Consider the following 461373-nt stretch of genomic DNA (forward strand, 5'->3'; position numbering starts at 1 on the left):
CGCCGCCCCAGTACGCTGGGCTCCCCCTCTACCCCGCGGGAGGGCCGGCCGGCCCCCCCGCCCGCCCCTTCCGCGTTCCTAGGATCATCTGGTGGCCACTCCCGATTTCGTCCTGTCCCTGCGCGAGAAGATCGGCACGGATCCGCTCTGGCTGAGCGGGGTGACGGCGGTTGTGCTGCGCGACGGCGTCGACGGCCCCGAGACGCTGCTCGTGCGCCGAGCCGACAACGGCCGCCTGACGCCCGTGACGGGCATCATCGACCCGGGCGAGGAGCCCGCCATCGCCGCCGAGCGCGAGGTGCTCGAGGAGGCGGACGTCGTCGCGGTCGCCGCGGCGCTCGTGTGGGTGCACGCGCTGCGTCCGACGACGTACGCCAACGGCGACCAGGCGCAGTACCTCGACCTGGTCTTCCGCTGCCGGTACGTCTCGGGAGAGCCGCGCCCGGCCGACGGCGAGAACAGCGAGGCGTTCTGGCGTCCGGTGTCGCGGCTCGACGACGTGGATGAGGAGATGCGCGCGCGGATCGTCACCGCCGCCGGCGGATCCGACGTGGCGCGATTCGAACGATGATCGGCCGCCGCGACGCGCCCCGGCCGCTCGCGCGCCGGTAATCTCGACCGGTGACCTCCTCCCGCCCGCCCCTCGCAGAGGCGGACCGCAGCGCCTGGAAGCAGTCCTTCGCCGTAGCGATCCCGACGAGCGCGTACGGCATCTCGTTCGGAGCGCTGTCGGTGCTCGCCGGGCTCGACCTCTGGCAGACGAGCGTGATGAGCCTGCTGATGTTCAGCGGAGGGTCGCAGTTCGCGTTCATCGGCGTCATCGCCTCGGGCGGTCTCGCCGCTGCTCCCTCTGCCATCGCCTCCGCCGCCCTGCTCGGCGTGCGCAATGCGGCCTACTCGGTGCGCATGAACCCGGTGGTCGGCCTGTCGTGGTGGCACCGGATCGCGGCGGCGCAGTTCACGATCGACGAGTCGACCGCGGTCGCGCTGGCGCACACCGAGACACGGGCGCGGCGCATCGGCTTCTGGGCGACGGGTCTGGCGATCTTCGTGGGATGGAACATCGCGACGGTCTTCGGGGGCATCCTCGGCGACGTGCTCGGTGATGTGCGGGCGTACGGCCTCGACGCCGCCGCGGCAGCCGCCTTCCTCGCGCTGCTGTGGCCGCGGCTGAAGTCGCGCCAGGCGATCGCGGTGGGCGCGGCGGCGGCCGTGGTGGCCGCCGCCCTCACTCCGCTGCTGATGCCCGGGCTGCCGGTGATGATCGCGGCCGTGGTCGCCGTGCTCGTGGGCTGGTTCAACTGGCTCGGCCGGTCCGAACCGGCGACCTCCTCGCCGGGGGCGGCAGGGGAGGAGCTCCGATGACGCTGTGGGGAGCGATCCTGCTCGCGGGGTGCATCGTGCTCGTGCTGAAGCTCGCCGGGTACCTCGTGCCGTCGGAATGGGTCGAGCGCCCGCGCCCGGCGCGCATCACCGACCTGCTGACGGTCGCGCTGCTCGCCTCGCTGGTGGCGGTGCAGGCTCTCGGATCCGGTCAGGCGCTGGTGGTCGACGCGCGGCTTCCCGCGGTGCTCGTGGCGGCCGTGCTGCTGTGGCTGCGGCAGTCCTTCCTGGTCGTGGTGGTCGCGGCGGCCGTCGTCGCGGCGCTCCTGCGACTGCTCGGCTGGGCCACGTAGCCTGGATCCATGAGCTGGCCGTCGCGCATCCTGATCCTCCTCCTCGCGCTCGTGACGGGAGCGATCTTCGGAGTCGCCGGCACGGTCGCCCACTCCTTCCTGTGGGGTGTGCTGCCGGTGGGCCTCATCCTGTCGCTGGTCGGATGCGCCGCGCTCCTCCTCGGTCTGCGGCTGCTGATTGCCGGACGTCTGCCGACGTGGGCGGCGGGCCTGGGCATGCTCGCGGCGGTGCTGATCTTCTCGGGCAAGGGGCCGGGCGGATCGGTCGTGGTGCCGCAGGCAGCGGAGGGAGCCGTGCCCTGGGGCCTGATCTGGACGTACGCGGTGACGGGTGTCGTGCTCCTGGTCGGAGCCTGGCCCGACCTCTCGCGCCTGCGGCCGCCGACGGCCGCCACGACGGCGGACGACGGCTCCGAGGCGCGTAGACTCGACACGTGACTTATGTGATCGCCCTGCCGTGTGTGGACGTCAAGGATCGCGCGTGCATCGACGAGTGCCCCGTGGACTGCATCTACGAGGGTGAGCGCAGCCTCTACATCCACCCGGACGAGTGCGTCGACTGCGGTGCGTGCGAGCCGGTGTGCCCCGTCGAGGCCATCTACTACGAGGACGACCTGCCCGACGAGTGGCAGGACTATTACAAGGCCAACGTCGAGTTCTTCGACGAGATCGGCTCCCCGGGTGGCGCCGCCAAGACCGGCGTGATCCCCAAGGACCACCCGATCATCGCCGCCCTGCCCCCTCAGGGCGAGGGCCACTGATCCGGTGAGCGTCCGCGACCTCGCCGACTATCCCTGGGACGCCGTCGCACCTTTCGCCGAACGCGCGCGGGCTCACGCCGACGGTCTCGTCGATCTCTCGATCGGCTCTCCCGTCGATCCGACGCCCGAGGTCGTGCGCCGTGCGCTGGCGGAGGCCACCGATGCCCACGCCTACCCGGCCACCATCGGCACACCGCAGCTGCGGGAGGCGATCGGCGCGTGGTTCGATCGCCGCCGCGGAGTTCCGGGCCTGGAGCCCCGCAACGTGCTGCCGACGATCGGCTCCAAGGAGCTGGTGGCGCTGCTGCCGACGCTTCTCGGGCTGGGCGAGGGCGACATCGTTGTGCACCCGCGTGCCGCGTACCCGACCTACGCGGTCGGCGCCGTCGTGGCGGGCGCGACCGCGTTCGCATCCGACGACCCCGCCGAATGGCCGGAGGGCACAAAGCTCATCTGGGTGAACTCGCCCGGCAACCCCGACGGCCGCGTCTGGACCGTCGACGAACTGCGCGCTGCGGTCGAACGCGCGCGCGAGCTAGGCGCCGTGATCGCCGGTGACGAGTGCTATGCGGAACTCGGCTGGGACGCTCCGTGGGACGTCGAGCCCGTGCCGAGCATCCTCGACCCGCGCGTGATCGGCGACAGCCGGGCGAACGTGCTGGCGGTCTACTCGCTCAGCAAGCAGTCCAACCTCGCCGGCTACCGCGCCGCGTTCCTGGCCGGCTGCGCGAAGATCGTCGGCGAGCTGACCACGGCGCGCAAGCACCTGGGGCTGATGCCGCCCGCGCCCGTGCAGCACGCGATGGCGGTGGCCCTCGGCGACGACGCGCACGTGCAGCACCAGAAGCAGCTCTACCGCGCGCGGCGCGACATCCTGAAGCCCGCGGTCGAGGCAGCCGGCTTCACGGTCGACCGCAGCGAAGCGGGTCTGTACCTCTGGATCACCGAGGGGCGCGACGCGTGGCAGACGATGGAGCGCCTGGCCGGGCTGGGCATCCTCGCGGGGCCCGGCGTCTTCTATGGCGACTTCTTCCCGCAGCACGTGCGTCTCTCGCTCACTGCGAGCGACGAGCGCGTCGCGGCGGCCGCCGCGCGGCTGCGCGCGTCGGTCTGATCCGGATCCGTCCTGATTCCGGGTCGGACTGGACGATCCGTCAACGGATCGCCCCCGAGTTGGTCGCTTGTCACAGGTGACCTGCGGGACAAGTAGGCTGTACGAGGTGGGCACGGCATACCGGTGCGCCATCGACTCCCCCTGAATGCGACGAGAAATCGCAACAGACATCGCAAGGAGGCGCCGTGAGCGACGCGGGAAACCTGCCCGAGAAGGCCACTCTCACGATCGGCGACAAGACCGCCGAGTTCCCTGTACTGCCGGCCACGAGCGGCCTGCCGAGCATCGACGTGTCGACGCTGACGCGACAGACGGGCTTCACCGCCCTCGACTACGGCTTCGTGAACACCGCGGCCACGCGCTCGGACATCACGTACATCGATGGTGACCAGGGCATCCTGCGCTACCGCGGGTATCCGATCGAGCACCTCGCCACGCACTCGAGCTACCTCGAGGTCGCCTGGCTGCTCATCTACGGCGAGCTGCCGACCGCGGATCAGCTGGCGGAGTTCGACGACAAGATCCGTCACCACACGCTGCTGCACGAGGACCTGAAGGATCGCTTCTTCACGGCCCTCCCGCACACCGCTCACCCGATGGCGGTGCTCTCATCCGGCGTCTCGGCGCTGTCGACCTACTACGAGAACCAGTCCGACCCGGCCAACCCTGAGCACGTCGAGCTCAACATGATCCGCCTGCTCGCGAAGCTGCCGGTCATCGCGGCCTACGCGCACAAGAAGAGCATCGGCCAGTCGTTCCTGTACCCGGACAACTCGCTCAGCTTCGTCGACAACTTCCTCAAGCTGAACTTCGGCGTGCGCAGCGAGGAATACGAGGTCAACCCCGTGATGTCTCGTGCGCTGGAGCGCCTGCTCATCCTGCACGAGGACCACGAGCAGAACGCGTCGACGTCGACCGTGCGCCTTGTCGGCTCGACCGGCGCCGACCAGTTCGCGTCGGTCTCCGCGGGAATCCACGCGCTGTCGGGCCCGCTGCACGGCGGCGCCAACGAGGCCGTGCTCACGATGCTCGCCCAGATCCAGGAGTCGGGCCAGGGCGTGAAGCGCTTCGTCGAGAAGGTCAAGAACAAGGAAGACGGCGTGAAGCTCATGGGCTTCGGGCACCGCGTCTACAAGAACTACGACCCGCGCGCGAAGCTCGTCAAGCAGTCGGCTGACGAGGTGCTCGAGCAGCTCGGTGTGCACGACCCGCTGCTCGACCTCGCCAAGGAGCTCGAGGCGATCGCGCTCGAGGACGACTACTTCAAGGAGCGTCGCCTCTACCCGAACGTCGATTTCTACACCGGCGTCATCTACAAGGCGATGGGCTTCCCCACGCGCATGTTCACGGTGCTGTTCGCGATGGGTCGTCTTCCCGGATGGCTCGCCCACTGGCGCGAGCTGCAGCTCGACCCCAAGACGAAGATCGGCCGCCCGCAGCAGCTGTTCACCGGCTCGCCCGAGCGCCCCTACCCGGGCGTCTGAACCGGCGCGCACGGCTCCGCACGAAGAAGGCCGCGACCCCCGAGGGGTCGCGGCCTTCTTCGTCGTGTGCGGGCCTATGCGTGAAGCGCGGCGTTCAGCGTGACGCCGACGCCCTTGCGCCGACGCGCCTCGATGGCGCCGGTGAGCGAATTCCGCAGGTACAGCAGGCCGCTCGAACCGGACAGCTGGGCACCCTTGGCGATGCGCGGCGATCCGTCCTCGCCCGGCTCCTCGTCTACGAGGATCACCTTGGTGCCGGCCGTGAGATAAAGGCCCGCCTCGACGACGCAGTCGTCGCCGATCGAGATGCCCACACCCGCGTTCGCGCCGAGCAGCGAGCGAGCACCGAACGAGACACGGTGCTTGCCGCCGCCGGACAGCGTGCCCATGATCGATGCGCCGCCGCCGATGTCCGAGCCGTCGCCGATGACCACACCCTGCGAGACGCGGCCCTCGATCATCGAGCTGCCGAGCGTTCCGGCGTTGAAGTTGACGAACCCCTCGTGCATCACGGTCGTGCCGGGGGAGAGGTACGCACCCAGGCGCACGCGAGAGGCATCGGCGATGCGCACGCCTTCGGGCGCGACGTAGTCGGTGAGGCGCGGGAACTTGTCGAGCGAGACGATCTGGATGCCGTCCCGCTGCAGGAAGGGACGCAGACGGATCGCATCGGCGGGGTGCATGGGGCCGGCATTCGTCCACGCGACGTTCGGCAGGTGGGCGAAGACGCCGTCCAGGTTGAGCTCGTTCGGCTTCACGAGGCGGTGCGACAGCGCGTGCAGACGCAGATAGACATCGGAGGTCGACGCGGGCGCGACATCGAGGTCGATCTCGAGCGTGATGACCTCGATCGACACATTGCGGCGATCGTCGGGGGCGGCGAAGCGGTCGAGGCTCTCGACCTCGTCCGCGAGATTCTCGGACCGCCCGGTGCGCGGGGCGGGGAACCAGGTGTCCAGCACGGTTCCGTCCGCCGCGATCGTCGCAAGTCCGACACCGGCAATCCAACGCTCATCCGTCATGGATCCAGCCTACCGAGTGGGATCGCGCACGCCCCTCCCGTCTTAGGCTGGGGGCTATGCCTCTGGACCTGACGGCGTCTTCGCCGGACATCACGCGCGCGATCTGCGACGTCCCCAGCGAGTCGGATCAGGAGACCGCTCTGGCGGACCTGGTCGAGCAGGCGATCGGAGCGCTCCCGCACCTCGAGGTGCACCGGGATGGCGACACGATCGTCGCCCGCACCCACCTCGGGCGCGCGCAGCGCGTGGTGATCGCCGGACACATCGACACGGTGCCGATCAACGCGAACGTCCCCACCCGCGACATCGAGATCGACGGGCAGTCCTACATCTGGGGCCGGGGAACCGTCGACATGAAGGCGGGCGTGGCGGTGCAGCTCAAACTCGCGGCCGAACTCGTCGAACCCGCGGTCGACATCACCTGGCTCTGGTACGACCACGAGGAGGTCGCCGCCGAGCTGAGTGGTCTCACCCGCCTCGCGGCGAACCGCCCCGACCTGTTCGAGGGCGACTTCGCGATCCTCGGCGAGCCCACCGCAGGCATCGTCGAAGGCGGCTGCAACGGGACGCTGCGCGCCATCGTCCGCACGAAGGGGGTGCGGGCCCACAGCGCTCGCTCGTGGATCGGGGAGAACGCCATCCATGCCGCCGCCCCGATTCTCGCTCGCCTGGCCGAGTACCGCCCCCGCACGATCTCCGTCGACGGCCTCGACTACCGCGAGGGCCTCAACGCCGTGCGCGTCACCGGAGGCGTCGCGGGCAACGTCATCCCCGACCTGTGCGAGGTCGAGGTGAACTTCCGTTTCGCCCCGAGTCGCTCCGAGGAGGAGGCCGTCGCTCACGTGCGCAGTGTGCTGCAGGGTTTCGACGTCGAGATCACGGATCTCTCGGGCGGCGCGCGTCCGGGACTCGACGCCCCGCTCGCGCAGGACTTCGTGCGTGCCGTGGGCGGCACCCCGAAGCCGAAGTACGGCTGGACCGACGTCGCCCGGTTCTCGAAGCTCGGGGTGCCCGCGGTCAACTACGGCCCCGGCGATGCCCTGCTCGCGCACCACGACGAGGAGCGCGTGCTCGTGTCGCAGATCGAGGAGGTCGAGCGGGGGCTCCGGGCGTGGCTCATGACGTCGGCCTGACGACGCTCTCCCGGTTCCGCGCCGTGTGGCGCGGGTGGCCCGCCGTCGCGCGCATCGCGGTGATCTACGTGATGTCGCGCCTGGTGACGACGGCGCTGATGCTCCAGGTCGCGGCCGCGGCGCCGTCCACCTCGCGCTTCGGGCCGAATCCCTCGCTCGGCGACTTCGTGCTCGGATGGGACGCGCAGTGGTACTGGACCGTCGCCGTCTTCGGCTATCCCTCCGCGCTGCCGCGCGACGACGCCGGCACTGTGGCGGAGAACGCGTGGGCGTTTATGCCCGTCTACGCGCACCTGTCCAACGCCGTCGGGCTCGGCGTGTGGGGTACGGGGGCGCTGGTGGTCTCGCTCGTCGCAGGGTTCGTCGCATGTCTCGGCCTGCATGGGCTGCTGCGTCGGCGTCTCGACGACGACGCGGCGATGTGGTCCGTCGCGCTGTTCGCTTCCGCACCGCTGGCCGCTCTGTTCCAGGTCGGCTACGCGGAGGCCCTCTTCCTCGCGTTCCTGATGCTCGCGCTGTGGGCGCTGGCCGCGCGGCGCTGGTGGTGGCTGTACGCGCTGGTGCCGCTGATGGGATACACGCGCCCCGGGATCCTGGCTTTCGCCCTGATGCTCGGACTCTACGGCCTGGTGCGGTGGTTCCGACGGCGGTCGGATGTGCTGTCCTCGTCGGAGATCGTGCACATCCTCGCCCTCGGCGCGCTGGCCGTTGCGGTCGGGTTCTCCTGGCAGATCATCGCCGGCATCGTCACCGGCGTGCCGGATGCCTACCTCCAGACGGAGCTCGCGTGGCGTCGCGGGTGGCTCCCGGGCACGGAGGGCTTCGTCCCCTTTGAAGGATGGCTGGGCGCCGCCCCGCTCTGGTTCTCGCTGTGGGGCCTGCCGGCATGGACCGGGTACGTCGGTCTGGCGCTCATCGTGGGTCTTGCGGCCTGGGGTCTGCTCGCGCGGCGCGTGCGGGCCCTCGGTCCGGAAGTGCAGCTGTGGTCGATCAGCTACGTGGTGTATCTCCTGGCCGTCTTCTTCCCGCAGTCGAGCACCTTCCGCCTGCTCGTGCCGCTCTCGCCGCTGTGGGGCGCCGCGCCGCGATCGCGCTGGGGGCGCATCGTCGCCCTGCTCCTGTGCGTGCTGGGGCAGTGGGTGTGGATCGCCGCCATGTACGGACACGGGAATACGTTCTGGCAGATTCCGTGATCTCCTGGCATATCACGTCATTCGGCGCACCCGGAGTGAGCCATTTGCGCCGTGACCGGTAAACTTGCGTCGGGAGACCACGACGAAAGGAAGCCGAACATGGCAGCCATGAAGCCCAGAACCGGTGACGGACCGATGGAGGCCGTGAAGGAGGGGCGCCTGATCATCGTGCGCGTGCCGCTCGAGGGCGGCGGCCGTCTGGTCGTCTCCGTGAACGACGAGGAAGCGAAGGAGCTTCACGGCGTCCTCGCCCAGGTCGTCGGCGCCTGAGCCGCATCCGTATCTCCGGATAGACGCAGAAGAGGCCGGATCCGCAGGGATCCGGCCTCTTCCGCGTCTGCGGGGATCAGCGCGCGACGGTGGTCAGCTGCAGCAGGCCCTCGCCGATCGGAGAGATGGCTGCGATCACGGCGGGCGAGTTCTGGGTCTCCTGCAGCAGCGTGCGGTAAGCCGAGGTGACGGCGTCGCGGGCGACGGGATCGGCGACGCGGCCGTTGAGCACGCGGGGGACGAGCACCGTGCCGCCAGCACGCACAAGCCGCAGGCCGTGCTCGACATAGTCGAGCACGTTCTCGGGGTCGGCATCCACGAGCACGATGTCGTAGGACGCTTCGTTCATGCGCGGAAGGACGTCGGCCGCGCGGCCGGTGATGAAGCGCGTGCGCGTCGCCGGCACGCGTGCCTGTGCGAAGGACTGTCGCGCCGCGGCGAGGTGCTCGGGCTCGTGGTCGATCGTCGTGAGCACGGCCTTCGGGGCGCCGTGGAGCAGCCAGAGCCCCGAGACGCCCGCGCCGGTTCCGATCTCGATGATCGAGCGGGCGTCGGTCGCCGCCGCGACCACCGCGCACTGCGCGCCGACGCCGGCGCTGACGGGCGCGGCCCCCAGCTCGAGGGCGTGCTGTCGGGCTCGGGCGATGTGCTCGGGCTCGACCACCGTCTCCCGCGTGAATCGGGCGATCGCGTCATGCTCGCTCATGTGTGAAACCTCCTGCTCTCGCTCCAGCCTAGGCTCGCCAGGCTGACGGTCCCGGCAGGCGCGGCGGGTAGTCTTGTGGCCATGAACCTCGGGATCAGCTTCGACAAGATCGTGCTGATCCTCGTCATCGCCGGCCTGCTCATCGGCCCTGAGAAGCTGCCGCAGTACGCCGAGGCGCTGGGGCGGATGGTCAAGCGCGCACGCGAGTTCGCGCAGGGTGCCCAGACCCGCGTGCGCGAGGAGATGGGTCCCGAGTTCGACGATGTCGATTGGCGCAAGCTCGATCCGCGCCAGTACGACCCGCGTCGCATCATCCGCGAGGCACTGCTCGACGATGAGGCGCCGGCGCCTGCTCCGGTCGCGGAGCGCATCATCCAGCCGCCGCGACCGAACGGCCCGCTCGTGCGCGAGCACTTCACCGTCGCCGATCCGCCGCCCTTCGACCTCGAGGCGACCTGACGTCTCAGCGCGCCGGCGCGATGGGGAGCTTGCGCCCCGCGAGGCGGCGCGGCTGAGCGGCGATGCGCTCGGCGAGCCGTGCGATCTCCTGGGACGCGGCATCGTCCGGGTGCGACAGCACGACCGGATCGCCGGCATCGCTCGAGGCGCGCAGCGCCGGGCTGAGCGGAATGGACGCCAGCACCGGCACCTCCGCGTCGTCCACGGAGAGAGCCGCCGCCACCGAGGCGCCCCCGCCGGAGCCGAACAGGTCCATGACGGATCCGTCGGGGAGAGTCATCGGGGCCATGTTCTCGACCACGCCGATGACACGCTGCCCCGTCTGACGTGCGACCAGACCGCTGCGCACCGCGACATCCGAGGCCGCGGCCTGGGGCGTTGTGACGACGAGCACGTCGGCGTGCGGAAGCAGCTGGCCGACCGAGATCGCGACATCGCCGGTACCCGGCGGCATGTCGAGCAGGAGCACATCGAGGTCACCGAAGTACACGTCGGTGAGGAACTGCTGCACCGTGCGGTGCAGCATCGGTCCCCGCCATGCGACGGCGCCCGTTGCGGGGTTGCCGGCGCTGTCGGCGCCCTGAAGGAACATGCCGATGGAGATCGCCTTCACCCCGTGTCCGACCGGGGGCAGCATCAGCTGATCCACGCGTGTGGGCTGAACGACGACGCCGTCCTTGGCGAGCCCCAGGAGCGGCGGAATCGAGAAACCGTGGACGTCTGCGTCGAGCAGGCCCACGGCGAGGCCGCGCTGGGCGAGTGCCACGGCGAGGTTCGCCGTCACCGTCGACTTGCCCACCCCGCCCTTGCCGCTGGTGACGGCGATCACGCGAGTGAGCGAGTCGGGGCCGAACGGCATGCCGCGAACCGGACGCAGCCTCGCGGTGAGGGCCTGGCGCTCCGCGGGGGTCATCACCCCCACATCGATGGAGACGGCGCCGACCCCGGGCACCGATTCGGCGGCCGCGCGCACGTCGGCCTCGATGCGGGCCGCCGCAGGACATCCGACGATCGTCAGCGCGATCTCGACGTTCACGTCGGATCCCTCCGCCGTGACGCCGCGCACCATGTCGAGCTCGGAGAGAGGGCGGCGCAGCTCCGGATCGGAGACGCGGCCGACCGCGTCGCGGACGCGGTCCGCGAGGGGAGTGTCGCTCATGATTCCTTCGGCCTGCTGAGATCGTCTTCCTGATCGTCCGCACGCTCGGCGTCGCGTTCGTCGAGGGCCGCCAGCAGGGCCTTGAGCTCGTCGCGCAGCACGTCGCGCGTCACCGTGCGCTCCTGCACCTCGGCCAGGGCCAGGCGCAGAGCCACGATCTCGCGCGCGAGATACTCGGTGTCCGCGAGATTGCGCTCCGCCCGCTGGCGGTCCTGCTCGATCTGCACGCGGTCGCGGTCGTCCTGGCGGTTCTGAGCGAGCAGGATGAGCGGCGCGGCATACGAGGCCTGCAGCGAGAGCGCCAGCGTGAGGGCGGTGAAGCCGAGGTCGGCCGAGTCGAAGCGCCAGCCCTCGGGGGTGACGGAGTTCCAGACCATCCACACGATGACGAACAGCGACAGCGCGATGAGGAACGTCGGAGTTCCCATCGCGCGGGCGACCCACTCGGTGGCGCGGCCGAACCGGTCGTTGCCCTTGGCGCCGGCGCCGGTGGCCGGTGCGAGCAGAGGCGTGCGTCCGCGCACGGCATCGGGGCGCGACATGTCGCGCGGCGCCATCATCCGCGCCTCACGATCGGGATGGGCGCCGTCGTCGGGGCGGCAGGCAGCGGCTCATCCGCGTCCTGAGAGCGCCAGTCGTCGGGCAGCAGGTAGTCGAGCATGTCGTCGACGCTGATCGCGCCCACGAGGCGACGCGCCTGATCCACGACCGGCACCGAGACGAGGTCGTAGCTCGCCAGACGCCGCGCGACCTCTGCCGCGCTCGCGGTGACGAGCAGCGGTTCGAGGGTGTCGTCGAGGATCGCGCCGATGCGCTCGTGCGGGGGATAGCGCAGCATGCGCTGGAAGTGCACCGCACCGAGGAAGCGGCCCGTGGGCGTCTCGTAAGGCGGCAGCGTCACGAACACGCTCGCGGCGAGGGCCGGGTGCAGCTCATGGCGGCGGATCGTCGCGAGCGCTTCGGCGATGGTCGCGTCCGCGGACATGATGATCGGCTCCGAGGTCATGAGGCCGCCGGCAGTGTCGGCGCCGTAGCGCAGCAGCATGCGGACGTCCTCGGCCTCCTCGGGCTCCATGAGCTGGAGCAGCTCCTCGGAGCGCTCGGGCTCGAGCTCGGCCAGAAGGTCGGCGGCGTCGTCGGGCTCCATGGCATCGAGCACGTCGGCCGCGCGCTCGTCGCCCAGGCGCTCGAGGATATGCACCTGCTCCTCCTCGGGCATCTCCTCGAGGGCATCGGCGAGTCGCTCGTCGGAGAGCTCCTCCGCGACCTCGATCATGCGCTCCTCGGGGAGATCGAGCAGGGTGTTCGCGAGGTCGGCAGGGCGCAGCTCTGCGTAGCTCGCGGCGAGAGCCTCGGCGGACTGGGCCTCGCCGGGGGTGTGCTGCTCGCGCACCTCGGCCCAGGTCGCGAACGCCGTGGGGCCCTTGCTGAAGGGCGAGGCGCTCGTCTTCGGCTTGCGCAGGAACAGCTGGCTGATCGCCCACTCGCCGACGCGGTTCGGCTCGATCGCGACATCCTCGATCACCGCGGATCCGGATCCGTCCACGAAGTGCACACGGCGGCCCACGACCTCGGCCAGCACACGCACCTCGTCGGCGCGCGGCTGGAAGCGGCGCACATTGATGAGGCCGGTGGTGATCACCTGGCCGGACGAGATGGAGGTGACGCGTCCGATCGACACGAACACCTGCCGCCGGCCCGGGATCTCGCAGACCAGGCCGATGACGCGGGGAGCAGCGCTACTTCGATACACGACGACGACATCTCGGACCTTGCCGAGCCGGTCGCCCGCGGGGTCGAAGACAGCGCACCCGGCCAGGCGCGCCGCGAATACCCTCTGCGTGCTCATGCTTCCAGCGTAGTCCGCGGATCCGCCGATCCCGGGCGGCAGGCGGGGCATCTGCCCGGCCGGCAGGGCGCGTGGGAGAATGGCGCGCATGAGCATGATGAGCGGGATGAGCAAGCCGTTCGAGACGGGCGAGACGGTCGCGAGCTTCAAGGACTACGAGAGCGCACAGAAGGCGGTGTCGGCGCTCATCGCGGGCGAGGTCCCGGCCGCGCACATCGCGATCGTCGGCAGCGCCCTGCGCACCGTCGAGAAGGTCACCGGCCGTCTCGGCTACGCCCAGGCCGCGTGGTCGGGAGCGCTCAACGGCGCCCTCCTCGGTCTGCTCTTCGTCGCCCTGATCGCGATCTGGACCCCCGGAGCCTCGTTCGGCTCGCTCGCGGGTTATCTGCTCATCGCGGTCGCCCTCGGAATGCTCCTGCGCATCGCGACGTACGCGATGGTGCGTCGTCGTCGCGACTTCGCGAGTGTCACGCAGGTCTCCGCCGACCACTACGACGTGACGGTGCTCCCGCCCAGCTACCCGAAGGCCCGCCAGGTGCTCGGCGGTGCAACCGGAGTCCGCCCTGCCACGCCGGCACCCGCCGAGCCCGTCGCTCCCGCATCGCAGGAGCCGCCCCGCTTCGGAGTGCGCATCGATCCGGCGGCCCCGACGGCGACGCCGCCGGTCACGCCGCCCGTGCCCGAGACGCCTGCCGCACCGACGGCCGCTCCGGGAGCGGCTGCACCGACCGACCCCGACGCCGACCGGGCGTGAGCCTCGACCTGACGACCGCGACCGATCCCGCCGACGACCCGCGCGCGGTCGTTGTGCTGGCGCACGGGGCGGGCGCCGGCATGTCGCACCCGTTCTACGGGGGCCTCGCATCGGCCCTCGCGGCCGACGGGCTCAGCGTGATCCGCTTCAACTTCCCCTACATCGACCAGGGACGGCGCATGCCCGGTCGCCCGGCCGATGCCATCGCCGCGTGGCGCACGGCTGTCGCGCACGCCGCCGACCTCGGGCTGCCGGTCTGGGCCGTGGGTCGGTCGTACGGGGGCCGGATGGCGTCGATGGCCGCGGCCGAAGGCGACTTCCCGGTCGAGGGTCTGGTCTATCTCGGATATCCCCTGCACGCTCCGGGCAGACCGGAGAAGCCCCGGGCCGAGCACCTGCCTCGGATCACGCAGCCGCAGCTGTTCGTGGAGGGCACGAGGGATCCGTTCATCCAGCCGCTGGACCAGTTCGAGGCCGCCGTCGCGACGTGCCAGGATGCCCGCATCACCTGGATCGAGGGCGGCGATCACTCGTTCGCGGTGAAGGGGCGCAGGCGAGACGCCGAGATGATCGGCGCCGAGCTGGCACCGATCGTCTCGGCGTTCGTGATCTGACGGTCGCTCGCGGTCAGCCGCGCAGGCGGGCCATCCACGCCTCGACCTCGTCGGCCGTGCGCGGGATGTCGGCCGACAGGTTCACGGGGCCCTCTTCGGTCATGAGGATGTCGTCCTCGATGCGCACGCCGATCCCGCGGTACTCCTCGGGGACGGTGACGTCGTCGATCTGGAAGTACAGCCCCGGCTCGATGGTGAAGACCATGCCGGGCTCGAGGGTGCCGTCGTAGTACATCTCGCGGCGGGCCTGAGCGCAGTCGTGCACGTCGAGGCCGAGGTGGTGACTGGTGCCGTGCACCATGTAGCGGCGGTGCTGGCCGCCCCGGTCGGCGTCGAGCGCCTCCTGCGCCGTGACCGGCAGCAGGCCCCACTCGGCGGTGCGTCGCGCGATGACCTCCATCGCGGCCTCGTGCACGGCGCGGAACCGCACCCCGGGCTTCGCGACGGCGAAGGCGGCGTCGGCGGCCTCGCGCACCGTCTCGTAGATGCGGCGCTGGATCGGCGTGAAGGTGCCGCTCACGGGGAGCGTGCGCGTGATGTCGGCGGTGTAGAGGCTGTCGACCTCTGCGCCCGCGTCGATCAGGATGAGGTCGCCGGGAAGCACCGCGCCGTCGTTCCGGGTCCAGTGCAGGAAGCAGGCGTGCGGTCCCGAGGCCGCGATCGTGTCGTAGCCCTCCCAGTTGCCGTCGCTGCGGGCGCGCTGGTGGAAGACGCCCTCGACGAGGCGCTCGCCGCGCGGGTGCTCGATGATGCGCGGCAGCTCGCGGATGATGTCGTCGAAGCCGTCGGACGTCACCTTCACCGCGAGTCGCATCTGGGCGACCTCGTACTCGTCCTTGGTGAGGCGCAGCTCCGAGACGAAGCGCGTGAGCTCGTCGTCCTCGTCGACGACCAGATCATCGTCGGTCGACACGAAGGAGTCGATGTGCGCGGTGGCGATGCCGAGCTCGCCCGCGACGCCGGGGAGCGCGGGGCGGGGACCGATCCAGAACTCGCCGACCGTGGCGTCCGAATAGAACTCGCTCGTTGTGCGGTCGGCGCGCTCGCGGAAATGGAGCGTGACGTCGTGGGCGTCGCCGCGGGGTTCGAAGACGAGCACCGAGTCGGGCTCGGACTCGGTGGCCCAGCCGGTGAGGTGGGCGAACGCCGAGTGCACGCGGAACGGGTAGTCGGTGTCGTTGCTGCGCTGCTTGAGCGGGCCCGCGGGGATGACCAGGCGCTTGCCCGGGAAGGCGGCGGAGACGGCGGCGCGGCGCGCGGCGGCGAACGGAGCCTGCTCGCGGAGCGGCGGCAGCTGCTCCGGTCTCTCGGCCCAGCCCTGCGAGATCGTCGCGAGGAAGCCCTCGGGGTAGGGCTGGCGACGGTTCACGATGCTCTGCGGGGCCTGCTCGGTCGAGGCCGTGGTCTGCTCGCTTGTGGCTTGCTCGCTCATGCATCCATTGTCACACCGGCCGTCGACATCCCGCTCGGCGGTTCCCGCATAGCCTGGAGCGATGAGCACCGCCCCGCGTCGCCTGCACCCTGCCCTCGCGTTCGGCCACGACCTCGTCGCCGTGCTGGTCTTCTGCGCGGTGGGACGCGCGTCCCACCAGGAGGAGGCGACGTTCGCCGGCTACCTCATGACGGTGTGGCCGTTCGCCCTCGCACTGGCGGTCGCTACCGCCATCGTGCTGGCCACTCGTCGCCTGCGCCCGGAGACCTTCGCCGCCGGCGGCATCGTCTGGATCGTCACGGTCGCGCTCGGCATGATCCTGCGCGCCGTGTCGGGGCAGGGCACGGCACTCCCGTTCGTCATCGTCGCGACGATCACGCTGGCCGTGTTCTTCTCCGTGTGGCGACTGGTGATCCTCATCGCGCGCCGCGCGCAGGCGCGTCGCGCCGACCAGGTCTAGCCGGCGGGCTCCAGCTGCACGATGAGCGGGCGGTGGTCGCTGCCTGATCCGTCGAGCGTGTCGAGGACGACGGATCCGGTCGCCTTCCAGTGGTCGGAGTGCATCACGTGGTCGATGGGGGCCGACAGCAGCGTGGGCACATCGGTCGGCCACGTGCCCACCGCGCCGTTGCCGGTGCCGGATGCCGCGTCGTGGCAGTAGCCGAGATCGCCGGATCCTGCCGCCAGCGGGGCCATGTGGTCGAGGGTGGCGTTGAAGTCTCCCGCGATGATCACATTCAGGTCCTTCGGACACTGATCGGCGATCCAGCGCAGGTCGGACTGCCAGTGGTCCATGTAGGCCGGGCGCGGAGCCACCGCGTGCACCGCGACGACCGTGGGCCCGGTGCCGTCCACCGGCATCACGACCGCGCTCGGCAGCATGCCGGTGTTGCTCGAGCCGTCATCCGACGAGTCGATCACGGCGTAATCCCCGAGCTCGGGGGAGATCAGGATGGTCGTGACCCACGATTGCGGGCCGCGCTCGATCTCCTTGTTGTACTGCACGTGGTGCACCCACATCGGGCGGCCGAGTTCGCGCATCTCGATCGCGACATCCTCGCCGACGCTCTGTGCGGTCTCGGGGAGCGCGACGATGTCGGCGTTCATCGCGACCGCCGACTGCGCGATCTGGTTCGCGCCGGTCGCGTCGCCGGCCGTGTTCCAGGTCATCACCCGCACGCTCGACTCCGTCTCGGGCGGCAGGGCCTCGCCGTAGCCGCGCATTGCCAGCGTCAGGCCTCCGGCGATCGCGCCGACGCCGGCCACGAGCGCCATCGACATGGCGAACGCGCGCATCGGGCGCGACAGAGCGAACAGAAGGAACAGCAGCGTGAGGGCGGCGAACGCGACCACCAGCACACCCCGCATCGACACGATCTGTGCGATCGGCATCGTCTGCTCGAGTCGGAAGAACTGGGGCCAGCTGACGATCGCGGTGGCGATGGCGAAGACCACCGTCACGAGGATCCCGAGCAGTCGCAGCACGTCTTCGACCCTAAAACGGCCCCCTGGGAAACCGGCGCACATCGCGCCTCATTCCGCCATGAGTCGCCTGGTCAGGCGCTGATCCTCGCCCCTGTCGCGGCACGCCGCCCCGCGGCGCGGGCGATACGATCGGCGGGTGGGTGAGGCAGACATCAGGTTCAGCGGACCGAGCGACCTGCACCTGCACTCGGTCTGCTCCGACGGCACGGAGCCGCCCGCCGAGGTGATGGCGGCGGCGCACCGCCACGGACTCCGCACGGTCGCCTTGACCGACCACGACACGACGGCGGGATGGGCCGAGGCCGCGCAGGCCGCGACCTCGCTGGGCATGACGCTGCTGCCCGGCATGGAGTTCTCGTCCCAGTACGAGTGGCGCAGCGTGCACATGCTGTCCTATCTGTTCGACCCGGACGATCCGGCGCTCCGAGCGGAGACCGATCGGATCCGCGACGATCGCATCGGACGGGCTGAGCGGATCGTCAACAACATCGCGCGCGACTACGACCTGACCTGGGACGACGTGGTCGCCCAGACCACCGGGGACGCCACGGTGGGCCGGCCGCACATCGCCGACGCGCTCGTCGCGCGGGGCCTCGCCACCGATCGCAGCGCGGCCTTCGACGGACTGCTCCACCCCCGCGAGGGCTACTACGAGCCGCACTACGCGCCCGATCCGTTCCGGGTGGTCGAGCTCGTCACCTCCGCGGGAGGCGTCGTCGTGATGGCGCACCCCGCCTCGGGGCGCGGGATCCTGCCGCTGCCGATGTTGCAGGACCTCGTCGACGCCGGCCTTGCGGGCTTCGAGATCGACCACCGTGAGAACACCGAGAGCGGCAAGCGGCTTCTGCGTCGACTGGTTGCCGAGCGCGATCTCATCGTCACCGGGTCGAGCGACTATCACGGCCGGGGCAAGCCGAATCTGCCGGGGGAGAACACAACGAGCGACGAGATGGTCGCGCGCCTCATCGAACAGGCGAGCGGAATCGATCCCGTGTATCCCGCCTGATCACACGCATACGACGAGACCCCCGCCGAAGCGGGGGTCTCGTCTTCTGGTCTCAGGCGCCGGTCGGGGCGCCACCCGCCGGACGGCGATGGCGGCGGCGACGGCGCGCGGGAGCCGGCTTGCCGTCGTGGTGCTCGGCGCCCTGACCGTCGTGCGTGCCCTGGCCTTCCGGCGCCTCGGCGGGAGCGCCGTGCTCGGCGGCGACCACGTCGCCTTCGCCGCGGCGGTGGCGCGTGCGCTGGCGCGGCTCGCCCGAGCCCTCGCCGGCGCGGCGATCGTTGCGCACGGGGCCGTCCGAGCGGCGCTCACCACGGGCCGGTCGGTCACCGCGCGGCGGGCGGTCGGCCTTGGGCGCGGTGGTGAGACGGCCCTTCGTGCCGGCCGGGATGTTCAGGTCGCTGTAGAGGTGCGGGCTCGACGAGTAGGTCTCGGTCGGCTCGGGCTGACCGAAATCGAGTGCGCGGTTGATGAGGGCCCACTTGTGCAGGTCCTCCCAGTCCACGAAGGTGACCGCGATGCCCGTGCGACCGGCGCGACCGGTGCGACCCGCGCGGTGCAGGTAGGTCTTGTCGTCGTCCGGGATGGTGTGGTTGATCACGTGCGTGACGTCGTCGACGTCGATGCCGCGCGCCGCGACATCCGTGGCCACGAGGACGTCGACCTTGCCCGCCTTGAACGCGGCCATGGAGCGCTCGCGCTGCTCCTGGCCCATGTCGCCGTGCACACCGCCGACGTTGAATCCGCGGTCGCCGAGCTCGTCGACCAGGCGCTGTGCCGCGCGCTTCGTGCGCGTGAAGATGACGGTCTTCCCGCGGCCCTCGGCCTGCAGGATGCGCGCGACGACCTCGTCCTTGTCGAGCGAGTGCGCGCGGTAGATCACGTGCTTGATGTTGGCCTGCGTGAGGCCCTCATCCGGATCCGTGGCGCGGATGTGGATGGGGTTGGTCATGAAGCGACGCGCGAGCGCGACGATCGGGCCGGGCATCGTCGCCGAGAACAGCTGCGTGTGGCGGGTCTGCGAGACCTTCTGGAAGATCTTCTCGATGTCGGCGAGGAAGCCGAGGTCGAGCATCTTGTCGGCCTCGTCGAGGACGACCTCGGTGGCGTGCGACAGGTCGAGCAGACGCTGGTTCGAGAGGTCGATGAGGCGACCGGGGGTGCCCACGACGATCTGCGCACCCGCCTTGAGCGCCTCGATCTGGCCCTCGTACGCCTTGCCGCCGTAGATGGCGACGACCGTGGTGGAGCGGTTCGACGTGAGCAGCTGCAGGTCCTCATAGACCTGAACGGCGAGCTCGCGGGTGGGAACCACGATGAGGGCCTTGACGCCCGGCTCCGGGGTGAGGCCGAGGCGCTGGACCACGGGGATGCCGAAGCCGAAGGTCTTGCCGGTGCCGGTCTTGGCCTGTCCGATGACGTCCTGGCCGGGGAGGGCGAGGGGGATCGTCTGCTCCTGGATGGGGAACGCGGACTCGATGCCCTTGGAGGCGAGTGCCTCGATGATGTCCTGATCGACGCCGAGGTCGGAGAATGCGGTCACGATTGTGAAGTTGCCTGTCCGGCGGCCGTCGCCGCCTGAGGAGATGGATCCACGCCCTTGTCTGCTCCAGGCGCGAAGGCCCCGATCCGTCGCCGGGGACCCGCTCAGCCTACCCGAGCGACCTGTCGTCTCCCCGGGATCGGCGCGCTCACGCTCTAGGCTGAAGCCGTGGTCAACTGGAAGTTCTGGCGCCGTCGCCCGCCCGCCCGGATCCTGCGCCTGCGGTCGCGAGGCGATCTGGGAGACGCGACGCGCGTCGCCTTCGAGGAGCTCGCGCCCGACGCCACGACCTTCCTCGGTCAGGCCGCCTACCTGCAGCTCGGCTACTTCGAGACGCTCTCGCGTCTGATCCGCGCCACCCCCGATCTCGACGAGAAGGAGGCGCTGTCGCTCGCGGCGGGCGCGGCGCTCGTGAAGCACCGCGCCATCGTGGATGTGATCCGCGAGCGGGGCGAGGTGCCGTCCGAGATCATGCGGCCCTTCCAGGCGCAGCTCGACGAGTTCCGATGGGCGACCATCGGCGCGCGGCCGCGGGAGACGATGCTGTCGGTGCACATCACCGCCGGCATGCTCGACGACTTCTACCGCACGCTCGCCGCCGAGTACGGCGACACCGGTCGCAAGGTGGCGCGCATCCTGAACGTGGACAGCGATCGCGAGCTGATCGTCGACCTCATCCGCGCGACGATCGAGGCCGACGACGAGATGCGCTCGCTGCTGTCGATGTGGGCCCGCCGCCTCGTCGGCGACACGCTGCTCGTCGCGCGCGCGGCCCTGCGCCCGCAGCGCCTCGGCGTCGACGACGAGAAGAAGGTCGAGCCCGTCTTCACGGCGCTGATGGCCGCGCACGCGCGACGGATGGATGCGCTCGGGCTGTCCTCCTGAGCCGAGGGTCCGTGGGCGCGCCGCGCTGAGGGGCGTCAGGCGGCGCCGGGCACGACGAAGCCCCCGTCGAGGACGGGGGCTTCGCGGTGCTGCGCTCAGGCGATGCCGGCGGCCTTCGCCTCGGCGGCGTCGTGATGCGCGCGGTGACGGCTGATCGCTTCGGTGCCGGCCCACGAGAGCAGCGCCGAGACGACGATCGTCGACAGCCACGTCCAGGGGCTGGCCTCGCCGAGACCCGACCACGTGCAGATCGCGTAGACCACCGCCGCGGCGGCACCCGAGATGGCGGGGGCGAGCACGACACCGCGCGTCGCACGCCGCGGCACCAGGTAGTGGATGCCGATGCCGATCGAGATCGCGGCGATCAGCGCCAGCAGGATGTACATGTCAGGCGACGAAGCCGACGCGGCGGGTCTCCTCGCTGCCGACCTCGACGAACGCGAGGTTCGCGGTCGGGACGATGTAGGAGTTGCCCTTGACGTCGGTGAGGCTGAGCGGCGTGCCGGCCGAGATCGCCTCGGCCACCGTGGCCTTGATGCTCTCGGCGCTCTCCGACGACTCGAAGCTGAGCTCGCGGCCGGTGTTGATGATGCCGATGCGGATGTCCACGGGTGACTGCCTTTCGTCGTGCGGGAAGCCCCTCGTGCAGGTGCGCGGGCGGCCGTGGCACAACTCTATGGCAGGGCGACGACACGGCAGGCGGATGAACGCCGACAGCGAACGCGAGGGTCCTGTGGCGGGGGCACACGCGGTGTCGGGCCGAAATGTCCGAGGCGCCGCCTAGCGTGGAAGCATGATCTCCGACCCCCGTGAGCGAGGCTGGGACCGCGCACAGGCCCGGGTGCTGTCGCTTCCTGCCGACGCGTCCGGGGTCGTGGTGGGTGCGCCCGGCACGGGCAAGACGGCCGTGCTCGTCGAACGCGTCGCGCGGCTGCTCGCCGACGGAGTGGCGGCCGACGAGCTCGTCGTGCTGACGCCGACTCGCGTGTCGGCCACGCGCCTGCGCGACGAGCTGGGCCTCCGCGTGCAGGTGGCCACCCCCGGGCCGCTCGCGCGCTCGGTGGGGTCGTTCGCGTTCCAGGTGGTGCGCGCCGATGCGGTGCGCCGGGGCGACGAGGCGCCGAAGCTGCTGACGGGCGCCGATCAGGATCGCATCGTGGCAGACATCCTCGCGGGAGACGAGCAGGACGAGGCCGACGGCCTGCGCCTGTGGCCCGAGCACCTGGGTGCACCCGTGAGAGCGTCGAAGGGCTTCCGCTCCGAGCTGCGCGCCTTCCTCGCCGAGCTCGCCGAACTGGGGGTGGGACCCGCAGAGCTCGCCGCGCTCGACGTGCCGGCCTGGACCTCTGTCTCGCGCTTCATGCGCGACTACCGCAACGTGCTCGACGGCATGCGCTCGCCGCATCGTGAGGTCGCGGAGCTGTACGCGGAGGCGGCGGCCGCGTTGCGGGCCGGTGCGGCGATCGCGGGCCTCGAGCGCCTGAGAGTGGTGCTGATCGACGACGCGCAGGAGCTCACGCGCGGCGGCATCGCCGTCGTGGAGGCCCTGCGGGCGCGGGATGTCGCCGTGCTCGCGTTCGGCGATCCGGATATCGGATCGGGTGCCTTCCGCGGCGTCACCCCCGAGCTGTTCGCTCAGCTCTCACGGGCGCTGGGGACGTCGCACGTGCTCGACGGGGAGCATCGCTCGACGGCACGGCTCACCCGACTGGTGCGCACGGTGACGCAGTCGATCGGAGCGGCCGGCGTGGTCGCGCATCGCCGTTCTCCCGGGGAGGAGCTCGAGGAAGACGGCACGATCGAGACGCTGCTCGCGGCGTCACCCTACGAGGAGATCGACCGCATCGCCTGGACCCTGCGCGACTGGCACCTGCTGGGCGGAGTGCCGTGGTCGCGGATCGCCGTCATCGCGCACGACACCCGGCAGCTGACGACGCTGGAGGCCGAGCTCGCGGCGCGCGAGGTGCCCACTCGGGCCGCGGGCGTGCAGCGGCCGCTCGGCAGCGAGCCGGCCGTGCACGACATCGTCGAGATCGTGCGCCTAGGCCTCGCGGACCACGCCGATCGTGATGCCGAGAGCCTGCTCGAGGCGCTGCGATCGCCCTTCGGCGGGCTCGACGGCGTGGGGCTCCGCCGCCTGCGCGCGCACCTTCGCCACGCCGAGCTGGCAGAAGGAGGAAACCGCCCCGCGCGCGAACTGCTGCACGAGGCCCTCGGACAGCCGGCGTCGTTCGACCTGCTCGACACCCCCGAGTCGCGCACCGCCAAGCGCCTCGCCGAGACCCTGCGGCTTCTGCATGAGGAGGGTGCCCGCGGCGCGACCATCCACGAGCTGCTCTGGCTCGTGTGGGATCGCGCCAAGGCGAGCGACGGGCAGCGGCTCGAGCGCGCATGGCATCAGCAGGCGCAGGGCGACGGCCCCGTGGCCGCCGAGGTCGCGCGCGCGCTCGACGGGCTGGTCGCGCTGTTCGCGGCGGCGAAGCGATCGGTGGAGCGCAGCCCGGAGGAGGGGCCCCACCCGTTCATCCGCGAGATCCTCGACAGCGATGTTCCCGAGGACACCCTGTCCGCGCCGGATCGCGACGGCGCGGTGACGCTGATGACGCCCGCCAACGCGCTGGGCGTCGAGTTCGACGCGGTCGTCATCGCCGGCGTGCAGGAGGGCGTCTGGCCGAATGTGCGCCTGCGCGGCGGGCTGCTCGAGTCGTGGCGCCTCGCCGACGTCGTCGCGGCTCGCCGCGAGCGGCGCGGCGAGCCCGAGCCGCAGGGCGTGCTCGACCGGCGTCGCGCGGCGATGCACGACGAGCTGCGGCTGTTCGTGCGCGCCGTGTCCCGCGCCCGCACGCGACTGCTCGTCACCGCGGTCGACGATGACGCGACCGGGCCGAGCGCGCTGTTCTCCTTCCTGCCGCCACCTCGCCGCGACGACGATCAGCGCACGGAGCATCCGCTGACGCTGCGCGGCCTCGTGGCGCGACACCGGCGCGTGCTCACCTCATCCGATGACACGCATGAGCGTGCGGAGGCGGCGGGGCAGCTCGCGATGCTGGCCCAGGCTGATGTGGCCGGCGCGGCCCCGGAAGACTGGTACGGCGTGCGGGAACCGTCGACGGATGCTCCGCTTCGCGATCTCGACGCGGGGCCGGCGCGGGTGTCGCCGTCTCGCATGGAGGCGTTCGAGGAGTGCGGCCTCGGCTGGGTCATCGACAGCCTCGGTGGCGACACGGTCACGGCGCCGAGCGCGGGGATCGGCACCATCCTCCATGCGGCGCTCGAGCGCTACCCCGACGGCGATCTCGACGGGCTGCGATCGGTGGTCGAGGAGCGCTGGTCCGAGCTCGACTTCGAGACCCCGTGGATCGCCGTGAAGGAGCGCAAGCGCGCCGAGACGTACGTCGACCGCCTGCATTCCTACCTGCGCGAGGTGCGCCGAGATGGGGGAGCGCACGTCGTGTCGGAAGCGTCGTTCCGGTTCGCCGTCGAGACCGCTGCCGAGCATGACGCGCCGCCGCGGGTATACGTGGGCGAGGAGATCGACGGTCCGCGACGCGCGATCGTGAGCGGCGTGATCGACCGCGTCGAGACCTACCCGCCGGGCGGGGGCGAGCATGCGCTGGCGCGCTCACGCGGTTGGAGCGCGATGGCTCCCGCGGCCCCAGCGGATGAGCACGTTGTGGTGGTCGATCTCAAGAGCGGCCGCTACGAGAAGCCCGGCGACAACGACGTTCTCGCGCACGGGCAGCTCGCGGCCTATCAGATCGCCGTGCAGGAGGGGCTCGTCGACGGCGCCGCCTCGAGCGCTCTGGCCGGCGCCCGCCTGGTGATCGTGTCGCAGACCCTCGCAAAGAGCGACTACCGCGTCGCACATCAGCACCGGCTCGCAGAGGAGCCCCGCGCCGAGTTCCTGCGGCGTGTCGCGGAGGCGGCGCGCGGCATGTCCGCCTCGAGCTTCACGGCGCAGGTCGACGCCCACTGCACCGAGGGCATGTTCGTCAAGCCGTGCCGCATCCACACCATTCCGTCCGTGAGCGCGTAGGCAGCGATGACACTTCAGATCGACGACATCTCCACCGCGCCCGCCTGGCCGGGAGGACACGGGATCAGCGCCACCGATATCGCGGCAGCGCTCGGTCTGCCGACCCCCACTCCGGAGCAGCAGCGGGTGATCGAGGCACCGCCGAGCCCGGCGCTGGTCGTCGCCGGAGCGGGCAGCGGGAAGACCGAGACCATGGCGGGACGGGTGGTCTGGCTCGTCGCGAACGAGCACGTGCGGCGCGACGAGATCCTGGGCCTCACCTTCACCCGCAAGGCCGCGGGCGAGCTCGCCGAGCGGATCGGCGCGCGCCTCGCCCTCATCGACGAGTACGGCCGCCGAGGCCTGCTGCCGCACCTTCATGCCCTGGTGGCCGAGGGGGCGCTGGCGCGGATCGATGCGGCGGCGACGCCCGCCCAGCGCGAGACCGTGCGCCGCGAGGTGCTCGACGCGCTTGCGGCCGCGCGCGCGACGGGATGGGATCCCGCATCGCCTCGCACCGTGGACGACCTGATGATCCGGCCCCGCGTCGCCACCTACAACGCCTTCGCCGATGCGATCGTGCGCGAGCACGCCGCGCGTATCGGGCGCGACCCCGATGCCGCGATGCTCAGCCAGTCGGCGTCGTGGCTGATCGCGCGGCATGTCGTCCTGCGAGCGCAGATTCCCGGGCTGGAAGAGGTCGAGCGCGCCCTGAACGGTGTCGTCGACGCAGTGCAGAGCCTCGCCGCGGAGGTGCTGGACCATCGCATCGACCTCACCGAGCTCGAGCGCGTGGCCGTCGAGCAGGCGGCGCAGTTCGCGCCCTACCGCGAGAAGGAGGCCGTGGACAAGGCCGCGGCCAACCTTCTCGCCATGCCGATCCTCGTGCAGCTCGTGCGTGAGTACATCGCCGAGAAGCAGCGCCGCGGCGTGCTCGACTTCGCCGACCAGGTGAACGGGGCGTTCGACATCGTGGAGCACGCGCCGCAGGTGCGGGCCGACCTCCGCGAGCAGTACCGGGTCGTCCTGCTCGACGAGTATCAGGACACGTCGGTCATTCAGACGCAGTTCCTCGCCGAGCTGTTCGGCGACAGCGCGGCGATGGCCGTCGGCGACCCCCATCAGTCGATCTACGGCTGGCGCGGTGCCAGCGCCGACAACCTCTACGCGTTCGACCGCGCGTTCGCACGAGAGACCCCCGCATCACACTTCAGCCTCATGACGAGCTGGCGCAACGACGCTCGCATCCTCGCGACCGCCAACCGGGTGCTGCGGCCCCTCCAAGGGCGCGGATCGTTCCGGGTGCCCGAGCTCGAACCGCGTCCGGGGGCCGACGAGGGGAGGGTGTCGTCGCGCTTCGAGCTGACGGTCGATGACGAGGCCGCATCGGTGGCGGAGTGGTTCGAGACCGTGCGCTCCGCGCATCAGGGCAGCCGGCCGCACACCGGCGCGATCCTCTTTCGTTCGAAGAAGCACATGCAGACCTTCGCGACGGCACTCGGAGCGCGCGGCATCCCGCATCGCATCCTGGGTCTGGGCGGCTTGCTGTCCACCCCTGAGGTCACCGATGTGGTGTCGATGCTGCGCGTGCTGCACGATCCGACGGCCGGGTCGGCGCTCATCCGTCTGCTCGTGGGGCCCCGCTTCGGCGTGGGCGTGGCCGACATGGCGGCGCTCTACGACCTGGCGACCGAGCTCGCCCGCCGCGACGGCGGTCTGACGCCGCTCGCGGACGAGCTCAAGGCGCGACTGCGCAGTTCGGCCGGGGTGGACGAGGCGGTGTCGATCGTCGACGCGGTCGACTTCATCCGCACAACGCGCGATGACTACCGTCTTCTCGCAGGCATCAGCCCGGAGGGACGCCATCGCCTGCGCCGGGCCGGCGAACTGCTCGAACGCCTGCGCCGCGCGGTCGCGCAGCCGATCCCCGAGCTCATCCGCCTGATCGAGCTGGAGCTGCGCCTCGACATCGAGCTCGCCGCCAACGAGACACGGGGTCCCGCCCGGGTCGCCTCGACGCAGCTGCGCGCGTTCGTCGACGAGGTGAGGGGGTTCCTCTCGGCCGACGAGCGCGGAACGATCGGCAGCCTGCTGGCCTGGCTCGACAAAGCGGAGTCGACCGACGAGCTGATGCCCCGCACCGAGCCGCCTGAGCCGGGGGTCGTGCAGCTTCTGACGATCCACGGGTCGAAGGGCCTCGAATGGGACGCAGTCGCCGTCGTGCGCCTGGTCGACGACGAGCTGCCCAGCCGCGTGAGCGACACGTCGGGCTGGTTCGGCTTCGGCGTCGCGCCCTTCTCCCTGCGTGGCGACGCGTCAGCGCTCCCGCGGTTCGTGTGGGATCCGGCAGGGGCGATGGCCGATGCCGGACCGGATCCCGCCAAGCAGCACAAGGCGGCTCTCGATTCCCTCGCGGCAGGGAAGACGAAGGCATACCCGGATGGCGGCGCGCTCGTCCGTTTCAAAGACGCCTACCGCGACTACCAGCAGGAGGAGGAGCGACGACTCGCCTACGTCGCCATCACCCGGGCGCGCTCCGACCTTCTGCTGACCGGCGCGCACTGGGCGGGCCAGAAGTCGCCGCGAAAGCCGAGCCCGTATCTTCTCGACGCGATCGCCGAGCTCGGCCTCGACGAGATCGGGGAAGTCGACAAGGACGTGAACCCCTACGAGGGAACGGCACTCACGCGCGAATGGCCGCTCGACCCCCTCGGGCATCGCCGCGGCCGCGTGGCCGACGCAGCCGCCCTGGTGTCGCGCACGCCGCCTGCCGCGCCGACCCTGCAGGCGGCGCGCCTTCTCGCCGAGCGCGAGGAGCGCGGACGCGGGCAGGCGCTCGCGGCGCCCACGCGCATCCCTGCATCGCGGTTCAAGGACTACGTCGCCGACTTCGCCGGCACCGTCTCCCAGATCGACCGTCCGCTGCCCGAGCGCCCGTACACGCAGACCCGCATCGGCACGCTCTTCCACCAGTGGGTTGAGCAGCGATCAGGGATCTCCGGTCCCGGGAGCTCGACGGATGACGCGCTCTGGGAAAGCGACGAGGAGCTGTGGGGTGAGGCCGATCTCGCTCCGGAGACCGAGGTCTCAGCCGAAGACGAGGCGACCCTGGAGGGGCTGCGCGAGATCTTCCTGCGCAGCGAATGGGCGACGCTCCAGCCGATCGAGGTCGAGACCGAGATCGACTTCACGATGCCCGCAGCCGACGGTGCTCCCGCGCACATCGTCATCTGCAAGCTCGACGCCGTGTACGAGCGAGACGGTCGGATCGAGATCGTCGACTGGAAGACGGGCAAGGCTCCGCGCACCGCGGCTGAGAGAGAGCAGCGGCTGCTGCAGCTCGCGCTCTACCGGATCGCGTACCACCGTCGGCACGGTGTGCCCGTCGAGGACATCGATGTGGCGCTGTACTACGTGGCGGATGACCTGGTCATCCGGGACGACCGGATCTACTCCGAAGAGGAGCTGGTCCAGCGCTGGAACGCGGCGCGCGCCGCTTCGTCGGCCTGAGTCTTCTCGTCATCCGTTTCGCCGGCCGCGATCACGGGAATCGCGTCGGTGGCGGTGTGATCCGGTGCGCCGCCCTTGCCGCCCGGGGAGGCGAGTCCCACGAACTCCGACGGGTCGAGAGGCTGGGTCTCCTCTGCGGCGGCGGCCGCACGAGCCCGCTTCTCAGCGCTCCACGAGGCATCCGGAGCGAGCGACAGATCGTCGGCGTCGAACGCATCCGTGTGCATCGACGTGTCGACCGACTGCGCGGGGGCCTGCGGCACTCCGGCCAGAGCCGTCATCGCCTCGTCGATATCGGTGCGGCCGTCATCGAGGTCGCCGAGCAGATCGTCGTCTCGCACGCCCTCCGCAAGCGACTCCAGCAGTCCGGACGCGTCATCGACGACCGCCGCGTTGTGCGTCTCGAGGCCGTGGACCAGCCAGCGCGCGAACTCGAGCTCGGCGTGCAGACGAGCGCGCACGCGTACGGCGGCGTCCGGCGCGCGATGGGCGGCGTCGCCGTACGCGCGGAAGATGTCCTTCGCCGCATCCGGCGCCGACGCGACCCAGCGCAGGTCGACCGCGGGGTCGTCGATCGACAGCCCGTGCCAGTCGAGCACTCCGGAGACCTCGGGCGCCCCACGCTGTCCGTCGACGTACAGGAACGACGCAGCCTGCGTGCCGCCGAGGCATACCGACGGCTCGAAGGCCCAGAGGCGGTCGTCCTCGAGAGCCTCCCGCCAGCGCACCGTCAGCCGCACAGGCAGGCGTCCGCTGTGCGAGGCGGCCTCGACGACGCGCCGTACATCGGCACGGGTCTGCTCGGCGGTGCGCTCCCGCAGCCCCGCGGAGCGCACCACAGACGGCGGTAGTGCGTGGAGAGCCGCGAGCGCGCGCCCTACCGAGGTGGCGGCGCCCTCGCCCGGCGGAAGCTGCTCGGCATCGATCAGGTATCCGGAGACGAAGGTCGTCACCACGGCGCGTCCCCGGGGGAGGGCCGTCGCTCCGACGTACTCGGGCGCGGCGAAGGGCAGCATGGCTCGCACACCCGGAGTCAGCGCACGCAGGGCGATGACCTCTGCCGCGATCTCCTGATCGACGCTCTCCTCACCGGCCACGCGGACCACCAGCTCGCGTCCATCGCGCAGTGTCGCCACGGCGGCGTCGAAACGTCCGCCGCCGCCTGCGCTGAGCGGGCGTGCTCCTGTCACCTCGACGTCCGGGACGGCCGCCGAGACGGCCGCGGCTAGAGTGAGAGGAGAGCGTGCCATGCCCCCCAGGGTAGGTCGCAGGGCCGGGCGAAGCGCCCGCGCCACGCCCGCGAGAGCCCATGCCGCGCCTCGCAGAGAGCCACGCGAGGAGCCACGATGCGCCGCACTGAGCGAGTCGAACGAGACGAGGCCGGCCGTTCCGATGCCGCCCTGCCGGCAGCCCGCCCCGATGCGGTGGCTCCGGCGGCGGTCGACCGCTCGGCCGCCGAGCGCGACGAGCCGGGGCTGCTCGATGCCGTGCTCTCCGACCCCGGCACGCGCGTGATGGTGGTGCACGGCGCCCTCGCCGCGCACGCGGCGGGCGACGAGCCCCGCTTGCAGTCGTTCGCACCGGCCGACGTCCCCGCCGGCGCCGAATGGGGCTTTCTCGGTCGAGCGGCCGATGGTGCCGCCGTGGTGGTGGCCGCGTTCGACCCGGCCACTCCGGCACCGCTGGATGCGCACGGCTGGGCGGGCCCACGGGAGATCGGGGCGGCGCTCGATGAGCATGCGGCCGACACCCTGATGGTCGCGATCAGCCTGGGCCGCTGGCTCACCGACTTCGGCCACTGCCCGCTGTGCGGAGGACGCGCCGTGCTGCGTCAGGCCGGCTGGTCGCGCCGGTGCGAGGACTGCGGTCGCGAGCACTTTCCCCGCAACGACCCCGCCGTCATCGTGGCGATCACGGATCCGGCGCGCGAGCGCATCCTTCTCGGTGCGAACGTGAACTGGCGCGGCCGCATGCATTCGTGCTTCGCGGGGTTCGTGGAAGCGGGGGAGTCGCTCGAGACGGCGATCCATCGGGAGCTCTTCGAGGAGGCGGGGGTGCGTGTCACGGACGTGCGCTACGTGCGCTCCCAGCCGTGGCCGTTCCCGCACTCGCTCATGCTGGGCTTCGAGGCGACGGCGGTCGATCCGGACGAGGCTCGTCCCGACGGCACCGAGATCATCTCGCTCAAGTGGTTCACCCGCGACGAGATCGCGGAGGCACTGGCGGGCCGCGGCGAGTTCGGGCTGCCCGGGCGCGCGAGCATCGCGTACCGGCTGATCCGGGAATGGCACGACGAGTGAGCGCGCTCGACGGGCTCGACGAGCACCAGCGCGAGGCTGCTTCGCGCCTGCGCGGCCCGGTCGTTGTGCTCGCCGGCGCGGGTGCCGGAAAGACCCGCGTCATCACGCACCGCATCGCCCACGGGGTGGACACCGGCGCCTATTCGCCGCAGCGGGTGCTCGCCGTCACCTTCACCGCGAAGGCGGCAGGCGAACTGCGTGGCCGACTGCGCGAGCTGGGCGTCGAGGGCGTCTCGGCCAAGACCTTCCACGCGGCGGCGCTGGCGCAGCTGAACTACTTCTGGCCTCAGGTGGCGGGCGATGAAGCGCCGCGCATCGTCGACAACAAGGTGAAGCTCCTCGCCCATGCCGCGGATGGGCTGAAGCTGCGCGCCGACCGCGCGACCCTGCGCGACGTCGCCTCGCAGATCGAATGGCGCAAGGTCACGATGCGCAGCATCGAGAAGTACGGAGCGCTCGGTCGCTCGGTCGGCGCGCTGCGCACCGACAAGCTCGTCGACCTGATGACGCACTACGAGAAGCTCAAGGACGAGCGCCGCCAGCTCGACTTCGAGGACGTCCTGCTCGCCTGCGCGGGCATGCTCGAGGCCGAGCCCCGCGTCGCCGTCGCCGTGCGCGAGCAGTATCGCCACTTCACGGTCGACGAGTTCCAGGACGTCTCGCCGCTGCAGAACCGGCTGCTCGAACTGTGGCTCGGAGACCGCCGCGACCTGTGCGTGGTGGGTGACGCGAGTCAGACGATCTACTCGTTCACGGGAGCGGACTCGCGGTACCTGCTGGAGTTCGGCACGAAGTATCCGGATGCCACCGTGGTGCGCCTCGAGCGGAACTACCGCTCCGAGGCCTCCGTCCTGGAGGTCGCGAACGCGCTGATGCGCGGACGTCCGGGCGCGCTCACCCTCCAGGCCGTTCGGCCCGCATCTGAGCACGCGCGGACGCCGATCGTCACGGCGTATGCCGACGAGGCCTCGGAGGCGGCCGGGGCAGCCGCCGCGATCGCGGCCCAGCTGGAGGCCGGCGCACGCCCCGACGAGATCGCCGTGCTCTACCGATCGCACGCGCAGTCGGCCCAGATCCAGCAGGCTCTCGCCGAACGGGGGATCCCCACGACCGTGTTGGGTGGCGCGCGCTTCTTCGACATGCCCGAGGTGCGCCAGGCGGTGCTCGCGATCCGCGCGGCGGCGGTCGCGCCCAAGGGCGACGACTTCGTCGAGGACGTGCGCACCGCCCTTCGCGGCATCGGCCACCATGACGAGCCACCCGCGGCAGGCGGGGCGCTGCGCGACGCCTGGGAGGCTCGCGCCTCGATCCTGCGTCTTGCCCAGGAGGCACCCGCGGGAGCGACGCTGCGCTCGTTCGCGGATGACCTCATGGCTCGCGCGAAGGATCAGCACGAGCTGGCCATGCGCACGGTGACGCTCTCGACGCTGCACGCGGCGAAGGGCCTCGAGTGGCCTCACGTGCACCTGCTCGGCTTCTCGGAGGGTCTGCTGCCGATCTCGTATGCGCAGACCGATGAGGGCATCGACGAGGAGCGCCGCCTCGCCTACGTCGGCGTCACGCGCGCCGCGCGAACGCTGGCGATCTCGTGGGCGCGACAGTCGGCAGCGGTACGGGGGGAGCGAGAGCCGTCGCGGTTCCTCGCGGAGATCGGCCCGCATCTCGAGTCGGCGCCGCCGCCGCCCCGCACAGGCAATCGGCGTGCGGACGGTGCGAGCGCCACGAGCGGCGGGCGTCCGCTGCGGAACGCACCGACAGCGTCGCGCTGACGCCGCGTGCGGGGCGGGTTGCGCGAGGATCCCGCCCGGCGAGCCGCTGCTGCAGCAGCCGTGCCACGAGCGTGCCGGCCTCCATGGCGCGCACCCGCGGCACGGGGGCCGGAGTCCGGGAGACCAGTTGCGCAGCGATCACCGGCCACGCGTCATCTCGGTCGCGCTCGCGCTGCGCGAGGCAGGAAAGACACGCGGTGCTCCCCGGCTCGACCAGTGGCCCGACGGTCACGGACGCGGTATCGAACACCACCGGGACGTGCGGCAGGTCGTCGGACATCGCCCGTGCGGGCAGATGCGGCGGCACGTGGTGGTGGGCGATGAGGATGACTGCGTCACCTCGCCAGGGTTCGTCGGGCGCGGGCGACCGCGCGCTCACCCCGAGCGCCCCGAGTGCCTCGGAGAGGTCGGCGCACGTTGCCGCGTCCACGCCGTCGGCCGCGCGCAGCTGAACGGTCCAGGTGGGAGCCTCTGACGCGAAGGCGGGTGCGAGGCGCCCGATGAAGGCGTCGTAGTCGGCGGGTTCCACCCGGAGCGCCGTCACCATACGGCGCAGAGCGTCGGCGTCGATGCCACCGGCGAGCGCCGACAGCGCACGCTGCTGCCACAGCGGGGGATCGTGCAGGGTCGCGACGGCGTGCGCGCCGAACTGCAGCGTGCGGTCATCGCGCCACAGCGGCGGATGTGCGGGGTCGAGACGGAGACGGGCCATGGAACCCATCGTGCGAGATCCGTGGCGGCCGCGGCAGGCTCTCCACAGGACCGGCGCGCGCGGCCCCGTGCTCCGGCCCTGTGGACGAGCCTCAGACGGGCTTCGGACCCTCGGGGCCGTCGTCCTCCGGCGCTTCGCCCTGGGCGTCCGGGTCGTCGTTCAGCCCCTCGTCGTTCAGCCCCTCGGCGAGCAGACGCTCGAGCGCATCGTCCATCTCGTCGCGCTGCGGCGCCTCGCCGCGGGCGGTGGCTTCGAGCCGCGCGATCAGGCGCGAGGGATCGTCGATGTCCTCGGCCTCGGGCACGAAGTCGGGGGAGTCCCACAGGGCGTCGCGCGCCTCGACGCCGACCGCATCCGTCAACGCACGCCACATCGCCGCGGCCTCGCGCAGACGGCGCGGGCGCAGCTTCAGGCCGACGAGCGCGCTGAGCGCGTCCTCGGCCGGGCCGCCCACCGCGCGTCGGCGGCGGATCGCCTCCGCGATGCGGTCGAGCTGGGGGATGCGCGCGGTCGCGTCCGATGTGACCACGTCGACCCAGCCCTCGATGAGAGCGAGCATGTTCTCGAGACGGGCGAGGGCGAGCTCCTGCGCCTCGGTCTGCTGCGGAAGCAGCGCGCCCGACTCGAGCGCCTGGCGCAGTTCGTCGAGGTCGGACGGATCGACCCGCGACGCCATCTCCTCGAGACGCTCGGTGTCGATGTGCACACCGCGGGCATACTCGGTCACCTGCGAGAGCACGTGCAGTCGCAGCCACTTCGCGTGACGGAACAGGCGGGCGTGCGCCAGCTCGCGCGCGGCGACGTAGAGCGCCAGCTGGTCGTCGGGGATCTCCAGCCCGCGGCCGAGGTCGGCGAAGTTCTGCGGAAGGATCGCGGCCTCGCCTGCGGGCAGGAGCGGGATGCCCACGTCGCCGCCGGAGACCACCTCGAGCGCCAGCCGGCCCACGACCTGGCCGAGCTGGGTGGCGAAGAGCGAGCCGCCCAGGCCTCGCATCATCTGCCCGGCGTTCGCGACGAGGCCCTGCATCTCCTCCGGCACCTGCTGGCTGAGGGCGGACGTGAGCGCGTCGGCCACGCTGGTGGCGACGGGCTCCGCGAGCTCCTGCCAGACCGGCAGCGTCTTCTCCACCCACTCGCCGCGGGTGATCGCGCGGGGAGCCTCTGCGAGGTCGGCGATCGCGGTGGCCTCCGACAGCCAGAGGTCGGCCAGGTGGAACGCCTGATCGAGGTCGGCACGCTGACCGGCCGTCACGCTGAGCCCGTCCTGGTTCGCGATGTGCAGCGCCTGGCGCCGCGTGACATCCCAGTCGATGCCGTTCGCCGGGGCGTTCCGGAAAGCGCTCTGGAGGTTCTGCATCACCTGCGACAGGGTCGCCGGATCCATCGGAACCCCGGTGAGCCGGGCGAGCTGCTCCGGATCCATCCGCGCGAACTGCGCGGGGTCGAACTGGCTTCCCGTGGCGCCGAAGAGCTGGCGCATCAGCTCCTGGAACTCGTCCTCGGGGGAGCGATCGTCATCTGCCACGTCAGCCGCCTTTCAGCCGGTCACACGGTTGGGATCTACGCTAGTCTCACCCGTCTCGGCCCGTCCCGGCCGCACCTCGAGCGGTCTTACGCCGCCCGCGAACGACGAGTCCGCCCGGTCCAGAGGGAGATCACGTGACGCTGTTCCAGGACGCGCCGAGCGCTTCGGCGCGTCGACGCCGGTCGCGCCCCGAGGAGCGCCGGCTGCTCATCGGCATGTGGTCGATCGTCGCGGCGCTTCTGGTGCTCGTCGCACTGACGTTCCTTCCCACGGCGTACGTCATCCAGCGCCCCGGACCCGTCTACGACACCATCGGCACGGCCGAGAACGCCGACGGCGAGGAGCTGCCGCTCATCGCGATCAAGGGCGCCGAGACGTTCGACGACACCGACGGAACCCTGGATCTCACCACCGTGCAGATTGTCGGAAACCGCGAGCGGACGCCGTCCTGGTTCGAGATCGCCGCCGCATGGCTCGACCCGTCGCGCGCCGTGGTGCCGATCGACGTGGTGTTCCCTCAGGGGCAGACCACCGAGCAGCGCGAGGAGCAGAACTCCACGCTGATGGTCGATTCGCAGTCCGAGGCGACCGCTGCGGCGCTGACCGAGCTGGGGCACGACGTCGGGGCGCAGGTGGTCGTCGCAGGCGTCGCGAGCGACGACGCGCCGGCCGCCGGGATCATCGAGGAGGGCGACCGGATCCTCTCCGCCGACGGCGAGGGGATCGATGATGCGTCTCAGCTGAGAGAGATCATCCAGCAGGGTGACGGCGCACCGGTGTCGATCGACCTCGAGCGCGACGGCACGAAGCAGACCGTCGAGGTCACGCCCGTCGAGGCGCAGGCCGACGGTGAGACCGCCTGGCTCATCGGCATCACGTTGACCACCACGTTCGACTTCCCCTTCGATGTGACCATCCAGCTCGACAACGTCGGCGGCCCCAGCGCGGGCATGATGTTCGCACTCGGGATCATCGACGTGCTCACCCCGGGAGCTCTCAACGGCGGCGAGAACGTCGCGGGAACCGGCACGATCACCGCGGACGGCACCGTCGGACCGATCGGCGGCATCCGTCAGAAGCTCTACGGGGCGCGCGACGCCGGCGCCGAGTGGTTCCTCGCTCCGGCCTCCAACTGCAATGAGGTAGCCGGGCACGAGCCCTCGGGTCTGCACGTGTTCGCGGTCGAGACGCTGGATGACGCGCTGGCGGCCCTCGAAGCGATCACCAGTGGAGACACGGCGGACCTGCCGACCTGTGCCTCGTCCTGAGCACCGGATCCGGATCCGGCGGAGTGACGCCCGCCGCGAACAAGGCAGGTCTCGCGGCTGAGGCATAGGCCTCACTGGGTAGGCTCACAAGGGTGACCTCGACCTCCGCGCCCAGGGCCGCCGCGCCGTCCCCGTTCCGACGCATCGTCACGATCTCGCTCGCCGTGATCGCGGCGCTCGTCATCGCCTTCTTCGCGTTCTCGAACCTGTACGCCGAATTCCTCTGGTTCAACCAGCTCGGCTTCGAGAACGTCCTGACGACGCAGTGGCTCGCCCGCAGCGTGATGTTCCTGATCGGCTTCGTCGGCATGGCGGCGCCCGTCTGGCTGGCCATCTTCCTCGCCTACCGCCTGCGCCCCGTGTACGCGCGTCTGAGCTCCCAGCTCGACCGCTACCAGGAGGTCGTCGAGCCGCTTCGCCGCCTGGCGATGTGGGGCATCCCGGTGTTCTTCGGCTTCTTCGCCGGTTTCGCCGCGTCCGCCCAGTGGGAGACCACCGCGCTCTGGCTCAACGGCGGCGCGGCCGGCGAGGTCGACCCCGAGTTCGGTCTCGACGTCGGCTTCTACATGTTCGCGATGCCGTTCTACCAGGCGCTCGCGGGCTTCGCCTCGGCCGTTGTGCTCATCTCGCTGCTGATGACGGCTCTCGTCACCTACCTGTACGGATCCGTCCGGATCGGCGGCGGCGAGCTGCGCATCTCAAAGCCCGCGCGCATCCAGCTCGCGGTCCTGGCCGGCGTGTACCTGCTGATCCAGGCCGGCAGCCTCTGGCTCGACCGCTTCGACACCCTCGTCTCCGAGGGCGAGCGCATCACCGGACCGGCCTTCACCGAGGTCAACGCGGTGATCCCCGGTCAGACGATCCTCGCCGTGGTGGCGGTTCTGGTGGCCGTGCTCTTCTTCATCACGGCGTTCATCGGCCGCTGGCGCTACCCGCTGATCGCGACGGCGCTGCTGATGGTGACGTGGCTCGTGGTGGGCGTCGGGTACCCCTGGGCCATCCAGAACTTCCAGGTGCGCCCCAACGAGCGCACGGTCGAGATGGAGTACTTCCAGCGCAACGTCGACGGCACCCGCGCCGCCTATGGCCTCGACGGCATCGAGAAGACCGACTTCAGCGCCGAGACGGAGGCGGAGGCCGGCCAGCTGCGCAGCGACGCCGACACCACCGCCTCGCTGCGCCTGATGGACCCCGCCATCATCAGCCCGACCGTCCAGCAGCTGCAGCAGTACCGTCCGTACTACAGCTTCGGCGACCGGCTCGATGTCGACCGCTATGAGATCGACGGTCAGACCCAGGACACCGTCACGGCGATCCGCGAGCTCGATCTGAACGAGCTCGACGAGGACGCGCAGACCTGGCAGAACACCACGATGGTCTACACGCACGGCTACGGCCTCGTCGCCGCCAAGGGCAACGAGCGCACCGCCGAGGGTGAGCCGGTGTTCATCGAGGGCTCGATCCCGTCGTCGGGCTTCCTGTCCGCGCTCGAGTACGAACCGCGGGTGTACTTCGGCGAGAAGTCGCCGCCGTACTCGATCGTCGGCGGCCCGGAGGGCACCGATCCGGTCGAGCTCGACTACCCGCGCGGCACCGACGGCAGCGGCGAGACCCGCACCACGTTCGAGGGCGACGGCGGTCCGAACATCGGCTCGTTCTTCAACAAGCTGCTCTACGCGATGAAGTTCCAGTCGGAGCAGATCCTCTTCTCCGACAACGTGAACGAGGAGTCGCAGATCCTCTACGACCGCGACCCGAAGACGCGCGTTCAGAAGGTCGCGCCGTACCTGACGATCGACAGCGACCCGTACCCGAGCGTCGTGAACGGACGCATCGTGTGGATCGTCGACGCCTACACGACCAGCTCCAGCTACCCGTACTCGTCGGGCGTGAGCCTGTCGGAGGCGATCAGCGACGCCACCACGAACCTGCCGAGCCTGCGCATCGACAACATCAACTACATCCGCAACTCGGTCAAGGCCACCGTCGACGCGTACGACGGCAAGGTCACGCTGTACGCGTGGGATGAAGAGGATCCGGTGCTGGAGACCTGGCAGAAGGTCTACCCGTCGACGGTCGAGCCGATCAGCAAGATGTCGGGCGAGCTGATGAGCCACGTGCGCTACCCGACCGATCTGTTCAAGGTGCAGCGCGCCATGCTCGGCGTGTACCACGTCGACACCGCGGGCCAGTTCTACCAGCGCGACAACGCCTGGACCACGCCGAACGACCCGTCCGACGACGCCGTGCTGCAGCCGCCGTACTACCTGTCGATGCGTATGCCGGGCCAGGAGGATCCCACCTTCTCGATGTTCACGACGTTCATCCCGGAGGGTGGAAAGCGCGACGTCCTCACGGGCTACCTCTCGGTCGACTCCGACGCGGGCAACGAGGAGGGCAAGAAGCGGGCCGACTATGGCAAGCTGCGGATGCTCGAGATCTCGGCGGACACGACCGTGCCCGGCCCCGGTCAGGTGCAGAACGCGTTCGACTCGGATGCCGAGATCGCCTCGCAGATGACCCTGCTCAAGGGTGGCAACTCGGACGTGCTGCTCGGCAACCTGCTGACGCTGCCCGTCGGCGGTGGCCTCCTGTATGTGCAGCCGGTGTTCGTGAAGTCGACCGGAGGCACTCAGTACCCGCTGCTGCGCAAGGTGCTTGTGGCCTTCGGCGACCAGCTCGCCTTCGAGGACACGCTCGCCGACGCCCTCGACACCCTGTTCGGCGGCGACTCCGGCGCTCCCACGGGAGACGAGGATGTCACGCCGACGGATCCGGAGGAGCCCACGGATCCCGAGCAGCCGGCTGACCCGGACGAGGGCACCGTGACACCGCCCGCCGAGAGCGATGACATCGCGTCGGCCAAGGCGGCCGTGCAGGACGCCCTGGAGGCGAAGGCCGCGGCCCTGGCGGCCGACGACCAGGTCGCCTACGCCCAGGCCGATAAGGATCTCACAGCGGCGGTCGAGCGACTGCTCGAGCTCACCGAGTGATCCGCTGACGCGGTGAACGCCGAAGGCCCGGTCCGATCCACTCGGACCGGGCCTTTGGCATGTGCGGGGGATCAGGTGAACGGGAGGTGACACGCCCGGGAATCGCCGAAACGGGCCTCGATTGGCCAGGACCGGATCCGTCGGGTAATGTTTTCTCTTGTGCCGCGGGGTGGAGCAGCTCGGTAGCTCGCTGGGCTCATAACCCAGAGGTCGCAGGTTCAAATCCTGTCCCCGCAACAAGAAGAAGGCCCGGATCCGTGAGAAATCAAGGATCCGGGCCTTCTGCCTTTGCGTTGCGAAGGGCCTCCGCTCTAGCCAACCCTCATGCGTGGGGTTCGAGGCACTCAGACGCCCGGCAACGGAGCGCCCTCGAGCACCTCGGGTCGAAACGCGGCCGTCGCACCGAGCACCTCAATGCCCAGCAGCCGGCCTTCCGCATCCACGTCGAGGATGATCTCCCCGCCGGTCGGCGTCGCAATGCCCGAGACCTGGCGCACGGCCTCGCCCTTGCCAGGGCCGGTGCCGATCACGATGTAGGCCGCGTCTGCTTCGGGATCGAACGTGATGCTCATCTTCGCGATGCTATCGCTGGCGGCCGACATCGGCGGCTGGGGCAGGATTGGGGAGTGGGACGGATCGTGAGGCTGCGAGCTTTGGCCGCCGTTATCGCGGCGGCGAGCCTGGCCGCGATGTCCGGGTGTTCCGCACCGCGTTCGCCGTATGGAGTACGGCGCTCTCGCCATTGCCGAACTGGACAAGGGCATACACGCGCAGGGGCCCCAGTGGGAGTCTCAGCGCGCTGCGGCCCTCGACCGGTTTGAGGCCGCGGAGTCTTATGAAGAGCTATACGGGCTGATGTCACAGCTTGCGTCCGGGGCCGGGGGAGAGCATTCGTCGTTCGTGCCGGCTCCCATCGCTGACACCAGCCGCGCCCAGTACGCGCCGGGCGCACGTTTCGCGAAGCCCACGGTCACGTCCAGTCAAGGCGTGACGACGATCGCTCTTCCCGCATTCCTGGGGACGGAGCAAGCGTCCATCGAGGAATATGCCGAGCCGACGATCGAAAGCATCCGAGCGGCGGTTCCGAACACCTCCTGTGGATGGATCCTGGATCTGCGCGCCAACAGAGGGGGCAACGCCTATGCGATGCTCGCCGCGGTGGGGCCCCTTCTCGACGATGGGGACATCGTGGGGATCAGGACCAAGGCCGGTGCGGAGACGTGGTTGCGCAGTGATGATGGAGCTGTCGACAATCCGCTGTACGAGACGATCGAGGCCGGGTTCACGGTCGATGGTCCGGTTGCCGTCCTCACCAGCTCCAGCACGCTGAGCGCAGGTGAGTTCGTCGCGACAGCGTTCCAGGGACAGGCGGACACCACTCGCGTAGGAAAGCCGACAGGTGGCTTCACGACGTCGAACGAGACACTCACGCTCCCGGATGGATCGCTCCTCATCGTGACCACCGGGTGGTACCTCGATCGGACGGGGCGGTTGTACGACGAAGCGCTGATCCCGGACATCGTCGCTCCGTACACGAGCGCGCCCGAGGAAGCGGATGCGTGGCTGCGCGCCACGTGTCGGGATCAGTGACAGGGCCTTCCGCGATGCCGTTCGTGCCGGCCTCGACGTTCCGGGTGCGGTGAGCTGACCCACCGCACCCGGGAACGCCGGCATCAGCTCACGGGAGCTGCACGGTCAGGACGTGCGCGCCCGCTTCCACGCGTTCGATCCGCTCCGTGTCGCCCCGGCGGAGACGGAGTTCGGACTCGCCATCGGTCGTGACGCGCACGGTGACCGCGCCCGTGAGCCCGGCCTCGTCGAGGTCCACGGTGGCGGTGCCGACGTTGACGAGCGCGAGATCGAGCTCCTGGGCCGGCTCCCTCGTGCCGACCGGCTGCCGGACGAGCTGACGCACCTCGGTCTCGTAGTCGCCGTACGTCCGGGTCTCCGAGGTGACGACCGGCTCGTCGAGCACGGTGTCCAGTGCGCCGGAACGCGCCTCGATCCGGCTCCACCGGTCGTCCGCGTCACGCGGCGTGAGTTCGCTCACCCAGTAGGCGTTGTCCATCGTCAGTCCGAGAGAATCGCGCTGCTCGGCCGGATCCCACCGGTATGCGATGCGCGACGGGGTGCGCTCGATCTCTGCGCCGTCGATGTGCTCGGCGAACTCGCGCCATCCCAGCCACTGGAAGTGGCCGTGCGTCGCGCCCTCGTAGTAATGCACGCGGTGGGGCACCGCCGCCGCCTCGAATGCCGCGCCCCAGGACCGCGTGTTTCCCTCCGCGATGTCCTCGGTGCCCGCATCCATGTACACCGCCATGTTGGCGAGGTTCTCGACCCGGAGCGGATCCTGGGCGTCGTCCCGCGCACCGCCGGCTGTCCGGTAGCCCGCCCCGGAGACGATCCCCACACCGGCGAACGCCGCCGGGTAGTTGGTGGCGAATCGCGTCGCTCCGACGCCGCCCATCGAGTGGCCCGCGACGACGGTTTGCGTCCCGTCGAGCGCGTAGGTCTGTGCCGCGCGGTTCCACACCTCCCAGACATCGAGTTCGGCTTCGTTGATGTACCACGTGCCATCGCCTCGCCCGAGCGGTGAGACGCAGACCGAGCCGCGGTCCTCGCACACCGGTCCGAACAGCTCGTCCTCCTGCGCGCCACGGAAGCCGTTATGGTTGCCGCCGCCCCCATGAAGCAGGATCGACACGGGAGCGGGATGCGACGGATCGTAGGTCGACGGAACATAGACGAGGTAGGGCTGCACCCGCCCGTATACGCGCGGATCCGCCGTGGGAGGCTGGCCGAGCGGCTGCCGGACCTCGGGATGAACCCCCGGCCCCAGATCCACCGATGACACAAACCATCTCGTAGAGAACCCCGTTCTGAGCGGCTCGTCCTCGACCTCGCCCCGGGCGATGCGGCGCCAGTCGAGCGGGAGCGCGAAGGGCGTCAGGTCGCCGTCTGCGAGCGCCCGGCTCTGAGCGCCGTTGTTCCAGCTCGTCGCCATGGCGGTTCCCGGAAGCCGCTCGCCCTCCTGCATGTCTGTGCGGAAAGCCGCGTTGTACACACGCATGTCGGATCGCTGCGGTGCGGCGGCGAATCCGAAGCCGCTCTCGTCCGCGACTCCGGTGGCCAGGCGAACGTTCCAGACGCCGTTGATGCGAAGGAGCGATCGCGGGATCTCGGCGACGAAGGACTTCGCCTCCTCGTCGACGGTCAGAGTGGCCCCGAGTCTCGTGAGATCACGCTGCTGGCCCGCGGCCGTCTCCAGCCGTACGCCTCGGGACGACACGATCAGGAAGGCCTCGGAGCCGGGCGAGGTCACACCGGCGTCGCCCGGCCACCTCGACGTGCCCGTCTCCGGATCGGCATCGGTGTCGAGCGCCCACACCGCGATCGGAAGATCGGCGTCGGCGAGCGTGGTGAAGTCCACGCGCCAGGAGGACGACCGGCCCTTCGCTCCCACGCCGGCGCGGAACACATCCGAGCCGTTCGCATGGGCCGCCTCGTCGGCGTAGGTGAGCGACCCGTCGCCCGTGTCGTCGAAGAGCCAGTCGGTCCACAGCAGCGCGCCGTCGTCGTATCGGGCTGTGCCGGATGTGCGGGAGAACGCCTCGGAGAACGTCCAGCCGTCGGCACCAGGCAGCGCCGGCTCGTCGAGGAATGCCGCCGGTGGGGCCGCGGCGGGGATCTCGACGGGCGCTTCGGTCGATGCCGAGGCGGGTCCGGCGGTGATCGCCGTGGCGGCTGCCGTGCATGCGACGGCAGTGATCGCGAGAAGCCGGCGCGTGGTGCTGGTCGTGGCCGTTCGGTGACCCATGGTCGCCTCAGCCCCGGTTGAAGCGGTCGGGGGTGAAGCGGATGAAGCGCGCCTCGCCGAGGTCGAGCGCGGCCGCAGCCCGGTTCAGCTGATGAGCCGACGTGCCTCCGCCCCAGTGGCCCGTGTCGAGGCGCTCGAGAAGGAGCTCGGCGGCGGCGACGGTCTCCGCGGCCGTGAAGTTGCAATGTCCGGCGGAGGCGACGTAGGTCTGGCGCAGCAGCGAGGCATTGCCCGCCTTCTTCACGCGCTGCTCGTACGCGCTCTGCTGGGCGACCGTCGAGATCTGGTCGCCGACGTTGTTGAGCGTGAGCGTCGGCACCGAGATCTCGCCCGTGAACTCGTATGTCGCCGCGAAGCGCTCGACGGCGTCGGGATCGGCCTGGTAGCGCTCCGCGGCGTTGACCGTCGCCAGGTCGGCCTCGAGGCTGAGCCCGGCGCGCTCATACAGGTCGGCGACGACGCGGCGCGCCTCGGGGGAGGCCTTGCGCAGCTGCTCGGCGTAGTCGATCCCGGTGTTCCACGAGGGGAGACCGCCGAACAGCAGCGTGCTGGTGCGTCGGCTGCTCATTGCCTGCCCGATGTAGGGGAGCGGATCGCCGGCGAGGGCGCCGAACCAGGCCTGCTCATACGTGTCGGCGTCCCGCGGGGAGGGATCGGCGATCGTCTGCGACCACGCGGGCAGCTGGCCGATCGCGGCGGCGAGAGCGATGCGCGCCCGTCCTTCGGGGGTGGCCTGCGCGGCGGTGAGGTGACCGATCCACGCCTGCTGCGCCCCGGAAACGTCCGCGGGGATGTCCACAACGGGCAGCGAGCCCTCCGGATCCAGCAGCTCGGACAGTACGAACACCGTGTCGAGCTTCTGATTCCACTGCGAGACGGTGCCGGAGAGACCACCGCATGCGGCGAGCACCCCGTCGATGCGATCGGGGTGCAGTTCACCCGTCGCCGCGGCGACGAAGCCACCCATCGAGCTGCCCATCGTGATCGCCTGCTCGGGCTCGCCCATCTCGGCAGTGAACACGTCGAGGGCCTCGAGCTGGTTCGCGATCGCCCCGCCGATGTTCCATCCCGTGACGTTCCGGGTGGTGCCGCCATACGCGGCGCCCCGGTCGATGAGCGCCTGTTCGGCGTCGCCGATCGGCCCGGCCGCGAAGTCCATGTCGACGAACACGGTGCCGTTCCAGTCGTCCGGGATGACGAAGCGATACGGCGTGCTGTCTGTGAGTGCACCTTCGAGCACCCGCTCGCCCTCGGCTGCCACGGCGGGCGACGCCGAGAAGGCGAGCCCGGTGGCGACCGCAGAGGCGATCGCGGCGTTCCTGATCCGATGCGTAGTCGGCATTGTCTCTCCCTGTGTCAACGACGTTGTTGTGGGACCCGGCCATCCGTGACCGGCCGATCCGACCTTGGCATCATGTCCCAGGAATATCAACCACGTTGATAACATGCCGGCGCGTTGGGGTGCTGCTCCGTCACTGCGCGAGGAGTCGGTAGCGTGGGGAGAACGGCCGACGAGCGAAGGGATCGACTGTGGCGCGCAAGGTGAGTGGGTCGGCGACGATCCGCGATGTCGCTCAGCTTGCTGGCGTGTCGATCAAGACGGTCTCGAACGTGCTCAACGGCTACCGGTATCTGCGCCCGGAGACCAAGGAGCGTGTCGAAGACGCGATCCGCGCGCTGGACTATCACGTCAACGTCTCGGCGCGGAACCTCGGGCGGGGGAGGACCGGGGCTATCGCCCTTGTCGTGCCGGCTCTGCGCAGCGTGTACTTCGCGGAACTGGCGGACGCCGTGATGCAGGAGGCCTCGGCGCGAGGCCTGACGGTCTTCATCGAGCAGACGAACAACGAGCGGGAGCGCGAACTGCGCGTGCTCGACGGCAGCTACCGGTCCCGGTTTGACGGTGTCATCTTCTCGCCGTTGGCTCTGGGACAGGACGACGTCGGTCTGTTCGATGTGAACTTCCCGCTCGTTGTGCTGGGCGAGCGAGTGTTCGACGTCGGAGCGGATCATGTGACGATGAGCAACGTCGCCGGCGCGCGGGCCGCCACGGATCACGTGCTGGATGCGGGCGCGAAGACGGTGGTGCCGTTGGGTCTGAAGGACGACGCATCATCGAGCAGCGGCACTCTCCGCTTCGAAGGACTCCGTCAGGCTCTGGCGGCGCGGGGTCTCGAGGTCGACCCTCGCTCGGTCATCGGGGTGCCCGACTACTTCCACGCCACCGGGGCCGCCACGATGGCGCAGATACTCGACCGCGGGGTGCGTCTGGATGCCGTGGTCGCCTTCACCGACACGTTGGCGCTGGGGGCGATGTCGGTGCTGCAGGATCGAGGGCTCCGGGTCCCGGAGGACGTGCTCGTCATCGGGTTCGACAACATCGAGGAGTCCGGGTACTCCCGCCCCACACTGAGCACCATCGACCCCGGCACCCGTCTGATCGCCCGTCACGCCGTCGCGGCGCTGGAGGAGCGCATCGGCGCCAACGTGGATGGCATCGCGCGCGAGGAGCAGCGCGCTCCCCGTCAGGTCGTCATCGACTTCGAACTGATCCAGCGACAGTCCACCACCCGCTGATCAGGGCCTGCCAGGTGTCGCGCGCCACCGTGGTTGACGGTAGTACACCGGTGTAGTAAACCGGTGTACTGGGAAGCGCAAGGTCAGCTTTCGCTCCTGCTGGGACGGAGTGGTTCCTCCCGGGGCGGACGCGGCAGCGGTCCGATCGATGCGGATCGGGCTGGTCTTCGTCGCGTTCGAAGACGTCATCACTGCAACGAATGGAAGGCTGTTCAATGGCGAACTATCCATCGGCGACCCGGCACCGCGTCACGCGCGGCGTCGGCGCCGCCCTGGCGCTCACGCTGAGCGCCGCGGGCTTGGCTGCAGTGGCGGTTCCCGCCGCTGCGGCAACGGGTTCTGCGGACTCGGATCCGTGGGAGTCGCAGCGCGGGATCTACCACTACTTCACCGTCCCCAAGACGTCGGTGCCTTCGGGCGCCTGCGGCAACTCGACGGGTGCGGGCGCCGAGCTGGCGGGCAACATCGGGCCGTCGGGCACCTGGGCGGCCGTCGGGCTGGACGCGAACGGCTCCAACTGCGTCGCGAACATCGGTCCCATGGAGCCCGGCCTGTACTACTACGAGTACGTGGCGACCAAGGCCGACCGCTCCAAGGTGACCTTCCGGCACCCCGACGCGACCACGCAGATCGCCTCTCACCCCGACTGGAACACGCTCTTCGTGCCCGGACCCGAGGTCGAGTGGATGGATGACGTGGAGACCGGCGGTGGCACGGTGTCAGCGCTGGAGTACGGCGGTGACGAGCCGGCCATGGTGTGGACGCCCCCGGGCTACACCACCAAGACCGCCAAGGCGCATCCGGTGCTCTACCTCCTCGGCGACGAGGGGCAGTCGGTGAGCGAGTGGCTGGAGCTCGGCCGTGCCGCGCAGATCCTCGACAACCTCTCCCTCGAGGGCGACCTTGCGTCGATGGTCGTGGTCATGGCGGATCTGGAGGGCGACGGTTCTCGCGCGGAGCTGATGGACGACCTCATTCCGGCCGTCAAGCAGGGCTACAACGTCTCTCGCAAGGTGAAGGAGACGGGTATCGCCGGAATCGGCGAGGGCGCGGCGCAGGCGATCTCCCTCGCTCTGGACGAGCCGGGCGTCTTCGGCTCGGTCGGCTCCCTCTCGGGTGCGCTTCCCGCGGGCACCGAGGTGACCGCCGCCGAGGCCCGCAAGGTCAACGCCAAGACCGACCTGATGCGCTTCTACGTGGGCAACACCCTCGACCCGGCGTACAACACGACCTACGAGGCGATGCAGACACTCGCCCAGGCCGGTGTCCGGATCGAGTTCGATGGCGTTCACCCCGAGACGGGCGGCGTCTGGGACACGTGGCGGGAGAACCTCCGTGACTTCGCCAGCCGCGCCTTCCAGCCCCACGTCGAGGATCGCGGGATGAGCGAGGGGCACCGAGAGCTCACGCAGCCCTACACGGCGCCGTCCGTCGGCAGCATCACCACCCCGCACATCGATGACAACGGGATGGTCACCTTCGAGACCGGCACCCAGTGGGCCAACGCGAAGGACGTCGTTCTGTGGGGCAACTGGGCCCCGAACGGCCAGTGGTTCCGTATCCCGCTCGCCAAGCAGGGTGACCGCTGGCGCGCCACCATCGGTCCGATCGACGGGTACTACTACTGGCGCTACGAGGTCGACGGAGTCGCCTTCCACGATCCGGCCGACACCAAGAACACGGAGAACATCGAGAGCCAGCTGTTCGTCCCCGGCGGCGTGCGCACGCCGCTGCTCGCCGACCTCCCTGCGGAGAAGACCGGCGACCTCGCCACGCTCAGCTACTCCGGCGCATTCGGGGCCTCGAAGCTGAAGGTGTGGACGCCGGCCGACTACGACGAGAACCGGGCGGAGCCGTATCCGGTGCTGTACCTCTATCACGGCTTCGGACAGAACTACGCGTCGTGGACCGAGGTCGGTCGCGCAGCCCAGGTGCTCGACAACCTCTACGAGCGCGGCGAGCTCGAGCCGATGGTCGTTGTGATGCCCGGTTATCCAGGCGCACCGTCCGACATGTGGAACGACCTCTCCGGCAGCGTTATGCCGCTCGTGGACGGGCAGTACAACGTCTCCGACGAGCCGGCCGAACGTGCGCTCGCGGGTCTGTCGTGGGGTGGCTACCTCACGCACAACACGATGGTGAACCATCCCGGAGAGTTCGCCTACTTCGGTATGTTCTCCCCGCCCTTCGCCCGCGCGGCGGTGAATCCGTCGACGCCGGCCGGTCAGACGGCGATCGCCTCGACCGAGCTCGTCGATCTGTTCGCCGGCGACGTCGACACCGGTGCGGTGAACGCCATCAACAGCATGGAGTCGAACCTCACCACCGCCGGGATCCCCGTCGTCAAGACGGTCATCCCGGGACCGCACGGCTTCGACGTGTGGTGGCAGGGGCTGAGCGACTTCCTCCCTCGCATCTTCAAGTGAGGCAGGCGATCGCTGTCGCGTGACGCGACGAGGCGGCAGGTCGGAGGCTCCGGCTCTGCCGCCTCGCTGTTGCTCCGGTGTGGGCGATGTCACCACGTCCCGAGCTCACCCGTGCGCGGCGAGCTGAAGAACGATGACGATGAGGCCCAGCGCGGCCTCCGCGCCGAGCACAAGCAGCCGCTGCCACCACACCAGCGGCACGCGTCGCGCAGCGAGGTAGCCGATGCCGACCAGCGCAACGAGGAGGGCGACGGCCCCCGCGGTCAAGGCGGTCTCGGTGCGCCAGAGTCCGAGCGCAGCCGCACCCAGGAACGCCAGCGGGAGCACAACGGCGCCGACGGCGCTGAACGTGGTCGCCGTCGCGTGACGCAGCTCGTCTCGTCGGAGCAGCCTCTGATGCACAACAAGATGCGACACCACGTCCGAGGTGAAGACGGCGAACAAGGTGCCGAGCACGGTGACGGAGAGGGTGATGATCGCCTCGAGAGCGGACACGTGCCCGTGCGCGAGGAGAGTCACGGTGACGGCGAGCGCGGCGAACGTCACATAGATGCGCTCCTTGAGTCGATCTGCGCGCAGTTGGCGGTCGTCATCGTTCACGGAGCACCTCTTTCCGGATCGCGCGCCGGACGGGCGCGGCGTGGCGCGGCGTCGACGAAGCCCGCGAGCCACTGAGCAGAAGGGACTCCGTCGATGAAGACGGCTTTGACGAGCAGGCTGAAGGGGATCGCGAGCACGGCGCCGAGCGGCCCGAGCACCCAGGCCCAGAAGATGACCGAGGCCATCGTCACGGTCATCGACATGCCGACCGCGCTGCCGACGAACCTCGCCGGAAGCAGCGAGGTGATGATCGAGTTCAGCACCACGTACACGGCGATCACCAGCAGCATCCCCGGCCAGCCGTGGTCGAGCAGCGCGAGAAGGGCCGGGGGCACCAGGCCGATGATGAACCCGACGTAGGGGATGAAATTGCAGGCCGTGGCGAGCAGTCCCCACAGCAGCGGGTGGGGGATGTCGAGCGCCCACAGGAAGAGGGCGTCGAGGGCGCCGACGATGATCGCGAACACGCCCGTGACCGCGACGTACCGGCGCACGTTCCGCGCGAAGGCGACCAGCGAGGTCGCCAGGCGCGGGTGATCGCGGTCGAGCGCGGCGGCACGTTGCGTCAGCTGAGCCGACTCGATGCCCATGAAGATCAGGAGGCTGTAGAACAGGATCAGGCCCGTACCCACCGAGATGAGCGACGGGATCTGCGCCGTCAGCCACCGCGCCAGCGCGGCGATGTCCACGCTCTCCAGCAGCTCGCGGATCTGGGGGGTGCCGATGCCGAGGTGCGCGAGGGCATCCGTGACCTCGGTCAGGGACGCGAGCGCCGCGGCGCCGTAGGCGGGCAGGATCGTCGCCAGGCGGGCGAGTCCGTAGAGGACGAGCGCCACCAGGGCCGCCAGGATGCCGAAGGCGGCGAGGATCATCGCGGTCAGGGCGAGCGCGCGAGGCGCCCCGCGTTGTGCGAGTCCCGCGTACACGGGATGCACGAGGATGACCATCACCAGAGCGAGGAATGCCGGGGCGATGAGCCAGGCCAGTTCACGCATTCCCAGGATGACGACGAACACCGCGATCAGCCAGAGGGCGACGGCGGGAAGCCCTGCGGCTCGTTGCGGAGCCGGATCCACAGGCGCCGTCATCGGCTGAGAGGGCCGGCGCAGCCCGGCCCGCGCGCGAAGGCGCTTCACCGTCGGCCGCGCGGACGCTGACGCCGGCTTCCTGGGCGCATCCAGCCGATCGTGATGCCCACCGCGAGCAGCACGGCGAACCAGATCCACATCGGCAGCGTCAGCGTGATCCCGAAGAAGATGATCGGCACGCTGTGCACGTTCGAGAAGACGAAGATCAGCGCCGCGGCGGTCAGGACCAGCGACAGGATCAGCCGCGCGCTCCAGAATCCGTTCTCCTGTGTGTCGCTCTGCCGTGTCATGGTGCCTCCTCGCTGGTGGACGACCCGATGGGTGTCAGATGGTGTCGAGCTTCGCGTCGATCTCGGGGAAACGGATCACGCTCAGATCATCGACCACGGTGCCCCGCGCGATGACCGCGAACGGTGCGGCCAGCGTCCGGAGATCGTCGAGGGGGTTTGCCTCCGTCAGGACGATGTCGGCGGCAAGCCCGGCCGCGATCGTCCCCGTCTCCGTGTCGAGGCCCAGAATCTGCGCGTTCGACTGGGTCGCGGCGTGCAGCGCGCGGGCCGGGCTGAGCCCGCCGACGCGGACGAGCAGGTCGAGTTCCCGCCAGGTGTTGTAGTGGGTCACGAAGGTCAGCGCCGAGTCGGTGCCCATTCCGAGCGCGATGTCGTGCTCGATGGCGGTGCGGATACCCTCGAGCATCTCGTCGAGGACCATGACGGCGTTCGCCTTGTTCACCTCATTGATGCCGGTGACCTCGTTGCCGAGACGCACCAAGGGAAGGCATGCCTGCAGGGTGGGGATGAGCGCGGATCGACCGTGGAGAGCGCGCGGGTTGTCGTTGAAGAGCGCGATGATCTCGTCGTTCATCGCCGCGCCGTGCTCGATGGTGTCGACCCCCGCGCGGAGCGCCGCCGCGATGCCCGCCGCGCTCTGCGCATGCGCGGCGACGAGGATGCCGGCCCCGTGGGCCTCCTCGCAGATCGCCGTCATCTCCTCCTCGGTCATCTCGGGGCGGCCGGCCTGACCGATGGTCTTCGCATCGGTGACGCCACCCGTCGCGGCGATCTTGATGGCCTTCACGCCGCGCTTGATGTTCTCGCGCACGTTGCGGCGGGCATCCCAGGGGTTGTCGCTGATCAGCGCGATCTGCGGCGCGCCGTGCCCACCGGTCACCGCCAGGAGGGGGCCGGATGCGAGCAGCCGAGGTCCGACGAGATCGCCGCGATCGATCGCCGCGGCGATCTCCACGCCCTCGTAGCCCGGGTCGCCGACGCTGCGGATCGTCGTCACTCCGGTCTTCAGCTGCGTGACCACCGCGTCCCTGGTGCGCTTGCGCAGATAGGCGCGCCCCACCGGGCTCTTCATGAAGATCGACACGAGCTTCTCGGCGCGCTCGCTGAGGAGGATCGGCGGCAGCGGCTTGCCTTCCGAGAACAGGTGCGCGTGCGCGTTGATCATGCCCGGCATGGCGAAGCGCCCGGTTCCGTCGATGATCCGCGCCCCCGCCGGGATCGCGGCCGCTGAGGCCGCGCCGACGGCGGAGATCCGTCCGCTCGCATCCGTGACGATCGTCGAGTCGGGCAGCACTGTGCCCTCGCGATCTCCGGTGACGAGGGTGACGTTGCGGATGACGAGCGGAGCAGCCACGTGGATCTCATCTCTCGTGCGGAGTAGGTGCCCCTCACGCTTACCAGGGCGCAGGTACTCGCGGCAAGACTCTGCGCCGGCGCCGGAGCCGGGCTCAGCGGCGGGACCGGGAGGCTCCTCGCCGGGCACCGAGTCGCGGGCGGTCGCGCCAGGCCGCCGTCGACCACAGGGCGAGGAGCACCAGCAGCGGCTGGAAGAAGAGACGGACGAACCGCTTCGCGTCGGTGTCGAGCCCGAAGCCGTCCTTGCCGCCGAGCCACTGCGCGATGTTGCCGGGAAAGATCGCGATGAAGAAGAGCGCGACCGCGAGACCGACGGGAACCCGGCGGCGGGGAACCGCGATCAGCGCCGCGCCCAGCGCGATCTCGGCGACGCCCGACCCGACCACCACGACGTCGGGGTCCACCGGCAGCAGCTCCGGCACCTGGTCGCGGAACTCGACTCGCGCGAAGGTGAGGTGTCCGATGCCGGCGAACGCGAGCATCGCGCCGAGCAGGGTCCGCCCGACGGTTCGGGCCACGTGCGTCTTCGGCCTCGGTGCGAGGAGCTGCCGCCAGACATTCATCGTGATCCTTCTTTCTGTCGAGCGGATACTTGCGCGCCGTCGCGCACGTCGTCCATTCCCGCGGTGAGTCGGTGGAGGGCATCGACGAGCCGGAGCGCGGATTCGATGTCGGGCAGTCCCATCCCGCGCGCGATCGCCGCGGGGATGTGGGCGAGCTCCGCGCGCAGCTCCTGCGCGCGGACGGTCGGGGAGATCATGACCACGCGCTGATCACGCGCGCTGCGGTGGCGCTCGATGAGCCCCTTCTCCTCGAGCCGCTTCAGCAGCGGGGAGAGGGTGCCCGAGTCGAGCTCGAGCGCTTCGCCCATCGCGTTCACTGACTGCTCTCCTTCGAGCCAGAGCGCGACCAGCGCGAGGTACTGCGGGTAGCTCAGCGACCAGGGTTCGAGCAGACTCGTATAGGCCCGGGTCGTGGCTCGGCTCGCCGAGTACAACGAGAAGCACACCATCTGATCGATCCCTGACATCCGGGTAGTGTTGCACGCAATTAGATTGTGCACAACTAAGTTTGTTGGCAGAGGAAGGGCAGGTCCACATGAAGGCACTCATCCACGACGCATTCGGCGATCCCGCGGAGGTGCTCGCGGTCGAGGACATGCCCACACCGCAGCCCGCGCCGGGGGAGGTGCGGGTGCGCCTCAGCCTCTCGCCCATCCACAATCACGACCTCTGGACCGTGCGCGGCACCTACGGTTACAAGCCCGACCTGCCCGCTCGCGCCGGCACGGAGGCGGTCGGCGTGATCAACGCGCTCGGTGAGGGGGTGGACCACCTGGAGGTCGGTCAGCGCGTCGCAACGGGCGGCACCTTCGGCGTGTGGGCTGAGCAGTTCGTCGCGAAGGCCGCATCCCTCATCCCGGTCCCGGACACGATGAGCGACGAGGTCGCCGCGCAGCTCGTCGCGATGCCCTTCTCGGCCATCAGCCTCCTCGACTCGCTGGGGCTGGAGGAGGGCGCCTGGATGATCCAGAACGCCGCGAACGGCGCCGTGGGGCGTCTTGTCGCCCAGCTCGCGGAGGGTCGCGGCATCAACGTCGTGGGGCTCGTGCGGCGCGCCGATGGCGTCGCCGAGCTCGAGGCCCAGGGCATCGGGCGCATCGTCGCGACGGACTCTGAGGGCTGGCGGGATCAGGTGACCGAGATCACCGGGGGCGCGCCGATCCGGGTCGGCGTCGATTCGGTGGGCGGATCTTCCAGCGGCGACGTGATGTCGCTGCTCGCCGAGAACGGCACTCTCGTCGTCTTCGGGGCGATGGCCTCGCCGACGATGGAGATCGGCTCGGGCGACGTCATCTTCCGGCAGGCCACGGTGCGCGGGTTCTGGGGCAGCAAGGTGAGCGCCGCGATGTCGGCGGAGGACCGGGGGCGCCTGATGCAGGAGCTCCTGACGCGCCTCGCCGACGGGACGATCACCCTGCCCGTGGAGGCCGTCTATCCGTTCGCGGAGATCGCGACGGCGGCGCGGGCGAACTTCGCGCCGGGCCGCGCGGGCAAGATCCTCCTGCGCCCCTGACGCGCGGGATGTCGCCCGGAGCGACACCGCCCCGCCCCGCCGAAGCGGGACGGGGCGGTGATCCGCTCAATCGCGCGTGATCGCGATGACGGTCACGTCGTCCTCGGCCCGGTGGGACCGTGCTCGTCGGATGGCCTCGCCGACGGCGTCGGCGGGACCGTGCCGTCGCAGGGTGGTCGCCACGTCGCCGAACGGATCCTCGGGGTCCAGAACGTCGAGAAGACCATCACTGCAGCAGACGAGCGAATCGCCGGGCATCAGCCGGGCGGTGGCGGCGGTGCGCGCCTCTCCGAACCCCATGCCCAGCGGCAGGGCCGGCATGCGCAGCCGCTCCCAGGAGCCGTCGGCGCGGAAGACGAACGCCAGGCTGTGCCCGGCATCGACGAAGGTCACCTCTCCGCTGTCAGGGTCCAGTTCCGCGTGGAATGCGGTCACGAACATGTCGAGATCGCGCAGGTCGGACTCGAGGAGACGGTCGAGCTGCTCGATGGCGGTCGCGAGCGGTCGTTCCGGCGCTGTGCGAAGGGCCGCTCTGGCCGCTGCCGCGACGATCGCCGGACCGGTGCCCTTGCCCATCACATCGGCGAGCGTGAGCCGCAGTCGGTCGTTGTGCAGGAACAGGTCGTAGAAGTCGCCGGCGAGCTCACCCGCCGGCTTCGTCTGCGCCGCGATGGTGTACCCCGGGAGCGAGGGGATCGTGTGAGGGGCGAGCGCCCGCTGCACGATCGCGGCCAGTGCCACTTCGCCCTCGCGCGTGATCTCCTTCTGTACCCAGGCCGCGAGCTCCTCCAGCAGCTCCCGCTGGCGCTGCGACAGCACCCGCGGCTTGGTGTCGAGGATGCACAGCGTGCCGATCTTCTCGCCGCCGGGAGCCTGCAGCGGGTGTCCCGCGTAGAACCGGAGGTGAGGATCGCCGACGACGAAGGGATTCGACGCGAATTGCGGGTCGGCCTCCGCGTTCTCCACGACCAGGGTGCCCGGCTGGCGGATCGTCGCATCGCAGAACGCGTCCTCGCGAGGCGCCTCGCGTCCGCCGAGCCCGATCTCGGACATGCGCCACTGACGATCGCGGTCGAGCAGAGTCACGCTCACCATGGGCACGTCGAACAGCTCCTGTGCCAGCTTCGTGATGCGATCGACCCGCTCGTCGCGCGGCTGATCGAGCAGATCGAGGGCATCGAGCGCGCGCTGCCGACCGACCTCGTCCGAGGTCGCGAGCATCAGCGCACCTGAAGGGTGCCGTCGAGCGCGCCGCCGACGAGGGTGAGCGTGAACGGCACGTCGTCGTCGATGCGGTCCTCGCCGAACTCGATGATCGTGCCGCGCGGAGCCATGTCCATGGTGCAGGGCCCGGTGGCCTTCTCCGCGAACGTGACGGTGCCCTCGCTGCCGGATCCCTCGACCGACTCGACCACGGGCGGGCAGGTCGACGAGCCCCAGGTCAGCAGCACAAGCCCGTCATCGTCGAACCAGCCTGCGGACGGCACAAAATCAGTGGTCGTGCCGGGGGTTCCCGTCGCCTCCGGCTGCGGGTCGAGGTCGATGTCCTCGCTCACCTGGCCGTAGCTCACCTGGAGCACGATCTCCTTGGTCGGGTCGACGCCTTCGGGCAGCGCGCCGATGCTCGCGCGGGGCGCGAGATCGGCGGTGCAGGCGGTGTCCTCCGCCTGGGTGTCGGCGAGGGTGACCGAGACGGTCTGACCGTCTGCGCTCACGTTGGTCACCTGCGGGATGCACGTCGAGGATCCCCAGCTCACGATGCCGAACATACGACCCTCGTCGAGTAGGGCGGCCTCCAGATCGTCGCGGTCGTCGTCGGGCGTCGCGGTGCCCGCCGGGGGAGCGGAGGTGGCGCCGGGCGTCTCGCTGCCGACACCGGAGGCGCATCCCGCGACGAGGAGCGCGAGGGCGAGCGTGGAAGAGGCCGTGAGGAGGAGTCTGCGAAGCGCCATGTGCCTCACAGTAGCGACCGTGCGGACGTTTTCAACCGCGGCGGATCACTCGGTCGGGATCGCCACGATGGGGTCGGTGCTCGGGCGGCCATCGGGGGAGCCGCCGTGCGGTTCGACGGTGACCGCGATCACGTCGCCGGGGCGCATCCCCTCTTCCAGGAGCGCCGTCGTGGTCTCGGCGGACGCGTCGAACACGCCGGCCGGGATCGCCTCGTCGCCGCGCACGTACCAGAGCTCGAACTGGCGATCCTCGGCGATCTCCGGCAGGTCGCGGGAGACGAGCACAGCGGCACCGAGCTCGACCGACCAGTGAAGCGTGGCGTCGCCGCCGCCGGCGACCTCTGCGCCCGCACTGCGCGCGTCGGGAGCGCTCTCGATGCGGTCGAGCGCCACGACGGCAGCCGGCCGGGTGAGGGACTGCGTGGCGATGATCGCCGCCGCGCCGCCTCCGCCCAGGAGGACAAGGGATGCCGCGAGCGCGAACCATGCCCGCGGACCCCATGCTCGGCGCGTCGGCTCGCCGGGCGCGGTGCCCTCGCCGGCGGCTTCGGGCGAGCGGCTCTCCGCGGTCGACGCGGTGTGCTGCGGCGTGGCGGCGATACGCGCCAGCAGCTCTGCCCGGATCCGGTCCGGAGGAGTCACGGGTGAGGTCGCGTCCGCGAGCAGGGCGGCGGTCTCGGTGTCGGCTTCGGCGAGGTCGGCGCGAGTGGCGTCCGCGGAGACGGCGTCGCGATACGCGCGCTCGTCTTCGGGGCTGAGCGCGTTCAGCGCGTGGCCCGCGGCCAGCTCTTCGAAGTCCCGTTCCCTCATGTCCTCACCCCCAGCTCTGCTCTCAGGCGCGACAGGCCGTCGCGCATCCTCGTCTTGATGGTCCCGAGCGGCGTGCTGACGAGGGCCGCGATCTCGCTCTGAGAGTAACCGCCGTAGTACGCCAGCACGATCGCCTCACGCTGCGCATGAGGCAGCGCCCGCAGCCCTTCGACCACGCGCTGCGCGTCCATCCGCAGCTCGATGTCCTCCGCGACGCCGTCGAACGCCACTTCGAGATCTCGCATTCCGATCCGAGCATCGCGATCGGTGCTCGCCTGGGAGGCTCTGACCCGGTCGACGGCTCGCCGGTGGGCGATGGTCAGGATCCACGATCTTCCCTGCCCCTTGTTCGGAGCGAACCGCCCGGCGGATTGCCAGATCTCCAGGAAGACCTCCTGGAGCACCTCCTCGCTCTGCGACCGATCCACGAGGACGCGCAGGATGAGTCCGAAGACACGGGAGGAGAGCATGTCGTACAGCCGCGCGAAGGCGCCCTGGTCGCCTTCCGCGATCTGCGTGAGCAGGAGCGCGACGTGATCGACCGAGGGACCGTCCTCGCTCACCTCGACGCCGTCGATCCCCATGTCCATCAGCATGCCCTACTCACCGCCCTCCGGCCGTCCTCGCCCCTCCCGGTCATCCGAACGTGAACGAGTACACCTCGACGCCGGGCGACACCTGCACCTCCAGTGCGCCCTGCTCCCGTGCCTCGCCGTCGCGCAGCGCGTACGAGCGCGGCGTGCCGGAGACGGTGATCTCACGGGTCTCCACCCCGTCACCGGACACGGTCACCGTGCCCTCGCCGGCGAGCACCATCCGCACCTCCCGGGCCCGGTATTCCAGACGCACGCGAGCCGAGGGCTCCGTCGGGGTCGCGTACTGCGTCTCCACCGACCACCCACCCGAGAGCGCGAAGGTGTCCTTCGCCTGCCGGGCGGGGAATCCGTAATCCGCCTCGCCCCGCCGATAGGGCTCGGGGCCCGCGAAGTTGACGTCCTTGGCCGATCCCAGGAAGGTCTCACGTGTGGTGCTGCCCACGTCCGGCGTGGCGTCCGCGACCTCGGTCTGCGGCGGGAGCGCGACATCCGGATCCGCGTCGACCAGGAGCTCGCGGATCATCTTCTCGGTCGCGGCGTAGTTTCCCTCGCCGAAGGAGATGTGGCGCACGGTGCCTTCGGCGTCCACGAGGTAGTGAGCGGGCCAGTACCGGTTGCGGTAGTTGGTCCACGTCGCCAGACGGTTGTCGAGCGCGACGGGGTACTCGATGCCGAACCCTTCGGCGCCGGCGGCGACATTGGCCTCGCTCTTCTCGAAGGCGTACTCCGGCGAGTGCACGCCGATCACCTGCAGGCCGGCCTCGCGATAGGTCTCATCCCAGGCGACGACGTGCGGGATGCTCCGCTGGCAGTTGATGCAGGAATAGGCCCAGAAGTCGATGAGCACCACGGATCCGCGCAGCTCGTCGAGTGTGAGAGGGGCGCCGCCCGGTGTGTTCAGCCAGGAGTCGATTCCCTTCAGCGCCGGGGCGGTGCCGCAGGACTCGAGCTGCTCGGCACCGTTCGTGCACTGATCGAGATCCTTGTTCTCCTCGGTCACCAGGCCGCCGAGGTCGAGGGCCTCCTGTACCGCCTCGTCTTCGGCGAGCGGACGCTGCAGCGCCTGGGTGTAGTCGGGCACCAGGCGCTGCAGCGCGGCCGGCACGTCGAACGCCAGGCCGACGGCGAGAGCGAGCATGGCGATTCCCGCGGCGATGCGCAGGCCGCGCTCGCGGGTGCGGAAGGCCCGGATGCGCTCGATCACGCTGCGCCCGGCGAGGGCGAAGCCCAGCAGCGGCACCGCGACCCCGAGAGCGAACGCCGTCGTGAGCACCACGGTCTCGGCTCCGATGCGGCCGGTCGATCCGGCCACGATGATGGCCGCGAGCACCGGGCCGGCGCAGGGCACGAACACCGCGCCGAGGGCGAGACCGACTCCGAAACCGCCGCCGCGATTGGCGACCTCGCGTTGGGGGATCCACTGGAAGGGGCGCTCGAGCAGGCGCTCGACCGCCGGGATGATCAGGCCGATGCCGATCAGCAGCAGCACGGCGATGCCGAGCCACCGCACCACATCCTGAGGCAGCCCCAGAGCGCCCAGGAGGAGCGATCCGAACAGCGTCACGATCGTGAAGCTCGTGATGAGTCCGAGGATCACGAGGAAGGGCCGGGCACGCGAGGCCGGCCGCGGGTCGCCCGATCCGCCCTCGAACCGCGCCGACTGGGCGCCGGCCGTGAGGAACACAACCGGGAGAACCGGGAGGATGCACGGCGAGATGCCGGTGATCAGCCCTCCCAGAAAGCCGATGATCGCAAGTGTCATGGGAACTCCTTCTTCGTTCTCGTCGTCTCTGGTTCGGCGCCGACTCCCAACCGGTTTGCTCGGACCTCCAATCCGACGGAGCGAGGGCGCCGAACGACCAGTGAGCGCCGGAAGGCGTCGCACCGCTCGCCTCGGGCGCGTGCCTCACACGAAGGAGAAGGTCATGATGCACAGCAAGCTGAAGGTCACGGGCGCGGTGGCGCTCGCTTTCGCCGCGACGATCGCGCTGAGCGCGTGCACGGGCGGCGGGATGTCCGGCGATGAGGAGGACACCACCACGGCTCCGATGACGAGCGAGGAGCCGACCGAGACGAGCACCGACTCGGCGATGGACCCCGCGGCGAACCTCGTCGGACCCGCCTGCGCCGACTACGCCGAGATGGTGCCGGACGGCGCGGGCTCGATCCAGGGCATGTCGCAGGATCCGGTGGCGGTCGCCGCGTCGAACAACCCGATGCTCAAGACGCTGGTGTCGGCGGTCTCGGGTGAGCTCAACCCCGACGTGAACCTCGTCGACACGCTCAACGGCGACGAGTTCACGGTGTTCGCCCCCGTAGACGACGCGTTCGCCAAGATCGACCCGGCCACGATCGAGACGCTCAAGACCGACTCCGACCTGCTGAGCTCGATCCTGACCTACCACGTGGTGCCCGGCCAGATCGAGCCGGCCGACATCGCCGGAACGCACACGACCGTGCAGGGCTCGGACCTCGAGGTCACCGGCAGCGGCGACGAGTGGATGGTGAACGACGCCATGGTGCTGTGCGGCGGCGTTCAGACCGCCAACGCGACCGTGTACCTGATCGACTCGGTGCTGATGCCCGCCGAGTGATCACTCGAGACCGGGGTCGCGCGGCGTCGCGCGACCCCGGTCTCGCGTCGGCGCGGGCCGCTGCGCAGAATCGACGCGCGGTTATCCTGTGCGCATGTCGTCCGCACGCAGATCCGTGGTGTCCCGGCTGCGTGATCGGGTGATCGCCCGGCGGGGCCCGTCGCTGCATGTCGCGGTCGACGAGGGGGAGGGGCCCGCCGTTGTGCTCGTGCACGGAATCGCCTCGTCCCACGCCACGTTCGAGAACGTCGTTCCTCTTCTGCGAGGCCGTCATCGGGTCATCGCCGTGGATCTCATGGGCTTCGGCGAGTCCCCCTCGCCCCCGGATGCACGATTCACCCTGGAGGAGCACGTCGAGCACCTCGAGCGCACGCTGGCGCGGCTCGACCTCGCAGAGCCCTTTGTGCTCGTGGGGCACTCGATGGGCGCGCTCATCGCCACGCGATTCGCCGCGCGGAGGTCATCGGATCTGATGGGCCTGGTGCTCGTGAGCCCGCCGGTCTACCTCCCGCCGGACCTCGTGGGAGATCCGGTCGATCGCGCGGCGATGGGACTGTACCGGCGCGTCTACGACTTCCTCCGGCGCAAGCGCACCTTCACACTCCGCAACGCGGCGCTGCTTGCACGGATGTCTCCCATCAAGGATGCGTTCGAGGTGAGCGAGCGGAATTGGGAGGCCTTTGTGCTGTCCCTCCAGAATGCGATCGAGACGCAGACGATCGTGACCGACGCCGCGGCGACCGACGTGCGCATCGAGGTCGTCTACGGCACGCTCGACCCCTTCCTGGTGCCCGCAGGGCTGCGCGTCATCGAGCGGATGCGCCACGTCACCGTCCATCGCATCCGCGGAGGCGACCACCTGATCCGACGCCCCATGGCGCGGGTGATCGCGATGGCGGTCGAGTCGTTCCGAACGCGGGAGGAGCGGCCAGGGACGGACATGCTCCCGGGCAGCGCATAAGGTCGGCCGGTAGCTTCGGAGCCCACAGAGGGAGTACTTCCACGCGGCGTGCCCGTCAGTACGGATTCGCGATCGAGTCCCGGGCCGCGGGCCCCGGTCATCCGGGGTGAAGGAGACTTTGGTCGCCGTCGGCTGCGCGCCGACCGTTCTGGAGGACCCACATGAGCAGACTCGACTCCTTCATCCGGCTCGCGAAGAAGGCGATGGACTCCGCGTCGTCGTCGTCCCCGGCCCGCGGAAACGGGCAGGTCCCGTCGGACTGGGGGAGCCAGGCCCGTCCGGCCGCTTCGGGGCCGGGGGCGGCCGCTGATCCGCTCACGCCGCCGCCCGCCCCCGGAAGCGCCGCCGGTGCGCCGTCCGGGTCGGCCGACGACCGCGCCGCCATCGCCCGGTATGACTACCTGCTGCGCACCGCTCGGCCCGACCAGATCGAGCAGGTGCATCACGAGGCGTTCTCCCGTCTCACGCCCGACCAGCGTGAGCAGATCGCCGCGCACATGCGCGCCGAGCTCCCCGCGCACGAGCGCCCCCGCACGGCCCAGCCCACCGACCTCGCCCGGACGGCGGCCCGAGCCGAGGCGGCACATCCGGGCCGGCTGCGCGGTCTGCTCGCGCGGACCGGCGGGGCGGGGCGGGGCGTCGCGGGAGCCGCATTCGTCGGGGGCGGCGCGCTGGGCGCGGTCGCGGGCGCGGCCGTGATGGGCGGCGTCGGCGCCGCGATGCTCGGGCAGGCGGCGGCCGCGGGGATCGATTTCGATGCGCTCGCCCAGGGGGTCGATCTGGACGCGATCGCCCAGGGGGCGGGCGACTTCCTGCCCGGGGCCGGAGAGTATGTGCAGGGCATCGGCGACCACGTCGCCGAGGCAGGGAGCGGGATCGGCGATCTCGCGAGCGGCCTCGGTCTGCCGGGGCTGGACGATCTCTTCGGCCGCTGAGGCCGCCGGCGCCGCGTCAGGGCGCGAACGCGGTCGAGAACGGCCTCGGTGCGCGGCTTGCGGGCTGCGCCGGGCGGGGGCCCGGCGCAGCCGCGGGCGGGTTGGCCGCGGTGGTCTCCGCCCCCGGCCGCAGCACGAGTTCTCGCCCGAAGTGCTCGATTCCGAGCTCCGGCCCGGACGTCAGGCGGTACAGGGTCGTCTCCGGCGTGATGTCCAGGTGCAGCGTGCGGCCTCCGATCCGGATGCCGAAGCTCACCCGCGAGAGCTGCGCGGGCAGGCGCGGGGCGAAACGGAGCCCGCTCACGCCGTGGCGCATGCCGCCGATGCCCGCGGTGATCGCCGTCCACAGACTGGCCAGCGACGCGATGTGGAGGCCGTCGGCGGTATCGCCCTGCAGATCGTCGAGGTCGAGGGTCGCCGCCTCCGCGAGGTAGTCGGCGGCCAGCTCGAGTTGACCGACCTCCGCGGCGATCACCGACTGGACTCCCGCCGACAGTGACGAGTCCCGCACGGTGAGCGCCTCGCAGTAGGTGAACGCCCGCGCCTTCTCCTCCTGCGTGAAGGCCTCATGGGCCGTGTAGAGCGCCAAGACGAGATCGGCCTGCTTGATGACCTGCTTGCGATACAGGTCGAAGTAGGGGAAGTGCTCCTGGAGGGGGTAGCGATCCGGGGCCGAGGACGCGAAGTCCCACAGCTCTCGGCTGGTGAAGCCGGCGGACGGCTCGTGCACTCCGAGTCGTTCGTTGAACGGGATCGTCATGCCCTCGGCCGTGCGCCGCCAGTCGTCGATCTCGTCGGCGGACACCCCCAGCGCTTCGGAGACGTCCGGATGGCGGAGCGCCGCGTCGACGGCGCCCTCGAGGTTCGCCTTCGCCGAGAGGTTCGTGTAGGTGTTGTCGTCCGTCATCGCCGAGTACTCGTCGGGTCCGGTGACGCCGTCGATGTGGAAGAGCCCCGCGTCATCCCATCGCCCGAGGGACACCCACATGCGCGCGGTCTCGACCAGGATCTCCAGCCCGGCCTCGCGCTCGAACTCCTCATCGCCGGTGGCGCGCACGTATCCCCTCACAGCTGCGGCGATGTCGGCGCCGAGGTGGAAGGCGATCATGCTCGCAGGCCAGTACCCGGAGCTCTCCTGCCCGTCGATCGTGCGCCAGGCGAAGACCGCGCCCTTCAGCCCGAGCTGCGTCGCCCTCTCCCGCGCGTGGCCGAGAGTGGCGTGACGCCACCGGAGGGCCTGCGCCGCGCTCGCCGGCGCCGTCGATGTGAGGACGGGCAGCACGAAGGTCTCGGAATCCCAGAACGTGTGCCCCTGGTAGCCGGCGCCGGTGAGGCCCTTGCCGGGGATGGATCGCGACTCGAGGCGTGCGGCCGCCTGGCACACGTGGAACAGCGCGAAGCGCACGGCCTGCTGCAGGCGGGGCTCCCCCTCGATGAGCACGTCGGCGCACGCCCAGTACTCATCCAGATACGCCCGTTGGGCGGCGACGAGCTCGTCCCACCCGATCCCCAGCGCCTCGATGACGGCGGCATCCGCCCGATCACGCAGCTCGGTGGCCGACGGGGAATCCGACCACTCGTGGCCCACCACCTTGACGATGTCGAGCCGGTCGCCCTCGTTCAGATCCGCTCGGATGGTGGTGCGCGCCAGATCGGCGGATGTCTCCGTCGCGATGACGGGCGGGCCACCGGTGCAGCGCACCACGTGATCCATCGCGACCGCCACGCCCAGGCGGCTGCGCCGGGTGACGTGCACGAGCGTCGCCCGCGTGCCCAGCAGGTGGTCTCCGAGGCTCTCCAACGGCGCCGCCAGCGCCTCCTTGACGCGCGGATCCGGATGCACCTCGGTCAGGGGCTCGTTTGCGACGATCTCGGACTGGACGGTGATCGCGCACGGCCCGTCACCCGCACGCACCTCGTAGCGCACCGCCGCGACCGACCGGTGCGTCAGCGACACCAGACGGGTGGACACGATCTCGACCGTGCGTCCCGCAGGAGACGTCCACTCGATCTCCCGGGTCAGCGTGCCCGCACGGAAATCGAGGCGCTGCTCGTGGCGGATCACCCGGCCGTGCCGGATGTCGAAGGGCTCGTCGTCGACGAACAGTCGAAGGATCTTCCCGTCGGGGACGTTGATCACGCTCTGTCCCGCGTCCGGGTAGCCGTATCCGTCCTCGGCGTAGGGCATGGGATGCCGCTCGAAGAATCCGTTGAGGTAGCTGCCGGGCGTGCGGTGAGGGTCGCCCTCGTCGGGGTTGCCTCGCCACCCCAGATGACCGTTGGACAGCGAGAACACCGACTCGCGATGCGCGAGGCCGTGCTCGTCGAATCCGCTGAGCCCGAGGCTCCAGGGAGCGACGTCGAAGGGAAGGGGCCGGGTCATGCGTCGTCTCCTCGTCGCGGCGTCACACTCGGAACCTAACAAGCCCGACCGATCACGCCACAGCCGCTGACATGACCCCCGCCGTCGTGGTATCGACCCGCGCGTCCGGCTGCGTGGACACGGGACTCGCGGCGTGGGCGCGCCAGGCGGGCCTAGGGTCGATCGCATGGGTCAGCGCAGGGTCGGTTTCATCGGGCTGGGGATCATGGGCGCGCCGATGGCCGCGAACCTCGCGAAGCGCGGTTTCGATGTGGTCGTGTGGGGGCGAAGCCGCACCGCCGTCGAGGACGCCGTGACCGCCGGCGCTCGTGCGGCCGAGAGCGTCGCCGACCTGTTCGCGCAGGTCGACACGGTCATCCTGATGCTGCGCGACGAGCAGGCGGTCGACGCGGTGCTGGCGCGCGGCACGGATCAGTTCCCGCACCTTGTCGCCGGACACACGATCGTGCAGATGGGCACGTTCACGACCGCGTTCTCCCGGGCGCTCGCTGATGAGGTCGAGGCCGTCGGCGGTCAGTACGTCGAGGCACCCGTGTCAGGGTCTCGGGGGCCGGCCGTCGCCGGCACACTCGTGGCGATGATCGCCGGATCCGATGACGCGATCGCGCGGGTCGAGCCCCTGATCGACGCGATGTGCGGGCAGCGCTTCCGCTGCGGCGCCGTTCCCGAGGCACTCGCCACCAAGCTGGCGGTGAACACGTTCCTCGTCACGATGGTCACGGGCCTTGCCGAGGCGTTCCATATCGGGGAGCGCACGGGCGTCGACCTCGCGGTCCTGCGCGACGTGCTGGCGGCCGGTCCCATGGCGTCGGTGGTGTCGCAGGGCAAGGCCCTCAAGCTCACCGAGAGCGACCTCTCGCCGCAGGCGGCGCTGGCCGACGTGCTCAAGAATGCGCGCCTCATCGAGCGGGCGGCCGAGGCGGCGGGCGCGGCGCATCCGCTCACGAGCGCCAGCCGCTCGCTGTACGAGGACGCCGTCGAGGCCGGATGGGGCGGCCTCGACATGATCGGCGTGATCGACGCGCTGCGCGCCCGCGCGGACCGCGGCTGAGCAGGTGCCCCCGCGGCATGGGTAGTTCTCACCCTGTGAGTTCATAGGTCGGCGTGACACGCTGAATCTGCACGTCGTCGACCGGGGGGTTGGCGTCGCGCCGGCCGTCAGGCCGTTGGGATCGCGCCTCCAGGGGGAGCCCGCGATCCGCAAGCCCGGATCCGAGCGAAGCCACCCGTGCGACGCTCGGACCCGGGCTTTATCTCTGCCTGCCACCGCACGCGCCCGTCCGCAACCTCTCCGGCGTGGTTTGCCCGCGCGTGCTCCGCGGCGGGAGGATAGGCCCATGACCGGGGATGAACCCTCCACTGAGATGCGAGACGAGACGCCCGCCGAGCGCTTCGATCGCAACTGGAACGACGTGCTGCAGGAGCTGCGCGTCGTGCAGACCGGCACGCAGATCCTCACGGGCTTCCTGCTCGCGCTCGCGTTCCAGCCCACCTTCGTCGATCTCACCCGGGGGCAGAAGGTCTTCTACCTGGTCCTCGTAGTGCTCGCCGGTCTCAGCGCGATCATCGCGTTCGCGCCGGTGGCGCTGCATCGGATCCTGTTCGGGGAGGGCGCCAAGGGCACGATCGTCGCCTACGGCCACGTCGCGCTGGTCACGGCGCTCGCCGTGGTGTCGGTGCTGCTCGTGGGGGTGGTGGGTTTTGTGTTCGACTTCATGGTGAGCACGGCCGTCGCCGCCGCGGTCGCCGCCTGCCTCGCCGTGATCGTGCTCGCGCTCTGGCTCGTCATCCCGCTGGTGCTCAAGAGACGGCAGGTGCGACTGACATGGTGACGACCGGATCCGGATCCCGCGCCCTCGGCATCGCCGTCGCCCAGTTCGCGCCGACGGCCGACGCGTCAGCGAACCTCGCCGAGATCGACCGCCTCGCCCGGCGCGCCGTCGCGCGCGGGGCGTCGGTCGTCGTGTTCCCCGAGTACTCCAGCTATTTCGTCGACCCCTTCGACACGACACTGGCTTCGAACGCGCAGCCGCTCGACGGTTCCTTCGTGCAGACCCTCGCGGCGCTCGCCGGCGAACTGGGCGTGCATCTCGTGGCCGGTCTGCTCGAGAAGGCCGAGAGCGGATCGCGCGTGCGCAACACGGTCGTCGCCGTGGACGGATCCGGAGTCGTCGCGTCGTACCGCAAGCAGCATCTGTACGACGCCTTCGGCCAGCGGGAGTCCGACTGGGTCGAGCCGGGTGAGCTCACGCCGCCGCAGACCTTCCAGATCGCCGGCCTCACGTTCGGGCTGATGACCTGCTACGACCTCCGCTTCCCCGAGGTCGCTCGCGCGCTCGCAGACGCCGGGGCCGACGTGGCGCTGGTGCCAGCCGAGTGGGTGCGCGGCCCGCTGAAGGAGCACGCCTGGGCCACGCTGCTCGCCGCACGCGCCATCGAGAACACGATGTACGTCGCGGCCGCGGATCACCCGCCCACTCTGGGGGTGGGCCACTCGGCCGTCATCGATCCCCTCGGCGTCACGGTCGCACAGATCGGCACCGGCACCGACGTCGCCGTGGCGTGGGCGGACCACGACACGATCGCCAACGTGCGCCGGGTGAACCCCGCGCTGGAGCTGCGCCGCTATCGCGTGCTGCCTCGCGACTGACGTTGTGCGCGGCGACCGCCCAGCGGGCCGCGCGACCGATGTCAGCGCAGAGTGCGGAGCCGCTTCACCGCCTCGTCGAGCACCTCGACCCGCTTGCAGGCCGCGAAGCGGACGAGCGTCGCGTATTCGGCGCGACGGGCGGGGGAGACGAACGCCGTGATCGGGATCCCGACCACGCCGGCCTCGGCGAGCGGACCGCGGCAGAACTCGTCGGCATCGGTCGCGCCCAGCGAGGCGGCGTCCGCCACCGTGAAGTACGAGCCGCGCGGCTCGGAGACGGCCAGTCCGGCGGCACGCAGTCCGGTGCCCAGCAGATCCTTCTTGTGCGCCATGTCGGCGCGCACGCCGGCGAAGAACGTGTCCGGGAGTCGCAGCCCCACGGCGATCGCGGGCTGGAACGGCGACCCGTTCACATAGGTGAGGTACTGCTTGACCGTCAGCGCGGCCGTGACCAGCTCCGCGGGACCGGTGAACCAGCCGATCTTCCACCCGGTCGTGCGGAACGTCTTTCCGGCCGACGAGATCGTCAGCGTGCGCTCCCATCCGCCCGGCAGGGTGGCCACGGGGGTGTGCGCGACGCCGAACGTGAGGTGCTCGTAGACCTCGTCGGTGACGATGATCGCGTTGTGCATGTGCGCGAGACGGATGACCTCCTCGAGCACGGCGCGCTCCAGCACCGCACCGGTGGGGTTGTGCGGGTTGTTGACCAGGATGATCCGGGTGCGCTCGTTCACGACGGAGGCGAGCTCGTCGAGATCCGGCTGGAAGTCGGGAAAGCGCAGCGGCACGGTGCGCAGCGTGGCGCCCGACAGCGCGACGCAGGCGGCGTACGAGTCGTAGTAGGGCTCGAAGACGACCACCTCGTCGTCCGCACCCTCCACGAACGCGAGGAGCGCCGCGGCGAGCGCCTCGGTCGCCCCGGCGGTGACCACCACCTGGGTCGCGGGGTCGATGTCGAGGCCGTAGAAGCGGTGCTGATGCTCGCAGATCGCCTCCCGCAGATCGAGGATCCCGAGGCCGGGCGGGTACTGGTTCGCCCCGGTGGCGATGGCCTCGCGGGCGGCTTCGAGAACCTCCGCGGGCCCGTCCTCATCGGGGAATCCCTGGCCCAGATTGAGGGCTCCGGTGCGCATGGCCAGGGCGCTCATCTCTGCGAAGATGGTGCTCGCGACCGATCCGTCGGCGCGGAGGAGGCCCGCGCCCGCTGCGGTGCGGCGCCAGCCGCCGGGGATGTTCTGCATTCCGTCAGGCTAGCCGCGTCACGAAGTCACAATTCAGGCTTACCGTCGTCATAGGAAGCACAAAGGATGCGGCGCGACGCTGTAAGGGCTTTGGAAGAAGGAGCAGCGATGAACACCGAGCGTTCCGACGAGAACAGCGTCCAGCCTGAGGGCGCCTCCGCCGACAGCACGACCCCGCAGACCGCGGCGGAGCACAATGCTCCGTCCGACCTGCCCATTCCGCCGCGCCCGCCGCTGCCGCCGTCGGCGGCGCAGGCGCCGCAGCACCCGGGCGCCCAGCAGTTCGCTGCTCCCGGCCCGCACGCCTCCTACGGGCAGGCGCCGCAGCAGCCGCACCACGTCTACACGGGCGAGGGATTCGGACGGGGCGCGCACCACGGCGCGCCGGCGGATCACCAGCCCACAACGCCGATGTACGGAGCCACGCAGCCCCTGCCGCACACGTGGAACGGGCAGGATGCCGCGCAGAAGGCGCCGCGCAAGAAGGGCGCGGGCAAGGTCGCCGCGCTTCTCGTGGCAGCCGCGCTGGTCGGCGGCACCGCGGGTGTGGGCAGCTCGGCGCTGTGGGATCAGCTGTCGGGACCGGCCGGGTCGCCCAGCGCCGCTTCCGGGCCCTCGAGCATCACCGTGAACAACCCGGGCTCGGTCAACGAGGCCACCGCGATCGCCACCCAGGTGCTCCCCAGCGTCGTGACGATCGACGTGAGCGGCGACAACCAGGCGGGATCCGGATCCGGAGCCATCCTCACCGAGGACGGCTACGTCGTCACGAACACGCACGTGGTCACGCTCGGCGGCTCCACCGCCGACCCGCAGATCCGCGTCACGACGTCGGACGGGCGCATCTTCAGCGCGGAGGTCGTCGGCACCGACCCCACGTACGACCTCGCGGTCATCAAGCTGCAGGACGCATCCGGCCTCACCCCGATCGAGTTCGCCGACTCGTCGAAGCTCAACGTGGGCGACACGACCGCCGCCGTCGGCGCTCCGCTGGGGCTCTCCAACACGGTGACCACCGGAATCGTGAGCGCGCTCAACCGCAGCATCGAGATCGCGTCGTCGGCCGCGCCCGACTCGGGCGACCAGGCCCAGCCGGATCCGGATGACCAGAACGGCCCCTTCCGCTTCGACAACGGCCAGCCGCAGCAGCAGGGCACGCCGAGCCAGTCGATCTCGATCGCCGTCATCCAGACCGACGCGGCCATCAACCACGGCAACTCGGGTGGAGCCCTGGTCGACGCCAAGGGACGTCTGATCGGCATCAACGTCGCCATCGCGTCGTCGGGCGGAAGCGAGGAGTCCGGATCCATCGGGGTCGGCTTCGCGATCCCGTCGAACATCGTGCAGCGCATCACCGACGAGCTCAAGGAGAACGGCGAGGCCACGCACGGCCTGCTGGGCGCGAGCGTGCAGCCGTCGATCGCCGATGAGGACGCCACCGTCGCGGGCGCGCTGATCGCCGAGGTCACCGACGGCGGCGCCGCCGAGGCCGCCGGCCTCGAGAAGGGCGACATCATCACGAAGTTCAACGGCGTGCCGATCTCCAACGCGGTCGACCTCACCGCGCAGGTGCGTGCGGTCGCGGGTGGGAGCGACGCCACGGTCACCTACGTGCGCGACGGCCGGAGCCGCGATGTCGAGGTGACGCTGGGCCAGCTCACCCAGTAACCGCGTCCCGCAGGGCGCAGGAGGCCACCCCGTCTAGGCTGACGGGGTGGCCTCCTTCTCGTTCCGCGCGGGCAATGCGCGGAAGATCGCGCGGCTGCCGCTGTACGCGCTCGGTCGTCTCGTCACCGCTGTCGTGCCGCGCGGCGAGCGCTGGGTCTTCGGCTGCGGCGCGGGCATCGGCGACGGGCCGCTCGAGGTCTGGCGTGTCGCGCACGCGCACGGGCATGACGCGATGTGGCTGACCGACGACCCCGCCGAGCAGGCTGAGGCCCGCCGGCTCGGAATCCCCACGAAGGCGAAGTCGTCGCTCGCGGGATTCTGGGCGACGGCCCGGGCGGGCGTGATCGTGGTCGCGTACGGCCTCGGCGACGTGAACCCCTACGCCCTCAGCGGTCGTGTGGTCATCGCGCAGCTGTGGCACGGCATCCCGCTCAAGCGCATCGGGCTGGATGCGCCCGAGACGCTGCGCAGCCCCGTTCCGTTCGCGACCGATCTGGTCAGCCGTGCGCTCGGCATCCTGTACCGGATGTCCAACCGCCGCATCGACGTGCTGCCCGCCGCATCGCACCTCGTGCGTGCACGGCTCGAGACCGCGTTCGGTGTGCCCGACGACCGCATCGTCGTGACCGGAGAGCCGCGCGTCGACGTGCTCTCCCGCGGCACCGCGGAGGAGCGACGGCGCGACGCTCGTGGCCTTCTGCAGCGGCTCATCCCCGATCTGTCCGACAGCTCCGCGCTGATCCTCTACGCCCCGACCTGGCGCGACGGCGATGCGGATCCGGCCGTGCCGTCCGATGACGACTGGCGGGCCATCGACGAGGTGCTTCGGCGTCGAGACGCCGTGCTGCTCGTGCGTTCGCACCGCCTCGGGGCCGGCGAGTACGCGCCGCCGGCTGACGTGACGCGGGTGCGCGAGCTCGGAGCCGACGTGCTCGGCGACATCACGCCCGCCCTGTCGGGGCTCGACGCGCTCGTCACCGACTACTCGTCGCTCGCCTACGACACCGCTCTCGTGCCGCTTCCCGTGCTGTACCTGGCACCCGACGTCGCCGAGTACTCGCGGCGACGCGGCTTCTACGGCGCCTACCGCGACATCGCGGGTGACGACGCGGCCTCGACCTGGGGTGAGCTCGTGCCGCAGCTCGATGCGCTGCTCGGCGACCCCGAGGTCGTGGCGCACAGAACAGAGCGCGCTCGCCGTGTGAGCGATCACGTGCACGCATTCCGTGACGGCCGCGCCGCTCAGCGCGTCTACGCGGTCATCTCTGCGCGCGCGAGCGCGTCCCCTCGACGGAAGGCGAGTCGATGACGACCCCCGAGACCTCCCCGGCGTTCGCCGGCGCCCGCCTCGAGGATGAGGCCCTGGTGATCCGGGGCACCGGACCGAAGCCCCTCTCCGCCACGCTCACGGGGCGCCGCGCACAGACGCGGGCCCGGATCACCGGCGGCGGCAAGACCTGGACGGTGCGGCTGCCGCTCGTGGCCTCGCGCTGGGGCGGTCCGGAGCTTCCCCTGCCGTCGGGGGAGTACCGCGTGCAGATCGAAGGGGTCGACGTCGACGCCCAGGTGGCTCTGAAGGTGCTTCCCGGGCTGCGGGCGGCCCTGCGCGGAGACCGCCTCGAGGTGGGCGCGCCGGTCGACCCCGCCTATGACACCGCCGACGCCCAGGCCGCGCTCGAGCACCGCTATGCGTCGCACGTCGCGCCGCTCGAGAACGCCGTGTTCCTCGAGAGCTTCTACGGGCGCGTCGCCGGCTGCAACCCGCTCGCGATCGACCGCGAGCTCGCGCGCGTCGCGCCGGGGGTCATCCGGTACTGGAGCGTGGTCGATCTCTCGGTGAAGGTGCCCGAGGGCGCGATCCCCGTCATCGAGGGCAGCCCGGAGTGGTGGCGCGCCCGCAGCGCGGCGCGCCTGCTGGTCGTCAACGACTGGCTCCGCCGTCGCTACGTCGCGCGTCCGGGCCAGCGGGTGCTGCAGACCTGGCACGGCACACCCCTCAAGCGCCTGGCGCTGCACCGTCCCGGCTTCGATCCGCGCCGCATCGGCGCGGTGATCAAGGAGTCTCGCCGCTGGAACGTGCTGCTGGCTCAGAATCCGTACGCCGCGCGCATCCTCCGCAAGGCCTATGCCTTCCTCGGCAGGCCCGTGTGGATCGAGGGGTACCCGCGCAACGACGTGCTCACCACGGGTGACGCCACGACGGTGCGTGCCGAGCTGGGGATCCGGCCCGGCGAGAAGGTGCTGCTGTACGCCCCGACGTGGAGAGATGACCGACAGGAGATCGTCGACTTCCTCGATCCCGAGCAGCTCGCGCAGGAGACCGGATCGGTTGTGCTGGTGCGCGGGCACTCGCGCACCCTGATTCCGGGCCAGGACGCCGAGGGCGCACGCGTCATCGACGTGACGGGCTATCCGGACACCGCGCCGCTGCTGCTCGCGGCCGATGCCCTCATCACCGACTACTCGTCCGTGATGTTCGACTTCGGCGTCACCGGCAAGCCGATGTACTTCCTCGTGCCCGACATGGATCACTACCGTGGCGAGCTGCGCGGCTTCTACTTCGACCTCGCCGAGCGCGCCCCTGGTCCGCTCGTGACGTCGCAGGACGAGCTGATCGCGGCGCTCGCCGAGGATCCGGCCCACTACGCCACGCGGTACGCGGAGTGGACCGCACGGTTCAACGCACGCGAGGACGGCCGCGCCTCCGAGCGGGTCGTGGCCCGCATCTTCGACCAGGGTCTGCTCGCGCGCTGAGCGTCAGGGCAGGGGAGTGTTGCGCCCGCCGAGGCGCGAGGTGTCGACCGTGTCGCCCGCCCCGCGCAGGAAGCCGACGAGGAACCCCGAGCCCCACGCGAGGTGCATCGTGGGCAGCACCGCAAGGGTCCACAGCTTGTCGCGCAGTCCCGTGCCCCCACCCCGGCCCAGCGCGACCAGGATGATCAGCACGGCGTAGAGCGCGAGGGGCACGTAGACGAGGGAGGCGAGCAGCGCCCATCCGCCGGTGAGGGCGCCCGTGAGCTGCATGACGCCCACCACGATCGCGAGCAGCGCGCCCAGCACGAGGGCGGGCGGCGCGAAGAAGCGGATCGAGTTGCGCGCGCCGTAGCGGCGCACCAGCTCGGCGCGCCACGTTCCGGTGGCGAAGAACTGCCGTGCCAGGGCGGGCCAGCTCTCGCGGGGCCAGTAGGTCACCGACAGCGTCGGGTCGAACCACACGCGGTAGCCCGCTGAGCGGATGCGCAGGTTCAGCTCCCAGTCCTCGCCGCGGCGGATCGACTCATCGAACAGGCCGACCTCCTCGAGCACCGAGCGGCGCATCACCCCGAGGTAGGCCGACTCGGCTTCGCCCTCGGGCGCGCCGCCGTGGTAGGCGCCGCCTCCCAGGCCGATGGGGGAGTTGTAGGCGCGGGCCACGGCGCGCTGGAAGGGCGTGCGTCCGGCCGCGGACATCACGCCGCCGACGTTGCCGGCACGTGTGCGGGCGAGGGTGGCCAGGGCCCTCTTGGTGTACCCCGGAGCCAGCTCGGAGTGCGCGTCGACGCGCACGATCGTCGGGTGGGAGCTGGCTCGGATCGCCGCATTCAGACCGACGGGGATGTCGGCGGCGGGATTGTCGACGAGCACGATCCGGCTGTCCTCGGTGGCGAGCTGGCGGGCGAGCTCGGTTGTGCCGTCGCTCGAGGGGCCGAGGGCGAGCACGACCTCGACGGGACCGTCGACATCCTGCTCCAGCACCGTCTCCACGGCACGCCGCAGATAGGCCTGCTCGTTGAGGACGGGCATCACGAAGGAGACCCCGGATCCGGCTTCCTCGACCGGGGCGTCCCGCCTCGCCGCGGCCCGCGGAACGGGGCCGGACGCCTGGGGGGCGGGATCGTTACGCATTCGTCGATCATGTCACGGGGAGCCCGCAGGACCCCTGGTTACCCTGGGACGGTGGGTATCGCCAGGGACATGAAGAAGGCAGCCGGAGACCTCGGGAAAGCCGTCGCACTGATCCAGAAGGCCGTTTCCTCACGCCAGGCGAAGGTCGCGCTGAAGCACGAGATGCGCGCTCGCGGACCGCTGCCGCGGGGAGAGTTCCGGATCGCCGTGTACTTCGCCGACGGCGACGTGAACATGTACCAGATCCGTCAGTGGTACCGCCCTCTCGCCGAGCTGTCGGCGACGCATCCGGTGGTCGTGCTGTCGCGCGCGGCGACCGGGGCCGCATCGCTTCTGCGCGATGGCGCACTGCCCGTGGCGTTCCTGCCGACCGTCGGCGACATCGAGAAGTTCCTGCGTCAGCAGGACATCCGGATCGTCCTCTACGTGAATCAGAACACGCGCAACTTCCAGATGTTCCGCTACGGCGAGCGCTGGCACGTGTTCATCAATCACGGCGAGTCCGACAAGATGTACATGACCACCAACCAGTACAAGGCGTACGACTACGCCTTCATCGCGGGCCAGGCGGCGCGTGACCGCCTCAGCCGCACGCTGTGGGACTTCGACCTCGACCGCAGGACGATCGAGATCGGCAGGCCGCAGGCCGACCACTACTCGGGCGAACTGCCGTTCGCGCCCGATGAGCGCACCGTCGTGCTGTACGCGCCGACCTGGGAGGGCGATCGGCCGGCGGCGTTCTACGGCTCGGTGGCATCGCACGGTGAGAAGATCGTCGAGGGGCTGCTGGCCACCGGCCGCCATCGGGTCATCTACCGTCCGCACCCGCGCTCCGGTGTGGTGGACCCGGAGTTCGGCGCCGCGAATCAGCGCATCATCGCGGCGATCGCAGCGGCGAACGCCGCGGATCCGTCCGCTCATCATGTGTATGACAACGGTCCGGAGCTCGGCTGGCAGCTCTCGATCGCGGACGTGGCGATCGTCGACATCTCGGCCATGGTCTACGACCGCCTCGCGGCGGGCAAGCCGATCCTGATCACCCGCCCCGTCGACGAGCGCGCTCAGATCGACGAGGGCGGCTACCTCGGCGCCTGCGAGTGGCTCACCGTGGACGCGGCCTCCGACATCGTGACCGAGGTGGAGCGCGTGCGCGCCGATCCCGAGGCCACGGCCCGTCTCCAGCACTGGGTGCGCCACTACTTCGGCGACACCACCCCGGGCGCGGCGACGGCGCGGTTCCACGCCGCCATCGACCAGCTCATGGCGAAGTGGGACGACTGGGCCGCGAGGTCTGCGGAGGAGGAGCCGGGGGCGCATCGCGTCCTCGACGCCTGAGTCGCCTCAGGCGCGGCGGTCGGTGAAGGCGTCCCGCGGCACGAGGAGCAGCGCGGCCGCCGCGACCAGCGCGGTGAGCCCGCAGACGAGCCACACCGTGACGTAGCCGGCGAACGAGCCGGCCGTCGACTCGGCGACGCCCCCGGTGCCGTGCAGCAGGGCGATGCCGAACACACACGATGCGATCGCCCCGCCGATCGTCTTGACGCCGTTGGTGAGACCCGTGGCCTGACCGGTGGCCCGCGACGGCGCCGCCGACGCGGCTGCCGCGGGCAGGGCCGCAACCAGCGCACCCGACCCGATTCCCGCCACGACCATGTTGGCGACGACCTGCCCGTATGCGCTGTGGAAGGGCAGGAACAGCAGGTACCCGATGCCCACGAGCACGGACGCGCCGATGAGCGCCATCCGGGGCGTGAGACGCCTCGCGACCACGGGGTAAAGGAGCGCGCCGCCGATCATGGCGATCAGATACAGCCCGATGATGAGCGAGGTCGCGAAACCGGCGGTGCCCAGGCCGTAGCCGTAGACCGCAGGATCGGTGCGCGCGAACGTCGACAGCGGAGCCTGCGCGCCGAGAACGCTGACACCGAACAGCCCGGCCGTGAGGAACACGGGCCACAGCGCGGGGTCGGAGAACATCCGCACGTCGATGAGCGGATCCGTCGAACGCAGCTCCCAGACGGCGAACGGCCAGATCAGCAGCGCCCCGCCGAGTACCAGCGCCCAGGCGAGGAGCCCGCCATCGAGACGCAGCAGGCTGAGGCCTCCCGTGAACGCGGCGAGGGCGAGTGTCAGCAGCACCACACCGGTGGTGTCGAAGCGTCCACCGCTGAGCATCGGAGACTCCTTCACTCCGATCAGGATGACGACTAAGCATCCGGTGACGAAGAGAGCGGGGATGAGCAGCACGATCCACAGCGGCAGGGCGTCCACGAGCGCACCGCCGACGAGGGCCCCCGCGATGGCGCCGCCCTCCAGGGCGGCGACGAGCAGGCCGGCGGCGCGGGCGGTGAGGAGCGATCCGGATCCGCTCTGGCGGGCGCGCGACCAGATCAGGGCGATCTCGAGGGGCAGCCACACGACGTAGAACCCCTGCAGCGCCCACGCGACCAGGAACACGGCGAACGAATCGGTGAAGGGAAGCGCGAACGACGCCGCCGCGGTCAGCGCGGTGGAGACGAGCAGCATGCGCTTGTGTCCGATCATGTCGCCGAGCTTCGCGAAGATCGGCACCACGAGCGCCGAGAGCATCAGCTGCGAGCCCTCGAGCCAGTTCACATCGGCATCATGGATGCCCAGGTGCCGGGCGATGTCCGTGAGCATCGGGGTGTACCACCCCTGCAGCACGCCGCTGGTGAACTCGACGAAGGCGAGGAACCCGACGATGCCGGCGAGCGCGCCGAGCCGCGGCTTCGCGGATGCGACCGAGGTCATGGGCGGGCTCCTGCTTCTGCGGGGAGGCTCGTGAGCAGCGCGATGTGGAAGTCGCGGCCGCGCTCGAGCGAGGCGATCTCGACCCGCTCGTCGACGCCGTGCACCGACGCACGCTGTGCGGTCGACATCTCGAGAGGGGCGAAGCGGAGCACATCCGGGCAGTGTCGATGGAAGTGGCGCGAGTCGCTCGCCTGCATCATCAGGTAGGGAGCGGGAAGGGCATCGGGGAACGCGTGCCGCACCGCGGACGCGACGGCGGCGAAGGCGGGGCCGTCCGGATCGGACTCGGGTGAGGGGTCGCTGCCCTCCAGCACCTCGATCTCGATCTTCGGATCCCGGATGCGCCGGCGGATGCGCTCGAGGCTGCCGGCGACGGTCTCGCCAGGCAGGATCCGCACGTTCAGGGTGGCCGAGGCGCGTGCGGGGAGCACATTGGCGGCGGATCCGCCCTCGGCCATCGTGGCGGCGATGGTGGTGCGCACGAGCGCGGCGGGCTCGGAGCCGAGGCGGGCGAACACGGCGGCCGCCACGGGTGGCGCCGCGGCGAGCAGACGCAGGATCAGCCTGCCTGCCCCCGACGCGCGGGTGGCGAAGAGCGCGAGCATACGCGAGATCGTGGGCGTGGTGCGGGCGCGGAATGTGCCGGCGTCCAGGCGGTGCACGGCGCGGGCGATGCGCCCGACCGCGGTCAGACCGCTCGGTGCCGACGCGTGCCCGCCCTCGCCGAGCGCCTCGATCCGGAACGTCGCGACACCCTTCTCTCCGACCCCGATCATCGCCGCGCGTCCCGCGACGAACGGCAGGGGAGCATCGACCACCGCCCCGCCTTCGTCGAGCACCAGCCAGGGCGTGATGCCCCGCTCCTTGAGGGTGCGGGCGATGGCTGCGGCGGCGTGACCATACGTCTCCTCGTTGCCGCCGAAGGAGAGGTAGACGTCACGCGAGGGTGAGAACCCGGACGAGATCAGGTCCTCGACCGCCTCGAGGATCACGAGCAGAGGACCCTTGTCATCGAGCGCGCCGCGCCCGTGCACGAACCCGCCGTCGATCACGCCGTCGAACGGGCGGTGGGTCCAGCCGTCGGCCTCCGACGCCGGCACCACGTCGTAGTGCGCCATCAGCACCACGGGGTCGCGATCGGAGGCGCCGGGCCAGCGGTAGAGCAGACCCAGATCGGTGATGCGCTCGAGTTCGAGCACGCGATGCGTGCCCGGATACAGCTCCCGCAGCAGTGCGACGAACTGGTCGAAGGGCTCCTGCCCCCGGATGGCGTGCTCGGCGCTGACGGTCGGGATCCGGATCATCCGCGACAGGCGCTCGGGAGCGCCCGCGCGGCGGGGGACATCGTGTTGCGGGCGCGTCATCGCGCCCTGGCTCGGGAGTGCCATGCAGACACAGTAGTGCCCGCGAGGCGTGAGGCCTCGCGGGCCTCCGCTGGACGCAGAAGAGGGACGACGGCGCAGGGCCGTCGGACCTCTCGGGTTGCTCGGGGGATCAGCCGTTGCCGAGCGTGTCCCGTGCCTGCTCGGCACGGTCGCGCACGGTGCCCGCGGCATCCTGTGCGTCGTCGCGCACGTGGGACGCGGCCTCCTGCGCGCTGTCCTTCACCGCGGTCGCGGCCTGCTGGACGGGCTCCTTCAGGTCCTCCCCGACCTGCTGCGCCACGTGCTTGGCCTCGTCGATGAGCGGCTGCGCCTGCTCCTTGACGCCCTCGGCGAGGTGCTTCTCCTTCTCCGAGGCGGGGACCAGGGAGGAGATGAGCATTCCGGCCGCGAAGGCCATCATGCCCACCGCGAGCGGATTGCCCTCGGCCTTCGCGGCCACGCGGTGGGTGGCGTGCGAGGCACCGTCCACGACGGAGTGACCCGCGTCGTGGAGCGAGGATCCCGCATCGTCGGCGGCGCCCATGATGCGGTCGCGCACCGAAGACAGCGCCCCCTTGAGCTTGTCGGTCTGGCGGTGGGCGATCTTCGACGGCGTCACCTTGTCGACGAGGGCGTCGGCGTCATAGCTGAGTTCACGGCGGGTGCGCTCGATGTCGGCGCGGATCGCCTCGGGCGAATCGGTCATCGGTTCTCCTCATTCCTCTTGAGGGCGTCCGGGATCTTCCCCAGCGTCTCCACCGTGCGGGGAGCGCCCTTCACTTCCTTGATCTGATTGCGGCCCGTGAAGAACAGCACCGCGGCGACCGCCGCCCAGATGAGTGCGACGATCACGGCCGACCAGCCCAGGCCGACCAGCTGTCCGAGCGCCCACCAGAGCGCGACGGACAGGAAGAACACCGCCATGAGTGCGGCATATCCGGCGCCGCCGATCATGCCGGCACCGGTGCCCGCCTTGGTGGCGGACTCCTTGAGCTCGGCCTTGGCCAGCGCGATCTCCTGCCGGATCAGCACCGACAGGTCCTGCGTCACCTCACCCAGCAGATCGCCGAGCGAGGTCGAGGCCGCCTTCTGCTCGGAGGGCGTCGGGTCAGAGTCCATCGCGCGCCTCCCCGGTGGAGCCCTGGCCGGTCGCCACACCCGGCTCGCCGAGGGGATCGACGACCCGCGTGCGGTCGTACATCGGCGTCTCCGTGCCCACTCCGGCCGGAGCCGGTGTCGGGGGCGCGTACGCCGGTACTCCGCTTGCCGATGCACCGCCCGTGGGGACGCCGGTGACCGTGCTCCCCGCCGAGGCCTGGCCGGCCGCGCCGCCCGTGCCCGAGGCAGCGTGCTCTTCCTTCGCTCCCTCGGCCAGCGCGCGGGTGAGACGTCCGGCCGCGATGCCGGCGACGAGCGCGCCTGCGATGAAGAGCCCGGGCTTGCGCCGTGCGAAGGTCTTCACCTCATGCACGAGCGAGCCGGGGTCGCGCTGCGAGAGCCAGGATGAGGCATCCGACAACCGCGTCGACGCCATCTCGACGAACTCGGTCGCCATGCCCGGGTTCTCGGAGCCGCGCGCCATCTGCTGCAGTTCGTCGCCGATCGACCGCAGTCCGTCGGCCACTCGCTGCTGCTGCGTGGCCGCCTGCTCCGACAGCTCGCGGCGGGTCTCGGCGTAGACCTGCCGGGCCTGCGCCTTCGTCTCGTGTGCGACGGACGACACCTCCTGCTTGGCGGTCTCGACGACGTGCCCCGCCTCGGCCTGCGCCGTGTCCTTGACCCCGACGGCCTCCTGCTTCGCGGTCTCGGCGGTCCCGTTCCCGCCCTCGACGCTGCCCGACGTTCCGTACCCGGCGTCATTCGATCCGTAGCCCGTCGTGTTCGACGGCGGAACCGCACCATAGTTCTGCGACATGGTCATCCTCTCCGTTACCGCTTGGTCTGGACTCACCATGTAACGCGCGCTGAAGAGAACGCGCCTCCCTCTTGACCTGAGGGCGGGTGCATGGCTACTCGCGCGAGGGTCGACGCCGTCTCGGAGCTGCCCGCCGGTGTCACCGGGGACGCTCGCAGGCCTGTGCAGTCCGCGCTCACCGTGTCGACGCGCCAGCCGGAATGGACCGGCCCGCCGATCCGTTGTAGACTGTGATGCTCGGTGTTCTCCACCGAGAGCGGCCCCTCCGGAGACGGAAGGGCCTGGAAAATCAACAGTGTGGATGTGTCCCCTTCATTCGAGGGATTCACGGGGCTGATCGGTTTCGACAGTGCTTGCGAATCTGCGAGAAGCGGGCCGAGGATGCGGGGTTATCTCGTTAACGCTCCCTGCAAACCAATAAGTGCCAACTCCAAGCGCACTGACTTCACCCTCGCTGCCTAAGCGAGCCTGATAGTCCGTCAGACCGTGGCTGATCCCGACACGGACCCTGGCGTCATCTAGGGATCTCGCTGCGAGACGGTGTCGAGACGTCTCGCGGGACTCTTTCTCGACTGGGCTCGTCGACTTAGGTGTCTGTGACAAAGGTCGGAGCCGAGCAGAACGCTTTCACAGACTGCGCCCGGAGAAGCCCCAGAGACTCAGTGCTGGACGGGGGTTCGATTCCCCCCAGCTCCACGGACACACCCACTCTGTCGAAGGCCCCGTCTTCCCTGCTCACGCAGGGAAGACGGGGCCTTTCGGCGTCCGGCCGGCGTCCGGATCGGGTTTACGCTCGATTCCGTGATCGATGACGTCCAGCCCAAGATCGAACCCATCGTCGTCCAGAAGCCGGCGCTCTCGGACCTTGTGCTGGAGCGACTCATCTCGGCAATCGGCGACGGCGCCCTGGAGCAGGGCGCGAAGCTTCGCGATGCCGAGCTGGCGGCGTCTCTGCACGTCTCTCGGATGCCGGTGCGGCAGGCGCTGCAGCGTCTCGAGCAGATCGGCTTGATCGAATCCTCGCCGAGCCGGTTCACCCGAGTGGTGACCGTGACGAAAGAACTCGCCGAGGAGACGATCGCTTTCGCCGGGTACGCGGGCGGCGTCCTGCTTCGCACCAAGCTCCCGGAGTTCAGCGATCGGGAGCGCGCCGTGCTCATCCGCGAAGTGGCGGATCTCGGTCTCGTCGAGGATCCGGCGACGCTGTCCGATGTCGTGCGCGACGTGCTTCGGAGATTGATCGATACGGGGGCGACGCACTTCCTCGGGCGCATGCTGGACCGGAGCCTCCCGGCCATCTGGTGCAACGTGCGTCGCTATGACGTTCCCGTCGATCAGACGATCCACAAGGAGGCTGTGGACGAGCTCTCCGCGAGCATCCGATCCTCCGACGCGGCCGCGGCGGAGACGGCGATGCGCCGGCTCTTCCGGCTGCCTGTGTGACCCTCACTCCGCGCGTCACGGGCGGTGCCGGATGCGCCGAGCGTCGGCCTGATCCTTCGCCTCCTGGGCGGCGCGCTTCTCGATGACCGTGGTGTCGCGCGGGGGGAGCTGGATGCCGTGCTCGGCGGGGATGCCCGCCTGCAGCTCGCGGGCTCGCTCGAGCTCTGCGTCGAACTGCGCGCCGAAGAGGAGCGCGCCGTTGGCGATCCACATCCACAGCAGCAGGATGACGATGCCCGCGAGCGAGCCGTACGCGCGCTCGTATTGAGAGAAGCTGCTCACGTACAGCGCGAAGCCCGCGCTGGCCAGGGCCAGCGCCACGATCGCGATCAGCGCGCCCACGCTCACCCAACGGAACCGCGGCTGCTTCGAGTTCGGGGTGAAGTAGTAGAGCAGCGCCACGAACAGCGTCACCACGATCACCAGCGCAGGCCACCGCACGATCCGCCACACCAGCAATCCGGTCTCGCCGATGCCGAGGGCCGATCCGGTCGCCACCGCGAAGTCTCCGCCGATCAGCAGCAGCACGGCGCCCACCGACACCAGCGCGATCGCCAGCACCGTGACGAGAAGCTGCGATCCCTTCAGCTTCCAGAACGGCCGCCCCTCGGGCGTCTCCCAGATGCGGTTCAGGGCCCGGGCGAACGCGCTCACGTACAGCGACGCGGTCCAGATCAGGATCACGATGCCACCGCCGAGCGCGAAGCGCACGCCGGACGACCGCGACAGCTCCTCGAGCGGGCCACGGAGCCACTGCGCCGCGTCGGGGTTCGCCTCCTGCAGCACCTGCAGCACCGCCGTCACCGCCTCCTTGTCCTGGCCGATCACGCCCAGCAGCGAGAGCACCGCGACGATCGCCGGCAGCAGCGACAGCACGGAATAGAAAGTGAGGCCCGCGGCGAGATCACGGCATTGGTCGGCGATGAACTCGCGCACCGTCTTCTTCGCCACGAACCACCAGGACAAGCGGTGGATCTCGCTCAGCGACGGCTTGGCGTCGGGTGCCTCGCGGCCCGCAGTGCTGCTCATGACTCCATCAAACCCGCGGGGCGATCCCGATGCCTCCTGCTTGACGGGATCGGTGGGGGCGTGCCAGCCCCGCCGCCCCTCGTCGCCCGGCGTGGGCCTACGCTGGCCGCATGGAGTCGAAGACGCCCGGGACATTCGCCATCGTCGGGGACGGCTATCGCGCGGGGCTCATCGCCCGCGTCGTCTCGCGTCTCACCCCCGGTGCGCTGCGTCTCACGGGCCTCGCGACCCGGCGGCCCGAGCGCGTGCCCGGCCTCGAAGCCGAGTACGGGGTGCGCGTGTGGAGCGATGTCGACGCGCTCGCCGCGGAGTGCGACGCCGACTTCGTCTTCGTCGCGGTGCAGGGAGACAAGGCGCCCGACGTCGTCGCCCAGCTGGTGGCCGCGGGAAAGCCCGTGCTGGTCGAGACGCCGCCGGCGCCGGACGTGCCGGGGCTTGTGGGGCTGCACGAGCTCGTCGGCCGAGGGGCGGTCATCCAGGTGGCGGAGCAGTATCACCTGGAGCCCCTGGTATCCGCGCAGCTTGCTGTGGGGGCATCGGGTCTGCTCGGGGACGTGAAGCAGGCGGACATCGCCATCGCACACGAGTATCACGGGATCAGCGTGCTGCGCCGGGCGCTGGGCGTCGGCTTCGAGCCGGTGACGATACGCGCGCTGCGCCACCTCGCACCGGTGGTGTGGGGGCCCGATCGCGCCGGTGATCCGCAGCGGGAACGCGTCGCGACCTCCTCGCGTACGCTCGCCTGGCTCGAGTGGGGTGAGCGCCTGGGCGTGTATGACTTCGACGACCAGCAGTACCGCTCGTGGGTCCGCACGCCGCGTGTGCAGCTTCGCGGATCGCACGGGGAGCTGCGCGACACGACCGTGCGGCGCCAGGCCGACGGCGCCCCGGTGCGGTCGGAGATCACGCGTCTCGACGCGGGCGGTCCGCACAACCACGAGGGGATGCACTTCCGCGGCTACCAGCTGGACGGCCGCTGGCTCGAGCGCAACGAGCTCGCGCCCGCGCGCCTCGCGGAAGACGAGATCGGCATCGCCCGCGCGCTGCTCGGCATGCGCGACCACGTGCACGGCGGCGCGCCGATCTACTCACTGGCCGACGCGGCCCAGGATCACTACCTCGGACTGCTCATCCGCGAGGCGGTGGCCACGGGCGAGCCGGTGCGTTCCGAGCGGATGCCCTGGGCGCACTGAGACGGTGCCGCGCCCCGTGGGGCCTCAGGCCCGGCGCACCGACATCAGCGCCCAGCCGTCGGGCACGGCGGCGTGCAGTGCGTCGAGGTCGGGCGCCTGCACCTCCTGCAGCTCTCCCCAGCGCGCCATACGCCCCGTTGCCGTCAGCGCGGAGGAGCCCTTGGGCATGGTGACGCTCTGATGGGTCAGCTGCCAGCCCTCGGGCACCTGGGCCTGGAAGGCGCTCGCGATCGCCTCGAGCGAGGCCCCGGCGGCTTCGAGGTCGCGGGTTTCGGTGGGACGGATGACGCCGATGAGCACGTCTTCGATCCTACGTGGCGGTGCCGTTCAGTCCTGCTCGGCGAGCCATTCGTCGAAGGTCTGCCTGCCGATCGTCGCGCCCGCTCCGGGCAGGATCGTATCGCTGCGGATCCCGCGACCGAATCGTCCCGGCAGGGGCACGGTGAGCACCGGGCCCTTCGATCCCATGTGGCGCAGCCAGCGGCGCACGAGCTCGGGCATGCTCTCCACGCGCGGTCCCGCCAGGTCGGGCGCGATTCCCTGGGGCTCGCCTTCGGCGAGGGTGACGAGGGCGGCAGCCACCTCTCGCGCCGCGACCGGCTGCGAGGTCATCGCCGGCACGACGTGCAGGCCCAGCATGCGGCCCTGGGCCGCGGTCTGCGCGGCGAACTCGTGGAACTGTGTCGCACGCAGGATCGTCCAACCGGTGCCGGATGCTTGCACGAGCCGCTCCTGTGCGGCCTTCCCGGCGTAGTAGCCATCGGCGATCTGCGCGGCGCCGACGATCGACAGCGCGACGTGCCGTGTGACGCCGGCCGCGCGCTCGGCCTCGAGCAGCTGCCGGGTCACGGTCTCGAAGAACGCGACGCTCTTACGCCCCGACAGCGTGGACGTGGAGGCCACGTCGATCACGGCGTCGACGCCGGAGAGGGCATCGGCGAGGCCTCGACCCGTGGTGAGGTCGATGCCGGCGGACCGGCTGAGCACCACGGTGTGATGCCCCGATGCGCGCGCGGCGGCGACCACGTGTGCTCCGACGGTGCCTGTTCCTCCGGCGACGGCGATCTTCATGCTGTTGCTCCCTCGTCTGTGCGGATGCTCCCTGCAGTGCTGACAGGACGGATCCGGGGAATGTGACGCGTCTGTCACATCATCGGCGAACCCGCGGTCAATCCTCGTGAGGCCGCGCATCCGGCGCGGCGAGAGGAAGACCATGTCGCACGTCAACATCGCCAAGCTGCACCCCGAGGCCTACCAGGCCACGATGGCACTCAGCGGCGTCATCGAGAGCGCCGCCGAGGCGGCCGGCCTCGACAAGAAGCTCATCGAGCTCGTGAAGATCCGCGCGTCGCAGCTGAACGGCTGTGCGTTCTGCCTGCGTATGCACGCGCGCGACGCCGTCAAGGCGGGGGAGACCGCAGACCGACTCGCGGTCGTCGCAGCCTGGTGGGAGTCCCAGTACTTCACCGATGCCGAGCGGGCCGCGCTGCAGCTGGCCGAGGACGTCACCCTGATGAGTGATCACGGCCGCATTCCCCACCGCGGTGTGCAGCCCGGCGAGCACCTCACCGATGCGCAGGTCTCGGCCATCACCTGGCTCGCGATCGAGATCAACGCCTGGAACCGGGTCGCGATCTCGTCGCACTTCCCTGTCGCTCCCTGACACGGGTCGCAGAGGATCCGGGTCGTCAAGATCCGGATCCTCTCCTCAGGAAGCGGGGAACGACACGAGGGGCAGGGCGTCCTCGGTATCGGCGACGATCACGAAGCCGTCGCCGAACGCGTAGGTCATGCCCCCTTCGGCGAACGGGTCGCCGAAGTACTCGAGCCCGTCGCCCTCCGAGTGCGTCCAGCCCTGTTCCGTGAGGAACGCCGTCCACTTCTCGCGCCCGGACTCGTCCATCGGCGCCCAGCCGTAGATCTGCACGCCGTGGTCGGTCGGCACCTCGGGGTTTCCCCACTTGCAGGTGATGCCGCCCTCAACTTTCGTGGTCGCAGGGTCGCCGAAGGCGAACGGCTCCTCGATCGCGCTGAGGCCGTACTCCTTGAAGTCGGCGACGAGCGTCTCCGGGATGATCGTTGTGCACGTAGGGTGCGCGTCGGGCGCTGCGGCGCCCTCGTTCGCCGGCGTCGTGGTGTCGGGATCGGGCGTCTCACCCTTCGGCGTGCAGGCCGCAAGCGACAGCATCGCCGCGCCGGCGAGCAGGAGCGCCGCCGGGCGACGGAACTCCGTCATGGGGTCACCGAGGACGACGCACCGCGCAGAACCGCGAGGATCGCGTCGTGCAGCACGCCGTTCGTGGCGATGGCAGAGCCGGACGCGATCGTCGGCTCGCCGTCGAACGACGAGAAACGGCCCCCCGCGGCGGCGACGATCGCGGCGGCGGCCGCGAGGTCGTACTCCTTCACGTCGAACTCGCCCACCATCTCGAGGCGTCCCTCGGCGAGCAGCATGTACGACCAGATGTCTCCGTATGCGCGGTCGCGCCAGACGGTGCGCGTGAGAGCGATGAGCGCGTCGAGGTGACCGGCGCCGTCCCACTGCGCGATGCTCTGGAAGCTCACGCTCGCGTCGTCGAGTGTCGCCACCTCCGAGACCCGGATCGGGCGCGTCTCGCCCTCCGCCGTGCGCGTGAACGCGCCGAGCCCCTCCGCGCCCCACCAGCGGCGGCCCCAGACGGGCATGCTGACCACGCCGAGACGGACGACCCCGTCGATCTGCAGGCCGATCATCGTGCCCCAGGCGGGGACCCCGCGCAGGAAGTTCGCCGTGCCGTCGATGGGGTCGATGATCCAGCGGCGCGAGGACCGCTCGCCCTCGCCATACTCTTCGCCGAACACGCCGTCGCCCGGACGGTGCTCGGAGAGCAGCGCGCGAACCGCGCGCTCGGCGGCGAGATCGGCGTCGGTGACGTGCGACCGGTCGGCCTTGCGCGACACGTCGAGGTCACCCGCGTCGAAGCGCGGGAGTGTCTGAGCGTCGGCGGCGTCGGCGAGTCGCAGCGCGAGCTGCAGGTCGTCGTCGAGGGCACCGGGCGTAACGGGGGAGGCGTCCGGGAAGGTCACCCCTCGAGGATACCGGCGGCCCCTGACACGCCCGACAGCGCGCGACCTTCTCCGACATCGCACAGGTTGGGGGCAGCGCCCGTGGTCACTCGGGCAGCGACCAGACGTAGCCGTCGAGTGGCATCGTGTCGGACAGCATATGCCGGGCGAAAGACGCCGTGGGGACGGGGATCGGAGGAGACACGCCCGGAGTCTCGACCGGATTAGCCGGGCCCGTGAACTCCTGGTAATGTATTTCCTCGTTGCCGGAGAGCGCAAAGCGCCTCCAGACAGCATGCACCTCTAGCTCAATCGGCAGAGCAACTGACTCTTAATCAGTGGGTTCAGGGTTCAAGTCCCTGGGGGTGCACCAGAGAAGGCCCCGGTCGCGAGATCGGGGCCTTCGTCGTTCCCGCGCGGCGGCGCAGGAGAACCGAGGAAGGGGCGGCCGGCGCGTGTGCGCCGACCGCCCCTTCCTGGCTCAGACGACGATCACTCGTCGTCGATGCCGTACTGGGCGCGGGCGATCCGCTCGGCGCGATCGGCGTCGCCGTCGAGGAAGGCATCCCGCAGCTCGCGGAAGCTGGCCGCGAGCTCGGGAGCCGTGTCGAGCGGCAGGCGAGTGCCGATGAGGTTGCGCTGGATCGCGATGCCGATGTCCGAGGACATCGCCGAGATGAACGAATTGCTGGCCAGGGCGATCAGCAGGATGAGGATGTCGCGACGGGCGGCGACGAGGTCGCCCGTCTCCTCGAGCCGGTACGCGAGGTCGTCGATCGAGCGCGCCGCCTTCGTGCGCTCGTTCGGCTCGATGCGCGCGATCGCCATGCGCACCAGCGACACCATGTAGTGGCCAGAGAAACGACGGGTGGAATCCGCGAGCTCCGGAGTGACCTCCGTGACGCGGGTGTACCTGCTCGCGGCGGTCTCGATGAGACCGACGCGCTGCAGGCGCTGCAGGGCCTCGCGCACGGGCATGCGCGAGACTCCGAGCTGTTGGGCGAGCTCGTGGTCGCGCACGCGCGACCCGGCGGGGATGGTGCCATCCATGATGGCGTCCGCGATGCGCTCAGCGACGACGTCGCTGAGACGCGTGGCGGAGATCTCGAGGGTCTCGATCATCGTCTTGCTCCTCCCCGGGTACGGCGAACACCGTCCCGGATCCAGATACCAACGGGGGACCTCGACGGCCGAGGGTGAGCGTTCATCCTGCGGGGGTAGGAACCACGGCTGAGTCGAGCACGCGCGTCGGCGACATGAAAGCGGGGCGGGGGGTCCCCTGTCCGAGTCCGATCTGCGTGAGGAAACGATATGCCGGAACATCCGGTAGGTGGGGGAGGAACCGCGGATCTGTGGACATTCGGAGGCGCTTTTCACCCGCGGCCTCACCCCGGGAGGGTGAGGCGTCGAGGGCGCGCCGGGATCAGCGGCGGGCGGCGAGGCGCTGCGCGCGCTTCTCGGCCTCGATCGCGGAGAAGTACTTCTTCTCCTTGCCCTTGATGGGCGAGTCCTGCGGCACCTCACGGCCGACACTGGCCTTGTGGATGTCCAGGATCGTGCCGATCGTCAGAGCGAAGGTGATTCCCCAGCTGAGCCAGGCCAGGCCGGATCGCCACGTGAAGCGCTGGTCATTCGCGCTCCGCAGCATGGAGTATCCGGTCGACAGCGTGCCGATGAGTCCCGTGCCGGTGAGGTACTTGCGCAGAGCCATGTGACCCACGGTAGCGGGCCAAGTCAAGCCCTCGGTGGCGATCTCCTGCCCGGCGGGCCCCGCTGTTAGCGTGAGGGAGAGCCCCCAGGGAGGAGCCCCATGACCACCGAAGATGACCGCGCCGACCTCGTCGTCGTCGCCAACCGCCTTCCCGTCGACCGCGTCATCGGCCCGGACGGATCCGAGAGCTGGCGTCGTTCGCCCGGCGGCCTCGTGACCGCCCTCGAGCCCGTGATGCGCAAGCCCGACCGGGCCTGGGTCGGCTGGGGAGGACAGCCCGATCTCGACCTCGAGCCGTTCGAGTTCGAGGGCTCGAAGCTCGTGCCCGTGCCGCTCAGCGCCGGCGAGATCGAGAGCTACTACGAGGGCTTCTCGAACGGCACCATCTGGCCGCTCTACCACGATGTCATCGCGACGCCCGTCTACCGCCGCTCGTGGTGGGAGTCCTACGTCAAGGTCAACCAGCGCTTCGCCGAAGCTGCCGCGGGAGCAGTTGAGCAGGGCGGCGTCGTGTGGGTGCAGGACTACCAGCTGCAGCTCGTGCCGAAGATGCTGCGCGAGCTGCGCCCCGACGTCACGATCGGCTACTTCCACCACATCCCGTTCCCGGCATACGGCCTCTACTCGCAGCTGCCCTGGCGCCGCCAGGTGCTCGAGGGCCTGCTGGGCGCCGACGTGATCGGCTTCCAGCGGCAGGCGGACGCCGGCAACTTCCAGCGCTCGGTGCGGCGCGTGCTGCACCACACGACCCGCTCGAACGAGATCGTGGTCGCCTCGCCCCAGGACGGCGAGAGCGTCTCGCGCGTCGCGATCGCGAAGTCGTACCCGATCTCGATCGACGCGCAGTCGTATATCGACCTCGCGAACGATCCGGCCGTCATCGCCCGGGCCAAGGAGATCCGCGAGCAGCTGGGCGATCCGAAGACCATCCTGCTCGGCGTCGACCGGCTCGACTACACCAAGGGCATCCGTCACCGCCTGAAGGCCTTCGGAGAGCTCCTCCAGGACGGCCGGCTCCAGGTCGGCGACGCGACGCTCGTGCAGGTCGCCAGCCCGTCGCGTCAGCGCGTCGACGCGTACGCCGAGCTGCGTGACGAGATCGAGCTGACCGTGGGCCGCATCAACGGCGACTACGACACGATGCACCACACCGCCATCCGGTACCTGCACCAGGGCTTCCCGCGCGAGGAGATGGTCGCCCTCTTCCTCGCCGCCGACGTGATGCTGGTCACCGCGCTCCGCGACGGCATGAACCTGGTCGCGAAGGAGTACGTGGCTTCGCGCACCGACAACACCGGCGTGCTGGTGCTGAGCGAGTTCGCCGGTGCCGCCGACGAACTCACGAGCGCTCTGCTGGTGAACCCGCACGACATCGGCGGGCTGAAGGATCTGATCATGCGGGCCGTCGAGATGTCGCCGGGGGAGCAGTCGCGACGGATGCGCGCGCTGCGCCGGCGTGTGCTCGACCACGACGTCGAGGACTGGTCGCACGACTTCCTCAGCGACATCGACAAGATCCGTCGCGCCCGAAGGGACACCGCGAAGTGACCGGATGGGCGGACGCCGTCCGCGACATCGCGGCGACGGACACCCTCCTCGTCGCCCTGGACTTCGACGGCACGCTCTCGCACCTCAGCGATCGCCCGCTCGAGGTGCGCGCTCTGCCGGAGTCGGCCGCGGCCGTGCAGCGTCTGTCGGAGCTGCCGCGGACGACGGTCGCGTTCGTGTCCGGCAGGCAATTGGCGGATCTGCGCGTCATCGGCGAGCACACGGACGACTCGCGCATCTGGCTGTCGGGATCCCACGGCGCGGAGCACTGGCGCCCCGAGGGCGTTCCGCCGGTCGCGGAGGACGAGCCGGATCCCGCGGACGGCACGCTCGCGGCCGAGCTCGTCGCCGCGGCGGAGGCCGCCGTCGACGGCATCGAGGGCGCATGGATCGAGCACAAGGCCTATGGCTTCGCCGTGCACACGCGCCTCGCCGATGACGCGGGCACCTCGCTCGCGAACGAGCGCGTCGACGCGCTGGTGGCCGAGCGGGCACCGGGATGGCGCCGGCGCCTCGCGAAGGACCTGATCGAGTACGCGTGGCGGCATGAGGGCAAGGACAGCGCGATCGCGCGCCTGCGGGACGAGACGGGCGCCACGGCCGTGCTCTTCGCGGGCGACGACGTGACCGACGAGGACGCTCTGCGGAGCCTGCGTCCAGGTGACCTCGGCGTGCGTGTGGGCGACGGGGAGACGGCGGCCGCCGTGCGCGTCGCCGATCCGTTGGAGCTCGCCGACCTGCTCATTGCGCTGGCCGACGCGCGAGCATCCTGACCGAGGTGTGAGCCGGGTGTTGTGCGGAGTGCACTCACGGCCGGGGAGGGTTCCGCGCCGGGCATAGACTTCCGCGTATGGTCGACCTCGCAAATCCGTCCGAAACCCCCGACATCAAGCCCCGCAGTCGCGTCGTCACGGATGGCATCGAGGCCACCACGTCGCGCGGCATGCTGCGCGCGGTCGGAATGGGCGACGAAGACTGGGACAAGCCCCAGATCGGCATCGCGTCCAGCTGGAACGAGATCACGCCCTGCAACCTGAGCCTGGACCGCCTCGCCCAGGGTGCCAAGGAGGGTGTGCACGCCGGCGGCGGCTACCCGCTGCAGTTCGGCACCATCTCCGTCTCCGACGGCATCTCGATGGGCCACGAGGGCATGCACTTCTCGCTCGTCTCGCGCGAGGTCGTCGCCGACTCCGTCGAGACCGTGATGATGGCCGAGCGCCTGGACGGATCCGTCCTGCTCGCCGGCTGCGACAAGTCGATCCCGGGCATGCTCATGGCCAGCGCCCGCCTCGATCTCTCGAGCGTGTTCCTCTACGCCGGATCGATCGCGCCCGGTTGGGTGAAGCTGTCGGACGGCACCGAGAAGGACGTCACGATCATCGACTCGTTCGAGGCCGTGGGCGCCTGCCGCGCGGGCCTGATGAGCGAAGAGGACCTGAAGCGCATCGAGTGCGCCATCGCCCCGGGTGAGGGTGCCTGCGGCGGCATGTACACGGCGAACACGATGGCCTCGGTCGCCGAGGCCCTGGGCCTGAGCCTCCCCGGCTCCGCCGCCCCGCCCTCCGCCGACCGTCGTCGCGACTACTTCGCCCACCGCTCGGGCGAGGCTGTCGTGAACCTGCTCCGCCAGGGCATCACGACCCGCGACATCCTGACGAAGGAGGCCTTCGAGAACGCGATCGCCCTCGCGATGGCGCTCGGCGGCTCGACCAACGTCGTGCTCCACCTGCTCGCGATCGCGCGCGAGGCCGAGGTCGACCTGACCCTGCACGACTTCAACCGCATCGGCGACAAGACGCCGCACGTGGCCGACATGAAGCCGTTCGGCAAGTACGTCATGAACGACGTCGACCGTCACGGCGGCATCCCCGTGATCATGAAGGCGATGCTCGACGAGGGGCTGCTGCACGGCGACGCCCTCACCGTCACGGGCAAGACGCTCGCCGAGAACCTGGCCGACCTCAACCCCGACCCGATCGACGGCGAGGTCATCCACACCTTCGACAACCCGATCCACGCATCCGGTGGCATCACGATCCTGCACGGATCGCTCGCGCCGGAGGGCGCCGTCGTGAAGACCGCCGGCTTCGACGCCGAGGTCTTCGAGGGGCCCGCGCGCGTGTTCGAGCGCGAGCGCGCCGCGATGGACGCCCTCGCGAACGGCGAGGTCAAGGCCGGCGACGTGGTGGTCATCCGCTACGAGGGCCCCAAGGGCGGCCCCGGCATGCGCGAGATGCTCGCCATCACGGCGGCCATCAAGGGCGCTGGGCTCGGCAAGGATGTACTACTCTTGACGGACGGTCGATTCTCAGGCGGCACAACCGGACTGTGCATCGGCCATGTTGCACCGGAGGCGGTGGACGGTGGTCCTATCGCCTTCCTGCGCGATGGTGATCTGATCAGGGTCGATATCGCGGCTCGCTCGATCGACCTACTCGTCGACGACGCAGAGCTCGAATCCCGCCGCTCCGGCTGGGAGCCCCTGCCCCCGCGCTATACCCGAGGCGTTCTGGCGAAGTACTCGCGACTCGTGCGCTCCGCTGCGGAGGGCGCGACGACCGGCTGACCCGTGTCCATTCACGTGGTCCCCCCGACTCGACTCAAGGAACATCACCATGCCCGATTCCGCGGCCTCTGACGCGGCGAAGGTGCTGCCGCGCCCTCCCGCATCCCGCTCCTCCTCGTCCTCCGCTCCCGTGCTCACGGGTGCCGAGGCCGTCGTCCGCTCCCTCGAGCTCCTGGGCGTCGAAGACGTCTTCGGCCTGCCGGGCGGCGCGATCCTCCCCGTGTACGACCCGCTGATGTCCGCCGAGAAGCTGCGGCACATCCTGGTCCGTCACGAGCAGGGCGCCGGTCACGCGGCCGAGGGCTACGCCGCCGCCAGCGGCAAGGTCGGCGTGTGCATCGCCACCTCCGGTCCCGGTGCGACGAACCTCGTCACGGCGATCGCCGACGCCTACATGGATTCGGTGCCGCTGCTCGCGATCACCGGCCAGGTGTTCTCGACGCTCATGGGAACCGACGCCTTCCAGGAGGCGGACATCGTGGGCATCACGATGCCGATCACAAAGCACTCGTTCCTCGTGAAGGACGCCTCGGAGATCCCGGGCGCCATCGCGGCGGCGTACGAGATCGCCTCGACCGGCCGCCCCGGACCCGTGCTCGTGGACATCACGAAGGATGCTCAGCAGGCAGAGGTGCCCTTCATCTGGCCGCCGAAGATCGACCTGCCGGGCTATCGCCCCGTGACCAAGGCGCACGGCAAGCAGATCCAGGCCGCGGCCGCGATGCTCGCCCAGGCCGAGAAGCCGGTGCTCTACGTGGGCGGCGGCGTGATCCGCGCCCGCGCCTCGCAGGAGCTGAAGACGCTGGCCGAGGCGTCCGGTGCCCCCGTGGTGACGACGCTGATGGCACGAGGCGCGTTCCCCGACTCGCACGCACAGCACCTCGGCATGCCGGGCATGCACGGCACCGTGCCCGCGGTTCTCGCCCTGCAGGACGCCGACCTCATCGTCGCCCTGGGCGCGCGCTTCGACGACCGCGTGACGGGCAAGGCCGCGCTGTTCGCGCCGAACGCCAAGGTCGTGCACGTCGACATCGACCCCGCTGAGATCGGAAAGATCCGTACCGCGGATGTGCCGATCGTGGGCGATCTGAAGGACGTGCTCGTCGACCTCGACGCCGCGCTGCACGCGCAGAGCGACCGAACCGATATCAGCGAGTGGTGGGCGTTCCTGCGCGGGCTGCAGAACCAGTACCCCCTGGGCTACACCCCGCCGACGGACGGACTGCTCTCGCCCCAGCACGTGATCAGCCGCATCGGCGAGCTCACGGGTCCGGAGGGCATCTACGCCGCCGGCGTGGGACAGCACCAGATGTGGTCGGCGCAGTTCATCAAGTACGAGCGGCCCAACGCGTGGCTGAACTCGGGCGGCGCCGGCACCATGGGCTACTCCGTGCCCGCCGCGATGGGCGCCAAGGTCGCCCAGCCCGACCGCGTGGTCTGGTCGATCGACGGCGACGGCTGCTTCCAGATGACCAATCAGGAGCTCGCCACCTGCGCGCTGAACAACATCCCGATCAAGGTCGCGATCATCAACAACTCGTCGCTCGGCATGGTGCGGCAGTGGCAGACCCTGTTCTATGACGGTCGCTACTCGAACACCGACCTGAACACGGGCCACGACACGATCCGCATCCCCGACTTCGTCAAGCTGGCCGAGGCGTATGGCTGCCTCGCGATCCGCGTGGAGAAGCCGGAGGAGGTCGATCCGGCGATCAAGCTCGCGCTCGAGACCAACGACCGCCCGGTCGTGATCGACTTCGTCGTGAGCGCCGACGCGATGGTGTGGCCGATGGTGCCGCAGGGTGTCAGCAACAGCTACGTCCAGTACGCCCGCGACCACGCCCCGGCCTTCAGCGAGGAGGACTGACATGACCACGCACGTGCTGAGCCTCCTCGTCGAGGACAAGCCGGGTCTGCTGACCCGTGTGGCCGGGCTGTTCGCCCGTCGCGGCTTCAACATCGAGTCGCTCGCCGTGGGCGTCACGGAGGTGCCGGGTCTATCCCGCATCACCGTCGTCGTCGACGTCGAGGCCCTTCCCCTGGAGCAGGTCACCAAGCAGCTGAACAAGCTCGTGAACGTGATCAAGATCGTCGAGCTCGAGCAGTCGGCGAGCGTGCAGCGCGAGCACATGCTCGTGAAGGTGCGCGCCGACAACACCACGCGATCCAACGTGCTCGAGGTCGTCAACCTCTTCCGTGCGAATGTCGTGGACTACGCCCCCGATGCGCTGGTGATCGAGGTCACCGGCGACAAGGGCAAGGTCGACGCGTTCCTCAAGGCCATCGAGCCCTTCGGCATCCGCGAGCTCGCGCAGTCGGGCCTGCTCGCCCTCGGCCGCGGCTCCAAGTCGATCACCGAGCGCGTGTTGCGCGGCTGATCCGGCCGATCCACCCGCTTCACCATTTTCTGAACCCAACCCACCAAGGAGTAACACCACCGTGAGCACCGAGATCTTCTACGACGCGGACGCCGACCTGTCGATCATCCAGGGCAAGAAGGTCGCGATCGTCGGCTACGGCTCGCAGGGCCACGCCCACGCGCAGAACCTGCGCGACTCGGGCGTCGAGGTCGCCATCGCGCTGAAGGACGGATCGAAGTCGACCGCCAAGGCGCAGGACGAGGGCTTCCAGGTCCTGAACGTCGCCGACGCGACCAAGTGGGCCGACCTCATCATGATCCTCGCGCCGGACCAGCACCAGCGCGGCATCTACTCCGAGTCGATCGCGCCGAACCTGACGGCGGGCAAGACCCTCGCGTTCGCGCACGGCTTCAACATCCGCTTCGGCTACATCGACGCCCCCCAGGACGTCGACGTGATCCTGGTCGCGCCCAAGGCCCCGGGCCACACGGTGCGTCGTGAGTACGTCGCAGGCCGCGGCATCCCGGACATCATCGCCGTCGAGAAGGACGCCTCGGGCACCGCGTGGGCCACCGCCCTCTCGTACGCGAAGGCCATCGGCGGCACGCGTGCAGGCGTCATCAAGACGACCTTCACCGAGGAGACCGAGACCGACCTGTTCGGCGAGCAGGCCGTCCTCTGCGGCGGCATGAGCCACCTCGTCCAGGCGGGCTTCGAGGTCCTCACCGAGGCCGGCTACCAGCCGCAGATCGCCTACTTCGAGGTGCTGCACGAGCTCAAGCTCATCGTCGACCTCATGTGGGAGGGCGGCATCGCCAAGCAGCGCTGGTCGATCTCCGACACCGCCGAGTTCGGCGACTACGTCTCGGGTCCCCGCGTCATCGACGCCGGCACCAAGGAGCGTATGAAGGAGGTCCTCGCGGACATCCAGTCCGGTGCGTTCGCCAAGCGCTTCATCGACGACCAGGACAACGGCGCCCAGGAGTTCCTGTCGCTCCGCGAGAAGGAGCAGGGTCACCCGATCGAGGTCACGGGCAAGGAGCTGCGCGCCCTGTTCGCCTGGAAGTCGACCGACGAGGACTACGTCGAGGGCTCGGCTGCGCGCTGACCCTCTGACGTTCTGACGCCGGGCGCTGAGCCCGCCACAGACCGCTCTACCTGAGCTGGACCAGACCCCCGCACCCACAAGGTGCGGGGGTCGTTCCCGTTTCGGGCGGGTGCCGGATAGGGTGCCGACATGTCCGCGACCCATGCCGAGCTGCGCTCGCTGCTGCAGGAGCGCCGACGTCAGGCAGAGCGGCGGATCGCCGCGCGGGCGGGCGATATCACCGCCGTGGCCGCCGCACGGGGCGATGCCACGGCCGACGACGAGCATGACCCGGAGGGCGCCACGCTGTCGGGGGAGTGGTCTCGTCTGGCGGGCCTGAGCGACGCCGCGCGCGACGAGCTGCGAGAGATCGATGCGGCTCTCGGCCGTATCGAGGCGGGGACGTACGGGATCTGCGAGGTGTGCGGGGAACCGATCCCGCAGGATCGGCTCCGCGCCCGCCCGACGGCGTCTCGCTGCGTGCGCTGCGCGGTGTGAGTCGTCCACAGGAGCTGTTTCGCGGGATCGTCTCCCCGGATCGCCTTGGACCCGTCGGCGCGGACGATGAGGCGCCAACCTCGAGACATGACATACACGGAGGCGGCCGCGCGCCGCATGGCGCAACTGCGCGAGGAGTCCCTGACCGACGCCACGCTGGAGGAACTGGTCGGGCTGATGCTCACCGGCGCGATCCGACGTCAGCTGTGGCTGATGTTCCTCGATGACGACGATCGGATGAGCGAGGCGATCATGCCCACCACCGACTTTCCGGAGGATCCGCACGAGCCTGCCGTGGTCGAAGACCTCGGTCCGGTCACGGCCGCGCGCCTGATCGCCGACCGAATCGGCCGGATCGGCGCGGCGATCGACGTCACGCAGCTCGTGGTGGTCTGGGAGCGCGAGGGAGAGGAGAGCTTCAGAGACGAGGAGCTCGCGTGGGCGGCGGCCATGGCCGATGCCATGGCGGAGACCGGCATGCGCCTGCGAGCGCAGTACCTGCTGCACAACACGGGGCTGCGTGTTCTCGCGCCGGATGACTACGCCCTCGACGCGGCGCGACACTGAGCCCGGTGGATACGACGAAGGCCCGGCTGCGCGGCCGGGCCTTCGTGGTGGCGGTGCCTGCGACAGGCCCCGGTTCAGTAGAGCTGAGCGGACGCCTCGAGCGTTGCGCCCTCGGGCACCTCGCCGGTCATGTAGCCCTCGAACTTCGCGCTGCCGTCGGCCGGGATCCGGTCGGTGGTCGCACGGCCCACGGCGACGGGCTTTCCCGCCGCGTCACGGGCGACGAGGCTGATGTACACGGCCTCCTGGTCCACGGGGAACGTGCTGCTGATCGTGCCCGTGACGGTGGTGAGACCGAAGTCGGTTGTGCCGGTGACCTCACTGAATGTGAACTCGCCCGCGAAGTCGTCCGGGAGCGACACGGCCTCGTTCATCTCGTCGTCCAGGCCGACGAGGTTCAGCTCGGCGATCGGGTCGGCGCCGAGGTCGTAGAATTCGCCGATCAGCACCGTCTTGCCCGGCAGCAGGGTGGCCGACTGCGTGTCGGTGTCCAGCACCCGGCCCGCGGCATCCAGCGCCTCGACATCGAAGAAGAAGTACTCGTACATGGCCGCGCTGTCGGCCTGGTCGAGGGTGACCACGTACCACCACGAGCCCTCCTCGCCCGCGATCTGGCCGAAGGCGAGCTCGCCGACCTCGACCGATCCGCCGGCCGTCTGCTCGGCCGGATCGTCCTGCGGCGCCGACTCAGGATCGGTGACGCCCGAATCCGCCGTCAGCTCGTCGCATTCCTCCTGCGTCAGACCCGCGGCCTCGCAGCTCTCGCGGATGAAGCGGTCGGGGTCGTTCGCCACGCTCGTGACGAACGCCGTCATCGCGATGGCGATCGTCGTGCAGGCGACCAGCGCGACCGCGCCCAGCACGGTGCCGGTGATGGCGAGGCCCTTGCCCGGCTTCTTCTTCGCCAGGGCGATGACGCCCAGGACGATGGCGACGATCGGTACGAGGATGGCGGCGAAGCCCGCGAACGGGATGAAGGCGACCGCGATGCCGAGGATGCCCACGATGCCGAGGACGAGCGCGGCGATCGCGAGCCCCTTCCCCGATCCCTGCGGCGCGGCAGGCCCGCCGCCGTACGGAGTGCCCGTGTACCCGCCCGTCGCGTAGGGGGGAACGGATCCGGGGTGCCCCTGCGATGCGGGAGCACCGGGGAACGAAGCCTCGCCCGTGGGCGCGCCGTAGACGGGGGCCGCCGGTGCGCTGTATCCGGGGGTGGGCGCAGCGTACCCGGGGGCGTCCGGCGAGGCCGGGGGTTCCTGTGCGTCAGCGGCCGGCGGTGTGTAGCTCGGCGGCTCGTATGCGGGAGGTGCGAACTCGAAGCTCGGCGGCTGGGGAACCTGAGGCACCTCCGGCTCCTGCGGAGCATCAGGCTGCGCGGGACCACTCGGCGGCTGCGGCGGCTCGGGCGGAACCGGCGGAACGCCGGTGTCGTCGTTCGGAGGGAGGGACATAAGACTCCTCGGGGGCGCTGTGGACGGTGCGGGACGCCCCGGGGAGACGGTGGAGATCGCCTTCCCCCAGGTGATCCTCCGAGAAACACTAGCGCGGCGAGGGTTCCTGCCCGAGGGGCAGAGCACCCCTGATGCGCGTCCGACGGCGTCTTGCGCGCCACCCGGGTCCGAGAGCTTATGGGCACGGTGTTACGCAACGGTTCCATCTCTCTGGGAGATGGGGTAATAGCAGCCCGCGGGCCCTCGATTAAGATCGCGATATGTCGAAGACTCGCGTGCCGCTCACGGCACTTCTCGCCGCGGCCGCCGCGATCACCCTGTCCGCCTGCGGCTCCAGCGCCCCTTCCGCAGAGAAGCCCGCGGGGGAGGCTGAGCTCTCCACCATCACCGCCGGCTCGCTCACCGTGTGCTCCGACGTGCCCTACGCCCCGTTCGAGGACTTCGACGAGGGCAGCGAGCTGGGCTACACCGGCTTCGACATCGAGATCATGAACGCCGTGGCCGAGAACCTCGGCCTGAAGCTCGTGGTCAAGGACCAGGGCTTCGACGGAATCCAGTCGGGCATCGTCCTGAACTCGAAGCAGTGCGACGTCGCCGCGTCCGCCATCACCATCAACGATGAGCGCAAGGCCAACCTCGACTTCACCGACCCCTACTACGACTCCGAGCAGTCCCTCCTCGTCGCCAACGACAGCGACATCGCCTCGATCGGCGACCTCGACGGCGTCAAGGTCGGTGTGCAGAAGGCCACCACGGGTGAGTCCTACGCCACCGAGAACGCCAAGGGCGCCGAGATCGTCGCCTTCCCGAGCGACGCCGAGATGTGGCCCGCGCTCCAGGCCGGCCAGGTCGACGCGCTGCTCCAGGACCTCCCGGTCAACCTCGAGCACACCAAGGACGGCGCGTTCCAGATCGTCGAGCAGTACGACACCGGCGAGCAGTACGGCTTCGCCGTGAGCAAGGGCAACACCGCCGTGCTCGACGCGATCAACGGCGCTCTCGAGGAGATCCGCGCCGACGGCAGCTACGACAAGATCTACGACTCGTACTTCGCCGTCAACTGACCGCGGTCGACTCCTCCCGGACGGGTATCTCTTGAGCAGACGAACTCGGCGGCTCGCCGCGATCATCACGCTGAACGTCGTCGTCGCGGTCGTGGTCGTCGGGCTCTTCGCCTGGCTGCTGTTCGGTCCCAACAGCGAGCGGTTCCGCGCGCAGTTCCTCTCGCCGGCGGCCGCCGGCAACTGGTGGACCCTGATCTCGGTCGGCGTCGTCAACACGCTGCTGTACACGGCGATCGCATTCGCGGGCGGCATCGTGCTCGCCCTCGCCCTCGCCCTGATGCGGCTGTCTCCGATCGCCACGCTGCGCTGGCTGGCCACGGCATGGATCGAGTTCTTCCGTGGCCTCCCGGCGCTGATCGTGATCATCTTCATGGGCTTCGGTGTGCCGATCGCCTTCGGCTGGTCGCCGCCCGGCGGCCTGGTCGGAGCCGGCCTGCTCGCGCTTGTGCTGGTTGCATCGGCCTACATGGCCGAGACGATCCGAGCCGGCATCCAGGCGGTTCCGAAGGGGCAGACCGAGGCGGCGCGCTCGCTCGGCATGAGCTCGGGGGCGACGATGTTCCGCGTGGTGCTGCCGCAGGCGTTCCGCGTGGTGATCCCGCCGCTCACCAACGAGTTCGTGCTGCTGATCAAGGACACCTCGCTGCTGGCGATCATCGGCGCGGAGCCCCTGCAGCGTGAGCTCACCACGCTCGCGCGTGACTTCCAGGCATCCGGTCTGTCGGCCGGCACCTCGACGTCGCTCGTTCAGGCCGCGCTCCTGTACCTCGTGATCACGCTGCCTCTCACGCAGCTGGTGGCGTGGATGGAGCGTCGACAGAGGAAGGCCACGCGATGACCGCGTCCGCAGACGTGCCCGCGATCGAGATCCAGGGGCTGCGCAAGTCGTACGGATCGAACGAGGTTCTCAAGGGCGTCGACTTCCGTGTCGGATCCGGCGAGGTCGTCTGCGTCGTCGGCCCGTCCGGATCCGGCAAGTCCACGCTGCTGCGCTGCGTGAACCGGCTCGAGGACGCCGATGACGGGCAGATCCTCGTCGAGGGCATCGACATCCGCGATCCCGAGACCGACCTCGACAGGGTGCGGGCCCGGATCGGCATGGTCTTCCAGCAGTTCAACCTCTTCCCGCACCTCACCGTGCTGGAGAACCTGATGCTCGCCCAGCGCACGGTGCTGCGTCGCGGCGCCGCCGAGGCCAAGAAGGTCGCGCTGGAGAACCTCGAGCGCGTGGGTCTGTCGGTGAAGGCCGATCAGCATCCTGCGAAGCTCTCGGGCGGCCAGCAGCAGCGGGTGGCGATCGCCCGCGCGCTCTCGATGAACCCCGACATGATGCTCTTCGACGAGCCCACCAGCGCGCTCGATCCGGAGCTGGTCGGCGACGTGCTGGCGGTCATGAAGTCGCTGGCGGCCGAGGGTATGACGATGATGGTCGTCACCCACGAGATGGGTTTCGCCCGCGAGGTCGCCGACAAGCTGGTCTTTATGGACGGGGGAGTCGTCGTCGAGGAGGGCATCCCCTCTGAGGTGCTCGCTCGCCCGCAGAGCGAGCGCGCCCGCGCCTTCTTCGCCCGCGTTCACTGAGCCCGCCGCGACCGCGCGGAGGGCCTCGGATCCGGGGTCAGGACTCTGATACCCTGGAGTGTCACGCGTGTGCGCGTCGCTTCGGCTTGCTCGGAGATGGACCACGGCGTGATGCACCAACACAATCCAACTGCCGCGGTTCGACCGTGGTCTCGCGCGTCCGGGTCATCCGGGGGTGCAGACCGAGCCGTGGCCCGAGTAAACATCCAACAAGGACAACCCACTAAATGACTAACGCAACGACCGCCCCGGCCACCAAGCAGGTCGCGATCAACGACATCGGCTCTGCTGAGGACTTCCTGGCCGCGGTCGAGAAGACCCTCAAGTCCTTCAACGACGGCGACATCATCGAGGGCACGATCGTCAAGATCGACCGCGACGAGGTCCTGCTCGACGTGAGCTTCAAGACCGAGGGCGTCATCCCCTCGCGCGAGCTCTCCATCAAGCACGACGTCGACCCCAACGAGGTCGTCAGCGTCGGCGACGTCGTCGAGGCCCTCGTTCTCCAGAAGGAGGACAAGGAAGGCCGTCTGATCCTGTCGAAGAAGCGCGCGCAGTACGAGCGCGCCTGGGGCGACGTGGAGAAGATCAAGGAGCTGGACGGCGTCGTCACCGGCACCGTCATCGAGGTCGTCAAGGGTGGCCTCATCGTCGACATCGGCCTGCGCGGCTTCCTGCCGGCCTCGCTCATCGAGCTGCGCCGCGTCCGCGACCTCACGCCGTACCTCGGCCAGGAGATCGAGGCGAAGATCCTCGAGCTCGACAAGAACCGCAACAACGTCGTGCTGTCGCGCCGCGCCCTCCTCGAGGAGACGCAGTCGGCCACGCGCACGCAGTTCCTGAACAACCTGCACAAGGGTCAGGTCCGCAAGGGTGTTGTGTCGTCGATCGTCAACTTCGGTGCGTTCGTCGACCTGGGTGGCGTCGACGGTCTCGTCCACGTCTCCGAGCTCTCGTGGAAGCACATCGAGCACGCCTCCGAGGTCGTCGAGGTGGGCCAGGAGGTCACCGTCGAGATCCTCGAGGTCGACCTCGACCGCGAGCGCGTCTCGCTGTCGCTGAAGGCGACGCAGGAGGACCCGTGGCAGGTCTTCGCCCGTACGCACGCGATCGGTCAGATCACGCCGGGCAAGGTCACCAAGCTCGTTCCGTTCGGTGCGTTCGTCCGCGTCGCCGACGGCATCGAGGGCCTCGTGCACATCTCGGAGCTCTCGGCGAAGCACGTCGAGCTGGCTGAGCAGGTCGTCTCGGTGGGCGAGGAGGTCTTCGTCCGCGTCATCGACATCGACCTCGACCGTCGCCGCATCTCGCTCTCGCTCAAGCAGGCCAACGAGATGGTCGACCCCAACGGCACCGAGTTCGACCCGGCGCTGTACGGCATGGTCACCGAGTACGACGAGAACGGCGAGTACAAGTACCCCGAGGGCTTCGACCCGGAGACCAACCAGTGGCTCGAGGGCTTCGACGAGGCTCGCGAGAAGTGGGAGCAGGAGTACGCCGCTGCTCAGGCCCGCTGGGAGCAGCACAAGTCGCAGGTCGCCAAGGCCCTCGAGGCCGAGGCCGAGGCCGGCGAGGAGTTCTCCGCCGCCGGTTCGTCGTTCAGCTCGGAGTCGGCCGGCGCCGGCACGCTCGCTGACGACGAGGCCCTCGCCGCTCTGCGCGAGAAGCTCGCCGGTCGCTGAGCAGACCGCTCATCGGCTGCGGCCGATGACGATCGGCGAATGACCGCCTGACTCTCTGAGTCGAAAGGGGTCGGATCCTTCGGGATCCGGCCCCTTTCCCGTCTCCGGACGTGCTCCACGACGCCGTGGCGTGCTCCATGTCGCCGTGTTTCGGAACGATTCGTCATATTCACAGGCCTTGGCGACGATGGGGGTATGTCCCCGCTTGCAGGATCCCTCGCGTCCGTCGACGTCGCATCCGGCGGCCTTCGCGCGCGCGGGGGCGCCGTGAGCCTCGGGTCCGTCAGTCGCACGTTCGCGACGCCGACCGGCACCCGTGAGGTGCTCCGGGGCGTCGACATCGGCCTCGCGGCCGGGGAGATCCTGTCTGTCATCGGCCCGTCGGGCTGCGGCAAGTCGACGCTGCTGCGCCTCATCGGCGGCCTCGATTCGCCCACCGCGGGGGAGATCACCGTCGACGGCACCACGCTGTCCGACACCGACGAGCGCACGGCCGTCGCCTTCCAGGAGCCGCGTCTGCTGCCGTGGCGCACGCTCGCTCAGAACGTGCACCTCGGCCTGCCCCGCGGTGCCTACACGGGCGCCGCCGGTCGCCGCGCGGCGCGCGAGCGCGTCGCGGAGCTGCTGCATCTCGTCGGCCTCGATCACGCCGCGGATCAGCGACCCAGCGAGGTGTCCGGCGGCATGGCGCAGCGCGCCTCCCTCGCGCGTGCGCTCGCGCGCAACCCCGAGGTGCTGCTGCTGGACGAGCCCTTCGGGGCCCTCGACGCGCTGACGCGCCTTCGTATGCAGGACCTGCTGATCGACATCCACGCCGCCCAGCCGACGACGATCCTGCTCGTGACACACGACGTCGAGGAGGCCCTGTACCTCGGCGACCGCGTGCTGCTCCTGCGCTCCCTGCACGGCGCCGACGACACCGCCTCCGGCTCGATCGCCGACATCGTCGACGTGCCCGGATCTCGCCCGCGCGACCGCGCCGACCGAGCGCTCGCCGACCTGCGCGCCGGCCTCCTCGAGGGGCTCGGCGTTCCCACCCACCACAGCGACCCCACCGCAGCCGACCCGTACGGCACCCCTGAGGAGACCCGATGAGCATCATCCGCCGCACCGCCCCCGCCTTCCTGCTGACCGGCGCCATCGCGATGCTGGCCACCGGCTGCGTCGCCGGCGAGAACGCCCCGAAGCCCGCCGCCGCCGACGACGCCTCCGGGAGCAGCGCGGCCGAATGGTCGACCGACTCCGTCACGGTCGACTGGGCCACGTACAACCCCCTCAGCCTGATCGTGAAGGATCAGGGCCTCATCGAGAAGGCCCTCGGCGACGACGTCGACGTCGAGTGGGTGCAGTCGGCCGGGTCGAACAAGGCCAACGAGCTGCTGCGCTCGGGATCGGCCGACGTCGCATCGACCGCGGGCTCGGCCGCGCTGTTCGCTCGCTCGAACGGCTCTCCCATCAAGGTCATCGACATCTACTCGCAGCCGGAGTGGTCGGCCATCGTGGTCGGCGCGGACAGCAACATCACCGACGTCGAGCAGCTGAAGGGCAAGTCGGTCGCCGCGACCAAGGGCACCGACCCGTACTTCTTCCTGCTCCAGGCGCTCGAGGCCGCGGGCCTGACGCTCGCCGACGTCGAGGTGCAGAATCTCCAGCACGCCGACGGCCGCGCCGCCCTCGACGGCGGCTCGGTGCAGGCCTGGGCGGGCCTCGACCCGATCATGGCCGCGGCCGAGGTCGAGTCCGGCGACAAGCTGATCTACCGCAACGTCGACTTCAACACGTACGGCTTCCTCAACGCCACCGAGGACTTCATCACGAACCACGCGGATGTCGCGCAGGTCGTCGTCGACGCGTACGAGGAGGCCCGCGCCTGGGCGCTGGAGCACCCGGAGGAGACGGCGGAGCTGCTCGCCGAGGTGGCGGCGATCGACCCCGCCGTCGCGAAGACCGTGATCGAGGAGCGTTCGAACCTCGATGTGTCGGGCGTCCCGGGAGACGACCAGATCGCCGTGCTGGAGAAGATCGCGCCGGTCATCGTCGATTCCGGTGACGTCGCCGGCGGCGAGGCGGCCGTCACCGCCGCGCTCGAGTCGATCATCGAGGACTCCTTCGCGAAGGCGGCCACGAGCAAGTGACCGAGAGCTCGCAGGCGGATGCCGCCGTGGATGCGTCCACGGCGGCATCCGTCGTACCCGGCCTGAGCCTTCCGGATCAGCGCGCTGTCGCGGGGACCGTGACCGCAGCCACCGTGCGTGCATCGCACCCGCTCGGCGCGACCCCGTGGTGGTCGCGCACCTCGGTCCGGGTCGTGGGCGGCCTCCTCGTGCCCGTGGCGATCGTCGTGGTCTGGCTGGCGGTCACGCTCACCGGATTGGTTCCGCCCTTCCGCCTGCCGTCGCCGATCGCGGTCGTGCAGGCAGCCGGACAGCTCATCGCCGACGGCAGCCTCTTCACGCACATCGCGATCTCGACCCAGCGCGTGATCATCGGCTTCCTCGTCGGATCCGTCGTAGGCCTGTTCTTCGCCGCGATCGTCGGTCTCACTCGCTCGGGAGACATCCTGCTCAGCCCGCTGCTGGTGGCGCTGCGCGCGGTGCCGTCGCTGGCCTGGGTGCCCCTGCTGATCCTGTGGCTGCAGATCGGCGAGGAGTCGAAGATCACCCTGATCGCGATCGGGGCGTTCTTCCCGGTGTTCACCACCGTCGCGGGAGCCCTGCGCCGGGTCGATCCTCAGCTGGTCGAGGCGGGCCGCTCCTTCGGCCTGCGCGGTTGGTCCCTGCTGCGCACCGTTCAGCTGCCGGCGGTGGTCCCGTCGCTCGTGTCGGGCCTGCGCCTGGCGCTCGCGCAGGCCTGGCTGTTCCTCGTCGCCGCCGAGCTCATCGCCTCATCGATGGGCCTCGGCTGGCTGCTCTCCGACTCGGGCAACACCGGTCGCGTCGACCGGATCCTGCTGGCCATCGTGCTGCTCGCCCTGCTCGGAACCCTGACCAACGCGCTGCTTGTGCTGTTCGAGCGCGCCGTGCTGAAGAGGTGGTTGTGATGACCCTCATCGATCACGCTGAGGAGGCGCGGCTGGTCGAGACGCGCGCCTACCCGGCGCCCGCAGACTTCGCGGCGCAGGCGAATGTCGGGGAAGAGGCCTACGCGCGTGCCGCGGCGGACCCGACCGCCTTCTGGGAGGAGGCGGCCCGCCGTCTCGACTGGGCGGCCCCCTGGCACACCGCACACGAGTGGGAGCCGCCGGTGCGCGACGGGGATGGCGAGCTCAGCGTGCCCGCCGCCCGCTGGTTCGTGGGCGGACAGCTCAATGTCGCCTACAACTGCGTCGACCGCCACGTCGAGCAAGGCCGTGGCGACAAGGTCGCGCTGCACTTCGAGGGCGAGCCCGGCGACCGCACCACGGTCACCTATGCGGATCTGCAGCGGCGCGTCTCGCAGGCAGCGAACGGTCTGCTCGCTCTGGGCATCGAGGCGGGTGACCGGGTGGTCGTGTATCTGCCGGTGCTGATCGAGACGGTGGTGATCGCGCTCGCGTGCGCGCGCATCGGCGCGGTGCACTCGCTCGTGTTCGGCGGCTTCTCGGCCGAGGCCGTGCGGTTCCGCATCGAGGACACCGGCGCCAAGCTGCTCGTCACGACCGACGGGCAGTGGCGTCGCGGAAAGGCCGTCGAGGTCAAGTCGGCCGCCGACCAGGCCGCGGACGGGATCGCCTCGATCGAACACGTGCTCGTTGTGCGCCGCACCGGCCAGGACGTGCCGTGGACCGAGGGACGCGATGTGTGGTGGCACGACGTGGTCGAGACGGCGTCACCGTCGCACGTGCCGCAGCCGTTCGACTCCGAGCACCCGCTGTTCATCATCTACACGTCCGGCACCACGGGGAAGCCCAAAGGGCTCGTCCACACATCGGGCGGGTACCTGACGCAGGCGAGCTGGGCGCACTGGGCGCACTTCGACGCCAAGGACTCCGACGTGCACTGGTGCACCGCCGACCTCGCCTGGGTCACGGCGCACACGTACGAGCTCTACGGCCCGCTCTCGAACGGGCTCACGCAGGTCATCTACGAGGGCACGCCTGACACTCCGAGCCGGAATCGTCATCTCGAGATCATCGAGCGCTACGGCGTGACCGTCTACTACACGGCGCCCACCCTGATCCGCACCTTCATGACCTGGTGGGGCGACACGATCCCGCAGGAGCACGACCTGTCGACGCTGCGCCTTCTCGGCACGGTGGGCGAGGCGATCAATCCCGAGGCGTGGGTCTGGTTCCGTCGCAACCACGGGCGCGACGAGCTGCCGATCGTCGATACGTGGTGGCAGTCCGAGACCGGCGCCGCCATGATCGCGCCGCTGCCGGGCGCCACGACCCTCAAGCCCGGATCAGCGACCATCCCGCTTCCCGGCATCGATGCCGCCGTGGTGGATGACGACGGCGAACCAGTGGCGCCCGGTCGCTCGGGCACGCTCGTTGTGCGCCGCCCGTGGCCCGGGATGGCACGCACGGTCTGGGGCAACCCGCAGCGCTACCGCGACTCGTACTGGGCCCCCTTTGCGGGCAAGGGCGAGCACGGCGCGTACTACGTGGCGGGCGACGGGGCGACGGTCGACGATGACGGATACATCCGGATCCTCGGTCGCCTCGACGACGTCGTCAATGTCTCGGGTCACCGGCTCTCGACGATCGAGATCGAGTCCTCGCTCGTCGCGCACCCCGCCGTGGGCGAGGCGGGCGTCGCGGGCGTCGACGACCCGCTGACCGGTCACGCCGTGGTCGCCTTCGTCACCGTGCGCGACGAGGTGTCGGCCGACGAACTGCGCGCGCAGGTGGCCCGGGACATCGGCCCGATCGCCAAGCCGCGACACCTCGTGTTCGTGCCGGAGATCCCCAAGACGCGCTCCGGGAAGATCCTGCGCCGCCTGCTGGTTCAGCTGTGGCAGGGCGACACCCTGGGCGACACCACCTCGCTGCAGAACCCCTGGGCCGTCGACGGCATCCGCGACGCCGTCGATGCCCTGCAGAAGCCCGACAACACTCCGAAGGAGAACGCATGACCGAGGAGCACCGTTTCGGGTTCCGCACCCGCGCGCTGCACGCCGGCGGCACCCCCGATGCCGCGACCGGTGCCCGCGCGGTGCCGATCTACCAGACATCGTCGTTCGTGTTCGACGGTGCCCAGGACGCCGCGAACCTCTTCGCGCTCCAGAAGTACGGCAACATCTACTCGCGCATCGGCAACCCGACGGTCGCCGCGCTCGAGGAGCGCCTCGCCTCCCTCGAGGGCGGCATCGGCGCCGTGGCGACGGCGAGCGGCATGAGCGCCGAGTTCATCACCTTCGCCGCACTGGTCGGAGCCGGCGACCATGTCGTCGCCTCGGCCAACCTCTACGGCGGCACCGTGACGCAGCTCGATGTGACGCTGCGCCGCTTCGGGGTCGACACCACGTTCGTGGCCTCCAGCGACCCGGCGGAGTACGCCGCGGCGATCCGCGAGAACACGAAGGTTCTCTACGTCGAGGGCATCGGCAACCCGTCGGGAGAGATCGCCGACATCGAGGGTCTCGCCGAGGTCGCCCACGCCGCGGGCATCCCGCTCGTGGTCGACTCGACGCTCTCGACCCCGTACCTCTCGCGCCCGCTCGAGCACGGCGCCGACATCGTGATCCACTCGGTCACGAAGTTCCTCGGCGGCCACGGCACCACCCTCGGCGGCATCGTGATCGAATCAGGACGGTTCGACTGGGGCAACGGCAAGTTCCCGACCATGACCGAGCCCGTGCCCTCCTATGGCGGCATCAAGTGGTGGGACAACTTCGGTGAGTACGGGTTCCTCACCAAGCTGCGCAGCGAGCAGCTGCGCGACATCGGCCCCTCGCTCGGTCCGACCGCCGCGTTCAATCTGCTGCAGGGCGTCGAGACCCTCCCGCAGCGCATCGACGCGCACCTCGCCAACGCGCGCACCGTGGCGGAGTGGCTGTCGACGGATCCGCGCGTGTCGTTCGTGACGTGGGCGGGCCTCGAGAGCCACCCGCACCACGAGCGCGCGAAGAAGTACTTCCCCCTCGGCCCGGGCTCCGTCTTCGCGTTCGGTGTGAAGCCGCAGGGCGACTTCGCCGACGACGCCGCGGTCGCCGATGCGGCGCGCGCGGCGGGCGAGACGTTCATCGACTCCGTGCGCCTCGCCTCGCACCTCGCCAACATCGGCGATGCGCGCACGCTCGTCATCCATCCCGCCTCCACCACGCATCAGCAGCTCACGCCGGAGCAGCTGGTCTCGGCGGGCGTGCCGGCCGACCTGATCCGCATCTCGGTCGGCCTCGAGGACGTCGAGGACATCATCTGGGACCTGGATCAGGCCCTCACCGAGGCGACGGGAGTCACACGATGAGCGAAGCACCCGGCGGGCTGGTCGCCTGCGAGCTGCCCTGGGCGAAGGAACCCGTCCCCGGACGCACCTGGGTCGGGCCCGGCGCGCAGGCGCGATACGAGATCCTGCGCCGCGCGAAGACGATCGCGATCGTCGGCGCCTCGAACAACCCCGCGCGTGCCAGCTACTTCGTCGGCACCTACCTGCTGTCGAGCTCGCCGTACGAGGTGTACTTCGTCAACCCGCGCGAGACGACGATCCTGGGCCGCCCGGCCTATGCGAGCCTGGCCGACCTGCCGGTGAAGCCCGACATCGTCGACGTGTTCCGCCGCGACGAGGATCTGCCGGGCGTCGCCCGCGAGGCCGTCGAGGCGGGCGCCCAGACCCTGTGGCTGCAGCTCGGCTCGTGGAACGAGGAGGCCGCCGCGATCGCCGAGGAGGGCGGTCTGGACGTGGTGATGGACCGCTGCGTGAAGATCGAGCACGCTCGGTTCCACGGTGGCCTGCACCTCGCCGGCTTCGACACGGGCGTCATCAGCTCCAAGCGCCAGCTGCTCGCCCGCTGACGCGGCAAGACACGAGGAGGCCGGATCCGCCGATCCGGGCCTCGTCGCATTCTGGGCGCTGCTGCAGGTTGCTCCGCGGACGCCCGGCTCGTGTCATCCGCGGCGCTCGGGATAGTACGCCCCGTCACCGCTCGCTTCGAGCGCCCGCGCGACGATCTCGATGTGCTCGTGCGCCATCTCCTCGGGCATGGCGGGGAGCACCTGCTCCCAGAACGGCAGGATGGCGCCTCGCCCCTGCATCATGCCTTCCGGACGCGCGTACGCCCAGAGGTGCAGATGAGCGGATCCGTCGTTCCAGCGCATGAGATGACACCGCGCGACCCCGGGGATCCGCTTCACGGCGTTGGAGACTCGCTGGAGCACCGGTCCCATCGCGCTCAGCACATCCAGCGGCGCGCTCTCGAGCAGCACATGAGCACGAGGAGAGATCGTCGCGATGAAGGGCAGGCCCGGTACCGCGAACCCCGACCGCACCGCCCACGTGTCGTTCGCCCAGATCGTGTGCGGGGAAGGACGGCAGTGACCGCACTCTGACGGGTCCGTCTCGCCGTGACGAGGATTCTCCGGCGTGAGCATCTCGGCGAGCGGCAGGAATCGGAGTGAGGTGATACTCGGCACGCCGGCGCCGCTCACCCCGCTCGCATCGAGCGTCTCGCCGATGGGCGACCAGCGGTGCCAGGGGGAGTCAGCCGGGCTCTGGGGAGAGTCATCCCTCGTCATGACCGTATCGAAGCACACCTCGCGGGGCGTATCCCGGCGCGGGTATCCGTGCCGCTACAGTCGGGGCATGATTCCCGAGATCAACTACTGGGCCGTCCTCCTCGCGACGGTGTCGAGCATGCTCGTCGGCACCATCTGGTACGCGCCGAAGGTCTTCGGCACCCGCTGGTCGACGTTGTCCGGCGCGTCCATGGAGGGCACCGGCAAGGACGCCGTTGTGCCGATCGCCGTCACGGTCGTGGTGAGCTTCGTCACCGCGTGGGTGCTCGCGGGCGCCACCACCATCGCGTGGCACTTCTACGAGGGAAGCTACTTCGTGTCGGCTGTCGTGACGGGGCTGCTGCTGTGGGCGGGATTCACGGCGGCGCGGTTCATCACGCACGACGCCTTCGAAGGCCGCCCGTCTGGACTCACGACGCTCAACATCGCCCACGAGCTCGTCACGATCGTGGTGATGGCGGTGATCGTCGGCGTCTGGCCGCCGGCCGGCACCGTCTGACTGCTCGCGCGAAGGGTCAGCCGGCGAAGGCGATCCGGATCACCCCGTCCCCTTCCTGCGTGACCGTCACGCCGCGCAGGTCGGGCACCGCGTGCGTCGGATCGTGCGCGACGGCGTCCGCCCCCACGCCCACCACGCGCATCCCGGCCGCGCGGCCGGCGGTGATCCCGGCGTAGGAATCCTCGAACACCACGCAGTCGGCGGGATCGACGCCGAGCGCCTCGGCCGCCATCAGGAAGCCGGACGGATCGGGCTTGCTCGCGGGGACATCCTCCGCGGTGATCGCGACGGCGGGCACGGCGAGCCCGGCGGCGCTCATCCGGGCCTGGGCGAGCGGCAGACTGGCGGAGGTGACGAGCGCGTGCGGCACCTTCGCGAGGGAGGCGAGAAAGGCCCCGGCGCCAGGGATCTCGACGACCCCGTCGGTGTCCTCGGTCTCGCGTACGAGCATCGCGGCGCCCTCGGCGTGGTTCAGCTCGGCGGGTCGCTCGGGCAGCAGCACGGCCATGCTGCTGTACGCCTGACGGCCGTGGATCAAGGCGAGCACGGTCTCCGGGTCGAGGCCGTGCTCGGCCGACCACTCGAGCCAGATCCGCTCGACGACGGCCGTCGAATCGACGAGGGTTCCATCCATATCGAGCAGCAGAGCGCGCGCTTCGAGGGTTTTCGTCACAGATCGACCGTATCGGTCTTGTCGCCGCCTGCCGTGGGTCGTACGGTGAGCGCGTCGGAACCCAGATGAGGAGGCAGCGATGGCGCACGGAGATGTGACTCACCTCGAGATCCCGGTCGGTGACCTGGAGCGCGGACAGCAGTTCTACGCCGATTTGTTCGGATGGAGCTTCGCCTCACCTCCGGGTTTCGAGGAGTACCCGATGTGGCAGGCGCCCAACGGCGTCTCCGGCGGCGCCCTGACGCCGCGCGAGGAAGGCTTCACGCAACCGCGCTCGGTCGTCGAGGTGGACTCGATCGAGGAGACGCTGCGGAAGGTCACTGCCGCGGGAGGCACCGTGCTCAAGGAGCGCTCGCCGATCAGCGAGACCAGCTGGTGGGCGCTCTTCCGCGACCCCGACGGAAACGAGATCGGGCTGTTCGAAGGCAGCTACGAGGGCTGACCTCGATCCGGTCCACCTCAGCCGATCGGGTCCGCTGAGCGGGGCGGAGGCGCCGTGGTGCCGCGTTCGTGCAGCGTCGGCGTGCCGCCGAGGCGGGCGTGCGGCGGCTCGCCGGCGAGCACGGCGCCGAGCAGGCGCGCGGCCTCGGTACCGTACTGCACCACGTCGTACGACATGACGGAGATGGGCGGGTCGGTGACCTGCGTCAGCATCGAGTCGTCCCAGCCGACGACGCTGAGCGCCGAGGGCACGTCGACGCCGAGGCTGCGCGCGACGCGCAGGCCGTTGACGGCCGTGAGCCCCGAGTCGAAGACGAACGCGGAGTAACCTCCGGCGGCGAGCAGATCGCGCGTGTGCTGCTCGGCCAGCGCCACACCGAAATCGCCGTGCCGGATTGCGTAGCGCACGCCCAGCCGGTCGCACTCGGCTGAGAACGCCTCGTCGCGGATCCTCACGTGCGCGAAGTGCGCGCCGCCGGCGATGCGGGCGATCGCGCGATGCCCCAGGGCATGGAGGTGGCGGACCGCGTCGCGCACGCCGGCGGCGTCATCGGTCCAGGCGGTGGCGAGATCGCCCGTGAGCGACGGGTCTCCGATCGCGACGGCGGGGAGGCCGATGGAGCGCACGACGTCGACGCGCGGGTCGTCGCTCTCGAAGTCGACCAGCACGACGCCGTCGACGCGCTGCTCGGATGTCCATCTGCGATAGGTCGCGATCTCGGACTCGCGGTCCTTCGCGAGCTGCAGGAGCAGGCCGCGGCCCTGTTCCGCGAGCCCGATCTCGAGCCCCGCGATGAGCTGCATGAAGAACGACTCATTCGCCAGGAACCGCGGGTCGCGGCGCAGCACCAGACCGACCGTGTCGCTGCGGCCCTGCGAGAGCATCCGTGCGGCGGCGGTCGGGGCGAAGTCGAGCGAGGCGGCGATCTCGAGGATGTGCGCGCGGGTGCTCTCCGAGACGCCGGGCTTTCCGTTCAGGGCGTAGGAGACCGCGGATGTCGACACCCCGGCCCGGCGCGCGATGTCGCTGATCGTCAACCGCTGCGACGACTTCTTCTTTCCGGGCATGCGATCGACCCTAGGGGATCGGAGAGTGCTTGACAGGTCTGCGCCGTCGTGTCTACGCTCATGCCAACTTAAGCGCTTAAGTGCTTGAGTGCAATCACCCCTTGAACCCATGTCGACGATGACAGGAGACCGATGATGGTCACGAAGAAGTTCCTCACGGCGGGCGCCCTGATCGGGGCGGGCACGCTCGCGCTCGCCGGGTGCAGCGGCGGCGGTCAGGCTGCGGATGGCGGCGACGATGCGGTCGCGGGCACCATCACCGTGCTGACGCAGCGCACCGACATCGTCGACACGGTCTTCCAGGACTACAAGGCCGCCTTCGAGGAGGAGTACCCCGACGTCACGGTCGAGTTCGAGGCGATCACCGACTACGAGGGCGAGATCGCGGTGCGCATGAACACCGAGGACTACGGCGACGTGCTGCTGATCCCCAACAGCGTCAACCCCGACCAGCTCGGCGACTTCTTCGAGCCCATCGGCGACACCGACGAGGTCGCGAAGACCTACCGCTTCGCGTCGGAGGAGGCCTACGACGGCAAGACCTACGGGATCGCCATCACCGGCAACACCAACGGCCTCGTCTACAACAAGAATGTCTGGGAGGAAGCGGGCATCACCGATCTGCCCACGACCCCGGAGGAGTTCCTCGACGACCTGAAGGCGATCGGCGAGAAGACCGACGCGATCCCGTACTACACGAACTACGCCGACGGGTGGCCCCTCAGCCAGTCCGACAGCAACCGCGGCGCACTGGGTGATCCCGACTACTCCAACACTCACGTCGCCTACAGCGACACCCCCTGGGCAGAGGACGAGTGGCACGGCATCGTCGACGGTCTCCTCTACGACATCGTCGAGAACGGTCTGAATGAGGAGGACCCGCTCACCACGAACTGGGAGGAGTCGAAGAACCTGCTCGGCACGGGCAAGGTCGCCACGATGCTGCTCGGCTCGTGGGCGATCACCCAGATGCAGGATGCTGCCGAAGCGGCGGGCGAATCGCGCGACGTCATCGGCTACATGCCGTTCCCGTACCAGGTGGACGGCACGTTCCACGCCCAGGTCGGCGGTGACTACAAGAACGCCATCAACGTGCACAGCGAGCACAAGGCGGCCGCGCGCGCCTGGATCGAGTGGTTCGCGAAGGAGTCGAACTACGCCTTCGACAACGGCGGCCTCTCGCCGCTCGTCGACGGGCCGACCCCGACCACGCTCGGCGACTTCGAGGAGGCCGGCGTGGAGTATGTCGAGATGACGCCCGCGAAGACCGGTGAGGAGAGCTACGAGGCCGACGTCATCAGCAAGGCCGAGATCGACCTCTACGGCCCCGTGTACCGCCAGAAGCTCGTGGACATCGCCCGAGGTGCCGCCGACGGTGACAAGGCGTCGTACTTCGCCGAGCTCAACGAGCGCTGGGCCGCCGCCCGCGCCGAGGTGGGCTGACTCCAGCGCCCGCGCGGGGACGGCGCCGGTGCGGCGCCGTCCCCGTCCGCGCCCGCAGGTGCCCACGAGCGCTGACGAGAGGAACGAGGATGACAGATCTGACAGATGCACCCAAGCTGCAGCCATTGCCGATGCAACCCGGCACCGGCGCGACGCGCACGATCACGGTGCCCGCCAAGATGCGCCGGCGTCGGGGCGCGGGCAACCCGAACGGCACGCGCTGGTTCACCCCGTGGCTGTACCTGCTGGTTCCGGTGGGCCTGCTGGTGGTGTTCACCTACGTTCCCGTGGCGAACATGATCTGGTACTCCTTCACCGACTGGGACGGCCTCGACAAGACCAAGGACGTGGTGGGCTTCGACAATTACGTCGAGATCTTCACGCGTCCCGAGATGTTCCAGGTCTTCTTCGTGAGCCTGTACTACCTGGCCGGATCCGTGATCCAGATGGCGCTGGCGCTCTATTTCGCGACGCTGCTGAGCTTCAGGACGCGCCTGCGCAACTTCTTCAAGGGCGTCCTCTTCTTTCCGTACCTCATCAACGGCGTGGCCATCGGCTTCGTCTTCCTCTACCTGTTCCAGCCGGATGGCACCCTCGATGCCCTGCTGACCGCCGTCGGCCTCGGAACGGATGAGCCGCGCCACTGGCTCGGCGACCCGGATCTGGCGAACTGGTCGCTGGCCGCCACCAGCGTGTGGCGCTACATGGGCCTGAACTTCGTGCTGTTCCTCGGCGCCATCCAGTCGATCCCGAGTGAGCTGTACGAGGCCGCCGAGCTCGACGGCGCGAACCGCTGGCACCAGTTCCGCTACATCATCGCGCCGGGCATCAAGCGCGTGATCAGCCTGTCGTTCATCCTGTCGATCTCGGGCGCCCTGAGCGTCTTCGAGGTCCCATTCATCATGACGGGCGGCGCCAACGGAACCGCCACGTTCGTCATCCAGACCGTCCAGATGGCGTTCGAGTTCCGGCGTGTGGGCTTCGCCTCGGCAATGGCCGTGGTGCTGCTCGCGATCGTGCTCATCGTCACCTGGGTGCAGCGCCGGCTCGTGCCGGACGAGGAGGTCAGCCTCTCATGAGCGCCACCGTCACCCGCCCCCGCGAGATCGTCAAGGCCCGGCCGCGCATCGGCTCCGGCATCGCCGGCACGGTCAAGTACGTCTCCCTCGTGCTCGCGACCTTCGTCGCCCTCGTGCCGCTCGTGGTCGTGCTCTTCGCGTCGTTCAAGACGAAGGAGGAGTACGCCACGACCGGTTCGCTCGCGCCTCCCTCCAACTGGCTCGAGTTCGGCAACTTCATCACGGCGTTCACGCGCGGGAACATGCTGCTGGGCTTCTGGAACACCACGATCATCCTGGTGTTCTCGCTGGCGGGCACGATCCTGATCGGCACGATGGCCGCCTACGCGATCGACCGGTTCCAGTTCCGCTTCAAGGCGCTGGTGGTGGGGCTGTTCCTCGTCGCCTCGCTCGTGCCGGGCGTGACCACGCAGGTGGCCACGTTCCAGATCGTCAACGCGCTCGAGCTGTTCAACACGCACGGCGCGGCGATCATCCTGTTCATGGGCACCGACATCATCGCGATCTACATCTTCCTGCAGTTCATGCAGTCGATCCCGCGCTCGATCGACGAGGCCGCGATGATCGACGGCGCCAACCGCTGGACGATCTACTGGCGCCTCATCCTGCCCCTGCTGAGCCCCGCGATCGTGACCGTCTGCATCATCAAGGGCATCGCGATCTACAACGAGTTCTACCTGCCGTACCTCTACATGCCCTCGCCCAAGCTGGGCGTCATCTCCACCTCGCTGTTCCGCTTCACGGGTCCGTTCGGTGCACAGTGGGAGGTGATCGCGGCGGGAACGATGATCGTGATCCTGCCCACGCTCGTCATCTTCCTGCTCCTCCAGCGTTACATCTACAGCGGCATCACCTCGGGAGCCACCAAATGACCGTCGATCTCCGACACCTGACCGACCGCTGGACCGTGCGCGCACACGGCCCCCGCGTGCCCCCGAACGTGCGCGCCGCGGGGGAGATCCCGGCCCAGGTACCCGGCAGTGCGACAACCGATCTGCTCGCCGCCGGCCTGATCGCGGATCCGTACCTCGACGACAACGAGCGCCTGCAGGCGTGGATCGGCGTCACCGACTTCGAGTACGCGCTGCCGCTGGAGTGGACCGACGACGGATCGGACCGTGTCGACCTCGCCTTCGACGGGCTCGACACGGTCGCAGAGGTGTCGCTGAACGGCGTGAGCGTGCTCGAGACGCGCAACCAGCACCGCTCCCACCGGGTGGCCGCGAAGCAGCTGCTGCGCGAGGGGGTCAACGACCTGCGGGTGCGCTTCACGGCGCCGGTGCGCGCCGCAGCCCTCGCCGAGCGCGAGCTGGGGGCCCGCCCGCACGTCAACCACCACCCCTACAACGCGATCCGCAAGATGGCCTCCGGCTTCGGCTGGGACTGGGGCATCGACACCTCCGCGACCGGCATCTGGCGCTCCGTGCGCCTGGAGAGCTGGTCGGGTGCGCGCATCGCCCAGGTGCGCCCCGTGCCGCGCATCGAGGGACCCGACGGGGTGGTCGATGTGCACGTGTCCTTGGAGCGCGTGTCGGATGCGCCCCTGCACCTCGCGGTGCGCGTGGGCGAACAGGCGGGGCAGCTCGCGCTCGCCGCGGGTCAGGACTCGGCCGTGGTCACCGTGCGCGTGCCCGACGTGCAGCGCTGGTGGCCCCGCGGCTTCGGCGATCCCACCCGCTACCCGCTCGACGTCGCCCTTCGCGACGATCGAGCGGAACTCGACGCCCGATCGCTGAGGATCGGCTTCCGCGAGGTGCGCGTCGACACCACGCCGGATGACGCGGGCACGCCCCTGCGCATCCTCGTGAACGAGCGGCCCGTCTACATCCGCGGTGCGAACTGGATCCCGGACGACGCGTTCCCGCACCGGGTGAACCGCGCCCGCTACGAGGCCCGCATCGCCCAGGCCGAGTTCGCGAACGTGAACCTGCTGCGCGTCTGGGGCGGCGGCATCTACGAGAGCGACGACTTCTACGACCTCTGCGATGAGCGCGGCATGCTCACCTGGCAGGACTTCCTGCTCGCCTGCGCCGCGTATGCCGAGGAGGAACCGCTGCGCTCCGAGATCGAGGCCGAGGCGCGCGAGAACGTCGCCCGCCTCGCGGCGCATCCGTCGCTCATCGTGCTCAACGGCAACAACGAGAACCTCGAGGGCTATCACGAGTGGGGCTGGCCCGCCCGGCTCGACGGCGCCACCTGGGGCGAGCACTATTACCACGACCTGTTCCCACGGATCGTGGAGGAGCTGGCCCCGCACATCGCCTACACCCCGGGAAGCCCGTTCACCCCGGGCGGCACGCACCGTCCGAACGACCCGGATCACGGAAGCGTGCACATCTGGGATCTCTGGAACCGGCGCGACTGGAACGACTATCGCAGCTACACGCCGCGCTTCGTCGCGGAGTTCGGCTGGCAGGGGCCGCCGACCTGGGCGACGCTCACGCGGGCCATCCACGACGATCCGATCTCGCCCGTGTCGCCCGGCGTCCAGGTGCACCAGAAGGCGATCGAGGGCGACGCGAAGCTGACGAGCGGACTCGTCGCCCACACGCCCGTGCCCCGCGACATGCGCGACTGGGTGTGGGCCATGCAGCTCAACCAGGCGCGGGCCATCGGCACCGCCCTCGAGCACTTCCGCTCGCTCTCCCCGCACAATGCGGGGGCGATCGTCTGGCAGCTCAACGACGACTGGCCGGTGATCTCATGGTCCGCGGTCGACGGCGACGGCCGCGAGAAGCCGCTCCTGTACGCCATGAAGCACGCCTTCGCCCCGCGCCTGGTCACGGTGCAGCCGCGCGAGGAGGGCCTCGCGGTCGTGCTGAGCAACGAGACGGACGAGGAGTGGTCCGGATCCCTCACGGTCGCCCGTCACACCGTCGACGGGAGCGAGGTGGCACGCGTCGCGCTCGCCGCAGAGGTCGCGCCGCGTGCCACCGTGACCGTGCCGCTCGGAGAGCTGGGCGTCACGGAGAACGCCGAGGGCGAGCTCCTGCGCGCCCGGCTCGGCGACGCCGTCGGCTGGTGGTTCTTCGCCGACCTGCGCGATGCGGCTCTGTCGTCCGCCGCGCTCGACGTCGTGGTGGGGCCGGCCGCCGGGGGAGTGCGCGTCGACGTCACCGCGCGCACCGTCGTGCGCGACCTCGCGCTGCTCGTCGACACGATCGCGCCCGACGCGGTGGCCGATGACGCGCTCGTCCATCTTCTGCCGGGGGAGAGCGCATCCTTCATCGTCTCGACAGCCGCCGCGGTCGGTCCGTCGGCGTTCGGCGCCCCGGGGGTCATCCGCACGGGCAACGACCTCGTGGCCGGTGCGCCGCAGATCCGGATCGCCGAGGTCTCCGCCGCGACCGAGAGCGCGCTCGAGGAGGAGGTCACCGGTGTCCGCTGAGTGGCATCCTGCCCGGGTGCGTGAACGCCTCGGGTTCGTCACCGGCATGACCTGGGGCTGGACGGGCATTCGCGGCACCTGGGGCACCCCGGAGGCGGAGGCGTCGCTCGACGCGCTCGCCGAGGTGGCGGTCGGATGGAACTGCGTCACCTACGCGGCGCTGCAGGACAAGCCGTCGAGCACCCAGATCCACTGGCGCGACGAGCCCACGGTCACCGACGACGAGATCCGCTGGGCGATCCGTGGCGCGCGCGCCCGCGGGCAGAAGGTCATCCTGAAGCCGGTGGTGAACTGCGCGGACGGCACCTGGCGCGCCTTCATCGGCTTCTTCGAGATCGACGTGCCAGGAGAGCACGGCTGGGCCGACTGGTGGGCGAGCTACACCGAGTTCGTGGTGCACCACGCGCGCATCGCACAGGACGAGGCCGTGGAGCTCTTTGTGATCGGCTGCGAGATGGTGCGCGCCGATCGCCGCGAGGCGGAGTGGCGGGAGCTGATCCGGCAGGTGCGAGCCGTCTACGACGGTCCGATCACCTACAACTGCGACAAGTACCAGGAGGACCACATCACGTGGTGGGATGCCGTGGACGTGATCTCGGCCAGTGGCTACTACCCGTCGGGCGGATGGCCCGCGCAGCTGGATCGCATCGAGAGGGTCGTGCGCGCGCACAACAAGCCGTTCCTGTTCATCGAGGCGGGCTGCCCGAGCCGCGCCGGCTCGGCCGCGCGGCCGAATGACTGGACGTTCGGCGGCGAGGCCGACATGCAGGAGCAGGCCGACTACCTGGCGGAGATGTTCCGCGAGGCCGGGGCACGCGACTGGGTCGACGGCTTTGTGCTGTGGGATTGGCCGGCGCAGCTCTACGCCCGCGAAGAGGCGGCCTCGAACCGCGACTACTGCCCCTATGCCAAGCCCGGCGCGGAGGTCGTGCGGGAGTTCTACGCCTCGCGCAGCTGAGAGAGACTGGGGCCATGCCTCTCCTTGCACTCACCGGCGGCATCGCCTCCGGCAAGTCGACCATCGCCGCCCGCCTCGCCGAACACGGCGCCGTCGTGATCGACGCCGACGCGCTCGTGCGCGAGCTGCAGCAGCCGGGGCAGCCTGTGCTCGCGGCGATCGCCGAGGCGTTCGGCCCCTCGGTGCTGACGCCCGCGGGCGAGCTCGATCGCGCGGCGCTCGGAGCGATCGTGTTCGCCGATCGCTCGAAGCTCGGGGTGCTCAACGGCATCGTGCACCCGGCAGTCAAGGTGGAATCGCAGCGCCGGTTCCGCGCCGCGCTCGACGCCGATCCGCGGGCAGTGGTGGTCTACGACGTTCCGCTGCTCGCGGAGGCGCGCGGCACCGGCGAGTGGGACCTGGTCGTTGTGGCCCACGCGCCCGCGGAGGTGCGCGTGGCGCGGATGGTCGCGAACCGCGGCATGTCCGAGGAGGAGGCCCGGGCCCGCGTCGCCAACCAGGTCTCCGACGAGGAGCGGCTGAAGCTCGCCGACCGGGTGATCGACACCGCGGGCTCGATCGAGGAGACTCTCGCCCAGGCGGATGCGCTCTGGGCGGAGCTGCACGGCTGAGCGATGCGCACGATCGACCTGAACGCGGATCTCGGCGAGAACACCCCCGAGCGGATCGTCGCCGACGACGAGGCGATGCTCGGCATCGTGAGCTCGGCGAATGTGTCCTGTGGCTTCCACGCGGGCGACCCGGATGGCATCCGTGCGACGCTCGCCGCCGCGGTCGCGCGCGGTGTGAGGATCGGCGCGCATCCGGGGTACCGCGATCTCGAGGGCTTCGGGAGGCACGATCGCGAGGTGCCGGCCGCGATCCTGCAGTCGGAGGTCGAATATCAGCTCGGGGCCCTGCTCGGCCTGTCCTCCGCCGTCGGCGGTGCGGTGCGGTACGTGAAGCCGCACGGCGCGCTGTACAACCGCATCGCGTGGGACGAGACGCAGGCGCGGGCCGTCGTCGCGGCGGTGCGCGCGATCGATCCGTCGCTCGTGGTGCTGGGTCTGCCGGGCTCGGCCGTGCTGGCGCTTGCCGAGGGGGCGGGCCTGCCGACGGCGGCGGAGGCGTTCGCCGATCGCGCGTATGCCCCCGATGGTGCGCTCGTGTCGCGCCGCGAGGCCGGGGCGGTGCTGCACGACCCCGTGACCGTGGCCGCCCGGATGCTGCGACTCGCGCACGAGGGGGTGATCGAGGCGATCGACGGTTCCCTCGTTCCCGTGCACGCCGAGTCGATCTGCGTGCACGGCGACAGTGCCGGGGCGGTCGTCCTGGCCCGCGCGGTGCGCAATCAGCTGGAGGCGGAGGGGATCCGGATCTCGCCCTTCGCCGGCGCCCTGTGAGGCGGATCCTGAGCGCGGGCGATCGCGCGCTGCTCGTCGAGACCTCCGACCTCGAGGCGGCGATGCGGCTGCATGCCGCGCTCGTCGCCGAGCCGCTGGACGGCGTTGTGGAGCTTGTGCCGGCGGCACGGACGGTGCTGGTGAGTTTCGATCCTCAGGCGGTGGCGGCGGGGGATCTCAGGGAGCGTCTCGCACGTGCGCCCGTCGCCGAGTCGCTCGCACAGGCGGGCGGTGTCGTCGAGATCCCGGTGATCTACGACGGCGAGGATCTCGATGATGTCGCGGCGCTGCTCGGGGTGTCGCGCGACGAGCTGATCGCCCGGCATCAGGCGGCGAGCTGGCGCGTGGGCTTCGCCGGCTTCGCGCCGGGTTTCGGCTACCTCGTGGGCGACGACGCGCTCTTCGACGTGCCGCGCCGGGCGAGCCCGCGCACGCGCATCCCGGCCGGATCCGTCGCGCTCGCCGGCCCCTACACGGGTGTCTATCCGCGCGAGAGTCCGGGAGGCTGGCAGCTGATCGGACGCACCGACGCCGAGATGTGGGACGTGCGGCGCGATCCTCCGGCGCTGCTGGCGCCGGGCGCCTGCGTGCGGTTCGTCGCCGCATCGCCGAGCGGGTGCTCCAACGCCGATCGGGTGCGCGAACGACTGCCCGCTCGGCGTGAGAGCACCCGCTCGGCGCACGCGGTGGAGGTCGTGGCGACCGGCGTGCAGCTCACGATCCAGGACCTGGGGCGCCCGGGGCGCGCGGCGCTGGGCGTCTCGCCCTCCGGAGCAGCGGATCGTGGCGCGCTGCGGCGTGCGAACCGCGCGGTCGGCAACGCGCCCGGCGAGGCCGCGTTCGAGGTCGCGGTCGGCGGGTCGGTGCTGCGGTTCCGCGGCCCAGGGGTGGTCGCGGTCGCGGGAGCCTCGCTTCCGGCGGTCATCGCGCGCCCGGATGGCTCGGCGTGGGCCGTCGCGCCCGAGCGGCCCACGGCGGTCGCCGACGGCGACGAGCTGCACCTCGGCTTCGCAACGGCGGGCCTGCGCGCGGTGGTCGCGATCCGCGGAGGGTTCGCGGTCGAGCCCGTGCTCGGCAGCCTCGCCACCGACACCCTGGGCGGCATCGGCCCTGAGCGCCCGCTCGCCGCGGGCGCGGTCGTGCCGCTGCGCGGACCGGCGGCCGCTCCGCACGCGGTCGAGCCCGGCGGCATCCCGGCGCCCGCGCCGACCGCTCTCGACGACGTCTCGGAGCTGCGCGTCGAGCTCGGCCCCCGGCACGAGTGGTTCACGGCGGCCGGCATCCGCACCCTCCTGGAGCAGGAGTGGCGGGTGACCCCGCGGTCGGATCGGATCGGCATCCGCCTCGCAGGCGACGTCCCACTCGAGCGGGCGGTGGCAGGAGAGCTGCCGAGCGAAGGCGTGGTGACGGGCGCGATCCAGGTGCCGCCGGACGGGCAGCCCGTGCTGTTCCTGCCCGATCACCCGGTGACCGGCGGCTATCCCGTGATCGCGACGGTGATCGAGGCGGATCTGGATCGCGCCGGACAGCTTCCTCCCGGTGCGCGAGTGCGATTCCGCCTCTCCGGCCCGAATGTCGGAGGCCCCTCCTAGGCTGGAATCATGCAGACGACCCGAAGCGTGCGCCCGTTCGAGGTGGTCAGCGAGTACATGCCGTCCGGCGACCAGCCGAAGGCGATCGCCGAGCTCGCGGCCCGCATCAACGCGGGAGAGACCGACGTCGTGCTGCTCGGCGCCACCGGCACCGGCAAGTCCGCGACCACGGCCTGGCTCATCGAGCAGGTGCAGCGCCCCACGCTCGTGATGGCCCACAACAAGACTCTCGCGGCCCAGCTGGCGAATGAGTTCCGTGACCTGCTGCCGAACAACGCGGTCGAGTACTTCGTGTCGTACTACGACTACTACCAGCCCGAGGCATACGTCCCGCAGACCGACACCTTCATCGAGAAGGACTCCTCGATCAACGCCGAGGTCGAGCGCCTCCGGCACTCCACCACGAACTCTCTGCTCTCGCGCCGCGACGTGGTCGTGGTGTCCACCGTCTCCTGCATCTATGGCCTCGGTTCCCCCGAGGAGTATCTGCGCGCCCTCGTCGCGCTGCAGGTGGGCGAGCGCTACGACCGTGACGCCCTCATCCGGCAGTTCATCGGCATGCAGTACAACCGCAACGATGTCGACTTCTCCCGCGGCAACTTCCGCGTGCGCGGCGACACGATCGAGATCATCCCGGTCTATGAAGAGCATGCGATCCGCATCGAGCTGTTCGGCGACGAGATCGAGGCGCTCTACAAGCTGCATCCGCTGACGGGCGAGGTGCTCGAGAAGCTCGACGCCATCGCGATCTTCCCCGCCACGCACTACGCGGCCGGCACCGAGACCGTGCAGCGCGCCATCAAGACCATCGAGCTCGAGCTCGAGGAGCGCCTCGCCGAGTTCGAGCGCCAGGGCAAGCTGCTCGAGGCCCAGCGCCTGCGCATGCGCACCACCTTCGATCTCGAGATGCTGCAGCAGCTCGGCTTCTGCTCCGGCATCGAGAACTATTCGCGCCACCTCGACGGACGCGCCCCCGGCGCTCCGCCGCACACCCTGCTCGACTTCTTCCCGGACGACTTCCTCCTCGTGATCGACGAGTCGCATGTCACGGTGCCGCAGATCGGCGCCATGTACGAGGGTGACGCCTCGCGCAAGCGCACGCTCGTCGAGCACGGCTTCCGCCTTCCGAGTGCGATGGACAACCGCCCGCTGCGCTGGGACGAGTTCAAGAACCGCATCGGGCAGACGGTCTACCTGTCGGCGACGCCCGGCAAGTACGAGATGGGCATCGCCGACGGCGTGGTCGAGCAGATCATCCGCCCGACCGGCCTCATCGACCCGGAAATCGTCGTCAAGCCGTCCAAGGGCCAGATCGACGACCTGCTCGAGGAGATCCGCGTGCGCGTCGAGCGCGACGAGCGCGTGCTGGTCACAACACTCACCAAGAAGATGGCGGAGGAGCTCACCGACTTCCTCGGCGAGCACGGCGTGCATGTGCGCTACCTGCACTCGGATGTCGACACCCTGCGTCGAGTCGAGCTGCTCACCGAGCTGCGCCAGGGCGTCTATGACGTGCTCGTCGGTATCAACCTCCTGCGCGAGGGCCTCGACCTGCCCGAGGTCTCACTCGTGGCGATCCTCGACGCCGACAAGGAGGGCTTCCTCCGGTCGGGCACGTCGCTCATCCAGACCATCGGACGCGCGGCCCGCAACGTGTCGGGTCAGGTGCACATGTACGCCGACACCATGACCGACTCGATGACGAAGGCGATCGAGGAGACCGAGCGACGCCGCGAGATCCAGATCGCCTACAACAAGGCGAACGGGATCGACCCCACCCCGCTGCGCAAGAAGATCGCCGACATCACCGATCAGCTCGCGCGCGAGGGCGCCGACACCGACGAACTGCTCTCCAAGCGCGATGCCGCTCGCACCAAGAGCGGCAAGGGCCGCACGCCCACGCCGATCCGCAAGCGCGAAGGGCTGGCCGCCGAGGGCGCGCAGCAGCTCGAGCAGACGATCGCCGATCTCACGGGGCAGATGCTCGCGGCGGCCGATGAGCTGAAGTTCGAGCTCGCCGCCCGGCTGCGCGACGAGGTGCAGGATCTCAAGCGCGAGCTTCGCCAGATGGAGAAGGCCGGGCACGCATAGCGCGCCCGGCCCTCTCGGTCGCTCGGCTCAGACGGGCAGCAGCTCCATCCGCTGCCAGACGCGGTGAGCCCCCAGCAGATCGAGCAGCTGAGTCACGGCCTCGGCCGCGTCCCCGGTGGCGATTCCCGGAGCGGCGAGGTCGATGTCGGCGTCCTCGAGCATCGGCGAGGCGGCGGGCGCGGCGGCGATCACCTTGCCGTGACGGAACAGCTCATCGAGCATCCGCAGAGTGCGGGGATCCTTCGACGGACCGAGCGCGAGCAGCGCGTCCAGCTCGATGCTCGCCGCGGTCTGAGCGGAGCGCTGCACCGGCTGCCCGTGCAGCATGCCGCCGTGCGGTGCGATGAGCAGCGGCACGGTGCCGGCCGCGTGCAGAGCCTTGCGCACCGCGATCAGCTCAGCCGAATCGGCGCTCTCGTCCGCCAGGATGCCCACGACGCGACCCGAGACCGGCCACGTCTCGCCGACCTGGCGGAGAGCCGGGCTCGGCTCCACGTCGGCGATGTCCACGGTCGGGGCGGGCGCAGGCAGGCCCAGCGCCTCGGCCACCTGCGCGCAGAGGTCCTCGTCGATGTTGGCCAGCGCCGCCAGCTGGCGCTCTTTGATCGCCTGCTCGTAGCACTTGCCGAGCTCGAACGAGTAGGCCTCGATCACGTGGCGCTGCTCGATCGGCGTGAGCGAGCGGTAGAACAGCGTCGCTTGCGAGAAGTGGTCGTCGAAGCTGGCGGGCTTCGTGCGCTCCTTCACCGACTCGGCCACCGCCGCCGGCACCTCCACGAAACCGCCGAGATCCGCGCCCGCGAGGAACGGGCATCCGCCGTCCAGGGAGTTCGGGTGGTAGGGCGCGACACCGCGGTGCACGGCCGTCTGGTGCATGCCGTCGCGCAGCATGTCGTTCACGTCCGCGTGCGGGCGGTTGATCGGGATCTGCGCGAAGTTCGGCCCACCCAGGCGCGAGATCTGCGTGTCGAGGTACGAGAACAGCCGCCCCTGCAGCAGCGGGTCGTTCGTCACGTCGATGCCCGGCACGAGGTGACCGGGGTGGAAGGCGACCTGCTCGGTCTCGGCGAAGAAGTTCGACGGGTTGGACGTGAGCGTCATGGTGCCGACCACCTGCAGTGGGGCGAGCTCCTCCGGGACGAACTTCGTCGGATCCAGCAGATCGATGCCCTCGAAGGTCTCCTCCGGCGTGTCCGGGAACACCTGGAGCGCGAGGTCCCACTCGGGCAGCGCCCCGGATTCGATGGCGTCGGCGAGATCGCGTCGGTGGAAGTCCGGATCCTTGCCGCCCGCGAGCTGCGCCTCCTCCCACGTGAGCGAGTGCGTGCCGAGGCGCGGACGCCAGTGGATCTTCGCCAGGACGGTCTCGCCCGCCTCGTTCTCGAGACGGAACGTGTGCACGCCGAAGCCCTGCATCATGCGGTACGAGCGGGGGAGCGCCCGGTCCGACATGTTCCACATCGCGTGAGCCTGCGCCTCGGTGTGCAGCGACACGAAGTCCCAGAAGGTGTCGTGCGCCGACTGCGCCTGCGGGATCTCGCGATCCGGGTGCGGCTTGCCCGCGTGGATGATGTCGGGGAACTTGATCGCGTCCTGGATGAAGAACACCGGGATGTTGTTGCCGACGAGGTCGTACACGCCCTCGTGCGTGTAGAACTTCGTCGCGAAGCCGCGGGTGTCGCGCGCGGTGTCAAGCGAACCACGCGAGCCGAGCACGGTCGAGAACCGCACGAACGTGCGTGTGCGGGCGCCCGCCTGGAGGAACGCCGCCTTGGTCACCGAGGCGGCGGCGCCGTTCGCGACGAACTCGCCGTGTGCCGCGGCGCCGCGCGCGTGCACAACGCGCTCGGGGATGCGCTCGTGGTCGAAGTGCGTGATCTTCTCGCGCAGGTGGTGGTCCTGGAGGAGCACCGGACCGCGGGGACCGGCCTTCAGCGAGTGATCGGTGTCGGGGAGACGTGCGCCCTGCGCGGTCGTGAGATACGCGCCCTGCTGTGCCACCGTGCCGCCCGGCAGATCGGTCGCGGCGCCCGTGGGCGTGCGGACCTCGGGGCCGTCCTGATCCGGCTTCGGGGGCAGCGGCCGGCGCGGCGCCGTCGGCTCCTCCAGCGTCGGAGGAACCGGGCTGGGGGAGCCGGGGATCGGGATGTCGTTCTCGCGTGCAGATGCCATGAGGCCTCTCCCTCGTCGTCGTCAGCGGATGCGGCGACGATAAGTCGGGCACGGTGCGCGAGCCGAGAGGGTTGACGTGAGAGGGGAGCGGGCCTAAGCGCTCGGGCAGTGCAGCGTGCCGTCGGCGTCCTCGCGATGGGCGTCACGGCGGAGGCCGCAGTGCGCGCAGGCATCGCCGTCGCGGTTGCGGGGCAGGTTCGGGCTCACCTGCGGCGGGCCGGCGAGGCGGATGAGGGTTTTGTTGAGCCACAGGTACAGCCCGCCCGCCTCTCGGATGCGGGTACCCAGCGGGGTCTTCTCCGTCATAACCCTTAGTGTACTAAATAGCCCGATGTGTGAGACTGGACGAGTGCTCGATCCTGATGACGATCTGCTGAGGCTGGAGAACCAGCTCTGCTTCGCGATCGTGACGGCGGCGCGCAATGTCGTCTCGATCTATCGGCCCGTGCTCGACCCGCTCGGGCTCACCCATCCCCAGTACCTGGTGATGCTGGCCCTCTGGGAGCAGTCGCCCCGCACTCTCGGCGAGATCGCGGAAGAACTGGCCTTCGACCCGGCGACCGCGTCGCCGCTCGTCAAGCGCCTCGAGGCTCAGGGCTTGGTGACCCGCAGCCGCCGACCCGATGACGAGCGCCGTCTCGACATCGAGCTCACCGAGTCGGGCCGCGCACTGCGTGAGCGCGCACTGAGCGTTCCGCTGCAGATCATGGAGCGCGTGGGCATGACCCCCGACGAGGTGGCGTCCCTGCGTGACGCGCTCAAGCCGTTCTCGGGTCGCATCGACAAGTCCCTCTGAGCGGGTCTCCCGCCTGGGATTCCCCTCCGGATCGGCGCCGGATCTTCGAACAAAGATCCAACTGTCGGTGGCCCCGCCTAGACTGGACGGGTGCCGATCGTCCCCGTCTCCAGCCCCGGAAAGATCAGTGTGCGCGGTGCCCGCGTGCACAATCTGAAGAACGTCGACCTCGAGATCCCACGTGACTCCATGGTGGTGTTCACCGGTCTCTCCGGGTCGGGAAAGTCGAGCCTCGCGTTCGACACGATCTTCGCCGAGGGCCAGCGCCGCTATGTCGAGTCGCTCAGTGCCTACGCCCGTCAGTTCCTCGGCCAGGTCGACCGCCCCGACGTCGACTTCATCGAGGGCCTGAGCCCCGCGGTCTCGATCGACCAGAAGTCGACCAACCGCAACCCGCGCTCGACCGTCGGCACGATCACCGAGATCTACGACTACATGCGCCTTCTCTGGGCGCGCATCGGCGTGCCGCACTGTCCCCAGTGCGGGGAGCGCATCCAGCGGCAGACGGTGCAGCAGATCGCGGATCAGCTCAACGATCTGCCCGAGGGCACTCGGTACCAGGTCGTCGCCCCCGTCGTCAGCCAGAAGAAGGGCGAGTTCGTCGACCTCTTCAAGGAGCTCGGCGCCAAGGGCTACTCGCGAGCCATCGTCGACGGCGATCTCATCCAGCTCGCCGAGCCGCCCGTGCTGAAGAAGAGCTACAAGCACGACATCTCGGTCGTCATCGACCGCCTCGTCTCGCGCGAGAACATGCTCGGACGCATCACCGACTCGGTCGAGACGGCGCTCGGACTGGCGGGCGGGGTCCTCCAGGTGAACTTCGTCGACGAAGAGGGCGACGACGCCTGGCAGTCGTTCTCGGAGAAGCTCTCGTGCCCGAACGGGCACGCGCTGCAGCTGACGGAGATCGAACCGCGCACCTTCTCGTTCAACGCCCCCTTCGGGGCCTGTCCGGCGTGCTCCGGTCTCGGGACGCGCATGTCGGTCGATGTCGAGCTCATGCTCGGCGACGAGGAGCTCTCGATCCGCGAGGGCGTCATCGTGCCCTGGACCACCCAGGGCAAGGGCCTGTTCCAGTACTACGAGCGCCTGCTGGTCGGGTTGGCGCACGACCTCAACTTCTCGCTCGACACCCCCTGGCGCGCGCTTCCTCAGGATGTCAAGGACGCGGTGCTGCACGGCGAGGGCTACAACGTCAACGTCCGCTACAAGAACCGCTGGGGCCGCGAGGTGCGGTACGCCAGCGGCTTCGAGGGCGTCGTCCCGTACATCGAGCGGCAGTGGTCGCAGGCCGAGAGCGATGCCCAGCGCCAGCGGTGGTCCGAGTATCTCCGTGAGGTCCCGTGCCCCGTCTGCGATGGCGATCGCCTCAAGCCCGAGGTTCTGGCCGTGAAGGTGCACGATCGCTCGATCGCGGATGTCTCGCACCTCAGCCTCGAAGACGCCCGCGGGTTCATGGATCTCCTGACGCTCACTGATCGCGAGGCGCACATCGCCGCGCAGGTGCTGCGCGAGATCCGCGTGCGCCTCGACTTCCTCATCCGGGTGGGACTGAACTACCTCACGCTCAGCCGGGCTGCGGGTTCGCTCTCGGGCGGCGAAGCCCAGCGCATCCGCCTCGCCACGCAGATCGGCACCGGCCTGACGGGCGTGCTGTATGTGCTCGACGAGCCGTCGATCGGCCTGCACCAGCGTGACAACCGTCGCCTGATCGAGACGCTCGTCACGCTGCGCGACCTCGGCAACACCCTCGTTGTCGTGGAGCATGACGAGGAGACCATCGAGGCCGCCGACTGGATCGTCGACATCGGTCCGGGCGCCGGTGAGGGCGGCGGTGCCGTTGTGCACTCCGGGCCCTACGCCGAGCTGCTCGCCGACACCGCGTCGATCACCGGCGACTACCTCGCCAAGCGCCGTGAGATCCCGACGCCGCAGAAGCGTCGCAAGATCGATCGCAAGCGCATGGTCTCGGTCGTGGGCGCGCGCGAGAACAACCTGCGCGATGTCACGGCCGACTTCCCGCTGGGTGTGCTCACCGCCGTCACCGGCGTGAGCGGATCCGGCAAGTCCACGCTGGTCAACGACATCCTGTACGAGGTGCTGGCCACGCGTCTCAACGGCGCGCGCCGCGTTGCCGGCAAGCACACGCGCGTGACGGGCCTCGAGCACCTCGACAAGGTCGTCCACGTCGACCAGGCGCCCATCGGGCGCACCCCTCGTTCGAACCCCGCCACCTACACCGGAGTGTTCGACCGCATCCGCAACCTCTTCGCCGAGACCCCCGAGGCGAAGGTGCGCGGATACCAGGCCGGCCGTTTCAGCTTCAACGTCAAGGGTGGACGCTGCGAGGCGTGCTCGGGCGACGGAACCCTGAAGATCGAGATGAACTTCCTGCCCGACGTCTACGTCGACTGCGAGGTCTGTCACGGCAAGCGGTACAACCGCGACACCCTGCAGGTGCACTACAAGGGCAAGAACATCGCCGAGGTGCTGGAGATGTCCATCGCCGAGGCCGCCGAGTTCTTCGAGCCGATCCAGGCGATCCATCGCTACATGAAGACGCTCGTCGATGTGGGGCTCGGCTATGTGCGACTCGGTCAGTCGGCGACGACGCTCTCGGGTGGCGAGGCGCAGCGCGTCAAGCTCGCAACCGAGCTCCAGCGTCGCAGCAACGGGCGCAGCATCTACGTGCTCGATGAGCCCACCACCGGTCTGCACTTCGAGGATGTCCGCCGCCTGCTCGAGGTGCTCAACAGCCTCGTCGAGAAGGGCAACACCGTGATCGTCATCGAGCACAACCTCGACGTCATCAAGTCGGCTGACTGGATCATCGACCTCGGCCCGGAGGGCGGCTCCGGAGGCGGGCAGATCATCGCCACCGGCACGCCCGAGCAGGTGGCGACCGTCGACGGCAGCCACACCGGCGAGTTCCTGTCCGAGGTGCTGGGCCTGCGGGCGAGGGAGTCCAAGGCCACGGCCCGCAAGGCGGGTTGATGGCACAGCAGCTCGCGTACAAGCCGAGAGCGGGGGAGATCCCGACCAATCCCGGCGTGTACCGCTTCCGCGACGCCAACGGGCGGGTGCTCTACGTCGGCAAGGCGAAGAACCTGCGCCAGCGGCTGTCGAACTACTTCGCGCCGCTGCACACCCTGCACGAGCGCACGCGCCGGATGGTCACGACCGCGTCGTCGGTCGAGTGGACCGTTGTGCCGACGGACGTCGATTCCCTGCAGCTCGAGTACCAGTGGATCAAGGAGTTCGATCCGCCCTTCAACGTCCGCTACAAGGACGACAAGTCGTACCCGTTTATGGCGATCACCCTGGCTGATGAGGCGCCGCGTGTGATCGTCACACGCAACCACCGCATTCCGGGCGCCAAGTACTTCGGGCCGTACCCGAAGGTCTGGGCGGTGCACGACACCATCGACCTGATGGTGAAGGTGTTCCCGATCCGCACCTGCAGTGACGCCTCCTACAAGCGCGCCATGCAGACCGGGCGCCCCTGCTTTCCCGGTCAGATCGGCAAGTGCGGCGGCCCCTGCTCGCACAAGGTGACGATCGAGGAGCACCGCGCGATCGTCGACGACTTCATCGCGTTTATGCAGGGCGGGGACGAGCGCTTCACTCGTGACCTGACTGCGCGCATGAAGGCGGCCGCCGCCGCGATGGACTACGAGCAGGCCGCGATCCTGCGCGACCGGCTGACCTCGATCGAGGCGGTGCTCAACAAGAGCGCGCTCGTGCTGCCGGCAAACGAGGATGCGGATCTGTTCGGCATCGCCGAGGACGAGCTCTCGGCCGCCGTGCAGCATTTCGTCATCCGCGGAGGGCGCGTGCGCGGCGTCAGCTCGACGACCATCGACAAGGAACTCGACATCTCCGGTGGGGATCTCGTCGACCAGATCCTCCAGCGTGAGTACGGCGACGCCGCCCCCGCCGACGTCCCGCGCCGCGTCCTCGTCCCGGTCCTTCCCCCGGATGCCGCCGATCTGGAGCTGTGGCTGCGCGAGCGCCGGGGCAAGGCGGTCGAGATCGCTGTCGCGCAGCGGGGCCAGCGCGCCGAGCTGCTGCGCAACGCCACGCTCAACGCGCAGCAGGCGCTGCTGCGGCACAAGATGCGCCGTACGAGCGACTACGTCGCGCGCACCCAGGCGCTCAGCGACCTGCAGGAGGCGCTCGGCATGACCGAGGCACCCCTGCGCATCGAGTGCTTCGACATCTCGCACCTCCAGGGCACCAACGTCGTGGGCTCCATGGTGGTCTTCGAAGACGGCCTGCCCCGCAAGGATCAGTACCGGTCCTTCTCGATCGCGCACACGACGGATGACACCGACTCGATCCACCAGGTGCTGACCCGGCGGCTCGCGCATCTCGATCGCATCGAGGACGCCCCGGATCCGGGTCCCGACGTGACCGACCCGGATGCCATCGTCGAGACCGAGACGAAGAGGCGGCGCCGCTTCGCCTATCCGCCGCAGCTGCTGATCGTCGACGGCGGCCGGCCGCAGGTCGAGGCCGCGGCGCGCGCGCTCGCGGATGCGGGACACGAGGAGATCGCGCTGTGCGGCATCGCCAAGCGCCTCGAGGAGATCTGGCTGCCGGGGGACGACTATCCGGTGATCCTTCCGCGCACGAGCGAGGCGCTGTACCTGGTACAGCGTCTGCGTGACGAGGCGCACCGCTTCGCCATCTCGCACCAGCGTCGCAAGCGCAAGCGCGACATCCGCAGTGTGCTCACCGAGATCCCCGGTCTGGGGGAGGCACGCATCAAGGCCCTCCTGCGCCACTTCGGGTCGGTCTCCGCGCTGCGCTCGGCCACCCAGGAGCAGATCGCCGAGCTGCCCGGCATCGGACCGAAACTCGCCGCCACCATCTTCGAGCACCTCCGAGATGACGCGCGGGAAGCCGCCGCCACCGCATAGGCTTGTAATCGATGATCGGCGAGGAGCAGGCAACGGAACCGGCGACCCGCATGGGCGAGGTGCTCATCGTGACGGGCATGTCCGGCGCGGGCCGGTCCACGGTGGCGAACGCGCTCGAGGACCTCGACTGGTACGTAGTCGACAATCTCCCGCCCCAGATGCTGCGGCCGCTGCTCGATCTCTCGGGACGCCTGGGCGATCATCTTCCCCGCGTCGCGGCGGTGGTCGACGTGCGGGGCCGTGATCTGTTCGCGGAGCTGCCCGCGGAGGCGCAGGCGATCCGTGACGGCAACAACCTGCGGGTGGTCTTCCTCGACGCCTCCGACGACGTGCTCGTGCAGCGCTTCGAGTCGGTGCGCCGACCGCATCCGCTGCAGGGCAACGGAACCCTCGTCGACGGCATCCGCCGCGAGCGGGAGATGCTCGCGCCCCTTCGCGAGAGCGCAGACCTGGTCATCGACACCTCGCGCTTCAACATCCACCAGCTGGCCACGCGGGTGGGCGAGCTGTTCGCCGACGCCGACACCCCGGCGCACATCGTCACGCTGCAGAGCTTCGGGTTCAAGTACGGCGTGCCCACCGATGCGGACATCGTCGCCGACATGCGGTTCCTCCCGAACCCGTTCTGGATCGACGAGCTGCGCGGGCACACGGGCGAGGACGCGGAGGTGTCTCGTTACGTGCTCAAGCAGGAGGGCGCGGCCGAGTTCCTCGAGGCCTACGCCGCCGCGCTCAAGCCCGTGCTCGCCGGCTATCAGCGCGAGAACAAGCGCCACTCGACCGTGGCGATCGGATGCACCGGCGGCAAGCACCGCTCGGTTGCGATGACGATCGCCCTCGCCGAGCGGCTGAAGGATGTTCCCGGCGTCGCCGTGCGCCTGCGTCACCGCGATCTCGGCCGCGAGTAGCCGGATCTGGCTCCACCGAGGCGGGTGCGCCCATCCGGTGAACAAGAGGCGCTCCTAGCGCCCCTGGCTGTGAAGTCGCCCCCGGTCTCCGAGCGCCGCACGGACCTCGCCAGGTAGGCTTTCTCTTCGCGCCGGGCATGGCGCGCGCAGTTTTCGAAGTAGGGAGCACGGTGTCTCTGACCGCCGATGTCAAGGCCGAACTGACCGCCATCCGGGACCCGCGACCGACGGTGCGCGTCGCCGAGCTGACCGCTCTTCTGCGGTTCGCGGGCGGCCTCCACTCCATCGCGGGACGTGTGGCGGTCGAGGCCGAGGTCGACACCCCCGACCTCGCGCGCCGCACCGCGCGCGACATCGCCGAGATCTACGGCGTGCGTCCCGAGCTCGCCCGCATCCAGGGCTCCGGCAGCCGCGAGGGCGAGTACTTCGCCGTGCGCGTCGTCGACGGCGGCGAGACGCTGGCGCGTCAGACGGGCCTCCTTGACATCCGCCGCCGCCCCGTGCGCGGTCTGCCGAACAAGCTCACCACCGGCTCGCGCGACGACCTCGCGGCGGTCTGGCGCGGCGCGTTCCTCGCCTCCGGCAGCCTCTCTGAGCCCGGTCGGTCGGCCTCCCTCGAGATCGCCTGCCCGACGGGCGAAGCGGGCATGGCGCTGGTCGGCGCCGCCCACCGCATCGGCGTCGCCGCGAAGGCCCGCGAGGTGCGCGGCGTCCCGCGCGTGGTCATCCGCGAGGCCGAGGCCATCCGCGGAATGCTGCTCGCCATCGGCGCCGTTCAGACCGCGGCCGAGTGGGACCAGCTCCGCCAGCGCCGCGAGGTGCGCGCGGGCGTGAACCGCCTCGTCAACTTCGACGACGCCAACCTGCGCCGTTCGGCGCAGGCCGCGGTCGCCGCGTGCGCACGTGTCGAGCGCGCCCTGGAGATCCTCGGCGAGGATGTGCCGGCTCACCTCAAGCAGGCCGGAGAGCTCCGTCTCGCGCACCGCGACGCGAGCCTCGACGAGCTCGGCCACCACGCCGAGCCGCCGCTCACCAAGGACGCCGTGGCGGGACGCATCCGCCGGCTCCTCGCGATGGCCGACAAGCGCGCCGAGCAGGATGGCGTGCCCGGCACCGAGTCCGCCGTGCCCGCGGGCTCCTGAACCACCGCACCTCTGCTTCGCGCGCCGCCCCGGCCGATCCGAACGGATCAGCCGGGGCGGTTCGCGTAAAGGGGCGTCCAGAGGCTTCCCAGGCTCACTAGGATGAAGAGGGTCCGGTCCCGTCGTGCGCGACGCGGACGTTCACCTCGGAGCGCCGCTTCCGGCGCGGATGGGAAACATCGCATGGCTGTCTACACCCTCCCCGATCTGCCCTACGACTACGCGGCGCTCGAGCCGCACATCAGCGGCAAGATCATGGAGCTGCACCACGACAAGCACCACGCCGCCTACGTGGCCGGCGCCAACACGGCGCTCGAGCAGCTCGGCGCCGCGCGTGAGAGCGGTGACTTCGCGAACATCAACAAGCTCGAGAAGGACCTCGCGTTCCACCTCGGCGGTCACACCAACCACACCATCTTCTGGAACAACCTCTCGCCGAACGGCGGGGGAGAGCCCGAGGGTGAGCTCGCCGCCGCGATCGCCGACCAGTTCGGATCGTTCGCCGCCTTCCAGGCGCACTTCGCCGCCGTCGCCAACGGCATCCAGGGATCCGGCTGGTCCGTCCTCGCCTGGGACGCCATCGGCCAGCGCCTCTCGATCTTCCAGCTCTTCGACCAGCAGGCCAACGTCCCGCTCGGTGTGACGCCCCTGCTGATGCTCGACATGTGGGAGCACGCGTTCTACCTCGACTACCTCAACGTGAAGGCCGAGTACGTCAAGGCGTTCTGGAACATCGCCAACTGGGCTGACGTCGCCGCCCGCTTCGACGCCGCCCGCACCAAGACCGCCGGCCTTCTCATCGCCGGCTGACAGACGGTCCGGATCCCGGCGGGGTGCGTGCCCGCCGGGATCCACCGTCATCCACAAACCGCGCGCGTCGCGCGCATGAGATACAGGAGTCCATCAGTGACTGTCAGGATCGGAATCAACGGCTTCGGCCGCATCGGCCGCAACTTCGTCCGCGCCGCGCTCTCGCAGGGCGCCGACATCGAGATCGTCGGTGTCAACGACCTCACCGACAACAAGGCGCTCGCGCAGCTGCTCAAGTTCGACTCGGTGGGCGGCCCGCTGGGCAAGGACGTCACCTTCGACGAGCAGTCGATCACGGTCGACGGCAAGGTCATCAAGGCCTTCGCCGAGCGCGACCCGAAGGCCCTGCCGTGGGGCGAGATCGGCGCCGACATCGTCATCGAGTCGACCGGTCGCTTCACCAAGCCGGAGGACGCCTCGGCTCACCTGTCCGGTGGTGCCAAGAAGGTCATCATCTCGGCTCCCGCCTCGGGCCCGGCTCCGACGTTCGTGATGGGCGTGAACGAGGAGAAGTACAACGCCGAGACCGACCACGTCATCTCGAACGCCTCGTGCACGACCAACGCCCTGGCCCCGCTGGCCAAGGTCTTCAGCGACGCTTTCGGCATCGAGCGCGGCTTCATGATGACGGCGCACGCCTACACGGCCGACCAGAACCTGCAGGACGGCCCGCACAGCGACCTGCGTCGCGCCCGCGCCGCCGCCGTCAACATCGTTCCGGCCTCGACCGGTGCCGCCAAGGCCATCGGCCTGGTGCTGCCCGAGCTGAACGGCAAGCTCTCCGGCTCGTCCTACCGCGTGCCGGTGCCCACGGGCTCGATCGTCGACCTGACGATCATCACCAAGGACGGCCTGACCGTCGACGAGATCAACGCCGCCTACCAGGCCGCCGCCTCCGAGGGGCGCCTCAACGGCATCCTGCAGTTCTCGACCGACCCGCTGGTCTCGAGCGACATCCAGCTCAACCAGCACTCGTCGATCTTCGACTCGGGCCTGACCAACGTCGACGGCAACCTCGTCAAGGTCTCGTCCTGGTACGACAACGAGTGGGGCTACTCGAACCGCCTCGTCGACCTCGCCGCGTACGTGGGCGGCCAGCTCTGAGCTGAGCCCGTCACCTGACGACGTCTCGAAGGCCCGTCGATCCCGCGTCATGCGGAGTCGGCGGGCCTTCAGCGTTCCCCCAGGGTTGGTAGAGTCGAACCGATGTCTCTTCGAACTCTCGACTCCCTCGGTTCGGTCGCCGGCAAGCGCGTCATCGTGCGCTGCGACCTCAACGTCCCCCTGAAGGACGGATCCATCACGGACGACGGCCGCGTGCGCGCCTCGCTCCCGACCCTCAACGCCCTGATCAACGCCGGCGCACGCGTCGTTGTGGTCTCGCACCTCGGTCGCCCCGAGGGTGCGCCCGACGCGAAGTACAGCCTCGAGCCCGTGGCGCAGCGCTTGTCCGAGCTGCTCGGCAAGCCCGTCTCCTTCGCTCGTGACACCGTCGGCGAGTCGGCTCAGGAGGCCGTGGCCGCGCTCGAGGACGGCGACATCGCGGTGCTCGAGAACCTGCGCTTCAACCCGGGCGAGACCGCGAAGGACGACGCGGCGCGCGGCGCATTCGCCGCTCAGCTGGCCGAGCTCGGCGATGTGCTCGTCTCCGACGGCTTCGGTGTTGTGCACCGCAAGCAGGCGAGCGTGTACGACCTCGCGAAGCTCGTTCCGAGCGCCGCCGGTCTGCTCATCGCGACCGAGCTCGACGTGCTCGACCGCCTCACCGAGACTCCGGAGCGCCCGTACACCGTCGTCCTCGGTGGATCGAAGGTCTCCGACAAGCTCGGCGTCATCGATCATCTGCTCCCGCGCGTCGACCGCATCCTCATCGGCGGCGGGATGCTCTTCACCTTCCTCGCGGCGCAGGGTCACAAGGTGGGCTCGAGCCTGCTCGAGGCCGACCAGATCGACACCGCCAAGGCGTACATCGCCACCGCCGCCGAGAAGGGCGTCGAGCTCGTGCTGCCGACCGACATCGTGGTGGCGTCGAAGTTCGGCGCCGACGCGGAGCACGTCGTGACGGCCGCCGACGCCATCGAGGACACGCCGTTCGGCGCCTCGGGCCTCGGTCTCGACATCGGCCCCGCGTCGGCCGCGACGTTCGCGGAGGCCATCCGCGCGTCGAAGACCGTCTTCTGGAACGGGCCCATGGGTGTGTTCGAGCTGGCCCCGTTCGCGGCCGGCACCAAGGCCGTGGCCGCTGCTCTCACCGACGTCGACGGCCTGAGCGTCGTCGGCGGCGGCGACTCGGCCGCGGCCGTCCGCATCCTCGGTTTCGAGGACTCCGCTTTCGGTCACATCTCGACCGGTGGCGGCGCAAGCCTCGAGTTCCTCGAGGGCAAGAAGCTCCCCGGACTGGAGGTCCTCGGATGGTGACCAACCGCACCCCCCTCATCGCGGGCAACTGGAAGATGAACCTCGACCACCTGCAGGCGGTGGCGTTCGTCCAGAAGCTCCATTGGACGCTGAAGGACGCCAAGCACGAGGACGGCTCGGTGGAGGTCGCGGTGTTCCCGCCGTTCACCGACCTCCGCAGCGTTCAGACGCTCATCGACGCCGACAAGATCCCGTTCGCTCTGGGTGCGCAGGATCTCTCGGTGCACGACTCGGGCGCGTACACCGGCGAGGTGTCGGGTGCCTTCCTGAAGCGTCTCGACGTCAGCCAGGTGATCATCGGCCACTCCGAGCGCCGCGAGTACCACAACGAGGGCGACGACATCGTCGCGGCGAAGGTGAAGGCCGCGCTGAAGAACGAGCTCGTGCCGGTCATCTGCGTGGGCGAGACCGCCGAGGACCTCGAGAAGCACGGCGCCAGCGCGGTGCCGGTCGGGCAGCTCGAGATCGCCCTCGAGGGCGTGGCATCCGATGCCGACATCGTTGTGGCCTATGAGCCTGTCTGGGCCATCGGCTCCGGCCAGGCCGCGACGCCGGAGCAGGCCCAGGAGGTCTGCGCGAAGCTGCGCGAGGTCATCAAGGCGAAGCTCGGCGACGACGCGGCCGCGCGCACGCGCGTGCTGTACGGCGGCTCGGTGAAGTCGGCGAACATCGCCAGCTTCATGCGTCAGCCCGACGTCGACGGAGCGCTCGTGGGCGGCGCGAGCCTGGTCGCCGAGGAGTTCGCGGCCATCATCCGCTACCAGAAGCACGTGGGCGTCTGACGCACCGCGGTATCTGCCCCGCCGCGTGAGCCTCGGCTCCGCGGCGGGGCACCCACTTATACTGGAGTCTCGTGCCGGCGTTCTTCGCCGCACTCACGAAAGGTTCTCCGTGCAGATCATCGAATTCATCTTGCAGGTGCTGCTGGGCATCACCAGCCTGCTCCTCACGCTGCTGATCCTGCTCCACAAGGGTCGTGGTGGCGGTCTGTCGGACATGTTCGGCGGCGGAATGTCGCAGGCGATGGGCTCTTCCGGCCTCGCCGAGCGCAACCTGAACATCATCACGATCGTGCTGGCGCTCGTGTGGTTCTTCTCGATCGTGGGCCTCGGCCTCGTCACGAAGTTCCAGGTGATCTGACGTGGCCGTCGGCGGAAACGCGATCCGGGGCACGCGTGTCGGATCCGGCCCCATGGGCGAGCAGGATCACGGTCACCACACCGAGCGCATCGCGGTGAGCTACTGGGACGGCCTCGGCAACGAGACGGTCCGCTACTACGCGGCCGGCCTGCCGGAGGAGGAGATCCCCGAGATCGTCGATCACCCGCACTCCGGTCTTCCCGCGGGTCGCGACAAGGACAACCCTCCGGCGGTCGCGAAGAACGAGCCCTACAAGACGCACCTCGCGTACGTGAAGGAGCGTCGCACCGACGGCGAGGCAGAGGAGCTGCTCGAAGAGGCACTCCAGAAGCTCCGCGAGAAGCGCGGCCAGTAGGTCGACCCGCGCGGCTTCGCCGCCGTCGCGTATCGACTCGCTTCATACATCGCTTCACACAAGAGAGCCCCTGCCGATCGGCAGGGGCTCTCTTGTGTTCGACGTGCGTGTCAGTAGTCCGGATCGATCAGATCGTCCGGAACGTCTGCGGCAGCGGCCTGATCCACGAACACGACGGTGTCGGCCGTTCCTTCGGCCCCCGCCGCCGGCACCGCGGTGGGCGCCGCACCCGCGAGCATCAGCCCGAGGGCGGAGGCCTTGTCGGCCCCCGCAACGACCATCCAGATGTCCGCCGAGGCGTTGATGACGGGGAGGGTGAACGTCACCCGCTCGGGCGGCGGCTTCGGGGACTGCCTCACGGGCAGCACCGACCCGTCCGTCACGAGCACCTCGTCGCGATCGGGGAACAGCGACGCGATGTGACCGTCCGGTCCGACGCCCAGGAAGCAGACGTCGAACGCCGGCCACGGGCGGCCCTCGACGCCGAAGCGAGCGAGCTCCGCCGCGTAGGCCGCTGCCGCCTCATCGAGCGACAGCTCGTCGTCCGACGCGGCGGGCTCGTGGATGTTCTCCGACGGGATGGCGATTCGATCCAGCAGCGCCGTCCGCGCCTGGCCGGCGTTGCGCTCGGCGTCCGCGCGGGGCACGAAGCGCTCATCGCTCCACCAGAAGTGCACCAGCGACCAGTCGATGTTCGCGGCCCAGCCGTGCTGCGCCACGGCGGCGAGCACGGCCGAACCCATCGAACCACCGGTGAGGGAGACGTGGACCGTCCTGCCCTCCTGCGTCAGCTGGGCGAGGCGTCCGACGAACCGATTCGCCACACCTTCGGCGAGCTGGACCTTGTCGGGCAGCACGACCACGCGACGATCGGTCATGTCAGACCGACGCCTTCGGCTCGGCCAGACGCGACCAGCCCTCGCTGATCACGCGGCCATAGAGCGTGTCGGGATCGAGCCGACGCAGCTCCTCCGCGAGGCACTCGCGCAGCGAGCGCCTCGGCAGGTGCAGCTCGTGGTGGGGCTGGCCCGGTTGGGTCAGCCGCGCGGTGGCCTCGTCGGAGCGCTCGAGCAGGATGTCTCCGCTCGCGCGCGTGAGGCGCACCGAGTGGATGCCGTGGTCCCACACCGAGGGCTCCTCGTACTGCCAGTCGACCGGCAGCTCCAGAGCAAGGCCCAGCCAGGCGGCCAGCAGCGCGGTCGACGGGGACGTCGAGGCGCCGCGAACCGTGACGGCGGTGACGGGCTCGTACGGCGGCTGATCCAGCACCGCAGCGAGCTGCTCACGCCAGTGCGTCAGACGCGTCCACGCCAGGTCGGTGTCGCCGGGGGTGTAGGTGCCCTCGAGCTTCGCGAGCAGCTCGGACGGCTCCGGGGCCGTCGAGGAGTCGGTGATGCGACGCTGGGCGATGCGGCCGAGTGCGGATGCGCCCGGGTTCTCGGGGGCATCGCTCGGCCACCAGGCGACGACCGGGGCATCGGGCAGAAGGAGGCCGGTCAGGAGCGTGAGCTCGTTGCCTGCAGCCTTTCCCGTGGCCTCGAGGATGATGACCTCGGACGCGCCCGCATCGGATCCGACGCGGATCTGGGCGTCGAGACGCGCCTCGCCCGCCGTGTCCGTGACGAGCACGATGACACGCATCGGGTGCTCACGCGACGCGTCGTTGGCCGCCTCGATCGCCGCCTCCTCGAAGCCCTTGTCCGACTTGATGACGAGGGTGAGCACACGACCGAGGGCGACCGCGCCGCCCTCTTCACGCGTGTTGACGAGCTGGCGGGCCACCTTGCTGACGGTGGTGTCGGGCAGATCGATGATCACGGGCGCCTCCAGACGCGGCCGTCGCGGGCAAGGAGCTCATCGGCCGAGGGCGGGCCCCACGAACCGGGGTCGTACTGCTCGAGCGGTCCACCCTGCTCCGCCCAGAACTTCTCGACGGGGTCGAGGATCTGCCACGACAGGTCGACCTCCTCGTGACGCGGGAAGAGCGGCGGGTCGCCGAGCAGGACATCCAGGATCAGACGCTCATAGGCCTCGGGGCTCGCCTCGGTGAAGGCGTGGCCGTAGCCGAAGTCCATGGTCACATCGCGCACCTGCGTGCCGTACCCCGGCACCTTCGAGCCGAAGCGGATCGTCACGCCCTCATCGGGCTGGACGCGGATCACGAGGGCGTTCTGTCCGAGCTCCGAGGTCTGACCGAAGAGGTGCTCGGGGGCCTTCTTGAACACCACGGCGATCTCGGTCACACGACGGCCGAGGCGCTTGCCCGACCGCACGTAGAACGGCACACCCGCCCAGCGGCGCGTGTTGATCTCGAGCTTGATCGCGGCGTACGTCTCCGTCGTCGACTGCGGGTTCATCCCGTCCTCGTCGAGGAAGCCGATGACCTCCTCGCCGCCCTGCCAGCCGCCCGCGTACTGACCGCGGGCTGTCGCGACCGACAGATCCTCGGGCAGCGTGACGGCGGCGAGCACCTTCTCCTTCTCGGCACGGAGGTGATCCGCGGAGAGACTGATGGGCTCCTCCATCGCCGTGAGGGCGAGGAGCTGCAGGAGGTGGTTCTGAATGACATCGCGGGCAGCGCCCACGCCGTCGTAGTAGCCCGCGCGACCACCCACGCCGATGTCCTCGGCCATGGTGATCTGCACGTGGTCGACGTAGTTGCGGTTCCAGATCGGCTCGTACAGCTCGTTCGCGAAGCGCAGGGCCAGGATGTTCTGGACCGTCTCCTTGCCGAGGTAGTGGTCGATCCGGAAGATCGCGTCGGCCGGGAAGGCGGCCTCGAGCGCGTTGTTCAGCTCGCGCGCCGTGGCCTGGTCGTTTCCGAACGGCTTCTCGATCACCACACGACGCCAGCGGTCGTCGTCCGCGTTGTCGTCCACCAGTCCCGAGTCCAGCAGCTGCTGAGCCACGACGGGGAACGCCTTCGGCGGGATCGACAGGTAGAACGCGTGGTTGCCCATCGTGCCGCGTTCGACATCCAGGCGGTCGACGGTCTCGCGCAGCCGGCGGAAGGCCTGCGGGTCGTCGAACTCGCCCTGCACGAACCGGATGCCCTGCTGCAGCTGCTGCCAGGTCTCCTCGCGGAACTCGGTGCGTGCGTACTGCTTCACGGCATCCCGGACGACCTCGGCGAAGTCCTGGTCCTCCCAGTCGCGACGCGCGAAGCCGACGAGCGCGAAGCCCGGCGGAAGCAGGCCGCGGTTGGCGAGGTCGTAGACGGCCGGCATCAGCTTCTTGCGGGAGAGGTCACCCGTCACGCCGAAGATCACGAGGGCACTGGGCCCCGCGATCCGGTTCAGTCGACGGTCGGCGGGGTCGCGCAGGGGGTTGACTCCCCGCGCGACCTCGACCGTCACTGTGCCGCCTCGAAGAGCGCGAGGACCTCGGTCTGCGGGTCCGTGAGCGTGAGCGTCACGACCGGGCGGCCGGCAGCGCTGAGCACGGCGGCATCACCGGCGGCCTGAGCCTCGATGAGCTGGCCGAACGTGAAGGGACGCTCCGGGATCTCGACGTCCACCTCCGTGCGCTCCGTGATCTGGAGGAACACACCCTGCGCCGGACCGCCCTTGTGATACTGACCGGTCGAGTGCAGGAAGCGCGGTCCCCAGCCGAACGTGGTGGGGCGACCGGAGTCGGCGGCGACCATCTCACGAAGACCCTGCAGCTGCGGGATCTCGAGCCGGTCGACGTAGGCCTGGATCGACACGTAGCCGTTGTCGGCCAGCGTCGCCCAGAGCGCGTCGAGCACACCCTGGATCGTGCCGCTGGCGGCGAGGGCGGGATCGCTCACGCGCACCTCGACGCCCTCCTCGACGAAGGCCGGAGCCGTGGGCTCCGGACGCGCGTCCAGCAGGCCGCGCGCGGCCACCTTGGCCGACTCGACGTCGGGCTGGTCGAACGGGTTGATGCCGAGCAGGCGGCCGGCGATCGCCGTCGCGTACTCCCACACCACGAACTGAGCGCCCAGCGAGCCGCTGACGAGGATCTCACCCGGGTGGCGGTGCGCGACCTCTTCGGCGTCGTCGACGATGCGGACGATCTGCAGGTCGGCCGGCTTCGACTCGAGCTCGGGGGAGACCGGCAGCAGGACGACGGGCAGGATGCCCGTGCCGAGCTTGCCGGTCGACTCCGCGATGAGCTGCTCGATCCAGTCCGGCAGACCCTGGATGTGGGTGCCGTCCTCGATCAGGCCGAGCTTGTCGCGACGACCCGCGCCGTCCGGCGTCTTCGACGCGGCGATGGCCGCAGCGAGGACGAGGGCCGGGTTCTCGGGGGCGTCGATGGCGACCTCGAGGAGCGAGGCCTCCGCCTCGTCCAGGAGCTCGTCGATGTCGACGCCCGAGAGGCCCGACGGCACCAGGCCGAAGGCGGTGAGGGCCGAGTAGCGGCCGCCCACGTTGGGGTCGGCGTTGAAGACGCGGTAGCCCGCCTCGCGCGCCGACGCATCGAGCGGGGAGCCCGGGTCGGTGACGACGATGATGCGCTCGGTGGGGTCGATGCCCAGGTCGGTGAACGCCGCCTCGAACGCACGACGGTGCGAATCGGTCTCGACCGTGGAGCCCGACTTCGACGACACCACGAGCGCGGTGCGCGCGAGGTCGCCGTTCAGGGCCGCGAGGATCTGGCCGGGTGCGGTCGAGTCGAGGATCGTCAGGTCGACGCCCGCGGTGCGGGTGATGACTTCGGGCGCGAGCGACGAGCCGCCCATGCCGCCCAGCACGAACCGGTCGACGCCCTTCGCCTTGAGCTTGTCGCGCAGCGCGACGATCTCGGCGACCAGCGGACGGGACACCGAGACCGCCTGGATCCAGCCGAGGCGGATCGACGCCTCGGACTCGGCCTCAGGGCCCCACAGCGTGGAGTCGAGGTTCGTCAGGCTCGACGCGACGAGGTCGCCGATCAGGACGGGCAGCTGCTCCGCGACCGCGGCCTCGGGAGCGCCCGAGACCCGGATCGAGAAGGTCATGCCTGGGTTCCCTTCGCACTCTCGAGTGCGCTGGCGACCGTCGCCTGAAGGTCGTGCCACGAGGCGATGAACTTCGACACACCCTCGTCCTCGAGCGTCTGGGTGACGTCGGTGAAGTCGATGCCGAGGTCGGCGAGCTTGGCGAAGAGCTCGTGCGCCTCGCCATAGGCGCCGGTCACGGTGTCGCCCTCGACGACGCCGTGGTCGAACGTGGCGTCGAGCGTCTTCTCCGGCATGGTGTTGACCGTGCCGGCGGCGGCGAGGCCGGTGACGTAGAGCGTGTCGGGCAGCGACGGGTCCTTGACGCCCGTCGAGGCCCACAGCGGACGCTGCACGTTGGCGCCGGCGGCGATCAGGTCGGTCGCGCGCGACTCGGCGAAGCGCTGCTCGTAGAGCTCGTAGGCGAGTCGCGCGTTGGCGAGGCCGGCCTTCGAGGTGAGGGCCTTGGCCTCGTCGGTGCCGAGCGCCAGGAGGCGCTTGTCGACCTCCGTGTCGACGCGCGACACGAAGAACGAGGCGACCGAGTGGATCTTCGACAGGTCGATGCCTGCATCGCGGGCCTGCTCGAGACCGGCGAGGTAGGCGTCGATGACCTCCGAGTAGCGCTCGAGCGAGAAGATCAGCGTGACGTTGACGCTGATCCCGGCACCGATGACCGCGGTGATCGCCGGGAGACCGGCCTTCGTCGCGGGGATCTTGATGAGCACGTTCTCGCGGTCGACCTCGGCGTGCAGCTCCTTCGCCTGGGCGATGGTGGCCTCGGTGTCGTGGGCGAGGTCGGGGGAGACCTCGATCGACACACGGCCGTCGACGCCGCCCGTGGCGTCGTAGATCGGGCGGAAGATGTCGCAGGCGTCGCGGACGTCGGCGGTGGTGATCGCGAAGATCGCGTCGTCGGCGGTCGCACCCTTGGCTGCCTGTGCGGCCACGGAGTCCTCATAGCCGATGTGCGCGGTGATGGCGCCCTGGAAGATCGTCGGGTTGGTGGTGACACCGGTGACGTTCTTCTCGGCGATCAGCTGAGCGAGGTTGCCCGAGGTGATGCGGGTGCGGGACAGGTCGTCGAGCCAGATGCTGACGCCGAGGGCGGACAGCTCTGCGGTGGGGGTGGTGCTCATGCGTTCTCCTTGATGGTCTCGCGAGCCGCGGCGACCACGGCCTCGGCGGTGAAGCCGAACTTCTCGAACAGGGTCTTGTAGTCGGCGGAGGCGCCGAAGTGGTCGATCGCGATGGAGCGTCCCTTGTCGCCGGCCACGGCGTGCCACGACAGAGCCGAACCGGCCTCGACGGTGACGCGCGCGGTGACGGCGGCGGGGATGACCGACTCGCGGTACGCCTCGTCCTGCTCGGCGAACCACTCGAGCGAGGGCACCGAGACGACGCGGGCGTTGATGCCCTCGGCGGCCAGGGTCTCGCGCGCCGTGACGGCGAGCTGGACCTCGGAGCCCGTGGCGATGAGCAGCACGTCGGGCGTGCCGTTCGGGGCCTCGGCCAGCACGTAGGCGCCCTTGGCGGCGAGCTTGGCGGAGCCGAAGACCTCGCCCGAGGCCTCGCCCTCGCCGCGCGCGAACACCGGGATGTTCTGGCGCGTGAGCGCGATGCCGGCCGGGCCGCCCCGGCGCTTGAGCATCTCGAGCCACACGACCGCGGTCTCGTTGGCGTCCGCGGGGCGGACGATGGCGAGGTTCGGGATCGCGCGGAGCGTCGCGAGCTGCTCGATCGGCTGGTGCGTGGGGCCGTCCTCGCCGAGCGCGACCGAGTCGTGGGTCCAGACGAAGATCGTCGGGATGTCCATGAGCGCGGCCAGACGCACTGGGGGACGCATGTAGTCGCTGAAGATCAGGAACGTGCCGCCGAATGCGCGGGTCTTGCCGTGCAGGACGATGCCGTTGAGGATCGAGCCCATCGCGTGCTCGCGGATGCCGAAGTGCAGCACACGGCCGTACGGGCTGCCGCTCCACTCGTGCGTGGACCACTCGGCGGGGATGAACGACTTGGCGCCCTTGATGGTGGTGAGGTTCGACTCGGCGAGGTCGGCCGATCCGCCCCACAGCTCGGGGAGCTGCGCGGCGAGGGCGTTGATGACCGTGCCGGACGCGGCGCGGGTCGAGACGTCCTTGCCGGCCTCGAAGACCGGGAGAGCCGACTCGATGTCGGCGGGCAGCTCGCCCGCCTCGAGGCGGTCCCACAGCGCCTTGCGCTCGGGGTTCGCGGCGGCCCACGCGTCGAAGGACTTCTGCCACTCGGCCCGGACCTCCGCGGCACGCTCGGCGAGACCGCGGGTGTGCGCGATCACGTCGTCAGCGACGGCGAAGCTCTGCTCCGGGTCGAAGCCGAGCACCTGCTTGGTGGCGGCCAGCTCGTCGGCGCCGAGAGCGGAGCCGTGGATCTTGCCGGTGTTCTTCTTGTTGGGCGCCGGGTAGCCGATGACCGTCTTGAGGATGATCAGCGAGGGCTTCGACGTCTCGGCCTTCGCGGCCTCGATCGCGGCGTAGAGCGCGGGGACGTCCTCGACGTACTCGCCGGTCTGCTTCCAGTCGACGACCTGCACGTCCCACCCGTAGGCCTCGTAGCGGCCCTTGACGTCCTCGGTGAAGGCGACGTTGGTGTCGTCCTCGATCGAGATCTGGTTGGAGTCGTAGATCGCGATGAGGTTGCCCAGCTGCTGGTGGCCCGCGAGCGAACCGGCCTCGCTGGTGACGCCCTCCTGGAGGTCGCCGTCACCGGCGACGACGTAGACGTAGTGGTCGAACGGGCTCTCGCCCGCCGGGGCCTCGGGGTCGAACAGGCCGCGCTCGTAGCGGGCCGCGTAGGCGAAGCCCACGGCCGAGGCCAGACCCTGGCCGAGCGGTCCGGTCGTGATCTCCACGCCCTTGGTGTGGCCGTACTCCGGGTGCCCGGGCGTCAGCGAACCCCAGGTGCGAAGCGCCTTGAGGTCGTCGAGCTCGAGGCCGAAGCCGCCGAGGTAGAGCTGCACGTACTGCGTGAGCGACGAGTGTCCGGCAGACAGGATGAAGCGGTCGCGACCGGCCCAGTTCGTGTCCGTCGGGTCGTGGCGCAGCACGCGCTGGTACAGGAGGTACGCCGCGGGAGCGAGGCTCATCGCCGTTCCCGGGTGGCCGTTTCCGACCTTTTCCACGGCGTCCGCCGCAAGGACGCGGGCCGTGTCCACAGCGCGCTTGTCGATCTCATCCCAACGCAGTTCCGTCACCGGATCGCCTTTCAGTGGTGGGGTAAATCACGCCGGCGCGGTGCTCAACGGATCGTGGATCTCGGGGGCACGCATCACGGCGCGGGTGTTTTCCCAGCATACCGCCGGGCATAGGGGACCAGAGGCGGCCCGTGACGGAGCATGACAGGCGCTTTCACGCGCTCTGCGACGACGTGGTGACGAGGGTGTATCGGCTCCTTCACCACGGGGACGCCCTCACGGTGAGGAGGATGCGGGCGCGTCCGTGCGTGCGGGGCGGATCCGGATGCGCATGCCCTAGAATCGAGAGGTCGTTCCCGAGGTCTGAAAGAGGTAGAGCATCGCCATGTCGACGATCGCACCGGAGACCTCGAAGCCGACGGGACTCGGGCGCAGGGTGCGCGCCTATGTGGCGCTGACGAAGCCGCGCGTGCTCGAGCTGTTGCTGGTGTCGACCGTTCCCGTGATGTTCCTCGCCGCGAACGGGCTTCCCGACCTGTGGCTTGTGCTCGCCACCGTGATCGGCGGCTCGCTGAGCGCGGGCTCCGCGGCCGCGTTCAACATGTACATCGATCGCGACATCGATGCGCACATGCAGCGGACCGAGAACCGGCCGATCGTGACGGGGGAGATCACCCCGCGCAATGCCCTGATCTTCGCGTGGACGCTCGCGATCGTCTCCACGATCTGGTTCCTGCTGACCACGAATCTGCTCACGGCTTCGCTGTCGGCCGGCGCGATTTTCTTCTACGTCGTGATCTACACGATGATCCTCAAGCGCCGCACCGAGCAGAACATCGTCTGGGGTGGCATCGCCGGCTGCTTCCCGGTGCTGATCGGCTGGGCGGCCGTGGCGAACTCGCTCGACTGGGCGCCGTTCATCCTCTTCCTGCTGGTGTTCCTCTGGACGCCCCCGCACTACTGGCCGCTGTCGATCAAGTACGCGGCCGACTACGCGAACACCGATGTGCCGATGCTCGGCGCCACCCGCTCGGGTGTGCAGGTGGGCCTGCAGATCATCCTCTACGCGTGGGCGACGGTCGCGTGCTCGCTGCTGCTGATCCCGGTGGCCGACATGGGCCTGCTGTACATCGCATCCGCGCTGGTGCTGGGCGGGTGGTTCCTCTACGAGTCGCACCGTCTCTACAACCGCACGGTCAAGGGACTCGTGGCCGGACCGATGCGCGTCTTCCACGCGTCGATCACCTACCTGACGCTGCTGTTCGTCACGGTGGCGGTCGACCCCCTGCTTCCCTTCTGATCGGGAGCGCGTGGCGCGGCGTCTCGCCGACCGTCGACGCGCCGAGGGCGCTCTGCCGCGCGAAGAGGCCCGCCGCTAGCCTGTCGGCATGTTCTCCTATGACCCGTACGCAGAGCTCGCGACGCTGCGCGACTTCGCCCCGCTGACGCTCACCAGCACGGACATCGCCGAGGGACAGCCGCTGCCGCGCGCGCAGTGGGGCGCCGGGGGCGGAGGCTCGGACACGTCGCCGCAGCTCAGCTGGAGCGGCGCTCCGGAGGGGACCAGATCGTTCGCCCTGTCCTGCTTCGATCCGGATGCGCCCACCGGCTCGGGTTTCTGGCACTGGGCGGTCTACGACATCCCGCTCGATGTCACGTCGGTCGCGACCGGCCAGAACCCTGCCGGCAAGCTGCTCCGCAACGAGACGGGCGTGCCGGGCTTCATCGGCGCGGGCCCGCCTCCCGGCACCGGCACGCACCGCTACTTCTTCGTCGTGGACGCCCTGGATGTCGAGCACCTCGACATCACCGAGGACGTGACTCCCGCGATTCTCGGGTTCCAGCGGCACTTCCACTCGCTCGCGCGGGGTGTCCTGGTCGCCACGGCCACCGCCGACGACTGATCCCGCCGCGTCGCGCGGCCTGTTGTCAGTCGGCGGAGACGGGACGCTTCAGGCGCAGGACGACCACCGTGAACACCGCGGCCGACACTCCCGCGAGCACCATGTGGACGCCGACGAGGAGCTCGGGCAGGCCGTTGCGCGCCTGGATGATGCCCACGATCACCTGCACGGCGATCACGGCGAGCAGGGCCAGCAGCCAGCGAAGCGGACGCAGGCGCAGCCGCAGGGCCGCCGCGGTCAGGGCGAGGGTGAGGGCCAGCAGCACGTAGCCGGGCCACGAGTGCACGTGCGCGAGCACGGTCGCATCGAACCCGGTGCGGATCACGTTGGGATCGCCGGAATGCGGACCGTTCGAGGTGGTCAGCACGCCGGCGCCGATGGTGGCGACCAGGGCGACCGAGGTGACGTGCGTGAGGATCGCGAACCACTTCGGCACCGCACGCTCGCGCGGACCGGGGGCGTCGTATGCGCGCACGAGATACGCCGCCGTCAGCACAACGAGTGCGACCGAGCTGGCGTAGTGGAAGCCGACGATGAACGGATTGAGTCCGGTGAGCACGGTGATGCCGCCGACGAGACCCTGTGCCACGACGCCGATCACCACGAGCCAGGACAGGATGAGCAGGTCGCGCCGGGCGGGTGCGGTGCGGACCGTGACGACGGCAGCCGCGATCACGGCGGCCAGGGCGACGGCGACACCCGCGACGAAGGATCCGCTCACGGCGATCGTCGCGCCGGCGAGGACGACACCGCCCAGGGCGAACCACCCGGTCCGGATGAGCTCACGGCGCGCGCGGATGTGCAGCAGGGTGAGCACCAGCACGGCCAGCGCGAGCAGCCCCACGACTCCGGTCATCGTGCGGTTGCCGAACTCGATGAATCCGTGGATGCCGAGCTCGGGCGTGGGAACAAGCGACTCAGGTGTGCAGAGCGGCCACTCGGAGCAGCCGAGGCCGGAACCCGTGAGGCGCACCGCGCCGCCCGTGCCGATGATGATGACCTCGGCGATGAACGACAGCCAGGCCAGCACGATCAGCGCGGGACGCACACGCTCGGCGGTGCGAGCCGGGTTCGCGGGGGCGAGAACGTCTGCGGACATGACCGTGGAGCCTCCTGGCGGTACCCCGTGAGACAGGTCCGGGGCGGCCCGATGAAAGGGCGGAACCTGTAGAATTCGGGAAGAGCTGCGGATGCGCGCGAGAAGCCTCGCCGCGCCGCCAAGTCTAGGCGCGAGTTTCTACGCGTCTTATGTGAAAGGCCCACCACGGCTGAGAGCGCTGGCATCCCCAGCGCGTCGCCGGGGCGGCTGACACCGTCTGAGGCCTGATGAGGAGAGTGTGACGCCATGTCCGATGTGCTGATCGACCGCCCCGAGCTCGAAGGTCTGGGGGTGTACGAGTTCGGCTGGCACGACGCGGATGCCGCCGGAGCCAGCGCGAAGCGCGGTCTCAACGAGAACGTGGTGCGCGACATCTCGGCCCTCAAAGCCGAGCCCGAATGGATGCTGAAGACCCGTCTGAAGGGTCTCGACCTGTTCGGCAAGAAGCCGATGCCGACCTGGGGCGCCGACCTCAGCGATATCGACTTCGAGAACATCAAGTACTTCGTGCGCTCCACCGAGAAGCAGGCCCAGTCGTGGGAGGACCTTCCGGAGGACATCCGCAACACCTACGAGAAGCTGGGCATCCCGGAGGCCGAGCGTCAGCGCCTCGTCGCCGGCGTCGCGGCGCAGTACGAGTCCGAGGTCGTCTACCACCAGATCCGCGAGGACCTGGAGGAGCAGGGCGTCATCTTCATGGACACCGACACCGCGCTGCGCGAGCACCCCGAGTTCTTCGAGGAGTACTTCGGCACCGTGATCCCTGCGGGCGACAACAAGTTCGCCGCGCTCAACACGGCCGTGTGGTCGGGCGGCTCGTTCGTGTACGTGCCCAAGGGCGTCCACGTGGAGATCCCGCTGCAGGCGTACTTCCGCATCAACACCGAGAACATGGGTCAGTTCGAGCGGACCCTGATCATCGCTGACGAGGACTCGTACGTCCACTACATCGAGGGCTGCACGGCCCCGATCTACAAGTCGGACTCGCTGCACTCGGCCGTCGTCGAGATCATCGTGAAGAAGAACGCCCGCGTGCGCTACACGACGATCCAGAACTGGTCGAACAACGTCTACAACCTCGTCACCAAGCGCGCCGTGGCGCACGAGGGCGCGACGATGGAGTGGATCGACGGCAACATCGGCTCCAAGGTGACGATGAAGTACCCCTCGATCTTCCTGATGGGCGAGCACGCCAAGGGGGAGACCCTCTCGGTCGCCTTCGCCGGTCCCGGGCAGCACCAGGACGCCGGCGCGAAGATGATCCACATGGCGCCGTACACGCAGTCGTCGATCGTCTCGAAGTCGATCGCCCGCGGCGGCGGTCGTGCCGGCTATCGCGGCGAGGTCCGCGTCGACGCGAACGCTCACCACTCGGCCAACACCGTCCGCTGCGACGCGCTCCTGGTCGACTCGATCTCGCGTTCCGACACGTACCCGGCGATCGACATCCGCGTCGACGACGTGCAGCTCGGCCACGAGGCCACGGTCTCCAAGGTCAGCGAGGAGCAGCTGTTCTACCTGCAGTCGCGCGGCATGCCCGAGGACGAGGCGATGGCGATGATCGTGCGCGGCTTCATCGAGCCGATCGCGCGCGAGCTGCCCATGGAGTACGCCCTCGAGCTGAACAAGCTCATCGAGATGGGCATGGAAGGATCGGTCGGCTGATATGACGACGTCGACGACGGCGCAGACCGCGCCGCAGGACGAGCGCGCCCACGTGGACCCCGCGGCGCAGGTCGCGGGCACCACCGTCCCGGTGCAGACCCGCTCGGAGCGCCTCCGCTCGTTCGAGCCCGCCGACTTCGGTGTGCCGACGGGCCGTGAGGTCAACTGGAAGCACGCTCCCGTGGCGCGCCTGAAGGGCGTGTTCGCCCCGGCCGTGGCCAACGACGGCGTGTCCGTCGCGGTCACCGCGGGCGCCGAGTACCTCGCCGCGCCGCTCGCGATCGGTCAGGCGCCGCGCGGCGAGTTCTTCCTGCCCGAGGATCTGCCGGCGGCGATCGCCTGGCAGGGCGCGAGCGAGGCGCTGCACGTGCGCGTGCCGCGCGAAGCCGAGGTCGCCGAGCCGATCGTGATCGAGGTCACGGGCCAGGGCGCCGACCGCCGTGCCGACGGCCACCTCGTCATCGAGGCCCAGGAGCACAGCAAGGCCACGGTCGTGCTGCGCCACTCGGGCGCCGTGCAGTACGCGCAGAACGTCGAGATCATCGCGCGTGACGGCTCGCACCTCACCGTGGTCAGCGTGCAGCAGTGGGATGACGAGGCCGTCCACGTCGCCGCCCACCAGACGCGTGTGGACCGCGACGCCACGGTGCGCCACATCGTCGTCAGCTTCGGCGGCGGCGTTGTGCGCGTGAACCCGAACCTCGAGCTGGCCGGCACCGGATCGAACGGCGAGCTCTACGGTCTCGCCTTCGCTGACGAGGGCCAGCACCTCGAGAGCCAGGTGTACCTGCACCACAAGGGCCAGGAGACCACCGGCGACGTGCTCTACAAGGGTGCGCTCCAGGGTGTCAGCGCCCGCACGGTGTGGATCGGCGATGTGCTCATCGGTCCGGATGCGAAGGGCACCGACTCGTACGAGGCCAACCGCAACCTGGTGCTCACCAACGGCGCGCGCGCCGACTCGATCCCGAACCTCGAGATCCAGACGGGCGACATCAAGGGCGCCGGCCACGCGTCGGCGACCGGTCGCTTCGACGACGAGCAGCTGTTCTACCTGCAGGCCCGCGGCATCACCGAGGAGGAGGCGCGTCGCCTCGTTGTGCTCGGATTCCTCGCCGAGACCGTGCAGAAGATCGGCATCCCCTCCCTGGAGGAGGAGCTGACCGCGCTCATCGAGAAGGAGCTCGCCGAGGGTGCCGAGGTGACCGCGTGAGCGCCACCCGCGTCTGCGGCCTGAGCGAGCTGGTCCAGGATCAGCCGCTCAAGGTCGAGGCCGACGGCGTCGCGATCGCTGTTGTGCTCGACTCCGCCGGAGAGGTGCACGCCATCGGCGACACCTGCACGCACGGCGACATCTCCCTCTCCGAGGGCTTCGTCGAGGGCGACACGCTCGAGTGCTGGGCCCACGGCTCCGCGTTCTCGCTGCGCTCCGGCAAGCCCCTCAACCTCCCTGCTTACGAGCCCGTCCCGGTGTTCGTCGTCACGATCGACGGCGATGACGTGCTCATCGATCCCAGCCTGAAGAAGGAAGTCTGATATGTCCGTTCTCGAGATCCGCGATCTGCACGTCACGGTCGAAACCGACGAAGGCGTCATCCCCATCCTCAACGGCGTCAACCTCACCGTGCGCTCGGGCGAGACCCACGCGATCATGGGCCCCAACGGCTCGGGCAAGTCGACCCTCGCCTCGACGATCGCCGGTCACCCGAAGTACACCGTCACGAGCGGCTCGATCACCTTCGACGGCGAGGACGTCCTCGAGATGGCCGTCGACGAGCGCGCCCGCGCCGGTCTCTTCCTGGCGATGCAGTACCCGGTGGAGATCCCCGGCGTCACCGTGACGAACTTCCTCCGCACGGCCAAGACGGCCATCGACGGCGAGGCGCCGTCGCTGCGCACCTGGACCAAGGAGGTCAAGGAGGGCATGAAGGCGCTGCGCATGGACGACAAGTTCGCCCAGCGCAACGTCAACGAGGGCTTCTCTGGCGGCGAGAAGAAGCGCCACGAGATCCTCCAGCTCGAGCTGCTCAAGCCGAAGCTCGCGATCCTGGACGAGACCGACTCGGGCCTCGATGTCGACGCGCTGAAGATCGTCTCGGAGGGCGTGAACCGCGCCAAGGACAACACCGGGCTCGGCGTTCTCCTGATCACGCACTACACGCGCATCCTGCGCTACATCCAGCCCGACTTCGTCCACGTGATGGTCAAGGGTCAGATCGTGGAGGAGGGCGGCCCCGAGCTCGCCGAGCGTCTCGAGAACGAGGGCTACGCGGCCTACCTTCCTGCCGACGCGCCCCTCGAGGCGTAAGCTCACCGCCATGACCGCGACTCTCACACCCGAGAAGTACGACGAGGTCACCGAGGCCCTCAAGGACGTGATGGACCCGGAGCTCGGCGTGAACGTCGTCGACCTCGGCCTCATCTACGACCTCGCCTGGGACGACGAGAACGATGCGCTCATCATCCACATGACGCTCACGAGCGCCGGATGCCCGCTCACCGATGTGCTCGAGGAGCAGACGGCACAGGCGCTGGACAACGTGGTGGACCGCTTCCGGATCAACTGGGTCTGGATGCCGCCGTGGGGTCCCGAGCGGATCACGGACGACGGGCGCGACATGATGCGCGCGCTCGGCTTCGCCATCTGACCGCGACCGCGCTCACGCGACGATCACAGGGAAGGCCCGGGAGAGATCCCGGGCCTTCGCCGTCGGTAGGCTGTATCGGTGACCCAGCCGCTCGACGCCCTGCCCATCGAAGAGCTCCGCAGGAGAAGCAGCACGAAGTGGGCGAAGTATCCGGACGACGTGCTCCCGCTCTTCGTGGCCGAGACCGACTTCGCGCTCGCTCCGGCCATCACGCGGTGTCTCACCGAAGCCGTGCAGCGCGGCGACACGGGTTACACGCCGCCCACGACACGCCTGCCCGACGCGTTCGCGGCCTTCGCCCAGCGCCGCTTCGGATGGACCGTCGACCCGGCACGGGTGCGCACCACCTGCGATGTGATGATGGGCATCGCCGAACTGCTGCGCGCGGTCACGAGCCCCGGCGATCGGGTCATTATCACCACGCCGGTCTACCCGCCCTTCTTTGCGGTGAACGACGAGTCCAAGACCGATGTCGTGGCCATTCCGCTGTCGAAGCACAACGACGGCTGGTCGCTCGACCTGCCGTCCATCGAGGCCGCGTTCGCCGAGGGCGCGAAGGTGATGCTGCTCTGCAATCCGCATAACCCCACCGGCACCGTGCACTCGCGAGAGACCCTCGCCGAGCTGGCGCGCATTGCGAAGCGGCACGGGGGCTGGATCGTGAGCGACGAGATCCATGCGCCCCTCACACTGGCGGGCGCGACGTTCACCCCGTTCCTCGACGCGGCGCCCGAGGCCAAGGAGGTCGGCTTCGCCGTCACGAGCGCCAGTAAGGCGTTCAACCTCGCGGGGCTGAAGTGCGCCTTCATCCTGACGGACGCGCCCGAGCCGGCACGCATCGTCTCCGCGATCCCCGACGAGGTCGAATGGCGCACCTCGCTGTTCGGCGTCTTCGCGAACGTCGCGGCGTTCGAGGAGGGCGACGAGTGGCTCGATTCCCTGATCGCGCGGCTCGAACTCAACCGTCAGCTGCTCGTCGACCTGCTGGCTGAGCACCTGCCCGAGGCCCGCTACATGCCGGGGGACGCGGGTTACCTCGCGTGGGTCGATCTGAGGGAGCTCGGCTGGGGGGACAACCCGGCGCTGAAGATCCTGCGCGAGGCGAAGGTCGCGGTGCATCTGGGTCCGCTGTTCGGTGAGCAGGGACGCGGCCACATCCGCATCAACTTCGGCACCTCCCCGGCCATCCTCACCGAGGCTGTGGAGCGCATCGGCGCTCTGCGGGGCTGAGGCGGACATGACGGATCCGCTGAGCGCCGAGCCCCACGCCGAGCCCGCACTGCAGTCCTCTTCGGGCGGCGGGCGGCCGAGCATCCTCACCCTGTGGGACCCGCGAGTCGTCTGGGTGACGCTCGGCGCGGTCTCGCTGATCTTCCTCGCCGCTCTCACGGCGATGGCCCTGACCACGGTGATGCCTTTCGTCGCCGAGGACCTCGACGGTGAGGCCCTGTTCGCGATCGCGTTCTCCGGCACCCTGGCGACGGGTGTCATCGGCATGGTGGCGTCGGGTGCCTGGTCGGATCGTGCGGGCCCGGCCGCGCCGCTGTCCACGGCCGTCATCCTGTTCGTCCTGGGGCAGGCGATGGCCGCGACCGCGCCGACCATGGAACTGCTGGTGCTCGGGCGTCTCGTGACGGGGCTGGGTGCGGGAGGCCAGACGGTGGCGCTGTACGTGGTCGTCGCCCGCGTCTATCCGCCGGCGCTGCACGGTCGGGTGATGGCGCTCTTCTCCGCCGCCTGGGTCGTGCCGTCTCTCATCGGCCCGTTCCTCGCGGGGGCGGTGACCGAGCAGCTGCACTGGCGATGGATCTTCGCGGCCCTGGCGGTGCTGGCCCTCGCCGCCTTCGCGATGGTCGCGCCGCGCCTCCGGCACCTCGCCGAGGCGCCGTCCGCCGAGCGTCCCGCCGGTGTGGGACGCCGACTGCTGTTCGCGGTCGTGGTGGCGGTGGCGGCGCTCGCGTTGGGCATGACCTCCGAGCTCTCGTCGTCGCTGTCGCCGGCCCTCGGGTGGGCCGTCGCGGTCGGAGCCGTGATCGTGATCGCGATCGCCATCCTGCCCCTGCTCCCGCAGGGGATGGTCAGCATGCGCCGGGGCCTGCCGAGCGTGATCCTGATGCGCAGCCTGATCGCGGGCTCGCTGTTCGGCGCCGAGGTGTACGTGCCCTACCTGCTGATCGAGCGCTTCGGGTTCTCTGCGATGTGGGCCGGCCTGGGGCTCACCGCCGCGGCGATCGCCTGGGCGATCAGCGCGCAGATCTCGGGCACCCACGGAGACCGGATCGGCAACACCCGCATCGCGGTCATCGGGGTCTCGTTGCTCGCGATCGCGACGCTCGCATGCGCGCTGACGCCGCTCCTGGCGCTGCCGGTCTGGGTGCCGATCGCGCTGTGGTCGTGCGCGGGATTCGGCATGGGCCTGATGTACCCCCGCCAGACGGTGCTGATGCTCGCCTACTCGAACCGCGCCGAGGAGGGCTTCAACTCCTCCGCGCTGCAGATCAGCGATTCGGTGGGGGCGTCCGCGTCGATCGCGGTGATGGGACTGGTGTTCACCTCCCTGGCGGGCACGGACGCGCAGTTCACCGCGGTGTTCCTGCTCGCGCTGGGCCTGGCGCTTCTCGCTCTCGTCCCCGGGATGAGGCTGGGGCACGGACACGAGACGAATCCGGGGCAGAGGTAAGCCTGTCCTAACTTGGTGACGTAGACTGCCGTCTCGTGACCCTCCTCGACGACTCTCCCGTCCGCCCGGCCTACCGTCTGTACCGCGCGACCGTGCAGCGCGTCGAGCGATTGAGCCCGCATTTCGCGCGGGTCGTCTTCGGCGGGCCCGGCTTCGAGCACTTCGGCACGACGGCGACCGACCAGCGGATCAAGATCCTCTTCCCGCTCGCGGACGGGCGGATGGCCGACATCGGCCAGTACGACGAGGAGCAGTGGGCGGGTGACTGGTACGACCAGTGGCGTTCCCTGCCCGAGGGTGAGCGCAATCCCTTCCGCACCTACACGGTGCGTCGTGTCGACTCAGTGGCTGCGGAGCTGACGGTCGACTTCGTTGTGCACCACGACGCCGGTCCCGCAGGGACCTGGGCCGAGTCGGCGCGCGGCGGCGAGGAGGTCGTGATCTGCGGCCCGGACGCCCGCAGCCCCTACAGCAGCGCTGGCACCGACTGGCGTCCGGCCAATGCGCAGCGGGTGCTGCTGATCGGCGACGAGACCGCCGTTCCCGCGATCGGCAGCATCCTGGAGAGCCTCCCGGCGGATCGGACGGCGGATGTCTTCGTCGAGGTGCCGAGCATCGCCGACGTCGGCGTGTTCGAGGTGTCGCACCCGAAGGTGAACGTGCGATGGATCGCACGATCCTCCGGCGGGACGGGAGAGCGCGCCCACGGTGAGGGCCTGATCGAGGCTGTCACGGAGTGGGCAGCGGCCCATGGCGATGTTCTCGCCCTAGCCGCGGCGCCGCGGCCGCAGGAGATCGTCGAGGTCGACATCGACCGCGAGCTGCTCTGGGACAGCCCCGAGGCCATCGAAGGCGAGTTCTACGCGTGGATCGCGGGCGAGGCGTCGACGATCAAGACCCTGCGTCGCCTGCTGGTCTCCGGTCACGGCGTCGACCGTCGCCGGGTCGCCTTCATGGGCTACTGGCGCAACGGCGTCGCCGAGCGCATCGGCTGATCCGCCGCGCGGCTCGCGTCGTGCGTGCCGGCCGCGTCAGGGGGCGCGGCCGCAGGAAGCCCCGCGAGCAGCATGCGCAGTCCGCGCGCGAAGTCGTCCGCGGTCGATTCCGCGATGTCCGCCTCGCCGGCCGGGAAGGCGCCGAAGCGCGCCGCCTGGATACGCTGCTGCACGAGCGAGGCGTGACCGAGGATGAACTGCAGGATCACCCGCGCATCTGCCTGCACATCCTCCGGGACGATGTCCGCGGGGGATGCGTCGCCGACGAGGGCGGCCGCGAGTCGCAGGTGCGCGGCATCCGACCCCAGTCCGAGCGCCTGCGTGCTCAGCACGGTCTCGGCGCCGTCGCGGTGAGCGAGCAGCGCGTCTCTCAGCGCGTGAGCGACCGCGGCGACCTCCTCGTCGCGGGAGCCCGGGGCGACGGGCTGCGCGGCGGCGACGATGCGGTCGGCCACGGCGGCGAGAAGCTCCTGCTTGTTCTCGAAGTGCCAGTAGAGCGCGCTGGGCTGAACCCCCAGCGCGGTCGCGAGACGCCGCATGGACAGATCGGGGAGTCCCGTCTGCTCGAGGAGGCTCAGGGCCGTGTCGATGATGCCGTCGCGGGTGTGCCGTTCGGCTCGTGCGTCGCGGGCATCCATGACGGTCAGTATAGTGAACGGTGTTCAGGTGAACAGTGTTCAGGTGATCGGCTCGCGATCGCCACACCCGAGGAAGGACCCCCATGGCCGCATCCGCCCGACTCGAGGCTCGCGACCTCGCCCGCGTCGCGATCTTCGCCGCGATCATCATCGTGCTCGGCATCGCAGGTCAAGTGCCGCTGCCCTTCGGCGTCCCCGTCACGCTGCAGACCCTCGGCGTGATGCTCGCCGGGATCGTGCTCGGCGCGCGTCGCGGCGCGCTCGCGGTGCTCGTTGTGCTCGTCCTCACCGCGGTGGGCCTCCCCGTGCTCGCGGGTGGGCGCGGCGGGCTCGGCGTGTTCGCCGGGCCGACGGTCGGCTATCTCGTCGGCTGGCTTCCCGGGGTCGTCGTCACGGGGCTGATCGCGCGAGCCGGTCGCGCCCGCATCCGGTGGTGGCGCGCGGCGCTCGGCGGGCTCGTGGGCGGTGTGATCGTGGTGTATGCCTTCGGCACCCTCGGTCTTGTGCTCGTCGCGGGCCTTTCGTCGCTGGATGCCCTCGTCTCGAACGTCGCCTTCCTGCCGGGCGATGCGCTCAAGTCGCTCCTGGCCGGGGTGCTCGCGGCCGCTGTGTGGCGCGCATATCCGCCCGCGTTCGCTTTCGCGCCGACGGCGCGTGCCGAGGTGCGCGCGCAGGCGAAGGCCGACACGGTCTGATGAGCGAGCGCACCGACGCGTCGTCGCCCCCGTCGATCGAGCTCGACGGGGTATCGGTCGAGCTCGGCGGGCAGCCGGTGCTGCGCGACGTCTCGGTGCGCCTCGATCAGTCGCGGATCGCGGTGATCGGCGCGAACGGATCCGGCAAGTCGACATTCGCTCGTCTGCTCAACGGACTCCTCGCGCCGACGACGGGGCGTGTCACGGTGCACGGGATCGACGTGCAACGCGATCCGAGACGCATCCGCGAGAGAGTGGGATTCGTCTTCACAAATCCGGATGCGCAGATCCTGATGCCGACGGTGGCGGAGGACGTGGCGCTGTCGCTGCGGGGGTCCGGTCTGCACAAGAGCGAGATCGCGGCGCGCGTCGCGGCGGCGCTGGAGCGGCACGGGCTGGGGGAGCGGGCCGACCAGCCCGCGTACAGCCTGTCCGGCGGACAGAAGCAGCTTCTCGCGCTGATCTCGGTGCTGATCCGCGAGCCTGCCGTCGTCGTCGCGGATGAGCCGACCACACTGCTCGACCTCGGCAATGCGCGCCGGATCGGTCGGCTCCTCCTCGAGGACGTCGTCGCGCAGACGGTCATCGTCACTCATGACCTCGAGCTCGCGGCACGGTGCGATGTCGCGCTGCGATTCGCGGACGGACGACTCGTCGAGACGGGGGAGCCCGCTCAGGTGATCGCCCGATACCGGGCCGAGCACGGCGACCCCGCACGCGAGGGTCTCGCGCCGTGATCTCGCTCTATCGCCCGGGCAGCAGTCCGCTGCACCGCCTTCCGGCGGGCGTGAAGCTCGCCGGCCTGGTGGTGCTCTCGCTCACGATCTCGATCGGGGCGCGCACGCCGCTCCTCGCGGGGGGTGCGATCGTGCTCGTCTTCGGCGCGTTCGCGCTCGGCGGGTTCGGCCCGGTCACCTGGCTGAAGCAGCTCTGGTTGACGCGCTGGCTGGTCGTCTTCGTGGTCGTGATGCAGCTGATCTTCCTCACGCCGGCGGACGCGATCGTCAACACCACCCGGATCATCGCGGTCGTGCTGCTCGCGAGTCTCCTGACGCTGACCACCCGCACGGCGGACCTGCTCGATGCGCTGCAGGTCGCCCTGACGCCGCTGCGCCGCGTCGGAGTCGACCCCTGGAGAGTGGGGTTCACGCTCACTCTTGCCATCTCGCTGGTGCCCGTCGTCGCCGACTTCGCGACGCGGATCCGCGATGCCCAGCGCGCGCGGGGCGTGCGGCTCGGGCCGCGCGCCGTCGTCCCCCTCCTCGTGATGTCGCTGCGCCACGCCGACGACGTCGGCGACGCGCTCACCGCGCGCGGACTCGCATGAACGAGCAGTCGATCGGCGCCATCCGCGTGGGCGATCACGTGGTGCACGGACGCAATGTCGACGCGCAGACGCGATGCGTGCACTGGCACACCGAACTCGACGTGCTGGCGATCCTGTTCCCGTGCTGCGACCGCTGGTATCCGTGCCACGACTGCCACGCGGACGACGCAGGCCACCCGGCCCAGCCCTGGTCCGCCGATGCGGGGGATCGCCATGCCCTGCTGTGCGGCGTCTGCGGTGGCACCACCCCCATCGCGCAGTACCGCGCGACCTCGCGCTGCGGCGCCTGCGGTCGCGACTTCAACCCGGGCTGTCGCCGGCACCACCACCTCTACTTCCGGTGAGCGACACGGGCGGTCCGGCGCACAGGATCCGTCCGTCCGCGGAAGCTATGCTGGGACGCTGGCCTGCTCCTCCCGGAATCTGCGGCCGATTTCCCGCTTTCTGAAGAACGGACGTCCGCTGTGCTTGCCGTGCACGACCTCGAGATCCGCGTGGGCGCGCGCATGCTCATGTCCGATGTCTCCTTCCGCGTCAGCCCTGGCGACAAGGTCGGTCTCGTGGGGCGCAACGGTGCCGGAAAGACCACGCTCACGAAGGTGCTCGCGGGTGACCTGATCCCGGCCAACGGCACCGTGACGCGGTCGGGCGAGCTCGGCTACCTGCCGCAGGACCCGCGCTCCGGCGACCCCGAGATGCTCGCGCGCACGCGGATCCTGGACGCGCGCGGTCTCGGCACGCTGCAGCTGGGCATGCGTGAGGCGTCGGAGGCGATGGGGTCGGACGACCCGAAGGTCTCCGCGAAGGCGATGAAGCGCTACGCGCACTTCATGGAGCGCTTCGAGGCGCTCGGCGGGTACACCGCCGAGGCGGAGGCCGCGGTGATCGCCAGCAACCTCTCGCTGCCCGACCGCATCCTGGACCAGCCCCTCAAGACGCTGTCCGGTGGTCAGCGCCGCCGCATCGAGCTCGCGCGCATCCTGTTCTCGGATGCCGAGTCGATGATCCTCGACGAGCCCACCAACCACCTCGACGCCGACTCCGTCATCTGGCTTCGCGAGTTCCTGAAGTCGTACAAGGGCGGCCTGATCGTCATCAGCCACGATGTCGACCTGGTCGAGGAGACGGTGAACCGCGTCTTCTACCTCGACGCGAACCGCCAGGTCATCGACATCTACAACATGGGCTGGAAGCACTACCTGCGCCAGCGCGTCGCCGATGAGGAGCGTCGCAAGAAGGAGCGCGCCAACGCCGAGAAGAAGGCGTCCGTGCTGCAGCAGCAGGCCGCCCGCTTCGGCGCCAAGGCCTCCAAGGCCGCCGCCGCTCACCAGATGGTCGCGCGCGCCGAGAAGCTGCTGGCAGGGCTCGAGGAAGTGCGCCAGGACGACCGCGTCGCCGCGCTGCGCTTCCCGAAGCCGGCCGCCTGCGGCAAGACGCCGCTGATGGCGAAGTCGCTGTCGAAGTCGTACGGCGCCCTGGAGATCTTCGCGGGCGTCGACCTCGCGATCGACCGCGGGTCCAAGGTCGTGGTGCTGGGCCTCAACGGTGCGGGCAAGACGACGCTGCTGCGCATCCTCGCGGGCGCCGACAAGAGCGACACGGGCGAGATCCTCCCGGGTCACGGCCTCAAGATCGGCTACTACGCCCAGGAGCACGAGAACCTCGACGTCAAGCGCTCGGTGCTCGAGAACATGGTGTCGGCGGCGCCGAACCTCAACGAGACCGAGGCCCGCAAGGTGCTGGGATCGTTCCTCTTCACCGGCGACGACGTGCACAAGCCGGCGGGTGTGCTGTCGGGCGGCGAGAAGACGCGCTTGTCGCTGGCCACGCTCGTCGTCTCGAGTGCGAACGTGCTGCTGCTGGATGAGCCCACCAACAACCTCGACCCCGCCTCGCGCGAGGAGATCCTCGGTGCGCTCTCGCACTACGAGGGCGCGGTGGTGCTCGTCTCGCACGACGAGGGCGCCGTCGAGGCGTTGAACCCCGAGCGTGTGCTGCTGCTGCCGGACGGCGTCGAGGACATCTGGAACAAGTCCTACCTCGACCTGATCACGCTGGCCTGACCCGCCCGGGCCGCGTCCCGCGGCTCAGGCGTCGAGCAGGGCGTCCTCTTCGTCGGCGTCGCGGTCCTTGCGCGGCGCGCGCCCCGCGCGCATCTTCGCGGCGGGCAGCTCTTCGTCGTCGTCCGCGTCCTCCGCGTCTTCGCGCCGTGCCTTGATCTCGGTGCGGATCATGTACCCGATGAACACGAAGCCCATGATCGCGAACAGGATCCACTGGATCGCGTAGGACAGGTGCGGCCCGGGGTCGTCGGTGGGGGAGGCGAGTTCGGAAGGGCGCGTCGCGGGCGCGGGGTCCTCCGACACCATCAGCAGGTAGAACGACGTCTCGGTCGTCTCGCCTGCCACCTCGGCGACGGAGGGCAGATGGATGGTCGGCAGCTGGCCATCGGGCGCGCTGCGTCCCGACTTCGGCAGCGGTTCGCCCGGGCGCATCCTGCCGATCACGGTCGTCTCGCCTTCGGGTGCCGGTGGGACGTTTTTGGGCACCTCGTGCTCGCCCGGGGCGACCCAGCCGCGGTCGACGACGACGATGCGGCCGTCGGCCAGCTCGAAGGGCACAAGCACCTCGAAGGCACTGGTGCCGCCCTGAGCGCGGTTGCGCACGAGCAGCTGCTGGTCGGTGAGATAGCGCCCGGTCATCACGACGGGATGCCACTCGTCGTCTTCGGGGTCGAACCCCTGGTCGAGCACGGTCGCCGCATCGATCGGCTCGGCGTCGTAGTTGGCCGCGACGAGCGCGAGCATCGTCGCGCGCTCCTCATTGCGAGAGAACTGCCAGTTCGACAGATACGCGCACGCTATGGCGAATGCGATCGCGATCGCGGCATAGACGCTCCAGCGCGCCGCGCGCTGCTTCATCACGCTCATGCGGCGCCCTCCACTCCGGCGGTGACCTCAAGGGGGAAGTCGCGGGCCGCGAGGAACTCGCGCAGGTATCCCACGTGCTCGTCGCACGCCAGCCAGAGCTTGCGGCGCTCGGCGGTGTGGATGCGAGGGTTGCGCCACGCGATGGTCCACGTCGCGGCCTCGTGACAGCCCGCGCGGGAGCAGGTGGGGGCGTCGAAGCCGCCGCCCAGGAGATCGCCGATCATGCCTCTGGCTCTCGATCCTGCTTCTTCGCAGGCGATTCGCTGATCCGGATCACCGTGGGAGGTGTCTGCGGCGCCTCGGCCGGCTTCTCCGCGGCCTGCTCGATCGCGATCTCCGGCGCCTGTGCGGTGGTGGCGGACCGGGCGCTGGCGGCATTCGCACCGACCACCGCGATGTACGGCAGGAACACCGCGCCGACCGCGAAGACCCACGTCCACCAGCCGAAGGGCTGCACAAGAGCTGCCAGGATGACGCACGCGACGCGGATGCCCATGGTGAGCAGGTAGTTGCGCACGCGGTCGCTGGCGTCGTCACTCGGAGAGACGGGCAGCGACGTCGCCGACTGGGCGGCGGAGTGGTCTTTTCTGGGGGATCGCACGATGCATCCAGCCTACGCCGCGCGGCCCCTGTTGGCCTGGGAGTACAGGCCTTCCCAGCGGGGTTTGTGCGCGCCCGCACCCCGGTGCCACACGGTGCGGTCAGTAGGCTGGCCAGGATCGGCGGATCGCCGGATCGGACGGACAGGAGCGAAGAATCGTGAGCATCGACAGCACCGGGCGTGTGGTCCTCGTGACCGGGGGCAACCGCGGGATCGGCCGGGCGATCGCGGAGCGCTTCGTTCAGGAGGGGTACCGCGTCGCGGTGACCGCTCGCAGCGGCGAGGGCCCCGAGGGCACGCTGACCGTGCGGGCCGACGTCACCGATTCGGCCGCGATCGACGCCGCGTTCACCGAGGTCGAGCGTCAGCTCGGGCCGGTCGAGGTGGTCGTCGCCAACGCCGGCATCACCAAGGACACGCTGCTGCTGCGCATGAGCGAAGACGACTTCGACAGCGTCGTCGCCACCAACCTCGGCGGCTCGTTCCGTGTGGTCAAGCGCGCGTCGAAGGGGATGCTCAAGGCCCGCTTCGGCCGTGTCATCCTCATCTCGAGCGTCGTCGGCCTCTACGGGTCGGCAGGCCAGGTCAACTACGCGTCGTCGAAGAGCGCTCTCGTCGGATTCGCTCGCTCGCTCACGCGCGAGCTCGGTGCGCGCAACATCACCGCGAACGTCGTGGCTCCCGGGTTCATCGAGACAGACATGACGGCCGAGCTCGACGAGTCGACCCAGGCCGAGTACCGCAAGGCGATCCCTGCCGGACGCTACGGCTCGGCCGCCGAGGTCGCGGCCGCGGTGACCTGGCTGGCGTCGGACGACTCGGCGTACATCTCGGGTGCCGTGATCCCAGTCGACGGCGGCCTCGGCATGGGTCACTGAACGCGGTCGGCGACCTTCAGGATCTCGCCCGCCAGCAGCGTGGGCTTCGAGAACTGGGGCCAGTGCGCCGTGCCCAGCTTCACCACCTCGAATGACCGGATGCGAGCGACGTTGTCACGCCATGCCGGCCACTGCTCGAGCATCCCGCGCACCTCGGCTTCGTCAGCCGCGCCCGACAGCATCGTGACCGGCACCTCGAAGCGCCGATCGTCGGTCAGGCGCAGCGCGTCGGTCGGCACACGCGCCGGCACGCTGCGCGTCATCGCCGCGGTGCGTTCGCGGGTCGCCTCGTCGAGGTCGCCCGCGTCGTCGCCGAAGAAGTCCCAGCCGGGGAACGCCACCACGCCGTCGGTCACGGGGAACTCCGAGATGTCGGCGCCGTCCGGCGGCGGCACGGTGTCGACGAGCACAACGTGCGCGATGCGATCGGGACGTCTGTCGACGGCGCCGTAGGCGACGTTCCCGCCGCCGGAGTGCCCGACCACGACGATCGGGCCGTCGATCATGTCGATGTGCTCCACCACGCGCTCGACCCAGTCGTGGATGCCGATGTCGGAGGACGCGGCGGCCGGTTCGCCGACGCCGGGCATGGTGAGGGGATGTGCGCGGTGCCCGGCCGCATCGATCGCGGTCGTCACGGGGCCCCAGGAGTCGGCGTCGAGCCAGAGGCCCGGGATCAGGATCACGTCGGTCATGCCCGCAGGCTACGGCCGACCACCGACATCTCGCGAGGGGTCAGTCGGCCACGGGGCGTCCCCGGCCGTGTCGCGGGGCGAAGATCGCTGCGAGCACGCCGACGCCCGCGGGGATGTAGAACATGCCCACGGTCGCAAGGCCGAGGAACACCCAGACGTTGAGCAGCACCGCCGTCACCACCGTGAGCGCCGTGCCGGCCGGTCGGAAGACGACGGGAAGCGCGGCGATCGCCACCGGGATCAGCAGAAGCAGGATCGCCATGGGTCCCATGTACGCGAGCAGCGATTCCCGCATCTCGAACTCGTCGCCGCTCCCCGTGTGGCGGGCGACAGCGACGGCGAACGTCGGAGCGAGGAGAGCGACGAGGCTTGCGACCAGGGTGAGCGCCAGCGAGACGAGGTGAACTGTCGTGCGCGGGGATCCGGGTGCGGCGCTCATACGCCCATCATCGTTCAGCGGTGCGCTCCCCGGCGACCGACCCGAGCGGCAGCCGCTCCAGGACTCGCCACGACCCCGCGTGATCCTCGTAGGTGCCGTAATGCACCTCGGAGATCACCGCCCGGATGGGCAGCGCGGATCTGATGTTCGCTGTCGCGGCCCGCAGCGTCGCGGGAGTGCCGGGCGGCGCGGTGCCGATCGTGAGGTGAGGCACCGCGTCCTCGTACTCTCCGGCGTAGGGCGGGAAGTCGGGGAACGCGTGGTGGACGGCGCTCGTGAGGGCACGGAAGCCGGAGTCATCGGCAGCCCGGAGCCACGCGACCTCCTCTCCGAACCAGCCGATGTCGGTGAATTCGACGAAGAACGCGCTGACCGAAGCGATCACCGCCGCGAGCTCGGCTCGCAGGGACTCGTCGAGTGCGTCGGGGAGCGCGAACGGGACGATGACCGTCACGTGGGGCGGCACGCCGATCTCGCTGGACGTGTCGAGCTGGTCGCGGTGGCGTTCGACGACGGCCTCCGCGGCGAGGACCGGGCAGATGAGAGCGGCGTTCATCGCCTCACCATAACGGGCACTTCCAGACCTACCTCTAGGTATGTCACACTCGCACCATGTCCTCAGACACACGCGACACCCTCATCGGCGCGGCGCAGGAGCTGTACGCCGAGAGCGGGGTCGCCGCGACGACGCCCCGGCAGGTGCTCCAGCGCAGCGGAGTCGGACAGGGGAGCCTGTATCACCACTTCCCCTCGAAACGCGAGCTCGCGATCGCCGCGGTCGAGCGCACGGTGAGCACCGCGCTGGCCGCGGCCGAGGCCGATCTTCACGGCGAGGCCGATCCGCGCTCGCGCCTCGCCGCCTATCTCCAGCGGCCGCGCGATGCGATCAGAGGCTGTCGGATCGGGCGCCTGACCTCGGATCCGTTCGTCATGGCCGACGCGACACTGCGCGACGACGTCGCCGGCTACTTCCGTCGCCTCCTGGACGAGGTCGGCGCGGTCTTCCGCGAGCAGGGGCTGTCGGACGGCGACGCACGCGACCGCGCGACGGCGGCCGTCGCGATCATCCAGGGAGGGTACGTGCTCTCCCGCGCCGCACAGGATCCGGATGCCATGCGCTCGGCCGTGCGGGGCTTCCTCGGTCTGCTGGGGGAGCGATGACGAACGAGACGTGGCTGCGGTCGCTGCCGGCGCTCGCCGGCACTGCTCCCGCCCGGGAGGCGGCCGCCGCGGATCCGGTGCGGATGTTCGACACCTGGATCCGGCTCGCGTCGGAGAGTGTCGCCGAACCTCACGCGATGACGCTCGCGACGGTCGACGCCCACGGAGTGCCGGACGCGCGCACACTGCTCCTGAAGGACTTCGGTGCCCGGGGCTTCGCCTTCGCCGGGCCGCGGCGCTCACGCAAAGGCGCGCAGCTGGCTGGGCGGTCCGCCGCCGCGCTCAGCTTCTGGTGGCAGCCGCTGATGCGTGCCGTGCGGGCGCGGGGCGAGGTGGTCGAGGCCTCATCCGAGGAGTCGGCGGCCGATCTCGCGGCCCGCTCGGCGGCGGCGCGCGACGGCATCGACCCTGCCGACTGGGTTCGGTGGTGGCTGGTGCCGCAGCGCATCGAGTTCTGGCAGGGATCGCCGGACCGCCGGCACACGAGGATCGTCTACACGCACGCCGATGGCGGCTGGCAGCAGGAGGAGCAGGGATGAGCGAGGTCGCATCGCCCGACTGGGAAGTGCTCGAGATCGGTGCACTCGACGAATGGCGCGCGCATCACGGCGGGTTCGATGCGGCGCGGTCGAGGGATGGTCGACGCATCGTCGACCACGAGCTCGCGGCGCAGTACATCGGTCTGTCCGCGAACGCCCTCGTGCCGGGCGAGGAAGCGGGCTACTGGCACACGCACTCGCGCATCGAGGAGCTGTACGTCTTCCTCTCCGGGCGCGGGCAGATGGCTCTCGACGACGAGGTCGTCGAGGTGGGGCCGGGAAGCGTCGTGCGCGTCGGTCAGAACGTGCTGCGCACCTGGCGCGCGCTGCCCGACAGCGATGGCGAGCTGCGGTGGCTGTGCATCCGCGGCGGGGGCGAGCCGCTGCCGGAGTTCCCCGACGACAGCCGGAGGGATCCGGATCGCCCTATGCCCTGGTGATCCGGTGCCGCCGGGTCACGGGAGCAGCGGGATGACCTGGGAGAGGTCCACCGGGCCGATCACGAGCGGAGCGGCGGCGCGCACGGCGGGCTTTGCGTTGAAGGCCAGGCCGAGGCCCGCCGCCTCGAGCATCAGGAGGTCGTTGGCACCGTCGCCGATGGCGATCGTGCGCGACATCGGCACGCCGTTCTCGGCAGCCCAGCACGTGAGCCACTCGCGCTTGGCGGCGGCATCGACGATCGGCCCGTCGACCTCGCCCGTCAGCACGCCCTGCGCCGCGGCGAGGCGGTTCGCCCGCCAGAGGTCCACCCCGAGCGCGGGTGCGATGTCGTCGAGGATCTCGTGGAAGCCGCCCGAGACCACCGCCGCGAGGCCTCCCTTGGCGTGAATGGCGTCGATGAGCGTCGTCACACCCGGGGTCGGCTCGATCCGGCTCTTGACCCGATCGAACGAGGCGACCGGCACGCCCGTCAGCTCCTTCACCCGGGAGCGCAGGCTCGCGGCGAAATCGACCTCGCCGCGCATGGCCGCCTCGGTCGCCGCGGCGACCTCGGCGCCGCGTCCGGCCTCGTCGGCGATCAGCTCGATGACCTCGTTGCGGATGAGGGTCGAATCGGCGTCGAAGACGACGAGGAAACGCGCAGCAGTCACGAGCAACGAGATTACCCGGCCCGCGCGTCCCACCTGCGCCCTCTGGGCTCGCGACTAGGCTGGACGGCATGCCCACCGTGCTCTCCTTTGATGACGTCGTGGTCCGCCGAGAAGGCCGGAACATCGTGGATGGACTCACCTGGGCGGTGAACGACGACGAGCGCTGGGTTGTGCTCGGGCCCAACGGCGCAGGCAAGACGACCATCCTGCAGCTCGCCGACACGCTGCTGCACCCCACCTCCGGAACGGTCGAGATCCTCGACGAGCAGCTGGGTCGCACCGACGTGTTCGAGCTGCGTCCTCGCATCGGCTTCGCGTCGTCGGCGCTCGCCCGTCGCATCCCGAACGACGAGACCGTGCTGAACGCGGTGCTCACCGCGGCGTACTCGGTGCTCGGCCGCTGGAATGAGCAGTACGAGAACATCGACGAACGGCGCGCCCTGCGTGTGCTCGAGGAGTGGCGCCTCGATCACCTCGCCGACCGCACTTTCGGCACGCTCAGCGAGGGCGAGCAGAAGCGCGTGCAGGTGGCCCGCGCGATCATGACCGATCCCGAGCTGCTGCTTCTCGACGAGCCCACCGCGAGCCTCGACCTCGGCTCGCGGGAGGTGCTCGTCGGTCTGCTCGGCGCCTACGCGCAGTCGCCGGTCACGCCGGCGCTCGTGATGGTGACCCATCACGTCGAGGAGATCCCCGTCGGTTTCACGCACGCGCTGCTGCTGCGCGACGGCAAGGTCGTCGCGGCGGGGCCCCTGGCCGAGACCCTCACCGACGCGAATCTCTCCGAGACCTTCGGCGTCGAGGTCACCCTCAGCGAGCAGGGCGGTCGGTACGCGGCTCGCGCTGCCGCGTGACCAACGTCTGGTAGACTCGATCGCTGGTGCCCAAGCACCGAGATCTTCGAACAACTTGGCTCAAAGGACAATCCATGAAGACTGACATCCACCCCGCGTACAACGCGGTCGTGTTCCGTGACCTCGGTTCGGGCGAGACCTTCCTCACCCGTTCGACCGTGACCAGCGACAAGACCATCGAGCTGGACGGCGTCGAGTACCCGGTCATCGATGTCGAGATCTCGTCGGCGTCGCACCCGTTCTACACGGGTAAGCAGCGCATCATGGACTCGGCCGGCCGCATCGAGAAGTTCAACGCGCGCTTCAAGAACTTCGGCTCCAAGTAAGTCCTCGTCTCGGCGTCACGCGACGACCGATCCGAGATGTGAAAGCCCCCGCTTCGGCGGGGGCTTTCTGCGTGTCCGGGGCTATTCGTCGTCGAGTTCGAGCTCGATGGTGTGGGCCGTGAAGTCGATCACGCCCGGGCCCTGGTCGGGTGTGGGGGAGGGCACGGGGATGATCTTCAGCGACTGCGCCTCGCGATCCGCGTCGTGCGCGGACGGACGCCAGACGGCATCGAAGGCGCCGCCCGCGCCCTGAAGGGGATACTTGCGGCGCAGCCTGTCGAGACCGTCGCCCATGCGACGAGGGTAGCCCGTCAGCGGACGGGCCAGGCTCCGTCGACGACCTCGGACGGCTCGATCCGACCGATCCTGATGAAGTACTCCGTGAGGCTGGCCGCCTGCTCGCGCGCCCAGCCGATCTGGCGCGTGTGGAGCTCGAGCACGTCCTCCGGCAGGCGGTCGGCGAAGCGCTCCGCCAGGGCGAGAGCGACGCGGCCCGCGGCGATCGCATCGGCCGAGGCCTCGTGCGCTGCATCGAGAGGCACGGCGTAGTGCGCCGCGACGACGTCGAGTGTGCGCTTGCCCTTGCGGTACTTGTCGAGCGTCTTGTCGATCACCAGCGGATCGATCACGGGCGCGGGAGAATCGAGCGGCGCGAGCCCGTGCCGCTCGCCCTCGTACTTGAGCAGTGAGAAGTCATAGGCGGCGTTGTACGCGACGACCGGGATGCCGCCCGCGAGCAGCGTGCGCAGGGCGTGCGTCACCTCCGCGACGACCTCTGCGGCCGGCCGACCGTTCGCACGGGCGTACTCGGTCGTGATGCCGTGCACGTTCGTCGCGCCCTCGGGGATATCGACTCCCGGATCGGCGAGCCAGTGCTCCTCGTGGATCACGTTGCCGGCACCGTCCAGCAGGCCGACGTAGGCCGTGACGATCCGGTCCTCGGCGACATCGATGCCGGTGGTCTCCAGATCGAACACGCCGATCCGGCTCGTCCAGCGCTCGGGCATCGCGTCGAACGCCGCTTCGATCTCGGCAACCGTCTCGATCTCGACGACCGCATCGACCGTGGTCTCGACCGTAGTGACGGTCTCGATCTCGACGACGGTCTCGACGGTCTCGACCGCTGCGATGGTCTGGACCGCGGCGATGACGTTGGCAGCTGCGGCCTGCTCGACGGGCGGCTCCTCGAGGGAGAAGAGGGCGTCGGGCTCGGTGGCCTGAGACCGTGGCACCCAGGTGACCGTCTCGCCCGGGCTGTCCAGCTCATCCAGCTCGAACAGGGGCGGAGGCTTCGGCCACGACCTCGTCATAGCACACACCGTAGAGGGCGGCTCGGACATTCCCGGGAAGGCACTCCGTAGACTCGGACGATGCCCGTGTCCTCGCCGTACGCCGCCCGCCTCGCCGACATCCCGGTGATCCGCCGCGAGGTCGAGGTGCTCGGCGGCACCACCGCGTACTGGACATATGGACCCGACGACGCGGACGCCTCGATCCTCGCTGTGCACGGATTCCGCGGCGAGCACCACGGGCTCGAGCCCGTCGTGGCGTTCCTGCCGGATGTCCGGGTGATCATGCCGGATCTGCCCGGATTCGGCGAGACGGGCGCCCTGCCCGGTCGTCGCCACGACATCGAGGCCTATGCCGACTGGCTCGACGCCTTCGCCGCGACCGTCGCGCCGGGCGCGATCGTGCTCGGCCACTCCTTCGGCTCGATCGTGTCCTCGGCCGCCGTCGCGCGCGGGCTGCGCGCGCCCAAGCTCATCCTGGTGAATCCGATCGGCGCGCCGGCCCTCGAAGGGCCCCGCGGCATCCTGACGCGGCTCGCGATCTTCTACTACTGGGCCGGCGCGCGTCTGCCGAAGCCGATCGGCACCTGGCTGCTGCGCAATCGGATCATCGTGCGGATCACCTCGATCGCGATGGCGAAGACGCGCGACGCGTCACTGCGCGCGTTCATCCACAACCAGCACGACACGTACTTCTCTCGCTTCGCCGACCGCGACACGCTGCACGAAGCCTTCGTCACGAGCGTCTCGCACGATGTCAGTCAGTATGCCGAACGCCTCACCATGCCCACGCTGCTCATCGCGGCCGACCGGGACGACATCACACCGATCGAAGCGGAGCGGGCGCTCGCGCAGCGGATCCCCGATGCCCGCCTCGTCGAGATCGCAGGAGTCGGCCATCTGATCCACTACGAGAAGCCCGGCGAGGCGGCCCGAGCGATCCGCGATTTCTTGAGCGACTGATGTCCGACCGCTGACGCGGTGACTGCGCCGTGGTGCTACGGCTCGCGGCGGGCGAGCTGCATCAGTCCGCTGACCCGGTACGGGACGGCCTCGCTCATGACGAGGGAGGTCTCGGTGCGCTCGACGCCCTCGATGCTCAGAATGCGCGCGTCCACGTCGAAGAGATGGCGGGCGTCGCGGCACGCGACAAGGGCGAGCAGATCCGTCTGACCCGAGAGACCGTGAACCTGCACGACCTCCGGCACCCCCTGGAGCTCGGCGGTGATGCGCGGCAGCTCGACCTGGCGCACGCCGATCGCCAGGAACGCCTCCAGAGGGAAGCCGAGCGCGGAGGTGGCGATGGATCGCTCGAAGGAGCGGAACACGCCGGCCTTGTCCAGTCGCGCCATGCGCGCCTGGACGGTGTTGCGGGACAGGCGCAGGCGCTCCGCGAGCGCGACCACCGTCGCGCGCGGGTCCTCGCTGAGCGCGGACAGCAGCTCGAGGTCGACGTGATCCAGGGAAGCCATAGAGCGAGACATTAGCAGGCTCACCGACGAGAGTTTGTGCATCCTGCTCAGTCGTTATCGGATCGAGTGCTCAGGGTGGGTCGTCCTGCCCACCGACACTCCGCAGGTTCAGATCAGGATGCGTGATCCTCCCGGATCAGGCGGCGTGTCGCGCGTTCGAGCGCCAGCTGCCGCTCCGGGCCCGACTCCGGCGCCCGACGAAGCGCCCGGATGATCGTGCGACCCTCCGCATAGGCACCGACCACGCGCGGATCCACGTAGGACGTCCGCGCGAGCGTCGGGGTGTTGCCGAGGAAGGCGGCGACCTGGCGCATCGCGTCGGTGACCACACGGCGACGTCGCGTGACCCCGCCGCGGCCGGAGCGCTCGAGCTCATCGGCGCCCGCTGCGATCTCGGTCGCGGCGAGCACCGTCGCGTGCCAGGTGCGGAAATCCTTCGCGCTCGCCTCCATCCCCGTGATCTGCTGCACGTAGGCGTTCACCAGCGCGGGAGTCATGGTGCGCCATCCGTCGCTGCCGCGGTAGGCGAGCAGGCCGCTCGCGTCGTCGCGACGGCGTCGGAGTGTCTCGATCGCGGACACCACCTGCGCGTCATCGATCTCGATGCGGTGCTCCACGCCCGACTTGCCCGTGAAGGCGAACAGCATCGTCTCTCCGCGGCGCGTGACGTGGTCGCGGCGCAGGGTCGTCAGCCCGAAGCTGCCGTGCGTGTCGGCGTACACGTCGTTGCCGATGCGGAAGCACCCGAGGTCGAGCATCCGCACCGCGAGGGCACAGGCACGATCGAGAGGCATGCCGTCGGCTGTGAGGTCGTCCAGCACGCGAACGCGCGCCTTCCCGAGGGCCTCGCCGAAGTCGAGCATGCGGTCGAACTTGGCGGCGTCGCGGCGGATGCGCCAGTGCGGGTGGTACAGATATTGGCGCCGACCCGCGGCGTCGGTGCCGACGGCCTGCAGGTGCCCGTGCGGATAGGGGCAGATCCACACGTCGCGCCAGGCCGGCGGGATCGCGAGCGCGCGGATGCGCTCGACCTCCTCGCTCGGGAGACGGGCACCGTGCTCATCGAGGTACACGAATCCGCGGCCGGCGCCCCGGCGCGTCCAGCCTGGCTGATCCGGGGACGAACGACGCAGGCGCATGCGCCGAGGCTAGCGTCTCGCCTACGCGTACTGGGTCGTGAGATCCGCTGACTGGAGGACGAGGTGGTCGCCGTCGAATCGGAACACGTTGACGGCCGCGTTCTCGACCCGCTCACCCGGGCGGGGCCGCTCGCCGGCGGTGGCGAGGCGGAGCAGTTCGCGGATGACGCCTCCATGCGCCACGACCACCGTGGGCTCGTCTCCGGTGTCGGCGGCCACGTCGGCGATGGCCGCGAGCACACGCTCCGCCAGTTCGGCGGTGGTCTCGCCCCCGGGGACGTCGCCGTGGCCGTACGTGGCGTGCAGATCGGCCACCAGGGTGCCCTCGCCCACTCCGTAGTCCCGCTCGACGAGACCGGAGTACGCGCGCGGCGCCGGAAGACCGAGCACTCCCGCGATGATCTCGGCGGTCTCGCGCGCGCGGCCGAGGCTGCTCGACACGATGCGCGTCCATCCGCCGCCCCGGAGGTTCTCCGCGGCCGTCAGCGCCTGCGCACGACCGATGTCGTTCAGAGGGATGTCCGTACGTCCCTGAACGCGTCGCTCCGCGTTCCAGTCGGTCTGTCCGTGGCGCACCAGCGCGAGAAGAGTCACGTCTCCAGCCTATGGTCGGCGCAGGGCGGGGAGGGCGCGGGCCAGTTCGCCGAGCACCTCTGTCGTTCCCGCGTCGATCTTGACGGTCGCGCGCGAATCGCCGCGCGTCTCGCCCCGATTGACGATCACGACGGGCATCTTGCGGCGGCGGGCCCGCTCGACGAGGCGGATCCCCGAGTTCACGGTCAGCGACGATCCGGCGATGACGAGGCCCTCGCTGGTGTGCAGCAGCTGCTCGGCCTCCCGGAACTTCTCGGCGGGGATGAACTCGCCGAAGAACACGACGTCCGGCTTGAGCATCCCGCCGCACACGGTGCAGGTGGGCACAACGAATCCCTCGGCCGACTCGGGCAGCACATCGCCGTCCGGGCCGAGACGCACGTTGTCGGGGACGGTGATCCACGGATTCTCGCGCTCGACGCGCTCGCCCACGTCGCGGCGGTCGAACACCTGGCCGCAGTGCGTGCAGAACACCCGGCGCATGGTGCCGTGCAGCTCCACCACACGGTGGTTCCCGGCGCGCAGGTGCAACCCGTCGACGTTCTGGGTGATGACGCCCGTGGCCACGCCCTCGCGCTCGAGGACGGCGAGCGCCTCGTGGCCGGCGTTGGGCGCGGCCGAGGTGAAGGCACGCCAGCCGAGGTGCGACCCGACCCAGTACCGGCGCCGCGCGGCCTCGTCGCTCAGGAAGGTCTGCGCGGTCATGGGCGTGCGCTTCGGCGCGCCCTTGCCGCGGTAGTCGGGGATGCCCGAGTCGGTCGACACCCCGGCGCCCGTGAGCACCGCGATCCGACGCCCCGCGAGCGCATCGATCGCGCGGCCGATGTCGGCCGTCGTCAGGTCGTCGAGATCCGATACGCGCACGAGCCGAGTCTAGAACCGCCATGTTTCGTCGGGGTCAACGGGATCGGTCGCGTCCTCCGGCGCGGGAGAATGGACGGATGCAGACCCTCCGCATCGACGACCGCGCCGACGAGCGCCTTGCCGACTACCGCGACCTCACCGATGTCGCGCTGCGTCGAGTGCTGGAGCCCGAGGGCGGGCTGTACATGGCCGAGTCGGCGAAGGTTCTCGCCCGTGCGCTTGCGGCGGGTCACACCCCGCGCTCGGTGATGACACAGGAGCGCTGGCTCCCGGAGCTGGAGACCGTGCTTGCGGGCCGCGACGACGTGCCGGTGTACGTCGTGCCGTCCGACGTCGCCGAGAGTGTGACCGGCTACGACGTGCATCGCGGGGTGCTCGCGTCGATGCACCGGCCCGCTGACCGCCCCGTGGCCGAGGTGCTCGCCGGGGCGCGACTCGTGGTGATCCTGGAGGACATCGTCGACCACACGAACGTGGGGGCCGCATTCCGCGCGGCCGCCGGGCTGGGCGCCGACGCGGTCCTCGTCACGCCGCGCTGTGCGGATCCGCTCTATCGCCGGAGCGTGCGCGTGAGCATGGGCACGGTGTTCCAGGTGCCGTGGACGCGTCTTCCCGAGTGGGCGGAGGCGAAGGATCAGCTGCGCGACGCCGGCTTCCACATCGCGGCCCTCGCGCTCGCCGACGAGGCGGTCTCGCTCGATGACTTCGCCGCCGCGCCGCCCGAGCGCGTGGCCCTGCTGATGGGCGCCGAGGGTGACGGCCTGTCGCGCAAGGCCCTCGCCGCATCCGACAGCGTCGTCACGATCCCGATGTCGGGAGGCGTGGACTCTCTGAACGTCGCCTCCGCGAGCGCCGTGGCGCTCTGGGCCGTCAGCCGCGGCCAGCGCGGCTGATCCCGTCAGAGCTCGGCGTCGAGCCCGCCGTTGCGCAGCGGCATCGCCTCGGGGCGCTTCGCGGTGACGTTGTCGCCCGAGGACTGGTGACGCAGGCGCCGCAGCACCCAGGGAACGAAGTGCGTGCGCGCCCAGACCAGATCGTTCGCGCGCGCCTCGCGCCACGAGAACACGGGCCGCGGATCCGGCTGCATCGGCTGCAGGTCGTTCGGCACGTTGAGGGCGCGCAGCACCATCCGGGCCACCTCATGGTGACCGAGCGGATTCATGTGCAGGCGGTCGTCGTCGAAGAAGCGGCTGTCCTGGATGGTCTTGAGTGCCCACTGATCGGCCACGATGCAGTCATAGGCGTCGGCGATCGCGCGGAGGTTCTCGTTGTAGATCGCGACACGGCCGCGCAGAGGCCGGAACACGGGCGTGAAGTGCGTGTCGATCCCCGTGAAGATCACCACGGTGGCGCCGCCGGCGCTCAGGCGGCGAACGGCGTCCTCGAACTGGGCCGCGACCGCATCCGGGTCCCCGCCGGGCCGGATGACGTCGTTTCCGCCGGCGCACAGTGTGATGAGGTCGGGCTTCAGGGCGATCGCGGGCTCGATCTGCTCGGCGACGATCTGGCCGATCAGGCGCCCGCGCACGGCGAGGTTTGCGTAGGCGAAGTCCTCGACCTGGCTGCCGAGCACCTCCGCCACACGATCGGCCCAGCCACGGTGCCCACCGGGCGATGCCGGCTCGGGGTCGCCGATGCCCTCTGTGAACGAGTCGCCGATCGCGACGAACCGGCGCCACGGGTGCGGCTCCTCGTTGGGGACGAACGGCGTGCGGGGAGCGAGGTCGGACAACGGATCCTCCGGGGTGCGGGAGTGGGAGCGGGAGTGGGACGGGCGCGGGATCGTGCGCGATCGTCAGACTACGCGCGGAGGATTGTCGGCGACCCCGATTACCCTGGAACGGATGCTGTCACCGTCCTATCCGCAGAGAGCCCCGTGGGGCACCGCGGGCAAGCTCCGCGCCTGGCAGCAGGAGGCTCTCGAGGCGTACTTCGAGGCCGACAAGCGCGACTTCCTCGTCGCCGCGACGCCCGGCGCCGGAAAGACCACGTTCGCGCTCACCCTCGCGGGCGAGCTGCTGCGTACCCGCGAGGTCGACCGGATCATCGTGGTCGCGCCCACCGAGCACCTGAAGACGCAGTGGGCCGACGCCGCCGCTCGTGCCCACATCCGTCTCGATCCGGCCTTCCGAAACAGCCACACGACCTTCTCGCGCCAGTACCACGGGGTCGTCGTCACCTACGCGCAGGTTGCGGTGAAGTCCTCCGTGCACCGCTCGCTCACCGAGGGCGGGCGCACGCTCGTCATCCTCGACGAGGTGCACCACGGCGGGGAGGCGCTCAGCTGGGGAGACGCGCTGCGTGACGCGTACGGGCCCGCCAAGCGACGCCTGCTGCTGTCCGGCACGCCGTTCCGCAGCGACGACGCGCCCATCCCGTTCGTCGACTATGCGCCCGACGCGCAGGGGCTGCGCACGTCCATCACCGACTACGCGTACGGCTACGGGCGGGCGCTCGCCGACGGCGTTGTGCGGCCGGTGCTCTTCCACGTGTACTCCGGTCACATGAAGTGGCGCACGCGCGCCGGGGACGAGCTCGAGGCGCATCTCGGGCAGGACAACCTCAAGGACGTCACGTCGCAGGCCTGGCGCACGGCCCTCGACCCCGCGGGCGAGTGGATGTCCGCCGTCCTCAAGTCGGCCGACGCCCGCCTGACGGAGATCCGTCAGCACGTGCCGGATGCCGGCGGTCTTGTGCTCGCCACCGACCAGACCGCCGCCCGCGCCTACGCGAAGCTGCTGCACTCGATCACCGGCCAGCGCGCCACCGTCGTGCTCTCCGACGACAGCGAGGCGTCGGGCCGGATCGAGCGCTTCAGCGAGGGAACCGACCGCTGGATGGTCGCGGTGCGCATGGTGTCGGAGGGCGTGGACGTTCCCCGTCTCGCCGTCGGCGTGTACGCCACCTCGGCATCCACACCGCTGTTCTTCGCGCAGGCCATCGGACGCTTCGTCCGCGCCCGCCGCAGGGGCGAGGCGGCGAGCGTGTTCCTCCCGCACGTGCCGACGCTGATGGTGCTGGCCAACGAGATGGAGCGCCAGCGCGACCACGTGCTCGACCGCGGCGAGAAGGACGAGGACGGGCTCGATGACAGCCTCCTCGAGGCCGCCGAGCGCGAGGAGAAGGCGTCCGACGCGCTCACCGAGGAAGGGTCGTTCGAGGCCCTCGGATCGGTCGCGCACTTCGACCGCGTCGTCTTCGACGGCAAGGACTTCGGGCAGCTCGCCGTGCCGGGCACCGATGAGGAGGCCGAGTTCATCGGCCTTCCCGGGCTGCTGGAGCCCGAGCACGTGCACGAGCTGCTGATGCAGCGCGTCGCCCGCCAGTCGCGCCACCGCTCGGCCCGCGAGGCCAAGGAGGCCTCGGGGGAGCTCGAGCCGTCGATGCCCGCGCCGCTGCACCGCACCCTCAAGGATCAGCGCCAGCTGCTCAACAGCCTCGTCGGCGTCTACGCCCGGCAGACGGGCGAACCCCACGGGCTGATCCACGCCGAGCTGCGACGTCGCTGCGGTGGCCCGGAGGTGGCGAGGGCAACGGTCGCCCAGCTCCAGTCGCGCATCGACCACCTGCGCAAGCGCGTCCGGGCCTGACGTGTACTCCTTCCGCACCATATGGCGCGTCGCGGCGCCGGCCGAGACGGTGCGGGCAGAGCTGACACGCGTCGCCGCGCGCGAATCCGGTGGCTGGTGGCCGGGGTTCCGTGTCGTCGAGCCGGCGTCGCTCGAACCGGGATCCGTCGTTCGAGTCGTCGTCACCGCCCCCTTCGGGTACCGCCTCCGCGTCGCGCTGGAGGTGACCGAGGCGACGGATCGGACGGTCGCGGCGCGCAGCACCGGCGACCTGGAGGGCGCGGGGCGTGTCGAGATCTCGTCCGAAGGATCCGGATCCGCGGTGCGGTTCACCTGGGAGGTCGCCGCGCGCCGTCGCTGGATGCGGGCATCGGGCCCGGTCCTGCGACCCGTGTTCGCGCTGGCGCACGCGCTGGTGATGCGCGCAGGGGAGAGAGGACTTCGGCGGGCGGTCGCTTCGGGCGTCCGAAAACCTGCCAATGCCTCCGGCGATCCGGGCGATTCGAGCGCGGCTGGATAGCGTGAAGGGAACCCTGAACACCCTCTCCCTGGAGGTCCCTTGAGCGCGCCCGACGCCACCCCCGCCGATCGCCGCCGCTGGGCGCAGTACCTCGCCGACGAGCGGGCCGAGGGCAGCGTCTACCGACGGCTCGCCTCGCGCAAGCAGGGGGAGGAGCGCGTGATCCTCGAGCAGCTCGCCGCCGCGGAGGGGCGCCACGAGGCCCACTGGCTCGCGCTGCTCGGTGGCGAGCCGGCTCGCTTGCCGAAGGCCAGCATGGCCACCCGCCTGCTGGCCTGGATGGCTGGGCGGTTCGGCACCATCTTCGTGCTGGCCCTCGCGCAGAACGCCGAGGGACGTTCGCCGTACGACAGTGAGGCCTTCGCCACCCCCGCGATGCGCGCCGATGAGAAGGTGCATCACGAGGTCGTCCGTGGACTCGCGGCGCGCGGACGTCGTCGCCTGTCGGGCACCTTCCGCGCGGCGGTCTTCGGCGCGAATGACGGGCTCGTCTCGAACCTCGCGCTGATCCTCGGCATCGGCGCGGCGGGTGTGTCCTCGCAGGTGATCCTGCTCAGCGGCATCGCAGGTCTCCTCGCGGGGGCGCTGTCGATGGGCGCCGGCGAGTTCATCTCCGTGCGCTCCCAGCGCGAGCTGCTCGAGGCGACGGAGCCGCAGTCCTTGAGCGGCGTGCGCCTGCCGGATCTCGACATCGACGCGAACGAGCTCGCGCTCGTCTACCGCGCCCGCGGGCTCTCCGAGGAGGCCGCGGCCGACAAGGCGGGCCTCGCGATCGCCGAGGCGACCGCAGGCCGGATCGTCAGCCGCACCGGCGCCATCGACACAACGCACGAGGTGGTGGGCGGTGCGTGGCGCGCGGCCGGTTCCAGCTTCCTCTTCTTCGCGAGCGGCGCGATCATCCCGGTGCTGCCCTGGATCTTCGGGCTCACGGGCTTCGTCGCCATCGCCGTGGCCCTCGTGCTCGTCGGCATCGCGCTGATGGCGACGGGGGCCGCAGTGGGGCTGCTCGCGGGCGCCCCGCCGCTGAAGCGCGCGCTGCGCCAGCTCGCGATCGGCTTCGGCGCGGCCGCGGTGACCTACGTGCTCGGGCTCGTCTTCGGAGTCACGCTGGGCTGACCGAGCGGTGCGCTCGCGTGAGCCTCGGCGCCACGGCGCGAAGACACGCGCGGGATCCGACCGCGATTAGCCAGAGTGTTCACGCGGTGGTAATGTTTTACCTCGTTGCGAAAGCGACGAAAGCACCGGACGAAAGTCCGGTCACCCAGTTGCGCGGGTGGCGGAATAGGTAGACGCGCTAGCTTGAGGTGCTAGTGCCCGTATAGGGCGTGGGGGTTCAAGTCCCCCCTCGCGCACAGTTGAAGGCCCCGGAGAGATCCGGGGCCTTCGTCGTTCCCGGCGCGGGCCCGGCTAGGTTGGATCGTATGTCCACACCCGAGCCTCAGCTGGCCGAAGTCGCTCGGATCGCGCGCGATCTGATCCGGATCGATACGACGAACTGGGGCGGCGGGCGCTCGAAGGGGGAGCGCGAGGCGGCGGAATACGTGGGCGCCCACCTCGAGTCGCTCGGCCTCACCCCCGAGTACTTCGAGCCGATCGATCGCCGCACCAACGTGATGGCTCGCGTGCCGGGCCGCGACGCGAGCCGCCCGGCTCTCGTGCTGCACGGCCACCTCGACGTCGTCCCCGCCGTGGCGGAGGACTGGACGGTCGATCCCTTCGCGGGTGTGGTGAAGGACGGGATGCTCTGGGGTCGCGGCGCGGTCGACATGAAGAACATGGACGCGATGATCCTGTCGGCAGTGGGCGATCTGCTGCGCGCGGGGGAGCAGCCCGAGCGCGATGTCGTGCTGGCCTTCTTCGCCGACGAGGAGAACGGCGGTGTCGAGGGATCTCAGCTCGTTGTGCGCGATCGACCCGAGTGGTTCGCGGGCGCGACCGAGGCGATCAGCGAGGTGGGCGGCTACTCGATCCCGGTCGGCGACCGCAGCGCCTACCTCCTGCAGGTGGGCGAGAAAGCGCTGATGTGGGTCACCCTGGTCGCGCGGGGCCGGGCGGGTCACGGCAGCCGCGTGCACCCCGAAAACGCCGTCACCCGTCTGGCGTCGGCGGTCGCTCATCTCGGCGCCACCGACTGGCCGGTGGAGATGACCGAGACGACGCGGCGCCTGCTCGCGGGGATCGCGGAGATCTCCGGGCTCGACCCCGCCACGGATCCGGATGCCCTGGCCGCGTGCACCGGACCGGCGGCCGCCTTCGTCGCGTCGACCTTCCGCACGATCACCAATCCCACCGGGCTGAGCGCGGGATACAAGCACAACGTCATCCCGGACGCGGCCGAGGCGACCGTCGACATCCGCGTGCTGCCGGGTGCAGAGGACGCCGTGCTTGCGGAGGTGCAGCGGATCGTCGGGGACGACATCGAGATCCGGATGTTCCATCGCGACATCGGTCTCGAGATCCCCTTCGAGGGCGCTCTGGTCGATGCCATGGTCGGCGCGCTCGCGGCGCACGATCCCGGCGTCCCGGTGCTGCCGTACCTGCTCGGTGCCGGCACCGACAATAAGGCGCTCGCGGGTCTCGGAATCGACGGCTACGGCTTCGCGCCGCTGAAGCTGCCGCGGGAGCTCGATTTCACCGGCATGTTCCACGGTGTCGATGAGCGTGTGCCGCTCGACGCGCTCGATTTCGGCGTCGGTGTCCTGAGGGATCTGCTGCGCACCTGCTGAGCGGATCATCCGGAAGAAGGATGAGGCGCGCGGCGCGCGTCGCCTAGGCTCGACTCTCGTGCCGTTCATCGAAGCGATCATCCTCGGCCTCGTGCAGGGTCTCACCGAGTTCCTGCCGATCTCGTCGAGCGCCCATCTCCGCATCCTCGGCGAGCTGCTGCCGTCCGCGACCGATCCCGGTGCCACGTTCACCGCGATCACGCAGATCGGCACCGAGGCCGCCGTCATCATCTACTTCCGCAAGAAGATCGGACGGATCATCTCGCGCTGGTTCCAGTCGCTCTCCGGCAAGGTCGCGCGCAACGATCCCGATGCCCGCATGGGGTGGATCGTCATCCTCGGCACCGTGCCGATCGTGATCGCGGGCTTCCTGCTGCAGGACACGATCCGCACCTTCAACCGCAACCTGTGGCTGATCGCGATCGTGCTCATCGTGTTCGGACTGATCCTCGGATGGGCGGACGCCTACGGTCGCCGCACGCGCGAGTTCGACGACGTGACCTACGCGTCCGGCCTCACCATGGGCGTCGCGCAGATGCTCGCCCTCGTGCCGGGTGTTTCCCGTTCGGGCGCGACCACGACCGCGGGCCGCCTGCTCGGCTACAAGCGCACGGCGGCTGCCGAGTACTCGTTCCTGCTCGCGGTTCCCGCCGTGTTCGGCAGCGGCCTGTATGAGCTGATGCACGCGCTCACCGAGCCGGACAACGGCCCGTACGGCATGCCGGAGACGCTCGTCGCCACGGTCGTGGCGTTCCTCGTCGGCTGGGCCGTCATCGCCTACCTGATGAAGTTCCTGCAGACGAAGAGCTTCTTGCCCTTCGTGATCTACCGCGTCGCCCTCGGTGCCGTGCTGCTCGTGCTGCTGTCGACGGGTGCGCTCCAGGCGTTCTGAGCCCTCCGCAGAAGAAGAGCCCCGCGGATGATCCGCGGGGCTCTTCTGCTCTGTCCGTCGTTCCGAATCAGCGCGAGCGTCCGTCCGGACGTCCGTCGCGGCCATCACGGCCGTCTCGGCCGTCGCTGCGACGCAGGTAGCTCTCGAAGGCCTGCGCGATCGCGTCACCCGAGGCCTCGGGCGCGTCGACGGTGTCGCGCTGCTGCTCGAGCTGGCGGATGTACTCGCGCATCTCGTCGTCGTCGGCCGCCGCGGCATCGATGGTCGCCTCCCAGGCGGCGGCCTCGGCGGCGAGGGTCCCGCGCGGCACATCGGCGGCGGCGAGCTCCTCGAGGCGGTCGAGCAGCGCGAGCGTCGCCTTCGGCGAGGGCGTGTGACCGGCGACGTAATGCGGCACGCTGGCCCAGAGGCTGGCCATGGGGATGCCCGCTCGCTCGGCGGCGTCGCCCAGCACGCTGAGGATGCCCACCGGGCCCTCGTAGGCAGAGCGCTCGAGCCCCAGCGTGCGGCGCAGGGCGTCGTTGTCGCTGCCCGCGAAGATCGAGATCGGGCGGGTGTGCGGCACGTCGGCCATCATCGAGCCGAGCGTCACGAGCCCGGTGACGTCCTCGCGGAGCGCGACATCGATGAACTCGGCGGCGAAGGCCTGCCAGGCGCGGGCAGGTTCGACCCCCGTCAGGATCCAGAACTCGGTGCCGCCCGCCCGCGGCGCCACGGGGCGGCGCAGCACGGCCTCGGGCCATTTGAGGCGACGACCGCCCTCACCGTCGTTCTCGACGGTCGGCCGAGTGTACTGATAGTCGAAGTACAGCTCGGGATCGACGGCGAGCACTGTCTCGTACTCGGTCTCCCCGAGCAGATGCTCGATCGCGCTGGTGGCCGCCTCGCCCGCGTCATTCCATCCGTCGAACGCGGCCACGATGATCCGGCGCCCGAGGGTCGCACCCGTCTCGGTGCTCTCGGTGACGGCGTCGTGCTCCACGCGGCTCCTCTCGGTCCGGCAGGCAGGGTGCCAGCGGGACTTCGTCCCAGGATAGGCGCGCGGCGCCCGCCTCGGGCGTGAGTGGGACGGCGCGCACTCACCGACCTTTAGTTGACCGATCGACTAGTACCATGATGACTGCATACGGAAGGACCACACCATGCAGGACATCGTCGACACCGAACTGCCGATCGTCGCCGCCCCGATGGCGGGCGGCGCCACCACGATCGATCTCGTCGCGGCCGTGGCCGACGCGGGTGGCCTCGGGTTCCTCGCCGCGGGCTACAAGACGCCGCAGGCGATGCTTGAGGACATCGGATCCGTGCGCGCACGCGGCCTCGAGCGGTTCGGGGTGAACCTGTTCCTCCCCGCTCCGTCCGGGATGTCTGAGCGGGTTTTCCGGGCGTATGCGGAGACGCTCCAGGACGATGCCGGGCGCTACGGGCTCGACCTGTCAGGGGCGCCGCTGCGAGAGGACGACGACCACTGGCGGGAGAAGATCGATGCGCTCATCACCGATCCGGTTCCCGTGGTCTCCGTCACCTTCGGCGTGCCGGATGCGCGCGACGTGCGGGCGCTGCAGCGCGTCGGCACGCGTGTGCTCGTCACCGTGACGACGGTCGCCGAGGCGCTCGCGGCCCGCGAGGTCGCCCCCGACGGACTCGTTGTGCAGGGGAGCGATGCGGGTGGGCACAGCGGCACCCACGACCCCGCGCGCCGCATCGAGCCCGTCTCGACCGAGGAGGTGGTGCGCGAGGTCGTGGCCGCAGCGGGGCTGCCGGTGATCGCCGGCGGCGGAGTGGACGGCCCCGAGAAGGTGCGCGCCGTGCTCGCGGCGGGAGCTCAGGCAGTCGCGGTGGGAACGCTGCTGCTGCGCACCGATGAGAGCGGGGCCTCGCGGGTGCACCGCGATGCCCTCGCCGATCCGCGATTCGCCGAGACGGTCATCACCCGCGCGTTCACGGGGCGCCCTGCTCGCGCCCTGCGCAACGCGTTCATCGAGGCGCATGAGGCCGAGGCGCCGCTCGGCTATCCGGTGATCCATCACCTGACGCGCGAGATGCGCCAGGCCGCGGCGCGTGCGGGCGACGCCGATCGCGTGCACCTGTGGGCGGGCACCGGCTGGCGCAGCGCGCGCACGGGCCCGGTGGGGGATGCGGTGCGCGACCTCGCCAGACTCGTGTGACCCGCCGCCTCAGGAGACGCGCTCGGTCACGCCGACGAGGCGCAGGCTGCTGGCCCACATCGCGTCGAGCTGTGCGGGGTCGTTGAACAGCTTCGCGAAGAGGATGAGGCCTTCGAGCTGGGCCACAATCGACTTGGCGGCCGCCACGGTGTCCACAGGCTCGATCTCGCCGGATGCGACGGCCTGCTCGAGGTGCGAGGTGATCATCTCGACCTGCTCCGCGAAAACGCCCTGCAGCCGCTCTCGGATGGGCTCGCTGATCGCCCCGACCTCGAGGGCGAGGTTGCCGAACAGGCAGCCGGTGACGGTTCCGGTGCCCGCGAGCGCGTCCGCCTGGATCTGCGTGGTGGCGTCGAAGAGGCGGTGAAGGCGCTCGAGCGGCGACCCCTCGCCATGCAGGATCGATGCCCAATCGCTCTTCTGACGGATCCAATGGTCCTCGATCGTCGCGAGGGCGAGCGCCTCCTTCGAGGGGAAGAAGTAGTAGAACGACCCCTTCTGCACGCCGGCGCGAGCGCAGATCTCCGCGATCCCGACCGCGCTGTACGACTTCTCGGCGAACAGCGAGAGCGCGGCGGCGAGCAGTCTCTCGCGGGCATCGGAGGTGCGACCCATGTCTCGAGTGTAGATCTCAGATTGGTGGGAATAGTTGACCGACCGTCTAGGTTGGATCGAATTATGAACACACAGAAGGTCGCCGTCATCACCGGCGCATCCCAGGGCATCGGAGCATCCCTCGTCACCGCCTACCAGGACCTCGGCTATGCCGTCGTCGCCACCTCGCGCTCGATCGCCGAGGCGTCAGGAGAGAACCTCGTGACGGTCGCCGGCGACATCGCCCAGCCCGCCACCGCGGAGCGGGTGGTCGAGGCCGCCATCGCGCGCTTCGGGCGCATCGACACCCTCGTCAACAACGCCGGCATCTTCATCGCAAAGCCGTTCGCCGAGTACACCGCGGACGACTACGCCGCGATGAAGGCGACCAACCTCGACGGGTTCTTCCACCTCACCCAGCGCGTGGTGCAGCGACTGCTCGAGCAGGGAGAGGGAGGTCACATCGTGAGCATCACGACGACCTTCGTCGAGCATCCGAACTCGTCGGTGCCTGCTGTGCTCGCCTCGCTCACCAAGGGCGGCATCGCCGCGGCGACCCGCTCGCTCTCCGTTGAGCTCGCGGGTGCGGGGATCCGCGTGAACGCTGTCTCGCCCGGCATCATCAAGACGCCGCTGCACCCGGAGGAGACGCACGAGTTCCTCGCCGCGCTGCACCCGGTGGGCACCATGGGGGAGATCTCCGACGTGGCGCGCGGCGTCGTCTATCTCGAGCAGTCGCCGTTCGTCACCGGCGAGTTCCTGCACATCGACGGCGGCCAGATCGCGGGCCACTGAGATGTCCGTCCTGACCGGGGCCCGGATGGATCCGGAGTCCGTCGTCATCGTCCAGCCGCTGCTGGACGCGTGGGCGGCGGCGATCGCGGACGGCGCGCCGACGGCCGTCGCCGCCCTGTTCACGCCGGATGCGCTGCTGCAGGGCTTCGATCCGGCGCCGGGCTTCGGTCGGGCGAGCATCGAGGCGTACTACGCCAAGCAGCCCGCGGGTCTGCGCGCCGACGTCGATCTGCTCGTCGCGCGTCCGCTGGGTCCGGACAGCGTGCTCGGCTACGCGCACGTCGTCTTCCACCGCCCGGAGGGACCGGTGCCCGTGCACCTGACCGCCGTCGCCGAACGGACGGCGGACGGGTGGCTGCTGAGCCACTATCACGTGTCCCGGATCACCCTGGGATGATCCGACCCGTCCGAGACGCGGCTCAGGGGAGCCGCGTCTCGGGCGGCTAGGCTTGCTCGGTGACTTCCCCCTCTGATCTGCCCGCCGCCGTCCTGTGGGACATGGACGGAACGCTCGTCGACACGGAGCCCTACTGGATGGCGGCGGAGACGCCGCTCGTCGAGGAGTACGGCGGCACCTGGACCCACGAGGACGCCCTGAAGATGGTGGGCCTCAACCTCGAGGCGTCGTCGAAGATCCTGCAGGCGGCGGGCGTCGCTCTCAGTCCGCAGGAGATCATCTCGCGTCTGTCGGCCGGCGTCATCGCGAGCTGCGTCGAGAAGGGCGTGCCGTTCCGCCCCGGAGCGCTCGAGCTGCTCCGTGATCTCAAGCAGCACGGCGTGAAGACGGCGCTCGTCACGATGTCGTACCGTCACATGGCCCTGGCGATCGTCGACCTGATCGGATTCGACGCCTTCGACGTGGTCGTCGCAGGCGACGACGTCGAGCGCGGCAAGCCGTTCCCCGACGCCTACCTCCAGGCGGCCGAGCAGCTGGGCGTCGACATCGCCGAGTGCGTCGCGATCGAGGACTCTCCCACGGGGCTGAGCTCCGCCATCGCCTCCGGTGCGGTGTCGCTCGGCGTCCCCAACTTCGTCTCGCTCGACGACGCGGGTGCTGACGCGCTCTGGCCTACGCTCGCCGGGCGCACGGCGGCCGACCTGGGCGTGCTGCACGCGGAGCACGCCCCTCTGAAGGAGAACCAGGCATGACCGCCGCTTCCCGTCCCCGCGGTCCGTTCCGCTACGGCGACCGTGTGCAGCTGACCGGCCCGAAGGCGCGGATGCACACGATCACTCTGCGGGAGGGCGGCGAGCTCCACACCCACCACGGAGTGCTCAAGCACGAGCAGCTCGTCGGGCAGCCGGATGGATCCGTGTTCGAGAACAGCTCGGGCCACGAGTATCTCGCCCTGCGTCCCCTGCTGCGCGACTTCGTGATGTCGATGCCGCGCGGCGCCGCCATCGTGTACCCCAAGGACGCCGCCCAGATCGTGTCGCAGGCCGACATCTTCCCGGGGGCCGTCGTTGTGGAGGCCGGTGTCGGATCCGGCGCGCTGACCCTCTCGCTCCTGCGCGCCGTGGGGCCCGAGGGCCGGGTCATCTCGTTCGAGCGCCGCATCGAGTTCGCGGAGGTCGCTCGCGCGAACGTCGAGACGTTCTTCGGCGAGACGCCGGCGTACTGGGAGGTGCGAGAGGGCGACCTGGCCGAGGCGCTGCCCGAGGCCGTCGAGAGCGGATCGGTCGATCGCGTTGTGCTCGACATGCTCGCGCCGTGGGAGGTGATGGACGCGGTCGTCGATGCCCTGGCACCGGGCGGCGTGGTGATCTGCTACGTCGCGACCGCCACCCAGCTCTCGCGCGTCGCCGAGTACATCCGCGGCACCGGTGCGTTCACCGACCCCGAGGCGAACGAGACGATGGTGCGCGGCTGGCACGTCGAGGGGCTCGCCGTGCGGCCCGACCACCGGATGGTGGCCCACACCGCGTTCCTCATCACGGCGCGGCGCCTCGCGCCCGGCGTGATCCCTCCCGAGGTGAAGCGTCGCGCGTCGAAGAAGAGCTTCTCCGACGAGGACGTGGAGATCTGGACCCCCGGGGCCGTCGGCGATCGCGACATCACCGACAAGAACCTCCGCAAGCGCATCCGTGAGGCGCAGCGCGCAGCCGACGGCGCGCGTCTGGCGGCCGGTCGCGGTGAGGGCCCTGGCGCCTCGGCGGCGTCAGAGGCACCCGCATCGGACGCATAGACTGAACGGCATGCGTAGGAGCTCGGCCGTCCTCTCGATCACCGCACTGCTGACCCTGGGACTCGCGGGTTGCGCGGCTCCCGCCGGCTCGGCGCTCGCCTCCTGCGACCGGGTCGCAGACAGCGACCCGGGCACGATGGGCCTCATCGATGTCTCGGGAGACCTCGCCGATGCGCCCCGCGTCGAGGCCGAGGTGCCGTTCGTCGCGCCGAGCGATGCGTACGCCGACATCGAGCGCGGCGAGGGCGCGCTCATCACGAGCGTCGACCAGCCCGGGGTCCTCGACATCACGCTGTTCGACGGCGAGACCGGCGCTCCGCTGATCGGCACCGCCTACGACGGCGACGTCAGCTCGCTCGGCCCGCTGTCGGGCTGGACCCAGCAGTTCCCGGCGTTCGAAGACGCGCTGCTGTGCGCCACCGAGGGATCGCGGATCGCCGTCGCGATCTCGGAGGACGGCATCGCCCCCGAGGTCCGGCAGCAGTACGCGCAGGCCGGCATCCCGGATGAGGGCTCGCTCATCGCGGTGCTCGACGTGCGCAAGGTGCTGCCGCTGGCGGCGTCCGGGTCGGTGCAGTTCAACTCCGGTCTCGGCCTGCCGACCGTCGTCCGCACCCCCGACGGCGTGCCCGGCATCATCGTCCCCGACGCGAAGGCGCCCACCGACGTGGTCTCGCAGACCCTCATCAAGGGCGACGGCGAGAAGCTGACCGCGCAGGACGCCCCCCTCGTGCAGTACACGGCGGTCTCCTGGGACGGCCGCGAGGTCACCGACTCGACGTGGGGCACGGGCGATGCGGCCCCGGCTCCGATGCAGCTGACGCCCGGACTCTTCGGCGAGGGATTCGCCAAGGCGCTCGTGGGTCAGACGGTCGGCTCGCAGATCATGGTGGTCGTCCCCGACGGCCTCGGCCCGCAGCAGGGCGCGGCCCCGTTCCGCGAGGGCGAGACGATCGTGTTCGTGGTCGACATCCTCGGCACCCTTCCGACCGCACAGTGAGGCGGGACGTCGCGCCGCTCCTGCTGGGGCGGCGCGCGTCCTAGGATGGCCAGGTGGCACAGCGGATCCAGGCGGGTGAGCGTCAGCTCAATCTCATCGTGGCGCTGATGGCCACCGAGATCGGACTGACGAAGCAGCAGATCCTGGAGTCGGTCTCGGGCTACCGTCAGCGCAACGCCGAGAAGGTCGACGCGCTCGAGAAGATGTTCGAGCGCGACAAGGACGACCTGCGCGCGCTCGGCGTGCCGATCGAGACGATCGGCGACAGCGCCGATCCGGCCGATCTCCGGGAGGCGCGCTACCGCATCCCCAAGGCGGAGTACGACCTGCCCGCCGACATCGACTTCACGCCCGGGGAGCTCGCCGTGCTCGCCCTCGCGGGCTCGGTGTGGAGCGAGGGCTCGCTGTCGAAGGACGCCACCACGGGGCTGCGTAAGATCCGCGCCCTCGGCATCGAGGTCGATGAGCCGATCATCGGCTTCGCCCCGCGCATGACGGTGCGCGAACCGTCGTTCGGCCCGCTTCGGGACGCCATCGAGGCCTGCCGCATCGTGGCCTTCGACTACCTCAAGCCGGGGGAGGAGAAACCGCGTAGGCGGACCGTGCGCCCCCTCGCGCTCGTCGACTTCGAGGGGCGCTGGCACGTGTCGGCGCACGACGTCGACGCCGACGGGGAGCGGATGTTCCTGCTGGCCCGCATCGTGGGCGACGTGATGCCGACGCGCAAGGGCTTCGATCCGGCGCTGCGAGACGGCGCGGGCGAGCGCGCGATGGCAGGCCTGCGCGCGGTCGCCGAGCGCAACCGCGCGCTGCTGGAGGTCACTCCCGGCACCGAGGCCGCACTGCGTCTGCTGCGGCGCGCGCAGCCGGCTCCGCAGGGCATCCGCGTGCCGTTCGTCGACCTCCACATCTTCGCGGACGAGCTCGCCTCGTACGGGCCGGAGGTGCGTGTGGTCGACCCTCCGGAGCTGCGCGATGCGGTCATCTCGCGGCTGCGCGCCGCCCTCGCCGCGCACTCGGCGTCGGGGAGCGCGGCATGAGCCGCATGGTGACGCCCGACCTCGTCACGCTGTATCTCACGCTCGTGCCGTATCTGCTGGAGCGCGGCGAGGTGTCGGTCGTCGACGCCGCGCGCGACTTCGACGTATCGCCGGCCGAGATGCGGTCGATGGTCGAGAAGCTCACGGTGATCGGCATGCCGGGCGAGGACGACTACTTCCAGATGCCGAACGAGATGTTCGACATCAACTGGGATCTGCTCGACGAGCAGGACGTCATCGAGATCACACAGTCGGTGGGACTCGAGCGCACGCCCCGCCTCACGGCGCGCGAGGCCGCCGCTCTCATCGGCGGCCTCCGTCTCACGGCGGCCCTCCCGGGCATCGCCGGCACGGAGGTGCTCGAAGGGCTCCTCGCCAAGCTCGCGCGCGGTGCGGCCTCGGCTCCGGCGGAGGTCGTGATCGTTCCCGAGCCTGTCGACGCGGTGCGGGCGCTGGTGGCTCAGGCCCTGCGCGAGCAGGTGTCGCTGTCCTTCACCTACAAGAAGCCCGACTCCGAGCCGACGATCCGCACCGTCGATCCCGTCAAGGTCACCGTCGCCGACGGCCAGTGGTATCTGCAGGGCTGGTGTCACCTGCGGCGCGCGATGCGCAACTTCCTCCTCGAGCGGGTGTCCGATCCTCGTCTCACCGACACTCCGATCACCCACGGGCACGAACCGGTGTCGGAGCTGTTCGAACCGGGCGCGGACGACGAGATCGTCGTCGTGCGCTTCGCGGATGAGCTGGCGCCGCTCGTCGGCGACTACCTGTCGGGCGCCGAGTCCACCTCGCACGACGGCGTGACCACGGCGCGTTTGCGGGTGTCCGATGCCCGCACCCTCAAGCGCCTCGCGGCCCGCCGGTCGGGGCGCGTCGAGATCCTCGAGCCCGCGGCGGCGCGGCGTGCGGCCGCCGACTGGGCGGCGGATGCCCTCGCGCTGTACGGCGATCGGAGCTGACGGCGCTCAGCCGGATCATCTCTCGCGACGGTTAGACTGACCGAGCTTCCCCCGACACGAAGACGGAGATCCCCCATGGGCAACCTGACCGGCTGGCACCTGCTGATCCTGCTCGCTGTCATCCTGCTGCTGTTCGGAGCCGCGCGCCTTCCCGCGCTCGCGCGCAGCCTCGGCCAGTCCGCTCGCGTCTTCAAGAGCGAGGTCAAGCAGATGAAGGCCGAGGACGAAGCCGGCAAGCCCGGCACGCCTGCCGAGACGCAGGCTCCCGGCTACACGCTGAACGGCAACCCGACGGATCGCCTCCCCGGCGCCGACGAGCCGCACAAGCCGACCCAGCCGTAGGCGTCCGTGACCGCGGACTCCGCGTCGTCCGACCTCCCCGTCTCGAAGGACGACCTCCCGTACCGCGATCGGCGGATGTCGCTCGCGGATCATCTCGTCGAACTGCGAAAGCGGCTGATGATCGGCGCAGCCGCGCTGGTGATCGGCATGATCGTCGCGGCGTTCCTGACGGATCCGATCATCCAGTTCCTGCTGGGACCGATCGAGCAGGTCGCGAAGCAGCTCGATGACCCGTTCACGCGCCTCACCTACGCGAACGCGACGGGCGCGTTCGACATGCGCCTGCGCATCGCGTTCGCGATCGGTCTGCTGATCTCCGCACCGGTGTGGCTGTGGCAGATCTGGGCCTACATCATGCCGGGGCTCACCCGGAAAGAGGTGCGCTACACGATCGGCTTCATGGCGTCGGCGATCCCGCTCTTCTTCGCGGGCTGCTACGTCGCGGTGCTGGTGCTGCCGCACATCCTTCTCGTGATGTCCTCGTTCGTGCCGCAATCCGAGGTCGCGTCGCAGATCTACGACGCCGAGAAGTACTACGACCTGGTGTTCAAGACGCTGCTCGCGATGGGCGTGGCGTTCGTCACCCCGGTCTTCCTCGTCGCACTGAACCTGGCGGGGATCCTGTCGGCGAGCGACATCCTCAGGGGCTGGCGCGTCGCGATCGTGATCGCGACCGCGTTCGCCGCCATCGCCACACCTTCGGCGGACATCGTCTCCATGCTGGTCCTGGCGGGCATCCTGGTCGTGCTGTACTTCGCGGCCTACGGTGTCGCATACCTGTTCGACTGGCGAAAGGCCAGACGAGAGAAGGCCCTCGAATCGGAGATCTCGTGACCCTTCATCCTCAGACCGAGTCGTTCGCGGCGGCCCAGAAGTTCCGCCTCGACGAGTTCCAGGTCGAGGCGTGCAAGTCGCTGGAGAGCGGGCGCAGCGTGCTCGTGGCCGCGCCCACCGGAGCGGGCAAGACGATCGTCGGCGAGTTCGCCATCCATCTCGCGATGCAGACATCCGATCAGAAGGCCTTCTACACAACGCCGATGAAGGCGCTGTCGAACCAGAAGTTCCGGGAGCTGCAGGAGGTGTACGGCGCCGAGCAGGTCGGGCTGCTCACCGGAGACGTCAACATCAACGGCGATGCGCGCGTGGTGGTCATGACCACCGAGGTGCTGCGCAACATGCTGTACGCCGACTCGACGGCGCTGCGCGGGCTCCGCTACGTGGTCATGGATGAGGTGCACTACCTCGCCGACCGCTTCCGCGGCGCCGTCTGGGAAGAGGTCATCATCCACCTCCCCGCGGCCGTGCGGCTGGTCTCGCTGAGCGCCACGGTGTCGAACGCGGAGGAGTTCGGCGACTGGCTCGACACCGTGCGCGGCGACACCGAGGTCATCGTCTCCGAAACCCGTCCCGTGCCGCTCGAGCAGCACGTGCTGGTGCGCGGCGACCTGCTGCCGCTCTTCGACGAGCGCGCGGGTGCCGCCGCCGCGCAGGTCAACCACGAGCTCATGCGCATGCGCGGAGGCCAGGCGCACGCCGCCAACAGCGCGTTCTTCGACGCCCGCCGATCGGGCAGGCGCCGCGGCTCCTACCACCGGCCCGGTCCGCCGCGACGCGCCGAGCGCATCGACCGTCCGGAGGTCGTGCACCTGCTCGAGCGGTCCAACCTGCTGCCGGCCATCTTCTTCATCTTCAGCAGGGTCGGCTGCGACGCGGCCGTGCAGCAGGTGCGTCGGTCGGGCCTGCAGCTCACGACGGCGGAGGAGCGCCGCGAGATCCGCGAGGTGATCCAGGATCGGACGGCGATGCTGCCCGACGAGGATCTCGCGGCCCTCGGCTTCTGGGAGTGGGCGGAGAACCTCGAGCGCGGGCTCGCCTCGCACCACGCGGGCCTGCTGCCCGCGTTCAAGGAGGTCGTGGAGGAGCTCTTCCAGCGCAAGCTCGTCAAGGTCGTCTTCGCGACCGAGACCCTGGCTCTGGGCATCAACATGCCCGCGCGCACCGTCGTCCTCGAGAAGCTCGAGAAGTTCAACGGCGAGGCGCGGGTCGCGATCACCTCGGGGGAGTACACCCAGCTCACCGGTCGCGCCGGCCGCCGTGGCATCGACGTCGAGGGCCACGCGGTTGTGCAGTGGACCGAGTCGATGGATCCGCAGGCCGTCGCCGCGCTCGCGTCGCGGCGCACCTACCCCCTCAACTCGAGCTTCCGTCCGACCTACAACATGGCGGTCAACCTCATCGACCAGTTCGGGCGCGAGCGTGCCCGAGAGGTGCTGGAGTCGTCGTTCGCGCAGTTCCAGGCCGATCGCGCGGTGGTGGGGCTGGCGCGGCAGGTGAAGGATGCCGAGGAGTCGCTCGCCGGATACCAGAAGGCCATGACCTGCGAGCTCGGCGACTTCGCCGAGTACGCGGCCATCCGCCGGGACCTCTCCGACCTTGAGAAGCTCAACCGCCGCGACACGACGGCCGGACGAGGCACGCGCGAGAAGCGCGAGCGCGAGATCAACGGCCTCCGTCGCCGGATGACCCGGCACGCGTGCCACAAGTGCCCGGACCGTGAGGAGCACGCCCGCTGGGGTGAGCGGTACTGGAAGCTCAAGCGACAGACGGACAAGACCCGTCGCCAGATCGAGAACCGCACGGGCACCGTCGCGCGCCAGTTCGACCGCATCCTCGACGTGCTCGCCGCGCTCGACTATGTCCGCTTCGAGGGATCCGACGCGACCATCACCGAGGCCGGATCCCGCATGAAGCGCATCTACGGCGACCGCGATCTGCTGGTGGCCGAGTCGCTGCGCACGGGCATCTGGAAGAACCTCGATGCGGCTTCGCTCGCGGCTCTCGCCTGCGCCCTGGTGTACGAGCCGCGCGGGCGCGATGGTGAGCAGGTCGATCCGCGGTCGCTGCCGCGGGGCGCGTTCCGTCTCGCGCTGGAGGAGACCGAGCGCCTCTGGGCGGAGCTCGACGATCTCGAGCAGGACTTCCGTCTCCCCGGCACCCAGCCCGTGGCCACCGGCCTGGCGGGACCCATGCACCTGTGGGCCCGCGGAGGGCAGCTCGATCGTGTTCTCGCGGAGGCCGACCTGGCCGCCGGCGACTTCGTGCGCTGGGCCAAGCAGACGATCGACCTGCTCGATCAGCTCTCGCAGGTGGCCGACGGTGAGCTGGCGCGCACCGCGAGGAGGGCTCTCGACGCCGTGCGCCGCGGCATCGTCGCCTACAGCTCGCTATGACCGGCCCTCAGGCCCGGCCCGCGCGTCCCTCGAAGCGCGGCGGCCGCCACGCGCGCGGCACCGCGCGCCCCTCCGCCCCCATGCCGCTCTGGGCGGCGGTCCTCGCGGCGGTCCTCGGCGGGCTCGCGCTGGATGCCTCGTTCCCGTCTCTGGGTATCTGGCTGCTCGCGCCCGTCGCCGTGTCCCTGTCGCTCGCCTCGCTGATCGGGCGCCGTGCGGGTGAGGCGCTGCTCGTCGGCTTGGCGTTCGGCGCCGCATTCTGGTTTCCGCACATCGACTGGATCTCCCGTTTTCTCGGCGACAATCCGCAGAGCTGGGTGCCGTGGGTCGCGCTCGCGGGCATCCAGACGCTGTTCACGGGTCTCGGGGCCATCCCGATGGCGCTGGCGTATGGGTGGTTCCCCCGAGCGCGTTGGGCTCGCCTGACGCTGCTCCCGCTCCTCATCGCCGCGCTGTGGAGCGCACGCGAACTCATCACCGGCAGCTGGCCGTACGGCGGCTTCGCGTGGGGCCGGATCGGCATGAGCCAGTCCGAGAGTCCGCTCGCGCATGTCGCCTCCTGGGTGGGGGTGACGGGGCTGACGTTCCTCATCGTGTTCCTCTGCGCCGCGGCCATCGAGCTCGTGCGACTGCGCCGAGAGCTGCAGATCGTGGCGTTCACGCCCTTCGTCGCGATCGCGGCGATCCTGCTTCTGCTGCCGGCCTGGCAGACGACGCCGGTCGGCAGCCTCCGCGTGGGCGCCGCGCAGGGCGCCGGACCGTCGGCGTACATGGACGCGCGCGAGCCGTGGGAGCTCATCCAGGCGCAGCTGGACGCGTCGAAGCCGCTGCGCGAGGAGCTGGTCGACCTCGTCGTCTGGCCCGAGGGCGGCGTCGACTACGACCCGCTCCAGGACCAGGCCACCGCGACGATGCTGTCGAATGCGGCGCGCGCTTTCCGCGCGCCGATCCTGATGAACGCGGCGTCCGAGGTGGGGGAGCAGGTCTTCAACACCTCCATGCTCTGGACGGCCGACGGCGTCGACGTCGAGGGCGGCCTGCAGACGCACGCCAAGCGGCATCCGGTGCCGTTCGGCGAGTACGTGCCGGATCGCGCGTTCTTCGCCGCGATCGTGCCCGATCTCATCGGCATGATCGGGCGCGAGTACACCCCCGGTCGGGATGCCCCGACCGTCACAGGGGGCGATGTGGTCGTAGGCCTGGCGATCTGCTTCGACGTGATCGCGGACGACGTGATCCGCGAGGGGCAGGAGGCAGGCGCTCAGGTGCTGGTGTTCCAGACGAACAACGCCGACTTCCGTGGAACCGACGAGAACCTGCAGCAGCTGGCCTTCGCACGGATGCGCGCGATCGAGACGGGTCGCAGCGTGGTCAACCTCTCCACCGTGGGCACGAGCCAGCTCATCGCCCCGGATGGGACGACGCAGGCGGCTCTGGCGGTGGACGAAGCCGGCCTGATGATCGGCGATGTCGAGCTGCGGGAGGGCCTGACACCCGGCGTGGTGCTCGGGCCGTGGGTGCAGCAGGGGCTGCTCTGGGGTGCGCTGAGCGGGATCGTTGCGCTCGGCATCCTGCGCCTTGTCCGCCGACGGGCCTAACATCGGGGGCATGAGCTTCGAGGACACCGGCCTGCCGGCCGACGAGTGGTGGTACAACTCCCGCACGGGTGAGGTCGAGCACGGGCCCGAGTCCGCGTCCCTTCACCGTGTCGGTCCCTTCGCGACGCGAGAGGAGGCCGAGCGCGCTCCGGAGAAACTGCAGGAGCGCTCGAAGGCCTGGGCCGCCGAGGAGGCGCGCGAGGACGGGTGGGGCGACGCGTCGTGAGCTCCTCGGCCCACTAGGCTGATCGAGCGGCATGCCCCTGCCGTGACGGCTGGTGGCCTGCCACACGACGGATCCCGAAGAGGAGACCCATGGACAAGCAGAGGGACTTCGTTCTGCGCACCATCGAAGAGCGCGGCGTCAAGTTCGTTCGCCTCTGGTTCACCGACGTCGTCGGCACGCTGAAGTCGGTCGCGATCGCTCCCGCCGAGGTCGAGGGCGCCTTCAGCGAGGGCATCGGCTTCGACGGGTCGGCCATCGAGGGCCTGACCCGCACCAATGAGTCGGATCTGCTCGCGCAGCCCGATCCGACGACCTTCCAGATCCTGCCCTGGCGCGGGGAGATCGATCCGACCGCGCGCATGTTCTGCGATCTGTCGACGCCCGACGGGGAGCCGGCGGTGGCCGACCCGCGCAATGTGCTCAAGCGCACCCTCGCGAAGGCCGCTGACGCCGGCTTCACGTTCTACACGCACCCCGAGATCGAGTTCTACCTCTTCAAGTCGGGCAAGCCGGGGCACGACGGTCGCCTCGAGCCGGTCGACCACGCGGGGTACTTCGACAACGTGCCCGGCGGCACGGCGCACGATTTCCGCCGTCGCTCGGTGCGCATGCTCGAGGACCTGGGCATCTCGGTCGAGTACAGCCACCACGAGGGCGGCCCGGGGCAGAACGAGATCGACCTGCGCTATGCGGATGCGCTGACGATGGCGGACAACATCATGACCTTCCGCACAGTGATCAAGGAGGTCGCGATCGAAGAGGGCGTGCACGCCTCCTTCATGCCCAAGCCGCTCGCGGGAGAGCCGGGAAGCGGCATGCACACGCACATGTCGCTCTTCGAGGGCGACACGAACGCCTTCTTCGAAGAGGGAGCCCCCCACCAGCTCTCCAAGACCGGCCGCCAGTTCATCGCCGGTCTGCTGCACCACGCGCAGGAGATCGCGCTGGTCACCAACCAGTTCGTCAACTCGTACAAGCGCCTCTGGGGCGGCGACGAGGCGCCGAGCTTCATCACCTGGGGCCACAACAACCGCTCTGCCCTCGTGCGCGTCCCGCGGTACAAGCCGGGCAAGAGCCAGTCCGCGCGCATCGAGCACCGCGGCATCGACTCGGCCGCCAACCCCTACCTCGCCTACGCGCTGATGCTCGCCGCCGGCCTCAAGGGCATCGAGGAGGGCTACGAGCTGCCGCCTGAGGCGGAGGACAACGTCTGGGCGCTCAGCGACACGGAGCGCCGCGCGCTCGGCTACAAGCGCCTTCCCTCCAGCCTTCACGACGCGATCCGCTACATGGAGGACAGCGAGCTCGTCGCCGAGGCCCTCGGCGAGCAGGTCTTCAGCTACGTGCTCAGCAACAAGCGCCGCGAGTACGACCAGTACCGCGCGCAGGTCACGCAGTTCGAGCTGAAGCACAGCCTCGACATCATCTGAGCCCCGGATGTCGGATCGCGCGCAGTCGTCGCTGACGAACCTCGCCCGGATCGGCTTCTCGCGCCTCGACGCGGCTGCCGGACAGCTCGATGAGCTCTCCGAGCTGGTCGGGGTCGACCGGGAGGTGCTGCTCGCGGACGCCGCCTCGGCGGCCGATCCCGACGAGGCGCTGGCAGGCCTCCTGCGCATCGCGTTGCGCCGGAGCGAGGTCGTGAGCACCGTGCTGCAGGATCCGCACGGAAGACGCGTCGCCTGGCGGCTGCTGGGCGCGTCGTGCGGCTTCGCCGATTTCTATCTGCGACGACCGGATCAGCTCGCGCGCTTGATCGAGGCCGGCCGTCGGCTGCCATCGACCGCCGAGCTCAGGCGCGTGATGCACAGCGCGGTCGGAGCGGACGCGGACGGCTTCGCCGCGTCCGGCGACGACTCGGCGTGGATCGGGCTGCGTGTGGAGTACCGGGCCCAGCTCGCGGAGATCGCCTCGTATGACCTGATGAGCGCGGATCCGGTCGCCGTCGTCCACGAGGTCTCCGCCGCCCTGGCGGACGCCGCGGGCGCGGTGCTCGACGCCTCGCTTGCGATCGCGCGGACGAAGGCGCTCGGCAAGGGCGGCTTCGGCGGCTTCCCGCGGGAGGAGATCGCGCAGACGCGGCTCGCGATCCTCGGCATGGGCAAGTGCGGTGCGCGCGAGCTGAACTACGTCTCGGATGTCGACGTGATCTTCGTCGGCGAGGCGGCCCCCGGCTCAGAGCTTGCGGAGTCCCGCGCCATCGAGATCGCGACGCGGCTGGCCATCCAGACCATGCGCGGCATCGACGGCATCGAGGCGGAGCCGCCCCTTTGGGAGGTGGATCCGAACCTTCGCCCCGAGGGCAAACAGGGTGCCCTGGTGCGGACGCTCGAGTCCCACCTGGCCTATTACGACCGCTGGGCCAAGAGCTGGGAGTTCCAGGCGCTGCTGAAGGCCCGGCCTATCGCCGGCGACATCGCGCTCGGCGAGGCGTACGTGGCCGCGACGCAGCCGCTTGTGTGGTCGAGCTCAGGGCGTGAGGACTTCGTCGACAGCGCCCAGAAGATGCGCGAGCGTGTGATGGAGCACATCCCCGCCGCCGACGTCCCCCACCAGGTCAAGCTCGGCCCGGGGGGCATCCGCGACATCGAGTTCGCCGTGCAGCTGCTGCAGCTCGTGCACGGCCGCACCGACGAGGCGATCCGCGTACCTGCGACCCTGCGAGCGATCCCGGCGCTCGATGACGGAGGCTACATCGGTCGTGCGGAGGCGAAGGTCTTCGACCGGGACTACCGCGTGCTGCGTCTGATCGAGCACCGCCTGCAGCTCGTGGGACTCTCCCGCACCCACCTCATGCCGCGCACGGAGGACGGTCTGCGTGTGCTGGCGCGCGCGACGGGGCTGGCCGAATCCGCCAGCGGCATGACCGCCGTCTGGGAGGACATCAAGCGCGAGGTGCGTGAGATCCACGTGCGGCTCTTCTACCGGCCTCTGCTGGGCGCCGTCGCCCGCCTGCCTCAGGACGAGGGGTCGCTCACGGAGGACCAGGCACGCGACCGTCTCGCCGCCATCGGCTTCCGCGAACCCGCCGTCGCCCTGCGCCATATCGCCGCGATCACGAGTGGGCTGAGCAGGAAGGCGGTGATCCAGCGCACCCTGATGCCCGTCATGCTCCGGATGTTCGCGGACGGGGCAGATCCCGATTACGGGCTGGTCGTCTTCCGCCGCATCAGCGAGCGCCTGGGGGAGACCCCGTGGTTCCTGCGGATGCTGCGCGACTCGTCCGGGGCGGCGGAGCGGCTGACCCGGCTGCTCTCGACCTCCCGCTATGCGGGCGAGTTGATGGAGTGGATTCCCGAGTCCGTCGCATGGCTCGACAGCGACGAGCAGATGCGGCCGCGCAGTGCCGCCGCGCTAGAGGAGGAGGCGCGCGCCATCCGCACGCGCCACGAGAACCTCGAGGACGCGATGCGCGCCGTACGGGCCCTGCGTCGGCGCGAGATGCTGCGTGCCGCCATGGGCGCGGTGCTGGGGGCGACGACCGTCGAGCAGGTGGCCGATGCGCTGACCACCATCACCGATGTGACCCTGCGCGCCACGTTGCGCGCGGTGCAGCGCGCCGTGGTGCCGGACGAGGACGTGTCGCTCGACTTCTCGATCGTCGGCATGGGCCGCTACGGCGGATCGGAGCTGGGCTTCGGATCGGACGCCGACGTGCTCTTCATCTATCGGCCGGAGAACGTGGAGCCCCACCGCGCGGAGCAGCACGCGGGGCGGATCGTCGCCGAGCTGCGCCGGGTGTCCGAGGACTTCCGTCTTCCGCTCGAGCTGGACGCAGATCTCCGCCCCGAGGGGCGCAAGGGCCCGATCGTGCGGTCGCTGGACGCCTATGCCGAGTACTACCGCCGGTGGTCGGGTTCTTGGGAGGCTCAGGCTCTGCTGCGCGCGCGCGGCGTCGCCGGCTCGCACAAGCTGCTGGAGGCGTTTATGCGGCTCGCCGACGATGTCCGCTATTCGCCCTCGCCGGACGCTCAGGCGGTGCGGGAGATCAAGCGCATCAAGGCGCGCGTCGAGAACGAGCGGGTCACCTCCCGGATGGATCCGACCCGCCACCTGAAGCTCGGCCCCGGTGGACTCAGTGACGTCGAGTGGCTTGTGCAGCTGCTGCAGCTGCAGCACGCGCATGAGATCCCGGCGCTGCGCACGACCTCGACGCTCGGCGGCCTGGATGCCGCCGTCGAAGCGGAACTCATCACAGAGGAGGACGCGGAGCTCCTGCGGGCCGCGTGGATCCTGGCGAGCCGCCTGCGGTCAGCCAACACGCTGCTCACGGGACAGACCAGCGATCTGCTTCCCACCGACCGTCGGCGCCTCGAGGGCATCGGTCGCATTCTCGAATACCCGCCGCACAGCGCCACCCAGGTCGAGCAGGACTGGCTCGGCACGGCTCGTCGCGCCCGCAAGGTCTTCGATCGCCTGTTCTACGGGTGATCCGGCTGGCTCAGTGAGCCCGCCGCGCCGGGCCTCAAAGGTCGAAGGGCCCGCCGTAGGGCTCGAGGAGATCCCCCGTGTCGCGGGGGTCGTACCGCACCGTCTCGAGCGAGAACACCACGTGGGTCGCAGGCGAGACCAGCACGCTGACCGAGCGATTGCCGACCACCGTGAACTCCACGAACCGGGTCTGCGAGGCCGCCTGTTCGATTCGCGCCTTCAGCGCCTCCACGTCCTGACCCTGAGCAAGCAGGAACGCAGAGCCGTTTACCGTGACCTCCGTACGGACCATCGTCTGCATCTCAACCATGTGGGCACGCTACGCCGCACCGTGCGCCGCTTCGACCGGGTTGCGGGACGTCGCCGAGCGCGCTAGACCCGCGCGTTCCCGCGTGCTTCTGGGCCCCGCCATCGCGCCCGCTGCACGAAAAGAGCCCCTCGAGGTGAACTCGAAGGGCTCTTATCAGGATCTGGGGAGCGTCAGCGGATGCGACCGCCTCCGCTCCCCGACGACCCGGCGGCGATTCTCAGACGCCGTAGTACAGCTCGTACTCGAAGGGGTGCGGACGCTGCGCGGCGGGAAGGATCTCCTTCTCGTGCTTGTAGGCGATCCACGTGTCGATCAGCTCGTCCGTGAACACACCGCCGGCAGTGAGGAACTCACGGTCGTTGTCGAGCGCCTCGAGCGAGTCGACGAGCGAGTTCGGAACCTGGGGGATGCTCTTGGCCTCCTCGGCCGGCAGCTCGTAGAGGTCCTTGTCGATCGGCTCGTGCGGCTCGATGCGGTTCTTGATGCCGTCGAGACCGGCCATCAGCTGGGCCGCGAACGAGAGGTACGGGTTGCCCGAGGCGTCGGGAGCGCGGAACTCGATGCGCTTGGCCTTCGGGTTGGAGCCCGTGATCGGGATGCGGATCGCGGCGGAGCGGTTTCCGGCCGAGTACACGAGGTTGACCGGCGCCTCGAAGCCCTTGACCAGACGACGGTACGAGTTGAGCGTCGGGTTCGTGAAGGCGAGCAGCGCGGGGGCGTGCTTCAGGATGCCGCCGATGTACCAGCGAGCGATGTCCGAGAGCTGCGCGTAGCCCTTCTCGTCGAAGAAGAGCGGCTTGCCCTCCGACCACAGCGACTGGTGCACGTGCATGCCCGAGCCGTTGTCGCCGAAGAGCGGCTTCGGCATGAACGTGGCGGTCTTGCCCCACTGCTCCGCCGTGTTCTTCACGATGTACTTGAACTTCAGCACGTCGTCCGCGGCGTGGACCATCGTGTCGAAGCGGTAGTTGATCTCCGCCTGGCCCGCGGTGCCCACCTCGTGGTGCGAGCGCTCGACCTCGAGGCCGGCGTCGGCCAGCTTCAGGCAGATGTCATCGCGCAGGTCGGCCTGCTTGTCGACCGGCGAGACGGGGAAGTAGCCGCCCTTGAACGGGGTCTTGTTCGCGAGGTTGCCACCCTCCTCCTCGCGCCCGGAGTTCCACGCCGCCTCCTCGGAGTCGACCGCATAGAACGACTTGCCCTGCGAGACCTCGTAGCGCACGTCGTCGAAGACGTAGAACTCGGCCTCGGGGGCGAAGAACGCGGTGTCCGCGATGCCGGTCGAGGCGAGGTACTTCTCGGCCTTCTTGGCGACCTGGCGCGGGTCCTTCGAGTAGATCTCGCCGTTGCGCGGGTTGAAGATGTCGAAGATCATCACCAGCGTCTTGGACTCGCGGAACGGGTCGAGGTAGGCCGTGGTCACGTCGGGGATGAGCTGGAGGTCCGACTCGTTGATGGAGGCGAAGCCGCGGATCGACGACCCGTCGAACATCTGACCGACCGTGAAGAAGTCCTCGTCGACGGACGCGGCCGGGATGTTGAAGTGCTGCTGGACACCAGGAAGGTCAGTGAAACGGATGTCGAGGAACTTGACATCGTTTTCCTTGATGTACGACAGCACCTCGGAAGAGTCGTTGAACATGGAGGCTCCAGAGTGGTGGGACTTAGGGTGGGGATCGCCTGGAACGCAGGTGACTCGACGAAAGTATCCCGGGGGCGTTGCTCGAGGGTGTCCCTCGTGTTTCCGGAATGTTACGCGGGGTCAGGACGGGGGCGGACCGGTGAGGACCGCCGCGCCGCTTAGGCTGGAACGATGAGCGATTCCGGTGACGACTACCCGGGCCACGGCCTTGGGCTTCCGAGAGACGGGCGCGGAAGCATCGCCCACCTGCCGCGAAGGATCCTGGGGCTCGCCGTCGACTGGGCCGCGACCCTGGTCATCGCGAACGCCTTCTTCGCGGGGGAGCAGCTCGCGCCGCTCGCCGTGTTCGCCGTGATCCACATCGTCTTCATCCCGACCATCGGGGGCAGCCCGGGACACCGGATCGCCGGCCTTCGGCTTCAGGCCGCAGGCGGCGGCTGGACCGGCGTGTGGCGTCCGATCGTGCGCTCGGCCCTGCTGGTCCTGGTGATCCCGGCGGTGATCTGGAACAAGGACAACCGCGGACTGCACGACCTCGTGGCGGGCACCGTGCTCGTCCGAGCCTGACCCGATCGGTTCGCGAAACCGAAAAGGCCCCGCCTGGTGGCGGGGCCTTTCCTCGTCTCAGGAGATCGGGATGTCAGCGCGGACGCGGCGCGCGCGCCTTCGTGGGGTCGATGCCCTTCGGGATCGGCAGCGATGCGAGCGACTGCGACATCGACTCGATGCGCTGGATGACGGCGCCCATGGTGGCGCGGTCGATGGCCTTGGGCAGCTTCTTGATCGTGCGCACGAGCTCGGAGATCGGCACCTCGCCCTCGCCGTGGCCCACGTACAGCTCCGTCACGGGCACACCGGCGGCGACGCGGCTCGTCTTCATCTTCTCGTCGCGCATCAGCTTCGTCAGCCGGCCGCGCGCGCCCTCGCCGACGACGACGATGCCGCCGCGACCGACCGCGCGGTACACGGCCTCCTGCGTCTTGGGGTTCACGCCCACGGGCATCTCGCTCGCACGCCAGTTGCGGCCGAGCATGGTCGAGAGGACATGGCCGGATGCGCCGGGCATGCCATCGAGCTTCTTGTACATGGCGCCGGTCGAAAAGCGCGTGAGCGTCATCATCGCTCCGAGCGCGCCGATCAGCAGGCCGGCGATGCTCCACAGAACGATGCCGAGCACATCAGGCTGCAGAAGGAAGCCGAGCGCGACGCCGATCCCGATTCCGAGGAGGGCCACCCCCACCAGCACCCAGCCGACCCACGGGTACACCTCGCGCGTGAAGGTGAACAGGGATCGGATCTGCGAGAAGAAGCCGGGGCGCTTCTCAGCCTGAGGGGTGCGTGCTGCCATACCCTCCAGTCTACCGAGGCGTGCGCTGGCGCTCGACCGCCCCCGCGGTGCTGTGGCTCGTCCACATCCGGCCGTTCGGCCCCGCTCGTTCACATCTCGACCTCCCGCCGCTGGGGCGCTCCGTCGACGCCGCAGGATGGGGGCATGCCCCAGCTGCGAGCTCGTCCCGGCGCGCCGGATCCGCCCGCGGAGACAGCGCGGTCTGCCTCCACGTCGGCACCGCTGACCGATGCCTACCGCCCGATTCGCCGGATCTCGCCGCCCGAGGCGCCTCTCGACGGCGTGCTCGCCGCGGTCGGGGAGCGGCGAGTGCTGCTCGCCGATGCCGCAATGGCGGCAGACGGTGTCTTCGCGGCGCGCGGGCAACCGCCGCAGCACCTGCTGACGCCCCGGGACGTCGTGCGTCGTGCCGACGGGCACGACCTCGAGCTGCCATGGTGCCGCGAACGGGTGACCCGCCTTCTCGATGCGCGAAGCGCACAGGGGCGTCCCCTGGCGGGAGGGGAGATCGTCACGCTCGCGGTGAGCGTGCTTCGGGGCACCTGCGAGGCCTGGGACGACATCGGGCCGGAGGGCGAGCCGATGCCCGGCCGCTGGTGGCTCGACGACGAGGGGCGTCCGCTCTTCGCGCCGATGCCCGATGGTGGCCAGATCGCGCGGGAGGCCGCGGATCTGCTGGAGCAGGCGGCCGCGCACACGCGCGACCGCGTGATGCTCCGACTGCTCGGGCAGGCGCGCGAGGCGCTGCAGCGCCCTCGCCGGCTGTGGCGGCTGATCGGCCCCCTCGAAGACGCGCTTCTCGAAGCATTCGCGTCGCGCGGCATCGAGCAGCCCGACGCGAGACCTGCACGACGGGCGATGCTCGATGAGCCGGAAGTCGGAGCGAGGGAGGCGTTCCGACCGCCCCCGCGTGGGGCACTCACCGCGATGTCCGAGAGCTTCGCCGGCGCAGCGCTCGCGGACCTGCTCGGAGAGACCCTCGACCGCGTCCGTGGCGCGGTGCGGCGTGTTGCGACGGGCAGGAGCGAGGGTGGACGTCGTGTTCCGCTGATGGTGGGTGCGGCCGTGGCAGCCGTGGTACTCGGCGGCGGGCTGCTCTGGCCCACGGACGTGCAACCCGCCGATGCGCGGTCCCCAGGCAGAGGTGGCCGGTCAGCCGCGCCCGGCACCACCGCACCCGCGGTGCCGACACCGGCACCGACCCAGACACCGACTCAGCGCCCGACGGCGCACCGTGAGGACGCGCGCGCTGCCGGCGAGCGTCTCCGCAGGGCGATCGTCGACTGTGCCGCACACGGCGATCCGCTGTGCGAGGTCGTGCGCGAACCGGGCGCTGAGGCGATCGACGATGGCGTGCTCGCCGCGCTGGCGGAGGCCGGTACCACCCAACTGCTGGACGACTACGGCGATGTTGCGGTGCTGCGCGCCGATGGGCCGGAAGGCCGATCTGCGTTGCTGCAGATCGTGCGGCTCGACGGCCACTGGATGCTGCGCGGCGCGCAGCTGCTGCCAGCCGGCTGAGATGCACGGACGCCGAAGGGGCCCGGCCGGCGTGATGCCGGACCGAGCCCCCTCAGGTGGACTGCTCTCAGATGCCGAGGTCGGCGGAGAAGTTCGCCTCCTCCAGGCGGGCCTTGACGGCCGAGAGGAAGCGAGCCGCATCCGCGCCGTCGATCGTGCGGTGGTCGTACGAGAGTGCCAGGTAGACGTACGAGCGGACCGCGATCGCCTCGACGCCGTCGACCGTCACCACGCCGGGGCGCTTGTAGACGATGCCGGTGCCCAGGATGGCCGACTGGGGCAGGAACACCACCGGCGTGTCGAAGAGCGCGCCGCGCGAACCGGTGTTGGTGAGCGTGAACGTGCCGCCGGCGAGGTCGTCGGGCTTCAGCTTGCTGTTGCGCGTGCGCTCGGCCAGATCGGCGATGCCCTGGGAGATCTCGGCGAGCGTCTTCGAACCGGCGTCACGGAGGACGGGCGTGTAGAGGCCCTTCTCGGTGTCGACCGCGATCGAGAGGTTCTCGGAAGCCGGGTAGACGATGTTCTCGCCGTCCAGCGTCGAGTTGATGATCGGGTAGGCCTGCAGTGCTTCCACGGCCGCCTTGGCGAAGAACGGCAGGAAGGACAGCTTGCCGCCGGTCGCGGCGACGAAGTCCTTCTGCACCTGCTGACGGAACGCCGCGACCTTCGTGACGTCGACCTCGACCACGGTGGTGAGCTGTGCCGTCGACGTCATCGACTCGACCGCGCGCGATGCGAGCACCTTGCGGAGGCGGCTCATCGGCACGGTCGTACCGCGCAGCGGCGAGACCTCGAGCTTGGTGGCCGGGGCCGCGGCAGGCGCGGGCGCCGTGGCGGCGGGAGCCGACTTGCTCTCCGCGGCCTTGAGCACGTCTTCCTTGCGGATGCGTCCGCCGACACCGGTGCCCGAGACGGTGGACAGGTCCACGCCGTTCTGGGCGGCCAGGCGACGCACGAGGGGCGTCACGTAGACGTTGTCGTCATCCGCGGTCGGTGCCGGAGCGGCGGGTGCCGGAGCAGCCGGAGTCTGGGCCGGAGCGGCGGACGGAGCCGGAGCTGCGGCGGGAGCCGGGGCCGGAGCAGCGGCGGGAGCCGGAGCAGCGGCGGGTGCGGGAGCAGCGGCGGGAGCGGGAGCAGCGGCCGGAGCCTCCGGGGCGGGCGCCTCGGCGGCGGGGGCGGGGGCGCCGCTGCCGACGCGAGCGAGCACCGATCCGACCTCGACGGTCTCGTCCTCGTTCACCAGGATCTCCTGGATGACGCCGGCGACCGGCGAGGGGATCTCGGTGTCGACCTTGTCGGTCGAGATCTCCAGGAGCGCCTCGTCCACCTCGATCGAGTCGCCGACCTGCTTCAGCCAGCGCGTGACGGTGCCCTCGGTGACGCTCTCGCCGAGCTCGGGGAGCACGATGTCGGTCGCGTCGCCGGCGGGTGCAGCCGGAGCGGTTTCCGCGGCGGGAGCCGGGGCAGCCGCAGCGGCGGGAGCCTCGGCAGCCGGAGCCGCAGCAGCCGGAGCCGCGGGGGCCTCGGCCGGAGCAGCCTCGGGCGCGGCCGGGGCCGCGGGGGCTGCGGAGCCGTCACCGATCTTGGCCAGGACGGCGCCGACCTCGACGGTCTCATCCTCCTGAACGAGGATCTCCTCGATGACACCCGCGACGGGCGACGGGATCTCGGTGTCGACCTTGTCGGTCGAGATCTCGAGCAGGGCCTCGTCGACGGCGATCGTGTCGCCGACGTTCTTCAGCCAGCGGGTGACCGTTCCCTCGGTGACGCTTTCGCCAAGCTCGGGGAGGACCACGGAAGTACTCATGTCGGAGTCTCCTTCAGGGTTTGATGACGTGTTACAGCTTAGTGACGTGCGGACCGCGAATCGGACCGCCTGCGCCTGCGAGTTTCGGCGGAGCGACGCTCAGATCGCGTGCAGCGGCTTCCCGGCGAGCAGCAGGAAGGCTTCGCCGAGCGCTTCGCTCTGCGTCGGATGCGCGTGGATGAGGGGGGCGATGTCCTCGGGATGAGCCTCCCAGGCGACCGCGAGCTGGCCCTCGGTGATCAGCTCGCCGACGCGATCGCCGAGCAGGTGCACACCGAGCACCGGGCCATCGACGCGTCGCACGATCTTGACGAGTCCGCTCGTGCCGATGATCTCGGACTTGCCGTTGCCCGCGAGGCTGTACTCATAGGTGGCGATGCCGTCGGCGCCGTGCGCCTCGATGGCGAGCGCCTCGGTGAGTCCGACGGAGGCCACCTCGGGGTGCGAGTAGGTGACCTTGGGGATCTGCGTCTCGGGCACCGGCACGGGGGAGAGGCCGGCGATCGCCTCGGCGACGAAGATGCCCTGCTGGAAGCCGCGGTGGGCGAGCTGGAGTCCGGGAACGATGTCGCCGACCGCCCAGACGCCCTCGGCCGAGGTGCGCAGGCTCTCGTCGACCGTGACGAAGCCGCGATCGAGCGCGACGCCCGCCTCTTCGAACCCGAGCCCGGAGGTCACGGGACCGCGACCCACAGCGACGAGCAGGTAGTCGGCGCGGATCTCGGATCCGTCCTCCAGAGCGACGGTGACACCCTCGGCGTCCTGCGTCGCCGCGGCGAAGCGCACTCCCAGGCGGGCCTGGATGCCGCGCTTCCGGTAGGCGCGCTCGAGGCCCTTGGAGAGCGCGAGGTCCTCGTTGGGGACGAGGTGCTCGAGCGCCTCGACGATGGTGACCTCGGCACCGAAGGAGCGCCAGACGCTCGCGAACTCGACGCCGATCACGCCGCCGCCCAGGATGACGACCGACGACGGGATGTCGTCGAGCGCGAGTGCGCCCTCGCTGGTGAGGATGCGGCCGCCGATCTCGAGACCGGGCAGGCTGCGGCTGTACGAGCCGGTGGCGAGCACAACGTCCCTGCCGATGTAGGCGTCATCGCCGACGCGCACCGTGCGATCCGCCTCGAGACGGCCTCCGCCGGCCACCACGGTGATGCCGCGCCGGGCGATCAGGCCCTCGAGGCCCTTGAACTTCTTCGCGACGATGCCCTCGCGGTAGGCGCGCAGCGCATCAGGGTCGACGCCGCCGAGCGATGCGGTGATGCCATAGGAAGCCGCGTCGCGCACGGAGTCGGCGATCTCGGCCGCGTGCAGCAGCGCCTTCGTGGGGATGCAGCCGCGGTGCAGGCAGGTTCCGCCGACTTTGTCCTTCTCGATCAGAGCGACCGACTTGCCGAGCTCGGAGGCGCGGATCGCTGCGGCATAGCCGCCCGATCCGCCGCCGAGCACCACGACATCGAACTCTGCGGATCTCGACTCGGTCACTTCGCTCCCTCGCTTGATGTGGTCGCGCGGAGGCGCGTCACAGAACCTCGCCGCCCGCTGCGACGAAGTCGATCAGGGCACGGGTGGTGGCGCCCGTCGGGCCCTTGTCCGTGAAGCCGTACGCGCTGGACGTGCTCATCGCCGAGCCCGCGATGTCGAGGTGGACCCACGGGATGCGCGGAGCGTCCTCGTGGTCGCCGGTGCGCCCGATGAAGCGCTGCAGGAACAGACCCGCGTACATCGAGCCGCCGTTGCGGTTGCCCATGTCGGCGTTTCGCATGTCGGCGACGCGCGACTCGAGCTGCTCGGCGATGTACCCCGGCAGCGGCAGGGGCCACGCGAGCTCGCCGGTGCGGTCGGCCGAGCGCAGGAAGGCGTCCACCGCGTCGCCGTGGCCCATCACACCGGTGTGGCGAGTGCCCAGGGCGACCAGGATCGCGCCGGTCAGGGTCGCCACATCGACGATCACGTCGGGGTTCTCACGGCTGGCGGCGACCAGGCCGTCGGCGAGCACAAGGCGTCCCTCGGCGTCGGTGTTGGTGACCTCGACGGTGGTGCCGTCGAGCATCGTCAGCACATCGCCGGGTCGCGTCGCGCGGCCCGAGGGCATGTTGTCGGCGATGCACATCCACGCCGTGACGCGCACGGGCAGCTCGAGCTGCGCTGCGGCGCGGACGACCGCGAGCACCTCGGCCGCGCCGGTCATGTCCTCGTTCATCCCGAGCATGGATGCGGCGGGCTTCAGCGACAGACCGCCCGTGTCGAAGGTGATGCCCTTGCCCACGAGCGCGATGTGGCGGTCGGCGCCGTCGGGCGCCCACTCGAGGCGCACGAGGCGGGGCGGGCGATCCGATCCGCGACCCACGCCGAGGATGCCGCCGAAGCCGCCCTCCTCGAGCGCTGCCTCGTCGTACACGGTGACGTCGACGCCGAGGCCCTCGACCGCGGTGACCGCGGCGTCGGCCAGCTGCGCCGGGCTCTGGCGGTCAGCGGTCGTCGAGACGAGGTCCTTCACGAGGGCGACCGCCTCGGCGCCGGCGCGGACGGTCGCGAGGGCGCTCTCGTCGACCGGGCCGGGAACGTGGACGAGGACGGTCGACGCACGGCGCTTCTTCGCCGCCTTGTCCGGATCCGTCGTCTTGTAGGAGTCGAAGGAGTACCCGCCGAGCGCGGCTCCCTCGGCGGCGAGGCGCCAGGCGTCGTCGACGCGAGCGGCCACGTGCACCGCGACGGTGCCGAATCCGGTCAGCTGGCGGACGGCCGCGCCGATCGCCTCGCGCACGTCGTCGCCATCCGGCTCGGCCCCGAGACCGACGACGGCGAGCGGCTTGTCGGTCACCTCGGGGGCGTAGACCCGGGCGAAGGAGTTCTTGGCGCCGGTGAAGCCGATCGCCTCCAGCGCGGGCTTCAAGCCGGGGACGTCGAGCCTTTCGCGCTCGTCGAACGACGGCAGGGCGAGGATCGCCGCCTCCGCGCTTTCCGAGGGGAACGAATCTGTGGTCAGCGCGAGCACGGGAATCGGCATGACGTCCATCCTAGGTACGCGCAGAGCGGAAGAGGGCCGCGCCGCACCGACGGCTCGTAGCATGGAGGAATGCCCTTCACCGGTGACATCTACGAGCACGTCGCGAACGGACCCGAGGTCCCGCAGGGGCTGCCGCTCGTGTTCCTGCTGACCGGCTTCACGGATGCCGGTGGCGCCGTCTCCAACCTCATCGACTTCGCGCGCGAGGAGCTCGCGCCGCGGCCCGTCGTCGTGTTCTCGAACGACGCGCTGCTCGATTACCGGGCGCGACGACCGATCGTCACCTTCGAGCAGGACCACCTCAGCGACTACCGCCCGCCGCGCCTCGAGCTCTCGCTCGCGAGGGACGCCCTCGGGCAGCCGTTCCTGCTTCTCTCGGGCTACGAGCCGGACTTCGCGTGGGATGCATTCGCCGACGCGGTGATCCGGTTCGCGGATCGGTTCGCCGTCTCCTCCGTCACCTGGGTCCATGCGATCGGCATGCCGGTGCCGCACACGCGCACGCTCGGCACCACGGTCAGTGGAAACCGCGCTCAGCTCATCGAGTCGCACTCGATCTGGCACCCGCGCACGCAGGTGCCCGCCACCGTCGGCCATCTGCTCGAATACCGCTTCATCGAGGCCGACTTCGACACCGCCGGCTTCGTGCTCCTTGTCCCGCACTATCTGGCCGAGACCGACTACCCGGCAGCGACCATCGCGGGGCTCGATCGCCTGATGGCGGCGACGGGGCTCGTATTCACGCTCGACGACCTCTACGGCGAGAACCGCGAGTACCTCGGCCGCGTCGAGGATCAGATCGCCGGCAACGACGAGCTCGGTGCGATGGTGCGTGGCCTCGAGGAGCGCTACGACGCGTACGCCGCGGGGGTTGTCGGGGGCGGTGTTCCCTCTGTGGGAGGCATCCGCGAGGGAGATCTGCCGAGCGCGGACGAACTCGCCGCCGAGCTCGAGCGCTTCCTGGCGAGCCGGCCGAACACCGACGACGACAAGAAGCCCTGAGGAATAGCACGACCGCTGCGCACGTTGACTTCAGTGTGCGAAAAGCGGGTGCGACGCCACCGCGATGATGCGGTGCGTGAGCGTCCGCAGACCTATGAGACAATGGGTGTCCGACCCGTTGTCGAGACGGCGCATATGATGCGCCGGACTTGACAAGGGTCTTACTAGTGCCCGTACACATCCGGGGGCGCGGCGCGCGAGTGCCGCCGGTGAAAGGCGAAAACGTGACCACAGCCACGAAGACTCCGCGGACCACCGCGAAGAAGAAGGACGCCGAGGTGGAAGAGGCCGTCGAGCCCGCCACCGAGAAGGCGCCCGCGAAGACCACGGCACGCAAGACCGCCGCCGCGAAGGACGGCGCCGCCAAGGCGCCCGCGCGGAAGACCGCCGCCAAGGCGGCGCCGAAGAAGGCGTCGACCAAGAAGGCGAAGGACGAGGACGACGAGGGCGACGAGCCCGTCGAGGTCGAGGAGATCGACGTCGAGGACGAGTCGGCCGAGGAGGAGAGCGCCGAGGGCGAGGCGACGACGAAGGTCGTCACCGAGCCGCTGCCCACCGGCGCGATCGTCATCTCGTCGAGCGACGAGGAGGACGTCCCCGTCTACTCGACGCAGATCACCGGCGCGACGGCCGACCCGGTCAAGGACTACCTCAAGCAGATCGGCAAGGTGCCGCTCCTCAACGCCGCCGAAGAGGTCGACCTCGCCATGCGCATCGAGGCCGGCTTGTTCGCCGAGGAGAAGCTCTCCAAGATGTCCGCGGCCGAGAAGTCGCAGCAGCTGGGACTCGACCTGCAGTGGGTGGCCCGCGACGGTCAGCGCGCCAAGTCCCACCTGCTCGGTGCGAACCTCCGACTCGTCGTCTCGCTCGCCAAGCGCTACACCGGTCGCGGCATGCAGTTCCTGGACCTGATCCAGGAGGGCAACCTCGGTCTGATCCGCGCGGTCGAGAAGTTCGACTACACCAAGGGCTTCAAGTTCTCGACCTACGCCACCTGGTGGATCCGCCAGGCGATCACGCGCGCCATGGCCGACCAGGCCCGCACCATCCGCATCCCGGTGCACATGGTCGAGGTCATCAACAAGCTCGCTCGCGTCCAGCGTCAGATGCTGCAGGATCTCGGCCGCGAGCCCACACCCGAGGAGCTCTCCAAGGAGCTCGACATGACCCCCGAGAAGGTCATCGAGGTGCAGAAGTACGGCCGTGAGCCGATCTCCCTGCACACGCCCCTGGGTGAGGACGGCGACAGTGAGTTCGGCGACCTGATCGAGGACACCGAGGCGGTCGTCCCCGCCGACGCGGTCGGCTTCACGATGCTCCAGCGTCAGCTCGAGAGCCTGCTCGACTCGCTCTCCGAGCGCGAGGCCGGCGTGATCCGCATGCGCTTCGGTCTCGGCGATGGCCAGCCGAAGACGCTCGACCAGATCGGCGACACGTTCGGCGTCACGCGCGAGCGCATCCGCCAGATCGAGTCGAAGACGATGGCGAAGCTGCGTCACCCCTCGCGCTCGCAGTCGCTCCGGGACTACCTCGAGTGAGCGGCACGGCGAACGAGGGCAAGGCGCTCGAGGTTCAGCTGGACGGCGAGCGTGTGCAGCGCATCCCGCTGCGCACGCGCGTCGTCATGCCGGACGACTCTCTCGACGAGGTCATCACGACCTATGCGAAGGATGCCGTCCAGCCGGGTGATCTGCTGTTCGTGACCGAGAAGATCGTCGCGATCACGCAGGGACGCTCGTACCTGCTCACCGACATCCGGGTGCGTCCGCTCGCACGCTTCCTCTCCAAGTACGTCGTCAAGACGCCGTACGGCATCGGTCTCGGCATGCCCGAGACGATGGAGATGGCGCTGCGTGAGTGCGGCACCCCGCGCATCCTCTTCGCGGCCGCGGTGGCCGCCGTCACGAAGGCCTTCGGGCGTCGCGGCGACTTCTACCGCATCGCCGGCGACAAGGCCCGCGCGATCGACGGTCCGACGTCCGGCACGATCCCGCCGTACAACAAGGCCGTGGTGCTCGGCCCCGAGAAGCCGCGCGAGGTGGCCCGCCACCTGCAGCAGCTGCTCGGGGGTGGCGTTGATGTCGCAGTCGTCGACATCAACGACATCGGCGGCAACATCCTCGGATCCACGCTCGACAAGGCGGGGGAGAAGCGCCTCGTGCGCATCCTCAGCGACAATCCGCTCGGCCAGGGACACCAGTCCACGCCACTCGGCATCGTCCGCCCTGCGTAATCCGTAAACAGGAAAGGCCCCTCCTCGGAGGGGCCTTTCCTGTTCTCACCAGCGGGTCTGGACGGAGCCGCGACCTCCTCGGCCGATGCGGCGCAGCTCAGACCGCATCCCCGCCGGGACCGAGCCGTGCCGCGTCAGAACCCGATCGCCTTCTGATAGCGGGGCTTGTGACCGGTGCGGATGCCCGTGACGCTCGGCTTGTTCTCGTAGACGCCCGCGCCCCAGTTGCCCTCGACGAGCACGGGGCCCTCGGGAGTGACGACGACGTCCCAGCCGACGTACGGCACCTCGGGCACAACGCGCGCGGCTTCCTTGATGAAAGCGATCACCTCGTCCATAAAGGGCAGCTGGAACTCGGCGATCGGGAAGCCGGTGTCGGGGTGCTTCTGGTGCACGTGGCCGTGCGAGTCATAGCCGTCGCCGAATGCGCGGCCGTCGTCGTGCAGCATCGTGTAGAAGCCGCCGTACGACATCTGGTCGCTGACCGCCCCGCGACCGAACTTCTGGGCGATCGCGAGGATGTGCACGTCCGTCCCGTCGTTGAACGCCGTGATGCGCGTGGTGTTGACGGTGCCAGGGCAGACCGCGGCGAGGTCATCGTGCTGGCGGATGACCTCCTCGAGCAGCAGCTCGTCGCGCTCGAGCAGTCCGCGGTGGAACGCGTCCCAGTCGCCGACATCCGACGCGTGGTATCGGCGCACGCCGAGGCCCATGTGGCTGACGGGCACCTTCGCGATGAACGTGCCGTGCTTCTCGGCGAAGGCCTTCACCGCGTCCGCGTTGTTCTTGTCGACAATGAGCCACTCCCGCTTGAGGAAGCGGTCGAACAGCTTGTTGAACTCGATCTTGTTCTCGAACAGCACCCTCTTGTCGAGCTGCGCGGTCTGCTTGGCGATGCGGATCGAGACGGGGTGGGTCATGAAGGTGGCGCGCTCGGCCTTGGAGAGGATAGCGAAGTCGTAGTCGACGTAGTCCTGGAAGGCGACATCGTTGCGAGCGGCCGACCACAGCATGTCCGCGAGCACCTTCGGTGTCCAGCTGCCGTGCTGCTCGTGCACCTCCTTCGCGCGCTCCACCACCGACTTCACGTCGATGTTTCGGGCACGCTCCGCGAGGTAGCGGAACTTGCCGGCGAGGCCGAGTCGGTTGTCAGACAATGCACACTCCGTAGGTCATCGGGGCGGTTCGGCCCCCGGGTTAGTCTAGGTCGATGACCTGGCCGAACCCCCGGCGAGCCGCCCCGCTGGCCCGCATCTCACGCTCGGCCCTTCGCTCCAACGCCCGTCTTCTCGCGGCCGATCCGGGCGCTGTCGCCGATCTGCGACGCGACGCGTGGGGCCATGGCGTCGGCGTGGCGGCCGAGGCTGTCGCAGCCGAGGGCATCCGCTACGCCAACGCGGATCGGCGAGACGCTGCGGTGGTGCAGGCGGCCGGCCTCGAAGCGGTCGAAGCAGACCCCGTCGGCGGCGAGCTGCTTTACGGTCTCCCGGGATCGGGGGGCACACCGGTGCTCTCGCTCGCGGCGCCCGTGCTGTCGACGAAGCCCCTGCTGGCGGGAGAGGGAGTCTCGTATGGGTACACCCATCGCGCCACCTCGGACACGCGGCTGGCGCTCATCGCGGGCGGATACGCGGAGGGCGTTGTGCGCGCCCTCGGCAACAACGCCGGTGTCGAGCTCTCGGGCGCCGTGCGGCCCATCGTGGGTCGTGTGGCCATGGACGTCTGTGTCATCGACATCGCGGATGCCGCGGTCGACGCCGGCGACACCGCGGTGTACTTCGGATCCGGTCTCGTGCGCGACGCCCTTGCCGACTGGTCGCGGATCACGGGGCTCACCCCGGCCGAGCTCGTCTGCGCCGTCGGGCTCCACGTCGAGCGGGAGGTGGTCGCGTGACGGCTCAGCTGCGCATCTCTCGCGCGCGTCTCGCACAGAACATCGCCTCGGTGCGGGCGCGCGTCGCGCCCGCCGAGGTCATGGTGGTCGTGAAGGACGATGCGTATAGACACGGCGTCGAGACCGTGGCGAGTGTCGTCCGCGAAGCGGGTGTGTCGTGGCTCGGTGCGATTGATCTGCGGAGCGCCCTTCGCGCGAAGGCCGCGGTCGGCGACGCGGCACGCGTCTTCTGCTGGCTGACGCTCGGCACTGACGAGACGCACAAAGCCCTCACGGGAGGCCTCGAACTCGGCGTGGGGGATGCCGCATACCTCGAGCGCATCGCCGACGCGGCGGCGGGCACCGCCGTCGTGCACCTGAAGATCGACACGGGACTGCATCGCAACGGCGTGCGTCCCGAGCAGTGGCCGGCATTCGTCGGCCGCGCCGCGGAGCTCGAACGCGCCGGGCGCATTCGCGTCGCGGGAATCTGGAGCCACATCTCCGAGGCGAGCGACGAGGACGACGACGTCGCCCGCGCGGCGTTCGATGTGGCGGTCGAGGTCGCCCGTGAGGCGGGCCTCGCCCCCGAAGTGCGCCACCTGGCCGCCAGCGCGGCAGGGTGGGCGCGCGAGGAGTTCCGCTACGACCTGGTGCGTTTCGGTGCCTTTGTGTACGGCGTGCGATCTGCGGACGGTCCCGTGCTACCCGGCATCGTCCCCGTCGCGACTCTCGTCGCGCCTGTCGTGGCGGTGCGCGGCGACGAGGTGGAAATCGGGATCGGATCCCTTGACGGGCTCCCGTCCTCTCTCGCAGGCGTCGCTGATGTCGGCACGCCCGGCGGCAGCCGGGCCCTGCTGCGTGTCGCCCTGGGATCCAGCGTCGTGGCCGCCTGGCCGGGGGCTGCGGTCGGCGACGAGGTCGCGGTGTGGGGCGACGGAGCGCGCGGCGAGTCGTCCTCCACGACGCTCGCGGAGGCGATCGGGACGGTCGGCGAGGAGCCGCTCCTGCGTCTGTCGCCGCTCATCCCTCGCGTCGTCGTCGACTGACCGAGCCAGACGGATCCCTGCCGGCGGACCCGTGGTACACGCGAACGCGCCCGCCCCCTCGAGGGGGACGGGCGCGTGATGCGTGGGGGCGGCGTCAGGGGGCGTCGATGAGACGCGCGGTCTCGTCGTGCCACGACGTGGCGACGGCGCGCAGCTTCTCCTCGTACTTGCGGCCGTGGTGCGCGCAGAAGAGGAGCTCGCTTCCGTTGACCTCGGCGGCGATGTAGGCCTGCGCTCCGCACGAGTCGCAGCGGTCCATCGCCGTGAGGCGGTAGGAGGGGGCGGGTGCTTCGGTGACGGTCATGGTGTCTGCCTCCTCGATGTCGGTTCGGGTCCTGCGAGTTGCATCACATGTAACCACTGCGGGCTGAGAAACCTGCCCAACCCTCGGCCTGTTTCGCTCAGCGCGTACGACGGCCCCCGCCTTGCCAGACGGGAGTAGACCGCCGGGGAGTGTCCGCCCGGGGATGTCCGTGGTCGCGATTAGCATCGAAGATTGTGACTGCCGAGTACTCCGCCCATCATCTCCAGGTCCTGGAAGGACTCGAGGCCGTCCGCAAGCGCCCGGGCATGTACATCGGCTCGAACGGCTCGCCCGGTCTGATGCACTGCCTGTGGGAGATCATCGACAACTCCGTTGACGAGGCGGTCGCGGGCAACGGCTCGAAGATCGACGTGATCCTCCACGCCGACGGCTCCGTCGAGGTGCGCGACCGCGGGCGCGGTGTGCCGGTCGACGTCGAGCCGCGCACAGGGCTCACGGGTGTCGAGGTCGTGTACACGAAGCTGCACGCGGGTGGCAAGTTCGGCGGCGGCTCCTATGCCGCCTCTGGTGGACTGCACGGCGTGGGCGCCTCGGTGGTCAACGCGCTGTCCGAGCGCCTCGACGTCGAGGTCGACCGCAACGGCAAGACCTATGCCATGTCGTTCCACCGCGGCGAGCCCGGAGTGTTCGCCGACGCGCGTCCGGACGCCCCGTTCACCCCCTTCGAGGAGCGCAGCGAGCTGCGGGTCATCGGCAAGGTCGCCAAGGGCGTCACCGGAACGCGGGTGCGCTACTGGGCAGACCGGCAGATCTTCACCAAGGACGCCGCGTTCCAGCTGGACGATCTCGTCACGCGCGCGCGACAGACCGCCTTCCTCGTGTCGGGGCTCGAGATCGTGATCCGCGACGAGCGCCCGCTTGCTCAGCCGGACGGCGAGCTCGTGGAGACCTCGTACAAGTTCGACGGCGGCATCTCGGAGTTCGTCGACTTCCTGGCCACGGATGCGCCGGTCACCGACACCTGGCGACTGACCGGATCCGGCACCTTCAAGGAGACGGTGCCGATGCTCCAGGCGAACGGCCACATGGTCTCGACCGAGGTTGAGCGCGAGTGCCGTGTCGACATCGCGCTGCGCTGGGGCACGGGCTACGACACGGCGATCCGATCGTTCGTGAACATCATCTCCACGCCCAAGGGCGGCACGCACCAGACGGGCTTCGAACAGGAGCTGCTGAAGTTCCTGCGTGACCAGGTCTCTGCGAACGCCCGCCGCCTCAAGGTCGGCGCGAGCGAGAAGCTCGAGAAGGACGACGTGCTCGCCGGCCTCAGCGCCGTGCTCACCGTCACGCTGCCCGAGCCGCAGTTCGAAGGGCAGACGAAGGAAGTGCTCGGCACTCCCGCCGTGCGATCCATCGTCGCCAAGGTCGTGCGCGAGGCCCTCAAGGAGCGTTTCGCGTCGTCGAAGCGCGACGACAAGACGCAGACGTCCATGGTGCTCGACAAGGTCGTCTCCGAGATGAAGGCGCGTGTCTCGGCCCGCGCGCACAAGGAGACCCAGCGCCGCAAGAACGCCCTCGAGAGCTCCTCGCTGCCGACGAAGCTCGTCGACTGCCGCACGCAGGATGTCGCGCAGTCCGAGCTGTTCATCGTCGAGGGCGACTCGGCGCTCGGCACCGCCAAGCTCGCGCGCAACAGCGAGTACCAGGCGCTGCTGCCCATCCGCGGCAAGATCCTCAACGTGCAGAAGGCCTCGGTCAGCGACATGTTGTCGAACGCCGAGTGCGCTTCGATCATCCAGGTGGTCGGTGCCGGATCCGGCCGCACGTTCGATCTCGATGCCGCGCGCTACGGCAAGGTCATCATGATGAGTGATGCGGATGTCGACGGCGCCCACATCCGCACCCTTCTCCTCACGCTCTTCTACCGCTACATGCGCCCGCTCGTGGAAGCCGGCCGGGTCTTCGCCGCCGTGCCCCCTCTGCACCGCGTGATCGTCGTGAACCCGGGCTCCAAGCCCAACGAGACGATCTACACGTACAGCGAGGCCGAGCTGCACAAGCTGCTCGACAAGCTGCGCAAGTCGAACCGGAAGTGGCAGGAGCCCATCCAGCGCTACAAGGGCCTCGGCGAGATGGACGCGGATCAGCTGGCGGAGACCACGATGGCCCGCGACGGCCGTCTGCTGCGTCGCGTGCGCCTGGAGGACGTCGAAGCTGCGGGCCGGGTGTTCGAGGTGCTGATGGGCAACGAGGTCGGTCCGCGTCGCGAGTTCATCGTCGACTCGGCTGATCGCCTCTCACGCGAGTCGATCGACGCCTGAGCCGCAGGGGGTCAGGCGAGCAGCCCCGCAAGGCCTGACCACAGCACCGACACACCGCCCAGGAACGACAGCACGAGGATGCTCCTGCGCGCCGCGCGCTCGGGAAGCCGGCTGGCGATGCGGGCGCCCACCAGCACGCCGGCGACGATCACGCTGCCCAGGATCAGCCACATCCACCAGGTCCAGGCGAGCGTCGCAGAGGGGTCGAGCAGACCTGTCGCGACGACGGTCGTCGCGCTCATGATGAGGAAGAACGGCTGGAGCGCTGCCGCGTAGGCACGCTGTGGCCAGTCGCCGAGGGCGCCGTAGATGCCGACGGCCGGGGCCGCCAGGCCGACCGAACCGTTGAGCACTCCGGCGATCAGCCCCGTCACCGCGACCGGCGCATTGCCGGCAATCGGCTCCGCCGTGCGGTGCAGCCAGGCCGAGAGGCCGACCCCGATGAGGATCATCGCGCCCATCACCGCCTTGAGCAGGGCCTCGTCGACGAGCCGTGCCAGCAGGATGCCCGGGACCACCCCCAGGAGTGCGGGCAGCAGCAGCCAGATCAGCCGCCGCCAGTGCACGAGGCGCCACACCTGTGCCAGCACGAGCAGCGACGCGACGGCTCCCATGGCGTTCATGGCTGTCACCGCTGGGAGCGGTCCGAGTACCAGCACGAGCACGGGCATCGCCACGAGTCCGAAGCCCATGCCCAAGGCACGCTGCCCCATCGCGCCGACGAGCGTGACTGCGCAGATCGCGCCGAACCCGAGGTCGATCAACGGATCAGGCGTCGGGTGCGACGAGGGTTCGTCCGATCGAGGCGATCGAGGCCTCGAGGGGCTGGCCAGAGGCGTCTCGGCGCGCGAGGGTCTCGGGCAGCTTGCGCACAACGCCCGAGGCATCGACGGCACGGGCCGGATCGGGTCCGACCCACGCCAGCGTGATGCGGTTCTCGCCCTTGAGGAATGCGTGCGCGCGGACGCCGCCCGTGGCGCGGCCCTTCGCCGGGAACTCGGAGAAGTCCGAGATCTTCGCCCGTCCGATCTCCATCCCGGCGATGGCGTCGGACGAGCCCGACACGGTGACCACAACGGTCTCGTCACCGATGGCGGCGCCGAAGAACACCACCTCCGCCTTCGGCGCGAGCTTGATGCCCGCCATACCGCCGGCCGGCGCGCCCTGCGGACGCACGGACGCCGCCGAGAACCTCAGCAGCTGCGCGTCGGAGGTCACGAACACGAGCTCGGCCTCCTCGGGAGCTGACGCGGCGCCCACGACCGTATCGCCGGGCTTGAGGCCGATGACCTCGAGCTCGGGCTTGGGGGCGAGCGATGACGGCACGATGCGCTTGACCACACCCTGCGCCGTGCCGATCGCGACGGGCACATCGGACCCGAGATCCACGAGGGTGACGATCTTCTCGGCGCGGTCGGTGAGGCCGACGTAGTCGTGCAGACGTGCGCCGACGCCGAGCTGCACCGAGTTCGCGGGCACCGACGGCAGATCGACGGGATGGAAGCGCACCACGCGTCCCTTCGACGTCAGCGCGCCGACCTCTCCGCGGATCGTCGCCTCGACGGTCGTGAGGATCGCGTCGTGCTTGCTGCGACGCCCCGGCGCCGCCAGCTGCTGGCCTTCTGGCACCTCGATGCGCACGGCGCGGCCCGTCGTCGACAGCGCGATGGTGGTGGGCCCGTCGGCGATCTGCAGATCCGGCTCGCCCTTCTTGCTGCGCGGCGCGGCGGGCTTGCCGTTCATCAGCAGCGTTCGGCGGGGCGTCGCGTGCTTCTCGGCCGTGGCGTCGAGTTCCAGCGCGACCTGCCGGCGCAGCAGCGTGTCCGATCCGAGCAGCTCCTCGAGCGCGGCGATCTCCGCGAGCAGCGCGTCCCGCTCCTGCTCGAGCTCGATACGCGAGAACTTCGTGAGTCGGCGCAGACGCAGTTCCAGGATGTACTCCGCCTGGATCTCATCGAGATCGAAGACGCTGCAGAGCTTCGTCCGCGCCTGCTCCGACGTGTCGGACGAGCGGATGACCTGGATCACCTCGTCGATGTCCAGGATGGCCGTCAGAAGGCCGGCAACGAGGTGCAGGCGCTCCTGTCGCCGGGCGAGACGATAGCGGCTGCGGCGCGTCACGACCTGGAGGCGGTGGTCGATGTAGACGCGCAGCAGATCCTTGAGGCCCAGTGTGCGCGGCTGCCCGTCGACGAGCGCCACGTTGTTGATCGAGAACGAGTCCTCGAGCGGCGTGAGCTTGTACAGCAGCTCGAGCACGGCGTGCGGGTCGAAGCCGGTCTTGACGCCGATGACCAGCCGCAGCCCGTTGTTGCGGTCGGTGAGGTCGGCGACATCCGAGATGCCCTGCAGCTTCTTGGACTGCACGGCGTCCTTGAGCTTCTCGATGACGCGCTCGGGGCCGACCATGTACGGCAGCTCCGTGATGACGATGCCGGTGCGGCGAGGCGCGACCTGCTCGATGGACACCTTGCCGCGCAGCTTGAAGGCGCCGCGACCGGTCTCGTAGGCATCCCTGACGCCGTCGAGCCCTACGAGGATCCCGCCGGAGGGGAAATCGGGGCCGGGCACGAACTCCATGAGCTCCGCGGTCGTCGCCTCAGGGTGCTCGAGGAGGTGGGTGGCGGCCGCGACGACCTCGCTGAGGTTGTGCGGTGCCATGTTCGTCGCCATGCCGACGGCGATGCCGCTCGCCCCGTTGACGAGCAGGTTGGGGTACGCCGCTGGAAGCACGGCGGGCTGCTGGAACTGTCCGTCGTAGTTCGGGATGAAGTCGACCGCGTCCTCGTCGATGTCCTCCGTCAGCGACAGGGCAGGGCGGTCGAGGCGCACTTCGGTGTAGCGAGCGGCCGCCGGACCGTCATCGAGCGACCCGAAGTTCCCGTGCCCGTCGACGAGGGGGACACGCAGCGCGAAGTCCTGCGCGAGGCGCACAAGCGCGTCGTAGATCGCGCTGTCACCGTGCGGGTGGAGCTTTCCCATCACCTCGCCGACGACGCGGGCGCTCTTCACGTGCCCGCGGTCGGGGCGCAGGCCCATCTCCGCCATCTGGTAGATGATGCGCCGCTGAACGGGCTTCAGTCCGTCGCGAGCATCGGGCAGGGCACGCGAATAGATGACCGAGTAGGCGTACTCGAGGTACGAACCCTGCATCTCCTGCTCGAGGGCGATGTCCTCGATGCGCTCCGGAGCGGATCCGGACGTGTTCGCGGATGCCGGGGTCGTGCGCGCCATACTGCTTCTCTCACCTGCTGTCGAAGGGCCCGGGTGCGGGTCTCTGATCGGGCAACGCGCGTCGTGCGAGACTTGCCCGGATGCCTCCCATCGTACCGACGGGCCCCGCGGCGGCCCGGAGCCTCACCGATGTCGCGCCGGACATCCTGCGTTCCCTCGACGGCGGCGGCGCGCTGAAGCCCGCGCGCTCCGCGGTGCTCTTCGTCATCGACGGGCTCGGCGCGATCCAGCTGCGCGCGCACGCGGGTCACGCTCGACGTCTGGCCGCATCGTTCGGGAAGAAGGACGTCGCACGATCCGTGTTCCCGTCGACGACGGCGGCGGCGCTCACCTCGATCCTCACGGGCGCGCATCCGGGCGAGCACGGCCTCGTCGGGTACCGCGTACTGGATCCGGCGCAGGGTCGACTGACGAATCAGCTCAACGGCTACGAGAACGACGGGCTGGATCCGGCGACCTGGCAGCGCCGCACCACGGTCTTCGAGACGGCAGTGGCAGAGGGGCGCCGGGCATTCGCCGTCGGCATGTCGGAGTACGCCAAGAGCGGTCTCACCGCGGCGGTTCTGCGGGGGGCGGAGTACGTCGGCGCCGATGAGGTGCGGATGCGCGTGCGTCTCGCCTACGAGCTGGCAGCGGGGGAGTCCGGCTCGCTCGTCTACTGCTATCTGCCGGAGATCGACAAGGCCGGGCACAGGCGAGGCGTCGATTCCGCCGCTTGGCTCGCCGCGCTCGAGGACGTCGACGCGGCATTCGCCGCCCCGGTCCCGGCGGGGGTCGGCGCGATCGTCACTGCCGACCACGGAATGGTGGACGTGCCTCGGCATCGCCACGTGCTGCTGCAGCACGGTGATCCCCGTCTCTCCGGTGTCGCGCATCTCGGCGGCGAGCCCCGCCTGCTGCATGTCTATCTCGAGCCGGGGGTCGATCCCTCGACGGCGGCATCGGTGTGGACGGAGCATTCCGGCAAGTCCGCGGAGGTGGCCACGCGCGATGAGGCGATTGCCGCCGGGCTGTTCGGGCCTGTCGACGTCGCGGTGCGCCCGCGCATCGGCGACCTGCTGATCGCGGCCCGCGGATCGTGGGCGTTCTACGACGACCGACTCGACGACAAGCGGCCGCAGGACATGGTCGGTCAGCACGGCTCCGTGAGTCCCGAGGAGACGACGGTGCCGTTCCTGCGGCTCGGGGCCTACTCCTAGCCCGCGTCGGGCGCGGCCAAGACGCGAACGGCCCGAGTGGTCAGTCGTCGGTGCGCGCGCCGAAGACGATGTCGTCCCAGGACGGCATGGACGCGCGGCCGCGGCGGCGCGGAGTCTCGTCCTCCTTGGGCGACTCGGCCTGCGCCTCGGGCTCGTCCTCATCGGCGACGGACACGGGGGTGGCGGAGGGAGCCGAGAAGAGGTTCACGAGCGTGCGCCGCTCGACCTCGTGGTGCTCCTCGGGGGCCTCGGGCGTCTCGTCGCCCAGCTCGATGTCGAACGCGGGCGCGGGCTCGCGCTGACCGCGCCGGCGGCGCAGGGCCTCCAGCAGATCGGCGGTGTCGGAGCTGGGCGCCTGCGCGCCGGGTGCGCGCTTCGTCGCGAAGTCCCTGACGGTCGCGGAGGAATCCGGATCGGCGCCCGCCTCCGGCACACGTCGCGGCCCGAAGGCACCCGAATCGAAGCGATCCTCGGAATCGGGCACGTTCTCGGCCGGCGGCACGACGGTGTCGAGCGCGCGAAGACGCGGGATCAGCCCCTCCGGCATCGGGCCCTGGCGCGAGAGCTGGGTGGCGTCGCTGTTCAGCGGCGAGAGGGCGCTCCGGCGAGGTTCGAAGCTCCAGCGGGCATCGTGCTCGACGTCGTTCGCGATGAACTCGAGCTTGACGATCCAGCCCGCCTCCTCCTTCCAGCTCGTCCAGCGCTCGCCCGTGGCGCCGAGATCGGCGAGCTTCGAGCGGATGGCGACTCCGAAGGTCGGGTTCTCGTCCTGTTGCAGCTCGATGCCCATGAGCACGGGCACGGCCAGCGCCTGGCCGACGATGTGCTCGCGCTCGGCGAGCACGGGGCCCTCGAACCGGCGCACGTCCTCGACGCGGGCGTCGAGCAGCTGTGCGACGTCCTCCGCCGACATGCCGGCGCGGATGTGGGTCTGGATCTCACGCGGGCTCGGCAGAGGGACCCGCGGCCCGGCGGGTGCCTGCGCGCGGTCGATCTTGCGGATCTCCGAGCGGAGCACATCGTCGATGGCGAGCGTGAACCGCTGGCCGGCCTCGGTGGCCAAGACCAGCTGTCCGTCCTCGGTTCCGATGATGGTGAGCGATTCCATGCTCAGCCTCCTCTGGCTCGCCTCTGACGCCGCGGCAGATCACGACGCGCCGCGTGCGTTCACGACTCGGCCATGGTTTCACGCGCCGGCGCGAACGCCGGGAATACCGTGGGCGTGCCGCGAGTTCCGTCAGCTGCACGCGCCCGTCGTGCACGCGTATTTGCGTTCACAGCAAAGGGCGTGCAGACTATCGCCGCTCCGCCGCATCTGGCGGGGTGTGCACCACAGCTGATGAAAGAAGTGTGACCCACTCACATGGCAACCGATTACGACGCCCCCCGCAAGACCGAGGACGACGGAAACGAGTCGATCGAGGCCCTCAAGGCGCGCGTGCCCGACACCATGTCGGGTTCGGTGGACGTGGAGGACGCGGACAACCCGTCGAGCTTCGACCTTCCGGGCGCGGACCTCTCGAACGTCGAGCTGGATGTCGTGGTGCTTCCGGCGCAGGACGACGAGTTCACCTGCATGAACTGCTTCCTGGTGAAGCACCGCTCGCAGATCGACCACGAGGGCGCCAACGGCCCGATCTGCAAGGACTGCGCGGCCTGACGCCGCGGCGGGCCCGGGAGGGCTCAGCCGGCGCTCTGAGCGTGACGAACGGCCGCCGCCAGGCGGTCGGGAGTGCGCGATGAGAGCGTCCACGACGACACGGGGTCGTCGGGATCGATGTCCGGAAGGACGACGATCCCGGCGACCCCTCCTCGTATGAGGTGCCACCCTCGTGCGTCGAGGCCGGTCGAGCGCGCCGCGCGGGCCGCCTCGTCTGTGAGTGGGACAGGCTCCCCGAGAAGGGCGACGTCGATGTGCGCGCGGCCCGCGCGCAGCTCCCGCCCGACGACCTCGATCACCGGGGATCCCAGGATGAGCGCGGTGATGACCGCGACGCCGACGGCGAAGCCGATCGCCAGGGAGAGCGCGCCGTCCATGCGGACGAAGACGAGCGAGGCCATCGGCGCCACGACGGCGGCGGAGCCGAGGATCCACAGGGACGGCGTGAGGCGCTCCCTGTAGAGCGGACGGGCGGACTCTGCGCGCGGGGGCTGGGAAGGCCGGGCGGGCGGCGTTGTGTTCTGCATTACCCTCGTGGAGTGACCGAAACCGTGGACGTTCCCATCATCGCATCGGCCCTGCCGGTGTACGCGCACCCCGGCGACGCCGGCGCGGATCTGATGGCGTCTGAGGCCGTGCATCTCGCGCCGGGTGAGCGCGCGCTCGTCGGCACGGGCGTCCGCATCGCTCTTCCCGAGGGGTATGCCGCTTTCGTGGTTCCGCGCTCCGGCCTGGCCGCCAAGCACGGCATCACCATCGTCAACGCGCCCGGCACCATCGACGCGGGCTACCGCGGCGAGATCAAGGTGGCGCTCCTGAACACCGACCCTCGCGAGGCGTTCGACATCGCGGTGGGAGACCGGATCGCGCAGCTGATCCTCATGCCGGTGCCTCGGGCGCGATTCATCCCGGTGGACGAGCTCCCCGACAGCGTCCGCGGTGGCGGCGGGTTCGGATCCACCGGAATTCTTTCCCAGGGAGGGAACGCATGAGCGACGAGCTCGAGAACGGAAAGTCCGCCCCCGGCGACCGCGCCACGGCAGGTCCGCTGGATGAGACCGAGGCCAATCCGGTCCGCCCCTACATCGACCTCGGCGGCATCAAGGTGCTTCCGCGCGAGGGACTGAACCTGCGCCTCGAGGTGGAGGAGCAGACCAAGCGCATCGTGGCGGTGGGTCTGGACTATGCCGACTCCACCCTGCAGGTGCAGCCGTTCGCGGCGCCCCGCACCTCGGGTCTCTGGGAGGAGACGCGCGCGCAGATCCGCGACCAGGTGCGTCAGCAGGGCGGCCGCGTCGAGGAGCGCGAGGGCCCTCTGGGTGCCGAGCTTCTCGCCGAGGTGCCGGTCGTCGCGGGTTCAGACGCCCAGATGCGCCTCGCACGCTTCGTCGGGGTGGACGGTCCGCGGTGGTTCCTGCGCGGTGTCATCGGCGGTGCCGGCGCGTCGGATCCGGTCGCGGCCGAGCAGGTCGAGTCGCTCTTCCGCTCGATCGTCGTCGTGCGCGGCGGGGCCCCGATGCCTCCGCGCGACCTCATCCCGCTGAAGATGCCGTCGACGCCCGCCACGGCCTGAGACGCGCGATGACCACCGAGCCTTCCGCCGGCGACCGCGACGACCGCGCTGAGGCGCGGATGTCGGCCTCCGACGTGCTGGGCGGCGCGTTCGGCGATGCCGCCCGTCGGATCGGGGGCGACTCGGCCGAGGAGACGACGGCCGGTGGCGTCGTCTGGAAGGCCATGGGCGGCTTCCGCGGGGTGCTGGAGTCGATCCTGCCGAGCCTCACCTTCGTGCTCGTCTACACGTTCTGGCCCGAGCCCCTCTATCTGTCCCTCGCTCTGTCTGTCGGCATGGCAGCGGTGTTCACCGTGCTGCGGTTCGCGCAGCGGTCGACGCCCGCGGCGGCTCTCGGCGGTCTTGTGGCTGCCGGCGCTGCGGCCGCACTCGCACTGTGGACCGGCGACGGGCGCGACAACTTCGTCTTCGGGCTGATCACCAACGCCGCATACGGCACCGCCTACCTGGTGTCGGCGGTGATCGGCTGGTCGCTGATCGGACTTCTCGTCGGCTTCCTCGTCGGCGAGGGTGTCGAGTGGCGCAAGGATCGCCGCAAGAGGCGCGTGTTCTTCTGGTTGGCGATCGCGTGGTCGGCGTTGTTCTTCGCGCGTCTCGCGGTGCAGCTGCCTCTCTACCTGGCCCACGAGACGGCGCTGCTGGGCACACTCAAGCTGGTGATGGGGCTGCCGCTGTTCGCCCCGCTGGTGGCGGTGACCTGGCTCGCCGCGCGATCCCTCTACCCGGGACACCGCCTGGCGGGTCGCGACTCCTGACGATGCGTACGGCGTGGTAGATTTATCTCGACGTCAAGATAAATCCCTCATCCCGCGGTGGCGTCCCGCGCCCTCCGCCTGTTAGGTCCGCCTTGCTGGCCGTGCACTCGCACAGGAGGCAGGATGGGGAGCGCAAAGCGCGGTCGACCAGGAGGAGACAGCCCGTGTCAACGGTGAACAGCTTCGGTGCCAAGAGCACCCTGACGGTCGGCAGCACCGACTACGAGATCTTCCGCATCGACGCGGTCGACGGCTTCGAGAAGCTCCCCTTCAGCCTGAAGGTGCTGCTCGAGAACCTCCTCCGCACCGAGGACGGCGCGAACATCACGAAGGAGCAGATCTCTGCCCTCGGTTCGTGGGATCCCTCGGCTCAGCCGAACACCGAGATCCAGTTCACGCCCGCGCGCGTGGTCATGCAGGACTTCACCGGCGTGCCCTGCATCGTCGACCTCGCCACCATGCGCGAGGCGGTCACGGCCCTCGGCGGCGACCCCGACAAGATCAACCCCCTCTCGCCCGCCGAGATGGTCATCGACCACTCGGTGATCGCCGACCTCTTCGGCTCCGAGAACGCTCTCGAGCGCAACGTCGAGATCGAGTACGAGCGCAACGGCGAGCGTTACCAGTTCCTGCGCTGGGGCCAGACGGCGTTCCAGGACTTCAAGGTGGTGCCCCCGGGCACCGGCATCGTCCACCAGGTGAACATCGAGCACCTGGCCAAGGTCATCTACGACCGCACGGTCGACGGCGTCCTTCGCGCCTACCCCGACACCTGCGTCGGCACCGACTCGCACACGACGATGGTCAACGGCCTCGGCGTGCTCGGCTGGGGCGTCGGCGGCATCGAGGCCGAGGCCGCGATGCTCGGCCAGCCGGTGTCGATGCTCATCCCGCGCGTGGTGGGCTTCAAGCTCACCGGCGAGATCCCCGCCGGCGTCACCGCCACGGACGTCGTCCTCACGATCACCGACATGCTCCGCCAGCACGGAGTCGTCGGCAAGTTCGTCGAGTTCTACGGTGAGGGCGTCGCCTCGGTGCCCCTCGCGAACCGCGCCACCATCGGCAACATGTCGCCCGAGTTCGGCTCGACCGCGGCGATGTTCCCGATCGACGACGTCACGCTCGACTACCTGCGCCTCACCGGCCGCGACGAGCAGACCGTGTCGCTCGTGGAGGCCTACGCCAAGGAGCAGCACCTCTGGCACGACCCGTCGCGCGAGCTCGTCTTCTCCGAGTACATGGAGCTCGACCTGGCCACGGTCGTGCCCTCGATCGCCGGCCCGAAGCGTCCGCAGGACCGCATCCTCCTCTCGGAGGCCAAGGCCCAGTTCGGCAAGGACATCCTCAACTACGTCGAGGCGGACGAGGCCCAGGAGGTCGACGGCACGTTCCCCGCGTCCGACCCGGGCAACACCCCGGGCGTCGAGCGCGAGGTCGTGGAGCCGCACCACGAGCACGGTCCGTCCGTGCTCGTCTCGGGCGACGCGCACGCCGCGTCGAACCCCGTGAAGGTCACGACGCCCGAGGGCCAGGAGTACCTGCTCGACAACGGCGCCGTCACCCTCGCCGCCATCACGTCGTGCACGAACACGTCGAACCCGTCGGTCATGATCGCGGCGGGTCTTCTCGCCCGCAAGGCGGCCGAGAAGGGCCTCAAGCGCAAGCCCTGGGTCAAGACGACGCTCGGCCCGGGCTCGAAGGTCGTCACCGACTACTACGAGAAGTCCGGTCTCGACAAGGACCTCGAGGCGCTCGGCTTCTACACGGTCGGCTACGGCTGCACGATCTGCATCGGCAACTCGGGCCCGCTCATCGAAGAGGTGTCGGCGGCGATCAACGAGCACGACCTCGCCGTGACGGCCGTCCTCTCGGGCAACCGCAACTTCGAGGGCCGCATCAGCCCCGACGTGAAGATGAACTACCTGGCCTCGCCGCCGCTCGTCGTCGCGTACGCTCTCGCCGGTTCGATGAACTTCGACTTCGAGACCGACGCGCTCGGCAAGGACGCGGACGGCAACGACGTGTTCCTGAAGGACGTCTGGCCCGCGCCCGAGGAGGTCCAGGAGATCATCGACTCCTCGATCTCGCGTGAGCAGTTCATCACGCAGTACGCCACGGTGTTCGAGGGCGACGAGCGCTGGAAGACGCTTCCCACGCCGACCGGTCCGATCTTCGAGTGGGACGAGAAGTCCACCTACGTGCGCAAGGCCCCGTACTTCGACGGCATGTCGATGGAGCTGACCCCGGTCACCGACATCACCGGCGCGCGCGTGATGGCGACGCTGGGCGACTCGGTCACGACCGACCACATCAGCCCCGCGGGCAACATCAAGGCGGGCACGCCTGCCGCGCAGTACCTGACCGAGAACGGTGTCGCCCAGCGCGACTTCAACTCGTACGGATCGCGCCGCGGCAACCACGAGGTGATGATCCGCGGCACGTTCGCGAACATCCGCCTGAAGAACCTGCTAGTCAGCGCCGTCAACGACGGCGCGGTCGTCGAGGGCGGCTACACCCGCGACTTCACGCAGCCGGAGGGGCCGCAGTCGTTCATCTACGACGCGTGCCAGAACTACCAGGCTCAGGGCACGCCGCTGGTGATCTTCGGCGGCAAGGAGTACGGCTCCGGGTCGTCGCGTGACTGGGCGGCCAAGGGCACGAGCCTCCTGGGCGTGAAGGCGGTCATCACCGAGAGCTTCGAGCGCATCCACCGCTCGAACCTCATCGGCATGGGCGTTGTTCCGCTGCAGTTCCCGGCAGGCGAGAGCTGGGCATCGCTCGGCCTCGACGGCACCGAGATCGTCTCGATCGAGGGCCTGGAGCAGCTGAACGAGGGCGTCACGCCGAAGACGGTCAAGGTCACCGCCACCCCGAGCGAGCACTCGCCCGAGGGCAAGCAGGTCGTGGAGTTCGACGCGGTCGTCCGCATCGACACCCCCGGTGAGGCCGACTACTACCGCAACGGCGGCATCCTGCAGTACGTGCTGCGCAGCCTCGTCTGACGCATCCTGTCGAACGGCCCCCGGTCATCCCGCAAGGGATCGCCGGGGGTCGTTCGTCGTTCGTCGGAATCCCAGAACCCCGGCGTAGGCTCGGGGCATGAGTCTTCTGGACGGGATCCACGGTCCGCGCGATCTCGATGCGCTCTCGCCGGCGCAGCTGACGGACCTGGCTGCGGAGATCCGCGAGTTCCTCGTGGAGAACGTTGCGCGTACGGGCGGGCACCTCGGGCCGAACCTGGGCGTCGTGGAGCTCACGATCGCGCTTCACCGCGTCTTCGCCTCGCCGGACGACCCCATCATCTTCGACACGGGGCACCAGTCCTACGTGCACAAGCTCCTCACCGGACGCCAGGACTTCTCGGCTCTGCGGGCGCGCGGCGGCCTGGCCGGCTACCCTCAGCGCTCCGAGAGCCCTCACGATGTGGTCGAGTCCTCGCATGCCTCCAGCTCACTGAGCTGGGCCGATGGCATCTCGCGCGCCTTCGCCGCGACCGGACGTGCCGACCGCCATGTCGTGGCCGTCGTCGGCGACGGCGCCCTCACAGGCGGCATGACCTGGGAAGCGCTCAACAACATCACCGACGACAACGAGCGCAACCTCGTGATCGTCGTGAACGACAACGGTCGCTCCTATGCGCCGACGATCGGGGGCATGGCCCGCCACCTCAATCGGGTGCGCACCACCGAGACCTACCGCGATCTGTCGAAGAAGTCGTCGAACGTCGCCGGCCGCTTCGGGTCGGTCGGGCGCGCGATCTACCGCGGGGTCCGCGGCGGGACCCACGGCTTCCTTTCTCGCTTCACGAACAACTCCTCGCTCTACTCCAATCTCGACGTGAAGTATCTCGGCCCCGTCGACGGGCACGACCTGCCCGCGCTGCTCGAGACGCTGGCGCTGGCGAAGTCGTACGGCGCTCCGGTGATCGTGCACGTCATCACGGAGAAGGGCCGCGGCTATCAGCCCGCCCGCGACGACGAGTTCGACCAGTTCCACGCCGTCGGGCGCATCGATCCCGCGACCGGCGGGGCGCTCGGCGGGGCTTCGGCACCCGGCTGGACAGACGTCTTCGCGGAAGAGCTCGTCAAGGTGGGGGAGCGGCGAGAGGATGTCATCGCGATGACCGCCGCGATGCTGCGACCGACCGGGCTCGCACCGTTCGCCGAGCGCTTCCCCGAGCGCGTCTACGACGTCGGCATCGCCGAGCAGCACGCGGTCGCCTCGGCAGCGGGGCTCGCCTACGGCGGGCTTCACCCGGTCGTCGCGCTCTACTCGACGTTCGTCAACCGCGCTTTCGATCAGGTGCTGATGGATGTCGCCCTGCATCGTGCAGGGGTCACGTTCGTGCTCGATCGCTCGGGCGTCACGGGACCGGACGGACCCAGCCACCATGGCATGTGGGATCTCGCCCTGCTGCACATCGTGCCGCGGATCCGCATCGCAGCGCCGCGCGATGAGGCCCGTCTGCGCGAGGAGCTGCAGGAGGCGGTCGACGTGCGCGACGCGCCCACGGTGATCCGGTTCCCGAAGGGCGCGGTCGGGGAGGACATCCCTGCCATCGAGCGGCTGTCCGACGGTGTCGACGTCCTCGAGAGGGGCGAGACCGAAGACGTGCTGATCGTGGGCATCGGGCCGTTCGCGCGCCTGGCGCTCGACGTGGCGCAGCGTCTTCGGGCGCAGGGCATCGGCGCGACCGTGATCGACCCGCGCTGGGTGGTGCCGGTGGCCTCGTCGCTCGTCGAGCTCGCAGCCCGCCACCGTCTTGTCATCACTCTCGAGGACGGCATCCGCGTCGGTGGCGTCGGCACGCGCGTGCGGCAGGTGCTGCGCGAGGCGGGCATCGACACGGCCGTGGACGAACTCGGCCTGCCCGATGAGTTCCTGGATCACGCCTCGCGAGAGCAGATCCTCGAGGATGCGGGTCTGACCCCCGCCAAGATCGCCCAGGACGTTGTGGCCCAGGTGCTCGGCACCCGCGTGCCGGTGGCCCGCAAAGAGCCCGGAAAAGGGCTCCCCGCCGTGACCGGCGAGTTCCGCCTGCACGCGCCGAAGAGCTGACGCGCAGCGCCGCGGGGGGCTTTTCCTAGCGGTTCGGAGGGTTTTGTGACGGCGCGTGTCGCGAAGCGCGCGTCGCTCGGGGCATCCTCCCTACGCTCGGGGACATGCAGACGATCATCCTCCTCGCTCTCGTCGGACTCGGAGCGCAGCTCGTCGACGGTGCGTTGGGCATGGCCTACGGCGTCACCTCGACGAGTCTGCTCCTTGCAGTGGGTCTTGCGCCCGCTGCCGCCAGTGCTTCCGTGCACCTGGCCGAGGTCGGCACCACCCTCGCCTCCGGGCTCTCGCACTGGCGCTTCGGCAACGTCGACTGGCGCGCCGCGCTGAAGATCGGCATCCCCGGCGCTGTGGGCGCGTTCGCGGGGGCGACGTTCCTTTCGGGGCTGGCCACCGACATCGCCAAGCCCTACACCAGCGCCATCCTGCTGGCTCTCGGCATCTACGTGCTCGTGCGCTTCACCATCAAGGGGCTCCCGGGCCGGCGCAGTGACAAGCCGCTCACGCTGAAGTTCCTGGCGCCCCTCGGTCTCGTCGGCGGCTTCCTCGACGCATCGGGCGGGGGTGGGTGGGGGCCGGTCGGCACCCCCGCGCTGCTGTCGAGCGGTCGCCTCGAGCCGCGGAAGGTGATCGGAACGATCGATGCGTCGGAGTTCCTCGTCGCGATCGCCGCGTCGATCGGCTTCTTCATCGGTCTCAGCGGCGCGGGCGTCGACCTCACGTGGGTCATCGCGCTGCTGGCCGGTGGTGTGATCGCCGCTCCTCTCGCTGCGTGGATCGTGCGTCTCATCCCCGCTCGCATCCTCGGATCGGCGGTCGGCGGTCTCATCGTGCTCACCAACGTGCGCACGATCCTCACCTCGCTCGAGGTCTCCGATGAGGTGCTGGGACTCTCGCTCGCGGCAATCGCCTTCATCTGGGCGGTGGCCGTCGCGTGGTCGATCAGCGAGCACCGCAAGGCCGTGGCGGCCGGTCTCGCCGAGAAGGACGCCGCCACCAAGGCCGATGAGGCCCGCGAGGCGGCCCTCGTCACGGACTGAGCAGGCTGGGAACGACGAAGCCCCCGCGATTCACGGATCGCGGGGGCTTCGGTATTGCGCTGCGTCAGTGGCCCTCGCTCTGAGGGGGCAGGGCCGCGATGATCGGGTGGTCCTTGGGGGTCACGCCGGTCTTGGCGGCGCCGCCCGGGGAGCCGATCTCGTCGAAGAACTCGACGTTGGCCTTGTAGTAGTCCTGCCACTCGTCGGGCAGGTCGTCCTCGTAGTAGATGGCCTCGACGGGGCACACCGGCTCGCACGCACCGCAGTCGACGCACTCATCGGGGTGAATGTAGAGGCTGCGCTCACCCTCGTAGATGCAGTCCACGGGGCACTCGTCGATGCACGCGCGATCCTTGACGTCCACACACGGCAGGGCGATGACGTACGTCATGCGCCCGCGAGCGCGCCGGAGCGCGAGATCTCGACCTGCTCGTCGCGCGGAACGACCTTCACACGCTCCCGCGTGTAGAGATGCGTCTCGCCGAGCGCGCGCTCATGGGCGTCCAGCGCGAGCCATCCGGCCCACGTCGTGTACTCGACCTCGCGCTCGTCGAGAAGCTCGAGCAGTCCCGTCTCGAGCGGGGTCGTCAGGATGCCGGCCTGCGCGTCGGTGACGAGATGGTCGACGGTCTCCATGGCGTCCGACTTCGTGTGGCCGATGAGACCCACCGGACCGCGCTTGATCCATCCCGTCGCGTAAAGCCCCTGGATGCCCGCGACCCGGCCCTCGATGTTCGAGATGACGCCCTTGATGGGGTCGAACGGGGCGCCGTCGATCGGCGAGCCGAAGTAGCCGACCGCACGGTACACGGCCTGAAGCGGATACTCGGCGAACTCGCCGGTGCCGACGAGGCGACCATCTTCGATGCGCGTGCGCTCGAACCGCATCGCCTCCACCTTCTCGTCGCCGAGGATCTCGGCCGGCGCGTGCCAGAAGTGCAGGTGCACACGGCGGCTCGCCCCCGTGAGCTGCTCACCCCGCCAGGCATTGAGGGTGCGCAGCATGATCTTCATCTGGTTCGTCGACGCGGACGCCAGGTCCACCCCCTCGAAATCCGCCTCATCGAGGACGATGTCGACATCGTTCAGCTCGCCGAGCTCACGAAGCTCGATGGGGGTGAACTTGATATCGGCGGGCCCGCGGCGCCCGAAGACGTGGACGTCGGTGACCGGTGAGGACTCGAGCCCCTCGAGCACGTTGTCGGGGATCTCCGTCGAGCGCAGATCGACCGGGTGCTTGGCGAGCATCCGTGCGACGTCGAGGGCGACGTTGCCGTTGCCGATGACCGCGATCTGCTCCGCCTCGAGCGGCCAGGTGCGCGGCACATCCGGATGACCGTCGAACCAGGAGACGAAATCGGCGGCGCCGTACGAGCCGTCCTTGTCGACGCCGGGGATGTCGAGCGCGGCGTCGCGGATCGCACCGGTCGCCAGGATCACCGCGTGGTAGCGCTCACGCAGCTCGTCAAGGGAGACGTCCTTGCCCACTTCGATGTTTCCGAGGAAGCGGATGCGGCCGGAGTCGAGCATCTCCTCGAGGGAGTTGATGATGCCCTTGATGCGCGGGTGATCGGGCGAGACGCCGTAGCGGATCAGGCCGTACGGGGCCGGCAGCGATTCGAGCAGGTCGATCGCCACTGTGCCGCCGGCCTCCTCGACGGCGTTCGCGAGGAGGTTTCCGGCGTAGATGCCCGCCGGGCCGGCGCCGACAATGGCGACGCGCAGGTCGAGAGGGGAGTCCGAGCTCATGGGGCTTCCTTGTCGTTCGTGGATCAGCCGACGCTCGGGCGCACAGCGCCGCGGAGGTCGGCGGGAGCAGAAGGGCTGAGGGTGACGACATCGCCGATGACGACGACGGCCGGGTTGCGCACCTTCGCCAGGGCGGCGATGTGCGCGATGGTGTCCAGGGTTCCGAAGGTGACGCGCTGGCCGGCCCCGTAGCCGTCCTCGACGATCGCGACGGGGCATCCGCCACCACGGCTGCGGCTGAGCACCTGCGCCGAATGGGCGAGCGTGCCCACTCCCATCAGCAGGACGACCGTGTGGTCGCGCCCACCCGGGAGATCCTCGATGAGGACGTGTCCGGACAGCACGGTGAACCCTGCGGCGACGTCCCGGGCGGTCACGGGGATACCCGCGACGGCGGGCACCGAGATCGCGCTCGTGATGCCCGGCACGACGTCGATGGCGATGCCGGCCTCGACGCAGCGCTGGATTTCCTCGCTCCCGCGGCCGAACACGTAGGGGTCGCCGCCCTTGAGCCGCACGACGTCCCGTCCGGCCCGCGCATGATCGACGAGCAGCTGCGAGATCTCCTCCTGGGTGACGGGATGGTGGCCCGGGTGCTTGCCGACGTCGATGACCTCGGCCGACAGCACGACGCCATCGGCCTCCAGGCCCTCCAGCACGCTGCGGGCCCCCAACCGGTCGGCGACGATCACGTCGGCGCTCTCGAGGGCGCGCAGGCCGCGTACCGTCAGGAGGCCCGCGTCACCGGGACCCGCGCCAACCAGCGTGACGCGGCCCGCGGCGACCCTGTCAGCCACGGACGGTACCGGCGGCGATCGTGTGACCGTCGGCCGGGCGGATGACCAGGAACGATCCCGAGGTGCGCGAGGTCTCGTACGGCTCGAGGGGCAGCGCCTCGGCGAGGCGGATGCGCGCGCGGCCGATCTCGTTCACTTCGAGGCGGTCGGCGGGGACGTGCGCGAGCGAGTCGAGGTCGCGGCGGTCGACGATCTCGTCGACGATGCCCTGCACCGTCTTGGTGCCGTGCTTGACAAGGACGCGCGTTCCTCGGACCAGCGTCTGCTCATCGAGCAGGAACAGGTTCGCGTCGAGTTCCTTGGCGACCGCCGGCTCGGATCCCTCGGCGACGAGCACGCTTCCCCGCGCGGCATCGATGTCATCCGCGAGCTGGATCGCGACCGACTGCGGCGCGGCGGCCTCGACCACCGGCACACCGGCGAGCTCGACGGCCGCGACGGTTGTGACGATGCCGGCGGGCAGCACCTTCACGCGGTCTCCCACGCGGACCGATCCGGATGAGATGCGGCCGGCGGCAGCGCGGTAGTCGCGGAGGCGCTCGGTCGCATCCGGATCGGAGGCGGTGAGCACGGGGGAGAGCCCGCCCTGCGGGCGGAGCACGAGCTGAACGGGAAGGCGGAAGGGTTCTGCCTCGCGCTGCTCGGCGTCGATCGCGGGCAGCGTCTCGAGCAGCTCGAGCAGCGACGGCCCGTCGTACCACGGCGTGCGCTCAGACCGCTCGACGATGTTGTCGCCGGCCAGGGCGGACACCGGCAGCACGCGCACGTCGGTGAGGCCGAGCTCGGCCGTGACCTCGCGCACCTGCGCGGCGACCGGGGTGAAGGCATCCTCGGCGTAGTCGAGCAGGTCGATCTTGTTCACCGCGACGATGACGTGCGGCACGCGCAGCAGCGCCGTCACCGCGAGGTGGCGTCGGGTCTGCTCGAGCACGCCCTTGCGGCCGTCGATGAGCACGACCACGGCGTCGGCCGTCGTGGCGCCGGTGACCATGTTGCGCGTGTACTGCACGTGTCCCGGGCAGTCGGCCAGGATGAACGAGCGCTCTGCGGTTGCGAAATAGCGGTAGGCGACGTCGATCGTGATGCCCTGCTCGCGCTCGGCCCGGAGGCCGTCGGTGAGCAGCGCGAAGTCGATGCCGTCCGCGCCGGCGAAGCCGCGTTCCTTCGAGGTGCGGGCGACCTGCTCGAGCTGGTCGGCGAGGATCGCCTTGGAATCGTGCAGCAGACGGCCGACGAGGGTCGACTTGCCGTCGTCGACCGAGCCGGCGGTCGCGAAGCGGAAGAGCGTCGAGGGGGCGAGCGTGGTCATCAGAAGTATCCGTCCTTCTTGCGGTCTTCCATGGCCGCTTCGCTGATCCGGTCGTCCGCACGGGTGGCGCCGCGCTCGGTGAGGGTGGACACCGCGACCTCCGCGACGATGTCCGACACGTGCGCCGAGGTCGACTCGACGGCGCCCGTGCAGCTCATGTCGCCGACCGTGCGGTAGCGCACCACGCGCTTCTCGACCGTCTCGTCCGCGCGGGGCTCCGAGACGGGGCTGACCGCGCGCCACATGCCGTCGCGGCGGTAGACCTCGCGCTCGTGCGCGAAGTAGAGCGGAGGCAGCGGGATGTTCTCCCGCTCGATGTAGCGCCAGATGTCGAGCTCGGTCCAGTTCGAGATGGGGAACACGCGCACGTGCTGGCCGGGGGTATGGCGGCCGTTGTAAAGGCTCCACAGCTCGGGCCGCTGGTTGCGGGGATCCCACTGCCCGAACTCGTCGCGCAGGGAGAAGATGCGCTCCTTGGCGCGCGCCTTGTCCTCGTCTCGGCGGGCGCCGCCGAAGACGGCGTCGTGCCTCCCCGCGGCGATGCCATCCAGCAGCGGCAGGGTCTGCAGCGGATTGCGCGTGCCGTCGGCGCGCTCGTGAAGGCGACCGTCGTCGATGTAGTCCTGCACGCGCGCGACCTCCAGCGTGAGACCGAGCCGCTCGACGGTCTCGTCCCGGAAGCGGATCACTTCGGGGAAGTTGTGCCCGGTGTCGACGTGCAGCACCGGAAACGGCACACGACCCGGCAGGAAGGCCTTCGCAGCGAGGTGGAGAACGACCACCGAGTCCTTGCCGCCCGAGAACAGCAGAACGGGGCGGTCGAATTCGGCGACGACCTCGCGGATGACATGGATGGCCTCGGCCTCGAGAAGATCGAGGGTCGAAAGGCGCTGGCCGGTGCCCGCTCGCGGGACGGTGAGGGTGTCGCTCATGTGTGGAGTCCGCATTCGGTCTTGTCGAGCCCGGCCCAGCGGCCGGAGCGGGGGTCTTCGCCGGGGGCGACGGGGCGGGTGCAGGGCTTGCAGCCGATCGACGGGAAACCGAAGTTCAGCAGCAGGTTCATCGGCACCTTGTGGAGGGCCGCGTAGGTCGAGAGGTCGTCCCAGGACCATGCGGCGACGGGATTCACCTTCACGAGACCGTTCTTCGCGTCCCACGTGACGAGCGGGGTGTTCGTGCGGGTGGGAGCCTCGTCGCGTCGGACGCCGGTGAACCAGAGCTCGTAGCCCTGGAGGGCCTCGTGGAGCGGAGCAACCTTCCGCAGGTCGCAGCATCTCGCCGCGTCGCGCCCGTGTAGGTCCTTGCCCCACGCCGCGTCCTGCTCTGCGACGGTCTGCTCGGGAAGCACATCCACCACGCGCACATCGAGGGTGCGGGACACCTCGTCGCGCGTGGCGACGGTCTCGGTGAAGTGGTAGCCCGTGTCGAGGAAGAGGACGTCCACTCCCGGCAGCCGGTCGGCGACGAGATGCGGCAGGGCCGCGTCCGCCATCGAGCAGGCGACGGCCAGGGCGCCGACGTCGAAGTTGCGGGCGACCCAGTCGATGACCTGAGCGGGAGTCGCCTCGTGGTCGGTGAGCGAACCGAGCTCCTCGTTGCCGCGGAGAGCGAGGGCCTCGAGCTCCTCGGCGGAGCGGCGCACGGTGACGCGCGGGGCGAGTGAGACGGTCATCGCAGCTCCTCCTCGGCGGCTCGGTGCGCCCACTGGGCGAAGGTCTCGTCATCGACGCGCCCGGCCACGTAGCGGGTGGCGACCTTCTCGACGTAATCGGCGATGCCGTCCGCTGCGACCTTCAGCCCGCGAACGGTGCGCCCGAGGCCGGCCTCCTCGCGCTCGGACGAGGCGAGACCACCGCCGAGGTGCACCTGGAAGCCCGGCACCTGGTTGCCCTCGTCGTCGGTGATGATCTGGCCCTTGAGGCCGATGTCGGCCGTCTGGATGCGGGCGCAGGAGTTCGGGCAGCCGTTCACGTTGAGGCTGAGCGGGGCGCGCAGGTCCATGCCGTCGAGGCGCTTCTCGAGCTCGAAGATCGCCTCGCGGGCGTTGTCCTTCGTGTTCACGATCGCGAGCTTGCAGAACTCGATGCCGGTGCATGCGATGGTGCCGCGGCGGATCAGGCTGGGCCGCGCGCTGAACTCGAGCTCGTCGAGTCCCTGGATGAGCGGCTCGACGTTCTCCTTCGGGATGTCGAGCACCACGATCTTCTGATGCGGAGTCAGGCGCAGGCGGGAAGAGCCCTGTGCCTCGATCAGGTCGGCGAGCTTGCCGAGGTTCTCGCCAGAGGTGCGCCCGACGATCGGCGTCGCACCGACGTAGAACAGGCCGTCCTTCTGCGCGTGCACGCCCACGTGGTCACCCGGGGTGAGCGGCTTGGGGGCCGCGGGGCCGTCGGCGAGGCGGTAACCGAGGTACTCGGTCTCCAGCACGTCGCGGAACCTCTCGACGCCCCAGTCGGCGAGCAGGAACTTCAGGCGGGCCTTGTTGCGCAGGCGGCGATATCCGTAGTCGCGGAAGATCTGCGCGACGCCGTGCCACACCTCCGCCACCTGGTCGGGGGCAGCCCAAGCGCCGAGGCGCTCTCCGAGACGCGGGACGGTGGACAGCGCGCCGCCCACCCAGACGTCGTAGCCGATGCCGAGCTCGGGGTGCTCGACGGCCACAAATGCCACGTCGTTGATCTCGTGGACGACATCGTGGCTCGGATGACCGGTGATGGCCGACTTGAACTTGCGGGGCAGGTTCGCGAGCGACTCGTCGCCGATGAAGCGGCTGGTGATCTCCTCGATCTGGGCGGTCGGATCGATCAGCTCATCGACGGCAATGCCGGCGACGGGCGATCCGAGCACCACACGCGGCACATCGCCGCACGCCTCGGTGGTCGACAGGCCGACCGCCTCGAGGCGGCGCCAGATCTCGGGGACGTCCTCGACCCGCACCCAGTGCAGCTGGATGTTCTGACGATCGGTGATGTCGGCGGTGCCGCGACCGAACTCGACGGAGACATCCGCGATGACGCGCAGCTGCTCGGTGCTCAGCTGCCCACCGTCCAGGCGGATCCGCATCATGAAGTACTCGTCCTCGAGCTCGTGAGGCTCGAGCGTCGCGGTCCGGCCGCCGTCGATGCCGGGCTTGCGCTGGGTGTAGAGGCCCCACCAGCGGAAGCGGCCGTGCAGATCCGTCGGGTCGATCGAGGCGAAGCCGCCCTGCGCGTACGTGCTCTCGATGCGCTCGCGGACGCTCAGGCCGCCGTCGGCCTGCTTCCACTCCTCGTTGCCGTTGAGCGGTTCCTTGCCGTCGACCAGCCATTGCCCGTTCGGCTTGCCCGACGGACGGAGCCGTGCGCCGCGCACCGGGGGCGCGATCTCCGTGGATGTCATCTCGGGGTCTCCTCTTGACTCGTCGTCAGGGAAAGACTAAAGACGACCGCCATCGCGCCCTCGGGAAGAGACGTTGTGTGACGAATGCCCACCGCGACGGTAGGAATACCGTCGAGCGGTGCGCTATAGGGCGGCGCGTCCCTCAGATGAAGTAGTCAGGCGTGTCGAGACGCCGATCGGTGTCAGGGCTCACCCATGCCCCGGGCGACTTGACGAGGGCGTCGACGTGGGCCGGCAGGCGGCCGTTGGAGAGATCCTGCAGCGACGTGCGCTCGAGCACGTCGCGCACGCTCGCCCGCAGTGCGACCCACAGCTCCAGCAGGATGCCGCTCGACTGCATCTCGCTCGGGCGCTGATCGCGCACGAAGACGAGCGGTCCGTCGACGGCGCGGATCACGTCGGCGACGGTGATGAGGTGTGCCGGGCGCGCCAGCTCGTACCCTCCGGACGCGCCGCGTCGGCTCGAGACCACGCCCGCGCGGGTGAGCGAGGTCAGGATCGCCTCGAGGAACTTCGGCGGAATACCTTCGGCTGTGGCGATCTCGGCGCTGGTGAGCACGCGCGTGGCGCTCACGAGGAGCACCGAGGCGCGCACGGCGTATTCGGCTCGGGCGGAGATGCGCATGTCCTGATCCTGTCATGACGAACTGAGGGCCGGATCCGTGCGGATCCGGCCCTCAGTGCTGCCGCGTCGCGTGCGCTCAGCGGTGCGCGGCGCCCCGCAGCGGCGGCGTGTGGAACGTCCCGCCCGCGGCGCGCTCGGACGCGCCGGAGCGGTCCAGGTAGGCCGAGGCGCCTCCGTCGATGAACGGCCAGCCCGCGCCGAGGATGAGGCAGAGGTCGATGTCCTCGACCTCGGGCACCACACCCTCGTCCAGCATCAGCTTGATCTCGCTGGCGAGCCCGTCCTCCACGCGGCGGAGGATCTCCGCTTCGGACGCGGGCGACTTGCCGGACTCGATGACCTTCTGCGCCTCCTTCGTCCAGCCGGTGACGCGTCCGTTCTTGTCCTTCTCGACCACAGCGCCCACCTCGGAGAGGCGATGGAGGTTCTGCGAGGCGAAGAAGCGGTCGGGGAAGTGGCGCACCATCGTGTCCTGAACGTGCGCGGCGACCTTCCATCCCACCAGATCGATCAGCTGGAACGGCGTCATCGGGAGACCGAGAGGCGCGAACGCCTTCTCGACCGTGAGCAGCGGCGTGCCCTCGTCGACGGCCCGGGCTGCCTCTCCCATGACCTTGGCCAGCAGACGGTTGACGACGAAGCCGGGGGCATCGGCGGTCAGCACGGCGTTCTTCTTCAGGTTGCGAGCCACGACGAACGCGGTCGCGAGCGCCTCGTCACTGGACTGAGGCGTCTTCACGATCTCGATCAGCGGCATCACCGCGACGGGGTTGAAGAAGTGGAAGCCCACAAGACGCTCGGGGTGTTCGAGCACCGATCCGATCTCCTCGACGGAGAGCGACGACGTGTTGGTGGCCAGGATCGCGTCGGGAGCGATGATCTTCTCGATCTCGCGGAAGACCTGCTGCTTGACGCCGGTCTCCTCGAAGACCGCCTCGATCACGAAATCGCAGTCGGCGTACTCGCTCTTGTCGACCGTGCCGTGCACCAGCGCGTTCAGTCGGTTGGCGGTGTCCGCGTCGATGCGGCCCTTCGTGCGCAGCTGGGCGATCTCGTCACGGATGTACGCGAGCCCCTTGTCGACGCGCGCCTGGTCGATGTCCGTGATGAGCACGGGCACCTCCAGACGCCGCACGAACAGCAGCGCGAACTGGCTCGCCATCAGGCCCGCGCCGATGACGCCCACCTTGGCGACCTTCTTGGCGAGGGCCTTGTCCGGAGCACCGACCGGGCGCTTGGCGCGCTTCTGCACGAGATCGAACGCGTACATGGAAGCGACGAACTGGTCGCCGGAGATGAGCTCGGCGAGCGCTTCGTCCTCGCGCGCGAAACCCTCTTCGATGGATCCGGACTTCGCCTTGTCCAGCAGTTCGAGCGCAAGGTACGGCGACTTCGGCTCCGTGCCGATGCGGCTCTCCAGCATGCCGCGCGCGACCTTGATCGCGATCGGCCATTTCGTCAGGCGCTCGATCTTGCCGGGTGCGTTCTTGCGCTCGACCTTGACCGTTCCGCCCAGCACGCCGTCGGCCCAGGCGAGCGAATCCTCGAGGTAGGAGGCCGGGCCGAAGATCGCGTCGAACATCCCGAGCTCGTACGCCTGGCGCGGCTTGAGCGTGCGGTTCTGCTTGAGAGGGTTCGAGATGACCACCTCGAGGGCGTTCTCGATTCCGATCAGGTTCGGCAGCAGGGTCGCGCCACCCCAGCCGGGCACGATGCCGAGGAACACCTCGGGCAGAGCGATCGCCGCGGCCGAGGAATCGACCGTGCGATAGGTCGAGTGCAGGGCGATCTCGACGGCGCCGCCGAGAGCCAGACCGTTCACGAACGAGAACGAGGGCACCCCGAGCTTCGACAGCTTGCCGAGCACGTGGTGTCCGAGCTGGGCGATCAGGCGCGCGAAGTCCTTCGAGGGCAGGGCGCCCACGCCGGACAGATCGGCCCCTGCCGCGAAGATGTACTGCTTGCCCGTGACGGCGACCGCGTCGATCTCGCCGGCCTCGGCGCGCTTCTTGAGCTCGTCGAGGCGCTCGTCGAGCTCGGTCAGCGTGGCGGGGCCGAGGGTGTTCGGGCGGGTGTGGTCCTTGCCGTTGTGCAGCGTGATCAGCGCGATGGTGCGGCCACTGGGCAGCCGGACGTCGCTCACGAGCGAGTGCGTGACGACCTCCGCGTCCGCCATTGCGAGCAGCGGGGAGAAGTCGATGGTGCTGTAGTCGGTCACTGCGGCGCTCACTTCTTCTTCTTGCCGGTGTAGTGGGGGTTCTCCCAGATGACGGTGCCGCCCTGGCCGAGACCGACGCACATCGCGGTCATGCCGTAGCGCACCTCGGGGTGCTCGGCGAAGTGTGCCGCCAGCTGGATCATGAGCCGCACGCCGGATGCGGCGAGCGGGTGGCCGAGGGCGATCGCGCCGCCCCACGGGTTCACGCGCGGATCGTCATCGGCGATGCCGAAGTGATCCAGCAGCGAGAGCACCTGGATGCCGAAGGCCTCGTTGAGCTCGAACAGGCCGATGTCGTCGATCGTCAGTCCCGCCTTGGCGAGGGCCTTCTCGGTCGAGGGGATCGGACCGATGCCCATGATCTCGGGCTCGACGCCGGCGAACGCGAACGAGACCAGGCGCATCTTCGGCGTCAGGCCGAACTCCTTCACGGCCGCGCCGCTCGCCAGAAGACTGACGGTGGCGCCGTCCGTGAGCGGCGAGGACGTTCCCGCGGTCACGCGGCCGTGCGGGCGGAACGGGGTCTTGAGGGCGGCGAGGCCCTCCATCGTCGTCTCGGGACGACGGCCCTCGTCCTCGGTCGCGAGGCCCCACTGGCCATCCGCGCCCGTGATCGCGACCGGCACGAGATCCGGCTGGATCTTCCCGGACTCGTAGGCTGCCTGAGCCTTGTGCTGGCTCAGCATGCCGAAGCGGTCCGCACGCTCCTTGGTGAGCTGCGGGAAGCGGTCGTGGATGCGCTCCGCGGTGACGCCCATGTTGAGCGCGCCCGGGTCCACCAGGCGCTCCGCGACGAAGCGCGGGTTCGGGTCGGCATTGCCGCCGATGGGGTGGTGACCCATGTGCTCGACGCCGCCCGCGATCGCGAAGTCGTACATGCCGACGCCGATCGACGCCGCCATCGTCGTGACGCTCGTCATGGCCCCGGCACACATGCGCTCGACCGCGAGACCGGGCACCGTCATCGGCAGCCCGGCAAGGATCCCGACGGTGCGTCCGAGGGTCAGCCCCTGGTCGCCCGTCTGCGAGGTGGCGGCGATGGCCACATCGTCGATCCGGTCCTTCGGCACCTCCGGGTTGCGCTCCAGCAGGCCCTTCAGCGCCTTGACGGCGAGGTCATCCGCTCGCGTGTTCCAATACATGCCCTTCTCGCCCGCGCGCCCGAAGGGGGTGCGCATTCCATCGACGAAATAGACATCAGCCAGCTCGGCCACTCTGCCTCCCAGGTTCGGTTGTCTTCAGCCTATGGAGGGGCCTGTGACCCGAGGAACCGGTTGGCCGGGATCGACTAAGCGGGTTCGGGGCCCTCGTCACCCGCCTGCACGGAACGTACAAACGCATCGGCGATAAGTTGTGCGGTCTGCTCGATCTGCCATTCGCGGGCGCCGAGCCCGCGGAGGGCCTCGCCGATGGAGAGCGCGTCGGCGGGAGCCGGAGGCGCCCACGCCACGCGGCGCAGCATCTCCGGTGTGAGCAGGTTCTCGGTGGGCATGTGCAGCTGCTCGGCACGCTCCTCGACCGCCGGGCGCGCCTGCTTCAGGCGCGCGTCGGCCTCGGGGTTGCGGTCGACCCAGGCGCGCGGCGGGGGAAGCGTGTCGCTGGGCACGCGCTCCTGCGGCAGATCGGCGCTCTCGCGACCCGCGACGATCGCGTTCCACCACCGGTCGAGCTGAGAGCGGCTGGCGCGGCCGTTGAAGTCCTTGAGCGATGCGAGCTCGCTCTTCGAAGCGGGGGCCGCGGCGATCGCGGCGACGAGCGCGCGATCCGGCACCAGGCGTCCGGGCGAGACATCCTGCTGCATCGCGTACTCCTCGCGGGCCAGCCAGAGCTGGCGCGCGATGGCGAGGTTGCGACGACCGCGCAGGGTGTGCAGGCCGCTGAGCCGGCGCCACGGGTCGGTGCGCGGCGGCTTCTGCTCCCGGATGCGCGTGGCCTCGAACTCCTGCGCGGCGAACTCGGACTTACCCGCCTCTTCGAGCGCGAGCACGAGTTCGTCCCGCACATCGATGAGGTGTTCGACATCCAGAGCGGCATACTCCAGCCAGGCCTGCGGCAGCGGGCGCGTGGACCAGTCGGCCGCGGAGTGCTCCTTTTTGAGGACGACGCCGATCGTCGCCTCGACGACCGCGGCAAGGCCCACACGCTCCCAGCCGAGCAGCCGTGCGGCGAGCTCCGTGTCAAAGATCTCCGGCGGCAGCAGATCGAGCTCGCGCAGCGACGGGAGGTCCTGGCTTGCCGCGTGCAGCACCCATTCGACGTCTCCGATGGCGGCCTGGAGAGGGGAGAGGTCCTTCAGCGCCGGCGGGTCGAAGAGGAAGACGCCGGCGTCACGCCGGTTCACCTGCACGAGGTATGCCCGCTGCGAGTAGCGGAAGCCGGAGGCGCGCTCCACGTCGACGGCCACGGGCCCCGAGCCGGCGGCCAGGGCCGCGCAGGCGGCAGCCAGCCCCTCGGCGGTGTCGATGACGGTGTACTGGGCGGCCTCAGCCATTCGCGTTCCTCCGCTCTCCGAGGACGGCGATGCCCTCGGACCCCGGCGGGAGCCCCGCCAGCATGCATACGAGTTCGGCCCACGCATCCAGGTGCGCGTCGAACGGGCCGTCGGGTGTCCAGGATGCCCGCAGCTCGATCTGGGCGCCGTCACCCTCGTCGGCGAGCGCGCCGAACCCCTTGGACAGGATCTTCGTGGCCGTGCCGGACGCCGAGTGGTACGCGGCGCCTCGCGAGTCGAGCGCGTCGGTGAGCCACGACCACGTGACGTCGGCGAGCAGCGGATCCGTGCCGATCTCCGGTTCGAGAGGAGCCTGCGCGAACGCGATCACGCGCCATGCGCCGCCCCAGGCGTCGGGTTCGGTCGGATCGTGCAGCAGGATGAACCGGCCCGTCCCGTAGGGCGAGTCGCCATGCTCCGTCGGGCGCACATCGCCCGCCAAGGCGAGACTGAACGGCGCCACCCCCGCGGGGGACGGGATCTCGCGCACGACGAAATCGCTGCGGAAGGTCGCTGCTCGAAGCTGCTCCGCAGCGGCGGCGAACGCGTCTGCCGCGCCTCCTCCTGCACTCACGGTGTCAGATTAGAGTGGAGGGGTCATGAAGCACCTCAGGCGCGCCGCTTCCCCTGCCGTCGCATCACGATCGGATGTGGGTGGGCCTCGCGGCACCCGGGGCGCCGCTCTCGCGTCCACCATCGGCCTGAGCGTGCTGTTCGCGGGCGCCGCTGCGACCCTGGCAGTGCGCATCGCGGGCGTGGCGCGCAGCATCGTGACCCCGGCTCCGCGCAGCGCCGACACCGAGATCCTCGGCATCGATCGCGCCGCGCAGACCATCACGCTCAGCCGCACGCTCGACACGTCGCTGCCCGGGCGCTACGGCATCTTCACCAACGGCGCGGGCTACGTGAAGCTCGGTGCCGTGCTCGCGCAGGATGACGCGACCGTGACGCGCAAGCTGCTCAGCCACATCGACGAGCCGACGCGTGTCGGGCCGCACGCATCGTTCAGCGGCTGGTACTTCGACGAGCCGGATCAGCTCCACCTGCCCTTCCACGAGGAGCTCATCGACACGCCGGTCGGCCTCGCACCGGCGTGGGCGTTCGATGCCGGACGCGGCGACACCTGGGCGGTGCTCGTGCACGGGCGCGGAACCACTCGCTCCGAGACGCTTCGCGCCGTCCCCGTGCTGCACGCGCTCGGGATCTCTTCGCTCGTGGTCTCGTACCGCAACGACGGCGAGGCGCCCGACAGCCGCACTGGTCGCTACGGGCTGGGCGTGACGGAGTGGCGCGATGTCGACGCGGCGATCTCGTGGACGCGCGCGCGTGGCGCAGAGCGCGTGCTCCTCATGGGCTGGTCGATGGGCGGTGCCGTCGCGCTGCAGACGGCCGTGCGCTCCGAGCAGCGCGAGCGCATCGCCGGCATCCTGCTCGAATCCCCGGTGGTCGACTGGCGGCTCGTCCTCGATTTCCACCGGCGCGGGCTCGGCGTCCCCGCTTTCGCATCGCACGCGGCGATCGGCATGCTCGAGAGAGAGTGGACAGCTCGGGTGGTGCGCGGGGGAGTGCGCATCCCATTCGACGAGCTGGACATGGTGGCGCGTGCCGACGAGCTGACGGCGCCCATCCTGATCCTGCACAGCGACGACGACGGGTTCGTGCCCTCCGACGCCTCGCACGCGCTCGCATCGGCGCGTCCCGACATCGTGCAGCTGGAGACGTTCGCCGTGGCGCGCCACACGAAGCTGTGGAACTACGACGAGACGCGCTGGACGACGGCGATCCGGGACTGGCTCATCTCGCACGGCTTCGGCCGCTGAGGCGGCTTCGCCGATCCGCGTTGATCAACGCGCGTCGATCAGCGCGCGTCGATGCGCGCCTGCACCTGGCGCTTCGCGCGCATGAGCATGCCGGTCATGCCGGCGATGCGCAGAGGCGACACCGCACGCGTGAGTCCCAGCGACTGCGGGAAGTCCGCGGGGATCGCGAGGACCTCCCGCGCCGTGAGGCCGGAGATCCCCTGAGCGAGGATGCTGGCGAAGCCGCGGGTGGTGGGTGCCTCGGCCGGGGCCGTGGCGTGCATCGTGACGATGCTGTCGGCGGATGCGCCGTCCACCTCGAGCACGATGAAGACGGGCGACTGGCACTCGGCGACGCGCTCGGTCAGTTCGGGGTGATCGGCGTACGCGGACGGGATCTCCGGCAGCTCGCGCGAGAACTCGAGCAGCAGCTGCAGGCGCTCGGGTTCGTCGAGCTCGAGGAACTCCTCGCGGATCTCCGCGAGCGCGGCGGGGAGGACGTCAGCGGTCATCTGTCCATCCTCCCACCACGCTGCGAACGGCGGGTCAGCGGGCGGGGACCTCACCCGGCTCGGCGCCGGTGACGATCGGCACGCGCACGGCAGAGCCCCACTCGGTCCAGGACCCGTCGTAGTTGCGCACGTTCTCGAAGCCGAGCAGGTGCTTCAGCACGAACCACGTGTGCGCCGAGCGCTCGCCGATGCGGCAGTAGGCCACGATGTCGTCGCCATCCTGCAGCCCGACCTCGTCGCGGTAGATCGTCTCGAGCTCGGCGCGCGACTTGAACCCGCCGTTCTCGCCGACGGCGCGGGCCCACGGAACGCTGTGGGCGGTGGGGATGTGCCCGGCCCGCAGGGCGCCCTCCTCGGGGTACGCGGGGGCGGAGGTGGGGGGGGCCGCGGACGACACCCGCCCGCGCCCCGCCCTGAGCGGGGTGGGGGGGGGGGCGGGGGGCGCGGGGGGGGGGGGCGCGGGGGGGGGGCGGGGGGGGGGGGGGGCCCCCCCCCCCCCCCCCGCTTCTGCGTGGGCGTGCTCAGTCGTTGACGACGAGCGACTCGGCGATCGGGCGACGCGTGCGCGGGGCCACCTCGCGCTCCTGCAGCGCCTCGGGCAGCTCGGTGTGGTCACCGAAGTCGCCGACGGCGGTGATGGTGAAGGGCACGAAGCGCTCCTCGAGACCGAACTTCTCGGAGATCTGCGCACCGTCGAATCCGGCCATCTGGTGCACGTGCAGACCCTCGGCGTGCGCCTGCACGCTGAAGTGGGCCACGGCCTGGCCGAGGTCGTAGAAGGCCCACGGCTGCTCGTCGCCGTTCGCGTTCTTCGTCTCGGCGATCGCGACGACCAGCGCGGATGCGTTGGGAGCCCAGGCCTGGTTGAAGCCCATCAGCGACTCGACGATGGCGGCGTGCGTGGCGGTGCCGCGGCGGGCCACGATGAAGCGCCAGGGCTGGACGTTGTTCGCCGACGGCGACCAGCGGGCGGCCTCGAGCGCGCTGTTCAGCTTCTGCTCGTCGATCGCGACGGCGGCGTCGTAGGCGCGGGGGCTCCAGCGCTCGACGAGGACATCCAGGATCGGGTGATCGGTGGTGGCGGACTGATCGAGCGTGGCAGCGCCCATGTTGTGCTCCTTGCGGTTCACGGAATTTCGGTCATGAGCGCCGTTGCTCGCGTGAGTCAACGGCGTCCCGGCGAGGCCTATTCCCGTGAATCGAATGTGTCGGAGTGTGTCGCACGGACCGCCCAGACAGGGGCCGTGTGCGGCGCCGCGATCAGCCGAAGATCATCGGCACGTCCTCGTCGTCCTCGTCGCCGGTCGGCAGGTCGAGGTCGACGACCACGGGCACATGGTCGCTGGGCGCGTCGCCCTTGCGCTCGTCGCGGTGGATGGCCGCGCCGGTCACGGCGTCGGCGAGGGCACGCGATCCGAGGATGAAGTCGATGCGCATGCCCTGGTTGCGCACGAACTTGATGGCCTTGTAGTCCCAGTACGTGAACCCCTCGGGCACGAGCGGGCGCACGACGTCGACGAGCCCCGCGCTCTCGAGCTCGGCGAACGCCTGGCGCTCCCGGGGGGAGACATGCGTGCTCACGCCCTCCACCACCTGCGGGTCGCCGTTGTCGGCGTCGGTGGGGGCGATGTTGAAGTCGCCGACCAGCGCAAGCGGAAGATCCGGATCGCGCGTCAGCTGCTCGCGGGTGTGCTGCTCGAGCGCCTTGAGCCAGTGCAGCTTGTACGCGTAGTGCGGATCGCCGAGCGATCGGCCGTTGGGCACATAGAGGCTCCACACGCGCACGCCGCCGATCGTGGCGCCGATCGCGCGGGCCTCGAGCGGCGCATCCGGGCCCTCGTGGCCCTTCAGGAAGCCGGGCATCCCCGGGAACGAGTGCTCGACATCCTCGATCGGCTCGCGGCTGGCGATGGCCACGCCGTTCCACTGATTGAGGCCGTGCGCCTCGACGTGGAAGCCCGCCGCCTCGAACTCCGCGAACGGGAACTGCTCGGGCTTGCACTTGATCTCCTGCATCGCCAGCACGTCGATGTGCTCGCGCTCGGCGAAGGCGACGATGCGCCCCACACGGGCGCGGATCGAGTTGACGTTCCAGGTGGCAAGCCGCATGGCACAAGCCTAGGCGCGGCCCCGGACATCGCCGCGGCTCGGCGTCTGTCCCCGGCGGGGCGGCTGACAACACGTGTTCTGAGCGAGAACACGCCGGATCGGCGCGGATTCCGCGTGGCCTTGCTGAGAGGACGTGTTTTCAGGCGGTGGGACGACGCGTCAGGCGCACGAACGCCGGGAGCGGGCCCTCCTAGAATTGCGGCATGGCCGCATCCACGCCCGAACTCGAAGCCGACCGCCAGGCGCTCATCGCCCTCATCAACGAGGAGGCCGTCTTCCACGGCGACTTCACGCTGTCGAGCGGCAAGAAGGCCACCTACTACGTCGACATGCGCAAGCTCACGCTCGACCACCGCGCGGCGCCGGCCATCGGGCGCATCATGCTCGACCTGATCAAGGACATCCCGGATGTCGCGGCCGTCGGCGGCCTCACCCTCGGCGCCGACCCCATCGCCAACGCGATGATGCACGAGTCGGTGCGCACCGATCGCCCGCTCGACGCATTCGTCGTGCGCAAGGAGCCGAAGGACCACGGCCGCGGTCGCCAGATCGAGGGCGCCGAGGTCGAGGGCAAGCGCGTCGTCGTGGTCGAAGACACGTCCACCACGGGCCAGTCTCCGCTCAAGGCCGTGGAGGCGCTGCGCAAGGCCGGCGCCGAGGTGGTCGCCGTCGCGACCATCGTCGACCGGTCGACCGGTGCGCAGGCCGCGATCGAGGCCGAGGGCCTCGAGTGGCGCTCGGCCATCGTGCTCTCCGACCTGGGTCTCGACCCGCAGTAAGCATGGATCGCCTCGCCCTCGCCCTGGATCTGGGCGGAACCAAGCTCGACGCTGCGCTTGTCTCCTCTGAGGGAGAGGTGCTCGCCGCATCCCGCAATCGCCGCCCCACCGGTCCGGCCGTCACCCCCGCGGACCTCGATACGGCGATCGCCGAGACCGTCTCGCACGCGCTTTCGCGTCTGCCCGAGGGCGCGGAGTTCGCCGGGGTCGGCATCGGGAGCGCCGGCCCGATCGACCTCGTTGCCGGATCCATCCATCCGGTCAACATGCCGGCCGCCCGCGGCTTCGAGATCGTCGCGTCGGCCGAACGCTCGGCGGCCGCGGTGCTCGGGCGGTCGGACTTCCCGGTGCGTCTGCGCCACGACGGCGGATGCCTCGCCCTCGCCGAATCGTGGATCGGCGCGGCGGCCGGATCGCGCGCCTCGCTCTCGATCGTGGTGTCGACGGGCGTGGGCGGCGGCATCGTCGTGGAGGGCACGCCGATCGGCGGCGCCTCCGGCAACGCCGGTCACCTCGGCCAGACCGTGATCGGCGACGTCACGCTCGAGCAGATCGCCTCGGGCCCCTCGAGCGTCCGCTGGGCGCAGCAGCAGGGCTGGAGCGGTTCGACCGGCGAGGACCTCGCGCGCGGCGCCGCAGCAGGCGACTCCGTCGCGCGCGCCGCGATCGAGCGCTCCGCGCAGCACGTGGGCATCGGCCTCGCCAATGCGTCGACGTTGCTCGACCTCGAGGTCATTGCGATCAGCGGCGGCTTCTCGCGGGTCGCCGACGACTACGTCGAGCTCGTCTCCGCCGCTTTGCGCGACGCCGCTGTGCTGCCGTATGCGCGGGCGACGCGCGTGGTGCGCAGCGCCCTGGGCGACGAGGGTCCGCTGGTCGGTGCCGCCGCCCTCGTGCTCCGCTGACGCCGGCGCCGAGCCGGCGCGACCGTCGGCACTGCGACTCGGGGGGCGCTCCCCCGGCTCATGGGGCGAGGGCGCGCGTGGCGAACGGTGACGGCGAGGCGCCCGAGAACGCGCGCTCGAGCACCTGGCAGCCCGCCCCGACCGCGGCGGCGTCCGGGCCGAGCACGGAGTCGCCGATGGTCACGGGATGCGGCACAACGAGCGCGGCCGAGCGCTGCACGCGATCCCGGATGCGGGCGAGCGCGTGGGTGTTCAGGGGCGCCCACAGGGGCCCGCTCATCACGACCATCGTCACGTCGAACATGTTGATGACGAACGTCACGGCCTCGGCGATGTCATCGGCCGCGCCGTCGAGCAACGCCCCGATGGCCGGATCGCCGGGGGCGCGCTCGCACAGCGCGGCGAAGGCCGCCGCGATCCCCGCGTGGTCGCCGGGGACGGGATCCTGCCCGGGCGCGAGACCGAGCAGGTGCGCAGGCGAGATGCGCACGCCCAGGCAGCCCCGCTGGCCGCACGAGCACGGCGGCCCGTCGGCCGCCACCTTGAGGTGCCCGATGTCGCCGAAGTTCGACGTCGCTCCCCGCAGCGCCGTCCGGTCGAGCGCGACCCCGAGGCCCACACCCGCTCCGAGGTAGAGCACCGCGACGTCGTCGTCGACATCCTGCGTTCCCGCCCAGAGCTCCCCCACCGTCGCCGAGGTGACGTCCTTCTCGAGCAGCACCGGGAGGCCGAACCGCTCGGCCAGTACGTCGCTCAGGGGAACGTTGTCCCATCCGGGCAGCAGCGGCGGGCGGTTGACGATCCCGCGGTCGACGTCGACGGGGCCCGGGGCCGCCACGCCGATCCCGATGAGGCGCTGCCGGTCGGCGCCGCAGCTCTCCAGCAGCGCGTCGGTCGAGGCGATCATGCTCTCCTCGACGGCGTCGGGCGCTTGGCCGGACGGGGTCGCCGTGGCGTGACGGGCGATCACCCGGCCGAGCAGATCCACCAGCGAGTAAGTGATGCGGGCGGGGTCGAGGTGGATGCCCACGGCATAGCGGGCGTCCGGCACGAGGTGCAGCCGTGTGCGGGGCTTGCCCGGACCCGCCGCCACGCGGTCGCCCTCCCGCACCAGCCCGGCGTCGATCAGGCGGCGGGTGATGGTCGACACGGTCTGCGCCGAGACGTCGGTCTGCGCGGCGATCTCGATGCGGCTCACGCCATCGGGCGCGCGTCGCACGATGTCGAACACCCGCGCCTGGTTGGCTCCGCCTCCCGCGAGCTCGGCTCTTCCTCGTGCCATCGACGCCCCTCCGTGGTCTGTCTCGAACGATACTGCCGCCGGAGATCCCGACCCTTCGCTCTTGACATTAGTAAATCAAGCGGATTTATTAATCCTGTAGTCGGCGGGCACCGTCGCCGAGCCGGCGTGAATCGAAGGAGCTTCACACATGGATCGCAGACTGCTGGGCGCGGGGCTGCTCGCCGGCGCGCTCGTGGTAACCGGATGCACCGCGGGTGGCGGCGGGGAGGGCGGCGGCGGGGGCGACGCCTCGACCATCAAGGTGGCGTACCAGAAGTACGGCACCTTCACCCAGGCCGACACCCTCATGGCGAAGGTGAAGGAGGAGTTCGAGGCCCAGAACTCCGAGGTCACGGTCGAGCTCGTGCCGATCGAGGCCCAGCAGAACGACTACTTCACCAAGCTCGCCCTCATGAACCAGTCACCGGCGACCGCTCCCGACGTGATGTACGAGGACACCTTCATGATCAAGTCGGACGTCGACGCGGGCTACCTCGCGCCGCTCGACGACTACGTCGAGAGCTGGGACGAATGGGACCAGTTCTACGACAACGCCAAGGACGCGGGCCGCGGCGACGACGGCAGCATCTACGGCATCCCGATGGGCACCGACACCCGGGCCCTCTGGTACAACACCGACCTGTTCGAGCAGGCTGGCCTGCCCGTGCCGTGGGAGCCCAAGACGTGGGAGGACGTGCTCGATGCCGCGGCCACCATCAAGGCCGAGCTTCCCGATGTCGTGCCCATGAACGTGTACTCCGGCAAGGCTCAGGGCGAGGCCGCGTCGATGCAGGGCTTCGAGATGCTGCTCTACGGCACCGAGGACACCCTCTACGACACCGATTCGCAGAAGTGGGTCGTCGGATCCGACGGATTCGTCGACTCGCTGCAGTTCATCGCCGATCTCTACCAGGGCGGTCTCGGCCCGACCCCGCAGCAGGCGCTCGACAAGAACCTCGGCAACCTCGTCTCGGGCGAGTGGCTGCCGCAGGGCAAGCTCGCGATCGACCTTGACGGCTCGTGGCTGAGCGGCACCTGGCTCGAGTCCGGCACAAACCCGTGGCCCGAGTGGAACGACGTGATGGCGCAGGCGCCCATGCCGACCCAGAAGGGTCAGGACCCCGGCGCCGTCAGCATGTCGGGGGGCTGGACGCTCGCGATGGGCTCGGGATCGAAGAACCCGGATGCGGCCTGGGAGTTCATGTCGCTGGCCCTCAACAAGGAGAACTCGCAGAACTACGACATCGAGGCGAGCCAGATCGCCGTGCGCGAGGACGTGGCCACCGACCCCGAGTACGGAGCGTCGAACCCGTCGTTCGCGTTCTTCTCGTCGATCGTCGACGTGACGCACTTCCGCCCCGCGACCTCCGACTACGCGAAGATCTCGAACGAGATCACCGTGGCCATGGAGGCCGTGATGACGGGCCAGCAGTCGCCGGAGGAGGCCGCGGCGGCCTACGACGAGGCCGTCATCGGGATCGTCGGCGAGCAGAACACGCAGGATGGCTGACCGTCACTCCGAGACGGCGCTGATCGTCGGGGTCGCCGCGCGCCGCAGGCGCGGCGGCCCCGGCGGGCCGAGCGGCCGGCTCGCGCGAGACGCCGTGCGCGCGCTGCCGCTGCTTCCGGCCGTCGTGCTGCTGGCCATCTTCCTGATCGGGCCCGTGATCAGCGCCTTCTTCGGCGCCTTCACCAATGCCTCGCTGCGCGGCGCCGCGGCCCGGGGCGCCGAGTTCGTGGGTTTCCGCAACTTCACCGACCTGTTCGCCGATCCGGACTTTCCGAAGTCGGTCGTGATCACACTCGTGTTCCTCATCGGATCGGCGATCATCGGCCAGAACGTGCTGGGCATGGTGCTCGCCCTCGCGATGCGGTCGGCGCACGGCATCACGGGCAGCGTCGTGTCGACGATCGTGGTGGCGGCGTGGGTGCTGCCCGAGATCGTCGCGTCGTTCGCCTGCTACGCGTTCTTCGCCCCGGAGGGCACGCTCAACACCCTGCTGTCGCTGGTCGGCATCACCGGCCCGTCCTGGCTCTACGACTGGCCGCTGTTCTCGGTCATCCTCGCGAACACCTGGCGCGGCACGGCGTTCTCGATGCTCGTGTACTCGGCGGCCCTGTACGAGGTGCCGCCCGAGATCAACGAGTCGGCCGAGATGGACGGCGCACGCGGGTGGCAGCGCTTCGCGTTCATCACGATCCCGATGATCCGGCGCAGCATCTCGACCAACCTGATGCTGACGACGCTGCAGACGCTGTCGGTGTTCACGCTCATCTACGTGATGACCGGGGGCGGTCCCGGCACCGACTCCGCGACGCTGCCGATCTTCGCCTACCAGCAGGCCTTCCAGTTCTCCGAGCTCGGGTTCGGCACGGCCATCGCCGTGATCCTGCTCGTCGTCGGCGGCGTCTTCTCGCTCATCTACATCCGCGCACTGCGCCCGGAGGTCGACTGATGTCTCTTGCCCTCACCTCGCCCCGCGGCCGCGGCCTGCGCATCACGGCGAACCTCGTGGCCCTGCTCATCGGCGTGTGCTTCCTGCTGCCGATGCTCTGGCTGGTGTTCGCGTCGTTCGACGGCAGCGCCACCCTCTCTGTGCGGCTTCCCGACGAGTGGAGCATCGCCAACTTCGGCGCCGTGCTCACCCCCGAGCGCACCTTCATCCCGCTGGCCAACAGCCTGGTGCTCGCGGGTGGCTGCGCCGTCATCACGGTGGTGGTCGCGGTGCTCGCCGCGTATCCGCTCTCCCGTTACCGCCTGCGCATGAACAAGCCCTTCCTCTACGGCATCCTGTTCGGCACCTGCCTGCCCATCACCGCGATCATGGTGCCCGTCTACATGCTGTTCGTCTCGTTCGGCCTGCTGGATTCGATCCCCGGCACGATGCTGTTCCTGGCGGCGACCTCGCTGCCCATGGCGATCTGGATGATGAAGAACTTCATGGACTCGGTGCCGATCTCGCTGGAGGAGGCCGCGTGGATCGACGGGGCGTCGATGCTCACGACGCTCACCCGCGTGGTGGTGCCGCTGATGCGGTCCGGCATCGGCGTGGTGTTCATCTTCGTGTTCATGGGCGCCTGGGGGAACTTCTTCGTGCCCTTCGTGCTGCTGCTCACGCCCGACAAGCAGCCCGCCGCGGTCAGCATCTTCTCGTTCTTCGGCCAGTACGGGTCTGTCGCATACGGCCAGCTCGCCGCGTTCTCGATCCTCTACTCCGTGCCGATCCTCGCCCTCTACGTGCTCGTCTCCCGGCTGTCTGGTGGCGCCTTCGCGCTCGCCGGGGCGGTCAAGGGCTGACGCCCGACCGATTCACTCGAAAGGACCTCCTCCATGCATGACGACATCCCGCTCACCGTCGGCCGCGCCAAGCGGGTGCTCGGCGAGCGCATCCTGCCCGCCGTCCACAACCGGCGTGCAGCTCTCGACGTCGCCTTCCACGAGCTGCCGGGTGAGCCCATCGCGCCCGCCGAGGGCCTCGCGCTCTCGTACGAACCCTTCGAGACCGGATCGCCCTGGGGCGCCGCGTGGGGCACAACGTGGTTCCGGGTGCGCGGCCGGGTGCCGGCCGAGTGGGCCGGGCGTCGCGTCGAGGCCGTGGTCGACCTCGGCTTCGACGCCGCGATGCCGGGGTTCCAGTGCGAGGGGCTTGTGTACCTGCCCGACGGCGAGCCGGTGAAGTCGCTCAACCCGCGCAACCAGTGGGTGCGGATCGCCGACGAGGCATCCGGCGATGAGGAGGTGGAGTTCTTCATCGAGGCCGCCTCCAACCCGGTGGTGCTCGATCGCCACCCGTTCCTGCCGACGCAGCAGGGCGACATCCGCACCTCCTCGCCGCAGAAGCTCTACACCACGCGGCACTTCGACCTCGCGGTGTTCGAGCCGGAGGTGTTCGAGCTCGCGCTCGATCTCGAGGTGCTGCTCGAGCTGCAGGCCGAGCTGCCCGAGTCATCCCCGCGGCGCATGCGCGTGCTGCAGGCGCTCGATGACGCACTCGACCTCGTCGACCTGCAGGACATCACCGGCACGGCGGCAGCGGCCCGCGAGGCGCTCGCTCCCGCGCTCGCGTCGCCGGCCGAGGCCAGCGCGCACGAGATCTCGGCCGTGGGTCACGCGCACATCGACTCGGCGTGGCTGTGGCCCGTGCGCGAGACGGTCCGCAAGGTCGCCCGCACCACCTCGTCGATGACCGACCTGATCGGCGAGACCAACGACTTCCTCTACGGCATGTCGAGTGCGCAGCAGTACGCGTGGATCAAGCAGCACCGCCCCGAGGTGTACGCGCGCGTCAAGGCCGCCGTCGCCGAGGGCCGCTTCCTGCCGCTCGGCGGCATGTGGGTCGAATCCGACACCGTGATGCCGACGGGCGAGGCCATCGCGCGCCAGTTCCTCTACGGCCAGCGCTTCTTCGAGGAGGAGTTCGGCATCCGCTCGAAGGGCGTCTGGCTGCCCGACTCGTTCGGCTACTCCCCCGCCCTGCCGCAGCTGATGCGGCGAGCCGGATTCGAGTGGTTCTTCACGCAGAAGATCTCCTGGAACCAGGTCAACCGCTTCCCGCACCACACGTTCGCGTGGGAGGGCATCGACGGCTCGCGCATGTTCAGCCACTTCCCCTCGATGGACACCTACAACTCGCAGCTGTCCGGAGCCGAGGTGGCGCGGGCCACGCGCCAGTTCCGCGAGGCGCGGCTCGCATCCGGATCCATCGCGCCCGTCGGCTGGGGAGACGGCGGCGGCGGAACGACCCGCGAGATGACCGGCAGGGCCAGGCGTCTTGCCGACCTCGAGGGCTCCGCGAAAGTGCGGTGGGAGCATCCGGATGCGTTCTTCGACCGCGCGCGGGCCGAGCTGCCCGAGCCGCCGGTGTGGGTGGGCGAGCTGTACCTCGAGCTGCACCGGGCCACCCTCACGAGCCAGCACAAGACCAAGCAGGGCAACCGCCTGACCGAGCACCTGCTCATCGAGGCCGAGCTGTGGGCCGCGTCCGCCGCGTTCTGGGCCGGAGCGGACTACCCGTACGACGAGCTCGACGCGCTGTGGCGGCAGGTGCTGCTGCAGCAGTTCCACGACATCCTGCCGGGCACCTCCATCGCGTGGGTGCATCGCGAGGCCGTCGAGCAGTACGCGCGCGTGGCGCGGGAGGCGACGGCGCTGATCGAGCGGGCGCAGGCCGCGCTCGCCGGGTCGGGCGAGGAGGACGTCGTCTTCAACCCCGCGCCGTTCGCCCGTGACGGCGTGCCCGCGCTCGGTGCCGCGCGAGCGGTGGCGGCATCCGGATCCGTCGCCGTCACCGAGCAGGACGGCGGCTTCGTGCTCGAGAACGACCTGGTGCGCGTGGTGTTCACGCACGACGGGCTGATCACCTCCGCCGTGGATCTCGCAACCGGCCGCGATGCGATCCCCGCGGGTGCCGAGGCGAACCTGCTGCAGCTGCATCAGGACTTCCCGAACATGTGGGACGCGTGGGACGTCGATCGCTACTACCGCAATCGCGTGGACGACCTGCGTGAGGCGGCCTCGCTGACGCTCGAGGAGGGATCCGGATCCGTCACGCTCGTGATCCGCCGCGCCTTCTCGCAGTCGGCGGTCGAGCAGCGGATCACCCTGCGGGCCGGATCGCGTGCGCTCGAGTTCGCCCAGACCACCGACTGGCACGAGACCGAGAAGTTCCTCAAGGTGGCGTTCCCGCTCGACATCCAGGCCGAGCACACGGCGGCGGAGACGCAGTTCGGATACGCGAAGCGCGTCACGCACACCAACACGAGCTGGGAGGCCGCGAAGTTCGAGACCTCCATGCACCGCTTCGTGCACGTCGAGGAGCCCGGGTTCGGCGTCGCCCTCACGACCGACTCCACCTACGGGTACGACGTCACGCGCGACTCCACGCCCGAGCAGGGCGTGACCACCACGGTGCGGCTGTCGCTGCTGCGCGCGCCGCGCTTTCCCGATCCGGAGACGGATCAGGGCGAGCAGACGCATCGGTACGCGCTCGTCATCGGGGCGGACATCGAGCAGGCCACGGCCGCGGGCCTCGCGCTGAACCTGCCGATGCGGGTGGTCGCGGGCGGGCCGGTCGAGCCGGTGGTCACCGCCACCGAGGGGCTGCTGATCTCGGCCGTGAAGCTCGCCGCCGACCGCTCGGGCGACCTGATCGTGCGCGTCTACGAGCCGTATGGACGCCGCGTCTCGGGCGTGCTGCGCTTCGGGCGACAGGTGTCAACGGTCGAGACGGCCTCGCTCATCGAGGACGGCGGCCTCGGCGAACTCGACCTGGTGGACGGTCGCGAGGTCTCGCTGTCGCTGACGCCGTTCGAGGTGCGCACGCTGCGCGTGCGGGGGTGACGCGGCGGGGGCGTGACGCGTCGGGGGCGTGACGCGTCGGGCGATGCCGCGCCCGGCGGCGTGACGCGCCCGGGTGGGAGAACCGCTGTCGGGCGGCGCCCTGGCCCTGCCAGGATGAGCGCAACGGGCAGAGCCGCCCGACCCTCCCTCCCCCTGGAGCCCCCCAATGAAGCTCTTCCGCAGCGCTCTGGCGCTCACCCTGATCGGCGGTCTCGTGGCGTTCGCGCCGACCGCCGCCCACGCCGCCGAGACCCCCGCTCCCGGCTGGACCGTGCAGTACGACACCACCTTCTCGGCCGCGGATCTCGCGTCGACCCGCATCCTCGACGAGCCGGCGTGGAAGAACGGCGAGATCCAGCGCTACGCCCCGTCGCAGGTGGCGCCGCTGGACGGCGGCGGTATGCGTCTGCGCGTCGAGAAGGTGGGCGACCAGTGGATGTCGGGCGCCGTCGAGCTGCGCAACGTGGTCATCCGTCCCGGTTCGTACGTCACGGCGTCGGTCAAGCTGCCCGAGGGTCAGGGCTTCTGGCCCGCCTTCTGGATGTGGAACACGGCAGGTGGGCGCGACACCAGTGAGATCGACATCGTCGAGGCGGCGAGCCCCTGGTGGCACGAGGCGGTGCAGTCGGTGCACGGTGCGAAGAAGACCGGTCTCGCGTCGATCGTGACCCGGATGGATGGATCCTGGGCCGACGAGGTGCACGACTACGCGGTCTGGTGGGAGCGCGACTTCGTCAACTTCTACATCGACGGCGTGCAGGTCGGCCGCTACGCGGGCAAGAACATCCCGACCGCCGACATGTTCGCGATCTTCAACGTCGCCGTCGGTGGCGCGTGGCCGGGGCTTCCCGATGCGACCACCCCCAGCCCGGCCGACATGATCGTGCAGGACTTCACGGTGTACACCCACGGCGCCACGCGCCCCGGCGTGCCGCCGGTGAGCTGAGGCCGGCGCGGGCCGCGAGGCGCGGCGCGACTCAGAGGAGCGCGGACGTCCGCGGGCCGAGGCCCAGAGACGCCGCCGCGCGCAGCTGCTCGGCCGTGTCGACGTCGCGGCGCAGGGTCGAGTCGGCTCGCACCTCGAGGCGGACGAAGCCGGATGCCGCGTGCCGCGCGGCCGAGTCGGCGCCGAACGCGGGCGCCAGGTGCTCCCCGGGCCTCGCGGTCACGAGGGTCGTGCCCGTGCCCTCGGCATCCGGCGTGAAGGCGCGCGCGTGCGCCTCGGCCCGCGCGAGCGCGCCGTCGAGATCGGCCGGATCCAGCGCGGGCAGGTCGCCGAGCATCACCGCGCGGGGTTGGTCGACCTCCACGGCGTCGAGCCCTGCCGCGATCGCGGCGTTCAGGCCCGCGCCCGGGTCGGGAACCACCCACAGGTCCGCGTGCCCCGGATCGAGCCGCAGCGCGTTCGCGACGAACTCCTCATCCGAGCACACGAGCACAACGTCGGACACATTCCGCGCGCGGCATGCCACCTCGAGGGTGTCGAGGGCGATCGCGGAGGCGAGCTCCGCGCGATCCGGATGCTCCAACCGGGACTTGCCCCCCGGCCCCTTGACGGGGATCACGAGCACCCAGCCGGGCGTCACGCGAAGCGCTCGCGCAGCTTCGGCAGCACCTGCTCGCCATACAGACGCAGGAACGCCTCCTGGTCGTGCCCGGGGTCGTGGAACACCAGGTGGCGGAAGCCGAGCTCCACGTAGCGCGCGATCGCCTCGATGTGCTGCTCGACGTCGTCCGACACGATGAACCGCGACGCGGCGCGCTCGATCGGCAGCTCCTCCGCGCGGCGCTGCATCTCGATCGGGTCGTGGATGCCCGTCTTCTCCTCGGGCTTCAGGGCCAGCGGCGCCCAGAAGCGCGTGTTCTCCTTCGCCTGCGCGAGGTCGGGGCGGAACGAGACCTTCACCTCGATGAGGGTGTCGACGTCGTCGCGCGAACGGCCGCCCTTGGCGATGCCGTCGTCGAACGCGGGGAGCAGCTCGTCGGTGTACAGCGTCGACGCCTTGCCGCTCGTGGTGATCCATCCGTCGGCCATACGACCCGCGAGACGGGTCGCCGCGGGGCCGGATGCGCCGATGTAGATCGGGATCGGCGTCTCGGGGCGGTCGTAGATCGTCGCGTTGTTCGTGGAGTAGTAGGTGCCGTCGAAGGTCACGCGCTCGCCCGCCCACAGCTCGCGGATGAGCAGGATCGCCTCCTTCATGCGCTGGAAGCGCTCGGGCGACTCGGGCCAGTCGAGACCGAGGGTGACCTCGTTCAGGGCCTCCCCCGTGCCGACGCCGAGAATGAAGCGTCCCGGGTGCATCGCGCCGAGCGTGCCGAACGCCTGGGCCACGACACCCGGGTGGTAGCGGAACGTGGGTGTGAGCACCGAGGTGCCCAGCAGCACCCGCTGGGTGCGCTCGCCGACGGCTCCGAGCCACGGCAGCGCCGCCGGGGCATGGCCGCCGTCGTGCATCCAGGGCTGCATATGATCCGACAGGAATACGCTGTCGAATCCCATCTCCTCCGCCAGCACCGCGTAGTCGAGCAGCTCGCGGGGCCCGAACTGCTCGGACGAGGCCTTGTAGCCGAAGCGCATCGGAATGGTCATGGGGCTCCTTAGTCGGGCGTGGTTTTCGGCGTGGTTTTCGGACGCGGTCAGGTGGTGAGAGCGGGGGCCAGCATCGAGTCGCGCACGGCCGTGAGCCGGCCGCGGAAGTCGGAGACGGTGCCGGGCCACAGCAGCGTGAGCCGCCCCGAGCGCGGGTCGGTGTACCAGTTGCGGCAGCCGCCCTCGACCCACGGGGTGCCGGCCGCGCGCTCGGCGATCTCGGCGGTGTACGCGGCCTCGGCCTCCGGATCGACCCGGATAGGGGTGCCCTGCGAGATGAGCGAGGCGGCGAAGGCGGCCTGCTCCTCCATGATGAGCACCGCCGAGTTGTGGCCGAGTGAGGCATTGGGGCCATTGAGCACATACAGATTCGGGAAGCCGGAGACGAGAGTCGAGCCGACCGAGGTCATCCCCTCCGACCAGTGCTCGTCGAGCGTGCGGCCGTGCTCCCCCGTCACGAGGCGCGCGTATGGCTGGCGCGCGGCCTCGAACCCCGTCGCGAGCACCACCACATCGACCTCGTGGCGCGATCCGTCCGCGGCGACGAGCTGGTTGTCGGAGGCGCCGGCGAGGGCCGAGGGCACGAGGTCGACGAGCCCCGAGGCGATGGCGGGGTAGAAGTCGTCGCTCAGCAGCACGCGCTTGCACCCGAACGCGTAGTCGGGGGTGAGCGCATCGCGCAGCTCAGGGTCACGCACCTGCCGAGCGAGGTGCGTGAGGGCCGACTCGCGCGCCTCCGATGCGGCGACAGGATCTCCGGAGCGCGACGCGAAACGCGCCTCGCCCTCGACGTACAGCTCCTCGCGCAGCCGCGCGAGCGATCCGGGATCCCGCTGCCACGCCTCGCGCTCGGCGCGCGCGTAGGCGCGGTCGCGCCGGGGCACGATCCAGGCCGGCGTGCGCTGGAACAGCGTGACGTGCGCGCCCTGGCGGGCGAGCTCGGGCGCCAGCTGGATGGCGCTCGCGCCCGTTCCCACCACCGCGATGCGCGCGTTCTGCACCCGGATCGACGCATCCCACCGCGCCGAGTGGAAAACGGGGCCGGGGAACTCGTCCAGGCCGGGGATCGCCGGTATCAGCGGCTCGGTCAGCCGCCCCGCGGCCAGGATGAGGTTGCGCGCGAGGAATCCGCCCTCGTTCGTCGACCCGGCAGTCCCCTCGTTCGTCGGGCCGCCGCTCCCCTCGTGGGTCGGGCCACCACCCCCCTCATGCGTCGACCCTGGGCCGCCACTACCCCCTTCGTTCGTCGAGCGAGCGAAGCGAGTCGAGACGGCCCGAACCTCCCACTCGACGTCGTGCGGGTGATCCGAGCGCCCCGACGAGCGTGCCACCGATGCCGAAGCCATCGCGGTGGACAGGCGCAGGTGCCGCTCGAGCCCCTCCTGCGCCACCACGTGCTCGAGGTACGCGCGGATCTCGGCACCGGGGGCGAACGTGCGCGACCAGCCGGGCCACGGGTGTGACGACAGCCCGTAGAGGTGCGCCGGCACGTCGCAGGCGACGCCGGGGTAGGTGTTGTCGCGCCAGGTGCCGCCGACAGCCTCCGCGCGCTCGAGGATCACGAAGTCGTCGTCCCCTGCGGCCTTCAGCGCGAGCGCCGCCGCGATGCCCGCGAAACCGGCGCCGACGATGACGGTGCCCACCCTCTCGTTCACGCGCGCGCCTTCCCTGTCGCGCGGAAGACGTCGGCATACGTGGTCGAGCGCTGGCGGAAGGGGCGGAACAGCTTGCGGGCCATGTCGCGCGCCTCGGGGAGGGGCAGCTCGAGTCCGCGCTCCACACCCGCTCCGGGCAGCACCCGTCCGTCGAGCAGCGTGCCCCCGAGGTCGTCGCCGCCTGACCGCAGCAGCTCGATCGAGGTGGGCACGCCGTGGCGGGTCCAGGGGATCTGGATGTGCGGGATCACGCCCGAGAGCATGAGCCGCGACACCGCGACCATCGCGCGGTGCTCGTCGAGCTCGGGGCGGTCGGCGACGAGCGGCACTCCGCCGCCCAGCGGGCGGGGGAGCGGGATGGGCACGAACTCGGTGAACCCGCGGGTCTCGGCCTGGATCCGGATCAGCTCGCGCAGGTGCGCGATGCGCTCGGCCGCGGTTTCGACGTGGCCGTAGAAGAGCACCGATGTCGAGCGGAATCCCGCCCGGTGCGCGGCGGTGAGGTTCTCTCGCCATCGGTCGATCTCGAGGTCGCCGGGGGCGATGAGCCCGCGCACGCGCTCGCTCAGGATCTTCACGCCGGTGCCCGGGACGGTGTCCACCCCTGCCTCGCGCATCGCCTCGAGCGCGCCGTGAAGGCCCCGCGTCGAGCGGTCGGCGAGGTCGGCGACATCCTGCGGGCGGAACGCGTGCAGGTGCATTCCCGGGGCGGCATGCTTGATCGTGCGGGCGATGTCGAGGTACGACTCGGCGTCCTGGTCGGGCGCCACCAGACCCTGCACGCAGATCTCCGTGAGGCCGAGCTCGGCGGCGTCGCGCGTGAGGGCATCGAGCCCTTCGAGATCGAACGTGTCCGGCTCGCCCGTGCGTGTGCGGCGGAAGAGCGTCGAGGCCACGTTGCGGTTCGCGACGATGGTCAGCGCCTCGCCGACCGTGTAGCGCCGCACGTCGTCGGCGGTCGCAGCGAGGGCGTCGGCGTCCGCGCCGGATGCGCGCAGCAGCGTCTCCCACTCGCGGTCGTCAAGCGACGCGGGGGAGGAGGCGGCACGGTCGAGGAGCGCGGCGAAGCCCGCGCCGGGCGTGAGGCGCTGCGGCGCGCTCGCCGCCCGGTCGGTCGACGAGCGCGGGGCCGCGGGGGAGGAATCGCGCGTCCGGGCGAGCCCGGTCTCGGGATCGGCCAGCGCGAGCGTGGCGTCGCGGATCGCCGGATCGAGCCACTCGTCAGTCAGGTACGGGGGATGCGCGGTGAGCCGCTCGGCGAGCGCGAACCCCGCTTCGGCCGTATAGCGCGCGAGGTCGTCGACGTGCGGCCAGGGGCGCTCGGGGTTGACGTGGTCGGCGGTGAGGGGAGAGACGCCGCCCCAGTCGTCCGCACCGGCACGCAGCAGCAGTCCGAGCTCGGCGGGGTCGGAGAGGTTCGGCGGCACCTGCACGCGCATCGCCGGGCCGAGCACCAGCCGGGCGACGGCCACCGCGGCGAGGTACTCGGTGAAGCCGGCGTCGTCGCGCGAGGAGGCCGCGGTGCGGTCCTTCGCGCGGAAGTTCTGCACGATCACCTCTTGGATGTGTCCGTGCCGTTCGTGGGCCTCGCGCAGCGCGACGAGCGATTCGGCGCGGTCGCGCAGCGTCTCCCCGATCCCGATCAGCACACCGGTCGTGAACGGCACCTTCGCCGATCCGGCATCCTCCAGCAGCTGCAGGCGAACCTCCGGATCCTTGTCCGGCGATCCGTAGTGCACCTGACCCGGCGCCTCGTAGAGCCGACGCGAGGTCGTCTCGAGCATCACACCCATGGACGGCGCCACCGGACGCAGCATCGCGAGCTCGTCGGGCGTCATGATGCCGGGGTTGAGATGGGGGAGCAGGCCCGTCTCGGCAGTGATCGCGCGCGCCATATCGGCCACGTATTCCAGAGTCGACATATAGCCGTGCTCGTCGAGCCAGGCGCGCGCCTCGGGCCACCGGTCCTCCGGGCGGTCGCCCAGTGTGAGCAGGGCCTCCTTGCATCCGAGGGCCTGCCCCTGGCGTGCCACGGCGAGCACCTGCTCGCGGGACATGTAGGTGGGCTTGTGCTGCGTGAGCAGCTGGCCGGGGGTGTCGACGAAGATGCAGTAGTGGCAGCGATCCCGACACAGCGTCGTGAGCGGGATGAAGACCTTGCGCGAATAGGTGATCACGCCCGGGCGGCCGAGCTCTTTTAGTCCTGCGTCCCGCACGCGCGCCGCCGCATCCATCAGCCGCTCGAGATCGGCGCCCGTGGCCGCGAGCAGCGCCTCGGCGTCGGCGACATCGGCGCGGCCGCCCGCCTCGGCCCGCGTCAGTGCGGAGGCGAGTGTGGAGGTGCCGGGATCGAGCAGGGTCACTGGTTCATCCTCGCACCGCAGCGCCGGGCCGGGGGCGGATCGGGATGCGGCGACGCGATCCGGATGTGCCCGATCGTCATCGGACTGTGAGGTGGCGGCAGCGGATGCCACGGCAGGATGGATGGATGGTGACCCTCCTGCTCGACCAACGTCAGCTCGAGATCGTGCTCTCCCGCACCGAGCGGCTGCTCGCCGCGCAGCGCCACGGGCTCCGCATCGAGCGGTCGTCGATCGCGCGTGTGCAGCTGACCGACGACCCGGCCACGTGGCTGCGCGGTGTGCGCTCCCCGGGGCTCCACATCCCCCGCGTGGTGTCGCTGGGCACGTGGCGCTCGGCGCAGGGCGACGACTTCGTGGCCGTGCGCCACGGCCGTCCCGGCGTGGTCATCGACCTCGAAGGCGACGAGCGCTTCAGCCGGCTCATCCTCTCGACCCGTCACGGCCTCGCGCTCGCGAAGGCGCTGCGTCTCGACCAGACCAGCGACAGCGAGGCCTGACGCGGGCGGGGCGAGATCCTCTCGCCCTCCTACGCACTGGGAAGCTCCGGCGACCGGAATGGTGCCCTTTTGTGCCCCAGGGTGAAATGAGGGGTGAATCCAGGCGCTGTCGGGGGAGAGCGGCACCGGCGACGGGCAGGATGACCCCCGTGAGGCCGCAATCCCCTGGCCTCAGCCGCACTCGGGGGCCGGACCAAATCTGGGGAGATTCGTCCCGGTCCCTGCGGAGGTCGGGGTGACGGGCGAGGTCCCGTTGTCCCGGCCCGAGGGGACCTCGGTCGGCGGAACGCTTCGCGGGCGCAGCGCTCAGGCGGCGGGCTTGCGGAAGTGCCACAGCACGAGGCTCGGCCGGTCCGAGACGGCGCGCGACACCTCGGGTGAATAGGCCATGAGCGACCACGGCCAGTCGACCCAGTCGCCGGGTGCCGAGGTGGCGTCGGGTACCGGCCCACCCCACGTCGCGCCCGGCTCCTCGCACCCGCGCACCTCGAAGCCCGCGTCGAGCGCCGCCCGCAGATAGCTGCCGAGCGGGTGAGGGAAGGTCGGCGCGAGGTGTCGTTCGCCGTTCGGGCCGAGCCCCTTGATGCCTGACCCGAGCCGCGTCAGCTCAGGGTGGATGTCGGAGATCAGCAGGTCGCCCCCGGGGCGCATCACGCGGGCGAACTCGGCGAACACCGGCGCGAGCTCGGCGACGTGCACGAGCGCGAGACCGCACGTGACGACGTCTGCGGATGCGTCAGCCACCGGCAGCGCGTCGAGCGAGCCGAGCCGGAAATCGGCGTCGGGTACGCGCAGCCGCGCCCGCTCGAGCATGTCGGGTGAGCCGTCGACACCCACCACAGCGTGCCCTCGCGCCGCAAGGAGTCCCGCGAACCGCCCGGTTCCGCATGCGGCGTCCAGCGCATCTCCGGCTTTCCGGCCCTCGACCCACTGCGTGATGATCGGCTCGTCGAGCGCGAACAGCCCGCCACCGCCTCCCGCGTCGTAACCGGAAGCCTGTTGCCGGTACGACACGTCGGCGCTCACCGTTTCGACATCGACGCCGACGCCCTGCAACTGCTTGTCATCGAGCAGCCGTCGCACCTCGGCAAGCCGCGCCTCGACGAAGGCCCGGTCGTGGCGCCCGGCCCAGGAATCGAGCAGTGCCATTCCCTCAAGCCCGATCAGATACGCCAGTGGATCTTGATAGGTCACGAGCGCCGAACCTAGCAATCGCGCGCAGCAGGGGGCAACGGCCCGGCGTTTCCCTCATCGCCGCCCGCGCACCGGGATCCTGCCACCGCGGCGCTCCCGCGAACCGTGCAGTGCTCCCCCTGCAGACTCCAGATGCCCGCCGCCGATCCTGCATCGCGTCCAGGAATCACCGCATTCCGGGCCCCGTGTGACAAACGGGTGAAAGCGGGGGTGAAAAGAAGGTGCGCGCCTCGACCGTTCTGACAGGGGCGCGTCTGCGCGTGGGATCATCCGTGGAACGCCATGCCCAGTTCGAACCGCCCTTCCGCTGACGATCAGCACGACCGCAGCCACACATCACACTCGGCTGCGGTGGTCGCCGTGCACCTCGGTCCCGAGGTGCGCAATCGCGCGAGCGCCTGGTGCGAGATCATCGTGGCCGTCCATCGCGCGGGCATGCTGCCGGATGAGGCCATGTACGAGGCGTCGATCGCGTTCGCGGCCGCGACGGTGGATGCGGGCATGGTCGCCCGACGCGCGCTCGCCCACGTCGACGGCTCGCTCGGCCTCGCCGTGACGGGTGGGCTGTCCGCCGCGGCGCGTGCCACGATCCTGCGTGACGTGCGCGATGTGCGGGGGATCGCCGTGCGCTTCGACCAGCCCACACCGGTCGAGACCGACCTCGAGCGCGCGCTGCTCGCCGGCGACCTGACCACGGCCAACCGCATCGCCCTGCGGGAGCATCCGTTCACCGGATCCATCGGCGGCCTGCTCGCGCGTCTGGAGCCGGAGCGGCTGCAGGATCACCCCCTGCTCGCACTGCGGGTGGCCGCCTCGATGCTGTCCCGTGAGCAGACCCGCGCCCGCGCGGACGTGTACTTCCAGATCGCCGCGCGCTCCCGCGCGGGGATCGACGAGCTGACGGATCCGGTGGCGCGTGCCGTGGCCCACGCCCTGATGAGCGTGGCCCTGCGGCGCGCGGGCGACGTGAATCGCATGCTCGAGCACACGCGCAAGGCGCTGGAGGTGCTCGAGCCGCGGGCGCTCTCCCGGCAGACCACGGGCGAGGAGAGCGAGCCCGTCGCGATGGGTCTCGACCAGGCCGGCACGAGCCTCTACCTCTCCGGCGACAGCCTCGGCGCCCGTCGCGCCTTCGAAGCGCTCAGCGTGCATGCCGGCGCCGCGCGCCTGCCCCACCGGGCCAACCGGGCGCACGCGCTGCTGGCGCTGCTGGATGCCATCGAGGGGCGCATGAACGCGGTCGAGCAGCGCCTGGCCCGCATCGATCCTTCGGCGTGGCCGGACGGCTGGGACGGCGCGCACCTCGCCAAGCCCATGCACATCGCGAAGGCCGCCCTGCTCACCTCTCGCGCCGACCCGATGGGTGCACTGGAGGAGCTGCGCCTGGTCGAGGCCGACTACGCCTCCACCGATTTCTGGGGCGCGATGCACGTGATGCGCGTGGTGGCGGCGGGTCTCGCGGAGGACGACGAGCTCATGGCGCGGTTCCTGCGCGAGGGGGAGCAGCATCCGGGGCCTCATCTGCCCGGCACGGTGGCGAGCATCGATCTCGCCCACGCGATCGTGAGCGGACTCGCACCCCACATCGCTCCGCCGCGCCCGCCGTACACCGCGATGTCCGACGCGGCGAAGGCGATCTCGGCCCTCGCGCTCGTGCGGGTGCGACGCACCGCGGCGTCCGAGGTCGTCGCCGGCATCACCACCGCGGTGCCGCTCGCGCGCATCTTCGTGCTGCTGATCCGGTTCCTCTCCGCGGAAGAGCAGGATCGCGCCGCGGCCGCCGCGGAGGTCGCGGCCCTGGCGAATCACCACGGTCTGTGGTCTCCGTTCGCGATGCTCACGGCCTCGGAGCGCGAGCTGCTGCGCGAGCTCGCCCCCGCCGGCGCGCTCGCGGAGTTCGACCGCTATCGCACCCGCGCTCTCTCCGGGCAGGCTGACGTCGTGCTCACCGAGGGGGAGCAGCGTGTGCTCGCCGCGCTCGCCACCGGTGCGAGCCGTCCGCAGATCGCGCGCGATCTGCATCTCTCGCTGAACACCGTCAAGAGCCACCTGCGCTCGCTCTACATGAAGCTCAGTGCCACCACGCGGGATCAGGCACTGCAGCGCGCGCTGTCGCTCGGGCTCGTGAACGTGCCGCACTGATCCGGATCAGTCCGCTCGCTTCGCCTGTACGTGCGGGAAACGAGCCGAACGGGACGCCGGACGCGGGGGAGTCAGCCCTCGCGCGAGTGCTTCCACTCCGAGAGGCCGGGCCACGTCGGCGTGCGGTGCTGCGCCGGCTCGACGTCCTCGGCCGCCTCGGGAGCCACGACGATCTCCTCGTCGGGCGTCTCGAGCTCGTCGGGCTGGTCGGCGTCGTCGTGCGCGGCGTTGTCGATCGGATCCACCTCTTCGACCTCATCGGCCGCGCGCTCGTCCTCGGAGATCTCGCCCTCGATCGGATCCGTGAACGCCGCCTCGGTGGGGCGGTCCTCGTCATCGATCTCGACGATCCGATCCGGCGTCTCGCTCACATCCGCGTCGCCGCCGGCGTCCTCCGGGAGCGGATCGGGCGACTCCGTTCGGCCGCTCTCGCCGTCATCGTCGAGGTCGACCACCTCGTCGGGCGTCTCGAGCGTGTCCGGATCGTCGGCATCCTCCTCGGCGGGGGAGGGCACGGGCTCCGGCTCGGGCACCCAGCCGGGCGAGGGCTGCTCGCCCTCCGGCGACGCCGCGATCAGCTCGGCCTCATCGGCCTCGACCTGGCGCTCGAGCTCAACAGGGCTGAGGCCGCCGACCTCCGGGCCACTCGCCGTGTCGACCTCGGGGGCACCCGCGCCGTCGTGCTCCGGCGCCCCCGCGCCGACGATCGCGACGGTCTGGCCGCCGTCCGCATACTCCGCGCCACCCGCCTCCGACTCGGGGAGCTCGATGGTGGCGTCCGCGGTCTCGAGGGCGTCGGGGTCGTCGGCGTCCTCCTCGGCGGGGGAGGGGACGACCTCGGGGGCCGGAACCCAACCGGGCGTCGGCTGCTCGCCCTCGGGCGACGCGGCGATCAGCTCGGCCTCGCGAGCCTCCACGTCCTTCTCGATCTCCGACGCCGGACGGTCGAGCCACGCGAGCGGGTCGTGCGCCGACCCGGGCCCGGCGGCCGGGGTCACGGGGTCGGCCGCCCCCGGCACGAAGGGGTCGACCGCGACCGCGGCCGCGGGTGCCGCGACCGGGGCCACCACGGCGGCCGGCATGGGCGGCGTGACGGCGGCGGGGTTCGAGACGGGGGTGGGGATCGATCCGGCCTCGGGCTCGGTGGCCTCGTCGCCCGCCGCGGCGGATGCGGGGCCGGCCCAGGTGCCGTTCACGATCTTGAGGAAGACGTCCTCGAGGCTCGGCTGCCTGAACGCGAGCGACGACAACGGCACCCCGGCCTGCGCGGCGAGCTGGCCGATCTCCGACGGCCTCGCCCCCAGCACGTTGACGCCCGAGCGCAGCAGCTCGAACTCGTAGCCGTTGTCGCGCAGCAGGTCGCGCAGGGCGCCACGCTGCGGGGAGTCGACCGCGACGACGTGCTCGGCGTCGGCGAGCTGCTCGATGCCGCCCGAGAACAGCAGCCGGCCGTTCGAGATGATCAGGATGTTGTCGGCCACCTGCTGCACCTCGCTCAGCACGTGCGACGACATCAGCACGGTGCGCCCCTCGTCGGCGAGGCGACGCATCAGCAGGCGCATCCATCGGATGCCCTCGGGATCGAGCCCGTTGGCCGGCTCGTCGAAGACGAGCACATCCGGATCGCCCAACAGGGCCTCGGCGACGCCCAGACGCTGGCGCATGCCGAGCGAGTAGCCGCCGATGCGCATGCCGCCCACGCCCCCGAGTCCGACGACCTCGAGCATCTCGTCGACGCGCGACACGGGCACGCCGATGGCGCGCGCCGCGAGGGTCAGGTGACGAACGGCCGTGTGCCGCGGCTTGTACGACTGGTTCTCGAGCAGCGCGCCGACCGTGCGGCGCGGGTTCTGCAGCTTCTTGTAGACGACGCCGTCGATCAGGGCGGTGCCCTTGGTGGGAGCGATGTCTCCGAGCAGGATGCGCAGCGTCGTCGACTTGCCTGCGCCGTTCGGACCGACGAAACCGGTGACGACGCCGGGCTCGATGCGTGCGGTGAAGTCGGACACCGCGGCGACGTCACCGAACACCTTGGTGACTCCGCGGAACTCCAGGACCTTGCCCTCGGCCATCAGTTCCCCCTTCCGAGGCTGAGCTGTTCCCCTTATCCTGCCCGATCCGGCCGGTTCTGCCGGGAACGCGCGGGCCGATCCGCTCCGCGCCCGATGACGGCGACACGAGTCGCCCCGGGTAGCCTCGAACCGTGACTCCGTCCGAATCCGCCCCCCGCGTCGTCGCCCGCAAGGAGGGTGGCCTCGGCACCATCACGCTCAACCGCCCCGAGGCGATCAACGCCCTCGACGTGGGGATGATCCGCTCGATCCGCGGTGTGCTGGACGCCTGGCTGACGGATCCGGACGTCTCGGTCGTGCTGTTCGTCGGGGCAGGGGAGCGCGGATTCTGCGCGGGCGGCGACGTGCGCCACCTGCACGCCGCGATCCGCGAGGGCGACTTCGACACCCCCGACGAGTTCTTCCGCGGCGAGTACACGCTCAACGCCTGCGTCGGGGAGTACCCGAAGCCCATCGTCGTGCTGGCCGACGGCGTCACGATGGGCGGCGGGATCGGCATCGCAGGACACGCCGCGGTGCGGGTGGTGACCGAGCGCTCGCAGCTCGCGATGCCCGAGACGCGGATCGGCTTCACCCCCGACGCCGGCGGCTCCTGGCTGCTCGGGCGCGCGCCCGGCCGCCTCGGCGAGTACCTCGCGCTCACGAGCGCCGTGATGGGGCCGGCCGACGCGATCTACACGGGCTTCGCCGACCACTTCGTGCCGTCGGATCGCCTCCCCTCCGTGCGCGAGGCGCTCACCACACGCGCCGATCCGGGCACGCCGGCCGAGCTGATCCTGCTGTTCGACGAGACCCTCGATGCCGGCCCGATCGAGCGCGCCCAGCCCTGGATCGACGAGGCATTCGCGGCCGACACGGTCGCGGAGATCCAGGATCGCCTGCGCGCGCTGATCGACTCCGGCGACCACTTCGAGGGCGACGTGACCCCGGCAGCTGCGCTCGCCGCGTTGGAGGAGCGCTCGCCCACGGCGCTGACCATCACGCTCGCGGCGGTGCAGTCGGCCCGCTGGCTGCGCAACCTGCGCGAGGCGCTGAGTCAGGAGTACGGCCTCGTCACCTGGTTCATGCGCACGCAGTCCGACATGGTCGAGGGCATCCGCGCCCAGCTGGTCGACAAGGACCGCTCGCCCCGGTGGAGCCCGCCCGCTCTCGCCGACGTCGACCCCGAGCTCGTCGGCGACGCCTTCACCTTCGAGGTCGACCGCGGCCTGTTCTGATCCGGCGCGTTCGACGCGGCGCGGGCGGCAGCCCCGTCACGACGCCGCCGAGCGCCGGTCCTCGTCGTGGGACTGCACGAACGAGCGCTCGCCGTGCGCGGCGAGCTCGGCCAGGGCCGCGGCGCGGTCGCCGGAGGCGACGACATCGAGCAGACGCGCGTGGCGGGCCACGTGCGTTTCGAGCGACTCGTGGAAGCGCTCGCGGGCGATGAGGTTGAGCGACATGCACAGGATGATCTGCTGCTGCACCGAGGCGTAGATCGCTTCGAGACGCGCGTTGCCGGCGATCCGGATCAGCGCCGAATGGAAGGCGTAGCCGGCCTGCACGAGCGCACCGCGGTCCTTCTCGCGCGCGCAGCGCTCCATCTCGGCGAGCGCCTCGCGGGCGGCATCGAGGCGTGAGGGATCGCGCAGCGGGATGCCCGTCTCGAACGCCACGCGCTCCAGCGCCGAGCGGATCGGGAGGATCTCCTCGACGTCGCGGTCGGTGAGCGTGCGCACATAGGCGCCGCGGCGCGGCGCGCGGTCGATCAGTCCCTCGTTCTCGAGCAGGCGCAGCGCCTCGCGCAGCGGGGGACGGCTGATATCGAGCTCGTCGGCCAGCTGCTCCTCACCCAGGCGTGTGCCCGGTCTCAGCTCTCCGGCCAGGATCCGCTTGCGGATCGTGTCCGCCGCGATCGTCACCAGGCTGGGGGCCTTGATGCGGTGATCCTGTGCGCGCTCGTCTGCGTCGCCGGTCATGGTCAGTCTCCGATCCCCGACATCACGTGTTGGGAAGAAGTTAGCGGAAGATGCTTGCCTTCTGTCTTTCGTATGTTGTAGACAATATGCGAAACGTCCGACGAAGGGCGAACCGAATCCGAACGGAGACGCAGATGTCCGAGTCGAGAGCCCGCGTGGGCGTGCTGGGCCTGGGAGCCATCGGCCTGCCCATCGCCCTGCGCCTGGCCGAGGCCGGCTTCGATCTCGCCGTGCACGATGCGGATCCGGATCGGGTATCGCGCGTTGCCGACGCGTCCTCCGGAGCCGCCGCCGTGCTGTCGTGCGCCACGCTCTGCGTCGTCACTCCCGACGAGACGGGCCTGCTCGACCTGCTCGGGCGCGACGTCGAGACCGGCGAGGTGCAGACCGTTGTGCTCATCAGCACGGTGGTGCCGCAGAAGGCGCGCGAGGTCGCGGAGGTGCTCTCGCGTCGCGGAGTGGCGCTGGTCGAGGCGCCCGTCAGCGGCGGCCCGGAGAAGGCCCGCGCAGGCGAGCTCACCGTGCTGGTGGGCGGTGACCCCGCGCCGGCGCGTGCCGTCATCGACGCGCTTGCGGAGACGGTCCACCCCCTCGGCGAGATCGGCGCGGCCTCCGCGGTGAAGCTCGCCAATCAGCTGGTGCTGTTCTCGGCGCTCGGCGCCCTGCACGAAGGCCTCGCGCTGGCCGCCGCACACGGCGTGAGCGAGGACGCCGTGCTGGCGGTGCTGCGTGGCTCGACCGGCGACACCTGGGCGGGCCGGCACCTGACGTTCTTCGACGATCTGACGCGCTCGTACGACGACGCCCGCGCCGATGCGGCGGGGCGCCCGTGGCGGAAGGATCTCGCCGAGTTCGTGCAGGCGGCCCGCGACGCGGACATCGACGCGGGGATCGCGGCCGCCGTGGCCGGACTCGCGGGGGACCGCATCGAAGCTCACGCCCATGACGGAGGCAACGCATGACCCAGCTCGACCTGCGCGCCGACGCTCGGCGCGACACGACGACGCCGCCCGCCGCCGCGCCCGCGCGGCCCCGGCGGAGCAGGCGCCGAGGCGGCGAGAAGTGGGTGGCCTACGGCTTCCTCGCTCCCTGGATCGCCGGACTGCTGCTGCTCACCATCGGTCCGATGCTCTACTCGCTGTACCTGTCGTTCACCGACTACAACCTGCTCGCACCGGCTCCGAACTGGATCGGCTTCGACAACTACGCGAGGCTCTTCACGACCGACGCCCGGGGCATGGCGTCCATCATCGTCACGGTCACCTACGTGCTGATCGCCGTGCCGCTGATCCTCGTCGTCTCGATGCTGGTCGCGCTGCTGCTGAACTCGCGGATCGGGTTCCTCACCGGCTACCGTGCCCTGTTCTATCTGCCCTCGCTGCTGGGCGCCTCGGTCGCGGTCGCCGCACTGTGGCGCGTGGTCTGGGGCGACGCGGGCATCGTCAATGAGGTGCTGCGCTTCTTCGGGATCGAGCACAAGAGCTGGACCGGCAGCCCCGACACGGCGCTGATGACGATCATCGCGCTGGCGGTGTGGGCGTTCGGCTCGACGATGATCATCTTCCTCGCGGGCCTGCGCCAGGTGCCGCCCGAGCTCTACGAGGCGGCCGAGATGGATGGCGCCGGCAAGCTGCGCCGATTCTTCTCGGTGACCGTGCCGATGATGACGCCGATCATCTTCTTCAACTCGCTGATGGTGACCATCCACGCCTTCCAGGCGTTCACGCCCGCGTACATCATCAGCGGCGGCACCGGCGGCCCGGCCGACTCGACCCTCTTCTACACCCTGTACCTCTACCAGCAGGGCTTCGCTCAGCTGAACATGGGCTACGCCTCCGCGCTCGCATGGGTGCTGGTCGCGGTGCTCGCGGTCTTCACGGGCCTGTTCTTCTGGACGTCGAAGTTCTGGGTCTTCTACGGAGACAAGTGATGACGACCACGATGACCCTCACGGTGCCGCCCGAGAAGCGCCGTCCGCTGCGGTTCGCGTCGCGACCCGTGAAGAATCCGATCCTGAAGGCGATCATCCGCCATGCGCTGCTGATCGCGCTGCTGGTGATCATCCTGTACCCGCTGCTGTGGATGGTCGGCGCCTCGCTGCGCCCCAGCAACGAGGCGTTCAACGGCATCGGCCTGCTGGGCAGCCGGCTCACCCTCGAGAACTTCGCGCAGGGCTGGTCGACCGGCTCGTATGACTTCTCTCGGTACTTCGTGAACTCCACGTTCGTCACGCTGCTGACGATCGCCGGCAACCTGTTCGCCTGCACGCTCGCGGCCTACGCGTTCGCGCGGCTGGAGTTCCCGCTCAAGAACCTCCTCTTCGCGATCATGCTCGGCACGATGCTGCTGCCCATGCACGTCACGCTCGTGCCCCAGTACGTGCTCTTCAACAACCTCGGATGGGTCAACACGTACCTGCCGCTGGTCGTGCCGCACTGGCTCGGGGTCGAGGCGTTCTACATCTTCCTGATGGTGCAGTTCATCCGCGGTCTGCCGCGCGAGCTCGACGAATCGGCCCGCCTCGACGGCTGCGGTCACGTGCGCATCTTCCTGCGGATCATCCTGCCGCTGTCCCTGCCCGCGATCGGCACCACGGCGATGTTCACCTTCATCAGCGCCTGGAACGACTTCCTCGGCCCGCTGCTCTACCTGAACCAGGACGAGCTCAAGACCGTGCCGCTCGCGCTGAGCACCTTCCTCGACGCGACCGGGGCCAGCACCTACGGGCCCCTCTTCGCGATGGCCACGCTCTCGCTCGCGCCGATCGTCGCCTTCTTCATCGTCTCTCAGCGACTGCTCATCGAGGGCATCGCCACCACCGGTCTCAAGTGACCGGGCACTCCCCAGCACCATTCACCGTTCTCGGAAGGAACACCATGAAGATCACGCGCAGCACCGTCGCTGTCGCCCTGTTCTCCACTGCGGCCCTCGGTCTCGCGGGCTGTGCCGGAGGCTCCACGCCCGCCGCCGGCGGCGACGGCGGCGACCCGGCCGCCCCGCCGAAGGTCGAGGGCGAGATCTCGATCGCCTGGTGGGGCGGCGACAGCCGCAACGCGAAGACCAACGCTGTCATCGACATGTTCGAGGAGCAGAACGCGGGCGTGACGACCGACCGGCAGTCGGCCGACTTCGGCGCCTACTGGGACAAGCTGAACGTGCAGGCGTCCAGCAAGTCGATGCCCTGCGCCGTGCAGGTTCAGGGTCGCCAGGTCAACGACTACACGAAGCACCAGCTGCTGCTGCCGCTTGATCCGTTCATCGAATCGGGCCAGATCAGCGTCGACGACATCCCCGAGGCGGTGCTCGACAACGGCCGCGGCACCGACGGCAAGCTCTACTTCCTCCCCTACGGTGCCGCCTACGACGCGGTCGGCGTCAACGAGACGCTGGCCGCCGCGGCCGGGGTCGAGCTGCCTGCCGAGGGCTACACCTGGGACGACTACTTCTCGTTCCTCGAGGACGCCTCGGCGACCCTGCCGGAGGGGACGAAGGCCGTGGACTCCTCCGGCGGCCGCCCGAACTTCTTCATCGGCTGGACCCTCTCCAACGGCAAGTCGCTGTTCGGAGACGACGGCAAGCTCGGCTTCTCGGAGGACGACCTCTCCGAGTACTGGACGATCTGGGATGACCTGCGCAAGGCCGGCGTGACCGAGACGCCGGAGCGCGCCGCCGAGGAGCCGACCGCCACCGATCAGAGCTACTTCGCCAACGGCGAGCTGCTCAGCGACACGCTTCCGGGCAACGCGCTGACCCCCGCGTCGGCCACGCTCGCGGGCAAGGGCGACGCGAAGATCACGACCCTGCCGTACCCCTCGGGCTCGGCCGGATCCGGCAACGCGCTCTACCCCTCGGGCTTCGCGATCCCCGCGTCCTGCGACAACCCCGACACGGCCGCGGCGTTCCTCGACTTCTTCACGAACGACCTCGAGGCCGGCAAGACCTTCGCGGCCGACAACGGCGCGCCGACGAACACCAAGGTGCTCGACGCCCTGCTCGCCGACACATCGCTGCCCGAGACGAAGAAGCACGAGCTGGGGCTCTACCAGCAGATCGTCGAGAACGAGCCGCAGTCGATCGTCTTCCCTCCCGGGTACCAGGCGACCTTCGAGGCCTCGTTCAAGCGCGCGTGGGAGGACATCAGCTTCGAGCGCACGTCGATCGAGGACGCCGTGACCACGTTCTTCAGCGAGGCGAACGCCTCGCTGGGCCAGTGACCGCGTCGATCCGCTGACCTGACAGGAAGGCTCTGCATGTCCATCCAGCCCCCCGCCGGCGCCCTCGAGGGCATCCGCGTGCTCGACCTCAGCCAGATCATGTCCGGCCCGTTCTGCACGATGATGCTCGCCGACCTCGGTGCCGACGTCGTCAAGATCGAGAACCCGAACGGCGGCGACCAGACCCGCAGCTCGTGGGGCTACTCGGTCGTCGGGGACGACAGCAGGGCCTTCCTGTCGCTCAACCGCAACAAGCGCAGCGTGCGCCTCGACCTGAAGCAGGAGGACGATCTCGCCCGGTTCTTCGAGCTGGTGCGCGATGCCGACGTGGTGATCGAGAACTTCCGACCCGGGGTCGCCGATCGGCTCGGGGTCGGATGGGACGCCATCCGCGCCGCCAACCCGCGGGTCGTCTACGCGAGCATCTCGGGCTTCGGACAGACCGGGCCGTACTCGACCTACCCCGGCTACGACCTCATCGCGCAGGGCATGACGGGCGTGATGAGCATCATGGGCGAGGAGGGCCGCCCACCCGTGAAGTCGGCGATCCCGATCGCAGATCTCGGATCCGGTCTCTTCTGCGCCGTCGGCATCCTCGCCGCGCTCATCGAGCGCACCCGCTCGGGGGAGGGCCAGCGGATCGAGACCTCGCTGTTCGAGTCGGCCCTGGCCATGTCGGTGTGGGAGTCGACCGAGTTCTGGTCGACGGGCGTCAGCCCCCGCGCGCTCGGCTCGGCCAACCGCATGTCGGCGCCCTACCAGGCGCTGCGCACGGCCGACGGGTACCTCACGATCGGGGCGAACAACGAGAAGCTGTGGCGCCTGCTGTGCGAGGTGCTCGGGGCCCCGCATCTGCTCGCCGACGAGCGCTACGCCGACAACAACGCCCGGATGGACCACCGTGTCGAGCTGGCCGAGGAGCTGGAGGCCCTCTTCGCGGGATCCACCACCGACGACTGGGTGCAGCGCCTGCTCGCCGCCGGCGTGCCGGCGGGGCCGATCCGCGACTACCGGCAGGTGCTCGAGGAGGACGCCCATGTGAAGGCGCGCGGCATGATCGCCACCGTCGAGCACCCCGTCGAGGGGACCACCAAGGTGCTCGCTTCGCCGATCCGCCTGTCGCGGACCCCGGCCGAGGTGCGCACACCCCCGCCCCTGCTGGGCGAGCACGACGATGAGGTGCTCGGCGCCCTCGCCGCGGGAGCCGGCGCATGACGGATCCGGATCCGCACGTCCTGTCGGCGAGAGAGGGAGACGTGCTCACCCTCACCCTGACCAACCCGGGGCGGCGCAATGCGCTCACCTGGGACATGTACGAGCAGCTGCAGCACGCCTGCGTGGCCGCCGCCGCGGACGCGACGCTGCGCGCCGTGGTCATCCGCGGCGGCCAGGGCGACGGGTTCGCCGCCGGCACCGACATCGCCCAGTTCGCGGGCTTCGACGGGGCGGCCGGCGTGGCCTACGAGCACCGCGTCGGCGCGGTGCTCGGCGCCCTTCGCGACATCCCCGTGCCCACCATCGCGGCGGTCTCCGGCGCGGCCGTCGGCGCGGGCCTCGCGATCGCCGCGACCTGCGACCTCGTCATCGCCGAACGCGGATCCGTCTTCGGCGCGCCGATCGTGCGCACCCTCGGCAACTGCCTGCCCGCGCCCGTCGTGGCCCGGCTCGTCGCGCGCCTCGGCGCATCGCACACCGCCTCGATCCTGCTCGGCGCCCGCCTCGCCCTCGCGGAGGAGCTGGGGGGCTTTGTGCACCGCCTCGCCGAGCCCGGCGAGCTCGACGTCGCGCTCGCCGAGACCCTCACGGCCACCGGGCGCTCCGCGCCCCTGGCCCTGCGCAGCCTGAAGCAGACGCTGCGTCGTCTCGAGGACGCGATCCCCGTCCCCGGCAACGACGATCTCCTCGAGGCCTGCTACGGCAGCGCCGACTTCGCCGAGGGCGTCGCCGCCTTCACGGCGAAGCGCCATCCGCACTGGAAGGGAGCATGATGCCCGCCATCGACGCGCACCAGCACTACTGGCGCACCGCCGCCCAGGATCAGCCCTGGCGCACACACGACCACGCCGGCCTCGATCGCGACTTCGGGCCCTCCGACCTCGCCCCGGCGCTCGCCGCGCACGGGATCGACGGCACCGTCGTTGTGCAGTCGGTCGACGGACCCGACGAGAACGACCGGCTCGTCGGCTATGCGGCCGAGCCGAGTGTCGCGGGCATCGTCGGATGGCTGCCGCTGCAGCATCCGGATGCGGCGCGCGCCGAGCTCGAGCGCGTGACGATTCCGAAGCACGTCGGCGTGCGCTGTCTCATCGGCCGCGACCCCCTGGGCTGGCTCGCGGACGCGGACGTCGTCTCGCTTTTCCGGGATCTCGCCGCCCGGGGACTCGCGTGGGATGTCGTGCCGCTCACCGACGAGCAGACGTCGGCCGTCATCGCGCTCGCCCGCGCGGTTCCGGAGCTGCAGATCGTCGTCGATCATCTCGGTCGCCCCCCGATCGAGACCGCCGACTGGCAGCCCTGGCGCGACCGGATCGACGCGCTCGCCGCGTGCCCGAACATCGCCATGAAGGTCTCGGTCGGGCTGGACGTGCTCACCGCGTGGCCGGCGTGGAACGCCGACGAGATCCGCCCCGCCGTCACGCATGTCGTCGATCGGCTCGGCCCCGAGCGGCTGATGCTGTCGAGCAACTGGCCCGTCGTCACGCTCCGCGCCGACCACGAGACGGCATGGGCCGACATCGGCTCGCTGCTCGATGAGCTTCTGCCGCACGCCGCCGATCGCGCCCGCGTGCGCGGCGGCACCGCGGAAGCGGCGTACCGCCTCGACCGATTCTGATTTCCGAACCACCGATAGAGATCCCTCAAAGGAGAGATGACCCATGCCCGCAGCACCCGTCTTCGAGAAGGCCGACCCCACCGACCTGCGCAGCCTGTACCAGCACCTGCGTGTGTGCGACGTGGTCGACGCCCTGGACGGCATCGGCTACTTCAACATCGGCCTGATGGATCCGGAGGTGCGTCCCCTCTGGTCCGGCATGAAGTTCTGGGGCGAGGCGGCCACGATCCGCGCCGTGCCGTCGAACCGCCCGATGTGGAAGCTCGACACCACCGCCGACATCGTCGCCGCGCACGGCCGCTGGTTCGCCGAGGTGCCGCACCCGAAGCTCCCCGTCGACCTGAAGCCGGGCCACGTCATCGTGATGGACGCCGGCGGCGGGCCCGAGGTGGGCTTCTGGGGCTCCGAGAACGCCATGGCCTCGGTCGTCGCCGGCGCCGTCGGCATCATCACCGACGGCTACTGCCGCGACACCGGCGAGGTCACGGCTCAGAAGAGCCCCGTCGTCGCCCGCCACCGCGGCCGCACCATCATCCCCGGCCGCATCATGGTCGTCGAGACGCAGACGACGATCGCCTGCGGCGGCGTGCAGGTGAACCCCGGCGACATGATCGGCGCCGACGACGACGGCGTGGTGGTCGTGCCCCGCCACGTCGCCGAGGAGGTCGCCGTGCACGCCCGCGAGATCCTGCTCGCCGACATGCGCGCGCGCAAGCGTCACTACGACAGCCTCGGCATGACGCCCGACAGCTCGGTCGACGTCGACGCCGTGCTCGCGTACTACGCCGACCTCTGATGCCCCACCTCGCATCCGAGCTGCTGCCCGCCGACCTGGAGGCCGCGACCGTCGTCGCGCGCCTCCGGGTGCCCGGCGAGCGCGGGGCGCGCGTGGCCACCGTGCGCGGTGGCCGCTTCGTCGACATCACCGCGCACGGTCCGACCGTCGCCGACCTGTTCGACCGCGCCGACCTGCTCGCCGTCGTCCGCGAGGCAGACGCGGGGGAGTCGTGGGCGGTGGACGACGTCGTGCGGGCGACGCTGGACGGATCCGGATCCGCGCCCGTCCTGCTCTCCCCGATCGACCTGCAGGTCGTCAAGGCGGCGGGCGTGACCTTCGCGCGCAGCATGATCGAGCGGGTCATCGAGGAGCGCGCCCAGGGCGACGCGACGCGCGCCGCCGAGATCCGCGAGAAGGTGCTCGGCGTGGTCGGCGCCGCCCTGACCGACCTGCGGCCCGGTTCCGCGGAGGCGGCCGAGGTCAAGCGCATGCTCATCGCCGAGGGGCTGTGGTCGCAGTACCTCGAGGTCGGGATCGGACCGGATCCGGAGATCTTCACGAAGGCTCCGGTGCTGTCGACCGTGGGCACGGGCGCGCCGATCGGCGTGCTGTCGCGCTCGACGTGGAACAACCCCGAGCCCGAGGTCGTGCTGGCGGTGACTTCGGCCGGCCGGCCCGTCGCCGCGACGCTCGGCAACGACGTCAACCTGCGCGACTTCGAGGGCCGCAGCGCGCTGCTGCTGGGCGAGGCCAAGGACAACAACGCATCGGCGGCGATCGGGCCGGTGCTGCGCCTGTTCGACGAGGGGTTCGGCCTCGACGACGTGCGCGGTCTCGAGATCGCGCTGCGCATCGAGGGCGAGGACGGGTTCGTGCTCGACGACGGCAGCTCGATGTCGCAGATGAGTCGCACGCTCGAGGAGCTCGTCGCGCACACGATCGGCGCCCACCACCAGTACCCCGACGGCTTCGTGCTGTTCACCGGCACGCTGTTCGCTCCGACGCAGGATCGCGACAGCCCCGGCATGGGCTTCACCCACCGGCGCGGTGACGTGGTGCGGATCTCGACCCCGGCCCTCGGCACGCTGGTCAACACGGTGCGCGCGGCCGAGGAGTGCCCGCCGTGGGAGTTCGGCATCCGCGCGTTCTTCGCCGACCTCGCGGCGCGGGGGCTCGGATGAGCGGGCCGGCGCTCGTCGTCACCGACCACGCGTTCGGCGGCACCGCGCACGAGCAGGCCGCGGCCGATGCGCTCGGCCGCGAGCTGATCGTGCACCAGGTGGCGGCCGACGACGAGCCCGGCGCCCGCGCGGCCGTGGCCGGGGCGGACGTCGTGTTCGTGAACTTCGCGCCCATGACCGCCGCGGTGCTCGAGGCGCTCGGGTCGGGTGCGGTGGTGATCCGCTACGGCGTCGGCTACGACAACGTCGACCTCGACGCCGCGCGCCGGCTCGGGGTGCGGGTGTGCAACGTGCCCGACTACGGTGTGGACACCGTCGCCGATCACGCCGTGTCGTGCCTGCTCGCGCTGCTGCGGCGCACCGGCCCCTACACCGCCGCGATCGTGGCCGACGGATGGGTGACCCCGGGCGGCCTCGGGCCGCTCCGCGACTTCCGCGACACCACGGTGGGCCTCATCGGCACCGGACGCATCGGCCTGTCCGTGGCCGCACGACTCGCGCCCTTCGGATTCCGCGTCATCGCCTTCGATCCGTATGCGGATCCGATCCGGCTCGCCTCTCACGGGATCACGGCCGTCTCGCTCGAGGAGCTGCTGGCCCAGGCGCACGCGGTGTCGCTGCACGCGCCGCTGACCGACGCGACGCGGCGGATCATCGGCGGTGAGAACCTCGCGCGGATGCGGTCCGATGCGGTGCTCGTCAACACGGCCCGCGGGGGGCTCGTCGACCAGGAGGCCGTCGCCGAGGCGCTGCTCGCGGGTCGCCTCGGAGGCGCGGCGCTCGACGTCTTCGACCCGGAGCCCCTGCCGCCCGCGTCGCGACTGCGCGAGGCGGGCAACGTGATCCTGACGCCCCACGCGGCGTTCTTCTCGGACCGCTCGCTCGACAACCTGCAGCGCCTCGCGGCCGAGGAGGCGCTGCGAGCCGTCCGCGGCGAGCCGCTCCGCTGCCCGGTGGGGTGAGTCCGGCACGGCGGTCGCCGCGCGCCGTGGTGGGAGCGCGAGGGCCGGGGCACTCGGACGGGCGACCATAATCGAGCTGTTCCCGAAGACCAGCCCGCAAGGAGATCCGGTGCCCCACATCCCGACGCCCGCGACCGACTGGACGCGCAACGACTGGGCCGCGTTCGCCGACCGCCTGCTCGCCGGATCCATGGCGCACGCGTCGCCCGGACGTGGACGCATCACGCCTCCCGGCGCCGAGGGCGGCTACGGCCGCGATGTCGACGGCCTCGAGGGCTTCGCGCGCACCTTCCTGCTGGCGGGCTTCCGCATCGCGGGCGAGCGGGGAGAGGGGGTCGACCACCTCATCGACTTCTTCTCGCAGGGCATCCGCACCGGTGTCGATCCGGATGCGCCCGACCGGTGGGTGCGTATCGACGAGCACGGGCAGGCGAAGGTGGAGGCGGCGTCGCTGGCGCTGATGCTGGATCTCACGCGCGAGTGGATCTGGGATCGTCTCGACGCGCAGACCCAGCGGCGGGTCATCGACTACCTCTCACCGGTCGTCGGCGACGACACCTACCCGAAGACGAACTGGCTGTGGTTCCGCGTGGTGGTGCAGACGTTCCTGCGCTCGGTCGGCGGGCCGTGGTCGCAGGCCGACATCGACGCCGACCTCGCCCTGCACGACGCGCTCGTGCGCGAGGGCGGCTGGATCTCCGACGGCGTCGAGCGCGCGTTCGACCACTACGTCGGCTGGGCCCTGCACCTGTACCCCGTGCTCTGGTCGCGGATGCGGGGCGCGGCCGAACTGGCCGCCGACCGCCTGCCGGGCTACGTCGCGAACCTCGACCGCTTCCTGCAGGATGCGATCGCCCTCATCGGCGGCGATGGCTCGCCCCTCATCCAGGGCCGCAGCCTCGTCTATCGCTTCGCCGCCGCCGCGCCGTTCTGGGTCGGCGTCATCGCCGAGGTGCCCTCGCTCAGCCCCGGCGCCCTGCGTCACGCGGCCGCCCGCATCGTGAGCCACTTCGCGCAGCACGGCGCCCCGGATGAGCGCGATCTGCTGACCCTCGGCTGGCACGGCGAGTGGCGCCAGCTGGCGCAGTCGTACTCGGGCACCGCCTCGCCGTACTGGGCCGCCAAGGGGCTGCTCGGGCTGGCGCTTCCCGCCGACCACCCGGTGTGGGCGGCCCCCGCCGAGCCGCTGCCCATCGACCGCGGCGACGTGCTGCGCGCGATCGCGGCCCCCGGCTGGGTTGTCTCCGGCACCGCCGCCGACGGCATCGTGCGCGTGTACAACCACGGCACCGACAAGGCGCGCGCCGGGTCGCTCGGCGGCGACTCGCCCCTCTACGCCCGCATCGGCTACTCCACCGCGACCGCCCCCCTGCTCGACGAGCGGGCGTGGACGGATCCGCTCGAGCACTCTGTGGTGCTCGTGGACGACGACGACCAGCCCACGCACCGCTCGGCCCTCGAGCTCATCGGCGCCCGCGTGCTCGGCGACGGCACCGCCTGGGCCGCCTCGACGTGGCTCGCCCACACACTCTCGGCGAAGCCGACCCCCCGTCACGGCCAGGGTCTCGCCGGCGATGCGACCGTGCTCGCGCGCATCACGACGCATTCCGTCGTGCGCGGCCTCTGGGAGGCCCGGATCATCCGGGTCGACCCGATCGAGCAGGGGCCCGAGATCGACGAGCTCACGCTGCGCATCGGCGGCTGGCCGGTCGCCGGCGACCGGCCCTTCGCGCAGAACGTGGAGCACGCGGCCCGCGTCGCCGCGGGCGAGCTGACGAGCATCATCCGCACCATCGGCGACGACAGCGTCGAGCCGCTTGTCGAGACCCGCCTCGACGCCAGCCCGCTCGGCGCGTTCGCGGCGGTGCCCTACGTCGAGGTCGATGTCGACCCCGGCGCCTGGCACACCGCGTTCGTGGAGCTCGCCCGCACCGGTGAGGCCGTCAGCGACCTGGGCCTGCCCACCATCGCGGCCACCGACGGATCCGGCGATCTCCGCCTCGACGTCACCTGGCCCGACGGCATCCGCACCTCCTCGTCGGTCCCCGCCTCCCCGCGCTGACTCGTCCTCCTGCCCCGACCTGCCGCGGGGGTGGGGCGTTTCGACTCCTCGCTGCGCTCGTCGCTCAACGAGCGGGTGGGTGGTGGGTGCGGCGGGTTGCGGCGACCGCTCCGCCCCCCGCCCGCGCCCCCGGGCTTGCCGCGGGGGTGGGGCGTTTCGACTCCTCGCTGCGCTCGTCGCTCAACGAAGGGGTGGGTGGTGGGTGCGGCGGGTTGCGGCAGCCGCTCCGCCCCACGCCCGCACCCCTTCCCGCTCGTCGAGCGAGCGGAGCGAGTCGAGACGCGCCGAGCCTCGGCGCAGGCCTAGGCCGAGGGCTGCCACCGCCACAGGCGTGCGCCGTGCGGGGGCAGAGCCACATCGATCGCGGCCGCGCCCGGGGCCACACCGCGCGCGGCGCGATGCGCGAGGGGCTGCTCGGCGCCGCTCCACACCTCCCGCAGCACCCCCTCGGCAGGCAGCCCGAGCTGGCCGCCGTCGAGCGTGACGTGCAGATCCTCCTCGCCGACGTTGAACGCCGCCGCGTAGCGCTCGCCCGAGACGCCGTCCGCGGCCCAGAGGATCAGCGGATCCTCGCGCAGCACCTCACGCGATCCGCGCGCATCGCGCAGCACGGCCATCGCCTCGCGGTTGCGCAGCAGGTCGATGACCGCCGGATCTGACGAGGGCAGGTCCCCGCCCACCATCAGCGGTGAGCGGGCGATGATCCAGAGCGTGAGCAGCGTGATCCGCTCGTTCGGCGTCAGCGCGTCGTCACGCGGCTCGCCACGCTCGGCGCGGATGCCGATGCGTCCGAGCGGCAGCATGTCGCCGTCCGGCCAGCCCTCCGGGCCGGCGAAGGGGGCCCAGCGGGCGAAGCGTGAGAAGTTGGCCAGCACGTCCGGCCAGCGGTCCCAGAGGTCGTCGCAGATGCGCCACATCGTGGCGTGCTCGCGCAGGTGATCCACGCGTGTGAGCGCCAGATCGCGCCCCGGAGACAGGCTGATCCGGATGTCCCGGCCCGTCGCGGTCACGGCACGCGACAGCGACTCGATGTCGGCCTGCTGGTAGGGCCAGAGCATGTCGTCGGCCTTCAGGAAGTCGATGCCCCAATCGGCATACATCTGCGCGAGCGAGTCCATGTACGCCTGCGCGGCCGGATGCGTGTGGTCGAGACCGAGCATGTCGGGGTTCCACTCGCAGACGTTCGCGGCATCGGCGACCTCCGCGGCGGTGGCGCCCCCACCCCCGAGGATCGGCAGCGAGCGATCCGCGGCGATCCGCGGGATGCCCCGCATGATGTGGATGCCGAGCTTCAGCCCGAGGGCGTGCACGCGCTCGGCGATCCGGGTGAATCCGGATCCGTCCGCCGACGACGGAAAGCGCGACGGATCCGGGATCAGCCGGCCCCAGGCGTCGATCGCGAGCGGCGCGTCGGCGTTGTAGCCGTGCGCGCGAGCGGTCGGATCCGACCAGTCGATGTCGATGACCACGGTGTCCCAGCCCGCGTCGGCGAGATGCTCGGCGAGGAACTCGGCGTTCGCGAGCACCTCCTCCTCCGTCACGCTCGTGCCGTAGCAGTCCCAGCTGTTCCAGCCCATCGGAGGCGTCTGCGCATCGTGCATCCGGCGAGCCTATGGGCGCCGTGCCCCGCGACGGAATGGTTCGATCGGAATTCGGCGCTGGAGGCGCGGATCGGCGGGAGATCCGCCGGTCGGCGAGCACGGGCCGAAGGCACCGCGGGCGGGGGAGCGTTTCGCCGCTGGCGGACACGAGTGCTCCCGGCTGGTGAATGTCGGTGGCAGGTGAAAGAGTTTCCCCGGTCCTCGCGCGTCCCACGCGAGGCAGTACTCCCGGAGGCCTCCTTGCTCGGCAAACTCCTGTTCCGATATCTGTTGCGATACAAGTGGCTGCTCGCCGCAGTCCTGCTCTTCCAGTTCGCCTCGGTGATGGCGGCGCTCTATCTGCCGTCCCTCAACGCGGACATCATCGACAAGGGTGTCGCTCAGGGCGACACCGACTTCATCATCCGCACCGGCCTGGTGATGCTGGCGGTCTCGTTCGGGCAGATCGTCGCCTCGATCATCGCCACAGCCGCCGCTGCGAAGGCGGCGATGGCCACGGGCCGTGACATGCGTCGCGACGTGTTCGAGAAGGTCAGCTCCTTCTCCGAGCGCGAGGTGTCGCAGTTCGGTGCCGGATCGCTCATCACGCGCAACACGAACGACGTCCAGCAGGTGCAGATGCTGGCGATGATGGGCGCCACGATGCTGGTGCAGGCGCCCATGCTCGCCATCGGCGGTGTCTTCATGGCGCTGCGGCAGGACGTGGGTCTCAGCTGGATCATCGGCGTTTCGGTGCCGGTGCTGCTGCTGGTGGCCGGCCTGATCATCTCCCGCATGGTGCCCGGCTTCCGGGCCATGCAGGGCAAGCTCGACGCCATCAACCGGGTCATGCGCGAGCAGCTGACCGGTGTGCGCGTGGTGCGCGCCTTCGTCCGCGAGCGCATCGAGGAGCAGCGCTTCCGCGGCGCGAACGACGAGATCGCGCTCGTGGGTCGTCAGGTCGGATCCCTCTTCGTGCTGATGTTCCCCGTCGTCTCGCTCGTGCTGAACGTCACAATCATCGCGGTCGTCTGGTTCGGCGCCATCGAGGTCGACGCGGGCAACGTCGAGATCGGCACGCTGTTCGCGTTTATGCAGTACGTCGGGCAGATCCTGGGCGGCGTCATGATGGCCACCTTCATGACGATCATGATCCCGCGCGCGGCCGTCTCGGCCGACCGCGTGGGAGAGGTGCTCGCGGTCGAGAGCTCGCTCAAGCGCCCCGACGCCGCCGTGTCGCTGATGCCGCGTCCCGGCGAGATCGTTCTCGACAACGTGTCGTTCACCTATCCGGGCGCCGACGCGCCGGTCATCCAGGGCGTGTCCTTCCGCGCGGATCCGGGTGAGACCGTCGCCGTGGTCGGCTCCACCGGCGCCGGCAAGTCGACGCTCATCAACCTCATCCCGCGGCTGTTCGACGCCACGGGCGGCTCGGTGAGGGTGCACGGCGTCGAGGTGCGCGAGGCGGATCTCGAGGCGCTGTGGTCGGGCATCGGCCTGGTTCCGCAGCGGCCGTTCCTCTTCAACGGCACGATCGCCTCCAACCTGCGCTTCGGCCGCGAGGAGGCGACCGACGACGAGCTGTGGGCCGCGCTCGAGATCGCCCAGGCGGCCGACTTCGTGCGTGAGAAGCCGCACGGCCTCGACGAGCCCATCGCTCAGGGCGGCACAAACGTCTCGGGCGGCCAGCGGCAGCGCCTGGCGATCGCTCGCGCGATCGTCAGCCGCCCGACCATCCTGGTCTTCGACGACTCCTTCTCGGCGCTCGACCTCACCACCGACGCGCGCCTGCGTCAGGCCCTCTGGCGAGAGCTGCCGCAGGTCACCAAGATCGTCGTCGCCCAGCGCATCTCGACCATCACGGATGCCGACCGCATCGTTGTGCTCGAGAACGGCCGGATGGCTGGCATCGGCACGCACGAAGAGCTCCTCGCGAGCAACGACACGTACCGCGAGATCGTCGACTCGCAGCAGGGAGTCAAGCGATGAGCGACCTCGAGGCTCCGCAGGAGGAGCAGGCCCGCATCGAGGCCGAGAACGCCGAGAAGGCGCGGCAGCAGGGGGGCGGCTGGGACGCCCCGCCCCCGGGCAAGGCCAAGGACTTCGGGCGCAGCTTCGTCCGCTTCATCGGGCTCCTCGGCCCGTACAAGTGGGTGTTCGCGCTCGTGATGCTGCTCGGCGCCGCCGGCGTTGTGCTCGCGATCATCGGCCCGAAGGTGCTGGGCGAGGCCACGAACATCGTGTTCGAGGGCTTCGTCTCCGGCCAGCTCGGCCAGATGTTCCCCGAGGGCACCACGCAGGATCAGGTCGTCGAGGCCCTCCGCCAGGCCGGCCAGACCGACTTCGCCAACACCATCGCGGCGATGAAGCACTTCGACCTCTCGGGCGGCATCGACTTCGCCGCGCTCGCCGAGGTGATCCGGTGGGTGCTGATCCTGTACGTGGGATCGGCGCTGCTGCAGTGGATCCAGGGCTACGTCATCAACGTGATCATGGTGAAGACCATGTGGCGGGTGCGTGAGCGCGTCGAGGCGAAGATCCACCGCCTGCCGCTCGCCTACTTCGACAAGGTGCAGCGCGGCGAGCTGATCTCGCGCGTCACGAACGACATCGACAACATGACGCAGACCCTGCAGCAGTCGCTGTCGGGCGCCGTGACGGCGGTGCTCACCGTGGTGGGCGTGCTGATCATGATGTTCTCGATCTCGTGGCAGCTCGCGCTGGTGGCGCTCATCGCGCTCCCGCTGATGGCCGTCATCTTCGGCGTCATCGGCCCGCGCTCGCAGAAGGCCTTCCAGGCCCAGTGGGCCAAGGTCGGCCGGCTCAACTCCCGCGTCGAGGAGGCCTTCTCGGGCCACGCGCTCGTCAAGGTCTACGGCCGCGAGAAGTCCAACGAGCAGGCCTTCGGCGCCGAGAACGACGAGCTGTTCGACGCGGCCTTCAAGGCGCAGTTCTACTCGGGCCTCATGATGCCGGGCGTGCAGTTCATCGGCTCGCTCACCTACGCGGGCATCGCCGTGCTGGGTGGCCTGATGGTGGCATCCGGTCAGCTGCGCATCGGAGACGTGCAGGCCTTCGTGCAGTACTCGCAGCAGTTCACCCAGCCGCTGATGCAGCTGGGCGGCATGACGAGCGCGGTGATGTCGGGCACGGCCTCGGCCGAGCGCGTGTTCGAGATCCTCGACGCCGACGAGCAGGAGCCCGACGGGGCAGACGCCGCCAAGGCGCCCGCGGGCCGGGGCGTCATCGAGTTCCGCAACGTCGAGTTCTCGTACAGCCCCGAGCAGCCGCTCATCCGCGACCTGTCGTTCCGCGTCGAGCCCGGCCAGACGGTCGCGATCGTCGGCCCGACCGGCGCCGGCAAGACGACCCTCGTGAACCTCATCATGCGGTTCTACGAGCTCGACGGCGGGGCGATCCTGCTCGACGGCCAGGACATCTCGAAGATGACCCGGTACGACGTGCGCGAGCGCGCCGGCATGGTGCTGCAGGATCCGTGGCTCTTCTCGGGCACGATCCGCGAGAACATCCGCTACGGCCGCCAGGATGCGACCGACGAAGAGGTCGTCGAGGCCGCCAAGGCCACCTACGTCGACCGCTTTGTGCACACGCTGCCCGACGGCTACGACACGGTGCTCGAGGAGGACGCGGCCAACGTCTCGGCGGGTGAGCGCCAGCTCATCACTATCGCCCGCGCGTTCGTGTCGCAGCCGACGGTGCTGATCCTCGACGAGGCCACCAGCTCGGTCGACACCCGCACCGAGCAGCTGCTGCAGCACGCCATGGCGGCGCTGCGCGAGGGCCGCACCTCGTTCGTCATCGCGCATCGTCTGTCGACGATCCGCGACGCCGACCTGATCCTCGTGATGGAGCACGGCGACATCGTGGAGCAGGGCACGCACGACGAGCTCATCGGCCGCGAGGGCGCCTACTGGCGCTTGTACCAGTCGCAGTTCGAGCACGCCGCGGTCGACATCGACGCGGAGGAGGCGGCCGAGGTCACCACCGCTGCGGCCGAGGCTCCGGCTGCCGCGGGCGGCGTCGAGGCCTGACCCACGCGAAAGCGGGCGGTCCCTTCGGGGCCGCCCGCTTTCGCGTTCCCGCGGTGCGCCCGGCTTGGGGCGGCGGGCAGCGGTGTGCCGCCCGCGCCTACTGCAGGCCGAGCAGGTCGAGGGGGTGCGTGAGCCGCCACTTCAGCGAGGGGCCCGGCACCGAGCCCTCCAGGGCGAGCGGCACGTCGGTCGAGTCGAACGGGCCGGTGGCGGTGAGCTGTCCCACGTCCGCCCCGTCGAGGTCGCCGACCTCCACCTCGTAGTCGGAGGTGACGGCGGCAGTGCCGCTGTCCCACAGCACCACCTGAGCGTCGGCGGTCGTGACTACCTCGGCGGAGGCTCCCCACTCGGTGGTGACCGTGGCGACCGTCGTGCCCACCGGCACCGATGGCTGCAGCTGCAGCGACTGCTCGACCTGGTCCAGCAGCTGGCGGCTGACGATCGCGCGGCCATCCTCGTCGGGCTGGCCCAGCACCGCGGCGTACACGCGCACGGTGGTCTGCCCGATCGTGATGTCCTTCGCGGTGAGCAGGTTCCACTGCTCGCGCCATCCGGCCAGCAGCGTGCCGGTCTTGACGCCCACCACACCCGGGTCGCCGAGCAGCGGGTTGGTGTTGGCGACCTCACCAGCGCCGGGCAGCTCGACAGAGGGGAGAGCGACGATCTGCGCGATCGTCGGATCCGCCAGCGCCAGACTCGCCAGCTTGACGAGGTCGGATGCCGTGGCGGTGTTGTCGGGATCGATTCCGCTGGCGTCCACCATCTTGATGCCGCTGAGCCCATGCGCCTCGAGCCAGGCCGGCACCGCGGCGACGAAGTCTTCCTTCGAGCCCCACAGCTCGGTGGTGAGACGGTCGATGTAGTTGTTCGCGGATCCGATGAGGATGCCCTCGATCATCTGCCGCTCGGTGAGGCTGCCGTCCACCGGCACGTCCAGCGCCGACTCGTTCTGGTACCGGTACTGCCAGTACAGATTGCTGTCCTCCCACGTGAACGAGTAGGACGGGCCGTCCTCACCCGCGGCGAGCGGTGCGCGCTCCAGGATCATCAGCGTTGTGACCAGCTTGGTGATGCTCGCCATGGAGGCGGCATCGCTGTCGGAGGACGAGATGAGGCCGAGGCCCTCGGCGCCCACCGCGGCGGTGCCGTCCTGTGGCCACGCGATGCCCAGCGGCTTGCCCGGCAGCGACTCCACGGTCGCCTCGCTGACGGTCGGCTCGACGTTCGCGAGGGGCCACAGCGCGCATCCGCCGAAGTAGCCGAGCCCGAGCGCCGCGGCCGTCAGCAGCGGCGCTGCGAGCGCGAGTCCCTTGCGCGGCCCGGGTGCGGGCGGCAGAAGCTCGGTGATGACCGGCTTGCCGCCGGTCGGCTGGATCGGCGTGCCCAGCGTCTCGGGCGTGACCCACGTGAGTGCTGCGGTCCTCGTCGGCACCGGCTCGGCCTGCTGCGCGCCGTTCGAATCCGGGGTGTCAGCGGCCTCGGGCGCCGAGGCGTCCGGATCCTTCGGGGCTGCGTCCTCGAGGAGCGCCGCGACCGTGGTCGCCTCGCGGCGCGCGCGGCGACCGGCCTTCTGCTTGGTGCCGGGAGCCGGTGTGCCCGCGCGTTCGGCCGCGATCAGCGCGGCGACGTCGAAGGCCTGGGTGGCGTCCTCGTCGACGGGGGCGACGGGATCGGCCGGCGCGGCCGGCGCTCCCGCCGAGACGGGGAGCGGTGCCGCGACCGCGGGCGCCTGAGGAAGCGCGTCCGCTCGCCGTGCATCCGTGACCGGCACGTCGCGCTTCGGCACGTCGCGCTTCGGCGCGGCTCGCCTCGGCACGGGCCGCTTCCGCGCATCCGGGTTCGGGGCAACCGGCTCGGGCTGTGCATCCGCGGCCGGCTTCGGCGCATCCGGCACCCGGTCGTCCGGCGTCGGCTTCGATGCGGCCGCGGTCGCCTCGGGAGCGGTTGCGGCCGCTGCTGCGGTGACGGCGACGGGCCCGGCGATCTCGGCTTCCTCGAGCGTGAACATCGCCGCGAGGTCGACCGCGGAGCCGTTCGAGGCGGCGGCGTCACTCACGGCGTCTCCGGGGGGAGCGTCGCCGAGCGGGGGGAGTTCGTCGGGGGACACCCGAATAAGGTACCCGCCGCAGGTGGGGAGCACCCTATAACCGGCGGTCAGCGAGCGCACCGATTCGGATCTAGAATTCATCTCACAACACACGGGAGTCCGGCGAGCCGGGCTGAGAGGAAGCGATCCGCGCTTCGACCGTCGAACCTGATCCGGATCATGCCGGCGCAGGGAGGAGAACAAGATGAGCACGTCCACGTCCGCGTCCCCGAAGACCGAGACCGCCTCCGCGAACACCCGCCGCCTCAGCTGGCGCGTCGTCGACATCGTCGTCGCCAGCGTTGTGGCTGTCGCCTGCGCGGTGATCTTCATCGTCTGGAACGTCGGCTACGAGGCGCCCGGTGCCCTCGTCGGCGCGATCCTGCCCGGCCTCGGCGGGCTGATGGCCGGTCCGTGGCTGATCGCCGGTGTGCTGGGCGGCCTGATCATCCGCAAGCCGGGGGCTGCGATCTACACCGAGCTGCTCGCCGCGACCATCTCGGCGCTCGTGGGCAACTCCTGGGGCCCGCTGACCATCGTGTCGGGCATCGTGCAGGGCGTCGGCGCCGAGCTGGTGTTCGCCCTGTTCCTGTACGCCTCGTTCCGCCTGCCCGTCGCGCTGCTCGCGGGCGCCGCGGCCGGCCTCGCCTGCGGCATCAACGACGTGGTGCTCTGGTACGCCGGCGCCGACGCCCTCTTCACGACCGTCTACATCGCAGCGACCACGCTCTCGGGCGCCGTGATCGCGGGCCTCGGCGCCTGGGCGATCACCCGGGGTCTCGCGGCCACCGGCGCGCTGAGCCGCTTCGCCGCGGGTCAGGCCTCCACCAAGCGCGTCTGAGCGTGACGGCGACGACGCCGGTCCCCGCCGCTGTCTCGGCGCGCGGCTGGGGCTGGCGCTACGCGTCACGTCTGCGCTGGGCGGCACGCGGCATCGATCTCGACATCGCCCCCGGCGAGCGAGTGCTGCTGCTGGGCGGATCCGGATCCGGCAAGTCGACCCTGCTGCACGCGCTGGCGGGAGTGCTGGGGGGCGACGAGGAAGGACAGCACGAGGGCGCCCTGCGCATCGACGGCGCGCCTCCGCAGGAGGTCCGCGGGCGCGCGGGACTGGTGCAGCAGGATCCCGACGCGCAGGCCGTACTCGCACGGGTCGGTGACGACGTGGCCTTCGGGTGCGAGAACCTCGGTGTGCCGCGCGACGAGATCTGGCCGCGCGTACGCGAGGCGCTCGACCTCGTCGGCCTCGACGTGCCACTGGATCACCACACCAACGCGCTGTCCGGCGGTCAGAAGCAGCGCATCGCCCTCGCGGGGGCGCTGGCGATGCGCCCGGGGCTGCTGCTGCTCGATGAGCCGACCGCGAACCTCGACCCCGAGGGCGCGGTCTCGGTGCGGGACGCGGTCGGACGCATCCTGGATCGCACGGGGGCGACCCTGGTCGTGGTGGAGCACCGCATCGACGTGTGGCTGCCGCTGGTCGATCGCATCGTGGTGCTCGGCGGCTCCGGCGAGAGCGGGCGCGAGGACGGATCCGCGATCCTCGCCGACGGCACGCCCGACGAGGTGCTCGGGCAGCGCGGCGCCGAGCTCGCCGCGCAGGGCGTCTGGGTGCCCGGCATCCCGCCGCGCCATCCCGCGCCGCCTGCGCGCGAGCCCGGAGAGGCGCTGCTCGAGACGCGCGGCCTCGAGGTCGCGCGCGTCACAGGCCGCCCCGTGGCCGGACCTGTCGACGAGGTCGTGCGGGCGGGCGAGGTGCTGGGCGTCATCGGGCCGAACGGCGCCGGCAAGTCGACGCTCGGGCGCACGCTCGCGGGCCTGCTTCCCCCGGCCGCGGGCGTGGTCGAGGCGACCGCGCGACTGGCCGACGGAGCCGGCCCCGCGCCGATCCGGTGGTCGTCGCGCCAGCTTCTGACCCGGATCGGCACCGTGCTGCAGTCACCGGATCACCAGCTGCTCGCTCGCACGGTGCGACGCGAGCTGGAGGTGGGGCCGCGCGCGCTGAAGCTGCCCGAGCGCGAGATCGCGAGCCGCGTCGACGAGCTGCTCGAGCGTCTGCGACTCGCGTCTCTCGCGGAGTCGAACCCGCACACGCTCTCGGGCGGTGAGAAGAGGCGTCTCACGGTCGCGGCCATGCTGGCGACCCGGCCGCGCGTGGTGGTGCTCGACGAGCCGACGTTCGGTCAGGATGCGCGCACGTGGGCCGAGCTGGTCGACATCATCGCCTCGCTGCGCGATGGACGGGACGGCTCCGAGGCGAGCGCGGTGGTCGCGATCACCCACGACCAGGACGTGCTCGAGGCGCTGCACGCGCGTGTGCTGCGCCTGCCCGGGGGGCGCGGATGACCCTGCTCTCACCCGTGGTGGCCCGCGGCCCGCTCGCGCGCGTGAACCCCGTCGCGAAGCTCGGCGCCGGCCTGCTCATCGCGGCCCCGCTGATCCTGTCGGTCGACTGGGTATCGGCGGTGACCGCGCTGATCCTGGAGATCCCGCTGATGGCGATGGCCGGTCTCAGCTGGCGGATGTTCTGGCTGCGCACCGCCCCCGTCTGGATCGCGGCGCCCCTCACCGGCGTCACCATCGCGCTCTACGGCGAGGCGAGCGGGCAGGTGCACTTCCAGTGGCTGTTTATGCACGTCAGCGACGGATCGCTCTCGCTCGCCGTGGCGGCGACGTTCCGCATCCTGGCGATCGCTCTGCCCGGGGTGGCGCTGTTCGCGACGGTGGATCCCACGGATCTCGCGGACGGCCTCTCACAGCGGGCGAAGCTGCCCTCGCGGTTCGTGCTCGGGGCGCTCGGTGGCCTGCGCCTGGTCGGGCTGCTCATCGACGATTGGCGCGAGCTCGAGGTGGCCCGCCGCGCCCGCGGCGTCGCCGACACGGGTCGCATCCGGCGTCTGGGCGGCATGGCGTTCGCGCTGATCGTCCTGGCGATCCGCCGCGGCTCGACCCTGGCGACGTCGATGGAGGCCCGCGGCTTCGGCGCGCGCACCGCGCGCACCTGGGCCCGCACGTCGCCGTGGGGCTGGCGCGAGTGGCTGCTGCTCGCCGCCGGGGCCGCGATCTCGGCGACCGCCGTCGCCGTCGCGGTGGCCACCGGCTCGTGGAACCTCATCCTCGGCGGCCAGGCCTGACGCCCGCGGGGCACCTGTCGCCCGCGGGCAGGTTCATCGCCGAGGGGCCACATGCCGTCGCGTTGACTAGTCCTCCGCGGCATTACTAGTCCCGCCTGGACTAGTAGAGCCGCGCGGGACTAGTCAACGTCCGTACGGCGGTGACCACGCGCGGCCTCAACCGGCAGCTCGGCCACCAGCCGCAGGCGGAACAGCCGCACCGTGCGCCCCGAGTCGCGCTCGTAGCCGCGGTAGCCGGGCCACTGCCGCTCGATCCGGGCCCAGGCGGCCTCGCGCGCGGACGGATCCGTGTCGATCCGCTCGGCCACCACCGAGTAGCGCCGTCCCCGCACGAGGATCTCCGCGTGCGGCTCGGCGAGCAGGTTATACGTCCACCCGGGGTGTGCGGCGCGGGCGAAGCTGGTGCCCGCCACGATCGCGGATCCGGATCCATCCGGCGTGTACATCAGCTCGCTCGCGCGCGGGGCGCCGGATCGCGCGCCGCGCGTGTACAGCGTCAGCGACGGCACGAGCAGGCCCGACAGCAGCACACGGCCGCCGGTCAGGCGCCGCATCCCCGCTTCGGCCACCGGCATGAACCGCGGTCCGAATCGGCGGAAGGCGCGCGTGCGACTGAGCGGGGCGAGCACGGCGCGCACGGCCTGCCGGATGGGAGACATGCTCCGATCCTGGCCATCCGCCGCGGGCATTTCCACCCCCGGATCGGGCGGCGTCACATGGCGTTCCACAGCGCGCGGTAGTACGGCACACGATCCGGATCCGGATCCACGCCGTACGCCTCGTAGAACGTCGGCTCCCAGCCGGGGCCGTAGTTCCACTCGAGGCTCATGGTCGCCACGGCGATGTCGGCCCAGCGGTCAGCGACGCCCAGCGACCCGAAGTCGACGTGCGCGGCCCAGCGCCCCTCGTCCGAGACGAGCGTGTTGGGCGCGCACGCGTCGCCGTGGCACACGACCAGGCGGTCGACGGGAGGCGGATCCCGCAGCTCGGCAGGCAGGACGATGCCCCGTTCGCGCGCACGCAGGATGCGGGTCGGCACCGACCAGTCGAAGGGGCACTCCTCGACGGGCAGCGCCTCGTGCAGCGCCCGCAGACCGGATCCGATCGCCCGGACGGCGGTCTCGGGCTCGGCGATCCATCGCCGGGACACGGCCGACTCGGCCTCGAGCGCCGTGGTGACGAGCCACTCCTCGTCGTCGGTCTCGCCGTGGTCGCGCACCTCGGGCACCGGCGTCCAGCGCGCGGCCCAGGCGAGGCGCTTCGCCTCGTCGGCCATCGACGCCTCCTTGTGCCGCGGCCCCCACTTGATGAAGAACGCCCCGGCCCGGAACGTCAGGCCGCCCAGCTCGTTGCGCCACACCGGCACCACCTCGGCGTGCCCCGCGATCGCGCGCACTCGCTCCGGAACCACGACGTCATCGGCGGGGATGGTCATGCCGCCAGTCTGCCGGAGGTCGCGCCGATGGCACGCGTCTCGACTCGAGGGTGCGTGGGTCATCCCCGTTCGTTCGTCGAGCGAGCGGAGCGAGTCGAGGCGCCCGAGCCTCCTGGCGCCGTGCAGATGGCACGCGTCTCGACTCGCTCGTTCCTCGCTCGCTCGACGAGCGGGTGGGTCGAGCGATGGGTGGGTGGGTCATCCCCGTTCGTTCGTCGAGCGAGCGGAGCGAGTCGAGACGCCCGAGCCTCTCGGCGTCGCGCTGATGACACGCGTCTCGACTCGCTCGTTCCTCGCTCGCTCGACGAGCGGGTGGGTCGAGCGGGCGGGTGGGTCATCCTCGCTCGTTCGTCGAGCGAGCGGGGCGAGTCGAGGCGCCCGAGCCTCCTGGCGTCGCGGTGATGGCACGCGTCTCGACTCGCTCGTTCCTCGCTCGCTCGACGAGCGGGTGCGTGGGGGGGCCATCCCCGCTCGTTCGTCGAGCGAGCGGAGCGAGTCGAGGCGCCCAAGCCTCCTGGCGTCGCGCTGATGGCACGCGTCTCGACTCGCTCGTTCCTCGCTCGCTCGACGAGCGGGGGGTCGAGCGGGTGGGTGGGTCAGCCTCGCTCGTTCGTCGAGCGAGCGGAGCGAGTCGAGGCGCCCAAGCCTCTCGGCGTCGCGCTGATGGCACGCGTCTCGACTCGCTCGTTCCTCGCTCGCTCGACGAGCGGGTGGGTCGAGCGGGCGGGGGGGTCAGCGGGCGAGGGCTGCGAGGTCGTCCGGGGTCGCGCCCTCGGGAGCGTTGATGCAGACCGTCGTGGCGAGCCCGGCGTAGCGGGAGCGCAGCGCCGTGCGCACCTCGGCGGGCGTGCCCCACACCGCGAAGGCGTCGAGCATCTCGTCGGTGACGAGGGCGGACATCTCGCGCCACTCTCCGCGCTTCGACGCCGCGTGCATCGCATCCGCTGCCGCCTCCCAGCCGTGCAGCTCCATCACGCCGCGGTACGACGGGGTAGAGCCGTAGAAGGCGATCTGCTGGCGCACGGCCTTCTCCTGCGCGGCGCGCGCGGACGGATCCGATCCGACGATCACGAAGGGAAGCGCGACCAGCTCGATCGGGGTCTCGAGCGAGCCGCGCGCGCGGCCGGCGGCCAGCGCGGGCACGGACACCTCGGCGAGGTATTCGCGGGTGGTGAAGGCGTGCGCGACGAATCCGTCGGCGGCCTCGCCGGCGAGCCGGGTCATCGCCGCGCCGACGCCGGCGAGCCAGATCGGCGGATTGCCGTGGGGGTTGGGGCCGGGGCTGAACATCGGCGTCATCAGCGTGTGGGAGTAGTGCTCGCCTCGGAAGTCGAGTTTCTCTCCCGTCTCCCACGAGTGCCAGATCGCGCGCACGGCGCCGATGAACTCGCGCATGCGCGGCGCCGGCGCCGACCAGGGCATCGAGAAGCGGCGTTCGATGTGCGCCTGCACCTGCGATCCGAGCCCGAGCGCGAAGCGGCCGTCCGATGCGAGCTGCAGGTCGTTCGCCGCGACCGCGACCGTCATCGGGTTGCGGGCGAACGCCACGGCGATCGAGGTGGCGATCCGGATCGGGTGCCCTGCCCGCTGCGCCTCGCGCGCGGCGAGCGCGCAGGCCACGAACGGATCGTGCTGCAGCTCGGTCAGCTGCAGGCCGCCGAACCCGGCCTCCGCGGCGAAGCGCGCCGCCCGCTCCGCGCCCGCCGGGCTGGCGTCGCGCGATCCGATCTCGATGTGGAACTGCGTCGTCTCACTCACTCGGCCATTGTGCGGGCCGGATCCGAGTGAGCCGCGGATTCTGTCGGGTGGCTACAGGCGGTGGCACGCCCGGGGGCGTCTCGACTCCTCGCCGGCGCGCGTCGCTCGGCGGGATCCGCACTCGCTCGCCACCCAAAGATCCTATAGGATCCAGGTAACGACCTCCGAGGAGACCGCAATGACGCGACTGTTCAACGACCCGGCCGACTTCGCCGACGAGATGACCGAGGGCTTCGCCGACGCGGCGGCCCGCTGGGTGCAGCGTGTGCCCGGCGGTGTCGTGCGCGCGACGGCGGCGGATGAGCCGAAGGTCGCCGTGGTCGTCGGCGGCGGCAGCGGCCACTACCCGGCATTCGGCGGACTCGTCGGCCCGGGCCTCGCGCACGGTGCCGTGATGGGCAACCTGTTCGCCTCGCCCTCGGCGCACCAGGCGCACTCGGTCGCGAAGGTCGCCGACCAGGGGCGCGGCGTGCTCTTCAGCTTCGGCAACTACGCCGGCGACGTGCTGCACTTCGGCCAGGCACAGGAGCGTCTGCGCGCCGAGGGGCACGACGTGCGCACGGTGCTCGTCACCGACGACATCTGGAGCGCCCCGGCCGATCAGCAGGAGAAGCGCCGCGGCATCGCGGGCGACCTCGTGGTGTTCAAGATCGCGGGCGCCGCGGCCGAGCAGGGACTCGACCTCGACGACGTCGAGCGTCTCGCCCGCCATGCGAACGCGCGCACGCGCTCGTTCGGCGTCGCGTTCGGGGGCTGCACGCTGCCGGGCGCGGACGCTCCGCTGTTCACCGTGCCCGAGGGGCGGATGGCCGTGGGGCTGGGCATCCACGGCGAGCCGGGCATCGATGAGGTCGACATCCCCACCGCCGCCGGCCTCGCGGAGATGTTCGTGTCGAAGCTGCTCGAGGAGCTCCCCGAGGGCGTGAGCGTGTCCGGATCGCGCGTGGTGCCGATCCTGAACGGCCTCGGCAGCGTGAAGAGCGAGGAGCTCTTCGTCGTCTACCGCACCGTGCATCGCCTCCTCGGCGAGGCCGGCGTGACCGTGGTGGAGCCCGAGGTGGGCGAGCTGTGCACAAGCTTCGACATGGCCGGCTGCTCGCTCACGCTGCTGTGGCTCGACGACGAGCTCGAGCCCCTGTGGGGCGCGCCGGCCGACAGCCCCGGATACAAGAAGGGCGCGGTCGCCCCGCAGCGCCGCGTCGAGGTGCAGGTCGACGAGGCCGCCGACGTGCTGCCGATCGGACCGGCTTCCGCGCCGTCTCAGGCCCTCGGCACCGCGATCGCGGGCGCACTCGCCGACGTGGCGGAGGCGCTCGACGAGGCGGCCGACGAGCTGGGCCGGATGGACAGCATCGCCGGCGACGGAGATCACGGCATCGGCATGCAGCGCGGATCGCACGCCGCCCGCGACGCGGGTCGCCTCGCGTCCGAGGGAGGGGCGGGCGCCGAGACCGTGCTCGTGCATGCCGCGGAGGCGTGGAGCGACCGGGCCGGCGGCACCTCCGGCGCGATCTGGGCCGAGATCCTCACGACCGTCGGCGCGGCTCTCGGCGACGACTCCACGCCTGACGCGGGCGTCGTCGCCCGCGCGGTGCGCGAGGCCAGCGACGCCGTGCAGGCCTTCGGCAAGGCGAAGGTCGGCGACAAGACCATGGTCGACGCGCTTGTGCCCTTCGCCGAGACGCTCGCCGCGGAGGTCGACGGCGGCGCTCCGCTCGCCACCGCCTGGCAGCGCGCGACCGACGCCGCCGAGGCGGCCGCTCAGGCCACCGCCGATCTCGTGGCCACCCTCGGCCGCGCCCGCTCGCACGGCGACAAGTCGCTCGGCACGCCCGATCCGGGTGCCGTCTCGTTCGCACTCGTCTGCCGCACCGTCCACCGCGCCCTCGCCGGCGCGACCGCCACGAAGTAAGGAACTGTCATGTCACTTCGCCTCATCGTCGGATCCGACGACGCCGGCTACCAGTACAAGGAGGCCATCAAGGCCGACCTGCTCGCGCACGACCTCGTCGCCGAGGTGATCGATGTGGGAGTGGATGCCGACGGCCACACCTCCTACCCGAAGGTCGCGATCGAGGCCGCGGAGCGCGTGGCCCGCGGCGAGGCCGACCGGGCCATCCTGATCTGCGGCACCGGCCTCGGCGTCGCGATCGCCGCGAACAAGGTCAAGGGCGTGCGCGCGGTCACCGCACACGACTCGTACTCGGTTGAGCGGTCGATCCTGTCGAACAACGCCCAGGTGCTCTGCATGGGTCAGCGCGTGGTGGGTCTTGAGCTCGCCCGCCGCCTCGCCAAGGAGTGGCTGACGTACACCTTCGACCCGACCAGCGCCTCGAACGACAAGGTCAACGACATCTGCGCGTACGAGGGCGTCTGAGCGTGAGCCCCTACGTCATCGGCGCGAGCCTGAAGGCCTACTTCGGGCGCGAGCGGACGATGGCGTGGTCGCGGGAGATCGTCGAGCTGGTGCGCACGCATCCCGCGGTGACCTCCGGCGCGGTCGAGCCGTTCGCGATCCCCGGCTTCCTCTCCCTCGGCGAGGTGGAGGCGCTGGCCGCGGGATCGCCGCTTCGGATCGGTGCGCAGGACGCGTTCTGGGACGACGGGCCCTACACCGGCGAGGTCTCGCCGAGGCAGCTCGCCGAGTACGGCGTCAGCCTCGTCGAGGTCGGGCATGCCGAGCGCCGGCGCCTGTTCGGCGAGACCGACGAGACCGTCGCGCGCAAGGTGGATGCCGTGCTCGCGGCCGGACTCACGCCGCTCGTCTGCGTCGGCGAGCCCCTCGAAGGCGATGCTCACGCGGCCGCGGAGGAGGTGATCCGGCAGCTCGAGGCCTCGATCGGCCCCGCGCTCGGCGCCGGACGCGAGGGTCGTGTGCTCGTCGCGTACGAGCCCGTGTGGGCCATCGGGGCGGCGGAGCCCGCACCGGATGCCCACATCCGCACCGTCTGCTCGGCGCTGCGCGAGGCGCTGCCGCGACCTGGGCTGGCCTCCGACTCAGCGGTGCTCTACGGCGGCAGCGCCGGCCCTGGCCTGCTCACACGCATCGGCGACGCGGTCGACGGGCTGTTCCTCGGCCGCTTCGCCCATGATCCGGAAGCCTTCGGCCGTATCCTCGAGGAAGCAGGATCCACTGCCCGGGCGTGCGAGGATGCTGCCCGGGGAGCGCGTCAGCGCGGAGGAGAGGAAGCCCGATGAGCCTGCCGTTGGGACGCGTGGTCGAGATCGAGCGGCGCGGTCTGCGCGATCGGGTGTACGACCTGATCCTCGAGATGCTGCTGCGCGGCGAGGTGGAGCCCGGTGCCCGGCTGTCGATCGACTCGATGGCCCGCATGCTGGATGTCTCGCCCACCCCCGTGCGCGAGGCGATGGTGCAGCTGGAGCGCACCGGCCTCGTCACCCGCGAGGCGCTGCGGGGCTACCGCGTCGCCCCGCCGCTCGGCCCCGACGAGCTCGAGCAGCTGTTCGATGCGCGTGTGGTGATCGAGTCCGCGGCCGCGGGCGGCGCCGTGAAGGGCGGATCCGACGCGGTGCGGTCGCTGCGCGAGGCGCACGCCGGGCACGTGGTCGCGGCCGACGAGGTGGTCGCCACCCACACCGACGCGGGCGTGCCGCTGGAGGTCACCAAGGCCTACTTCGCGGCGGACGGCGAGTTCCACCGGCAGCTGTTCGTCGCGGCCGGCAACCACTACCTGCTCGAGATGCACGACGGCCTCGGCGCCCTGACGCACCGCATGCGCCAGGCCCTGCTGACCGGCCCCGACGACGTGCGCGAGGCCGTGGCCGAGCACGAGGCGATCCTGCACGCGGTCGAAGCGGGCGACGCGGATGCCGCCGTCGCGCGCATGCGCGAGCACCTGGCGCAGGTGCGCCAGCGCTCCCTCCGCGACTCCACGCACTGACGCCTGCGCCCTCGCGCCCTGCGGGCCGACGTTCTGCGGGGATCCGGCACCCGGGTCATCCGGCGTCTCGGCGTTGACTAGTCCTCCGCGGCATTACTAGTCCCGCCTGGACTAGTAATGCCGCGCGGGACTAGTCGACGACCCTGCAGGTGCCCACCGCGCCGCCATACGACAAGGTGGTCGTGGCCCCGCCACCAGCGCTCGGCCCCGCCCCGCCCCGCCACTCCGCCGCGCCACCCGGCCCCGCACGGCGTCCCGCTCAGCGGCACGATCGCCACTTGACGACCGCGGGCCAAGATCCTATAGGATCGAGGATGCGCCACCGAGGGCGCATGTGAATGCAACGGAGCACCATGGCGACTGCTTACGAGTACACCCGCGAGGGATGGCCGATCGCGACCTGCCTGCACGGCTTCAAGACCGTGCTGCCTGACGGCACGCCCCTGCATGACGCCCCCGCCGAGGTGTGGGACGACATGTTCGAGCAGATCGAGGAGGTGGGCTTCACCCTCGCCGAGCTGGCCGACAGCCACGTGCGTCCGGCCGACCTCACGCCGGCTCGCCGCGACGAGTTCCTCTCCATCGCGAAGGCGCACGGCGTGCGCATCCCGAGCGTGCACCTGCAGCGCCAGAGCGTGATCTGGCCCGGGCGCGAGGAGACGAACCTCGCCTACGCGCACCGCACCATCGACGCCGCGGCCGAGTGGGGCATGGACGTCTTCTCGACCGGTCTGCACCAGCCCTTCAACGAGGCCCAGCGCAAGGCGCTGTGGTTCTGGACGGCGCAGGGGCCGAAGGATCCGGATGACCCGGAGGTCTGGAAGGCCGCCGTCACGCGCCTGCGCGAGCTGGGTCGGCACGCCGCCGATGTGGGCCTGCAGATGTCGCTCGAGATGTACGAGGACACCTATGTGGGCACCGCCGACAGCGCCGTGCGCCTGATCGAGGACATCGGCCTCGACAACGTCGGCATCAACCCCGACATCGCGAACCTCATCCGCCTGCACCGTCCGATCGAGGACTGGCGCGAGATGTTCGCCAAGACGCTGCCGTACACGAACTACTGGCACGTCAAGAACTACACGCGCGACGAGTCGGCTGACGCGTCCTGGGCCACCTCGGTGCCCACCAGCATGGAGCTCGGCCTCATCAACTACCGCCAGGTGGTGCGCGACGCGATCAACGAGGTCGGGTTCCGCGGCATCTTCCTCATGGAGCAGTACGGCGGCGACTCGCTCGGCGTGTGCGCCACCAACGCGCAGTACCTGCGCACCCTCATCCCCCGCAACATCAAGGAGCAGCAGTCGTGACCACCATCGCCATCGTCGGATCCGGCTACATGGGCGGCGGCATCGCCCAGGTGCTCGCCCTCGCCGGCTACGACGTGCGCCTCGCCGACGTGTCGGCCGAGGTCGCCGCCTCGAACCTCGATCGCCTCCTCACGGAGGCCGGCCAGTTCGTCGCCGACGGCCTGTTCCCCGCCGACGCGGTCGAGCGGATCCAGCAGCGCCTCACCGCGGCCGCGTCGATCGAGGAGGCCGTCGCCGGCGCCGACTTCATCGAGGAGGCCGTGCCCGAGAAGATCGAGATCAAGCACGCGACCCTCGCGCGCATCTCGGCCGCGGCGCGTCCGGATGCCGTCATCGGCTCCAACACGTCGACGATCCTCATCGCCTCGCTCGCGACGGCCGTCGAGCGCCCCGAGCGCTTCGTGGGTGTGCACTTCTCGAACCCCGCCCCGTTCATCCCGGGCGTCGAGATCATCCCCCACGAGGGCACGGATGAGGCGATCCTGCCGTTCGTCGAGGAGATCGTGCGGGCCACGGGCAAGCAGACGGCCCGCGTGAAGGACTCGACGGGCTTTGTGCTCAACCGCCTGCAGTACGCGCTGTTCGCCGAGGCGTCGCAGCTCGTCGAGGAGGGCGTGGCCTCGGCCACCGACATCGACACCATCGTGCGCACCACGTTCGGCTTCCGCCTGCCGTTCTTCGGCCCGTTCGCGATCGCCGACATGGCGGGGCTCGACGTCTACGCCTTCTGCTACGAGTCGCTGCAGACCCGCTGGCCCGAGCGCTTCGCCACCCCGGCGGCGCTCCAGGAGCTCGTCGACGCCGGCAAGCTCGGCACCAAGTCGGGCGCGGGCTTCCTCGACGTGCCGGCCGACCGCACCCCCGAGCTCGTGGCCTACCGCAACAAGGCCTACGTCGCGATGCAGAAGCTGCTCGACGAGCTGGGCCCGGCCCCGATCCACTCGGGCTCGACCGGATCGGAGGCGGGCGAGTGAGCGCCGCCTTCCCCGCCGAGCGCACCGCGATCCTGACCGGTGCGGCCTCGCCGCGCGGCATCGGCCGCGCCACCGCCCACTACCTCGCCGAGCGGGGCTGGAGCATCGGCATCATCGACCTCGACGAGGCCGCCGCCCAGGCCGTGGCCGCCGAGATCGCCGAGCAGCATGGGGTCGCGGCCGCCGGAGCCGGCGCGAACGTCGCCGACGAGGCGCAGGTGCGCGCCGCGTTCGACGCCCTCGAGCCGCAGCTGCCGCCGCTGGTGGCGCTGGTGAACCTGGCGGGCGTGAGCTCGCCGGATCCGTACCTCGAGGTCACGCCCGACGAGTGGAACCGCGTCATCGCGATCAACCTCAACGGCGTGCACTACGCCACGCGCCGCGCGGCGGAGACCATGACCGCGAACGGCGTCGGCCGCATCGTGAGCATGTCCTCGATCTCCGCGCAGCGCGGAGGCGGCACGTTCTCGAAGACCGCGTACTCGGCCGCCAAGGCCGGCGTCATCGGCCTCACCCGCTCGGTCGCGCGCGAGCTCGGCCGCCTGGGCGTGACGGTCAACGCCATCGCGCCCGGCCCCATCGACACCGACATCATGGGCGGCACCCTCACCGAGGAGCGCAAGGCGGCCATGTCGGCCGACGGCGTGCTGCCCCGCATCGGATCCCCGCGCGACATCGCCGCGGGCGTCGCCTACCTGATCAGCGAAGACGCCGGATATGTGACGGGCCAGACCCTGAACATCGACGGCGGCACCTACATGCACTGAGGAGCCTCATGAACATCGGCACCTGGAGCAAGTCCCGCCTGGCGTTCCTCGCCATCGGGATCGTGCTCGTCGGCATCGGGATCTGGCAGATCCTCGCCTTCTGACCCGGGATCCCGGCGGCCTCTGCAAGGGGCCGCCGGATCCGGCAACCGCACGAAGAACCCGCACAACCCACCCGTAGCCATGCCCTCAAAGGAGAGATCTTCAATGGCTGATACCGCCACCCTGAGGACGGAGCCGCTCGCCAGCGCCGTCAGCAAGGCGACCCGGCACCTGATGCCGATGCTCGTCATCCTGTACTTCGTCGCGTTCCTCGACCGCACGAACGTCGGCTTCGCCGAGGCCGCGCTGCAGGCCGATCGGGGAATCTCGGCCGGAGCGTTCGCGCTCGGCGCCGGCATCTTCTTCATCGGCTACGCGATCTTCGAGATCCCCTCGAACCTCGCCCTGAAGAAGTTCGGAGCCCGCTGGTGGCTCGCGCGCATCGCGATCACCTGGGGCATCGTCGCCGCAGCCTTCGCGTTCACGACGAACGACACGATGTTCATCATCCTGCGCTTCCTGCTCGGCGTGACCGAGGCCGGTCTGTTCCCGGGCGTGATCATGTTCCTGGCCGAGTGGTTCCCGAACAAGGTGCGTGTGCGCATGTTCGCGATCTTCTACCTGGCGCAGCCCTTCTCGCAGATGCTCGGCGCCCCGCTCTCGGGCGGCCTGATCAGCTTCGGCGACCAGTACACGCCGTGGCTCGGATGGCAGGTGATGTTCTTCAGCGAGGGAATGCTCGCCGTCATCGCCGGTATCGCCGCGATCTTCCTGCTCATCGACACCCCGCAGAAGGCCAAGTGGCTGAACGAGGACGAGAAGCGCGCCCTCATCGACGTCATGGCCCGTGAGGACGCCGTGCGTCAGGAGGACGGCCCGACCGGAATCTGGCGCGCGATGGCCAACTGGAAGGTCTGGTACTTCACGGTCATCTACTTCTGCCTGCAGATCGCCGTGTACGGCACCACCTTCTACCTGCCGCAGCAGGTGGCCGGGCTCCTCGGCCAGGACGTGGGCTGGCAGGTCGGCCTCGTCACGGCCATCCCGTGGCTGGTGGGTCTGTTCGCCTGCTACTACTTCGGCAACAAGGCGAACACGGTCAAGCGCCGCCGCAACTGGGGTGCCACGTTCTACGTGCTCACGGGTCTGTTCATCCTCGGATCCGCGTGGGCCGGTGCGACGAACCAGCCGGTGCTCGGCATCGTGTTCATCACGGTCGCCGTGGCGAGCTTCCTCTCGGTGGGTCCGATCACCTGGTCGTTCCCGACCGCGTTCCTCACCGGCACCGCGGCCGCCGCGGGCATCGGCCTGATCAACTCGCTCGGCAACCTGGGTGGCTTCGTCGCCCCGCTGATGCGCACGGCCTTCAACGAGGCCATGCCCACCGACAGCGGCGCCTGGGGTGTGGTGTCGCTGGGTGTGTTCGCCTTCCTCGCCGCCGGCATGATGCTCGGCACGAAGTTCTTCAAGGCGAAGGCCGACGACCTGCTCGACGACGAAGCCCAGGCCGCTCAGGCCCCGGCTCACTGAGGGAGAACCCCATGCCCCGTCCTGTGATCGTCCTCGACGACGACCCCACCGGCACGCAGACGATCCGCGATGTCCCCGTTCTGACGCGGACGGATCCGGATCACCTGCGGTGGGCGTTCGATCAGGGCGGGGCGGGGTTCTTCATCCTCACCAACACGCGCAGCCTCGGACCGGATGAGGCGGCCGCGCGGGTCGACCGCGTCGCACGGGAGGTGCGCGCGGTCGCCGCCGAGCGGGGGCTCGACCCCGTGTTCCTCGCGCGCGGCGACTCCACGCTGCGCGGGCACTTCCCACTCGAGACCGACGTGCTGCGCGCACATGACCCCGCCGCGGGCGTGCTGCTCGTGCCGGCGTATCTCGACGCGGGGCGCGTCACCGTCGGCGGCACCCACTACGTGGCCGGCCCGGATGGCGTGCGCACCCCCGTCGGCGAGACCGAGTTCGCGCGCGACGCCACCTTCGGCTTCACGCAGTCGCACCTGCCGGCGTGGGTCGAGGAGCAGACCGGCGGCCGCATCCGTGCCTCCGACGTGCTGAGGATCGGTCTCGACGACATCCGGCTCGAGGGCGCGGATCACGTGCGCGAGCTGCTGAGAAAGGCCCACGACGGGCGGGTGGTCGTGGTCGACGCCGAGCGCGATGACGACCTGCGCATCGTCGCCGACGCCGTGCTGCGCGCCGAGGCCGAGGGGCAGCGGTTCGTCTACCGGACGGGGCCGTCGTTCGTGCGCGCGCGGCTCGGGCAGTCGGCGAGCGCCCCCGTGCCCGCCGCATCTCTGCGCGCCGAGGACGCCGTCGCCGGCGGCCTCGTCGTCGTGGGATCGCACGTGGCCATGACCACGCGTCAGCTTGAGCGGCTGATCGCCGCGCGCGACCCGCTGGTCGTCGAACTCGACGCGAGCCGCCCGTCCGATCCGGGCCAGCAGCGCGCGCTGGCGGACGAGATCGTCAACGCGCTCGCTGAGCGCACCGTGGTCTTCCGCACGAGCAGAACGCTCCGCCGCGGCCGCAGCGCCCAGGCGAGCCTCGCGATCGCCCGCGAGGTGAGCGCCGCGGTCGTCGACGTCGTGCGCGCGGTGCTCGAGCGCACGCGCCCGGCCTTCCTCGTGGCCAAGGGCGGCATCACGTCGTCGGATGTGGCGACGGAAGCGCTCGGCATGAGCCGCGCGCGTGTGGAGGGCACCGTGCTGCCCGGCATCGTGTCGGTGTGGCGCCCGATCGACGGCCTCGCCCCCGGCCTGCCCTACGTGGTCTTCGCCGGCAACGTCGGTGGCGAGGACGGCCTGCTCGACGTCGTGAAGCGCGCGGAGCGCTCCGACTAGCCGCGCCCACGCCCACCCGCCCGCCCGCCCGCTCGCCCCGCGTCGTTCGTTGAGCGAGCGAAGCGAGTCGAAACGCCCAAGCCCCCCGCTCGCCCGCGTCGTTCGTTGAGCGAGCGAAGCGAGTCGAAACGCCCAAGCCCCAAGGAGTCCTCATGCAGTACCGCACCCTCGGCGCCGCGGGCGCCTCCGTCTCGCAGTTCGCCCTCGGCACCATGACATTCGGCCGGGAGACCTCCGAGGCCGAATCGCGCGAGATGCTCGATCTCTACGTCGCCGCGGGCGGCAATCTCATCGACACCGCCGACATCTACGCGGATCGCGAGAGCGAGCGGATTGTCGGACGCTGGCTGAAGAGCGCCGCCGCGGAGGTGCGCGACAACCTCGTCATCGCGACGAAGGGCCGCTTCCCGACGGGTGGCGGGCCGAATCAGCTCGGGCTCTCGCGCAAGCATCTCGCGCAGGCGCTGGATGCCTCGCTGCAGCGCCTGGGTGTCGAGACGATCGATCTCTACCAGCTGCACTCCTGGGATCCGCACACCTCGGTCGAGGAGCAGCTCGAGTTCCTGACCGCAGCGGTCGCCGCCGGCAAGGTGCACTACGTGGGGCTGTCGAACGTCACCGCGTGGCAGCTGCAGCGGTACATGGATGTCGCCGAGTTCCGCCGGCTCGTGCGTCCGGTGACCATCCAGCCGCAGTACAACCTGCTGGCGCGCGAGATCGAGTGGGAGGTGCTGCCCGCAGCCGAGTTCAACGGGCTCGGCCTCCTGCCCTGGTCGCCGCTCGCCGGCGGCTGGCTCACCGGCAAGTACACGCGCGACGCCGTGCCTGCCGGCACGCGCCACGACGCGGCGCCCGGTGCCATGAACGGCCTCGACCGGCGCCGCTCCGAGGAGCGCACGTGGGCCGTGCTCGACGCGCTCGCCGCGGTCGCCGACGAGCACGGCGTGCCGCAAGGGCGGGTGGCGATCGCGTGGCTGGCGGGTCGATCGGGCGTCAGCTCGGTGATCCTCGGCGCCCGCACGCTCGCCCACCTCGAGGACAACCTCGCTTCCGGTGATGTTGTGCTGACGCCGCAGCAGCGGGAGCGCCTCGACGCGGCCAGCCTCCCGCACGTGGCCGACTACCCCTACGGCGAGCTCGGCCAGGAGCAGCGCACGCGCCGCCTCCACGGCGGCCGCTGGTGACATCCGCCCCACGGGCGCCGCTCACCGCGGTCGACGAGGACTGACGCGGCGAGAGCACCTCGAGACCGCGAGGGCACATCCGCGAGGATGCGCCCTCGCGGTCTTCGTGTGTTCTCAGGCCCCCGCCCACGCCCCCGCCCCCGCCGGCGCGGGTGCGAGGGTGTCGCCGGCGACGTACTCGCACGCGAGCAGGCGCTGCCGGGGCGCGTGATCCGGAGACAGGATCCGCTCGAGCAGCGCGTCGACGCCCCACTCGCCGAGCTCGGCACCCGGCGCGCGCAGGTAGGTCAGGCGCGGCTCTGCCATCTCGGCCATGTAGGCCGAGGTGCTCATCGAGACCACGCTGAGGTCGCGCGGCACCGACGTGCCGGCGTGGGCGAGGCCGATGAGCAGGCCCGCGGCCGCGTGCTCGTTCAGGATCACCACACCGGTGGTGCCGGGGTGATCGGTCAGGATCCGCTCGCCGAGCGCGCGCCCGGCGGCCGGGCTCTCGTCCACGCGGATCACCGTGGCCGGCCCGCCGATCTCGGTCACGGCCGTGCGGTAGGCGCTCTCCGCGCGCGTGCGGGCGGCGTGCTGATAGCCCGGCTCGCTGCCCGCGACGAACGCGATCCGCGTGTGGCCCAGGGCGTGCAGCCGCGCGACGGCATCGCGGGTGGTGGCGGCGAAGTCGATGTCGACGTAGCCGATGCCCTCGGGCTCGGCGGTGCGGCCGATCATCGCGAAGGGCACCCCCGCGGTGCGCAGCGCGTCCACGCGCGGGTCCTCGAGCTGCACCTCCATCAGCAGCACGCCGTCGACGAGTCCCGTGCGGGCGAGCACGGCCACCTGCTCCGCGTCGTTGCCGATCGGCCACATCACGAGGTCGTAGCCCTGTTCGCGCGCGCGCCGCGAGGCGCCGGTGAAGAACGCGACGGCCGTGGGCGTGAGCGGGCGCTCCAGCGCGGGGTAGAGCATGGCGATGATGCGGGTGTGTCCGCGTCGGGCGAGGGCGGCGCCGAGCGGGTTGCGGTGGAAGCCGAGCGCGAGCATGGCCTCTTCGACGCGCTCGCGCGTCTCGTCGCGCACGGGCTTGCTGCCGTTGACGACGAAGGACACCGTGGCCACCGACACGCCTGCGCGCTGGGCGACATCACGCATCGTGACCATCCGCTCCTCCTCGCTGAATCGTACGGTGCGCCGGATCCGTCCCTTTCGGGTGTTGACAGCGGCGACCGTCCCATGCACGATACTGACACAGCGGTTAAACGCATAACTTAAACGTTTGACCATCCCCCTCAACGCACTGACAAAGGAGTCATCATGCGCCGCAATCGCACCCTCATGACCGTCGCGGCCCTCGCCGCGGCGCCGCTGATCCTCGCCTCCTGCTCAGGCGGCGGAGCGAACGGCGGCGGCGACGCCGGCGGCGAGGTCGACTCGCTGACCATGCTCGACTACTGGAACAACGAGCCCGACAAGACGATCATGCAGGGCGTCATCGACGACTGCGCCGAGGAGATCGGCGTCGAGATCGAGCGCGAGACCGTGCCGGGCAAGGACCTGATCCAGAAGGTGCTGCAGCGGTCGTCGTCCAAGACGCTCCCCGACATCCTGATGCTCGACAACCCCGACGTGCAGGAGATCGCCGCGACCGGCGGCCTCGCGCCGCTCAGCCGCTTCGAAGTCGACACCGACGGCTTCGCGCAGGGCATCCTGGACGCCGCCACCTACGAGGACGAGATCTACGGCCTCGCCCCCGCCGTCAACACCCTCGGGATCTTCTACAACAAGACCCTGCTCGACGAGGCGGGCATCGAGCCGCCGAAGACGTGGGACGACCTGAAGGCCGCGTCGGCTGCGCTCACCGAGGGCGACCGCTACGGTGTCGCCTTCTCGGCCATCGCCACGTACGAGGGCGCCTGGCAGTTCCTGCCGTTCATGTGGACGAACGGCGGCGACGAGACGGATCTGCAGACCCCCGAGGTCGCCGAGGCTCTGCAGCTGTGGGTCGACCTGGTCAAGGACGGATCCGCCTCCGAAGGTGTCGTCAACTGGTCGCAGGCCGACGTGAAGGACCAGTTCGTCGCCGGCAAGGCCGCGATGATGGTCAACGGCCCGTGGCAGATCCCCGCCCTCGCCGACACCGACTTCGAGTGGGGCTCGGTGCTCGTGCCCGTCAACGAGGAGGGTCAGACCCCCGTGGCGCCGCTCGGCGGCGAGGTGCTCACCGTCCCCGAGACCGGCGACGAGGCGCGTCAGGCCAAGGCCGCCGAGTTCATCGGCTGCATCACCAACGAGGACAACTCGATGGCCGTGGCCGAGGCCCGCTTCATGGTGCCCACGCGCACCGACCTCGTCGACGCCTACGTCGAGAAGGTGCCGTCGATGGAGGCCTTCACGCAGCAGGTCGTCGACGCCCGCTCGCGCACCGGCAAGCTCGGCGAGGAGTGGCCGACCGTCGCCACCGTCATCTACAACGCCGTGCAGCTGGCGATCACGGGCGAAGCCGAGCCCGCAGAGGCGCTCGAGCAGGCTGCGCGCGGCTGATCCGATGACGACCGCTGTGCTGTCCTCGCGGCGCCGCCGGGTGCGCCGCGAGGACGTGATCAAGGCGCTGTTCGTGGTGCCCGCCGCGATCTACATCGCGCTGTTCTTCGGCTACCCCGTGGTCAAGAACATCCTGATGGGGTTCCAGGACTACACGACCAAGACCTTCTTCACGGGCGAGGCCCCCTGGGTGGGCTTCCAGAACTACGTCACGGCCCTCACGAGCGGTCTGTTCTGGCCCGCCATGGCGAACACGCTGCTGTTCACGCTCGGGTCTCTCCTGGGTCAGTTCGTGATCGGGATGGGACTGGCGGTGTTCTTCCGCCGCCAGTTCCCCCTCAGCGGGTTCCTGCGCGCCATGCTGCTGCTGCCGTGGCTGCTGCCGCTCATCGTGTCGAGCGCCACCTGGCGCGCCATCCTCGACAAGGACAGCGGCATCCTGAACCAGGCGCTCGGCGCCATCGGGATCGACGCGGTGCCGTGGCTCACGAGCCCCGACGTCGCGCTCATCGCGGTGATCCTGGTCAACATCTGGGTCGGCATCCCCTTCAACGTGACGCTGCTCTACGGCGGACTGCAGGACATCCCCGAGGAGCTCTACGAGGCCGCATCGCTCGACGGCGCCACGGGATGGAAGGCCTTCTGGCACATCACGCTGCCGAACCTGCGCCCCGTCATGAGCGTGGTGCTCGTGCTGGGCGTCGTGTACACGCTCAAGGTGCTCGACGTGATCCTGGGCCTCACCGGCGGAGGCCCCGCGAACGCGACGCAGACCATCGCGATCCGCGCCTACCAGACGTCGTTCGTCGACTTCGAGTTCGGCGTCGGCGCGGCCTTCAGCAACATCCTGATCCTGCTGTCGCTTGTGTTCGCACTCATCTACCTGCGGTCGAACCGCAAGGCCGTCGACGAGTGATCCGGAAGGAGAGATCATGACCACCGCCCTGATCACCGTCGACCCCCGGGCCGCGCGGCGTCACCGCTCCCGCAGCTCCCGCAGTCGTCTGTCGACCGTCGTCGGCGTTGTGCTGCTGGCCATCATGCTGTTCCCCGTCTACTGGATGGTGAACACGTCGCTGCAGCCGTCCGGCAACACCCTCAACGCCGGGCTGATCCCCTGGAACCCGAGCTTCGCGGGGTACGAGCAGGCCATCGCGGATCAGGGCGGCAACCTGCTCACGAGCCTCATCGTGTCGGTCGGCTCGGTGATCGTCTGCCTCGCGATCTCGGCGCCGGCCGCCTACGCGCTCGCGCAGTTCCGGTACCGCTGGATCAACGTGGCGCTGCTGGTGATCCTGATCGCGCAGATGATCCCGGGCATCGTGATCGCCAACGCGCTCTACGCCGCCTACAACGACCTCGGGCTGCTCAACACCGTCGTCGGGCTCATCCTCGCGGACGCCTCGCACTCGGTGCCGTTCGCGATCCTCGTGCTGCGCGCGTTCATGATGAGCCTGCACCCGTCGATCCTCGAGGCGGCGCGCGTGGACGGCGCAGGCCCCGTCCGCGCGTTCTGGTCGATCGCGCTGCCGATCGCCAAGAACGCGCTGATCACCGCCGGGCTGTTCGCGTTCCTCTTCGCGTGGAGCGACTTCCTGTTCGCGCTGACGCTGACCACCACCGAGGACCTGCGCCCCGTCACCCTCGGCATCTACTCGTACCTCGGCACGCAGGTCGCCAACTGGGGAGCGGTGATGGCCACCGCCGTGCTGTCGTCGCTGCCGGCGATCGTGCTGCTGCTCGTCGCCCAGCGCTACATTGCGGCAGGCGCGATGGGCGGCGCCGTCAAATGACCTCACACATCTCGAACACCCAAGAGAAGGAGACCGCCATGTCGGCGCTCACCCCCGAATACCCCGTCCGCGTCGTCGTGTGGGGGGAGAACCGCCACGAGCAGGTGCAGCAGAACGTGCGCGACATCTACCCCGACGGCATGCACACCACGATCAAGGAGGGCATCGAGGAGAACCTCGGCGACCGGGCGATCGTGCAGACGGTGACCCTCGACGACCCCGAGCACGGCCTCACCGAGGAGCTGCTCGCGCAGACCGACGTGCTGGTGTGGTGGGGACACGCGGCGCACGGCGAGGTGGCGGACGAGGTCGTCGAGCGCGTGCACAAGCACGTGCTGGCCGGCATGGGGCTCGTGGTGCTTCACTCGGGCCACTGGTCGAAGATCTTCGGCAAGCTGATGGGCACCTCGTGCACCCTCCGCTGGCGCTCGAAGAACGACCGCGAGATCGTCTGGACGGTCGATCCGACCCATCCGATCGCGCGCGGCATCCCGCACCCGTTCCTCATCCCCGCGCAGGAGATGTACGGCGAGTTCTTCGACGTTCCCGCGCCCGACGAGCTGATCTTCCTGTCGACCTTCACGGGCGGCGAGGTGTTCCGTAGCGGCATGACCTACCGCCGCGGCTTCGGCAAGATCTTCTACTTCAGCCCCGGCGACCAGGACTACCCGGTCTACCACCAGGCCGAGGTGCGCAAGGTCATCGCGAACGGCGTGGAGTGGGCGAAGACCCTGCGGCCCGAGCGCGCCGACCCGGTGCTGCTGCGCTACGACGCCGAGGACTTCTACAACGGTCACGGCTACGGCGGAGCGATGCACAATGACGACTGAGGCCACCCCGATCCGCCTCGTGCAGGTCGGCGCGGGCGGGATGGGCCAGGCCTGGCTGCGCACCATCGCGGCCGAGCCGGGCGCCGAGCTCGTCGGCCTCGTCGACCTCAACGTGACCGCGGCCGAGCAGGCGCTCGCCGCGCACGGCCTCTCGGGCGTCGTCGTGGGAACGAGCGTCGCCGAGGTCGCCGCCGCGACGGGTGCCGACGCCGTGGTCAACGTCACGGTGCCGGTCGCCCATCTGCCGGTGAACGTCGAGGCGCTCGCCTCGGGCCTGCCCGTGCTGTGCGAGAAGCCCGCCGCCCCCACCGTCGCCGATGCCCTGCGTCAGGCCGCCGCGGCCGAGGCGCATGGCCGACTGCTGATGATCAGCCAGTCGCGCCGCTACTACGCGGCGCTCGACGCCCTGCGTGCGGAGGTGCGTGAGCTCGGTGCGATCGGATCCGTCGTCACCGAGTTCTACAAGGCGCCGCACTTCGGGGGCTTCCGCGAGGAGATGGATCACGTGCTGCTCGTCGACATGGCGATCCACGCGTTCGACGCCGCGCGCTACGTGACGGGGGCCGATCCGGTGTCGGTGTACTGCGAGGAGCACAACCCGCCGTGGTCGTGGTTCCAGGCCGACGCCAACGCCCACGCGGTGTTCTCGTTCGACGACGGCTCGCGCTTCGTCTTCACCGGCAGCTGGTGCGCGCCGGGCCTGGAGACGTCGTGGAACGGATCGTGGCGCATCAGCGCCGAGCGCGGCTCGGCGGCCTGGGACGGCGGATCGCACGTGAGCGTCGAGACCGACGCCCTGCGCGAGCGGGACATCGCCCCGGCCGCGAAGGAGGAGATCGCCGGATCGCTGGCCGAGTTCCTCGACGCCCTGCGCACCGGGGCCGAGCCCTCGGGATCCGCACGCCAGAACGTGCGCAGTCTCGCCATGGTCGAGGCCGCGGTGCGCTCGGCCGAGACCGGGGCGCGCGTGCGCATCGACGAGGTGCTCGCGGAGGCGCACGCCCTCGCGATCGCGACCGAGACGGATCCGGATGTCCGCGCGGTCCTGGAGCGCACCGCCTGAGCGCGCGCACCGCCTGAGGCGCCGGGGGATCCAGGTTTTCGCGCAAAATGCCGTCCCCCGGCCCGCGCCGCCCTCCGCGCCCGCTAACCTCGACCCCGCGTGCCCGCGCGCGCCAGACAGAGAAGTCACAAAGGAGAATCCATGTCGGATACGACCCCGATTCGTCGCGCGCTGGTCGTGCGCGGCGGATGGGACGGCCATCACCCCGTCGAAGCCACCGAGCTGTTCATCCCGTTCCTGGAGGAATCGGGATTCGAGGTGCGCGTCGAGGAGAGCCCGGCGGTCTACGCCGACGGCGACTACATGGCGACGGTCGACCTGATCCTGCAGTCCAACACGATGAACACCATCGAGAAGGACGAGTTCTGGGGCCTGCGCGGCGCGATCGAGAACGGCACCGGATTCGGCGGATGGCACGGCGGCATCGCCGACTCCTACCGCAACAGCAGCGACTACCTGCAGCTGGTCGGCGGCCAGTTCGCCACGCACCCGGGCCGCCACCCGGAGGAGCGCCCCGGCGACGAGCGCGACAACTACCTGCCGTACACGGTGAACATCACCGACCTCGGGCGCGAGCACGAGATCACGGCCGGCATCGACGACTTCGAGCTGAACACCGAGCAGTACTGGGTGCTGCACGACGACCTGATCGACGTGCTGGCGACCACCACGCATCCGACGCAGCCGTACCACCCGTGGCACCGGCCGATCACGTCGCCCGCGGTGTGGACGCGCCTGTGGGGCAAGGGCCGCATCTTCGTCGCGACGCCCGGGCACTCGATCGACGTGCTGCAGGACGAGAACGTGCGCACGATCATCGAGCGCGGGCTGCTGTGGGCCGCGCGTCCGGCCGGTGCCGGGTCCGCGGGAGCCGACGCGTGAGCGCCGTGGCCTCGCCCCTGCGCGTCGGCGTCGTCGGCTGCGGCAACATCGTCGAGCAGTACCTCGCGACCCTCCCGCACCTCGCCGACGTGCGCTTCGTCGCCGCCGCAGACCTCGACCCCGCCCGCGCACAGGCGGTCGCCGACCGGGTGGGAGGCCGCGCCCTCACGGTCGACGAGCTGATCGCGGATCCCGAGGTCGACCTGGTGCTGAACCTCACGATCCCGGATGCGCACGACCGCATCGCCCTCGCCGCCATCGCGGCGGGCAAGCACGTGCACGGCGAGAAGCCGCTCGCGGCCACCCTCGAGCGCGCCAAGCCGGTGCTCGAGGCGGCCGCCGCGGCCGGCCTCGTCGCGTCGTGCGCGCCGGACACCGTGCTCGGCACGGGCACGCAGACCGCGCGCGCCGCCATCGAGGACGGCCTGATCGGCATCCCGATCTCGGCCACGGCGACCATGATGGCCGCCGGCCACGAGCGCTGGCACCCGAACCCCGACTTCTACTACCAGCCCGGCGGCGGCCCCCTGCTCGACATGGGCCCGTACTACGTCTCGGCGCTGGTGACCCTGCTCGGCCCCGTGGTGTCGGTGATCGGCGCCGCGAGCGCCCTGCGCTCCGAGCGCACGATCGGATCCGGCCCGCGCGCCGGCGAGATCATCCCCGTCAACGTCGACACGCACGTCACGGGCGTGCTCACCCACGCCTCCGGGGCGCTGTCGACGATCGTGATGTCGTTCGACACCGTGGGCACCAAGGCGTCGAACATCGAGATCCACGGCACCGAGGGCTCGCTCATCGTGCCCGACCCCAACCACTTCGCCGGCGACGTGCACCTCAAGCGCCTCAGCGACCCGTGGCAGGACCCGTGGGAGACCCTTCCGGTCTCCGGCGGCTACGTCGACGGAGGTCGCGGCATCGCGCTGCAGGACTTCGTGCGCACCGACGGCAGCCCGCGCACCTCCGGCGAGCTCGCCTTCCACGTGCTCGACATCATGGAGACACTGCTCCGCGCGGCCCACGAGGGCCGCTCCCTCGCCGTCGAGTCGACGTGCGAGCGCCCCGCCCCCGTCCCGCTCACCGAACTGGACTGATCCCATGCATCACAAGCCCGCTCTCCGCGTCGCCCTCATCGGCTACGCCTTCATGGGCAAGATCCACGCGCAGGCGTGGCAGACGGCCCCGCGCTTCTTCGACGTCGACGCCCGGATCGACCTCGTGGTCGGCCGCGACGAGGCCGCGGTGGCCGAGTTCGCGCACACGTTCGACATCCCGCGCTACGCGACCGACTGGCGCGACGCCGTCAACGATCCCGAGATCGACGCCGTCGACATCTGCGTGCCGGGCGACCTGCACGCCGAGATCTCGAACGCCGCGCTCGCCGCGGGCAAGCACGTGCTGTGCGAGAAGCCGCTGGCCAACACGGCCGCGGAGGCCGAGGAGATGACCCGCCTGGCGGCCGAGGCGCGCGCGCACGGTGTGCAGTCGATGGTCGGCTTCTCGTATCGCGGCACACCCGCCCTCGGCGTGATGCGCAAGCTCATCGCCGACGGCCGCCTCGGCACGATCCGCCACATCCGCGCCACCTACCTGCAGGACTGGATCGTCGATGAGGACTTCCCGCTCGTCTGGCGTCTGCAGAAGGCGAAGGCCGGATCCGGATCCCTCGGCGACATCGGCGCGCACGTCATCGACATGGCGTACTTCCTCACCGGGCAGAAGCTCACGGGCGTCAGCGCGCTGACCGAGACGTTCGTCAAGGAGCGCCCGCTGGTCGCCTCGCAGGGGTCGCTCGCGGCGACCGCCGGCGAGGGCCGCGGCACGGTCGACGTCGACGACGCGGCGGTGTTCATCGCGCGCACCGACGGCGGCGCCCTGGCCACGTTCGAGGCGACCCGCTTCGCCGCGGGACGCAAGAACGCGATCCGGATCGAGATCAACGGCTCGCTGGGCTCGGTCGCGTTCGACTTCGAGCGCCTGAACGAGTTCGAGTTCCACGACCACACGCTGCCGTCGGACGAGGCCGGCTTCCGCCGCATCCTCGCCACCGAGCCCGAGCACCCGTATCTGTCGGCCTGGTGGCCGACGGGCCATGGCCTCGGCTACGAGCACACCTTCACGCACGAGGTCGTCGAGTTCGCCCGCGCGATCGCGTCGGGAGTCGCGCCGGCCCCGAGCTACGAGGACGGCCTGTACGTGCAGCGCGTGCTCGACGCGGTCGAGCGCTCGGCCGCCGGCAACGCCGGCTGGGTGGCGCTCGGCTGATCCGTCCTGCCCGGCCGGCTCGCTGCTGGCCACAAAACGCCGCGCTCCCTTCGGGGGGTGCGGCGTTTTGCGACGGGAAGTGTCGCGATCCGGATCCGTCCCGGCGCGTCCTGACCAGGAGGGCGCTGATCAGCCGCACCAGCCCTATCCCAGGCGCATCCGCCTACGCTTGAGCACATGACCGACACGCCCGCGCGCCCCGCGAACACCGCCATCCGCAGCACTGGCGGCGCCAAGGCCGCCGGCGTGCGCCAGGTGCGCCCCCAGACCGAGGGCTGGCAGCAGGCGAAGGACGAGTCGGGCCGCCCGCTGCTGCAGTTCGCGAGCCCGAAGCGCGGCAAGCCGCCGGTGCACCTCGCCGACCTCACGCCCGAGGCGCGCGTCGAGCGCGTCAAGGAGCTGGGACTGCAGGGCTTCCGCGCCAAGCAGGTCGCGAAGCACTACTTCCAGCACTGGACGAGCGACCCCGCCGAGATGACGGATCTGCCGGCCGCGGGCCGCGAGGAGCTGGTCACCGGACTCCTCCCGAACCTGCTCACCGAGGTGCGCCGCCTCGAGACCGACAAGGGCGACACGATCAAGTTCCTGTGGCGCCTGCACGACGGCGCCCTCGTCGAGTCGGTGCTGATGCGCTACCCGGGCCGCATCACGCTGTGCGTCTCGTCGCAGGCCGGATGCGGCATGAACTGCCCGTTCTGCGCCACCGGCCAGGCGGGGCTCACGCGCAACATGTCGAGCGCCGAGATCATCGACCAGATCGTGCGCGCGAACCGCGCCATCGCGAACGGCGAGCTGGGTCGCCGCGAGCACCCGGACGAGCGCGTCACCAACATCGTGTTCATGGGCATGGGCGAGCCGCTGGCCAACTACGCCCGCGTGATGCACGCCGTGCGCACGATGGTCGACAAGAAGGACGGCCTGGGCATGTCCGCGCGCGGCATCACGGTGTCGACCGTGGGGCTCGCGCCGGCGATCCGCAAGCTCGCGGACGAGGACATCCCCCTCACCTTCGCGCTCTCGCTGCACGCCCCCGACGACGAGCTGCGCGACGAGCTGATCCCGGTGAACTCGCGCTGGAAGGTCGACGAGGTGCTCGATGCCGCCCGCGGCTACTACGAGAAGACCGGACGCCGCGTCTCCATCGAGTACGCGCTGATCCGCGACATGAACGATCACCCGTGGCGCGCCGACCTGCTGGCCGACAAGCTCAACGCGCGCGGTCGAGGCTGGGTGCACGTGAACCCCATCCCCCTGAATCCGACTCCCGGATCCGTCTGGGACGCGTCCGAGAGGGCGGTGCAGCGTGAGTTCGTGCGTCGCCTGAACGACGCGGGCATCCCGACGACCCTCCGCGACACCCGCGGCAAGGAGATCGACGGCGCCTGCGGCCAGCTCGTGGCCACCGAGGAAGACCAGCAGCAGGCCGCCGAGGCCGCCGCGACGGCCTGACGCGCCCGCGAGACCACATCGTCCCCGCCACGGCACATCCTTCGGGATGCGCCCCGACGGGGACGATGTGCGTTCGGCGGGGCAGCGCTGTGTCCGCGGATATGCTCGGCTCACCGAGAGGCGCGGCCGCGCCCTCGGCCGCTTCCGAGGGAGACGCCATCACGAACGACCCCGTCGCCGAGGGTGCCCCCGTCGACCGCAGCCACCCCGCGCCGCAGCCCTCCGCTCCCGCACCTGATTCCCCCGCGCCTGATGCCCCCGCGCCCGCGCCTGATGCCCCCGCGCCCGCGCCTGACGCCGCCGCGTCCGACGGGCCGCCCGCCGCGCGCACGCGCCGCACGGGGTGGATCGTCGCGGTGGCGCTGCTCGCCGTCGGCGCGATCGCGCTCGCCGTGGGCCTGGTGCTCCTGCTGCTGCAGCTGCAGACGATGCAGGAGCGGCTGGACGAGCAGGACCAGCGCATCCAGGAGCAGCAGGACCGCATCGAGGAGCAGGACGAGCTGATCGAGCAGAAGGAGACCTTCGGCGCCGCGATGCAGGAGCTCCTGAACACCGCCGCGCGCTTCGAGACCGTCGACGTCGGGGGTCTTGTGCCCCAGGGGCACCTGACGTACCTCGCCGCGAACGCCTGGCGCCACCGCCACGATGCCGCGGGCCTCGATCGCGACATCGCCGACGTGGCCACGGCGACGGCCGATCTCGCGAAGCAGCTGTCGGATGCGCAGGCCGCGGCATCCGCCAACGCCTCGGGAAGCGCCTACGAGACCGTGCTGGACGAGCTCGGGAGCGGATTCGTCACGACGTCGATCGACGACGCCGACACGCTCTGCGGCGAGGACGTGGCCGGATGCGTGGTGTCGGCCGACCCGCGCGTCGTGCACATCGACGCGGCCGATGACGCGATGCCGTACATGTCCGACTGGTTGAGGACCGGCGTCGCGTACCACGAGTTCGCCCATGTGCTCCAGGTCACGAATCCCGAGCCGACCGAGGTCGCCCTCTCGGCGTTCGGTGGGGATCTCGAGACGATGGCCGACTGCTTTGCTCTCACGTATCTCGACGGCTGGTCTCTCGACCACCGGGTCTGGGTGAGTGCGAACCAGTACTGGGACGTGACCCTGGGCTACGGCCACGTCTGCGACGAGCCTCAGCGCCAGGCCGTGCGCGACTGGCACGCGCAGCTCGGCTACGTCAGCCAGCCCGTCTCGCAGTAGCGTCGCCGCCTCGGCGCCGAGCGGGTGCGTCGACGCCGAGCGGGTGCGTGCCCGCGCACCCGCTGGGCGCCCGCGCACCCGCTGGGCGAGCGATCCGCGCAATGTATTCCGGACATCCGGGCCCCGAGGGATCCGGGCACGGATAGCGTTGTCCCATGGTCAACTATCGATACCTGGGCAACAGCGGGTTCAAGGTCTCCGAGATCACCTACGGCAACTGGGTCACTCACGCCTCGCAGGTCGAGAACGACGCGGCGATCGCAACGGTGCACGCCGCCCTCGATGCGGGCATCACGACGTTCGACACCGCGGACACCTACGCCAACACGGCGGCCGAGGAGGTGCTCGCCGAGGCGCTGAAGGGCCAGCGTCGCGAGGGTCTCGAGATCTTCACGAAGGTCTACTTCCCGATCGGCCCGAAGGGCCCGAACGACCACGGACTGTCGCGCAAGCACATCCGCGACGGCATCGACGGCTCGCTGCGTCGCCTGAAGGTCGACTACGTCGACCTGTACCAGGCCCACCGCTACGACTACGAGACGCCGCTCGAGGAGACGATGCAGGCCTTCGCCGACATCGTGCGTCAGGGCAAGGCGCTCTACATCGGCGTCTCGGAGTGGACGGCCGAGCAGCTGCGCGAGGGCCACGCGCTGGCGAAGCAGCTGGGCTTCCAGCTCGTCTCCAACCAGCCGCAGTACTCGATGCTGCACCGCGTGATCGAGGGCAAGGTCGTGCCGGCCTCCGAGGAGCTCGGCATCTCGCAGATCGTGTGGTCGCCGATGGCGCAGGGTGTGCTGTCGGGCAAGTACCTGCCGGGTCAGCCGGTGCCCGAGGGCTCGCGCGCCACCGACGAGAAGTCGGGCGCGAGCTTCATCAAGGGCTGGCTGCGCGATGAGGTGCTCACCGCCGTGCAGAACCTCAAGCCGCTCGCCGAGCAGGCCGGCCTCACGATGCCGCAGCTCGCGATCGCGTGGGTGCTGCAGAACCAGAACGTCGCCGCGGCGCTCGTGGGCGCCTCCCGCCCCGAGCAGCTCAAGGACACCGTCAAGGCGTCCGGCGTGAAGCTCGAGGCCGACCTCATGAAGGCGATCGACGAGGCCCTCTCCGGCGTCGCGAACACCGACCCGGAGGACACCTACAACGTGTCGCCGAAGACCCGTCTGGTCTGAGCCGGATCCACGAAGCCCCGCCGCCCACCCGGACGGCGGGGCTTCGTCGTCGGCTCCCGATATGCTCGGCCGAGAAACGGGGGTGCGGCATGGCACGACGCGGCGTCAACCGGCGGGTCACCGCCCGCCACGCGCGTCTGCCGCGCGAGCGCCGCGGCATGCGCCGCCTGGTCCGCGGGATGGGGATCGGGCTGGCGGTGCTGCTCGTCGCCGGCATCGGCACCGTGGTCTACGGCTACTGGGACCTCTCGCGCACGTTCACGGAGAACGCGCAGCAGCTCGACGGGCAGGATGTGAATCCGCCCGATATCGGAGCGCTCGTGGGCACCGAGGGCGTCGACCTGCTGCTGGTGGGGCTCGACATCTGCGAGTGGGCCTCGCACGAGAGGCACGTCGGCCGGTGCCCGCAGGAGCGCTCGGCGTACGACGAGGACGGCCGCGACCTGCAGACGGCCCACAACGACGTCAACCTGCTCGTGCGCATCTCGCCCGAGCCGCGGCGGGTGACGGTCACGGCGTTCCCGCGCGACCTGATGGTGCCGATCCCGTCGTGCACGAATCAGAAGGGCGAGTCGAGGGCGGCGACCTCGCACACCATGCTGAACGAGGCTTACGGCCGCGGTGAGCTGAACTGCGTCGCCCAGACGCTCAACGCCCTCGTCACCCCGTTCGGCGCGGATCTCGCCATCGACTACGCCGCGAGCGTCACCTGGAACGGCGTGGTCGAGATCACCAACGCCCTCGGCGGCGTCGACATCTGCGTCGCCGAGGAGATCTTCGACCCCGACGCCGGCGGCCTGCATCTCGAGCCCGGCCCGCACACGCTCGTCGGCGAGCAGGCGCTGCAGTTCCTGCGCATGCGCAAGACGCTGCCGACCGGCAGCGACCTCGCCCGCATCTCGAACCAGCAGATCTACATGTCGGCGCTGGTGCGCAAGCTCACCGACCAGGGCACGCTGAGCGATCCGGGTCTGCTGCTGTCGCTCGCCCGCACCGCGCTGTCGAACATCGACCCGAGCACCGAGCTGACCGATCCGTTCACGCTCGTGCAGCTCGCCATGGCGGCGAAGGATGTGCCGACCTCGGACTACGTCTTCCTGCAGGTTCCCGCGACCGACGACCCGCTGGATCCGGATCGGGTGGTGCCGATCGACGCGGAGGTCGAGAAGCTCTTCACCGCGATCGCCGCCAACGTGCCGATCAGCCCCACCGGCACCTACTTCGATCCGGATGCGAACGCGGGGGCGAACCCCGACCCGCCGGTGGCGCCCTCGGGCACGCCGGCGCCCGGCGCCAGCGCCGCACCGCCGCCCCCCGCACCCGAGGTGCTGGGCCGCAACGCGACCGACACGACATGCGCGGGCTGACCCTGGCCCACCCGCCTCGAGGGGTCAAGGCTGTTGCGCACTGTTTCGGCCTCGAATCATCGTCTCGGGTGGCCCTGGCATGATCCTCTTGTGAGCTCTGCCCTTCCTGCCTCCCTGCGCGCGATCTACGGCGTCTTCGGGGCGGCGGCTCTGGGGCTGCTGGCGTTCTGCGCGGTGTTCTTCACGCGCTGGATCGCGTCGCTCGAGGGCGTCGAGGCGTTTCTTACGGCGTTCCCCGGTCCGGCCCCCATGCCGGAGGGTCAGGGCGTCGGCATTCCGGCGTGGCTGTCATGGACGCACTTCCTCAACGGCTTCTTCCTCCTGCTGATCATCCGCACGGGCATCCGGATCAAGGGCGAGAAGACCCCGAGCGGGCTGTGGTCGTCGAAGCGGGTGAAGAAGCGCCGGATGAGCCTCACCATCTGGTTCCACCTGGTGCTCGACGCGGCCTGGCTGATCAACGGCGTCGTCTACGTGGTGCTGCTGTTCGCGACGGGCGCCTGGGTGCGGATCGTGCCGACGAGCTGGGAGGTCTTCCCCAACGCGCTGTCGGCACTGATCCACTACCTCTCGCTCGACTGGCCCACCCACAGCGGCTGGACCGGCTACAACGGCCTGCAGCAGCTGCTCTACTTCCTCATCGTGTTCGTCGCCTCGCCGCTCGCGGTGCTCACGGGCATCCGGCTCTCGGCGTTCTGGCCGCGGGACGACCGCCGGATCAACCGCATCTTCACCGTCGATCTGGCCAAGGCGATCCACTTCCCGACGATGCTCTTCTTCGTCGGCTTCACGATCGTGCACGTGGGGCTGGTGCTCGCCACGGGCGCGCTGCGCAACCTCAACGCCATGTACGGCGGCCAGGATGCCGTCAACTGGACGGGCTTCTGGATCTTCGTGGCCTCGCTGATCGTGATGGCCGCCGGGTGGATCGCCGCGCGCGACTCGGTCATCGCGCCGATCGCGGGGCGGTTCGGCGACCTGCGCATGCGCCCGAAGCGCTGATCCGATCCCCGTTCCCGCGCGGCGGAGCACCGGCCGCCTCCGGGTGAACGAAGCGGCCCCCGTCGCCCCCGAAGGGACGACGGGGGCCGCCGTGCGCGCGTCGGTCAGGGCGCGGTGGGCATCCCCGCGCGGCGGCGTCGCAGCGCCAGCACCCCGCCGCCGATGACCAGGGCGGCGGCGATGAGACCCAGGATCCACGGCTGCTGGGTCAGGCCCGTCGCGGCCAGCGCGCCGCCGGCGACGACCTCCAGGCTCGCCGACACGTCGGGGAGCCCGGCCGACGAGATGACGAGCGTGTGCGCGCCCACCTCGAAGTCGGCGGGGATGGCGAGGGCGAACGAGATCGTGCCGCTCGCGTCGGCCGCCGGCAGGCCCTGCACGACGATCGGCTCGGAGTGCAGCACGGCGCGGACGACCTGGCCGGGCTCGAGGCCCGTCAGCTCGACCTGCAGCGTGTCGCCCTGCGCGATCCGCTTGGCGCTGAGGTCGATCGTGACCCACGCGTCATGAGGCTGCTCGGCCCCGGGCTGCTCGGTGCCGGGCTGACCGGGCTCCTCCGGCTGCTCGGTGCCGGGCGTCCAGACCACCGCGCGGCCGAGCGGAGCGGGATCCACGACGGTCTCGGCCTCGAAGTAGTCCACCGTGGCGGCGAGGTCGACGATGCCCGAGTCGGCCGTTCCCGTGCCCTCGGCGAAGGCGGCGAAGCCGTCGCCCCCCGCGGCGAGGAAGGAGTTCGTGACGACCACGAACTCGTCATCGGCCGCGATCGGCTCCCCCTTGTACGTCATGCCCTTGATGTGGTCGCCGGCGGCCGCGTCGTCGACGTACTCGTAGGCGAAGCCGTCCGACACGCCCAGGTGCAGCTTCGGCCGCTCCGCGCCCGGCTGCCACTGCTCCTCGAGCACCTGCTCGAGCTGCGCGCCCGTGAGGGTGAGCGTCACAAGGGTGTTGCCGAACGGCTGCACGGCCGCGACGTCGGCATAGGTGACCGTGCCGTCGCCCTCGAACAGCAGATCGTCGCGCAGGCCGCCCGGGTTCATGAGGGCGATCTGGGCGTCGGTGGCGCCGCCGTAGTTCTCGTACTCGCCCGTCGACCACAGGTACATGTCGGCGATGAGGTTGCCCATCGACGACTCGACACCGCGGTCGGATCCGGCCGGCGTGCCGCCGCGCAGGATGTCGGCCGAGATCTTGCCCACGGGCACCGATCCGAGCGTCTCCGCCTCGTCTTCGGCGGCCGCGACGATCTCGGCCACGTCGGCATCGGCCGGGAAGGCCGCCGTTCCGGACGCGTCGACGAGATCGACGGTGGATCCCTCGATCGAGATCAGCGCACGCGTGGCGGAGTCGACGCGGATGTCCAGCGCGCCGAGCGTGGTGCCGTACTGGTGCGCCTGCAGCACCGGGCGGCCGGCGATGTCGCACGCGTACAGCTGGTGGGTGTGGCCCGAGACGATCGCGTCGATGTCGGCGGACGCGCCGCGCACGAGGGATCCGTACTCCGAGTCCTCGGCCGCGAGCGCGGCGCAGTCGGCGCCGGCCGAACCCGAGTGGGTCAGCAGCACGATGACGTCGGCGGCGCCGGTCGCGGTGAGTTCGGCGGCCACACGGTTGGCGGCCTCGAGCTGGTCGCCGAACTCCAGCTCGGCGATGCCGGCCGGGCTGACGAGCGTGGCGGTGTCGGAGGTCACGGTGCCGATGAAGGCCACCTTCACGCCGTCGACCTCGCGGATCGCGTACTCCGCGAGCGCGGGATCGGTCGTGCCCTTGCGGTAGACATTGGCGCCGAGCGCGAAATCGGCACCCGGCAGACCGGTCTTGTCCTCGTAACGGGGGATGACCCGATCCGTGAGGTCTGCGAAGCCCTGGTCGAACTCGTGGTTGCCCACAACGCTCAGGTCGAGGCCGCCCGCGGAGAGCGCGTCGATCGTGGGCTCGTCGTCCGCGATGAACGACGTGAACGTCGAGGCGCCGATGTTGTCGCCCGCCGACACGAACAGGGTGTTCGGGTTGGCGGCCTCGTACTGCGCGACGGCGCCGGCCACCACCGCGGCGCCCGCCTCCTGGCCGTTCGCCGAGACGCGACCGTGGAAGTCGTTGATCGTGAGCACCTGCACATCGGTGACGCCGTCATCCAGCGTCCAGATCGTGGTGGATCCGGTGACCTCGTTGCCCGTGACCAGCAGCGCCTCACCCGAGGGGGACTCGCTCGCGGGGATGAAGTCCAGGCCCTCCGGGCCCAGGTCGCCCGCGCTCTTCACCAGCGCCGCGATGTCGGCGTCGGAGGCGCCGGCGTCCTCGAGCGCCTCGATCTCGTCGCCGAGGTTCACCGTGAAGTCGCGGTTGTCGAAGTAGGAGACGTACGTCGGCGCCGCGGGATCGGTGATGTCGTACGCCATCACGCCGCTCAGGCGCTCGAGGCCGATGAAGGCGAGCGTGCGGCCCGCGATCTCGCCGATCACGAGGTTCTCCGGCTCGACGCCCTTCGCGTCGCTGCGGCTCTCGGCCTCGTTGTCGTCGTGGCCGGCGTTGAACACCACACCCTCGAGCTGCGAGGTGATCTGCTCGAACTGGGCGCCCGAGTCGAAGACGAGCTGCCCATCCGCGGTCCAGATCGAGAACGACCGGCCGCCGTACGCCCACAGCTCGCTGTAGCAGCCGCGCGCGTCGTCGAAGCCGTCTTCCTTCGAGACGTTGATGCGGCCCGCGGTCTCGTCGTCGCCGAGGCCCGCGATCTCGTCGCAGAGGGGGCCGTAGCCGTCGTCTGCGAGATCCTTGACGCGCACCTCGTCGCTGTAGTCGCCCCAGTCGGCGCGGGCGTCGCCCTCGTTCGCGGTGACCAGGAACGTCTGACCGCCCGCCTCGTACGAGGCGATGCCGTCGGGCATGTACATGCCCTTCAGGCCGGGCCGGTTGGCGATGTTCACAACGTCGTCCTTGTCGGACGCGTCGATGCCGACCGTTCCCCAGTCCTTCAGGCCCAGCGGCAGGATGTCCGTCACGGTGGCGCTCGGCAGGTCGACGACCGCGATCGCGTTCGCCTCCTGCAGGGTCGTGTAGGCGGTGGTGCCCACGACGGTGATGTACTCGGGCTCGAGGTTGCGCGAGACGGGGTTGCCCGGCTCCGGCGTCGGCCCGAACGTGCGCACGCCCTCGGGGAGGGCGCCGTTCTCGAACGCGTGGAAGTCGGCGGTCTGCACGGCGTCCTGCGCGGCGGCGGCGATGCCGGCGGGCAGCGCGATGACGCTCACGGATCCCTCCGGGTCGGTGAGGAAGTCATCCGCCGGCTCGCCCTCGTTCGCGACGACGGCGTAGGCGCCATCCGGCGACACGGTCACCATGTCGGGGAGGGAGCCCACCGTGACCGTGCCGAGCACGGCATCCTCGGCGGTGTCGGCCGTCGCGTCGAAGAAGAGCACGCGGCCCGGCGCGGTCTTGTCGGCGGCGTTCTCGAGGGCCACGACGCCCAGGCCGTCCGCGCGCACCGCGACCGAGTTGGCGACCGTGCCGTCGACGCCGAGCTGGAAGAGCTCGACCGGGTTCGCGGGGTCGCTCGCGTCGAGCACGAACACGGCGCCGGCGGCGGCGTTCACAGAGAAGAGGCGGTCGCCGAAGTGCTTGACGATCTCGGACGCGCCCTGGTCGAACAGGCCCGTCTCGAACGTGCCGGTCGGGACCGCGGTGAACGGCGCATCCGCGACCCGGTCATTCACCGGATCGGCGACGATCACGGCGTTCGCGGCGACCGGCACGAGCACGCCGGCGCAGGTGGTGGCGACGACGGCCGCGGCGGCGGCGAGTCGGCGGCGGAAGGAGGAGTGCATGGCGATACGGATCCTCTTGCTGCAGGGGTGGGAGACGTCTCGGGACGGACGCGGTGACAGCCAACCGGCTGGAGGTTGCGCACAGGTGAACGCCGCGGAGCGGATGGCGCGTGGTTGGCTGGGCGCATGACCGATTACGAGACGATTCAGGTCGAGACGCGAGGACGCGTCGGTTGGATCACCCTCGACCGACCCCAGGCGCTCAACGCCCTCAACAACCAGGTGATGCGCGACCTCGTCGACGCCATGTCCGCTCTCGACGCGGACGAGGGCATCGGCGCGATCGTGATCACCGGATCCGACCGCGCCTTCGCCGCCGGCGCCGACATCAAGGAGATGGAGGGCCTGCAGGGCCGCGACATCGCCGTCAGCGGGCAGTTCGACGGCTGGTACCGGGTCGCCGCGGTGCGCACGCCCGTGATCGCGGCCGTCGCCGGATACGCCCTCGGGGGCGGCTGCGAACTCGCCATGATGTGCGATGTCATCCTCGCCGCCGACACCGCGAAGTTCGGCCAGCCGGAGATCACGCTCGGCGTCATCCCGGGCATGGGCGGCACGCAGCGGCTCGTGCGCGCGATCGGCTACTTCAAGGCCGCCGAGCTGGTGCTCTCGGGGCGCCTCGTCGATGCGCAGGAGGCCGAGCGCATCGGCCTGGTCTCGCGCGTTGTGCCCGCCGCCGAGCTGCTCGACGAGGCGGGGAAGCTCGCCGAGTCGATCGCGGCCAAGCCCCTGCCGGCGCTCTACGCGGCCAAGGCCGCGCTCGACGCCGCCCTGGAGACGCCGCTCGCCGAGGGCCTGCGCCTCGAGAAGCACCTCTTCGCGTCGCTCTTCGACACCGCCGACCAGAAGGAGGGCATGGCCGCCTTCCGCGAGAAGCGCTCGCCCGACTTCACGCACCGCTGACCGGGCCGGGGCTCGGCGCCTCGCATGGGTGTGGGCGCGTGCGGGGTGGCGCCTCGCGTTGACTAGTCCTCCGCGGGATTACTAGTCCAGGCTGGACTAGTGAGCCCGCGCGGGACTAGTCAACGCCCGGGCCTGTGACCCGCAGCGCCTCAGCGCACCACGGACGGCGACCACGCCAGCGGCACCAGGATGCGCGGCGTCGCCCCGGGCGCGAGGTCGAGCGCCCAGACGTCGCTGACGCCCGTCTCGTCCTCGCGCGGCAGGCCGTAGAGCACGGTGTCGTCGTCGAGCCACTCGACCTGGTCGTCCACCGAGCGGCTCTCGCCGAGCTCCACCTCCTCGCCCGTGGCGAGGTCGAGCACGGCGATGCCCCAGTGCTGGCCGCCGCGGTCGACCTTGTAGGCGACGCGCGTGCGATCCGGCGAGATCGAGGGGCACTCGGCGTTGGTGCGCACCGCCGTCAGGGTGCGCGTCGCGAAGTCACCGCGCACGAGCCACGTGCGTCCGAGGGAGGCCGAGGCGGCGGTGGCGTAGAACTCGTCGCCGCCCACGAAGGTGACGCCCCACATGTTGCGGTCGGCCACGTCGACCCGCTCGCCGTCGACGACCAGGGCGAACTGCTCGATATCGCCCGGATCATCCCTCCCGGGCTCGAGCGCGCGCACCACGGTCTCGGTCGAGAACGCGCCGCCCGCGTAGGAATGCCCCGTCACGAACGACGTCGACGTGAGCAGGGTGCCGTCGTCGGAGAGGCGCGTGCGGCTCGGGATGCCGGGCAGGGGCCAGGATCGGATGCGCTGCCAGCTCTCGTCGTAGAGATCGGCCTCGAAGGTGGTGAGGACGCCCCGCACCGTGCGCAGGCACGACGCCCGCTGCGCCACGGCGTCGACGCGATCGCAGGCCACTCCCGTGAACGCGCGTGCGCCATCCGTATCGGCGAGCGGCACCATCGCGACGGTGCCGTATCCGTCACCCGGCGCGGTGCTGCGGAAGACGATGCGGGGCTCGCCCGAGACGGAGGCGAGATCGGCCTCGGCGACCGCCCCTGAGGGATCCGGCGCCGTCAGCCGATCCGCGTAGGCGGCGAGCCCGAAGGCCACCATCCCCGCGGTGACCGCGACGATGACGGCGGTGAGCACCAGCCGCCTCATGCGCGCGAACCCCGGGTGAGCCGCGTGACGACGACGAGGCAGATCGGCACCGCCACGGTCAGCAGCACCGCCACGATGAGCAGCGACTCCGTGCGCCCAAGGGCGAACCACAGCGCCCCGAACGCGGCCGAGGCGACCATGCGGCACACCGCCACCACCGTCTGCGCGGCGGCGATGGCGCTCGCGCGCACCGACGCGTCGACGAGGGATCCGGCCACGGCCGCGAGCACGCCGTCGGTGGCCGCGTAGAACGCACCGAGCAGCACCAGGCACCCGAGCACCGGCCCGACCCCGGTGAGCGGCACGAGCGCGAACGCGTAGGCGCCGAGCAGCCCGACGTGCCCCAGGATCAGCATGCGCGTGCGGCCCCACCGGTCGGCCAGCCGCCCGAACGGCACGGCCAGCGCGATGTACGCCGCATTGGTGCCCACGAACAGCAGCGGGAACCAGTGCGCGGCGAACCCGCCCCGGTCCTGCAGCGAGAGGTAGAGGAACCCGTCGCCGATCGTCAGCAGACTGAGCGCCCCCATCACGATCAGCAGGATCCGCAGTCGCGGCTGGGCGAGGTCGCGCCAGCGCAGGCGCACGGGGGCGGATCCGGGGGCGGCGGCCTCGCGGCGCGGTCGCCGATCCGGCACCACGAGGCCGAGGATCGTCACGCCGATCACCGCGAAGCCCAGCGACATCACGAACACCGTCGCGTAGCCGTCGGGGATCAGGAACAGGATCGCGAAGGCGAGCAGCGGGCCGATCGCCGCGCCGATCGTGTCGAGCGAGCGGTGCACGCCGAACGCGCGTGCGAGGTCGTCCGGATCGGAGCTCGCGGCGATCATCGCGTCGCGCGGCGCCGTGCGGATGCCCTTGCCGATGCGGTCGAGGGTGACGAGCGCCGCGACCGCCCCGAGCCCCTGCGCCACGATGAGCCATCCGCGGGTGAGGGCCGAGAGCAGGTAGCCGGCGAACGCGATCCACTTGGGGCGATCGGTGCGATCCGAGGCCCAGCCCGCCCCGATGCGCACGATCGCACTCGCCCCCTGGAAGAGCCCGTCGACCACGCCGTAGGCGAGCAGCGAGAGCCCCATCACGCTCGTGAGGTAGAGCGGCAGCACGGCCGCGACCGACTCGGACGAGACGTCGGTGAGAAGGGACACCACGCCCAGCGCGACCACGGTCGGGGCCACGCGGCGCCGCGTGCGCGTCGGGGAGGAGGGGGCCCCGCCCGCCGCGCCGGGGGAGGACGCGGCGGACGAGGCGGTCTGGGGGGTCTTGGGGCGGTCGCTCAGGCTGATGTACACGGGTCAGCTCGTCTCGTCGAGGATGCCGACGATGCGCAGCAGCGCGCCGTCGGCCTGGGGGCGGACCGCGACGGACACGGTGTGGCCGTCGCGCAGGAAGGTGCGGGCGTCGCCGCCGTCGGCGGCGGGGGTGGTGCTCCAGGTGAAGCCGAGGGCGACCAGCCGCAGCGTGGTGCGGTCGAGCACGTCCGCCGGGGGCGCCGTGTCGGAGGCCTCGACCGTGACGAGCAGGCGCCGGCCGTCGCCCGAGGCGCTCGAGGTCAGCACCGTGGCGGTGTCGGAGAGCGCGATCACCTCGCGCGGGAAGCTCGCGACCAGCGCCCCCTGCGCCGTCTCCGGCGAGGCCGGCCCGGGCGGCACCACCAGGGCCGGCAGCACGGGCAGCGGCCCCACCGCCCCGGGAGGGGCCGGCGAGGACGAGGGCTGCGGGGCCGCCTCGATGCCCGGCTGGTTCACGGTGGGGCGGTCGGGATCGGCGGGGTCGGCCGGATCGGAGGGGTCGGCCGGATCCGCGGAGTCGTCCGCCTTGGACGGGGAACTCGTCGAGGAGCCGGCGCGCGCATCCGGCGCCGGGGGCCCGCCCTGCGTCGCGGCGCCCGGCGCATCGCCCGACGGCAGCACGTCGAACGCGTCGAGGCCGAAGTAGATGCCCACACCCAGGGCGCCGCCCGCGGCGACCGCCGCGGCGACGCGCAGCGCGGTGGCCCGGCGGGGTCGCGGCGTCGCCTCCTGCCCGCGTGTGCGCATCCGGTGCTCTCCTCCTGCCCCGCGCACGAGTTGGCGGGGGCATGTATCGGGAGCGCGGGATCCGGCTCCTGATACCGCGAGAGAGGGGAATCCATGTCGGGATCCACAGGCGCCCGGGGGCGCGCGGCCGCGGCCGCACTGGTGTTGTTCGTCGCACTGGGGACGGTGGTGCTGCAGACTCCGGCGGAGGCGGCCGACGGGCCGTGCGGCCCCGAGGGCAACCCCATCGCATGCGAGAACGCGCAGCGCGGCGACGACCCCGACGTCTGGGACATCGAGGGCGCGGGCGACGACGACATCCAGGGATACGCCACCGACATCAGCGTCGATGCGGGCCAGAGCATCGGCTTCAAGATCGACACCGACGCGCTCGACTACACGATCACGATCTATCGCACCGGGTGGTACCAGGGCGACGGCGCACGCGAGATCGACACGGTGACCCCGACGATCGATCCGGATCCGCAGCCCGAATGCCGCCGCGACGAGCTCACCGACCTCTACGACTGCGGCGACTGGCGTGTGTCGGCGACCTGGCAGGTGCCCGACACCGCAGTGTCGGGCGTGTACATCGCCCTCCTCGAGCGCGACGACACCGGCGGGCGCAGCCACATCACCTTCGTGGTGCGCGACGACGACAGCCACTCGGACATCCTCTTCCAGACCTCCGACACCACCTGGCAGGCCTACAACACCTACGGCGGCTCGAGCTTCTATCAGGGCGCGATGGCCGGTCGCGCCTACGAGCTCAGCTACAACCGCCCCTTCGCCACGCGCGGCGTGGCCGCCGGGCGCGATTTCTACTTCTCGGCCGAGTACGCCATGGTGCGCTTCCTCGAGCGCAACGGCTACGACGTCTCGTACACGACGGGAGTCGACTCGGATCGGCGGGGGCACCTGATCCGCAATCACCGCGTCTTCACCTCGACCGGACACGACGAGTACTGGTCGGGGCAGCAGCGCGCCAACGTCGAGGCCGCGCGCGATGCGGGCGTGAACCTCGCGTTCTTCAGCGGCAACGAGATGTACTGGCGCGTGCGCTGGGACGGCGCCGCGGCCGGCGATCCCGCCTCCTATCGCATCCTGACCTCGTACAAGGAGACCTGGGGCAACACGAAGCTCGACCCGAGCAGCGAATGGACCGGCACCTGGCGCGATCCGCGCTTCGCCGCTCCCACCGACGGCGGCGGCCTGCCCGAGAACGCCCTCACCGGCACGGCGTACATGTCCAATCACTCGGATCTGCCCGTGACCGTCTCGGCCGAGGAGGGACGGATGCGCCTGTGGCGCGACACGGGCCTCGAGCACCTCCCCGACGGAGGCAGCGCCGAGCTCGCGCCCCACACGATCGGCTACGAGTCGAACGAGGATCTGGACAACGGCGCGCGGCCGCCCGGGCTCATCCGGCTCTCGACCACCACGGGAGATGTGCCCGAGTACCTGCAGGACTTCGGCAACGTGGTCGCGCCCGGCACGACCACGCACCACACGACGATGTATCGCGCGGCCTCCGGCGCCCTGGTGTTCTCGGCGGGCAGCGTGCAGTGGGCATGGGGCCTCGACCAGGAGCACGACGGCGCAGGGGCCCCCGCGGATGCCCGGATGCAGCAGGCCACCGCGAACCTGCTCGCCGACATGGATGCGCTGCCCGCGACCCTGCAGGACGACCTCGAGGCGCCCGAGGCGCCGGCCGACACCACGGCCCCGACCGCGGTGGTCACGAGCCCCGCGGCCGGATCGCGTGTCGCGAACGGCACCGCCGTGACCGCGACGGGCACGGCCTCCGACGCCGGTGGCGGGGTTGTGGCCGGGGTGGAGGTGTCGACGGACGACGGGGCGACGTGGCATCCGGCCACCGGCGCGACGTCGTGGACCTACTCGTACGTGCAGAGCGGCGACGGGCCGGTGTCGCTGCTCGTGCGGGCCGTCGACGACAGCGCGAACATCGGAACGCCCGCGCGCGTGGACTTCGGCGCCGACTGCCCGTGCACCGTCTTCGGCACGCAGACGCCGCGTCAGGCCGCGGTCGACGACGACGGCGCGGTCGAGCTGGGTCTGCGCTTCACCCCGCAGATCGACGGATTCGCGGCCGGCGTGCGCTTCTATCGCGGCGAGGGGAACACCGGCCAGCACGTCGGCACGCTCTGGACCGCCGACCACCAGCGGCTCAGCACGGTGCAGTTCGCCGACGACGCCGCCCTCGGATGGCAGACCGCGCGCTTCGCGAGCGCCGTGCCGCTGACGGCGGGGCAGACCTACGTCGTGTCGTACGCCGCCCCCGCCGGGCACTACGCATCTCAGCCCGACGCGTTCTGGTCGCGCGGCCTGCACGCCCCGCCGCTCGCCGTCGCCGGGGGATTCGGGGCCGAGCCCGCCGGCGTCTACGCGGCACCCGGTTCCTTCCCCTCGGCGAGCTGGGGCTCCAGCCATTACTTCGTCGACGTGATCTTCGTCACCGTCGACGACTCCCCGCTCACGGTCGTCGGGCAGCAGCCGCTCGCCGGTTCCAGCAGCGTCTCGCGGAGCACGCAGATCGCGGCCATCCTGTCGAAGCCGATCGATCCGGCGTCGGCGCAGCTGACCGTGGCGGGTCCGGATGGCGCCGCGATCGCGGGAGGCGTGTCGTATGACGCGGCCTCGCGGCGCATCGTGTTCGCGCCCACCGAGCCGCTCGCGCCCGCCGCCGCCTACACCGCGACGGTCTCCGCGCAGGATCCGCAGGGTCGCCCGATCGAGGGATCCGCCACCTGGACCTTCACGACCGCCGCCGAGGACCGGCCCGAGGGCGTGTGCCCGTGCTCGCTCTTCGCCGACAGCACCGAGCCGATGCTGCTGGAGGTGCCCGAGACCGCGGCGCTGACCCTGGGGGTGCGATTCGCGCCCTCCTCGGCCGGCACCGTCACGGCGATCCGGTTCTACAAGGGACCGGGCAACACGGGTGAGCACCGCGGCGAGCTCTGGACGGCCGCGGGATCGCGGATCGCCGACGTCACCTTCCCCGCCGAGACCACGCAGGGCTGGCAGACCGCCGTGTTCGACCAGCCCGTTCGTCTCGACGCCGGGGCCGAGTACATCGCCGCGTACGCAACGACCGTCGGGAACTACGCGTACTCGATCGGATCCTTCGACGACCCGCTCGTGCGCGGACCGCTGACCGCGCCCGCGAACGCCGGGGCGTACTCGTACGTGGGCGGATTCCCGGGCGAGCGCAGCCCGGGCGACTACCTCGTGGATGTGGTGTTCACCCCCGACGCGGCTGTGCCCGCGCTGGTCGAGGCGACCCCGGGATCCGGGGCGGTGGGCGTGTCGGTGTCGACCCCGGTCGAGGCGCGGTTCGACCGGCCGCTCCCCGCCGAGGCCACGCTGACCCTGAGCTCGGCGGCCGGACCGGTCGCAGGCACCGCCGCGCTGACCGAGGGCGGGCTCGTGCTGGCCTTCACCCCCGCCGCGGCGCTCGAGCCGCGCACCGTGTACACCGCCACGGTCTCCGGATCCGGCGGCGGCGACGTGCAGTGGAGCTTCGAGACCGCGGACGCCGACGGCTGCCCCTGCACGCTCTTCGGCGGCGAGACGCCGGTGACGGGGTCGGCCGCCGACGGCGCCCGGGTCGAACTCGGCATGCAGTTCACGCCGTCGGAGGCGGGGGTGATCACGGCGATCCGGTTCTACCGCGGGCCGGGAAACCCCGGTCCGCACTCCGGCACGCTGTGGAGCGCCTCGGGCGATCCCCTCGCGACGGTGACCTTCCCGGAGAGCGGCGTTGGATGGCAGACCGCGCCGCTCTCCGAGCCCTACGCCGTGCAGGCGGGAACGGCGTACGTCGTGTCGTACCTCGCCCCGTCGGGCGGCTATGCGGCGCAGGCCGACCGCTTCGCCGCGGGCCCGATCACCGCAGGCCCCCTCACGGCGTCCGCGCAGAACGGGCGCTACGCCTACGGCGGCGGCTTCCCCCAGGACACCTGGCGCGCCACCAACTACTACGTCGACGTGGTCTTCGAGCGGGGGTGAGTCGCGGGCCCGCCGCCCGGTGGGTGCGGCGGGCGTCCGGGGTTGGGTCGGGCGTTGACTAGTCTTCCGCGGGATTACTAGTCCCGCCTGGACTAGTAATCCCGCGTGGGACTAGTCAATGACCGGTGAGGTGGCACCCCCGGCGCGTCATCACCCGGCTGGCCGGGGTCAGTGGCGCGGTCGACGGACGGTGCGCCCGCCGTTCGCGATGGACGCGATCACACGAGGGTCGACCGGACGGATCCGGGGCACTCCCGCACCGATGAGGATCCGATCCAGCCGCGCGGGCGTCATGACGTCGCCCCACTCCCAGTGCACCGATCGCTCGACGGCGACCTGCAGTTCGATGTCGCGACGGCGCTGATCCCGGATCTTCGCCTCGGCGTCGAGGATGTCGCCGCGGAAGTACTTCTCGTCGCCGTCGGCGTCGCCGGCGACGCCGACGGACGGCCAGTAGAAGTCCGGGCGGCGTTCTCTGTCATCGAGCAGGAACGTCCGCTGCAGTTCCGGATCCTCGAATCCGAGCAGGCTGATCATCACCCGGCTCACGCTCTCGAGCACCGACTCGGCGGCGGCATCCGCGCGCCGCACAGCGTCCCATGCGCGAGAACGGCCGCGCGGATTCCGCTGCGCCCGGAGCCGGTCGGCGATCTCATCCAGATTCGCGCCCATCCGAAGCGCGGCGTCGAGGGTGGCGACGCCGAAGGCGAGCGGCAGCACCCGGATGAGATCGACGACCGTGTCGACCAGCGTCGTCACGCGCACCCCGTTGATCCGGGTCTCTTCTCGCCCGTCCACGCCCGTATGGGTCAGCACGTCCTTCTGTCGATAGGAGTGACCGGCGATGTCGGCGAAGACGTGCACGTAACGGGGTTCTCCGAAGACGGGCAGGCCGAGCTCGGATGCCGCGGATTCCCATCCGAGCAGCGGATCCGCCAGCGCGATGGTCGCGGCGCGCACTCGTTCGCGATAGCGCTCCCATGGTGCCAGCGCGTGCCAGCGCGTCTTGCGCGCGCGCACTCCCCGCCGCACGAACTCGGTGCCGCGGCGGTCTTGCGCGGGGGAGTTCTGGTGAGTCCACACGAGGGGCGACTTCTCGATCATCCGCCTACGTTGACGGATCCGCGGCGCCGGATCATCGAGATGCGCGGCCTGTGGACACCGCTGGCCCCTGTGCCGCTCGGTGGACGAGTCTCGGGGCGGGATCAGCCTGCGTCCGTCCTCACGTCGAGGCGTTGACTTGTCTTCCGCGGGATTACTAGTCCAGCCTGGACTAGTAATCCCGCGCGGGACTAGTCAACGCCCGAACGCCGAGCCACCGGGACCCGCGCAAGCCGCCCGCGACGCCGCAACGCGACCGCCCACGGGCCCACGGACCCGCGACCCGCTGCCCGCGCCGCCCCGCCGCCCCGCCGCCCGCGCCGCCCCGCCGCCCGCCCGCCGCCTGCGCGTCAGCGCGCGGCGGATCCGGCGGCGTAGCCCTCGGCGTAGGCCTCGTCGTAGCCGAGGCGGAACATGTCGCGCTCGCCCGTGCGCGGGATGCTGCGCGCGCCGGGCAGATCGAGGTCGCCCACGAGGTCGGCGCGGCCGCGCACAACGGCCACCGGCATGCCGGTGGCCTTGCGCTTGACGAGGTCGGCGGCGGCGCACAGCTCGTCGGCGACGCATGGGAGGGTCACCGCGAGCGCGCGTCCCTGCGCGTCGGTCGAACCGCGCAGGTCGTCGAAGACGTGCACGCCGGCGGCGCCGATGGCGTTGTCGGTCTGCCCGTCGCGCCAGGCGCGGCCGAGCGTGTCCGACACCAGCACCCCCAGCTGCACGCCGAATCGGTCGCGAAGACCTTGCGCGAGCGCACGCGCGGACGCATCCGGATCCACCGGAAGCAGCAGCACCGTGCCCTCGGGGGTGTTCGAGGCGTCCACGCCGGCCGCGGCCGACACGATGCCGAGGCGGTTCTCGACGATGCGGGTCACGTGCGAGCCGTCGGGCGACGTGCGAGTCGCGACCACGCGCACCGTCTCCGAGGTGATCGCGTCCTCACGGTCGGCGGCCTCGACGAAGCGGCCCTCCGCCTTCGAGACGATCTTGCTCGTCACGACCAGGATGTCGCCGTCCCGCAGCGGCGTTCCCGACGCGTCGACGGCGTCGCCGATCAGCGCGACCAGGTCGGATCCGGCCGTCACCTCGCCGATGCCGGCGAGCGCCCAGACAGAGAGCACCGGATCAGGGGCGGACGTACCGCACCTCGGTGATCGTCTCACCGAGGAAGATCTCGTCGCGCTTGCCGTCGACGTGGAAGCCGCGCTTCTCGTAGAAGGTGCGCGCGCCCGGGTACTGCTCGGCCAGCCAGAGGTAGAGCGGCTCGCCGTCGTCGACGACCGCGTCGAACAGCTTGCGGCCGATGCCCTTGCGGTGCCACGAATCGAGCAGGTACACGAAGTAGAACTCGCGAGCGGCGGGGGCGTCCGCGTCGCGCGCCGGACCGGAGGCGGCGAAGCCGATGATCTCGCCGTTGACGAGCGCGGCGGCGTGGCGGATCTCGTCGCCCTGGTCGGCGTAGTGGGTCCACAGCTCCGCCAGTCGGCGGGGCGAGACGTTCTCGAGCGTCGCGGTCGAGATGATCCCGTCGTAGGTCTCGTGCCACACCTGGGCGTGCACGCGGCCCATGGCCTCGGCATCCACGTCGCGGATCGGGCGGATCAGCACATCATCGAGCGTTTCGGTCCCCATGGGGCAGAGCCTACGCACCCTGCTCGACACGGAGGAAATCGAGCGGGATCGTTGTCGGAGAGTGACAACGAAGACGCCGTGCTCTGGCCGGTCGTGCCAGCATCGGCGTCCGTGAACGTTCTCTGGCGCACCCTGCTCGTGATGGCCGTGGCCCGGCGTCGCCGCCGTCGCGAGGGTCGTCTCCCCGCCACGGCGGTGGGACGCATCCGGATCACCACCCTGCCCACCGACATCGACCTGCTGCGACACATGAACAACGGCCGCTACCTGTCGCTGTTCGACCTCGGGCGGTGGGATCTGATGGTGCGCACGGGCCTGCTCGAGGTGCTGGAAGAGCGCGGCTGGTATCCGGTCGTCGGCAGCGAGACGATCACGTTCCGCAGGTCGCTGAACCTCTGGCAGCGGTTCGAGCTGCAGAGCAGGTGGATCGGCCACGACGACCGGGCGATGTACCTCGAGCACCGCGCGGTTGTGAACGGTGAGGTGTACGCGACGGCGACGATCCGGGCCCGCATGCTGAGCCGCAAGGGCGGCACGGTGCCGATCCAGGACGTGCTCGACGCGCTCGAGCTGCCGGAGGAGCTTCCCGTCGTGCCGAGCTGGATGCACGAGTGGGCCGAGCACGTCGCCCTGCCCTCGACCCGCCGCCCGGCGCCCAGCGACTGGGATGGTCCCCGCTAACCTGACCTGCATGTTCGCCATGCGCATCGCCACCGATGTGTGGCGCATCGTGTCGCACCGGTGGATGCCCCTGCTCTCCTGGTGGATCGCCGGCGTGGTGCTGCGCGATCTGATCCTGCACGCGGCCGCGCAGGTGGCGGGCTTCAGCCCCTGGGTCGCGGTGTTCGTGGTGGCGCTGGCGATGCTGATCCGGCTCATCGCGTTCGTCGCGATGCTCATGGTGGTGCGCGACGAGCTCGACGGGCTGGCGGATCCGCATCCGCCCGGAATCGGCGAGTTCCTGCGCGCGGTGCTCGGCGCCGCGGGCCCCTTCGCGGTCTTCTACTACGTGAGCGGCCTGCTCGAGCAGGACTGGCGTTCGTACATCGAGCTCGCGGGCGACGCGCATCTGGGCACCTGGCTCGCGACCGGCGAGACGCCCGACCTGGGCGTCATCGGCTTCAACCTGCCCACGGCCGCGGTGATCGTCGTCTGCCTGGGGCTGCGGATCGCCTGGGGCCGCGCGCAGTCGCGCCTCGTGTGGTGGCTGGCGGCTGTCGCCGTGCTGCTCGAGGTGCTGTGGGTGTTCTTCACCGAATACGCGTTCGACGACGCGCTCGGCCTCGTCGGCGGCTGGCTCGAGGGGCGCCAGGTGGGCGTGTGGCTCACCGACGCCCGGGCGGCGCTGGCCGAGTGGGCCGCGCCGCTGGCCGTCGTGTGGGACGCGATCTCGCCGGTTGTGGCGATCCTTTTCGAGGCGCTGTTCGTGCCCATCGCCTGGATGCTCGCCGCGGCGACCGTGTACGGCCGCGCCATCGCCGACGACGACGCCCCGCGCGCCCGCGTCTCGGCGGGCCGCAGGATCGGAGACGCCGTGGTCGGCGAGGTCGTCGATCAGACCGACACCCTGCGCGACGCGTTCCGCCTGATGCGCCGCACCGGCCCGCTGCTCATCGCGACGTACTGCCTCGTCTACGCGCTGGTCGGCCTGTTCGAGCCGGTGGTGCTGTGGGTGGCCTCGCGCCTCGTCGGCCCACACGGACGCGAGGGCCTGCTGCACGCGGCGCTGCCGGCGCTCACGCTCATCCCGACGCTGATCGTCACCCCGCTGCTCACCGCGCTCGTCGCGGCGGCCTGCAACGCGGCGGTGGCCCGCTTCGCACCCGGATCCCTCGTGGCGGAAGAGGACGGATCCGGATCAGGAGGGCCCGTCGACGACGAAGCGCAGCTGCTCGCGCCCGTCGTCTCCCGTGATGTCGACCGCGACGAGCAGGTCGTCGGAGATGTCGCCGGGCACGAGGAAGAGCGCCCGCAGCTCTCCGGGGGCTGACGACTCGGCCGCGCAGGACTCCGAGCGCTCGACCTCGTCGAAGATGGCGCCGACCTCGGGCGACCAGGAGCGCGGTGCGACGGCTCCCGGCCGGTGCTCGATCACGGCGCGGCTCGGAGCCTCCGCCAGGAACTCGATCCGGCACGTCAGCTCACCGTCCGTCGGCGCGTACGGCACCACCGCTTCGAGCACGCGGGCGCCCGTCGGGAGCGGATCGTCGGGGTCGCGCAGGCCGGTGAGGTCACCGACCTCGGCCGGGCCCCAGGTCGCGCCGTGCGCCGTGGGCGTCTCCGTGGGGTCGATCAGCGCGGGCACCGCGTCGCCGCCCTGGCGGTCGTAGGACACCCAGGTCGTCCAACCGAGCACGACCGCGGCCGCGATCACCACCCCGGTCAGCACGAGGGCCTGCCGTGCGCGGGTCACGACGCCCACGCTGCGCGCTCCACGCGCTCCATCGGCGACACCTCGATCGCGCCCAGGTCGAGCTCGGCCACGACCCGGTCGTCGAAGCCCTCCTCGACGTCGGGTACCAGGCGCAGGGTGGCGTGCGCGTCGAGGTCGTCGGGCGCGATCTCGAACACCACGCTTCCCCGCAGCGGCAGGCCGGCGTGCAGCTTCGTGTCGTCGAGCGTGCCGTCGATGTGCGAGACCGCGTAGTAGGTGCGCGCGCCGACGAGAAGCTCGACGCGACCGAAGGCGGCACGCGGATCGGCGCCGGTCGCCTCGGCCACGAGGTCGACGATCACGTAGTCGCCCTCGATTGTGCCCTCGTCGGTCTCGATCGCCTTCGCGAGGCGCACCTCCGGCAGCGACGCGCTGAACGTGCGGCCGGTCACGGCGCCCCCGCCCACCTCGAGGGGCAGGTCGAAGGGCAGACTCGCCGCGCGGGTGCCGTAGACGAGGTGCTGATGCGGCGTCACCGCAGTGAGCACGCAGGCCGCCGCCGCGACGCCGATCGCCGCGAGCCACACCATCGGCCGGGTCATTCGGTCATCCCCGTGCGGTCGTCGACGGGCACGTCGAGTTCGGCGACCGGGGTGTGGTCGTCCCAGGTCCACTCGTCGCCGAGCACCTCGAGCTGCCGCAGCCGCCCGTCCGAGAACGTGACGTGCAGCGTCGAGCCGGGCTCGACCGATCCGGCTGGCACATCCCAGCGCAGCGTGGCGGGCGTCACGACACCCGGCTGCAGCCAGCCGAGCGGGCCCCCGTCGGCGCGCGTGGCGCGATCCGGCCGCTGCTCTGGGACCGGATCGAAGGTCATGACCTCGCTGATCGCGTCCTCGGGGCTGAGCGGCTGGGTCCACGGGTTGACGAGCTCGAGCCGCACGATGAGCGCCTGCTCGTCGTCGCCGAGGAAGAGATCCGGATCGTCGGTGAGCTCGGCCGACAGCACGGTCGCCGAGAGCTGCTTGTTGACGTGAGCCTCGCCGGGCTCGAGCTGCGCGAGAGGCGCCTCCTCGCGATGTGCCGGGGCGAAGCCGCCCAGCACCGCGACCGCGCCGGCCGCGGCGGCGATCACGCCGACGGCGATCCAGAACCCGCGCCCCATCGTCGCGAGTCGCACGCGCGAGCGGCGAAACCACAGCGCGAGCATGCGCCGAGCCGTCCTCCACGTCGCCACAGACACGGCACCACCCTATTCGCGGCCCCCGGCCTCGCCGGCCCGACACCGCCGTACCCGGGCCGCCGCACCCGGCAGAGGTGCCCGCCGGGCGCGAGTGCCGTCGGCGCTATCGTGAGCGGGTGCTCGGCATCCTCGTGACCACGGGTCGGCTGCTGCGGGACCACTGGCCCGCGCTGCTGGCCTGGTGCCTTGTGGGCATCGTCGGGCGCTACGCCGCCATCCAGGTGGCCGGGTTCGTCGGCGCCACCAGCGACATCGGCGGCGCGCTGCTGCTGCCGCTCGCGCCGCTGATTCAGTTGGTGTCATACGTTGCGATGCTGCTGGTGCTGCGAGACGGCCTGCGTCACCTCGGTGCCATCGCACCGCGCAGCGAGGACCGCGCCGAGCGGTTCGCCTCGTTCGTGCGTGCGCTGCGCGACGGCATCGTGCCCTTCGTCGCGCTCTACACCGCGTACAGCTACCTCGACGAGGACCGCCGCAGCTTCGCCTTGCGTGCCCTCGAGCGCCGCAGCGAGGTGGATGTCGTGGCGCTCGTGGGCGGCGACGGCGAGGCCATCGGGGGCGCCCCGCAGCACGACTTCGTCATCGGCACCGTGCTCATCTCGCCCGTGTCGGTGATCATCGTCGTGCTGGCCTTCGCCCTGCGGTGGGCGCTTGGCCGCGAGAAGGTGAAGAGCAACCCCTGGATCTCGCCGTTCACCGCCTACCTCGAGGCGCTCTGGGTCGTGCTGACGCTCATGATGCTGCTGGAAGCGGCCAACATCTTCTCGACATGGGCGTCCAGCCGCGTCGCGTGGGCGTGGTTCATCGACGTGCGTACGTGGCTGGGCGCCGTCTTCGCCCCCGCGATCTGGGTGTGGGACGGCGTCGCGTGGCTGATCGGCCAGATCGGCCAGATCGTGCTTCTGCCGCTCGCCTGGCTCGCGGTGGTCGGCGCGATCTACCGGATCGCGCTCGAAGCCGACATGCCCGATCTCACCGAGGGGCGCTTCACTCGCGTACGCAGCCACTCGGTCGTGCGCCGAGTCGAGAAGTCCCTGCGCTCGCGCCTCGAGCCCACCGCCTACGCGGTGCGCCTGATGTGGCGCGCTGGTCCCGCGCTCATCGGCGGGTTCGTGCTGCTGTTCGCGATCGTACGCCTGCTGGATCCGCTGCTCACGTTCGCCCTGACCCGCATGATCGGTCCGCACGACTTCGACACCTTCTGGTTCGCGATCGGGAACGCGCTGTTCCTGATCCCGGCCTTGCTGCTGCAGCCACTGCTCATCGCGCTGCTCGCGGGCACCTACGACGCGACACTGGTGAAGCTCGTGCCGCAGCAGCCCAGCGCGCCCGCGCCCGCGCCGGCGGATGTCCCGGCCGGGCCGGAGCTCACGGCACGCTGAGGCGGAGGAACCGCGGCGCCTCGTCGGCCACGACCACCTCGATGAAGAACGGCCCCTCGGCGTCGGCGGGCACGAGGAAGGGCGCCGAGATCTCGTGCGGATCGGCGTTCGAGCTGTCGCAGAAGCTCACGAAGTCGCCCTCGATCGAGCCGTAGGTCTGCGCGATCCAGTGTCGGCCGGCTCCACCGTCCTCGCGCAGCGTCACCTCGCAGCCGTCGGGCTGGTCGGCCGGGATCAGATCGAACCGGGCGACCAGCAGGCGCGCGTCCGGTGGCACGTCGTCGAAGTGCGCGTTCGTCTCGTCCGTGAGGCGCGCGCCGGCGAACTCGGCTCCGCCGAAGGTCGCCGATTCTCCCTCCGGCACCTCGATCGGCGACGTGGGCCGATACCCGTAGTACGTGATCCACTCCTGTCCGCCGACGACGATCACCGCGCTGGGAAGCAGCACGAGCAGGGCGCCCAGGGGAAGTGCGTTGCGGCGGAACCAGGTGCCGATGCTCATTCGCTCCAGCTCCGATCCGCGATCTCGGCCTTCTGCGCGAAGGAGATCTCGGCGAGGTCGATGTCGAGCAGGATCGCGGAGTCGAGCTCCTCGTTGACGTCGTCGTAGCCGAATTCGAGCCGCGCGCGCTGACCCAGATCCTGTTCGCGCAGCTCGAAGGCCGCGGTGGCGCGGTGAGGCAGCCCGGCGGCGAGGCGCTCCTCCGGCGAGGAGAAGGAGGGACGCTCGCTCGGCGAGAAGGTTCGCTCGCCGATGTGGAGCTCGATCCGCTCCAGGTACGCGCCCGCCTCCTCAACCGTGGCCTGCGCGTCGAAGGTGACGAGCAGCCAGGGGCCCTCGCCGCTCCAAGCGTGCGCGTCCGAGAGCTCGGATGCCCCTGCGACCGCGCGCACGGTCACGATGAGGTTGTTGCCTTCGGCGGGCTCGCCGATCTGGGCGGACACGGGGAACGACTGCCGAACCCACGAGTCGGGCGGGGTCAGCTGGGTGAGTCCCCAGGCCGCGAGCACCGAACCCAGGCCGATCAGCCAGGGCGCGATACGCGGCCAGGCCCCGGAGCGTGTGGCGGTGGGTGCGGCCGAGACGCGGCGCGGTGGCGGCGGAATGGTCATCCTGCGTCCTCCTCGCCCGTGTCGTCGGCACCGGCGCCCACGTCCTCGACGGCCAGGTCGGCGACGGCGATCGGGCCGGCCTCCTCGGTGTCCCAGTAGCCGCCCTCCGAGTCCAGGAACTGCAGCTCGTACCAGGGCACGTCGCCGATCGTCACGCGCAGGGTGTCGCCCTCGGCGAGCAGATCGGCGGGGATCGGCCACGTCACGACCGTCTCGACCGGGATGCCCGGCTGCAGCACGGGCCGGACGGTGGCGTCGTCGAGCCGGGCGATCGACGGCTCGGTGGGTCCGCCGCCGTGGATGCGATCGGCGGGCAGGGCCGCCACCTGGATCGTCTCGTCGAGGTAGAGGTCGCTCGCGATCGGCTCGTTCGTGACATTTGTGAAGGTCACCGTGACGGCCAGGGTGCGCTCGCCCTCCTCCACGAAGGTGCCGGCGCCCTCGAGCTCGTCGATCAGCACGGCGCGGCCCAGCGACACGTCGAACTGGGAACCGTGGCTCACCTCGCCCGGCTCCAGCACGGGAAGATCCTGTGGGGCGTCATCGGGCGCCTCCTCGAGCCCACCGAAGCCGGCCGTGGCAAGCAGCGCGCCGCCGATGAGCAGCGGAGTCGCGAACTTGGTGGCAAGAGCGGCGCCGGACGACCGGGCCATCTTCCACGCCCGCCTGCCGCGCGAGCGCACGGAGCCCTCCGGCTCATTCACGCGCGCCCCCCGCTCCCCGGCATCAGCGCCCGCAGGTAGCGGTCGGTGTAGATGCGCTGCATCAGCAGCACGGCGGGGTAGCTCGCCCAGAACAGCCAGCTCGCCGGGCGCGAGAACGCCCGGATGCGCAGCCAGACGGATCCGTCGTCGTCGCGCTCGACGAGGAACAGCTCCTCGCCTCGCTCGGGGTGCCTCCGGAGCGTGCCGTAGGCGAAGCCGCGCGCCCGCGGTTCGTCGACGACGTACACCACGCGGGCGGGCACATCCCGGGGCCACAGGCCGATGCGCATGATCGCGACGTCATCGGGGCGCAGCTCGCCGCCGTGTGGCGCGGACACGCGGATGCCGGATCGCCGCTGGATGTCCCAGGTCACCACAGCGTCGCCCGCGGCGCGCCAGAGGTCGTCGCCCTCGCCCAGGCGCACGCGGCGGTCGATCGCGCGATAGCCGCGCGGCGGGCGCTCCACGAGATCGTCGCGCCGCGTGGCCCCGATCTCCTCGTAGGTGAAGGCGTCCCCCGTTCGCATGCGCCCATCTTGTCAGCGTCCTCGTGCACGGGCGACGGGCAGGCGAACCCCGCCCGCGACATGCCTCGCTGGGATATCGCCTCGCGTTCTGCCGCGAACTCGTGCGCCGAACCTAGGCTGTGGCCATGGCCGACGATCTCGACCCGATTCCCTCGGATGAGGCCGCCTCCGCCCACCTCGTGGAGGCCGCCGTGTCCCTCGCCCAGCGCTGGGTGACCGAAGCCGCGAGCGCGGAGGCGGATCCGTCCGCCCAGCGCCTCGCCGACGTGCTGCAGGATCCTCAGGGGCTGCCGTTCACGCTCGGATTCGTCGACGGGGTGATGCGCCCCGAGAGTCCGGGCGCCGCCGCGGCGAACCTGCAGCGGGTGGCTCCCCTCGTGCCCGGGTTCCTGCCGGGGTGGATGCGCCTGGCGGTGAAGGCGGGCGGCGCCGTGGCGCCGATCCTGCCCCTCCCGACGGTGCCCATCGCCCGGCGCGTGCTGCGCGAGATGGTGGGCCACCTCATCGTCGACGCGCGGCCCGAGAAGCTCGGCCCGGCGATCGCGAAGCTGCGGGAGGGCGGCGCGCGGCTCAACCTCAACCTGCTCGGCGAGGCCGTGCTGGGTGAGGAGGAGGCGCAGCGGCGGCTCGAGGGCATCCGGGTGCTCGTCGAGCGCGACGACGTCGACTACGTGTCGGTCAAGGTGTCGGCGATCGCCAGCCACCTGTCGATGTGGGCGTTCGACGAGACGGTCGACATGGTGGTCGAACGGCTGCGTCCGCTGTACCGGTCGGCGGCGCGTCACGGCACCTTCCTGAACCTCGACATGGAGGAGTACCGCGACCTGCACCTCACGATCGCGGTGTTCCAGCGGCTGCTCGCCGAACCCGAGCTCGAGGGCTACCGCGGCGGCATCGTGCTGCAGGCCTACCTGCCCGATGCGCTCCCGGCGCTGGAGGGCCTCACCGATTGGGCCCGCGCCCGCGTCGAGGACGGCGGGGCGCCCATCAAGGTGCGCCTCGTGAAGGGCGCGAACCTCGCGATGGAGAAGGTCGACGCCGCGATGCACGGCTGGCCGCTCGCGACCCACGCGTCCAAGCGCGACAGCGACGCGTCCTACCTGCGCTGCCTGGACTACGCGCTGCGACCGGATCGCGTCGCCGCCGTGAACGTGGGCGTCGCCGGGCACAACCTCTTCGACATCGCCTACGCCTGGCTGCTCGCCGGCGAGCGCGGTGCGCGCGAGGGCATCGAGTTCGAGATGCTGCTCGGCATGGCGCAGGGCCAGGTCGAGGCGGTCGCCCGCGATGTCGGCCACGTGCTGCTGTACGTGCCGGTGGTCGCTCCCGGAGAGTTCGACGTGGCCATCAGCTACCTCGTGCGCCGCCTCGACGAGGCCGCCTCCTCCGAGAACTTCCTCTCGGCCGCGTTCGAGATGGCCACGCGGCCGTCACTGTTCACGCGCGAGCGCGACCGGTTCCTCGCGTCGGTGGCGCGCGCGGCGGATCCCTCGCTGCCGGTCGGCCCCAACCGGATGCAGGATCGCCGCGACGCGCCGTCCTCCGGCGAGCTCGCATCGCGCGACGACTGGGACGACGACGTCACCAGCCTCATCCCCGTGATGGATCTGAGCCGCGGCTCCTCGACGCCCGCCCTGGCGACCGCCGAGGACACCGTCGCCCTCGACGTGGCCGACGAGCTGCGCGCGGTCGCCCAGGCGCCCGACTTCGTCGAGACCGCCGTGTTCTCGCAGCGCGAGGTGGGGCGCGCCGTGGGCGCACCCGGCTTCCAGAACGCCCCCGACACCGATCCGGCGCTCCCCGCCAACCGGGAGTGGGCCGGGCGGATCCTGGACCGCATCCCCTCGTCCACGGCCGGTGACACCACCATCGAGGCGGCCCGGATCACCTCGGCCACCGCTCTCGAGGAGGTCATCGTGCGGGTGCGCGGGGCCGGGGCCGAGTGGGGCCGGAGGCCCGCCGCCGACCGCAGCGCGGTGCTGCAGCGGGCGGCGCGGGCCCTCGAGGCCCGGCGCGGCGAGCTCATCGAGGTGGCCGCGTCCGAGACGGGGAAGGTGTTCGCGGAGGCCGATGTCGAGGTCTCCGAGGCCGTCGACTTCGCGAACTACTACGCCGCCACCGCGCGCGAGCTCGACCGGGTGCCCGGTGCGGTCTTCGAGCCGTCGCAGCTCACGGTCGTCGCGCCGCCCTGGAACTTCCCCGTCGCGATCCCGGCCGGAGGGGTGCTCGCCGCACTCGCCGCGGGATCCGGTGTGGTGTTCAAGCCCGCACCCCAGGCTCGGCGGTGCGCGGCCGTTGTGGCAGAGGCGCTGTGGGCCGCCGGAGTGCCGCGCGACGTGCTGGCGCTCGTCGACATCTCGGAGGGCGACCTCGGTCGCCAGCTGATCGCGCACGAGGCGGTCGACCGGGTCATCCTCACCGGCGCGTGGGAGACGGCGAAGCTGTTCCGCAGCTGGCGGCCCGAGCTCCCGCTGCTCGCCGAGACCAGCGGCAAGAACGCGATGATCGTCACACCCACCGCCGACCTCGACCTCGCGGCGGGCGACCTCGTGCGCAGCGCGTTCGGACACGCCGGCCAGAAGTGCTCGGCGGCATCCCTCGCGATCCTCGTGGGTCCCGTCGGCCGGTCGCGCCGGTTCGCCCGGCAGCTCGTCGACGCGACGACCTCTCTGCGCATGGGGCCGCCGTCCGATCCGCTGGCCGAGATCGGGCCCGTGATCGAGGTGCCGCAGCCGGGCGGCAAGCTCGAGTGGGCGCTGACGACTCTCGGGGAGGGCGAGCAGTGGCTCGTCGAGCCTCGGCGCCTGGGTGACCTCGGCTGGGACTACGAGGAGGGACGGTTCTGGACCCCCGGAATCCGCGTCGGCGTGCGTCCCGGATCGCGCTTCCACCGCGAGGAGTTCTTCGGGCCGGTGCTCGGCATCATGCACGCGCCGACGCTCGAGCGGGCGATCGAACTGCAGAACGCGGTCGACTACGGCCTCACCGCCGGCCTCTACACGCAGTCGCCCGACGACCTGGCGCTCTGGCTCGACCGGGTGGAGGCGGGCAACCTCTACGTGAACCGCGGCATCACCGGGGCGATCGTGCAGCGGCAGCCGTTCGGCGGCTGGAAGCGCTCATCGGTCGGCGCCGGGGCGAAGGCCGGCGGCCCGAACTACCTGATCGGGCTCGGATCCTGGCGTCCCTCGTCCGGCGGCCCCTCGGGCGCCGCGCTCTCGCTGCGGGGACTCGACACCCGCATCGTCGCGCTGCTCGAGGCCGCGCAGCGCTCGGTGTCCGCCGACGACTTCGACTTCCTGCGCCGGGCCGCGCTGTCCGACGCGATCGCCTGGGAGAAGGAGTTCGGGCAGGTGCGCGACGTCTCCCAGCTGGGTGTCGAGCGCAACCTGTTCCGCTACCGCCCCACGGTGGTGGCCGTGCGCGCCACGGGGGATGCCACGTGGCAGTCGGTGCTGCGCGTGGTGATCGCGGGCGTGCGCGCGGGCGGCGAGTTCGCCCTCTCCACGCCGGTCGGCCTCCCCGCCGACGTGCGCCGGGTGCTCGGCGAGCTGGACATCCCCGTGTACGTCGAGACCGACGCCGAGTGGGTGTCGCGCGTCGCCGGCCGCCCGGCCGAATCCGCCGTGTCCGCCGAGTCGGTGGGCTCGCAGATCGCCCCGCTCGGGCGCGCCACCCGCGTGCGCCTGGTCGGCTCGCCCGACGCGCTCGCCTCGCTGCGCACCCTGCTCGCCGAGGGTGTGGAGGGCGATCCGGATCTCGCCGTCTACGCGGGCGACGTCACCACGGCGGGCCGCATCGAGCTGCTGCCGTTCCTGCGCGAGCAGTCGATCACCATCACCGCCCACCGCTTCGGCAACCCCGACGCCTGGTCGGCGGAGGTCATCTAGCCGTGAGGAAGCCGATAGAGGAGCGCCGCGAGCTCATGCGCGCGCTTGTGGCGCACGCGCGGTCGTTGGTCGGAGATCGGGCGACTGTCGAACTGGAGGAGTTCGAGGGGCCATCGGACGACCGGCACATTCAGATGCTCGTGACTCCGCGCACGCTCGGCGCTCTTTCGGTGGGGGTCATCGCCGATGATGAGTGGCTCATCCTGGATGTGGGCGAGCGGTGGGGATGGGAGCCGGACTACAGCTCCGAGGGGCTCGAGTTCGTGAAGGCGACCCTGGAGCGCACGGTACAAGGTGTCGGCCCCCGTCGTCGGCTCCTGCCGACGCGCACCTTCCCGGCCTATTGATTCGGCAACCCGGGCGCCTGGTCGGCGGAGGTGATCTAGCCCGCCCGGATCCGGAGGGGATCTCGAATCCGGAGGGCGCGATCCCGGATCCGCGCCCTCCGGATCCGGGATCCCCTCCGTTTCCGCCCCCGGCCCCGGCCCCCGCCCGGAGCCCCGCCGCGACCTCGCCTGCGGGCCTAGCCCCGGGCCCGCCCGCGGGCCTAGCGTGGGCGGCATGGAGATCACGGTGCTGCTGGTGGGAGTCGCCGTGCTGAGCGCGCTGGTGCTCGGCATCGCCGGGGTTGTGGTGGTGACCCTGCTGATGCTGGCGCGTCAGCGCCGCCGCGAGCACCCGCCGACGCCCAACCCGCTGAAGCTGCGCAACCGCGCCTGAGCATGTCACCCGGATCCGGGCGGCGTCGGCATGGCAGAATGATCGCGGCGTGCCCGGATCGCCGGCGAACTCTTCGCTCCGCCGGGCCTGTGGACAGCGTCCGCCGCACCTTCGCAAGAGGAGCGAGATGTCAGACCGAATCGCCCATCACCGCCGCTACCTGATGTGCCGTCCCGAGCACTTCACGGTGAGCTACTCGATCAACCCGTGGATGGAGCCCGCCAACCCGACGGACACGGCCAAGGCCGTGGCGCAGTGGGAGAAGCTCTACGAGACCTATCTGGCCCTCGGCCACGAGGTCGAGCTGATCGATCCGCTGCCCGGGTTCCCCGACATGGTCTACACGGCCAACGGCGGATTCGTGATCGACGGCATCGCCTACGGCCCCGAGTTCCGCTACGTCGAGCGCCAGGGCGAGTCGCCGGCGTTCATCGACTGGTTCCGCGCGAACGGCTTCGACACCCGGGTGCCCGAAGAGGTCAACGAGGGGGAGGGCGACTTCCTGCTCGCGGGCGACGTGATCCTCGCGGGCACGGGATTCCGCTCCACGGGCGACAGCCACGCCGAGGTCGGCCGCATCTTCGGCCGCGAGGTCGTGAGCCTGACGCTCATCGATCCGCGGTTCTATCACCTCGACACGGCCCTGGCGATCCTGGATCCGGTCGTCGAGCCGGGCGCGGAGCCGGGCATCGCCTACCTGCCGCACGCGTTCGACGAGGCCTCGCAGGCCGAGCTGCAGCGTCGCTTCCCGAACGCCATCCAGGTCTCGGATGAGGACGGCGCGGTGTTCGGCCTCAACTCGGCCAGCGACGGGCTCAACGTGATCATCTCGCCCCGTGCCAAGGGCTTCGAGGCGCAGCTGCGCGAGCGCGGCTACAACCCCGTGCTCGTGGATCTGTCGGAGCTGCTGCTCGGCGGCGGCGGCATCAAGTGCTGCACGCTCGAGCTGCGCGGGGCCCGGGAATGAGCATCGCCGAGGCGCACGTCGCCCACAACTACCACCCGCTTCCCGTGGTCATCGCGGAGGGCGAGGGCGCGTGGGTGACCGATGTCGAGGGCAAGCGCTACCTCGACATGCTCTCGGGCTACTCGGCCCTGAACTTCGGGCACCGCCACCCCGAGATCGTGCAGGCCGCGCAGGATCAGCTGGGCCGCCTCACGCTCACGAGCCGCGCGTTCCACAACGATCAGCTCGGGCCGTTCGCCGATGCCCTCGCGGAGCTGTGCGGCAAGGACCTCGTGCTGCCCATGAACACGGGCGCCGAGGCCGTCGAGACCGGCATCAAGGTGGCCCGCGCGTGGGGCTACCGCGTGAAGGGCATCCCCGCGGGCGAGGCGGAGATCATCGTCGCGCTGGGCAACTTCCACGGCCGCACCACCACGATCGTGGGCTTCAGCGACGACCCGACCGCGCGCGACGACTTCGGGCCGTACGCCCCGGGCTTCGTGGCCGTGCCGTACGGCGACGCCGACGCGATCGAGGCCGCGATCACCCCGAACACCGCCGCCATCCTGATCGAGCCGATCCAGGGCGAGGGCGGCGTGATCATCCCCGCGGACGGCTACCTGCGCCGGATCCGCGACCTCGCGACCGCGCGCAACGTGCTGTTCATCGCCGACGAGATCCAGTCGGGCCTCGGCCGCGTCGGCACGACGTTCGCGTGCGATCGCGAGGGTGTGGTTCCCGACATGTACCTGCTCGGCAAGGCCCTGGGCGGCGGCATCCTGCCGGTGTCTGCGGTGGCGGCGGACGAGGACGTGCTCGGGGTCATCCGTCCCGGCGAGCACGGATCGACGTTCGGCGGCAACCCGCTCGCCGCCGCGGTGGGGCGCAAGGTCGTCGAGCTGCTGCAGACCGGGCGGTTCCAGGAGCGCTCGGCCCAGCTCGGCGAGCACCTGCGCACCCGCCTCGAGGCGCTCGAGGGCATCACGGGCTTCCGTCAGGTCGGTCTCTGGGCGGGCGTCGACGTCGACCCTTCGCACGGCACCGGCCGAGAGGTGGCCGAGCGCCTGATGGCGCGCGGCGTGCTCGCGAAGGACACGCACGGCCAGACCGTGCGCCTCGCGCCTCCGCTGGTTGTGCGCGCGACCGAGCTCGACTGGGCGCTGGAGCAGCTGCAGCTGGCGATCCGGGGCTGATCCCGGGGCTGAACCCCCTCGTTCGTCGAGCGAGGGAGGGACGACCGAGTCGAGACGGGCCGAGCTTTCGCGGGGCTGAACCCCCTCGTTCGTCGAGCGAGGGAGGGACGACCGAGTCGAGACGCGCCGAGCTTTCGCGGGGCTGAACCCCCTCGTTCGTCGAGCGAGGGAGGGACGACCGAGTCGAGACGCGCCGGGCTTTCGCGGGGACTTGGGCGTTTCGACTTCCGGCGCTCGCAGGGCTCGCCCTGGTCGCTCAACGAGCGGGGGCTAAACCCCCTCGTTCGTCGAGCGAGGGGGGGACGACCGAGTCGAGACGCGCTGGGCCCTCGCGGGGACTTGGGCGTTTCGACTCCCGGCGCTCGCAGGGCTCGCCCTGGTCGCTCAACGAGCGGGGGCTAAACCCCCTCGTTCGTCGAGCGAGGGAGGGACGACCGAGTCGAGACGCGCCGAGCTTTCGCGGGGGCTTGGGCGTTTCGACTCCCGGCGCTCGCAGGGCTCCACTCCCTCAAGACGCGCCGGGCTTTCGCGGGGGCTTGGGCGTTTCGACTCCCGGCGCTCGCGGGGCTCGCTCTGGTCGCTCAACGAGCGGGGGCTGAACCCGCGGGGCTCCACTCCCTCGAGACGCGCCGGGCCCTCGCGGGGGCTTGGGCGTTTCGACTCCCGGCGCTCGCAGGGCTCGCTCTGGTCGCTCAACGAGCGGGGGGCTCCACGCCCTCGCGGGGGCTTGGGCGTTTCGACTCCCGGCGCTCGCAGGGCTCGCTCTGGTCGCTCAACGAGCGGGGGGGCCGCGCCCTCGTTCGTCGAGACGGGTCGAGCTTTCGCGGGGCTTGGGCGTTTCGACTCCCGGCGCTCGCAGGGCTCGCTCTGGTCGCTCAACGAGCGGGGGCCCGGGCGGGGCGGCGGGGGGTCAGCGGTCGGCGAAGCGCGCGTCGATCCAGCCGAGCAGATCGGCGCGCACCTCGGCCTGCTGCACCTCGTTGAAGATCTCGTGGCGGGCGCCCGGGTAGACGATCGTGGTGACGTCGGTGAGGCCGCCGCGCTCGCGATAGGCCTTCTCGAGTTTGCGCACCGAGCGGGGGCCGCCCACGGGATCGTCCGCGCCGACGAGCAGCAGCACGGGCACGTCGGGCAGGTGACGGCGCGGCAGGCCGTACAGGCGCGAGGCGTCGAGGAAGCCGAAGAGCTTCAGCAGCGGCGTGGAGGTGTTCAGCGGATCCTCGAGGAACGCCTTGCCGACGGTCAGATCCGATGACAGCCACTCGGTGCCCGTGGCGTCCGCACCCTTCCAGCGGCGGTTCAGCGGCCTGGCATTGAGCGAGAACGGCGTGAGCAGCGACGATCCGCTCAGGATGACGGCGTCGTACGCGTCGGGCTGCAGGTTGAACAGCTTCTGCGACAGGAACGAGCCCCAGGAGTGCCCGAGCAGCAGCAGGGGCAGATCCGGATGCTCTTCCCGGATGAGGCGCGTGAACCGCGCGACGGCCGCGACGGCGGCGCGGTGTCCGCCGATGCCGAGGCGTCCGAGCTTCGTCGCGTCGTCGCCGTGCTGCTTCATGCCGGTGCGGCCGTGGCCGCGATGGTCGTCGGCGTAGACGATGAAGCCGCTGTCGGTGAGCGCCGCGATGAGCGCGCCGTAGCGCCCGGCATGCTCGCCGACGCCGTGCAGCAGCTGGACGACGCCACGCGGTGTGCGCGCGGCGGGGTGGATGTCGTAGAAGATCTCGACACCGTGATCGTCGATGAAGGACGGCATGCGCCGATCCTGTCAGAGCGGCGTCGCGAGCGGGTGCCGATCTCCATGCTGGGCATTCGCGCAGAACACATCCTTAGCGAAACTAATGAGCTAAACTAAGGATGTATGCCTGACCTACACGAAGCCGCGTCCGAGATCCGCCATGCGACCTTCCGGCTGGCGAGGCGGCTGCGACAGCAGCGCGCCGTGGCGACCGTGACCGACGGGCAGTTCGCCGTGATGGGCGCGCTGCGCTGGCACGGCCCGAGCACGCTCACCGCTCTCGCCGAGCGCGAGGGCGTCACCGCGCCCTCGATGAACCGCACCGTCGACTGCCTCGAGGAAGAGGGCTACATCACGCGCGAGCGCGACGAGCAGGATCGGCGCAAGGTGATCATCTCGATCACCGAGGCGGGCGCCGCGGTCGTCGACGAGACCATCGTGCGCCGCGACGAGTGGCTCGCCCGCGCCCTCAGCGGTCTGGACGGCGGAGATCGGGACACTCTCCGACACGCCGCCCGGATCATCCTGGAGGTGGTGGACGGATGAGCGCGATGTTCCGCTCCTTCGCGTCGTTCAACTTCCGCGTCTGGTTCATCGGCGCGCTCGTGTCGAACGTCGGCTCGTGGATGCAGTCCACCGCGCAGAGCTGGGTGGTGCTCACCGAGCTCACCGACAACGACGCCGGCGCCATGGGCGTCACGATGGCGCTGCAGTTCGGCCCGCCCCTGCTGCTCGTGGGCCTGTCGGGGTGGGTGACCGATCGCTTCGACCGACGCCGCATCCTGGTCATCACCCAGCTGACCCTGCTCGCGTTCTCGCTCGCGATCGGTCTGCTGCTGCTCAACGGCCTGATGACCCTTCCGCTGATGTACTGCTTCGCGTTCGCGACGGGCCTTGTGCTCTCCTTCGACAACCCCGCGCGCCAGGCGTTCGTCTCCGACCTGGTCACGCGCGAGAACGCCTCCAACGCGGTGGCGCTCAACGCCGCGTCGTTCAACGGGGCGCGCATGATCGGCCCCGCCGTCGCGGGCGTGCTCATCGTGGCCGTGGGCACGGGCTGGGTGTTCCTGATCAACGTGATCGCGTTCGCCGGCATGCTTGGCGCGCTCGTCGCGATCCGGTCTGGCGAGCTCATCCCCCGCAAGAAGGCGGATGCCGGCTCGCGCCTCGCCGACGGCTTCCGCTACGTCGCACGCCGTCCCGATCTGCAGGTGATCTTCGCGATGGTCTTCCTGCTCGGCGCCCTCGGCATGAACTTCCCGATCTTCGCTTCGACCATGGCGCTGGAGTTCGGTCAGCAGGCCGACGGCTTCGGACTGCTGTCGTCGATCCTCGCGATCGGATCCCTCGTGGGCGCGCTGCTCGCGGCCCGTCGCGCGCGGGCCCGGATGCGCGTGGCGATCTTCGCGACCGGATTCTTCGGGGTCGTGTCGATCCTGTCGGCGCTGATGCCGATCTACTGGATGTACGCCGCGTGCCTCGTGTTCGTCGGATTCGCCGTCGTCACCACCCTGACAACGGCGAACGGGTACGTGCAGACGACCACCGACGCGTCGGTGCGCGGCCGCGTGCTGGCGCTGTACGTCGCAGTGCTGATGGGTGGCACGCCGCTGGGCGCCCCGCTCGTGGGCTGGGTGGCCGCGGAGTTCGGGCCGCGCGCGGCGATCCTGCTCGGAGCCGTCGGGGGCCTGGCCGCCTGCGCCATCGGCCTCACCTGGGTCATCGCCTCGGGCCGCCTGCGCCGCCGCGCCGGCGCGCGCCTCGGCCTCGAGCTCGCCGAGACCCGCCCGATCGAGATCATCACGCGCCCCATCCCGGTCGCCGTGCCCGAGGAGTTCAGCGATCAGGGGGCGCAGACCTCCGCCATCAAGCTCGACTGACGAGGCGACGGCGGCCCGAGGCCTACACCCGGCGCAGCGTGTCGAGGAACAGCGCCACCATCGCCTCCGCGTCGACCTCGAGGGCCACGTCGGCGCGGGGCCAGGGCCGTGCGGCGACGTAGTCGCCCTCACCGGGCTCGCGACGGTCGACGATGAGGTGGCCGCGGCTGTGGCCGCCCGCCAGCTCGACCTGCGCGGGCAGGTTCTCGAAGCGCAGCAGCTCGGGGGCCGCCACCGCGGCCACCGCGCCCGCGTCGCCGATCATCGCGTACGTGAAGGTCTCGCCGCTGGCCGGATGCACCGCGGTGTAGCCGAGAAGCCGGCCCGCCAGCTGCTCGGCCGGATGCTCCGACGAACGGAGCCGCGCGATCCGATCCGGATCCACGACCACCCTCTCGAACACGTCGAGGCCGTACATCGTCAGGGGCACGCCGCTGTTCAGCACGATGAACGCGGCCTCGGGGTCGTGCCACACGTTGAACTCGGCGACGGCCGTCGCGTTGCCGCGCGAGGCCGATCCGCCCATAAAAACGATGCGGGCGATGCGGGGCACGACCTCGGGATGCATCCGGATCAGCAGGGCGATGTTGGTCATCGGCGCCAGCGTGATGAGGGTGAGGGGCTCCGGCGCGTCCGCCAGGGTGCGGCGCAGCAGCTCGACGGCGTGCACTTCGACGGGCTTCCGGGCGCTGGCGGGCAGGCGGGTCTCGGCCAGGCCGTCGGCGCCGTGCACCCATGCCGCCTCGCGGGACAGCTCGATGAGCGGCTCGCGCGCGCCAGCGGCCACCGGGATCTCGTCGGCCCCGGCCGCATCGAGCACCGCGAGCGTGTTGGCCACGACCTGGTCGAGCGAGGTGTTGCCGTCGACGCACGTGATCGCGCGCACGTCGAGCTCGGGATGAGCGAGCGCGAACAGGATGGCCAGGGCGTCGTCGATGCCCGTGTCGACGTCGAGGATGACGGGGATCATGGGTCCTCCGGGTCTGGTGGTCAGGAAACGCTGAGCGTCGCCGCCGGCGGGCGGCGGTTTGCGACTAGGAGCCGATCGCCCAGTCGATGAGACGGCCGACCAGAGCGCGATGCCCGGGCGCCTCGAACGAGCGGGCGCTGTGCCCGAGCAGGTCGACGGCGACGCGGGCGGCGCCGTGCCGGCGCGTCCAGACGAGCGGGTGCGTGACGCCGTCGTGGTCGTGCGACGCCACGACATCGCTCTCGCCCACCGCCTGCAGGAACGAGTAGCGCTCGTCGAACAGCGTCAGGGGCTCCGAGCCCGCGAGCGGATGGTCATGCCACTCCAGCGTGGTCTCGCCGATCTCCGGATGCATCGACACGCCCCCGGGCAGCCACACGCGCCCGATCGCCGCAGCCCACGCGGCGTAGTCGCGCAGCGACGCGCTCGCGGCGTGCACCGCGAGCACCCCGATCCCGCGTGCGAGCGCCGCCTCGAGCCCTCGCGCCGACGCCTCCGGCGCCCCGAAAGCGCCCTCGCGCCACGGGTCGCCGGCGTTGACCACCAGCAGGTCGGCGCCCTCCAGCGCCTGCAGCGCCTCGTCGACGGGCAGGATCCGGATCTCGCAGCCGCGTTCCTCGAGGATCTCGCGTAGGCACTGCGTCGTCTCGTCGAACGGGTGCCAGGGGTCGCGATAGCGGCCGTCGGCGGTGGCGATCACGGCGATGTGAGGCGTGCCCCCATTCCACACCACCCCGCCCCCGCTCGTTGAGCGAGCAGAGCGTCTGCGAGCGCCGAGAGCGGTGCCCCCGCTCGTTGAGCGACCAGAGCGAGCCCTGCGAGCGCGGGGAGCGGTGCCCCCGCTCGTTGAGCGACCAGAGCGAGCTCTGCGAGCGCCGGGAGTCGAAACGCCTCAAGCCCGCGCGTGGGCTTCGGGCGTCTCGACTCGCTTCGCTCGCTCGACGAGCGACGGGGGGCCTGCGCGTGGGCTTGGGGCGTCTCGACTCGCTTCGCTCGCTCGACGAGCAAGGGGGCGAAGCCCCTGCGCGCCCGCGAGGTGCCTACGCTGGATCCATGCACGGTGAATACAAGGTCCCCGGGGGCAAGCTGGTGGTCGTCGACCTCGAGGTGGTCGACGGCAGGATCAGCGATTTCCACCTCGCGGGCGACTTCTTCCTCGAGCCCGACGACGCGCTGCAGGACATCAACGCCGCCGTGAACGGCCTGCCCGAGACGGCCGACGTGCCGACCATCGCGGCCGCCGTGCGCGGTGCGCTGCCCGAGGGCGCGCAGCTGCTGGGCTTCACGCCCGAGTCGGTGGGCACCGCCGTGCGCCGGGCGCTGGTCACCGCCAGCGCATGGACCGACTTCGAGTGGGAGGTGGTCGATGATCCGGCCGTCTCGCCGAACATGAACCTGGCCCTCGACGAGGTGCTCACCGCGCGCGTCGGCGAGGGGCGCCGCAAGCCCACCCTGCGCATCTGGGAGTGGGACGAGTCGGCCGTCTCGATCGGATCCTTCCAGTCGTATCGCAACGAGGTCGATCCCGAGGGCGCGGCCGCGCACGGCTTCGATGTGGTGCGCCGCATCTCGGGCGGCGGCGCGATGCTCATGGGCGCCGGGCAGATCATCACCTACTCGCTGCACGTGCCCGCGTCGCTGGTGGCCGGCCTGACCTTCGCTGACTCGTACGCATACCTCGACGACTGGGTGCTGCACGCGCTGCGCTCGCTCGGCATCGACGCGACCTACCAGCCCCTCAACGACATCGCGAGCCCGACGGGCAAGATCGGCGGCGCCGCACAGAAGCGGCTCGCCAACGGCGGAGTGCTGCATCACGCGACGCTGAGCTACGACATCGACGGCGAAGTGATGACCCAGGTGCTGCGCATCGGCCGCGAGAAGCTCAGCGACAAGGGCACCGCGTCGGCGGCGAAGCGCGTGGATCCGATCCGTCGCCAGACCGGGATGACCCGTCGCGAGATCATCGACCGTCTCATCGCCTCGTTCCAGGAGTTCACGGGCGCGACGATCGGATCGATCTCGCCCGACGAATATGCCGAGGCCGAGGCGCTGGTCGCCTCGAAGTTCGCCACGGAGGCGTGGCTTCATCGCGTTCCCTGACCCGAGCCCCTCTCACGCCCGCTAGCGTGAGAGCGTCCGGCGAGGTCGCCGGTTCCTCAGGTTTCCGGCAAGGAGAGCGACGATGCGATTCGGCACCTTCATCCCCCAGGGCTGGCGCTTCGACCTGGTCGACATCGACCCGGCCGAGCACTGGACCACCATGAACACCCTCGCCCAGCGCGCAGATGCGGGGCCGTGGGAGTCGCTGTGGGTCTACGACCACTTCCACACGACCCCGGAGCCCAGCCAGGAGGCCACGCACGAGGCCTGGACGCTGATGGGCGCGTTCGCGGCATCGACCAGCCGCATCCGCCTCGGTCAGATGTGCACCTGCATGGGCTACCGCAACCCGGCCTATCTGGCCAAGGTCGCCGCGACCGTCGACCACGTCTCCGGCGGCCGCATCGAGATGGGCATCGGCGGCGGCTGGTACGAGCACGAGTGGCGCGCGTACGGCTACGGATTCCCCGAGATCCCGGATCGTCTCAAGATGCTGCGCGAGGGCGTCGACATCATGCACCAGGCCTGGACGACCGGATCCGCGACGCTCGACGGCGACTACTACCAGGTGGACGGCGCGATCGTCCGCCCGCTGCCGGTGCAGCAGGGCGGCATCCCGTTCTGGATCGCCGGCGGCGGCGAGAAGGTCACGCTGCGGATCGCGGCGAAGTACGCCGCGTACACGAACTTCAACGGCGGTGCCGAGAACTTCACGCGCAAGAGCGAGATCCTGCGCGGGCACACCGACAAGCTGGGTCGGGACTTCGCCTCGATCACCCGCTCGGCCAACTTCAACACCGTCATCGCCGAGACCGAGGCCGAGGTGCAGGAGCGCCTCGACGCGATCTTCGCGCGCGTCAAGCCGTACCTCTCGGACAGCGGCTACGAGCACTTCCAGAACGCCTACTCGGCCGGGGAGGCGCTCGTCGGCACGGTGGAGCAGGTGAGCGAGCAGCTCGCCGAGATGCAGAAGGCCGGCATGGGCTACGCCATCCACTACTTCCCCGAGGCCGCGTACGACCTGAGCGGCGTGGAGCTGTTCGAGCAGAAGGTCATCCCGCAGTTCAGCTGACGCCGAGCGACGGGGGCGGCCGGGTCGAGATGGCCCGCGCCGACCGCACAGGGGTGGGTTCCGGATGTCGGAGCCCACCCCTACTGTCATCTACATGACCGATCCTGCGGCCACGCAGCCCGCCTCTCCGGTGCAGGTGCCCGAGGGCGGGTTCCGCACGTTCGTGCACGTGCTGGTCAACACCGCCGTGGCAAACATCACCACCAGCTTTCTGTGGTTCGGGCTGACGTTCTGGGCCTATCAGGAGACCCGCAACGTCATCGCCACGGGCGTGATCGGCGGTGCGTACATGCTGTTCATCGCGCTGTTCAGCATGATGTTCGGCACGCTGGTCGACCGCTTCCGCAAGAAGGCGGTGATGCTGTGGGCCACGGTCATCGCGTTCATCGTGTTCACGCTGGATGCGGCGTTCTTCTTCGCCGTCGGCGAGGGAGCGATGTCCGACCTCACGCTGCCCTGGTTCTGGATCTTCGCGGTCGTGATGCTCGCGGGCGCCGTGGTCGAGCAGCTGCGCAACATCGCACTGTCCACCACCGTCACGCTGCTGGTGCCCGTCGAGCGGCACGCCAACGCGAACGGGCTCGTGGGCACGGTGCAGGGCGTGTCGATGCTCGTGACCAGCGTCTTCAGCGGCCTCGCGATCGGCTTCCTCGGCATGGGCTGGACCCTCATCATCGGTCTCGCCGTGATGCTGCTCGCCATGCTGCATCTCGCCTCGCTGCGCATCGTCGAGCGCGAGATCGTGCACGTCGAGGGCCAGACGAAGTGGGTCGACATCCGGGGCGGTTGGATCGCGGTGCTCGCGGCGCCCGGTCTCCTCGCGCTGGTGCTGTTCTCGACCATCAACAACTTCGTCGGCGGCGTCTACATGGCCCTGATGGATCCCTACGGCATCGACATGTTCGAGGTGCAGGGGTGGGGCATCTGGTTCGCCGTCGCCTCGACGGGCTTCATCGCGGGTGGCGCGGTGGTCGCGGCGACCGGGCTCGGGCGCAAGCCGATCCGCACCATGCTCGCGCTCGCCGCCGTCATCGGACTGCTCGGCGCTCTCTTCACGATCCGCGAATGGGCGTGGCTGTACATCCTGGGCTGCTGGCTCTACATGGCCGCCATCCCCGCGATCGAGGCCGCCGAGCAGACCGTGATCCAGAAGGTCGTGCCGTATCAGACCCAGGGGCGTGTGTTCGGCTTCGCGATGACCTTCGAGGCCGCCGCCGCGCCGATCACGTCGCTGCTCATCGCGCCGCTCGCCGAGCTCTGGATCATCCCCTACATGCGGGCGGACGGCGAGGCGCAGTGGGCCTGGCTGCTGGGCGAGGGCCACAACCGCGGCATCGCCCTGATCTTCGTCTTCGCCGGCCTGTTCACCACGCTGATCGCGCTCGTCGCCTTCCTCACCCCGCAGTACCGCCTGCTCTCGGCGAGGTTCGCGCAGTCGCCGGACCCGGATCCGGCCGCGTCACCGGATCCGGATCCGGGCGCGGAGGTCAACGCGGCCGAAGCCGAAGCCGGATCCCCGAACGCGCGGGGGACGACAGAATAGAGCGGTGAGCGATCAGCGACGACTGCCCAGGACCTCTCCCGAACGCGCCGGCATCGCCGGCGTCGAAGCGCTGTTCGCGGCGTTCGCGCAGCGGGGTGATGTGCACTCCGCGATGGTGCTGCGAGGCGGTGAGGTGGCGGCCGAGACGTGGTTCGCGCCCTACGAGCCCGACCAGACGCAGCGCATGTTCTCGGTCTCGAAGGCGTTCACGGCGATGGCGATCGGCATCGCCGTGGGCGAGGGGCTGCTGACGGTCGACGATCGTGTGATCGATCTGCTGCCCGACAAGCTGCCCGACGTCGTGAGCGACAACCTCGCCGCCATGCGGATCGAGCACCTGCTGACCATGACGACGGGCCACGACAAGAGCTCGATGGACGGCATCGGCATGAACCTCAGCCGTCCCGAAGACGACTGGGTGCGGGCGATCCTGGCAGAGGAGGCGCCGCTCGAACCCGGCTCCCGCTTCGTCTACGACACGGGTGCGACGTACCTGCTGTCGGCGATCCTGCACCGGCTCACCGGACAGCGCATGCTCGACTGGCTGGCCCCGCGCCTGCTGGAGCCGCTCGGCATCCGCACCGCCACCTGGGAGCAGGATCGCGCGGGCATCGACGTGGGCGGGTTCGGTCTGGCGATCACCACGGAGGACATGGCCTCGTTCGGCCAGCTGCTCCTGCAGCGCGGGCGCTGGGGCGAGGCGCAGCTCATCCCGCACGAGTGGGTGGACCGCGCGAGCCAGGCGCTCGCCGGCATCGACCCGCAGGGCTGGGAGGGCGACTGGGCGCAGGGCTACGGCTACCAGCTGTGGCGCTGCCGCACCAGCGCGTTCCGCGCGGACGGCGCGTTCGGGCAGTTCATCATCGTGTGGCCGGAGCACAACGCCGTGATCGCGCTCACCTCGGCCTCGTCGGTGACGCAGGAGATCCTGGATCTCGTGTGGACGACCCTCCGGTTCGGCGAGCCCGGCGACGGCGGCGAGACCTACGCGCCGCAGCTGTCGCTGCCCCTTCCGCAGGGCGCCGCCACCTCCTCGCACGAGGACAACGCCCTCGTCCGCCGGGACGGCGACCTGCTCGAGATCACGCACCGCGGCGTCACGCTGCGCGCGGCGCACGGGCGCTGGTTCGTCGACGACACCTTCGGCACCGCCTACGCGTGGGAGGACGACGCCACGCTGCGCGTCGCGACGCACCTGCTCGGCACCCCGTTCGGCTGGACGGGAACGGCGACGTTCGGCGACGGATCCGTCGAGCTCGCCTGGACGCAGAACGTCACCTTCTCGGGCGAGACGTCGTGGACGGAATCCGTGCTCCTCTGAGCCGAACCGTCACCGCTCCCGGCGGGTGCGCCCTCAGGCCCGCCGCGGAGTGGAGGCGCGCAGCCTCACCTCGAGGGGGAGAGCTGCGGCACCGCCCCAGTCGTCGGAGATCGCGGCCTCCAGCGCCTGAGCGCCGAGGGCCTCGAGGGGCACCGAGACGGTGGTGATGCCGGGCACGATGTCGCGGCCGGCGGCGATGTCGTCGAATCCGGCGATGGCGATGTCGTCGCCGGGCACAAGGCCGGCGTCGCGCACGGCCGACAGCGCGCCGATCGCGACGACGTCCGAGACGCCGAACAGCAGCGTGCCCGGCTCCAGACCCGCCTCGAGCAGCGTGGCCGCCGCCTCGTAGCCCGCATCGCGGGTGATCCCGGCACGCACGACCCGCGGCGCCGCACCCCCGCCCGCTTCGAAGCCCGCCGAGAAGCCCGCGATGCGGTCGTCCGAGGTGCGTACGCCCTCGCGCGCGGCGATGATCACGGCGTCGCGGTAGCCGAGCTCGGCCACGGCCGTGCCGAGGGCTTCTGCCCCGGCGAGGTTGTCGATGGGCACCACCTGCGACCCGGCGACGCCGGCGCCGAGCGTCACGATCCGGGCGCCGTGCGCCGTCGCCGCCTCGAGCTCGCGCGCAAGCGCCGACGGATCCACCGAGGTGTCGCGGGACGTGGCGAGGATGATGCCCCGCGGGCGCTGACCGCGCAGGGTGCGCACCAGGCTCAGCTCGCGCTCGGCGTCGCGGTCGGTGATCGCGATCGTCGTGATGAGCCCGGCCGATTCGGCCGCGCGGGTCACTCCCGCGGCGAGCTGGCCGAAGTACGGGTCGGCGATGTCGGCCACGAGCAGGGCCACAACGGGGGAGGTGCCGCGGGCGGTGGTCTGGGCCGAGAGGTTGGCGATGTAGCCGAGTCGCTCGGCGGCCTCTTCGACACGTCGGCGGTACTCGTGGGCGACCGGGCGCGATCCGTTGAGCACACGAGACGCCGTGGCGAGCGAGACGCCCGCCTCGGAGGCGACGTCTCCCAGCGTCGCGGCCCGGGAAGCGCTGGTTGCGGCCCGGGAAGCGCTGGTTGCGGCCCGGGAAGCGCTGGTGGCGGAACGCGACGGTGCGGGCGAGGACATGGTCGGATCCTACTTCGCGAGGAAGGGGGCGACGGCGCGATCGAACGCGTCGATCGTGCGCGTCACCGCGAGTGCGGGCGCGGTGTCCCAGATCGCCTGATTCAGCAGTTCGACCTCGATGTCGCCGTCGTATCCCGTCGCCTCGACCGCGCGGGTCATGGCCTCGAAATCGATCACGCCGTCGCCCGGATAGTGGCGCGAGAGCAGGTTGTCGGCTTCGAGGGGGGTCTTCCAGTCGCACACCTGGTAGGTGGCGATGCGGCCCTCGCGACCGGCGCGCTCGATCTTCGCGGTCACGTCCGGGTCCCACCACAGGTGGAAGGTGTCGACGGTCACGCCGACGACGGTCGGATCGAACGGGGCCGCGATGTCGAGCGCCTGGTCGAGGGTCGAGAGCACCGACCGATCGGACGCGTACATCGGATGCAGCGGCTCGAGCGCGAGGGTGACGCCGGCCTGCGCGGCGTGCGGCGCCAGCTCGGCCACGGCGTCGGCCACACGCTGACGCGCGCCGACGAGGTCGCGAGACCCGGTAGGCAGGCCGCCCACCACGAGCACCAGCACCGCGCGCGATCCGGGGGCGCCGGCGGCCGCGAGCACGGCCGTCTCGTCGATCGCGCGACGGTTGTCGTCGATCGCGGCCCGGCGATCCGGTCCCTCCTGCGCGGTGAACCAGCCGCCGCGGCAGTGGGTGGAGTAGCGCAGGCCGCTGTCGGCGAGCATGCGCGCCGACTCGTCGAGGCCCGCGTCCTGCACCTGCTCGCGCCACAGGCCGATCGCGCCGACGCCGGCCTCGGTCGCCACGCGCAGGGCCTCGGCGACCGTCGTCTTCTTGATCGTCGCCTGGTTGATCGACAGGCGGGGGTGCGGGGCGGTCATCGCGCGACTCCGTTCAGGTCGAGCAGCGCGTGCCAGCGGGCGGCGGCGAGCTCGGGGTTCTCGAGCGCGCGCGACGCGTTGGCCAGGCGCACGATCTCGGACAGGTGCGGCAGGCTGCGCGCCGAGTGCAGGCCGCCCACCATCTGGAAGGCCGCCTGGTGGCCGTTCAGCCAGGCGAGGAAGGCGACGCCCGTCTTGTAGAAGTACGTGGGGGCGGCGAACACCTGGCGCGAGAGCTCCTCGGTCGGGCCGAGCAGCGCCAGGTACCGATCCGGATCGCCCGCATCGAGCGCCTGGATCGCCGCGGAGGCGACGGGCGTGATCGCCGCGAACGCACCGAGCAGCGCGTCGGAGTGCGTCCGCGCGCCCTCGGTGCGGGCCGGCTGGGCGGCATCCGGCACGTCGGCCCCGCCGATGAGCCCGACGTAGTTGAAGTCGTCGCCCGTGAACATCCGCACCCCGCTGCCATCCGCTCCGAGCGGCAGGCGCTCGCGCACCCACACCTCGCTCTCGGCATCCAGCAGGCTCATCTTGACGCCGACGATCCGGCCCGGGTTCGCCTCGATGATGCGCAGCAGCACCTGGGCGGCCTCGCGCCAGTCGGCGTGGCCGAAGTACGACGCGAGCTCGGGGTCGAAGGCGGCACCGAGCCAGTGCAGCACCACCGGCACGGTGCCCGCGGCGAGCACGGCGTTGTAGACCCGCTCGTAGTCGGAGGCCGACTGCGCCGTGCGCGCGAGGTGGCGCGAGGCCATCAGCACGGGGATGGCGCCCTGCTCCTCGGCGAAGTGCAGCTGCGTTTTGTACGCGTCGATGATCTCGTTGAGCGAGATCGAGTGCTCCTCGACGTGGTCGGTGTTGACGCCGACGACGACGGATCCGCCCTCCTCGCGGGCGACCTCCGCGGATCGGCGGATGAGCTCGCGCACGGCCGTCGCGTCGAGGCCCATGTTGCGCTGGGCGGTGTCCATGGCGTCGGCGACGCCGAGACCCCAGCGGTACACGTTGCGGCGGAAGCCGAGCGTCGCGTCCCAGTCGATCTCGGCCGGGCGACCCGGGGTGTTGTCGGCCCACGCGTGCGGCACGACGTGGGCGGCGGCGTACGCGACGCGCGAGCGCAGCGGCCCGCTCGGGCGGGCGAACGAGGCGCCCTCCGACAGCTCGACGCGGGTCACCTCGCCCGAGGGAGAGAGGAGCGAGAGCGTCACAGCGACAGCTCCGGCAGGGTCACCTTGGCGCCGGTGCGGCTCGACTCGAGCCCGGAGACGGCGAGCTGCACGCCCCGCGCACCCGCGAGCAGGTCGAAGGCGTAGTGCGTGCCCTCGACGTACGAGCGCAGGTACTCCTCCCACTGCTGGCGGAAGCCGTTGAGGAACACGTCGTTGGTCGGCACGCTCTGCCAGTCGCCGTCGTAGTCGTGCGCGTCGACGAGGTCGGGGTTCCACACGGGCTTCGGCGTGGCGTTGCGGTGCTGGATCTTCGCCTTGTGCAGACCCACGACGGCCGAGCCGTGCGTGCCGTCGACGTGGAACTCGACCAGCTCGCCGCGGTCGACGCGAGTGGTCCACGACGAGTTGATCTGGGCGATGATCGGCTTGCCGTCGGGCCCGGTCAGCTCGAAGATGCCGTACGCGGCGTCCTCGGCGTCGGCGTCGTAGTGCTCGCCCTTCTCATCCCAGCGGTCGGAGATGTGCACCTCGGCCTGTGCGTACACCGACTTCACCTCGCCGAACAGGTTCTCGAGCACGTAGTTCCAGTGCGGGAACATGTCGACGATGATGCCGCCGCCGTCGGCGACCCGGTAGTTCCAGGAGGGGCGCTGCGCGACCTGCCAGTCGCCCTCGAACACCCAGTAGCCGAACTCTCCGCGCACCGACAGGATCCGGCCGAAGAAGCCCGAGTCGATGAGGCGCTTCAGCTTCTGCAGGCCGGGCAGGTAGAGCTTGTCGTGCACAACGCCGCTCTTCACGCCGGCCTCCTGCGCGAGGCGGGCGAGCTCGAGGGCCTCGTCGACACCCTCGGCCGTGGGCTTCTCGGTGTAGATCGCCTTGCCCGCCGCGATCGCCTTGCGCAGGGCCGCCGCGCGGGCCTTGGTGACGAGGAAGTCGGCGTAGATCTCCCACCGCGGATCGGCGAGCGCGCTGTCGAGGTCGGTCGTCCAGTCCTCGATGCCGTGCTGCGCCGCGATCTCGGCGAGCTTGGCCTCGCTGCGGCCCACGAGGAGCGGCCGCACGGTGACCTTCGAGCCGTCGGGCAGCTCGATGCCGCCCTGATCGCGGATCGCGAGGATCGAGCGCACGAGGTGCTGGCGGTACCCCATCCGGCCCGAGACGCCGTTCATGATGATGCCGATCTCGCGGACGGCGGGGCTGGTGGTGTCAGTCACGATGAGCTTCCTTGCTGGTCGGGCCGCGTCGCTGCGGGCCTGGTGAAAGTCGTCGGGAACCGCTCGGTAAGCGCTTTCCCACGGGGAGTCTTGCACGGGCGATCCGGATCGCGCAAGCGTGTGGGCCCGCTCAGCGAGCGGGCTGATCGCTCGGTTCTCGCGTCCGCGGCGCACCGCGCCGCGTGAAGGTGCGCTGCTCGGCCGCGACCCGCCGCACCCACGTCGGGACGTCCGTGACGACGGGGTGCGATGCGGATCCGGATCCCTCCACGGCGATGCGTGCGGGCATCAGGCCTCCCGCACGAATGCGTGGCCCTGTGGGGGAAGGGTGCCGATGCCGCCGAACGCGATGTCGACCGCGTCGTCGGTGTGATTCACGACGGTGACGAGCGATCCGCGGCGCGCCACCTCGACCCCGGCCGGCAGGCCCTCGACGACCGGGCGCACCTCCGCCGCGGCGAGCAGCCGCTCGACGATCGCGTCGACTCCCGCGGCGTCGGGCTGGGTGGCCACGTACCAGGCCGAGCCGTTGCGGGTCAGCGCCGGGCGTCCGGCCGAGGGGCCCTCCTCGAAGGCCGCCAGCACCTCGGCGCCGGTGGCGACGAGCGCCTCGCCGAGGAACGTGCCGCCGAAATCGAGGCCAGAGCCGGTGACGCGTGCGTGCTGGCCTTCCGTCGCCGAGGCCTGGGCCTCCTGACCCGCGCGCTCCGCGGCCGCGCCGAGCACCGGGGGCACAAGCGCCCGGAAGTCCTCGAGCGCGATGCCCAGCATCGGTCCGAGCTGCGTGACGAACCCGCCGGCACGGAAGCGGTCGCACTCGTCGACGATGTCGGTGAAGGGGCCGGCCAGCAGCGTGCCGCCGCGTTCCACGTGCGCGCGCAGGGCGTCCGCCCCGCTGTCGCGCAGCAGGTAGAGGAAGGGCGCGATCGCGAGCGAATAGCGGGCGTCGACCTTCTCGGGCGGCACGATGTCGACCATCACGCCCCTCGCATGCAGCGCTCCGTACCACTCGCGGATCACGCCGAGGTAGTCGATCCGCAGCGGTTTGGCGTCCTCCTCGACGGCCCACCAGTTCTCCCAGTCGAAGACGAGCGCGACCTGCGCGTCGCCCTCCGCGGGCGAGGGCAGCGCGCCGAGACCCGCCAGCTCGGCGCCGATCGAGGTGACGTCGCGCCACGTGCGGGTGGGGGAGCCCGCGATGTGGGTGCCGGCCTGCGGCACCATCGCGGAGTGGAACTTCTCGACGCCGCTGCGCGACTGGCGCCACTGGAAGAACATGATCCCGTCGGCTCCGCGTCCGACGGCCACGGCCGTCTCGGCCGCGAGGCGTCCGTCCTGCTTCGAGGGGTTCACCGGGCGCCAGTTGACCGCGTCGGTGGCCTGCTCCAGCAGGATCCACGGCGTCTCGCGCTTGAGCGAGCGCACCAGATCGCGCTGGAACGCGACGTTGCGCACCCGGTGCGGATCGAGCGGATCCGGATAGCAGTCATCCGTGATGACGTCGATGTCGTCGGACCACGACGCGTAGTCGGCGGGCTTGAACGGGCCCATCATGTTCGTCGAGATGGGCTGGGTGGCACCGCTCGCGCGGATGATGTCGCGTTCCATCCGGTAGCACTCGAGCCACATGTCCGACATAAAGCGCCGGTAGTCGAGCTGCTGAGCCGGGTTGCGTGTGTAGGGCGCGCGGCGCGGCGGGAAGACCTCGTCGAAGGATCCGTAGCGCTGCGACCAGAAGTCGGTGCCCCACGCAGCGTTCAGGCCCGCGATGTCGCCATAGCGGTCGGCGAGCCAGCGGCGGAAGGCGTCTCGCGCACTGTCCGAGTACTCGACGGGCAGATGGCAGCCGAGCTCGTTGGAGACGTGCCACATCACGACGGCGGGATGGTGGGCGTACCGCTCGGCCAGCCGCCGCACGACCTCCCCTGCCAGGCGGCGGTAGGTCGGCGAGGACGGCGAGTGGTGCTGCCGCGAGCCGTGCCAGTAGGGCGCGCCCAGCTCATCGGCGGCGAGCACGTCGGGATGCCGCGACGAGACCCACGGTGGCGGTGAGGCGGTCGGGGTGGCGAGGTTCACGCCGATTCCTCCCGCGTGCAGCTTGTCGATCACGCGGTCGAGCCAGTCGAAGTCCCACACGTCGGGCGCGGGCTGCAGCCTCGACCACGCGAAGATGCCGAGGCTGACGGTGGTGACCTTCGCCTCCTGCATCAGGCGGACATCGTCGTCCCAGACCTCCTCCGGCCACTGATCCGGGTTGTAGTCGGCGCCGTACAGCATCAGACCTCCGAGGTCTCGGCCGCGGCGAGGCGGCGCTTGCGGGCCGCCCGCTCCGGCACGGCGACCACCGCGAGCGCGGCGAGACCGAGGGCCGGGACGAGCAGCGGGATCAGCGCCCACGTCGCGATCGCGACGAAGGCGGCGGCGATGAAGAGGTAGACGGCTCCGGCCGGATCGGCGGCGGCCCGCGCGGGCACCTGGCGCACGGCGGCGCGCCATCCGGTCGCCGGGTCCCAGGCTCCGGCGATCAGCAGCAGCGCCGTGCCGAGGGCGCCGAGACCCAGCCAGCCGACCAGGGCGATGAGCTCTCCCCCGGGAAGGGCGCCGGATCCGGCGATGTCGACATCCAGCAGCAGCACGAGGGCCAGCGCGAGCGCGCCGACACCGACACCCCACCCCCAGCGCAGGCTGGCGGCGACGTCGCGCCAGAACAGGCCCAGCCCCGACTCCTCGGCGGCGATGTGCCGACGCAGGTGGCGCGCGCCGGCGGCGAGCGCGATCGGCAGGGTCACCACCGGCAGCGACACGAGCGTCACCAGCACGCCGGTCAGCATCACCTCGCCGAGCAGGCCGAGCAGCCCGTGCGCCCCCGGATTGCGGGGCGGCACCCAGCTGGCGGGGGCGGGGCCCGCTCCCGAGGCGACGCCCCGGCGGGCGTCCCGTTCGGCGATCCGTGCGCGCGACGCGATCCGGGACATCAGCCCTTGAGCCCCGACGTCGCCACGCCCTCGATGAGGAAGCGCTGGAAGACCAGGAAGAACAGCAGGATCGGCACCAGCGCCAGGAACGACACCGCGACCGTCGCGCCGTAGTCGCTGGAGGATGTCTGGTCGTTGTACAGGCGCAGCGCGATCGGGAGCGGATAGTTCTCGGGGCTCGTGATGTAGAGCAGCGGCGAGAGGAAGTCGTTCCACGTCCAGATGAACGCGAAGATCGCGCAGGTGATGAGCGCCGGCTTGATGAGCGGCAGCAGGATCGACCAGAAGATGCGCCAGTGGCCGGCCCCGTCGATGCGCGCCGCCTCATCCATGTCGCGGGGGATGCCGCGCAGGAACTGCACGATGAGGAACACGAAGAACGCCTCGGTGGCGAGGAACTTCGGCAGCAGCAGCGGCCAGTAGGTGTCCATCAGCTCGAGCCGGTTGAACATGATGTACTGCGGGATGATGATCACGTGGAACGGCAGCAGCAGCGTTCCGATCATGCCGGCGAACAGCACGCCGAGGCCCTTGAAGTTGATGCGCGCGAAGGCGTAGGCCGCCAGGGCCGACGACGCCACGGTGCCCACCACGGCCGCGACGCCCAGCAGCAGGCTGTTGGCGAAGAAGCGCCACAGCGGCACGCCGCCGATGCCCTCGAGCACCTTCACGTAGTTGCGGATCGTCGGGTTCTCCGGGATGAGCCCAGGGTTCTGGCCGAACTCGGCGTTCGGCTTGAAGGTGGCAAAGAGCAGCCAGATCAGCGGGTACAGCACCAGCAGCGTGAGGGCCGCCAGCACAACGAACCAGATGATCGTCTGTACGGTCTTGCGCTTGATGCGCGGGCGACGCTCGGCCGATCCGGTCGCGAGCAGCTGGGTGGTGGTCATCGGTTGTCTCCCGCGTAGTGGACCCACGACTTCTGGGTGCGGAACAGGATGGCGGCCAGGATCGCGACGACGATGAGCAGCACCCACGCCATCGCGGCGGCGTAGCCCATGCGGGCGTCGGCGAATCCGGTCTTGTAGAGCATGACCGTGAAGAAGTTGGTCATGCCGGCGGGGCCGCCGGAGCCGTTCGAGATGATGTACGCCGGCGCGAACACCTGGAACGCGTTGATCAGCTCGAGCACGAGGTTGAAGAAGATGACGGGCGAGAGCATCGGGATCGTCACGTTCCAGAACCGGCGGATCGCTCCCGCGCCGTCCATCTCGGCCGCCTCGTAGAGATCCTGCGGCACCTGCTTGAGGCCCGCGAGGAAGATCACCATCGGGGCGCCGAACTGCCAGACGGCCAGGATGATCATCATCGGCACCACGAGGTCGACGTTGCCGACCCAGCCGCCCAGCTGGATGCCGAACAGGCTCAGGCCCTGGTCGACCGGGCCGTCGGTGTTGAACATCGCGCGCCACACGATGGCGACCGAGACGCTCGCGCCGATGAGGCTCGGGGCGTAGAACGACGACCGGAAGAAGCCGGCGCCCTTGTCGCGGTAGTTCAGCAGCAGCGCGATGCCGAGCGCGGCCGCGAGCTTGACCGGGGTGCCCACGAGCACGTAGACGAGCGTGATCATCGACGAGTGCGCGAACTCGGGGTCGTTCGTGAACAGGCGGATGTAGTTGTCCAGCCCGATCCACTTCGGCGCCGTGAAGATGTCGTAGCGCGTGAACGACAGATACAGCGAGTAGATCATCGGGCCCAGGGTGAGGCCGAAGAACCCGATCAACCACGGCACGAGGAACCCGTAGCCGGTGAGGGTCTCGCGGATGCTGCGCGCGCGCAGCTCGGGCCGTGCGGGGCCGCGGTTCGCCCGCCCCTTGGTGCCGCGCGCCGCGCGTGCCGCGCTGCGCGTCACGATGGTGCGGGTCTCGGTGACCGTCATCGTTCGTCCTTCCGGGACGTCATCGTCCGTCTGCGTGTGTAGCATGCCGCGGGCCCGGGGGGGGGGGGCCCCCCGGGGCGCGGCGGGGGGGAGGGGGGGGGGGGGGCGCGGGGCCCCCCCCCCCCCCCCCCGGGGGCCCCCCCCCCCCCCCCCCCGCGGCGAGGAGAAGGTGGCGGGAGGAGCGCCACCGAGGGCATCAGCCGTTGAGGGTGATGTCGATCTTGTCCATCAGACGCTTGACCGCGTCGTCGACGGAGATGGTGCCGTGGCCGAGCTCCTGGCCGATGAGGCGGAACTCCTCCTCGATCGAGCCGTAGCCGATGACCGGAACGGGCGGGGCGTCGCCGAGCCGGTCGGCGATCGACGCCTCGTACTCCTGGATCTGTGCGTCCAGGCCCTCGAGCGTCGCGCCCGAGAGGGCGGTCTCGGAGGCGGGGAGCCCGCGGTTGGTGCCGAAGACCTCACCCGTGATCGGGTCGTTGATGAGGAAGTCGATCAGCATCGCGGCCTCTGCCGGGTGGTCGGTCTTGGCCGAGGCGGCGTGCAGCATCGAGGGCTTCTGGTACAGGTCCTTCGCGCCCTCGACCGTGACGGGCGGGGCGATCAGGCCGAGCTCGGTGTAGCCCTCGCCGAGGTTGCCGAGGTAGCCGCCGCCGAAGTTGTCCCACGTGAGCTCGCTGGCGGTGATGGCCGAGTCGAACGCCGAGAGCGGGTAGATCTCCTCGAGCTTCTGCGAGCCGACGACGCCGCCGGAGGCGCGCACCGCGTCGCCGTCCTCCCAGAAGGCCTTGAGGTCGTCCTCGGTGAATCCGAGCTCGCCCTCCTCGCTGAAGAGGAACTTGTCGTGCGCACGCAGCTGGATCTCGAAGTTCTGGATGCGACCCGTGTAGTCGGTGCCGCCGAAGACGGTCCCGCCCCCGGCCTCCGACACCTGGGCCATCCAGTCGGTGTAGTCCTCCCACGATCCGCCGGCGAACTCCTCGACGCCGACCGTCTCGAGCAGCTTGGGGTTCGTGTAGAGGCCCCAGGCGTTGGTCGAGATCGGCACGGCGAACTGGCCGTCGGCGACCTTGCCGATGTCGAGCACCTTCTCGTCGATCGGATCGGTCTGGATCGCCTCGCCGAGGTAGGGGGTGAGATCGAGCAGCAGGCCGTTCTCGGCGTACTGGCGCAGGTACGAGTAGTCGAACTGCATCACGTCGGGAAGCCCGCCGCCGGCGGCCTCGGTCTGGCGCTTCTCCCAGAACTCGGGGAAGCCCAGGAACGACTCGTTCACCGTGATGTTCGGGTGCTCCTCCTCGAACGCGTCGATGACCTGCGTGTAGAGGTCGGCGCGGACGTCGTTGCCCCAGAACGCGAAGTCGAGGGTGACCTTCTCGTTCGGGTCGGCGGTCTCGGCCGGGCCGGCGTCGCCGCCGCCACCGGCGCATCCGGCGAGGAGGGTCGCGGTCGCGGCGATCGCCGCGGCGGCGAGGTAGGGCTTGAGGCTGCGGAACGTCATTGTTCTCCTTGGTGTGAGCTCGCTGCCGAGGATGGAGACGATTCGGCAAGCGCTTTCCGTCAGCGTAAGGCTGGCCGAGCGAGGCGTCAAGAGTCGCCTTGAAACGTTATAAGCCCGGTGCGCCTGCGGCGGTGCGCGCGCGTTGGGAGGGGATCCCGCGCGGGGAGGGCGGTGATCCGGATCCGGGCCCTCCTGACTCGGGATCTCCTCCGCAGGCGGGCGTCAGGGGCGGCGCTTCCCGTGCGCGCGCATCGGGAGGGGATCCCGCGCAGGGAGGGTGGAGATCCGGATCTGGGTCCTCTCGATCCGGGATCTCCTCCCGTTGTGGGCGTCAAGGGTCGCGGTCCCCGTCCCGCCCGCGCGCGTTGGGAGGGGATCCCGCGCGGGGAGGGCGGTGATCCGGATCTGGGCCCTCCCGATCCAGGATCTCCTCCGGTTCGCAGTGTCAGGGTGGCGCTCCCCGCGCGCGGGTCGGGAGGAGATCCCGCGTGGGGAGGGTGGGGATCCGGATCTGGGCCCTCCCGAGCCGAGATCTCCTCCGCAGGGGGCGTCAGGGGCGGCGCTTCCCGTGCGCGCATCGGGAGGGGATTCCGCACCGGGAGGGCGGTGATCCGGATCTGGGCCCTCCCGATCCGGGATGTCCTCCGGTTGCGGGCGTCAGGGGTCGCGGCGGCGCGCCCGCGTTGGGAGGGGATCCCGCGTGGGGAGGGTGGGAATCGGATCTGGGTCCTCCCGATCCGGGATCTCCTCCGGTTGCGGGCGTCAGGGGTCGCGGTCCCTTCCCGCGCGCGTCGGGAGGGGATCCCGCGCGGGGAGGGCGGGGATCCGGATCTGGGCCCTCCCGAGCCGGGATGTCCTCCGGTTGCGGGCGTCAGGGGCGGCGGTCGATCACCCGCGAGCGGAAGGAGGCGCGGTGCGTGGGATGGGCGGCGATGCTGGCCGGGGTGACCGCTGCGCCGTCGGCGTCGGCCGAGGCGTAGAGTGCCGCCACCAGCCCGAAGATGCGGGCGGCGTCCGTGGCGATGGCGGGCAGGGCGGATCCGTCGCGCAGCGCCGCGAGCACCTCGGCCAGCAGAGCGACGTGGCCGCTCGGCACCTCGTCGGCGGGCAGTGCGGTCCAGCGCGCGGCGGTCGCGGGGTCGACATGCGGCGCGGGCGTGATGCGCCAGTGCTCGTGCCCGTGGCCGTACAGGTGCTCGACCTCGACGGTGGCCTGCTCGCAGTCGATGCGCACCGCGCTCTTCTGCCGCGGGGACACCGCGCTCACCGACACGGATGCCACGGCTCCGTTCGCGTAGGCGACGGTCGCGGTGGCGGCATCCTCGGTCTCGGTGTCGCGGGCCAGGCGCCACAGGCGCGCCTCGACGCTCTCCCAGTCGCCGAGCAGGTGGGTCAGCAGGTCGAGCTGGTGGATGCCGTGGCCGAGCACGGTGCCGCCGCCCTCGGTCTGCCACTTCCCGCGCCACGGCACGGCGTAGTAGTCGGCGTCGCGGTGCCACAGGGTCTCGCACGTGGCGAACAGCGGTCGCCCCAGCTCGCCCGACGCGAGCAGTGCGTGCACGTGCGCGGCGGCGGATCCGGATCTCTGCTGGAAGACGAACGCGAGCCGCCGGCCCGCGGCGTCCGCGGCATCCTGCATGGCGTCGAGCTCTTCGAGCGAGGCGGCCGGCGGCTTCTCGACCACCACGTCGGCACCCGCGGCGAAGGCGGCGCGGGCCTGCGCGAGGTGAACCGAGGGTGGTGTGCAGATCAGCAGCACGTCGGGGTGCGCGGCGGCGAGCAGCGCCTCGAGGTCGTCGAACACCTCGGGGTCGCCCCAGCGCAGGGCGAACGCGCGCGCGGCCTCGGCGGAGCGGTCGGCCACCGCCACGAGCTCGGCGTCGGCGAAGGCCGCCACCCCTTCGGCGTGCAGGTGGGCGACGGCACCGGTGCCCACGAGGGCGACGCGCAGCTTCGAGCGATCCATGGCACCAGGGTAAGCGCTTGCCCGCCGCGCCCGCGCCGGGGCCGCGTTCATCCCGCCAACCGCGTCCACCCACCGATCCGGCCGCTGGGCCGGAACGAGGCGGGATCAGCCCGTGACGGGGACCGAGACCCGTGCCACCGACCCGCGCTCCACGAGCGTGGTCGCCAGCTCGATGCGGGTCATGGGCGGGCGGTCGCCGTGGGCGAGATCGCTGAGCAGGCGCACGGCCTGGTCGGCCATCTGCGCGAGGGGCTGGTGCACCGTCGTGAGGGTCGGGGAGAGGTACTCGCACAGCACGGTGTCGTCGAAGCCGATGACCGACAGGTCATCGGGGATGCGCAGACCGCGCTCGGACGCCGCGTGGTAGACGCCCATGGCCTCCAGGTCGCTGGAGGCGACGATCGCGGTGGGCGGCTCTGCGAGGTCGAGCAGCGCGCGCGCGGCGATCTCGCCGCCCACGATCATGAAGTCGCCGGGCTGGATGAGCGCGGGGTCGACGGGGATGCCGTTGCGGCGCAGCGCGGCGGTGTAGCCCTCCTGGCGCTCGAGCGAGACGTTCGCGCCCGGATCGCCGCCGATGAAGCCGATGCGGCGGTGGCCGAGATCGATGAGGCGCTGGGTCGCATCGCGCACGCCCGCCCAGTTCGTCACTCCCACCTGGGCGATCTCGCCCGCCTCGCTGCCGACGGCGTCGATGTGCACCATCGGCACCCCGGCCGCGCGCAGGCGCTCCAGCTCGGCGTGATCGGCCCGGGTCGTCGCCACGAGCACACCGCTGGAGCGGTGGGCCAGCACCGAGGCGACCCAGGCGGACATCGAGAAGTCCTCCTTGCCCAGGTTCGTCACCACGAGCGACTTGCCGTGCAGGGCGGCGGCCTGCTCGGCGCCGCGCACGACCTCGAGGGCCCAGAGCGTGCCGATGCCGCCGATGAGCAGCTCGATCAGCCCGTGCGCATCGCCGATGGCGGCGGCGCCTCCGCGGGGCTGCCAGCCCAGCTCCTGGGCGGCGGCGAGCACGCGCTGGCGCGTCTCCTGGGCGATGTCGGTGCGACCCGACAGGACCTTCGAGACGGTCGACACCGAGACATCGGCGGCAGCGGCGATGTCGGCGAGGCGGACTCGCGATGCGGCCACGGATTCCTCTTTCACAGAATGCGGATCGGGAGGCGCTTCGGGCGCGCCTCCCGATCGGGGGTTCTCTGACGATATCGAGGCTCGAAAGGTTTCCGCAACTATTTTCAGCCGCGGTGTCGCCCGGGCGCCGCTCAGCGGTAGCGGTAGAGCGCAACCCGCTGGATCGTGAAGCTCCCGGGCACGAGCCGGACGTGTCTGCCCTGGTGCGTCTCGTCGCCGTTCAGGCGCCGGTGGGTCACCCACTCGCCGGCCTCGTCGAAGCCTCCCTCGTCGCAGGAGAGGATGCCGATCTCGCCATCGCCCTCCTCGCCCGGCTCGAACACGATGGTCGTGCCGATGCCGGCGACCACGAACTCGAGCTCGCCGGTCTGGATCACGATCGCCCCCGCCGGAAGACGCGTGAGGTCGGCGGGGCGGTCGCCCGATTCGTTGATCACCCCGTCGGCGAGGCCGGGGGCGACGGTGCGCTCGTAGGTGGCGTTCAGCAGCAGTCCGCCGAGGCGCGCACGGTGCGCGGCGCGCGGGTTCTCGACCGGCGGCAGCAGCCCGAGCATCCTGTCGCGGCCCACGCTCTCGGCGATCAGCCCGTCGAGCTGCCTCAGCACTGCGAAGCTCTGCCCGAGCAGGTCCTCGGCGAGCCCCGTGATCTGCTCGATGCCGAAGGCCGAGAAGCCGATCGCGCCGTGCGCGCCGAACGCGTACAGCGCGTTGACGCAGGCGTCGGTGCACCGCAGCGCCTCCGGGACGAACAGAGGGTTGCCGCTGTCGACGTACCGGCCTGTCCACTCGGCGAACTCGGGGAAGTAGATGTCGGGGGCGAGGAAGTCGAGCGAGGGGGCCCCGGCGTGCCAGATCTCGGCGAGGTGCGGAAGCGGGCCCGCGGACGGGTACTGCCCAGGCTCGTAGTCCTTCCTGATCAGGGCGGCATTCGTATACATCGGCAGGTCGAGCTCGGCCCGTCCCGCGGCGGCCACCGCATCGACGTAGCGGGCGAAGTGCCACGCCATAAACGCCTCCGAGGCGCCAGGACCGTCGCCGAACACCTCGCGCCATGAGCCGCTCTCGCGGCCCAGCGCGGAGGTCAGCGCGTCGGGCACCGCGCTCCCGAAGGCCTCGCGCGCGGCGTCGCAGTGGTCGCGCGCATCCGGGATCATCCCGATCTCGTTCTCGACCTGCACCATGACGACCGTGCGCCGCAGATCGTGGTCGCGCAGGTGCGCCATCAGGGCGGCGAAGGCGCGCGCGTCGGCGTCGCGATTCTCGCTCGAGAACGGCGTCAGGATCTCCAAGGCCCGTCCGCGTGCATCACGCGCCCGCGGAAAGCGGGCCGTGTCGGTCTTCACCCAGCCGGGCGCGTAGCAGGACATGGAGTTCTTCCAGCTGCCGAACCAGAGCAGCACGATGCGCATGCCGTGGCTCTCGGCGTCCTCGATGAGCTCGTCCACCGAGGTCCAGTCGAAGACCCCCTCCGCAGGCTCGACGAGCTCCCAGTACGCCGGCGCGACGATCGCGTTGAGACCGAGCCGCTCGAGCTTCTCCCACCGCGAGGCCAGGTAGCCGCGGTGCGCGGCGGAGTTGCCGAGCTCGCCCCCTCGGATGAGGAGCGGCGCGCCGTCGACGATCAGGCGCGCGGCGATCCTGCCCGCGGGCGAGGTGACGGTCTCGAGGCGCGGAAGAGGGGCGGGATGAGCAGCGATGGTCATGGATCGATCCTTCCATCGGAAAGGTCACGGTTGCGAAACTTTCAGCAAGTTGCCGCAATATGTTGTTGACGCGGCGATATCGCCTGTCCTAGTTTCGGAGGGTCGCGAGCCCCGAACCCCCGAAAGTTTCGGCGCGACGCCATTCCCCCTCGCGATGACGCGAGGGCCGAGGAGGATCGAATGTCACTGAGGACAGTCACGCGGACGGAGGTCATGCGGACCGCCCCCCAGCCCGGGAAGAAGAAGACGCCGCGCGTCCCCGGCTGGAAACGCGCCCTTCGCCGCGACTGGCAGCTCTACTCGCTCGCCGTGCTGCCCGTGGTGTTCCTGCTGCTGTTCAAGTACGTCCCGATGCTCGGCAACATCGTCGCCTTCCGCAGCTACACGCCGGGCGGGTCGATGTTCGGCGACGAGTGGGTCGGCTTCGAGTACTTCGAGGCGGTGTTCAGCGACGCGATGTTCTGGCGCGCGTTCGCCAACACGGTGATCATCGGCGGCGTCACGCTCATCTGCGTCTTCCCGCTGCCGATCATCCTCGCGCTGCTGCTCAACGAGGTGCGCCTGCGCTGGTTCAAGCAGCTCGTGCAGACGGTCAGCTACCTGCCGCACTTCATGTCGATCGTCATCATCGCGTCGTTCGTCAAGGAGCTCACCTCGCTCGACGGCACGATCAACGCGATCGTGCAGGCGTTCGGCGGCGACCCCGTCAACTGGCTCCAGGAGCCCGACTACTTCCGCGCCATCTACGTGATCTCGGAGGCCTGGCAGACCGTCGGCTGGGGCACGATCCTGTACCTCGCCGCGCTGACCACGATCGACGAGGGCCTCTACGAGGCGGCCAAGATCGACGGTGCCAACCGTCTCCAGCAGACCTGGCACGTGACGCTGCCCGGCATCCGGCCCACCATGATGGTGCTCCTCATCCTCAACATCGGGCAGTTCATGGCCGTCGGCTTCGAGAAGATCCTGCTGCTCTACAACCCCCTCACGACGGAGACAGCCGAGGTGCTGTCCACGTACGTCTACACGATCGGCATCAAGTCGGGCGTTCCGTCCTACGCCACCGCGATCGGCCTGTTCGAGGCCGTCATCGGCCTCGTGCTCGTGGTGTCGGCCAACACGATCTCGCGCAAGACGACCGGAGCCTCGCTGTGGTGACCCTCGACCAGACCCCTGACATCGCCGCCGTCCGCTACGAGGCGCGCACGATCAAGCCCACGCTGTCGTTCCGGATCTTCCAGGTCGTCAACGTGACGATCCTGATCCTCGTCGGCGTCGTGACGCTGTACCCCTTCCTCAACCTCACGGCGCGCGCGTTCAGCTCGCAGGCGGCCATCGCCGCGGGCTCGGTGTTCATCTGGCCGGTGGGCTTCAACCTCACCACGCTCGAGAACGTCGTCTCGCAGGAGCGGTTCTGGATCAACTACGGCAACACGCTCGTCTACACGACGGTCGCGACGGTGATCTCGATGGTGCTCACCACGACGTTCGCCTATGTGCTCTCGAAGAGCCACCTGCGCGGCCGCGGCGCGCTCGTGGGGCTCGCGCTGTTCACGATGTTCTTCGCAGGCGGCCTGATCCCGAACTACCTGCTGATCTCGCAGCTCGGCTTCAAGAACACCCTGTGGGCCATCGTGCTGCCGCAGGCGATCAACGTCTTCAACCTGCTGGTGATGAAGTCCTTCTTCGAGAACTTCCCCGCCGAGCTCGAGGAGGCCGCCGCCATCGACGGTCTGTCGACCTACGGCATCTTCCTGCGCATCGTGCTGCCGCTGTCGAAGGCGATCATCGCCACGATGATCCTGTTCTACGCGGTGGCGTTCTGGAACTCGTGGTTCCCCGCCTTCCTCTATATGGACGACCCCGACCTGTATCCGGTCTCGGTGTATCTCCGCAACATCATCGCGGGCGCCTCCGGCACCGGCGAGGGCCTCGGCGGCGACGCCGTGCAGATCGGCTCGAACGTCAAGGCGGTCACCACGATCCTGACCGTGCTGCCGATCGTCTGCCTCTACCCGTTCATCCAGAAGCACTTCGTGTCGGGCGTCATGCTCGGCTCGGTCAAGGGCTGACGGATCCGCCGGCGGCTCGCCGCCACCCTGCTTCCCCCCATCCCCACCACAGCGAAAGAGGAACAATGAAGATCCGCTACAAGGTGCTCGCTCTGGGCGCCGTCTCGACCCTGGCCCTGGGCCTGGCAGCCTGCTCCGGCGGCTCGGGCGAGAAGCCCGGTGAGGGCGACGGCGCGACGATCGGAGCCGAGCAGTCGGTCGGCGCGATGGAGGACTTCGAGGTCGGCACGACCTTCAAGGCCACCGAGCCCGTCGAGTTCGGCCTGACCTACCGCGACCACCCGAACTACCCGCTCAAGGACGACTGGCTCATCCTCAGCGAGCTCGAGAAGAACCAGAACGTGTCGTTCGACATCCAGTCGATCCCGCTCGCCGACTTCGGCACCAAGCGCACGCAGCTGATCCAGACCGGTGACGCCGCCGACATCATCCCCTCGACCTATGTCGCCGACGTGCAGAACGTGACCGCCGGCCTGCTCCCGATCTCGGAGTACCTCGACTACCTGCCCAACTTCACCGACAAGATCGAGAAGTGGGGCCTGGAGGGCGAGCTCGACCGCACGCGCGACGCCGACGGCAAGTTCTACGTGCTGCCGGGTCTGCTCGAGGCCGCCAAGCCCGACTACACCATCGCGATCCGCCAGGATTGGTGGGACGCGGCGGGCCTGGAGGACCCGAAGACCTGGGACGAGTTCGCCGAGCAGCTCGCGAAGATCAAGGAGCTCCACCCCGAGCTCGCCTACCCGTACACCGAGCGCTGGAACACGACCAACAACAACCAGCCGATGGCGGCGGTGCTGCAGGCGGCCGCGGGCAACTTCGGCACCGAGGCCGGCTGGGGCTTCGGCGACGGCGTCACCTGGAACGGCTCGGAGTTCGAGTTCTCGGGCACCCAGGACGGCTTCAAGGATCTGCTGACCTACTTCCACGGTCTGGTGGCCGACGGTCTGCTCGACCCGGACGGCATCACGCAGGATGACGACACCGCGAAGGCGAAGTTCACGACCGGCAAGGTCGCGGCGATCTCGTCGAACTCGCAGGTCATCACCGAGTACCGCACGGGCTTCACCGAGGCCGGCAACGCCGACGCGGTCGTGCGCAACATCGTTGTCCCCGGTGGCCCCGCGGGCGACATCATGGACGCGACCACCGGCGGTCACTTCGAGTCGGGCCTGGCCCTCTCCAAGGACACGGCGAAGAAGCCCTACTTCAAGGCGCTGCTGCAGTACGTCGACTGGCTCTACTTCTCGGACGAGGGGATGGAGTTCGCCAAGTGGGGCGTCAAGGGCCAGACCTACGATGTCGAGGGCGACAAGCGCCACCTGCTGCCGGGCATCGACTGGAACGGCACCAACCCGGACGCGGGCGCTGAGCCCAAGATGCTCAACACCGACTTCGGCTTCTACAACGGCGTGTTCCTGCTGGCCCACGGTTCGACGGTCGACCTCGTCCAGTCCACGCTGAACCCCGAGGTCGTCGAGTTCCAGGCCACGATGAACGAGCGCAAGGAGGTCGCCGACGGCGGCCCCGGCATCCCGCTCACCGAGGTGCAGCGCTCCAAGATCGCCGTCTCGCAGGCGAACCTGACCGGCGCCGTGCACACGGCCACCGCGCAGTTCATCAAGGGCGACCGCGACCTGGCCGACTGGGACGCGTACGTCGCCGAGCTGCAGGGCCTGGGCATGGACGAGTACGTCGCCACCATGAACGAGGCCGCGGGCGTCAAGTAAGCCCACTCGGTCAACCGGAGGGGCGGGGATCCGATCCTCGCCCCTCCTTCTCTGCCTGCCCATCACCTTCACGTCCGACGGGAGCCTTCGTGGTCACCACCCTCGTCCCTCACGAGCCGATCGGCGTCCTCTCGGACGCCTGGCGCGAGTGCGTCGGCACCGGCCGCTTCAACCTGGCGCTGCGCAGCGACTATCGCGACTCGCTGCGTCTCGCGCAGGACGAGATCGGCTTCCGGTACATCCGCGGGCACGGGCTGCTGTCGGACGACATCGGCATCCACCGCCCCTACGACGTCGCCGGCTTCCGCGGCACGCGCTACTCGTTCACCTACGCCGACCAGGTGACCGACCTGTACCTCGATCTCGGCATCAAGCCGTTCCTCGAGCTGGGCTTTATGCCCCCGGGCCTGGCCTCGGGCGACCAGACGGTGTTCTGGTGGAAGGGCAACGTCACCCCGCCCTCCGACTACGCGGAGTGGAACAAGCTCATCCAGGCGCTGCTGCGGCACCTCATCGACCGCTACGGCATCGATGAGGTGCTCACCTGGCCGATCGAGGTGTGGAACGAGCCGAACCTCACGCACTTCTGGAAGGACGCGGATCAGGCGGAGTACTTCCGCCTGTACGAGTCGTCGGTGATCGCGATCAAGGAGATCGACGATCGCCTGCAGGTCGGGGGCCCCGCGATCAGCCCGGGCGCGGATGACTGGTGGCTGCCGTTCGCCGAGTTCGTGACGGATCGCGACCTCCCGGCCGACTTCCTGTCGTTCCACGCCTACACGACCGGGCCCTCGCAGCACGTGCCGTTCGGCGTCTACCAGACCCTCCGGCACCCCTCGGATCTGCTGGACCAGTTCGCACGCCCCGCCGAGATCCTGAAGGACACGCGTCTTGCCGGGCTCCCGCTCCACGTCACGGAGTTCAACACGAGCTATCGGCCGGACAACCCGGTGCACGACACCGCCTACAACGCCGCCGCGCTCGCCCCCGTGCTCGCACGCGGCGGCGACCTCGTGCGCTCCTTCGCCTATTGGACGTTCTGCGACGTCTTCGAGGAGGAGAACATCCCGACGGCGATCTTCCACGGCGGCTTCGGCATGATCGCGCACCGCCAGATCAAGAAGCCCACCTTCCACGTGTACGCGTTCATGGCGCGGATGGGGCGCCAGATCCTGGCCCAGGGGGACGACCACCTCGTCACCCGCCACGCCGACGGCCGCATAGCCGTGCTCGCGTGGCAGCCGACGGGCGGCACCGACGACCCGGAGGAGGCCGCCGAGCACCGCCTGTCGCTCTCGATCCCCACCGCCGGGGAGTCGGTCTACGTGCATCGGTCCGATGTCGACGAGCACCGCGGCAACGCCTTCACCGCATGGCAGCAGATGGGCCGCCCGGCCTCGCCGTCGCGCCGCCAGCTCGACGCGCTGCGCGAGGCGGCGGAGGCCGTGCGCTCGCACCACGCTGCCCCCGTGCGCGACGGACGCGTGCAGCTCGACATCAGCCTCGAGCGCCACGGCGTCGCCCTGCTCGAGCTCGACAGCGTGGTCGACGAGACCCCCGCGTGGCTCGACGACCGTCGCATCCTGGGGCGCGGGCTGTGACCTCCCTCCTCTCGCCTCGACTCACGCATCCCTGCCTGCGCGCTGCTCGTCCGTCGAGCGAGCGGAGCGAGTCGAGACGCCCCGGCCTGCCCCGTGCTGCTCGTTCGTCGAGCGAGCGGAGCCTGGACCGGCCGCGCGCTGCGCGTTCGTCGAGCGAGCGGAGCGAGTCGAGACGCCCCGGCCTGCCCGTGCTCCTCGTTCGTCGAGCAAGCGGAGCCTGGACCGGCCCGCGCGCTGCGCGTTCGTCGAGCGAGCGGAGCGAGTCGAGGCGCCCCGACGGGCCCGTGCTCCTCGTTCGTCGAGCGAGCGGAGCGAGTCGAGACGCCCCGGCCTGCCCGTGCTCCCGGTTCGTCGAGCGAGCGGAGCGAGTCGAGACGCCCCGACCGGACCGAGACATAAGGTGAACCCGTGAATGACGAAGAGCAGACAGAGGGCCCCGCGGGATCCGGATTCGGGCAGGGCGCGCTGTCGAAGTTCACGGCCTTCATCTATTGGCACCTGATCGTGCTGGCGCTGATGTGCGTGGCGTCGCTGCCGGTTGTGGCACTCTTCTTCTTCCTCGCGCGGGTGCCCGGCAATCTTGCGCTCGTGCCGCTGATCCTGATCCTGTACGGGCCGGTGCTGTCGGCCGGGCTGTTCGCGCTGCGCGACCGCACGAGGGTGGATGAGCTGGCGCCGCTGAAGTCGTTCCTGAAGGGGCTGCGTCTGGGGCTGGTCGATTCGCTGAAGGCATGGGCGCCGCCGATGGTGTTCCTCGCGGTGCTCGTGGGTGGACTCGTGGTGTCGGGCGGCGGGATCCTCTTCGGGCTCCTCGTGATGATCGGTGTGATCGCGGTGCTGTGGGGGCTGAACGCGCTCACCATCGCGACCTTCTTCTCGTTCCGATGGATCGACATCGCGCGTCTGGCGGTCTACTACCTCGGGCGCCGATGGATCGGCACGATCGGCCTGCTCGCGCTCCTGGTCGTCGCGACCGGCGTCGTGTACTTCACCACCGAGGCGGTGCTCTGGCTGTTCGGCGGTGTCTTCGTCGCGTTCCTCTGGGCGACCGTGCAGCCGATGGTCGCCGACATCCAGGAACGGTTCACCGCACACCCCTGACCTGCGCGCCGCCCGCGGCTAGCATGGCGCCCATGGCGTCCAGGGCGGAAGCGCTGTTCCCCGGAGTGCGCGACGAGGCCGTCGCCTCCCTCAGGGACGGCGTGAGCGTGAGCCTGTCGGGTCTTCCCGGCAGCGGGCGCAGCGCGCTCACGCGCGACATCACGCGCGTGCTGATCGAGGCCGGCTGGGACGTGATCGAGATCGCCGGCGTGGACGGGCTGCGTGGCCGCCCGCTCGAGGCGCTCGCGGTGGCGGGCCTCTTCGACGCGCGAGCGACCGGATCCGGAACCCCGCTGGCCGCGGCGGTCTCGGCGATCCGGCGGGCCGCATCGAGCGGACGAACGGCCGTGGTCGTCGACGACGCAGACGACCTCGACGAGGCCTCGACCGGGGCGCTCGCCGCGGCACTGCGGGGTGGGGTGGCGCCGGTGCTGTCGGTCGTGCGGATCGATCGCGCGATTCCCGGCACCACGCTGACCACCGCGGTGCGCCCCGCGGTGCGGCTGGCGGTTCCGCCCCTCGACTTCCCCGATTCGACCGATCTGATCGAGCGGCGTTGCGCGGGCCCGGTCGGCGTGGAGACCGCCGCGCGCATCCATGCGAAATCGGGAGGCCTGCCGGGGCTGATCGTGGCGATCACGGATGCCGGGCTGCGCGAGGGGCTGCTCGTCGAGCGTCGCGGTCTGTGGCGCGCGCAGGGCACGCTCGCCTCGGGGCGCCTTGTGCCCGTGCTCGAACCGCTCGTGGCGGGGCTCGACTCGGCGCATTTCGACGCGCTGCTGACGCTCGCGCTCGTGGGCACGGTCGACACCGCGCTGGCGCGGCGGATCGTGGCGGCGCCCCTGCTGGAGCGCCTCGACGATCGCGGCCTGCTCGCCTTCGCGTCTCAGGACGGAGCCCTGGTGGTGAGCGTGTATCCGCCTCTGCTGGCCGAGCATCTGCGGCGCGACCGGATCGGCGCGCGTCGGCTGCGTCTGCTCGACGAGATCGACGTGTCGATCACGGGTCGCCTGCCCGACAGCCGGCACCAGCAGCTGGCCCCGATGCTGCTCGGGGGCGAGCCGCGCCGCAGCTACCTGCCGCAGCGCGGGCTCGGTGCGGATCCGGGAGACGAGTCGGGGCGCCGGGCGTCGGCGGACGCGACGCTGAACCGGATGGTGTTCGAGCGGATGACCGCCGAGACCCTGGTGCGCAAGGCCAAGTGGGAGTCGCGGCGCGACGTCGACTCGGCCATCCTCTACGCCCTGTCGTTGATGGCCTCGCACGGCGATCCCGCGGAGATCGAGGGTGTGCTGAGCGAGGCCGCCGCCGCCGGCGAGGACGAGCGTGCCCTGGTGGCGCTGTGGCGCGCGATCGTGCGCGCGGCAGAACCGGGAGGCATCGACGCCGCCCGGTCCTTCCTGGCAGCCGAGACACCGCGGGTGGGGCGCTGGGCCCCGCTGCTGAGAGTGATCGGCGGGCATGTGTCGCTCGTGTACGACCGCGTGGAGCCGCTGCCCGAGCCTCCCGAGGAGTCCGCTCCCGCGCTCGTGGCGGTGTCGACGCGCATGCTGCGGGCCGAGCGCGCCCTCGCCACCGGGCACCCCTCGGTCGCGCGCGAGGCGCTCGCGCAGATCGACGAGGACGATGACCTCGCCATCGACGCCAGCACCACGGTGTTCCGCACGCTCGTGCGTGTGTTCTCGGGCGACCTCGACGGGGCCGAGGAGGAGGCGCGCGCGCACTTCGACGAGGGCATCACGCGCCTGGATCCCGACCTCATCACCCCGCACGGATACGTGCTGGCGCTCATCCACACCCTGCGCGGAGACGAGCGGGCGCTGCGCGCGCACCTGTCGACGCAGCTGTCGGTGGGGTACAGCTCGCTGCGATACGCGCACTTCCAGCTCGGCGCGCTCGTGACCGGCGCGCGGGTGGCGGCCGGGACGGGGCGCGGGATGTCGGCGCGCTCGCTCGCCGAGCAGGCCGAGCGCTCCGCGCCCGCTCTGGGGCCGTTCCCCCTGATGGCCACCGTGCACGCCCGCGCGAACGCGCGCCTCGTGGACGGCGACGCGCCCGCCGACGTGGCGGCGTCGTTCTGGGAGACCGCGCAAGAGGCCCACAGCCGCGGGTATCTGATGAACGCGCTCTTCCTGGGCGTGCGCGCCCAGGAGCTGCACGCTCACCCTCGGCGCGTGGCGACCATGCGGGAGTGGGCCGCGCAGGCCGAGCCGGGCGGCCTGGTCGCCGTCCACCTGCTGTACGCGCAGGCCCTGTCGGGCGACGACGTCGGCGCGATGCGCGAGGCGGCTGCGGAGCTCACTCGACACGGCGTGCACGCCGCGTCGCTGCGCGTGCAGGTGGCGGCGATGGCGGTCGCCTCGCGTGGACAGGGCGAAGTCGCCGAGGAGATCGCCCGGGCGGTGCGCGCCCAGGCGGCCGCGCTGGGCGGCGGGTACCCCGCGCTCGCCGCGACCCTGCTTCGGGGGCAGGTGCTGACGACCCGCGAGCACGAGGTCGCGCGCTTCGCGGCCGATGGTCTCAGCAATCCCGAGATCGCCGAGCGGCTGTCGGTCAGCACCCGCACGGTCGAGAACCACCTCTACCGCGTGTTCCAGAAGCTGCACATCAGCGACCGCTCCGCCCTGGTCGACGTGCTCCACGGCGGTCCGCGCGCCTGAACTCAGGGCATCGGTCACTCGCGTGGGGGGCATCCGCGTACTCAGGCGCGTGCGCGCGTACTCAGAGTGTGCCCGTGCGCGTACTCAGATGCGGTGCACGCACCGTCGGCGCCCCGGTCCCGCGCGCACCATTGAGTCATCGGCCTTCGGGTGGCCGACAGACAGGATCGAGGCCTTCGGGTGGCCGAGATCCACAGTGTGGAGCACGAGGCTGGGCCCGCCACCGCGTCGGGAGGCGCGCAGCTGTGACAGCGCTCACGTCCCGGCATCGACGTCGTGGGGACGACGGGGCACGATGCCACAGGGGACCTCAGACGAGGAGGACTGAGGGGCGCACCGCGGAGCACACACACGGACCTGCGGGGTCCGCCCGCGTCCGGGGGGATGCGGGCGGATCCCGCTTCTCCGTCTCCGGATGCGTTCTCTGTCTTCGGACGTGTTCTCGTCTCCGGACGCGGTCGAAGCGCGGGGCGCGGTGCGGGCGGGCGAGGCGCGGTGCGGGCGCGCGAGCGCGGCCATCGTCCGTGACCCGCGGGGAGCAGACACGCGCGCCGCCGCGTGACGCACCCACTTCGCACGCGTATGCGCGCAAAGTGGGCCCGCAGGGCACTGAGAACCGTCACCGGCGCCTTCTGCGGTGTGGGGCGGCCGACAGGATGGGGTCATCGGCCGTCGGGAAGCCGATGACAGGATCGCTGGCTGCGGATCGCCCCTCGGCAGTCGGCATCCACGGTGGGGCGCTTTCGAGCAACACACCGAGACCGCGGGGGTCATCCGTACCCGGGGGGGATGCGGATGGCCCTCGCCCCACGCCGTACGGCGGGGGCACCATCGCCGGGTCAGTAGATGCGGCGACCCCGCGCGTCAGCGACGCCCGACTTGCGCAGGAAGTACGTGTTGACCTGGTCGCGCCATTCGATCGCGCTTCTCAGCTGCTCCGCGAAGCGCTCGTCCACCCCGGCGACGAGATCGCGGTCGCGGAGGGATCCGGACACCGCGTTCCACGCCTCGATGTCGCGCTGCACCCTCTCGACGCCCTCGAAGTGCGTGTCGTAGATGTGCTGGATCACGGTCGTCCCGCTGTGCAGCACGTGCGCGTACGGCACGTGGTGGAAGAACAGGATCAGCTCATCCGGCACCGTCTCGAGTGATTCGTAGGTCTCGCGCCAGGGCGAGGGGTAGAGGCCGGCGAACCCCGTTCCGGTGGCGACCGTGCGGTCGACGCCGATGCCGTCGCGATCGGCGAAGTGGTACGTGCCCCACGGGGTGTACTCGTAGCCGTCGACGTCGGGCCCGTAGTGGTGGCCGGGGCGCACCATAAAGCCCACGCCGAGCGGTGTTGTGTACTTCTCGTAGGTCCGCCACGAGTCGGCGAGGATGTCGTGGATCGCCGCGGCCGTCGTGGCGTCCTCGCCCGCGAACGTCTGCCCGATCCATTCGTCGAGCAGGTCGGTCGCGGAGGCGTCCGGGTTCCAGGTGAGGCGGCCGTACGCGTAGAGGTTCGCCTGGGCGAAGGGATGGCCGGTCCAGAACTCGTCGTCGCCGACGTTCGCGACCGCGGCGAAACCGCCCTGGGCGAGGGCAGCCACGGTCTGGCCGCTGTCGCCTCCGAAGTCGAAGCGCATGACCTCCGTCCACTGCGGGCCGAGGTAGACGGCGTGCTTCTGCTGGCCGGTGTACTCCTGCGTCACCTGCAGTTCGAGCGCCACCCTCGTGTTCGGCATCGCGGCCAGCACGGGCGAGATGGGCTCGCGCACCTGGAAGTCCATGGGGCCGAACTTCACCTGCACGATGACGTTGTCGCGGAAGCGGCCGTCGAGAGGGGCGAAGTGGTCGAATGCCGCGCGGGCGCGATCGGTCGACCGGTCGCGCCAGTCCTGCGTGTGGTTGTAGACGAAGGCGCGCCAGTGGATGATGCCGCCGTGCGGGGCCACGGCCTCCGCGAGCATGTTGGCGCCGTCGGCGTGGTCGCGGCCATACGCGAACGGCCCGGGCTGACCCTCCGAGTCGGCCTTGACGACGAAGCCGCCGAAGTCGGGGATCGCCGCCCAGACGCGGTCGGCGGCCTCGGCCCACCAGGCCTTGACGTCCGCGTCGAACGGATCTGAGGTGGCGAGTCCGCCGAGCATGACGGGCGCCGCCCACGAGACGGCGAGGTGCAGACGCACGCCGTAGGGGCGCAGCGCGGCGGCGATGCGTGCGGCATGCTCGAGGTCGTCTGTCAGCAGCCGGGCCTCACGGTGATGCACGTTGACGTTGTTCACCGAGACGGCGTTGATGCCGATCGAGGCGAGCAGGCGCGCATACGCGCCGACGCGCGAGAGGTCGTCGCGCACGTGGCCGCTGCCCGGCAGACCGTCGCCCACGCTGAAGAAGATCGATGCGCCCGCATACCCGCGCTCCACTGCGCCCATGACCGGGTGCAGGTCCATGTTGTCCCAGTGGTTCAGGATGCGGATCGCCCGCGACGGCTCGTGCGTCTCCTCGCCGGATCCCTCGAAGGCCGCCTCGCCGAGCCGCACGAGGTGGAAGAAGCCGTAGAGCAGCCCGCGGCCGCTCGAGGCGGCGACCGTCACGGATCCGTCCGCCCGGCGCACGCGGAACGCCTCGTCACCGAGCCCGCCCTCAAGGGCGAACACGATGTCGGCCCGCGGAGCCTCGCCCGTGAAGCGCACGGCGGATCCCCCGTGCGCGGTCGTCGCGGCGGCGGCCTCCGCGGCCACGGTCTCGGTCTGGGCGTCGCCCTGGACGACGGCGATCGCGCGGCGCCCGAGGGGCGCGAAGGCGGCGGTCGGTAGCCAGGCAGGATGAGCGGCAGCAGTGGCGGTCACCCGACCATTCTGCCGCAGACATAACTATTTGTGGCCGATGGCGACAAATAGTTATGAGGTCCGCACCGCACGAGTTTCACCCCGCGTTCACCCCGCTGCGGTGCAATGTCGCCGTGGAGCGCAAGACGGCGATCGTCGCGACATCGGTCATCACGGGCGTCGGCGCCGCCGTGCTCAGCGGGCGCGCGCTGCTCGCGCGGCAGGCGGCCGTCGCGCGTCGCCGGATCGGCAAGCCCCTCGGCGAGCAGGGCATCGACGCCGACAGGGTGTGGCGCCCGGGCCTTGGCGGCGAGCCGGTCGAGCTTCTGGTGCTCGGCGACTCCATCGCCGCAGGGCTGGGCGCCGAGCGCCGCAAGGACACCCTGGGCGCGCGCATCGCCAAGGGCGTCGCGAAGATCATCGGGCGCCCCGTGCGGCTCACCACCCGCGCGGTGGTCGGCGCTTCGACCTCGGCCCTCGGCGACCAGATCGACGGGCTCGATCCGGACTACCGCCCGGATGTCGCGGTGATCGTGGTCGGCGGGAACGACGTCACGCATCGCGTGCCGATCTCGCAGTCGGTCGAGCACCTGACCCATGCGATCCAGCGCCTGCGCGGCCGCGACATCGCGGTCGTGGTGGGCACCTGCCCCGATCTCGGGGCGCTGCGGCCGGTGCCGCAGCCGCTGCGCCACCTCGGCTCGCGCATCTCGCGCGCGCTCGCGCATGCGCAGGCCGACGCCGCGCGAGCCGCGGGCGCCCTGCCGGTGTCGCTGCGCCGCGCCGTCGGGCCGGTGTTCATCTCCCACCCCGACGAGATGTTCTCGCTCGACCGGTTCCACCCCTCCGCCCTCGGCTACCGCCGCACGGCCGAGGCGCTGATCCCGGCCGTCCTCGCCCAGCTGCAGCACCCAGCCGCCTGACCCCCGGCCCGGGGTCCGGCCCGCGCGTACGTCGAGCGAGCGCAGCGAGTCGAGACGCGCGAAGCCACCGGATGGCGCCGCCCATGGTGGTCGGGCCCGGCCTGCCGGTACGGGAGGGGATCCCGGGTCGGGGTCCGGCCCGCTCGTTCGTCGAGCGAGCGCAGCGAGTCGAGACGCGCGAAGCCACCGGATGGCGCCGCCCACGGGTGCCAGCCCGGTCCGGGGTGGGCCCGGGCCCGCCCGGGTCGGGAGGGAATCCCGGATCGGAAGGGCGTGGATCCGGTTCTCGGTCCTCCGCCTGCGAGGTCCCCTCCCGCCCCGTTCGTTCGTCGAGCGAGCGCAGCGAGTCGAGACGCCGGAAGCCTCCGCATGACGTCATCCTCGGGGCAAGTCCTCCTGGGGAGGGGATCCCGGGTCGGGAGGGCGCGGATCCGGATCTCGGTCCTCCGCCCGCGAGTTCCCCTCCCCCCTCGTTCGTTCGTCGAGCGAGCGCAGCGAGTCGAGACGCCGGAAGCCCCCGCATGACGTCATCCATGGGGCAAGTCCTCCCGGGGAGGGGATCCCGGGTGTGGAGGGCGCGGATCCGGTTCTCGACCCTCCGCCCGCGAGACCTCCTCCCTCCCCGCTCGTTCGTCGAGCGAGCGGAGCGAGTCGAGACGCCTGAAGCCTCCGCATGACGCCACCCACGGCGGCGAGGCCTGCCGGTACGGGAGGGGATCCCGGCTCGGGAGGGTGTGGATCCGGATCTCGGTCCTCCGCTCGCGAGTTTCCAGCCCCGTCGTTCGTCGAGCGAGCGAAGCGAGTCGAGACGCCTGAAGCCTCCGCAAGACGTCATCCACGGGGCAAGTCCTCCGGGGAGGGGATCCCGGGTCCGGAGGGTGTGGATCCGGATCTCGGTCCTCCGCTCGCGAGTTCCCCTCCCGCTCGTCCGCTCAGCGCGGCCCCGGCTCGCCCGGGTTGGGAGGAGATCCCGCATCGGGAGGGTATGGATCCGGATCTCGGTCCTCCCCTCGCGAGATCCCCTCCCTGTCGTTCGTCGAGCGAGCGCAGCGAGTCGAGACGCCGGATGCCTTCGGATGGCGCCACCCGCGGGGTAAGTCCTCCTGGGAGGGGATCCCGGCTCGGGAGGGTGTGGATCCGGATCTGGGTCCTCCGTTCGCGAGATCCCCTCCCGTTCGGCGTCGAGTGCGGGCCCGGTTCGCCCGGGTGGGGAGGGGATCGCGCATCGGGAGGGTGTAGATCCGGGTTTCGGCCCTCCGCTGGCGAGATCCCCTCCCTGTCGTTCGTCGAGCGAGCAGCAGCGAGTCGAGACGCCGGAAGCCTTCGGATGACGCCACCCGCGGGGCAAGTCCTCCTGGGAGGGGATCCCGCGTCGGGAGGGTGTGAATCCGGATCTCGGCCCTCCGCTCGCGAGATCCCCTCCCGCTCGTCGCCCCAACCCCGCCCAACCCGAGAACGAGAAACGGCCCGGCCCCACGAGGGGGCCGGGCCGTTCGGGTGAGGGTCAGGCCGCCGACCAGCCGCCGTCCGATGCGAGGATGGCGCCCGAGACGTTGGTCGAGTCGTCCGAGAGCAGCCACGTGATCGAGGCGGCGAGCTGGTCGGACTGGGCGACGCCCGGCAGGATCGCCATCGCGCGCTGGATGCGCTCGGCACCCAGCGACGAGGCGAAGTTCGCGCCGATGTTCGTGGCCACGCCGCCGGGGCACACGGCGTTCACGCGGATGCCCGAGCCGGTGTACATAAACGCCGCCGACTTGGTGAGGCCGACCACGGCGTGCTTAGACGCGGTGTAGGCCGCGCCCGCCGCGGAACCTCGCAGGCCCGCCTCGGAGGCGACGTTCACGATCTGGCCGGAGTTCGCGGCCTGCATGGCGGGGATGACCGCGCGCATGAGCTTCATCGTGCCGGTCACGTTGACCTTGAACACCCGATCCCAGACGGCGTCGGTGACCTCGCCGACCGGCGTCATGTCGTCCATGATGCCCGCGACGTTGGCGAGGCCGTCGATCTTCTCGCCGGCCGCCTCGATGATCGCGGCGACGCCGGCGTCGTCCGAGATGTCGGCGACGATGACGGTGATGTCGGCGCCGGCGTGCTCGGCCTTGAACTCGTCGAGGCGCTCCTGGCTGATGTCCACGCCGATGACGCGTCCGCCCTCGCGCGCGACGCGCGAGGCGGTGGCGCGACCGATGCCCGATCCGGCGCCGGTGACGATGATCGTCTTGCCCGCGAAACGGCCGTCCGTGACCTTCTCGACGAACGCGGCGGGCGAGGGGGCGGAGGGGCGCTCGGCGGGGGAGTCGGCGTCGCCTCCCACGGCGGCGACGAGCGAGCTCGCCATCTCGTCGGTGAACTGGCCCTGGCTCATGCCGACGAGCTGGCCGAGGGTGAGGGCCTTGGCCTGCTCCATCTGCGATACGTCGCCGAGAAGGCCCTCGAGGGCCGCGCGGCCGGCGGGGTCTGCCAGCCAGTCGCCGATCGTGGAGTTCTTGCTGAGTGCCATGAAGGTTCCTTTCCCCCGGTGTATCTACCGGACATCAGTGTCCGGTAGATACGCTACGCCGATGAGCACGTCACGTCCACGACCGGATGCCGCAACTCGTTCGACGTCGAACCGCGGTCCCGCCGCGGCTGACGAGAACCGTCGCGCGCTCATCGCCGCCGCCCGGGAGATCTACTCCGAGGACGGCCCGGATGCACCCTTCAATGCCGTGGCCAAGCGCGCCGGCGTGGGTCAGGGCACGCTCTATCGCCACTTCCCCGACCGTCTCGCGCTCGCCGCGGCCGTGTTCGACGAGAACATCGCCGAGCTCGAGGACGCGATGCGCGAGGGAGGCACGATCGCCGTCCTGTTCGAGCGGGTGATCGACCAGGCGAGTGTCTCCACCGCGTTTATCCGGCTGCTCAGCGAGCAGCAGAACGACCAGCGCGCCCGAGACATCGCCGCGCGATTCGAGGCGCTGCTCGACCGCCTGCGTCAAGAGGATCAGGCGGCGGGTCGCATCGGCATCCACGTGGAGCAGCTCGACGTGGAGATCGCCGTCAGCATGCTCGCGCACGAGCTCGCCTTCACCCCGCCCGAGCGCAAGCCCGTCGTCGCGGATCGGGCGCGCCGCCTCTTCGCGCTCGCCTTCGCGCCCCGCTGACGACAGGATGGGGAGCATGCTCTGGAACCGCCGCCGCACCCCCGCCGTCGTTGTGCAGGCCCCCGCTCCGCGTCCTCGCACGCACTGGACCGACGGGCTCGGCACCTTCGCGACCCGGTCGATCCAGATCATCGCGATCGTGCTGCTCGCGGCCGGCACCATCTGGGGCCTGCGCATCCTCAGCGTCGTCGTCATCCCCGTGCTGCTGGCCCTGATCCTCGCTTCCGCCTTCGAGCCCCTGATGCGCGCGCTGCGCGCCCGCCGCATCGGCCCGATGCCCTCGACGCTGATCGTGCTGGCGCTGATCCTGGCGGCCCTCGGCGCGATCAGCTGGATGATCACCGCGGCCGTGCGCTCGCAGTGGGACGATCTCTCCACCCAGGCGCTCGAGGGCATCGACCAGGTGCTTGCGTGGGCGCGCGACCTGCCGTTCCAGATCGATGACGCGCAGATCCAGGAATGGATCGACCAGGTCGTCGACTTCCTGACCAGCGCCCAGTTCGGAACCGGCGCGCTCGCCGGGGTGGGCGTGGTCGTCGACTTCATCACGGGCCTCGTGCTGATGGTCGTCGTGCTGTTCTTCTTCCTGAAGGACGGCGACGTGATCTGGGAGTTCCTCAAGCGCCCGTTCACGGGCGAGTGGCACGCCCGCGCGCAGCGCGCGGGTCGCGCGACCGTGGCCACGTTCGGCGCCTACATCCGGGGCACGGCGACGGTCGCGGCGGCCGACGCGGTCGGCATCTCGATCGGTCTGGCGATCCTGCAGATCCCGCTGTGGCCGGCGCTGGGTGTGCTTGTGTTCGTGCTGTCGTTCATCCCGATCGTCGGCGCGGTTCTCGCGGGCATCCTCGCCGCGCTCATCGCCCTCGTCACGCACGGCATCGTGCACGCGCTGATCGTGGTCGGCATCGTGGTGCTCGTCAACCAGCTCGAGGGCAACTTCCTCCAGCCCGTGCTGATGGGCCGGGCGCTCAAGCTGCACTCGCTCGTCATCCTGATCGCGCTGACCGTCGGCACCCTGCTCGGCGGCATCATCGGCGCGGTGATCGCCGTGCCGCTCACCGCGGTGGCCTGGAGCATCGTCAAGGTCTGGGACGGACCGGATCTCCCGGCTCGCTGGGCGCGTCGGAAGGACGCCATCCCCCGCGCCTGACCGCCCGCCCGGCGGGAGGCAAGGCCCGCGCACGGCGTCAACCCCCTTTTCCCGGGCGGGCGGATCCGGTCGCATGGGGGCATGACAGCGTTCGGCTATCACTGCTCGCACGAGCAGATCTCGCCCTCGCGCCTGCTGCGGCATGCGCTCCACGCGCAGGACGCCGGGTTCGACGCGGCGATGTGCTCCGACCACCTCGCCCCCTGGCTCCCCGAGCAGGGGCACAGCGGCTATGCCTTCGCGTGGCTGGGGGCCGCGCTCCAGGCGACCGATCTGCCCTTCGGCATGGTCACCGCCCCGGGGCAGCGCACCCATCCGGTGACGACGGCGCAGGCGCTCGCGACCCTCGCCGAGATGGCGCCCGGCCGGTTCTGGGCCGCCCTCGGCTCGGGCGAGGCCCTCAACGAGCACATCACCGGAGACCCGTGGCCGGATCACGCCACCCGCCGAGCGCGGCTGCGCGAGTGCGTCGAGGTGATCCGGGCGCTGCTGGCAGGCGAGGAGGTGTCGCACAACGGTCTCGTCACCGTCGACCGCGCGCGCATCTGGTCGCTTCCCGCCGAGGCGCCCGCGCTGATCGCCGCCGCCGTGTCGCCCGAGTCGGCCGCCGAGCATGCCGCCTGGGCGGATGGCCTCATCACCGTCGGATGCGACCCGCGGGCGGCTGCGAAGGTGCTCGAGGCGTACCGCGAGGCCGGGGGCCGGGGGCCCGCCCGCCTGCAGGTGCACCTCGCGTTCGCACCCACCGATGCCGAGGCTCTCGCGATGACCCGCAGGCACTGGCGCAACGCCGCGGTCACCGCGCCCGACTGCTGGGACATCGACACCCCCGAGGCCCTCGCGCGCCGCGCGGAGGGCGTGACCGACGAGCAGCTCGAGGCGGGCGTGATCGTGTCGTCGGATGCGTCGATCCACCGCGACCGCCTCGCCGAGCTCGCCGACGTCGGCTTCGACGCGCTGATGCTGCACCAGGTCGGCGCCGACGAGTCCGACCAGGCGGCGTTCATCGACGTCTTCGGCGAGCGGGTGCTGCCCGAGCTGCGAGGTGCCGAGTGACGCGCTTCCGCATCTCGCCCGACCAGATGCTCGCGGGGGCGGCGCGCGCGCCCATCCCGATCGACGCCGCCGACCTGTGGTGGCGCCACGCGGTCTTCTACTGCCTCGACATCGAGACCTTCCAGGATTCCGACGGCGACGGCATCGGCGACATCCCGGGCCTCATCTCGCGGCTGCCGTACCTCGCCGACCTCGGCGTGACCTGCCTGTGGCTGATGCCCTTCTTCCCCACGGCCGACCGTGACGACGGCTATGACATCACCGACTTCTTCGCGGTGGATCCGCGGTTCGGCACGCTCGGCGACATGGTCGAGCTCATCCGCGTCGCGCGGGGGCACGGCATCCGGATCATCATCGACTTCGTCATGAACCACACGTCCGAGCGCCATCCCTGGTTCCAGCAGTCGCGCCGGTCGACCGACGACCCGAAGCGCGACTGGTACGTGTGGCGCGACGAGCCGCCGAAGAATCCGGATCCGCCCGTCTTCCCCGGCGAGCAGGAGTCGACCTGGACCCGCGACCCCAAGACGGGCCAGTACTACCTGCATCACTTCCTCGAGACCCAGCCCGACCTCAACGTCGCGCTGCCCGAGGTGCGCCGGGAGATCGACAAGAACCTCGGCCTGTGGCTCGAGCTCGGCATCTCGGGCTTCCGCATCGACGCCGTGCCGTTCCTGTTCGCGAGCGGCGACGGCGACTCGGGCGCGCGCGGATCCAACGCGGGCGGCACGGGCGCCGACGGCACCGAGGGCCATCCGTACTCCGGATCGGATCATCTCGCCCGCATCCGCGGCTTCGTCTCGCGTCGCAGTGCGGAGGCGTTCCTGCTGGGCGAGGTGAACCTCCCCTATGACCAGCAGACCGCGTGGTTCGGCCAGGCGCGCGACGGTCTGCAACTGCAGTTCGACTTCCCGGCCATGCAGCAGCTGTACCTCTCGCTCGCGCGCGGGGACGCCCGTCCGCTCGCCGAGATGCTCACGCAGCGGCCCGAGGTCGACACCGCGCAGCAGTGGGCCAACTTCGTGCGCAACCACGACGAGCTCACCCTCGATCAGCTGCCCCCGAAGGAGCGCGACGAGGTGTTCCGGGCCTTCGCCCCGGATGAGGGCATGCGCCTGTACGACCGGGGCATCCGGCGGCGCCTTCCGTCGATGCTCGGCGACGAGCGCGCCGTGCGCATGGTCTACGCCCTCACGTTCGCGCTGCCGGGCGCGCCGATCCTCTTCTACGGCGAGGAGATCGGGATGGGCGAGAACCTCGATGAGAAGGGCCGGCTCGCCGTGCGCACCCCGATGCAGTGGACCCGCACGGGCGGGTTCTCGACGGCGCGTCGGTCGCGGTGGCGGCGTCGCCCGCCCGAGGGTGACTACGCGCCCGAGCGGGTGAACGTCGAGGATCAGCTCGCCGACCCGGGATCGCTGCTCGCCCACATCCGCGAGGTGATCGGCCTGTATCGCTCGACGCCCGAGCAGTCCTGGGCGGCGCTCGAGGTGCTGCAGGGCGGGCCGTCCGAGGTGCTGGGGCACATCTGCCGCGGCGAGGACTGGGCGATGCTCGCGCTGCACAGCTTCTCGGACGAGGGCACGTCGATCCGCGTGACCGTGAACGCCGAGGACGCCGTGCTCACCGACCGCGTCACGGGCGAGGTGATCGACGCCGCATCGCCGTTCTCGATCGACCTGGAGCCCTACGGCTGGCGCTGGTTCCTGCTGCACCCCGCCGACGCCACGGTGCGCATCCGCTGATCCGCCCCCGTCGAGCCCCGCGCCTGCGCCTCGTTCGTCGAGCGAGCGCAGCGAGTCGAGACGCCCGCGCCCGCCCCGCCCGCTCAGCCCGCCGAGACGATGGCCGTGAGCTCCTCGAGGTAGCGCTGGGCCTGGGCGCTCGGCTGCACGCCCGTGGGCGCGATCCAGCCGACCTCGATGGCCTCATCCACCTCCAGCGGCACGGCGACGATCTCGCTGTGGTCGAGCTGCGCGCTGAGCACACCCGTCGAGATCGTGTATCCGTTCAGCCCGACCATGAGGTTGAAGATCGTGGCGCGGTCGGAGACCCGGATCGCCTTCGGCACGATCTCGGTGCTCAGGATCTCCTCCGCGAACGCGAACGAATTGTGCTCGCCCTGGTCGAACGACAGGCGAGGGTAGGGCGTGAGGTCGTCGAGGCGCACCTTGCGCTTGCGGGAGAGCGGGTTGCCGCGCGCGACGAACACGTGGGGCGCGGCGGTGAACAGCGGCGTGAAGGTGAGCCCGCGGTCGTGGAACAGCCGCTCGAGCACCGACCGGTTGAAGCCGTTGCGATACAGGATGCCGAGATCGCTGCGCAGTGTCGCGACGTCCTCGATGATGTCGTGGGTGCGCGTCTCACGCAGCGTGAACTCGTACTCCGAGGCCTCTGACGCCGCCACCATCCGCACGAAGGCCTCGACGGCGAACGCGTAGTGCTGGGTTGAGATCGCGCACAGCCGGCGCGAAGGCTTGCGGCCCGTGTACCGCTGCTCGAGCAGGTCGGCCTGCTCGACGACGTGGCGCGCGTATCCCAGGAACTCCACACCGTCCGGCGTCAGCGTCACGCCCTGTGGCGTGCGACGCAGCAGTTCGAGCCCGACGGACTGTTCCAGATCCTTCATGGCCTTCGACAGGCTCGGCTGGGCGATGTACAGCTCGGTCGCGGCGCGGGTGACGGATCCGGCCTGCGCGACGGCGATGAAGTGCCGCAGGCGCTGCAGGGTCAGGTTCGGTTCCACCCGGCCAGTATGTCGCAGCCCCGCGCACACCCCTCCGTTCGTCGAGCGAGCGAAGCGAGTCGAGACGCCCAAGCCCGGCGCCCATCCCCCTCCGTTCGTCGAGCGAGCGAAGCAAGTCGAGACGCCCAAGCCTCGGCGCGGGGGTTGTGGCCTGCGCCGGGTCTGGGCGTCTCGACTCGGTCGTTCCTCCCTCGCTCGACGAACGAGGGACGAACGAGCGGGGCGGATCAGGCGCGCGTCACCTGCACCACCGACGGGCGAGGGCCGCCCCACTTGCCCTGGCGGAGGGATCCGGGCTCGATGTAATCGGGGAAGTAGGAGTTCTGCGCGCCCCACGACCCGTCCTCGCCCGGGTGCTGCACGGCCACGAAGACGCTGCCGTCGCGGTCGTGGATGACCGGGCCGCAGGTCTCGCCGTCGCGCGGCACCGAGAGGAACTGCTGCACCTGGCCGCGCCGCGGTCCCTCCAGGGGCACGCGGAATAGCCCGTCGCCGTAGCCGATCGTGCCGGGCGCCCCGTCGGTCGAGATCCAGAGGTTGCCCTCGGAGTCGAATGCGAGGTTGTCGGGGCACGAGATCGGTGACACCTGGTCGGCCGGGAAGCCCGCGAAGTACGTCAGCGGGTTCACCGCGGGGTCGCCGGCGAGGATGAGGATGCTCCATCCGAACCGCGTCGAGGTGTGGTCGCCACGCGCCTCGGTGATCTCCACAACGTGGCCGTCGCGGTTGCTGTTGCGCGGGTTGGCCTCGGTCGCGCCCTCCTTCGCGCCGAGCTTGCCGCGGTCGGTGTTATTGGTGCACGCGACATAGATGCGCCCCGAGACGGGGTTCGGCTCGACGTCCTCGCAGCGGTCCATCTTCGTGGCGCCGACGGCGTCGGCGGCGAGGCGGGTGTTCACCAGCACCTGGTCGATCGTGAAGCCCGGCACCTTGCTGACGCCGTTCACGTGCAGCGCCACCCACTCGCCGGTGCCGTCGAAGGCCCCGTCGGAGGGCAGTGCGCCGGTGCCGAGGATCTCCGACGTCGGCGAGTCGCCCGTGAAGCGCGCCACGTACAGGGATCCCTCGCTCAGCAGCGCCTTGTTGTGGCGGCGGTCGCGGGCCGAGTTGCCCTTGCGGAACGTGTTCTTCGACACGAACTTGTAGAGGTAGTCGAAGCGCTCGTCGTCGCCCATGTACGCCACGGCGTGCCCCGAGCGGCTGATGGTGACGTTGGCGCCCTCGTGCTTGAAGCGGCCCATCGCGGTGTGCTTGACGGGCGCCTCGTCGGGCGCCTCCGGATCGACCTCGACGATCCAGCCGAAGCGGTTCGGCTCGTTCTCGTAGCCGGGCTGGCGCGCATCGAAGCGCGGGTCGACGGCCTCCCAGCCGTACGACGACGCCTTCTCGGTCAGGCCGTAGCGCTTGTGGGCGTCGCTCGTGCCGACCGCCCGGAAGTACCCGTTGAAGTTCTCCTCGCCCGAGAGGATCGTGCCCCACGGGGTGGTGCCGCCGGCGCAGTTGCCGAACGTGCCCACCGGATGCGTGCCCGACGGATCCGCGACCGTCTTGAGCAGGTCGGATCCGGCCGCGGGGCCGTCGAAGACGAAGGTGGTGTCGGCCGTGATGCGGCGGTTGCGCCGCGCTCCGACGACGTACGACCACGGCTCGCCCTTGCGGCGACGCTCGAGCTCGACGACGGAGAGGCCGTGCGCGGCCTTCGACACACGCAGCTGCTCGAGGCGCTCCTCCTCCGACGCCGCGGGCGGGAACATGATGCCGGCGTTCGTGTACTCCTGGTTCGCCACGAGAACCGCCTCGCGGCCGTTCGGGGCGACGAGGATGTCGAGGTAGTCGTTGTTGTAGCCGAACTGGCGCGCCTGCTTCTCGGCCGTCTGGGCGTGGGGATCGAACGCGTCGGCGCGGTCGAAGAGCGGGTCGCCCCAGCGGATGATCGGCGTCCAGCGGAACCCCTGCGGCACGGTCAGGGCGTCGACCGAGGCCGGCACGGGCGCGATGGGGGTGAACCCGAAGGCGGCGCCCCCGCCGCGACGGGTCGTCGCCGCGGTGGCCGGGGCGCCGCCCGCGACCGCCGAGGTCAGCACGAGCGCGCTCGCCGCGGCCGCGCCGCCCGCGAGCACCGCGCGCCGGCTCAGCACCGCGTCGGCGATGTCGCGGAAGTATCCGTTCGACGACGTGTTGGGCACCGGGTGGAAGCACGCGTTGTCGCACTTGTAGAGACAGGTGACCGGGCTGCGCTTGCCGTGCGTGGCGCCGGTCATCAGCAGCTTCAGCTGCGGGCGGTCGGATCCGGGGGCGGGGGATGTCAGGGTCATGCGCCTCAGCGTCCTCCGGCCGTCTGAGGGGCGCGCGACGTGACGGTGAACGCGGGGTGAACGACGGAGGGGCCGCATGGGGAGGTGTCCCCATCCGGCCCCTCCGTCACCGCGTGACGCGTGGGCAGCGCGGCCGGATCAGCCGCCGAGCGCCGCCGAGACGACCGCGCGGGCCTCATCCTGCACCTGCTTCAGGTGCTCGTCGCCGAGCAGCGACTCGGCGTACAGCTTGTAGACGTCTTCGGTGCCCGACGGGCGCGCGGCGAACCACGCATGCGCGGTCTGCACCTTGAGCCCGCCGATGGCCGCGCCGTTGCCGGGCGCCTGCGACAGCTTGGCGGTGATCTCCTCGCCGGCGAGCGTGGTGGCCGACACAGCCTCGGGGCCGAGCTTTCCGAGGGCCGCCTTCTGATCCGGCGTGGCCGGGGCGTCGACGCGCTGGTACGACGAGGCGCCGTACTCGGCCTCGAGCTCCGCGTAGCGCTGCGAGGGCGTTTTGCCCGTCACCGCAAGGATCTCCGCGGCCAGCAGGCAGAGCAGGATGCCGTCCTTGTCGGTGGTCCAGACGCTGCCGTCCTTGCGCAGGAACGAGGCGCCCGCCGACTCCTCGCCGCCGAAGGCGACGGATCCGTCGATGAGCCCCGGCACGAACCACTTGAAGCCCACCGGCACCTCGAGCAGCGTGCGGCCGAGGGAGGCGGCGACCTTGTCGATCATCATCGACGAGACGAGCGTCTTGCCGACCGCGGCGTCGGCAGACCAGCCCGGGCGGTGGGAGAAGAGGTACTCGATCGCGACCGCGAGGAAGTGATTCGGGTTCATCAGGCCGGCGTCGGGCGTGACGATGCCGTGGCGATCGGCGTCCGCGTCGTTGCCGGTCAGGATGTCGAAGTCGGCCTTCTTGGCGACGAGCGAGGCCATGGCCGACGGAGACGACGGATCCATCCGGATCTTCTCGTCCCAGTCGAGCGTCATAAAACGCCAGGTCGGGTCGACATCCGGGTTCACGACCGTGAGGTCGAGGCCGTGCACCTCGGCGATCAGCGCCCAGTACTCCACGGATGCGCCACCGAGCGGATCGGCGCCGATGCGCACGCCGGCGCGGCGGATGGCGTCGAGGTCGATGATGTCGGCGAGGTCGCGCACGTACGCGTCGCGGAAGTCGTAGCCGCCGGCCGCCAGCGCGTCGAAGTCGATGTCCGAGAAGCGCTCGCGCGCGACGCCTTCGAGACCCGCCTCGATCAGCTGGTTGGCGCGCTGGGCGATCCACGAGGTCGCGTCGGTGTCCGCGGGGCCGCCGTGGGGCGGGTTGTACTTGAAGCCGCCGTCGGCCGGCGGGTTGTGGCTCGGGGTGACGACGATGCCGTCGGCGCGGCCCGCGTCATCGGCCGCGCGCCCCTTGTTGTAGGCCAGGATCGCGTGGCTCAGCGCCGGCGTCGGCACCCAGGCGTCGCGCGCGTCGATGCGCACGTCGATGCCGTTGGCGACCAGCACCTCGATGGCGCTGCGTTCGGCGGGCAGCGAGAGGGCATGGGTGTCGCGTCCGAGGAACAGCGGGCCCTGGATGCCCTGCGCGCGCCGGTAGTCGACGATCGCCTGCGTGGTGGCGAGGATGTGCTGCTCATTGAAGCTCGTGGTGAGGCTCGATCCGCGGTGACCGCTCGTGCCGAAGGCGACGCGCTGCGTGGGCACCGACGGATCCGGGATCCGGTCGTAGTACGCGTTGATCAGCTCGTCGACATCGATGAGATCGGATGCGTCAGCGGGATGTCCGGCTCGGCTCGTCATGGCGCACAGTCTTCCACGTCGCCGCGGCTGCGCCATATGGGGCGCCCGCGCTTGACAGCGAGGCCCCGGTTCGACAGACGGCGACGGGTCGCGGTGCCGACCTCACCGCGGGAACACCGCGGATTCGCCGAATCGGGTCGATTTACGGGCCCACTCGGCGGGAGGTGTGCCGTAGAGGCTCCTGATCAGTGGGACAGCAAGCCGGGAATCGCGCTGTACGCGTGTGACGATGACGCGGCTCTCCGACCCGCGCACAGCCGCGCGGGCGAACGAAAGGACGAAGTCGTCTTCATGTTGCAGGATGTCGCAAGAACACCCGTCAGCAAGACCTGGATCGCGATCCTGTGCTTCCTCATCGTCGTGTTCGAGGGATACGACATCGTGGCGCTCGGCGCGACGATCCCGGTGCTCACCGATCCCGCCGTGGGCGGCTACTCGGTCGAGGCGATGAACTGGGTGAACACGTTCTCGCTCGTCGGTGTCGGCGTGGGCGCCGCGTTTATGGGGCGCCTCGCCGACCGGTTCGGCCGTCGCCGTCCGCTGCTGCTCGCCGTGCTCGTGTTCTCGGTCTTCACCCTGCTGTTCCCGCTGATGCCGGATCCGGTGCTTATGGGCGCCGTGCGCTTCATCGCGGGCCTCGGCCTGGGCGGATGCATGCCCGTGGCGCTCGCGATGATGCAGGAGAACGCTCCCGTCGGCCGGCGCGCGCTCGCCAACAACCTGCCCATGGTCGGCTACCACCTCGGCGCAGTGCTCGCCTCGCTCGCGGGCCGCGCGGCGGGGATCGAGTGGTCGGCCCTCTACTACCTGGGCGGCGGGCTCGGGCTCGTGCTGCTCGCCGTGCTCTGGGTCAAGCTGCCCGACGCCGATGCGGCCCCGGCGGGAGCGGCGCGCAGCACCTTCTCGGACGTGGTGAAGGCGAAGTACCTGCGCTCGTCGATCGGGCTGTGGATCGCGGCGTTCATGGGCCTTGTGCTCGTCTACGGCCTCAACGCCTGGTTGCCCAAGATCATGGGCGCCGCCGGCTATCCCGTCGCCGACTCGCTGGTCATGCTCTTCGTGCTCAACCTCGGTGCGATCGCCGGGCTGATCATCAGCGCCTTCGCCGCCGACGCCAAGGGCATCAAGGGCGTCGCCGTGCTGTGGTTCGCGGCCTCCGCGCTGTTCCTCGTGCTCCTCGCGATCCCGTTCGGCAGCCAGGTGGTGCTGACCGCCGTGATCTTCGTCACCGGTGTGTTCGTCTTCAGCGCGCAGAGCCTGATGTACGTCTACGCCGGGCACGTCTACCCCCGCGACCTCGTCGCGACCGGCATCGGGCTGGCATCCGGCATCGGGCGCTTCGGCGCGATCGTGGGCCCGTACATCACGGGCCTGATGGTGGCCGCGGGCACCGCGTACCCGGGAGCCTTCTTCCTGTATGGCGGCGCCGCGGTCATCGCGGTGCTGGTCATCCTGCAGATGCCGAACCCGCGCAGGGCCGCCGTGGATGACGCCGCGCAGGCGCGGGCGGAGCGCGTCTGACCGCTCTCGCGAGGGGCTCCGCCCGTCGCCGACCGAGGTGGTCGCGGCGGGCGGGGGCGTCCGTGGGAGGTTCGAGCGCGGCGTTAGTCTTGTGCGCATGTCGCCCAAAGCCGCTCCCCGTCGCACCTACAGCTACCTGGGACCGGCCGGCACCTTCACCGAGGCGGCGCTCAGCCAGGTGCCCGAGGCTCGCGGTCAGATCTGGCGGCCCGTGCACAACGTCGCCGAGGCGCTCGCCGACGTGGCAGCCGGCCGCAGCGACGGCGCGATGATCGCGATCGAGAACTCGATCGACGGAGGCGTCTCGACCGCGCAGGACGCCCTGGCGAAGATCCCGAATCTGCGCATCGTGGGCGAGTACCTCGTGCCCGTCTCGTTCGTGCTGGTCGCAAAGCCCGGCACCAAGCTCGAGGACGTGTCGCTCGTCGCCGCCCACCCCGTCGCCTACGCGCAGTGCCTGGGATGGCTGAGCGAGCACCTGCCCGAGCACCAGCACGTGCCGGCGGCCAGCAACGTCGCCAGCACGATCGGCGTGCTCGACGGCACGTCCGGCGCGCAGGCCGCGATCTCTCCCCCCGGGATCACCGACCACCACGACGTCGAGGTGCTCGCCGAGGCGCTCATCGACAACCCGGATGCGGTCACCCGCTTCCTGCTCGTCACCGGACCCGTGCCGCCGCCCGCGCCGACGGGCGCCGACAAGACGAGCGTCATCGTCGAGCTGCCCGAGGACCGCGCCGGAACCCTGCTCGAGATGCTGGAGCAGTTCTCGACGCGCGGCATCAACCTGAGCCTCATCCAGTCGCGTCCGATCGGCGACTCCCTCGGGCGCTATCGCTTCGTCATCGACGCCGACGGCCATGTCGCCGACGAGCGGATGGCCGACGCGCTGATGGGCCTGCGTCGCTTCAGCCCGAAGGTGGTCTTCCTCGGCTCGTATCCGCGGGCCGACCGCGCGATCATCAAGTACTCCGACCACTACAGCGACGAGGTCTTCGTCGAGGCGCGCGACTGGCTCCGCGGCCTCATCTCGGGCGAGCCCGACGTCTGAGCCGCGCTCCCCGCGCGGTGCCGCGCTGCGCGCCGCGCGGAAGGTATGAGAGATGGCGGTTCCGGGAGCCCGGGGCCGCCATCTCTCATACCGTCCGGTGCCTGTGGAGAGTGAGCGAGGGGCGCACGCCGGATCCGGCACCGTGAGGGGATGACGAGACGCCCCCTTCCCGAGGCGCTGGGCGCCGCGTTCTCCGTTCGCGAGGCGCGGGAGGCCGGCATGACCCGGTGGCGCACACGAGGTCCGGATCTCCGCTCCACCGCGTATGGCGCGCGGTCTCGCCTCGACATCGCTCGCGATCCGGATCCGGATCGACCTCCGGTGGCGAGGGAACGTGACCGGGTGCTGGCTCGCGCGCGCGAGCTCGCCACCGTGCTCTCCGAGCACGCCTTCTTCGCCGGGATCACGGCGGCGATGGTGCACGGCATCCCCCTCCCGGCGCACCAGCACTCGGAGCCGTGGCGCCGGGCCGCATCCGGTCCGCGCGAGCTGAGGCCTCTGGTGGTCGGCGTGCACAAGCCGCGCTCCGTGGTGCGCCGAGCGAACGTGCGGGGCATCCACGTGGATCCCGCCCTGGCACCGGTCGTGGAGGTCGACGGCATGCGGGTGACCGATCGAGCGGCGACGTGGGCGATGCTCGGCACCGAGCTGGAGGAGCGCGATCTCGTCATCGCCGCGGATCACCTGATCCGGATCCCGCGTCACCCCGGCGGGTTCCGGCCGCCCGAGCGCGCCGCATACGCCACCCGCGATCAGCTCACGGCCGCGATCGGCCGGCGACGCGGCGCCGAGCGACTGCGCCGCGCGCTCGCCCGCGCGCGCACCGGAGCGTCTTCCCCGCGAGAGACCGAGCTGCGGCTGATCCTGGTCGAGGCCGGCCTGCCTGAGCCCAAGCTCGACTACGACGTGGTCGCGCCGGACGGATCCTTCGTCGCGTGTCTCGACCTCGCATATCCGGCGTTGAGGGTCGGCATCGAGTACGACGGCAGCGGCCACCGCACGCAGGCGCAGTTCGAGCGGGACATCGCCAAGCGCGAGTGGCTGTCCGACCTGCACTGGGACGTCGTCCACTTCACGGCGGCGGACTTCCGCGGGCGCCGGGATCCGTCGGTGTGGATCACCAAGCGCGTTCGCGACGCCATCGCCCGGCAGGAGCGCGGAAAGGTATGAGAGATGGCGGTTCCGGGAGCCCGGGGCCGCCATCTCTCACACCTTTGCCCGACGCTCAGGCCGGCAGGTGCTCCGCGAGCAGCTCGAGCGTCTGGACGCGGCCGACGGAGGCGTCCAGTGCCTCGGCGGCGTACGACCCGGCGGCGGGGCTGATCATGACCTCGTCGACGCCGTGCTTCCCGGCGAACTCCGCGAGACGCGCCGCGACATCCGCTGCCGCGCCCACGAACCAGCGCGCGCGGTTCTGCGCGACCATCGACTGCTCGAGGGCATCCGAGTCGGCGGCGAGCGCCTCCTCGACCGTCTCCAGCGGGCGCATCGGCTTGTTGGTGCGCAGGCGCGCGAACTGGCGCAGCTGGGGGAGGGCGCGCTCCTCGGCCTCCTCCGCGGTGGGCGACGCCACCACGTTGGCGGTGATGAACGACTTCGGCTCCTGCAGCACGTCCGAGGGCGTGAACTGCTGCCGGTAGAGCGACATCGCCCGCTCGAGGCCGTCGCCCGCGAAGTGGTTCGCGAAGACGTAGGGCAGGCCCTTGGCCGCGGCGAGCGTGGCGGAGTAGTCGGATGATCCGAGCAGCCAGACCTCGGGCGATCCCTCCGCCGACGGGGTGGCGTGCACGCCGTACTCGCCGCCGCTCGTGAAGCGCAGCGTGGCCCCCTCGGGGCTCGCGAGGGCCTGGATGTCGGCGACGTGCTGCGGGAACTGATCCACCTCGCTCGTGGTGCCGGACCGGCGCAGCAGCTGGGTGATCACGGGGTCGCTTCCCGGGGCGCGGCCGATGCCGAGGTCGATGCGGCCCGGGGCGAGCGCCTCCAGGGCGGCGAACTGCTCGGCGACGATCAGGGGCGCGTGGTTCGGCAGCATCACACCGCCGGATCCGACCCGGATGCGCCGCGTGCGCACCGCCGCGGCCGCGATCAGCACGGGCGGGGCGGTCGAGGCGACCGCGGGCATGTTGTGGTGCTCGGCGAACCAGTAGCGCCGGTAGCCGAGCTCGTCGGCGCGCTGCGCGAGCGCCATCGACGCCTCCACCGCCTGCGCGCTCGACTGCCGCGTGCCGTCCGGCAGCGACCGCACGGGCACCAGATCGAGGACCGACAGGGCAGGGTTCCGCGTCTCGCTCATCCTCGTGCGCAACCATCCCGATCCGGATCGCATTCCCGCGACGGCGGTCGCACGGCGCGTCGGGCGGCGCGTCGGGCGCCTCCTTCGAGCCATCGACGGCGCGAGCGCGACGTCGTCGCGACGGGGTCGGGCGACTCCTACGACGCCGCAGATAGCCTGAAAACATGAACGCCGAGATCTTCTACGTGCTCGTCGGTGCGCTCGCGGTCGGAGCGTTCGCGCGATGGCGTGGGCTTCCGGCGCCCCTGGTCGTGACGGTCGCGGCGGCGCTTGTGTCGCTGATCCCGGCGGTTCCCCTGATCGACATCGACGGTCATCTGCTGCTGAATCTGACGCTGCCGCCGCTGCTGTACTCGGCGGCGCTTGAGGTCTCCTTCACCGGCTTCGCCCGCAGCCTGCCGCACATCCGGCGCCTCGGGGTGGGCCTGGTGCTCACCACAACGGTCGCGGTCGGCCTGGTCGCCTGGTGGATCATGCCCGAGCTGGGGCTGGCCGGCGCGCTGCTGCTGGGGGCGATCGTCGGACCGCCGGATGCGGTGTCGGCCGCCGCGATCGGCCGCAAGCTGGGGCTGCCCCGCCGGCTGATGACCGTGATGTCGGGCGAGAGCCTCATCAACGACGCCACCTCGCTCGTGCTGGTGCGCGTGTTCGCCGCGGTCGTCGCGGGCGCGGCCGTGACCGTGTGGGACGGCGTCTGGCAGTTCATCGTCGCGGTCGTGGTGGGTGTGGGCATCGGCCTCGCCTTCGGGCTGGTGCTGCACAAGCTGCGCGTGCACCTCGACGATCCGGTTGTCGTCGGCACCGCGGGCCTGATCGTGCCCTTCGGCGCCTACGCCATCGCCGAGCACCTGGGCGGATCCGGCGTGCTCGCGGTCGTCGCGATGGGCCTGTTCGTCGGGTTCCAATCTCCGAAGACGAGCTACACGACCCGTCAGCAGGATCGGCCGATCTGGCTGTCGGTCGACTTCCTGCTCGAGAGCTTCGTGTTCGCCTACATCGGTCTGCAGCTGCCGCACGTGCTGCTCGAGCTCGGCCGCGACAAGGCGGGGGTCACGATCGCGCTCTCGGCCGGAGTGCTGGCGACCGTGCTGCTGATCCGTCCCCTGTTCGTCTACGCGAGCTACGCGTGGGGGCGCATGTGGCAGGGCATGAAGATCATGCGCTGGAAGCACTCGGTCGAGGCGTTCCGCCAGAATCCGGATCATCCGGGCGCTCGCCTCATCAGGAAGCGCCGGGCCGCGCTGGCACGGCGTGGGATCGAGGTGAACGAGCGCAACCTCCGTCAGCGTGCGTTCGAGCCGACCCTGTCGGTGCAGGAGCGGGCCGTGCTGTCGTGGGCGGGCATGCGCGGCGTGGTGACGCTGGCGATGGCCGCGGCGCTTCCCGACCTGACCGCGGAGGCGATGCCGCACTCGCACGTGCAGAAGCTCATCGTCGTGGCCTTCGTGGTCACGGTCGGCACGCTGCTGCTGCAGGGCCTGACGCTCGCGCCGCTGATCAAGCGGCTCGGCGTGGGCGACGACGACGAACGCCGCCAGGACGACCGCCAGGTCGAGGCCATCCGCGCCCGCAACCTCGAGGTCGGCAAGGCCTACCTCCGCGCCAACCGCGAGGAGTGGGTGCACCGCTTCGGGCCGGAGGCGATCGGCCGGTTCGATGAGCTCGCGCTCGCGCTGGTGCGCGTCGAGCGCGGCTCGGAGAACGCGGCGGAGGTGCTCGACGAGCAGCCCGAGTCGCCGGCCGGTCCGACGCGCGACGACGTTGTGGCCCTGCGCCGTGGCTGGCTGGACTGCCGCCGCGCGACCCTCATCGAGGAGCGCGACCGCGGCAACCTCGGCGAGGAGGTCATGCGCGAGCTGATGACCGCGCTCGACGCCGAGGAGCTCGCCCTCGACACCCGCGGCGCGATCGCGCGCGACTGATCCCTCGCGAGGAGATCTCCCCGCATCCGGGCGGCCCCGCCCGATCCGGCCCTCGGGAAGGGAGATCTCCTCGCGAGGCGCCGCCCGCGGCGCCGGACCGCGCCGGCCCGAGATCAGTCGGCGCGGACCAGCAGCTCGCCGATCTCGCAGTCGAGCGCCTGGCAGACGGCGATGAGCGTGGAGAACCGGATCGCCCGCGCCTTGTCGTTCTTCAGGATCGACAGGTTCACGATGCTCACGCCCACGAGCTCGCTCAGTCGCGTGAGCGTCATCCCACGCTCGGCGAGCAGCTCGTCGAGGCGGCAGTGCACCCCGGTCGGATCCTCGTCGGCCGGGCTCACACCAGCCCCTCCGTCTCCTTCTGCAGCCGTGCGCCATGCTGGAACACCGCGCCGAGCGCGGCCGCGACCACCGCGCCGCCGAGGATGAGCGGATCGACCGCGAACCGCACGATCGACGGCGCCTGCACCCCGTCGGCGGGCAGCACCTCGTGCAGTGCCGTGTGCGTGCCGAGAGAGGTCAGGATGGCGGCGCCGATGCCCGCCACGAGCACCACGCCGGCACCGAGGTAGAGCCATCGCGCCACGGCCGGGGCGAACGGCCGCCCCCGCAGCGCGTTCCACGCGATGACGGCGAGCAGCGCCGCCGGCAGCGCGAGCAGGACGGAGGTGAGCAGCTGCCCACCCAGCAGAAGCAGCTTCGCGCCGAGGCTGATGCCCACCAGGGTGAACCGCATCGAATCGATCCCTGCGCAGTCGAGCGCGGGTCCGGTCTCCGGGGACATGCCGGCGCACGTCGAGTCGGAGCCCCAGTCGGCGTAGGCGTCGCTCGAGGTCACCGCCGTCCACGGCGCCGTGACGAGCTGGATCGTCTGCATCACCGCGAAGAAGGTCACGCCCAACAGCCACCACGCCGACAGCGTCAAGGCGATGTCGAGGGCGATCCCCTTCCGTCCGCGCCGCCGCCCGCGCCACACGACGACGCCGATGATCAGTGCGAGCACGCCCACGAAGACCGCGAGCCACATCAGCGCCTCGCCCACGGTGAGTCCCGCCGCGTTCATAGAGCTCCTTAACGACATTCGTTGTTATCGATCGACGATATGGCAACGACTTTCGATAACACAAGCCTCCTCGTGAGGCGCCGCCCGCGGCGCCGGACCGCGCCGGCCCGCGTGCGCAAGCCCCCAGCCCCTCCGCTATGCCCACGGCGAACACCGGCCTACGGCGCCCGGCCTCTCGTTACCGTTGAACCACGACGCGGCCCCAGGTGGGGCCTGCGCCGCCACTGGCCCCAGCGCCCAGGAGGAGTGAGATGTTCGAGAGATTCACCGACCGTGCCCGTCGTGTGGTCGTCCTCGCCCAGGAAGAGGCGAAGATGCTCAACCACAACTACATCGGCACCGAGCACATCCTGCTCGGGCTGATCCACGAGGGCGAGGGCGTCGCCGCGAAGGCGCTCGAGTCACTCGGCATCTCGCTGGACGCCGTGCGCGAGCAGGTGCAGGACATCATCGGCCAGGGGCAGCAGCAGCCCACCGGCCACATCCCCTTCACCCCGCGCGCCAAGAAGGTGCTCGAGCTGTCACTGCGCGAGGCGCTGCAGCTCGGCCACAACTACATCGGCACCGAGCACATCCTGCTCGGCCTCATCCGCGAGGGCGAGGGCGTCGCGGCCCAGGTGCTGGTCAAGCTCGGCGCCGACCTCAACAAGGTGCGCCAGCAGGTCATCCAGCTGCTCTCGGGCTACCAGGGCAAGGAGCCCGTGGGTGTCAACGCCGGCAGCCAGAACGAGTCGGATGGCGCCAAGGGCGGCTCGCAGGTGCTCGACCAGTTCGGTCGCAACCTCACGCAGGCCGCGCGCGACAACAAGCTCGACCCGGTCATCGGGCGCGAGAAGGAGATCGAGCGGGTCATGCAGATCCTCTCGCGTCGCACCAAGAACAACCCCGTCCTCATCGGCGAGCCCGGCGTCGGCAAGACCGCCGTCATCGAGGGCCTCGCGCAGGCGATCGTCAAGGGCGACGTGCCCGAGACGCTGAAGGACAAGCAGCTCTACTCGCTGGATCTCGGATCCCTCATCGCCGGTTCGCGATACCGCGGTGACTTCGAGGAGCGCCTGAAGAAGGTGACCAAGGAGATCCGCACGCGCGGCGACATCATCATCTTCATCGACGAGATCCACACGCTCGTCGGCGCGGGTGCCGCCGAGGGCGCGATCGACGCCGCGTCGATCCTGAAGCCGATGCTCGCCCGCGGCGAGCTGCAGACGATCGGCGCCACGACGCTCGACGAGTACCGCAAGCACTTCGAGAAGGACGCGGCCCTCGTGCGCCGCTTCCAGTCGGTGAACGTCGCGGAGCCCTCGCTGCCGCACGCCATCAACATCCTCAAGGGCCTGCGCGACCGCTACGAGGCGCACCACAAGGTGCAGATCACGGATGGCGCCATCGTCGCCGCCGCGAACCTCTCCGACCGCTACGTCTCCGACCGCTTCCTGCCCGACAAGGCCATCGACCTGCTCGACGAGGCCGGCGCCCGCCTGCGCCTGTCGATCCTGTCGTCGCCGCCGGAGCTGCGCGAGTTCGACGAGAAGATCGCCAAGGTGCGCGAGGCCAAGGAGGCCGCGTCGGAGGAGCAGGACTTCGAGAAGGCCGCGTCGCTGCGCGACGAGGAGAAGTCGCTGCTCGCCGAGCGCCTGCGTCTCGAGAAGCAGTGGCGCTCGGGGGATGTCACCACGGCCGCCACGGTCGACGAGGGCCTGATCGCCGAGGTGCTGGCGCAGGCCACGGGCATCCCGGTGTTCAAGCTGACCGAGGAGGAGACCTCGCGTCTCGTCTTCATGGAGAAGGCGCTGCACGAGCGCGTCATCGGTCAGGAGGAGGCGATCGCCGCCCTGTCGAAGACGATCCGCCGCCAGCGCGCCGGCCTCAAGGACCCGAAGCGCCCCTCGGGCTCGTTCATCTTCGCCGGCCCCACGGGTGTCGGAAAGACCGAGCTCGCCAAGGCGCTCGCCGAGTTCCTGTTCGACGACGAGGGCGCGCTGATCTCCCTCGACATGTCGGAGTTCGGCGAGAAGCACACGGTCTCGCGCCTCTTCGGCGCCCCTCCCGGATTCGTCGGCTTCGAAGAGGGCGGCCAGCTCACCGAGAAGGTGCGCCGCAAGCCGTTCTCGGTCGTGCTCTTCGACGAGATCGAGAAGGCCCACCCGGACATCTTCAACTCGCTGCTGCAGATCCTCGAGGAGGGTCGCCTGACCGACGGTCAGGGCCGCGTGGTCGACTTCAAGAACACCGTGATCATCATGACGACGAACCTCGGATCGTCGGCGATCGCCGGTGGTCCGGTCGGCTTCCAGGTCGAGGGTGACACCACCACGACCTACGAGCGCATGAAGGGCAAGGTCGACGAGGAGCTCAAGCGCCACTTCAAGCCCGAGTTCCTCAACCGCGTGGACGACATCATCGTCTTCCCGCAGCTGAGCAAGCCCGAGCTGGTGCAGATCGTCGACCTGTTCACGAAGCGCCTGAACACGCGACTCCTCGACCGCGACATGACGATCGTCCTGTCGCAGGCCGCGAAGGAGCGTCTCATCGAGATCGGCTTCGATCCGGCGCTCGGCGCCCGTCCGCTGCGTCGCGCGATGCAGCACCAGATCGAGGACCAGCTCTCGGAGCGGATCCTGAACGGCACGCTCGACACCGGTCACCACATCGAGGTCGACGTCGAGGACGGCAAGTTCGTGTTCCAGAGCGCGCCGCGCGGCGAGCGCGTCGCGGTCGGGATCACCTCGGCTCCCGCGATCCCGGCCACGCCGGACATCGCCGCGAGCTGACCGGATCCGATCCGCGCCCGAAGGGGGCGTCACCGCGAGGTGGCGCCCCCTTCGTCGTGCCCGCGGTGGCACGAGGCGAGGCGGTGGCCGGCCGGGTCATCCGGCCCGCCGTCATCCGGCCGGATCATCCGGCCGCCGTCATCCGGCTGCCGTCAGCCGGCGGTCGGCAGCTCGCCCGTCGACTCGCGCCAGACGATGCGCATCAGGCCCTGCTCCTCGGGGGGCGGGGTGGTGTGGCCGAGTGCGGCGACCAGGCGGCGCATCGCACGGCGGCCGGCCTCGCGGAAGTCCATGGCGACCGTGGTGATCGCGGGGGTCGTGTAGGCGCCGAACTCGTGGTTGTCCCATCCGGTGACCACGAGGTCATCCGGCAGTGACCAGCCGCGCTCGGCCGCGCCGCGCAGCACGCCGATCGCGAGGTCGTCGTTGCCGGCGATGACGGCGATCGTCTCGTCCTGCGCGGGAAGATCCAGGATGGCGCGGCGCCCGGTCTCGGCCCCCCACGAGCCGCCGATCAGCCCGAGCGAGCGCAGGCCGAGACGCTCCACGGCCTCGGTGTACGCGGCGGCGCGCGCTCGCGCCGAGACGTAGTCGTCCGGGCCGGCGATGTGCACGAAGGTGCGGTGGCCGGCCGCGGCGAGGGTCTCGACGAAGGTGCCGATGAGGGTGGCGTCGGCGAGCGGACCCATGCTGTGCAGCTCGGCGTCGAAGGTCGCGGCGGGCACGATCACGCAGTCGCTTCCCACCGGAGCCGCCAGCTCGTCGGGCACGGGTGCGATCGTCAGGATGCCCTCGTACTGTCCGCTCGCGGCGAGGTCGAGCACCCGCTCGCCGCGGTCGTCCGGCGTGCCGTCGATGTGGTGGCTCTCGGCGGCGTAGCCGGCCTGCTGTGCCACCTCGCTGGCCCCCGCGAGCAGCTGCATGTGGCTCTCGATGCCCGCGCCCATGATCACGGCGATGCGTCCCGAGCGCCGGGTGCGCATCGAGCGCGCCGCCTGGTTCGGGCGGTACCCGATCTCGGCGGCGATCCCGAGCACACGCTCCCGGGTGGCGTCCGAGACGTTGCCGCGGCCGTTCAGCACGTACGAGACCGTGGTCTGTGAGACACCGGCGAGCCGCGCGACGTCCCTGCTGGTCGGCATGCTCATCGGATCCCTCTTCCTTGACAACGATCTTTCTCCCCACCATAGTGATACGCATCACGTGTTACGTATCACCTCGTCGATGACGACGGGGTCCCTCAAACCTCGACGAGGAGGTGCACATGTCCATAGCCGAGCTCCGGCAGCTCGCCCACAACCGCGGCAGGGGGCGCGCAGCGCGCGCGACACCCGACAACAAGGCCGCCCTCGCGTTCCTCGGGCCCTGGGTCATCGGTGCCGTGCTGCTGACGCTGGGCCCGATCCTGGCGTCGCTGTATCTGGCGTTCACCGACTACAACCTGCTCGAGAGCGCGAACTGGATCGGCACGGCCAACTTCGAGCGGATGCTCACCGACGCCCGCCTGCACAAGTCGCTGCTGGTGACCTTCGTGTACGTGATCGTCGGCGTGCCGGGCCAGCTGGCCGTGGCCCTGCTGCTCGCGCTGCTGCTCGACCGCGGACTGCGGGGCCGCGCCTTCTACCGCTCGGCGTTCTACCTGCCGAGCCTGCTGGGCTCCTCCGTCGCCATCGCGGTGCTGTGGCGTCTGGTGTTCGGCGGCGACGGCCTCATCAACGCGAGCCTGGCGCTCATCGGCATCCACACCGACATGAGCTGGATCGGCAACCCCGACACCTCGCTGATGACGATCATCCTGCTGCACATCTGGACGTTCGGATCGCCCATGGTGATCTTCCTGGCGGGCCTGCGCCAGATCCCGACCGAGCTCTACGAGGCCGCAGCCACCGACGGCGCGACCACGTGGCGCCGATTCGCCTCGATCACCCTGCCGCTGCTGACGCCGATCATCTTCTTCAACCTGGTGCTCGCGATCATCAACTCGTTCTCGTCGTTCACGCAGGCCTTCATCGTCTCCGGCGGCACCGGCGCCCCGTCCGACTCGCTGCTCTTCTACACGCTGTACCTCTACCAGGAGGGATTCGGATCCTTCCGGATGGGGTACGCGTCGGCCCTCGCGTGGCTGCTGGTGCTCATCATCGGCGTGATCACGGCGATCAACTTCTGGCTCTCGAAGTACTGGGTTCACTATGACGACTGAGATCGACCGCCCCACGACCCGCACCGTCGTCACCGCCGGTGTCCCGCCGCGCCGCCTGCGCGCGCGCAGCGATCGCCCCGTGCGCGCCGTGCTCAAGCACGTGCTGCTCGCGCTCGGCGTGCTCACCACCCTCTATCCGGTGCTCTGGATGATCGTCAGCTCCCTGCGTCCCGACGGTCAGATCTTCGGCAACCCGTCGATCATCCCGACCGACTTCCACGTCGAGAACTACGCGTACGGATGGACGGCGCTCGGCAAGCCGTTCAGCCTGTACCTCTGGAACTCCGCGATCGTGGTGGCCGGATCCATCATCGGCAATCTCGTGAGCTGCTCGATGGCGGCCTACGCGTTCGCCCGCCTGCGATTCCGGTTCCAGGGGCCGGCCTTCGCGTACATGCTCGTGACGATCATGATCCCGGTGCACGTGCTGATCGTGCCGCAGTACGTGCTGTGGGCTCAGCTCGGTCTCGTCGGCACCTTCCTGCCGCTGATCCTGCCGAAGCTCCTCGCGACCGACGCGTTCTTCATCTTCCTGATGGTGCAGTTCATCCGCGGGCTGCCGAAGGAGCTGGATGAGGCGGCCCGGATCGACGGTGCAGGTCACGGTCGCATCTTCTTCCAGATCATCCTGCCGCTGATGAAGCCGGCGCTCGCGACCACGGCGATCTTCACGTTCATCTGGACGTGGAACGACTTCTTCACGCAGCTGATCTATCTGACGGATCCGAAGCTCTACACCGTGCCGATCGCGCTGAGGTCGTTCATCGACGCGCAGTCCCAGTCGTCGTTCGGCGGCATGTTCGCGATGAGCGTCGTGGCCGTCATCCCCCTGATCCTCGCGTTCGCCTTCGGCCAGAAGCACCTGGTGCAGGGCATCGCCACCACCGGCCTGAAGTAACCCCCCACCCCTAACCACCCCTCTGACACAGCAGGACCAGCGAAGGAGCTGTTATGAACACCAGCATTCGTCGGATCGCCCTCGGCGTCGCCGCCGCGGCATCCGTCCTGAGCCTCGCCGCGTGCGGCGTCGCGAAGGCGCCCGCCACGGGCGGCGGCGAGCCCGCGGCTCTCAGCGACGAGCCCGTCACCCTCCGCGTGATGTGGTGGGGCGGCGACGCCCGCCACGAGCGCACCCAGAAGGTGTTCGACCTCTTCGAGGAGAAGCACCCGAACATCACGATCGAGCCGGAGTTCTCCGACTGGAACGGCTACTGGGAGAAGCTCGCCACGGCCACCGCCGGCGGCAACGCCGCCGACGTGATGCAGATGGATCAGGTGTACCTCGCCTCGTACGCCGACCGCGGCAGCCTCGTCGACCTCGGCCAGTACGCAGACCAGCTGAAGACGGATGGCCTCGAGGAGTCCGTGCTCGACATGGGCAAGTGGGACGACAAGCTCTACGCGATGCCCATCTCGACCACCTCGACCGCGGCCATCGTCAACCTCGACGTCATCGACCAGGTGGGCGTGCCCCTGCCCGACACGAGCACGTGGACCTGGGATGAGTTCGGCGAGTGGGCGGCGGCTGTGAGCGCGGCATCCGGTGGCTCGGTGTACGGCACCGGTCAGCTCGGCAACGAGTACCAGCTGCAGCTTTTCGCTCGACAGCACGGTGATGCCCTCTTCACCGACGGGAAGATCAGCATCAAGCCCGAGACGCTCGCCGCGTACTTCCAGCTCGGACTCGACTGGATCAAGAGCGGCGCAGCGCCCTCGGCCTCCTACATGGCCGAGCAGGCATCGCTGCCGATCGACCAGTCCGACTTCTCGGTGGGCAAGGCCACCACGGTGTTCACCTCGTCGACCCTCGTGACCGCCTACGCGGCGGCGAGCGGCGCGAACCTCGAGCTGGTGCCCATCCCGACGCTCGACGGCGACAAGGAGAAGTACGACTACTTCAAGCCGGGCATGTACTGGTCGGCCTCGTCGAAGTCGGAGCACCCGGCCGAGGCCGCGCTGCTCATCGACTTCCTCGTGAACGACCCCGAGGCCGGTGCGATCATCGGCACCGAGCGCGGAATCCCCGCCAACTCCGACGTGATCGACGCGCTGGGCGACAGCCTCACCGCGGAGGAGCAGAAGACCGTCGCGTTTGCCGAGTCGCGCCGGCCCAAGCTGGGTGACGCCCCCGCGATCGTGCCGAACGGCGCCAGCGACGTGCAGACGATCCTGCTTCGCTATCAGCAGGAGGTCAACTTCGAACGCCAGACGCCGATCGCCGCCGCCGAGGCGATGATCGCCGAGATCACGGCCTCGATCACGGCGGCCGCCGGATGAGCCGCGTGCTGAGGGTCGGGATCATCGGCACCGGCAGCATCGCCGCGGCCCACGCGGAGGCGTACGAACGCTTCCCCGACGAGTGCCGGATCGTGGCGCTCTACGACGTCGTGGAGGAGAAGGCGCAGCGTCGTCGCGACGAGCTCGGGCTCGACGACGCGACCGCCTGGGCCGACCTCGACGCCATGCTCGCCGAGGCCGATCTCGACCTCGTGAGCATCGCCTCGCCGCCGTCGTCGCACGCCGAGCTCGCGATCCGCGCGCTGCAGGCCGGGGTCAACGTCATCGTCGAGAAGCCGATGGCGCCCTCCCTGGAGGACTGCGACCGCATGATCGCGGCCGCCGAGCAGAGCGGCCGGATCCTGTCGGTCGTCGCGCAGAACCGCTTCCGCGACGACATGGCCACCCTCAAGGAGGTGCTCGACTCGGGGCTCGCCGGCCCGGTGTCGCACGTGCAGGTCAGCTCCGCCTGGTGGCGCGGGCTGCCGTACTACGACCTGTGGTGGCGCGGCACGTGGGAATCGGAGGGCGGCGGCTGCACGCTCAACCACGCGATCCACCACCTCGACCTCACGCTGTGGATGCTCGGATCGCCCAAGTTCGTCACGGCCGTGCTCACGAACGCCGCGCACGAGAACGCCGAGGTCGAGGACCTCTCGGTGGCGATCCTGCAGTACGACCGGGCGCTGGCGGAGATCACCAGCTCGGTCGTGCACCACGGCGAGGAGCAGGCGATCGTGGTGCACGGGCGCGACGCTCGCGTCTCGCAGCCATGGAAGGTGACGGCGTCGAAGTCGTCGGCGAACGGCTTCCCCGAGGCCGGGGGCGACCCCGAGCTGGAGGCCCGGATCGACGCGCTCGCCGCGTCGCACGTGCCGCTCGCGCACCAGGGTCACTCCGGCCAGATCGGCGATGTGCTCGCGGCGGTGCGCGACGGCCGGGCGCCGGCGATCGACGGCCACGCCGGCCGGCGAGCCGTCGAGCTCGTCACCGCGATCTACGAGTCGGGCATCGAGGGCCGCACCGTCGCCCTCCCGCTCGACCCGGCCGATCCGTATTACCGAACCGGCACGCTGGTCAGCCGGGCGCCGCGCTTCTACCAGAAGACGGCGTCTGCGGGCGAGCTGCCGGGTGAGATCATCGTGGGCGGCAGCGCAGAGCCGCGCACGGCCTGAGAGGAACGCATGAGCAACGCGAGCGGCGCCCAGTACGCGCCGGATCCGATCCCCGCCCCGGTCGTCGAGGACGGCGAGTTCGTCTTCGCCGCCATCGGCCTCGACCACGGCCACATCCACGGCATGACGGGCGGGCTGGCCTCGGCCGGCGGCACGCTGCGCTGGGTGTACGACCCGGATCCGGCGAAGGTCGCGGCCTTCGTCGAGCAGCACCCCGGGGTGCAGGTGGCACGCAGCGAGACCGAGGTGCTCGACGACCCGGAGGTGCGGCTCGTCGCCGGCGCCGCGGTCACCTCCGAGCGCTGCGCGCTGGGCCTGCGCGTGATGGAGGCCGGCAAGGACTACTTCACCGACAAGGCGCCGCTGACCACGCTCGAGCAGCTGCAGGCGGCGCGCGAGGCCACGGCGCGCACGGGGCAGAAGTACGCCGTGTACTACTCCGAGCGCATTCACGTCGAGGCGGCCGTGCTCGCCGGTCAGCTGATCGAGCGCGGCGCCATCGGCCGCGTCATCCAGGTGCAGGGCCTTGGCCCTCACCGCCTCGGCACGGGGCGCCCCGACTGGTTCTTCGAGAAGGAGAAGTACGGCGGCATCCTGTGCGACATCGGCAGCCACAACTTCGAGCAGATGCTGCACTTCGCCGGTGCGAAGGGGGGAGAGGTCGCCTACTCGGCGATCGGCAACTTCGCCCACCCGCAGCATCCGGGCCTCGACGACTTCGGCGAGGCGTCGATCGTGATGGACAACGGCGCGAGCGGCTACTGCCGCGTCGACTGGTTCACCCCGGATGGACTGCGCACCTGGGGCGACGGCCGCACGTTCATCCTCGGCACCGAGGGCTACATCGAGCTGCGTAAGTACATCAACATCGGCACCGACGACGGGGCGGGCAACGTCTTCCTCGTCAACGGGGAGGGGGAGCGCCACATCCAGGCCGACGGCACGGTGGGCTACCCCTTCTTCGGGCAGCTGATCCTCGACTGCCTCGAGCGCACCGAGAACGCCATGACCCAGGAGCACGCCTTCGCGGCAGCCGAGCTGAGCGTGCGCGCCCAGCTCGGAGCCCGCGTCCTCGCCGGCTGACCCCGCCGCCCGCGCCACGCCCCCGCCCGGAACCCCCTCGTTCATCGAGCGAGCTACCCCCGCTCGTTCATCGAGCGAGCGAAGCGAGTCGAGATGCCCACGCCCCCCGCTCGTTCATCGCGAGCGACCCCCCTCGTTCATCGAGCGAGCGAAGCGAGTCGAGATGCCCAAGCCCCCGCTCGTTCATCGAGCGAGCGCCCCCCCTCGTTCATCGAGCGAGCGAAGCGAGTCGAGATGCCCACGCCCTCCCGCAGGCGTGGGCATCCCGGCTCGTTCCTCTGTGCGCGCTCGACGAACGGGCAGCTCCCCCCGAATAGGCTGAAGGCATGACGGAGCCCGCTGCCCAGGCGTTCACCGTGCGCCCGGCCCGCGCGGCCGACATGGCGCACATCCACCGGCTGCTGCAGCCGCTGGTCGAGCAGCGCATCCTGCTGGGCAAGGACCTCGTGTTCCTTTACGAGGCTACGCAGGAGTTCCTCGTCGCCGAGGCCGAGGGTCAGATCATCGGATGCGGCGCCCTGCACGTGATGTGGGAGGACCTCGGCGAGGTGCGCACTCTGCTTGTGCACCCCGAGTGGCTGAAGCACGGCGTCGGCAAGGCGCTCGTGGAGGGCCTCGAGCAGCGCGCCCGCAGGCTTGGCCTGTCGCGCCTGTTCTGCCTGACGTTCGAGGTCGACTTCTTCGCCCGTCGCGGGTTCTCGCCCATCGGCGAGCAGATCGTCGATCCGGATGTCTTCTCGCAGCTCGTGCGCTCGCCGGACGAGGGTGTGGCCGAGTTCCTGGATCTCGCGCACGTGAAGCCCAACACTCTGGGGAACACGCGCATGCTCAAGCTTCTCTGAAGCCGGCCCGGCCTACCCTGGAGGCGTGGAGCAGCCGCGACGTCGACACTCGCCCGCCGTGTATCGGCGGCGCCGACTTGTGCTGCTCTTCGGCGTGCTCGTCGTCATCGCCGCGGTGGTGTGGGCGGTGATCGCGCAGCCGTGGAACGGCCTCGTCGCGGCCCTCGCGCAGCCCGAGCCGACTCCTACTCAGGTCGCCGACGACGAGGCGGCCTCGCCGGTCACGCCGTCGCCGGCCGCCACAACCCCCGCCGCCACGCCGACTCCTGGGGCCACGCCCACCGCGCCCCCGGCTCCGCAGGCCTGCGACCCCGATGTCATCGAGCTCCTGCCCGTTGTGCACGGCGAGACGTTCGAGACGAAGCCCGTGACCCTGGGCATGAAGCTGACGAACACCGGATCGGTCGACTGCATCCTCGATGTCGGCACCTCCAAGCAGCGCTTCACCATCACCAGCGGTCAGGACACGTGGTGGCGCTCGACCGACTGCCAGAGCGAGCCGTCCGATTACGTCGTCACGCTCACCGCGGGACAGACCGTCGAGAGCGCGGAGCCGTATCTGACCTGGGATCGCACGCGGTCGGATCCGTCGACCTGCGCGAACCCGAGCCGTCCTCGTGCGCCCGGAGGGGGTGCCGCCTACAACCTCGCCGTCGAGCTCGGCGACGTGAAGGGCGCGCGGCAGGTGCAGTTCTACCTGCGCTGACGGATCCGGTCTGCGGCCTGCCGCTCTGGCGTGCCACCCGGATTAGCCCTACGGTGTGGGGCATGGGCACGCTCTTCTACGGTTCCCAGGGGACGCCGATCGATATCGATGACCGCGCGCTGTCGCACGTGAAGGTCGTCATCATCTCCAAGCTGCGCCGCGGCGAGGCCTTCACGCTGTCGCTGCAGCACCAGGGAGGTGGTGGTCGCAGCACGGTGTGGCTGAGCCCCGCGGTGCCGCTGCGATTCGAGTTCGACGAGCCGGAGCGCCCCGCGCTGAACGGCCGCTGGCTGGAGGAGCTGGCCGAGTCGGCCAGCCTGCTCGGAGGCATCACGCTCGTGCCGGAGCGCATCGGCAGCGAGTGAGGCGAAACGGAGAAGGCCCGGAGCCAAATTGCTCCGGGCCTTTCACGTCGTCCCGCGCAGGTCCCCAGGGCGCCCAGCGCCGACCTGCTATGAGAGTGCGGTAGATCCACCAGTCCCCACCGATGCCGCACCCGACGGGCATGTCAACACTATCAATCTGCGTTTTTGGAAGCTGACAGAATGCTTGGTTCCCGCTGACGAGTTCGTTAGATCTGCTTAGCCATAGTCTGAACAGATGGTGTCCAGGAAGCGCACGAAGAAGCCCGTCGACGTCGAGTTCCGCTCCGAGGCCCTCGCTCAGGCCCTGGAGCGCCAGGACATGGCGGCCGTTGCCCTTGCCCTGCGCAACGGCAACACCGTTGTGCCGCTGCTGCGGCAGGGACAGCGCGACGATCCGCGCGATGCCGGCGAGGTCTGGACGTACCGCGATCCGGCCACGGGCCAGGTCGCGCTGCTGCTCTTCAGCGACGCCGCGCACAAGCCCGAGAACCTGCCGTCAGGTGTGGGCCTCTTCTCATCCGACTGGCTGCGCTCGTTCCTGACGAAGCACGCGGATGTCATCACCACGGTCTTCCTCGACGTCGCGGGCCCCCACCCGATGCAGGCCAGCCCCGCCGAACTCCTCGCCGCCCTCGATCTCGGCCGCTGACTCCCGGGTCGTCCACCCCGGGGTCGTTCACCCCCGCCGATCGTCCCCCCCCCGGTCGTTGAGCGAGCGAAGCGAGTCGAAACGGAAGTCAGAACCCCGCCGGGCGTTCACCCCCCCGGTCGTTGAGCGAGCGAAGCGAGTCGAAACGCGCCGAACGCCCCGAAACGAAAGTCAGAACCCCGGCACGTCGCCCTGCGGCAGCGAGCCCGCCGCCCGGATGTCGTCGAGCGCCGCGCTGAGCCTGCCTGACCGGTTGTCGATCACGCGCTTGTAGCCCAGCCGCTGGGCCTCGGCGAGCCGCAGCGCTGCCTGTCCGACGGGCCGCACCTCGCCGGCGAGGCTGAGCTCGCCCACCGCCGCGACGCCCTGTGGCGTGGCCCACTTCTTGACCGCACCGGCCACGGCCACGGCGATCGCGAGGTCGGCGGCCGGCTCGGTGAAGCGCACGCCACCCACCGTCGAGACGTAGACGTCGAGCTCGCTCGTGGGGATGTTCGCGCGCCGCTCGAGCACTGCGAGCACCATGGCCACGCGCGACGAGTCGACCCCGTGCACGATGCGTCGGGGGTTCGGCGCCTTGGTGGGGATGGTCAGGGCTTGCACCTCGACGGGCAGCGCCCGTCGCCCCTCGAGGGCGATCGCGACGCAGGTGCCCTGCTCGGGCTGGCCCTGCGAGAGGAACAGCGCGCTGGGATCGGGCACTTCCCGGATGCCGTCGCCCGTCATCTCGAAGCAGCCGACCTCGTCGGTGGCGCCGAAGCGGTTCTTGAGTGCGCGCACGAAGCGCAGCGCGGTCTGGCGGTCGCCCTCGAAGTGGCACACCACGTCGACGAGATGCTCGAGCAGGCGCGGGCCGGCGATCTGGCCGTCCTTCGTGACGTGCCCGACCAGGATGATCGGCAGATCCCGATCCTTCGCGACGCGGATGAGCGCCGACGCGACCTCGCGCACCTGACCCGGCATGCCGGCGGCGCCGTCGGATGTCGCCGACGAGATGGTCTGCACCGAGTCGACGATGACGAGCTGCGGCTCGACGGCTTCGATCTGCCCCAGCACGGTGGCCAGGTCGGTCTCGCTCGCGAGGAAGAGATCGTCGTGCAGCGCCCCCGTGCGCTCGGCGCGCATGCGCACCTGAGCGGGCGACTCCTCGGCGCTCACGTAGAGGGTGCGGCGCCCGGCCTGGGCCGAGCGCGCTGCCACCTCGAGCAGCAGCGTCGACTTGCCGACGCCCGGCTCGCCCGAGAGCAGGATGGCCGCGCCCGGCACGATGCCGCCGCCGAGCACGCGGTCGAACTCGCCGAGCCCGATCTCGCGGCGCGGCGCTTCGGTGGTGGAGATCTGCGTGATGGGACGCGCGGCCGCCGTCGGGATGATCGGCGCCACGCGGCGCACGATGCCCGTCTGCTCGGCGGCTTCGACGACGGTGCCCCAGGCCTGGCACTCGCCGCAGCGGCCCACCCACTTGACGGCCGTCCATCCGCACTCGGTGCACTTGTACGCGGCGGGGGCGGGTCGCTTGGTGGCCATTCCAAAAGACTAGGCGGGGCTTCGGACATTCGTTCGAAGCCCCGCCTGCGCGGGTGCGGGTGCGGCGGATCCGGTCAGCCGGCCCGCACTCCGGCGAGCGTCGTCTTGATCGCATCCGCCGAGGCGTGCAGCAGCTCGAGCTCCTTGTCGGAGAACGGCGCCTCCAGGATCGGCGTCGCGCCGCGCGCCCCGACGATGTGCGGGACCGAGAGGGCGACATCGGAGAGGCCGTGGTAGTCGTGCAGCACGGTCGAGACGGGCATCACCGCGTGCTCGTCGCGCAGCACGGCCTCGGCGATGCGGGTGGCCGACAGCCCGATGGCGTAGTTGGTGGCGCCCTTGCCCTCGATCACCTTGTAGGCCGCGTGCGCGACCTCGTAGGCGAGGGTGTCGAGCTCCTCGATCGTGAACTTCTCGCCGTGCTCCGGCTGCCAGTCGAGCAGGGGCACGGATCCGATCGTCGCGGTCGACCACATGGGGAACTGGCTGTCGCCGTGCTCGCCGGCGATGTTGGCGTGCACCGAGCTGGCGGCCACGCCGGCGCGCTCCGCGAGACGCCAGCGCAGGCGCGAGGTGTCGAGCACCGTGCCCGAGGCGAACAGGCGCTCGGGCGGCAGGCCCGTCTGCTCCTGCGCGAGCACGGTGAGCACGTCGCAGGGGTTCGAGACGATCACGAACACGGCCTTCGGCGACGCCTCGACGAGCTCCGGGATCATCTTCGAGAAGATCCGCGCGTTCGTGCCGACCAGCTGCAGTCGCGTCTGTCCCGGCTGCTGCGCGGCGCCCGCCGTGACGATCACGACGTGCGAGCCCTCGGTGACCGCCACGTCGGCGGATCCGGTGATGTCGCTCGTCCCGGTGAAGAGCGAGCCGTGGGCGAGGTCGAGCACCTCGGCCTCGACCTTCGCGGCGTTGATGTCGTAAAGGGCCACATGGCGGGCGGCGCCCCGGATGAGGGAGGCGTACGCCGTGGCGGCGCCCACCGCTCCGGCGCCGACGACGGTGATCTTCGCGTTCTCGATGACGGCCATGGCGCCATCCTGTCAGCGCATGCCCAGACACGCGAGGGGTGCACGATTTGGCGCGATGCGGAACGATACGTAAACTCGATCCCGGTGACGTGTCCGAGCGGCCGAAGGTGCAACTCTCGAAAAGTTGTGTAGGGTAACCCCCTACCGTGGGTTCAAATCCCACCGTCACCGCCACCACGAAGGCCCCCGATCCCTTGGAAACACTGGGATCGGGGGCCTTCGTCATTCCCTCGCGGAGTGGCTTGGGAACATCGTGGTAACAGTCGGCGCGAGTCGATGTTCGCGACGCATACAGCGGTCGAGCTCCCTCCGCGGGAACACGAAGCTGGGCGCGGTCTGAGCCGGCGAGGTGTTGTGTCCACAGGGGAGCTTCAAGCTGCCAGCCAGTCAGCGAGCGGGCCACGCGAAGCAAGCCAATTCTGCGAGTTCTGCCGTGCGCGACGACACCTCCTCCGTGCTCCAGGCGTCACGAGTTGCCAACTCCCTGGTGAGCTGGAAGTCAGACTCGGCATAGACCTCGCACTTGTCGCTGAAAGGCTTGCTGCCCAGTTGGTGGTTGAGCCGTCGTTCTAGCAACGCGAGGTTCCCAATCTCGTCAATCTTCACTTGGAGCGAATCGTCGCCGTGCGCCGTGGACTGGGAGAGGACATGTTCGATGGTTACGGTCCGGGAGGTCCAGTCGAGTGCGCGCTCGGGTCGCTGCGCCTTCGCGTCCGCGGCCTTCTCTAGCATCGCGAGCAGGTACTTAGCACGATCGAGCTTGAGTTTGCCGGATGACTTGAATGCATTCGTGAATTCGGCGTCCGTGGGGATGAGGCGGGCGAGGCGCGCTCGCACGTCCGTCTGGTTCTTGGCACTGCCACTCGCGACAGCCGCCGCTGCGCTGGCGAACGCCTCTTCAGCAGTTTCTCCGCCGAGGCGTCCGACAAACTGCGCGCGGACGCTCCACTTCGCGATCTTGAGTAGAAGCTGGGTCGCCTTGGGCTTCTCCCACTCGCGGAACGCGGAGAGAAGTAGTGGGTAGCTGCTCTCGAAGCCAAACCTGCGGTACGCCATAAGGGCGTCCCGGACGTCCACCCTCGAATTCTTCCAGTATTCGTGCTCTGGGTCACGGAGGGCCAGGTAGATCTGCTGCGAAGCCTTCATGCGCTGGATGTACCGCTTTGCGCCCGGGTTCTCCTGGAGGTCGTCCTGCAGAGCCCGGTAAAGTTTGCGACGAGTGACGCGCCCGTGCCTCGACATGTACTCATGTCGCACGAACCTGACCATATCGTCAGGCTTGCTTCCGAGACTGGTTTCGAGTGAATTCCACCCGTGCTGTACATAGGCGAACTCGGACTGCTTCGCCTCGCTGAAGAGGTAGTTTTTCAGCAAGTCTGCCGTTGTGAGGTCGGCGCCGCGGTCGTTGAGCGTCTCAAAGATGACATACGCCTCAGGCAAATTTGATGCGACGGCGATAAGGACCTGCACATCTTTATCGAGCTGATCAATGACGTCAATCAGCTTCTTGTACTGCCGGGATGTGGGGGCGAGTTTTTCTAGATGCGCGTGACATTCCTCGTAACAGACTCGAATCTTGTTGGTCGCTGATATGCGCTCGGGCTGGCCTTCGAGGATCGCGTCGTATGCGTCCTGATCAGCCGGGCTGAGGATCAGGCTGTCTACGTCGCCTTCCTCGCGGATGCTGAACCGGCGTAAGTACTTCTTGGTTGTGTTCTCGGCGAGATTTTCCTTACGAAGAGCCTGCAGTCGATCCCGAATCGCGATGAATAGTACAGCTGTTGTGGCGAGCCGCTGCTGGCCGTCGACAATCTTGCGCCTACCGCTATCGTCGTCGGCCTTAGCGAAGACAAGCGTGCCCATGAAATGCGCGGACTTCTTCTCGCGCGCGCGCTCGAGGTCGAGGAGGTACTCCTGAACGTTCACCTGCTCCCATGAATAGGCGCGCTGGAACTCGGGCACTGCCACTAGATGGTCCGCGAGGATGTGCCCGAGCTGATCGTGATTGAACTCAGTGCTCTCGGCCATAGCCCCTCATCGTTCGGTCGTTGATGTCGTCACGCCGTCACCAGCTGCATGAGTTCGGCGTAATTGGTAACGACGTCGTACTTCACGTTCTCGGGATGCTGTTCGCTGACGGCCTGGAAGAACTTGCGGGCGCAATCGATCTTGGCGTTCTCCACGGCCTTGAGCTGCAACGACGATAGGGAGCCCTTGGTCTCGGCCACAAAGTACACGTGCTTGACGCTGCCATCCGTGAAGGCGATTGCCCAGTCGGGGTTGTAATCGCCGACCGGCGTGGGGATGAAGAAGCCGCGTGGCAGCTTCGCGTACACGGCGACCTCGGCGCTCGTGTCCAGCGCGGTCACGAAATCGCGCTCGACCTTCGAGTCGGTCACGACGTACTCGTAGACGTGGCGCTTGAGTCGCTGGCCCGCCTTCGTGAAGTCCTGCGCGGTTTGGTTCTGCGTGAAGATCGTCGAGTCGAAGCGGCCCTCGAGAGTGTCGTAGGTCAGCTTGTTGACGATCAGCGTCGCCTTCTGCTCGTTGACGATGCGCGCCGTCTCGGTGATGAACTGCTCGGGGTTGAGCCGGAACTTCGCGAAGGTTGACGGCTTCACGTCGCGAAGTACCCTCGCGACGGTCCGCCGAGTCAGCTTCGTCTTCTCGGTGATCTCGCCCAGCAGGTCGTACTTCACCTGCGACCTGGCGCTCAGCGTCTCGGTGTGGGTGCGCGTCTCCGACACCGCGAATCCCGTGCCACGCTCGAGCGCATCCACATCGAGAGCGTCACGCTGCTGGCCCGTCTGCACGACGTACTGCAGTGACGCTACGTGCAGTTGTGCGTCGAGCGCATCGACGCACTTGTCGATCAGCTCGTTCGAGTCGAAGTCGACCTGGTACACCACGCGATGGTTGATGCGGTTCCAGAGTGCCTGGAACTCCTTCTTCTCGAAGTTCTCCCGGTTGAACGGGATCTCCTTCGGCTTTCGATCGTTCGTAGGCGCCGGCATGTCGAGGTACAGCGCATCGACGAGCGGCAGCAGGAAGTCGATCACCGGAGCGAGCGCCTCAGGTGCCGGAGCGAGCTCTCGCGCCTCGCGCGCATCCTTGTATGCCTGCGTGACCGTGTCGTCGTCCCCGATGTAATCGTGCTTGATCAGGTAGCGCATCAGCTGCTTCGCGAGCACTTCGTCGACCACGCTCTCGATGCCCGACTCGTCGCGATACGTGCGGCCCGTGAAGTACTCCTCGGTGGCCTTGCGCGGCCGCGCGGAGAGAGTGGCGATGATCTCGTTCTGCAGGCCGTCGACGAAGTCCTGGTACGACTCGTCGCATACGACCGTGAGCTCGTTGATGTCGTGCACGGTCGCGGGGTGATCCATCCGCTCGCCGTGCTGATTCACCGCGAGGCGGAGCCCGCGACCGACCTCCTGGCGGCGTGACACGGAGTTGTCGCTCTTCTTCAGCATGCCCATCACGAATACGTTGGGGTTGTCCCAGCCCTCGCGCAGCGCGGAGTGCGAGAATAGGAACCGCAGCGGCGTCGCCAGGTCGAGCAGCTTCTCCTTGTCCTTCAGGATCAAGTCGTAGTCGCCGGCCTCGGAAGCCTGCCCCTTGTCATCCCCTCGACCAAGGATCTTCGGCTCGACCTGACGACCCGTCTTCTTGTCGATCGAGAAGTATCCGCCGTGCACGTCGCGGACGGCGTCACGGCGCAGGTAATCCTGGTACGCCGCGAAGGCCTCGTCGACCTCGAGCTCGGCGAGCACCTCGGCGCGGATCAGCTCGTACTCCTCCTCGAAGATCCGCGCGTACTCGCCGAGCGTGTCCTCGCGGCCGTATTCGCGGTACTTCGCGACCTCGTCGATGAAGAAGAGCGAGAGCACCTTGATGCCCTGCGGGTGAAGCGCGCGCTCTTTCTCGAGGTGGGAGCGGATCACCTCGCGGATCTGGATGCGTCGCTTCTGCTCTTCGGTCACGTCGAGCGTGGCCTCGCCGGCGTGGACGACGTCGCCCGTCGACAGCTCGATGATGTCGCGCACTGCGTCGACGTCGGTGACAAGGATCGGTCGCCCGTCGGGTTTGTAGGCCTCGATCCCATTCGACAGATCGTAGAGGTTGCTGCCCTTGGTCACGCGCTTTACGAGAGGCCTAATCGGGCCACCCTTCGGTTGCACGTACATCTCGATACGCGCGGTCGGCGGCGACCCCTTCTTCACCTCGATCGCGTCGAGGTAGATGTACGCGGTGGAGCCGGCGAGGCCGCGCACCGTGATTCCGCGCACGCCGATCTTCTTCACGAGCTTCGCGTTGTACGCGTCGACCGCATCGAGCCGGTGCACCTTGTTGTACTCGTGGAACGGCTTGTGTGTCGCGGAGTAGCGCAGCACCATCAGCGGGTTGAACTTGGCGAGCGATTCGAGCGACGCGGACGCCTTCTTGGGCTTGCCCTTGCTGTCGAACTCCTCGCCGAAGCGTTGCGGCTCATCGATGATGACGATCGGTCGGTTCGCGCTGATGACGTCGATCGGCTTGCGCGACTGGAAATCATCGAGCTCGCGGAAGATCCGCCGAGCCTCGTCGGACGCGGACTTTCCTGCTTCCGCCCTATCCTCAGCGGCGACCGCCGTGTTGAATGCCTGGACATTGATGATCATGACCTGCACGCCGGCGTCCGAGCTGAATCGCTCGAGCTCGTGCAGCTGCGATGAGTTGTAGATGAACGCGCGCGGCTTGGTTTTGTACTCCTCCATGAAGTGCTCGGCCGTAACGTCGAACGTCTTCTTGACGCCCTCGCGGATCGCGATGGACGGCACGACGACGATGAACTTCGACCAGCCGTAGCGGCGATGCATCTCCATCATGGTCTTGATGTAGACGTAGGTCTTGCCGGTTCCCGTCTCCATCTCGACCGTGAGGTTCGGCGCACCCGGCGCGGCCTTGCTCGTCGCGAGCTCGGACGACTGATTGAGGCCGCTGGCCGCCTGGGTCGCGCGGATGTTCGCGAGCAGTTGGCTCGCGGGCGGCGCGATGGGGGCGTTGCGCAGACCCGGGCCGAGTTCGATGGTCGTCTGGCCATCCTTCGCGCGACCGGGGTCGATGCGGTAGGTGACACCGGTGTCCTTCGGCTGCCCCGCGAACACGTTGACGACCGCGTTGACTGCCTCGGTCTGATAGGCCTGCGTCTTGAACTGGAGCTTCATCCGGCGCTCGCTCAGATGGCCTTGACGGAGGTGTCGGGCGACACCTCGGCGAAGACCTGCTCCGCATTGATGCGCTCGGCGTCGGTTGCGAACGCGTCATCGCGGAACACCGCCCGCACCGGCTGCCGTTCAGCAATCGCCCGCACGACGGCGGGGGTGACGCTCTCGTCGAAACACGCGATCAGCCCGCCGTCATCGACCACGAACACCTCGCGCCCGTCGATCTGCTCACGCCGGATCGGCAACGTCAGCTCAAGACCCCAGTCGAGGAGCACCTGGAACAGGAGGTCCTCACGGGTGCGGTCACGCTTGATGCTCGACGTGCGCTCGCCCAGGTCGAGCTGATTCGTCTCGTCGGGGGTGCGGAGCACATCGGCCATGTTGGTGGTGTCGATGCGGAGTGCGCGGAAGCCGGTATCAAGTGGTGCCGTATCCGCAGCGCGTTCCATGTTGACCTTCTTGCCGGCACGGCGGACCCGTTCACGTGAGACCTCAGCGATCGTCCTATATCCCTCCCTCGCAGCGTTAGAGTGCGTCGCCGGGATCTCATCTAGTTGGACGAGAATGTACTTTCGCGAACCCCCATCCTTTGCGTTCTGCAGCATTACTGCGTGCGCGCTCGTCCCGGAGCCTGCGAAGAAGTCGAGAATCAGATCGTCCTTTGAGGTTCCGAACTCGACAATCTTCCGGAGTACATGCTCATCTTTTGGGTTATCGAAAACTGCGCCCCCCAGCAGGCTCTTGAGGCGCCCGCTCGCGCCCCGTCCGTCGACGTAGAACACACTGTACGGAATCTCGTCTTCGGCATCAGATAGATAGCGCTTGTACGTTGGTCGCGTAGTTTCGTCCGGGCCAAATTTGATCCGGTTTTCAGCGAGCAACGTCGCCATCTGCTCGGGCGCATATCGCCACCCGTGCTCAGGCATGCTTACGGCTTTACCTGTGACAGGGTGAAACACGTCGTACTTCGAACGTGACGTGGGCGAGTTCTTCGAGAGATCTGACGGGAAGAACACACCTCGCTCGTCCACGCTCGAATAGTGTTTGTGGCGCTTCGCTGGATCGTCTTCGCCCAACTGGCGATACCACGCGCGAAGCCCGGACGCTACCGCGGCGTTATCCTCACCGTGTGCCCGCCGAAGTCGCCCATACTCGGCATAGATCTCGTCTAGCCCTTCCTTCCGTGTACGCCACGCGCCTACTCGTGAATCGAGCGATGAGATGTCACGAGCGAAGATGAGGATGTACTCATGAGAGGAGGAGATGTACTTTGAGTCGTTCTTGCGGCCAGCCGCCCAGACCATCGCCCCCACGAAATTATGCTCGCCAAATACTTCTGCGGCGAGGCGATGAAGGTTTCCCATCTCAGCGTCGTCAATGGACATGAAGATCGCGCCGTCTTCTGACAGCAGGTTCCGGGCGAGCTTCAGGCGCGGCGACATCATCGACAGCCAGTCGCTATGAAATCGACCGTTAGTCTCCGAGTTTGCAGTTAGTCGAGCACCAGCGTTATCGACTTGCCCCGAGCGATCCAGATAGTCCTTTGTTGTCGCCGCAAAGTCGTCGTTATAGACGAAATCGTTCCCCGTGTTGTACGGCGGATCGATGTAGATGAGCTTCACCTTGCCGAGGTACGACTCCTGCAGCAGTTTCAGGGCGTCGAGGTTGTCGCCCTCGATGAAGAGGTTCTTCGTGGCGTCGAAGTCGACCGACTCCTCGCGCATCGGGCGAAGCGTCTTCGCGATGGGGGCGTTCGCCGCGAAGGCTGCGGCGCGCTTGCCGGGCCAGTCGAGCTGGTAGCGCTCCTGGGGGCCCTCGACGATGTGATCCGAGAGCTCCTGCCGGAGGGCGTCGAAGTCGATCGCGCGCTTCACGGCGCCGTCGGCGTCGCGGGTCTCGGTCACGACGTTCGGGAACAGCTCAGCGAGCTTGTCGATGTTCGCCTGGGTGAGGTCGGGCGACGTCATGCGCAGTTTCTCCACGGGTACTACCTCTGTGCTTCGAGCTCGCCCCGCAGCGCGGCCAAAGCGCGACGGAGTTCGAGCTTGCGGTTGAGTTGGGGTTCGTTTCGCAGCCGGCGCTCGGCGGCGGCCACCTGCCGTTCGAGCTGGTCGACGCGCTTCAGCCGCGCGGCGAGGTCTGCCGGGCTCTCCGTTGCGCGGCCCGCGATGGGAAGCACGGGTTCGACGATCGCCGCGTACAGTGCCGGCAGCGTGATCGCGGTCGGCAACGGCGTGCGCTCACGATCCGAGGGCATCCAGCCGGTTGAGTGATATGTGCCCGACTTCTGCATCGCTGCAGCCATCCGCGTCTCTTCGTCGCCGCGCGCGATCTCGAAGACGATCGGCGTGAGCACCGCCTTGTCGATCGCGGCGAGTACCGTCGGCGACACGTCGTCGCCCTTTACCGCGACCCGGAAGACCTGCACCTCGGGCACCAGCTCGTCGCCGGACAGATTCACGGTCGCCTCGGCGAGCTTGTACGCCCACTCGACGCTCGCCACCTCGTTGACGAAGCGCTCGCGCACCGCCGCCGTGACGGATCCGTGCGCATAGAGCTTCTCCTTTGGCACGCGCCGCCCGAAGGCGGCCGCCGCGGGCCAGTCGTACAGCACGTCAGTCATCGCGCCCCGCGATCAACGACGGCGATGAAGGCGAGCAGCTCGAAGTCGTCGAGCCCGGCGATGTCCTGCGTGAGCGCGGTCGTGGCCCCAGGTGTGAAGAGGCTGTCGATGTCGCGCTCGTCGGTGACCTCGATCATCGAGCGGATCGCGTCGGTCAGCAGGTCCGAGTAGGTCGCCATGTCAGCGCCGTCACGCGTCGCTTCGTTGAACATCGCGACGACGTCCGCCACGGGGTCGTCCACGCCGCGGCAGCCGGCCCGCAGCAGGTCGAGCAGGCGCTTCGCCTCGGTATGGTCCGCGACGACCTGGCCCTGGTCATTGAGGTACACGAGGTAGTGCGGGTGCAGGCGGTTGCCCCGGTTGACGTCGTCCGGCGCGTTCATATTGCGCAGCGCAAAGATCGCGCCCGGCACGAGGCCCTTGGCCGGGTCAGCGGGGATCACCGCATGGAGGCCCTTCGGGCTCCGCGCGAGATCGCCGTGCTCCGTGATGTAGCCGAGCAGGTCCATGCGGAAGTCGTTGAGGCCGAGGTCGGTGATCGAGACGCCGGCGCGCACGTCCTCGAGGTCGATGACGTCCTCCTGCAGCCGCCGCAGCTGCTCGCGCCGGTACGCCGCTTCGGCCCCGCCGGGGTCGAGCACGTTGTCGTCGCCGGTACCCGCGATGTTGGCGATGGTCATCCGGCCCTCGACGCGCTCCTTCAGATTGATGTACGCGTCGAGCGAGATGTCCGGCCAGAAGTTGACCAGCTGGATGACCTCGTTCGTGGATCCGATCCGGTCCACGCGCCCGAAGCGCTGGATGATCCGGACCGGGTTCCAGTGGATGTCGTAGTTGATCAGGAAGTCGCAGTCCTGCAGGTTCTGACCCTCGCTGATCACGTCCGTGCCGATCAGCACGTCGATCTCTCGCGTCTCGCCCGGCATCGTCAGGTCGCGACTCTTCGAGCGCGGCGAGAAGAGCGTCATCGCCTCCTGCGCTCCGAAACCGGTGCCGAGCGTCGTGCGCACACCGTGACTGCCACCCGTGATGACGGCGCTCTCGAGGCCGTGTCGCGCGAGTACGGGAGCGAGTTCGCGGTACAGGTACTCGGCGGTGTCGGCGAAAGCCGAGAAGACCAGAACCTTGCGGTTCGGGCTGCCGTCCGGCTGGGTGTTGAGCGGGTTCGCGACCTTCTCCTCGATCGTCGCGAGCAGCCGGCGCAGCTTGAGGTCGCGGTCGGGGACGACACGGTTCGCTTCCTCGAGCAATCCGCGCAGCACCTCGCAATCAACCGCGAGGTCGCGGCGCCACGATTCGGTGTCAATGTCGCGCAGCGCGATCCTCACGCCGCCGCCCACGAGGAACGCGCTCAGCTCGGCGTCGTCCTGATCATCCGTGTCGAGATCGAGCCCGGCATCCCCGACACCCTCCACGGTCTCGCCACGCTCGATCTGGGAGAGCGTCGCATCGGTGATCTGATCGATCCGGCCGAGCGTGAGCCGGAACGCCTCGACCGAGCTCTCGAGGCGCTTGAGGAGGTTCACGGTCATGAGCTTCCGGATGCCTTCTTGACGCCCCTTCAGCCCCGCGCCCCCGACGAACTTGTCGACGTCCTCGTAGATCGCTCGACGGCTCGCGTAGACGTAGTCGAGCGGCCGGTAGACCGCGAGCGTGAGTTGCTGCAGGCGCTCGAAGATCTCGTCGAACTTCGGGACGTCGGCGATATCCGTCAGCGGTTCCCGGATCGCGATTGGAGGCAGACGCTTCGGGAAGGCGCCGATGTCGGTCATGTCGTAGAACGCCTGGATGTGCTTGCGCGACCGTGCGATCGTCACGGCGTCGAGCAGCTCGAAGAAGTCGAAGTCGAGCATTTGCAGGATGCGATCCGCCGTGCGCTGTGCCGGATCGAGCTTCGACCAGTCATTGAACGCGCGCTGCGCCTCGCGGAAGACGTTCTCGACCGTGGTCGACAGCGTCAGCTGCTTCGCGAGATCCTCGCTCTCACCCTCGTAGGCAAGCTGAAGCTGGTTCTTGAGGTCGTTGAAGCGGTTGTTCACAGGTGTGGCCGACAGCATCAGCACCTTGGTCTTGACGCCCTCGCGGATCACCTGGCGCATGAGCCGCTGGTACCGACTCTCGCGCTCCTGCACGTAGTCGGCATTGCGGAAGTTGTGCGACTCGTCGATCACGACGAGGTCGAAGTTGCCCCAGTTGAGGCGGGCGAGGTCCTTGCCGAGCGACTCGCCCCGCGTCCGTGACAGGTCCGTGTGCGCGAGCACGGTGTAGCCGAAGCGGTCCTCGTGGAACAAGTTCGTCGTGTAGGGCGAGTTGTAGTTCGTCCAGTTCTCGGCGAGCTTCTTCGGCGCCAGCACCAGCACGCTCTTGTTGCGCAGCTCGTAGTACTTGATCACCGCGAGTGCCGTGAACGTCTTCCCCAGGCCCACGCTGTCGGCCAGAATGCAGCCGTTGTACGTCTCGAGCTTGTTGATGATCCCCGTCGCGGCGTCGCGCTGGAAGTTGTACAGGCTCTGCCAGATCTTCGTGTCCTGATAGCCCGTGCGATCGTTCGGCAGCACGTCCTCGTTGATGTCGTCGAGGAACTCGGAGAACAGGTTGTAGAGGATCAGGAAGTAGATGCGCGCAGGGCTGTTCTCGGCATAGACGCTCGCGATGTGCGCGCGCACCGCCTCGGTGACGTCGATGAGCTGATCCGGGTTGTTCCAGATCTGGTCGAACAGCGTCAGGAAATGACGAGCTTCGTCCACCCCCTCGAACTTCGCGACCGTGTTCGAAACCGCATCGCCGCGTTCGTATCCGAGGTCCGCCGTGGTGAAGCCCTGCAACTGGAAGTAGGCAGCGGCGTCGTCCACCACCGCCATGCCCTGCATGGGTGCGCCCGTGGCGTTGGAGCGGAACCTCACTTTGCGCCGCACCCATTCAGCGCACTCCCGCGCGATCGCCCGTTGCGTGAGCTTGTTCCGCAACCGGATCTCGAATGCTGATCCGTACAGGGTCGACTCGGCGTGCGGGATGAAGAACTCGCGCCGCTCGCGACGGATCCGGTCGGTCGCCTTCTCCGCTACGAACGACGGCGAGGTGAAGACGAACTCGAGCTCTTCGATACTCTCGAGCTGATCGCGTAAGGCCTCGAAGGCGAAGATCGAGAACGCCGACGCCGCGATGCGTACCTTCGTGCCGGGAGTGATCGTCGCCTTCAGGTCATCGCCGAGGAGCGTGCCCACATTGTCGATGATGCGCAACCTCAGGCCCCCGCCTCGGTGCCGCCGTCGCGGCGCACCCACTCGTCCAGTTCACTGACCTTGAACTCCCAGAGACGGCCGACCTTACGTGCCGGTATGCCCTTGTCAGCGATCCAGGCGTACACGGTGTCCTTTGTCACGCCGAGATGCTCGGCGATGTCATCGGCGGACAGCCAAGGCTCGGACATGCGGTCTCCAGGCGGGGGAAGCCGGGTTTTCCCGGATGTCGCCGATCCTATCCAGACCGTCGTCGGATCCCGCCGTCAGCGTCACTGGCTGGTCCGGTCAGTACGCGACCGTTGGGTGAGGATGCTGTCTGGTGGCAAGCAGCTGCTGGCTGAAGAGGTCTCCGCTGCCGTTGCAGTAGAGACCTCTTCATCGACGATCAGTCTGCCCACCTGAGCCGGTTGCGCAGCCAGATCGCGGCCCGCCAGATCCCGAAGCACACGCTGGCGATGAGACCGAGCAGCGCGACACCGGCGATGATCTGCAGCCAGAGGGCCGCATCCATCCCGAGCACCCAGCGGATGCCGTGCACGAGCGTCTAGACACTCGTCGCCAGCATTACGAGCACCGTCGCCAGCGGGAGCAACGCGAGCGCCATCCTGCCGGCGGCGGCCAAGCCGAGGCCCTTCTGGAGACGCTCGGCGAGCGCGACAACGCGCTGAGCCTGACTGGTCGAGTCGTCGAGCTGGGCCGTCACGACGGTGGCGGCCGTCGTGACGGCGTCGTGGATTCCCTGCGCGGCCTCGTTGCGGACCTGCACGATCGCGTTCTTCGCGCCGGTGCCGATCTTGTCGACCTCATTGGTCGAACACGCCGGAAGCCGACGCTTCTGGCCCCTGGCTCGTCCAGGATCGGAGCTCGCAGTCGACGACGCATTGCTTCATCCTGAAGACTCGGGCCACCACATCAGCCACTGCCTCACTGTCGCCATTGACGCGCTTCGTACGGTTCATACTCTTCTTTACGCGGAGGACGGCGTCCTGCGCCTGAGCATGATCGGCCAGTACCCGATTCCTCGGACAGCGATGGAATCAGCTGCCTTCGCCTCGTGGCTCCTCCAGCCTGACGACCCCGCGCGAGTCGCATCACTAAGCTCGCGGCCAGGAGCCACCCTTCTGCAGACCCTTCGACCATGAGATGCGCAGACCGATGAACGACAGACCTCCGTCCGCAGGAGAACGCGCGGCAATCGCAGGTTACTCTGCGCAGTACGGGATAGCTGCAGAGATCGTGCGGCGCCATCTTCGAGACCTTCAATGGATTCGACTTGCAGACCCAACGGCGGGTGTGGCGGACGACTTCCAGTTCGGAACCAGCAACGCTCGCCATGCCATCCAGGTGAAGTGGGCTCTGTACCCTGACTCCTTTTCATGGTCAGATCTCTTTGGAACTCCTAACTCCGAAACCTCCCTCTTCGGGGACCTTGCGGCTTCCTGGCGACGGCTCAAGGATGAGACGGATGGCGTCCTTCGAATCCATCTGTGTTCCAACAGATACGCGTCGAGCGCAACACCACCGGCAGGCAGTCCGCTCCAGCAGGTTACGGCGACGGGGCCGCATCACCTCGCGGCTTTTCTTGCGCGGTCGTTCCAACCGGTCCAAGACTTGATCGCTGGTGGTCTTGACGATTGGTCGGCTATCGAGGATCACGACCTGGTGAGAGCGTGGAGCTCGGCGTGGGATCGAGTCCAAGCCGCGAGTGGGCTCTCCGACGTGGACTTTGTGGCCTATCTCGCTGCGATCGAGGTCAGGCTGGGGATTGCCGCACCCCACGAGCTTCTTGCTGATAGCGAGCAGTTGTCTGATCAACACCACATTGCACGGACGATCCAACGACTGGTGGGCGATGCCAGGCACATCGTGCACCTAACGCGGGATGAACTACTCACGGAGCTTGGATGGAGGAACCGGCTCGTCTACCGTCACCTACACCGATTCCCGGTGCCCGATGTCTACACCCCGAATGCTGCAGCCGTGGCGGCTCTCAGCGAAGCGCTGAAGGATCATGAGTCTGGCTATCTCGCGTTGGTGGGCGCGGCCGGAACTGGCAAGTCAACGCTTCTCGAGAGCTTCCGGGCGGACGCGGCCCTCGTCCGTTACTACGCGTTCGTGCCTGATTCCACCGGACCCATAAGCGCTCGAGGTGAGGCCCAGGCCTTTCTTCATGATCTGAACTTGGCCCTCCAAGAGACCGGTCTCTACTCGCGACACTTCGGGGCCGACTTGACGGGCCAACGATCGGTTCTTGCTTCCCTCTTGGAAGACGCTCATCGTCGCTACGAGAGAGAGGGCCGCCCAACGATCGTCATTGTTGACGGGCTCGATCACATCTCCCGCGAGCAATCTCCGACTCGATCTCTGATTGACGAGTTGCCAGCGCCCGAACTTCTCCAGTCCGGGGTTTACTTTGCGCTCGGCTCGCAGTCCGTCGCGATCCTTCCTAGAAACATTCGAGACAGCCTCGCGGGATCCCGACACATTGAGCTCCCAGCGCTCGCGCGCGGCGAGGTGGATTCGATCATCGACAAGAGCGGCGTGGGGGCGTGGATCGCGGAGTCAGTGCGCGAAGCCCTGCACAATGAAAGCGAGGGGCACCCCCTCGCTCTCACCTATCTCCTGCAAGATCTGGCCGATGTCGAATCATCTGTGGGCAATCCAAGCGACCGCAATCTCGAAGCAACAAGCCGTCTGCGGGAATCGACGGCCTTCAGGGGCGATGTCCTTCGCCGCTACAACGGTTATCTAGAGTCGGTCGGTGGAGACGCGCCACTGATGGAATTGCTCGCCGTTGTATCGAGGGTTCGCGCGCCCGTTCGAATTGACTGGCTGGCGAGCTGGACGAGCGCTGAGCTCGCCGAGAAGTTCACTAGCAGGACGTACCCTTTCTTCACTCGGGCAGGAGACGAGTGGCATTTCATCCACAACAGCTTTCGACTCTTCCTCATCGAAAAGACCTCTGCCGTCGCTGGAGTCTTCAGCGGCGAGCTTGACCGCAGCCAGTACGCCCGGACGGCCGACATCTGCGCCGCAAGCTCGTCAGTCGTCTACCGAGACGAGGAGCTGAGTCATCGATACCTTGCCGGTCAGCTTCACCGTGTCGTGGAGCTCGCCACACCAGAGGCTTTGAGATCGAGACTTTTTCAACTTCGCCCGACGCGGGTCGTTCGCTCGCACGCGAACATTGCATTGAGGGCTGCGGCAGAGCTTGGCAATCTGGCCGCGATGGTGCCATTGTTTCTGTTTGCTGCCGAACTTGTGCAGCGTGACCACATTCTCAACCCATCGACGCTAGCGGAAGCGGCGGTGGAGGTACTGCCTCCGGAGGAGTTGCGTGAGCACCTGCTACAAAGCGGCCGGCTTGTAGTTGAAGACGCCGCGGCTTTCCGGGCCGCCGCACATCTCGCCAGCACGGGCTCCTATCTGCTTGCCGATGAACTGCTCCGCGCTGCCGATGATCCCAGGTCTTCCCTCGGCAGACGCAGCCGTAGCGACGGAAGCCGGACGGATACGACCAAGGCGTGGACGCGGGCTCACTACCTTCTAGGGGGACTTGACCGGGTGCTCGCCGCTCTGGACGCTATCGAAGGCTCCCGGCACATCGACCTAGACGACCAGGATCGCGAAGACGCGATCGACTCGGCTCGTGTCATCCGTCAGCGCGTGCTTGCCTGCTGCAGTGAGCTGGCGGCGGTAGTGAGAGACAACGAGACTCTTGAGAGCATCTCGGCTCAAGTCTCTGCCATCGGCGATCCGAACTGGATCGCCCGAATGCAAGTCGTTCGTGCTCGAACGGCCGCGGAGGATGGGCGCCTAGGGGAAGTGGCTCAACGTGCTCAATCGGTGGTCTCGCTCGACGCGGAATCCTTGCAAGCCCCGCCGAACCCTGAGCTTGGTGACGATTCGGATGCGGCGAGGGAACCTCACCGCATCGTTGAAGGGCTGCGTCACGCCATGCTCGAGACTTTGCTGAGATCAGGGCTCGGCGACCTGAGCGAGGCGTCGATGCTCACCGAGCGGCCACTTGTGCGCCGTTGGCCGGACACCTCGCTGTCTGGTCAGGGCCTCGCACCGTTCTTGCCCTACCTCGCGACAACTCGGCTAGAGCTGGTACTCCCGCATCAGGGTGCAAGCGCGGCGACTCCTATGGACACCGACTTGGGTCCACGCCATGCCGGCCGTCGCCGCTTCGAGGAGGCGCTCCGCGTCCTGGCACAGATTGAGACGCTCGCTTGGCCTTCTCCAACCGTGGGACCTGGGACGACTCCACCAATTTCGTCCCTTGCGGATCCGGTCGTGCGCTTGCTCGAGGTCCCTAGTCGCCAGACTCACGACTGGTCCAGCTGGTATTCATTCCGGGACGCAGCGCCGGAATTATGGGAGCGACTCCTTGCTTCCGCTCTCGCCTCACCCTACGACACCGTGGAGAGCGTGCTCCGGCTCTTCCAGGATGCTTGGTCATCGAGTACCCGCAAGGTCTACTGGCACCCGTCCCTTCGAACGGGGGTCGTCAAATGGGTCGCAGAGCACGTTCCCGGGTTGACCGATTTGACGCAGGAGATCTTGACGAGCATCGATGCGGAAGTCGAAGGCGCAGCTTGGGATGTCCATGACCGGGTCGACACCTGGCTCACCCACTCCCGTAGCTGGGCTGCTGCAGGATTCGAGAACCGGGCGAGGGCGGCACTCCAATCAGCAGTCGAGCAAGGGTGGGGGCCAAGCCAAAACGACGAAAACGAGCAGCTTGCGCACTATGCGGAGTGGCTCGAACTGGCCTTCGAAAGCGGCGCGATCGAAGTTGATCCATTCGTGGAGGACATCCTGGATTTCGCCAGCCGAGTGGAACGCGCATCGGCAGACGCTTCAGGCCAGGCGAAAGCGGCCGCGGAAGCAATCACCCTCGCGGCCTTCCGCGCGAGCCCCGCTCTCGCATGCCAGTTGGCTACGTTCTTCTGCGATCGGGGAGTGTTCGAAGAGAGTGCCGCCATCGGGTCGATCGTGCGCGGACTCGTCGCGTCCAGGGACGGAGCTGAGGTCGGATTGTCGATCTACTGCCACATGCTCGCCCCCGCATCGCAATACATCACTTCCGCTGTGCGGGACGACGTCACCCTGGCGGCATCGCAGTCGTCTTGGAAAGCAACCGTGGCCTGGGCCGAATCGCTTCGGATCGGTTCGGAGAACGGGCCAGGAACCAGCCAGACCGATGCTGAACAGCCACCCGCATCCGATGAGCCCCAGGCGGTTCCCCCGCCTATTCCTGCGAGCCCTTCCGCGCTGCTCCGACAGATGCGCGAAGCAGATGCAGAGGGAATCAGCGGTGCGACCATGGCAGCCTGGGAAGCGGCGCTGGCAGAATCGACTCACCTTCCGTCGCGCCCGGTGGCCGAAGCGCTTATTGATGAGGGCCGCAGGATGGGTCTCACAGGCCCATTCATGGGCTCGGTGATCGCAACCTGCGCGGCCGCTGGCGGCGGCAGGAAGGCTACGGATGCGCTTAGCGAAGCGCTCACACGCTTGCCCGTAGCTGGGTGGTGGCGCCGCTACGACGGCGGGACCCGGCTCGCTCTGATAAAGGCGGCGCTGGGCAACAATGACCCGGAGCTTCAGCGGATCAGTGTGAACGACTTTGCCGGAGCAATCACCTCGGGCGCCTTGTCGGCAGACATCCCGATCCATGACCTCCTCCAAATTCTCCGCGTCCTCGTAGGGGACCGGGCGGTGGGCGATGCCTGGGTATCGGCACGACCGAGTCTCGACATCTTCGCACCAAGCGCTAGCAGACCTGCATCACTCACGGCTCCCACCGATGCAATCAGCCCCGCTGAAGCCGGGGCGAAGTGGGTGTCTGGGTTCGTTGGGCACCCGACCCGAACCATTGACTTCGGCGCGCGGAACGTGCTCGAGGCGCTGATCAATGCACGCAGCGCGTCAGCAGAACTCGCTGCAGTTGACCTACTTGCCAGCAGTGGATGGCAAGCCGAAGGCGCGCTTGCCATCCTGCTTCGCGCAGCCGCTCATGGACACCGTCTCAGCGACGCTGCGCTTGGAGGAATCGCGGTTGCCGCGCAAAACGACGACCTCATCGTCCGTGCGCTCGCGCAGGAAGTGCTAGCCAAGAGCGGGGTGGAGCCGCCGACTCTGCCGGACCGCGAGCTGCCGCCGACCATTCGGCTGTCGTTTCCACCCCTGTCCGGGTACAAGAGCTACCTCCTCGATGCTGAAGGGGTGCCCGTGGTCGACATGACCAACCCCCTCGAAGTCGTTGCGCCATATGAGAACCTCCTTCTGAAGATCGCGGATGTATCAGGGCTCGACGAGTCTGCGGTGCTTCACTACGCCAGCGAGATCGCGCGCACCCAACCCGACCCATGGCTCGCAGGCGGGCACAGGGCACAAGCAGAACGGCTAAAGCGCCGCGGACAGAAGCTGATCTATCGGCCTTGGGCGCTGATGGTTGGGCGAAGGGCGGTGGGGCACGTCGCCGCCCTGCTACACGACAGCGGCAATCTTCGCTCCGCGGGCAATCTCGCAGTCGAAATGGGCCTCCTCGACAGCATTGACTCGCCTACTCCGCGGCCGTTGAATGCATCCACGCCTCTCCCTTGGCGCGACGAGTCCGCGCGCGGCTATGACACCCGCACTTGGACTGAAGAGGCGACCGCTGCCGCTGAGGCGTATGCGAGCGCCCATCGTGATGCCGAGACCTTCGTCCTTGCCGAGGTGGGTGAATGGAAGTCACTCGCGTGGAAGACTCCCAGCGAGCGTCGAACCGTCGTGCCAGTGATTGGACTCCGATCCAAAGGCCTGCGCCTAATCCGCACTGCGTCGGTGATAAGCCTGGACCTCGAGGCCCGCGCCTATGAAGAGTTTGATTCGGGCGACGAGAGTCTCGTGGTCCGTTCCGAGGAATATCTGTCCGACCCGGAGCGCCCGCAGTGGATCGCAATCAACCCGTCCTTCGCTCGCCGACTCGGGTGGAGACCGTCGATCGACGTGCCGTTTGAGTGGCTGGGGGAGGACGGGACATGGAGGGCGAGAACTGTCTTTCGTGTGCGTGGGGATCTCGGCTTCGCCCCGCCCGCGGACGACTACGCGGGAAGTGTCTGGCAGGTCGAACTGAGCGAGGCTGGCGAGCGCGAATTGCGATCCGTTGAACCGACGTTCAGCAGAATGTTGCGGGTGAAGCGGCGCGTCACGGGTGACGACGGCGAAGAGTCAGCAACGGCGGAGGTGGAGCTTCCGGCAACCGGCCCGTTCAGATGACGGCTGCCGTCGGAGCAGTCACGCGGCGGCTACCTCAACCCGGTTCCTTGGGAACATCCTGGTAACAGAACACCTGTGAGCACCTGCCCTCAGCTGTTCCGGGATGTGCCCAACTTCCGCGGAATCACGTGGTTTCAGATGCCTGCGACCACAGCGTCGAACCCCCGATCAGGGTTCAAATCCCACCGTTACCGCCACCACGAAGGCCCCGACTTCCTTGATTTCTCAAGGCGAGCGGGGCCTTCGTCTTTGCTGGACGTGCTAGCGACCCAGCCCGACGGGTGGTTGCCCTGCCACGCTCTAAGAATTGAGCGGCCGACCTGGCTTGTGGTCCTGCGCCGGATCGACGCTTCGGCCCCCGACGCGCCGCTCGTCTGCGCGGAGACGTTGCAGAGCACGCGACGACGCGTGGTGCCTTCCCGTCGACTGGCTCGCCGGAGTCCCGGACGCCGTTTGACACCACGATGGCTCCGGGTGCATGCTGACCGTGTGCTAAATGGATTTAGCACCGCCGCCAAGGCGGAGGAGTCCTCTCCGCCTTGACGCGTCCCGAGACAAAGGAGTCCGCAGCATGACCACCGCGCCCACCCGCGCCCGCTTTCGCAGGCGCCCGCTTACCGCATTCGCCCTCGCCGCAGGCACGACCGTGATCCTCGCCGGCTGCGCAGCCGGCGGTGAAGACGCCTCGGCTCGCGTCGAAGAGGGCACCGGCACCGGCACGATCACCGTCTGGGCTCTCGACGGCCAGTCGGCCGAGAACGAGGCGATCCAGGGGATCATGGACGACTTCGAGGCGGCCAACGCCGACATCACCGTCGACATGCAGTTCATCCCGCCGGACCAGTTCCTCACGGGGCTCCAGACCGCGAGCGACGAGGAGCTCCCCGACGTCCTGGCGGTCGATGGGCCCCTCATGGCGAACTACGCCTACAACGGCTACATCGCACCGCTGCAGGACTGGGTCTCGCAGGAGACGATCGATAACCAGACCGAGGCGATCAAGGGCCAGAACACGGTCGGAGGCGACCTGTACGCGGTCGGCATGATGAACTCCGGCCTGGCCATGTGGGGCAACAAGGCCCTGCTCGAGGCGGCCGGGATCACGATGCCCACGAGCGCGGACGAGGCGTGGACGGCCGAGGAGTTCACCGGGGTGCTCCAGACGCTCGCCCAGCAGGATGCCGACGGCAAGCCGTTCGGTGTCGCGGAGAACAACGGCTTCGCCACCGAGTACGGCATCTACGCGTTTGCGCCGATCCTGTGGTCAGCGGGCACCCCGCTCATCGCCGACGGCGAGGCCGCCGGAGCCATCGACTCGGACGCGGCCGTCGAGGCGATGAGCACGTTCGCGTCGTGGCGCGAGTTCACGGACCCCGATACCGATGGCAGTGCGTTCCAGTCGGGCCGCGTGGCCCTGAACTGGATGGGCAACTGGATGTACCCCGCCTATCGCGAGGCGCTCGGCGACGACCTCGTCGTGGGTCCGCTGCCCGACTTCGGAGCGGGCGCGAAGACCGGATCCGGCACCATCGCCTGGAGCATGGGCGGCGCGACGAAGAATGCCAAGGCCGCGGGTCTGCTTCTCGACTTCCTCATGAGCGATGAGATCGTCACCACCTACACGAACGCGAACGGCGCACCCCCCGCCACCACGACGGTGCTCGGGACGTCGGAGCTGTACGGCGAAGGCAAGCCGCTGCAGTTCCTGAGCGAGCAGCTCAACGCCGCCTGCCCGACCGAGGACAAGCTCACCGAGGACTGCGTCTCCGTCTCGCGCCCCATCACGGCGGGCTACCCCGTGGTCACGGCCGAGTTCGGCAAGGCGCTCGCGGCAATCTGGGCGGGAGAGGACACGGCCGAGACGCTGCACGCCGCTGCGCGTGCCATCGACCGCGACTTCTCCGACAACGACGACTACCGCTGACCCGACCCACCGGAGTCGGCGACCGCTCGAGTCGCCGACTCCGGCCTGTTCTTGGAGTGAACTTGTCCGAACTCTCTTCGTCCACTGCGGCGATTGTCGCGCCGCGACATCGGCCACGCGGATCGCGGCACAGCGCCGCCGGTCCCCTGATGGCGGCGCCCGCTCTCATCCTCCTCACGGCCTTCCTCGTCGTCCCCTTCCTGGGGGCGATCGTGATGTCGTTCTTCCGCATCCAGCTGGGCAGCCCGCGCCCGCCCCGGTTCCTCGGCTTCGAGCAGTACACCCGACTCTTCGCCGACCCCGACATCAGCGCGACTTTCCTCGGATCGCTCGCCAACAACTTCACGTTCGCGCTGGTGGTGGTGCCCCTGCAGACCGCCCTGGCCCTTGGGCTCGCGGTGCTTGTCAACCGCAAGCTGCGCGGCATGACGGTGTTCCGGACGATGTTCTTCATGCCACTGGTCTTCCCGCTGGCCCTTGTCGCTGTGATCTGGCGGCTCATCTTCGCGCGCGACGAGCTGGGCCTGCTCAACGCCTTCCTCGGCGGTATCAGCGGAGGAGCGATCCTGCCGCACGACTGGCTCGGCAACGCGAGCACCGCGCTGGGCGCGATCGTCGTCATGTCCGTGTGGCAGAGCGTGAGCTTCCAGATGATCATCCTGCTGGGGGCACTGCAGAGCGTCCCCCAGGAGCTCTACGAGGCCGCTCAGATCGACCGCGCGGGCAGGTGGCGGCAGTTCGTGAGCATCACGGTGCCCGGCGTGCGCAACACGCTGATCTTCGTCGCGCTCCTGACCACGATCTTCTCGTTCCGCCTCTTCGACCAGGTCTACCTGCTCGATCGCAGCGCATCGATCAACATCGCGGCCACTCAGACGGTCATGTACCAGGTGATCACGACCGGTTACGACCAGAACAACGTCGGACAGGGAGCGGCGATGGCGGTCGTGTTCCTCGCGATCGTCGCCACGGTCGCGATCATCCAGCGACGCCTCGTGCGTCAGGACGGAGGCGTGCGATGAGCGCGCAGACACGTGGACGGCGCGCCGTCACGAGAACCGTCGAGTACACGCTGCTCGTCGTGTTCGGGATCATCTTCTTCGCGCCGATCTACTACCTCGTCGTCGGCAGCCTGCGCCCCGGCGACAAGGTGCTGGCGGGGCTGAGCGGGTTCCTTCCCACCGAGCTGACCTTCGACAACTACCTCGGGGTGTTCGCGCGGTTCTCTAACCCCACGACGGGGTATCTCTGGCAGTTCATCGCGGTGTCGGTCGTGGTCACGGTCGCGGTGGTGGCCGGCGGTCTGCTGGTCAACTCCCTCGCCGCGTACGCGCTCGCACGCCTGCGCTGGCGGGGACGCGAGGCCGTGCTGATGATCATCACGCTGCTGACGATCATCCCGTTCGAGGCCGTGGCGCTGCCGCTGTTCTACATGCTCGTCGGGAGCCGGAACACCGTGTACGTGCAGGCGCTGCCGTTCATCGCGAGCGCCTTCTCGATCTTCCTCTTCTACACGTTCTTCCTCGACACCCCCGCGGAGATCGAGGAGGCGGCGCGGATCGACGGCGCGGGCCCCTGGCGCACGTTCTTCCAGATCGTCGTGCCGATGAACCGCCCGGCGTTCGCGACGGTCGCGATCCTCACCTTCCTGGCGCAGTGGGGGTCGTATCTGTGGCCGGTGCTGATGGTGACCGACACGAGCGTGCGGCCTCTGCCGCTCGAGCTCAGCGTCTTCCAGACCGCGCAGCCACCCGAGTGGGGACACGTGCTGGCATTCGGCGTGATCTTCATCCTGCCGGTGCTGGTGGTGTTCCTCGTGTTCCAGCGCTGGTTCGTCGCCAGCGTCGCAAGCTCCGCCGTGAAGGGATGACGACGATGACAATCGAACTGAATGGATACGTGCACCCCGATTACGAGAACGTCGCGGAGGTCTTCCAGAAGACCGCGCGCGAGACCGGCGGATCGGCTCTGAGCATCCGCGTCGAGGGCGAGACGGTGATGGACCTGTGGCAGGGCACCGCGGATGAGGAGTCGGGACGGCCCTGGACATCGGACACTCCGGTGGTGGTGTTCTCCGCCACCAAAGGCCTGGTGGCCATCCTGGTCGCCCAGCTCGTCGAGGAGGGGCTTCTCGAGCTCGACGCGCCTGTCGCCCGCTACTGGCCCGAGTTCGCGCGGGCCGGGAAGGAGGCCGTCACCGTGCGTCAGCTCCTCGCGCATCGCGCCGGGCTGGCGGCACCGGTCGTGGACATCGACCTGGACACGGCGCTCGACTGGGACGCGGTGACGGGGCTGCTCGCCGCGCAGGAGCCGCTGTGGCAGCCGGGCACCGCCTACGGATATCACGCGCTGACCTACGGCTGGCTCGCGGGTGAGCTCGTCCGCCGCCTCACCGGGCGCTCGGTCGGGGAGGCGCTGCAGGATCGGATCGCCGGGCCCCTTCACGCGGACGCCTGGATCGGACTGCCCGAAAGCCGAGAGGGAGACGTCGCGCGGCTGCATGCAGGCAGGAGCCTTCTCGTCCCGCCCCCGTCCGGCGCTCCCGGACCCTCCGGCGAAGACGCGCGATGGATCTCCCGCGCGATGACACTCGGCGCGGCGTTCCCCGCGGAGCTCGTCGTCCGCGGCCGCGGATTCGACGACCCGCAGGTGCACCGCGCGGAGGTGCCGGGGGCCGGCGGCATCGCCACCGCGCGCGCCCTCGCCGCCATCTGGTCGGCGACCGTGGTCGAGACCGAAGGGGTCCGGCTGCTGAACCCCGCGGTCATCGCCGACATGACGGAGGTGCAGAGCGAGGGCCAGCCGGTGTGGTGGCTGCCGGGCCCGTACCCGCGCTGGGGCACCGGATTCATGCTCACCTCCGATGTCCGCGAGTTCCTCTCCGCGCACTCCTTCGGCCACGACGGCGCCGGCGGCCAGGTGGCCTTCGCCGACTCCGAGGCGCGTGTGGGGTTCGGCTACATCACCAACCACTTCGAGGTCGCTCAGGACGAGCGCGGCACCGAGCTCGTGCGCGCGCTGCGCCGCGCACTCGCCTGACCGCGGCGCCGAGACCTCTTCATCCGCGCGCCAGGCGCACTCATCTCGCGGCCTTCCATCGGCTGCTCAAGGAGCGACATGACGTTCACCCTGCCCGACCACTGGGTCTGGGATTTCTGGATCGCCGACACCGGCACCGAGTTCCACCTCTTCTACCTGCACGCGCCGCGATCCCTCGGCGATCCGCACCAGCGTCATCGCAACGCGATGATCGGGCACGCAATCAGTGCGGATCTCAGGGAATGGCGCGATCTCGGCCCGATACTCGGGCCGGGAACGCCCGACCGGTTCGACGGCACGGCGAAGTGGACCGGATCCGTCGTCCGCGGCGACGACGGACGGTGGCGGATGTTCTACACCGGGTCGCGGTTCCTGCACCCCGTCGAGCACACCAACATCGAGTCGGTGGGCGTCGCGGTCTCCGACGACCTGCACGAGTGGGAGCCGTCGGAGCGCGCGCTGATCACGGCAGACTCGCGCTGGTACGAGACGCTCGCCGACCGGACCTGGCATGAGGAGGCCTGGCGAGACCCGTGGGTCTATCGCGACGAGGACGGCTGGCACATGCTCATCACCGCCCGCGCCGCTCATCGCACGACTCACCCGGGAGTCGATCGTCGCGATCTCGGCGTCGTCGGGCATGCGACATCGGCCGACCTCATTGAGTGGACGGCTGCCGAACCCCTGAGCGCGCCCGGCTCCGGATTCGGCCACCTGGAGGTCCTGCAGCGATTCGACTGGGAGGGCCGCACCTTCGTGCTGTTCTCCTGCGATCTGCTCCACCTCGCCGGCGCCCGGCGCGAGAGCGCGAGCGCGGGCGGGATCTGGGTCGCGGAGGAGTCGGCGGACGGCGCCGGCTACCGCATCGAGGAGTCCCGCCTGCTCGCCGACGAGTCGCTCTACGCGGGACGGATCGTCGCCGATCGGGCAGGCGGGCTGGCGCTCATGGCATTCCGAAACGGCGAGAGCGACGGGACCTTCGTCGGCGGGCTCATCGATCCGATCCCTCTGGTCTCGGATGCGGACGGCTGGCCGGCTCTGGCGGCGGGAGCGCACGCATGAGCGCGTTCGACGGAGTGGTCGAGCAGGGATTCGGACGCGTGGCGGACGCCTTCGCCGACGCGCTCGATGCGAGCGCGGGCGGCGGCGCCGCGCTGAGCGTGCGCGTCGGCGGCAGGACGGTGATCGATGTGTGGGGCGGGCGCTCCGTGACGCGGCCGTGGCGCCGGGACACGGCCAGCGTGATCTTCTCCTGCACCAAGGGGCTCGTCGCCATCCTCGCCGCCCAGCTGGTGGCGGACGGCCGGCTCTCCTACGCCGATCCGGTCGTCGCTCACTGGCCCGAGTTCGCCGCCGCGGGCAAGGAGGGCACCACCGTCGGCGACCTCCTCTCCCACCGCGCCGGCCTCCTCGCGACGGATGCGGCCTGGACGCGCGATGACCTTACCGACTGGTCGCGCGCGACTGCGCTGCTGTCTCAGCAGGCTCCGCTGTGGGAGCCCGGCAGCGCCCACGCGTACCACCCGATCACACACGGGTGGCTGGCCGGCGAGGTCATCCGCCGCATCGCAGGGCGCTCGGTCGGGGAGGTCTTCGCCACGCGGATCGCCGAGCCGCTGCGCGCATCGGCCTGGATCGGGCTGCCGGACGACGCCGCACTCGACGTCGCGGAGATGCACATCGGCGACACGCTGCGCGCGGCCACCGAGATGCTGCTGGCCACCGAGCAGGACGGCGGCAGCGGATGGCCAGCTCGGGCCATGACGCTCGGCGGTGCGCTGCCTCCCGCGCTCGTCGGGCCGGATGACGGGTTCAATGATCCGGCGGTGCGTCGTGCGGCCATCCCCGGAGCAGGCGGCATCGCGACGGCGTCCGCGCTCGCCGCGATCTGGTCTGCGACGGTGGTCGACACCGACGGCGTCCGGCTGCTGGAGGACGACGCCCTCGAGCAGGCGCTGCGGGTGCGCAGCGCGGGCGCGCCGTTCTTCCCTGCGCCCGAGCCCTGGCCCCGCTGGGGGATGGGGTTCCAGCTCGATTCGGAAGCGCGCCGCTACCTGACCCCGCGAGGCTTCGGACACGATGGCGCCGGCGGGCAGGTGGCATTCGCGGACCCGGAGCTGGGCGTCGGCTTCGCGTTCCTCACGAGCGTGATGGAAGCGGGCGACTCACGAGGGACCGCGATCGTGGACGCGCTGCGAGAAGCGCTGTGAGCGAGTTGCTGGTGATCGGGGAGTCGCTCGTGGACGTCGTCCCCGACTTCACGGGGCGTGAACGGATCACACCGGGCGGAAGCCCTCTCAATGTCGCCGTCGGCGCCGCCCGGCTGGAGGTCGCGACCCGGTTGCACACGCAGATCGGCGACGACCGGTTCGGTGCGCGGATCCGACAGCACCTCGCACGCAATCACGTGCACGTAACAAGCGGCTCCCACAGCGAGCGTCCGACGAGCATCGCGCATGCCGAACTCGATGAGAGCGGATCGGCGCGGTATCGATTCGCACTCTCCTGGGACCCGAGCGAGCCCGGAGGGGTCGTCGATCGGGAGCTGGTGCACGTCGGATCAATCGGTGCGCTTCTCGATCCGGGCGCCGATGTGGTGCACCGCTTCCTCGCTGCTCTGGATCCGAACGTCCTCGTCACCTTCGATCCGAATATCCGGCCGGCGCTGCTGGAGGACATGGGCGCGGCGCGCGCTCGCGTGGACGGTCTGGCCGAGCGCGCCGGAATCGTCAAGGCGAGTGACGAGGATATCGCGCTGCTCGGATTCGGCTCCGCGGATGAGGCCGCCGCCCGATGGCTCGGGCTCGGGGCGGCGGTCGTGTTCGTCACCGCGGGTGACCGCGGCGCGACCGCCTGGACCCGTGGCGGCGAGGTGCGCCGTCCCGGGCTCTCCGTCGATGTCGCGGACACGATCGGCGCGGGGGACTCGTTCATGTCGGCTGTCATCGCCGCTCTGATCCGTCGCGGCATCCGCAGTCGCGCGGACCTCGCGGCGACGGACGACGAGACGGTAGAGGCCGCTCTCGCCTATGCGCTGCGGGCGTCGGCGATCACCGTCGGGCGACACGGCGCGGATCCGCCGCGCCGGGCGGAGCTCGACTGAGGCGACTCGGGGGTCAAGGCCGTGGGGCGGCGATCGACTGGCGTTCGACGATCGGCATGCGCACGGACGTCACTCCTGCCTCGTCCTCGCGATCGATCAGTCGCTCCACGGCCCTGCGGCCCATCTCCTCGTGGGGGAGGGCGATCGTCGTGAGGCCCGGCCGGAGGTAGGCCGCGATCTCGTCATTGTCGAACGACACGATGGACACGTCCTGCGGCACGCGCAGCCCGCGCTCGGCAAGCGCCTGATACGCGCCGAACGCGAGGCGGTCGTTCATGCACACGATCGCTCGGATCTCCGGGTGCAGATCGAGTAGCCGGAGCGTCCCGTCGTAGCCGTTCTCCGGCTCCCACTCCCACAGCGACGCCTCCGCCATGAAGTGCAAACCCGCGTCTGACATGGCGCTGCGAAGACCCGCCGCACGCTGCGCGATCGTCGCCGATCGGAAGACGTTGCGCTCCACCTCGTCGTTCTGACCGAGGAGAGCGATCCCCGCGGCATGACCGTGCCGGAGGAGCGCCTGGATCGCGGCACGTCCACCCGCGTACTCGTCCGGGAGGACTGCTCGGTGGTAGCGCGCGTTCGTCGCGTTGAGCATGATCGCCGAGGTGCCAGCGGGGAGTTCGGGGACGAACAGCTCGCGTGCGCGCATCGTCGCGAAGATGATCCCGTCGACCTGCCGATCGAGCAGCGCGGCGATCGCCTCCGTCTCCCGAGCAGGATCGCCGCCGGTCTCGGCGACGAGGACCACGTGCCCCGCAGCCTGCGCGGCGGAGAGCGCTCCGGTGATGAGTCCGCTGGCGAAGCGTGTCGTCGCGATCATGTCCGAGACGAATCCGAGAGTGTGCGTTGTCGCCGTGCGCAGGGCGCGCGCTGAGACGTTCGGGCGGTAGCCCAGCTCCTCAGCCGCCGCGTGCACGCGCTCATGCGCCTCCTGGGAGAGCCTCGTGTCCGGCCGGCCGTTCAGGATCATCGATGCGGCAGTAGGAGACAGGCCCGCGCGGCGAGCGACATCGGCGAGTGTCACCCGCTTCTGCGCCATGTCTCTCCTCCGTCGCCGTGCGCATGCGTATGCGAAGCCCGCGCGCACTCAAGCCTAGGTGCTGGCGCGCCAGCCCATTCCTGAGACAGCTGGCCGCCCCCGCGCTGGCGCCGCCGCGCCTTAGTGCGCGTCCTCGCTGACCGCCGTGCGCCGCAGGGCGCGCGACACGAGCAGCACCACGCCCACGATCGCAAGGCCCAGGGCGAGGCCGGCGACCGCCGAAAGGGCGGTCTCCACGACCCACACGAGCACCGGTCCCGCGCCCTCGATCGCGTGCGTGACGGCGTGCACGACGTCGTAGGGCGCGTGCCAGAACGTCTCGGCGAGGTTCGCGATGACGAGGTGGCCGCCGACCCAGAGCATCGCGACGGTGCCGATGACGCTGATCACGCGGAACACCGCGGGCATCGCCGCAACGATGCGCGCGCCGGTGCGGCGGATCGAGCGCGAGGCGCTCTTCATCAGGCGGAGGCCGACGTCGTCGATCTTCACCAGAAGCGCCACGGCGCCGTAGACCGCCACCGTCATGCCGAGCCCGATGACGAGCAGGGCGCCGAGCGTCATCCAGATGCCGAAGTCCGGATCGAGGCTCGCGAGCGAGATCAGCATGATCTCGGTGCTGAGGATGAGGTCGGTGCGGACGGCGCCGAGCACGAGCTTCTTCTCATCGCGCGGGCCGTCGTCGGCCTTCTCATGGTGCATCCCGAACCACTCGAGCACCTTCTCCGCGCCCTCGAAGCAGAGGAAGCCGCCGCCGATGATGAGGAGGTAGGGCAGGATCCACGGCGCGACGGCCGTGAGCAGCAGCGCGATCGGGATGATGATGACGAACTTGTTCACCAGGCTGCCGAGCGCGATCTTCCACACCACGGGCAGCTCGCGCGCCGGCGTGAGGCCCTGCACATACTGCGGCGTCACGGCGGCGTCGTCGATGACCACGCCCGCGGTCTTCGCACTGGCCTTCACGGCCGCGGCCAGGATGTCGTCTACGACGGCAAGAAGTCCGACGGACATGAGTGGTTCTCCTCAAGTGGGGGGCTTCGGCGGACCGACGGCCGACGCGGAGCTGTGCCGAGTCGGATCGGGCCGCCACCGCGCGGCGGCGACTGACTCAAAGGTAGCGGCACGCGGTGCCGAGCCCCGCAGCGCGCCGAGCCCCGCAGCGCACCGAGCCCCGCAGCGCGCCGAGCCTTGCAGTGCACCGGCGCCGCGCCGTCGGAGCCGGTCAGCCGTGCGGGGCGGCAGCCGCTCCGCCGTCGGCCCGATCGCCTCCCCGGCTCACGATCGTCGCCATGAAGGTCTTGAGCAGCGGCAGCATCTCGCGCGAGGGGTCCATGAGCGCCTGGATGCGGAGCCCGTCGACCATGGCCATGACCATGGTCACCTTCTCGTCGGCGCTGATCTCGGCGTCGTGATCGCCGATCGACAGGCGTCCCGCCCCGAAGTGCTGACGCATCCGCTCGCGGCGTGCCACGAAGAAGTCGTGCGCGGGGTGGGAGGGATCCGTTGCCGCCACCGTGATCGCGAGCCAGTTCCGCTGGTGCTCGGGATGGGCGAACTCCGCCTCCAGCACACTCGGCAGCACCTCCTCGGGAGCGACGCTCGCCTGCAGGATCCGCCCGGCGAGCTCCTCGTCGTCGGCATCGCGCTGGGCCAGCGCGGCGAGCAGCAGGTCGTCCTTGCTGGCGAAGTGGCGCAGCAGGGCGGCATGGGTCACCTGAGCGCGCGCGGCGATGTCGCGCAGGGAGGCCCGTTCGTAGCCGTGCGTCGCGAAGCTCGCGATCGCCGCCCGCACGATCTGAGCGCGCCGCGCCGGGGTCGTCGAATAGGGCCCCCGGGGAGAGCGGGCGCCCGCGGAGGCGGCGCGCTCGGTGCTGTGCGCAGTCATGCCTCGAGTCTCCCGCGGGTTCGGGAAGTTGCCAAATCTAACCATGATGGTTACTCTTCCGAGAAGTAACCACCTCGGTTACATTTCGCGGGCGTCGAGCCCGATTCACTTCGCGCACGCGGCGTCGCGTGCGAGATCACACGATGAGGGAGTCAACGTGATCACCAGTCCGTCCGGCGGCGACCGGAGCACGGCAAGCGCTGCATTGGCCGCAGAAGCACCAGGCGGCTCGATGCCGTCGGCCGAGGTCGGCGGGGGTGGCGAGCCGCAGCAGCTGATGAGTCGCGGCTACATCTTCTGGCTGATGCTCGCGAGCTTCGGAGCCTCGATGGCGATGATGGTGCCGCTGTCGTATGGCATCGCGGTGCGCATCACCGAGCTCGCTCCAGGTCACGAGGAGGTGCTCGGGTACATCACCGGAACGGCCCAGCTCGTGTACCTGGTGATCAGTCCCCTGATCGGCATCTGGAGTGACCGCACCCGGTCACGTCTCGGCCGACGCTCCCCCTTCATCTATCTCGGCACCGCCATCGGACTGGCAGGACTCGTCGTGATCGGCTTCGCGCCGAGCCTGCTGATCGTGGGTGCCGGGTGGATCCTCGGCATGTCGGGCTGGTCCATCGCGGGCGCGGCCCTGCAGACCCTTCAAGCCGACAAGCTCCCCGAGAGCCAGCGGGGCCGGGTCTCCGCCCTCACGGGACTCATGACCCAGATCGCTCCTGTGCTCGGCATCGGCGTCGCCTACGCCGTGTCCTCCAGCACGATGCTCATCTTCGTCCTGCCCGGCGTGATCGGGGCCCTGCTGCTTGCGCTGTTCCCCCTGTTCAAGCCGGAGGGGAGCTCGAAGGACCTTCCGCGTCGCGATCAGGTGACCCTGCGCTCCGTGATCTCCGGCTACGGATTCGACGTGCGCAAGTACCCCGACTTCGCATGGAACTGGCTCGGCCGCTTCGTCTTCTTCATCGGCCTGTACTTCAACACCACCTTCGGCACCTTCTTCTACGCTCAGCGCCTCGACATGCCCGTGCGCGAAGTTGCGGGGATCGTCGCCACGGTCGGCATGATCGGCGTGCTCGCCGCGGCTGCCGGAGCCGTCGTCGGCGGATTCCTCTCGGACAAGCTGCAGCGGCGCCGACTGTTCGTCCTGCTGGGCGCCGTGCTGTTCGTCGTGGGCGCACTGGCGGAGGCCACGGCGTGGTCTCTGCCGCAGATCATCATCGGGGCCGTGCTCATGCAGCTGGCGATCGCGCTGTTCGCCACGGTGGACCAGGCGATCATCTTCGCGATCATCCCGGAGCGCGATCAGGCGGGTCGGTACATGGCGGTCACGCAGTTCGCGCAGAAGATCCCCGCGGCCGTGGCGCCGCTCCTGGCCGGCGTCGTCATCACGATCGGCGCGGTCGGCGGCGACAAGAACTACACCCTGCTGTATCTCGTGGGCGGCGTGCTCGCCTTGGCGGGCGGGCTCATCATCCTGCTCAAGGTCAAGTCCGTCCGCTGACTCCATCGAACCGAGGTGCCTGCGTCATGCGATCCCCTGCCCCCCATTCCCTGACCGTCGACAGCGGTGGCGACGAGTTCGCCGTCACGGGAGCCCACCCCCGGCTGTCCTGGAAGCTCCCCGCGGCGGGGGCGGCGGCGAGCGCGCCCTGGCTGCTCGAGGCGAGCATCGACGATGCCGAGCCGGTGACGGCCGAGGTGATGTCGCATCGCTTCGTCGGCTGGCCCTTCGGCGCATTGACCAGCGGGACGCGTGTGCGCTGGCGCGTGCGCGCCGCCGCCCCGAGTGCGCCGTGGTCCGAGAGCGCGACGTTCGAGGTGGGTCTGCTGGACGCCGACTGGACGGCCGAATGGATCTCGCCGGCCGAGGCGGCGGATCCCGGGTACGGCCGACGCCCTGCGCACGTGCTGTCGGGGCGAGTCGACGTGGCAGGCGAGG

At 70.1% G+C, this 461373-nt stretch carries 402 protein-coding genes, 4 tRNA genes, 1 other RNA gene, 1 pseudogene and 1 riboswitch (1 of these 409 running past the window's edge); of the genes and pseudogenes, 244 read left to right on the forward strand and 164 right to left on the reverse strand.

Annotated features, from left to right (window positions below; all coding sequences use genetic code 11):
- Nucleotides 1-91: 91 nt before the first annotated feature.
- From J5V96_RS02120 to J5V96_RS02150, 7 genes are all read left to right on the forward strand, one after another.
- Nucleotides 92-571, forward strand: coding sequence for an NUDIX hydrolase (locus J5V96_RS02120; RefSeq protein WP_208499993.1), 480 nt, complete (start codon nt 92-94; stop codon nt 569-571).
- 50 nt (nt 572-621) lie between these two features.
- A complete protein-coding gene (locus J5V96_RS02125; protein WP_208499994.1) occupies nt 622-1365 on the forward strand; it encodes an AzlC family ABC transporter permease in 744 nt (247 codons plus the stop codon).
- Nucleotides 1362-1676, forward strand: coding sequence for an AzlD domain-containing protein (locus J5V96_RS02130; RefSeq protein ID WP_208499995.1), 315 nt, complete (start codon nt 1362-1364; stop codon nt 1674-1676). The genes J5V96_RS02125 and J5V96_RS02130 overlap by 4 nt, the downstream gene beginning before the upstream one ends.
- A 9-nt stretch (nt 1677-1685) precedes the next feature.
- Complete coding sequence (locus J5V96_RS02135) at nt 1686-2114, forward strand: histidinol dehydrogenase (protein WP_208499996.1); 429 nt, start codon at nt 1686-1688, stop codon at nt 2112-2114.
- The gene (gene fdxA, locus J5V96_RS02140) at nt 2111-2437 is read left to right on the forward strand and encodes a ferredoxin (protein ID WP_208499997.1); all 327 of its coding nucleotides are present in this window, start codon (nt 2111-2113) and stop codon (nt 2435-2437) included. Before J5V96_RS02135 ends, fdxA (J5V96_RS02140) begins: the two co-directional genes overlap by 4 nt.
- Before the next feature lie 4 nt (nt 2438-2441).
- On the forward strand, nt 2442-3551 hold the full coding sequence (dapC, locus tag J5V96_RS02145) for a succinyldiaminopimelate transaminase (protein ID WP_208499998.1): 1110 nt from the start codon (nt 2442-2444) through the stop codon (nt 3549-3551).
- A gap of 185 nt (nt 3552-3736) precedes the next feature.
- The gene (locus tag J5V96_RS02150) at nt 3737-5035 is read left to right on the forward strand and encodes a citrate synthase (protein WP_208499999.1); all 1299 of its coding nucleotides are present in this window, start codon (nt 3737-3739) and stop codon (nt 5033-5035) included.
- Nucleotides 5036-5109: 74 nt separating this feature from the next.
- Here J5V96_RS02150 and dapD read toward each other — a convergent pair whose 3' ends face one another.
- On the reverse strand, nt 5110-6057 hold the full coding sequence (gene dapD, locus J5V96_RS02155) for a 2,3,4,5-tetrahydropyridine-2,6-dicarboxylate N-succinyltransferase (protein WP_208500000.1): 948 nt from the start codon (nt 6055-6057) through the stop codon (nt 5110-5112).
- 56 nt (nt 6058-6113) lie between these two features.
- On the opposite strand from dapD, the gene dapE reads away from it, so the two are divergent.
- The 3 genes from dapE (at nt 6114) to J5V96_RS02170 (ending at nt 8653) form a co-directional block, all read left to right on the forward strand.
- Nucleotides 6114-7190 carry a succinyl-diaminopimelate desuccinylase gene (dapE, locus tag J5V96_RS02160; protein ID WP_208500001.1) on the forward strand — a complete coding sequence of 359 codons (1077 nt, stop codon included), beginning with the start codon at nt 6114-6116 and terminating at the stop codon, nt 7188-7190.
- Nucleotides 7169-8383, forward strand: a complete 1215-nt coding sequence (locus J5V96_RS02165) for a hypothetical protein (RefSeq protein ID WP_307793265.1) — start codon at nt 7169-7171, stop codon at nt 8381-8383. The genes dapE and J5V96_RS02165 overlap by 22 nt, the downstream gene beginning before the upstream one ends.
- A gap of 99 nt (nt 8384-8482) precedes the next feature.
- Nucleotides 8483-8653, forward strand: a complete 171-nt coding sequence (locus tag J5V96_RS02170; protein WP_208500002.1) for a DUF3117 domain-containing protein — start codon at nt 8483-8485, stop codon at nt 8651-8653.
- A gap of 76 nt (nt 8654-8729) precedes the next feature.
- On the opposite strand, the gene J5V96_RS02175 is transcribed toward J5V96_RS02170, so the two are convergent.
- Nucleotides 8730-9359, reverse strand: coding sequence for an O-methyltransferase (locus tag J5V96_RS02175; RefSeq protein ID WP_208500003.1), 630 nt, complete (start codon nt 9357-9359; stop codon nt 8730-8732).
- 81 nt (nt 9360-9440) lie between these two features.
- Here J5V96_RS02175 and J5V96_RS02180 point away from each other — a divergent pair, with 81 nt between their 5' ends.
- The gene (locus J5V96_RS02180) at nt 9441-9818 is read left to right on the forward strand and encodes a twin-arginine translocase TatA/TatE family subunit (RefSeq protein WP_208500004.1); all 378 of its coding nucleotides are present in this window, start codon (nt 9441-9443) and stop codon (nt 9816-9818) included.
- A gap of 4 nt (nt 9819-9822) precedes the next feature.
- Here J5V96_RS02180 and J5V96_RS02185 read toward each other — a convergent pair whose 3' ends face one another.
- The 3 genes from J5V96_RS02185 to J5V96_RS02195 are packed head-to-tail and all read right to left on the reverse strand — an operon-like array spanning nt 9823 to nt 12826.
- The gene (locus J5V96_RS02185; protein WP_208500005.1) at nt 9823-10977 is read right to left on the reverse strand and encodes an Mrp/NBP35 family ATP-binding protein; all 1155 of its coding nucleotides are present in this window, start codon (nt 10975-10977) and stop codon (nt 9823-9825) included.
- Nucleotides 10974-11534: a DUF1003 domain-containing protein gene (locus J5V96_RS02190; protein ID WP_236014362.1), complete on the reverse strand. Its 561-nt coding sequence runs from the start codon at nt 11532-11534 to the stop codon at nt 10974-10976. Before J5V96_RS02190 ends, J5V96_RS02185 begins: the two co-directional genes overlap by 4 nt.
- Nucleotides 11534-12826 carry a magnesium transporter MgtE N-terminal domain-containing protein gene (locus J5V96_RS02195; protein ID WP_208500006.1) on the reverse strand — a complete coding sequence of 431 codons (1293 nt, stop codon included), beginning with the start codon at nt 12824-12826 and terminating at the stop codon, nt 11534-11536. Before J5V96_RS02195 ends, J5V96_RS02190 begins: the two co-directional genes overlap by 1 nt.
- An 88-nt stretch (nt 12827-12914) precedes the next feature.
- On the opposite strand from J5V96_RS02195, the gene J5V96_RS02200 reads away from it, so the two are divergent.
- Together J5V96_RS02200 and J5V96_RS02205 are read left to right on the forward strand one after the other, a co-directional pair.
- Entirely contained in the window at nt 12915-13580 is a 666-nt protein-coding gene (locus J5V96_RS02200) for a YflT domain-containing protein (protein WP_208500007.1), read from the forward strand.
- Complete coding sequence (locus tag J5V96_RS02205; RefSeq protein ID WP_307793272.1) at nt 13577-14194, forward strand: alpha/beta hydrolase family protein; 618 nt, start codon at nt 13577-13579, stop codon at nt 14192-14194. Before J5V96_RS02200 ends, J5V96_RS02205 begins: the two co-directional genes overlap by 4 nt.
- A 13-nt stretch (nt 14195-14207) precedes the next feature.
- Here J5V96_RS02205 and J5V96_RS02210 read toward each other — a convergent pair whose 3' ends face one another.
- A complete protein-coding gene (locus tag J5V96_RS02210) occupies nt 14208-15626 on the reverse strand; it encodes an aminopeptidase P family protein (protein WP_208500008.1) in 1419 nt (472 codons plus the stop codon).
- Nucleotides 15627-15687: 61 nt separating this feature from the next.
- Between J5V96_RS02210 and J5V96_RS02215 the strand changes: the two genes are divergently transcribed.
- A complete protein-coding gene (locus tag J5V96_RS02215) occupies nt 15688-16086 on the forward strand; it encodes a DUF3054 domain-containing protein (protein ID WP_208500009.1) in 399 nt (132 codons plus the stop codon).
- On the opposite strand, the gene J5V96_RS02220 is transcribed toward J5V96_RS02215, so the two are convergent.
- Entirely contained in the window at nt 16083-17111 is a 1029-nt protein-coding gene (locus tag J5V96_RS02220; protein ID WP_208500010.1) for an endonuclease/exonuclease/phosphatase family protein, read from the reverse strand. The two genes, J5V96_RS02215 and J5V96_RS02220, sit on opposite strands and share 4 nt — an antisense overlap.
- Nucleotides 17112-17247: 136 nt before the next feature.
- Between J5V96_RS02220 and J5V96_RS02225 the strand changes: the two genes are divergently transcribed.
- Nucleotides 17248-18117, forward strand: coding sequence for a PHP domain-containing protein (locus J5V96_RS02225; RefSeq protein ID WP_208500011.1), 870 nt, complete (start codon nt 17248-17250; stop codon nt 18115-18117).
- 52 nt (nt 18118-18169) lie between these two features.
- Here J5V96_RS02225 and J5V96_RS02230 read toward each other — a convergent pair whose 3' ends face one another.
- Nucleotides 18170-19657, reverse strand: coding sequence for a DEAD/DEAH box helicase (locus J5V96_RS02230; protein ID WP_208500012.1), 1488 nt, complete (start codon nt 19655-19657; stop codon nt 18170-18172).
- 168 nt (nt 19658-19825) lie between these two features.
- Between J5V96_RS02230 and J5V96_RS02235 the strand changes: the two genes are divergently transcribed.
- Nucleotides 19826-20542, forward strand: a complete 717-nt coding sequence (locus J5V96_RS02235) for a ferritin-like fold-containing protein (RefSeq protein ID WP_208500013.1) — start codon at nt 19826-19828, stop codon at nt 20540-20542.
- 95 nt (nt 20543-20637) lie between these two features.
- On the opposite strand, the gene J5V96_RS02240 is transcribed toward J5V96_RS02235, so the two are convergent.
- Nucleotides 20638-20928 carry a hypothetical protein gene (locus J5V96_RS02240; RefSeq protein ID WP_208500014.1) on the reverse strand — a complete coding sequence of 97 codons (291 nt, stop codon included), beginning with the start codon at nt 20926-20928 and terminating at the stop codon, nt 20638-20640.
- A gap of 1 nt (nt 20929) precedes the next feature.
- Nucleotides 20930-21151, reverse strand: a complete 222-nt coding sequence (locus tag J5V96_RS02245) for a DUF3107 domain-containing protein (RefSeq protein WP_208500015.1) — start codon at nt 21149-21151, stop codon at nt 20930-20932.
- 184 nt (nt 21152-21335) lie between these two features.
- Between J5V96_RS02245 and J5V96_RS02250 the strand changes: the two genes are divergently transcribed.
- Both J5V96_RS02250 and J5V96_RS02255 read left to right on the forward strand, forming a co-directional pair.
- Complete coding sequence (locus J5V96_RS02250) at nt 21336-24578, forward strand: ATP-dependent DNA helicase (RefSeq protein WP_208500016.1); 3243 nt, start codon at nt 21336-21338, stop codon at nt 24576-24578.
- A 6-nt stretch (nt 24579-24584) separates the two neighbouring features.
- Complete coding sequence (locus J5V96_RS02255) at nt 24585-28067, forward strand: ATP-dependent helicase (protein WP_208500017.1); 3483 nt, start codon at nt 24585-24587, stop codon at nt 28065-28067.
- Here the strand turns inward: J5V96_RS02255 and J5V96_RS02260 are convergent.
- A complete protein-coding gene (locus J5V96_RS02260) occupies nt 28007-29317 on the reverse strand; it encodes a phosphotransferase (RefSeq protein ID WP_208500018.1) in 1311 nt (436 codons plus the stop codon). The genes J5V96_RS02255 and J5V96_RS02260 overlap by 61 nt on opposite strands.
- 96 nt (nt 29318-29413) lie before the next feature.
- Between J5V96_RS02260 and nudC the strand changes: the two genes are divergently transcribed.
- Nucleotides 29414-30367, forward strand: a complete 954-nt coding sequence (nudC, locus tag J5V96_RS02265) for an NAD(+) diphosphatase (RefSeq protein WP_208500019.1) — start codon at nt 29414-29416, stop codon at nt 30365-30367.
- A complete protein-coding gene (locus J5V96_RS02270; RefSeq protein WP_208500020.1) occupies nt 30352-32136 on the forward strand; it encodes an ATP-dependent helicase in 1785 nt (594 codons plus the stop codon). The genes nudC and J5V96_RS02270 overlap by 16 nt, the downstream gene beginning before the upstream one ends.
- Before the next feature lie 803 nt (nt 32137-32939).
- On the opposite strand, the gene J5V96_RS02275 is transcribed toward J5V96_RS02270, so the two are convergent.
- A complete protein-coding gene (locus tag J5V96_RS02275) occupies nt 32940-34373 on the reverse strand; it encodes a zinc-dependent metalloprotease (protein WP_208500021.1) in 1434 nt (477 codons plus the stop codon).
- 134 nt (nt 34374-34507) lie between these two features.
- Here J5V96_RS02275 and J5V96_RS02280 point away from each other — a divergent pair, with 134 nt between their 5' ends.
- The 3 genes from J5V96_RS02280 to J5V96_RS02290 all read left to right on the forward strand — a co-directional run bounded on the left by J5V96_RS02280 (nt 34508) and on the right by J5V96_RS02290 (nt 38871).
- Nucleotides 34508-35641, forward strand: coding sequence for a YlbL family protein (locus J5V96_RS02280; RefSeq protein ID WP_307793284.1), 1134 nt, complete (start codon nt 34508-34510; stop codon nt 35639-35641).
- 92 nt (nt 35642-35733) lie between these two features.
- Nucleotides 35734-38634, forward strand: a complete 2901-nt coding sequence (locus tag J5V96_RS02285) for a UPF0182 family membrane protein (protein ID WP_208500022.1) — start codon at nt 35734-35736, stop codon at nt 38632-38634.
- A 163-nt stretch (nt 38635-38797) separates the two neighbouring features.
- Nucleotides 38798-38871 (forward strand) — tRNA-Met (locus tag J5V96_RS02290).
- 107 nt (nt 38872-38978) lie between these two features.
- Here the strand turns inward: J5V96_RS02290 and J5V96_RS02295 are convergent.
- Nucleotides 38979-39206 (reverse strand): DUF2283 domain-containing protein, encoded by a 228-nt coding sequence (locus tag J5V96_RS02295; RefSeq protein ID WP_208500023.1) that lies wholly within the window; start codon nt 39204-39206, stop codon nt 38979-38981.
- Nucleotides 39207-39354: 148 nt separating this feature from the next.
- Here J5V96_RS02295 and J5V96_RS02300 point away from each other — a divergent pair, with 148 nt between their 5' ends.
- Complete coding sequence (locus J5V96_RS02300; RefSeq protein WP_208500024.1) at nt 39355-40224, forward strand: S41 family peptidase; 870 nt, start codon at nt 39355-39357, stop codon at nt 40222-40224.
- An 88-nt stretch (nt 40225-40312) separates the two neighbouring features.
- On the opposite strand, the gene J5V96_RS02305 is transcribed toward J5V96_RS02300, so the two are convergent.
- Both J5V96_RS02305 and J5V96_RS02310 read right to left on the reverse strand, forming a co-directional pair.
- Entirely contained in the window at nt 40313-42451 is a 2139-nt protein-coding gene (locus tag J5V96_RS02305; RefSeq protein ID WP_208500025.1) for an alpha/beta hydrolase-fold protein, read from the reverse strand.
- 7 nt (nt 42452-42458) lie between these two features.
- Entirely contained in the window at nt 42459-43793 is a 1335-nt protein-coding gene (locus J5V96_RS02310; protein WP_208500026.1) for an alpha/beta fold hydrolase, read from the reverse strand.
- A 200-nt stretch (nt 43794-43993) separates the two neighbouring features.
- Here J5V96_RS02310 and J5V96_RS02315 point away from each other — a divergent pair, with 200 nt between their 5' ends.
- A complete protein-coding gene (locus tag J5V96_RS02315) occupies nt 43994-45028 on the forward strand; it encodes a LacI family DNA-binding transcriptional regulator (protein ID WP_307793512.1) in 1035 nt (344 codons plus the stop codon).
- A 215-nt stretch (nt 45029-45243) separates the two neighbouring features.
- The gene (locus J5V96_RS02320) at nt 45244-47454 is read left to right on the forward strand and encodes an alpha/beta hydrolase-fold protein (RefSeq protein WP_208500028.1); all 2211 of its coding nucleotides are present in this window, start codon (nt 45244-45246) and stop codon (nt 47452-47454) included.
- Between the two features lie 105 nt (nt 47455-47559).
- Here J5V96_RS02320 and J5V96_RS02325 read toward each other — a convergent pair whose 3' ends face one another.
- From J5V96_RS02325 to J5V96_RS02350, 6 genes are all read right to left on the reverse strand, one after another.
- Nucleotides 47560-48054: a hypothetical protein gene (locus J5V96_RS02325; RefSeq protein ID WP_208500029.1), complete on the reverse strand. Its 495-nt coding sequence runs from the start codon at nt 48052-48054 to the stop codon at nt 47560-47562.
- A complete protein-coding gene (locus J5V96_RS02330; RefSeq protein ID WP_208500030.1) occupies nt 48051-49142 on the reverse strand; it encodes an AI-2E family transporter in 1092 nt (363 codons plus the stop codon). The genes J5V96_RS02325 and J5V96_RS02330 overlap by 4 nt, the downstream gene beginning before the upstream one ends.
- 44 nt (nt 49143-49186) lie before the next feature.
- On the reverse strand, nt 49187-49432 hold the full coding sequence (locus J5V96_RS02335) for a LapA family protein (RefSeq protein WP_208500031.1): 246 nt from the start codon (nt 49430-49432) through the stop codon (nt 49187-49189).
- A gap of 34 nt (nt 49433-49466) precedes the next feature.
- Nucleotides 49467-50786, reverse strand: coding sequence for a metal-dependent hydrolase family protein (locus tag J5V96_RS02340; RefSeq protein ID WP_208500032.1), 1320 nt, complete (start codon nt 50784-50786; stop codon nt 49467-49469).
- Between the two features lie 94 nt (nt 50787-50880).
- On the reverse strand, nt 50881-51351 hold the full coding sequence (locus J5V96_RS02345) for a DoxX family protein (protein WP_208500033.1): 471 nt from the start codon (nt 51349-51351) through the stop codon (nt 50881-50883).
- A complete protein-coding gene (locus J5V96_RS02350) occupies nt 51348-51818 on the reverse strand; it encodes a MarR family winged helix-turn-helix transcriptional regulator (protein WP_236014363.1) in 471 nt (156 codons plus the stop codon). The genes J5V96_RS02345 and J5V96_RS02350 overlap by 4 nt, the downstream gene beginning before the upstream one ends.
- A 68-nt stretch (nt 51819-51886) precedes the next feature.
- Between J5V96_RS02350 and J5V96_RS02355 the strand changes: the two genes are divergently transcribed.
- Nucleotides 51887-52864, forward strand: a complete 978-nt coding sequence (locus J5V96_RS02355; protein WP_208500034.1) for a zinc-binding dehydrogenase — start codon at nt 51887-51889, stop codon at nt 52862-52864.
- Between the two features lie 66 nt (nt 52865-52930).
- Here the strand turns inward: J5V96_RS02355 and J5V96_RS02360 are convergent, their stop codons facing one another.
- The 5 genes from J5V96_RS02360 to J5V96_RS02380 are packed head-to-tail and all read right to left on the reverse strand — an operon-like array spanning nt 52931 to nt 57984.
- Nucleotides 52931-54085: a PP2C family protein-serine/threonine phosphatase gene (locus J5V96_RS02360; RefSeq protein ID WP_208500035.1), complete on the reverse strand. Its 1155-nt coding sequence runs from the start codon at nt 54083-54085 to the stop codon at nt 52931-52933.
- Nucleotides 54085-54816 (reverse strand): hypothetical protein, encoded by a 732-nt coding sequence (locus J5V96_RS02365; protein WP_208500036.1) that lies wholly within the window; start codon nt 54814-54816, stop codon nt 54085-54087. The genes J5V96_RS02360 and J5V96_RS02365 overlap by 1 nt, the downstream gene beginning before the upstream one ends.
- A gap of 45 nt (nt 54817-54861) precedes the next feature.
- Entirely contained in the window at nt 54862-55626 is a 765-nt protein-coding gene (locus J5V96_RS02370; RefSeq protein WP_208500037.1) for an anti-sigma factor, read from the reverse strand.
- On the reverse strand, nt 55623-56222 hold the full coding sequence (gene sigK / locus J5V96_RS02375) for an ECF RNA polymerase sigma factor SigK (RefSeq protein WP_208500038.1): 600 nt from the start codon (nt 56220-56222) through the stop codon (nt 55623-55625). Before sigK ends, J5V96_RS02370 begins: the two co-directional genes overlap by 4 nt.
- A gap of 40 nt (nt 56223-56262) precedes the next feature.
- Nucleotides 56263-57984 (reverse strand): cytochrome c biogenesis protein DipZ, encoded by a 1722-nt coding sequence (locus J5V96_RS02380; RefSeq protein ID WP_208500039.1) that lies wholly within the window; start codon nt 57982-57984, stop codon nt 56263-56265.
- Between the two features lie 163 nt (nt 57985-58147).
- Here J5V96_RS02380 and J5V96_RS02385 point away from each other — a divergent pair, with 163 nt between their 5' ends.
- From J5V96_RS02385 to J5V96_RS02395, 3 genes are all read left to right on the forward strand, one after another.
- Nucleotides 58148-58816, forward strand: coding sequence for a fasciclin domain-containing protein (locus J5V96_RS02385; protein ID WP_208500040.1), 669 nt, complete (start codon nt 58148-58150; stop codon nt 58814-58816).
- 94 nt (nt 58817-58910) lie between these two features.
- A complete protein-coding gene (locus J5V96_RS02390; RefSeq protein ID WP_208500041.1) occupies nt 58911-59777 on the forward strand; it encodes an alpha/beta fold hydrolase in 867 nt (288 codons plus the stop codon).
- A 161-nt stretch (nt 59778-59938) separates the two neighbouring features.
- Complete coding sequence (locus J5V96_RS02395; RefSeq protein WP_236014364.1) at nt 59939-60712, forward strand: cation-transporting ATPase; 774 nt, start codon at nt 59939-59941, stop codon at nt 60710-60712.
- 16 nt (nt 60713-60728) lie between these two features.
- Here J5V96_RS02395 and J5V96_RS02400 read toward each other — a convergent pair whose 3' ends face one another.
- Entirely contained in the window at nt 60729-63095 is a 2367-nt protein-coding gene (locus J5V96_RS02400; RefSeq protein ID WP_208500042.1) for a glycoside hydrolase family 65 protein, read from the reverse strand.
- A gap of 166 nt (nt 63096-63261) precedes the next feature.
- Between J5V96_RS02400 and J5V96_RS02405 the strand changes: the two genes are divergently transcribed.
- The 3 genes from J5V96_RS02405 (at nt 63262) to J5V96_RS02415 (ending at nt 65745) form a co-directional block, all read left to right on the forward strand.
- On the forward strand, nt 63262-64146 hold the full coding sequence (locus J5V96_RS02405) for an NAD(P)-dependent oxidoreductase (RefSeq protein WP_208500043.1): 885 nt from the start codon (nt 63262-63264) through the stop codon (nt 64144-64146).
- A gap of 286 nt (nt 64147-64432) precedes the next feature.
- Nucleotides 64433-64927, forward strand: a complete 495-nt coding sequence (locus tag J5V96_RS02410; RefSeq protein ID WP_208500044.1) for a DUF6328 family protein — start codon at nt 64433-64435, stop codon at nt 64925-64927.
- A complete protein-coding gene (locus J5V96_RS02415) occupies nt 64921-65745 on the forward strand; it encodes a carbon-nitrogen hydrolase family protein (protein ID WP_208500045.1) in 825 nt (274 codons plus the stop codon). Before J5V96_RS02410 ends, J5V96_RS02415 begins: the two co-directional genes overlap by 7 nt.
- Before the next feature lie 41 nt (nt 65746-65786).
- Here the strand turns inward: J5V96_RS02415 and J5V96_RS02420 are convergent, their stop codons facing one another.
- On the reverse strand, nt 65787-66986 hold the full coding sequence (locus J5V96_RS02420; RefSeq protein ID WP_208500046.1) for an aminotransferase class I/II-fold pyridoxal phosphate-dependent enzyme: 1200 nt from the start codon (nt 66984-66986) through the stop codon (nt 65787-65789).
- Nucleotides 66987-67094: 108 nt separating this feature from the next.
- Between J5V96_RS02420 and J5V96_RS02425 the strand changes: the two genes are divergently transcribed.
- Genes J5V96_RS02425 through J5V96_RS02435 form a run of 3 tightly spaced genes read left to right on the forward strand, consistent with a single transcriptional unit; the run spans nt 67095 to nt 71408 of the window.
- Entirely contained in the window at nt 67095-68654 is a 1560-nt protein-coding gene (locus tag J5V96_RS02425) for a S1C family serine protease (protein ID WP_208500047.1), read from the forward strand.
- Between the two features lie 46 nt (nt 68655-68700).
- A complete protein-coding gene (locus tag J5V96_RS02430; RefSeq protein ID WP_208500048.1) occupies nt 68701-69963 on the forward strand; it encodes a CDP-glycerol glycerophosphotransferase family protein in 1263 nt (420 codons plus the stop codon).
- Nucleotides 69960-71408 carry a CDP-glycerol glycerophosphotransferase family protein gene (locus tag J5V96_RS02435; protein ID WP_208500049.1) on the forward strand — a complete coding sequence of 483 codons (1449 nt, stop codon included), beginning with the start codon at nt 69960-69962 and terminating at the stop codon, nt 71406-71408. The genes J5V96_RS02430 and J5V96_RS02435 overlap by 4 nt, the downstream gene beginning before the upstream one ends.
- A 3-nt stretch (nt 71409-71411) precedes the next feature.
- Here the strand turns inward: J5V96_RS02435 and J5V96_RS02440 are convergent, their stop codons facing one another.
- Nucleotides 71412-72539, reverse strand: a complete 1128-nt coding sequence (locus J5V96_RS02440; protein ID WP_208500050.1) for a glycosyltransferase family 2 protein — start codon at nt 72537-72539, stop codon at nt 71412-71414.
- A gap of 69 nt (nt 72540-72608) precedes the next feature.
- Here J5V96_RS02440 and J5V96_RS02445 point away from each other — a divergent pair, with 69 nt between their 5' ends.
- Nucleotides 72609-73874, forward strand: a complete 1266-nt coding sequence (locus J5V96_RS02445; RefSeq protein WP_208500596.1) for a CDP-glycerol glycerophosphotransferase family protein — start codon at nt 72609-72611, stop codon at nt 73872-73874.
- A gap of 6 nt (nt 73875-73880) precedes the next feature.
- Here J5V96_RS02445 and J5V96_RS02450 read toward each other — a convergent pair whose 3' ends face one another.
- The 5 genes from J5V96_RS02450 to J5V96_RS02470 form a co-directional block, all read right to left on the reverse strand.
- Entirely contained in the window at nt 73881-75311 is a 1431-nt protein-coding gene (locus J5V96_RS02450; RefSeq protein ID WP_208500051.1) for an MFS transporter, read from the reverse strand.
- Nucleotides 75308-76699 carry a M20/M25/M40 family metallo-hydrolase gene (locus tag J5V96_RS02455; RefSeq protein WP_236014365.1) on the reverse strand — a complete coding sequence of 464 codons (1392 nt, stop codon included), beginning with the start codon at nt 76697-76699 and terminating at the stop codon, nt 75308-75310. The genes J5V96_RS02450 and J5V96_RS02455 overlap by 4 nt, the downstream gene beginning before the upstream one ends.
- Before the next feature lie 106 nt (nt 76700-76805).
- Complete coding sequence (locus tag J5V96_RS02460) at nt 76806-77381, reverse strand: DUF3618 domain-containing protein (protein ID WP_208500052.1); 576 nt, start codon at nt 77379-77381, stop codon at nt 76806-76808.
- Nucleotides 77378-77794 carry a phage holin family protein gene (locus J5V96_RS02465; protein WP_208500053.1) on the reverse strand — a complete coding sequence of 139 codons (417 nt, stop codon included), beginning with the start codon at nt 77792-77794 and terminating at the stop codon, nt 77378-77380. The genes J5V96_RS02460 and J5V96_RS02465 overlap by 4 nt, the downstream gene beginning before the upstream one ends.
- Nucleotides 77784-78590, reverse strand: coding sequence for a hypothetical protein (locus J5V96_RS02470; RefSeq protein WP_208500054.1), 807 nt, complete (start codon nt 78588-78590; stop codon nt 77784-77786). Before J5V96_RS02470 ends, J5V96_RS02465 begins: the two co-directional genes overlap by 11 nt.
- Nucleotides 78591-78919: 329 nt before the next feature.
- Between J5V96_RS02470 and ssrA the strand changes: the two genes are divergently transcribed.
- Together ssrA and J5V96_RS02480 are read left to right on the forward strand one after the other, a co-directional pair.
- Nucleotides 78920-79289, forward strand: a transfer-messenger RNA (tmRNA) gene (gene ssrA / locus J5V96_RS02475).
- A 102-nt stretch (nt 79290-79391) separates the two neighbouring features.
- The gene (locus tag J5V96_RS02480) at nt 79392-80033 is read left to right on the forward strand and encodes a GntR family transcriptional regulator (protein ID WP_307793302.1); all 642 of its coding nucleotides are present in this window, start codon (nt 79392-79394) and stop codon (nt 80031-80033) included.
- A gap of 15 nt (nt 80034-80048) precedes the next feature.
- Here J5V96_RS02480 and J5V96_RS02485 read toward each other — a convergent pair whose 3' ends face one another.
- Nucleotides 80049-81062 carry a YihY/virulence factor BrkB family protein gene (locus tag J5V96_RS02485; RefSeq protein WP_208500055.1) on the reverse strand — a complete coding sequence of 338 codons (1014 nt, stop codon included), beginning with the start codon at nt 81060-81062 and terminating at the stop codon, nt 80049-80051.
- Nucleotides 81063-81172: 110 nt separating this feature from the next.
- Here J5V96_RS02485 and J5V96_RS02490 point away from each other — a divergent pair, with 110 nt between their 5' ends.
- Complete coding sequence (locus tag J5V96_RS02490) at nt 81173-82255, forward strand: Gfo/Idh/MocA family protein (protein WP_208500056.1); 1083 nt, start codon at nt 81173-81175, stop codon at nt 82253-82255.
- Nucleotides 82256-82279: 24 nt separating this feature from the next.
- On the opposite strand, the gene J5V96_RS02495 is transcribed toward J5V96_RS02490, so the two are convergent.
- Both J5V96_RS02495 and J5V96_RS02500 read right to left on the reverse strand, forming a co-directional pair.
- A complete protein-coding gene (locus tag J5V96_RS02495) occupies nt 82280-82555 on the reverse strand; it encodes a hypothetical protein (RefSeq protein WP_208500057.1) in 276 nt (91 codons plus the stop codon).
- Nucleotides 82556-82582: 27 nt separating this feature from the next.
- Complete coding sequence (locus J5V96_RS02500; RefSeq protein ID WP_208500058.1) at nt 82583-83326, reverse strand: SDR family oxidoreductase; 744 nt, start codon at nt 83324-83326, stop codon at nt 82583-82585.
- A gap of 142 nt (nt 83327-83468) precedes the next feature.
- Between J5V96_RS02500 and J5V96_RS02505 the strand changes: the two genes are divergently transcribed.
- A complete protein-coding gene (locus J5V96_RS02505; protein WP_208500059.1) occupies nt 83469-83918 on the forward strand; it encodes a carboxymuconolactone decarboxylase family protein in 450 nt (149 codons plus the stop codon).
- 45 nt (nt 83919-83963) lie between these two features.
- On the opposite strand, the gene J5V96_RS02510 is transcribed toward J5V96_RS02505, so the two are convergent.
- Both J5V96_RS02510 and J5V96_RS02515 read right to left on the reverse strand, forming a co-directional pair.
- Entirely contained in the window at nt 83964-84491 is a 528-nt protein-coding gene (locus tag J5V96_RS02510; RefSeq protein ID WP_208500060.1) for a hypothetical protein, read from the reverse strand.
- Nucleotides 84488-85321 carry an inositol monophosphatase family protein gene (locus J5V96_RS02515; protein ID WP_307793308.1) on the reverse strand — a complete coding sequence of 278 codons (834 nt, stop codon included), beginning with the start codon at nt 85319-85321 and terminating at the stop codon, nt 84488-84490. Before J5V96_RS02515 ends, J5V96_RS02510 begins: the two co-directional genes overlap by 4 nt.
- Before the next feature lie 276 nt (nt 85322-85597).
- Between J5V96_RS02515 and J5V96_RS02520 the strand changes: the two genes are divergently transcribed.
- Nucleotides 85598-85673, forward strand: a tRNA-Lys gene (locus J5V96_RS02520).
- A 119-nt stretch (nt 85674-85792) separates the two neighbouring features.
- Here the strand turns inward: J5V96_RS02520 and J5V96_RS02525 are convergent.
- Nucleotides 85793-86422 (reverse strand): GntR family transcriptional regulator, encoded by a 630-nt coding sequence (locus tag J5V96_RS02525; RefSeq protein WP_208500062.1) that lies wholly within the window; start codon nt 86420-86422, stop codon nt 85793-85795.
- 301 nt (nt 86423-86723) lie between these two features.
- Nucleotides 86724-87011, reverse strand: a complete 288-nt coding sequence (locus J5V96_RS02530; RefSeq protein ID WP_236014366.1) for a hypothetical protein — start codon at nt 87009-87011, stop codon at nt 86724-86726.
- A 99-nt stretch (nt 87012-87110) separates the two neighbouring features.
- On the opposite strand from J5V96_RS02530, the gene J5V96_RS02535 reads away from it, so the two are divergent.
- From J5V96_RS02535 to J5V96_RS02570, 8 genes are all read left to right on the forward strand, one after another.
- Entirely contained in the window at nt 87111-88559 is a 1449-nt protein-coding gene (locus tag J5V96_RS02535; protein WP_208500063.1) for an alpha,alpha-trehalose-phosphate synthase (UDP-forming), read from the forward strand.
- Nucleotides 88556-89332: a trehalose-phosphatase gene (gene otsB, locus J5V96_RS02540; protein WP_208500064.1), complete on the forward strand. Its 777-nt coding sequence runs from the start codon at nt 88556-88558 to the stop codon at nt 89330-89332. Before J5V96_RS02535 ends, otsB begins: the two co-directional genes overlap by 4 nt.
- Nucleotides 89333-89409: 77 nt before the next feature.
- Entirely contained in the window at nt 89410-91125 is a 1716-nt protein-coding gene (gene ilvD, locus J5V96_RS02545) for a dihydroxy-acid dehydratase (RefSeq protein WP_208500065.1), read from the forward strand.
- Nucleotides 91126-91174: 49 nt separating this feature from the next.
- Complete coding sequence (locus J5V96_RS02550; RefSeq protein ID WP_208500066.1) at nt 91175-92992, forward strand: acetolactate synthase large subunit; 1818 nt, start codon at nt 91175-91177, stop codon at nt 92990-92992.
- 1 nt (nt 92993) lies between these two features.
- Nucleotides 92994-93503: an acetolactate synthase small subunit gene (gene ilvN, locus J5V96_RS02555; RefSeq protein ID WP_208500067.1), complete on the forward strand. Its 510-nt coding sequence runs from the start codon at nt 92994-92996 to the stop codon at nt 93501-93503.
- A 61-nt stretch (nt 93504-93564) separates the two neighbouring features.
- Nucleotides 93565-94593 (forward strand): ketol-acid reductoisomerase, encoded by a 1029-nt coding sequence (gene ilvC, locus J5V96_RS02560; protein WP_208500068.1) that lies wholly within the window; start codon nt 93565-93567, stop codon nt 94591-94593.
- 129 nt (nt 94594-94722) lie between these two features.
- On the forward strand, nt 94723-95070 hold the full coding sequence (locus J5V96_RS02565; protein ID WP_208500069.1) for a TraR/DksA family transcriptional regulator: 348 nt from the start codon (nt 94723-94725) through the stop codon (nt 95068-95070).
- 87 nt (nt 95071-95157) lie between these two features.
- Complete coding sequence (locus J5V96_RS02570) at nt 95158-95637, forward strand: hypothetical protein (protein ID WP_208500070.1); 480 nt, start codon at nt 95158-95160, stop codon at nt 95635-95637.
- A 74-nt stretch (nt 95638-95711) separates the two neighbouring features.
- On the opposite strand, the gene J5V96_RS02575 is transcribed toward J5V96_RS02570, so the two are convergent.
- Nucleotides 95712-96983 (reverse strand): DUF4190 domain-containing protein, encoded by a 1272-nt coding sequence (locus J5V96_RS02575; protein ID WP_208500071.1) that lies wholly within the window; start codon nt 96981-96983, stop codon nt 95712-95714.
- A 365-nt stretch (nt 96984-97348) separates the two neighbouring features.
- Here J5V96_RS02575 and J5V96_RS02580 point away from each other — a divergent pair, with 365 nt between their 5' ends.
- From J5V96_RS02580 to J5V96_RS02625, 10 genes are all read left to right on the forward strand, one after another.
- Nucleotides 97349-98152, forward strand: coding sequence for a transporter substrate-binding domain-containing protein (locus J5V96_RS02580; protein ID WP_208500072.1), 804 nt, complete (start codon nt 97349-97351; stop codon nt 98150-98152).
- 31 nt (nt 98153-98183) lie between these two features.
- Nucleotides 98184-98990, forward strand: a complete 807-nt coding sequence (locus J5V96_RS02585; RefSeq protein WP_236014367.1) for an amino acid ABC transporter permease — start codon at nt 98184-98186, stop codon at nt 98988-98990.
- Nucleotides 98987-99733: an amino acid ABC transporter ATP-binding protein gene (locus J5V96_RS02590; protein ID WP_208500073.1), complete on the forward strand. Its 747-nt coding sequence runs from the start codon at nt 98987-98989 to the stop codon at nt 99731-99733. The genes J5V96_RS02585 and J5V96_RS02590 overlap by 4 nt, the downstream gene beginning before the upstream one ends.
- A 227-nt stretch (nt 99734-99960) precedes the next feature.
- A complete protein-coding gene (rpsA, locus tag J5V96_RS02595; protein WP_208500074.1) occupies nt 99961-101415 on the forward strand; it encodes a 30S ribosomal protein S1 in 1455 nt (484 codons plus the stop codon).
- Between the two features lie 195 nt (nt 101416-101610).
- Nucleotides 101611-102510 (forward strand): ABC transporter ATP-binding protein, encoded by a 900-nt coding sequence (locus J5V96_RS02600; RefSeq protein ID WP_208500075.1) that lies wholly within the window; start codon nt 101611-101613, stop codon nt 102508-102510.
- On the forward strand, nt 102507-103550 hold the full coding sequence (locus J5V96_RS02605) for an aliphatic sulfonate ABC transporter substrate-binding protein (protein WP_208500076.1): 1044 nt from the start codon (nt 102507-102509) through the stop codon (nt 103548-103550). Before J5V96_RS02600 ends, J5V96_RS02605 begins: the two co-directional genes overlap by 4 nt.
- A gap of 98 nt (nt 103551-103648) precedes the next feature.
- Nucleotides 103649-104455: an ABC transporter permease gene (locus J5V96_RS02610; RefSeq protein ID WP_372439927.1), complete on the forward strand. Its 807-nt coding sequence runs from the start codon at nt 103649-103651 to the stop codon at nt 104453-104455.
- Nucleotides 104455-106470 carry an acetate--CoA ligase gene (gene acs, locus J5V96_RS02615; RefSeq protein WP_208500077.1) on the forward strand — a complete coding sequence of 672 codons (2016 nt, stop codon included), beginning with the start codon at nt 104455-104457 and terminating at the stop codon, nt 106468-106470. Before J5V96_RS02610 ends, acs begins: the two co-directional genes overlap by 1 nt.
- Nucleotides 106467-107804, forward strand: a complete 1338-nt coding sequence (locus J5V96_RS02620) for an O-acetylhomoserine aminocarboxypropyltransferase/cysteine synthase family protein (protein ID WP_208500078.1) — start codon at nt 106467-106469, stop codon at nt 107802-107804. Before acs ends, J5V96_RS02620 begins: the two co-directional genes overlap by 4 nt.
- Nucleotides 107801-108349 (forward strand): CoA-binding protein, encoded by a 549-nt coding sequence (locus J5V96_RS02625; protein WP_208500079.1) that lies wholly within the window; start codon nt 107801-107803, stop codon nt 108347-108349. Before J5V96_RS02620 ends, J5V96_RS02625 begins: the two co-directional genes overlap by 4 nt.
- A gap of 93 nt (nt 108350-108442) precedes the next feature.
- On the opposite strand, the gene J5V96_RS02630 is transcribed toward J5V96_RS02625, so the two are convergent.
- Nucleotides 108443-109069 carry a hypothetical protein gene (locus tag J5V96_RS02630; RefSeq protein ID WP_208500080.1) on the reverse strand — a complete coding sequence of 209 codons (627 nt, stop codon included), beginning with the start codon at nt 109067-109069 and terminating at the stop codon, nt 108443-108445.
- A 67-nt stretch (nt 109070-109136) separates the two neighbouring features.
- Between J5V96_RS02630 and J5V96_RS02635 the strand changes: the two genes are divergently transcribed.
- Nucleotides 109137-109568, forward strand: coding sequence for a DUF1761 domain-containing protein (locus tag J5V96_RS02635; protein WP_208500081.1), 432 nt, complete (start codon nt 109137-109139; stop codon nt 109566-109568).
- Nucleotides 109569-109584: 16 nt separating this feature from the next.
- Here the strand turns inward: J5V96_RS02635 and J5V96_RS02640 are convergent, their stop codons facing one another.
- Nucleotides 109585-110241 carry an HAD-IA family hydrolase gene (locus tag J5V96_RS02640; protein ID WP_208500082.1) on the reverse strand — a complete coding sequence of 219 codons (657 nt, stop codon included), beginning with the start codon at nt 110239-110241 and terminating at the stop codon, nt 109585-109587.
- A gap of 79 nt (nt 110242-110320) precedes the next feature.
- Between J5V96_RS02640 and J5V96_RS02645 the strand changes: the two genes are divergently transcribed.
- Nucleotides 110321-110683 (forward strand): VOC family protein, encoded by a 363-nt coding sequence (locus J5V96_RS02645; RefSeq protein ID WP_208500083.1) that lies wholly within the window; start codon nt 110321-110323, stop codon nt 110681-110683.
- Between the two features lie 17 nt (nt 110684-110700).
- On the opposite strand, the gene J5V96_RS02650 is transcribed toward J5V96_RS02645, so the two are convergent.
- Nucleotides 110701-111750 (reverse strand): LacI family DNA-binding transcriptional regulator, encoded by a 1050-nt coding sequence (locus J5V96_RS02650; protein WP_208500084.1) that lies wholly within the window; start codon nt 111748-111750, stop codon nt 110701-110703.
- A 135-nt stretch (nt 111751-111885) separates the two neighbouring features.
- Between J5V96_RS02650 and J5V96_RS02655 the strand changes: the two genes are divergently transcribed.
- The 9 genes from J5V96_RS02655 (at nt 111886) to uvrB (ending at nt 123683) form a co-directional block, all read left to right on the forward strand.
- Nucleotides 111886-113193 carry an ABC transporter substrate-binding protein gene (locus J5V96_RS02655; protein WP_208500085.1) on the forward strand — a complete coding sequence of 436 codons (1308 nt, stop codon included), beginning with the start codon at nt 111886-111888 and terminating at the stop codon, nt 113191-113193.
- Nucleotides 113194-113324: 131 nt separating this feature from the next.
- Nucleotides 113325-114272, forward strand: a complete 948-nt coding sequence (locus J5V96_RS02660; protein ID WP_208500086.1) for a carbohydrate ABC transporter permease — start codon at nt 113325-113327, stop codon at nt 114270-114272.
- Complete coding sequence (locus J5V96_RS02665) at nt 114269-115144, forward strand: carbohydrate ABC transporter permease (RefSeq protein WP_208500087.1); 876 nt, start codon at nt 114269-114271, stop codon at nt 115142-115144. The genes J5V96_RS02660 and J5V96_RS02665 overlap by 4 nt, the downstream gene beginning before the upstream one ends.
- The gene (locus J5V96_RS02670; protein ID WP_208500088.1) at nt 115141-117660 is read left to right on the forward strand and encodes a glycoside hydrolase family 2 protein; all 2520 of its coding nucleotides are present in this window, start codon (nt 115141-115143) and stop codon (nt 117658-117660) included. The genes J5V96_RS02665 and J5V96_RS02670 overlap by 4 nt, the downstream gene beginning before the upstream one ends.
- A 16-nt stretch (nt 117661-117676) precedes the next feature.
- The gene (locus J5V96_RS02675) at nt 117677-118618 is read left to right on the forward strand and encodes a glycoside hydrolase family 113 (protein ID WP_307793325.1); all 942 of its coding nucleotides are present in this window, start codon (nt 117677-117679) and stop codon (nt 118616-118618) included.
- Between the two features lie 14 nt (nt 118619-118632).
- Nucleotides 118633-119229, forward strand: a complete 597-nt coding sequence (coaE, locus tag J5V96_RS02680; protein WP_208500089.1) for a dephospho-CoA kinase — start codon at nt 118633-118635, stop codon at nt 119227-119229.
- A 3-nt stretch (nt 119230-119232) separates the two neighbouring features.
- The gene (locus J5V96_RS02685; RefSeq protein ID WP_208500090.1) at nt 119233-120000 is read left to right on the forward strand and encodes a LamB/YcsF family protein; all 768 of its coding nucleotides are present in this window, start codon (nt 119233-119235) and stop codon (nt 119998-120000) included.
- Entirely contained in the window at nt 119997-121592 is a 1596-nt protein-coding gene (locus J5V96_RS02690; RefSeq protein WP_307793330.1) for a 5-oxoprolinase subunit B/C family protein, read from the forward strand. The genes J5V96_RS02685 and J5V96_RS02690 overlap by 4 nt, the downstream gene beginning before the upstream one ends.
- Before the next feature lie 9 nt (nt 121593-121601).
- The gene (gene uvrB / locus J5V96_RS02695) at nt 121602-123683 is read left to right on the forward strand and encodes an excinuclease ABC subunit UvrB (protein ID WP_208500091.1); all 2082 of its coding nucleotides are present in this window, start codon (nt 121602-121604) and stop codon (nt 123681-123683) included.
- 27 nt (nt 123684-123710) lie between these two features.
- Here the strand turns inward: uvrB and J5V96_RS02700 are convergent, their stop codons facing one another.
- Both J5V96_RS02700 and J5V96_RS02705 read right to left on the reverse strand, forming a co-directional pair.
- Nucleotides 123711-125855: a catalase gene (locus J5V96_RS02700; RefSeq protein WP_208500092.1), complete on the reverse strand. Its 2145-nt coding sequence runs from the start codon at nt 125853-125855 to the stop codon at nt 123711-123713.
- A 93-nt stretch (nt 125856-125948) separates the two neighbouring features.
- Nucleotides 125949-126161 carry a hypothetical protein gene (locus tag J5V96_RS02705; RefSeq protein WP_208500093.1) on the reverse strand — a complete coding sequence of 71 codons (213 nt, stop codon included), beginning with the start codon at nt 126159-126161 and terminating at the stop codon, nt 125949-125951.
- Between the two features lie 43 nt (nt 126162-126204).
- Between J5V96_RS02705 and J5V96_RS02710 the strand changes: the two genes are divergently transcribed.
- The 11 genes from J5V96_RS02710 (at nt 126205) to J5V96_RS02760 (ending at nt 138346) form a co-directional block, all read left to right on the forward strand.
- Entirely contained in the window at nt 126205-126651 is a 447-nt protein-coding gene (locus tag J5V96_RS02710) for a MarR family winged helix-turn-helix transcriptional regulator (RefSeq protein ID WP_307793335.1), read from the forward strand.
- Nucleotides 126652-126741: 90 nt separating this feature from the next.
- On the forward strand, nt 126742-129645 hold the full coding sequence (gene uvrA / locus J5V96_RS02715) for an excinuclease ABC subunit UvrA (RefSeq protein ID WP_208500095.1): 2904 nt from the start codon (nt 126742-126744) through the stop codon (nt 129643-129645).
- Nucleotides 129645-131573 (forward strand): excinuclease ABC subunit UvrC, encoded by a 1929-nt coding sequence (uvrC, locus tag J5V96_RS02720; protein WP_208500096.1) that lies wholly within the window; start codon nt 129645-129647, stop codon nt 131571-131573. The genes uvrA and uvrC overlap by 1 nt, the downstream gene beginning before the upstream one ends.
- A gap of 11 nt (nt 131574-131584) precedes the next feature.
- A complete protein-coding gene (rapZ, locus tag J5V96_RS02725) occupies nt 131585-132481 on the forward strand; it encodes an RNase adapter RapZ (protein WP_236014368.1) in 897 nt (298 codons plus the stop codon).
- A 170-nt stretch (nt 132482-132651) separates the two neighbouring features.
- Complete coding sequence (gene whiA / locus J5V96_RS02730; protein WP_208500097.1) at nt 132652-133623, forward strand: DNA-binding protein WhiA; 972 nt, start codon at nt 132652-132654, stop codon at nt 133621-133623.
- Nucleotides 133624-133806: 183 nt separating this feature from the next.
- Nucleotides 133807-134433, forward strand: a complete 627-nt coding sequence (locus J5V96_RS02735; protein ID WP_208500098.1) for a superoxide dismutase — start codon at nt 133807-133809, stop codon at nt 134431-134433.
- A 96-nt stretch (nt 134434-134529) separates the two neighbouring features.
- Nucleotides 134530-135537 carry a type I glyceraldehyde-3-phosphate dehydrogenase gene (gene gap / locus J5V96_RS02740; protein ID WP_208500099.1) on the forward strand — a complete coding sequence of 336 codons (1008 nt, stop codon included), beginning with the start codon at nt 134530-134532 and terminating at the stop codon, nt 135535-135537.
- Between the two features lie 102 nt (nt 135538-135639).
- Nucleotides 135640-136851: a phosphoglycerate kinase gene (locus J5V96_RS02745; protein ID WP_208500100.1), complete on the forward strand. Its 1212-nt coding sequence runs from the start codon at nt 135640-135642 to the stop codon at nt 136849-136851.
- Complete coding sequence (gene tpiA / locus J5V96_RS02750) at nt 136845-137633, forward strand: triose-phosphate isomerase (RefSeq protein ID WP_208500101.1); 789 nt, start codon at nt 136845-136847, stop codon at nt 137631-137633. Before J5V96_RS02745 ends, tpiA begins: the two co-directional genes overlap by 7 nt.
- Nucleotides 137634-137742: 109 nt before the next feature.
- Nucleotides 137743-137991, forward strand: coding sequence for a preprotein translocase subunit SecG (secG, locus tag J5V96_RS02755; protein WP_208500102.1), 249 nt, complete (start codon nt 137743-137745; stop codon nt 137989-137991).
- A gap of 1 nt (nt 137992) precedes the next feature.
- On the forward strand, nt 137993-138346 hold the full coding sequence (locus J5V96_RS02760; RefSeq protein ID WP_208500103.1) for an RNA polymerase-binding protein RbpA: 354 nt from the start codon (nt 137993-137995) through the stop codon (nt 138344-138346).
- Nucleotides 138347-138456: 110 nt separating this feature from the next.
- Here J5V96_RS02760 and pgl read toward each other — a convergent pair whose 3' ends face one another.
- The 6 genes from pgl to tkt are packed head-to-tail and all read right to left on the reverse strand — an operon-like array spanning nt 138457 to nt 146523.
- Entirely contained in the window at nt 138457-139224 is a 768-nt protein-coding gene (pgl, locus tag J5V96_RS02765) for a 6-phosphogluconolactonase (RefSeq protein ID WP_208500104.1), read from the reverse strand.
- A gap of 1 nt (nt 139225) precedes the next feature.
- A complete protein-coding gene (locus tag J5V96_RS02770; protein ID WP_208500105.1) occupies nt 139226-140164 on the reverse strand; it encodes a glucose-6-phosphate dehydrogenase assembly protein OpcA in 939 nt (312 codons plus the stop codon).
- On the reverse strand, nt 140161-141702 hold the full coding sequence (zwf, locus tag J5V96_RS02775) for a glucose-6-phosphate dehydrogenase (protein WP_208500106.1): 1542 nt from the start codon (nt 141700-141702) through the stop codon (nt 140161-140163). Before zwf ends, J5V96_RS02770 begins: the two co-directional genes overlap by 4 nt.
- Nucleotides 141699-143312, reverse strand: coding sequence for a glucose-6-phosphate isomerase (locus J5V96_RS02780; RefSeq protein WP_208500107.1), 1614 nt, complete (start codon nt 143310-143312; stop codon nt 141699-141701). Before J5V96_RS02780 ends, zwf begins: the two co-directional genes overlap by 4 nt.
- Nucleotides 143309-144430 (reverse strand): transaldolase, encoded by a 1122-nt coding sequence (gene tal, locus J5V96_RS02785; RefSeq protein WP_208500108.1) that lies wholly within the window; start codon nt 144428-144430, stop codon nt 143309-143311. Before tal ends, J5V96_RS02780 begins: the two co-directional genes overlap by 4 nt.
- On the reverse strand, nt 144427-146523 hold the full coding sequence (tkt, locus tag J5V96_RS02790) for a transketolase (protein ID WP_208500109.1): 2097 nt from the start codon (nt 146521-146523) through the stop codon (nt 144427-144429). Before tkt ends, tal begins: the two co-directional genes overlap by 4 nt.
- A gap of 325 nt (nt 146524-146848) precedes the next feature.
- Between tkt and J5V96_RS02795 the strand changes: the two genes are divergently transcribed.
- Both J5V96_RS02795 and J5V96_RS02800 read left to right on the forward strand, forming a co-directional pair.
- Nucleotides 146849-147763 carry a heme o synthase gene (locus tag J5V96_RS02795; RefSeq protein ID WP_208500110.1) on the forward strand — a complete coding sequence of 305 codons (915 nt, stop codon included), beginning with the start codon at nt 146849-146851 and terminating at the stop codon, nt 147761-147763.
- Nucleotides 147764-147851: 88 nt separating this feature from the next.
- Nucleotides 147852-148367 (forward strand): YbhB/YbcL family Raf kinase inhibitor-like protein, encoded by a 516-nt coding sequence (locus tag J5V96_RS02800; protein ID WP_208500111.1) that lies wholly within the window; start codon nt 147852-147854, stop codon nt 148365-148367.
- A 25-nt stretch (nt 148368-148392) separates the two neighbouring features.
- Here the strand turns inward: J5V96_RS02800 and J5V96_RS02805 are convergent, their stop codons facing one another.
- Complete coding sequence (locus J5V96_RS02805) at nt 148393-149466, reverse strand: COX15/CtaA family protein (RefSeq protein WP_208500112.1); 1074 nt, start codon at nt 149464-149466, stop codon at nt 148393-148395.
- 246 nt (nt 149467-149712) lie between these two features.
- Here J5V96_RS02805 and sufB point away from each other — a divergent pair, with 246 nt between their 5' ends.
- From sufB to J5V96_RS02845, 8 genes are all read left to right on the forward strand, one after another.
- Nucleotides 149713-151131 carry a Fe-S cluster assembly protein SufB gene (gene sufB / locus J5V96_RS02810; RefSeq protein WP_208500113.1) on the forward strand — a complete coding sequence of 473 codons (1419 nt, stop codon included), beginning with the start codon at nt 149713-149715 and terminating at the stop codon, nt 151129-151131.
- A 1-nt stretch (nt 151132) separates the two neighbouring features.
- On the forward strand, nt 151133-152344 hold the full coding sequence (gene sufD, locus J5V96_RS02815; RefSeq protein ID WP_208500114.1) for a Fe-S cluster assembly protein SufD: 1212 nt from the start codon (nt 151133-151135) through the stop codon (nt 152342-152344).
- The gene (locus J5V96_RS02820) at nt 152341-152667 is read left to right on the forward strand and encodes a non-heme iron oxygenase ferredoxin subunit (protein ID WP_208500115.1); all 327 of its coding nucleotides are present in this window, start codon (nt 152341-152343) and stop codon (nt 152665-152667) included. The genes sufD and J5V96_RS02820 overlap by 4 nt, the downstream gene beginning before the upstream one ends.
- A gap of 1 nt (nt 152668) precedes the next feature.
- Nucleotides 152669-153439: a Fe-S cluster assembly ATPase SufC gene (gene sufC, locus J5V96_RS02825; RefSeq protein WP_208500116.1), complete on the forward strand. Its 771-nt coding sequence runs from the start codon at nt 152669-152671 to the stop codon at nt 153437-153439.
- Between the two features lie 10 nt (nt 153440-153449).
- Nucleotides 153450-153779, forward strand: a complete 330-nt coding sequence (locus J5V96_RS02830) for a metal-sulfur cluster assembly factor (protein ID WP_208500117.1) — start codon at nt 153450-153452, stop codon at nt 153777-153779.
- 78 nt (nt 153780-153857) lie between these two features.
- The gene (locus tag J5V96_RS02835; protein ID WP_307793347.1) at nt 153858-155009 is read left to right on the forward strand and encodes a MalY/PatB family protein; all 1152 of its coding nucleotides are present in this window, start codon (nt 153858-153860) and stop codon (nt 155007-155009) included.
- 7 nt (nt 155010-155016) lie between these two features.
- Nucleotides 155017-156459 (forward strand): MFS transporter, encoded by a 1443-nt coding sequence (locus tag J5V96_RS02840; RefSeq protein ID WP_208500118.1) that lies wholly within the window; start codon nt 155017-155019, stop codon nt 156457-156459.
- Between the two features lie 35 nt (nt 156460-156494).
- Nucleotides 156495-157454, forward strand: a complete 960-nt coding sequence (locus J5V96_RS02845; RefSeq protein ID WP_208500119.1) for a siderophore-interacting protein — start codon at nt 156495-156497, stop codon at nt 157452-157454.
- On the opposite strand, the gene J5V96_RS02850 is transcribed toward J5V96_RS02845, so the two are convergent.
- Nucleotides 157418-158092: a TetR family transcriptional regulator gene (locus J5V96_RS02850; RefSeq protein ID WP_208500120.1), complete on the reverse strand. Its 675-nt coding sequence runs from the start codon at nt 158090-158092 to the stop codon at nt 157418-157420. The two genes, J5V96_RS02845 and J5V96_RS02850, sit on opposite strands and share 37 nt — an antisense overlap.
- Nucleotides 158093-158175: 83 nt before the next feature.
- On the opposite strand from J5V96_RS02850, the gene J5V96_RS02855 reads away from it, so the two are divergent.
- The 5 genes from J5V96_RS02855 (at nt 158176) to J5V96_RS02875 (ending at nt 162177) form a co-directional block, all read left to right on the forward strand.
- The gene (locus J5V96_RS02855) at nt 158176-158787 is read left to right on the forward strand and encodes a biotin transporter BioY (protein WP_208500121.1); all 612 of its coding nucleotides are present in this window, start codon (nt 158176-158178) and stop codon (nt 158785-158787) included.
- A complete protein-coding gene (locus J5V96_RS02860; protein ID WP_208500122.1) occupies nt 158787-159524 on the forward strand; it encodes an energy-coupling factor ABC transporter ATP-binding protein in 738 nt (245 codons plus the stop codon). The genes J5V96_RS02855 and J5V96_RS02860 overlap by 1 nt, the downstream gene beginning before the upstream one ends.
- Nucleotides 159521-160114: an energy-coupling factor transporter transmembrane component T family protein gene (locus J5V96_RS02865; RefSeq protein WP_208500123.1), complete on the forward strand. Its 594-nt coding sequence runs from the start codon at nt 159521-159523 to the stop codon at nt 160112-160114. Before J5V96_RS02860 ends, J5V96_RS02865 begins: the two co-directional genes overlap by 4 nt.
- Nucleotides 160111-160458: a CHY zinc finger protein gene (locus tag J5V96_RS02870; protein ID WP_208500124.1), complete on the forward strand. Its 348-nt coding sequence runs from the start codon at nt 160111-160113 to the stop codon at nt 160456-160458. The genes J5V96_RS02865 and J5V96_RS02870 overlap by 4 nt, the downstream gene beginning before the upstream one ends.
- Before the next feature lie 120 nt (nt 160459-160578).
- The gene (locus J5V96_RS02875) at nt 160579-162177 is read left to right on the forward strand and encodes an ABC-F family ATP-binding cassette domain-containing protein (RefSeq protein WP_208500125.1); all 1599 of its coding nucleotides are present in this window, start codon (nt 160579-160581) and stop codon (nt 162175-162177) included.
- Between the two features lie 24 nt (nt 162178-162201).
- On the opposite strand, the gene J5V96_RS02880 is transcribed toward J5V96_RS02875, so the two are convergent.
- The 3 genes from J5V96_RS02880 to J5V96_RS02890 are packed head-to-tail and all read right to left on the reverse strand — an operon-like array spanning nt 162202 to nt 163645.
- Complete coding sequence (locus J5V96_RS02880) at nt 162202-163044, reverse strand: SURF1 family cytochrome oxidase biogenesis protein (protein ID WP_372439922.1); 843 nt, start codon at nt 163042-163044, stop codon at nt 162202-162204.
- Nucleotides 163041-163268, reverse strand: a complete 228-nt coding sequence (locus tag J5V96_RS02885; protein WP_208500126.1) for a hypothetical protein — start codon at nt 163266-163268, stop codon at nt 163041-163043. The genes J5V96_RS02880 and J5V96_RS02885 overlap by 4 nt, the downstream gene beginning before the upstream one ends.
- The gene (locus J5V96_RS02890) at nt 163265-163645 is read right to left on the reverse strand and encodes a DUF3099 domain-containing protein (RefSeq protein WP_208500127.1); all 381 of its coding nucleotides are present in this window, start codon (nt 163643-163645) and stop codon (nt 163265-163267) included. The genes J5V96_RS02885 and J5V96_RS02890 overlap by 4 nt, the downstream gene beginning before the upstream one ends.
- Nucleotides 163646-163803: 158 nt before the next feature.
- On the opposite strand from J5V96_RS02890, the gene fabG reads away from it, so the two are divergent.
- Nucleotides 163804-164523: a 3-oxoacyl-ACP reductase FabG gene (gene fabG / locus J5V96_RS02895; protein WP_307793350.1), complete on the forward strand. Its 720-nt coding sequence runs from the start codon at nt 163804-163806 to the stop codon at nt 164521-164523.
- On the opposite strand, the gene J5V96_RS02900 is transcribed toward fabG, so the two are convergent.
- The 3 genes from J5V96_RS02900 to J5V96_RS02910 are packed head-to-tail and all read right to left on the reverse strand — an operon-like array spanning nt 164517 to nt 166213.
- Nucleotides 164517-165218, reverse strand: coding sequence for an alpha/beta fold hydrolase (locus J5V96_RS02900; RefSeq protein WP_208500128.1), 702 nt, complete (start codon nt 165216-165218; stop codon nt 164517-164519). The genes fabG and J5V96_RS02900 overlap by 7 nt on opposite strands.
- 40 nt (nt 165219-165258) lie before the next feature.
- Entirely contained in the window at nt 165259-165657 is a 399-nt protein-coding gene (locus J5V96_RS02905; RefSeq protein ID WP_208500129.1) for a hypothetical protein, read from the reverse strand.
- Between the two features lie 7 nt (nt 165658-165664).
- A complete protein-coding gene (locus J5V96_RS02910) occupies nt 165665-166213 on the reverse strand; it encodes a 2'-5' RNA ligase family protein (protein ID WP_208500130.1) in 549 nt (182 codons plus the stop codon).
- Nucleotides 166214-166269: 56 nt separating this feature from the next.
- On the opposite strand from J5V96_RS02910, the gene J5V96_RS02915 reads away from it, so the two are divergent.
- The 3 genes from J5V96_RS02915 to J5V96_RS02925 are packed head-to-tail and all read left to right on the forward strand — an operon-like array spanning nt 166270 to nt 167797.
- Complete coding sequence (locus J5V96_RS02915; protein WP_208500131.1) at nt 166270-166818, forward strand: TetR/AcrR family transcriptional regulator; 549 nt, start codon at nt 166270-166272, stop codon at nt 166816-166818.
- Nucleotides 166815-167357, forward strand: a complete 543-nt coding sequence (locus J5V96_RS02920; RefSeq protein ID WP_208500132.1) for a pyridoxine/pyridoxamine 5'-phosphate oxidase — start codon at nt 166815-166817, stop codon at nt 167355-167357. Before J5V96_RS02915 ends, J5V96_RS02920 begins: the two co-directional genes overlap by 4 nt.
- Entirely contained in the window at nt 167354-167797 is a 444-nt protein-coding gene (locus J5V96_RS02925) for a cupin domain-containing protein (protein WP_208500133.1), read from the forward strand. Before J5V96_RS02920 ends, J5V96_RS02925 begins: the two co-directional genes overlap by 4 nt.
- A gap of 15 nt (nt 167798-167812) precedes the next feature.
- Here J5V96_RS02925 and serB read toward each other — a convergent pair whose 3' ends face one another.
- Nucleotides 167813-168448 carry a phosphoserine phosphatase SerB gene (serB, locus tag J5V96_RS02930; protein ID WP_208500134.1) on the reverse strand — a complete coding sequence of 212 codons (636 nt, stop codon included), beginning with the start codon at nt 168446-168448 and terminating at the stop codon, nt 167813-167815.
- Between the two features lie 68 nt (nt 168449-168516).
- On the opposite strand from serB, the gene J5V96_RS02935 reads away from it, so the two are divergent.
- Both J5V96_RS02935 and J5V96_RS02940 read left to right on the forward strand, forming a co-directional pair.
- On the forward strand, nt 168517-169302 hold the full coding sequence (locus J5V96_RS02935) for an ABC transporter ATP-binding protein (protein WP_208500135.1): 786 nt from the start codon (nt 168517-168519) through the stop codon (nt 169300-169302).
- Between the two features lie 74 nt (nt 169303-169376).
- A complete protein-coding gene (locus J5V96_RS02940; protein ID WP_208500136.1) occupies nt 169377-169628 on the forward strand; it encodes a type B 50S ribosomal protein L31 in 252 nt (83 codons plus the stop codon).
- 81 nt (nt 169629-169709) lie between these two features.
- Here the strand turns inward: J5V96_RS02940 and J5V96_RS02945 are convergent, their stop codons facing one another.
- Together J5V96_RS02945 and J5V96_RS02950 are read right to left on the reverse strand one after the other, a co-directional pair.
- Nucleotides 169710-169922 carry a hypothetical protein gene (locus tag J5V96_RS02945; RefSeq protein ID WP_208500137.1) on the reverse strand — a complete coding sequence of 71 codons (213 nt, stop codon included), beginning with the start codon at nt 169920-169922 and terminating at the stop codon, nt 169710-169712.
- A gap of 17 nt (nt 169923-169939) precedes the next feature.
- The gene (locus tag J5V96_RS02950) at nt 169940-170938 is read right to left on the reverse strand and encodes a 3'-5' exonuclease (protein ID WP_236014371.1); all 999 of its coding nucleotides are present in this window, start codon (nt 170936-170938) and stop codon (nt 169940-169942) included.
- A gap of 60 nt (nt 170939-170998) precedes the next feature.
- Here J5V96_RS02950 and J5V96_RS02955 point away from each other — a divergent pair, with 60 nt between their 5' ends.
- A complete protein-coding gene (locus J5V96_RS02955) occupies nt 170999-171880 on the forward strand; it encodes an alpha/beta fold hydrolase (protein WP_208500138.1) in 882 nt (293 codons plus the stop codon).
- A gap of 35 nt (nt 171881-171915) precedes the next feature.
- Here J5V96_RS02955 and J5V96_RS02960 read toward each other — a convergent pair whose 3' ends face one another.
- The 4 genes from J5V96_RS02960 to J5V96_RS02975 form a co-directional block, all read right to left on the reverse strand.
- Nucleotides 171916-172389, reverse strand: a complete 474-nt coding sequence (locus J5V96_RS02960; protein WP_208500139.1) for an Lrp/AsnC family transcriptional regulator — start codon at nt 172387-172389, stop codon at nt 171916-171918.
- A 113-nt stretch (nt 172390-172502) separates the two neighbouring features.
- Nucleotides 172503-173528, reverse strand: coding sequence for a DNA topoisomerase IB (locus J5V96_RS02965; protein WP_208500140.1), 1026 nt, complete (start codon nt 173526-173528; stop codon nt 172503-172505).
- Between the two features lie 21 nt (nt 173529-173549).
- Nucleotides 173550-174122 carry a histidine phosphatase family protein gene (locus J5V96_RS02970; protein ID WP_208500141.1) on the reverse strand — a complete coding sequence of 191 codons (573 nt, stop codon included), beginning with the start codon at nt 174120-174122 and terminating at the stop codon, nt 173550-173552.
- Between the two features lie 9 nt (nt 174123-174131).
- Nucleotides 174132-174986, reverse strand: a complete 855-nt coding sequence (locus J5V96_RS02975; protein ID WP_208500142.1) for a Sir2 family NAD-dependent protein deacetylase — start codon at nt 174984-174986, stop codon at nt 174132-174134.
- Nucleotides 174987-175063: 77 nt separating this feature from the next.
- On the opposite strand from J5V96_RS02975, the gene J5V96_RS02980 reads away from it, so the two are divergent.
- The gene (locus J5V96_RS02980; RefSeq protein WP_208500143.1) at nt 175064-175879 is read left to right on the forward strand and encodes a TrmH family RNA methyltransferase; all 816 of its coding nucleotides are present in this window, start codon (nt 175064-175066) and stop codon (nt 175877-175879) included.
- Between the two features lie 5 nt (nt 175880-175884).
- On the opposite strand, the gene J5V96_RS02985 is transcribed toward J5V96_RS02980, so the two are convergent.
- A complete protein-coding gene (locus J5V96_RS02985) occupies nt 175885-176718 on the reverse strand; it encodes an SGNH/GDSL hydrolase family protein (RefSeq protein ID WP_208500144.1) in 834 nt (277 codons plus the stop codon).
- 112 nt (nt 176719-176830) lie between these two features.
- Here J5V96_RS02985 and J5V96_RS02990 point away from each other — a divergent pair, with 112 nt between their 5' ends.
- The 6 genes from J5V96_RS02990 to J5V96_RS03015 all read left to right on the forward strand — a co-directional run bounded on the left by J5V96_RS02990 (nt 176831) and on the right by J5V96_RS03015 (nt 182693).
- A complete protein-coding gene (locus J5V96_RS02990) occupies nt 176831-178576 on the forward strand; it encodes a DEAD/DEAH box helicase (protein ID WP_208500145.1) in 1746 nt (581 codons plus the stop codon).
- Nucleotide 178577: 1 nt separating this feature from the next.
- Entirely contained in the window at nt 178578-179075 is a 498-nt protein-coding gene (locus J5V96_RS02995; RefSeq protein WP_208500146.1) for an SRPBCC family protein, read from the forward strand.
- A gap of 39 nt (nt 179076-179114) precedes the next feature.
- On the forward strand, nt 179115-180191 hold the full coding sequence (locus tag J5V96_RS03000; RefSeq protein WP_208500147.1) for a VIT1/CCC1 transporter family protein: 1077 nt from the start codon (nt 179115-179117) through the stop codon (nt 180189-180191).
- A 151-nt stretch (nt 180192-180342) separates the two neighbouring features.
- A tRNA-Leu gene (locus J5V96_RS03005) sits at nt 180343-180427 on the forward strand.
- Between the two features lie 69 nt (nt 180428-180496).
- Nucleotides 180497-181801: a M20/M25/M40 family metallo-hydrolase gene (locus J5V96_RS03010; RefSeq protein WP_208500148.1), complete on the forward strand. Its 1305-nt coding sequence runs from the start codon at nt 180497-180499 to the stop codon at nt 181799-181801.
- A gap of 58 nt (nt 181802-181859) precedes the next feature.
- Nucleotides 181860-182693, forward strand: coding sequence for an undecaprenyl-diphosphate phosphatase (locus J5V96_RS03015; protein WP_208500149.1), 834 nt, complete (start codon nt 181860-181862; stop codon nt 182691-182693).
- A gap of 67 nt (nt 182694-182760) precedes the next feature.
- Here J5V96_RS03015 and J5V96_RS03020 read toward each other — a convergent pair whose 3' ends face one another.
- Nucleotides 182761-183675: a PAC2 family protein gene (locus J5V96_RS03020; protein ID WP_307793368.1), complete on the reverse strand. Its 915-nt coding sequence runs from the start codon at nt 183673-183675 to the stop codon at nt 182761-182763.
- A 160-nt stretch (nt 183676-183835) separates the two neighbouring features.
- On the opposite strand from J5V96_RS03020, the gene J5V96_RS03025 reads away from it, so the two are divergent.
- Complete coding sequence (locus tag J5V96_RS03025) at nt 183836-184861, forward strand: nitronate monooxygenase (protein WP_208500150.1); 1026 nt, start codon at nt 183836-183838, stop codon at nt 184859-184861.
- Between the two features lie 9 nt (nt 184862-184870).
- Here J5V96_RS03025 and J5V96_RS03030 read toward each other — a convergent pair whose 3' ends face one another.
- The gene (locus J5V96_RS03030; protein WP_208500151.1) at nt 184871-185476 is read right to left on the reverse strand and encodes a TetR family transcriptional regulator C-terminal domain-containing protein; all 606 of its coding nucleotides are present in this window, start codon (nt 185474-185476) and stop codon (nt 184871-184873) included.
- Between the two features lie 63 nt (nt 185477-185539).
- On the opposite strand from J5V96_RS03030, the gene J5V96_RS03035 reads away from it, so the two are divergent.
- The 14 genes from J5V96_RS03035 (at nt 185540) to J5V96_RS03100 (ending at nt 201262) form a co-directional block, all read left to right on the forward strand.
- The gene (locus tag J5V96_RS03035) at nt 185540-186250 is read left to right on the forward strand and encodes an SDR family NAD(P)-dependent oxidoreductase (protein WP_208500152.1); all 711 of its coding nucleotides are present in this window, start codon (nt 185540-185542) and stop codon (nt 186248-186250) included.
- A gap of 1 nt (nt 186251) precedes the next feature.
- Complete coding sequence (locus J5V96_RS03040; RefSeq protein WP_208500153.1) at nt 186252-186647, forward strand: SgcJ/EcaC family oxidoreductase; 396 nt, start codon at nt 186252-186254, stop codon at nt 186645-186647.
- 59 nt (nt 186648-186706) lie between these two features.
- A complete protein-coding gene (locus tag J5V96_RS03045) occupies nt 186707-187399 on the forward strand; it encodes an HAD family hydrolase (protein WP_307793373.1) in 693 nt (230 codons plus the stop codon).
- On the forward strand, nt 187396-188436 hold the full coding sequence (locus J5V96_RS03050; RefSeq protein WP_208500154.1) for a tRNA (adenine-N1)-methyltransferase: 1041 nt from the start codon (nt 187396-187398) through the stop codon (nt 188434-188436). The genes J5V96_RS03045 and J5V96_RS03050 overlap by 4 nt, the downstream gene beginning before the upstream one ends.
- Before the next feature lie 10 nt (nt 188437-188446).
- Nucleotides 188447-189436, forward strand: a complete 990-nt coding sequence (locus J5V96_RS03055) for an FKBP-type peptidyl-prolyl cis-trans isomerase (protein WP_208500155.1) — start codon at nt 188447-188449, stop codon at nt 189434-189436.
- A 53-nt stretch (nt 189437-189489) separates the two neighbouring features.
- On the forward strand, nt 189490-190476 hold the full coding sequence (locus J5V96_RS03060; RefSeq protein ID WP_372439923.1) for a helix-turn-helix transcriptional regulator: 987 nt from the start codon (nt 189490-189492) through the stop codon (nt 190474-190476).
- Complete coding sequence (locus J5V96_RS03065) at nt 190473-191435, forward strand: helix-turn-helix transcriptional regulator (protein ID WP_208500156.1); 963 nt, start codon at nt 190473-190475, stop codon at nt 191433-191435. Before J5V96_RS03060 ends, J5V96_RS03065 begins: the two co-directional genes overlap by 4 nt.
- 75 nt (nt 191436-191510) lie before the next feature.
- Nucleotides 191511-191777 carry a Sec-independent protein translocase subunit TatA gene (tatA, locus tag J5V96_RS03070; protein ID WP_208500157.1) on the forward strand — a complete coding sequence of 89 codons (267 nt, stop codon included), beginning with the start codon at nt 191511-191513 and terminating at the stop codon, nt 191775-191777.
- Between the two features lie 6 nt (nt 191778-191783).
- Nucleotides 191784-192611, forward strand: coding sequence for a twin-arginine translocase subunit TatC (tatC, locus tag J5V96_RS03075; protein ID WP_372439924.1), 828 nt, complete (start codon nt 191784-191786; stop codon nt 192609-192611).
- On the forward strand, nt 192608-195007 hold the full coding sequence (locus J5V96_RS03080) for a DEAD/DEAH box helicase (protein ID WP_307793375.1): 2400 nt from the start codon (nt 192608-192610) through the stop codon (nt 195005-195007). The genes tatC and J5V96_RS03080 overlap by 4 nt, the downstream gene beginning before the upstream one ends.
- On the forward strand, nt 195004-196605 hold the full coding sequence (lnt, locus tag J5V96_RS03085) for an apolipoprotein N-acyltransferase (RefSeq protein WP_208500158.1): 1602 nt from the start codon (nt 195004-195006) through the stop codon (nt 196603-196605). The genes J5V96_RS03080 and lnt overlap by 4 nt, the downstream gene beginning before the upstream one ends.
- Nucleotides 196606-196615: 10 nt before the next feature.
- Nucleotides 196616-196831: a methionine aminopeptidase gene (locus tag J5V96_RS03090; protein WP_208500159.1), complete on the forward strand. Its 216-nt coding sequence runs from the start codon at nt 196616-196618 to the stop codon at nt 196829-196831.
- Between the two features lie 89 nt (nt 196832-196920).
- Complete coding sequence (locus J5V96_RS03095) at nt 196921-198261, forward strand: glutamine synthetase family protein (RefSeq protein ID WP_208500160.1); 1341 nt, start codon at nt 196921-196923, stop codon at nt 198259-198261.
- Between the two features lie 7 nt (nt 198262-198268).
- Nucleotides 198269-201262: a bifunctional [glutamine synthetase] adenylyltransferase/[glutamine synthetase]-adenylyl-L-tyrosine phosphorylase gene (locus tag J5V96_RS03100; protein ID WP_208500161.1), complete on the forward strand. Its 2994-nt coding sequence runs from the start codon at nt 198269-198271 to the stop codon at nt 201260-201262.
- A gap of 34 nt (nt 201263-201296) precedes the next feature.
- Here J5V96_RS03100 and J5V96_RS03105 read toward each other — a convergent pair whose 3' ends face one another.
- Complete coding sequence (locus J5V96_RS03105) at nt 201297-201572, reverse strand: hypothetical protein (protein WP_236014372.1); 276 nt, start codon at nt 201570-201572, stop codon at nt 201297-201299.
- 217 nt (nt 201573-201789) lie between these two features.
- The gene (gene glnA, locus J5V96_RS03110; protein ID WP_208500162.1) at nt 201790-203214 is read right to left on the reverse strand and encodes a type I glutamate--ammonia ligase; all 1425 of its coding nucleotides are present in this window, start codon (nt 203212-203214) and stop codon (nt 201790-201792) included.
- Nucleotides 203215-203385: 171 nt separating this feature from the next.
- On the opposite strand from glnA, the gene J5V96_RS03115 reads away from it, so the two are divergent.
- The gene (locus J5V96_RS03115) at nt 203386-203781 is read left to right on the forward strand and encodes an RDD family protein (protein ID WP_208500163.1); all 396 of its coding nucleotides are present in this window, start codon (nt 203386-203388) and stop codon (nt 203779-203781) included.
- A gap of 73 nt (nt 203782-203854) precedes the next feature.
- Here the strand turns inward: J5V96_RS03115 and J5V96_RS03120 are convergent, their stop codons facing one another.
- The gene (locus J5V96_RS03120) at nt 203855-204562 is read right to left on the reverse strand and encodes a DUF4191 family protein (protein ID WP_208500164.1); all 708 of its coding nucleotides are present in this window, start codon (nt 204560-204562) and stop codon (nt 203855-203857) included.
- Between the two features lie 144 nt (nt 204563-204706).
- Here J5V96_RS03120 and J5V96_RS03125 point away from each other — a divergent pair, with 144 nt between their 5' ends.
- On the forward strand, nt 204707-206083 hold the full coding sequence (locus J5V96_RS03125) for a hypothetical protein (RefSeq protein WP_208500165.1): 1377 nt from the start codon (nt 204707-204709) through the stop codon (nt 206081-206083).
- Between the two features lie 67 nt (nt 206084-206150).
- Here the strand turns inward: J5V96_RS03125 and sucB are convergent, their stop codons facing one another.
- The 3 genes from sucB to J5V96_RS03140 form a co-directional block, all read right to left on the reverse strand.
- Entirely contained in the window at nt 206151-207890 is a 1740-nt protein-coding gene (gene sucB, locus J5V96_RS03130; protein ID WP_208500166.1) for a 2-oxoglutarate dehydrogenase, E2 component, dihydrolipoamide succinyltransferase, read from the reverse strand.
- 99 nt (nt 207891-207989) lie between these two features.
- Nucleotides 207990-209372 (reverse strand): dihydrolipoyl dehydrogenase, encoded by a 1383-nt coding sequence (gene lpdA, locus J5V96_RS03135; protein ID WP_208500167.1) that lies wholly within the window; start codon nt 209370-209372, stop codon nt 207990-207992.
- Between the two features lie 37 nt (nt 209373-209409).
- A complete protein-coding gene (locus J5V96_RS03140) occupies nt 209410-210897 on the reverse strand; it encodes a leucyl aminopeptidase (RefSeq protein ID WP_208500168.1) in 1488 nt (495 codons plus the stop codon).
- A 69-nt stretch (nt 210898-210966) separates the two neighbouring features.
- On the opposite strand from J5V96_RS03140, the gene J5V96_RS03145 reads away from it, so the two are divergent.
- From J5V96_RS03145 to J5V96_RS03155, 3 genes are all read left to right on the forward strand, one after another.
- Nucleotides 210967-211899 (forward strand): proteasome assembly chaperone family protein, encoded by a 933-nt coding sequence (locus tag J5V96_RS03145; RefSeq protein ID WP_208500169.1) that lies wholly within the window; start codon nt 210967-210969, stop codon nt 211897-211899.
- A gap of 224 nt (nt 211900-212123) precedes the next feature.
- Nucleotides 212124-213437 (forward strand): RNA polymerase sigma factor, encoded by a 1314-nt coding sequence (locus tag J5V96_RS16915; RefSeq protein ID WP_307793382.1) that lies wholly within the window; start codon nt 212124-212126, stop codon nt 213435-213437.
- Nucleotides 213434-214132, forward strand: a complete 699-nt coding sequence (locus tag J5V96_RS03155) for a coenzyme F420-0:L-glutamate ligase (protein ID WP_208500170.1) — start codon at nt 213434-213436, stop codon at nt 214130-214132. The genes J5V96_RS16915 and J5V96_RS03155 overlap by 4 nt, the downstream gene beginning before the upstream one ends.
- Nucleotides 214133-214266: 134 nt before the next feature.
- Here the strand turns inward: J5V96_RS03155 and J5V96_RS03160 are convergent, their stop codons facing one another.
- A complete protein-coding gene (locus J5V96_RS03160; protein ID WP_208500171.1) occupies nt 214267-215289 on the reverse strand; it encodes a sugar-transfer associated ATP-grasp domain-containing protein in 1023 nt (340 codons plus the stop codon).
- A 53-nt stretch (nt 215290-215342) separates the two neighbouring features.
- Between J5V96_RS03160 and J5V96_RS03165 the strand changes: the two genes are divergently transcribed.
- Both J5V96_RS03165 and J5V96_RS03170 read left to right on the forward strand, forming a co-directional pair.
- Nucleotides 215343-216026 (forward strand): alanine racemase, encoded by a 684-nt coding sequence (locus J5V96_RS03165; protein WP_208500172.1) that lies wholly within the window; start codon nt 215343-215345, stop codon nt 216024-216026.
- Complete coding sequence (locus J5V96_RS03170; protein WP_208500173.1) at nt 216023-217054, forward strand: alanine racemase; 1032 nt, start codon at nt 216023-216025, stop codon at nt 217052-217054. Before J5V96_RS03165 ends, J5V96_RS03170 begins: the two co-directional genes overlap by 4 nt.
- 94 nt (nt 217055-217148) lie before the next feature.
- Here the strand turns inward: J5V96_RS03170 and J5V96_RS03175 are convergent, their stop codons facing one another.
- Nucleotides 217149-217358, reverse strand: a complete 210-nt coding sequence (locus J5V96_RS03175; protein WP_208500174.1) for a DUF7455 domain-containing protein — start codon at nt 217356-217358, stop codon at nt 217149-217151.
- Nucleotides 217359-217552: 194 nt separating this feature from the next.
- Here J5V96_RS03175 and J5V96_RS03180 point away from each other — a divergent pair, with 194 nt between their 5' ends.
- Nucleotides 217553-219640 (forward strand): DNA gyrase/topoisomerase IV subunit B, encoded by a 2088-nt coding sequence (locus J5V96_RS03180; RefSeq protein WP_208500175.1) that lies wholly within the window; start codon nt 217553-217555, stop codon nt 219638-219640.
- A gap of 11 nt (nt 219641-219651) precedes the next feature.
- On the opposite strand, the gene J5V96_RS03185 is transcribed toward J5V96_RS03180, so the two are convergent.
- Nucleotides 219652-220404: a sulfite exporter TauE/SafE family protein gene (locus J5V96_RS03185; RefSeq protein WP_208500176.1), complete on the reverse strand. Its 753-nt coding sequence runs from the start codon at nt 220402-220404 to the stop codon at nt 219652-219654.
- 4 nt (nt 220405-220408) lie between these two features.
- Nucleotides 220409-222874, reverse strand: a complete 2466-nt coding sequence (locus J5V96_RS03190) for a DNA gyrase/topoisomerase IV subunit A (protein WP_236014374.1) — start codon at nt 222872-222874, stop codon at nt 220409-220411.
- An 80-nt stretch (nt 222875-222954) separates the two neighbouring features.
- Between J5V96_RS03190 and J5V96_RS03195 the strand changes: the two genes are divergently transcribed.
- Nucleotides 222955-224073, forward strand: a complete 1119-nt coding sequence (locus J5V96_RS03195; protein WP_208500177.1) for an alkaline phosphatase family protein — start codon at nt 222955-222957, stop codon at nt 224071-224073.
- A gap of 40 nt (nt 224074-224113) precedes the next feature.
- Here the strand turns inward: J5V96_RS03195 and sepH are convergent, their stop codons facing one another.
- Nucleotides 224114-225181 carry a septation protein SepH gene (gene sepH, locus J5V96_RS03200; RefSeq protein WP_208500178.1) on the reverse strand — a complete coding sequence of 356 codons (1068 nt, stop codon included), beginning with the start codon at nt 225179-225181 and terminating at the stop codon, nt 224114-224116.
- Nucleotides 225182-225436: 255 nt separating this feature from the next.
- Here sepH and J5V96_RS03205 point away from each other — a divergent pair, with 255 nt between their 5' ends.
- Nucleotides 225437-225733: a DUF4193 domain-containing protein gene (locus tag J5V96_RS03205; protein WP_208500179.1), complete on the forward strand. Its 297-nt coding sequence runs from the start codon at nt 225437-225439 to the stop codon at nt 225731-225733.
- Between the two features lie 23 nt (nt 225734-225756).
- Here J5V96_RS03205 and J5V96_RS03210 read toward each other — a convergent pair whose 3' ends face one another.
- Nucleotides 225757-226260, reverse strand: coding sequence for a DUF3093 domain-containing protein (locus tag J5V96_RS03210; protein WP_208500180.1), 504 nt, complete (start codon nt 226258-226260; stop codon nt 225757-225759).
- A 12-nt stretch (nt 226261-226272) separates the two neighbouring features.
- On the opposite strand from J5V96_RS03210, the gene dut reads away from it, so the two are divergent.
- The 6 genes from dut to J5V96_RS03240 all read left to right on the forward strand — a co-directional run bounded on the left by dut (nt 226273) and on the right by J5V96_RS03240 (nt 234156).
- Nucleotides 226273-226725, forward strand: coding sequence for a dUTP diphosphatase (gene dut, locus J5V96_RS03215; protein ID WP_208500181.1), 453 nt, complete (start codon nt 226273-226275; stop codon nt 226723-226725).
- Nucleotides 226722-227306, forward strand: a complete 585-nt coding sequence (locus tag J5V96_RS03220) for a DUF3710 domain-containing protein (protein ID WP_208500182.1) — start codon at nt 226722-226724, stop codon at nt 227304-227306. The genes dut and J5V96_RS03220 overlap by 4 nt, the downstream gene beginning before the upstream one ends.
- 8 nt (nt 227307-227314) lie before the next feature.
- Nucleotides 227315-228061: a DUF3159 domain-containing protein gene (locus J5V96_RS03225; protein ID WP_208500183.1), complete on the forward strand. Its 747-nt coding sequence runs from the start codon at nt 227315-227317 to the stop codon at nt 228059-228061.
- 164 nt (nt 228062-228225) lie between these two features.
- Nucleotides 228226-231063 carry an aconitate hydratase gene (locus tag J5V96_RS03230; RefSeq protein WP_208500184.1) on the forward strand — a complete coding sequence of 946 codons (2838 nt, stop codon included), beginning with the start codon at nt 228226-228228 and terminating at the stop codon, nt 231061-231063.
- 97 nt (nt 231064-231160) lie between these two features.
- Nucleotides 231161-233119 (forward strand): 1-deoxy-D-xylulose-5-phosphate synthase, encoded by a 1959-nt coding sequence (gene dxs, locus J5V96_RS03235; protein ID WP_208500185.1) that lies wholly within the window; start codon nt 231161-231163, stop codon nt 233117-233119.
- A 104-nt stretch (nt 233120-233223) separates the two neighbouring features.
- Nucleotides 233224-234156, forward strand: coding sequence for a sulfite exporter TauE/SafE family protein (locus J5V96_RS03240; RefSeq protein ID WP_208500186.1), 933 nt, complete (start codon nt 233224-233226; stop codon nt 234154-234156).
- Nucleotides 234157-234220: 64 nt separating this feature from the next.
- Here the strand turns inward: J5V96_RS03240 and fdxA (J5V96_RS03245) are convergent, their stop codons facing one another.
- The 12 genes from fdxA (J5V96_RS03245) to J5V96_RS03300 form a co-directional block, all read right to left on the reverse strand.
- The gene (fdxA, locus tag J5V96_RS03245; protein WP_208500187.1) at nt 234221-234547 is read right to left on the reverse strand and encodes a ferredoxin; all 327 of its coding nucleotides are present in this window, start codon (nt 234545-234547) and stop codon (nt 234221-234223) included.
- Nucleotides 234544-235905 (reverse strand): FAD-dependent oxidoreductase, encoded by a 1362-nt coding sequence (locus J5V96_RS03250; protein ID WP_208500188.1) that lies wholly within the window; start codon nt 235903-235905, stop codon nt 234544-234546. The genes fdxA (J5V96_RS03245) and J5V96_RS03250 overlap by 4 nt, the downstream gene beginning before the upstream one ends.
- A gap of 23 nt (nt 235906-235928) precedes the next feature.
- The gene (cobA, locus tag J5V96_RS03255; RefSeq protein ID WP_208500189.1) at nt 235929-236702 is read right to left on the reverse strand and encodes a uroporphyrinogen-III C-methyltransferase; all 774 of its coding nucleotides are present in this window, start codon (nt 236700-236702) and stop codon (nt 235929-235931) included.
- Nucleotides 236695-238011, reverse strand: coding sequence for a sulfate adenylyltransferase subunit 1 (locus J5V96_RS03260; RefSeq protein ID WP_208500190.1), 1317 nt, complete (start codon nt 238009-238011; stop codon nt 236695-236697). Before J5V96_RS03260 ends, cobA begins: the two co-directional genes overlap by 8 nt.
- Nucleotides 238011-238943 carry a sulfate adenylyltransferase subunit CysD gene (gene cysD / locus J5V96_RS03265; RefSeq protein WP_208500191.1) on the reverse strand — a complete coding sequence of 311 codons (933 nt, stop codon included), beginning with the start codon at nt 238941-238943 and terminating at the stop codon, nt 238011-238013. The genes J5V96_RS03260 and cysD overlap by 1 nt, the downstream gene beginning before the upstream one ends.
- Nucleotides 238940-239683: a phosphoadenylyl-sulfate reductase gene (locus J5V96_RS03270; protein ID WP_208500192.1), complete on the reverse strand. Its 744-nt coding sequence runs from the start codon at nt 239681-239683 to the stop codon at nt 238940-238942. The genes cysD and J5V96_RS03270 overlap by 4 nt, the downstream gene beginning before the upstream one ends.
- The gene (locus tag J5V96_RS03275) at nt 239680-241389 is read right to left on the reverse strand and encodes a nitrite/sulfite reductase (RefSeq protein ID WP_208500193.1); all 1710 of its coding nucleotides are present in this window, start codon (nt 241387-241389) and stop codon (nt 239680-239682) included. The genes J5V96_RS03270 and J5V96_RS03275 overlap by 4 nt, the downstream gene beginning before the upstream one ends.
- 142 nt (nt 241390-241531) lie before the next feature.
- Nucleotides 241532-242014, reverse strand: coding sequence for an RrF2 family transcriptional regulator (locus J5V96_RS03280; protein WP_208500194.1), 483 nt, complete (start codon nt 242012-242014; stop codon nt 241532-241534).
- A 76-nt stretch (nt 242015-242090) separates the two neighbouring features.
- The gene (locus J5V96_RS03285; protein WP_208500677.1) at nt 242091-244232 is read right to left on the reverse strand and encodes a 3-hydroxyacyl-CoA dehydrogenase NAD-binding domain-containing protein; all 2142 of its coding nucleotides are present in this window, start codon (nt 244230-244232) and stop codon (nt 242091-242093) included.
- A gap of 8 nt (nt 244233-244240) precedes the next feature.
- Nucleotides 244241-245446, reverse strand: a complete 1206-nt coding sequence (locus J5V96_RS03290; RefSeq protein ID WP_208500195.1) for a thiolase family protein — start codon at nt 245444-245446, stop codon at nt 244241-244243.
- Nucleotides 245447-245520: 74 nt separating this feature from the next.
- Complete coding sequence (locus J5V96_RS03295; protein ID WP_208500196.1) at nt 245521-246723, reverse strand: HRDC domain-containing protein; 1203 nt, start codon at nt 246721-246723, stop codon at nt 245521-245523.
- Nucleotides 246716-247297 (reverse strand): DUF3000 domain-containing protein, encoded by a 582-nt coding sequence (locus J5V96_RS03300; RefSeq protein WP_208500197.1) that lies wholly within the window; start codon nt 247295-247297, stop codon nt 246716-246718. Before J5V96_RS03300 ends, J5V96_RS03295 begins: the two co-directional genes overlap by 8 nt.
- A 25-nt stretch (nt 247298-247322) precedes the next feature.
- Here J5V96_RS03300 and J5V96_RS03305 point away from each other — a divergent pair, with 25 nt between their 5' ends.
- Complete coding sequence (locus tag J5V96_RS03305) at nt 247323-248543, forward strand: alpha/beta hydrolase (protein ID WP_208500198.1); 1221 nt, start codon at nt 247323-247325, stop codon at nt 248541-248543.
- Nucleotides 248544-248581: 38 nt separating this feature from the next.
- Here J5V96_RS03305 and J5V96_RS03310 read toward each other — a convergent pair whose 3' ends face one another.
- From J5V96_RS03310 to J5V96_RS03325, 4 genes and pseudogenes are all read right to left on the reverse strand, one after another.
- A complete protein-coding gene (locus tag J5V96_RS03310) occupies nt 248582-249034 on the reverse strand; it encodes a SufE family protein (RefSeq protein WP_208500199.1) in 453 nt (150 codons plus the stop codon).
- Nucleotides 249035-249068: 34 nt separating this feature from the next.
- Nucleotides 249069-249410: pseudogene (locus J5V96_RS03315) on the reverse strand (sulfurtransferase); the annotation flags it as partial.
- Nucleotides 249411-249555: 145 nt separating this feature from the next.
- The gene (locus J5V96_RS03320; protein ID WP_208500200.1) at nt 249556-250143 is read right to left on the reverse strand and encodes a nitroreductase family protein; all 588 of its coding nucleotides are present in this window, start codon (nt 250141-250143) and stop codon (nt 249556-249558) included.
- A 151-nt stretch (nt 250144-250294) separates the two neighbouring features.
- Nucleotides 250295-251143, reverse strand: coding sequence for an exodeoxyribonuclease III (locus J5V96_RS03325; protein WP_208500201.1), 849 nt, complete (start codon nt 251141-251143; stop codon nt 250295-250297).
- Between the two features lie 203 nt (nt 251144-251346).
- On the opposite strand from J5V96_RS03325, the gene pyrE reads away from it, so the two are divergent.
- Nucleotides 251347-251922: an orotate phosphoribosyltransferase gene (gene pyrE / locus J5V96_RS03330; protein WP_208500202.1), complete on the forward strand. Its 576-nt coding sequence runs from the start codon at nt 251347-251349 to the stop codon at nt 251920-251922.
- Nucleotides 251923-251924: 2 nt separating this feature from the next.
- On the forward strand, nt 251925-252827 hold the full coding sequence (locus J5V96_RS03335) for an ROK family protein (protein ID WP_208500203.1): 903 nt from the start codon (nt 251925-251927) through the stop codon (nt 252825-252827).
- Between the two features lie 58 nt (nt 252828-252885).
- On the opposite strand, the gene J5V96_RS03340 is transcribed toward J5V96_RS03335, so the two are convergent.
- Complete coding sequence (locus tag J5V96_RS03340; RefSeq protein ID WP_208500204.1) at nt 252886-254109, reverse strand: ROK family transcriptional regulator; 1224 nt, start codon at nt 254107-254109, stop codon at nt 252886-252888.
- A gap of 148 nt (nt 254110-254257) precedes the next feature.
- Here J5V96_RS03340 and J5V96_RS03345 point away from each other — a divergent pair, with 148 nt between their 5' ends.
- From J5V96_RS03345 to J5V96_RS03365, 5 genes are all read left to right on the forward strand, one after another.
- Nucleotides 254258-255619 carry an extracellular solute-binding protein gene (locus J5V96_RS03345; protein ID WP_208500205.1) on the forward strand — a complete coding sequence of 454 codons (1362 nt, stop codon included), beginning with the start codon at nt 254258-254260 and terminating at the stop codon, nt 255617-255619.
- Entirely contained in the window at nt 255612-256565 is a 954-nt protein-coding gene (locus J5V96_RS03350; protein ID WP_208500206.1) for a carbohydrate ABC transporter permease, read from the forward strand. Before J5V96_RS03345 ends, J5V96_RS03350 begins: the two co-directional genes overlap by 8 nt.
- Nucleotides 256565-257407, forward strand: a complete 843-nt coding sequence (locus J5V96_RS03355) for a carbohydrate ABC transporter permease (protein WP_208500207.1) — start codon at nt 256565-256567, stop codon at nt 257405-257407. The genes J5V96_RS03350 and J5V96_RS03355 overlap by 1 nt, the downstream gene beginning before the upstream one ends.
- Nucleotides 257408-257440: 33 nt before the next feature.
- Nucleotides 257441-260449 (forward strand): alpha-mannosidase, encoded by a 3009-nt coding sequence (locus J5V96_RS03360; protein ID WP_208500208.1) that lies wholly within the window; start codon nt 257441-257443, stop codon nt 260447-260449.
- Between the two features lie 166 nt (nt 260450-260615).
- The gene (locus J5V96_RS03365; protein WP_208500209.1) at nt 260616-261395 is read left to right on the forward strand and encodes a glycoside hydrolase family 16 protein; all 780 of its coding nucleotides are present in this window, start codon (nt 260616-260618) and stop codon (nt 261393-261395) included.
- A gap of 31 nt (nt 261396-261426) precedes the next feature.
- On the opposite strand, the gene cofC is transcribed toward J5V96_RS03365, so the two are convergent.
- The 4 genes from cofC to cofG are packed head-to-tail and all read right to left on the reverse strand — an operon-like array spanning nt 261427 to nt 267060.
- Nucleotides 261427-262035 carry a 2-phospho-L-lactate guanylyltransferase gene (cofC, locus tag J5V96_RS03370; protein WP_208500210.1) on the reverse strand — a complete coding sequence of 203 codons (609 nt, stop codon included), beginning with the start codon at nt 262033-262035 and terminating at the stop codon, nt 261427-261429.
- Complete coding sequence (gene fgd / locus J5V96_RS03375; protein WP_208500211.1) at nt 262032-263042, reverse strand: glucose-6-phosphate dehydrogenase (coenzyme-F420); 1011 nt, start codon at nt 263040-263042, stop codon at nt 262032-262034. The genes cofC and fgd overlap by 4 nt, the downstream gene beginning before the upstream one ends.
- Before the next feature lie 47 nt (nt 263043-263089).
- Nucleotides 263090-264697 carry a flavin-containing monooxygenase gene (locus tag J5V96_RS03380; protein ID WP_208500212.1) on the reverse strand — a complete coding sequence of 536 codons (1608 nt, stop codon included), beginning with the start codon at nt 264695-264697 and terminating at the stop codon, nt 263090-263092.
- Nucleotides 264694-267060 carry a 7,8-didemethyl-8-hydroxy-5-deazariboflavin synthase CofG gene (gene cofG / locus J5V96_RS03385; protein ID WP_307793407.1) on the reverse strand — a complete coding sequence of 789 codons (2367 nt, stop codon included), beginning with the start codon at nt 267058-267060 and terminating at the stop codon, nt 264694-264696. The genes J5V96_RS03380 and cofG overlap by 4 nt, the downstream gene beginning before the upstream one ends.
- Before the next feature lie 125 nt (nt 267061-267185).
- Between cofG and J5V96_RS03390 the strand changes: the two genes are divergently transcribed.
- Complete coding sequence (locus J5V96_RS03390) at nt 267186-267557, forward strand: hypothetical protein (protein WP_208500213.1); 372 nt, start codon at nt 267186-267188, stop codon at nt 267555-267557.
- Nucleotides 267558-267863: 306 nt separating this feature from the next.
- On the opposite strand, the gene J5V96_RS03395 is transcribed toward J5V96_RS03390, so the two are convergent.
- Nucleotides 267864-268769, reverse strand: coding sequence for a class I SAM-dependent methyltransferase (locus J5V96_RS03395; RefSeq protein ID WP_208500214.1), 906 nt, complete (start codon nt 268767-268769; stop codon nt 267864-267866).
- A gap of 333 nt (nt 268770-269102) precedes the next feature.
- On the opposite strand from J5V96_RS03395, the gene J5V96_RS17340 reads away from it, so the two are divergent.
- Nucleotides 269103-270893: a helix-turn-helix transcriptional regulator gene (locus J5V96_RS17340; RefSeq protein ID WP_208500215.1), complete on the forward strand. Its 1791-nt coding sequence runs from the start codon at nt 269103-269105 to the stop codon at nt 270891-270893.
- A 71-nt stretch (nt 270894-270964) separates the two neighbouring features.
- Here J5V96_RS17340 and J5V96_RS03405 read toward each other — a convergent pair whose 3' ends face one another.
- Nucleotides 270965-272965, reverse strand: coding sequence for an ATP-binding cassette domain-containing protein (locus tag J5V96_RS03405; protein ID WP_208500216.1), 2001 nt, complete (start codon nt 272963-272965; stop codon nt 270965-270967).
- A gap of 131 nt (nt 272966-273096) precedes the next feature.
- Here J5V96_RS03405 and J5V96_RS03410 point away from each other — a divergent pair, with 131 nt between their 5' ends.
- Nucleotides 273097-274182 carry an enoyl-CoA hydratase/isomerase family protein gene (locus J5V96_RS03410; RefSeq protein ID WP_208500217.1) on the forward strand — a complete coding sequence of 362 codons (1086 nt, stop codon included), beginning with the start codon at nt 273097-273099 and terminating at the stop codon, nt 274180-274182.
- A 36-nt stretch (nt 274183-274218) separates the two neighbouring features.
- Here the strand turns inward: J5V96_RS03410 and J5V96_RS03415 are convergent, their stop codons facing one another.
- Complete coding sequence (locus J5V96_RS03415; protein WP_208500218.1) at nt 274219-274923, reverse strand: GntR family transcriptional regulator; 705 nt, start codon at nt 274921-274923, stop codon at nt 274219-274221.
- A 134-nt stretch (nt 274924-275057) separates the two neighbouring features.
- Here J5V96_RS03415 and J5V96_RS03420 point away from each other — a divergent pair, with 134 nt between their 5' ends.
- From J5V96_RS03420 to J5V96_RS03470, 11 genes are all read left to right on the forward strand, one after another.
- Nucleotides 275058-275885 (forward strand): NAD(P)-dependent oxidoreductase, encoded by an 828-nt coding sequence (locus J5V96_RS03420; RefSeq protein WP_208500219.1) that lies wholly within the window; start codon nt 275058-275060, stop codon nt 275883-275885.
- Nucleotides 275882-276853, forward strand: a complete 972-nt coding sequence (locus J5V96_RS03425; protein WP_208500220.1) for a carbohydrate ABC transporter permease — start codon at nt 275882-275884, stop codon at nt 276851-276853. Before J5V96_RS03420 ends, J5V96_RS03425 begins: the two co-directional genes overlap by 4 nt.
- Nucleotides 276853-277755, forward strand: coding sequence for a carbohydrate ABC transporter permease (locus tag J5V96_RS03430; RefSeq protein WP_208500221.1), 903 nt, complete (start codon nt 276853-276855; stop codon nt 277753-277755). The genes J5V96_RS03425 and J5V96_RS03430 overlap by 1 nt, the downstream gene beginning before the upstream one ends.
- 44 nt (nt 277756-277799) lie before the next feature.
- Entirely contained in the window at nt 277800-279137 is a 1338-nt protein-coding gene (locus J5V96_RS03435; protein ID WP_208500222.1) for an ABC transporter substrate-binding protein, read from the forward strand.
- Between the two features lie 36 nt (nt 279138-279173).
- Nucleotides 279174-280352 carry a CaiB/BaiF CoA transferase family protein gene (locus J5V96_RS03440; protein WP_208500223.1) on the forward strand — a complete coding sequence of 393 codons (1179 nt, stop codon included), beginning with the start codon at nt 279174-279176 and terminating at the stop codon, nt 280350-280352.
- Nucleotides 280349-281125 (forward strand): enoyl-CoA hydratase-related protein, encoded by a 777-nt coding sequence (locus J5V96_RS03445; protein WP_208500224.1) that lies wholly within the window; start codon nt 280349-280351, stop codon nt 281123-281125. Before J5V96_RS03440 ends, J5V96_RS03445 begins: the two co-directional genes overlap by 4 nt.
- Complete coding sequence (locus J5V96_RS03450; protein ID WP_208500225.1) at nt 281125-281970, forward strand: amidohydrolase family protein; 846 nt, start codon at nt 281125-281127, stop codon at nt 281968-281970. Before J5V96_RS03445 ends, J5V96_RS03450 begins: the two co-directional genes overlap by 1 nt.
- A gap of 43 nt (nt 281971-282013) precedes the next feature.
- A complete protein-coding gene (locus tag J5V96_RS03455; RefSeq protein WP_208500226.1) occupies nt 282014-282766 on the forward strand; it encodes an RraA family protein in 753 nt (250 codons plus the stop codon).
- The gene (locus J5V96_RS03460; RefSeq protein WP_208500227.1) at nt 282766-283929 is read left to right on the forward strand and encodes a fumarylacetoacetate hydrolase family protein; all 1164 of its coding nucleotides are present in this window, start codon (nt 282766-282768) and stop codon (nt 283927-283929) included. The genes J5V96_RS03455 and J5V96_RS03460 overlap by 1 nt, the downstream gene beginning before the upstream one ends.
- Nucleotides 283926-284891 (forward strand): C-terminal binding protein, encoded by a 966-nt coding sequence (locus J5V96_RS03465; protein WP_208500228.1) that lies wholly within the window; start codon nt 283926-283928, stop codon nt 284889-284891. The genes J5V96_RS03460 and J5V96_RS03465 overlap by 4 nt, the downstream gene beginning before the upstream one ends.
- A gap of 109 nt (nt 284892-285000) precedes the next feature.
- A complete protein-coding gene (locus J5V96_RS03470; RefSeq protein WP_307793419.1) occupies nt 285001-286953 on the forward strand; it encodes a DUF2264 domain-containing protein in 1953 nt (650 codons plus the stop codon).
- A 302-nt stretch (nt 286954-287255) separates the two neighbouring features.
- On the opposite strand, the gene J5V96_RS03475 is transcribed toward J5V96_RS03470, so the two are convergent.
- On the reverse strand, nt 287256-288554 hold the full coding sequence (locus tag J5V96_RS03475) for a glycoside hydrolase family 27 protein (protein ID WP_236014375.1): 1299 nt from the start codon (nt 288552-288554) through the stop codon (nt 287256-287258).
- Nucleotides 288555-288794: 240 nt separating this feature from the next.
- Here J5V96_RS03475 and J5V96_RS03480 point away from each other — a divergent pair, with 240 nt between their 5' ends.
- Both J5V96_RS03480 and J5V96_RS03485 read left to right on the forward strand, forming a co-directional pair.
- On the forward strand, nt 288795-290522 hold the full coding sequence (locus tag J5V96_RS03480) for an ABC transporter ATP-binding protein (protein WP_208500229.1): 1728 nt from the start codon (nt 288795-288797) through the stop codon (nt 290520-290522).
- Nucleotides 290519-292585, forward strand: a complete 2067-nt coding sequence (locus tag J5V96_RS03485) for an ABC transporter ATP-binding protein (protein WP_208500230.1) — start codon at nt 290519-290521, stop codon at nt 292583-292585. Before J5V96_RS03480 ends, J5V96_RS03485 begins: the two co-directional genes overlap by 4 nt.
- Before the next feature lie 97 nt (nt 292586-292682).
- On the opposite strand, the gene J5V96_RS17345 is transcribed toward J5V96_RS03485, so the two are convergent.
- Nucleotides 292683-294641 (reverse strand): D-alanyl-D-alanine carboxypeptidase family protein, encoded by a 1959-nt coding sequence (locus J5V96_RS17345; RefSeq protein ID WP_208500231.1) that lies wholly within the window; start codon nt 294639-294641, stop codon nt 292683-292685.
- Between the two features lie 133 nt (nt 294642-294774).
- Nucleotides 294775-294883: riboswitch (TPP riboswitch) on the forward strand.
- On the opposite strand from J5V96_RS17345, the gene J5V96_RS03495 reads away from it, so the two are divergent.
- From J5V96_RS03495 to J5V96_RS03505, 3 genes are all read left to right on the forward strand, one after another.
- Nucleotides 294877-295512 carry an ECF transporter S component gene (locus tag J5V96_RS03495; protein WP_208500232.1) on the forward strand — a complete coding sequence of 212 codons (636 nt, stop codon included), beginning with the start codon at nt 294877-294879 and terminating at the stop codon, nt 295510-295512. Its footprint overlaps the riboswitch before it by 7 nt.
- A gap of 2 nt (nt 295513-295514) precedes the next feature.
- Nucleotides 295515-297017, forward strand: coding sequence for an ABC transporter ATP-binding protein (locus J5V96_RS03500; RefSeq protein ID WP_208500233.1), 1503 nt, complete (start codon nt 295515-295517; stop codon nt 297015-297017).
- A complete protein-coding gene (locus J5V96_RS03505) occupies nt 297014-297805 on the forward strand; it encodes an energy-coupling factor transporter transmembrane component T family protein (protein WP_208500234.1) in 792 nt (263 codons plus the stop codon). The genes J5V96_RS03500 and J5V96_RS03505 overlap by 4 nt, the downstream gene beginning before the upstream one ends.
- A 119-nt stretch (nt 297806-297924) precedes the next feature.
- Here J5V96_RS03505 and J5V96_RS03510 read toward each other — a convergent pair whose 3' ends face one another.
- The 3 genes from J5V96_RS03510 to J5V96_RS03520 all read right to left on the reverse strand — a co-directional run bounded on the left by J5V96_RS03510 (nt 297925) and on the right by J5V96_RS03520 (nt 300998).
- Nucleotides 297925-298464, reverse strand: a complete 540-nt coding sequence (locus tag J5V96_RS03510; RefSeq protein ID WP_208500235.1) for a nitroreductase family deazaflavin-dependent oxidoreductase — start codon at nt 298462-298464, stop codon at nt 297925-297927.
- Between the two features lie 53 nt (nt 298465-298517).
- Complete coding sequence (locus tag J5V96_RS03515; protein WP_208500236.1) at nt 298518-299240, reverse strand: aminoglycoside 3'-phosphotransferase; 723 nt, start codon at nt 299238-299240, stop codon at nt 298518-298520.
- A 732-nt stretch (nt 299241-299972) separates the two neighbouring features.
- A complete protein-coding gene (locus J5V96_RS03520) occupies nt 299973-300998 on the reverse strand; it encodes a TIGR03617 family F420-dependent LLM class oxidoreductase (protein WP_208500237.1) in 1026 nt (341 codons plus the stop codon).
- Between the two features lie 178 nt (nt 300999-301176).
- Here J5V96_RS03520 and J5V96_RS03525 point away from each other — a divergent pair, with 178 nt between their 5' ends.
- The 10 genes from J5V96_RS03525 (at nt 301177) to J5V96_RS03570 (ending at nt 312029) form a co-directional block, all read left to right on the forward strand.
- On the forward strand, nt 301177-302910 hold the full coding sequence (locus J5V96_RS03525) for a dihydroxyacetone kinase family protein (RefSeq protein WP_208500238.1): 1734 nt from the start codon (nt 301177-301179) through the stop codon (nt 302908-302910).
- A gap of 9 nt (nt 302911-302919) precedes the next feature.
- Nucleotides 302920-303375 (forward strand): ribose-5-phosphate isomerase, encoded by a 456-nt coding sequence (locus J5V96_RS03530; protein ID WP_208500239.1) that lies wholly within the window; start codon nt 302920-302922, stop codon nt 303373-303375.
- Between the two features lie 2 nt (nt 303376-303377).
- Nucleotides 303378-304196, forward strand: coding sequence for a triose-phosphate isomerase family protein (locus tag J5V96_RS03535; protein ID WP_307793425.1), 819 nt, complete (start codon nt 303378-303380; stop codon nt 304194-304196).
- Complete coding sequence (locus J5V96_RS03540; protein WP_208500240.1) at nt 304193-304900, forward strand: GntR family transcriptional regulator; 708 nt, start codon at nt 304193-304195, stop codon at nt 304898-304900. The genes J5V96_RS03535 and J5V96_RS03540 overlap by 4 nt, the downstream gene beginning before the upstream one ends.
- A 353-nt stretch (nt 304901-305253) precedes the next feature.
- Complete coding sequence (locus J5V96_RS03545; RefSeq protein WP_236014376.1) at nt 305254-306210, forward strand: sugar phosphate isomerase/epimerase family protein; 957 nt, start codon at nt 305254-305256, stop codon at nt 306208-306210.
- 29 nt (nt 306211-306239) lie between these two features.
- Entirely contained in the window at nt 306240-307184 is a 945-nt protein-coding gene (locus J5V96_RS03550; protein ID WP_208500695.1) for a 3-hydroxyacyl-CoA dehydrogenase family protein, read from the forward strand.
- Nucleotides 307181-307951, forward strand: coding sequence for an SDR family NAD(P)-dependent oxidoreductase (locus tag J5V96_RS03555; protein ID WP_208500242.1), 771 nt, complete (start codon nt 307181-307183; stop codon nt 307949-307951). Before J5V96_RS03550 ends, J5V96_RS03555 begins: the two co-directional genes overlap by 4 nt.
- 207 nt (nt 307952-308158) lie before the next feature.
- A complete protein-coding gene (locus tag J5V96_RS03560) occupies nt 308159-309523 on the forward strand; it encodes an MFS transporter (RefSeq protein WP_208500243.1) in 1365 nt (454 codons plus the stop codon).
- 11 nt (nt 309524-309534) lie between these two features.
- A complete protein-coding gene (locus tag J5V96_RS03565; RefSeq protein ID WP_208500244.1) occupies nt 309535-310845 on the forward strand; it encodes a four-carbon acid sugar kinase family protein in 1311 nt (436 codons plus the stop codon).
- Nucleotides 310846-310997: 152 nt separating this feature from the next.
- Nucleotides 310998-312029 (forward strand): aldo/keto reductase, encoded by a 1032-nt coding sequence (locus tag J5V96_RS03570; protein WP_208500245.1) that lies wholly within the window; start codon nt 310998-311000, stop codon nt 312027-312029.
- A 114-nt stretch (nt 312030-312143) separates the two neighbouring features.
- On the opposite strand, the gene J5V96_RS03575 is transcribed toward J5V96_RS03570, so the two are convergent.
- On the reverse strand, nt 312144-313178 hold the full coding sequence (locus tag J5V96_RS03575) for a LacI family DNA-binding transcriptional regulator (protein ID WP_208500246.1): 1035 nt from the start codon (nt 313176-313178) through the stop codon (nt 312144-312146).
- Between the two features lie 153 nt (nt 313179-313331).
- Between J5V96_RS03575 and J5V96_RS03580 the strand changes: the two genes are divergently transcribed.
- From J5V96_RS03580 to J5V96_RS03640, 13 genes are all read left to right on the forward strand, one after another.
- Nucleotides 313332-314558 carry a sugar ABC transporter substrate-binding protein gene (locus tag J5V96_RS03580; protein WP_208500247.1) on the forward strand — a complete coding sequence of 409 codons (1227 nt, stop codon included), beginning with the start codon at nt 313332-313334 and terminating at the stop codon, nt 314556-314558.
- Between the two features lie 4 nt (nt 314559-314562).
- Nucleotides 314563-315474 (forward strand): carbohydrate ABC transporter permease, encoded by a 912-nt coding sequence (locus tag J5V96_RS03585; RefSeq protein WP_208500248.1) that lies wholly within the window; start codon nt 314563-314565, stop codon nt 315472-315474.
- A gap of 16 nt (nt 315475-315490) precedes the next feature.
- Entirely contained in the window at nt 315491-316351 is an 861-nt protein-coding gene (locus tag J5V96_RS03590; protein WP_208500249.1) for a carbohydrate ABC transporter permease, read from the forward strand.
- A 38-nt stretch (nt 316352-316389) separates the two neighbouring features.
- Nucleotides 316390-317181, forward strand: coding sequence for a ThuA domain-containing protein (locus tag J5V96_RS03595; RefSeq protein WP_208500250.1), 792 nt, complete (start codon nt 316390-316392; stop codon nt 317179-317181).
- Nucleotides 317171-318244 carry a Gfo/Idh/MocA family protein gene (locus J5V96_RS03600; RefSeq protein ID WP_208500251.1) on the forward strand — a complete coding sequence of 358 codons (1074 nt, stop codon included), beginning with the start codon at nt 317171-317173 and terminating at the stop codon, nt 318242-318244. The genes J5V96_RS03595 and J5V96_RS03600 overlap by 11 nt, the downstream gene beginning before the upstream one ends.
- Before the next feature lie 141 nt (nt 318245-318385).
- Nucleotides 318386-319126, forward strand: a complete 741-nt coding sequence (locus tag J5V96_RS03605) for a ThuA domain-containing protein (RefSeq protein ID WP_208500252.1) — start codon at nt 318386-318388, stop codon at nt 319124-319126.
- 5 nt (nt 319127-319131) lie between these two features.
- Nucleotides 319132-320220 carry a Gfo/Idh/MocA family protein gene (locus tag J5V96_RS03610; RefSeq protein ID WP_208500697.1) on the forward strand — a complete coding sequence of 363 codons (1089 nt, stop codon included), beginning with the start codon at nt 319132-319134 and terminating at the stop codon, nt 320218-320220.
- A 4-nt stretch (nt 320221-320224) separates the two neighbouring features.
- On the forward strand, nt 320225-321391 hold the full coding sequence (locus J5V96_RS03615) for a Gfo/Idh/MocA family protein (RefSeq protein WP_208500253.1): 1167 nt from the start codon (nt 320225-320227) through the stop codon (nt 321389-321391).
- A 177-nt stretch (nt 321392-321568) separates the two neighbouring features.
- Complete coding sequence (gene rlmN, locus J5V96_RS03620) at nt 321569-322840, forward strand: dual-specificity RNA methyltransferase RlmN (RefSeq protein WP_208500254.1); 1272 nt, start codon at nt 321569-321571, stop codon at nt 322838-322840.
- 356 nt (nt 322841-323196) lie between these two features.
- Nucleotides 323197-324054, forward strand: coding sequence for a hypothetical protein (locus J5V96_RS03625; RefSeq protein WP_208500255.1), 858 nt, complete (start codon nt 323197-323199; stop codon nt 324052-324054).
- A gap of 155 nt (nt 324055-324209) precedes the next feature.
- On the forward strand, nt 324210-325223 hold the full coding sequence (locus tag J5V96_RS03630) for an aldo/keto reductase family protein (protein WP_208500256.1): 1014 nt from the start codon (nt 324210-324212) through the stop codon (nt 325221-325223).
- Between the two features lie 89 nt (nt 325224-325312).
- Entirely contained in the window at nt 325313-326590 is a 1278-nt protein-coding gene (locus J5V96_RS03635) for an LCP family protein (RefSeq protein ID WP_208500257.1), read from the forward strand.
- 90 nt (nt 326591-326680) lie between these two features.
- On the forward strand, nt 326681-327592 hold the full coding sequence (locus J5V96_RS03640) for a cytochrome b/b6 domain-containing protein (protein ID WP_307793441.1): 912 nt from the start codon (nt 326681-326683) through the stop codon (nt 327590-327592).
- A 104-nt stretch (nt 327593-327696) separates the two neighbouring features.
- Here the strand turns inward: J5V96_RS03640 and J5V96_RS03645 are convergent, their stop codons facing one another.
- Nucleotides 327697-331416, reverse strand: coding sequence for a choice-of-anchor I family protein (locus J5V96_RS03645; protein ID WP_208500258.1), 3720 nt, complete (start codon nt 331414-331416; stop codon nt 327697-327699).
- 126 nt (nt 331417-331542) lie between these two features.
- On the opposite strand from J5V96_RS03645, the gene J5V96_RS03650 reads away from it, so the two are divergent.
- Nucleotides 331543-332319: an enoyl-CoA hydratase-related protein gene (locus tag J5V96_RS03650; protein ID WP_208500259.1), complete on the forward strand. Its 777-nt coding sequence runs from the start codon at nt 331543-331545 to the stop codon at nt 332317-332319.
- Between the two features lie 149 nt (nt 332320-332468).
- Here the strand turns inward: J5V96_RS03650 and J5V96_RS03655 are convergent, their stop codons facing one another.
- The 3 genes from J5V96_RS03655 to J5V96_RS03665 are packed head-to-tail and all read right to left on the reverse strand — an operon-like array spanning nt 332469 to nt 335512.
- Nucleotides 332469-333470: a TolB family protein gene (locus tag J5V96_RS03655; protein WP_208500260.1), complete on the reverse strand. Its 1002-nt coding sequence runs from the start codon at nt 333468-333470 to the stop codon at nt 332469-332471.
- Entirely contained in the window at nt 333467-334765 is a 1299-nt protein-coding gene (locus J5V96_RS03660) for an MFS transporter (RefSeq protein ID WP_307793443.1), read from the reverse strand. Before J5V96_RS03660 ends, J5V96_RS03655 begins: the two co-directional genes overlap by 4 nt.
- Before the next feature lie 3 nt (nt 334766-334768).
- Nucleotides 334769-335512, reverse strand: a complete 744-nt coding sequence (locus J5V96_RS03665) for a hypothetical protein (RefSeq protein ID WP_208500261.1) — start codon at nt 335510-335512, stop codon at nt 334769-334771.
- Nucleotides 335513-335605: 93 nt separating this feature from the next.
- On the opposite strand from J5V96_RS03665, the gene J5V96_RS03670 reads away from it, so the two are divergent.
- Nucleotides 335606-339520, forward strand: coding sequence for a DUF4082 domain-containing protein (locus J5V96_RS03670; protein ID WP_208500262.1), 3915 nt, complete (start codon nt 335606-335608; stop codon nt 339518-339520).
- A 168-nt stretch (nt 339521-339688) separates the two neighbouring features.
- Here J5V96_RS03670 and J5V96_RS03675 read toward each other — a convergent pair whose 3' ends face one another.
- The 3 genes from J5V96_RS03675 to J5V96_RS03685 all read right to left on the reverse strand — a co-directional run bounded on the left by J5V96_RS03675 (nt 339689) and on the right by J5V96_RS03685 (nt 342250).
- The gene (locus J5V96_RS03675) at nt 339689-340624 is read right to left on the reverse strand and encodes a hypothetical protein (RefSeq protein WP_208500263.1); all 936 of its coding nucleotides are present in this window, start codon (nt 340622-340624) and stop codon (nt 339689-339691) included.
- 347 nt (nt 340625-340971) lie between these two features.
- Complete coding sequence (cofE, locus tag J5V96_RS03680) at nt 340972-341739, reverse strand: coenzyme F420-0:L-glutamate ligase (RefSeq protein ID WP_208500264.1); 768 nt, start codon at nt 341737-341739, stop codon at nt 340972-340974.
- 4 nt (nt 341740-341743) lie between these two features.
- Nucleotides 341744-342250 carry a GNAT family N-acetyltransferase gene (locus tag J5V96_RS03685; RefSeq protein WP_208500265.1) on the reverse strand — a complete coding sequence of 169 codons (507 nt, stop codon included), beginning with the start codon at nt 342248-342250 and terminating at the stop codon, nt 341744-341746.
- Between the two features lie 111 nt (nt 342251-342361).
- Between J5V96_RS03685 and J5V96_RS03690 the strand changes: the two genes are divergently transcribed.
- Together J5V96_RS03690 and J5V96_RS03695 are read left to right on the forward strand one after the other, a co-directional pair.
- Nucleotides 342362-342931, forward strand: a complete 570-nt coding sequence (locus J5V96_RS03690) for a thioesterase family protein (protein WP_208500266.1) — start codon at nt 342362-342364, stop codon at nt 342929-342931.
- A 10-nt stretch (nt 342932-342941) separates the two neighbouring features.
- Complete coding sequence (locus J5V96_RS03695; RefSeq protein ID WP_208500267.1) at nt 342942-344240, forward strand: hypothetical protein; 1299 nt, start codon at nt 342942-342944, stop codon at nt 344238-344240.
- A gap of 419 nt (nt 344241-344659) precedes the next feature.
- Here J5V96_RS03695 and J5V96_RS03700 read toward each other — a convergent pair whose 3' ends face one another.
- Complete coding sequence (locus tag J5V96_RS03700) at nt 344660-345226, reverse strand: hypothetical protein (RefSeq protein WP_208500268.1); 567 nt, start codon at nt 345224-345226, stop codon at nt 344660-344662.
- Nucleotides 345223-345867, reverse strand: a complete 645-nt coding sequence (locus J5V96_RS03705; protein WP_208500269.1) for a hypothetical protein — start codon at nt 345865-345867, stop codon at nt 345223-345225. Before J5V96_RS03705 ends, J5V96_RS03700 begins: the two co-directional genes overlap by 4 nt.
- A gap of 116 nt (nt 345868-345983) precedes the next feature.
- Between J5V96_RS03705 and J5V96_RS03710 the strand changes: the two genes are divergently transcribed.
- Entirely contained in the window at nt 345984-347249 is a 1266-nt protein-coding gene (locus J5V96_RS03710; RefSeq protein WP_208500270.1) for a hypothetical protein, read from the forward strand.
- Here the strand turns inward: J5V96_RS03710 and J5V96_RS03715 are convergent.
- From J5V96_RS03715 to J5V96_RS03730, 4 genes are read right to left on the reverse strand one after another with little or no spacing between them, the layout of a single operon-like run.
- On the reverse strand, nt 347236-347751 hold the full coding sequence (locus J5V96_RS03715; protein ID WP_208500271.1) for a hypothetical protein: 516 nt from the start codon (nt 347749-347751) through the stop codon (nt 347236-347238). The genes J5V96_RS03710 and J5V96_RS03715 overlap by 14 nt on opposite strands.
- On the reverse strand, nt 347748-348362 hold the full coding sequence (locus J5V96_RS03720; RefSeq protein ID WP_208500272.1) for a hypothetical protein: 615 nt from the start codon (nt 348360-348362) through the stop codon (nt 347748-347750). Before J5V96_RS03720 ends, J5V96_RS03715 begins: the two co-directional genes overlap by 4 nt.
- The gene (locus J5V96_RS03725) at nt 348359-349015 is read right to left on the reverse strand and encodes a hypothetical protein (RefSeq protein WP_208500273.1); all 657 of its coding nucleotides are present in this window, start codon (nt 349013-349015) and stop codon (nt 348359-348361) included. Before J5V96_RS03725 ends, J5V96_RS03720 begins: the two co-directional genes overlap by 4 nt.
- A 47-nt stretch (nt 349016-349062) precedes the next feature.
- Entirely contained in the window at nt 349063-349593 is a 531-nt protein-coding gene (locus J5V96_RS03730; protein ID WP_208500274.1) for a DUF1990 domain-containing protein, read from the reverse strand.
- Between the two features lie 125 nt (nt 349594-349718).
- On the opposite strand from J5V96_RS03730, the gene J5V96_RS03735 reads away from it, so the two are divergent.
- From J5V96_RS03735 to rocD, 5 genes are all read left to right on the forward strand, one after another.
- Entirely contained in the window at nt 349719-353483 is a 3765-nt protein-coding gene (locus J5V96_RS03735) for a proline dehydrogenase family protein (protein WP_208500275.1), read from the forward strand.
- Between the two features lie 35 nt (nt 353484-353518).
- The gene (locus tag J5V96_RS03740; RefSeq protein ID WP_208500276.1) at nt 353519-353830 is read left to right on the forward strand and encodes a hypothetical protein; all 312 of its coding nucleotides are present in this window, start codon (nt 353519-353521) and stop codon (nt 353828-353830) included.
- A gap of 214 nt (nt 353831-354044) precedes the next feature.
- Nucleotides 354045-354203 (forward strand): hypothetical protein, encoded by a 159-nt coding sequence (locus tag J5V96_RS03745; protein WP_208500277.1) that lies wholly within the window; start codon nt 354045-354047, stop codon nt 354201-354203.
- A 127-nt stretch (nt 354204-354330) separates the two neighbouring features.
- A complete protein-coding gene (gene ddaH / locus J5V96_RS03750; protein ID WP_208500278.1) occupies nt 354331-355170 on the forward strand; it encodes a dimethylargininase in 840 nt (279 codons plus the stop codon).
- Nucleotides 355167-356342, forward strand: coding sequence for an ornithine--oxo-acid transaminase (rocD, locus tag J5V96_RS03755; RefSeq protein ID WP_208500279.1), 1176 nt, complete (start codon nt 355167-355169; stop codon nt 356340-356342). Before ddaH ends, rocD begins: the two co-directional genes overlap by 4 nt.
- A gap of 910 nt (nt 356343-357252) precedes the next feature.
- Here rocD and J5V96_RS03760 read toward each other — a convergent pair.
- Complete coding sequence (locus tag J5V96_RS03760; protein WP_208500280.1) at nt 357253-358098, reverse strand: alpha/beta fold hydrolase; 846 nt, start codon at nt 358096-358098, stop codon at nt 357253-357255.
- Nucleotides 358099-358203: 105 nt separating this feature from the next.
- Here J5V96_RS03760 and J5V96_RS03765 point away from each other — a divergent pair, with 105 nt between their 5' ends.
- Nucleotides 358204-358626: a MarR family winged helix-turn-helix transcriptional regulator gene (locus tag J5V96_RS03765; protein WP_208500281.1), complete on the forward strand. Its 423-nt coding sequence runs from the start codon at nt 358204-358206 to the stop codon at nt 358624-358626.
- Nucleotides 358623-359960 (forward strand): MFS transporter, encoded by a 1338-nt coding sequence (locus J5V96_RS03770; protein ID WP_236014377.1) that lies wholly within the window; start codon nt 358623-358625, stop codon nt 359958-359960. Before J5V96_RS03765 ends, J5V96_RS03770 begins: the two co-directional genes overlap by 4 nt.
- Before the next feature lie 22 nt (nt 359961-359982).
- Here J5V96_RS03770 and J5V96_RS03775 read toward each other — a convergent pair whose 3' ends face one another.
- Both J5V96_RS03775 and J5V96_RS03780 read right to left on the reverse strand, forming a co-directional pair.
- Entirely contained in the window at nt 359983-360930 is a 948-nt protein-coding gene (locus tag J5V96_RS03775; RefSeq protein WP_208500282.1) for a nucleoside hydrolase, read from the reverse strand.
- Nucleotides 360931-360994: 64 nt separating this feature from the next.
- The gene (locus J5V96_RS03780) at nt 360995-361630 is read right to left on the reverse strand and encodes a ThuA domain-containing protein (protein WP_208500283.1); all 636 of its coding nucleotides are present in this window, start codon (nt 361628-361630) and stop codon (nt 360995-360997) included.
- Between the two features lie 353 nt (nt 361631-361983).
- On the opposite strand from J5V96_RS03780, the gene lplAB reads away from it, so the two are divergent.
- The 4 genes from lplAB to J5V96_RS03800 all read left to right on the forward strand — a co-directional run bounded on the left by lplAB (nt 361984) and on the right by J5V96_RS03800 (nt 366969).
- Nucleotides 361984-363033, forward strand: a complete 1050-nt coding sequence (lplAB, locus tag J5V96_RS03785; RefSeq protein ID WP_208500284.1) for a lipoate-protein ligase LplAB — start codon at nt 361984-361986, stop codon at nt 363031-363033.
- Between the two features lie 82 nt (nt 363034-363115).
- A complete protein-coding gene (locus J5V96_RS03790; RefSeq protein WP_208500285.1) occupies nt 363116-364105 on the forward strand; it encodes an LLM class F420-dependent oxidoreductase in 990 nt (329 codons plus the stop codon).
- A 94-nt stretch (nt 364106-364199) separates the two neighbouring features.
- Nucleotides 364200-365648 carry an MFS transporter gene (locus J5V96_RS03795; RefSeq protein ID WP_208500286.1) on the forward strand — a complete coding sequence of 483 codons (1449 nt, stop codon included), beginning with the start codon at nt 364200-364202 and terminating at the stop codon, nt 365646-365648.
- 4 nt (nt 365649-365652) lie between these two features.
- On the forward strand, nt 365653-366969 hold the full coding sequence (locus tag J5V96_RS03800) for a serine hydrolase domain-containing protein (protein ID WP_307793457.1): 1317 nt from the start codon (nt 365653-365655) through the stop codon (nt 366967-366969).
- Nucleotides 366970-367002: 33 nt separating this feature from the next.
- On the opposite strand, the gene J5V96_RS03805 is transcribed toward J5V96_RS03800, so the two are convergent.
- The 13 genes from J5V96_RS03805 to J5V96_RS03865 form a co-directional block, all read right to left on the reverse strand.
- Nucleotides 367003-368088 carry a LacI family DNA-binding transcriptional regulator gene (locus J5V96_RS03805; RefSeq protein ID WP_208500287.1) on the reverse strand — a complete coding sequence of 362 codons (1086 nt, stop codon included), beginning with the start codon at nt 368086-368088 and terminating at the stop codon, nt 367003-367005.
- Between the two features lie 9 nt (nt 368089-368097).
- The gene (locus J5V96_RS03810) at nt 368098-368967 is read right to left on the reverse strand and encodes a sugar phosphate isomerase/epimerase family protein (protein WP_208500288.1); all 870 of its coding nucleotides are present in this window, start codon (nt 368965-368967) and stop codon (nt 368098-368100) included.
- A complete protein-coding gene (locus tag J5V96_RS03815; RefSeq protein WP_208500289.1) occupies nt 368964-370175 on the reverse strand; it encodes a DUF993 family protein in 1212 nt (403 codons plus the stop codon). Before J5V96_RS03815 ends, J5V96_RS03810 begins: the two co-directional genes overlap by 4 nt.
- Nucleotides 370172-371308, reverse strand: coding sequence for a Gfo/Idh/MocA family protein (locus J5V96_RS03820; protein WP_208500708.1), 1137 nt, complete (start codon nt 371306-371308; stop codon nt 370172-370174). Before J5V96_RS03820 ends, J5V96_RS03815 begins: the two co-directional genes overlap by 4 nt.
- A gap of 175 nt (nt 371309-371483) precedes the next feature.
- Nucleotides 371484-371642: a hypothetical protein gene (locus J5V96_RS03825; protein WP_208500290.1), complete on the reverse strand. Its 159-nt coding sequence runs from the start codon at nt 371640-371642 to the stop codon at nt 371484-371486.
- Nucleotides 371642-373630 carry a beta-galactosidase gene (locus tag J5V96_RS03830; protein ID WP_208500291.1) on the reverse strand — a complete coding sequence of 663 codons (1989 nt, stop codon included), beginning with the start codon at nt 373628-373630 and terminating at the stop codon, nt 371642-371644. Before J5V96_RS03830 ends, J5V96_RS03825 begins: the two co-directional genes overlap by 1 nt.
- Nucleotides 373630-374328, reverse strand: coding sequence for a hypothetical protein (locus tag J5V96_RS03835; RefSeq protein ID WP_208500292.1), 699 nt, complete (start codon nt 374326-374328; stop codon nt 373630-373632). Before J5V96_RS03835 ends, J5V96_RS03830 begins: the two co-directional genes overlap by 1 nt.
- The gene (locus tag J5V96_RS03840; protein ID WP_208500293.1) at nt 374328-375218 is read right to left on the reverse strand and encodes a carbohydrate ABC transporter permease; all 891 of its coding nucleotides are present in this window, start codon (nt 375216-375218) and stop codon (nt 374328-374330) included. Before J5V96_RS03840 ends, J5V96_RS03835 begins: the two co-directional genes overlap by 1 nt.
- Entirely contained in the window at nt 375215-376210 is a 996-nt protein-coding gene (locus tag J5V96_RS03845; RefSeq protein WP_208500294.1) for a carbohydrate ABC transporter permease, read from the reverse strand. Before J5V96_RS03845 ends, J5V96_RS03840 begins: the two co-directional genes overlap by 4 nt.
- Before the next feature lie 196 nt (nt 376211-376406).
- Entirely contained in the window at nt 376407-377711 is a 1305-nt protein-coding gene (locus J5V96_RS03850; RefSeq protein ID WP_208500295.1) for an ABC transporter substrate-binding protein, read from the reverse strand.
- Between the two features lie 871 nt (nt 377712-378582).
- Complete coding sequence (locus tag J5V96_RS03855) at nt 378583-379677, reverse strand: Gfo/Idh/MocA family protein (RefSeq protein ID WP_208500296.1); 1095 nt, start codon at nt 379675-379677, stop codon at nt 378583-378585.
- Between the two features lie 105 nt (nt 379678-379782).
- Nucleotides 379783-380811, reverse strand: a complete 1029-nt coding sequence (locus J5V96_RS03860) for a LacI family DNA-binding transcriptional regulator (RefSeq protein WP_208500297.1) — start codon at nt 380809-380811, stop codon at nt 379783-379785.
- Nucleotides 380812-380942: 131 nt separating this feature from the next.
- Nucleotides 380943-382514, reverse strand: coding sequence for a GH35 family beta-galactosidase (locus J5V96_RS03865; protein ID WP_208500298.1), 1572 nt, complete (start codon nt 382512-382514; stop codon nt 380943-380945).
- 180 nt (nt 382515-382694) lie between these two features.
- Here J5V96_RS03865 and J5V96_RS03870 point away from each other — a divergent pair, with 180 nt between their 5' ends.
- From J5V96_RS03870 to J5V96_RS03895, 6 genes are all read left to right on the forward strand, one after another.
- Nucleotides 382695-383672 carry an ABC transporter permease gene (locus J5V96_RS03870; protein ID WP_208500299.1) on the forward strand — a complete coding sequence of 326 codons (978 nt, stop codon included), beginning with the start codon at nt 382695-382697 and terminating at the stop codon, nt 383670-383672.
- Nucleotides 383666-384586, forward strand: coding sequence for a carbohydrate ABC transporter permease (locus J5V96_RS03875; RefSeq protein ID WP_208500300.1), 921 nt, complete (start codon nt 383666-383668; stop codon nt 384584-384586). The genes J5V96_RS03870 and J5V96_RS03875 overlap by 7 nt, the downstream gene beginning before the upstream one ends.
- Nucleotides 384587-384651: 65 nt before the next feature.
- Nucleotides 384652-386316 carry an extracellular solute-binding protein gene (locus J5V96_RS03880; RefSeq protein ID WP_208500301.1) on the forward strand — a complete coding sequence of 555 codons (1665 nt, stop codon included), beginning with the start codon at nt 384652-384654 and terminating at the stop codon, nt 386314-386316.
- An 89-nt stretch (nt 386317-386405) separates the two neighbouring features.
- Nucleotides 386406-387917: a GH39 family glycosyl hydrolase gene (locus J5V96_RS03885; RefSeq protein WP_208500302.1), complete on the forward strand. Its 1512-nt coding sequence runs from the start codon at nt 386406-386408 to the stop codon at nt 387915-387917.
- A gap of 408 nt (nt 387918-388325) precedes the next feature.
- Nucleotides 388326-389018 carry a glycosyltransferase gene (locus tag J5V96_RS03890; RefSeq protein WP_208500303.1) on the forward strand — a complete coding sequence of 231 codons (693 nt, stop codon included), beginning with the start codon at nt 388326-388328 and terminating at the stop codon, nt 389016-389018.
- Between the two features lie 32 nt (nt 389019-389050).
- On the forward strand, nt 389051-391678 hold the full coding sequence (locus tag J5V96_RS03895; protein ID WP_208500304.1) for a LuxR family transcriptional regulator: 2628 nt from the start codon (nt 389051-389053) through the stop codon (nt 391676-391678).
- Between the two features lie 839 nt (nt 391679-392517).
- Here the strand turns inward: J5V96_RS03895 and J5V96_RS03900 are convergent.
- On the reverse strand, nt 392518-394509 hold the full coding sequence (locus tag J5V96_RS03900) for an alpha-glucuronidase (protein WP_208500305.1): 1992 nt from the start codon (nt 394507-394509) through the stop codon (nt 392518-392520).
- 53 nt (nt 394510-394562) lie between these two features.
- Here J5V96_RS03900 and J5V96_RS03905 point away from each other — a divergent pair, with 53 nt between their 5' ends.
- Nucleotides 394563-395411 (forward strand): SGNH/GDSL hydrolase family protein, encoded by an 849-nt coding sequence (locus J5V96_RS03905; RefSeq protein WP_208500306.1) that lies wholly within the window; start codon nt 394563-394565, stop codon nt 395409-395411.
- A gap of 1504 nt (nt 395412-396915) precedes the next feature.
- Here J5V96_RS03905 and J5V96_RS03910 read toward each other — a convergent pair.
- On the reverse strand, nt 396916-397917 hold the full coding sequence (locus J5V96_RS03910) for an SDR family NAD(P)-dependent oxidoreductase (RefSeq protein ID WP_208500307.1): 1002 nt from the start codon (nt 397915-397917) through the stop codon (nt 396916-396918).
- 61 nt (nt 397918-397978) lie between these two features.
- Between J5V96_RS03910 and J5V96_RS03915 the strand changes: the two genes are divergently transcribed.
- From J5V96_RS03915 to J5V96_RS03930, 4 genes are all read left to right on the forward strand, one after another.
- On the forward strand, nt 397979-398560 hold the full coding sequence (locus J5V96_RS03915) for a TetR/AcrR family transcriptional regulator (protein WP_208500308.1): 582 nt from the start codon (nt 397979-397981) through the stop codon (nt 398558-398560).
- Nucleotides 398561-398576: 16 nt separating this feature from the next.
- The gene (locus J5V96_RS03920) at nt 398577-399713 is read left to right on the forward strand and encodes an AI-2E family transporter (protein WP_236014378.1); all 1137 of its coding nucleotides are present in this window, start codon (nt 398577-398579) and stop codon (nt 399711-399713) included.
- Nucleotides 399714-399794: 81 nt separating this feature from the next.
- The gene (locus J5V96_RS03925; RefSeq protein ID WP_208500310.1) at nt 399795-400769 is read left to right on the forward strand and encodes a TIGR03885 family FMN-dependent LLM class oxidoreductase; all 975 of its coding nucleotides are present in this window, start codon (nt 399795-399797) and stop codon (nt 400767-400769) included.
- Nucleotides 400766-402514: an alpha-amylase family protein gene (locus J5V96_RS03930; protein WP_307793471.1), complete on the forward strand. Its 1749-nt coding sequence runs from the start codon at nt 400766-400768 to the stop codon at nt 402512-402514. The genes J5V96_RS03925 and J5V96_RS03930 overlap by 4 nt, the downstream gene beginning before the upstream one ends.
- Before the next feature lie 83 nt (nt 402515-402597).
- On the opposite strand, the gene J5V96_RS03935 is transcribed toward J5V96_RS03930, so the two are convergent.
- From J5V96_RS03935 to pgm, 3 genes are all read right to left on the reverse strand, one after another.
- A complete protein-coding gene (locus J5V96_RS03935; protein ID WP_208500311.1) occupies nt 402598-403515 on the reverse strand; it encodes a LysR family transcriptional regulator in 918 nt (305 codons plus the stop codon).
- A 227-nt stretch (nt 403516-403742) separates the two neighbouring features.
- On the reverse strand, nt 403743-405830 hold the full coding sequence (locus J5V96_RS03940) for a PhoX family protein (RefSeq protein ID WP_208500312.1): 2088 nt from the start codon (nt 405828-405830) through the stop codon (nt 403743-403745).
- A gap of 138 nt (nt 405831-405968) precedes the next feature.
- Entirely contained in the window at nt 405969-407618 is a 1650-nt protein-coding gene (gene pgm, locus J5V96_RS03945; RefSeq protein ID WP_208500313.1) for a phosphoglucomutase (alpha-D-glucose-1,6-bisphosphate-dependent), read from the reverse strand.
- Nucleotides 407619-407909: 291 nt separating this feature from the next.
- Between pgm and J5V96_RS03950 the strand changes: the two genes are divergently transcribed.
- The 3 genes from J5V96_RS03950 to J5V96_RS03960 all read left to right on the forward strand — a co-directional run bounded on the left by J5V96_RS03950 (nt 407910) and on the right by J5V96_RS03960 (nt 411360).
- Nucleotides 407910-409139, forward strand: coding sequence for an MFS transporter (locus tag J5V96_RS03950; protein ID WP_208500314.1), 1230 nt, complete (start codon nt 407910-407912; stop codon nt 409137-409139).
- Between the two features lie 97 nt (nt 409140-409236).
- Nucleotides 409237-410190 carry a prephenate dehydratase gene (gene pheA / locus J5V96_RS03955; RefSeq protein WP_208500315.1) on the forward strand — a complete coding sequence of 318 codons (954 nt, stop codon included), beginning with the start codon at nt 409237-409239 and terminating at the stop codon, nt 410188-410190.
- A 150-nt stretch (nt 410191-410340) separates the two neighbouring features.
- Nucleotides 410341-411360: a putative endonuclease domain-containing protein gene (locus J5V96_RS03960; RefSeq protein WP_208500316.1), complete on the forward strand. Its 1020-nt coding sequence runs from the start codon at nt 410341-410343 to the stop codon at nt 411358-411360.
- Between the two features lie 55 nt (nt 411361-411415).
- On the opposite strand, the gene J5V96_RS03965 is transcribed toward J5V96_RS03960, so the two are convergent.
- On the reverse strand, nt 411416-412486 hold the full coding sequence (locus J5V96_RS03965) for an LLM class flavin-dependent oxidoreductase (RefSeq protein ID WP_208500317.1): 1071 nt from the start codon (nt 412484-412486) through the stop codon (nt 411416-411418).
- Nucleotides 412487-412650: 164 nt separating this feature from the next.
- Here J5V96_RS03965 and J5V96_RS03970 point away from each other — a divergent pair, with 164 nt between their 5' ends.
- A complete protein-coding gene (locus J5V96_RS03970) occupies nt 412651-414408 on the forward strand; it encodes a cation:proton antiporter (RefSeq protein ID WP_208500318.1) in 1758 nt (585 codons plus the stop codon).
- Between the two features lie 113 nt (nt 414409-414521).
- Here the strand turns inward: J5V96_RS03970 and J5V96_RS03975 are convergent, their stop codons facing one another.
- Together J5V96_RS03975 and J5V96_RS03980 are read right to left on the reverse strand one after the other, a co-directional pair.
- Nucleotides 414522-414749, reverse strand: coding sequence for a helix-turn-helix domain-containing protein (locus J5V96_RS03975; protein ID WP_208500319.1), 228 nt, complete (start codon nt 414747-414749; stop codon nt 414522-414524).
- Entirely contained in the window at nt 414746-415471 is a 726-nt protein-coding gene (locus J5V96_RS03980; protein ID WP_208500320.1) for a hypothetical protein, read from the reverse strand. Before J5V96_RS03980 ends, J5V96_RS03975 begins: the two co-directional genes overlap by 4 nt.
- A gap of 251 nt (nt 415472-415722) precedes the next feature.
- On the opposite strand from J5V96_RS03980, the gene J5V96_RS03985 reads away from it, so the two are divergent.
- Entirely contained in the window at nt 415723-418242 is a 2520-nt protein-coding gene (locus J5V96_RS03985) for an ATP-dependent Clp protease ATP-binding subunit (protein ID WP_208500321.1), read from the forward strand.
- A 152-nt stretch (nt 418243-418394) separates the two neighbouring features.
- Here J5V96_RS03985 and J5V96_RS03990 read toward each other — a convergent pair whose 3' ends face one another.
- Nucleotides 418395-419390 (reverse strand): LacI family DNA-binding transcriptional regulator, encoded by a 996-nt coding sequence (locus J5V96_RS03990; RefSeq protein ID WP_208500324.1) that lies wholly within the window; start codon nt 419388-419390, stop codon nt 418395-418397.
- Between the two features lie 116 nt (nt 419391-419506).
- Between J5V96_RS03990 and J5V96_RS03995 the strand changes: the two genes are divergently transcribed.
- The 9 genes from J5V96_RS03995 to J5V96_RS04035 all read left to right on the forward strand — a co-directional run bounded on the left by J5V96_RS03995 (nt 419507) and on the right by J5V96_RS04035 (nt 427539).
- A complete protein-coding gene (locus tag J5V96_RS03995) occupies nt 419507-420442 on the forward strand; it encodes a carbohydrate ABC transporter permease (protein ID WP_208500326.1) in 936 nt (311 codons plus the stop codon).
- Nucleotides 420432-421340 (forward strand): carbohydrate ABC transporter permease, encoded by a 909-nt coding sequence (locus J5V96_RS04000; protein ID WP_208500329.1) that lies wholly within the window; start codon nt 420432-420434, stop codon nt 421338-421340. The genes J5V96_RS03995 and J5V96_RS04000 overlap by 11 nt, the downstream gene beginning before the upstream one ends.
- Nucleotides 421341-421393: 53 nt before the next feature.
- Nucleotides 421394-422719: an ABC transporter substrate-binding protein gene (locus J5V96_RS04005; RefSeq protein WP_208500337.1), complete on the forward strand. Its 1326-nt coding sequence runs from the start codon at nt 421394-421396 to the stop codon at nt 422717-422719.
- Nucleotides 422716-423894 carry a Gfo/Idh/MocA family protein gene (locus J5V96_RS04010; protein WP_236014379.1) on the forward strand — a complete coding sequence of 393 codons (1179 nt, stop codon included), beginning with the start codon at nt 422716-422718 and terminating at the stop codon, nt 423892-423894. The genes J5V96_RS04005 and J5V96_RS04010 overlap by 4 nt, the downstream gene beginning before the upstream one ends.
- A gap of 9 nt (nt 423895-423903) precedes the next feature.
- The gene (locus J5V96_RS04015) at nt 423904-424977 is read left to right on the forward strand and encodes a Gfo/Idh/MocA family protein (protein WP_208500338.1); all 1074 of its coding nucleotides are present in this window, start codon (nt 423904-423906) and stop codon (nt 424975-424977) included.
- 326 nt (nt 424978-425303) lie between these two features.
- On the forward strand, nt 425304-425819 hold the full coding sequence (locus tag J5V96_RS04020) for an amino-acid N-acetyltransferase (protein WP_208500340.1): 516 nt from the start codon (nt 425304-425306) through the stop codon (nt 425817-425819).
- Nucleotides 425820-425844: 25 nt separating this feature from the next.
- A complete protein-coding gene (locus tag J5V96_RS04025) occupies nt 425845-426525 on the forward strand; it encodes a hypothetical protein (RefSeq protein WP_208500342.1) in 681 nt (226 codons plus the stop codon).
- Nucleotides 426526-426587: 62 nt separating this feature from the next.
- The gene (locus J5V96_RS04030; RefSeq protein ID WP_208500344.1) at nt 426588-426890 is read left to right on the forward strand and encodes a DUF7882 family protein; all 303 of its coding nucleotides are present in this window, start codon (nt 426588-426590) and stop codon (nt 426888-426890) included.
- A 235-nt stretch (nt 426891-427125) separates the two neighbouring features.
- Nucleotides 427126-427539 carry an SseB family protein gene (locus J5V96_RS04035; protein ID WP_208500346.1) on the forward strand — a complete coding sequence of 138 codons (414 nt, stop codon included), beginning with the start codon at nt 427126-427128 and terminating at the stop codon, nt 427537-427539.
- Between the two features lie 171 nt (nt 427540-427710).
- Here the strand turns inward: J5V96_RS04035 and radA are convergent, their stop codons facing one another.
- Both radA and J5V96_RS04045 read right to left on the reverse strand, forming a co-directional pair.
- Nucleotides 427711-429066, reverse strand: coding sequence for a DNA repair protein RadA (radA, locus tag J5V96_RS04040; protein WP_208500348.1), 1356 nt, complete (start codon nt 429064-429066; stop codon nt 427711-427713).
- Between the two features lie 74 nt (nt 429067-429140).
- Nucleotides 429141-430097 carry an L-lactate dehydrogenase gene (locus tag J5V96_RS04045; RefSeq protein WP_208500350.1) on the reverse strand — a complete coding sequence of 319 codons (957 nt, stop codon included), beginning with the start codon at nt 430095-430097 and terminating at the stop codon, nt 429141-429143.
- Between the two features lie 83 nt (nt 430098-430180).
- Here J5V96_RS04045 and J5V96_RS04050 point away from each other — a divergent pair.
- A tRNA-Ser gene (locus tag J5V96_RS04050) sits at nt 430181-430271 on the forward strand.
- A gap of 213 nt (nt 430272-430484) precedes the next feature.
- Here the strand turns inward: J5V96_RS04050 and J5V96_RS04055 are convergent.
- The 8 genes from J5V96_RS04055 to J5V96_RS04090 all read right to left on the reverse strand — a co-directional run bounded on the left by J5V96_RS04055 (nt 430485) and on the right by J5V96_RS04090 (nt 441935).
- Entirely contained in the window at nt 430485-432125 is a 1641-nt protein-coding gene (locus J5V96_RS04055) for a DUF262 domain-containing protein (RefSeq protein WP_208500352.1), read from the reverse strand.
- Nucleotides 432126-432154: 29 nt separating this feature from the next.
- A complete protein-coding gene (locus J5V96_RS04060; RefSeq protein WP_208500354.1) occupies nt 432155-435304 on the reverse strand; it encodes a type III restriction-modification system endonuclease in 3150 nt (1049 codons plus the stop codon).
- An 11-nt stretch (nt 435305-435315) separates the two neighbouring features.
- Nucleotides 435316-437271, reverse strand: coding sequence for a site-specific DNA-methyltransferase (locus J5V96_RS04065; RefSeq protein ID WP_236014380.1), 1956 nt, complete (start codon nt 437269-437271; stop codon nt 435316-435318).
- 20 nt (nt 437272-437291) lie between these two features.
- Complete coding sequence (locus tag J5V96_RS04070; RefSeq protein WP_208500358.1) at nt 437292-437927, reverse strand: DUF4391 domain-containing protein; 636 nt, start codon at nt 437925-437927, stop codon at nt 437292-437294.
- Nucleotides 437924-441169, reverse strand: coding sequence for a helicase-related protein (locus tag J5V96_RS04075; RefSeq protein WP_208500361.1), 3246 nt, complete (start codon nt 441167-441169; stop codon nt 437924-437926). Before J5V96_RS04075 ends, J5V96_RS04070 begins: the two co-directional genes overlap by 4 nt.
- Before the next feature lie 2 nt (nt 441170-441171).
- Nucleotides 441172-441357: a helix-turn-helix domain-containing protein gene (locus J5V96_RS04080; RefSeq protein WP_208500363.1), complete on the reverse strand. Its 186-nt coding sequence runs from the start codon at nt 441355-441357 to the stop codon at nt 441172-441174.
- 197 nt (nt 441358-441554) lie between these two features.
- On the reverse strand, nt 441555-441707 hold the full coding sequence (locus J5V96_RS04085; RefSeq protein ID WP_208500365.1) for a hypothetical protein: 153 nt from the start codon (nt 441705-441707) through the stop codon (nt 441555-441557).
- A 6-nt stretch (nt 441708-441713) separates the two neighbouring features.
- On the reverse strand, nt 441714-441935 hold the full coding sequence (locus J5V96_RS04090; RefSeq protein WP_208500367.1) for a hypothetical protein: 222 nt from the start codon (nt 441933-441935) through the stop codon (nt 441714-441716).
- Between the two features lie 953 nt (nt 441936-442888).
- Here J5V96_RS04090 and J5V96_RS04095 point away from each other — a divergent pair.
- From J5V96_RS04095 to J5V96_RS04130, 8 genes are all read left to right on the forward strand, one after another.
- A complete protein-coding gene (locus J5V96_RS04095; RefSeq protein WP_208500369.1) occupies nt 442889-448438 on the forward strand; it encodes an ATP-binding protein in 5550 nt (1849 codons plus the stop codon).
- 571 nt (nt 448439-449009) lie between these two features.
- Nucleotides 449010-450362 carry an ABC transporter substrate-binding protein gene (locus J5V96_RS04100; RefSeq protein ID WP_208500371.1) on the forward strand — a complete coding sequence of 451 codons (1353 nt, stop codon included), beginning with the start codon at nt 449010-449012 and terminating at the stop codon, nt 450360-450362.
- 149 nt (nt 450363-450511) lie between these two features.
- A complete protein-coding gene (locus tag J5V96_RS04105) occupies nt 450512-451384 on the forward strand; it encodes a carbohydrate ABC transporter permease (RefSeq protein ID WP_208500373.1) in 873 nt (290 codons plus the stop codon).
- Nucleotides 451381-452232: a carbohydrate ABC transporter permease gene (locus J5V96_RS04110; RefSeq protein WP_208500375.1), complete on the forward strand. Its 852-nt coding sequence runs from the start codon at nt 451381-451383 to the stop codon at nt 452230-452232. The genes J5V96_RS04105 and J5V96_RS04110 overlap by 4 nt, the downstream gene beginning before the upstream one ends.
- A 5-nt stretch (nt 452233-452237) precedes the next feature.
- Complete coding sequence (locus tag J5V96_RS04115) at nt 452238-453401, forward strand: serine hydrolase domain-containing protein (RefSeq protein ID WP_208500377.1); 1164 nt, start codon at nt 452238-452240, stop codon at nt 453399-453401.
- A gap of 78 nt (nt 453402-453479) precedes the next feature.
- Nucleotides 453480-454463 (forward strand): glycoside hydrolase family 68 protein, encoded by a 984-nt coding sequence (locus tag J5V96_RS04120; RefSeq protein WP_208500385.1) that lies wholly within the window; start codon nt 453480-453482, stop codon nt 454461-454463.
- The gene (locus tag J5V96_RS04125) at nt 454460-455611 is read left to right on the forward strand and encodes a serine hydrolase domain-containing protein (RefSeq protein WP_208500387.1); all 1152 of its coding nucleotides are present in this window, start codon (nt 454460-454462) and stop codon (nt 455609-455611) included. Before J5V96_RS04120 ends, J5V96_RS04125 begins: the two co-directional genes overlap by 4 nt.
- Nucleotides 455608-456504 carry a carbohydrate kinase family protein gene (locus tag J5V96_RS04130; protein ID WP_208500390.1) on the forward strand — a complete coding sequence of 299 codons (897 nt, stop codon included), beginning with the start codon at nt 455608-455610 and terminating at the stop codon, nt 456502-456504. Before J5V96_RS04125 ends, J5V96_RS04130 begins: the two co-directional genes overlap by 4 nt.
- 13 nt (nt 456505-456517) lie before the next feature.
- On the opposite strand, the gene J5V96_RS04135 is transcribed toward J5V96_RS04130, so the two are convergent.
- From J5V96_RS04135 to J5V96_RS04145, 3 genes are all read right to left on the reverse strand, one after another.
- The gene (locus tag J5V96_RS04135) at nt 456518-457546 is read right to left on the reverse strand and encodes a LacI family DNA-binding transcriptional regulator (RefSeq protein WP_208500391.1); all 1029 of its coding nucleotides are present in this window, start codon (nt 457544-457546) and stop codon (nt 456518-456520) included.
- A 120-nt stretch (nt 457547-457666) separates the two neighbouring features.
- Entirely contained in the window at nt 457667-458560 is an 894-nt protein-coding gene (locus J5V96_RS04140; RefSeq protein WP_208500393.1) for a DUF808 domain-containing protein, read from the reverse strand.
- A gap of 211 nt (nt 458561-458771) precedes the next feature.
- Entirely contained in the window at nt 458772-459434 is a 663-nt protein-coding gene (locus tag J5V96_RS04145) for a TetR/AcrR family transcriptional regulator (RefSeq protein ID WP_208500396.1), read from the reverse strand.
- Nucleotides 459435-459666: 232 nt separating this feature from the next.
- Here J5V96_RS04145 and J5V96_RS04150 point away from each other — a divergent pair, with 232 nt between their 5' ends.
- Both J5V96_RS04150 and J5V96_RS04155 read left to right on the forward strand, forming a co-directional pair.
- On the forward strand, nt 459667-460935 hold the full coding sequence (locus J5V96_RS04150; RefSeq protein WP_208500399.1) for an MFS transporter: 1269 nt from the start codon (nt 459667-459669) through the stop codon (nt 460933-460935).
- A gap of 26 nt (nt 460936-460961) precedes the next feature.
- Nucleotides 460962-461373 carry the 5' end (the start) of a family 78 glycoside hydrolase catalytic domain gene (locus J5V96_RS04155; protein ID WP_208500406.1) on the forward strand. 2267 nt of this gene lie beyond the right edge of the window, so 412 of the gene's 2679 nt are visible here — the first part of the coding sequence; the start codon lies at nt 460962-460964; its stop codon lies beyond the right edge, outside the window.

The organism is Microbacterium stercoris (assembly GCF_017592545.1).
In the GTDB taxonomy this organism is placed as follows: Bacteria; Actinomycetota; Actinomycetes; order Actinomycetales; family Microbacteriaceae; genus Microbacterium; species Microbacterium stercoris.

What these genes read in the sequence shown, in the direction of transcription:
- J5V96_RS02130 (WP_208499995.1), top strand. Translation starts at nt 1,362, where the DNA reads ATGACGCTGTGGGGAGCGATCCTGCTCGCGGGGTGCATCGTGCTCGTG.
- J5V96_RS02135 (WP_208499996.1), top strand. Translation starts at nt 1,686, where the DNA reads ATGAGCTGGCCGTCGCGCATCCTGATCCTCCTCCTCGCGCTCGTGACG.
- dapD (WP_208500000.1), bottom strand. Translation starts at nt 6,057, where the DNA reads ATGACGGATGAGCGTTGGATTGCCGGTGTCGGACTTGCGACGATCGCG.
- dapE (WP_208500001.1), top strand. Translation starts at nt 6,114, where the DNA reads ATGCCTCTGGACCTGACGGCGTCTTCGCCGGACATCACGCGCGCGATC.
- J5V96_RS02170 (WP_208500002.1), top strand. Translation starts at nt 8,483, where the DNA reads ATGGCAGCCATGAAGCCCAGAACCGGTGACGGACCGATGGAGGCCGTG.
- J5V96_RS02175 (WP_208500003.1), bottom strand. Translation starts at nt 9,359, where the DNA reads ATGAGCGAGCATGACGCGATCGCCCGATTCACGCGGGAGACGGTGGTC.
- J5V96_RS02180 (WP_208500004.1), top strand. Translation starts at nt 9,441, where the DNA reads ATGAACCTCGGGATCAGCTTCGACAAGATCGTGCTGATCCTCGTCATC.
- J5V96_RS02185 (WP_208500005.1), bottom strand. Translation starts at nt 10,977, where the DNA reads ATGAGCGACACTCCCCTCGCGGACCGCGTCCGCGACGCGGTCGGCCGC.
- J5V96_RS02190 (WP_236014362.1), bottom strand. Translation starts at nt 11,534, where the DNA reads ATGGCGCCGCGCGACATGTCGCGCCCCGATGCCGTGCGCGGACGCACG.
- J5V96_RS02195 (WP_208500006.1), bottom strand. Translation starts at nt 12,826, where the DNA reads ATGAGCACGCAGAGGGTATTCGCGGCGCGCCTGGCCGGGTGCGCTGTC.
- J5V96_RS02200 (WP_208500007.1), top strand. Translation starts at nt 12,915, where the DNA reads ATGAGCATGATGAGCGGGATGAGCAAGCCGTTCGAGACGGGCGAGACG.
- J5V96_RS02210 (WP_208500008.1), bottom strand. Translation starts at nt 15,626, where the DNA reads ATGAGCGAGCAAGCCACAAGCGAGCAGACCACGGCCTCGACCGAGCAG.
- J5V96_RS02215 (WP_208500009.1), top strand. Translation starts at nt 15,688, where the DNA reads ATGAGCACCGCCCCGCGTCGCCTGCACCCTGCCCTCGCGTTCGGCCAC.
- J5V96_RS02240 (WP_208500014.1), bottom strand. Translation starts at nt 20,928, where the DNA reads ATGTACATCCTGCTGGCGCTGATCGCCGCGATCTCGATCGGCATCGGC.
- J5V96_RS02250 (WP_208500016.1), top strand. Translation starts at nt 21,336, where the DNA reads ATGATCTCCGACCCCCGTGAGCGAGGCTGGGACCGCGCACAGGCCCGG.
- J5V96_RS02255 (WP_208500017.1), top strand. Translation starts at nt 24,585, where the DNA reads ATGACACTTCAGATCGACGACATCTCCACCGCGCCCGCCTGGCCGGGA.
- J5V96_RS02260 (WP_208500018.1), bottom strand. Translation starts at nt 29,317, where the DNA reads ATGGCACGCTCTCCTCTCACTCTAGCCGCGGCCGTCTCGGCGGCCGTC.
- nudC (WP_208500019.1), top strand. Translation starts at nt 29,414, where the DNA reads ATGCGCCGCACTGAGCGAGTCGAACGAGACGAGGCCGGCCGTTCCGAT.
- J5V96_RS02270 (WP_208500020.1), top strand. Translation starts at nt 30,352, where the DNA reads ATGGCACGACGAGTGAGCGCGCTCGACGGGCTCGACGAGCACCAGCGC.
- J5V96_RS02295 (WP_208500023.1), bottom strand. Translation starts at nt 39,206, where the DNA reads ATGAGCATCACGTTCGATCCCGAAGCAGACGCGGCCTACATCGTGATC.
- J5V96_RS02300 (WP_208500024.1), top strand. Translation starts at nt 39,355, where the DNA reads ATGGAGTACGGCGCTCTCGCCATTGCCGAACTGGACAAGGGCATACAC.
- J5V96_RS02305 (WP_208500025.1), bottom strand. Translation starts at nt 42,451, where the DNA reads ATGGGTCACCGAACGGCCACGACCAGCACCACGCGCCGGCTTCTCGCG.
- J5V96_RS02310 (WP_208500026.1), bottom strand. Translation starts at nt 43,793, where the DNA reads ATGCCGACTACGCATCGGATCAGGAACGCCGCGATCGCCTCTGCGGTC.
- J5V96_RS02320 (WP_208500028.1), top strand. Translation starts at nt 45,244, where the DNA reads ATGGCGAACTATCCATCGGCGACCCGGCACCGCGTCACGCGCGGCGTC.
- J5V96_RS02330 (WP_208500030.1), bottom strand. Translation starts at nt 49,142, where the DNA reads ATGACGGCGCCTGTGGATCCGGCTCCGCAACGAGCCGCAGGGCTTCCC.
- J5V96_RS02335 (WP_208500031.1), bottom strand. Translation starts at nt 49,432, where the DNA reads ATGACACGGCAGAGCGACACACAGGAGAACGGATTCTGGAGCGCGCGG.
- J5V96_RS02345 (WP_208500033.1), bottom strand. Translation starts at nt 51,351, where the DNA reads ATGAATGTCTGGCGGCAGCTCCTCGCACCGAGGCCGAAGACGCACGTG.
- J5V96_RS02350 (WP_236014363.1), bottom strand. Translation starts at nt 51,818, where the DNA reads ATGTCAGGGATCGATCAGATGGTGTGCTTCTCGTTGTACTCGGCGAGC.
- J5V96_RS02355 (WP_208500034.1), top strand. Translation starts at nt 51,887, where the DNA reads ATGAAGGCACTCATCCACGACGCATTCGGCGATCCCGCGGAGGTGCTC.
- J5V96_RS02360 (WP_208500035.1), bottom strand. Translation starts at nt 54,085, where the DNA reads ATGCTCGCGACCTCGGACGAGGTCGGTCGGCAGCGCGCGCTCGATGCC.
- J5V96_RS02365 (WP_208500036.1), bottom strand. Translation starts at nt 54,816, where the DNA reads ATGGCGCTTCGCAGACTCCTCCTCACGGCCTCTTCCACGCTCGCCCTC.
- J5V96_RS02370 (WP_208500037.1), bottom strand. Translation starts at nt 55,626, where the DNA reads ATGAGGGAACGGGACTTCGAAGAGCTGGCCGCGGGCCACGCGCTGAAC.
- sigK (WP_208500038.1), bottom strand. Translation starts at nt 56,222, where the DNA reads ATGCTGATGGACATGGGGATCGACGGCGTCGAGGTGAGCGAGGACGGT.
- J5V96_RS02380 (WP_208500039.1), bottom strand. Translation starts at nt 57,984, where the DNA reads ATGACACTTGCGATCATCGGCTTTCTGGGAGGGCTGATCACCGGCATC.
- J5V96_RS02385 (WP_208500040.1), top strand. Translation starts at nt 58,148, where the DNA reads ATGATGCACAGCAAGCTGAAGGTCACGGGCGCGGTGGCGCTCGCTTTC.
- J5V96_RS02390 (WP_208500041.1), top strand. Translation starts at nt 58,911, where the DNA reads ATGTCGTCCGCACGCAGATCCGTGGTGTCCCGGCTGCGTGATCGGGTG.
- J5V96_RS02395 (WP_236014364.1), top strand. Translation starts at nt 59,939, where the DNA reads ATGAGCAGACTCGACTCCTTCATCCGGCTCGCGAAGAAGGCGATGGAC.
- J5V96_RS02400 (WP_208500042.1), bottom strand. Translation starts at nt 63,095, where the DNA reads ATGACCCGGCCCCTTCCCTTCGACGTCGCTCCCTGGAGCCTCGGGCTC.
- J5V96_RS02405 (WP_208500043.1), top strand. Translation starts at nt 63,262, where the DNA reads ATGGGTCAGCGCAGGGTCGGTTTCATCGGGCTGGGGATCATGGGCGCG.
- J5V96_RS02410 (WP_208500044.1), top strand. Translation starts at nt 64,433, where the DNA reads ATGACCGGGGATGAACCCTCCACTGAGATGCGAGACGAGACGCCCGCC.
- J5V96_RS02415 (WP_208500045.1), top strand. Translation starts at nt 64,921, where the DNA reads ATGGTGACGACCGGATCCGGATCCCGCGCCCTCGGCATCGCCGTCGCC.
- J5V96_RS02420 (WP_208500046.1), bottom strand. Translation starts at nt 66,986, where the DNA reads ATGCAGAACATCCCCGGCGGCTGGCGCCGCACCGCAGCGGGCGCGGGC.
- J5V96_RS02425 (WP_208500047.1), top strand. Translation starts at nt 67,095, where the DNA reads ATGAACACCGAGCGTTCCGACGAGAACAGCGTCCAGCCTGAGGGCGCC.
- J5V96_RS02435 (WP_208500049.1), top strand. Translation starts at nt 69,960, where the DNA reads ATGACGACCCCCGAGACCTCCCCGGCGTTCGCCGGCGCCCGCCTCGAG.
- J5V96_RS02440 (WP_208500050.1), bottom strand. Translation starts at nt 72,539, where the DNA reads ATGCGTAACGATCCCGCCCCCCAGGCGTCCGGCCCCGTTCCGCGGGCC.
- J5V96_RS02445 (WP_208500596.1), top strand. Translation starts at nt 72,609, where the DNA reads ATGAAGAAGGCAGCCGGAGACCTCGGGAAAGCCGTCGCACTGATCCAG.
- J5V96_RS02450 (WP_208500051.1), bottom strand. Translation starts at nt 75,311, where the DNA reads ATGACCTCGGTCGCATCCGCGAAGCCGCGGCTCGGCGCGCTCGCCGGC.
- J5V96_RS02455 (WP_236014365.1), bottom strand. Translation starts at nt 76,699, where the DNA reads ATGGCACTCCCGAGCCAGGGCGCGATGACGCGCCCGCAACACGATGTC.
- J5V96_RS02460 (WP_208500052.1), bottom strand. Translation starts at nt 77,381, where the DNA reads ATGACCGATTCGCCCGAGGCGATCCGCGCCGACATCGAGCGCACCCGC.
- J5V96_RS02465 (WP_208500053.1), bottom strand. Translation starts at nt 77,794, where the DNA reads ATGGACTCTGACCCGACGCCCTCCGAGCAGAAGGCGGCCTCGACCTCG.
- J5V96_RS02470 (WP_208500054.1), bottom strand. Translation starts at nt 78,590, where the DNA reads ATGTCGCAGAACTATGGTGCGGTTCCGCCGTCGAACACGACGGGCTAC.
- J5V96_RS02485 (WP_208500055.1), bottom strand. Translation starts at nt 81,062, where the DNA reads ATGAGCAGCACTGCGGGCCGCGAGGCACCCGACGCCAAGCCGTCGCTG.
- J5V96_RS02490 (WP_208500056.1), top strand. Translation starts at nt 81,173, where the DNA reads ATGGAGTCGAAGACGCCCGGGACATTCGCCATCGTCGGGGACGGCTAT.
- J5V96_RS02500 (WP_208500058.1), bottom strand. Translation starts at nt 83,326, where the DNA reads ATGAAGATCGCCGTCGCCGGAGGAACAGGCACCGTCGGAGCACACGTG.
- J5V96_RS02505 (WP_208500059.1), top strand. Translation starts at nt 83,469, where the DNA reads ATGTCGCACGTCAACATCGCCAAGCTGCACCCCGAGGCCTACCAGGCC.
- J5V96_RS02510 (WP_208500060.1), bottom strand. Translation starts at nt 84,491, where the DNA reads ATGACGGAGTTCCGTCGCCCGGCGGCGCTCCTGCTCGCCGGCGCGGCG.
- J5V96_RS02525 (WP_208500062.1), bottom strand. Translation starts at nt 86,422, where the DNA reads ATGATCGAGACCCTCGAGATCTCCGCCACGCGTCTCAGCGACGTCGTC.
- J5V96_RS02530 (WP_236014366.1), bottom strand. Translation starts at nt 87,011, where the DNA reads ATGGCTCTGCGCAAGTACCTCACCGGCACGGGACTCATCGGCACGCTG.
- J5V96_RS02535 (WP_208500063.1), top strand. Translation starts at nt 87,111, where the DNA reads ATGACCACCGAAGATGACCGCGCCGACCTCGTCGTCGTCGCCAACCGC.
- ilvD (WP_208500065.1), top strand. Translation starts at nt 89,410, where the DNA reads ATGGTCGACCTCGCAAATCCGTCCGAAACCCCCGACATCAAGCCCCGC.
- J5V96_RS02550 (WP_208500066.1), top strand. Translation starts at nt 91,175, where the DNA reads ATGCCCGATTCCGCGGCCTCTGACGCGGCGAAGGTGCTGCCGCGCCCT.
- ilvN (WP_208500067.1), top strand. Translation starts at nt 92,994, where the DNA reads ATGACCACGCACGTGCTGAGCCTCCTCGTCGAGGACAAGCCGGGTCTG.
- J5V96_RS02565 (WP_208500069.1), top strand. Translation starts at nt 94,723, where the DNA reads ATGTCCGCGACCCATGCCGAGCTGCGCTCGCTGCTGCAGGAGCGCCGA.
- J5V96_RS02570 (WP_208500070.1), top strand. Translation starts at nt 95,158, where the DNA reads ATGACATACACGGAGGCGGCCGCGCGCCGCATGGCGCAACTGCGCGAG.
- J5V96_RS02580 (WP_208500072.1), top strand. Translation starts at nt 97,349, where the DNA reads ATGTCGAAGACTCGCGTGCCGCTCACGGCACTTCTCGCCGCGGCCGCC.
- J5V96_RS02590 (WP_208500073.1), top strand. Translation starts at nt 98,987, where the DNA reads ATGACCGCGTCCGCAGACGTGCCCGCGATCGAGATCCAGGGGCTGCGC.
- rpsA (WP_208500074.1), top strand. Translation starts at nt 99,961, where the DNA reads ATGACTAACGCAACGACCGCCCCGGCCACCAAGCAGGTCGCGATCAAC.
- J5V96_RS02600 (WP_208500075.1), top strand. Translation starts at nt 101,611, where the DNA reads ATGTCCCCGCTTGCAGGATCCCTCGCGTCCGTCGACGTCGCATCCGGC.
- J5V96_RS02605 (WP_208500076.1), top strand. Translation starts at nt 102,507, where the DNA reads ATGAGCATCATCCGCCGCACCGCCCCCGCCTTCCTGCTGACCGGCGCC.
- acs (WP_208500077.1), top strand. Translation starts at nt 104,455, where the DNA reads ATGACCCTCATCGATCACGCTGAGGAGGCGCGGCTGGTCGAGACGCGC.
- J5V96_RS02620 (WP_208500078.1), top strand. Translation starts at nt 106,467, where the DNA reads ATGACCGAGGAGCACCGTTTCGGGTTCCGCACCCGCGCGCTGCACGCC.
- J5V96_RS02625 (WP_208500079.1), top strand. Translation starts at nt 107,801, where the DNA reads ATGAGCGAAGCACCCGGCGGGCTGGTCGCCTGCGAGCTGCCCTGGGCG.
- J5V96_RS02630 (WP_208500080.1), bottom strand. Translation starts at nt 109,069, where the DNA reads ATGACGAGGGATGACTCTCCCCAGAGCCCGGCTGACTCCCCCTGGCAC.
- J5V96_RS02635 (WP_208500081.1), top strand. Translation starts at nt 109,137, where the DNA reads ATGATTCCCGAGATCAACTACTGGGCCGTCCTCCTCGCGACGGTGTCG.
- J5V96_RS02645 (WP_208500083.1), top strand. Translation starts at nt 110,321, where the DNA reads ATGGCGCACGGAGATGTGACTCACCTCGAGATCCCGGTCGGTGACCTG.
- J5V96_RS02650 (WP_208500084.1), bottom strand. Translation starts at nt 111,750, where the DNA reads ATGCCCGGAAAGAAGAAGTCGTCGCAGCGGTTGACGATCAGCGACATC.
- J5V96_RS02655 (WP_208500085.1), top strand. Translation starts at nt 111,886, where the DNA reads ATGGTCACGAAGAAGTTCCTCACGGCGGGCGCCCTGATCGGGGCGGGC.
- J5V96_RS02660 (WP_208500086.1), top strand. Translation starts at nt 113,325, where the DNA reads ATGCAACCCGGCACCGGCGCGACGCGCACGATCACGGTGCCCGCCAAG.
- J5V96_RS02665 (WP_208500087.1), top strand. Translation starts at nt 114,269, where the DNA reads ATGAGCGCCACCGTCACCCGCCCCCGCGAGATCGTCAAGGCCCGGCCG.
- J5V96_RS02670 (WP_208500088.1), top strand. Translation starts at nt 115,141, where the DNA reads ATGACCGTCGATCTCCGACACCTGACCGACCGCTGGACCGTGCGCGCA.
- coaE (WP_208500089.1), top strand. Translation starts at nt 118,633, where the DNA reads ATGCCTCTCCTTGCACTCACCGGCGGCATCGCCTCCGGCAAGTCGACC.
- J5V96_RS02685 (WP_208500090.1), top strand. Translation starts at nt 119,233, where the DNA reads ATGCGCACGATCGACCTGAACGCGGATCTCGGCGAGAACACCCCCGAG.
- uvrB (WP_208500091.1), top strand. Translation starts at nt 121,602, where the DNA reads ATGCAGACGACCCGAAGCGTGCGCCCGTTCGAGGTGGTCAGCGAGTAC.
- J5V96_RS02700 (WP_208500092.1), bottom strand. Translation starts at nt 125,855, where the DNA reads ATGGCATCTGCACGCGAGAACGACATCCCGATCCCCGGCTCCCCCAGC.
- J5V96_RS02705 (WP_208500093.1), bottom strand. Translation starts at nt 126,161, where the DNA reads ATGACGGAGAAGACCCCGCTGGGTACCCGCATCCGAGAGGCGGGCGGG.
- uvrC (WP_208500096.1), top strand. Translation starts at nt 129,645, where the DNA reads ATGGCACAGCAGCTCGCGTACAAGCCGAGAGCGGGGGAGATCCCGACC.
- rapZ (WP_236014368.1), top strand. Translation starts at nt 131,585, where the DNA reads ATGATCGGCGAGGAGCAGGCAACGGAACCGGCGACCCGCATGGGCGAG.
- J5V96_RS02735 (WP_208500098.1), top strand. Translation starts at nt 133,807, where the DNA reads ATGGCTGTCTACACCCTCCCCGATCTGCCCTACGACTACGCGGCGCTC.
- J5V96_RS02745 (WP_208500100.1), top strand. Translation starts at nt 135,640, where the DNA reads ATGTCTCTTCGAACTCTCGACTCCCTCGGTTCGGTCGCCGGCAAGCGC.
- tpiA (WP_208500101.1), top strand. Translation starts at nt 136,845, where the DNA reads ATGGTGACCAACCGCACCCCCCTCATCGCGGGCAACTGGAAGATGAAC.
- pgl (WP_208500104.1), bottom strand. Translation starts at nt 139,224, where the DNA reads ATGACCGATCGTCGCGTGGTCGTGCTGCCCGACAAGGTCCAGCTCGCC.
- J5V96_RS02780 (WP_208500107.1), bottom strand. Translation starts at nt 143,312, where the DNA reads ATGACCTTCTCGATCCGGGTCTCGGGCGCTCCCGAGGCCGCGGTCGCG.
- tal (WP_208500108.1), bottom strand. Translation starts at nt 144,430, where the DNA reads ATGAGCACCACCCCCACCGCAGAGCTGTCCGCCCTCGGCGTCAGCATC.
- J5V96_RS02795 (WP_208500110.1), top strand. Translation starts at nt 146,849, where the DNA reads ATGTCGACGATCGCACCGGAGACCTCGAAGCCGACGGGACTCGGGCGC.
- J5V96_RS02800 (WP_208500111.1), top strand. Translation starts at nt 147,852, where the DNA reads ATGTTCTCCTATGACCCGTACGCAGAGCTCGCGACGCTGCGCGACTTC.
- J5V96_RS02805 (WP_208500112.1), bottom strand. Translation starts at nt 149,466, where the DNA reads ATGTCCGCAGACGTTCTCGCCCCCGCGAACCCGGCTCGCACCGCCGAG.
- sufB (WP_208500113.1), top strand. Translation starts at nt 149,713, where the DNA reads ATGTCCGATGTGCTGATCGACCGCCCCGAGCTCGAAGGTCTGGGGGTG.
- sufD (WP_208500114.1), top strand. Translation starts at nt 151,133, where the DNA reads ATGACGACGTCGACGACGGCGCAGACCGCGCCGCAGGACGAGCGCGCC.
- sufC (WP_208500116.1), top strand. Translation starts at nt 152,669, where the DNA reads ATGTCCGTTCTCGAGATCCGCGATCTGCACGTCACGGTCGAAACCGAC.
- J5V96_RS02830 (WP_208500117.1), top strand. Translation starts at nt 153,450, where the DNA reads ATGACCGCGACTCTCACACCCGAGAAGTACGACGAGGTCACCGAGGCC.
- J5V96_RS02840 (WP_208500118.1), top strand. Translation starts at nt 155,017, where the DNA reads ATGACGGATCCGCTGAGCGCCGAGCCCCACGCCGAGCCCGCACTGCAG.
- J5V96_RS02850 (WP_208500120.1), bottom strand. Translation starts at nt 158,092, where the DNA reads ATGGATGCCCGCGACGCACGAGCCGAACGGCACACCCGCGACGGCATC.
- J5V96_RS02855 (WP_208500121.1), top strand. Translation starts at nt 158,176, where the DNA reads ATGGCCGCATCCGCCCGACTCGAGGCTCGCGACCTCGCCCGCGTCGCG.
- J5V96_RS02860 (WP_208500122.1), top strand. Translation starts at nt 158,787, where the DNA reads ATGAGCGAGCGCACCGACGCGTCGTCGCCCCCGTCGATCGAGCTCGAC.
- J5V96_RS02870 (WP_208500124.1), top strand. Translation starts at nt 160,111, where the DNA reads ATGAACGAGCAGTCGATCGGCGCCATCCGCGTGGGCGATCACGTGGTG.
- J5V96_RS02880 (WP_372439922.1), bottom strand. Translation starts at nt 163,044, where the DNA reads ATGAGCGTGATGAAGCAGCGCGCGGCGCGCTGGAGCGTCTATGCCGCG.
- J5V96_RS02885 (WP_208500126.1), bottom strand. Translation starts at nt 163,268, where the DNA reads ATGATCGGCGATCTCCTGGGCGGCGGCTTCGACGCCCCCACCTGCTCC.
- J5V96_RS02900 (WP_208500128.1), bottom strand. Translation starts at nt 165,218, where the DNA reads ATGACCGACGTGATCCTGATCCCGGGCCTCTGGCTCGACGCCGACTCC.
- J5V96_RS02905 (WP_208500129.1), bottom strand. Translation starts at nt 165,657, where the DNA reads ATGAGCGCCGCACCCGGATCCCCGCGCACGACAGTTCACCTCGTCTCG.
- J5V96_RS02910 (WP_208500130.1), bottom strand. Translation starts at nt 166,213, where the DNA reads ATGAACGCCGCTCTCATCTGCCCGGTCCTCGCCGCGGAGGCCGTCGTC.
- J5V96_RS02915 (WP_208500131.1), top strand. Translation starts at nt 166,270, where the DNA reads ATGTCCTCAGACACACGCGACACCCTCATCGGCGCGGCGCAGGAGCTG.
- J5V96_RS02920 (WP_208500132.1), top strand. Translation starts at nt 166,815, where the DNA reads ATGACGAACGAGACGTGGCTGCGGTCGCTGCCGGCGCTCGCCGGCACT.
- J5V96_RS02925 (WP_208500133.1), top strand. Translation starts at nt 167,354, where the DNA reads ATGAGCGAGGTCGCATCGCCCGACTGGGAAGTGCTCGAGATCGGTGCA.
- J5V96_RS02935 (WP_208500135.1), top strand. Translation starts at nt 168,517, where the DNA reads ATGCCCACCGTGCTCTCCTTTGATGACGTCGTGGTCCGCCGAGAAGGC.
- J5V96_RS02940 (WP_208500136.1), top strand. Translation starts at nt 169,377, where the DNA reads ATGAAGACTGACATCCACCCCGCGTACAACGCGGTCGTGTTCCGTGAC.
- J5V96_RS02945 (WP_208500137.1), bottom strand. Translation starts at nt 169,922, where the DNA reads ATGGGCGACGGTCTCGACAGGCTGCGCCGCAAGTATCCCCTTCAGGGC.
- J5V96_RS02950 (WP_236014371.1), bottom strand. Translation starts at nt 170,938, where the DNA reads ATGACGAGGTCGTGGCCGAAGCCTCCGCCCCTGTTCGAGCTGGATGAG.
- J5V96_RS02955 (WP_208500138.1), top strand. Translation starts at nt 170,999, where the DNA reads ATGCCCGTGTCCTCGCCGTACGCCGCCCGCCTCGCCGACATCCCGGTG.
- J5V96_RS02960 (WP_208500139.1), bottom strand. Translation starts at nt 172,389, where the DNA reads ATGGCTTCCCTGGATCACGTCGACCTCGAGCTGCTGTCCGCGCTCAGC.
- J5V96_RS02965 (WP_208500140.1), bottom strand. Translation starts at nt 173,528, where the DNA reads ATGCGCCTGCGTCGTTCGTCCCCGGATCAGCCAGGCTGGACGCGCCGG.
- J5V96_RS02980 (WP_208500143.1), top strand. Translation starts at nt 175,064, where the DNA reads ATGCAGACCCTCCGCATCGACGACCGCGCCGACGAGCGCCTTGCCGAC.
- J5V96_RS02990 (WP_208500145.1), top strand. Translation starts at nt 176,831, where the DNA reads ATGCTGTCACCGTCCTATCCGCAGAGAGCCCCGTGGGGCACCGCGGGC.
- J5V96_RS03010 (WP_208500148.1), top strand. Translation starts at nt 180,497, where the DNA reads ATGTCCACACCCGAGCCTCAGCTGGCCGAAGTCGCTCGGATCGCGCGC.
- J5V96_RS03025 (WP_208500150.1), top strand. Translation starts at nt 183,836, where the DNA reads ATGCAGGACATCGTCGACACCGAACTGCCGATCGTCGCCGCCCCGATG.
- J5V96_RS03030 (WP_208500151.1), bottom strand. Translation starts at nt 185,476, where the DNA reads ATGGGTCGCACCTCCGATGCCCGCGAGAGACTGCTCGCCGCCGCGCTC.
- J5V96_RS03035 (WP_208500152.1), top strand. Translation starts at nt 185,540, where the DNA reads ATGAACACACAGAAGGTCGCCGTCATCACCGGCGCATCCCAGGGCATC.
- J5V96_RS03040 (WP_208500153.1), top strand. Translation starts at nt 186,252, where the DNA reads ATGTCCGTCCTGACCGGGGCCCGGATGGATCCGGAGTCCGTCGTCATC.
- J5V96_RS03050 (WP_208500154.1), top strand. Translation starts at nt 187,396, where the DNA reads ATGACCGCCGCTTCCCGTCCCCGCGGTCCGTTCCGCTACGGCGACCGT.
- J5V96_RS03055 (WP_208500155.1), top strand. Translation starts at nt 188,447, where the DNA reads ATGCGTAGGAGCTCGGCCGTCCTCTCGATCACCGCACTGCTGACCCTG.
- J5V96_RS03065 (WP_208500156.1), top strand. Translation starts at nt 190,473, where the DNA reads ATGAGCCGCATGGTGACGCCCGACCTCGTCACGCTGTATCTCACGCTC.
- tatA (WP_208500157.1), top strand. Translation starts at nt 191,511, where the DNA reads ATGGGCAACCTGACCGGCTGGCACCTGCTGATCCTGCTCGCTGTCATC.
- lnt (WP_208500158.1), top strand. Translation starts at nt 195,004, where the DNA reads ATGACCGGCCCTCAGGCCCGGCCCGCGCGTCCCTCGAAGCGCGGCGGC.
- J5V96_RS03090 (WP_208500159.1), top strand. Translation starts at nt 196,616, where the DNA reads ATGAGCTTCGAGGACACCGGCCTGCCGGCCGACGAGTGGTGGTACAAC.
- J5V96_RS03095 (WP_208500160.1), top strand. Translation starts at nt 196,921, where the DNA reads ATGGACAAGCAGAGGGACTTCGTTCTGCGCACCATCGAAGAGCGCGGC.
- J5V96_RS03100 (WP_208500161.1), top strand. Translation starts at nt 198,269, where the DNA reads ATGTCGGATCGCGCGCAGTCGTCGCTGACGAACCTCGCCCGGATCGGC.
- J5V96_RS03105 (WP_236014372.1), bottom strand. Translation starts at nt 201,572, where the DNA reads ATGGTTGAGATGCAGACGATGGTCCGTACGGAGGTCACGGTAAACGGC.
- glnA (WP_208500162.1), bottom strand. Translation starts at nt 203,214, where the DNA reads ATGTTCAACGACTCTTCCGAGGTGCTGTCGTACATCAAGGAAAACGAT.
- J5V96_RS03115 (WP_208500163.1), top strand. Translation starts at nt 203,386, where the DNA reads ATGAGCGATTCCGGTGACGACTACCCGGGCCACGGCCTTGGGCTTCCG.
- J5V96_RS03120 (WP_208500164.1), bottom strand. Translation starts at nt 204,562, where the DNA reads ATGGCAGCACGCACCCCTCAGGCTGAGAAGCGCCCCGGCTTCTTCTCG.
- J5V96_RS03125 (WP_208500165.1), top strand. Translation starts at nt 204,707, where the DNA reads ATGCCCCAGCTGCGAGCTCGTCCCGGCGCGCCGGATCCGCCCGCGGAG.
- sucB (WP_208500166.1), bottom strand. Translation starts at nt 207,890, where the DNA reads ATGAGTACTTCCGTGGTCCTCCCCGAGCTTGGCGAAAGCGTCACCGAG.
- J5V96_RS03140 (WP_208500168.1), bottom strand. Translation starts at nt 210,897, where the DNA reads ATGCCGATTCCCGTGCTCGCGCTGACCACAGATTCGTTCCCCTCGGAA.
- J5V96_RS03145 (WP_208500169.1), top strand. Translation starts at nt 210,967, where the DNA reads ATGCCCTTCACCGGTGACATCTACGAGCACGTCGCGAACGGACCCGAG.
- J5V96_RS03165 (WP_208500172.1), top strand. Translation starts at nt 215,343, where the DNA reads ATGACCTGGCCGAACCCCCGGCGAGCCGCCCCGCTGGCCCGCATCTCA.
- J5V96_RS03175 (WP_208500174.1), bottom strand. Translation starts at nt 217,358, where the DNA reads ATGACCGTCACCGAAGCACCCGCCCCCTCCTACCGCCTCACGGCGATG.
- J5V96_RS03190 (WP_236014374.1), bottom strand. Translation starts at nt 222,874, where the DNA reads ATGGCGCGCACGACCCCGGCATCCGCGAACACGTCCGGATCCGCTCCG.
- J5V96_RS03195 (WP_208500177.1), top strand. Translation starts at nt 222,955, where the DNA reads ATGCCTCCCATCGTACCGACGGGCCCCGCGGCGGCCCGGAGCCTCACC.
- sepH (WP_208500178.1), bottom strand. Translation starts at nt 225,181, where the DNA reads ATGGAATCGCTCACCATCATCGGAACCGAGGACGGACAGCTGGTCTTG.
- J5V96_RS03205 (WP_208500179.1), top strand. Translation starts at nt 225,437, where the DNA reads ATGGCAACCGATTACGACGCCCCCCGCAAGACCGAGGACGACGGAAAC.
- J5V96_RS03210 (WP_208500180.1), bottom strand. Translation starts at nt 226,260, where the DNA reads ATGCAGAACACAACGCCGCCCGCCCGGCCTTCCCAGCCCCCGCGCGCA.
- J5V96_RS03220 (WP_208500182.1), top strand. Translation starts at nt 226,722, where the DNA reads ATGAGCGACGAGCTCGAGAACGGAAAGTCCGCCCCCGGCGACCGCGCC.
- J5V96_RS03225 (WP_208500183.1), top strand. Translation starts at nt 227,315, where the DNA reads ATGACCACCGAGCCTTCCGCCGGCGACCGCGACGACCGCGCTGAGGCG.
- dxs (WP_208500185.1), top strand. Translation starts at nt 231,161, where the DNA reads ATGAGTCTTCTGGACGGGATCCACGGTCCGCGCGATCTCGATGCGCTC.
- J5V96_RS03240 (WP_208500186.1), top strand. Translation starts at nt 233,224, where the DNA reads ATGCAGACGATCATCCTCCTCGCTCTCGTCGGACTCGGAGCGCAGCTC.
- fdxA (WP_208500187.1), bottom strand. Translation starts at nt 234,547, where the DNA reads ATGACGTACGTCATCGCCCTGCCGTGTGTGGACGTCAAGGATCGCGCG.
- J5V96_RS03250 (WP_208500188.1), bottom strand. Translation starts at nt 235,905, where the DNA reads ATGAGCTCGGACTCCCCTCTCGACCTGCGCGTCGCCATTGTCGGCGCC.
- J5V96_RS03260 (WP_208500190.1), bottom strand. Translation starts at nt 238,011, where the DNA reads ATGACCACGCTCGCCCCCTCGACGCTCTTCCGCTTCGCGACCGCCGGC.
- cysD (WP_208500191.1), bottom strand. Translation starts at nt 238,943, where the DNA reads ATGAGCGACACCCTCACCGTCCCGCGAGCGGGCACCGGCCAGCGCCTT.
- J5V96_RS03270 (WP_208500192.1), bottom strand. Translation starts at nt 239,683, where the DNA reads ATGACCGTCTCACTCGCCCCGCGCGTCACCGTGCGCCGCTCCGCCGAG.
- J5V96_RS03275 (WP_208500193.1), bottom strand. Translation starts at nt 241,389, where the DNA reads ATGACATCCACGGAGATCGCGCCCCCGGTGCGCGGCGCACGGCTCCGT.
- J5V96_RS03280 (WP_208500194.1), bottom strand. Translation starts at nt 242,014, where the DNA reads ATGCGCATCTCCGCCCGAGCCGAATACGCCGTGCGCGCCTCGGTGCTC.
- J5V96_RS03295 (WP_208500196.1), bottom strand. Translation starts at nt 246,723, where the DNA reads ATGGCTGAGGCCGCCCAGTACACCGTCATCGACACCGCCGAGGGGCTG.
- J5V96_RS03305 (WP_208500198.1), top strand. Translation starts at nt 247,323, where the DNA reads ATGAAGCACCTCAGGCGCGCCGCTTCCCCTGCCGTCGCATCACGATCG.
- J5V96_RS03310 (WP_208500199.1), bottom strand. Translation starts at nt 249,034, where the DNA reads ATGACCGCTGACGTCCTCCCCGCCGCGCTCGCGGAGATCCGCGAGGAG.
- J5V96_RS03320 (WP_208500200.1), bottom strand. Translation starts at nt 250,143, where the DNA reads ATGGGCGCTGCCACGCTCGATCAGTCCGCCACCACCGATCACCCGATC.
- J5V96_RS03325 (WP_208500201.1), bottom strand. Translation starts at nt 251,143, where the DNA reads ATGCGGCTTGCCACCTGGAACGTCAACTCGATCCGCGCCCGTGTGGGG.
- pyrE (WP_208500202.1), top strand. Translation starts at nt 251,347, where the DNA reads ATGGCCGCATCCACGCCCGAACTCGAAGCCGACCGCCAGGCGCTCATC.
- J5V96_RS03335 (WP_208500203.1), top strand. Translation starts at nt 251,925, where the DNA reads ATGGATCGCCTCGCCCTCGCCCTGGATCTGGGCGGAACCAAGCTCGAC.
- J5V96_RS03340 (WP_208500204.1), bottom strand. Translation starts at nt 254,109, where the DNA reads ATGGCACGAGGAAGAGCCGAGCTCGCGGGAGGCGGAGCCAACCAGGCG.
- J5V96_RS03345 (WP_208500205.1), top strand. Translation starts at nt 254,258, where the DNA reads ATGGATCGCAGACTGCTGGGCGCGGGGCTGCTCGCCGGCGCGCTCGTG.
- J5V96_RS03350 (WP_208500206.1), top strand. Translation starts at nt 255,612, where the DNA reads ATGGCTGACCGTCACTCCGAGACGGCGCTGATCGTCGGGGTCGCCGCG.
- J5V96_RS03355 (WP_208500207.1), top strand. Translation starts at nt 256,565, where the DNA reads ATGTCTCTTGCCCTCACCTCGCCCCGCGGCCGCGGCCTGCGCATCACG.
- J5V96_RS03360 (WP_208500208.1), top strand. Translation starts at nt 257,441, where the DNA reads ATGCATGACGACATCCCGCTCACCGTCGGCCGCGCCAAGCGGGTGCTC.
- J5V96_RS03365 (WP_208500209.1), top strand. Translation starts at nt 260,616, where the DNA reads ATGAAGCTCTTCCGCAGCGCTCTGGCGCTCACCCTGATCGGCGGTCTC.
- fgd (WP_208500211.1), bottom strand. Translation starts at nt 263,042, where the DNA reads ATGACCATTCCGATGCGCTTCGGCTACAAGGCCTCGTCCGAGCAGTTC.
- J5V96_RS03390 (WP_208500213.1), top strand. Translation starts at nt 267,186, where the DNA reads ATGGTGACCCTCCTGCTCGACCAACGTCAGCTCGAGATCGTGCTCTCC.
- J5V96_RS03405 (WP_208500216.1), bottom strand. Translation starts at nt 272,965, where the DNA reads ATGGCCGAGGGCAAGGTCCTGGAGTTCCGCGGAGTCACCAAGGTGTTC.
- J5V96_RS03415 (WP_208500218.1), bottom strand. Translation starts at nt 274,923, where the DNA reads ATGACCGGCGACGCAGACGAGCGCGCACAGGATCACCGCATCAAGGCC.
- J5V96_RS03420 (WP_208500219.1), top strand. Translation starts at nt 275,058, where the DNA reads ATGTCCGAGTCGAGAGCCCGCGTGGGCGTGCTGGGCCTGGGAGCCATC.
- J5V96_RS03425 (WP_208500220.1), top strand. Translation starts at nt 275,882, where the DNA reads ATGACCCAGCTCGACCTGCGCGCCGACGCTCGGCGCGACACGACGACG.
- J5V96_RS03430 (WP_208500221.1), top strand. Translation starts at nt 276,853, where the DNA reads ATGACGACCACGATGACCCTCACGGTGCCGCCCGAGAAGCGCCGTCCG.
- J5V96_RS03435 (WP_208500222.1), top strand. Translation starts at nt 277,800, where the DNA reads ATGAAGATCACGCGCAGCACCGTCGCTGTCGCCCTGTTCTCCACTGCG.
- J5V96_RS03440 (WP_208500223.1), top strand. Translation starts at nt 279,174, where the DNA reads ATGTCCATCCAGCCCCCCGCCGGCGCCCTCGAGGGCATCCGCGTGCTC.
- J5V96_RS03445 (WP_208500224.1), top strand. Translation starts at nt 280,349, where the DNA reads ATGACGGATCCGGATCCGCACGTCCTGTCGGCGAGAGAGGGAGACGTG.
- J5V96_RS03450 (WP_208500225.1), top strand. Translation starts at nt 281,125, where the DNA reads ATGCCCGCCATCGACGCGCACCAGCACTACTGGCGCACCGCCGCCCAG.
- J5V96_RS03455 (WP_208500226.1), top strand. Translation starts at nt 282,014, where the DNA reads ATGCCCGCAGCACCCGTCTTCGAGAAGGCCGACCCCACCGACCTGCGC.
- J5V96_RS03460 (WP_208500227.1), top strand. Translation starts at nt 282,766, where the DNA reads ATGCCCCACCTCGCATCCGAGCTGCTGCCCGCCGACCTGGAGGCCGCG.
- J5V96_RS03465 (WP_208500228.1), top strand. Translation starts at nt 283,926, where the DNA reads ATGAGCGGGCCGGCGCTCGTCGTCACCGACCACGCGTTCGGCGGCACC.
- J5V96_RS03475 (WP_236014375.1), bottom strand. Translation starts at nt 288,554, where the DNA reads ATGCACGATGCGCAGACGCCTCCGATGGGCTGGAACAGCTGGGACTGC.
- J5V96_RS03485 (WP_208500230.1), top strand. Translation starts at nt 290,519, where the DNA reads ATGAGCGACCTCGAGGCTCCGCAGGAGGAGCAGGCCCGCATCGAGGCC.
- J5V96_RS03495 (WP_208500232.1), top strand. Translation starts at nt 294,877, where the DNA reads ATGAGCACGTCCACGTCCGCGTCCCCGAAGACCGAGACCGCCTCCGCG.
- J5V96_RS03505 (WP_208500234.1), top strand. Translation starts at nt 297,014, where the DNA reads ATGACCCTGCTCTCACCCGTGGTGGCCCGCGGCCCGCTCGCGCGCGTG.
- J5V96_RS03510 (WP_208500235.1), bottom strand. Translation starts at nt 298,464, where the DNA reads ATGTCTCCCATCCGGCAGGCCGTGCGCGCCGTGCTCGCCCCGCTCAGT.
- J5V96_RS03515 (WP_208500236.1), bottom strand. Translation starts at nt 299,240, where the DNA reads ATGACCATCCCCGCCGATGACGTCGTGGTTCCGGAGCGAGTGCGCGCG.
- J5V96_RS03525 (WP_208500238.1), top strand. Translation starts at nt 301,177, where the DNA reads ATGACGCGACTGTTCAACGACCCGGCCGACTTCGCCGACGAGATGACC.
- J5V96_RS03530 (WP_208500239.1), top strand. Translation starts at nt 302,920, where the DNA reads ATGTCACTTCGCCTCATCGTCGGATCCGACGACGCCGGCTACCAGTAC.
- J5V96_RS03540 (WP_208500240.1), top strand. Translation starts at nt 304,193, where the DNA reads ATGAGCCTGCCGTTGGGACGCGTGGTCGAGATCGAGCGGCGCGGTCTG.
- J5V96_RS03545 (WP_236014376.1), top strand. Translation starts at nt 305,254, where the DNA reads ATGGCGACTGCTTACGAGTACACCCGCGAGGGATGGCCGATCGCGACC.
- J5V96_RS03550 (WP_208500695.1), top strand. Translation starts at nt 306,240, where the DNA reads ATGGGCGGCGGCATCGCCCAGGTGCTCGCCCTCGCCGGCTACGACGTG.
- J5V96_RS03560 (WP_208500243.1), top strand. Translation starts at nt 308,159, where the DNA reads ATGGCTGATACCGCCACCCTGAGGACGGAGCCGCTCGCCAGCGCCGTC.
- J5V96_RS03565 (WP_208500244.1), top strand. Translation starts at nt 309,535, where the DNA reads ATGCCCCGTCCTGTGATCGTCCTCGACGACGACCCCACCGGCACGCAG.
- J5V96_RS03570 (WP_208500245.1), top strand. Translation starts at nt 310,998, where the DNA reads ATGCAGTACCGCACCCTCGGCGCCGCGGGCGCCTCCGTCTCGCAGTTC.
- J5V96_RS03575 (WP_208500246.1), bottom strand. Translation starts at nt 313,178, where the DNA reads ATGGTCACGATGCGTGATGTCGCCCAGCGCGCAGGCGTGTCGGTGGCC.
- J5V96_RS03580 (WP_208500247.1), top strand. Translation starts at nt 313,332, where the DNA reads ATGCGCCGCAATCGCACCCTCATGACCGTCGCGGCCCTCGCCGCGGCG.
- J5V96_RS03585 (WP_208500248.1), top strand. Translation starts at nt 314,563, where the DNA reads ATGACGACCGCTGTGCTGTCCTCGCGGCGCCGCCGGGTGCGCCGCGAG.
- J5V96_RS03590 (WP_208500249.1), top strand. Translation starts at nt 315,491, where the DNA reads ATGACCACCGCCCTGATCACCGTCGACCCCCGGGCCGCGCGGCGTCAC.
- J5V96_RS03595 (WP_208500250.1), top strand. Translation starts at nt 316,390, where the DNA reads ATGTCGGCGCTCACCCCCGAATACCCCGTCCGCGTCGTCGTGTGGGGG.
- J5V96_RS03600 (WP_208500251.1), top strand. Translation starts at nt 317,171, where the DNA reads ATGACGACTGAGGCCACCCCGATCCGCCTCGTGCAGGTCGGCGCGGGC.
- J5V96_RS03605 (WP_208500252.1), top strand. Translation starts at nt 318,386, where the DNA reads ATGTCGGATACGACCCCGATTCGTCGCGCGCTGGTCGTGCGCGGCGGA.
- J5V96_RS03615 (WP_208500253.1), top strand. Translation starts at nt 320,225, where the DNA reads ATGCATCACAAGCCCGCTCTCCGCGTCGCCCTCATCGGCTACGCCTTC.
- rlmN (WP_208500254.1), top strand. Translation starts at nt 321,569, where the DNA reads ATGACCGACACGCCCGCGCGCCCCGCGAACACCGCCATCCGCAGCACT.
- J5V96_RS03630 (WP_208500256.1), top strand. Translation starts at nt 324,210, where the DNA reads ATGGTCAACTATCGATACCTGGGCAACAGCGGGTTCAAGGTCTCCGAG.
- J5V96_RS03635 (WP_208500257.1), top strand. Translation starts at nt 325,313, where the DNA reads ATGGCACGACGCGGCGTCAACCGGCGGGTCACCGCCCGCCACGCGCGT.
- J5V96_RS03645 (WP_208500258.1), bottom strand. Translation starts at nt 331,416, where the DNA reads ATGCACTCCTCCTTCCGCCGCCGACTCGCCGCCGCCGCGGCCGTCGTC.
- J5V96_RS03650 (WP_208500259.1), top strand. Translation starts at nt 331,543, where the DNA reads ATGACCGATTACGAGACGATTCAGGTCGAGACGCGAGGACGCGTCGGT.
- J5V96_RS03655 (WP_208500260.1), bottom strand. Translation starts at nt 333,470, where the DNA reads ATGAGGCGGCTGGTGCTCACCGCCGTCATCGTCGCGGTCACCGCGGGG.
- J5V96_RS03665 (WP_208500261.1), bottom strand. Translation starts at nt 335,512, where the DNA reads ATGCGCACACGCGGGCAGGAGGCGACGCCGCGACCCCGCCGGGCCACC.
- J5V96_RS03670 (WP_208500262.1), top strand. Translation starts at nt 335,606, where the DNA reads ATGTCGGGATCCACAGGCGCCCGGGGGCGCGCGGCCGCGGCCGCACTG.
- J5V96_RS03675 (WP_208500263.1), bottom strand. Translation starts at nt 340,624, where the DNA reads ATGATCGAGAAGTCGCCCCTCGTGTGGACTCACCAGAACTCCCCCGCG.
- J5V96_RS03685 (WP_208500265.1), bottom strand. Translation starts at nt 342,250, where the DNA reads ATGGGGACCGAAACGCTCGATGATGTGCTGATCCGCCCGATCCGCGAC.
- J5V96_RS03695 (WP_208500267.1), top strand. Translation starts at nt 342,942, where the DNA reads ATGTTCGCCATGCGCATCGCCACCGATGTGTGGCGCATCGTGTCGCAC.
- J5V96_RS03700 (WP_208500268.1), bottom strand. Translation starts at nt 345,226, where the DNA reads ATGACCCGGCCGATGGTGTGGCTCGCGGCGATCGGCGTCGCGGCGGCG.
- J5V96_RS03715 (WP_208500271.1), bottom strand. Translation starts at nt 347,751, where the DNA reads ATGAGCATCGGCACCTGGTTCCGCCGCAACGCACTTCCCCTGGGCGCC.
- J5V96_RS03720 (WP_208500272.1), bottom strand. Translation starts at nt 348,362, where the DNA reads ATGACCATTCCGCCGCCACCGCGCCGCGTCTCGGCCGCACCCACCGCC.
- J5V96_RS03725 (WP_208500273.1), bottom strand. Translation starts at nt 349,015, where the DNA reads ATGGCCCGGTCGTCCGGCGCCGCTCTTGCCACCAAGTTCGCGACTCCG.
- J5V96_RS03730 (WP_208500274.1), bottom strand. Translation starts at nt 349,593, where the DNA reads ATGCGAACGGGGGACGCCTTCACCTACGAGGAGATCGGGGCCACGCGG.
- J5V96_RS03735 (WP_208500275.1), top strand. Translation starts at nt 349,719, where the DNA reads ATGGCCGACGATCTCGACCCGATTCCCTCGGATGAGGCCGCCTCCGCC.
- J5V96_RS03740 (WP_208500276.1), top strand. Translation starts at nt 353,519, where the DNA reads ATGCGCGCGCTTGTGGCGCACGCGCGGTCGTTGGTCGGAGATCGGGCG.
- J5V96_RS03745 (WP_208500277.1), top strand. Translation starts at nt 354,045, where the DNA reads ATGGAGATCACGGTGCTGCTGGTGGGAGTCGCCGTGCTGAGCGCGCTG.
- ddaH (WP_208500278.1), top strand. Translation starts at nt 354,331, where the DNA reads ATGTCAGACCGAATCGCCCATCACCGCCGCTACCTGATGTGCCGTCCC.
- rocD (WP_208500279.1), top strand. Translation starts at nt 355,167, where the DNA reads ATGAGCATCGCCGAGGCGCACGTCGCCCACAACTACCACCCGCTTCCC.
- J5V96_RS03760 (WP_208500280.1), bottom strand. Translation starts at nt 358,098, where the DNA reads ATGCCGTCCTTCATCGACGATCACGGTGTCGAGATCTTCTACGACATC.
- J5V96_RS03765 (WP_208500281.1), top strand. Translation starts at nt 358,204, where the DNA reads ATGCCTGACCTACACGAAGCCGCGTCCGAGATCCGCCATGCGACCTTC.
- J5V96_RS03770 (WP_236014377.1), top strand. Translation starts at nt 358,623, where the DNA reads ATGAGCGCGATGTTCCGCTCCTTCGCGTCGTTCAACTTCCGCGTCTGG.
- J5V96_RS03775 (WP_208500282.1), bottom strand. Translation starts at nt 360,930, where the DNA reads ATGATCCCCGTCATCCTCGACGTCGACACGGGCATCGACGACGCCCTG.
- lplAB (WP_208500284.1), top strand. Translation starts at nt 361,984, where the DNA reads ATGCACGGTGAATACAAGGTCCCCGGGGGCAAGCTGGTGGTCGTCGAC.
- J5V96_RS03790 (WP_208500285.1), top strand. Translation starts at nt 363,116, where the DNA reads ATGCGATTCGGCACCTTCATCCCCCAGGGCTGGCGCTTCGACCTGGTC.
- J5V96_RS03795 (WP_208500286.1), top strand. Translation starts at nt 364,200, where the DNA reads ATGACCGATCCTGCGGCCACGCAGCCCGCCTCTCCGGTGCAGGTGCCC.
- J5V96_RS03805 (WP_208500287.1), bottom strand. Translation starts at nt 368,088, where the DNA reads ATGTCCTCGCCCGCACCGTCGCGTTCCGCCACCAGCGCTTCCCGGGCC.
- J5V96_RS03810 (WP_208500288.1), bottom strand. Translation starts at nt 368,967, where the DNA reads ATGACCGCCCCGCACCCCCGCCTGTCGATCAACCAGGCGACGATCAAG.
- J5V96_RS03820 (WP_208500708.1), bottom strand. Translation starts at nt 371,308, where the DNA reads ATGAACGGCGTCTCGGGCCGGATGGGGTACCGCCAGCACCTCGTGCGC.
- J5V96_RS03825 (WP_208500290.1), bottom strand. Translation starts at nt 371,642, where the DNA reads ATGCCCGCACGCATCGCCGTGGAGGGATCCGGATCCGCATCGCACCCC.
- J5V96_RS03830 (WP_208500291.1), bottom strand. Translation starts at nt 373,630, where the DNA reads ATGCTGTACGGCGCCGACTACAACCCGGATCAGTGGCCGGAGGAGGTC.
- J5V96_RS03835 (WP_208500292.1), bottom strand. Translation starts at nt 374,328, where the DNA reads ATGTCCCGGATCGCGTCGCGCGCACGGATCGCCGAACGGGACGCCCGC.
- J5V96_RS03840 (WP_208500293.1), bottom strand. Translation starts at nt 375,218, where the DNA reads ATGACCACCACCCAGCTGCTCGCGACCGGATCGGCCGAGCGTCGCCCG.
- J5V96_RS03845 (WP_208500294.1), bottom strand. Translation starts at nt 376,210, where the DNA reads ATGACGGTCACCGAGACCCGCACCATCGTGACGCGCAGCGCGGCACGC.
- J5V96_RS03850 (WP_208500295.1), bottom strand. Translation starts at nt 377,711, where the DNA reads ATGACGTTCCGCAGCCTCAAGCCCTACCTCGCCGCCGCGGCGATCGCC.
- J5V96_RS03855 (WP_208500296.1), bottom strand. Translation starts at nt 379,677, where the DNA reads ATGGATCGCTCGAAGCTGCGCGTCGCCCTCGTGGGCACCGGTGCCGTC.
- J5V96_RS03865 (WP_208500298.1), bottom strand. Translation starts at nt 382,514, where the DNA reads ATGACCATCGCTGCTCATCCCGCCCCTCTTCCGCGCCTCGAGACCGTC.
- J5V96_RS03870 (WP_208500299.1), top strand. Translation starts at nt 382,695, where the DNA reads ATGTCACTGAGGACAGTCACGCGGACGGAGGTCATGCGGACCGCCCCC.
- J5V96_RS03880 (WP_208500301.1), top strand. Translation starts at nt 384,652, where the DNA reads ATGAAGATCCGCTACAAGGTGCTCGCTCTGGGCGCCGTCTCGACCCTG.
- J5V96_RS03895 (WP_208500304.1), top strand. Translation starts at nt 389,051, where the DNA reads ATGGCGTCCAGGGCGGAAGCGCTGTTCCCCGGAGTGCGCGACGAGGCC.
- J5V96_RS03905 (WP_208500306.1), top strand. Translation starts at nt 394,563, where the DNA reads ATGAGGTCCGCACCGCACGAGTTTCACCCCGCGTTCACCCCGCTGCGG.
- J5V96_RS03910 (WP_208500307.1), bottom strand. Translation starts at nt 397,917, where the DNA reads ATGGCACTCAGCAAGAACTCCACGATCGGCGACTGGCTGGCAGACCCC.
- J5V96_RS03915 (WP_208500308.1), top strand. Translation starts at nt 397,979, where the DNA reads ATGAGCACGTCACGTCCACGACCGGATGCCGCAACTCGTTCGACGTCG.
- J5V96_RS03920 (WP_236014378.1), top strand. Translation starts at nt 398,577, where the DNA reads ATGCTCTGGAACCGCCGCCGCACCCCCGCCGTCGTTGTGCAGGCCCCC.
- J5V96_RS03925 (WP_208500310.1), top strand. Translation starts at nt 399,795, where the DNA reads ATGACAGCGTTCGGCTATCACTGCTCGCACGAGCAGATCTCGCCCTCG.
- J5V96_RS03940 (WP_208500312.1), bottom strand. Translation starts at nt 405,830, where the DNA reads ATGACCCTGACATCCCCCGCCCCCGGATCCGACCGCCCGCAGCTGAAG.
- pgm (WP_208500313.1), bottom strand. Translation starts at nt 407,618, where the DNA reads ATGACGAGCCGAGCCGGACATCCCGCTGACGCATCCGATCTCATCGAT.
- J5V96_RS03950 (WP_208500314.1), top strand. Translation starts at nt 407,910, where the DNA reads ATGTTGCAGGATGTCGCAAGAACACCCGTCAGCAAGACCTGGATCGCG.
- pheA (WP_208500315.1), top strand. Translation starts at nt 409,237, where the DNA reads ATGTCGCCCAAAGCCGCTCCCCGTCGCACCTACAGCTACCTGGGACCG.
- J5V96_RS03960 (WP_208500316.1), top strand. Translation starts at nt 410,341, where the DNA reads ATGACGAGACGCCCCCTTCCCGAGGCGCTGGGCGCCGCGTTCTCCGTT.
- J5V96_RS03965 (WP_208500317.1), bottom strand. Translation starts at nt 412,486, where the DNA reads ATGAGCGAGACGCGGAACCCTGCCCTGTCGGTCCTCGATCTGGTGCCC.
- J5V96_RS03970 (WP_208500318.1), top strand. Translation starts at nt 412,651, where the DNA reads ATGAACGCCGAGATCTTCTACGTGCTCGTCGGTGCGCTCGCGGTCGGA.
- J5V96_RS03980 (WP_208500320.1), bottom strand. Translation starts at nt 415,471, where the DNA reads ATGAACGCGGCGGGACTCACCGTGGGCGAGGCGCTGATGTGGCTCGCG.
- J5V96_RS03985 (WP_208500321.1), top strand. Translation starts at nt 415,723, where the DNA reads ATGTTCGAGAGATTCACCGACCGTGCCCGTCGTGTGGTCGTCCTCGCC.
- J5V96_RS03990 (WP_208500324.1), bottom strand. Translation starts at nt 419,390, where the DNA reads ATGAGCATGCCGACCAGCAGGGACGTCGCGCGGCTCGCCGGTGTCTCA.
- J5V96_RS03995 (WP_208500326.1), top strand. Translation starts at nt 419,507, where the DNA reads ATGTCCATAGCCGAGCTCCGGCAGCTCGCCCACAACCGCGGCAGGGGG.
- J5V96_RS04000 (WP_208500329.1), top strand. Translation starts at nt 420,432, where the DNA reads ATGACGACTGAGATCGACCGCCCCACGACCCGCACCGTCGTCACCGCC.
- J5V96_RS04005 (WP_208500337.1), top strand. Translation starts at nt 421,394, where the DNA reads ATGAACACCAGCATTCGTCGGATCGCCCTCGGCGTCGCCGCCGCGGCA.
- J5V96_RS04010 (WP_236014379.1), top strand. Translation starts at nt 422,716, where the DNA reads ATGAGCCGCGTGCTGAGGGTCGGGATCATCGGCACCGGCAGCATCGCC.
- J5V96_RS04015 (WP_208500338.1), top strand. Translation starts at nt 423,904, where the DNA reads ATGAGCAACGCGAGCGGCGCCCAGTACGCGCCGGATCCGATCCCCGCC.
- J5V96_RS04020 (WP_208500340.1), top strand. Translation starts at nt 425,304, where the DNA reads ATGACGGAGCCCGCTGCCCAGGCGTTCACCGTGCGCCCGGCCCGCGCG.
- J5V96_RS04030 (WP_208500344.1), top strand. Translation starts at nt 426,588, where the DNA reads ATGGGCACGCTCTTCTACGGTTCCCAGGGGACGCCGATCGATATCGAT.
- J5V96_RS04035 (WP_208500346.1), top strand. Translation starts at nt 427,126, where the DNA reads ATGGTGTCCAGGAAGCGCACGAAGAAGCCCGTCGACGTCGAGTTCCGC.
- radA (WP_208500348.1), bottom strand. Translation starts at nt 429,066, where the DNA reads ATGGCCACCAAGCGACCCGCCCCCGCCGCGTACAAGTGCACCGAGTGC.
- J5V96_RS04045 (WP_208500350.1), bottom strand. Translation starts at nt 430,097, where the DNA reads ATGGCCGTCATCGAGAACGCGAAGATCACCGTCGTCGGCGCCGGAGCG.
- J5V96_RS04055 (WP_208500352.1), bottom strand. Translation starts at nt 432,125, where the DNA reads ATGGCCGAGAGCACTGAGTTCAATCACGATCAGCTCGGGCACATCCTC.
- J5V96_RS04060 (WP_208500354.1), bottom strand. Translation starts at nt 435,304, where the DNA reads ATGAAGCTCCAGTTCAAGACGCAGGCCTATCAGACCGAGGCAGTCAAC.
- J5V96_RS04065 (WP_236014380.1), bottom strand. Translation starts at nt 437,271, where the DNA reads ATGACGTCGCCCGACCTCACCCAGGCGAACATCGACAAGCTCGCTGAG.
- J5V96_RS04070 (WP_208500358.1), bottom strand. Translation starts at nt 437,927, where the DNA reads ATGACTGACGTGCTGTACGACTGGCCCGCGGCGGCCGCCTTCGGGCGG.
- J5V96_RS04080 (WP_208500363.1), bottom strand. Translation starts at nt 441,357, where the DNA reads ATGTCCGAGCCTTGGCTGTCCGCCGATGACATCGCCGAGCATCTCGGC.
- J5V96_RS04100 (WP_208500371.1), top strand. Translation starts at nt 449,010, where the DNA reads ATGACCACCGCGCCCACCCGCGCCCGCTTTCGCAGGCGCCCGCTTACC.
- J5V96_RS04105 (WP_208500373.1), top strand. Translation starts at nt 450,512, where the DNA reads ATGGCGGCGCCCGCTCTCATCCTCCTCACGGCCTTCCTCGTCGTCCCC.
- J5V96_RS04110 (WP_208500375.1), top strand. Translation starts at nt 451,381, where the DNA reads ATGAGCGCGCAGACACGTGGACGGCGCGCCGTCACGAGAACCGTCGAG.
- J5V96_RS04115 (WP_208500377.1), top strand. Translation starts at nt 452,238, where the DNA reads ATGACAATCGAACTGAATGGATACGTGCACCCCGATTACGAGAACGTC.
- J5V96_RS04120 (WP_208500385.1), top strand. Translation starts at nt 453,480, where the DNA reads ATGACGTTCACCCTGCCCGACCACTGGGTCTGGGATTTCTGGATCGCC.
- J5V96_RS04125 (WP_208500387.1), top strand. Translation starts at nt 454,460, where the DNA reads ATGAGCGCGTTCGACGGAGTGGTCGAGCAGGGATTCGGACGCGTGGCG.
- J5V96_RS04135 (WP_208500391.1), bottom strand. Translation starts at nt 457,546, where the DNA reads ATGGCGCAGAAGCGGGTGACACTCGCCGATGTCGCTCGCCGCGCGGGC.
- J5V96_RS04140 (WP_208500393.1), bottom strand. Translation starts at nt 458,560, where the DNA reads ATGTCCGTCGGACTTCTTGCCGTCGTAGACGACATCCTGGCCGCGGCC.
- J5V96_RS04145 (WP_208500396.1), bottom strand. Translation starts at nt 459,434, where the DNA reads ATGACTGCGCACAGCACCGAGCGCGCCGCCTCCGCGGGCGCCCGCTCT.
- J5V96_RS04150 (WP_208500399.1), top strand. Translation starts at nt 459,667, where the DNA reads ATGCCGTCGGCCGAGGTCGGCGGGGGTGGCGAGCCGCAGCAGCTGATG.